Origin of the sequence: Asanoa hainanensis, assembly GCF_900188485.1 — a bacterium.
Lineage (GTDB): Bacteria > Actinomycetota > Actinomycetes > Mycobacteriales > Micromonosporaceae > Asanoa > Asanoa hainanensis.
In genome coordinates this window covers 1-454,827 of record NZ_FZPH01000002.1, presented here as the reverse complement: position 1 = coordinate 454,827, position 454,827 = coordinate 1, and the positions used below count along the sequence as shown (strand labels likewise).

Annotated in this window: 434 protein-coding genes, 6 tRNA genes, 1 other RNA gene and 8 pseudogenes (1 of these 449 only partly in view); 161 read left to right on the top strand and 288 right to left on the bottom strand. The window is 70.9% G+C overall.

Annotated elements, in window-relative coordinates; genetic code table 11:
• Both CHC05_RS05995 and speB read right to left on the bottom strand, forming a co-directional pair.
• Window positions 1-190: the 5' portion of an MBL fold metallo-hydrolase gene (locus tag CHC05_RS05995; RefSeq protein ID WP_089245510.1), read on the bottom strand. It extends 839 nt beyond the left edge of the window; only the first 190 of its 1,029 coding nucleotides appear in the window; the start codon lies at window positions 188-190; the stop codon falls past the left edge of the window.
• A 51-nt stretch (window positions 191-241) separates the two neighbouring features.
• Window positions 242-1,252, bottom strand: coding sequence for an agmatinase (gene speB, locus CHC05_RS05990; protein ID WP_089246142.1), 1,011 nt, complete (start codon window positions 1,250-1,252; stop codon window positions 242-244).
• 177 nt (window positions 1,253-1,429) lie between these two features.
• On the opposite strand from speB, the gene CHC05_RS05985 reads away from it, so the two are divergent.
• Window positions 1,430-1,855, top strand: a complete 426-nt coding sequence (locus CHC05_RS05985; RefSeq protein WP_144022489.1) for a hypothetical protein — start codon at window positions 1,430-1,432, stop codon at window positions 1,853-1,855.
• A gap of 110 nt (window positions 1,856-1,965) precedes the next feature.
• A complete protein-coding gene (locus tag CHC05_RS05980) occupies window positions 1,966-2,853 on the top strand; it encodes a hypothetical protein (RefSeq protein ID WP_089245506.1) in 888 nt (295 codons plus the stop codon).
• A gap of 8 nt (window positions 2,854-2,861) precedes the next feature.
• On the opposite strand, the gene CHC05_RS05975 is transcribed toward CHC05_RS05980, so the two are convergent.
• Window positions 2,862-3,665 (bottom strand): S-methyl-5'-thioadenosine phosphorylase, encoded by an 804-nt coding sequence (locus CHC05_RS05975; protein ID WP_089246140.1) that lies wholly within the window; start codon window positions 3,663-3,665, stop codon window positions 2,862-2,864.
• 177 nt (window positions 3,666-3,842) lie between these two features.
• Here CHC05_RS05975 and CHC05_RS05970 point away from each other — a divergent pair, with 177 nt between their 5' ends.
• Both CHC05_RS05970 and CHC05_RS05965 read left to right on the top strand, forming a co-directional pair.
• Window positions 3,843-4,433, top strand: coding sequence for a YqgE/AlgH family protein (locus CHC05_RS05970; protein WP_239083740.1), 591 nt, complete (start codon window positions 3,843-3,845; stop codon window positions 4,431-4,433).
• 76 nt (window positions 4,434-4,509) lie between these two features.
• Window positions 4,510-4,582: transfer RNA gene (locus tag CHC05_RS05965), tRNA-Ala, on the top strand.
• 211 nt (window positions 4,583-4,793) lie between these two features.
• On the opposite strand, the gene CHC05_RS05960 is transcribed toward CHC05_RS05965, so the two are convergent.
• The 5 genes from CHC05_RS05960 to CHC05_RS05940 form a co-directional block, all read right to left on the bottom strand.
• Window positions 4,794-5,207, bottom strand: coding sequence for a hypothetical protein (locus CHC05_RS05960; protein WP_089245502.1), 414 nt, complete (start codon window positions 5,205-5,207; stop codon window positions 4,794-4,796).
• Between the two features lie 114 nt (window positions 5,208-5,321).
• Complete coding sequence (locus CHC05_RS05955) at window positions 5,322-5,732, bottom strand: type II toxin-antitoxin system VapC family toxin (RefSeq protein ID WP_089245500.1); 411 nt, start codon at window positions 5,730-5,732, stop codon at window positions 5,322-5,324.
• Window positions 5,729-6,007 carry a type II toxin-antitoxin system Phd/YefM family antitoxin gene (locus CHC05_RS05950; RefSeq protein ID WP_089245498.1) on the bottom strand — a complete coding sequence of 93 codons (279 nt, stop codon included), beginning with the start codon at window positions 6,005-6,007 and terminating at the stop codon, window positions 5,729-5,731. The genes CHC05_RS05955 and CHC05_RS05950 overlap by 4 nt, the downstream gene beginning before the upstream one ends.
• 73 nt (window positions 6,008-6,080) lie before the next feature.
• Window positions 6,081-6,932, bottom strand: a complete 852-nt coding sequence (locus CHC05_RS40535; RefSeq protein ID WP_144022488.1) for a hypothetical protein — start codon at window positions 6,930-6,932, stop codon at window positions 6,081-6,083.
• 141 nt (window positions 6,933-7,073) lie between these two features.
• Window positions 7,074-7,574, bottom strand: coding sequence for a hypothetical protein (locus CHC05_RS05940; protein WP_144022487.1), 501 nt, complete (start codon window positions 7,572-7,574; stop codon window positions 7,074-7,076).
• Window positions 7,575-7,627: 53 nt separating this feature from the next.
• On the opposite strand from CHC05_RS05940, the gene CHC05_RS05935 reads away from it, so the two are divergent.
• Complete coding sequence (locus CHC05_RS05935; protein ID WP_089246138.1) at window positions 7,628-8,053, top strand: nucleoside deaminase; 426 nt, start codon at window positions 7,628-7,630, stop codon at window positions 8,051-8,053.
• Here the strand turns inward: CHC05_RS05935 and CHC05_RS05930 are convergent.
• Together CHC05_RS05930 and CHC05_RS05925 are read right to left on the bottom strand one after the other, a co-directional pair.
• Window positions 8,046-8,672: a class I SAM-dependent methyltransferase gene (locus CHC05_RS05930; RefSeq protein ID WP_089245492.1), complete on the bottom strand. Its 627-nt coding sequence runs from the start codon at window positions 8,670-8,672 to the stop codon at window positions 8,046-8,048. The genes CHC05_RS05935 and CHC05_RS05930 overlap by 8 nt on opposite strands.
• Entirely contained in the window at window positions 8,669-8,968 is a 300-nt protein-coding gene (locus tag CHC05_RS05925) for a DUF1330 domain-containing protein (protein WP_089245490.1), read from the bottom strand. Before CHC05_RS05925 ends, CHC05_RS05930 begins: the two co-directional genes overlap by 4 nt.
• 121 nt (window positions 8,969-9,089) lie before the next feature.
• Here CHC05_RS05925 and CHC05_RS05920 point away from each other — a divergent pair, with 121 nt between their 5' ends.
• The 13 genes and pseudogenes from CHC05_RS05920 to CHC05_RS05860 all read left to right on the top strand — a co-directional run bounded on the left by CHC05_RS05920 (window position 9,090) and on the right by CHC05_RS05860 (window position 26,439).
• Window positions 9,090-10,358, top strand: coding sequence for an MFS transporter (locus tag CHC05_RS05920; RefSeq protein WP_089246136.1), 1,269 nt, complete (start codon window positions 9,090-9,092; stop codon window positions 10,356-10,358).
• 96 nt (window positions 10,359-10,454) lie between these two features.
• On the top strand, window positions 10,455-12,458 hold the full coding sequence (locus tag CHC05_RS05915; protein WP_218824451.1) for a molybdopterin oxidoreductase family protein: 2,004 nt from the start codon (window positions 10,455-10,457) through the stop codon (window positions 12,456-12,458).
• The gene (locus CHC05_RS05910; RefSeq protein ID WP_089245486.1) at window positions 12,455-13,867 is read left to right on the top strand and encodes an FAD-dependent oxidoreductase; all 1,413 of its coding nucleotides are present in this window, start codon (window positions 12,455-12,457) and stop codon (window positions 13,865-13,867) included. Before CHC05_RS05915 ends, CHC05_RS05910 begins: the two co-directional genes overlap by 4 nt.
• Window positions 13,864-16,307, top strand: a pseudogene (gene nirB, locus CHC05_RS05905) (nitrite reductase large subunit NirB). Before CHC05_RS05910 ends, nirB begins: the two are co-directional and overlap by 4 nt.
• Window positions 16,304-16,624, top strand: a complete 321-nt coding sequence (nirD, locus tag CHC05_RS05900; protein WP_089245484.1) for a nitrite reductase small subunit NirD — start codon at window positions 16,304-16,306, stop codon at window positions 16,622-16,624. The pseudogene nirB and the gene nirD overlap by 4 nt, the downstream one beginning before the upstream one ends.
• Entirely contained in the window at window positions 16,621-17,709 is a 1,089-nt protein-coding gene (locus CHC05_RS05895; RefSeq protein WP_089245482.1) for a uroporphyrinogen-III synthase, read from the top strand. Before nirD ends, CHC05_RS05895 begins: the two co-directional genes overlap by 4 nt.
• A complete protein-coding gene (locus CHC05_RS05890) occupies window positions 17,706-18,347 on the top strand; it encodes a sirohydrochlorin chelatase (protein WP_089245480.1) in 642 nt (213 codons plus the stop codon). Before CHC05_RS05895 ends, CHC05_RS05890 begins: the two co-directional genes overlap by 4 nt.
• Window positions 18,348-18,482: 135 nt before the next feature.
• A complete protein-coding gene (locus tag CHC05_RS05885; protein WP_245870695.1) occupies window positions 18,483-19,526 on the top strand; it encodes a LacI family DNA-binding transcriptional regulator in 1,044 nt (347 codons plus the stop codon).
• An 80-nt stretch (window positions 19,527-19,606) separates the two neighbouring features.
• The gene (locus tag CHC05_RS05880; protein ID WP_089245476.1) at window positions 19,607-20,917 is read left to right on the top strand and encodes an ABC transporter substrate-binding protein; all 1,311 of its coding nucleotides are present in this window, start codon (window positions 19,607-19,609) and stop codon (window positions 20,915-20,917) included.
• 60 nt (window positions 20,918-20,977) lie between these two features.
• Window positions 20,978-21,943, top strand: a complete 966-nt coding sequence (locus CHC05_RS05875; protein ID WP_089245474.1) for a carbohydrate ABC transporter permease — start codon at window positions 20,978-20,980, stop codon at window positions 21,941-21,943.
• Window position 21,944: 1 nt separating this feature from the next.
• The gene (locus CHC05_RS05870; RefSeq protein ID WP_089245472.1) at window positions 21,945-22,829 is read left to right on the top strand and encodes a carbohydrate ABC transporter permease; all 885 of its coding nucleotides are present in this window, start codon (window positions 21,945-21,947) and stop codon (window positions 22,827-22,829) included.
• Complete coding sequence (yicI, locus tag CHC05_RS05865) at window positions 22,826-25,042, top strand: alpha-xylosidase (RefSeq protein WP_089245470.1); 2,217 nt, start codon at window positions 22,826-22,828, stop codon at window positions 25,040-25,042. Before CHC05_RS05870 ends, yicI begins: the two co-directional genes overlap by 4 nt.
• A complete protein-coding gene (locus CHC05_RS05860; RefSeq protein WP_089245468.1) occupies window positions 25,039-26,439 on the top strand; it encodes a GH1 family beta-glucosidase in 1,401 nt (466 codons plus the stop codon). The genes yicI and CHC05_RS05860 overlap by 4 nt, the downstream gene beginning before the upstream one ends.
• On the opposite strand, the gene CHC05_RS05855 is transcribed toward CHC05_RS05860, so the two are convergent.
• Window positions 26,428-27,237, bottom strand: a complete 810-nt coding sequence (locus CHC05_RS05855) for a helix-turn-helix domain-containing protein (RefSeq protein WP_089245466.1) — start codon at window positions 27,235-27,237, stop codon at window positions 26,428-26,430. The genes CHC05_RS05860 and CHC05_RS05855 overlap by 12 nt on opposite strands.
• A 117-nt stretch (window positions 27,238-27,354) precedes the next feature.
• Between CHC05_RS05855 and CHC05_RS05850 the strand changes: the two genes are divergently transcribed.
• Window positions 27,355-28,374 (top strand): alcohol dehydrogenase catalytic domain-containing protein, encoded by a 1,020-nt coding sequence (locus tag CHC05_RS05850; RefSeq protein WP_245870671.1) that lies wholly within the window; start codon window positions 27,355-27,357, stop codon window positions 28,372-28,374.
• A 64-nt stretch (window positions 28,375-28,438) separates the two neighbouring features.
• Window positions 28,439-29,467, top strand: a complete 1,029-nt coding sequence (locus tag CHC05_RS05845; RefSeq protein ID WP_089245461.1) for a lactonase family protein — start codon at window positions 28,439-28,441, stop codon at window positions 29,465-29,467.
• Window positions 29,468-29,508: 41 nt separating this feature from the next.
• On the opposite strand, the gene CHC05_RS05840 is transcribed toward CHC05_RS05845, so the two are convergent.
• Complete coding sequence (locus CHC05_RS05840) at window positions 29,509-31,017, bottom strand: M1 family metallopeptidase (protein ID WP_089245459.1); 1,509 nt, start codon at window positions 31,015-31,017, stop codon at window positions 29,509-29,511.
• Between the two features lie 104 nt (window positions 31,018-31,121).
• Window positions 31,122-32,345, bottom strand: a complete 1,224-nt coding sequence (locus tag CHC05_RS05835; RefSeq protein ID WP_089245457.1) for an MFS transporter — start codon at window positions 32,343-32,345, stop codon at window positions 31,122-31,124.
• Between the two features lie 92 nt (window positions 32,346-32,437).
• Here CHC05_RS05835 and CHC05_RS05830 point away from each other — a divergent pair, with 92 nt between their 5' ends.
• The gene (locus CHC05_RS05830) at window positions 32,438-33,361 is read left to right on the top strand and encodes a LysR family transcriptional regulator (protein ID WP_089245455.1); all 924 of its coding nucleotides are present in this window, start codon (window positions 32,438-32,440) and stop codon (window positions 33,359-33,361) included.
• 77 nt (window positions 33,362-33,438) lie between these two features.
• The gene (locus CHC05_RS42310) at window positions 33,439-35,025 is read left to right on the top strand and encodes a glucuronyl esterase domain-containing protein (RefSeq protein ID WP_245870670.1); all 1,587 of its coding nucleotides are present in this window, start codon (window positions 33,439-33,441) and stop codon (window positions 35,023-35,025) included.
• Between the two features lie 48 nt (window positions 35,026-35,073).
• Here CHC05_RS42310 and CHC05_RS05820 read toward each other — a convergent pair whose 3' ends face one another.
• The 7 genes and pseudogenes from CHC05_RS05820 to CHC05_RS05790 form a co-directional block, all read right to left on the bottom strand.
• Window positions 35,074-35,490: a hypothetical protein gene (locus CHC05_RS05820; RefSeq protein ID WP_144022486.1), complete on the bottom strand. Its 417-nt coding sequence runs from the start codon at window positions 35,488-35,490 to the stop codon at window positions 35,074-35,076.
• Window positions 35,472-35,963, bottom strand: a complete 492-nt coding sequence (locus tag CHC05_RS05815; protein WP_089245451.1) for an EndoU domain-containing protein — start codon at window positions 35,961-35,963, stop codon at window positions 35,472-35,474. Before CHC05_RS05815 ends, CHC05_RS05820 begins: the two co-directional genes overlap by 19 nt.
• Window positions 35,964-35,971: 8 nt before the next feature.
• Window positions 35,972-36,466, bottom strand: a complete 495-nt coding sequence (locus tag CHC05_RS05810; protein WP_089245449.1) for a WXG100-like domain-containing protein — start codon at window positions 36,464-36,466, stop codon at window positions 35,972-35,974.
• The gene (locus tag CHC05_RS05805; protein ID WP_089245447.1) at window positions 36,466-36,789 is read right to left on the bottom strand and encodes a hypothetical protein; all 324 of its coding nucleotides are present in this window, start codon (window positions 36,787-36,789) and stop codon (window positions 36,466-36,468) included. The genes CHC05_RS05810 and CHC05_RS05805 overlap by 1 nt, the downstream gene beginning before the upstream one ends.
• Window positions 36,782-37,585 carry a hypothetical protein gene (locus CHC05_RS05800; protein ID WP_089245445.1) on the bottom strand — a complete coding sequence of 268 codons (804 nt, stop codon included), beginning with the start codon at window positions 37,583-37,585 and terminating at the stop codon, window positions 36,782-36,784. Before CHC05_RS05800 ends, CHC05_RS05805 begins: the two co-directional genes overlap by 8 nt.
• Before the next feature lie 28 nt (window positions 37,586-37,613).
• Window positions 37,614-38,423 (bottom strand): prenyltransferase/squalene oxidase repeat-containing protein, encoded by an 810-nt coding sequence (locus tag CHC05_RS05795; RefSeq protein WP_089245443.1) that lies wholly within the window; start codon window positions 38,421-38,423, stop codon window positions 37,614-37,616.
• Between the two features lie 93 nt (window positions 38,424-38,516).
• Window positions 38,517-39,644, bottom strand: a pseudogene (locus CHC05_RS05790) (YibE/F family protein); the annotation flags it as partial.
• Between the two features lie 91 nt (window positions 39,645-39,735).
• Here CHC05_RS05790 and CHC05_RS05785 point away from each other — a divergent pair.
• A complete protein-coding gene (locus CHC05_RS05785) occupies window positions 39,736-40,224 on the top strand; it encodes a hypothetical protein (RefSeq protein ID WP_089245439.1) in 489 nt (162 codons plus the stop codon).
• 97 nt (window positions 40,225-40,321) lie between these two features.
• Window positions 40,322-41,371, top strand: a complete 1,050-nt coding sequence (locus CHC05_RS05780) for a lytic polysaccharide monooxygenase (protein WP_089245438.1) — start codon at window positions 40,322-40,324, stop codon at window positions 41,369-41,371.
• A 153-nt stretch (window positions 41,372-41,524) separates the two neighbouring features.
• On the opposite strand, the gene CHC05_RS05775 is transcribed toward CHC05_RS05780, so the two are convergent.
• From CHC05_RS05775 to CHC05_RS05725, 10 genes are all read right to left on the bottom strand, one after another.
• Window positions 41,525-42,076, bottom strand: a complete 552-nt coding sequence (locus tag CHC05_RS05775; protein ID WP_089245436.1) for a Uma2 family endonuclease — start codon at window positions 42,074-42,076, stop codon at window positions 41,525-41,527.
• Window positions 42,077-42,460: 384 nt separating this feature from the next.
• Window positions 42,461-42,838: a transfer-messenger RNA gene (ssrA, locus tag CHC05_RS05765) on the bottom strand.
• Window positions 42,839-42,930: 92 nt separating this feature from the next.
• Complete coding sequence (gene smpB, locus CHC05_RS05760) at window positions 42,931-43,407, bottom strand: SsrA-binding protein SmpB (protein ID WP_089245432.1); 477 nt, start codon at window positions 43,405-43,407, stop codon at window positions 42,931-42,933.
• Between the two features lie 118 nt (window positions 43,408-43,525).
• Window positions 43,526-44,800, bottom strand: coding sequence for a peptidoglycan DD-metalloendopeptidase family protein (locus CHC05_RS05755; protein WP_245870669.1), 1,275 nt, complete (start codon window positions 44,798-44,800; stop codon window positions 43,526-43,528).
• Between the two features lie 118 nt (window positions 44,801-44,918).
• The gene (gene ftsX / locus CHC05_RS05750) at window positions 44,919-45,794 is read right to left on the bottom strand and encodes a permease-like cell division protein FtsX (protein ID WP_089245430.1); all 876 of its coding nucleotides are present in this window, start codon (window positions 45,792-45,794) and stop codon (window positions 44,919-44,921) included.
• A gap of 77 nt (window positions 45,795-45,871) precedes the next feature.
• On the bottom strand, window positions 45,872-46,552 hold the full coding sequence (gene ftsE / locus CHC05_RS05745) for a cell division ATP-binding protein FtsE (protein ID WP_089245428.1): 681 nt from the start codon (window positions 46,550-46,552) through the stop codon (window positions 45,872-45,874).
• Window positions 46,553-46,686: 134 nt separating this feature from the next.
• On the bottom strand, window positions 46,687-47,808 hold the full coding sequence (gene prfB, locus CHC05_RS05740; RefSeq protein WP_089245426.1) for a peptide chain release factor 2: 1,122 nt from the start codon (window positions 47,806-47,808) through the stop codon (window positions 46,687-46,689).
• A gap of 78 nt (window positions 47,809-47,886) precedes the next feature.
• The gene (locus tag CHC05_RS05735; protein WP_089245424.1) at window positions 47,887-48,402 is read right to left on the bottom strand and encodes a PadR family transcriptional regulator; all 516 of its coding nucleotides are present in this window, start codon (window positions 48,400-48,402) and stop codon (window positions 47,887-47,889) included.
• Window positions 48,403-48,546: 144 nt separating this feature from the next.
• Window positions 48,547-49,848, bottom strand: a complete 1,302-nt coding sequence (locus CHC05_RS05730) for a serine/threonine-protein kinase (protein WP_089245422.1) — start codon at window positions 49,846-49,848, stop codon at window positions 48,547-48,549.
• A gap of 81 nt (window positions 49,849-49,929) precedes the next feature.
• Complete coding sequence (locus CHC05_RS05725) at window positions 49,930-50,730, bottom strand: tryptophan 2,3-dioxygenase (RefSeq protein WP_089245420.1); 801 nt, start codon at window positions 50,728-50,730, stop codon at window positions 49,930-49,932.
• A 63-nt stretch (window positions 50,731-50,793) separates the two neighbouring features.
• Here CHC05_RS05725 and CHC05_RS05720 point away from each other — a divergent pair, with 63 nt between their 5' ends.
• Window positions 50,794-53,193, top strand: a complete 2,400-nt coding sequence (locus tag CHC05_RS05720; RefSeq protein ID WP_089245418.1) for a helicase-associated domain-containing protein — start codon at window positions 50,794-50,796, stop codon at window positions 53,191-53,193.
• Here CHC05_RS05720 and pruA read toward each other — a convergent pair.
• The gene (gene pruA / locus CHC05_RS05715) at window positions 53,190-54,818 is read right to left on the bottom strand and encodes an L-glutamate gamma-semialdehyde dehydrogenase (RefSeq protein WP_089245416.1); all 1,629 of its coding nucleotides are present in this window, start codon (window positions 54,816-54,818) and stop codon (window positions 53,190-53,192) included. The two genes, CHC05_RS05720 and pruA, sit on opposite strands and share 4 nt — an antisense overlap.
• 242 nt (window positions 54,819-55,060) lie before the next feature.
• Between pruA and CHC05_RS05710 the strand changes: the two genes are divergently transcribed.
• Window positions 55,061-56,203, top strand: coding sequence for a hypothetical protein (locus tag CHC05_RS05710; protein WP_089245414.1), 1,143 nt, complete (start codon window positions 55,061-55,063; stop codon window positions 56,201-56,203).
• Here the strand turns inward: CHC05_RS05710 and CHC05_RS05705 are convergent.
• Window positions 56,186-56,638, bottom strand: a complete 453-nt coding sequence (locus CHC05_RS05705) for a DUF6912 family protein (protein WP_425426713.1) — start codon at window positions 56,636-56,638, stop codon at window positions 56,186-56,188. The genes CHC05_RS05710 and CHC05_RS05705 overlap by 18 nt on opposite strands.
• A gap of 52 nt (window positions 56,639-56,690) precedes the next feature.
• Entirely contained in the window at window positions 56,691-57,110 is a 420-nt protein-coding gene (locus tag CHC05_RS05700) for a rhodanese-like domain-containing protein (protein WP_089245410.1), read from the bottom strand.
• A 94-nt stretch (window positions 57,111-57,204) separates the two neighbouring features.
• Here CHC05_RS05700 and CHC05_RS05695 point away from each other — a divergent pair, with 94 nt between their 5' ends.
• The 3 genes from CHC05_RS05695 (at window position 57,205) to CHC05_RS05685 (ending at window position 58,966) form a co-directional block, all read left to right on the top strand.
• The gene (locus CHC05_RS05695; protein WP_179266063.1) at window positions 57,205-57,696 is read left to right on the top strand and encodes an Lrp/AsnC family transcriptional regulator; all 492 of its coding nucleotides are present in this window, start codon (window positions 57,205-57,207) and stop codon (window positions 57,694-57,696) included.
• A gap of 62 nt (window positions 57,697-57,758) precedes the next feature.
• Window positions 57,759-57,986, top strand: coding sequence for a helix-turn-helix transcriptional regulator (locus CHC05_RS05690; RefSeq protein ID WP_089246130.1), 228 nt, complete (start codon window positions 57,759-57,761; stop codon window positions 57,984-57,986).
• Between the two features lie 170 nt (window positions 57,987-58,156).
• Window positions 58,157-58,966 (top strand): Rv3235 family protein, encoded by an 810-nt coding sequence (locus CHC05_RS05685; RefSeq protein WP_144022484.1) that lies wholly within the window; start codon window positions 58,157-58,159, stop codon window positions 58,964-58,966.
• A 460-nt stretch (window positions 58,967-59,426) separates the two neighbouring features.
• On the opposite strand, the gene secA is transcribed toward CHC05_RS05685, so the two are convergent.
• Window positions 59,427-62,330 carry a preprotein translocase subunit SecA gene (gene secA, locus CHC05_RS05680; RefSeq protein ID WP_089245404.1) on the bottom strand — a complete coding sequence of 968 codons (2,904 nt, stop codon included), beginning with the start codon at window positions 62,328-62,330 and terminating at the stop codon, window positions 59,427-59,429.
• 162 nt (window positions 62,331-62,492) lie between these two features.
• On the opposite strand from secA, the gene CHC05_RS05675 reads away from it, so the two are divergent.
• The 4 genes from CHC05_RS05675 to CHC05_RS05660 all read left to right on the top strand — a co-directional run bounded on the left by CHC05_RS05675 (window position 62,493) and on the right by CHC05_RS05660 (window position 66,642).
• Window positions 62,493-63,653: a GNAT family N-acetyltransferase gene (locus CHC05_RS05675; protein WP_089245402.1), complete on the top strand. Its 1,161-nt coding sequence runs from the start codon at window positions 62,493-62,495 to the stop codon at window positions 63,651-63,653.
• Window positions 63,650-64,762, top strand: a complete 1,113-nt coding sequence (locus CHC05_RS05670) for a GNAT family N-acetyltransferase (RefSeq protein ID WP_089245400.1) — start codon at window positions 63,650-63,652, stop codon at window positions 64,760-64,762. Before CHC05_RS05675 ends, CHC05_RS05670 begins: the two co-directional genes overlap by 4 nt.
• A 70-nt stretch (window positions 64,763-64,832) precedes the next feature.
• Window positions 64,833-65,228: a hypothetical protein gene (locus tag CHC05_RS05665; protein WP_089245398.1), complete on the top strand. Its 396-nt coding sequence runs from the start codon at window positions 64,833-64,835 to the stop codon at window positions 65,226-65,228.
• 1 nt (window position 65,229) lies between these two features.
• Window positions 65,230-66,642 (top strand): glutathionylspermidine synthase family protein, encoded by a 1,413-nt coding sequence (locus tag CHC05_RS05660; protein ID WP_089245396.1) that lies wholly within the window; start codon window positions 65,230-65,232, stop codon window positions 66,640-66,642.
• Here the strand turns inward: CHC05_RS05660 and CHC05_RS43375 are convergent.
• From CHC05_RS43375 to mtrA, 6 genes and pseudogenes are all read right to left on the bottom strand, one after another.
• A pseudogene (locus CHC05_RS43375) lies at window positions 66,631-66,828 on the bottom strand (sigma 54 modulation/S30EA ribosomal C-terminal domain-containing protein); the annotation flags it as partial. The gene CHC05_RS05660 and the pseudogene CHC05_RS43375 overlap by 12 nt on opposite strands.
• Window positions 66,829-66,921: 93 nt before the next feature.
• Window positions 66,922-67,272: pseudogene (hpf, locus tag CHC05_RS43370) on the bottom strand (ribosome hibernation-promoting factor, HPF/YfiA family); the annotation flags it as partial.
• Between the two features lie 251 nt (window positions 67,273-67,523).
• The gene (locus CHC05_RS05650) at window positions 67,524-68,222 is read right to left on the bottom strand and encodes a phosphoribosyltransferase (RefSeq protein WP_089245392.1); all 699 of its coding nucleotides are present in this window, start codon (window positions 68,220-68,222) and stop codon (window positions 67,524-67,526) included.
• A gap of 1 nt (window position 68,223) precedes the next feature.
• Complete coding sequence (locus CHC05_RS05645; RefSeq protein WP_089245390.1) at window positions 68,224-70,002, bottom strand: LpqB family beta-propeller domain-containing protein; 1,779 nt, start codon at window positions 70,000-70,002, stop codon at window positions 68,224-68,226.
• Entirely contained in the window at window positions 69,999-71,693 is a 1,695-nt protein-coding gene (gene mtrB / locus CHC05_RS05640) for an MtrAB system histidine kinase MtrB (protein WP_179266062.1), read from the bottom strand. The genes CHC05_RS05645 and mtrB overlap by 4 nt, the downstream gene beginning before the upstream one ends.
• Window positions 71,694-71,706: 13 nt before the next feature.
• Window positions 71,707-72,396 carry an MtrAB system response regulator MtrA gene (gene mtrA / locus CHC05_RS05635; RefSeq protein ID WP_089245388.1) on the bottom strand — a complete coding sequence of 230 codons (690 nt, stop codon included), beginning with the start codon at window positions 72,394-72,396 and terminating at the stop codon, window positions 71,707-71,709.
• Between the two features lie 170 nt (window positions 72,397-72,566).
• On the opposite strand from mtrA, the gene CHC05_RS05630 reads away from it, so the two are divergent.
• From CHC05_RS05630 to CHC05_RS05610, 5 genes are read left to right on the top strand one after another with little or no spacing between them, the layout of a single operon-like run.
• Window positions 72,567-73,430, top strand: coding sequence for a hypothetical protein (locus CHC05_RS05630; protein WP_089245386.1), 864 nt, complete (start codon window positions 72,567-72,569; stop codon window positions 73,428-73,430).
• Window positions 73,427-74,023 (top strand): DUF4129 domain-containing protein, encoded by a 597-nt coding sequence (locus tag CHC05_RS05625; protein WP_089245384.1) that lies wholly within the window; start codon window positions 73,427-73,429, stop codon window positions 74,021-74,023. Before CHC05_RS05630 ends, CHC05_RS05625 begins: the two co-directional genes overlap by 4 nt.
• Complete coding sequence (locus tag CHC05_RS05620; RefSeq protein WP_089245382.1) at window positions 74,020-75,387, top strand: DUF4350 domain-containing protein; 1,368 nt, start codon at window positions 74,020-74,022, stop codon at window positions 75,385-75,387. The genes CHC05_RS05625 and CHC05_RS05620 overlap by 4 nt, the downstream gene beginning before the upstream one ends.
• Window positions 75,384-76,361: an AAA family ATPase gene (locus CHC05_RS05615; protein WP_089245380.1), complete on the top strand. Its 978-nt coding sequence runs from the start codon at window positions 75,384-75,386 to the stop codon at window positions 76,359-76,361. The genes CHC05_RS05620 and CHC05_RS05615 overlap by 4 nt, the downstream gene beginning before the upstream one ends.
• 2 nt (window positions 76,362-76,363) lie before the next feature.
• Entirely contained in the window at window positions 76,364-77,668 is a 1,305-nt protein-coding gene (locus CHC05_RS05610) for a DUF58 domain-containing protein (protein ID WP_089245378.1), read from the top strand.
• Here the strand turns inward: CHC05_RS05610 and CHC05_RS05605 are convergent.
• Window positions 77,665-78,606, bottom strand: a complete 942-nt coding sequence (locus CHC05_RS05605; protein WP_179266061.1) for an RDD family protein — start codon at window positions 78,604-78,606, stop codon at window positions 77,665-77,667. The two genes, CHC05_RS05610 and CHC05_RS05605, sit on opposite strands and share 4 nt — an antisense overlap.
• 24 nt (window positions 78,607-78,630) lie before the next feature.
• Between CHC05_RS05605 and CHC05_RS05600 the strand changes: the two genes are divergently transcribed.
• Window positions 78,631-79,728 (top strand): stage II sporulation protein M, encoded by a 1,098-nt coding sequence (locus CHC05_RS05600; RefSeq protein ID WP_089246126.1) that lies wholly within the window; start codon window positions 78,631-78,633, stop codon window positions 79,726-79,728.
• Here the strand turns inward: CHC05_RS05600 and efeB are convergent.
• From efeB to efeU, 3 genes are read right to left on the bottom strand one after another with little or no spacing between them, the layout of a single operon-like run.
• Window positions 79,721-80,989, bottom strand: a complete 1,269-nt coding sequence (efeB, locus tag CHC05_RS05595) for an iron uptake transporter deferrochelatase/peroxidase subunit (RefSeq protein ID WP_089245374.1) — start codon at window positions 80,987-80,989, stop codon at window positions 79,721-79,723. The two genes, CHC05_RS05600 and efeB, sit on opposite strands and share 8 nt — an antisense overlap.
• A 5-nt stretch (window positions 80,990-80,994) precedes the next feature.
• Window positions 80,995-82,131: an iron uptake system protein EfeO gene (efeO, locus tag CHC05_RS05590; RefSeq protein ID WP_089245372.1), complete on the bottom strand. Its 1,137-nt coding sequence runs from the start codon at window positions 82,129-82,131 to the stop codon at window positions 80,995-80,997.
• A 14-nt stretch (window positions 82,132-82,145) separates the two neighbouring features.
• Window positions 82,146-83,045 (bottom strand): iron uptake transporter permease EfeU, encoded by a 900-nt coding sequence (gene efeU, locus CHC05_RS05585; RefSeq protein WP_089245370.1) that lies wholly within the window; start codon window positions 83,043-83,045, stop codon window positions 82,146-82,148.
• 115 nt (window positions 83,046-83,160) lie between these two features.
• On the opposite strand from efeU, the gene CHC05_RS41300 reads away from it, so the two are divergent.
• On the top strand, window positions 83,161-83,319 hold the full coding sequence (locus tag CHC05_RS41300) for a hypothetical protein (RefSeq protein ID WP_179266060.1): 159 nt from the start codon (window positions 83,161-83,163) through the stop codon (window positions 83,317-83,319).
• Here the strand turns inward: CHC05_RS41300 and CHC05_RS05580 are convergent.
• The 13 genes from CHC05_RS05580 to CHC05_RS05520 form a co-directional block, all read right to left on the bottom strand.
• Complete coding sequence (locus tag CHC05_RS05580) at window positions 83,316-84,371, bottom strand: AAA family ATPase (RefSeq protein ID WP_089245368.1); 1,056 nt, start codon at window positions 84,369-84,371, stop codon at window positions 83,316-83,318. The two genes, CHC05_RS41300 and CHC05_RS05580, sit on opposite strands and share 4 nt — an antisense overlap.
• Window positions 84,368-84,979, bottom strand: a complete 612-nt coding sequence (pnuC, locus tag CHC05_RS05575; RefSeq protein WP_089245366.1) for a nicotinamide riboside transporter PnuC — start codon at window positions 84,977-84,979, stop codon at window positions 84,368-84,370. The genes CHC05_RS05580 and pnuC overlap by 4 nt, the downstream gene beginning before the upstream one ends.
• A gap of 199 nt (window positions 84,980-85,178) precedes the next feature.
• Window positions 85,179-86,675 carry an adenosylhomocysteinase gene (gene ahcY / locus CHC05_RS05570; protein ID WP_089245364.1) on the bottom strand — a complete coding sequence of 499 codons (1,497 nt, stop codon included), beginning with the start codon at window positions 86,673-86,675 and terminating at the stop codon, window positions 85,179-85,181.
• Between the two features lie 411 nt (window positions 86,676-87,086).
• A complete protein-coding gene (gene manA / locus CHC05_RS05565; protein WP_089245362.1) occupies window positions 87,087-88,226 on the bottom strand; it encodes a mannose-6-phosphate isomerase, class I in 1,140 nt (379 codons plus the stop codon).
• 311 nt (window positions 88,227-88,537) lie between these two features.
• Window positions 88,538-89,509, bottom strand: coding sequence for a cation diffusion facilitator family transporter (locus tag CHC05_RS05560; protein ID WP_089245360.1), 972 nt, complete (start codon window positions 89,507-89,509; stop codon window positions 88,538-88,540).
• Between the two features lie 10 nt (window positions 89,510-89,519).
• A complete protein-coding gene (locus tag CHC05_RS05555) occupies window positions 89,520-90,731 on the bottom strand; it encodes an SIS domain-containing protein (protein ID WP_089245358.1) in 1,212 nt (403 codons plus the stop codon).
• Entirely contained in the window at window positions 90,731-90,916 is a 186-nt protein-coding gene (locus CHC05_RS05550; protein WP_089245356.1) for a Trm112 family protein, read from the bottom strand. Before CHC05_RS05550 ends, CHC05_RS05555 begins: the two co-directional genes overlap by 1 nt.
• A gap of 47 nt (window positions 90,917-90,963) precedes the next feature.
• Entirely contained in the window at window positions 90,964-92,343 is a 1,380-nt protein-coding gene (locus CHC05_RS05545) for a phosphomannomutase/phosphoglucomutase (RefSeq protein WP_089245354.1), read from the bottom strand.
• 118 nt (window positions 92,344-92,461) lie between these two features.
• Window positions 92,462-93,403 (bottom strand): hypothetical protein, encoded by a 942-nt coding sequence (locus tag CHC05_RS05540; RefSeq protein ID WP_144022482.1) that lies wholly within the window; start codon window positions 93,401-93,403, stop codon window positions 92,462-92,464.
• A 141-nt stretch (window positions 93,404-93,544) separates the two neighbouring features.
• Entirely contained in the window at window positions 93,545-93,847 is a 303-nt protein-coding gene (locus CHC05_RS05535; RefSeq protein WP_144022481.1) for a hypothetical protein, read from the bottom strand.
• Window positions 93,810-97,070, bottom strand: coding sequence for a WXG100-like domain-containing protein (locus CHC05_RS05530; RefSeq protein ID WP_089245348.1), 3,261 nt, complete (start codon window positions 97,068-97,070; stop codon window positions 93,810-93,812). Before CHC05_RS05530 ends, CHC05_RS05535 begins: the two co-directional genes overlap by 38 nt.
• The gene (locus tag CHC05_RS05525; RefSeq protein WP_089245345.1) at window positions 97,067-97,342 is read right to left on the bottom strand and encodes a hypothetical protein; all 276 of its coding nucleotides are present in this window, start codon (window positions 97,340-97,342) and stop codon (window positions 97,067-97,069) included. The genes CHC05_RS05530 and CHC05_RS05525 overlap by 4 nt, the downstream gene beginning before the upstream one ends.
• On the bottom strand, window positions 97,335-97,727 hold the full coding sequence (locus tag CHC05_RS05520) for a YbaB/EbfC family nucleoid-associated protein (protein ID WP_089245343.1): 393 nt from the start codon (window positions 97,725-97,727) through the stop codon (window positions 97,335-97,337). The genes CHC05_RS05525 and CHC05_RS05520 overlap by 8 nt, the downstream gene beginning before the upstream one ends.
• Before the next feature lie 274 nt (window positions 97,728-98,001).
• On the opposite strand from CHC05_RS05520, the gene CHC05_RS05515 reads away from it, so the two are divergent.
• The 3 genes from CHC05_RS05515 to CHC05_RS05505 are packed head-to-tail and all read left to right on the top strand — an operon-like array spanning window position 98,002 to window position 101,230.
• Window positions 98,002-99,000, top strand: coding sequence for a polyprenyl synthetase family protein (locus CHC05_RS05515; protein WP_089245341.1), 999 nt, complete (start codon window positions 98,002-98,004; stop codon window positions 98,998-99,000).
• Window positions 98,997-100,460 carry a DUF6923 family protein gene (locus CHC05_RS05510; protein ID WP_089245339.1) on the top strand — a complete coding sequence of 488 codons (1,464 nt, stop codon included), beginning with the start codon at window positions 98,997-98,999 and terminating at the stop codon, window positions 100,458-100,460. Before CHC05_RS05515 ends, CHC05_RS05510 begins: the two co-directional genes overlap by 4 nt.
• Window positions 100,457-101,230: a bestrophin-like domain gene (locus CHC05_RS05505; RefSeq protein ID WP_089245337.1), complete on the top strand. Its 774-nt coding sequence runs from the start codon at window positions 100,457-100,459 to the stop codon at window positions 101,228-101,230. The genes CHC05_RS05510 and CHC05_RS05505 overlap by 4 nt, the downstream gene beginning before the upstream one ends.
• Here CHC05_RS05505 and gabT read toward each other — a convergent pair.
• Together gabT and CHC05_RS05495 are read right to left on the bottom strand one after the other, a co-directional pair.
• Window positions 101,207-102,490 carry a 4-aminobutyrate--2-oxoglutarate transaminase gene (gene gabT / locus CHC05_RS05500; RefSeq protein WP_425426708.1) on the bottom strand — a complete coding sequence of 428 codons (1,284 nt, stop codon included), beginning with the start codon at window positions 102,488-102,490 and terminating at the stop codon, window positions 101,207-101,209. The two genes, CHC05_RS05505 and gabT, sit on opposite strands and share 24 nt — an antisense overlap.
• Window positions 102,490-103,926 (bottom strand): gamma-aminobutyraldehyde dehydrogenase, encoded by a 1,437-nt coding sequence (locus CHC05_RS05495; RefSeq protein ID WP_089245333.1) that lies wholly within the window; start codon window positions 103,924-103,926, stop codon window positions 102,490-102,492. Before CHC05_RS05495 ends, gabT begins: the two co-directional genes overlap by 1 nt.
• A gap of 131 nt (window positions 103,927-104,057) precedes the next feature.
• Between CHC05_RS05495 and CHC05_RS05490 the strand changes: the two genes are divergently transcribed.
• Window positions 104,058-105,497, top strand: coding sequence for an aldehyde dehydrogenase family protein (locus tag CHC05_RS05490; protein WP_089245331.1), 1,440 nt, complete (start codon window positions 104,058-104,060; stop codon window positions 105,495-105,497).
• Window positions 105,498-105,622: 125 nt separating this feature from the next.
• Here CHC05_RS05490 and CHC05_RS05485 read toward each other — a convergent pair whose 3' ends face one another.
• The 7 genes from CHC05_RS05485 to CHC05_RS05455 form a co-directional block, all read right to left on the bottom strand.
• The gene (locus CHC05_RS05485) at window positions 105,623-106,201 is read right to left on the bottom strand and encodes a hypothetical protein (RefSeq protein WP_089245329.1); all 579 of its coding nucleotides are present in this window, start codon (window positions 106,199-106,201) and stop codon (window positions 105,623-105,625) included.
• 87 nt (window positions 106,202-106,288) lie between these two features.
• The gene (locus CHC05_RS05480; RefSeq protein WP_089245327.1) at window positions 106,289-107,482 is read right to left on the bottom strand and encodes a saccharopine dehydrogenase family protein; all 1,194 of its coding nucleotides are present in this window, start codon (window positions 107,480-107,482) and stop codon (window positions 106,289-106,291) included.
• Window positions 107,482-108,879, bottom strand: a complete 1,398-nt coding sequence (locus tag CHC05_RS05475; protein ID WP_089245324.1) for an NAD(P)/FAD-dependent oxidoreductase — start codon at window positions 108,877-108,879, stop codon at window positions 107,482-107,484. Before CHC05_RS05475 ends, CHC05_RS05480 begins: the two co-directional genes overlap by 1 nt.
• Window positions 108,876-109,667, bottom strand: a complete 792-nt coding sequence (locus CHC05_RS05470; protein WP_089245322.1) for an ABC transporter permease — start codon at window positions 109,665-109,667, stop codon at window positions 108,876-108,878. Before CHC05_RS05470 ends, CHC05_RS05475 begins: the two co-directional genes overlap by 4 nt.
• Window positions 109,668-110,582 (bottom strand): ABC transporter permease, encoded by a 915-nt coding sequence (locus CHC05_RS05465; protein ID WP_089245320.1) that lies wholly within the window; start codon window positions 110,580-110,582, stop codon window positions 109,668-109,670.
• Window positions 110,579-111,736 (bottom strand): ABC transporter ATP-binding protein, encoded by a 1,158-nt coding sequence (locus tag CHC05_RS05460; RefSeq protein WP_089245318.1) that lies wholly within the window; start codon window positions 111,734-111,736, stop codon window positions 110,579-110,581. Before CHC05_RS05460 ends, CHC05_RS05465 begins: the two co-directional genes overlap by 4 nt.
• Before the next feature lies 1 nt (window position 111,737).
• Window positions 111,738-112,955 carry a polyamine ABC transporter substrate-binding protein gene (locus CHC05_RS05455; protein WP_089245316.1) on the bottom strand — a complete coding sequence of 406 codons (1,218 nt, stop codon included), beginning with the start codon at window positions 112,953-112,955 and terminating at the stop codon, window positions 111,738-111,740.
• Between the two features lie 171 nt (window positions 112,956-113,126).
• On the opposite strand from CHC05_RS05455, the gene CHC05_RS05450 reads away from it, so the two are divergent.
• The 3 genes from CHC05_RS05450 (at window position 113,127) to CHC05_RS05440 (ending at window position 116,447) form a co-directional block, all read left to right on the top strand.
• Window positions 113,127-113,627 (top strand): AsnC family transcriptional regulator, encoded by a 501-nt coding sequence (locus CHC05_RS05450; RefSeq protein ID WP_089245314.1) that lies wholly within the window; start codon window positions 113,127-113,129, stop codon window positions 113,625-113,627.
• 127 nt (window positions 113,628-113,754) lie between these two features.
• Complete coding sequence (locus CHC05_RS05445; RefSeq protein WP_089245312.1) at window positions 113,755-115,101, top strand: aspartate aminotransferase family protein; 1,347 nt, start codon at window positions 113,755-113,757, stop codon at window positions 115,099-115,101.
• Complete coding sequence (locus CHC05_RS05440; protein ID WP_425426707.1) at window positions 115,086-116,447, top strand: NAD(P)/FAD-dependent oxidoreductase; 1,362 nt, start codon at window positions 115,086-115,088, stop codon at window positions 116,445-116,447. Before CHC05_RS05445 ends, CHC05_RS05440 begins: the two co-directional genes overlap by 16 nt.
• Before the next feature lie 510 nt (window positions 116,448-116,957).
• On the opposite strand, the gene CHC05_RS05435 is transcribed toward CHC05_RS05440, so the two are convergent.
• Window positions 116,958-117,320, bottom strand: coding sequence for a DUF3499 domain-containing protein (locus tag CHC05_RS05435; RefSeq protein WP_089245310.1), 363 nt, complete (start codon window positions 117,318-117,320; stop codon window positions 116,958-116,960).
• A 101-nt stretch (window positions 117,321-117,421) separates the two neighbouring features.
• Between CHC05_RS05435 and CHC05_RS05430 the strand changes: the two genes are divergently transcribed.
• Window positions 117,422-117,865 (top strand): metallopeptidase family protein, encoded by a 444-nt coding sequence (locus CHC05_RS05430; protein WP_089245308.1) that lies wholly within the window; start codon window positions 117,422-117,424, stop codon window positions 117,863-117,865.
• 875 nt (window positions 117,866-118,740) lie between these two features.
• Here CHC05_RS05430 and CHC05_RS05425 read toward each other — a convergent pair.
• The 4 genes from CHC05_RS05425 to cofD form a co-directional block, all read right to left on the bottom strand.
• Window positions 118,741-119,004, bottom strand: coding sequence for a WhiB family transcriptional regulator (locus tag CHC05_RS05425; protein WP_089245306.1), 264 nt, complete (start codon window positions 119,002-119,004; stop codon window positions 118,741-118,743).
• A gap of 1,094 nt (window positions 119,005-120,098) precedes the next feature.
• Window positions 120,099-122,630 (bottom strand): bifunctional FO biosynthesis protein CofGH, encoded by a 2,532-nt coding sequence (locus CHC05_RS05420; RefSeq protein ID WP_089246122.1) that lies wholly within the window; start codon window positions 122,628-122,630, stop codon window positions 120,099-120,101.
• Between the two features lie 148 nt (window positions 122,631-122,778).
• Window positions 122,779-123,846 (bottom strand): coenzyme F420-0:L-glutamate ligase, encoded by a 1,068-nt coding sequence (locus CHC05_RS05415; RefSeq protein ID WP_089246120.1) that lies wholly within the window; start codon window positions 123,844-123,846, stop codon window positions 122,779-122,781.
• 38 nt (window positions 123,847-123,884) lie between these two features.
• The gene (gene cofD, locus CHC05_RS05410; protein WP_089245304.1) at window positions 123,885-124,820 is read right to left on the bottom strand and encodes a 2-phospho-L-lactate transferase; all 936 of its coding nucleotides are present in this window, start codon (window positions 124,818-124,820) and stop codon (window positions 123,885-123,887) included.
• A gap of 90 nt (window positions 124,821-124,910) precedes the next feature.
• Between cofD and CHC05_RS05405 the strand changes: the two genes are divergently transcribed.
• A complete protein-coding gene (locus CHC05_RS05405) occupies window positions 124,911-125,945 on the top strand; it encodes a hypothetical protein (RefSeq protein WP_089245302.1) in 1,035 nt (344 codons plus the stop codon).
• A gap of 539 nt (window positions 125,946-126,484) precedes the next feature.
• A complete protein-coding gene (locus CHC05_RS05400) occupies window positions 126,485-127,531 on the top strand; it encodes an ArsR/SmtB family transcription factor (RefSeq protein ID WP_245870668.1) in 1,047 nt (348 codons plus the stop codon).
• Between the two features lie 3 nt (window positions 127,532-127,534).
• On the opposite strand, the gene CHC05_RS05395 is transcribed toward CHC05_RS05400, so the two are convergent.
• From CHC05_RS05395 to CHC05_RS05385, 3 genes are all read right to left on the bottom strand, one after another.
• Window positions 127,535-128,572: a hypothetical protein gene (locus CHC05_RS05395; protein ID WP_089245298.1), complete on the bottom strand. Its 1,038-nt coding sequence runs from the start codon at window positions 128,570-128,572 to the stop codon at window positions 127,535-127,537.
• 23 nt (window positions 128,573-128,595) lie between these two features.
• Window positions 128,596-129,699, bottom strand: coding sequence for a mannose-1-phosphate guanylyltransferase (locus tag CHC05_RS05390; protein WP_218824449.1), 1,104 nt, complete (start codon window positions 129,697-129,699; stop codon window positions 128,596-128,598).
• Between the two features lie 112 nt (window positions 129,700-129,811).
• A complete protein-coding gene (locus CHC05_RS05385) occupies window positions 129,812-130,954 on the bottom strand; it encodes a glycosyltransferase family 4 protein (protein ID WP_089245294.1) in 1,143 nt (380 codons plus the stop codon).
• Window positions 130,955-131,091: 137 nt separating this feature from the next.
• On the opposite strand from CHC05_RS05385, the gene CHC05_RS05380 reads away from it, so the two are divergent.
• The gene (locus CHC05_RS05380) at window positions 131,092-131,769 is read left to right on the top strand and encodes a TIGR03089 family protein (protein WP_089245292.1); all 678 of its coding nucleotides are present in this window, start codon (window positions 131,092-131,094) and stop codon (window positions 131,767-131,769) included.
• On the opposite strand, the gene CHC05_RS05375 is transcribed toward CHC05_RS05380, so the two are convergent.
• The gene (locus CHC05_RS05375) at window positions 131,762-133,735 is read right to left on the bottom strand and encodes an acetoacetate--CoA ligase (RefSeq protein WP_089245290.1); all 1,974 of its coding nucleotides are present in this window, start codon (window positions 133,733-133,735) and stop codon (window positions 131,762-131,764) included. The two genes, CHC05_RS05380 and CHC05_RS05375, sit on opposite strands and share 8 nt — an antisense overlap.
• Before the next feature lie 88 nt (window positions 133,736-133,823).
• Between CHC05_RS05375 and CHC05_RS05370 the strand changes: the two genes are divergently transcribed.
• Together CHC05_RS05370 and CHC05_RS42985 are read left to right on the top strand one after the other, a co-directional pair.
• Window positions 133,824-134,471 carry a hypothetical protein gene (locus tag CHC05_RS05370; protein ID WP_089246118.1) on the top strand — a complete coding sequence of 216 codons (648 nt, stop codon included), beginning with the start codon at window positions 133,824-133,826 and terminating at the stop codon, window positions 134,469-134,471.
• Window positions 134,472-134,557: 86 nt separating this feature from the next.
• The gene (locus CHC05_RS42985) at window positions 134,558-136,084 is read left to right on the top strand and encodes a prolipoprotein diacylglyceryl transferase (RefSeq protein WP_089245288.1); all 1,527 of its coding nucleotides are present in this window, start codon (window positions 134,558-134,560) and stop codon (window positions 136,082-136,084) included.
• Between the two features lie 5 nt (window positions 136,085-136,089).
• Here the strand turns inward: CHC05_RS42985 and CHC05_RS05360 are convergent, their stop codons facing one another.
• Entirely contained in the window at window positions 136,090-137,250 is a 1,161-nt protein-coding gene (locus CHC05_RS05360) for an acyl-CoA dehydrogenase family protein (protein WP_089245286.1), read from the bottom strand.
• 276 nt (window positions 137,251-137,526) lie between these two features.
• On the opposite strand from CHC05_RS05360, the gene CHC05_RS05355 reads away from it, so the two are divergent.
• Together CHC05_RS05355 and CHC05_RS05350 are read left to right on the top strand one after the other, a co-directional pair.
• A complete protein-coding gene (locus CHC05_RS05355) occupies window positions 137,527-138,954 on the top strand; it encodes a UDP-glucose dehydrogenase family protein (RefSeq protein WP_089245284.1) in 1,428 nt (475 codons plus the stop codon).
• Window positions 138,955-139,134: 180 nt separating this feature from the next.
• Entirely contained in the window at window positions 139,135-144,393 is a 5,259-nt protein-coding gene (locus tag CHC05_RS05350; protein ID WP_089245282.1) for an SCO7613 C-terminal domain-containing membrane protein, read from the top strand.
• On the opposite strand, the gene CHC05_RS05345 is transcribed toward CHC05_RS05350, so the two are convergent.
• Genes CHC05_RS05345 through CHC05_RS05330 form a run of 4 tightly spaced genes read right to left on the bottom strand, consistent with a single transcriptional unit; the run spans window position 144,390 to window position 148,487 of the window.
• Window positions 144,390-144,824 carry a GNAT family N-acetyltransferase gene (locus CHC05_RS05345; protein ID WP_179266059.1) on the bottom strand — a complete coding sequence of 145 codons (435 nt, stop codon included), beginning with the start codon at window positions 144,822-144,824 and terminating at the stop codon, window positions 144,390-144,392. The genes CHC05_RS05350 and CHC05_RS05345 overlap by 4 nt on opposite strands.
• Window positions 144,821-145,318 carry a 5-(carboxyamino)imidazole ribonucleotide mutase gene (gene purE, locus CHC05_RS05340; RefSeq protein WP_179266058.1) on the bottom strand — a complete coding sequence of 166 codons (498 nt, stop codon included), beginning with the start codon at window positions 145,316-145,318 and terminating at the stop codon, window positions 144,821-144,823. Before purE ends, CHC05_RS05345 begins: the two co-directional genes overlap by 4 nt.
• Window positions 145,315-146,466 carry a 5-(carboxyamino)imidazole ribonucleotide synthase gene (locus tag CHC05_RS05335; RefSeq protein WP_089245280.1) on the bottom strand — a complete coding sequence of 384 codons (1,152 nt, stop codon included), beginning with the start codon at window positions 146,464-146,466 and terminating at the stop codon, window positions 145,315-145,317. Before CHC05_RS05335 ends, purE begins: the two co-directional genes overlap by 4 nt.
• Window positions 146,467-146,489: 23 nt before the next feature.
• On the bottom strand, window positions 146,490-148,487 hold the full coding sequence (locus tag CHC05_RS05330) for a thioredoxin domain-containing protein (protein WP_089245278.1): 1,998 nt from the start codon (window positions 148,485-148,487) through the stop codon (window positions 146,490-146,492).
• Window positions 148,488-148,735: 248 nt separating this feature from the next.
• Between CHC05_RS05330 and CHC05_RS40525 the strand changes: the two genes are divergently transcribed.
• Together CHC05_RS40525 and CHC05_RS05325 are read left to right on the top strand one after the other, a co-directional pair.
• Complete coding sequence (locus tag CHC05_RS40525; protein ID WP_144022480.1) at window positions 148,736-149,170, top strand: restriction system modified-DNA reader domain-containing protein; 435 nt, start codon at window positions 148,736-148,738, stop codon at window positions 149,168-149,170.
• A 198-nt stretch (window positions 149,171-149,368) separates the two neighbouring features.
• The gene (locus CHC05_RS05325; RefSeq protein ID WP_179266057.1) at window positions 149,369-150,049 is read left to right on the top strand and encodes a hypothetical protein; all 681 of its coding nucleotides are present in this window, start codon (window positions 149,369-149,371) and stop codon (window positions 150,047-150,049) included.
• A 42-nt stretch (window positions 150,050-150,091) separates the two neighbouring features.
• Here the strand turns inward: CHC05_RS05325 and coaD are convergent, their stop codons facing one another.
• From coaD to mca, 5 genes are all read right to left on the bottom strand, one after another.
• The gene (coaD, locus tag CHC05_RS05320) at window positions 150,092-150,499 is read right to left on the bottom strand and encodes a pantetheine-phosphate adenylyltransferase (protein ID WP_089245276.1); all 408 of its coding nucleotides are present in this window, start codon (window positions 150,497-150,499) and stop codon (window positions 150,092-150,094) included.
• Between the two features lie 28 nt (window positions 150,500-150,527).
• The gene (locus CHC05_RS05315; protein WP_089245274.1) at window positions 150,528-150,797 is read right to left on the bottom strand and encodes a hypothetical protein; all 270 of its coding nucleotides are present in this window, start codon (window positions 150,795-150,797) and stop codon (window positions 150,528-150,530) included.
• A gap of 361 nt (window positions 150,798-151,158) precedes the next feature.
• A complete protein-coding gene (locus tag CHC05_RS05310; RefSeq protein WP_089245272.1) occupies window positions 151,159-153,684 on the bottom strand; it encodes a putative bifunctional diguanylate cyclase/phosphodiesterase in 2,526 nt (841 codons plus the stop codon).
• 259 nt (window positions 153,685-153,943) lie between these two features.
• Window positions 153,944-154,192 (bottom strand): hypothetical protein, encoded by a 249-nt coding sequence (locus tag CHC05_RS05305; RefSeq protein ID WP_089245270.1) that lies wholly within the window; start codon window positions 154,190-154,192, stop codon window positions 153,944-153,946.
• 61 nt (window positions 154,193-154,253) lie between these two features.
• Entirely contained in the window at window positions 154,254-155,135 is an 882-nt protein-coding gene (gene mca, locus CHC05_RS05300) for a mycothiol conjugate amidase Mca (protein ID WP_089245268.1), read from the bottom strand.
• A 123-nt stretch (window positions 155,136-155,258) separates the two neighbouring features.
• On the opposite strand from mca, the gene CHC05_RS05295 reads away from it, so the two are divergent.
• Window positions 155,259-155,705, top strand: a complete 447-nt coding sequence (locus CHC05_RS05295) for a DUF4307 domain-containing protein (RefSeq protein ID WP_245870667.1) — start codon at window positions 155,259-155,261, stop codon at window positions 155,703-155,705.
• Between the two features lie 87 nt (window positions 155,706-155,792).
• Window positions 155,793-156,293, top strand: coding sequence for a transcription elongation factor GreA (gene greA, locus CHC05_RS05290; protein ID WP_089245264.1), 501 nt, complete (start codon window positions 155,793-155,795; stop codon window positions 156,291-156,293).
• Here the strand turns inward: greA and CHC05_RS05285 are convergent.
• From CHC05_RS05285 to CHC05_RS05260, 6 genes are all read right to left on the bottom strand, one after another.
• A complete protein-coding gene (locus CHC05_RS05285) occupies window positions 156,268-156,825 on the bottom strand; it encodes a GNAT family N-acetyltransferase (RefSeq protein WP_218824448.1) in 558 nt (185 codons plus the stop codon). The two genes, greA and CHC05_RS05285, sit on opposite strands and share 26 nt — an antisense overlap.
• Window positions 156,822-158,033 (bottom strand): threonine ammonia-lyase, encoded by a 1,212-nt coding sequence (gene ilvA / locus CHC05_RS05280; RefSeq protein ID WP_089245262.1) that lies wholly within the window; start codon window positions 158,031-158,033, stop codon window positions 156,822-156,824. The genes CHC05_RS05285 and ilvA overlap by 4 nt, the downstream gene beginning before the upstream one ends.
• Window positions 158,030-159,379 carry a DUF4328 domain-containing protein gene (locus CHC05_RS05275; RefSeq protein ID WP_089245260.1) on the bottom strand — a complete coding sequence of 450 codons (1,350 nt, stop codon included), beginning with the start codon at window positions 159,377-159,379 and terminating at the stop codon, window positions 158,030-158,032. Before CHC05_RS05275 ends, ilvA begins: the two co-directional genes overlap by 4 nt.
• 92 nt (window positions 159,380-159,471) lie before the next feature.
• Window positions 159,472-160,209, bottom strand: a complete 738-nt coding sequence (locus CHC05_RS05270; protein WP_089245258.1) for a DUF4328 domain-containing protein — start codon at window positions 160,207-160,209, stop codon at window positions 159,472-159,474.
• A gap of 94 nt (window positions 160,210-160,303) precedes the next feature.
• On the bottom strand, window positions 160,304-161,704 hold the full coding sequence (locus CHC05_RS05265) for an amidase (RefSeq protein WP_089245256.1): 1,401 nt from the start codon (window positions 161,702-161,704) through the stop codon (window positions 160,304-160,306).
• Between the two features lie 74 nt (window positions 161,705-161,778).
• A complete protein-coding gene (locus tag CHC05_RS05260) occupies window positions 161,779-162,921 on the bottom strand; it encodes a cystathionine gamma-synthase (protein ID WP_089245254.1) in 1,143 nt (380 codons plus the stop codon).
• A 23-nt stretch (window positions 162,922-162,944) separates the two neighbouring features.
• Here CHC05_RS05260 and CHC05_RS05255 point away from each other — a divergent pair, with 23 nt between their 5' ends.
• Together CHC05_RS05255 and CHC05_RS05250 are read left to right on the top strand one after the other, a co-directional pair.
• Window positions 162,945-163,355 (top strand): HIT family protein, encoded by a 411-nt coding sequence (locus CHC05_RS05255; protein WP_089245252.1) that lies wholly within the window; start codon window positions 162,945-162,947, stop codon window positions 163,353-163,355.
• Window positions 163,356-163,365: 10 nt separating this feature from the next.
• Window positions 163,366-164,220 (top strand): NAD-dependent epimerase/dehydratase family protein, encoded by an 855-nt coding sequence (locus CHC05_RS05250; protein WP_089245250.1) that lies wholly within the window; start codon window positions 163,366-163,368, stop codon window positions 164,218-164,220.
• Window positions 164,221-164,223: 3 nt separating this feature from the next.
• Here CHC05_RS05250 and CHC05_RS05245 read toward each other — a convergent pair whose 3' ends face one another.
• From CHC05_RS05245 to CHC05_RS05215, 7 genes are all read right to left on the bottom strand, one after another.
• Window positions 164,224-164,631 carry a type II toxin-antitoxin system VapC family toxin gene (locus CHC05_RS05245; protein WP_089246110.1) on the bottom strand — a complete coding sequence of 136 codons (408 nt, stop codon included), beginning with the start codon at window positions 164,629-164,631 and terminating at the stop codon, window positions 164,224-164,226.
• A gap of 2 nt (window positions 164,632-164,633) precedes the next feature.
• Window positions 164,634-164,837: a hypothetical protein gene (locus tag CHC05_RS05240; protein ID WP_089245248.1), complete on the bottom strand. Its 204-nt coding sequence runs from the start codon at window positions 164,835-164,837 to the stop codon at window positions 164,634-164,636.
• 94 nt (window positions 164,838-164,931) lie between these two features.
• On the bottom strand, window positions 164,932-165,261 hold the full coding sequence (locus CHC05_RS05235) for a nucleoside triphosphate pyrophosphohydrolase family protein (protein WP_089245246.1): 330 nt from the start codon (window positions 165,259-165,261) through the stop codon (window positions 164,932-164,934).
• Window positions 165,262-165,316: 55 nt separating this feature from the next.
• Window positions 165,317-165,628: a type II toxin-antitoxin system PemK/MazF family toxin gene (locus CHC05_RS05230; protein ID WP_089245244.1), complete on the bottom strand. Its 312-nt coding sequence runs from the start codon at window positions 165,626-165,628 to the stop codon at window positions 165,317-165,319.
• Window positions 165,618-165,848, bottom strand: coding sequence for a hypothetical protein (locus tag CHC05_RS05225; protein WP_089245242.1), 231 nt, complete (start codon window positions 165,846-165,848; stop codon window positions 165,618-165,620). The genes CHC05_RS05230 and CHC05_RS05225 overlap by 11 nt, the downstream gene beginning before the upstream one ends.
• A gap of 156 nt (window positions 165,849-166,004) precedes the next feature.
• Window positions 166,005-167,246 (bottom strand): glycoside hydrolase family 16 protein, encoded by a 1,242-nt coding sequence (locus CHC05_RS05220; RefSeq protein WP_218824447.1) that lies wholly within the window; start codon window positions 167,244-167,246, stop codon window positions 166,005-166,007.
• A 98-nt stretch (window positions 167,247-167,344) separates the two neighbouring features.
• Complete coding sequence (locus tag CHC05_RS05215) at window positions 167,345-169,024, bottom strand: substrate-binding domain-containing protein (RefSeq protein WP_179266055.1); 1,680 nt, start codon at window positions 169,022-169,024, stop codon at window positions 167,345-167,347.
• Window positions 169,025-169,479: 455 nt separating this feature from the next.
• Here CHC05_RS05215 and CHC05_RS05210 point away from each other — a divergent pair, with 455 nt between their 5' ends.
• From CHC05_RS05210 to CHC05_RS05195, 3 genes are all read left to right on the top strand, one after another.
• A complete protein-coding gene (locus tag CHC05_RS05210; RefSeq protein WP_089245238.1) occupies window positions 169,480-170,007 on the top strand; it encodes a GNAT family N-acetyltransferase in 528 nt (175 codons plus the stop codon).
• 640 nt (window positions 170,008-170,647) lie between these two features.
• A complete protein-coding gene (locus CHC05_RS05200) occupies window positions 170,648-172,438 on the top strand; it encodes an aminotransferase class V-fold PLP-dependent enzyme (protein ID WP_089245234.1) in 1,791 nt (596 codons plus the stop codon).
• A 44-nt stretch (window positions 172,439-172,482) separates the two neighbouring features.
• Window positions 172,483-173,433 (top strand): S1C family serine protease, encoded by a 951-nt coding sequence (locus tag CHC05_RS05195; RefSeq protein WP_089245232.1) that lies wholly within the window; start codon window positions 172,483-172,485, stop codon window positions 173,431-173,433.
• A gap of 63 nt (window positions 173,434-173,496) precedes the next feature.
• Here CHC05_RS05195 and CHC05_RS05190 read toward each other — a convergent pair whose 3' ends face one another.
• From CHC05_RS05190 to CHC05_RS05180, 3 genes are all read right to left on the bottom strand, one after another.
• Window positions 173,497-175,215: a choice-of-anchor A family protein gene (locus CHC05_RS05190; protein ID WP_089245230.1), complete on the bottom strand. Its 1,719-nt coding sequence runs from the start codon at window positions 175,213-175,215 to the stop codon at window positions 173,497-173,499.
• Between the two features lie 103 nt (window positions 175,216-175,318).
• A complete protein-coding gene (locus CHC05_RS05185; RefSeq protein ID WP_089245228.1) occupies window positions 175,319-176,689 on the bottom strand; it encodes a cystathionine beta-synthase in 1,371 nt (456 codons plus the stop codon).
• A gap of 63 nt (window positions 176,690-176,752) precedes the next feature.
• The gene (locus CHC05_RS05180; protein WP_089245226.1) at window positions 176,753-177,109 is read right to left on the bottom strand and encodes a YkvA family protein; all 357 of its coding nucleotides are present in this window, start codon (window positions 177,107-177,109) and stop codon (window positions 176,753-176,755) included.
• Window positions 177,110-177,266: 157 nt separating this feature from the next.
• On the opposite strand from CHC05_RS05180, the gene CHC05_RS05175 reads away from it, so the two are divergent.
• The 3 genes from CHC05_RS05175 to CHC05_RS05165 all read left to right on the top strand — a co-directional run bounded on the left by CHC05_RS05175 (window position 177,267) and on the right by CHC05_RS05165 (window position 180,485).
• Window positions 177,267-178,370 (top strand): SGNH/GDSL hydrolase family protein, encoded by a 1,104-nt coding sequence (locus CHC05_RS05175; RefSeq protein ID WP_089245224.1) that lies wholly within the window; start codon window positions 177,267-177,269, stop codon window positions 178,368-178,370.
• Window positions 178,367-179,161, top strand: coding sequence for an SGNH/GDSL hydrolase family protein (locus tag CHC05_RS05170; protein WP_089245222.1), 795 nt, complete (start codon window positions 178,367-178,369; stop codon window positions 179,159-179,161). The genes CHC05_RS05175 and CHC05_RS05170 overlap by 4 nt, the downstream gene beginning before the upstream one ends.
• 61 nt (window positions 179,162-179,222) lie before the next feature.
• On the top strand, window positions 179,223-180,485 hold the full coding sequence (locus CHC05_RS05165; protein ID WP_089245220.1) for an acetyl-CoA C-acetyltransferase: 1,263 nt from the start codon (window positions 179,223-179,225) through the stop codon (window positions 180,483-180,485).
• Between the two features lie 504 nt (window positions 180,486-180,989).
• Here CHC05_RS05165 and CHC05_RS05160 read toward each other — a convergent pair.
• Both CHC05_RS05160 and CHC05_RS05155 read right to left on the bottom strand, forming a co-directional pair.
• The gene (locus tag CHC05_RS05160; RefSeq protein ID WP_089245218.1) at window positions 180,990-181,889 is read right to left on the bottom strand and encodes an ABC transporter substrate-binding protein; all 900 of its coding nucleotides are present in this window, start codon (window positions 181,887-181,889) and stop codon (window positions 180,990-180,992) included.
• Complete coding sequence (locus CHC05_RS05155) at window positions 181,874-183,715, bottom strand: hypothetical protein (protein ID WP_089245216.1); 1,842 nt, start codon at window positions 183,713-183,715, stop codon at window positions 181,874-181,876. The genes CHC05_RS05160 and CHC05_RS05155 overlap by 16 nt, the downstream gene beginning before the upstream one ends.
• Before the next feature lie 101 nt (window positions 183,716-183,816).
• Here CHC05_RS05155 and CHC05_RS05150 point away from each other — a divergent pair.
• A tRNA-Leu gene (locus tag CHC05_RS05150) sits at window positions 183,817-183,897 on the top strand.
• A gap of 9 nt (window positions 183,898-183,906) precedes the next feature.
• Here CHC05_RS05150 and CHC05_RS05145 read toward each other — a convergent pair.
• Window positions 183,907-184,674 (bottom strand): GNAT family N-acetyltransferase, encoded by a 768-nt coding sequence (locus CHC05_RS05145; RefSeq protein ID WP_089245214.1) that lies wholly within the window; start codon window positions 184,672-184,674, stop codon window positions 183,907-183,909.
• Between the two features lie 103 nt (window positions 184,675-184,777).
• The gene (locus CHC05_RS05140) at window positions 184,778-185,710 is read right to left on the bottom strand and encodes an RNA polymerase sigma factor (RefSeq protein WP_089245212.1); all 933 of its coding nucleotides are present in this window, start codon (window positions 185,708-185,710) and stop codon (window positions 184,778-184,780) included.
• 99 nt (window positions 185,711-185,809) lie between these two features.
• Between CHC05_RS05140 and CHC05_RS05135 the strand changes: the two genes are divergently transcribed.
• The 3 genes from CHC05_RS05135 (at window position 185,810) to CHC05_RS05125 (ending at window position 187,789) form a co-directional block, all read left to right on the top strand.
• Entirely contained in the window at window positions 185,810-186,610 is an 801-nt protein-coding gene (locus CHC05_RS05135; protein ID WP_089245210.1) for a Bax inhibitor-1/YccA family protein, read from the top strand.
• Between the two features lie 87 nt (window positions 186,611-186,697).
• On the top strand, window positions 186,698-187,459 hold the full coding sequence (locus CHC05_RS05130; protein ID WP_089245208.1) for a Bax inhibitor-1/YccA family protein: 762 nt from the start codon (window positions 186,698-186,700) through the stop codon (window positions 187,457-187,459).
• Between the two features lie 9 nt (window positions 187,460-187,468).
• Window positions 187,469-187,789, top strand: coding sequence for a hypothetical protein (locus CHC05_RS05125; protein WP_179266054.1), 321 nt, complete (start codon window positions 187,469-187,471; stop codon window positions 187,787-187,789).
• On the opposite strand, the gene CHC05_RS05120 is transcribed toward CHC05_RS05125, so the two are convergent.
• Complete coding sequence (locus CHC05_RS05120; protein ID WP_089245206.1) at window positions 187,786-188,619, bottom strand: alpha/beta fold hydrolase; 834 nt, start codon at window positions 188,617-188,619, stop codon at window positions 187,786-187,788. The two genes, CHC05_RS05125 and CHC05_RS05120, sit on opposite strands and share 4 nt — an antisense overlap.
• A 105-nt stretch (window positions 188,620-188,724) precedes the next feature.
• Between CHC05_RS05120 and CHC05_RS05115 the strand changes: the two genes are divergently transcribed.
• From CHC05_RS05115 to CHC05_RS05070, 10 genes are all read left to right on the top strand, one after another.
• On the top strand, window positions 188,725-189,057 hold the full coding sequence (locus CHC05_RS05115; RefSeq protein WP_089245204.1) for a PadR family transcriptional regulator: 333 nt from the start codon (window positions 188,725-188,727) through the stop codon (window positions 189,055-189,057).
• Between the two features lie 70 nt (window positions 189,058-189,127).
• Window positions 189,128-190,108, top strand: a complete 981-nt coding sequence (locus CHC05_RS05110) for a DUF1700 domain-containing protein (protein WP_089245202.1) — start codon at window positions 189,128-189,130, stop codon at window positions 190,106-190,108.
• Between the two features lie 178 nt (window positions 190,109-190,286).
• Window positions 190,287-190,979 (top strand): dienelactone hydrolase family protein, encoded by a 693-nt coding sequence (locus CHC05_RS05105; RefSeq protein WP_089245200.1) that lies wholly within the window; start codon window positions 190,287-190,289, stop codon window positions 190,977-190,979.
• Between the two features lie 9 nt (window positions 190,980-190,988).
• Window positions 190,989-191,732: a uracil-DNA glycosylase gene (locus tag CHC05_RS05100; RefSeq protein WP_089245198.1), complete on the top strand. Its 744-nt coding sequence runs from the start codon at window positions 190,989-190,991 to the stop codon at window positions 191,730-191,732.
• 2 nt (window positions 191,733-191,734) lie between these two features.
• Window positions 191,735-192,442 (top strand): DUF4129 domain-containing protein, encoded by a 708-nt coding sequence (locus CHC05_RS05095; RefSeq protein WP_089245196.1) that lies wholly within the window; start codon window positions 191,735-191,737, stop codon window positions 192,440-192,442.
• Window positions 192,439-193,068, top strand: a complete 630-nt coding sequence (locus tag CHC05_RS05090; RefSeq protein ID WP_089245194.1) for a hypothetical protein — start codon at window positions 192,439-192,441, stop codon at window positions 193,066-193,068. The genes CHC05_RS05095 and CHC05_RS05090 overlap by 4 nt, the downstream gene beginning before the upstream one ends.
• Window positions 193,065-194,117, top strand: a complete 1,053-nt coding sequence (locus CHC05_RS05085; protein ID WP_245870666.1) for an AAA family ATPase — start codon at window positions 193,065-193,067, stop codon at window positions 194,115-194,117. Before CHC05_RS05090 ends, CHC05_RS05085 begins: the two co-directional genes overlap by 4 nt.
• Window positions 194,114-195,469: a DUF58 domain-containing protein gene (locus tag CHC05_RS05080; RefSeq protein ID WP_089245192.1), complete on the top strand. Its 1,356-nt coding sequence runs from the start codon at window positions 194,114-194,116 to the stop codon at window positions 195,467-195,469. The genes CHC05_RS05085 and CHC05_RS05080 overlap by 4 nt, the downstream gene beginning before the upstream one ends.
• Window positions 195,466-196,032 carry a hypothetical protein gene (locus CHC05_RS05075; protein WP_089245190.1) on the top strand — a complete coding sequence of 189 codons (567 nt, stop codon included), beginning with the start codon at window positions 195,466-195,468 and terminating at the stop codon, window positions 196,030-196,032. The genes CHC05_RS05080 and CHC05_RS05075 overlap by 4 nt, the downstream gene beginning before the upstream one ends.
• Entirely contained in the window at window positions 196,033-197,484 is a 1,452-nt protein-coding gene (locus tag CHC05_RS05070; protein ID WP_342745610.1) for an NAD(P)/FAD-dependent oxidoreductase, read from the top strand. It abuts the gene before it with no gap.
• A 38-nt stretch (window positions 197,485-197,522) separates the two neighbouring features.
• Here CHC05_RS05070 and CHC05_RS05065 read toward each other — a convergent pair whose 3' ends face one another.
• The 5 genes from CHC05_RS05065 to eno all read right to left on the bottom strand — a co-directional run bounded on the left by CHC05_RS05065 (window position 197,523) and on the right by eno (window position 201,440).
• Window positions 197,523-198,440, bottom strand: a complete 918-nt coding sequence (locus CHC05_RS05065) for a Ppx/GppA phosphatase family protein (protein WP_179266053.1) — start codon at window positions 198,438-198,440, stop codon at window positions 197,523-197,525.
• Between the two features lie 10 nt (window positions 198,441-198,450).
• Entirely contained in the window at window positions 198,451-198,954 is a 504-nt protein-coding gene (locus CHC05_RS05060) for an amino-acid N-acetyltransferase (protein ID WP_089245184.1), read from the bottom strand.
• Window positions 198,954-199,472 (bottom strand): DUF501 domain-containing protein, encoded by a 519-nt coding sequence (locus CHC05_RS05055; RefSeq protein ID WP_089245182.1) that lies wholly within the window; start codon window positions 199,470-199,472, stop codon window positions 198,954-198,956. Before CHC05_RS05055 ends, CHC05_RS05060 begins: the two co-directional genes overlap by 1 nt.
• Window positions 199,469-200,068, bottom strand: coding sequence for an FtsB family cell division protein (locus CHC05_RS05050; RefSeq protein ID WP_425426712.1), 600 nt, complete (start codon window positions 200,066-200,068; stop codon window positions 199,469-199,471). The genes CHC05_RS05055 and CHC05_RS05050 overlap by 4 nt, the downstream gene beginning before the upstream one ends.
• A gap of 85 nt (window positions 200,069-200,153) precedes the next feature.
• Complete coding sequence (eno, locus tag CHC05_RS05045) at window positions 200,154-201,440, bottom strand: phosphopyruvate hydratase (protein WP_089245178.1); 1,287 nt, start codon at window positions 201,438-201,440, stop codon at window positions 200,154-200,156.
• Between the two features lie 127 nt (window positions 201,441-201,567).
• Between eno and nudC the strand changes: the two genes are divergently transcribed.
• Window positions 201,568-202,380, top strand: coding sequence for an NAD(+) diphosphatase (gene nudC, locus CHC05_RS05040; protein ID WP_089245176.1), 813 nt, complete (start codon window positions 201,568-201,570; stop codon window positions 202,378-202,380).
• On the opposite strand, the gene CHC05_RS05035 is transcribed toward nudC, so the two are convergent.
• The 3 genes from CHC05_RS05035 to pdxR are packed head-to-tail and all read right to left on the bottom strand — an operon-like array spanning window position 202,352 to window position 205,770.
• Window positions 202,352-202,759, bottom strand: a complete 408-nt coding sequence (locus tag CHC05_RS05035; RefSeq protein WP_089245174.1) for an ASCH domain-containing protein — start codon at window positions 202,757-202,759, stop codon at window positions 202,352-202,354. The genes nudC and CHC05_RS05035 overlap by 29 nt on opposite strands.
• Window positions 202,756-204,378, bottom strand: a complete 1,623-nt coding sequence (locus CHC05_RS05030; protein ID WP_089245172.1) for a DUF885 domain-containing protein — start codon at window positions 204,376-204,378, stop codon at window positions 202,756-202,758. Before CHC05_RS05030 ends, CHC05_RS05035 begins: the two co-directional genes overlap by 4 nt.
• An 18-nt stretch (window positions 204,379-204,396) precedes the next feature.
• The gene (pdxR, locus tag CHC05_RS05025) at window positions 204,397-205,770 is read right to left on the bottom strand and encodes a MocR-like pyridoxine biosynthesis transcription factor PdxR (RefSeq protein WP_089245170.1); all 1,374 of its coding nucleotides are present in this window, start codon (window positions 205,768-205,770) and stop codon (window positions 204,397-204,399) included.
• Window positions 205,771-205,837: 67 nt separating this feature from the next.
• On the opposite strand from pdxR, the gene CHC05_RS05020 reads away from it, so the two are divergent.
• On the top strand, window positions 205,838-206,770 hold the full coding sequence (locus tag CHC05_RS05020) for a DMT family transporter (RefSeq protein ID WP_089245168.1): 933 nt from the start codon (window positions 205,838-205,840) through the stop codon (window positions 206,768-206,770).
• Here CHC05_RS05020 and CHC05_RS05015 read toward each other — a convergent pair.
• The 3 genes from CHC05_RS05015 to mfd are packed head-to-tail and all read right to left on the bottom strand — an operon-like array spanning window position 206,734 to window position 212,034.
• Complete coding sequence (locus tag CHC05_RS05015; RefSeq protein ID WP_089245166.1) at window positions 206,734-207,675, bottom strand: nucleoside triphosphate pyrophosphohydrolase; 942 nt, start codon at window positions 207,673-207,675, stop codon at window positions 206,734-206,736. The two genes, CHC05_RS05020 and CHC05_RS05015, sit on opposite strands and share 37 nt — an antisense overlap.
• Window positions 207,676-207,682: 7 nt before the next feature.
• A complete protein-coding gene (locus CHC05_RS05010) occupies window positions 207,683-208,417 on the bottom strand; it encodes a hypothetical protein (protein ID WP_089245164.1) in 735 nt (244 codons plus the stop codon).
• A gap of 38 nt (window positions 208,418-208,455) precedes the next feature.
• The gene (mfd, locus tag CHC05_RS05005; RefSeq protein ID WP_089245162.1) at window positions 208,456-212,034 is read right to left on the bottom strand and encodes a transcription-repair coupling factor; all 3,579 of its coding nucleotides are present in this window, start codon (window positions 212,032-212,034) and stop codon (window positions 208,456-208,458) included.
• 241 nt (window positions 212,035-212,275) lie between these two features.
• Here mfd and CHC05_RS05000 point away from each other — a divergent pair, with 241 nt between their 5' ends.
• A complete protein-coding gene (locus CHC05_RS05000) occupies window positions 212,276-213,541 on the top strand; it encodes a RelA/SpoT domain-containing protein (protein WP_089245160.1) in 1,266 nt (421 codons plus the stop codon).
• Here the strand turns inward: CHC05_RS05000 and CHC05_RS04995 are convergent.
• On the bottom strand, window positions 213,527-214,552 hold the full coding sequence (locus CHC05_RS04995; RefSeq protein ID WP_089245158.1) for a S66 family peptidase: 1,026 nt from the start codon (window positions 214,550-214,552) through the stop codon (window positions 213,527-213,529). The two genes, CHC05_RS05000 and CHC05_RS04995, sit on opposite strands and share 15 nt — an antisense overlap.
• Before the next feature lie 155 nt (window positions 214,553-214,707).
• On the opposite strand from CHC05_RS04995, the gene ppc reads away from it, so the two are divergent.
• Window positions 214,708-217,488, top strand: coding sequence for a phosphoenolpyruvate carboxylase (gene ppc, locus CHC05_RS04990; RefSeq protein ID WP_089246104.1), 2,781 nt, complete (start codon window positions 214,708-214,710; stop codon window positions 217,486-217,488).
• Between the two features lie 37 nt (window positions 217,489-217,525).
• Window positions 217,526-218,281, top strand: coding sequence for a hypothetical protein (locus tag CHC05_RS04985; protein WP_144022479.1), 756 nt, complete (start codon window positions 217,526-217,528; stop codon window positions 218,279-218,281).
• A 44-nt stretch (window positions 218,282-218,325) separates the two neighbouring features.
• On the opposite strand, the gene CHC05_RS04980 is transcribed toward CHC05_RS04985, so the two are convergent.
• The 4 genes from CHC05_RS04980 to CHC05_RS04965 are packed head-to-tail and all read right to left on the bottom strand — an operon-like array spanning window position 218,326 to window position 221,717.
• Window positions 218,326-219,036, bottom strand: coding sequence for an ABC transporter permease (locus tag CHC05_RS04980; protein WP_089245154.1), 711 nt, complete (start codon window positions 219,034-219,036; stop codon window positions 218,326-218,328).
• Window positions 219,036-219,944 (bottom strand): ABC transporter ATP-binding protein, encoded by a 909-nt coding sequence (locus CHC05_RS04975; protein ID WP_089245152.1) that lies wholly within the window; start codon window positions 219,942-219,944, stop codon window positions 219,036-219,038. Before CHC05_RS04975 ends, CHC05_RS04980 begins: the two co-directional genes overlap by 1 nt.
• Complete coding sequence (locus tag CHC05_RS04970) at window positions 219,941-220,810, bottom strand: ABC transporter permease (protein ID WP_089245150.1); 870 nt, start codon at window positions 220,808-220,810, stop codon at window positions 219,941-219,943. The genes CHC05_RS04975 and CHC05_RS04970 overlap by 4 nt, the downstream gene beginning before the upstream one ends.
• Window positions 220,803-221,717 carry an ABC transporter ATP-binding protein gene (locus CHC05_RS04965; protein WP_089245148.1) on the bottom strand — a complete coding sequence of 305 codons (915 nt, stop codon included), beginning with the start codon at window positions 221,715-221,717 and terminating at the stop codon, window positions 220,803-220,805. Before CHC05_RS04965 ends, CHC05_RS04970 begins: the two co-directional genes overlap by 8 nt.
• Before the next feature lie 184 nt (window positions 221,718-221,901).
• Here CHC05_RS04965 and cysC point away from each other — a divergent pair, with 184 nt between their 5' ends.
• Window positions 221,902-223,404, top strand: a complete 1,503-nt coding sequence (gene cysC / locus CHC05_RS04960) for an adenylyl-sulfate kinase (RefSeq protein ID WP_089245146.1) — start codon at window positions 221,902-221,904, stop codon at window positions 223,402-223,404.
• On the opposite strand, the gene CHC05_RS04955 is transcribed toward cysC, so the two are convergent.
• The 3 genes from CHC05_RS04955 to CHC05_RS04945 all read right to left on the bottom strand — a co-directional run bounded on the left by CHC05_RS04955 (window position 223,401) and on the right by CHC05_RS04945 (window position 225,430).
• Window positions 223,401-224,171, bottom strand: a complete 771-nt coding sequence (locus CHC05_RS04955; protein WP_089245144.1) for an aminoglycoside adenylyltransferase domain-containing protein — start codon at window positions 224,169-224,171, stop codon at window positions 223,401-223,403. The genes cysC and CHC05_RS04955 overlap by 4 nt on opposite strands.
• Before the next feature lie 66 nt (window positions 224,172-224,237).
• A complete protein-coding gene (locus CHC05_RS04950; RefSeq protein WP_089245141.1) occupies window positions 224,238-224,855 on the bottom strand; it encodes an alpha/beta fold hydrolase in 618 nt (205 codons plus the stop codon).
• On the bottom strand, window positions 224,852-225,430 hold the full coding sequence (locus CHC05_RS04945) for a TetR/AcrR family transcriptional regulator (protein WP_089245139.1): 579 nt from the start codon (window positions 225,428-225,430) through the stop codon (window positions 224,852-224,854). Before CHC05_RS04945 ends, CHC05_RS04950 begins: the two co-directional genes overlap by 4 nt.
• Before the next feature lie 183 nt (window positions 225,431-225,613).
• Between CHC05_RS04945 and CHC05_RS04940 the strand changes: the two genes are divergently transcribed.
• The 3 genes from CHC05_RS04940 (at window position 225,614) to CHC05_RS04930 (ending at window position 227,791) form a co-directional block, all read left to right on the top strand.
• Window positions 225,614-226,303, top strand: a complete 690-nt coding sequence (locus CHC05_RS04940) for a hypothetical protein (RefSeq protein ID WP_144022478.1) — start codon at window positions 225,614-225,616, stop codon at window positions 226,301-226,303.
• Between the two features lie 695 nt (window positions 226,304-226,998).
• Window positions 226,999-227,325: an ArsR/SmtB family transcription factor gene (locus tag CHC05_RS04935; RefSeq protein ID WP_089246102.1), complete on the top strand. Its 327-nt coding sequence runs from the start codon at window positions 226,999-227,001 to the stop codon at window positions 227,323-227,325.
• 1 nt (window position 227,326) lies between these two features.
• Entirely contained in the window at window positions 227,327-227,791 is a 465-nt protein-coding gene (locus CHC05_RS04930; RefSeq protein WP_089245135.1) for an SRPBCC family protein, read from the top strand.
• Between the two features lie 42 nt (window positions 227,792-227,833).
• Here CHC05_RS04930 and CHC05_RS40520 read toward each other — a convergent pair whose 3' ends face one another.
• The gene (locus CHC05_RS40520) at window positions 227,834-229,810 is read right to left on the bottom strand and encodes a glycoside hydrolase family 26 protein (protein WP_144022477.1); all 1,977 of its coding nucleotides are present in this window, start codon (window positions 229,808-229,810) and stop codon (window positions 227,834-227,836) included.
• A gap of 186 nt (window positions 229,811-229,996) precedes the next feature.
• Between CHC05_RS40520 and CHC05_RS04920 the strand changes: the two genes are divergently transcribed.
• From CHC05_RS04920 to CHC05_RS04895, 6 genes are read left to right on the top strand one after another with little or no spacing between them, the layout of a single operon-like run.
• The gene (locus CHC05_RS04920; RefSeq protein ID WP_089245133.1) at window positions 229,997-231,910 is read left to right on the top strand and encodes a Wzz/FepE/Etk N-terminal domain-containing protein; all 1,914 of its coding nucleotides are present in this window, start codon (window positions 229,997-229,999) and stop codon (window positions 231,908-231,910) included.
• Window positions 231,888-233,279, top strand: a complete 1,392-nt coding sequence (locus CHC05_RS04915) for an O-antigen ligase family protein (RefSeq protein WP_245870665.1) — start codon at window positions 231,888-231,890, stop codon at window positions 233,277-233,279. The genes CHC05_RS04920 and CHC05_RS04915 overlap by 23 nt, the downstream gene beginning before the upstream one ends.
• The gene (locus tag CHC05_RS04910; RefSeq protein WP_089245131.1) at window positions 233,276-234,535 is read left to right on the top strand and encodes a hypothetical protein; all 1,260 of its coding nucleotides are present in this window, start codon (window positions 233,276-233,278) and stop codon (window positions 234,533-234,535) included. The genes CHC05_RS04915 and CHC05_RS04910 overlap by 4 nt, the downstream gene beginning before the upstream one ends.
• Window positions 234,532-235,404, top strand: a complete 873-nt coding sequence (locus CHC05_RS04905) for a sulfotransferase (RefSeq protein ID WP_089245129.1) — start codon at window positions 234,532-234,534, stop codon at window positions 235,402-235,404. Before CHC05_RS04910 ends, CHC05_RS04905 begins: the two co-directional genes overlap by 4 nt.
• Window positions 235,401-237,008: a lipopolysaccharide biosynthesis protein gene (locus tag CHC05_RS04900; RefSeq protein WP_144022476.1), complete on the top strand. Its 1,608-nt coding sequence runs from the start codon at window positions 235,401-235,403 to the stop codon at window positions 237,006-237,008. The genes CHC05_RS04905 and CHC05_RS04900 overlap by 4 nt, the downstream gene beginning before the upstream one ends.
• A 42-nt stretch (window positions 237,009-237,050) precedes the next feature.
• Entirely contained in the window at window positions 237,051-238,049 is a 999-nt protein-coding gene (locus tag CHC05_RS04895; protein ID WP_179266052.1) for a glycoside hydrolase family 26 protein, read from the top strand.
• Here CHC05_RS04895 and CHC05_RS04890 read toward each other — a convergent pair.
• Window positions 238,046-238,759, bottom strand: a complete 714-nt coding sequence (locus tag CHC05_RS04890) for a WecB/TagA/CpsF family glycosyltransferase (protein WP_089245127.1) — start codon at window positions 238,757-238,759, stop codon at window positions 238,046-238,048. The genes CHC05_RS04895 and CHC05_RS04890 overlap by 4 nt on opposite strands.
• Before the next feature lie 104 nt (window positions 238,760-238,863).
• On the opposite strand from CHC05_RS04890, the gene CHC05_RS04885 reads away from it, so the two are divergent.
• Genes CHC05_RS04885 through CHC05_RS04870 form a run of 4 tightly spaced genes read left to right on the top strand, consistent with a single transcriptional unit; the run spans window position 238,864 to window position 242,780 of the window.
• Window positions 238,864-239,811: a sulfotransferase family protein gene (locus CHC05_RS04885; protein ID WP_089245125.1), complete on the top strand. Its 948-nt coding sequence runs from the start codon at window positions 238,864-238,866 to the stop codon at window positions 239,809-239,811.
• Window positions 239,808-240,725 carry a glycosyltransferase family 2 protein gene (locus CHC05_RS04880; protein WP_089245123.1) on the top strand — a complete coding sequence of 306 codons (918 nt, stop codon included), beginning with the start codon at window positions 239,808-239,810 and terminating at the stop codon, window positions 240,723-240,725. Before CHC05_RS04885 ends, CHC05_RS04880 begins: the two co-directional genes overlap by 4 nt.
• 31 nt (window positions 240,726-240,756) lie before the next feature.
• A complete protein-coding gene (locus tag CHC05_RS04875) occupies window positions 240,757-241,557 on the top strand; it encodes an alpha/beta fold hydrolase (protein ID WP_218824446.1) in 801 nt (266 codons plus the stop codon).
• Window positions 241,554-242,780 (top strand): hypothetical protein, encoded by a 1,227-nt coding sequence (locus tag CHC05_RS04870; protein WP_089245119.1) that lies wholly within the window; start codon window positions 241,554-241,556, stop codon window positions 242,778-242,780. The genes CHC05_RS04875 and CHC05_RS04870 overlap by 4 nt, the downstream gene beginning before the upstream one ends.
• Before the next feature lie 287 nt (window positions 242,781-243,067).
• On the opposite strand, the gene CHC05_RS04865 is transcribed toward CHC05_RS04870, so the two are convergent.
• Window positions 243,068-243,667, bottom strand: coding sequence for an RraA family protein (locus tag CHC05_RS04865; RefSeq protein WP_245870664.1), 600 nt, complete (start codon window positions 243,665-243,667; stop codon window positions 243,068-243,070).
• Between the two features lie 13 nt (window positions 243,668-243,680).
• Window positions 243,681-244,925 carry an MFS transporter gene (locus CHC05_RS04860; RefSeq protein ID WP_089245115.1) on the bottom strand — a complete coding sequence of 415 codons (1,245 nt, stop codon included), beginning with the start codon at window positions 244,923-244,925 and terminating at the stop codon, window positions 243,681-243,683.
• Window positions 244,926-245,089: 164 nt separating this feature from the next.
• Between CHC05_RS04860 and CHC05_RS04855 the strand changes: the two genes are divergently transcribed.
• The 5 genes from CHC05_RS04855 to CHC05_RS04835 are packed head-to-tail and all read left to right on the top strand — an operon-like array spanning window position 245,090 to window position 247,833.
• Complete coding sequence (locus CHC05_RS04855; protein WP_089245113.1) at window positions 245,090-245,551, top strand: hypothetical protein; 462 nt, start codon at window positions 245,090-245,092, stop codon at window positions 245,549-245,551.
• A 12-nt stretch (window positions 245,552-245,563) separates the two neighbouring features.
• Entirely contained in the window at window positions 245,564-245,794 is a 231-nt protein-coding gene (locus CHC05_RS04850) for a CPBP family glutamic-type intramembrane protease (protein ID WP_342745617.1), read from the top strand.
• A 56-nt stretch (window positions 245,795-245,850) separates the two neighbouring features.
• On the top strand, window positions 245,851-246,207 hold the full coding sequence (locus CHC05_RS04845; protein ID WP_089245109.1) for a hypothetical protein: 357 nt from the start codon (window positions 245,851-245,853) through the stop codon (window positions 246,205-246,207).
• The gene (locus CHC05_RS04840) at window positions 246,207-246,776 is read left to right on the top strand and encodes a TetR/AcrR family transcriptional regulator (RefSeq protein WP_089245107.1); all 570 of its coding nucleotides are present in this window, start codon (window positions 246,207-246,209) and stop codon (window positions 246,774-246,776) included. The genes CHC05_RS04845 and CHC05_RS04840 overlap by 1 nt, the downstream gene beginning before the upstream one ends.
• A gap of 34 nt (window positions 246,777-246,810) precedes the next feature.
• On the top strand, window positions 246,811-247,833 hold the full coding sequence (locus CHC05_RS04835) for an aldo/keto reductase (RefSeq protein ID WP_089246094.1): 1,023 nt from the start codon (window positions 246,811-246,813) through the stop codon (window positions 247,831-247,833).
• 3 nt (window positions 247,834-247,836) lie between these two features.
• Here the strand turns inward: CHC05_RS04835 and CHC05_RS04830 are convergent, their stop codons facing one another.
• The 6 genes from CHC05_RS04830 to CHC05_RS04805 form a co-directional block, all read right to left on the bottom strand.
• Window positions 247,837-249,297 (bottom strand): metallophosphoesterase, encoded by a 1,461-nt coding sequence (locus CHC05_RS04830; RefSeq protein ID WP_089245105.1) that lies wholly within the window; start codon window positions 249,295-249,297, stop codon window positions 247,837-247,839.
• A gap of 46 nt (window positions 249,298-249,343) precedes the next feature.
• Window positions 249,344-250,354, bottom strand: a complete 1,011-nt coding sequence (locus CHC05_RS04825; protein WP_089245103.1) for an ABC transporter ATP-binding protein — start codon at window positions 250,352-250,354, stop codon at window positions 249,344-249,346.
• Complete coding sequence (locus CHC05_RS04820; RefSeq protein WP_089245101.1) at window positions 250,338-251,516, bottom strand: ABC transporter ATP-binding protein; 1,179 nt, start codon at window positions 251,514-251,516, stop codon at window positions 250,338-250,340. Before CHC05_RS04820 ends, CHC05_RS04825 begins: the two co-directional genes overlap by 17 nt.
• Window positions 251,516-252,457, bottom strand: coding sequence for an ABC transporter permease (locus tag CHC05_RS04815; protein ID WP_089245099.1), 942 nt, complete (start codon window positions 252,455-252,457; stop codon window positions 251,516-251,518). Before CHC05_RS04815 ends, CHC05_RS04820 begins: the two co-directional genes overlap by 1 nt.
• On the bottom strand, window positions 252,450-253,376 hold the full coding sequence (locus CHC05_RS04810; RefSeq protein ID WP_089245097.1) for an ABC transporter permease: 927 nt from the start codon (window positions 253,374-253,376) through the stop codon (window positions 252,450-252,452). The genes CHC05_RS04815 and CHC05_RS04810 overlap by 8 nt, the downstream gene beginning before the upstream one ends.
• 112 nt (window positions 253,377-253,488) lie before the next feature.
• A complete protein-coding gene (locus CHC05_RS04805; protein WP_089245095.1) occupies window positions 253,489-255,126 on the bottom strand; it encodes a peptide ABC transporter substrate-binding protein in 1,638 nt (545 codons plus the stop codon).
• A gap of 509 nt (window positions 255,127-255,635) precedes the next feature.
• Between CHC05_RS04805 and CHC05_RS04800 the strand changes: the two genes are divergently transcribed.
• Together CHC05_RS04800 and mdh are read left to right on the top strand one after the other, a co-directional pair.
• On the top strand, window positions 255,636-256,799 hold the full coding sequence (locus tag CHC05_RS04800; protein ID WP_089245093.1) for a M23 family metallopeptidase: 1,164 nt from the start codon (window positions 255,636-255,638) through the stop codon (window positions 256,797-256,799).
• Window positions 256,800-256,868: 69 nt separating this feature from the next.
• Window positions 256,869-257,819: a malate dehydrogenase gene (mdh, locus tag CHC05_RS04795; protein ID WP_089245091.1), complete on the top strand. Its 951-nt coding sequence runs from the start codon at window positions 256,869-256,871 to the stop codon at window positions 257,817-257,819.
• On the opposite strand, the gene CHC05_RS04790 is transcribed toward mdh, so the two are convergent.
• A complete protein-coding gene (locus CHC05_RS04790) occupies window positions 257,816-258,466 on the bottom strand; it encodes an MBL fold metallo-hydrolase (protein WP_245870663.1) in 651 nt (216 codons plus the stop codon). The genes mdh and CHC05_RS04790 overlap by 4 nt on opposite strands.
• A 241-nt stretch (window positions 258,467-258,707) precedes the next feature.
• Here CHC05_RS04790 and CHC05_RS04785 point away from each other — a divergent pair, with 241 nt between their 5' ends.
• Window positions 258,708-259,922 (top strand): NADP-dependent isocitrate dehydrogenase, encoded by a 1,215-nt coding sequence (locus CHC05_RS04785; protein WP_089245088.1) that lies wholly within the window; start codon window positions 258,708-258,710, stop codon window positions 259,920-259,922.
• 56 nt (window positions 259,923-259,978) lie between these two features.
• On the opposite strand, the gene CHC05_RS04780 is transcribed toward CHC05_RS04785, so the two are convergent.
• A complete protein-coding gene (locus CHC05_RS04780; protein ID WP_089245086.1) occupies window positions 259,979-260,176 on the bottom strand; it encodes a hypothetical protein in 198 nt (65 codons plus the stop codon).
• Window positions 260,177-260,261: 85 nt separating this feature from the next.
• On the opposite strand from CHC05_RS04780, the gene CHC05_RS04775 reads away from it, so the two are divergent.
• The 4 genes from CHC05_RS04775 to CHC05_RS04760 are packed head-to-tail and all read left to right on the top strand — an operon-like array spanning window position 260,262 to window position 262,534.
• Window positions 260,262-261,074 (top strand): methyltransferase domain-containing protein, encoded by an 813-nt coding sequence (locus tag CHC05_RS04775; RefSeq protein WP_089245084.1) that lies wholly within the window; start codon window positions 260,262-260,264, stop codon window positions 261,072-261,074.
• Complete coding sequence (locus CHC05_RS04770; RefSeq protein WP_245870662.1) at window positions 261,071-261,676, top strand: pentapeptide repeat-containing protein; 606 nt, start codon at window positions 261,071-261,073, stop codon at window positions 261,674-261,676. Before CHC05_RS04775 ends, CHC05_RS04770 begins: the two co-directional genes overlap by 4 nt.
• Complete coding sequence (locus tag CHC05_RS04765) at window positions 261,676-262,314, top strand: formylglycine-generating enzyme family protein (RefSeq protein WP_089245082.1); 639 nt, start codon at window positions 261,676-261,678, stop codon at window positions 262,312-262,314. Before CHC05_RS04770 ends, CHC05_RS04765 begins: the two co-directional genes overlap by 1 nt.
• Window positions 262,295-262,534, top strand: coding sequence for a hypothetical protein (locus CHC05_RS04760; RefSeq protein WP_089245080.1), 240 nt, complete (start codon window positions 262,295-262,297; stop codon window positions 262,532-262,534). Before CHC05_RS04765 ends, CHC05_RS04760 begins: the two co-directional genes overlap by 20 nt.
• Here CHC05_RS04760 and CHC05_RS04755 read toward each other — a convergent pair.
• Complete coding sequence (locus CHC05_RS04755) at window positions 262,531-263,067, bottom strand: HD domain-containing protein (protein ID WP_089246090.1); 537 nt, start codon at window positions 263,065-263,067, stop codon at window positions 262,531-262,533. The two genes, CHC05_RS04760 and CHC05_RS04755, sit on opposite strands and share 4 nt — an antisense overlap.
• A gap of 66 nt (window positions 263,068-263,133) precedes the next feature.
• Here CHC05_RS04755 and CHC05_RS04750 point away from each other — a divergent pair, with 66 nt between their 5' ends.
• Entirely contained in the window at window positions 263,134-263,562 is a 429-nt protein-coding gene (locus tag CHC05_RS04750; RefSeq protein ID WP_179266051.1) for a hypothetical protein, read from the top strand.
• 167 nt (window positions 263,563-263,729) lie between these two features.
• On the opposite strand, the gene purH is transcribed toward CHC05_RS04750, so the two are convergent.
• Both purH and purN read right to left on the bottom strand, forming a co-directional pair.
• A complete protein-coding gene (gene purH / locus CHC05_RS04745; protein ID WP_089245076.1) occupies window positions 263,730-265,286 on the bottom strand; it encodes a bifunctional phosphoribosylaminoimidazolecarboxamide formyltransferase/IMP cyclohydrolase in 1,557 nt (518 codons plus the stop codon).
• Window positions 265,283-265,894 (bottom strand): phosphoribosylglycinamide formyltransferase, encoded by a 612-nt coding sequence (purN, locus tag CHC05_RS04740; protein WP_089245074.1) that lies wholly within the window; start codon window positions 265,892-265,894, stop codon window positions 265,283-265,285. Before purN ends, purH begins: the two co-directional genes overlap by 4 nt.
• A 106-nt stretch (window positions 265,895-266,000) precedes the next feature.
• Here purN and CHC05_RS04735 point away from each other — a divergent pair, with 106 nt between their 5' ends.
• Window positions 266,001-266,309 (top strand): hypothetical protein, encoded by a 309-nt coding sequence (locus CHC05_RS04735; RefSeq protein WP_089245072.1) that lies wholly within the window; start codon window positions 266,001-266,003, stop codon window positions 266,307-266,309.
• A 26-nt stretch (window positions 266,310-266,335) separates the two neighbouring features.
• Here CHC05_RS04735 and CHC05_RS04730 read toward each other — a convergent pair whose 3' ends face one another.
• The gene (locus CHC05_RS04730; RefSeq protein ID WP_089245070.1) at window positions 266,336-267,802 is read right to left on the bottom strand and encodes a cell division protein PerM; all 1,467 of its coding nucleotides are present in this window, start codon (window positions 267,800-267,802) and stop codon (window positions 266,336-266,338) included.
• Window positions 267,803-268,386: 584 nt separating this feature from the next.
• Between CHC05_RS04730 and CHC05_RS43235 the strand changes: the two genes are divergently transcribed.
• Entirely contained in the window at window positions 268,387-268,635 is a 249-nt protein-coding gene (locus tag CHC05_RS43235; protein WP_089245068.1) for a hypothetical protein, read from the top strand.
• Between the two features lie 52 nt (window positions 268,636-268,687).
• Here CHC05_RS43235 and sucD read toward each other — a convergent pair whose 3' ends face one another.
• The 3 genes from sucD to icmB form a co-directional block, all read right to left on the bottom strand.
• The gene (gene sucD, locus CHC05_RS04720; RefSeq protein WP_089246088.1) at window positions 268,688-269,575 is read right to left on the bottom strand and encodes a succinate--CoA ligase subunit alpha; all 888 of its coding nucleotides are present in this window, start codon (window positions 269,573-269,575) and stop codon (window positions 268,688-268,690) included.
• Window position 269,576: 1 nt separating this feature from the next.
• On the bottom strand, window positions 269,577-270,755 hold the full coding sequence (sucC, locus tag CHC05_RS04715; protein WP_089245066.1) for an ADP-forming succinate--CoA ligase subunit beta: 1,179 nt from the start codon (window positions 270,753-270,755) through the stop codon (window positions 269,577-269,579).
• Between the two features lie 328 nt (window positions 270,756-271,083).
• The gene (icmB, locus tag CHC05_RS04710) at window positions 271,084-271,488 is read right to left on the bottom strand and encodes a coenzyme B12-dependent isobutyryl CoA mutase small subunit (protein WP_089246086.1); all 405 of its coding nucleotides are present in this window, start codon (window positions 271,486-271,488) and stop codon (window positions 271,084-271,086) included.
• 345 nt (window positions 271,489-271,833) lie between these two features.
• On the opposite strand from icmB, the gene CHC05_RS04705 reads away from it, so the two are divergent.
• Both CHC05_RS04705 and CHC05_RS04700 read left to right on the top strand, forming a co-directional pair.
• Window positions 271,834-272,538: a M23 family metallopeptidase gene (locus CHC05_RS04705; protein ID WP_089245064.1), complete on the top strand. Its 705-nt coding sequence runs from the start codon at window positions 271,834-271,836 to the stop codon at window positions 272,536-272,538.
• Between the two features lie 291 nt (window positions 272,539-272,829).
• Entirely contained in the window at window positions 272,830-273,690 is an 861-nt protein-coding gene (locus CHC05_RS04700) for a M23 family metallopeptidase (protein WP_245870661.1), read from the top strand.
• Here CHC05_RS04700 and CHC05_RS04695 read toward each other — a convergent pair.
• The 3 genes from CHC05_RS04695 to pcrA form a co-directional block, all read right to left on the bottom strand.
• Window positions 273,687-274,400 carry a hypothetical protein gene (locus CHC05_RS04695; RefSeq protein WP_089245062.1) on the bottom strand — a complete coding sequence of 238 codons (714 nt, stop codon included), beginning with the start codon at window positions 274,398-274,400 and terminating at the stop codon, window positions 273,687-273,689. The genes CHC05_RS04700 and CHC05_RS04695 overlap by 4 nt on opposite strands.
• Window positions 274,397-274,735, bottom strand: coding sequence for a PadR family transcriptional regulator (locus tag CHC05_RS04690; protein WP_089245060.1), 339 nt, complete (start codon window positions 274,733-274,735; stop codon window positions 274,397-274,399). The genes CHC05_RS04695 and CHC05_RS04690 overlap by 4 nt, the downstream gene beginning before the upstream one ends.
• A 62-nt stretch (window positions 274,736-274,797) precedes the next feature.
• On the bottom strand, window positions 274,798-277,206 hold the full coding sequence (gene pcrA, locus CHC05_RS04685) for a DNA helicase PcrA (protein WP_089245058.1): 2,409 nt from the start codon (window positions 277,204-277,206) through the stop codon (window positions 274,798-274,800).
• Between the two features lie 195 nt (window positions 277,207-277,401).
• Here pcrA and CHC05_RS04680 point away from each other — a divergent pair, with 195 nt between their 5' ends.
• Window positions 277,402-279,234 (top strand): bifunctional metallophosphatase/5'-nucleotidase, encoded by a 1,833-nt coding sequence (locus CHC05_RS04680; RefSeq protein WP_089245056.1) that lies wholly within the window; start codon window positions 277,402-277,404, stop codon window positions 279,232-279,234.
• A gap of 292 nt (window positions 279,235-279,526) precedes the next feature.
• Window positions 279,527-279,820 carry a chorismate mutase gene (locus CHC05_RS04675; RefSeq protein WP_089246082.1) on the top strand — a complete coding sequence of 98 codons (294 nt, stop codon included), beginning with the start codon at window positions 279,527-279,529 and terminating at the stop codon, window positions 279,818-279,820.
• Here the strand turns inward: CHC05_RS04675 and CHC05_RS04670 are convergent.
• From CHC05_RS04670 to CHC05_RS04635, 8 genes are all read right to left on the bottom strand, one after another.
• A complete protein-coding gene (locus CHC05_RS04670; RefSeq protein ID WP_089245054.1) occupies window positions 279,817-280,572 on the bottom strand; it encodes a GNAT family N-acetyltransferase in 756 nt (251 codons plus the stop codon). The genes CHC05_RS04675 and CHC05_RS04670 overlap by 4 nt on opposite strands.
• A gap of 112 nt (window positions 280,573-280,684) precedes the next feature.
• Window positions 280,685-281,722 (bottom strand): ABC transporter ATP-binding protein, encoded by a 1,038-nt coding sequence (locus tag CHC05_RS04665; RefSeq protein ID WP_089245052.1) that lies wholly within the window; start codon window positions 281,720-281,722, stop codon window positions 280,685-280,687.
• On the bottom strand, window positions 281,719-282,801 hold the full coding sequence (locus CHC05_RS04660) for an ABC transporter ATP-binding protein (protein WP_089245050.1): 1,083 nt from the start codon (window positions 282,799-282,801) through the stop codon (window positions 281,719-281,721). The genes CHC05_RS04665 and CHC05_RS04660 overlap by 4 nt, the downstream gene beginning before the upstream one ends.
• 19 nt (window positions 282,802-282,820) lie before the next feature.
• Window positions 282,821-283,813 (bottom strand): ABC transporter permease, encoded by a 993-nt coding sequence (locus CHC05_RS04655; protein ID WP_089245048.1) that lies wholly within the window; start codon window positions 283,811-283,813, stop codon window positions 282,821-282,823.
• A 107-nt stretch (window positions 283,814-283,920) separates the two neighbouring features.
• Window positions 283,921-285,669, bottom strand: a complete 1,749-nt coding sequence (locus CHC05_RS04650) for an ABC transporter substrate-binding protein (RefSeq protein ID WP_089245046.1) — start codon at window positions 285,667-285,669, stop codon at window positions 283,921-283,923.
• A 95-nt stretch (window positions 285,670-285,764) separates the two neighbouring features.
• Window positions 285,765-286,742 carry an ABC transporter permease gene (locus tag CHC05_RS04645; RefSeq protein WP_245870660.1) on the bottom strand — a complete coding sequence of 326 codons (978 nt, stop codon included), beginning with the start codon at window positions 286,740-286,742 and terminating at the stop codon, window positions 285,765-285,767.
• An 821-nt stretch (window positions 286,743-287,563) separates the two neighbouring features.
• Window positions 287,564-288,235 (bottom strand): response regulator, encoded by a 672-nt coding sequence (locus CHC05_RS04640; protein ID WP_089245042.1) that lies wholly within the window; start codon window positions 288,233-288,235, stop codon window positions 287,564-287,566.
• A gap of 7 nt (window positions 288,236-288,242) precedes the next feature.
• On the bottom strand, window positions 288,243-289,508 hold the full coding sequence (locus CHC05_RS04635; RefSeq protein WP_281257651.1) for an ATP-binding protein: 1,266 nt from the start codon (window positions 289,506-289,508) through the stop codon (window positions 288,243-288,245).
• A gap of 154 nt (window positions 289,509-289,662) precedes the next feature.
• Here CHC05_RS04635 and CHC05_RS04630 point away from each other — a divergent pair, with 154 nt between their 5' ends.
• From CHC05_RS04630 to CHC05_RS04620, 3 genes are all read left to right on the top strand, one after another.
• The gene (locus CHC05_RS04630) at window positions 289,663-291,201 is read left to right on the top strand and encodes a PspC domain-containing protein (RefSeq protein WP_089245038.1); all 1,539 of its coding nucleotides are present in this window, start codon (window positions 289,663-289,665) and stop codon (window positions 291,199-291,201) included.
• Window positions 291,198-291,512 (top strand): hypothetical protein, encoded by a 315-nt coding sequence (locus CHC05_RS04625; RefSeq protein ID WP_089245036.1) that lies wholly within the window; start codon window positions 291,198-291,200, stop codon window positions 291,510-291,512. The genes CHC05_RS04630 and CHC05_RS04625 overlap by 4 nt, the downstream gene beginning before the upstream one ends.
• Before the next feature lie 102 nt (window positions 291,513-291,614).
• On the top strand, window positions 291,615-292,877 hold the full coding sequence (locus tag CHC05_RS04620; protein WP_089245034.1) for a phosphatidylserine decarboxylase: 1,263 nt from the start codon (window positions 291,615-291,617) through the stop codon (window positions 292,875-292,877).
• A 22-nt stretch (window positions 292,878-292,899) separates the two neighbouring features.
• Here the strand turns inward: CHC05_RS04620 and CHC05_RS04615 are convergent, their stop codons facing one another.
• From CHC05_RS04615 to CHC05_RS04595, 5 genes are read right to left on the bottom strand one after another with little or no spacing between them, the layout of a single operon-like run.
• Window positions 292,900-293,496 carry an energy-coupling factor transporter transmembrane component T family protein gene (locus tag CHC05_RS04615; RefSeq protein WP_089245032.1) on the bottom strand — a complete coding sequence of 199 codons (597 nt, stop codon included), beginning with the start codon at window positions 293,494-293,496 and terminating at the stop codon, window positions 292,900-292,902.
• Window positions 293,493-294,182, bottom strand: coding sequence for an energy-coupling factor ABC transporter ATP-binding protein (locus tag CHC05_RS04610; RefSeq protein ID WP_089245030.1), 690 nt, complete (start codon window positions 294,180-294,182; stop codon window positions 293,493-293,495). The genes CHC05_RS04615 and CHC05_RS04610 overlap by 4 nt, the downstream gene beginning before the upstream one ends.
• Window positions 294,179-295,288, bottom strand: coding sequence for a thiolase family protein (locus CHC05_RS04605; protein ID WP_089245028.1), 1,110 nt, complete (start codon window positions 295,286-295,288; stop codon window positions 294,179-294,181). The genes CHC05_RS04610 and CHC05_RS04605 overlap by 4 nt, the downstream gene beginning before the upstream one ends.
• Window positions 295,281-296,501: a class I adenylate-forming enzyme family protein gene (locus CHC05_RS04600; RefSeq protein WP_218824445.1), complete on the bottom strand. Its 1,221-nt coding sequence runs from the start codon at window positions 296,499-296,501 to the stop codon at window positions 295,281-295,283. The genes CHC05_RS04605 and CHC05_RS04600 overlap by 8 nt, the downstream gene beginning before the upstream one ends.
• Window positions 296,498-297,052 (bottom strand): biotin transporter BioY, encoded by a 555-nt coding sequence (locus CHC05_RS04595; protein WP_218824444.1) that lies wholly within the window; start codon window positions 297,050-297,052, stop codon window positions 296,498-296,500. Before CHC05_RS04595 ends, CHC05_RS04600 begins: the two co-directional genes overlap by 4 nt.
• A gap of 102 nt (window positions 297,053-297,154) precedes the next feature.
• Between CHC05_RS04595 and CHC05_RS04590 the strand changes: the two genes are divergently transcribed.
• Window positions 297,155-297,775: a TetR family transcriptional regulator gene (locus CHC05_RS04590; protein WP_218824443.1), complete on the top strand. Its 621-nt coding sequence runs from the start codon at window positions 297,155-297,157 to the stop codon at window positions 297,773-297,775.
• A gap of 43 nt (window positions 297,776-297,818) precedes the next feature.
• Here CHC05_RS04590 and CHC05_RS04585 read toward each other — a convergent pair whose 3' ends face one another.
• The 3 genes from CHC05_RS04585 to CHC05_RS04575 all read right to left on the bottom strand — a co-directional run bounded on the left by CHC05_RS04585 (window position 297,819) and on the right by CHC05_RS04575 (window position 300,938).
• Entirely contained in the window at window positions 297,819-298,697 is an 879-nt protein-coding gene (locus CHC05_RS04585; protein WP_089246078.1) for a CDP-alcohol phosphatidyltransferase family protein, read from the bottom strand.
• A 339-nt stretch (window positions 298,698-299,036) separates the two neighbouring features.
• Window positions 299,037-299,945 (bottom strand): NUDIX hydrolase, encoded by a 909-nt coding sequence (locus CHC05_RS04580; RefSeq protein WP_089245022.1) that lies wholly within the window; start codon window positions 299,943-299,945, stop codon window positions 299,037-299,039.
• A gap of 45 nt (window positions 299,946-299,990) precedes the next feature.
• On the bottom strand, window positions 299,991-300,938 hold the full coding sequence (locus CHC05_RS04575; RefSeq protein WP_089245020.1) for an NUDIX domain-containing protein: 948 nt from the start codon (window positions 300,936-300,938) through the stop codon (window positions 299,991-299,993).
• Between the two features lie 146 nt (window positions 300,939-301,084).
• Here CHC05_RS04575 and CHC05_RS42295 point away from each other — a divergent pair.
• Window positions 301,085-301,286 (top strand): annotated as a pseudogene (locus CHC05_RS42295) (PspC domain-containing protein); the annotation flags it as partial.
• A gap of 271 nt (window positions 301,287-301,557) precedes the next feature.
• Here CHC05_RS42295 and guaA read toward each other — a convergent pair.
• Both guaA and CHC05_RS04560 read right to left on the bottom strand, forming a co-directional pair.
• On the bottom strand, window positions 301,558-303,111 hold the full coding sequence (gene guaA / locus CHC05_RS04565) for a glutamine-hydrolyzing GMP synthase (RefSeq protein WP_089245016.1): 1,554 nt from the start codon (window positions 303,109-303,111) through the stop codon (window positions 301,558-301,560).
• Window positions 303,112-303,182: 71 nt separating this feature from the next.
• Window positions 303,183-304,832: an FAD-dependent oxidoreductase gene (locus tag CHC05_RS04560; protein WP_089245014.1), complete on the bottom strand. Its 1,650-nt coding sequence runs from the start codon at window positions 304,830-304,832 to the stop codon at window positions 303,183-303,185.
• Window positions 304,833-304,893: 61 nt separating this feature from the next.
• Between CHC05_RS04560 and CHC05_RS04555 the strand changes: the two genes are divergently transcribed.
• Entirely contained in the window at window positions 304,894-306,027 is a 1,134-nt protein-coding gene (locus CHC05_RS04555; RefSeq protein ID WP_245870659.1) for an LCP family protein, read from the top strand.
• Here the strand turns inward: CHC05_RS04555 and CHC05_RS04550 are convergent.
• Genes CHC05_RS04550 through guaB form a run of 4 tightly spaced genes read right to left on the bottom strand, consistent with a single transcriptional unit; the run spans window position 306,024 to window position 310,776 of the window.
• Entirely contained in the window at window positions 306,024-307,427 is a 1,404-nt protein-coding gene (locus CHC05_RS04550) for a M1 family metallopeptidase (RefSeq protein ID WP_089246075.1), read from the bottom strand. The two genes, CHC05_RS04555 and CHC05_RS04550, sit on opposite strands and share 4 nt — an antisense overlap.
• 26 nt (window positions 307,428-307,453) lie before the next feature.
• Window positions 307,454-308,092 carry a TMEM175 family protein gene (locus CHC05_RS04545; protein WP_089245012.1) on the bottom strand — a complete coding sequence of 213 codons (639 nt, stop codon included), beginning with the start codon at window positions 308,090-308,092 and terminating at the stop codon, window positions 307,454-307,456.
• A 17-nt stretch (window positions 308,093-308,109) separates the two neighbouring features.
• Window positions 308,110-309,228, bottom strand: a complete 1,119-nt coding sequence (locus CHC05_RS04540; RefSeq protein ID WP_089245010.1) for a GuaB3 family IMP dehydrogenase-related protein — start codon at window positions 309,226-309,228, stop codon at window positions 308,110-308,112.
• A 9-nt stretch (window positions 309,229-309,237) separates the two neighbouring features.
• Entirely contained in the window at window positions 309,238-310,776 is a 1,539-nt protein-coding gene (gene guaB / locus CHC05_RS04535; protein WP_089245008.1) for an IMP dehydrogenase, read from the bottom strand.
• Window positions 310,777-310,891: 115 nt separating this feature from the next.
• Between guaB and CHC05_RS04530 the strand changes: the two genes are divergently transcribed.
• A complete protein-coding gene (locus CHC05_RS04530; RefSeq protein WP_089245006.1) occupies window positions 310,892-311,317 on the top strand; it encodes a DUF5319 domain-containing protein in 426 nt (141 codons plus the stop codon).
• A 54-nt stretch (window positions 311,318-311,371) separates the two neighbouring features.
• On the opposite strand, the gene CHC05_RS04525 is transcribed toward CHC05_RS04530, so the two are convergent.
• The gene (locus CHC05_RS04525) at window positions 311,372-312,196 is read right to left on the bottom strand and encodes a helix-turn-helix transcriptional regulator (RefSeq protein ID WP_089245004.1); all 825 of its coding nucleotides are present in this window, start codon (window positions 312,194-312,196) and stop codon (window positions 311,372-311,374) included.
• Between the two features lie 193 nt (window positions 312,197-312,389).
• Between CHC05_RS04525 and CHC05_RS04520 the strand changes: the two genes are divergently transcribed.
• Complete coding sequence (locus CHC05_RS04520; RefSeq protein WP_089245002.1) at window positions 312,390-312,800, top strand: WhiB family transcriptional regulator; 411 nt, start codon at window positions 312,390-312,392, stop codon at window positions 312,798-312,800.
• Window positions 312,801-312,848: 48 nt separating this feature from the next.
• On the opposite strand, the gene CHC05_RS04515 is transcribed toward CHC05_RS04520, so the two are convergent.
• From CHC05_RS04515 to groES, 3 genes are all read right to left on the bottom strand, one after another.
• Complete coding sequence (locus CHC05_RS04515) at window positions 312,849-314,402, bottom strand: molybdopterin-dependent oxidoreductase (RefSeq protein WP_089245000.1); 1,554 nt, start codon at window positions 314,400-314,402, stop codon at window positions 312,849-312,851.
• 80 nt (window positions 314,403-314,482) lie between these two features.
• A complete protein-coding gene (gene groL / locus CHC05_RS04510; RefSeq protein ID WP_089244998.1) occupies window positions 314,483-316,120 on the bottom strand; it encodes a chaperonin GroEL in 1,638 nt (545 codons plus the stop codon).
• Window positions 316,121-316,198: 78 nt separating this feature from the next.
• Complete coding sequence (gene groES, locus CHC05_RS04505) at window positions 316,199-316,513, bottom strand: co-chaperone GroES (protein WP_089244996.1); 315 nt, start codon at window positions 316,511-316,513, stop codon at window positions 316,199-316,201.
• A gap of 209 nt (window positions 316,514-316,722) precedes the next feature.
• Between groES and CHC05_RS04500 the strand changes: the two genes are divergently transcribed.
• On the top strand, window positions 316,723-317,964 hold the full coding sequence (locus tag CHC05_RS04500; RefSeq protein WP_089244994.1) for a class I SAM-dependent methyltransferase: 1,242 nt from the start codon (window positions 316,723-316,725) through the stop codon (window positions 317,962-317,964).
• The gene (gene ybaK, locus CHC05_RS04495; RefSeq protein WP_425426706.1) at window positions 317,918-318,370 is read left to right on the top strand and encodes a Cys-tRNA(Pro) deacylase; all 453 of its coding nucleotides are present in this window, start codon (window positions 317,918-317,920) and stop codon (window positions 318,368-318,370) included. Before CHC05_RS04500 ends, ybaK begins: the two co-directional genes overlap by 47 nt.
• A 207-nt stretch (window positions 318,371-318,577) precedes the next feature.
• On the opposite strand, the gene CHC05_RS04490 is transcribed toward ybaK, so the two are convergent.
• The 3 genes from CHC05_RS04490 to CHC05_RS04480 form a co-directional block, all read right to left on the bottom strand.
• Window positions 318,578-319,849 (bottom strand): sugar ABC transporter permease, encoded by a 1,272-nt coding sequence (locus tag CHC05_RS04490; protein WP_089244990.1) that lies wholly within the window; start codon window positions 319,847-319,849, stop codon window positions 318,578-318,580.
• Complete coding sequence (locus CHC05_RS04485) at window positions 319,846-320,667, bottom strand: ATP-binding cassette domain-containing protein (RefSeq protein ID WP_089246073.1); 822 nt, start codon at window positions 320,665-320,667, stop codon at window positions 319,846-319,848. Before CHC05_RS04485 ends, CHC05_RS04490 begins: the two co-directional genes overlap by 4 nt.
• Before the next feature lie 94 nt (window positions 320,668-320,761).
• Window positions 320,762-321,871 (bottom strand): sugar ABC transporter substrate-binding protein, encoded by a 1,110-nt coding sequence (locus CHC05_RS04480; RefSeq protein ID WP_089244988.1) that lies wholly within the window; start codon window positions 321,869-321,871, stop codon window positions 320,762-320,764.
• Window positions 321,872-322,108: 237 nt separating this feature from the next.
• Here CHC05_RS04480 and CHC05_RS04475 point away from each other — a divergent pair, with 237 nt between their 5' ends.
• Window positions 322,109-322,387 (top strand): DUF1707 SHOCT-like domain-containing protein, encoded by a 279-nt coding sequence (locus tag CHC05_RS04475; RefSeq protein ID WP_089244986.1) that lies wholly within the window; start codon window positions 322,109-322,111, stop codon window positions 322,385-322,387.
• A gap of 10 nt (window positions 322,388-322,397) precedes the next feature.
• Here CHC05_RS04475 and CHC05_RS04470 read toward each other — a convergent pair whose 3' ends face one another.
• Genes CHC05_RS04470 through CHC05_RS04415 form a run of 12 tightly spaced genes read right to left on the bottom strand, consistent with a single transcriptional unit; the run spans window position 322,398 to window position 333,561 of the window.
• Entirely contained in the window at window positions 322,398-324,194 is a 1,797-nt protein-coding gene (locus CHC05_RS04470) for an ABC transporter ATP-binding protein (RefSeq protein WP_089244984.1), read from the bottom strand.
• Window positions 324,191-325,888 (bottom strand): ABC transporter transmembrane domain-containing protein, encoded by a 1,698-nt coding sequence (locus CHC05_RS04465; RefSeq protein WP_089244982.1) that lies wholly within the window; start codon window positions 325,886-325,888, stop codon window positions 324,191-324,193. The genes CHC05_RS04470 and CHC05_RS04465 overlap by 4 nt, the downstream gene beginning before the upstream one ends.
• A gap of 43 nt (window positions 325,889-325,931) precedes the next feature.
• The gene (locus CHC05_RS04460) at window positions 325,932-326,186 is read right to left on the bottom strand and encodes a hypothetical protein (RefSeq protein WP_089246071.1); all 255 of its coding nucleotides are present in this window, start codon (window positions 326,184-326,186) and stop codon (window positions 325,932-325,934) included.
• An 11-nt stretch (window positions 326,187-326,197) separates the two neighbouring features.
• A complete protein-coding gene (gene tsaD, locus CHC05_RS04455) occupies window positions 326,198-327,241 on the bottom strand; it encodes a tRNA (adenosine(37)-N6)-threonylcarbamoyltransferase complex transferase subunit TsaD (protein ID WP_089244979.1) in 1,044 nt (347 codons plus the stop codon).
• A complete protein-coding gene (rimI, locus tag CHC05_RS04450) occupies window positions 327,234-327,674 on the bottom strand; it encodes a ribosomal protein S18-alanine N-acetyltransferase (protein ID WP_245870657.1) in 441 nt (146 codons plus the stop codon). The genes tsaD and rimI overlap by 8 nt, the downstream gene beginning before the upstream one ends.
• The gene (tsaB, locus tag CHC05_RS04445; RefSeq protein ID WP_089244977.1) at window positions 327,671-328,327 is read right to left on the bottom strand and encodes a tRNA (adenosine(37)-N6)-threonylcarbamoyltransferase complex dimerization subunit type 1 TsaB; all 657 of its coding nucleotides are present in this window, start codon (window positions 328,325-328,327) and stop codon (window positions 327,671-327,673) included. Before tsaB ends, rimI begins: the two co-directional genes overlap by 4 nt.
• A 38-nt stretch (window positions 328,328-328,365) precedes the next feature.
• Window positions 328,366-329,049, bottom strand: coding sequence for a uracil-DNA glycosylase (ung, locus tag CHC05_RS04440; RefSeq protein ID WP_089244975.1), 684 nt, complete (start codon window positions 329,047-329,049; stop codon window positions 328,366-328,368).
• On the bottom strand, window positions 329,046-329,531 hold the full coding sequence (gene tsaE, locus CHC05_RS04435) for a tRNA (adenosine(37)-N6)-threonylcarbamoyltransferase complex ATPase subunit type 1 TsaE (protein ID WP_089244973.1): 486 nt from the start codon (window positions 329,529-329,531) through the stop codon (window positions 329,046-329,048). Before tsaE ends, ung begins: the two co-directional genes overlap by 4 nt.
• Window positions 329,528-330,592, bottom strand: a complete 1,065-nt coding sequence (locus CHC05_RS04430) for an alpha/beta fold hydrolase (RefSeq protein WP_089244971.1) — start codon at window positions 330,590-330,592, stop codon at window positions 329,528-329,530. The genes tsaE and CHC05_RS04430 overlap by 4 nt, the downstream gene beginning before the upstream one ends.
• Window positions 330,589-331,710, bottom strand: coding sequence for an alanine racemase (gene alr / locus CHC05_RS04425; RefSeq protein WP_089244969.1), 1,122 nt, complete (start codon window positions 331,708-331,710; stop codon window positions 330,589-330,591). Before alr ends, CHC05_RS04430 begins: the two co-directional genes overlap by 4 nt.
• 10 nt (window positions 331,711-331,720) lie before the next feature.
• Window positions 331,721-333,196: an NAD(P)H-hydrate dehydratase gene (locus CHC05_RS04420; RefSeq protein ID WP_089244967.1), complete on the bottom strand. Its 1,476-nt coding sequence runs from the start codon at window positions 333,194-333,196 to the stop codon at window positions 331,721-331,723.
• A complete protein-coding gene (locus tag CHC05_RS04415) occupies window positions 333,193-333,561 on the bottom strand; it encodes a holo-ACP synthase (protein ID WP_089244965.1) in 369 nt (122 codons plus the stop codon). Before CHC05_RS04415 ends, CHC05_RS04420 begins: the two co-directional genes overlap by 4 nt.
• A gap of 148 nt (window positions 333,562-333,709) precedes the next feature.
• Here CHC05_RS04415 and CHC05_RS04410 point away from each other — a divergent pair, with 148 nt between their 5' ends.
• Window positions 333,710-333,991, top strand: coding sequence for a hypothetical protein (locus CHC05_RS04410; RefSeq protein ID WP_089244963.1), 282 nt, complete (start codon window positions 333,710-333,712; stop codon window positions 333,989-333,991).
• Window positions 333,992-334,001: 10 nt separating this feature from the next.
• A complete protein-coding gene (locus CHC05_RS04405) occupies window positions 334,002-335,612 on the top strand; it encodes an alpha/beta hydrolase (RefSeq protein ID WP_245870656.1) in 1,611 nt (536 codons plus the stop codon).
• A gap of 1,295 nt (window positions 335,613-336,907) precedes the next feature.
• Here CHC05_RS04405 and glmS read toward each other — a convergent pair.
• A complete protein-coding gene (glmS, locus tag CHC05_RS04400; protein ID WP_089244959.1) occupies window positions 336,908-338,806 on the bottom strand; it encodes a glutamine--fructose-6-phosphate transaminase (isomerizing) in 1,899 nt (632 codons plus the stop codon).
• Window positions 338,807-339,704: 898 nt separating this feature from the next.
• On the opposite strand from glmS, the gene CHC05_RS04390 reads away from it, so the two are divergent.
• Window positions 339,705-340,889: an MmpS family transport accessory protein gene (locus CHC05_RS04390; RefSeq protein ID WP_144022474.1), complete on the top strand. Its 1,185-nt coding sequence runs from the start codon at window positions 339,705-339,707 to the stop codon at window positions 340,887-340,889.
• A 5-nt stretch (window positions 340,890-340,894) separates the two neighbouring features.
• On the opposite strand, the gene CHC05_RS04385 is transcribed toward CHC05_RS04390, so the two are convergent.
• Window positions 340,895-341,659, bottom strand: coding sequence for an ABC transporter permease (locus CHC05_RS04385; RefSeq protein ID WP_089244953.1), 765 nt, complete (start codon window positions 341,657-341,659; stop codon window positions 340,895-340,897).
• Window positions 341,656-342,573 carry an ATP-binding cassette domain-containing protein gene (locus tag CHC05_RS04380; protein WP_089244951.1) on the bottom strand — a complete coding sequence of 306 codons (918 nt, stop codon included), beginning with the start codon at window positions 342,571-342,573 and terminating at the stop codon, window positions 341,656-341,658. The genes CHC05_RS04385 and CHC05_RS04380 overlap by 4 nt, the downstream gene beginning before the upstream one ends.
• A 67-nt stretch (window positions 342,574-342,640) precedes the next feature.
• Between CHC05_RS04380 and CHC05_RS04375 the strand changes: the two genes are divergently transcribed.
• Entirely contained in the window at window positions 342,641-343,396 is a 756-nt protein-coding gene (locus tag CHC05_RS04375; protein ID WP_089244949.1) for a TetR/AcrR family transcriptional regulator, read from the top strand.
• Window positions 343,393-344,562, top strand: a complete 1,170-nt coding sequence (locus tag CHC05_RS04370) for a pyridoxal phosphate-dependent aminotransferase (protein ID WP_281257644.1) — start codon at window positions 343,393-343,395, stop codon at window positions 344,560-344,562. The genes CHC05_RS04375 and CHC05_RS04370 overlap by 4 nt, the downstream gene beginning before the upstream one ends.
• On the opposite strand, the gene CHC05_RS04365 is transcribed toward CHC05_RS04370, so the two are convergent.
• The 5 genes from CHC05_RS04365 to CHC05_RS04345 form a co-directional block, all read right to left on the bottom strand.
• On the bottom strand, window positions 344,559-344,918 hold the full coding sequence (locus CHC05_RS04365; RefSeq protein WP_089244947.1) for a DoxX family protein: 360 nt from the start codon (window positions 344,916-344,918) through the stop codon (window positions 344,559-344,561). The two genes, CHC05_RS04370 and CHC05_RS04365, sit on opposite strands and share 4 nt — an antisense overlap.
• A gap of 64 nt (window positions 344,919-344,982) precedes the next feature.
• A complete protein-coding gene (glmM, locus tag CHC05_RS04360) occupies window positions 344,983-346,332 on the bottom strand; it encodes a phosphoglucosamine mutase (RefSeq protein WP_089244945.1) in 1,350 nt (449 codons plus the stop codon).
• A 92-nt stretch (window positions 346,333-346,424) separates the two neighbouring features.
• The gene (gene rpsI, locus CHC05_RS04355) at window positions 346,425-346,898 is read right to left on the bottom strand and encodes a 30S ribosomal protein S9 (protein ID WP_089246065.1); all 474 of its coding nucleotides are present in this window, start codon (window positions 346,896-346,898) and stop codon (window positions 346,425-346,427) included.
• Window positions 346,899-346,921: 23 nt separating this feature from the next.
• A complete protein-coding gene (gene rplM / locus CHC05_RS04350) occupies window positions 346,922-347,365 on the bottom strand; it encodes a 50S ribosomal protein L13 (protein ID WP_089244943.1) in 444 nt (147 codons plus the stop codon).
• A gap of 129 nt (window positions 347,366-347,494) precedes the next feature.
• On the bottom strand, window positions 347,495-348,571 hold the full coding sequence (locus CHC05_RS04345) for a uroporphyrinogen-III synthase (protein WP_089244941.1): 1,077 nt from the start codon (window positions 348,569-348,571) through the stop codon (window positions 347,495-347,497).
• 119 nt (window positions 348,572-348,690) lie between these two features.
• Between CHC05_RS04345 and CHC05_RS04340 the strand changes: the two genes are divergently transcribed.
• The 3 genes from CHC05_RS04340 (at window position 348,691) to CHC05_RS04330 (ending at window position 352,640) form a co-directional block, all read left to right on the top strand.
• Window positions 348,691-348,951 (top strand): DUF6364 family protein, encoded by a 261-nt coding sequence (locus tag CHC05_RS04340; RefSeq protein WP_089244939.1) that lies wholly within the window; start codon window positions 348,691-348,693, stop codon window positions 348,949-348,951.
• Window positions 348,941-349,234 carry a hypothetical protein gene (locus tag CHC05_RS04335; RefSeq protein ID WP_089244937.1) on the top strand — a complete coding sequence of 98 codons (294 nt, stop codon included), beginning with the start codon at window positions 348,941-348,943 and terminating at the stop codon, window positions 349,232-349,234. The genes CHC05_RS04340 and CHC05_RS04335 overlap by 11 nt, the downstream gene beginning before the upstream one ends.
• Before the next feature lie 70 nt (window positions 349,235-349,304).
• On the top strand, window positions 349,305-352,640 hold the full coding sequence (locus tag CHC05_RS04330; RefSeq protein WP_144022473.1) for a hypothetical protein: 3,336 nt from the start codon (window positions 349,305-349,307) through the stop codon (window positions 352,638-352,640).
• Window positions 352,641-352,736: 96 nt separating this feature from the next.
• Here the strand turns inward: CHC05_RS04330 and thiD are convergent, their stop codons facing one another.
• Complete coding sequence (thiD, locus tag CHC05_RS04325) at window positions 352,737-353,543, bottom strand: bifunctional hydroxymethylpyrimidine kinase/phosphomethylpyrimidine kinase (RefSeq protein ID WP_089244933.1); 807 nt, start codon at window positions 353,541-353,543, stop codon at window positions 352,737-352,739.
• A gap of 89 nt (window positions 353,544-353,632) precedes the next feature.
• Entirely contained in the window at window positions 353,633-354,577 is a 945-nt protein-coding gene (locus CHC05_RS04320; protein ID WP_089244931.1) for an aldo/keto reductase, read from the bottom strand.
• 190 nt (window positions 354,578-354,767) lie between these two features.
• On the opposite strand from CHC05_RS04320, the gene CHC05_RS04315 reads away from it, so the two are divergent.
• The gene (locus tag CHC05_RS04315; RefSeq protein ID WP_179266049.1) at window positions 354,768-355,721 is read left to right on the top strand and encodes a glycosyltransferase family 2 protein; all 954 of its coding nucleotides are present in this window, start codon (window positions 354,768-354,770) and stop codon (window positions 355,719-355,721) included.
• Between the two features lie 13 nt (window positions 355,722-355,734).
• Window positions 355,735-357,243 carry a hypothetical protein gene (locus tag CHC05_RS04310; RefSeq protein WP_089244927.1) on the top strand — a complete coding sequence of 503 codons (1,509 nt, stop codon included), beginning with the start codon at window positions 355,735-355,737 and terminating at the stop codon, window positions 357,241-357,243.
• Window positions 357,244-357,545: 302 nt separating this feature from the next.
• Here CHC05_RS04310 and CHC05_RS04305 read toward each other — a convergent pair whose 3' ends face one another.
• From CHC05_RS04305 to CHC05_RS04285, 5 genes are read right to left on the bottom strand one after another with little or no spacing between them, the layout of a single operon-like run.
• Complete coding sequence (locus CHC05_RS04305) at window positions 357,546-358,286, bottom strand: class I SAM-dependent methyltransferase (protein WP_089244925.1); 741 nt, start codon at window positions 358,284-358,286, stop codon at window positions 357,546-357,548.
• Window positions 358,283-359,428: a glycosyltransferase family 4 protein gene (locus CHC05_RS04300; protein ID WP_089244923.1), complete on the bottom strand. Its 1,146-nt coding sequence runs from the start codon at window positions 359,426-359,428 to the stop codon at window positions 358,283-358,285. The genes CHC05_RS04305 and CHC05_RS04300 overlap by 4 nt, the downstream gene beginning before the upstream one ends.
• Before the next feature lie 49 nt (window positions 359,429-359,477).
• A complete protein-coding gene (locus CHC05_RS04295; RefSeq protein WP_179266048.1) occupies window positions 359,478-360,503 on the bottom strand; it encodes a lysylphosphatidylglycerol synthase transmembrane domain-containing protein in 1,026 nt (341 codons plus the stop codon).
• A 19-nt stretch (window positions 360,504-360,522) separates the two neighbouring features.
• On the bottom strand, window positions 360,523-362,202 hold the full coding sequence (locus tag CHC05_RS04290; RefSeq protein ID WP_089244919.1) for an ABC-F family ATP-binding cassette domain-containing protein: 1,680 nt from the start codon (window positions 362,200-362,202) through the stop codon (window positions 360,523-360,525).
• A gap of 27 nt (window positions 362,203-362,229) precedes the next feature.
• Entirely contained in the window at window positions 362,230-362,850 is a 621-nt protein-coding gene (locus CHC05_RS04285) for a class I SAM-dependent methyltransferase (protein ID WP_089244917.1), read from the bottom strand.
• Between the two features lie 109 nt (window positions 362,851-362,959).
• Between CHC05_RS04285 and CHC05_RS04280 the strand changes: the two genes are divergently transcribed.
• Complete coding sequence (locus tag CHC05_RS04280) at window positions 362,960-363,694, top strand: hypothetical protein (RefSeq protein ID WP_144022472.1); 735 nt, start codon at window positions 362,960-362,962, stop codon at window positions 363,692-363,694.
• Here CHC05_RS04280 and truA read toward each other — a convergent pair.
• The 9 genes from truA to CHC05_RS04235 form a co-directional block, all read right to left on the bottom strand.
• Window positions 363,691-364,509 carry a tRNA pseudouridine(38-40) synthase TruA gene (gene truA / locus CHC05_RS04275; protein ID WP_089244913.1) on the bottom strand — a complete coding sequence of 273 codons (819 nt, stop codon included), beginning with the start codon at window positions 364,507-364,509 and terminating at the stop codon, window positions 363,691-363,693. The genes CHC05_RS04280 and truA overlap by 4 nt on opposite strands.
• A gap of 68 nt (window positions 364,510-364,577) precedes the next feature.
• Window positions 364,578-365,096, bottom strand: coding sequence for a 50S ribosomal protein L17 (gene rplQ, locus CHC05_RS04270; protein ID WP_089244911.1), 519 nt, complete (start codon window positions 365,094-365,096; stop codon window positions 364,578-364,580).
• A 32-nt stretch (window positions 365,097-365,128) separates the two neighbouring features.
• Window positions 365,129-366,151: a DNA-directed RNA polymerase subunit alpha gene (locus CHC05_RS04265; protein ID WP_089244909.1), complete on the bottom strand. Its 1,023-nt coding sequence runs from the start codon at window positions 366,149-366,151 to the stop codon at window positions 365,129-365,131.
• Between the two features lie 103 nt (window positions 366,152-366,254).
• On the bottom strand, window positions 366,255-366,881 hold the full coding sequence (gene rpsD / locus CHC05_RS04260; RefSeq protein ID WP_089244907.1) for a 30S ribosomal protein S4: 627 nt from the start codon (window positions 366,879-366,881) through the stop codon (window positions 366,255-366,257).
• A 14-nt stretch (window positions 366,882-366,895) separates the two neighbouring features.
• The gene (gene rpsK / locus CHC05_RS04255) at window positions 366,896-367,303 is read right to left on the bottom strand and encodes a 30S ribosomal protein S11 (protein WP_030329919.1); all 408 of its coding nucleotides are present in this window, start codon (window positions 367,301-367,303) and stop codon (window positions 366,896-366,898) included.
• Window positions 367,304-367,322: 19 nt separating this feature from the next.
• Complete coding sequence (rpsM, locus tag CHC05_RS04250) at window positions 367,323-367,703, bottom strand: 30S ribosomal protein S13 (protein WP_089244905.1); 381 nt, start codon at window positions 367,701-367,703, stop codon at window positions 367,323-367,325.
• Window positions 367,704-367,858: 155 nt separating this feature from the next.
• Window positions 367,859-367,972, bottom strand: coding sequence for a 50S ribosomal protein L36 (rpmJ, locus tag CHC05_RS04245; RefSeq protein ID WP_023358216.1), 114 nt, complete (start codon window positions 367,970-367,972; stop codon window positions 367,859-367,861).
• 93 nt (window positions 367,973-368,065) lie between these two features.
• Window positions 368,066-368,287, bottom strand: a complete 222-nt coding sequence (gene infA / locus CHC05_RS04240) for a translation initiation factor IF-1 (protein WP_007073013.1) — start codon at window positions 368,285-368,287, stop codon at window positions 368,066-368,068.
• Between the two features lie 202 nt (window positions 368,288-368,489).
• Window positions 368,490-369,023 (bottom strand): DUF1707 SHOCT-like domain-containing protein, encoded by a 534-nt coding sequence (locus CHC05_RS04235; RefSeq protein ID WP_089246063.1) that lies wholly within the window; start codon window positions 369,021-369,023, stop codon window positions 368,490-368,492.
• 57 nt (window positions 369,024-369,080) lie between these two features.
• On the opposite strand from CHC05_RS04235, the gene CHC05_RS04230 reads away from it, so the two are divergent.
• Window positions 369,081-369,857, top strand: a complete 777-nt coding sequence (locus CHC05_RS04230; protein ID WP_089244903.1) for a class I SAM-dependent methyltransferase — start codon at window positions 369,081-369,083, stop codon at window positions 369,855-369,857.
• Here the strand turns inward: CHC05_RS04230 and map are convergent.
• The 30 genes and pseudogenes from map to CHC05_RS41295 form a co-directional block, all read right to left on the bottom strand.
• Window positions 369,854-370,711, bottom strand: coding sequence for a type I methionyl aminopeptidase (gene map, locus CHC05_RS04225; protein ID WP_089244901.1), 858 nt, complete (start codon window positions 370,709-370,711; stop codon window positions 369,854-369,856). The two genes, CHC05_RS04230 and map, sit on opposite strands and share 4 nt — an antisense overlap.
• A 9-nt stretch (window positions 370,712-370,720) precedes the next feature.
• Window positions 370,721-371,374 (bottom strand): adenylate kinase, encoded by a 654-nt coding sequence (locus CHC05_RS04220; RefSeq protein ID WP_089244899.1) that lies wholly within the window; start codon window positions 371,372-371,374, stop codon window positions 370,721-370,723.
• A complete protein-coding gene (gene secY, locus CHC05_RS04215) occupies window positions 371,374-372,702 on the bottom strand; it encodes a preprotein translocase subunit SecY (protein WP_089244897.1) in 1,329 nt (442 codons plus the stop codon). Before secY ends, CHC05_RS04220 begins: the two co-directional genes overlap by 1 nt.
• Window positions 372,703-372,932: 230 nt before the next feature.
• Window positions 372,933-373,376, bottom strand: coding sequence for a 50S ribosomal protein L15 (gene rplO / locus CHC05_RS04210; RefSeq protein ID WP_089244895.1), 444 nt, complete (start codon window positions 373,374-373,376; stop codon window positions 372,933-372,935).
• Entirely contained in the window at window positions 373,376-373,558 is a 183-nt protein-coding gene (gene rpmD, locus CHC05_RS04205) for a 50S ribosomal protein L30 (protein WP_089244893.1), read from the bottom strand. The genes rplO and rpmD overlap by 1 nt, the downstream gene beginning before the upstream one ends.
• Window positions 373,558-374,172 carry a 30S ribosomal protein S5 gene (gene rpsE / locus CHC05_RS04200; RefSeq protein WP_089244891.1) on the bottom strand — a complete coding sequence of 205 codons (615 nt, stop codon included), beginning with the start codon at window positions 374,170-374,172 and terminating at the stop codon, window positions 373,558-373,560. The genes rpmD and rpsE overlap by 1 nt, the downstream gene beginning before the upstream one ends.
• Before the next feature lie 30 nt (window positions 374,173-374,202).
• Window positions 374,203-374,592: a 50S ribosomal protein L18 gene (gene rplR, locus CHC05_RS04195; RefSeq protein ID WP_089244889.1), complete on the bottom strand. Its 390-nt coding sequence runs from the start codon at window positions 374,590-374,592 to the stop codon at window positions 374,203-374,205.
• A complete protein-coding gene (gene rplF, locus CHC05_RS04190) occupies window positions 374,589-375,128 on the bottom strand; it encodes a 50S ribosomal protein L6 (protein ID WP_089244887.1) in 540 nt (179 codons plus the stop codon). Before rplF ends, rplR begins: the two co-directional genes overlap by 4 nt.
• A 17-nt stretch (window positions 375,129-375,145) precedes the next feature.
• Window positions 375,146-375,553, bottom strand: a complete 408-nt coding sequence (gene rpsH / locus CHC05_RS04185) for a 30S ribosomal protein S8 (protein ID WP_089244885.1) — start codon at window positions 375,551-375,553, stop codon at window positions 375,146-375,148.
• 73 nt (window positions 375,554-375,626) lie between these two features.
• Window positions 375,627-375,812: a type Z 30S ribosomal protein S14 gene (locus CHC05_RS04180; RefSeq protein WP_033342853.1), complete on the bottom strand. Its 186-nt coding sequence runs from the start codon at window positions 375,810-375,812 to the stop codon at window positions 375,627-375,629.
• Window positions 375,813-375,816: 4 nt separating this feature from the next.
• On the bottom strand, window positions 375,817-376,383 hold the full coding sequence (gene rplE / locus CHC05_RS04175) for a 50S ribosomal protein L5 (RefSeq protein ID WP_089244883.1): 567 nt from the start codon (window positions 376,381-376,383) through the stop codon (window positions 375,817-375,819).
• A complete protein-coding gene (gene rplX, locus CHC05_RS04170; RefSeq protein ID WP_089244881.1) occupies window positions 376,383-376,697 on the bottom strand; it encodes a 50S ribosomal protein L24 in 315 nt (104 codons plus the stop codon). The genes rplE and rplX overlap by 1 nt, the downstream gene beginning before the upstream one ends.
• A gap of 79 nt (window positions 376,698-376,776) precedes the next feature.
• Window positions 376,777-377,145 (bottom strand): 50S ribosomal protein L14, encoded by a 369-nt coding sequence (rplN, locus tag CHC05_RS04165; RefSeq protein ID WP_089244879.1) that lies wholly within the window; start codon window positions 377,143-377,145, stop codon window positions 376,777-376,779.
• 64 nt (window positions 377,146-377,209) lie between these two features.
• Window positions 377,210-377,485 carry a 30S ribosomal protein S17 gene (gene rpsQ / locus CHC05_RS04160; protein WP_089244877.1) on the bottom strand — a complete coding sequence of 92 codons (276 nt, stop codon included), beginning with the start codon at window positions 377,483-377,485 and terminating at the stop codon, window positions 377,210-377,212.
• Window positions 377,485-377,718, bottom strand: a complete 234-nt coding sequence (rpmC, locus tag CHC05_RS04155) for a 50S ribosomal protein L29 (RefSeq protein WP_089244875.1) — start codon at window positions 377,716-377,718, stop codon at window positions 377,485-377,487. The genes rpsQ and rpmC overlap by 1 nt, the downstream gene beginning before the upstream one ends.
• Window positions 377,718-378,143 (bottom strand): 50S ribosomal protein L16, encoded by a 426-nt coding sequence (gene rplP, locus CHC05_RS04150; protein ID WP_089244873.1) that lies wholly within the window; start codon window positions 378,141-378,143, stop codon window positions 377,718-377,720. Before rplP ends, rpmC begins: the two co-directional genes overlap by 1 nt.
• Window positions 378,144-378,148: 5 nt before the next feature.
• A complete protein-coding gene (gene rpsC, locus CHC05_RS04145; protein WP_089244871.1) occupies window positions 378,149-379,066 on the bottom strand; it encodes a 30S ribosomal protein S3 in 918 nt (305 codons plus the stop codon).
• Window positions 379,067-379,200: 134 nt separating this feature from the next.
• Window positions 379,201-379,656: pseudogene (gene rplV / locus CHC05_RS04140) on the bottom strand (50S ribosomal protein L22); the annotation flags it as partial.
• A 35-nt stretch (window positions 379,657-379,691) separates the two neighbouring features.
• Window positions 379,692-379,973 carry a 30S ribosomal protein S19 gene (gene rpsS / locus CHC05_RS04135; RefSeq protein ID WP_046567212.1) on the bottom strand — a complete coding sequence of 94 codons (282 nt, stop codon included), beginning with the start codon at window positions 379,971-379,973 and terminating at the stop codon, window positions 379,692-379,694.
• 6 nt (window positions 379,974-379,979) lie between these two features.
• Entirely contained in the window at window positions 379,980-380,819 is an 840-nt protein-coding gene (rplB, locus tag CHC05_RS04130; protein WP_089244867.1) for a 50S ribosomal protein L2, read from the bottom strand.
• Window positions 380,820-380,831: 12 nt separating this feature from the next.
• A complete protein-coding gene (gene rplW / locus CHC05_RS04125) occupies window positions 380,832-381,134 on the bottom strand; it encodes a 50S ribosomal protein L23 (protein WP_089244865.1) in 303 nt (100 codons plus the stop codon).
• Entirely contained in the window at window positions 381,134-381,781 is a 648-nt protein-coding gene (gene rplD, locus CHC05_RS04120) for a 50S ribosomal protein L4 (RefSeq protein ID WP_089244863.1), read from the bottom strand. The genes rplW and rplD overlap by 1 nt, the downstream gene beginning before the upstream one ends.
• Entirely contained in the window at window positions 381,778-382,437 is a 660-nt protein-coding gene (gene rplC, locus CHC05_RS04115; protein ID WP_089244861.1) for a 50S ribosomal protein L3, read from the bottom strand. Before rplC ends, rplD begins: the two co-directional genes overlap by 4 nt.
• Window positions 382,438-382,449: 12 nt before the next feature.
• Complete coding sequence (gene rpsJ / locus CHC05_RS04110; protein ID WP_007073037.1) at window positions 382,450-382,758, bottom strand: 30S ribosomal protein S10; 309 nt, start codon at window positions 382,756-382,758, stop codon at window positions 382,450-382,452.
• A gap of 260 nt (window positions 382,759-383,018) precedes the next feature.
• Entirely contained in the window at window positions 383,019-384,212 is a 1,194-nt protein-coding gene (tuf, locus tag CHC05_RS04105; RefSeq protein ID WP_089244859.1) for an elongation factor Tu, read from the bottom strand.
• A 113-nt stretch (window positions 384,213-384,325) separates the two neighbouring features.
• A complete protein-coding gene (fusA, locus tag CHC05_RS04100) occupies window positions 384,326-386,422 on the bottom strand; it encodes an elongation factor G (RefSeq protein WP_089244857.1) in 2,097 nt (698 codons plus the stop codon).
• Between the two features lie 36 nt (window positions 386,423-386,458).
• Entirely contained in the window at window positions 386,459-386,932 is a 474-nt protein-coding gene (gene rpsG / locus CHC05_RS04095; protein ID WP_089244855.1) for a 30S ribosomal protein S7, read from the bottom strand.
• A gap of 1 nt (window position 386,933) precedes the next feature.
• Window positions 386,934-387,308, bottom strand: coding sequence for a 30S ribosomal protein S12 (gene rpsL / locus CHC05_RS04090; protein WP_014440718.1), 375 nt, complete (start codon window positions 387,306-387,308; stop codon window positions 386,934-386,936).
• A gap of 393 nt (window positions 387,309-387,701) precedes the next feature.
• Window positions 387,702-388,127 (bottom strand): hypothetical protein, encoded by a 426-nt coding sequence (locus CHC05_RS04085; protein WP_245870653.1) that lies wholly within the window; start codon window positions 388,125-388,127, stop codon window positions 387,702-387,704.
• A gap of 124 nt (window positions 388,128-388,251) precedes the next feature.
• On the bottom strand, window positions 388,252-388,596 hold the full coding sequence (locus CHC05_RS41295; protein ID WP_179266047.1) for a hypothetical protein: 345 nt from the start codon (window positions 388,594-388,596) through the stop codon (window positions 388,252-388,254).
• 44 nt (window positions 388,597-388,640) lie between these two features.
• Between CHC05_RS41295 and CHC05_RS04075 the strand changes: the two genes are divergently transcribed.
• Window positions 388,641-389,186 carry an aminoglycoside 3'-phosphotransferase gene (locus CHC05_RS04075; RefSeq protein WP_179266046.1) on the top strand — a complete coding sequence of 182 codons (546 nt, stop codon included), beginning with the start codon at window positions 388,641-388,643 and terminating at the stop codon, window positions 389,184-389,186.
• Between the two features lie 350 nt (window positions 389,187-389,536).
• On the opposite strand, the gene CHC05_RS04070 is transcribed toward CHC05_RS04075, so the two are convergent.
• From CHC05_RS04070 to CHC05_RS03985, 18 genes are all read right to left on the bottom strand, one after another.
• Window positions 389,537-393,427 (bottom strand): DNA-directed RNA polymerase subunit beta', encoded by a 3,891-nt coding sequence (locus CHC05_RS04070; protein WP_089244849.1) that lies wholly within the window; start codon window positions 393,425-393,427, stop codon window positions 389,537-389,539.
• A gap of 78 nt (window positions 393,428-393,505) precedes the next feature.
• The gene (gene rpoB / locus CHC05_RS04065) at window positions 393,506-396,937 is read right to left on the bottom strand and encodes a DNA-directed RNA polymerase subunit beta (protein WP_089244847.1); all 3,432 of its coding nucleotides are present in this window, start codon (window positions 396,935-396,937) and stop codon (window positions 393,506-393,508) included.
• A 445-nt stretch (window positions 396,938-397,382) separates the two neighbouring features.
• Window positions 397,383-397,769: a 50S ribosomal protein L7/L12 gene (gene rplL / locus CHC05_RS04060; RefSeq protein ID WP_089244845.1), complete on the bottom strand. Its 387-nt coding sequence runs from the start codon at window positions 397,767-397,769 to the stop codon at window positions 397,383-397,385.
• A 42-nt stretch (window positions 397,770-397,811) separates the two neighbouring features.
• Entirely contained in the window at window positions 397,812-398,366 is a 555-nt protein-coding gene (rplJ, locus tag CHC05_RS04055; RefSeq protein WP_089244843.1) for a 50S ribosomal protein L10, read from the bottom strand.
• Window positions 398,367-398,599: 233 nt separating this feature from the next.
• Entirely contained in the window at window positions 398,600-398,812 is a 213-nt protein-coding gene (locus CHC05_RS42290; RefSeq protein WP_245870652.1) for a hypothetical protein, read from the bottom strand.
• A 447-nt stretch (window positions 398,813-399,259) separates the two neighbouring features.
• Window positions 399,260-399,997, bottom strand: a complete 738-nt coding sequence (locus CHC05_RS04045) for an ATP-binding cassette domain-containing protein (protein ID WP_089244841.1) — start codon at window positions 399,995-399,997, stop codon at window positions 399,260-399,262.
• A gap of 626 nt (window positions 399,998-400,623) precedes the next feature.
• Window positions 400,624-401,340 carry a 50S ribosomal protein L1 gene (rplA, locus tag CHC05_RS04040; protein ID WP_089244839.1) on the bottom strand — a complete coding sequence of 239 codons (717 nt, stop codon included), beginning with the start codon at window positions 401,338-401,340 and terminating at the stop codon, window positions 400,624-400,626.
• A 61-nt stretch (window positions 401,341-401,401) separates the two neighbouring features.
• The gene (gene rplK / locus CHC05_RS04035) at window positions 401,402-401,833 is read right to left on the bottom strand and encodes a 50S ribosomal protein L11 (RefSeq protein ID WP_089244837.1); all 432 of its coding nucleotides are present in this window, start codon (window positions 401,831-401,833) and stop codon (window positions 401,402-401,404) included.
• 123 nt (window positions 401,834-401,956) lie between these two features.
• Window positions 401,957-402,694 (bottom strand): transcription termination/antitermination protein NusG, encoded by a 738-nt coding sequence (gene nusG / locus CHC05_RS04030; protein WP_089246059.1) that lies wholly within the window; start codon window positions 402,692-402,694, stop codon window positions 401,957-401,959.
• Between the two features lie 66 nt (window positions 402,695-402,760).
• A complete protein-coding gene (gene secE / locus CHC05_RS04025) occupies window positions 402,761-403,141 on the bottom strand; it encodes a preprotein translocase subunit SecE (RefSeq protein ID WP_089244835.1) in 381 nt (126 codons plus the stop codon).
• A gap of 129 nt (window positions 403,142-403,270) precedes the next feature.
• Window positions 403,271-403,343 (bottom strand) — tRNA-Trp (locus tag CHC05_RS04020).
• Between the two features lie 81 nt (window positions 403,344-403,424).
• Complete coding sequence (locus CHC05_RS04015; protein ID WP_089244832.1) at window positions 403,425-403,826, bottom strand: MaoC family dehydratase; 402 nt, start codon at window positions 403,824-403,826, stop codon at window positions 403,425-403,427.
• 3 nt (window positions 403,827-403,829) lie between these two features.
• Window positions 403,830-404,276: a MaoC family dehydratase N-terminal domain-containing protein gene (locus tag CHC05_RS04010; RefSeq protein WP_089244830.1), complete on the bottom strand. Its 447-nt coding sequence runs from the start codon at window positions 404,274-404,276 to the stop codon at window positions 403,830-403,832.
• Window positions 404,277-404,415: 139 nt separating this feature from the next.
• Window positions 404,416-404,583 (bottom strand): 50S ribosomal protein L33, encoded by a 168-nt coding sequence (gene rpmG / locus CHC05_RS04005; protein WP_030436491.1) that lies wholly within the window; start codon window positions 404,581-404,583, stop codon window positions 404,416-404,418.
• 106 nt (window positions 404,584-404,689) lie between these two features.
• Window positions 404,690-404,762 (bottom strand) — tRNA-Met (locus CHC05_RS04000).
• Between the two features lie 13 nt (window positions 404,763-404,775).
• Window positions 404,776-404,848: transfer RNA gene (locus tag CHC05_RS03995), tRNA-Thr, on the bottom strand.
• A 94-nt stretch (window positions 404,849-404,942) separates the two neighbouring features.
• Window positions 404,943-407,423 (bottom strand): putative bifunctional diguanylate cyclase/phosphodiesterase, encoded by a 2,481-nt coding sequence (locus tag CHC05_RS03990; RefSeq protein WP_089246057.1) that lies wholly within the window; start codon window positions 407,421-407,423, stop codon window positions 404,943-404,945.
• Between the two features lie 107 nt (window positions 407,424-407,530).
• Window positions 407,531-407,728: a hypothetical protein gene (locus CHC05_RS03985; protein ID WP_089244828.1), complete on the bottom strand. Its 198-nt coding sequence runs from the start codon at window positions 407,726-407,728 to the stop codon at window positions 407,531-407,533.
• A gap of 212 nt (window positions 407,729-407,940) precedes the next feature.
• Between CHC05_RS03985 and CHC05_RS03980 the strand changes: the two genes are divergently transcribed.
• Window positions 407,941-408,402 carry a HEAT repeat domain-containing protein gene (locus CHC05_RS03980; protein ID WP_144022471.1) on the top strand — a complete coding sequence of 154 codons (462 nt, stop codon included), beginning with the start codon at window positions 407,941-407,943 and terminating at the stop codon, window positions 408,400-408,402.
• 114 nt (window positions 408,403-408,516) lie between these two features.
• Here CHC05_RS03980 and CHC05_RS03975 read toward each other — a convergent pair whose 3' ends face one another.
• Both CHC05_RS03975 and CHC05_RS03970 read right to left on the bottom strand, forming a co-directional pair.
• Window positions 408,517-408,942 (bottom strand): VOC family protein, encoded by a 426-nt coding sequence (locus CHC05_RS03975; protein ID WP_089244823.1) that lies wholly within the window; start codon window positions 408,940-408,942, stop codon window positions 408,517-408,519.
• 106 nt (window positions 408,943-409,048) lie between these two features.
• Window positions 409,049-409,129 (bottom strand) — tRNA-Tyr (locus CHC05_RS03970).
• 147 nt (window positions 409,130-409,276) lie between these two features.
• Here CHC05_RS03970 and CHC05_RS03965 point away from each other — a divergent pair.
• Window positions 409,277-409,774, top strand: coding sequence for a YajQ family cyclic di-GMP-binding protein (locus tag CHC05_RS03965; protein ID WP_089246055.1), 498 nt, complete (start codon window positions 409,277-409,279; stop codon window positions 409,772-409,774).
• Between the two features lie 168 nt (window positions 409,775-409,942).
• Here CHC05_RS03965 and CHC05_RS03960 read toward each other — a convergent pair whose 3' ends face one another.
• The 15 genes from CHC05_RS03960 to CHC05_RS03890 form a co-directional block, all read right to left on the bottom strand.
• Window positions 409,943-411,202, bottom strand: a complete 1,260-nt coding sequence (locus CHC05_RS03960; RefSeq protein WP_089246053.1) for an MFS transporter — start codon at window positions 411,200-411,202, stop codon at window positions 409,943-409,945.
• Window positions 411,203-411,289: 87 nt separating this feature from the next.
• Window positions 411,290-412,171 (bottom strand): zinc metalloprotease HtpX, encoded by an 882-nt coding sequence (gene htpX / locus CHC05_RS03955; protein WP_089244821.1) that lies wholly within the window; start codon window positions 412,169-412,171, stop codon window positions 411,290-411,292.
• 1,329 nt (window positions 412,172-413,500) lie between these two features.
• Entirely contained in the window at window positions 413,501-414,982 is a 1,482-nt protein-coding gene (locus CHC05_RS03950; protein WP_089244819.1) for an NADH-quinone oxidoreductase subunit N, read from the bottom strand.
• Window positions 414,979-416,493 (bottom strand): complex I subunit 4 family protein, encoded by a 1,515-nt coding sequence (locus CHC05_RS03945; protein WP_089244817.1) that lies wholly within the window; start codon window positions 416,491-416,493, stop codon window positions 414,979-414,981. Before CHC05_RS03945 ends, CHC05_RS03950 begins: the two co-directional genes overlap by 4 nt.
• On the bottom strand, window positions 416,490-418,349 hold the full coding sequence (locus CHC05_RS03940; protein ID WP_089244814.1) for an NADH-quinone oxidoreductase subunit 5 family protein: 1,860 nt from the start codon (window positions 418,347-418,349) through the stop codon (window positions 416,490-416,492). The genes CHC05_RS03945 and CHC05_RS03940 overlap by 4 nt, the downstream gene beginning before the upstream one ends.
• On the bottom strand, window positions 418,339-418,692 hold the full coding sequence (nuoK, locus tag CHC05_RS03935) for an NADH-quinone oxidoreductase subunit NuoK (RefSeq protein WP_089244812.1): 354 nt from the start codon (window positions 418,690-418,692) through the stop codon (window positions 418,339-418,341). The genes CHC05_RS03940 and nuoK overlap by 11 nt, the downstream gene beginning before the upstream one ends.
• Window positions 418,689-419,192, bottom strand: a complete 504-nt coding sequence (locus tag CHC05_RS03930; RefSeq protein ID WP_089244810.1) for an NADH-quinone oxidoreductase subunit J family protein — start codon at window positions 419,190-419,192, stop codon at window positions 418,689-418,691. The genes nuoK and CHC05_RS03930 overlap by 4 nt, the downstream gene beginning before the upstream one ends.
• Window positions 419,189-419,743, bottom strand: a complete 555-nt coding sequence (locus CHC05_RS03925) for a NuoI/complex I 23 kDa subunit family protein (RefSeq protein ID WP_089244808.1) — start codon at window positions 419,741-419,743, stop codon at window positions 419,189-419,191. Before CHC05_RS03925 ends, CHC05_RS03930 begins: the two co-directional genes overlap by 4 nt.
• Before the next feature lie 111 nt (window positions 419,744-419,854).
• Window positions 419,855-420,619 carry a hypothetical protein gene (locus CHC05_RS03920; RefSeq protein WP_245870651.1) on the bottom strand — a complete coding sequence of 255 codons (765 nt, stop codon included), beginning with the start codon at window positions 420,617-420,619 and terminating at the stop codon, window positions 419,855-419,857.
• A gap of 95 nt (window positions 420,620-420,714) precedes the next feature.
• On the bottom strand, window positions 420,715-421,437 hold the full coding sequence (locus CHC05_RS03915; RefSeq protein WP_089244806.1) for a response regulator transcription factor: 723 nt from the start codon (window positions 421,435-421,437) through the stop codon (window positions 420,715-420,717).
• Window positions 421,407-422,534 carry a hypothetical protein gene (locus tag CHC05_RS03910; RefSeq protein WP_089244804.1) on the bottom strand — a complete coding sequence of 376 codons (1,128 nt, stop codon included), beginning with the start codon at window positions 422,532-422,534 and terminating at the stop codon, window positions 421,407-421,409. Before CHC05_RS03910 ends, CHC05_RS03915 begins: the two co-directional genes overlap by 31 nt.
• A complete protein-coding gene (locus CHC05_RS03905) occupies window positions 422,524-423,774 on the bottom strand; it encodes a sensor histidine kinase (RefSeq protein ID WP_245870650.1) in 1,251 nt (416 codons plus the stop codon). Before CHC05_RS03905 ends, CHC05_RS03910 begins: the two co-directional genes overlap by 11 nt.
• Before the next feature lie 70 nt (window positions 423,775-423,844).
• Window positions 423,845-424,252, bottom strand: coding sequence for an ester cyclase (locus tag CHC05_RS03900; RefSeq protein WP_089244800.1), 408 nt, complete (start codon window positions 424,250-424,252; stop codon window positions 423,845-423,847).
• On the bottom strand, window positions 424,249-425,208 hold the full coding sequence (locus tag CHC05_RS03895) for a complex I subunit 1/NuoH family protein (protein WP_089246049.1): 960 nt from the start codon (window positions 425,206-425,208) through the stop codon (window positions 424,249-424,251). The genes CHC05_RS03900 and CHC05_RS03895 overlap by 4 nt, the downstream gene beginning before the upstream one ends.
• On the bottom strand, window positions 425,208-425,777 hold the full coding sequence (locus CHC05_RS03890; RefSeq protein WP_089244798.1) for an NADH-quinone oxidoreductase subunit C: 570 nt from the start codon (window positions 425,775-425,777) through the stop codon (window positions 425,208-425,210). Before CHC05_RS03890 ends, CHC05_RS03895 begins: the two co-directional genes overlap by 1 nt.
• A gap of 22 nt (window positions 425,778-425,799) precedes the next feature.
• Between CHC05_RS03890 and CHC05_RS03885 the strand changes: the two genes are divergently transcribed.
• From CHC05_RS03885 to CHC05_RS03870, 4 genes are all read left to right on the top strand, one after another.
• Window positions 425,800-426,762: an isopenicillin N synthase family dioxygenase gene (locus CHC05_RS03885; protein ID WP_089244796.1), complete on the top strand. Its 963-nt coding sequence runs from the start codon at window positions 425,800-425,802 to the stop codon at window positions 426,760-426,762.
• 230 nt (window positions 426,763-426,992) lie between these two features.
• Window positions 426,993-427,547 (top strand): SigE family RNA polymerase sigma factor, encoded by a 555-nt coding sequence (locus CHC05_RS03880; RefSeq protein WP_089244794.1) that lies wholly within the window; start codon window positions 426,993-426,995, stop codon window positions 427,545-427,547.
• Window positions 427,540-428,286, top strand: a complete 747-nt coding sequence (locus tag CHC05_RS03875; RefSeq protein ID WP_089244792.1) for a hypothetical protein — start codon at window positions 427,540-427,542, stop codon at window positions 428,284-428,286. The genes CHC05_RS03880 and CHC05_RS03875 overlap by 8 nt, the downstream gene beginning before the upstream one ends.
• Window positions 428,287-428,330: 44 nt before the next feature.
• A complete protein-coding gene (locus CHC05_RS03870; protein WP_089244790.1) occupies window positions 428,331-429,383 on the top strand; it encodes a glucose 1-dehydrogenase in 1,053 nt (350 codons plus the stop codon).
• A gap of 21 nt (window positions 429,384-429,404) precedes the next feature.
• On the opposite strand, the gene CHC05_RS03865 is transcribed toward CHC05_RS03870, so the two are convergent.
• Entirely contained in the window at window positions 429,405-430,685 is a 1,281-nt protein-coding gene (locus tag CHC05_RS03865; RefSeq protein WP_281257650.1) for a glutamate-5-semialdehyde dehydrogenase, read from the bottom strand.
• The gene (gene proB / locus CHC05_RS03860; RefSeq protein ID WP_089246045.1) at window positions 430,676-431,785 is read right to left on the bottom strand and encodes a glutamate 5-kinase; all 1,110 of its coding nucleotides are present in this window, start codon (window positions 431,783-431,785) and stop codon (window positions 430,676-430,678) included. The genes CHC05_RS03865 and proB overlap by 10 nt, the downstream gene beginning before the upstream one ends.
• 61 nt (window positions 431,786-431,846) lie before the next feature.
• Here proB and CHC05_RS03855 point away from each other — a divergent pair, with 61 nt between their 5' ends.
• Window positions 431,847-432,152 (top strand): MGMT family protein, encoded by a 306-nt coding sequence (locus CHC05_RS03855; RefSeq protein WP_089246047.1) that lies wholly within the window; start codon window positions 431,847-431,849, stop codon window positions 432,150-432,152.
• Window positions 432,153-432,158: 6 nt separating this feature from the next.
• Here the strand turns inward: CHC05_RS03855 and CHC05_RS03850 are convergent, their stop codons facing one another.
• Window positions 432,159-433,556: a gamma-glutamyltransferase gene (locus tag CHC05_RS03850; RefSeq protein WP_179266045.1), complete on the bottom strand. Its 1,398-nt coding sequence runs from the start codon at window positions 433,554-433,556 to the stop codon at window positions 432,159-432,161.
• Window positions 433,557-433,645: 89 nt separating this feature from the next.
• Between CHC05_RS03850 and CHC05_RS03845 the strand changes: the two genes are divergently transcribed.
• From CHC05_RS03845 to CHC05_RS03825, 5 genes and pseudogenes are all read left to right on the top strand, one after another.
• On the top strand, window positions 433,646-435,031 hold the full coding sequence (locus CHC05_RS03845; protein WP_089244784.1) for an MFS transporter: 1,386 nt from the start codon (window positions 433,646-433,648) through the stop codon (window positions 435,029-435,031).
• Between the two features lie 10 nt (window positions 435,032-435,041).
• Complete coding sequence (locus tag CHC05_RS03840; RefSeq protein WP_089244782.1) at window positions 435,042-436,499, top strand: pyridoxal phosphate-dependent decarboxylase family protein; 1,458 nt, start codon at window positions 435,042-435,044, stop codon at window positions 436,497-436,499.
• Window positions 436,500-436,509: 10 nt separating this feature from the next.
• Window positions 436,510-437,040 (top strand): annotated as a pseudogene (locus tag CHC05_RS03835) (NADH-quinone oxidoreductase subunit B); the annotation flags it as partial.
• A gap of 257 nt (window positions 437,041-437,297) precedes the next feature.
• Window positions 437,298-438,086 (top strand): SDR family NAD(P)-dependent oxidoreductase, encoded by a 789-nt coding sequence (locus CHC05_RS03830; protein WP_089244781.1) that lies wholly within the window; start codon window positions 437,298-437,300, stop codon window positions 438,084-438,086.
• 38 nt (window positions 438,087-438,124) lie between these two features.
• Window positions 438,125-439,426 carry a DUF2252 domain-containing protein gene (locus CHC05_RS03825; RefSeq protein WP_089244779.1) on the top strand — a complete coding sequence of 434 codons (1,302 nt, stop codon included), beginning with the start codon at window positions 438,125-438,127 and terminating at the stop codon, window positions 439,424-439,426.
• Here CHC05_RS03825 and CHC05_RS03820 read toward each other — a convergent pair.
• The 6 genes and pseudogenes from CHC05_RS03820 to CHC05_RS43365 all read right to left on the bottom strand — a co-directional run.
• Window positions 439,419-440,312, bottom strand: coding sequence for a prenyltransferase/squalene oxidase repeat-containing protein (locus CHC05_RS03820; protein WP_342745616.1), 894 nt, complete (start codon window positions 440,310-440,312; stop codon window positions 439,419-439,421). The two genes, CHC05_RS03825 and CHC05_RS03820, sit on opposite strands and share 8 nt — an antisense overlap.
• A 60-nt stretch (window positions 440,313-440,372) precedes the next feature.
• A complete protein-coding gene (gene moeZ / locus CHC05_RS03815) occupies window positions 440,373-441,620 on the bottom strand; it encodes an adenylyltransferase/sulfurtransferase MoeZ (protein ID WP_425426705.1) in 1,248 nt (415 codons plus the stop codon).
• Window positions 441,621-441,662: 42 nt separating this feature from the next.
• Entirely contained in the window at window positions 441,663-442,484 is an 822-nt protein-coding gene (locus tag CHC05_RS03810) for a DUF3152 domain-containing protein (RefSeq protein ID WP_245870649.1), read from the bottom strand.
• A gap of 39 nt (window positions 442,485-442,523) precedes the next feature.
• The gene (locus CHC05_RS03805) at window positions 442,524-443,285 is read right to left on the bottom strand and encodes a DUF3152 domain-containing protein (RefSeq protein WP_245870648.1); all 762 of its coding nucleotides are present in this window, start codon (window positions 443,283-443,285) and stop codon (window positions 442,524-442,526) included.
• A gap of 137 nt (window positions 443,286-443,422) precedes the next feature.
• Window positions 443,423-444,388 (bottom strand): alpha/beta fold hydrolase, encoded by a 966-nt coding sequence (locus CHC05_RS03800; RefSeq protein ID WP_089244772.1) that lies wholly within the window; start codon window positions 444,386-444,388, stop codon window positions 443,423-443,425.
• 31 nt (window positions 444,389-444,419) lie between these two features.
• Window positions 444,420-444,899 (bottom strand): annotated as a pseudogene (locus tag CHC05_RS43365) (hypothetical protein); the annotation flags it as partial.
• Between the two features lie 3,128 nt (window positions 444,900-448,027).
• Here CHC05_RS43365 and CHC05_RS03785 point away from each other — a divergent pair.
• Window positions 448,028-448,696, top strand: a complete 669-nt coding sequence (locus tag CHC05_RS03785; protein WP_089244770.1) for a TetR/AcrR family transcriptional regulator — start codon at window positions 448,028-448,030, stop codon at window positions 448,694-448,696.
• A 92-nt stretch (window positions 448,697-448,788) separates the two neighbouring features.
• Entirely contained in the window at window positions 448,789-449,013 is a 225-nt protein-coding gene (locus tag CHC05_RS03780) for a DUF3107 domain-containing protein (RefSeq protein ID WP_089244768.1), read from the top strand.
• On the opposite strand, the gene CHC05_RS03775 is transcribed toward CHC05_RS03780, so the two are convergent.
• Window positions 449,014-449,685 carry a ferritin-like fold-containing protein gene (locus CHC05_RS03775; protein WP_245870647.1) on the bottom strand — a complete coding sequence of 224 codons (672 nt, stop codon included), beginning with the start codon at window positions 449,683-449,685 and terminating at the stop codon, window positions 449,014-449,016.
• Between the two features lie 253 nt (window positions 449,686-449,938).
• Here CHC05_RS03775 and CHC05_RS03770 point away from each other — a divergent pair, with 253 nt between their 5' ends.
• Complete coding sequence (locus CHC05_RS03770; RefSeq protein ID WP_089244766.1) at window positions 449,939-451,600, top strand: DEAD/DEAH box helicase; 1,662 nt, start codon at window positions 449,939-449,941, stop codon at window positions 451,598-451,600.
• A 12-nt stretch (window positions 451,601-451,612) separates the two neighbouring features.
• Here the strand turns inward: CHC05_RS03770 and CHC05_RS03765 are convergent, their stop codons facing one another.
• On the bottom strand, window positions 451,613-452,257 hold the full coding sequence (locus CHC05_RS03765) for a biliverdin-producing heme oxygenase (RefSeq protein WP_089244764.1): 645 nt from the start codon (window positions 452,255-452,257) through the stop codon (window positions 451,613-451,615).
• Between the two features lie 91 nt (window positions 452,258-452,348).
• Between CHC05_RS03765 and CHC05_RS03760 the strand changes: the two genes are divergently transcribed.
• The 3 genes from CHC05_RS03760 to CHC05_RS03750 all read left to right on the top strand — a co-directional run.
• Window positions 452,349-453,338, top strand: a complete 990-nt coding sequence (locus CHC05_RS03760; protein ID WP_245870646.1) for an MBL fold metallo-hydrolase — start codon at window positions 452,349-452,351, stop codon at window positions 453,336-453,338.
• A gap of 2 nt (window positions 453,339-453,340) precedes the next feature.
• On the top strand, window positions 453,341-454,477 hold the full coding sequence (locus CHC05_RS03755) for a class I SAM-dependent methyltransferase (RefSeq protein WP_089244762.1): 1,137 nt from the start codon (window positions 453,341-453,343) through the stop codon (window positions 454,475-454,477).
• A gap of 67 nt (window positions 454,478-454,544) precedes the next feature.
• A partial coding sequence (locus tag CHC05_RS03750; protein WP_144022469.1) for a transposase occupies window positions 454,545-454,827 on the top strand: 283 nt, incomplete at its 3' end.

The following is a 454,827-nucleotide window of genomic DNA, read 5'->3' as shown; positions in this document are numbered from 1 at the left end:
CGGTCGGCCAGCCCGCGTCGACCAGGGCCACGCCGTCGGGCCGGGCCAGCGCGTACACCAGGACGTAGCGCAACGGGCTGCCGGTCATCGGCACCGGGATCGACCAGAGGCCGGGCCGGACGAGCTCCACCGGCGGCAACGTCTTCTGCTGCCAGGCGGCGCGTTGCGCGGTGCCGGTGACCTCGACCATGCGTCGATCAGACCGCGACCGGCCGGCGAGGACAATCGGCGGTGACCAATTTCATCGCTGGCGCCGACCGTCGAGCAGCGGCCGGGTCGGGTCCCAGGTGCCTCCGCCGCGGCGGAACGCGATCGCCGACAGCGCCTCCAGGACGACCCGGTTGGCCAGGAACGCGGTCACCTCCGCGTGGTCGTACGGCGGCGACACCTCGACCACGTCGACGCCGACGACCGGCAGTTCGAAGCAGACCCGGCGGACCGCGTCGAGCAGCTCGCGCGAGGTGAGGCCGCCCGGTTCGGGTGTGCCGGTGCCGGGCGCCATGCCCGGGTCGACCACGTCGACGTCGACGGAGAGGAACACGCCGTCGCAGTCGTCGACCGCGATCTCGAACGCCTCGGACAGGCAGGTGTCCAGGCCGCGGGCCACGATCTCGGTCATCTCGTACGCGCGCATGCCCTGCTCGGCCATCCAGTCGAGCGTCTCCGGACCGGGCCAGTAGCCGCGGAGGCCGATCTGCAGGAAGCGGTCGCCGCGGGCCGCACCCGACTCGATCAGCCGGCGCATCGGCTGGCCATGGCCGAGCAGCGAACCGAACTCGCTGTAACCCGTGTCGGCGTGGGCGTCGAAGTGCACGACCGAGACGCGGCCGAAGCCCTTGGCGCGCGCGACACCGGTGACGTCGGGCAGCGCGATCGTGTGGTCGCCGCCGAGCACGACCGGAATCGCCCCGGCGCCCGCGATCGTCGCCACCGCCGCCTCGATCACCCGGACGCTGCGCTCGATGTCGCCGGAGAAGCACTCGACGTCACCGGCGTCGTACACCGTGAGGTCCTTGAGCCCGTCCGTGCGCAGGGCGAGCGCCGGCCGCGACCCGTCGTGCGGCAGATAGCAGGCCTGCCGCATGGCCGACGGACCGAAGCGCGTGCCGGGCCGGTGCGAGGTGCCGCCGTCGAACGGCGCGCCGAGGATGACCACGTCCGCGTCCGCCCAGCCATCCGGAACATCCAGGTCACACGGGGGTACGCCGAGGAAGGTGATGTCGGGTCCGTACATGGCGCCGTACCGGGTCATGGTCAGCCACGCTAGCGGGTCCGGCGGTGCGGGTGGGACCACAAGATCGCAGGGGTACGAACGGGTTCCGCCGATCCCCTTTACAGCGCGGTGTGACCGCCGTCACTATCGGTGCAGAGGTCGCTTCAGACCAGGAGGTGTGCGGTGGGCGGCACACAACCGAGCTCGACTGACGCGGTGTCGTTGCAGATCGCACGGCGGCACCGGGCGGCGTTGCTGCACGAGATCCATCTGTTCGAGCATGCGATCGCGTCGCCGAGTGCCGAGCCGGGTTGGCGGGAGCGGTTCGGGATCCGGTTGCGGACGCTGCGGGGTGCGTTCGCCGAACACATCGTGGTGACCGAGGGCGAGGACGGGCTCTACGCCGAACTGCTGGAGCACGCTCCGCGGCTGCACCGCCGGGTCCAGGTGCTCACCCGCGAGCACGCCGCGATCGCGGTGTCGATGTCGGCGTTGCAGCGCCGGACCGACGTGCCCGGGTCGAGGGTGGACGAGTTGCGTCGCGGCGGCGGCGAGGTGCTGCGGGCGCTGTCCCGGCACCGGCAGCGGGGTGCCGACCTGGTCTACGACGCGTACGAGACCGACATCGGGGGAGAAACCTGACCCGATCGGGTGATCTCGCGGAACCGGGCGGGCGCTGCTGCCGTCACACCCACATGGGTCTCGTACGCGCGGGTCGTCATCTTGCCGCCGTTGCCGGTGCTGTGCTTGTCGTGGCGCTGTCGGCGTGCGCCTCGCCGGGTGGTGTCGGCGACGGCGGCGGGCCAGCGGTCTCCGACCGTGACGAGGCGATCGAGCGGTGGGCCGAGGACGTGGCCGACGCCTGGTCGCCGACGGACACCGCGTGGAAGCAGGGCTACGTGCCGTTGCAGGAGCCGGTTTCCGTGGACGGCTCGCTGATCGGCGCGGAGAAGCAGGCCCTCGCGGCCGGCTGGTGGACGACGACCGTCACGCTGCCCACCGACCCGCCCGCGCCGGGGACGGTGGTGTTCCGCGACGGCTCGTTGAAGGCGCCGTTGCTCAGCGCCGCGGCGGCGTACCAGAAGATGGATTTGGGTGATCCGCCTCCGTGCGGTGTCACGCCTTCCCCGGTCGTGGTTCCCTCCGGCCCGGACGGCTCGGTGTCGGCGCCCGTCGGTGGTGACTGCGTCGGACTGACCGTGTCCGGGGTGTCGTTGCGCACCATGGAGCTGCGCACCAGCCGTGGCGTCGCGACCGTGCCGGCGTGGCGGTTCGACATCGGCGACGGGCGCGGAGTCCTGCGCGCCGCGGTCGCGGACCCCGCTCCGCTGCCTTCGCCCGCGGCGACGCCGACCGACCGCGCGGTGCCGTCGGGGATGGTCGCGGCCCAGAGCGTCACCGGCGCCGACGGTCTGAACCTGCACTATTCGCTCGGGGTCGGCGCGTGCGACCACGACATCACCCCGATCGTCGCCGAGCGGTCGCACGTGGTCGTCGTCACCGGTGGCGTCACCCGCGACGACGGGACCTGCACGGACCAGCTGATCATCTCGCCGGTGACCGTTTCCCTCCGCGAGCCGTTGGGCGACCGGCCTGTGCTAGACGGTTTGAACGGGACGCTGTTGCCGGTGGGCTCCTAGGTGTTGGCTTAGGGCAGCTCGATCGGGAGTTTCAGGCCGTCGAGGGCGTGGCCGCACGGGCAGTCGCGGTCGAGGGGGATCGTCTTGAGCGCGTCCATGAGTACGCCGCGGAGCTTCTCGGTGTTCTCGCCGAAGACGCGGAAGACCTCCTCCTGGGTGACACCGTGGTCACCCTCGACGCCGGCGTCCAGGTCGGTGACCAGAGCGATGGTCGTGTAGCAGAGGGCGAGCTCGCGGGCCAGCACGGCCTCCGGGTAGCCGGTCATGTTGACGACGGCGCCGCCGATCGAGGTGAACCAACGGGATTCGGCGCGGGTCGAGAACCGCGGGCCTTCGATGACGACCATGGCGCCGCCGTCTGTGGGGGTGATCTGGTTGGTTTTTGTCGCGTTGTGCAGGGTCGCGCGGCCGACCGGGCAGTAGGGGTCGGCGAAGTTCACGTGCACTGCGCCCTCGTCGTAGTAGGTCTGCACCCGGCTCGTCGTGCGGTCGACCAGTTGGTCGGGGATCACGAAGCTGCCCGGGCCGAGCTCCGGGCGCAGGCCGCCGACCGCGCACGGCGCGAGGATCTGCCGCACACCGAGCGCGCGCAAAGCCCACAGGTTCGCGCGGTACGGGATCTTGTGCGGCGGAAAACGGTGGTCACGACCGTGCCTGGGCAGGAACGCCACGGTCCGGTCCCCGACAGTGGCCACGGTGATCGGGTCGGACGGAGGCCCGTACGGGGTGTCCATCTCGTGTTCCGTGGCGTCGTCGAGAAGGGCGTAGAGACCCGAACCGCCGATTACCGCAAGCTCCGCACGTGCTGTCACTTTCATCCCTCTCGCCGAGGCTGTCAGCCTTAACCATGGCCGTAGGTCAGGCTAGGGTGCGATGCATGGCAACGACTCCCCGGATGTGTTGCGCGTGGATGGTCGCCCCTGATGTCCTGTCCACGTGCGGCGGCGACGGGTCGCGGCCGCCCTCCGGTGGGTTCGGAGGGTAGGCGCGTGCAAGGCGAAGGCCAGGCGATCGGGGGCCGATCGATGGAGTCGATGACCGGACGACTCCTGGTCGCCACGCCGGCGCTCAAAGACCCGAACTTCGACCGTACGGTCGTCCTCCTGGTCGCCCACGAGCCCGGCGGGGCGCTGGGTGTCGTGCTCAACCGGGCGACGGAGGTGCCGGTCTCCGAGGTCCTCGGCGCCTGGGGCACCCTGGCCCGCGACCCGGCGGTGCTCTTCGAAGGCGGCCCGGTCCAACCCGAGTCGGCGATCTGCCTGGCCCGCATGCGCGCGCAGCGCCCGCGGATGCGCGGCTTCCACCCGGTGTCGGGCTCCATCGGCACGCTGGACCTCTCCATCGACCCGGACGCGATGCGGGAGAAGCTGACCTGCATACGGGTTTTCGCGGGGTACTCAGGCTGGTCACCGGGCCAGCTGGAGGAAGAGATCCAGAGCGGCTCGTGGTTCGTGTTCGACGCCCTCCCGGGTGACGCCTTCGTCGACCGCCCGGACGACCTGTGGCCGATGGTCCTACGCCGCCAGGGCGGCATCCTGTCGGCGGTGGCCCACTTCCCGGCGGACGTGGCCCTCAACTGACCCACCCCCTGCGAGATGACCCACGGGTGGGGCATGTGTAATATTGCGCGAGTGCCCGGGACACCGGGTGCGAATTGGGGCCGTGGCGCAGCTGGTAGCGCACCACACTGGCAGTGTGGGGGTCAGGGGTTCGAGTCCCCTCGGCTCCACAAATGGCCGGTGGATCGTGTTCGCGAGATCGCGAAAACGATCCACCGGCCATTTGTGTCGCATCTTCCTATTCCGGGGGCGACCCCCGGACCCCACGGTGTGGTGGGTGCGCTCCGCGGGGCGCGTGAGGTCCCCGTGCGGGCCTGGGTCCATGCACGGCGACTACATCGACGTGGCCTCAGATCAGCGGAAGAGCGCGGTCCTGGTCGTTCAGCGGTCGGTGAGCGAGGCTGTCAACCCGTCCTCAGTTCGCAGGACCTCGCAGGTGAACCTCAGCGACGACGGGAACTTCTCGGGCCCTGCCAGGGCGAGGGTGTAATTGACGGTTGCGTCGATCGAGTATCCGACGGCGGTCTTCCGTGTCTGCTCGAGTTCAATACCGTCAACCGTGAACGACGCCGCGTCGCTCATCATCTCGCCACGGCTCTCGGCGTCCCGCTCCAGCGCGGACCGACATTCCCGCTGGGCGTTGCCCTCGGTAAGAGCGCCTCGGTTCGCTTGCCACACGAGTGCAGCGGCCACGACGCCACCGATGACAACGACAGCGGTGACGAGCCCGATCCACCGCAAGCTGCGCGAACGGGTCGCAACGACGGCAGGCGAGTCAGTGGACTGGTCGGCCAAGGCAAACTCCAGGAGCGGGAATCGAACAGAATCGCACGGCCGGAGCCTGCCACAAACGGTCCGCGGTGTGGTGGTCACCCACCGGACGCGATGTGGCGGGCTTCCGGCTGTGATCTAGCTTTGGCCTGGGCTCGCTGTAGGGAGTCCCGCTGCTTTGGCGGAGTCGAGCAGGCGCCGGTCGTACGTGACGAACGCCAGGAGTGCCGATCCTGACTCGTTCGTGAGGACTTGTGCCGTGGCCAAATGGATCGCGTCGAGGCTGCGCAGCATCGGATCCGTGAATGCTGCCGCTGTTGCCCGGATCGTGCTGTCGATCTCCAGCCGGAACAGCCGGCCGACCGCGGCGGGGACGCCGACCAGCGCCTGCGGGGCCGACCGTCGCAATGCCCTTGGAACTTCGACTTCGACAAGAGCGGACGAGACAAGAGGCGCATCGGCGTGCGCGTTCAGCCAGGCGACAAGGTCCGCGCTGTTTGATTCCTGGCGAACGAGTTTGACGACGGCGGCCGAGTCGAGATAGATCACCAGCGTTCCTCGTCGCGCATATCAGCGAGCGCAGCGGCCACATCCACCTCTTCGTCACCGAGCTTCGGGGGCAGCGGGACCGGGCCGCTGCCGGTCGGAGACACGGCTCGGCCGCCGGCGACAAGCTTGTTGAGGGTGGATCGATCGTCGCCGACGGGAACCAGGCGGGCGATCGGACGCCCGCGATCGGTGATCTCGACGGTTTCACCGCCGCTAACCCGAGCCAGAACCTGACTCGTGTTCTGGTTCAGCTCGCGGACACCGATGCGCTCCATAAGGCAAGTGTAGAACATAAAGTTCTACATCACCACGGCTTCCCTGGCCGGGCCGAGCCGGCGGCGGTTCGCCTCAGCGGGGAACGATTTCGCAGATGAGAGCGCGACCACTGGCCAACTGGCCAACTACATCGAGTTCGTCGGGCGTCTCGTGAGAGAGGAGCCTGATATCGGCCGCACGGAGCGCGCCGACGATGCGGTTGGCCAACGAACCGCGATCTCGTTGCTCGGCATGTCCGTCCGCACGAAGGGACAGCCGGAGCTTGTTGTCGCTGCCAACGATCAATCTGGTGAGTGACGATCCGTCGCTTGTCGAGAGTCCGCCCGCGATCAGGGCACTCTTGACGTCGGCGCCAGTTTGACGGCATTCGCGCGGTCGACCTCGCGGGCAGCCAGATACACGGCTTCCACGAGTTGCGCGACGGCTAGGGGAACGGCGCTCACCGAGAGGGTTTGGGGGCCAAGAGAAATGGTGCCGGCAGCCGGGGTCGTATTCGAAACCCCAATACTCGCTCGCGACTTCGCGCGCGGGAGCACCTGCGTCGACACGCCGCTTCTGCGGGCCACGGCCGTCGCCGAGCGCCCACTTGTCGAAGTGCACCAGGGCGTTGCGCACGTCGGCCAAACCCGGCAAGGCCTGCTTGAACGCGTCCTGGGCCTGCGTGACATCACGTAGAGCCTGATCAAGACCGAGCTTACGCAGGTGGCCATCGATGAGGGCAACAGCGTAAAGGAGCTGCCGGAGAGCAATGACGAGCTGACGGGCGTCGATTTGACGCGAGCTGAACCAGGAGATCCTGTCATCGTCGGGATCGTCCATGCGCAACAACGCAAGCTCTGCGGTGCGCTGCCACCACTGGATCTCCGAGAGCGCGATCGCCTCGGGGTGGTCTGCGGGCGACCAGTCGACAACGGGATTCGTCACGGAGGGATTATCTTCATACTGACCTTCGACCTGCCACCCAGTTCGCCGGCTCGGTGGCGAGGCGCAGGCTCCCGCCGAGGTGCCAATCGGCTGTGGCCGTTGGGTGACCGGCACAGCCGATTGGCCGGATCAGTGGGGCGGTCAGGTTGCCGAGCAGGCCGTGTTGAATTCCGCTACCGCCGCGTCCAGGGCCTTTCGGCTGGGCTTGGCCCTGGCCGACTTGTTGGTTTCCTCGCCCAGGGTCATCATTTCCTGCTGCACCTTGTCAGCGGCGGCGCTGACCGTCGCGTTGGCGCCGATCGAGTGGGCGATTACCGCGGCCGAGCCCGCGATCCACTGTGCACTCACCGCGATGTGGCCCGCCGGCGGGCCGATTTTCTCCGCTTTCGCGATCTTGTCCGCGTTGTCTTTGACGTCCTTCTTGATGTCGGCGCAGGCTTGCGCGGTGATCGCGTCGATCGCGGGAGCGGTGGTCGGGACGGTCGTCGGTGCCGCGCTCGTGGCCGCTGGGGCCGGCGAGCTCGCGGTTTCCTCCGACTTGGTCTCCGTGCCGCAACCCGACAGCGCGACCAGCGCCGTGATCGTCACACCGGTCAGGAAAAGCTTCATTGATCCCCCGTGATCCTCATAGTCGCGGCGCACGGTACCAGCCGCAGTCAACGGGCTTCGATCAATTAATGGGTACGCTGAAGCGCGTGGATCAACGAGACGAGCAGTTTCTGCGCCGCGCTATCGCGTTGGCTGCGGCGGCTCCCGCGACCGGTGGGCGGCCGTTCGGTTCGCTGTTGGTAGGGCCCGACGGTGCTGTGCTGGCCGAGGCGCACAACACGGTGCCCGGTGACGGTGACATCACCGCTCACCCCGAGCTCAAGCTCGCCCGCTGGGCCGCCCGCGAGCTCGAGCCGTCGACCGCCGCCGCGACCACCATGTACACGAGCTGCGAGCCCTGCGACATGTGCGCGTACGCGATCGACCGCGCCGGGCTCGGCCGGGTCGTGTTCGCCCTGTCGGGCGAGCAGTTCCAGGAGCTTTCGCGCACCACCAACCCGAAACGGGTCGAGCGCGACGGTCCCGCGTTGTTCGACGAGGCCCGCGCCCCGATCGACGCGTTCTTCAGCTGAGCGCGCGGGCGTGGATGCGCTCGACCGAGCCTGCCTTCAGGCGGTCGACCTCCACGATCTCGAATCCTGCGGCCTCGACCAGGGCCAACTGCCGCCGGGTGAAGTGTTCGCCCGCCAGTGGGACCGTGATCCGCTCCAGCAGCCACTGCCCCGCGTGAATGGGGGGCCAGGTGCTGGCGATGTGGTCGACCAGGAGCAGGGACCCGCCCGAAACCAGCACCCGGCGCATCTCTCCGATGGCCGCGCGCGGGTCCGGGATCGAGCACAGCGCGAACGCGCACACGACCGTGTCGAACGACGCGTCCGCGAAGGGCAGGTGTTCCGCGTCGCCCTCGCGCAGGTCCGCGGGGACACCCAGGTCGGCGGCGCGGCGGCGGGCGATCGCGAGCATCTCCGGGCTCAGCTCGATGCCCGTGACGGTCGTGTCAGGCCCGTAGTGGGACAGGTTCAGGCCCGTGCCGATCGCTACCTCGAGGATCCGGCCGCGCGCGCGTTCGCCCAGCCACTCCCGTCCGCCGGCGAACCAGATCTTCTCCAGGAACGCGACCTGCCTGTCGTACGTGGACGCGTTCCTGTCCCACACCCGCCGCTGCTTGGCCGTCGCCGAGCCGCCGCTCATGCCGATTCGTCCGCGGCGTTTACGATGCGGATGTCGCGCTCGGCGCCGTCTCCGAGTTCCGCGAGCGCCGCCTGATATGCCGGGCTGTGATACGCCGCGACGGCCTCGTCGGCGCTGTCGAACCGGATGACCGTGGTGCGCAGGGCGGACCGCCCCTCCAGCACGTGCACCGGGTTGCCGCGGGCCAGGAAGACCCCGCCCGCCGCCCGCATCGCCGGGCCGGCCAGGTCGATGTAACGCGCCAGCTTGGCTTCGTCGTGGATGGCGATGAACGTATTGATCCAGTAGGCCGTCATTTCTCAATCATGCGCGGGCCGCGACCTATCCACGGAAGAACGAGCGTGGTGATGCCGATTTCACCGACACCGCACACCGGCGGTCACAGCCACGCAACGGTCGGGCCAGACAGTGACCGCCATGACGACCGCTCTCACCCAGGTCCGGCCCGTCGAGCAACGTGGCTGGATCACCGACTGGCGTCCCGACGACGACGACTTCTGGGCGTCGACGGGCCGTCGGGTCGCGAAACGCAACCTCGTCTGGTCGATCGTCGTCGAGCATCTGGGCTTCTCGGTCTGGCTGCTCTGGAGCGCGGTCGCGGTCAGCCTGCCGGCGGCCGGGTTCGCGTTCTCCGTCGACCAGCTCTTCTGGCTCGTCGCTCTGCCCAACCTGGTCGGGGCGGCGATGCGCATCCCGTACACGGCGGCGGTGGCGCGGTTCGGCGGGCGGAACTGGACGACCGTCTCCAGCGCGCTGCTGCTCGTCCCGATCGGGCTGATGCTGGCCTGCGTGGCCAACCCGGGCACGCCCTACTGGGCGTTCGCCGTCGCGGCAGCCACCGCGGGGCTCGGCGGCGGCAACTTCGCGTCGTCGATGGCGAACATCTCCTACTTCTACCCGGAGCGCCACAAGGGCCTCGCGCTCGGTGTCAACGCGGCCGGCGGCAACCTCGGCGTGGCCGTCGTGCAGTTCGCGGTGCCGCTGGTGGTCGTGGCCGGCATCGCGTACGCCCCACTGCTCTGGCTGGTCCCGGTGTTGCTCGCCACCGCGTTCGCCTGGCTCCGGATGGACAACCTGGCGGTGTCCCGGACTCCCCTCAGACAACAGGCCGCAGCGCTCCGGCAGAAACACACCTGGGTCATGTCCTTCCTCTACATCGGCACGTTCGGGAGCTTCATCGGCTACTCCGCGGCGCTGCCGCTGCTGATCAAGGCCGAGTTCCCGGCCGTGGCCGGCGTGCACTTCGCCGCGCTCGGCCCGCTGGTCGGCTCCGCCGCGCGGCCCGTCGGTGGCTGGCTCGCGGACCGGCTCGGCGGCGCCCGGGTCACCGTCGCCGCCTTCGCCGTGATGGCCGCCGGTGTGGTCGCGGTGCTGGTCGGCCTGAAGACGAACGACTTCGCCCCGTTTCTCGCCGCGTTCCTGCTTCTCTTCGTGGCCAGCGGGGTCGGCAACGGCTCGACGTACCGGATGATCCCGGCGATCTTCGAAAAGAGGGCCGCGGCGGCGGTCATCGGGATCGCGGCCGCCGTCGGCGCGTTCGGCGGGTTCCTGATCCCGCGCGGGTTCGGTATGTCGATCAGCCGGACCGGCTCGATCGACGCCGCCCTGCTCGTCTTCCTGGCCGGCTACGCCGTCTGCCTGGTGGTCACCTGGTGGTGCTACCTGCGCCGGCCGACCGCCGTCTGATCTCACCGCCGCACGAAGGTCGATGTGATGCGCGATTTTCAACCCGGTAACAGCCGGGAGCCGACCCCGAAACGGCAGCTCGCGACCGTGATAGGCATGTCCGACACCCACTGCCCCTACTGCGCGCTCCAGTGCGCGATGAGGTTGCGGGCCGGCCCGGACGGGGTCGACGTCGAGGCGCGCGACTTCCCGACCAACCAGGGTGGCCTGTGCCAGAAGGGCTGGACGTCGGCCGACCTGCTGCGCCACCCCGAAAGGCTCACCACGCCACTGGTACACGACGGCGAAACGCTGCGGCCGGCGACCTGGCCGGAGGCGCTCGACCGCGTCGTGGCCGGCATCACCGCGATCCAGGAGCGGCACGGACGCGACGCCGTAGCGGTTTTCGGCGGGGGCGGGCTCACCAACGAGAAGGCGTACGCGCTGGGCCGGTTCGCCCGGGTCGCGCTGCGCACCAGCACGATCGACTACAACGGGCGGTTCTGCATGTCGTCGGCCGCCGCGGCCGGCAACCGGGCCTTCGGCGTCGACCGCGGGCTGCCGTTCCCGGTCGAGGACATCGCCGCCGCCGACGCGGTGCTGCTGGTCGGCGCGAACCCCGCCGAGACGATGCCGCCGTTCGTGCGCCACCTGGGCGGCGACGGGCTGGTCGTCGTCGACCCGCGGCGCACGGCCACCGCCCGGCTGGCCGCGCTGCACCTGCAACCGACTCCCGGCACCGACCTCGCGCTCGGCAACGGGCTCCTGCACATCGCGATCACCGAGGGGCACCTCGACCGGGCGTACGTGGACGCGCGCACCACCGGCTTCGACGCGGTCCGCGCCGCGGTGGCCCAGTGGTGGCCGGCCCGGGTCGAGCGGTTGACCGGTGTGCCGGTCGCCGACCTGTACGCGACCGTCGAACGCCTCGCGAACGCCCAGAAGGCGATGGTGCTCACCGCCCGCGGCGCGGAACAGCACGCCAAGGGCACGGACACGGTCACCGCGTTCGTCAACCTCGCGCTCGCCCTGGGCCTGCCCGGGCGGCGCGGCTCCGGCTACGGCTGCCTGACCGGGCAGGGCAACGGGCAGGGCGGACGCGAGCACGGGCAGAAGGCCGACCAGCTCCCGGGCTACCGGCGCATCGACGACCCGGCGGCCCGGGCGCACGTGGCGCGGGTGTGGGGCGTCGCGGCCGACGACATTCCCGGGGCCGGCCCGTCGGCGTACGAGCTGCTCAGCTCGGATGCCGTCCGCGCCCTGCTCGTGTTCGGGTCGAACCCGGTGGTCTCCGCGCCGCGGGCCGCCGGCGTGCGGCGCTGGCTGGGCGCGCTCGACCTGCTGGTGGTGGCGGACTTCGTGCTCTCCGAGACGGCCGCGCTGGCCGACGTCGTGCTGCCGACCGCGCAGTGGGCCGAGGAGGACGGCACGATGACCAACCTCGAGGGCAGGGTGATCCGCCGCCGACGAGCGACGCCGCCGCCAGCGGGCGTGCGGACCGACCTCGCCGTGCTGGCCGAGCTGTCCGGCCGGTTGGGCGCGCCGACCTCGAGCGACCCGCGAACGGTCTTCGCCGAGCTGGGCCGGGCCAGCTCCGGTGGCGTGGCCGACTACGCCGGGATCACGTACGAGCGGATCGACGCCGAAGGGGGCGTCTTCTGGCCCTGCCCCGACGAGTCGCACCCTGGCACCCCGCGGCTGTTCCTCGACCGGTTCGCCACACCTGACGGCCGCGCCCGGTTCACGCCGGTCGAGCACCGGCCGGCGGCCGAGGAGCCCGACGCGGACTTCCCGCTCTACCTGACGACCGGGCGGGTGCTGACTCAATACCAGTCCGGCGCGCAGACCCGCCGGATCGCGGCGCTGCCGGGCGACCCGTACGTGGAGCTCCACCCCGACCTCGCGAGCCGAATCGGGGTCGACGACGGCGCCCCGGTCACGGTCGCCACCCGGCGCGGCAGCGCGACGGCGCCGGCCCGGGTCAGCACGACGATCCGCGCCGACACCGTGTTCGTGCCGTTCCACTACGGCGGCGCGAACCTGCTCACCAACCCCGCACTCGACCCGATCTCCCGGATGCCGGAGTTCAAGGTCTGCGCGGCGCGGGTGGCACCCGCATGAGGGTCCTGGTGGTGGGCTACGGGATGGCGGGCTCGCGGGCGGTCGCCGAGCTGCGGTCGCGCGATGCCGACGTCAAGGTCACCGCACTGGGCGCCGAGCCGCACCGGCCGTACAACCGGATCCTGCTCTCGTCCCTGCTCGCCGGGAAGGTCGGCGAGGACGACCTGGCGATCTCGGCCGCACCGTCCGGGGCCGACGTGCGGCTCGGCGAGCGGGTGGTCGCCGTCGACCCGGGGCGCCGGGTCGTCCGCACGACGCGGGAAGAGCACGAGTACGACGCGTTGGTGCTGGCCACCGGCGGGTTGCCGGTGTTTCCGTCCTTGCAGGGCCTCGATTCGCCCGATGTGTACGCCTTCCGCACCCTCGACGACTGCCGACGGATCGTCGCGCGGGCCGACGGCGCGCGGCGAGCCGTCGTGCTCGGCGGCGGGCTGCTCGGTCTGGAGGCGGCCCGTGGCCTGGCCGGACGCGGCCTGGCGGTCGACGTCGTCCACGTCGGCACCCACCTCATGGATCGGCAACTCGACGGCGACGCCGGCCGTGTCCTGGCCCGCACGTTGGCCGGCCTCGGGGTCCGGACGCACGTCGGCGCGAGCGCCCGCGAGTGGACCGGCAACGCCCTGCACCTCGACGGCGCGGTGATCCCGGCCGATCTGCTTGTGCTCGCCTGCGGAGTTCGGCCCGACACCCGGCTCGCCGCCGCGGCTGGGCTCACCGTCGGCCGCGGCATCGTCGTCGACGACGCGATGCGGACCAGCGACCCGCACGTGTACGCGATCGGCGACTGCGCGGAGCATCGCGGCAGCGTGTACGGGCTCGTGGCGCCGGCCTGGGACCAGGCGGCCACGGTCGCCGACCGGATCACCGGCGGGCGCGCGGCGTACCGGGGATCGCGAGTGGTGACCCGGCTCAAGGCGAGCGACGTCGACCTCGCGGCCATGGGCTCGCTGGAGACCGGCGCCGACGCCGAGGTGGTCAGCTTCGCGGATCCGGCCCGCGGCACGTACGCCCGGCTGGTCCTCCACGAGAACCGGATCACCGGCGCCGTGCTGCTGGGCGACAACCCGGCGGTCGGCACCGTCGTGCAGCTCTTCGACCGCGACGCCGAGGCGCCGGCCGACCGGCGGACGTTGCTGCTCGGCCGCGCGCACGGCGCCGACCCGCCGGTCGCGGCCGACTCCCCCGCGCTGATGCCGGACGCGGCCGTCGTCTGCCGGTGCAACACGGTGCGGAAGGCGGCCATCACGGCGGTGTGGCGGGCCGGCGGGCGGACCGTCGCGGACGTCGCCGCGGCGACCCGCGCCACGACCGGCTGCGGCGGCTGCCGAGAAGCGGTGTGTGGACTCGTCGATTGGCTGTCCATGGTGGACCCGGACACGAGGGACCCTGACACGGAGGTCGCGGCATGAGACTGGTCGTCGTCGGCAACGGAATGGTCGGGCAGCGGCTCGTCGAGGCGCTCGCCGCCCGCGACACGGACGGCCGCTGGTCGGTGACCGTGCTGGCCGAGGAGCACCGGCGGGCGTACGACCGGGTGCGGCTGTCGGCCTATTTCGAGGGCGTGACGGCCGAGGAGCTCACCCTCGCTCCCGCCGGCGTGCCGTCCGGCACGGAGATCCGGCTCGGTGAGCCCGCACTGGAGGTGGACCGGGCGGCGCGGGTCGTGCGGACTTCGGCTGGGTCCTACCCGTACGACGCGCTGTGTTGGCGACCGGATCTCGCCCGTTCGTGCCGCCGGTTCCGGGTCACGACGCCCGTGGCTGCTTCGTCTACCGCACGCTGGACGACCTGGAAGCCCTGCGGGAGTACGCGAACGGCCGGTCGACCGGCATCGTCGTCGGTGGGGGCCTGCTCGGGCTCGAAGCGGCCAACGCCCTGCGGCTGCTGGGTTTGCGGACGTCCGTGGTGGAGTTCGCACCGCACCTGATGCCCATGCAGCTCGACCCGGCCGGTGGGGCGATGCTGCGCCGCCGGATCGAGGAGCTCGACATCGCGGTGCACACCGGCACCGGAGTGACCGCGATCGGGGCCGACGGGGAGCGGCTGCGGGTCGACACCGCCGGAGAGCTGGCCCTCGACACGGACCTGGTGGTCTTCGCGGCCGGCGTTCGCCCGCGCGACGACCTGGCCCGGGCCGCCGACCTCGCGGTCGGCGAACGCGGCGGCGTCCTGGTCGACGACGCGCTGCGGACCAGCGATCCGACCGTCTTCGCGATCGGCGAGTGCGCGGCCGTCGAGGGGCGTTGCTACGGATTGGTCGCCCCCGGCTACGCCATGGCCGACGTCGTCGTCGACCGGCTGCTGGGTGGCGAAGCGACCTTCGGGGGTGCCGACACGTCGACCAAGCTCAAGCTGCTCGGGGTCGACGTGGCCAGCTTCGGCCGGACCACTGGCGCGCTCGATGTCGTCTACGCCGACCCGGCCAACGGCCTCTACGCCAAGCTGGCGTTGACCGACGACGCGCGGACGCTGCTCGGCGGGATCCTGGTCGGGGACGCGAGCGCCTACGGTGCGCTGCGGGCCGCCGTAGGCGGGCCGGTTCCCGGCAGGCTGGCCGACTTCCTCTCGACCGGCGCACCGGACGTGGCGTTGCCGGGCGACGCGCAGGTCTGCAGCTGCAACAACGTCACCAAGGACCAGGTGTTGGCGGCGATCGGCGACGGGTGCGGCGACGTGCCGGCGGTCAAGGCGTGCACCCGGGCCGGCACCACGTGCGGGTCGTGCGTGCCGCTGCTCAAGTCGCTGCTCGCCGAGGCCGGCGTCGCGCAGTCGAAGGCGTTGTGCGAGCACTTCGCGTACTCCCGGCAGGAGCTCTTCGACCTGGTCCGGGTGCGCGGGATCCGCACGTTCTCGGCGCTGGTTTCCGCGCACGGCACCGGGCGCGGCTGTGACATCTGCAAGCCCACGGTGGCCTCGATTCTCGCCTCGCTCGGCAACGGGCACGTGCTCGACGGCGAGCAGGCCGCGCTGCAGGACACCAACGACCATTTCCTGGCCAACATCCAGCGCGACGGCACGTACTCTGTGGTGCCGCGGATACCCGGCGGCGAGATCACCCCCGAGCGGCTGATCGTGATCGGCGAGGTCGCCCGGGACTTCGGGCTCTACACGAAGATCACGGGTGGGCAACGGATCGACCTGCTCGGGGCGCGGGTCGAGCAGCTGCCGGAGATCTGGCGGCGGCTGGTCGCGGCCGGGTTCGAGTCGGGGCACGCGTACGGGAAGGCGTTGCGCACGGTGAAGTCGTGCGTCGGTTCGACGTGGTGCCGCTACGGGGTGCAGGACTCGGTCGGGCTGGCCGTGGCTTTGGAGCTGCGCTATCGGGGACTGCGGGCGCCACACAAAATCAAGTCGGCGGTGTCCGGCTGTGCGCGCGAGTGCGCGGAGGCCAGGAGCAAGGACTTCGGGATCATCGCGACGGAGCAGGGCTGGAATCTCTACGTCGGCGGCAACGGCGGTTTCCGGCCCCGGCACGCCGACCTATTCCTGTCTGATGTGGACACCGACACGCTGGTCCGGACCGTCGACCGCTTCCTCATGTACTACATCCGCACCGCCGACCGCCTCCAGCGCACGGCGGCCTGGATCGAGGGACTCGACGGCGGCCTGGACCACCTGCGCGCGGTCATCGTCGACGACCGGCTGGGCCTGTGCGCCGACCTCGACGCGGCGATGGCCCGGCACGTCGCATCTCATACGGACGAGTGGCGGGACGTGCTGGAGGATCCGGTGAAACTGCGGCGCTTCGTCTCGTTCATCAACGCGCCGTCGACGCCGGACCCGTCGATCTCGTTCGGCAGTGAGCGCGGGCAGCCCGTGCCTCTCGTGTCGTTGGGCCCCCGGGCATGACCTGGACACCGGTCTGCCGGTTCACCGACCTGCTCGCGGAGCGCGGCGTCGCCGCTCTGATCGGGGACGCGCAGGTGGCGGTTTTCCGACTGCACGACGACCGCGTGCGGGCGATCGGCAACCGCGACCCCGTCAGCGGCGCGCACGTGCTGTCCCGGGGTGTCGTCGGCAGCCGCGGCGACCGGCCGGTGGTGGCTTCGCCGATGCACAAGCAGGCGTACGACCTGGACACCGGCGAGTGTCTGGACGCGGACGCCCGCGTGCCGGTGTTCCCGGTCCGGGTCCGCGGCGGCGTGGTCGAGGTGGGCACGGCGTGACGCCGCTGCGGGGTTTCACGGTCGCGATCACCGCGGAACGGCGGCGGGACGAGCTCGGCGCGCTGCTGGAACGCCGCGGCGCCCGGGTGGTTTCGGCCCCCGCCATCACGATCATCCCGTTGCTGGACGACGCGGCGCTGCGGGCCGCGACGGTCGCGTGCGTCGAGCACGCCCCGGACGTCGTGGTCGCCACGACGGGCATCGGCTTCCGCGGCTGGCTGGAGGCGGCCGAGGGCTGGGGTGTCGGCGAGGAGCTGCGGGGCGGCCTGGGCGCGGCCCGGTTGATCGCGCGGGGAGCCAAGCCCTGCGGCGCGATCCGGGCGGCGGGCCTGACCGAGCAATGGTCGGCGCCGACGGAGTCGTGCGCGGAGATCCTCGACAAGCTGCTCGCCGAGGGCGTGGCCGGCCGGCGGATCGCGGTGCAGCTGCACGGCGGACCGCAGGACGAGTTCACGACGGCGCTCCGCACGGCCGGGGCGGAGGTCGTCGAGGTGCCGGTCTACCGCTGGACGGCCCGGGAGGACCAGGAGCCACTGCGCCGGCTGGTCGACCAGATCATCGGCGGGGTGGTCGACGCCGTCACCTTCACCAGCGCACCGGCGGTCACCGCGCTGCTGGACGCGGCCGGCGACGGGCGGGCACCGGCCGTGCTCGACGCCTTCCGGGACGGGGTGCTGGCGGCCTGCGTCGGCCCGGTCACAGCGGCCCCACTGCGCGAGCGCGATGTGCCGACGCTGGTGCCCGACCGGTCGCGACTGGGTGCCCTCGTCCGGGCGGTCACCGAGGCCCTACCCTCCCGGGCCCGACGACTGGAGGTGGCCGGACGGACCGTCGAGCTGCGCGGCCATGCCGCGATCGTCGACGGGGAGTTCCTTCCGCTGGCACCCGCCTCGATGGCGGTGCTGCGGGCCCTCGCTGCCCAGCCCGGCACGGTCGTCTCGCGGGCCCGCTTGGCGTCGGCCCTACCGAGCGGCACCCAGGGCGCCATCGACATGGCCGTGGCCCGCCTACGGTCCTCCCTCGGCTCCGCCGACCTGATCGAGACCGTGATCAAGCGCGGCTACCGCCTCCGGACGTCGGCATGACCCTGGTGCTCGTCGCTCATGGCACGCGGGTGCTGGCCGGGCAGGCGCAGGTCCGGGACCTCGCCCGGCGGGTGGCCCGCCGCCACGCCGGGGCCGTCCGGCTGGCCTACGTCGATGTCCAGGCGCCGCATGTCCGCGAGGTGGCGGCCGGGGCGGCGGTGGTCGTTCCCCTGCTGTTGACCGCTGGCCACCATGTCCGCGTCGACATCGCCCAGGCGTTCGCCGGCGGCGCGAGCCTCGCGCCGCCGCTCGGCACCGCCGGGCGGCTGCTCGGTGTGTTGGCCGACCGGCTCGCCGCCGCCGGGCCGGCGGACGCGGTCGTCCTGGCCGCCGCCGGGTCGAGCGACCCCCGCTCCCGCGCCGAGGTCGAAGCGACGGCCGCGGCCCTGCCGGTCCCGGCGTCCGTCGGCTACGCCGCGTCCGCGTCGCCCACGGTGCCCGAGGCGGTCCAGAGCCTGCGGGCCAACGGCGCCGAGCGGATCGTGATCTTGGCCTTTCTCCTGGCCGATGGCCGCTTCCACCGGGCCCTCCACCAAGCCGGCGCCGACGCGGTCACCCCGCCGCTAATCACCCACCCCGAGGTCGTCGACCTCGTCCTAGCCGCCGCCCGCACCCCCGCGGTGGCGTCTCCAGTTTGACCCGCTTTCGACATCAGCTATTGACGCCGCCGTAACACGTGACTTACGGTCTCGTCGAACCGGTTAGTCGAAACGCTTCGACAATCGGACGGGAGCGGTCCCACTGCAGGCCAAAGGAGGTGCGCGGTGGCTACGATGCATGACGTCGCCCGCCTTGCGCGCGTCTCCGTCAGCACGGTTTCCTACGTGCTCACCGGCACCCGGCCGATCTCCGACGCCACCCGGGCCCGCGTGCTCGAGGCCATGGCCACGCTCGACTACCAGCCCAACGCCATGGCGCGCGGGCTGGCCACCCGGCGCAGCCGGATAGTCGGCCTCCTGATGCCCATGAGCGAGCGCGGTTTCGGTGCCACCGAGACCGCTTTCGTGACCGGGGCGGCGGCCGCCGCCAGCGACGCGGGCTACCACCTGGTGCTCTCCCCCATCGGCGCCGGCGACCTCGACGACCTGCGCCGGCTCGCCAGCCAGCGGATGGTCGACGGCGTCGCGCTGATGGAGGTGCAGGTCGACGACGGGCGGGTCACCGCGCTCCAGGAACTCGGCGTGCCGCTGGTGCTGATCGGCCGGACCAGCGACACCACCGACATGTCGTACGTCGACATCGACTTCGACCAGACGGTCCGCGAAGCCGTCGACCACCTGGTCGGCCTCGGCCACCAGAAGATCGTCTACGTGAACCACTCGGCCGCCACCATCGCGGCCGGCTACGGCCCGGCGCTGCGCACCCGGGACTCGTTCGTCGCCGCGATGGCCGGCTACGGCCTGGAGCCCGTGATGATCCCGGCCGACGACAGCGCAGCCGGCGGGCGGGCCGCACTCGCCGAGGCGCTCGGCAAAGCCCCCGACCTCACCGCCGTTCTGGCCATGAACGAGAACGCCATCTTCGGCATCCTCGCGGAGCTCTCCGTGCGGGGCCGCCGGGTGCCGCACGACGTCTCGGTGGTCTCGATGGTGACGTCGCCGGCGGTGGCCGAGCTCGCCCATCCCGCCCTGACCGCGATGACCTCGCCGGGCGCGGCGTTGGGCCGGCTCGCGGTCGAGGCGTTGCTGCGCCAGCTCGACGGCACGGGCGCCCAGCACCAACAACTGTTGCCGTGCGCATTGGAGGTCCGGGGCTCGACGTGCCCGGTCGCACGGCCGAAGAACGAACTGACCGGCACGGGGCTGCCGGGCGGTTGACAAGCGACGGCCCGCCGCCGCGCTGCCACGCAACGGCGGGCCAGTAAGTACCGGGCTCGATACTCAACAGGAGGATAGCAATGGGGCGATTCCGCAAGCTGGGCGTCGCGGTCGCGTTGGCCGCGATAGCCGGCACGACGCTGGCCGCGTGCGGCAGCGACGACGGCGGTGCCGCGGAAGGCAGTGACGCCAAGGTTCTCAAGCTCTGGCACTACGAGAGCGAGAACAGCGCGATGGGCATCGCGTGGGACAAGGCGATCGAGATCTTCAAGACCGAGCACCCCGGCGTGCAGGTGACGTTCGAGCGCAAGGCGTTCGAGCAGATCCAGCAGAACGCCGGCATGATCATCAACTCGGACGAAGGTCCGGACATCATGGAGTACAACAAGGGCAACGCCACGGCGGGCCTGCTGTCCTCCCAGGGCCTGCTGACCGACCTGACCGAAGAGGCCACCAAGCGTGGCTGGGACAAGGAACTGAGCCCCAGCCTGCAGACCACCGCCCGTTACAGCGACAAGGGCGTGATGGGCGAAGGCAACTGGTACGGCGTGCCGAACTACGGCGAGTACGTCATGGTCTATTACAACAAGGACCTGTTCGACAAGAACGGCATCGCCGTACCCACCACGTACGACGAGTTCACCCAGGCGATGGACAAGTTCGTCGCCAAGGGCATCACCCCGCTGGCCGAGGCCGGTGCGGAGTACCCGGCCGGGCAGCTGTTCTACCAGCTCGCGCTGAGCAAGGCCGACCGCTCGTTCGTCGACAACTACCAGCTCTACAAGAACCCGGTCGACTTCAAGGCCGACCCGCTGAAGTACGGCGCGGAGACCTTCGCGGACTACGTGGCCAAGGGCTACGTCTCCAAGGAGTCGGCGAGCCTCAAGGCCGAGGACATGGGCACCGCGTTCATCTCCGGCAAGGCGCCGATGATCGTCTCGGGTAGCTGGTGGTACGGCCGCTTCAAGGACGAGATGAAGGCGAACTGGGACTCGTTCCTGTTCCCCGGCAACAAGTTCAGCGCCGGCTCGTCCGGCAACCTCTGGGTCGTTCCGACCAGCAGCAAGGCCAAGAGCCTCGCGTACGACTTCATCGACATCACCATGCGTCCGGAGATCCAGGCGCTGATCGGCAACAACGGTGGTGTCCCGGTGAAGGCCGACGCCTCGCAGATCACCGACCCGAAGAACAAGAAGCTGATCGAGAACTTCAACACCGTCAGCTCGCAGGACGGTCTGGCCTTCTACCCGGACTGGCCGGTTCCCGGCTACTACGACGTCCTGGTCTCGGGCTTCCAGAGCCTGATCAACGGGTCCAAGACCCCCGACCAGGTGCTCGACGCGATCGCCAAGCCGTACGACGACGGCGTCAAGGAGATCACCGGTAAGTAAGTCGGCTTACGGGCGCGCCGGCCACGGCCGGTGCGCCCGTCCCGCCGGGAAGGATCTCCCATGGCACTCACCGAGACCTCGGCCGCCCAGCAGCGGCCGGCCACCCCCGCCGCACCGAAGCCGCCCAAGCGCAAGCGCGGCGGCGCCGGTTACTGGCTCTACCTGCTGCCCGGCGCGCTGCTGTTCCTGGTCGTCATCGGCGGGCCGCTGATCGCCACGGTCTACCTGTCGCTGACCAAGTGGTCCGGCATCGGCGACCCGACGTTCATCGGCTTCGACAACTACACGCGACTCTTCCAGGACGAGGTGTTCTGGCAGTCGTTCAAGAACACCGTCGCCATGATCATCGCGATGGTGGTCGTACCGACGCTGGCCGGTCTGGTCCTCGCGTCCGTGCTCTTCGACGTGATCGGGCGCAAGTTCAAACCCCGCACCGCCTCGGCCCTGCGCGCCGCGTTCTACCTGCCGCAGGTGCTCCCGGTCGTGGTGGCCGGCATCGTCTGGGGCTGGATCCTGCGGCCCGACGGCGCGTTCAACGGGCTGCTCGACGTGATCGGTCTCGGTGCCCTGCGGCACGACTGGCTGGGTGACCCGAACACGGCGCTGCCCAGCGTCATGGGCGTGATGATCTGGGTGCAGATCGGCTACCCGGTGGTCGTCTTCATGGCGGCGCTGCAGCGGATCGACCCGGAGCTCCACGAGGCCGCCGAGGTCGACGGGGCCAACTGGTGGCACCGGTTCAAGGCGATCACCCTGCCGCAGATCCGGCCCGAGACCTTCGTGGTCGCGCTGACCTGCACGATCGCCGCGCTGAAGGTGTTCGGCCCGGTGTTCGCGCTGACCCGCGGCGGCCCGGAGAACGCGACCAACGTGCCGTCGTACTTCGCGTACTACACGTTCTTCAAGAAGCTCCAGGTCGGCTACGGCTCGGCGATCTCCACCGTGCTGACGCTGATCATCATCATCGTGGCCGCGGTGTTCATCTACCTGCAGTACCGCAACGAGCGCCAGGACCGGGAGGTCTGACATGGCCGTCACAACCATCACGGCCGGCCGGCCCAAGAGCCCGCGGAAGTCCAGCGACCGGCACCGCCGCGGCGTCAGCCGCTGGATCATCCTGGCCCTGGTCACCATCGCCGCCCTCGCGATGCTGGTGCCCTTCGTGTTCATGCTGCTCAACGCGTTCAAGTCACCCGGTGACTACTCCACGGGCGGCCCGCTGAGCTGGCCGTCGGAGTTCTACACCAAGGGCCTGAGCAACTACTGGCACCAGGTCAACTTCCCGCTGAAGCTCTGGAACTCGCTGCTCATCGCCGGCTCCGTCGCGGTGCTCGGCGTGGTCGTCTCGCTGCTCAACGCGTACGCCCTGGGCATCGGTCGGGTCAAGGGCCGGCTCTGGATCGTCGGCCTGTTCCTGCTGGCCAACATGCTGCCGCAGGAAGCGCTGATCTACCCGCTGTACTACGCGGCGAAGCAGGTCGGCCTCTACAACACCCAGCTCTCGGTGATCATCATCTTCACGGTCATCCAGAGCGCGTTCGGCACCTACCTGCTGGCCTCCGTGCTCAGCACCTTCCCCAAGTCGGTGCTGGAGGCGGCGTCGCTGGACGGTGCGGGCAAGTGGACGGTGCTGTGGCGGGTGGTGTTCCCCAACCTGCGGCCCACCCTCGCGGTGCTGCTCATCTTCTTCTTCATCTGGACCTGGAACGAGTTCCTGATCCCCCTGGTCATGCTCATCGACAACAGCACACAGACCATCCCGGTCGCGCTGGCCTCGTTGCAGGGTGACCGGCTGATGGACGCACCGACCACGAACGCGGGCGCGCTGATCAGCCTCATTCCGGCTGTCCTCTTCTTCATCATCTTCCAGCGCACGCTTTCGCGCGGCATCACGGCAGGAGCCGAGAAGTGAAGTTCACCGACGGGTACTGGCAACTGCGACCGGGGGTCAGCGTTCTGCGCCCCGGCGTGGTCGAGTCGGTCGAGCTCGAAGAGCGCGGGTTCACCGCGTACGCACCCACCGGCCGCGTGGTCACGCGCGGCGACACCCTCAACCGCCCGGTCGTCACCGCCCGGTTCTTCTCCCCCGCCGACGGCGTCATCGGTGTCACCATCGCCCACCACCTCGGCGGGGTGCCGCGCACTCCGGTGTTCGAGGTGGCCAGCGGCGAGGACCACCCGGTGACGGTGGACGTCTCGGGGCTGTCCGCCACGATCACCGCCGGCGAGCTGACCGCCCGCGTCGCGCTCGTCGACGGATGGCGGGTCGACTTCCTGCACGGCGACCGGGTGCTCACCTCGTCGACCGGGCGCAGCGTCGGCTTGGTCACCGACGCCGAGGGCACGGCGTACGTGCACGACCGGCTGGCGATCGGTGTCGGCGAGTCGCTCTACGGGCTCGGTGAGCGGTTCGGCGCGTTCGTCAAGAACGGCCAGACCGTCGACATCTGGAACGCCGACGGCGGCACCGCGAGCGAGCAGGCGTACAAGAACGTCCCGTTCTATCTCAGCAACCGCGGCTACGGCGTCTTCGTCGACCACCCCGAGCACGTCTCGTTCGAGCTCGGCTCGGAGGTCGTGTCGGAGGCCCAGTTCAGCGTCGAGGGCCAGACCCTGACCTACTACCTGATCGACGGGCCGACCCCGAAGGACGTGCTGCGTCGCTACACCGCGCTGACCGGCCGCCCGGCGCGGGTACCCGCGTGGTCCTACGGGCTCTGGCTCTCGACCTCGTTCACCACGAACTACGACGAGAAGACCGTCACCGAGTTCATCGACGGGATGGCCGAGCGCGACCTGCCGCTGTCGGTGTTCCACTTCGACTGCTTCTGGATGCGGCAGTTCCACTGGGTCGACTTCGTGTGGGACCCGGCGACGTTCCCCGATCCCGAGGGCATGTTGCGCCGGCTGCACGAGCGCGGCCTCAAGGTGTGCGTCTGGATCAACCCGTACATCGCGCAACGCTCGTACCTGTTCGAGGAGGGCCGCGCTCTTGGCTACCTCGTCAAGCGGGCGGACGGCTCGGTCTGGCAGTGGGACAAGTGGCAGGCCGGCATGGCGCTGGTCGACTTCACCAACCCGGACGCGGTCGCCTGGTTCCAGAGCAAGCTCAAGGTGCTGCTCGACATGGGCGTCGACTCGTTCAAGACGGACTTCGGCGAGCGCATCCCGACCGACGTCGTCTGGCACGACGGCTCGGACCCGCAGCGGATGCACAACTACTACGCGCAGGCGTACAACAAGGCGGTCTTCGGATTGCTGGAACGGGAGCGGGGCGTCGGAGAGGCGGTCGTCTTCGCCCGGTCCGCCACCGCCGGCGGGCAGCAGTTCCCGGTGCACTGGGGCGGCGACTGCGAGTCGACGTTCGCCGCGATGGCCGAGTCGCTGCGCGGCGGGCTGTCGCTGGCCGCCTCCGGCTTCGGCTACTGGAGCCACGACATCGGCGGCTTCGAGGGCACGCCGGACCCGGCGGTGTTCAAGCGCTGGGTCGCCTTCGGCCTGCTCTCGTCGCACTCCCGGTTGCACGGCTCCGGCTCGTACCGGGTCCCGTGGGCGTTCGACGGCGAGGCGGTCGACGTGCTCCGGCACTTCACCAAGCTCAAGCTGTCGCTGATGCCGTACCTGGCCGCGGTCGCCGACGAGGCGCACCGCGAGGGCCTGCCGATGATGCGCCCGATGGTGCTGGAGTTCCCGGACGACCCGACCGCGGCGTACCTGGACCGGCAGTACATGCTCGGCCCGGACGTGCTGGTCGCGCCCGTGATGAGCGCCGACGGCGAGGTCACGTTCTACGTGCCGGCCGGCACGTGGACCCACCTGGTGACCGGGGCCCAGCTCACCGGTCCCGCGTGGGTGACGGAGAAGCACGAGTTCGACAGCGTGCCGGTGCTGGCCCGGCCGGGCGCCGTGATCCCGTTCGGCTCCCGCGACGACAAACCGGACTACGAATGGGCCGACGGCGTACGCCTGCGCGCGTTCGCACCGGCCGAAGGACAGCGGACCCGGGTGCGGGTGCCCTCGCCGGGCGACGGTGGCGGTGCCGAGTTCGAGGTGCGATACGACAATGGTGAGGTTGCCGCGGAACTGGTCGCGGGATCGTCGTCGGGTTACGAGGTGGGGCTGTGACGGAGTACGTCTTTCCGAAGGATTTCGTGTGGGGCTCGGCTACGGCCGCGTACCAGATCGAGGGTGGTGCGACCGAGGACGGCCGCGGCCCGTCGATCTGGGACACCTACAGCCACACGCCGGGGCGCACGCTCAACGGCGACACGGGTGACGTGGCAGCGGACCACTACCACCGGTGGCCGGAGGACCTCGGGCACATCAAGGACCTCGGCCTCGGCGCGTACCGGTTCTCGATCTCCTGGCCGCGGGTGCAGCCGGGCGGCTCCGGCGCGTTCAACCAGGCCGGGATCGACTTCTACTCGCGGCTGGTCGACGGGCTGCTGGAGCGCGGCGTTCGTCCGGTCGCGACGATGTACCACTGGGACCTGCCGCAGGAGCTCGAGGACGCCGACGGCTGGGCGTCGCGGGAGACCGCGCTGCGCTTCCGCGACTACGCCGCCGGCATCGTCGGGGCGCTCGGCGACCGCGTGCACACGTGGACGACGTTCAACGAGCCGTGGTGCTCGGCGTACCTGGGTTACGCGTCCGGCGTACACGCGCCCGGCCGCACTTCTCCCGCCGCCGCCCTGGCTGCCGTCCACCACCTGAACCTGGCGCACGGCCTGGCCGGCCGGGTGGTCCGGGAGCTCGCGCCGTCGGCCGACCTGTCGGTGACGCTGAACCTGCACGTGATCCGCCCGGCGACGGACTCGGCCGCGGACCACGACGCGGTGCGGCGGATCGACGCGCTGGCCAACCGGGCGTTCCTCGGCCCGATGCTGGACGGCGCGTACCCGGCCGACCTGCTGGCCGACACCGCTTCGGTCACCGACTGGTCGTTCGTCCACGACGGCGACGAGAAGCAGATCGCGGTGCCGCTGGACGTGCTGGGCGTCAACTACTACTCCAGCACGCTGGTCCGCGCCTGGGACGGTGTCTCGGAGCGGTCGTCCGCCGACGGCCACGGCGCGTCGACGGCCTCGCCGTGGGTCGCCGCGGACAACGTCGAGTTCCTGCCGCAGCCGGGCCCGTACACGGCGATGGGTTGGAACATCGACCCGGAGGCGTTCACCGAGCTGCTGCTGAGCCTGCGCGACCGCTACCCGAACCAGCCGCTGATGATCACCGAGAACGGCGCCGCCTTCGACGACGTCGTGTCGCCCGACGGGACGATCCAGGACGACCGGCGGATCGACTACCTGCGCCGGCACATCGCGGCGGTGGGTTCGGCCAGGGAGCAGGGTGCCGACGTCCGCGGCTACTTCCTGTGGTCGCTGCTCGACAACTTCGAGTGGGGCTACGGGTACGACCGCCGGTTCGGCATCATCCGGGTGGACTACGACACCCAGGTGCGCACGTGGAAGCAGAGCGCCCACTGGTACCAGGCGCTCGCCGCCAGCGGCCGCCTAGCGCAGTAGCCGTTCCAGGGCCGCCTCCGAGGCGGATCCTGGCTCTGTGCTGTAGACGTACAACGTCTGGTCGTCGGTGCCCGAGACGGGGAACGCCTCGTAGGCGACCGTCAGGTCACCGACGACCGGATGGCAGTAGCGCTTGTGGCCGCGCTTGTGTTGCACCACGTCGTGCTGCGACCACCAGCGGGCGAACTCCGGTGACGCGGCCGTGAGCTCCTCGACCAACGCGCCCAGTCGCCGGTCGTCGGGGAAGCGGCCGGCCTGGCGGCGCAGGGACGCCACGTTGTCGCGCGCGACCACGTCCCAGTCCGCGTAGCGTTCGCGGGCCAGCGGGTCGAGGAACACCCACCGGGCGTGGTTGCGCTCGTGCGGCGGGCGCGCGTCGAAGTCCACCAGGAGCCGGCGGGCGGCCTCGTTCGTGCCCAGGATGGCCAGGCAGCGGCCCAGGACGAACGCTGGAGTCCGCATCGCGTCGAGCACCCACCGCAGCTCCCGCCGCAGCTCGTAGCGGCCCTCGTCGCTGATGATCTGCCCGTGCACGAGCGTCACCAGGTGCGCGTGCTCGTCCTCGCTCAACCGCAGTGCCTGCCCGACGCGCAGCAGGATGTCGTTGGACGGCGCTACGCGGCCCTGCTCGAACCGCGTGTAGTAGTCGACGCTGACGGCCACGATCTGGGCGACCTCTTCGCGGCGCAGCCCTTCGACGCGCCGCGGCCCGGTGCCATCCGGAATGCCGACCTGTGCCGGCGTCAACCGTGCCCGCCGCGCCCGCAGAAACTCCCGCAAAGCCTCATTACCGGGCATTTCGTCATTATACGTCGATGCCGGGTGGGTCTGCTGGACCGATGGTTGAGGCGACCCTGCCGCCTGCCCGGTTTGCGTGGTTGCGTGAAGAGATCACCGCACGGGAGGAGTTCGGTCATGCAAGAGATGAAGGCCGCGGTCGTGCCGGCCGTGAACGCGCCATGGGAGCTACGCGACGTACCGCTGCCCTCGCCCGGGCCGCACCAGGTCCTGGTCCGGATCCACGCCTGCGGGCTGTGTTACACGGACGCCTTGATGGCACAGGGAGTCCTGTCCTACCGCCCGTTCCCGATGGTGCTGGGCCACGAGGGCGTCGGCGAGGTGGTGGCGGTCGGCGACGGCGTGACCGCGCGCAAGGTCGGCGACCGGGTCGGCCTCCCGATCACGCAGAAGCCGTGCGGGCGGTGCGAGTTCTGCCGCGAGCGGCACCCGTACAGCTTCGTCACCGCCAACAACTGTGCGAACCCGATCCTCACCGGCGTCAACGTCGACGGGGGCCAGGCGGAGTACGTCGCGGCCGACGAGGAGGGCACGATCCTGCTGCCGGACGGCATCCCGTACGAGTACGCGGCGCCCACGGTGTGCGCCGGCTACACGGTGTGGGCGGCGCTGCGCCGGGCCGCTCCGAAGCCGGATGCCCGCGTCGCGATCCTGGGCATCGGCGGCGTCGGACACCTGGGCGTCCAGTTCGCCAAGGCGGCGGGATACCACGTCACCGCCGTCACCCACTCGCCCGACAAGCACGACCTGGCACGGGAGCTCGGCGCCGACCAGGTGGTGTCCAATGGGGACGAGCTGAAGGCGGCCGGCGGCGCCGACGTCATGCTGCACACGTCGCCGCACCACGAGACGGCGGTCGACGCCCTCAAGGGCATCCGGCCGTGGGGAAAGCTCGTGCTCATGGGCATCTCGGCGAACGACACGTTCCCGCTGCCGGCGCTGGCCATGACCAGCCACAGCTTCCAGGTGATCGGCTCGGCCCACAACTCGCCGGAGTACCTGGCCGAGGCGCTCAACATCGTGGCCCGCGGCGACGTCAAGCCCATGATCGACGTGTTCCCGAAGGAGAAGGTCGACGAGGCGTACAACCGCCTCCTGCACGGACAGCTCCGCTTCCGCGGCGTCATCACGTACTGACCGGGTTGAGCCGCCGGCGGGCGGGTATGCCGATCCTTTAGGCGATTGTCGGGGGAGATCGGACATGCGCACAGATAGGGCGCCTACGGCTGTCTACGTCCAGAGCAACGAGCGTGACGGCAACCAAGTGGTCGTCTTCCGGACCAGCCCGAACGGCGCGTTGTCCGATCCCGGCCCGATCGCCGTCGGTGGCGGCGGCGACGGCGTCCCGCACCTCGCGTCACAGGGTTGCACGACGTTGACCGGCGACGGGCGGGCGCTGCTCGTCACCAACGCGGGCAGCGACGACGTCTCGCTCGTCGCGGTCGACGGTGCCGCGCCCCGGGCGATGGGTACGACCTCGTGCGGTTCCGCGCCGAAGAGCGCCACCGAGCACGACGGGCTGGTCTACGTGCTCAACACCGGCGATCCGTCGGTGTGCGGGATGCGGTTGACCGCCGGCGGCCTCGAGCCGATCTCCGGGTCGACGCGGGCGCTGGCGGCGGGCTCCGACCCGGCCCAGGTCGGCTTCAGCCCGGACGGCTCGGCGCTGGTGGTCACCGAGCGGTCGGCGAACGCGATCGTCAGCTACCCGGTGGGCTCCGACGGCCTGCTCGGCGAGCCGCTGAAGCGGTCGTCGTCCGGGCAGACCCCGTACGGCTTCGCGTTCACCGACGACGGCACGCTGCTGGTCGTCGAGGCGTTCGGCGCCGCCAAGGGCAAGGCGGCGACCTCGTCGTACGCCACCGAGGGCGGCGACGTGACACCGGTGTCGGCGTCGATCGGCAACGGGCGCAGCGAGATCTGCTGGGCGGTGGTGTCCGACGACAACCGCTACCTCTACACGACCAACTTCGCCGACAGCGGCATCTCGCGGTACGCCATCGGCGACGACGGCAGCCTCACCCTCGACGACCCCGCCGCCGGTGTGGGCATCGAAGGCCACACCGGGCTCCGCGACGAAGACCTCACCTCCGACGGCCGGTTCCTCTACGCGCTGGACGCCGACTCCCGCCAGGTCTTCGGCTGGTCGGTGGGCGCCGGCGGGGCCCTGTCGGCGATCGGGTCGTGGGGCCAGCTTCCGGCGACAGCCGCCGGTCTCGCCGCCACCTGACGGGTCAGGGCGTCCCCGGCTGCCCGGGGACGCCCTGACGATCAGCTTCCGTGGAGGTGCCGACCGGCGCGGACCCGGTCGACGTAAGCGTTAGCGCCGACGCTGGTCTTCAGCGTCGCCGCGCCACCCGGGTGCGGAGGCTTGCCCGGCTGGTTCAGCCACGCGTCGAACAGCCCGTCGAGCTGCTTCCCGGAGATCCGCTCCGACAGCGCGATGAACTCCGCCGTGCTGCCGGTCGCGAACCGGTTCTTGTCCAGCCACGCCCGGACGATCCGCCAGAAGGCCTTCTCGCCCACGGTGACCCGCAACGCGTGGACGGTCATGCCGCCGCGCGTGTAGACCGAGTCGTCGAACAGCTGGTCGGTGCCGGGGTCGCCGGGCGGCGGGTCCCAGTAGGGCGCCGTCAGCGGTGCCGCGTAGAAGTCGTCGAAGATCTCCTGCGGCGTCGCCGTGCCGAGCTTTTCGAGCCAGAGCCACTCGGCGTACGTCGCGAAGCCCTCGTTGAGCCAGATGTCCTGCCACCGGTCGACGGCCACCAGGTCGCCGAACCACTGGTGGGCCAGCTCGTGCGCGACGACCGCGGTCTCGGACGGGTCGACGCCCGGCGCGAACCAGCCCGCCGCGTAGATCGAGCGGGTCTGGTTCTCCAGTGCGAACGCGAGCGGCGGGTGGTCGTCGACGATCGCTCCGTTGGACTCGAACGGGTACGGCCCGAACCGCGTCTCCAGGAAGTCCGTGATCTCGTCGGTGCGACCCACGGCGTCGTCGGCGAAGCCCGGCGGCAGGTCCGAGTCGATCGCGATGATCGTCGGCTTGCCGTCGTGCCAGGTCGTGTCCACGTCGAACTCACCGATCGTGGCCGTCACCAGATAGCTGATCATCGGGGTCTTCGTCACCCACCGCGACGTGGTCCAGCCGCCGCGGGTGGTGTTGCCGCGCGGCAACCCGTTGCAGATCACCTCGAGGCCCGCGGGCACGGTGATCGCGAACGAGTAGGTGGCCCGGTCGCGCGGATGGTCGTTGACCGGGAACCAGGCCGCGGCGACCTCCGGCTGACCGGCGATCACGGCACCGTCGTCGGTGTGCATGAACCCGGCCTCGAACGGCGTGCCGGGCAGCGTGAACGTCTCCGGTACGCCGTGGTAGCGCACCTCGGTGGTGAAGACCCGGCCGTCGCGGATGCCGCTGCGGGGCCGGATCGTGAGCTCCTGACCGGCCCGCGTGAAGGTGGCGCCGCGGCCGTCGACCTTCACCGACTCGACGGTGAGACCGACCAGGTCGAGGTTGAACGAGGACAGGTTCTGCGTGGCCCGGGCCCGGATCGTCGCCCGGCCGGTGAGCTGGTCGCTCGCCGGGTCGTAGCGGACGTCGAGGTCGTAGTGCGCGACGTCGTATCCGCCGTTGCCGTACGTCGGGTAGTAGGCGTCACCGACGCCGGGCGCCCCGGGCCGGAACCTGGGCCCGGCCGACGCGGGTGACGGTGCGGCCAACGCCGCGACGAGCAGGCCGGCGGCCACGACGGCGACGGCCCTGATCTGCTTCCTGTGCATGGACGACCTCCGAAAGTTGGGGTCGGTGCTTTCCTGGAAACTCGCTGAGTGGCCGCGACGGTTGCCACGGGGGCCCGGTCGAGGGACGCGACGAGGGACAACCCTCAGACGGGCTCGAGCTGTCGTTCCGGCTCGCGGGTGCGGCGGGGCAGGAGCAGCGGGCTCGCGAGGATCACCACGCCCGCCACCGCGATGGCCGTGCGGGGGCTGGTGGCGGCGGCGAGGACGCCGCCCAGTGCGCTCAGGGCCGCGATGGCCAGGCCGCTGCCGACCGACCAGGCGGAGAGCGTACGCGCGACGCGGTCGTCCGGGGTGTGCTCCAGCCGGTAAGTCGCGAGCACCGGGTTGAACAGGCTCATGCTGATGATGATCGCGATCTCCACGGCGATCACGGTCAGCAGACCGATCAACCCGGGCTGGACGAACGCGAGCCCGATCAGCCAGATCGCGCGCAGCGTGCCGACCGTACGCAGGATCCGGTGTTGGCCGTGGCGCGCGACGACCCGCCGGGCCAGGCGGGAGCCGACGAGCCCGCCGAGGCACGGCACCGCGAAGGCGAGGCCGTACTGCCACGGTGCGAAGCCCAGGTCCTGGAGCAGCAGGACCGCGAGCAGCGGCTCGGTGGCCATGATCAGGCCGGCGACGAGCAACTGGTTGAGATAGAGCGCCCGCAGCCCGGGGTGGCGCAGGATGTGTCGCCACCCGTCGAGCAGCTCTCCCGCCCGCGCCCGGCGCCGCGTGGTCCGTTCCTCGCCGCCGCCACGCAACGCCGCGATCCCCAGCGCGGAGAGCAGGTAGCTGAGCCCGTCGGCGACCACGGTGGTGACCGGCCCGAACAGGCCGATCGCCGCCCCGCCCAGCGGCGGTCCGACCGCGATCGCGCTCCACGTCGTCGACTCGAACCGCGCGTTCGCCACCAGCAGGTCGGCGGGTGGTACAAGGGCCTTGAGGTAGGCGCCGCTCGCCGCGCCGAAGGCGATCTTGGCCGCAGCGACCACGACCGAGACGCCGAGCAACTGGGCGAACGTCAAAAAGCCCAGCGCGTACGCCACCGGGATCGTCATCATCGCCGCGAAGCGGGTCAGGTCCATCGCGATCATGACGGGCCGCTTGCGGCGGAACTCCACCCATGGCCCGAGCGGCACCGCGATCAGCGCGCCCACCGCCGGGCCGACCGCGGCCAGCGCCGACACCTGGGCCGGACCGGCGTCCAGCACCACGAGGGCGATCAGCGGAAAGGCGCCGAAGCCCAGAGCGGAGCCATAGGCACTGACCGCGTACGCCGCCCACAGCAACCGGAACCGCCGGCCCAGAGATCGTCTCGCCATGGCGTCGGATCCAAGCAAGGCCGAGTGGCGCGCATCAAACAACGCCGCCCACGGCGAGCCACAACCGTTGGTTGTGCCTCTAGTGTCGCGGCGTGGACCTCGATGCCGTGCGGACCTTTGTCGCCGCCGCCGATGCCGGCCAGTTCCAGGAGGCCGCCGGCGCGCTGGCGATCACCCAGCAGGCAGTCTCCAAGCGGGTCGCCGCGCTGGAGCACGACCTTTCCGTGCGGCTGTTCGCCCGCTCGGCGCGCGGGGTCCAGCTCACCGTCGACGGTCAGGCCTTCCTGCCGCACGCTCGCGAGCTGCTCCGGGTCGCGGACCGGGCCGACGCGTCCGTGCGGCCCGGCCGGCGGGCGCTGCGGGTCGACGTGCACAGTCGCCGGATCGGGCCGGCCGTGCTGTTGCAGGACTTCCATCGCGCGCATCCCGACATCTCGCTCGACGTGGTGACCCTCGACGTCGACGCCGTCGGCGCGATCGCCGCCGTGGAGGCCGGCGCGGTCGACGCCACGTTCCACGCGGTCGCCGTGCGGCGCCTGCCGGACGCGATCAGGGCCGCCCGGGTGCTCGACGAGCCGCACGAGCTGCTGGTCGGGCCGCGCCACCCACTGGCCTCCGCTGACGTGGTCACGCCCGCCCAGCTTGCCGAGCACCGGATCTGGATGCCCGGCATGGCGCCCGGCAGCGAGTGGGCTGACTACTACCTCGAGCTCGCCGCCGCTTTCGGGCTCACCATCGACCTGGCCGGGCCGGTCTTCGGCAACGAGGCCCTGCTGGCCGAGATCGCCGGCTCCGCCTCGCTGTCGACGTTGGTCGGCGAGCACTCGCGCTATCTGTGGCCGGACAGCTGGGACCTGCGGCGCATTCCGGTGCGCGACCCGGCACCGGTCTACCCGATGTCGCTGATCTGGCGCGCCGACAACCCGCAGCCGGCCCTGCGCACCCTCCGCCGGGCGCTGCGCGCGAGCACTCCCGATTACCCGGTGTGGCTTCCGAAACTTTCCGGAACATATTGACGTTCACCACCGCGCCGACCGAGTGTTGAGCCTGTCCGGGCATCCGTGTTCGTCGATTCACCCGGAAGGAGAGCCTCGTGCTCACCCGCTCTCACCTGCGCGCGGTCGTCGTCGCGTTCCTGGCCGTGGTGCTGGCGGTCGCCGGCGTCGCGGTGGCGCGCACGACCAGCCTCGCCGCCGCGGCCGCCGTCGAGGACGACGGCACCGACTGCCCCGTGCCCGGCTCAGGATCGCCCATCGCCAGCTCCCGGCTTCCGGATCCGTTCCGGAAGGTCGCCGGCACCCGGATCACGTCGAAGTCCGACTGGCGCTGCCGCCGCGCCGAGATCAAAGAGCTTGCCGAGCGGCACGTGTACGGCGACAAGCCAGGCAAGCCGGCCAGCGTCACCGGCACGGTCTCCAGCAGCGGCATCACCGTCAACGTCGCGCACAACGGCCGCAGTGCGAGCTTCTCGGCCAGCGTGCAACTGCCCAGCGGCACCGGGCCGTTCCCGGCCGTGATCGTGCTCGGTGGGTTCGGTGCCGACACGGCCACCATCCGGGCGACGGGTGCGGCGGTCATCTCGTACGACCCGCTCGCCGTGGGTCGGGAAGGCACTCCGCGGACCAACAAGCAGGGCGCGTTCTACAGCATCTACGGCGCGACCAGCAGCACGGGCCTGCTCGCCGCCTGGGCGTGGGGAGCCAGCCGGATCATCGACGTGGTCGAGCAGTCCGGCGGCAGCATCCTGCGGGCGGACGCGATGGGCGTCACCGGATGCTCGCGGTACGGGAAGGGCGCGTTCGCGGTCGGCGCGTTCGACCAGCGGATCGCGCTCACGATGCCGATCGAGTCGGGCAGTGCGGGTGTGCCGATCCTGCGCGGTATTCCCGGTGAGTCCGGTGCGCAGCCGCTCAGCAGCGCGTACGGGGAGCAGCCCTGGCTCGGCGACGCGTTCAGCGCGTACACCGGCAACCCGAGCTCGCTGCCGATCGACACGCACGAGGTGGTGGCGATGGTCGCGCCGCGCGGCCTGTTCGTCATGGAGAACCCGCATATCGACTGGCTGGCGGCCCGCTCCGGCAGCGTGGCGGCGCTCGCGGGGGCCGAGGTCTACAAGGCGCTCGGCGCGGGCGAGAACATCACGTACTGGTCCGACGTCTCGGACGGCACGCACTGCGCCTCCCGCTCCGAATGGCGGACGCCGCTGCAACAACACATCCAGAAGTTCCTGCTGAAGACCGGAAACGCCGCTGGTACGTTCCGGATCTCGAGCCGGAAGGCGGGCAACCTCGCGGAGTGGCGGGACTGGCAGACGCCGACCCTGACGGACGGCCCGACCACACCGCCGCCAACCTCCCAGCCCCCCACGACGCCGCCGCCCACCACGCCGCCGCCCGCCGGCGGGGGCTGCACCGCGTCCGCGTCGGTCAACCAGTGGACGGGTGGGTTCGTCGCCACGATCCGGGTCACGGCGGGCGGGCAACCGGTCAGCGGCTGGACGGTCACGGTGCCGCTGCCGGCCGGTGCGGCGGTCACCAACGTCTGGAACGCGAACCGCAGCGGCACGACCTTCACCAACGTCGCCTACAACGGGTCCGTCGCGGCTGGACAGTCGACCGAGTTCGGCTTCCAGGGCACCGGCAACGGCCCTGGCTCAGGACTGACCTGCGCGGCAGGTTAGCCGAGGTACGGGCGGCGTGGGCCGGGATGCCGCGCCGCCCGTACCCCGTTAGATCTCCGCCCGGCTGGGGTGGTCGCGGCCTTCGTCGCGCTCCCAGGTGGCGAGCTCGCTCCGGCGCTCGTCGGGGCCGGGCAGCAGGAAGCGCAGGTATTCGAGCAGCACGGCGCGGGCCTCGGCCAGCGTGTGCGTGCCGGTCCAGTCGTCGGAGTGGAGGTCCTGGAGGTGCACGCCGGCCCTGTCGATCTCGACCTGCCACGAGTTGCCCTGCCAGCTCTCGCCGGCGCTGCGACCGGCCGCGACGTCGTCGATCCAGGCCAGCAGCCGCAGGGCCCAGGTCGCCACGTTCTGCACGTCGCTGGTCATCAGCGAGCCGATCGCGCTCCACGAGTCGTCGCGGGGGCGCGCGGCGGGTCCGCCGTACTCGTCGCGGTAGAAGGTGACCCCGCTCATGACACGATCGGCCATCCTGAGTTCCATGTCCTTCCGTTGCGGTGGTACGAACCCTCGATGAGCAGGCCGTCGGCCTGGCCGCGCCAGCGTCGACCGCCGGTGCCGGGGATCGTACTGCCGCTGTCGAAGGCGTCGTTGATCGCGCGGTCGACCCGCTGCGGGGTCCAATTGTCCGGGAAGAACGAGCTGCCGGCGGGCTTGGGGTACCACGCGCCGGTCGGCCCGCCGCGCATCTCGACGTCGGCCGCGTAGGTGCCGTCGACGCTGCGCCGGGTGACCCGGACGACCCGGCGGTCCGGCGGGTCCTGGCCCATGAACCGGTGGTGCCAGCCACTGCCGACCGGTCCCCGCGGTGGGGAGCCCCGCACCTCGCCGTGGAAGACGTGGTGGTGCCGCCGACTGGACTGCACCTTCTTGCGCATCCACTTGAGCGCCGGCTCGAACAGGCCCGCGTTCCCGCCGCTTCCCCCGGCCCTAGTCCTGGCCATGGTCGCGACTATCCATTGAGGACCGCCTGAAGCGCGAGGTCGATGATCTGGTCGATGATCAGGCCGGTGATCTCCTTGAAGATGGGTATCTCCAGCAGAGACGCGCCGAACGTGACCGCAGCCGTGGCGATCGCTTGTGCGATCTGGATCGCCAGCATGACGAGCTGGACGATGACGTTGATTTTCAGGGCGAGCACGATGCCGGCGCAGGCCATCAGCGCCGCGCCGACGATCGTCGAGGCCACGCCCGCGTCGTCGAGGTTCGCGCTGAACGACTCCGGGTCGGACCAGGCCGCCTGGAACGCCCGCACCGCCTGGCCTTCGTTGTTGGTCCAGACCTGCTGGGCGTACGCGTGTGCGGCCTGAAGATCGGCCGGAAGCCCGCCGCCGAACGTCACCCAGCTCTGCGCCATCTCGAAGAGCTTCTGCTCGTCGGCCTCGGGCCAGGTGTAGCCGAGCATCGCGAGCAGCCCGGTGAGCTCGCCGGGAAGTTGGAGCCCCATCAGCCGAGCCGGCCGTCGAAATACTGGCTGCCGGCCACGTTCTCCTGCTCGACGGCGTCGTAGGAGTCGGCCATGCCGACCAGCCCGGCGCCGTCCTCGGCCAGGCCGCCGAGGTTCTCGGTGATGCAGTCCATCGCCACCTCCAGCACCGTCTCGTACGCCATGCCGATCAGCGAGCCGAGGTCGTCGTTGCCCCAGGGTTGCCCGAACGAGGCCAGCTCGGCCTGGAACGCCGACAGCCGCTGCGAGATCCCGTCGGCCGAGGCTTGCACGCCGCCGCCCGAGTAGCGCAGCGCCGCCGCATCGATGCCCAGGTCAGCCATCGTCGCTCCGTTCCCGGGTGGTCGGTGCGGGCCCGCCGACGCTGCCGAGCAGCGCGCGCAACGCACCGGTGTAGGCCTGCATGTGCGCGAGGCTCGCGTCCTGGACGTCGCGGATCCGCTCGGGTGACACCGGGTTCGCCGCGTCTGCGGTCTCCGCCTGATCGCCGAGCTTGTCGAGGCCGTCGTTGACGGCCGTCACGATCTCCTCGGCGAGCGCGTAGGCGCCGAGCCGCAGCGCGCGACCGACGATGCCGATCTCGACCACGCGCGGCCCGGCCCGGACGGTCGCGAACACCGCGCCGTCGGCACCCTCGCCGGTCTGCTCGGCCGGCCCGTCGTTGCTCGTTGCCGCCGCTTTGCGCAGCAGGTCGCCGGCCTCGTCGAGCACGGACGACAGCCCCTGGGTGCCCGGGTCGCCGCTCATCCCGGTGCGCTCGCGCAGCCGGAACATCACGTCGCCGAGCGACTCGGAGATGGTGCGCATCATCGCCGACCCGGACTCCATGGCGTCGCGCAACGCGTCGTCGAGCACGGCCGCGTCGACCGCCGAGGTCTCGCCGGTGTCCTGGGCGAGAGCGGCGTTGGTCGCCTCGATGACGTACGCGCCGAGCTCGTCGGGGGTCAGGCGCAGGAGCGCGGGCTCGAGCTCGATCTGGTGGAGCCGGCCGGCGGTCGCGAACACCCGCACCTGGCCGGCGAAGGCGGTGCCGTGCCCTTCGCTCGTCGCTGGGGACGCGCTCCGGGCGCGCGCGGCCCGCAGCCGAGCAGCGAAGTCTTCCGGCGCCTCCGTCGACATCGGCCGAACTCTATCAGCCGCGTTCCAATCAGGAGTCCCACCAGTTCAGCACGCGGAGCGCGCGCATGGTGGTCCAGCGGCTGGGGCCGGGAGGCTCGAGGGTGAACCATTGCGGTCCCGGGTACGGCTGGTGGCGCGGCCAGCGACCGTCGCGGCGCCTGGCGGACCGGACGACGTCGATCGCGTCCGCGAGGCGCTCGTCGCCCGGCGCGCTGGTGCCGGCGAAGTGCTCGAGGCCGCGCAGCACGTCGAAGTGCCACTCCGGGAACGCGGGAAACCTGGTGCTGGCCTTGATCGCGACCGCTCCCGTGCGATGCGACCGGTAGAGACGGTGGTCGAGGAAAAAATCCCGCCCGCGCTGGGCCGCGGGTGCGTCGAGCGCCTCCAAGGCCATGATCGTGGTGTGGAAGGAGCTGTGCTTGGCGCGGTCGCCGCGGGCCGAGCAGTTCCAGCCGCCGTCGTCCTGCTGCTGGTCGAGCAGGAAGTCGACTGCCTCCGCCACTTCGTCCGTTTGATGGCCGAACGCCTGCGAGACCCGCACGAACATCGCCACGATGCAGATCTCCGTGACGCGCTTGCGAGCCTGCCACTCCCACAGCCGCGCGCACCCACGCAGCGCGGCGGGGTGGCCGGCGGGCAGGCCGAGCCAGAGCAGATGCAGCAGCGTGTACGTCGTGGAGGTCCACTTCGGCGTATAGACCCCGCCGCCCCAGTTGCCGTCGGCGGACTGCTCGGCCAGCAGGCGCGCACCCCAGCCGTCGACGGCGACCCGGTCACGTTCCCGGGCCACCTCCGCCTCGGTGGCGCCGGCCAGGTCGCGCAGGACACGCCAGCGCACCGCCGGATCACCGTCGAGGAGCCAACCGATCAGCTCGTCGTCGATGCCCGAAGGCTAGCGCAGTTCCGCGGGTTCGGCGGGGTGGTGCGGGGCGGTGACCAGGGCGGCCAGGCCCGTGGTCACCGGGACCGCGGCGATCAGGCCGATCGTGCCGACGACGCTGCGGACGATCTCGTCCACGATGAACTCGCTGGTGAGCACGGTGGAAGCCGGCTGCCCGCCGATGATGACCAGGAGGAGCAACGGCAGTGACGCGCCGGCGTACGCCAAGACGATGGTGTTGACCGTCGAGGCGATGTGGGCCCGGCCGATGCGGGTGGCGGAGCGGTAGAGGGCGCGGGCGCCGAGGGTGCGGTTCGCGGCGGCGAGCTCGCCGACCGTCGCGGCCTGGGTGACCGTGACGTCGTCGAGCACGCCGAGGGTGCCGATCACGATGCCGGCCAGCAGCAGGCCGCGCGGGTCGATCTCGCCGAGGAAGACGGCGAGCAGGCCGGTGTCCTCGCTGCCGAAGCCGGTCAGGTGCAGCGCTTCGGTGGCCGCGAACGCCAGCCCGCCGGTCAGCGTCAGGCTGACGAGCGTGCCGAGCACGGCCACCGAGGTCTGCACGCTGAAGCCGTGCGTCAGGTACAGGACGATGAACATGATCGCCGCGGCGCCGACGATGGCGATCAGCAGCGGCGGCTTCCCGACCGCGATCGCCGGCAGGATGAAGGTCAGCAGGATCGCGAAGCTGACGCCGAGCCCGATCAGGGCGGCCAGCCCCTGCCAGCGTCCGAAGGCGACGACCACGAGCGCGAAGAGCCCGATCAACACCGCCAGGGGTACGCCACGCTGGTGATCGAGCACGGCGTACTGCGGCGGTCCGCCGGGTGCGACGTTCTCCCCCACGATGATCTTGTCGCCGACGGACACCTCCGGGGAGCCCGGTCCTTCGGGGATCGTCGCGGTCACCGTCTGGCCGGACTGCGGCCCGCTGGTCAGCCGCACCGTCACGGTGCCGCACTGCCGCGACGCCCGCTGCTGGCACGGCTGCGGCCGCACGGCGATGACGGTCGCGTCGAGCCGCGGCGGCTGGTCGGTGGCGATGGTCTGCGGCCCGGTGTACGGCCAGAGCACCGCGAGCCCGATCGCGGTGAGCAGCGCGAGCGGCACCAGGATCGCCGCCATGATCCGCCGGGTACGCCGAGGCGCCGGGCCAACCGGTCCGTGCGCGTGCGCCATGCCATCGAGGCTATATGTCTGGTTTATCCGAGTGTCGCGAATGCCATGCGCCGGGTTGACCCGCGGCGGGCCGGCATGTGGCCATAAAGGCATGAGCGCCGACGTCGTCAGCCTGGCCGGCGTCGCCGCCGTCGGGTTCGCGTCGGCCTTCCAACCGTTCACCCCGGTCGAGGCCTACCTGATCGGCCTCACGGCAACCACCGAGACCGCGCCGCTCGCGGCCGGCGTCGTAGCCGCGATCGGCCAGACCGCCGGCAAGGTGGTCATCTTCCTGGCCACCCGCGGCCTGCTCCAGGGCAAACTGCTGCGCCGCGTCGTCGAGAAGCCGGCGAAGCCGAGCCGCCCGTCCGCCTTCCGCGACCGGATGACCAAGCTGATCACCCTGCTCGACCGACCGAGATACTCCGCGGCCCTGCTGTTCGCGAGCGCCACGGCCGGCATCCCACCCCTGATCGCGGCGACCGTCTACGTAGCCCGAACCCCCATGTCCCTACCGGTCTTCGCGACCCTGTGCCTGACCGGCCGCATCGGCCGCTTCGTAGCGGTGGCCTACGCACCGGGCCTGGTGGGATTCCATTGACTTAGATGGATGCATCGTGGCACCCTGAGCGCGCTGCGGGAGCGACGTAGCGAACGGAAGCGAGGGGCGGCTTCCGTCGACGACTCGTGGAGCTCTCATGCGCATCGCCCGACTGCTGGTGGCCCCGCTCATCGCGCTGGCCGCCATCATCATCGTCGTCCTACCAACATCACCGGCATCAGCCCACGGCAGCGTAATCAACCCGGCGTCCCGCAACTACGGCTGCTGGGAACGCTGGGGCTCCCGCTTCCAGGACCCCACCATGGCCACCCAGGACCCCATGTGCTGGCAGGCGTGGCAGGCAAACCCGAACGCCATGTGGAACTGGAACGGCCTGTACCGCGAGAACCTGGCCGGCAACCACCAAGCCAACATCCCGGACGGCCAACTCTGCAGCGGAGGCCACGCCGAGGGAGGCCGCTACAACTCAATGGACACAGTAGGCAACTGGCAAGCAAAGTCGGTAAGCACCAGCTTCTCGCTGCGGCTGCAGGACCAAGCCAGCCACGGAGCCGACTACATCCGCGTGTACGTGACTCGGTCGGGATACGACCCAACGACCCAACCGCTCCGCTGGAGCGACCTGACGCTGGTAAGCCAGATCGGCTACACCCCAGCGTCCCAGTGGCAACCAGCCAGCCAGGGCGTCCAGATCGACATCCCAGTGTCGGTCCCAGGCCGCAGCGGCCGAGCGATGTTCTACACGATCTGGCAGGCAAGCCACATGGACCAGTCCTACTACTTCTGCAGCGACGTCAATTTCGGCGGAAGCAACCCCACCAACCCACCAACCAGCAATCCAACGACGCCGCCAACCACCACCCCACCGACGACTACTCCGCCGAGCGGCTCAGCCAGCTGCACGGCCGCTTACACCCAGGTAGGCGCGTGGACAGGCGGCTTCCAAGCCGACGTCCGAGTAACCGCGGGCTCCAGAGCAATCACGAGCTGGACAGTCACCCTGACCTACGCCAACGGCGCGCAGGTATCCCAAGTCTGGAACGGCACAGCCACCACCAGCGGCAGCACAGCAACAGTAAGAAACGCCGGCTACAACGGCGCCGTAGCAGCCGGAGCCAGCACAACTTTCGGGTTACTCGGCTCAGGCGCGGCGGCCACGCCAACAGTCACGTGCGCAGCGACGTGACCTGAACCTCAGGGGTGTCCTGGGGCTCGGCCCCGGGTATCGGAATGACGAGTGGGCGGGGTCTGTCGCTTCAAAGCAGACAGACCCTGCCCACCAATCAGTGGCCACCGGCAGCCACCGGGCCGATGCCTGTGAGGTTCTGGGCCGGATGGCTCAGAGGTGGTCGCTGGGGCTGGTCTGCAGCAGCCAAGCCAGCGGCATCTTTGCGCGTTCGGCGTAGGTGGCTTCTGCTGACAGTTGGTACAGAGTCACTGTTTGGGCGCCGTCACGGTCTACGACCCAGTACTGAGGAATGCCTGCTGCGGCGTACTCCCGACGCTTGGTGACCTCGTCCATCGCCTCCGAACCTGGCGAGACGATCTCGACGACGAGGAGGAGTTCGGCGACCGACAGCCAGACCGCGCGCGGCGGAGCCTTACTCCACACGCTGATGTCGGGGATCCGACCTCCATCTCGTCCGGCTCCCGGAACGCGGATGCCGGCGACCTGGAGTATCTGCTCGGCCGGCCAGCCCGCCATGAGCAACCAGGCGAAGACCCGGCTGGCGATTTGCGCGTGTTCCGAGTCTGCCGGCGGCATGACGGACAGCACTCCCTCGGGGCTCGTCTCGTACCGGTGGCCGTTCGGATCCGAGGCATTCATCGCCGCAAGATCGTCGAGCGTCACCATGGCGGGCATGTGCATGCCAACGGTCTCCGCGCTCATGGGTTCATCGTACGAGACGAAAGATGGCCGATCGTATTCGTCGGAACGCCGGCTCTCAGGGGCTCGAACCCGCGATCCCGGACAACTGGTCCCTCAACCAACAACCCCGATGCCGGCAGGCGAGCAAGACCCAACGGAGACGTTGGGTCTACCCAGCGCCACACGGACCGCGAACCGCGAACCGCGAACCGCGGACCACGGACCACGGACCACGGACCACGGACCACGGACCACGGACCACGGACCACGGACCACGGACCACGGACCGCGGACCGCGGACCGCGCCCACCGAACCGCGGGGTCTCCGGGGGCTCGGCCCCCGGTATCGGAATGACAAGTGGGCGGAGTCTGTCGCTGTAAAGCAGACAGACCCCGCCCACCCACTTGTGGAGGTGCCGGGAATCGAACCCGGGTCCTTCGGCGCCTTGTCAGGGCTTCTCCGAGCGCAGCTCGCTATGTCCTTACTCGGCCCCACCAATCACACGAGCGAGTTGGTGAGACGGGCCCAGTCGCTGATTGATCTCGCCGCACGGCCCCCGCGACCGGGGCCGATTGGCCAGCCTTCTAGCTGATGCCGGCAATCTGGGCCGAAGGCACTCCCAGGCCGACAAGTTCGCTAACCCGCCGTCAGGCGGCGAGGGCGAACTGAGCGCGATTCTGCTTGGCGCTTATAAGTTTCCAACGACCGATTTTCGAGACGACGTTGGCTTCCTCGGCTCGCTTCCCCTGTCGCAACGGACGAAGTCGAAACCAGTCACCCCCTCGTGCTGCGACCCACTGCCGCAACCACTACAGATTAACGTGTCGCGCTAGTCGTTTCTTCCCGAGGTCTGAACCGCCCAGAAGGGTACGAATCACTCCATGCCCTTGCCGCGGCGGCCGGCGGCCTTCTGGATCTCGCGGTCGGCGTCGCGCTTGGCGAGGTCCTGCCGCTTGTCGTAGGCCTTCTTGCCCCGCGCCAGACCGATCTCGACCTTGGCCCAGCCGTCGTTGAAGTAAACCGACAGCGGAATCAGCGTCAGCCCGCTCTCCTTGAGCTTGCCCTGCAACCGGTCGATCTCCAGCCGGTTGAGCAGCAACTTGCGGGTGCGCCGGGGCTCGTGGTTGGTCCACGTGCCCTGGGTGTATTCCGGGATGTGCATCCCGTGCAGGTAGAACTCGCCGGCCCGTTCCTGGGCGAACGCGTCCACCAGTGACGCCCGGCCGGCACGCAACGACTTGACCTCGGTGCCGGTCAGCGCCATCCCCGCCTCGTAGGTGTCGAGGATGGCGTAGTCGTGCCAGGCCTTGCGGTTGGACGTGACGACCTTGCGGCCTTTTTCCCGCGGCACGACCTTGACCTCTTTCGCTCGGACAACTGTGCAATGCTACCCGCCACCCGCGCCGACGACACCTGGGTTCCGACGCGGCAAGGCCCGCGTCCCGGGGACGCGGGCCGAGCGAAAGCCGTCAGCAGAGGCAGGGTGGCAGGAAGCCCAGCGGCTGCACCGGGTCGCCGTTCATCCGGACCTCGAAGTGCAGGTGGGCACCGGTCGACGCGCCGGTCGTGCCGACCCGGCCGATCAGCTCGCCGCGCTTCACCTGCTGTCCCTCGTGGACCAGGATCTTGGACTGGTGCCCGTAGCAGGTCGACATCGACTTGCCCTTGTACTTGCCGTGGCTGATGCACGTGTAGTTGCCGTAGCCGCCGTTCCACAAGGCCATGATCACTCTGCCGGCCGCCGCCGCGCGGATCGGTGTGCCGCCTGCGGCGGCCAGGTCGACACCGGCGTGCAACTGCCAGACGTGGTAGTACGGGTCGAACCGGCTGCCGAAGTCGCTCGACTTGTAGCCGTGCACGGGCAGGAACAACCGCCCCGCCGACAGCCTCGCCTCGGCCGCCGCCCGCTGCTTCGCCTCCCAGGCCCGCAGCGCCGCCGCGATCCGGGCCTCCTCCGCCTTGGCCTCCTTGTACTTCGCGAGGCTCGCCGCCCGCTCCTCCTGGGCGATGGCCAGCGCCTCTTCCTTCTGACTGACGAGCAGAGCGACCTCGCGTACAGCGTCCTCGGCCTGGTCCTCGGCGACCGACGCGTCGTCGAGGGCCGCGTCCGCGTGCAGCATCGCCTCGTCGGCCACGGCCCGGGCCACCGTGGCCGCGTTCTCCTCGCGGCGCGCGACGGCGAGCGCGTCGAGGTAGCCGCGAATCGTGCGCCGCTGCTCGGTGACCACCCGGTCGACATAGGTGAAGCGGTAGAGCGTGTCGGACGCGTTCTGCGCCCGCAGCAGGACGTTGAGATTGGCGAGCGGGCCACCCCTGTACGCCGCCGCGGCGAGCTGGCCGATCTGCTCCTGCCCGGCCCGGCGTGACTGGTCGGCGGTCGCGAACCGCTCCTGCGCGGCGGACACGGCCGCGTTGGCGTCGTCCGCCTTGCGCTGCGCCGTCTCCACCTGGACGCGGGCGGCGACGACCTGACCCTGGCTCTCGACCACCAACTGCTGCGCGGCCGGGAGCTTGCCGCTGGCCAGGACGAGCTGGCGGGCCGCCTGCTGAGCACGCTCGGTGGCGCCCTCCAGGATCGAGGACGCCTTGGCGACCTCGGCGTCGATCCGTTTCTTGTCGTCTCTCGGGTCGCCCCGGGCGGCACCCGCCGGCGCGATCGTGGCCAGCACGATCATGGCCAGCAGCGCCGCTAGTTTCGGACTTCTCCTGCGATAGGAGTACATCTCGGCACCCTTCACCCGCACGTGAGCTTGACGCTACCTACGGGACAGAGGGCACAAAGGCGAAACGAAGTAACATGAGGGACATACACCACGCCCGCCCCACCGCTTCAGCGATGGGACGGGCGTCGGATCAGCTAACTTAGACCCGCAGGTAGAACCGCAGCGTGACCCAGGCGGTGATCGAGCTGACCAGGGTGCCGGCCAGCGCCATCAGCGGCAGCATGACCAGGACCTTGCTCCAGGACAGCGGCGTCAGCAGGTCGGTGAGCTCGGACAGCGACCCGTCCAGCAGCAGCACCTTGCCGAGCGCCAGCGCTCCGAAGCCGATGATCGCACCCAATATGCCGGCGACCACCGCCTCCAGCACGAACGGTGCCTGGATGAACCAGTTGGACGCACCGACCAGCTTCATCACCGCGACTTCTCGGCGTTTGCTGTAGGCCGCTACCTGGATCGTGTTGCCGACCAGCAACAGGGCCGCGATCGCCATCACGCTGGCCGCCACCAGCGCCATGGTCTGCACCGAGCCGAGGATGTTGAAGATCTTTTCCAGCAGGTTCCGTTGGTCGATGATCTGGTCGACACCGTCCTTGCCGACGTACGCCTCGCGAACCTGCTGATATTGCTCGGGGTTCTTGAGGCCGACGCGGAACGACTCCGGCAACTGGCCGGGCTTCACGGCGTCGACGACGGCGGGCACGTCGGAGAACATCGTCTGGAACTTCTTGAACGCCTCGTCCTTGGACTCGTAGATGACCTCACGAACCAGGGGGTCGGACTTGAGCGAGCCCTCGAGACTGCTGCGCTGGTCGTCCGTGATCTCGGGCTTCAGGAAGATGGCGACTTCGATCTTGTCGTAGTAGTACGCCTTCATGTCCTTGACCTGCGCGTAGATCAGGCCACTGGCGCCCAGCATCGTCAACGAAACTGCCATCGTGATGATCATGGCGACGGTCATCGTCACGTTGCGCCACAGTCCGACCATCACCTCGGACATGACGTACTTCAACCGCATCGGGGGGATTCCTTCCGGAGCTCCGCTGGACTAACGACTTTGCCGGGTGACTGCCTGCGCGACGGGGGTTTCGCGCATCAGCCGTAGACGCCCCGGGCCTGGTCGCGCACGATGCGACCACTCTCGATCTCGATGACGCGCCGGCGCATCTGGTTGACGATGTTGGAGTCGTGGGTGACCATCACGACCGTCGTGCCCGTGCGGTTGATCCGGTCGAGCAACCGCATGATCTCGATCGACGTGTCGGGGTCGAGGTTTCCCGTCGGCTCGTCGGCCAGCAGGATCAGCGGCCGGTTGACGAACGCGCGCGCCACGGCGACACGCTGCTGCTCACCACCGGACAGCTCGTGGGGGTAGCGGTGTTCCTTGCCGCCCAGGCCGACCAGCTCCAGCACCTCGGGGACCACCCGGCGGGCAACCGCCTTGGTCTTCCCGATGACCTCCAGGGCGAAGGCCACGTTCTCGTACGCGGTGCGGTTGGGCAGCAACCGGAAGTCCTGGAACACGCAGCCGATCTGCCGGCGGAACGCCGGGATCTTCCACGACCGCATCGCCGTGACGTCACGGCCGTTGACGTGCACCCGCCCGCGGTTGGGCGTGACCTCGTGCAGCAGCAGCTTGATGATCGTCGACTTGCCGGAACCCGATGGGCCGATGAAGAAGACGAACTCGCCCTTCTCGATCCCGACGGAGACCTCGTCAAGCGAGGGCCGCGAAGCCTTCGGGTAGGTCTTGGTCACGTGCTCGAGCTGAATCACGGGTCGTGAGTCTACGCGGTGTAACGAAAACTCCAAGCCTCCAGGCATCCATCGTGCCCGGATTGCCGGAAAGGCCGAAATTTATTCCACACATTAGACGGACGCGCACACGCACAGTCACCGTAGATAACGGGTTACGCGGGGTCTGACTCCAACTCGCGCTGCTTCCGCCAACGGATCCCGGCCTCGATGAACTCGTCGATCTCCCCATCGAAGACCGAAGACGGGTTGCCCGTCTCCTCCTCAGTTCGAAGGTCTTTCACCATCTGATACGGGTGGAGGACGTAGGAGCGCATCTGGTCGCCCCACGAGCCGGCGGCGTCGGTCTTGAGACCGTCGAGCTTGGCCTGCTCCTCCTGGCGCTGGCGCTCCAGCAGCCGGGCCTGGAGCACGCGCAGCGCCGACGCCTTGTTCTGCAGCTGCGACTTCTCGTTCTGGCAGGTGACCACGATGCCGGTCGGGATGTGCGTGATCCGGACCGCGGAGTCGGTGGTGTTGACGCTCTGGCCGCCCGGGCCCGACGACCGGTAGACGTCGACCCGCATGTCGTTCTCGGGGATGTCGATGTGGTCGGTCGTCTCGGTCACCGGCAGCACCTCGACGCCGGCGAAGCTGGTCTGCCGGCGTCCCTGGTTGTCGAACGGGCTGATCCGGACCAGCCGGTGGGTGCCGGACTCGACGCTGAGCGTGCCGTAGGCATAGGGCGCCTTCACCGCGAAGGTCGCCGACTTCAGACCGGCCTCTTCCGCGTACGAGGTGTCGTAGACCTCGGTCGGGTAGTTGTGCCGCTCGGCCCAGCGGAGGTACATCCGGAGGAGCATCTCGGCGAAGTCGGCGGCGTCCACCCCACCCGCACCGGCCCGGATCGCGACCAGCGCCTCCCGCGAGTCGTACTCGCCGGAGAGCAGGGTCCGTACCTCCATCTCCTCGACGGCCTTGTGCAGAGCGGTCAGCTCCGAGCCGACCTCCGCGAGGGCACCGGGGTCGTCCTCGCCCTCGGCCAGCTCCAGGAGCACCTGGGCGTCGTCGAGCCGCCCGCGCAACGCCGCAAGGCGGTCGATCTCGCTGTTGACGTGCGAAAGCTTCGAGGTGACCGCCTGCGCCTTGGCCTGGTCGTCCCACAGGTCGGGTGCCGACGCCTGCTCCTCCAGGTCAGCCTTGTCCCGGCGCAGCCTGTCGAGGTCGAGCACGGCCTCGATGTTGCGCAGGGTGGCATCGAGAGTCTTGAGCTGATCGGAATAGTCGGCAGCAGTCACAACATAAAAGAGTAGCGCTGTTGTACATGGTCCCTCGCTCAGCGGTGTCGCCGCCGAGCGAGGGATCAGGTTCAGGTGCTACTTGGCTGGTGCTGCCTTCAGCCAGCTGAGAGCTGCTTTGTGGTAGTTGATCGCGAAGTCGAGGGCTGCGGCGCCGTAGGCGTCGCCTTCCTTCTTCGCTTCGCGGGCCTGTTCGCGGGCCGAGGCCAGCTGCTCGCTGTGGTACGCGTTCGCGTTGGCGTAGAGCTCCTTGAGCTGGCCGCCGGAGTGCTGCTGGCCGAACGCGACGCGAAGGGCCGTCGGGTTGCGCACGGCGTCGCGGCCGGGCGTCTCGCTGAGCCAGCGGGAGAACGCCCGCTTGCCCGACGCGGTGATCGCGTAGGGCTGGCTGGAACGGGGACCCGGCTTGCCGAGACGCACGTAGCCCTGCTCGGCCAGCGCCGGCAGCTCGCGGTAGACCTGGCTGCGGGTCATCGACCAGTAAGGGCCGAGCCGACGCTCGGCGGACGCCATCAGCTGCCCGCCGGTCATCGGTCCTTCGTGGAGCAGACCGAGCAGTGCGGCCGCCGTGGGGTTGATGTCAGTATCCGCCATAACTCAAAGGTCGCACGCAGGCGGCCCCTCGTCCAGGATTTCGACTGATCAAAAACTAGGCGTCTCCACAATGCACTGTCTGTGACAGACAGTCTGCTAAGGACAATGGAGCCAGGCGGGCGGTATCGGCTGCAAAAGCCTTGATCATGTCGTCGGAGGCATGGAAGGCATGAGATCCCCGATACCGGGCACAGGCCCCAGGTCGGGTGGCACGAGCAGTTCACCGACCACCGCCGAGGGGCTCGCGGTGCTGGTGGGAGCGCTGGGACCGGTGGGAACCGAGGTTTGCTCGACCCCAGGTGGCGAGCCCGCCTCGGGTTGCCAGGAAGGTCTCAGGCCCGGTCCCGCTTCCCTTGCACCACTCAGGATCGCCAGCGTGGCGACCACCACCAGGGTGACCACCGCCACCCCCGCACCAAACAACGCGACACGCCGATGTCGACCCGAACGGGGCGGTTGTCCCGGATCCACAGGGGCCGGTCCTGCCTCCGGGAGTCCCGCGAGCGGGATGGCAACCAGACCGCCGGCGTACGCGGACGCGGGCGAGACCGGCGCCGCCCGCAGCGGCACCCAGGCCACCGGCGCGCGGGCCACCGTGGCGCCGCCGGGTCGGGGCCACCAGGTGACCTGTTCTCCGCGCAGGGGTGCGAGCGTGGGCGCGCCGTCGAGGGCCGGTTCCAGCCCGCGCAGCCGGGCGGCGAGCAACCGCGCGGCCGGCCGCTGGTCCGGCCGGGCGGCCAGGCAGTCCTCGATCACCGGCCAGACCACCGCAGGCAGCCCGGGCGGCGGTACGGGAGTGCAGGTCGTGTGCCGGGCGATCACCTGGGTCGGCTGGCCACCACGGTAGGGGCTGCGACCGGTGAGCAGTTCGTAGAGGACGATCCCGAGCGCGTACACGTCGGCTCCCGGCCCGGCCGGTGCGCCGCCGACCACCTCGGGCGCGACGTACTCCGGCGTGGCGTGGAGGACCGCCGGCGGGCGCGCCCCCATCCGCCGCGCCACGCCGAAGTCCGTCAGGCGGACCCGCCCCCCGTCGGCGGGCACGAGCAGGTTGGCCGGCTTGACGTCCCCGTGCACGATCCCCCGGCCGTGCAGGTACGCCAGCGCGTCGGCCACCTGCGCCGCGATGTGCGCCGCGACGGCCGGCGGCACCGGGCCGTCCCGCCGTACCCGGCGACGCAGGTCTTCGCCCTCGACCAGGTCGAGCACGAGCGCCGGGGCACCGTCGAGCGTGGTCGTGCCGCGCAGCCCGACGACGCCCGGATGGTCGAGCCCCGCGAGGATCTTCGCCTCGGCCGCGAAACCGGCGACCAGCTCGGGCTCCGCGGCCGCCTCCGGCCGGAGCACCTTGATCGCCACCGGCTCGCCGGTCTCCCCGTCGAGAGCGCGCCACACGGTGCCGACCGCTCCCCGGGCGAGCTCGTCGCCGCGCTCGTACCGCTCCATCTCCGACCTCCCCGCGCCCCAAGTTAGGTGCGGGAAAACCGCCGGCGGCCGGCCCGAATCCGGGATGGCACGAACCCGGGGTCAGAGGCGGGAACGCAGCTCCCAGAGCTCCGGGTAGAAACGCATTTCGATGCGGGAGCGCAGGTACGCGCCGCCGGCCGAGCCGCCTGTGCCCGGCTTGGTGCCGATCTGCCGCTCGGCCATCAGGACGTGCCGGGCCCGCCAGAGCGAGAACGCCTGGTCGTGCGCGACCAGGGCCTCGGCCAGGTCCCAGAGCTGCCCGAAGCGCTCCCGGTCGTTGGCGATCGCGGCGTACGCCGTGAACCGCGCGTCGGCGGTCGACACGTCGAAGCCGGCCTTGGCCAGCACGGCCAGGAAGCCGTCCCAGATGCTCGGCTCGTCGAGCCGGGCCTGCAGCCGCGCCCGGTCCTCGTCGGCCAGCCCCTTGAACCGCTTGAGGTAGCCGGGGTCCTTGGCGCCGGACAGGAACTCGATCTCGCGGAACTGCGCGGACTGGAAGCCCGACGCGGGCGAGAGCTTGTTGCGGAAGGCGAGGAAGTCCTGGGGCGTCATCGTGTCGATCACGTCGACCTGGTTCACCAGGACCCGCTCCACCACCAGGCACCGCTCCAGCCGCACCCGGGGCAGGTAGCTCTCCCCGGCCAGCATCCGGTCGCGGGCGTCGGTCAGCTCCGAGAGCAGCAGCTTGAACCAGAGCTCGTACACCTGGTGGATCGTGATGAACAACAGCTCGTCGTGGGCGGGCGGCGACGACTCCGGGACCTGCTGGTCGAGCAGATCGGGCAGGCGGAGGTAGGCGCCATAGGTAAGGCGGCCACCCTGCTCACCGAAATGGGCGTCATGAAGGATCTCTTCGGTCACCCTCCGCACGTTAAACCCCTGGTTGTTTGACCTGCGCGAGTGGGTGCAGCAGGCTGACTTGCCGTGGCGTCCGCGTTGCTGAGCTGGCTGGCCCTCCGCTCGCCCGACGAGCTCGCGAAGATCTTGGAACGGCGGCCCGACGCGCTGCCGGCCGCCGATCTCGACACGCTCGCCGAACGCCTGGAACGGGAGAGCTCGGCGGCGGCCGCGCTGTCCACAGTGCCGCTCCCCCAGGCCCAGGTGGTCGAGGCGCTGGCCGGGCTGGGTGGCCCGAGCGTCGAGCCGGACCGCCTCGCCGACCTGTTGGGCCGCCCGGACCTCACGGAGGCGCTGGCGGGGCTGGCCGAGCTCGCCCTGGTGTGGCCCGACGAGGACGGCGCGCTGCGGATGGCCGCACCGCTGTGGTCGTTCTTCGAGTTCCCGCTCGGGCTCGGCCCGCCGGCCGGCACGCTGCTGGAGACGGTCGACGGGGACCGGCTGGCCGGCATCGCGGGGACCTGGCGCGTGCGCCCCGACCGGCCGCGCCAGTTGGTCGGCGCGGTCGCGGCGGTGCTCGCCGACGGGCAGCGGGTGCGCGCGGCCGTCGAGGCCGCCCCGGCGGACACCCGCGCGCTGCTCGACCGGCTGGCGCACGACGGCCCGATGGCCGACCAGCCCGACCCGGCGCTCGCCTGGGCCCTCGACCGAGGGCTGGTCTTTCCTGACGGCTGGCGGCGGGCGACGATGCCGCGCGAGGTCGCCGTCGCGCTGCGGGGCACCGACTGGCGCGCGCCGTTCGACCCTCGCCTGCCGGCGCTCGCGGTCAACCTCGCTCCGGCCGCCGCGGTCGAGCGGGAGGCGGTGGCCGCCGGCACGCTCGCGCTGCAGCGGGCCGGTGCGCTGCTCGACCTGGCCGGGCACAGCCCGCTCGCCGTCCTGCGGACCGGCGGCGTCGGCCCACGCGAGCTGCGCCGCGCGGCCAAGCTGATCGGCTCCGACGAGACCGAGGTCCGGCTCTGGCTGGAGCTCGGGTACGCGGCCGGGTTGCTCGGCCTGGTCGACGAGACGGTCGCACCGACGGCCGCGTACGACGAGTGGCGTGCGGCCAGCCCCGCCGAGCGCCTGGCGACCCTGCTGACGACCTGGCTGACCCTGCCGACGGTGGCCACCGCCGACGGCCGACCCGGTGGCGGGCCGCAACTGGCTGCCCTGCTGCCCGACCTGGCCTGGGCGCCGGTGCTGGACGGCCGGCCCGGCCTGCTGCGGCTGCTAGGCACGCTACCGCCGGGCCGGGGAGCGGCGGCCTCCGGCGAGGTCGTCGCCGCGCTGCGCTGGCGGCTTCCGGTCGTGCTGCCCGCGCCGGCCGACCTGTTGGTCGAGGGCACGTTGCGGGAGGCCCGGCTGCTCGGCGTGGTGGCGCACGGAGCGCTCAGCCCGTTCGGCCGCGCGCTGGCCGAAGCGCCCGAGACGTTGGTCGCGGTCGGCGCCGGGCTGCTGCCGGACGCGGTCGCGGAAGCGATCTTCGAGGCCGACCTGACCGCGCTCGTGCCCGGGCTGCCGGCGGCCCCGCTGGCCACCCTGCTCGACACGGCGGCCGAGCGCACGGCGGCCGACGGCAACGCCTCGACGTGGCGGTTCACGGCCGGCTCGGTGCGGGCGGCGCTGGACGCCGGGTTCACGGCGGAGACGCTGCTGGCGGCGCTGCGGATCGTGGCCGCCGACGGCACGCTGCCGCAGGTGCTGGCGTACCTGGTCGAGGACGTCGGGCGGCAGCACGGCCTGGTCCGGGTCCGGGCGGTCGGCTGCGTCCTGCGCATCGAGTCCCCGGCGCTGGCCACGGAGCTGTTGGGCGCGCGGTCGCTGCGCTCCCTCGGCCTGGCCGCGCTGGCACCGACGATCCTGAGCAGCCCGCGCTCGGCGGACGAGACGCTCGACGCGCTGCGCGCCGCGGGCTACTCGCCGGCCGGCGAGGACGCGACCGGTGCGGCCGTGGTCCGCAGAGCGCCCCGGGTCCGCGCCACGCCCCGGCGGCGGCCCGGCCAGGTCCCCGCGGCCCGGCCGGCGCCGGTCGTGGACCTGGTCGAGCTGGCCGGGCGCCTGCTCGACCGGGGTGTCAGCGAGCCGGCCCGGCCCCGGCTCGTGGCCGCCGGCGGCACCTCCACGCCCACCGAGCGCCCGCTGCTGTGGCTGGTGCCGGACAGCCCCGAGCCCGAGCCCGACCCCGGTGAGCCGGCCGAGGTGGTGGCCGCCGAGGTCCGGCGGCACACCCCACAGCTCGACGCCCGCCAACGCGACCTGCTGGTCTACGCGATCGTGGTCGGCGGGCCGGTCAGCATCGACTACCGCACGGCCGGCGGCGACTTCTCCAGCCGCGTCGTCGAGCCACTGGAGCTCGACGGCAACCGGATGGTCGCCTGGTGCCGGCTGCGCGAGGACGAACGCGTCTTCGGCCTGAACCGCATCGAAGGCGTACGACCCGCTTAGCTCATGTGCGGGTAGCGGTGGTCCGTCGGCGGCACGAAGGTCTCCTTGATCGTCCGCGGGCTGGTCCAGCGGATCAGGTTGTGCCAGGAGCCGGCCTTGTCGTTGGTGCCACTGGCCCGTGCGCCGCCGAACGGCTGCTGCCCGACGACGGCACCGGTCGGCTTGTCGTTGATGTAGAAGTTGCCGGCCGCGTACCGCATGACCTCGGAGACCTGGTCGACGACCCGGCGGTCGTTCGCGAAGATCGACCCGGTCAGGGCGTACGGCGCGATGCCCTCGGCCTGCCGCACCACGTCGTCGAACTTCGCGTCGTCGAAGACGTGCACGCCGAGGATCGGGCCGAAGTACTCGGTCGTGAACACCTCGTTGGTCGGGTCCGAGCACTCGACCACGGTCGGGCGGACGAACCAGCCCTCGCTGTCGTCGGCGGTGCCACCGGCGAGCACGGTGCTGGAGGCCGAGTTCTTGATCCGGTCGAGCGCACCGGCGTGCTTGGCGAACGCCCGGGCGTCGATCACCGCGCCACCGAAGTTGTGGAAGTCGGCGACGTCGCCGTAGGTCAGGCTGTCGGCCGTCGCGGCCAGCCGGTCACGCAGGCCGCCCTCCCAGATCGAGCGCGGGATGTACGCGCGGGAGGCGGCGGAGCACTTCTGGCCCTGGAACTCGAAGGCACCGCGGATCAGCGCGGTGTGCATCGCGTCCACGTCGGCGCTGGTGTGCGCGACCACGAAGTCCTTGCCGCCGGTCTCGCCGACCAGCCGCGGGTAGCCCCGGTAGCGGTCCAGGTTGGTGCCGACCTCGTGCCACAGGTGGCGGAAGGTCGGGGTCGAGCCGGTGAAGTGGATGCCGGCCAGGTCGGGGTCCCGCAGCGCCACCTCGGAGACGGCCAGGCCGTCGCCGGTCACCATGTTGATCACGCCGGGCGGCAGGCCGGCCGCCTCGAACAGGCGCATCGTGAAGTGCGCGGCGAACTGCTGCGTCGGCGACGGCTTCCAGACCACCGTGTTGCCCATCAGGGCCGGGGCGCTGGGCAGGTTGCCGGCGATCGCGGTGAAGTTGAACGGGGTGATCGCGTAGACGAAGCCCTCCAGCGGGCGGTGGTCGAAGCGGTTCCACACGCCGTTGGACGAGCGCGGCTGGTCGGCCAGCAGGTCGTGGCCGAAGGTGACGTTGAAGCGAAGGAAGTCGATCAGCTCACAGGCCGCGTCGATCTCCGCCTGGTAGGCGGTCTTCGACTGGCCGAGCATGGTCGCCGCGTTGAGGGTGTCCCGCCACGGACCAGCCAAAAGGTCGGCCGCACGGAGGAAGACGGCGGCCCGGTCCTCGTACGACAGGCTCCGCCACATGGGTGCCGCCGCCTTCGCGGCCGTCACCGCCGCCTGCGCATCGGCGTTGGAAGCGTTATGGGTGACTCCCAGCACATGCCGGTGCCGGTGTGGCTGGACCACGTCGATGGCGTCCCCGCCACCCATGCGCCGCACGCCGTCGATGGTCATGGTCAGCTCGAGCCGCTCGCCGGCGAGCTCGGCGAGGCGGCGCTGCAGGCTGTCGCGCTCGGCGCTGCCGGGCGCGTAGTCGCGCACCGGCTCGTTGCGCGGCTCGGGGGTGGTGAACACGGCGTCCATCTACGGCTCCTGACCGGTCTTGACGGCTTTGGCGGCATCCGGCCCGCCGGCGCCGGGCGATCAACCGGGCGCGCGCCCGCGACGACCGGCGGATGCCGCTGCCACGGTGGTGGGACCTCAAGCCATATTCGCACGTCCGGCCGCATGGCCACCGCTGTGCGCCCGCGCCCGGGCCCGGTCAGGGGGCCCGCGTACCCTGGTGCGACGAGCGGACCGGGGTCGAGCAGACCGAAGGGGAGACGATGAGCGAGCGCACCGGGGCTGTGGGCACCGAACCCGACTCGCCCCCTGCCGGCGACACGGCTGCGGCGGTGGTCGCGCAGCGCGTACCCGAGGCTGATTCTCCGGTCACGGCTGCTCCGGTCACGGCCGACGAGCCGGTCGCGGTGGAGGAGACCCTCGCCGAGGGTTCGGTCGCCGAAGAGCCTGTCGCGGACGAGACCGCAGCGGACGAGGCCGTTGCCGACGCGGACGTGACAGACGAATCGGACGACGAGGTCGATGACGCGCCGGTACGGATCTCGACCCGGCCGACCACCCGTACCACCGGATTGATTCCTGGCCCCGGCGCCGGCCTGTTGGCGCTGCTCGCGCTGGCCTGGTTCGGCACGACGCTGTGGGTGCTCCAGCGGGAGATCTCGACCTCGGTGACCGACGCGGTGGCGATCGCCTCGGCGGCCATCTCGCTGCCCACGGTGGTCTCGGCCAGCCTGGTCGCGGGCGCTGCCTCGGCCCTGGTCGCGGTCAACCTGATCGCCCGCGCGGGCTGGACCCCCGCGGCGTCGACCCGCTGGGCCGGCGCCCTGGTGACCAGCGTCGCGGTCGGGCTGCTCGGCGCGCTCGGCGTGATCATCGGGTACGACGGCCCGGGCAGCCGGGTCCTCGCGGCCACGGTCGCGGCGGCGTCGGTGGTCGGCGGCGCGATCGCCGGCCTGCGCCCCACCTCCCTGATCGCCGCGGTGCTGTCCGGCTCGCTGGCGGTGTTCGCGGTGCAGTTCGTGCTCAACTACCTCGGCGCCGGACCGATCTCCGGGTCGAGCACGCTGGCCGCGCTGGTGGCGGGCCTGGTCGCGGGGCTGGTGCCCTACGTCTACCTGCGCCGGGTCACCAAGCGGGAGACCACCGAGGGCGGCGCGCTGAGCTGGCCGTTCTACATGGTGACCGGCGCCGGCGTGGGCATCGCGCTGCTGGTCACCGAGGTGGTCACCCGGGTCGGTGGCGCGCAGGTGCTCGACGCCGTGGCGTCGCTGAGCGACTTCGACCGCGCGTTCCGTGCGCATGTCGACGCGGACCGACTCACGTACACGCTGATCGTGTTCTTCGTCGGTGCGTTGACCACCACGATCGCGTTCGGTCGCACGCTGCCGTCAAAGAAGCGTGTCTAGCTCGGAGACGTCGTACCACTCCAGCTCGTGGTCCTCGGCACTGTCGACGGCGAACTGCGCGTCGGGGTCGCCGGCCAGCGCCTCCTCCACCTGACCGGCCGCGGTCTGGACGTCTTCCTCGGCGTCCTGGCTGTCGACGTGCACGGCGGCAACGGCCTGCAGCGGCACGGGGCCGGTCAGCTTGACCATGCTGGAGCCGAGCTCGCCGTCGACCCGCTGCACGGCCGCGCGGCCCAGGTCGGCGGAGACCACCACGCGCCGGCGCGGCGCCGTCGGATCTTGGCGGAGGAGGCGCAGGGCGCTCTGGGCGGCGCGGGTGAAGGCGACGTACTCGAGCTCCTCCTCGTCGCCCTCCGCGTACCACTCCCTCAGGTCGGCGGTCACCGCGTGCGCGGCGGCGACGGTCAGGCCCTCGTGGCGGAGGGCGGCGAGCATCGGCAGCGTCGCCGGCAGGTAGACCCGGATCAGAGCGTCAGGCACCGGACGTTCATACACTGCCGGCGGGTACGGCCGCCAGCGGCGCGGTCAACGGGTCTGCCTGGCGGGTGACTAGGCCGTCCTTCGTGCGTACCGGGAAGCCCTCGCGGATCCAGTACTCGATGCCGCCGATCATCTCTTTCACGTCGTAGCCGCGGCTGGCCAGCTCGTGTGCCGCCTTGGTGGCGCCGTCGCAGCCGGGGCCCCAGCAATAGACGACGACCGGGGTGGCCTTGTCGAGCAGCTTGGCCGCGCGCATCGGGATCATCCTGCGCGGCAGGTGGATCGCCTGGGGGATGTGGGCCTGCCGGAAGGCCGCGAGGTCGCGGGTGTCGACGAGCGTGAAATCGGGGTTTTCCAGAGCGGCGTGTACGTCGGAGACGTCGGTCTGGAAGGCCAGCTTGGCGGCGAAGAACTCCTGTGCGTTCATGCCTGTTGACGCTATTCGTGGTTTGGCCTTTGTTGAATGGGCTCCCCCCGGCACTTTTGTTGATCGGCCGTTGGTCACGCGGTATTTTGCTCCCGTGTCCGTTGATTCCCCGGTGCTTGACTCGACCGACTGGCGATTGCTCGCTGAGCTGCAGTCGTCAGGGCGGTCGTCGTTCGCGGAGTTGGCCCGGGCGGTGGCGATGTCACCGAGCGCGGTCGCGGAGCGGGTGCGGCGGTTGGAGGAGGCCGGGGTGGTCGCGGGCTACCGCGCGGTGGTGCCGCCCGCGGTGGTCGGCCTGGAGATCATGGCCTTCGTCCGGCTCCGCTACCCGACGGGCAATTACAAGCCGTTCTACGCCCTGCTCGACACGACGCCCGAGATCATCGAGGCGCACCACGTGACGGGCGAGGACTGTTTCGTGCTGAAGGTGGTCGCCCGCTCGATGCGCCATCTCGAGTCCGTGTCGGGCCGAATCGCCGGGCTGGGCGCGGTGACGACCAGCGTGGTCTATTCGAGCCCACTGCCGGGCCGGGACGTGTCCGCCGCCGCGGCGCTGCCACCGACTGGCCCCGGGGCCGAGGCATAGGTGCTGTCCGCAGGCAGTCGATGGCAAACTGAGGCAACCGCGCTGGCTGAGGAGTGATCCGGGTGGAGCCGAGGTTCCTGCGTTTGTCCGAGGTGGCCAAGGAGCTGGCCACCTCGGACTCGCAGATCTACCACATGGTCCGCAGCGGGGAGCTCCCAGCAATCAAGATCGGCGGCCGCGGCCAGTGGCGCGTCGAACGGGCCAAGCTCGAGGAATACATTTCCGACAAGTACGCGGAGACCGCGGACTGGGTGGCCACGAACCCGCTGGTCGACAACGAGCCCGAGTAGCTCCCCACAACTTCCCGGCAAACGGGGTGTCTGCTTTCGGCAGGCACCCCGTTTTCCATGCCTGCCATTGACGAAGGCCGAACTCTGGCCCGAAGATGATGCGGTCGAAGGCAAACGAAAGCAAACGCAAGATCTTTGTCTGGTGATCAGCCCACCGGGGAGGCTGCTCCATGTCGACCGCCACCGTTCCCACCACCGACCCGACCCGCGAGCCACCGCTCGTGACACCGACCGGCACCGGCTGGCCGAACGCGCCATCCGTCTCGGGCCTATCGACTCGGGCCACCGCGCCTCACCGAGTTGCCGCCGGCCGCGGACGCGGACGCACGCCAAGCCGCCCGGCTCCCGAGCCAGCATCGGCGCCGGTGCGCTTCGCGCATGACGCGGGCGCGTCGCTGATCCGTCGGTCTCCGCGGCACAAGCGCACTGTGACGAAGGGCTATTACCCACCCATCACTCTTCGGCCGGCGCCGTCGTTCGATCCGCCGTATGTCGACGAGCCTGGCGCGGACGAGTGGTACCGGGAGGCGGCCGGGCAGCTCGCCTTCGACTTCTCTGCCTTGACCCGTCGGCCCGAGCAGGTGGTCGATCCACCGACCACAGCGGCCCAAGAACCACGCCTCACGGCCTCGCCCGAAGCGCGTCATGCCGCGGGCCGCTTCGCGCGGGCGTGTTTGGAGATCCTCAACGGCTACCGTCCGGTGGCGCACGTCCGGTCGCTGTCGCGACCGACGAACGCCCACGCGTTGGTCGAACAGCTCCTGGACGCGCTGGGCCGCATGCCGATCACTCCGACCATCCCACGGCGTCAGCAACAGCCGGATCTGGTGCGGCTACGCCGCCTGAGAATCAGCGAGCCGGCGCCGGGCATCATCGAAGCCGCCGCCGCGTTGGGCACCGACGCCCGCACGTGGGCGATGGCCTTCCGCCTGGAACACACCAGCAAGCGCTGGCTGGGCACCGTGCTCCAGGTCCTATGACTCCCGGAGCGCCCACCTGGCCAGGGCACGCCGGTGAGCGCTCCGGGCTCCACCGCTCGGACAAGGGCAGCGGTAGACGCGGACAGGGCGACTTCTCGCCTACCGCGGACCGCGCGGCAGGACGACGATCCGCGGGAGCTCGCCCTCCTGCGGACCGCGCGGCAGGACGACGATCCGCGGGAGCTCGCCCTCCTGCGGACCGCGCGGCACCGGGTCGTCTCAGCCCGCCAAGGCGCCGCGAGGGCCCGCGGGGCGTAAGCGCGCGGGTCGCCGCGAGGTCGACAGCGACGCGCCAAACATCCGGTCGCACCCGGGTGTCGGGCGTAGCCGCGGCTGGCACGCAGACGCCGCAGGGACCGCGGCGGGTGGGCGCGGGGACCGGCACCGCCACGAAAGGAGGGACGGCACGAGAAAGCCCGCCTCCCCGGCAAGGGGGGCGGGCTTCTCGAAGCACTTCAGGTCACGGGGTGGGTGCTCCGTGGCAGCGCTTGTATTTCTTGCCCGAGCCGCACGGGCACGGCGCGTTGCGGGACGGGCCGTTGCTCGGCTGGGCAGCGGTGCGGCCCGGTGACGGGCGGCGGCCCGGCGACGGGCGCGGGCGGTCGCCGCCGGCCGCGGGGGCCGGGTTGCCGACGCCCAGGGCCGGCGCGTGCTGCATCGGAGGCTGCGGCTGGGTGTGCTGGACCGCTACCCCACCGCCGCCGGCGGCGCCGTCGATCGTGGGGGCGGAGTACTGCAAGCCGCCCTGGGGGCGGGACGCGCGGCCCAGGCCCTTGGCCTTGATCTCGATCGTGGCGTCGTCGGGCATCGGGAGGGCGCCGCCGGCGGTGGGCTCGGCAGCGGGGGCCGGGGTCTCCTCGACCTGGACGTCCAGGTTGTAGAGGAAGCCGACGGTCTCCTCCTTGATGCCGTCCATCATTGTGGCGAACATCTCGAAGCCCTCGCGCTGGTATTCGACCACCGGGTCGCGTTGCGCGTAGGCCCGCAGGCTGATGCCCTCCTGCAGGTAGTCCATCTCGTAGAGGTGCTCGCGCCACTTGCGGTCGATGACCTGCAGCAGCACCATCCGTTCGAGCTGGCGGGTCGCCTCGGTGCCCAGCTCTTCCTCGCGCCGGTCGTACGCGTTGTGCGCGTCGTCCTTCATGCGGGAGACCAGGAACTCGGAGTCGATGCTGTTGCGCTCGCCTCCGGCCTCTTCCTCGATGTCGTCGACGGTCACGCCGACCGGGTAGAGCTGCTTCAGCGACGACCACAGCTGGTCGAGGTCCCAGTCCTCCGCATAGCCGTCGGCGGTGGCGCCTTCGACATAGGCACCGACCACGTCGTCGATCATGTGGCGGACCTGCTCGTGCAGGTCCTCGCCGTCGAGCACCCGCTTGCGCTCGGCGTAGATGACCTGGCGCTGCTTGTTGAGCACCTCGTCGTACTTGAGGACGTTCTTGCGGATCTCGGCGTTCTGGCCCTCGATCTGAGCCTGCGCGCTGCGGATCTGCCGGGTAACCATCTTCGACTCGATCGGCACGTCCTCGGGGATGTTGAACCGCTCCATGACGGCCTCGACAGCACCGGCGCGGAAGCGGCGCATCAGCTCGTCCTGCAGCGACAGGTAGAACCGGGACTCGCCCGGGTCGCCCTGCCGGCCGGAACGACCGCGCAGCTGGTTGTCGATGCGGCGCGACTCGTGCCGCTCGGTGCCCAGCACGTAGAGGCCGCCGGCCTCGACGACCTCGGCCGCCTCGGCGTCGCAGGCCTGCTTCCAGCGGGGCAGGATCTCCTCGAATGCCTTGGCGTAGTCGTCCTCGTGCTCGACCGGGTCGAGGCCGCGCTGGCGCAGCTCGGCCGCCGCGAGGTTGTCGGGGCTGCCGCCGAGCAGGATGTCGGTGCCTCGGCCGGCCATGTTCGTCGCGACCGTGACCGCGCCGCGCCGGCCGGCCTGCGCGATGATCTCGGCCTCCTGCGCGTGGTATTTCGCGTTGAGGACCGAGTGCGGGATGCCGCGGCGGCGCAGGAGCTGCGAGAGGATCTCGGAGTTTTCCACCGAGACCGTGCCGACCAGGATCGGCTGGCCCAGCGCGTGCCGCTCCGCGATGTCTTCGACGACCGCGTTGAACTTGGCCTTCTCGGTCTTGTAGATGACGTCGGGGCGGTCGAAGCGGACCATCGGCCGGTGCGTCGGGATGCTGACCACGCCGACGTTGTAGACCTTGTTGAACTCGCCGGCCTCGGTCTGCGCCGTGCCGGTCATGCCCGACAGCTTCTCGTACAGCCGGAAGTAGTTCTGCAGCGTGATCGTGGCAAGAGTCTGGTTCTCCTGCTTGATCTCGACGCCTTCCTTGGCCTCGATCGCCTGGTGCATGCCCTCGTTGTAGCGACGGCCGTGCAGGATGCGGCCGGTGAACTCGTCGACGATCAGGACCTCACCGTCGTTGACGATGTAGTCCTTGTCGCGCTTGTAGAGCTCTTTCGCCTTGATCGCGTTGTTGAGGTAGCCGACCAGGGGCGTGTTGACCGACTCGTAGAGGTTGTCGATGCCCAGCCGGTCTTCGACCTTGGCCACGCCGCGCTCGGTGATGGCGATCGTGCGCTTCGCGTAGTCGACCTCGTAGTCGCCCTCGCCGTCCTTGCCGACCTGGAGCCGGGCGACGACCGAGGAGAACTCCGAGTACCACCGGGCGGAGTGCTCGGCCGGGCCGGAGATGATCAGCGGCGTGCGCGCCTCGTCGATCAGGATCGAGTCGACCTCGTCGACGATCGCGAAGTTGTGGCCCCGCTGCACCAACTCGTCCTTCGACCACGCCATGTTGTCGCGCAGGTAGTCGAAGCCGAACTCGTTGTTGGTGCCGTAGGTGATATCGCACTCATATGCCGCGCGGTGCTCGGTCGCCGGCCGGTTGGGCAGGACGACGCCCACGGTCAGTCCGAGGAAGTTGTGCACCTGCCCGACCCACTCGGCGTCACGTTGCGCCAGGTAGTCGTTGACGGTGATGACGTGCACACCCTTGCCGGAGAGGCCGTTGAGGTAGGCCGGGAAGACGCCGGTCAGGGTCTTGCCCTCACCGGTCTTCATCTCCGAGATGTTGCCGAAGTGCAACGCCGCGCCGCCCATGAGCTGCACGTCGTAGGCCCGCTGGCCCAGCACCCGGTGCGCCGCCTCGCGGGCGGTCGCGAAAGCCTCCGGCAGCAGGTCGTCGAGGGTCTCCCCCTCGGCGAGCCGCTCCCGGTATTGGAAGGTCAGGTCGCGGAGCTCTTCATCGGTGAGGTTGACGTAGTCGTCCTCGATCGAGTTGACCGCAGCCGCGATGGCCTTGAGCCGGCGCAGCATGCGTCCTTCGCCCGCACGAAGGAACTTTTCCAGAATCGACACGGATCAACGCTCCCCTAGACGGTCTGCCGAACTATCGTAGGCGCTCCTCCGGGCTGACTGTCAGGGGCGGTTCCCGACGAGCAGCTTATAACGGACATAACGAAGCTAACGCCAGGCGAAATCCCGTTATGCCCGGGGTGATGCGTCCGGCAGGATGACCGCGTGGAGCCTCCGAAGATCATTACAGCCGGCCTGGTCATCCGGGCGTGGCAGCCGCAGGACGCCGCCGCCGTGGAGCGGGCCTGCCAAGATCCGGACATCCAGCGCTGGACCTCCGTTCCGGTGCCCTACCACCGCGAGCACGCCGACTTCTTCGTGGCGCAGCTCTCTCCCACGAAATGGCGGGACGGCACCGGAGCCCCGCTCGGCGTCTTCGACGAGCGGACCGGAGACCTGCTCGGCTCGACCGGGTTGATCTCCATCACGGGCCAACAAGCCGAGATCGGCTACTGGACCGCGCCCTGGGCCCGCGGAAAGGGGTCGGCCACCGCCGCCACCCGCGCGGTGGCCCGGTGGGCGATCGAGGAGCTGGGCGTACGCCGGCTCGTCTGGCGCGCCGAGGTCGGCAACCACCCGTCGCGGCTGGTCGCCCTGCGCTCCGGCTTCACCATGGAGGGCATCGCCCGGCACGACATCGAGGACCGCGACAGCACCCGGCGCGACGCCTGGGTCGGCTCGTTGCTGCCGGGCGACCCGACCGACCCGGAGATCGCCGATGCCGAGGTCCGCCGCGCAAAGGCGTTCAGCCGGCCGCAGCCCGACCTCTTCGCCACCACCCGCGCCGGCGAGATCAAGCTGCGCGCCCTCGAGGAACGCGACATCGACGCGATCACCGAGAGCTCCAGCGACCCGGAGACGGTCCGGTGGACCACGGTCCCCCACCCCTACCGCCGCGAGCACGCCGAGAGCTTCGTCCGCGACATCGCCCCGACCAACTGGCGGCGCGGCAGCGGTGCCGTCTTCGCGATCGGAGACCCGGAGACCGACGCGTACGCCGGAATCATGGACCTGCGCCTGCACCCCACCCGCTCGGCGCTCGCCGACGTCGGTTTCGTGGTGCCGCCACACGCGCGCGGTCGCGGCTTCGCGCCGGCCGCGCTGTCGGCGGTCTGCGCCTGGGGCTTCACCGCGCTCGGCGTCGACCGGATCGGCTGGTGGGCCAACGTCGGCAACGAGGCGTCCCGGCGGGTGGCCGAGAAGGCCGGCTTCACGTTCGAGGGCACGAACCGCGGCTACCTCGACCACCGTGGTGAGCTGATCGACGCCTGGGCGGCCGCGCTGCTAGCGTCCGATGAGCCGTTCAACGGGAGGACCCCGGCATGAAACCGGAACCCATCGAGACCCGGACGGTACGGCTGCGCCCGCTGCGCGTCGACGACGCCGAGGACGTCGTGGCCGCCTGCGCCGACCCGCAGATCCAGCGCTTCCTGCCGTCCCTGCCTCGGCCGTACACCCGTGACCATGCCCTGACCTGGATCAACGACCAGTCGCAGTGGGAGGCCGGCGGCGCGAGCTTCGCGATCGCCGACCCGGCCACCGACCGGCTGATCGGCACGATCGGCCTGCACCACGTCGACAGCGACCGGGCGCAGGGCGAGATCGGCTACTGGGTGGCGCCGTGGGCGCGTGGCAAGGGCGTCACCACGGCCGCGACCCTCGCGGTCGCCGAGCGCGCCTTCGCCGAGGGCTTCGACCGGCTCGAGATCCTGGTCGACCTGGCCAACCCGAAGAGCCTCCGGGTCGCGCTGGCGGCCGGCTTCCACCCCGAGGGCAACCGCCGGGGCGCGGCCCGCAACGCCGACGGAACCCGGCGTGACGTGACGGTGCTGGCCCGGCTGGTCGGCGACCCCGCCAAACCCGTCGAGCGAGCCCTGCCCGACCTGCCCGGCGGCAAGCTCACCGACGGCGACCTGACCCTGCGGCCGCTGCGGCCTGGCGACGAGGACTTCTACCACCAGCTGTTCAGCGTCCCTGACATCGTCGCGTCGCACGTCCCGCCGGTGCCGCCGGACCTCGAGGAGATCCGGCTGCGCTGCGCCCGGGCGGAGAGCCGCTGGCTGCTCGGCGAACGCGTCGACCTGGTGATGGTCGACACGGCCACCGGTGCGCCGGCCGGCGACATCGGCCTGTACTACCAGGAGCCGGTGACCGGGCAGGCGATGATCGGCTACTGCGTGCTGCCGGAGTTCCGCGGCCGTGGCTTCTCCCGCCGGGCCAGCGTGCTGCTGTGCCGGTGGGCGTTCGCCAACACCGCGATCGCCCGGATGATCGCCGGCACCAACCCGACCAACGGCGGCTCGCAGCGCGTCCTGGAGGCGGCCGGCTTCCTGCGCGAGGGCTACCAGCGCAACCGCTTGCCGGGCATGGCCGGCGGCCGCATCGACGACATCCTCTGGGCACTGCTACCCGGTGATCTCCGGGAGACCAGCTGAACGGTCATCGCCGTCGTTGCGGTGGTCGATTAGTGTGAGCCCACTTGCAGCGGGGACCTGGGAGATGATGATGACTGTTCGGCGGCGCAACACCGCGCGCGTCGTTCTGGGTGCCGCGTTCCTCGGCCTCGCCGCCGGTGGCACCGCGGCCTGCGATTCGGCCGACGACGACCACACGTTCTACTGCGTCGACCAGAACGACACGATCGTCGACGAGGACGACTGTGACGACGACGGCGACGGCCGTGGCGGGTTCTTCTTCTGGGCGCATTCGCCGCGCTACGCCAAGGGTCTCAAGCCCGGCGCGAAGCTGCCCGGCGGCGGCTCGAAGTTCGCCTACAACGACACCACGCAGCGCACCGCGTGGGGCCTGCCGGCGACCGGCCGGGTCAGCAACGGCACGGTGAAGTCCAACGTGGTCGGCAGCGGCGGCGACAGCAGCGGCAGCAAGTCGTCCGGCGGCTGAGGTGCGACGGGTCGCGCATGGTGTGCAGCGGCAGGGCTGGGAGCAGACGAACGCGTCGCTCGGGCTGACCTACAACGCCACTCCCCTGGCCGACGGGCGCGTCCTCTCGTACTGGCGCGAGGGTCCGTTCTACGACTTCGACCTCGACGAGATCCTGGCGCTGGAACAGGCGGCCACCACCCTGCACCGGATGTGCGTCGCCGCCGGTGACCACATCGTCGCCGGCTGCCCGCGGCGGGACCGCACGGTGCGCCGCGAGGCCTACCTCTCCGCGGAGTGCTGGCCGGACACCTGCCGGCTAGCGAAGATCGGCGTTCCGGAGTACGCGCACGAGCAGGTGATCCGCACCTGGTTCGACGGTGACAAGGACGCCTGGACGCACGCGGACAAGGACCTGTTCGGCTCCCACGCGCGACGACCGGAGACCCCGGACTACTCGCCGAGCGTCTACGGGCGGTTCGACCTGTGGTACGCGGGCAAGGGCAGCACGCCGAAGCTGCTCGAGTTCAACGCGCAGACGCCGACCGCGCTGCTGGAGAGCGCGGTGATCCAGTGGTCGTGGCTGGAGCAGACCGGCCAGACCCACCACCACGAGCGGCAGTGGAACGCGGTGCACGAGGGGCTCGTCGAGGCGTGGCGGCGCAACATGGCCGAGCTGCGCGCGGCGCGCCCGTGGCTGCCCGAGCGGCCCAAAATCTACTTCGCGTACGAGACGAGCGAGACCTCCGGCGAAGACCGGATGAACGTGGCCTACCTGATGGAGACGGCGACCCAGGCCGGCTTCCCCACCGAGCTCATCGCGATGAGCCAGATCGGCGTCGACCAGGTCGACGGCAGCGTCCGGTTCCAGCAGGGGCAGTTCGAGGTCGGCCCGCAGATCGACGTGATCTTCATCCTCTACCCGTGGGAATGGCTCTGGCACGAGGAGGGCGGCCGGCCGATCTTCCGCAACATGGCCGACCCGACCAAGCGCGGCACCGTCTGGATCGAGCCGCCGTGGACCGCCGCGCTGTGGTCCAACAAGGGCCTGCTGCCGGTGCTCTGGGAGCTGTTCGGCGACAAGCCGGAGGGCGAGCTGCTGCTCCCGGCCTACTTCGAAAAGCCAGAGACGATGACGTCGTACGCGAAGAAGCCGATCTGGTCCCGCGAGGGTGCCAACGTCGAGCTCGTCCGCGACAACGTGCCGCTGGCCGCCAACACCGGTGAGTACGGCCGCGAGGGCTTCGTCTACCAGGAGTTGCGCGAGCTGCCGTCGTTCCCCGGCGCGGAAGGCGACTGCCACCCGGTGCTCGGTGTCTGGATGGTCGACGGCGAGCCGGCGGGCCTGGGCATCCGGGAAGGAGTGGGCGTCGACGGGCTGATCACCCGCAACGACGCCCACTTCGTCCCGCACACTATCGGCTCACACCTGTAGCGAGATGATCCCGTAGTCGTAGCCCTTGCGGCGGTACACGACGCTCGGCTGGCCGCTTTCCTTGTCGTTGAAGAGATAGAAGTCGTGCCCGACGAGCTCCATCTGGAAGAGCGCGTCGTCGACGGTCATCGGCTCGCCCGGGTGCTCCTTCACCCGTGCGACGTGCCACGGCTGGTCGTCCTGTTCCCCCTGGGTGAGCACCGAGTAGCGGTCGGCCGGGTCTTCGAGGACCGCGGTGCTCGACTGCCGGGCGTTCGGCACGAGTGGTGCCGTGGCCGACGGCAGCGAAGCCGTGTGCTCGGCCACCGAGACGGGCGTGCGACCGCGGTGTACGCGACGGCGGTCGGCGGCCCGGCGCAACCGGCTGTCGAGCCGGGTGATGGCCAGGTCGAGGGCGGCGTAGAAGTCGGACGCGCAAGCCTCGGCGCGGACCACCGGCCCACGGGACGCGCAGGTGATCTCCACGCGTTGGCAGTGGTCGGACTGGCGCGGATTGCGCTCGTGGAATAGTTCGACGTCGACCCGGATCAGCTTCTGGTCGTAGCGTTCGACCTTCGCCAACTTGTCGGCTACATGGATCCGGAAATGCTCGGGCACCTCAACGTTTCGGCCCTTGACGACGATGTCCACGCGTTACCTCCCACAACGATCTGTGCTGATGCGGTGGTGATGAAATGGCCGGCAACGCCGCGCGTCATGACCCTGGGCGTCGACCGACCGACGGTGCGCCTCCTTTCGGATGCGGGTCCCCCTCGGGGCTTGGACCACAGTCCTACCCCGGTGAACTTCACGCTAACGCCGCTCGGCGTCCCAGTCACCCCCTGTCAACCCGGGGGTTCGGAGAAGTTTCGCCCAGTGGGCGCGATCGGGTGAAAACGGATCTACTGAGGGTGACGTTTGCGTGTCGCTGCGATAAGAGCGGCGGCATCGACGGGAATCTCGGCCCGGGTCAGCAACGTCGTCAACGCGGCGAGCGTGGCGCCGGTCGTGACGATGTCGTCGACGACGACCACCACGCGCCCGGCCGCGGCGGTTCGGGTGCGCTTGGTCGGCCGGAGCCGGAAGGCTGCCGCTGCGGCAATTGCCCGCTGCGCACTGTCGAGGTGGGTGGCGTCCGGTTTCGGCAACGCGCGCACCGGTCGCGCCACGATCGTCGGCCAACCGGCCCGGCGCAACGTCTTCGCGGCGCGGTCGGCGAGCCGGCGGAGGTGGTCGCCGTGCCGCTCCCGGACCGCGGCGGCCGTCGACGGCACCGGCACCAGCAGGACCGGGCGGCGGGTGCCACCGGCCGCGGTGGCGACGGACTCGGCGAGCAGCGCACCCAGCGGGGCCGCCAGCGACACCCGGCCGCGCTCCTTGTAGGCGAGCAGCGTCTCCCGCAGTGGGCCCGCGTACTCCCCGGTCGCGACACAGGGCGGCAGGCCGGGCGGCGCGGGGTCCGGGCGCACCACCCGCGGGCGCAGCGCGGCCAGGGCGACGGCGCAGTCGGCGCACGTTCCCTGGCGCAGCGGCACGTGCGCGGCGCGGCAGCCCGCGCACTCGGCCGGCAGCACCAGGTCGGCGAGCGCGGCGAGGACCACGTCAGTAGACGAAGAAGGGTGCGATCGGCTGAGGGTCGCCACCGGGGCCCGGCGACGGGCTCGCCGGCGCGCCGACCACCATCGAACGTTCGATCTGCGTCGACGAGCCGGCGGCCAGCCAGGCGAGGTTCTGGGCCTGGTAGAGCATCGTGGTGGAGCGGTCGAGCACCCGGATCTCCGGGTACGCGGCGATCATGCTGATCGCACCCTCCGCGTCGTAGATCCGCGGGGTGCGGCGCGCGCCGTCGACGCTGACGTCGACGATCGACATGCGGTCGGCGCCGTCCTTGCCGCCCACGGACACGGCGGTCTCGCCACTCCAGGCGACGGCTGTCACGGATTCGAGCTGCGGGTCGAGCAGCCGCGCGTCACCGAAGACCAGCTCGCCGTCCTGCATGACCGAGACCGGCACGACGTAGAGCTTTCCGTTGGCGATGACCGCGATCCGCTGGCCGTCGAGTGCGGCCGCCACCGCGGTGACATCCTTGAGGCCCTTGATGGGGGCCGGGTCCGCCTTGTGGTCAGGGCCGAAACGGTAAAGCCCCTTCTCGGTGGGCACCAGCCCGGTCCGGGACCGTGGCAGCCACACGGGCGCGGCCGTCGGCTTGACTCCGGGCACGAGGGTCAGCGCCTCGACGGGGCTGCCGCCGACGCCCGAACCCAGCCGCAGCTCGGGGCCGACCGTAACGACCGCGGCGTCCATCCCGCCGGAGGTCCGGTTGAAGGCGGCCCATTGCACGTCCTTGTTGACCGCGTCGGTCAGCGGTACGGGTGCCGGCGTGCCGGCCGGCAAGCCGAGCGCCCCGATCTTGTGGTCGAGCACGGCGTACGCGTGCGCCTCGGGAGCGATCGGGTACGGCGTGCGGTCGATCAGCTCCCGGACGCTGTCGTACTTCCCCTTGAGCTGGCCGTTGATCTTGAGCTGCAACGATTGGGTGCCGAGCTCGCTCACCGTCCAGGCCACCTGCCGCGCGAGGTAGTCGCCGCCGGAGTCGTTGCTGACGGCCGTCGGCGACCAGTTCATCGTGAGCTGACCGTTGACGATGGGCGCGTTGATCAGCAGCTTGCTGTCCTTCGGCAGCCCCACGGCCACGCCGGCGAGCCAGGGCGACGGACCGCCCTCGATCATCGCCAGCAGCTCGGTCGGCACCCGGGACAGCGGCACCTCGCTGGGCAGCCAGCGCAGGTCGGGCACCAACGCCGTGCGGTCGGTGTTCCAGAAGTAGACCGTCTGCTCGGTGTAGTAGCTCTTGAGCGCCTCGACGTCGAGCAGCACCTCGCTCGGCGCCTTGACGACCCGCCAGCCACCGCCGCTGCCGGACTCGGCCCTGATCTGCAGGTCGTACCCGGTGGCGGTCGAGGTCGGCGCGAGGATCACACCCGCCGAGTTGAGGATGCCGATCTGGTCGACGGCGACGTGGACGTGGACGTTGTCGTCCGCGACCGTGATCTCGCCGACCCGGACGACCGTGACCTCGTCCTTGAGCGAGAAGTTGCGGGTGGCGTCGCCGGCCACGTAGTCCTGGAGGCGCTGGCTGGTGGGGCCGCCCGGGTCGAACTCGCCCGCCGCGGCGGCCAGGAAGTTGCGGACGAACTCCTTGGGGGTGCTCGCCTCCGTCCGTTTCGCCGGCTGCGGGATGGTGGGCTGCTGGTCGGAGCCGGCCCGCGGGCCGGCCTGGTCGACCTGGACGTCGGTGTGGTCGGGTATCCCGCAGCCGGCCACCAGCCCGGCGGCGAGGCCGGCCGCGACGACCAACGCGCCGATCCTGCGGCGACTCACGGTGCCACCTCCGCCGGGGCCTGGGTGATCGCACGGGGTTGCGGCGGCGGCGTCACCGCGGGCACGTCGGCGTCTTCGGGCACCAGCCGCACCGGCGAGGCGGTGAGCCGGTCGCCGGCCCGCACCGGGAGGGTCAACCGGAACTGGGCGCCCTGGCCCGGGGCACCCCAGGCCTCCAGCCAACCGCCGTGCAGGCGCGCGTCTTCGAGGCTGATCGACAAGCCGAGGCCCGTGCCGCCGGTCTGCCGCGCCCGGGACGGGTCGGCCCGCCAGAACCGGTTGAAGACCAGCTTCTCCTCGCCGGGCTTGAGCCCGAGGCCGTGGTCGCGGACCGCGACCGCCGCCGCGACGCCGTCGGACACCAGGCGCACCACGACCGGCCGACCCTCGGCGTGCTCGACCGCGTTGCCGACCAGGTTGCGCAGGATCCGCTCGACCCGGCGCGGGTCGGCCTCGACGATCACCGGGCTGGCCGGCACCTCGACCCGGAGCTCGACCCCGCACCGTTCGGCCAGCGCGCGCAGGGGCTCGACGCCGCGGTGCACGAGCGGCACCAGGTCGGTGGGCTCGGCGTCGAGCATGGCGAAGCCGGCGTCGTAGCGGCTGATCTCCAGCAGGTCGGTGAGCAGGCTCTCGAACCGGTCGAGCTCGGTCTGCAGGATCTCGGCGGTGCGCGACACGTCGGCCGGGAACCGCTCGCGCTCGGCGAAGATCAGGTCGGCCGCCATCCGGACGGTGGTCAGCGGCGTGCGCAGCTCGTGCGAGACGTCGGAGGTGAACCGGCGCTGCAGGCGGGACATGTCTTCGAGCCGGACGATCTGGCGCTGCAGGTTGGCGGCCATCTGGTTGAACGAGGCGGCGAGCAGGGCCAGGTCGTCTTCGCCGGAGACGACCATCCGTTGGTCGAGCAGGCCGGCGGAGAGCCGCTGCGCCGTGCGGGCGGCCACCCGGACGGGCCGGACGACCAGCCGCGTAACGAGCGCCGAGAGCAGGCCGAGCAGCAGCACCAGAGTGGCGCCGGTGGCCAGCACCGTCGCGTTGATCTGGGTCGCCGCCGAGTCCTGGGTGGTGAGCGGCTCGATGTAGTAGAGCTCGACCTGCCCGAACTTGGTGCTGACGGGCGTGCCCTTGACCAGGTATTTCACCTGCCCGGCGCCGAGGTTGCCGGACCGGATGGCGGTCGCCCGGCCACCGTCGCGGACCACCCGGGTGATGTCGCCGCCGAGCACGCCGGAGATGTCGCCCGGGCGGGACTGCACGGCGGTGATCTCGTTGACGTTGTCGGCCCGGACGACCACCAGACCCGAGCTCGGGTCCTGCGAGTCACCGCCGGCGAGGTTCGACACGATGTCCTGGAGGGTGCCCCGCACGTTGGGCTCGAAGGGCTTGCCGAAGACGATGAGCTGCTCGCTGGCGAAGGCCTGGCCGCTGTCGAGCTGGGCGTCGACGCTCTGCTTGGCCCGGTCGAGCAGGATCGTCGAGCTGCGGTAGGCCACGACGTAGGCGAACACGGCGACCAGCAGGCTGGAGACCACCAGGGTCAGGGTGACCACCCGGACCTGGAGCGAGCGGCGCCAGGTGTGCTCGATCGTGACCAGGAAGAGCGTCACCTGCCGGACGACGAGACCCCAAAGAGCCCGGGCACGGGCCCGGGCCGTTCGGGAGATCTCGAGGAGTGACGCTCTGCTCACAGCGGAACCAACGTTATCCGGTGCCAGCCTTGTAGCCGACACCACGGACGGTGAGGATGATCTCCGGCCGCTCGGGGTCGGGCTCGATCTTGGCGCGTAGTCGCTGCACGTGCACGTTGACCAGGCGGGTGTCGGCCGCGTGCCGGTAGCCCCAGACCTGCTCCAGCAGCACCTCGCGGGTGAACACCTGCCGCGGCTTGCGGGCCAGCGCGACCAGCAGGTCGAACTCGAGCGGGGTCAGCTTGACCTCTTCGTTGTCCCTGGTCACCGTGTGTGCCGGCACGTCGATGGTGATCTGGTTGCCGGGCGGGCCGATGGTCAACATCTCGGGCGCCGCGTCTTCGCCCCGGCGCAGCCGGGCGCGCATCCGCGCCACGAGCTCCTTGGGCTTGAACGGCTTGACCACGTAGTCGTCGGCGCCGGACTCGAGCCCGAGGACCACGTCGACGGTGTCGCTCTTGGCGGTCAGCATGACGATCGGGACGCCCGACTCGGACCGGATCGACCGGGCCACGTCGATGCCGCTCATGCCCGGAAGCATCAGATCGAGCAGCACGATGTCGGGCCGGTTGTCACGGAACGCGGACAGGGCACGCTCGCCGTCGGCCACGAACGAGGGCAGGAACCCCTCACTGCGCAGCACGATGCCGAGCATCTCCGCCAACGCGGGATCGTCGTCCACCACCAGAACCCGGGCTCTCATGGCACCAATATTCCATCTGCGTTCATCGCGGTGTGACCGGCCGGCCGGGGGAATATCCGCGCTGACCCGGTGACCTGTCCCCACAATTCGGTCGTTGAGCGCTGATCCGGGCCACCGGGTACGCAATATCCCGCACTCCGGTCCTCGGGCGTGATGTGCGCCATGCCACGATGACCGCTATCCCACGCAGCCTCCCGGAGCCCACCCTGGAAACGTCCGCCATCCCCCGGCGCCCGCTCACGATGGGCGAGCTGCTCGATGCCGCCCTCCTGGTGCTGCGCGGGCATGCGGCCGCGCTGCTGCCGCTGGCGGCGGTCCTGGCGGTGGGTGAGCAGTGGCTGCTGGGTCCCCTGCGCGCCTGGGTCGGCCTCGACATGCTCGATCCGTTCCGGTCCGTCGACCGCAACTTCGGCCCGCTCTGGACGACGCTCTGCGTCGGCGCCGGCTGCGAGGCAGTGATCATCGCGCTGGTCGCCGCACCGGCGGCCCGCGCGGCCGGCGCCCTGCTGCTGGGCCGACCGCTGGACAACCGGGCGGTGCTCGACCCGCGCGGCCTGCGCCCGTTCGCCACCCTCTTCCTAGCGCTGTTCGCCGGCGTGACCGTCGCGACCCTGTCGTTCGCCGGGCCGGCGTGGGCGGTCGGCTTCGGGTTCTGCATGCTGGCCGTGCCGGTGCTGGTGACCGACCGGGTCAACCCGCTCCGGGCGATCGGGCGGGGCATCGTGCTGGCCGGCCGCTCCGGCGCCCGCGGCGTGTGGGTGCTGCTGCTCGCGTACCTCAGCTGGTGGTTCATCCGGATGCTGGTCGGCATGGCCGGCGGCAGCTTCCTCGCCAGGCTCGTGCCCCTGTCGCCCGAGGCGCTCGGGGTGCTGCTCACCGCCATGCGGGTGGCCGTCAACACGCTGGCCTACGCCGCCCTCGCCTGCGTGGCCGCCACCCTGCACCTGGAGACCCGGTTCCGCACCGAGGGGCTCGACATCGCGCTCAGCCGTGGCCACGGCCCCGCCGAGGCGCCGCTGGCGGTGCGCCGATGACCGGCTTCGCCCGCTGGTGGACCGAGACGGCGGCCGCGCTCAGCGACGTCCTCGGGCTCGGCTGGATCCTGCTGATCCTGCTGGCCCTCGCGGCGGCGGTCGCCCTGCTCTGGACCCACTGGTCGCGCCTGCGCGTGCCCCGGCTGCGGCTGCGGTTCCGCCGCCGCCGACGCCGGCCCGCCGCCGAGCCCGAGAAAAACGTCGACCCGGTGCTGGACGAGGCCGAGCCGGACGCCCTGCCCGACCTGCCGGCGGCGACGTTCCTGTCCCGAGCCGACCGGTTCGCCGCGCAGGGCCAGTGGGCCGAGGCGGTCCGCGAACGGCTCCGGGCGGTGGTCCGGCTGCTGGTCGACCGCCGGGTGATCGACCACCATCCAGGGTGGACGGTCACCGAGCTCGCCTCCGCCGCCGGCCGGAACGCGCCGGCCACCGACGAGCCGCTCACCGCGGCCGGCACGATCTTCTCCGACATCTGGTACGGCGAGAAGCCGGCCACGGAAGACGACGACACCTCCATGAAGCGGCTCGCGTCGGAGGTGGACCGGGCGGTGGCCGGTGGCCGGGTGCCCGCGAGCCGGCGAGGTGGGTCATGACGACCGGTGGGAGGCGGGCGGCGCTGCGCCGCGGGTGGCGGCGCGGGCGGCGCACCCTCATCCCGTTCGGCGTGGTCCTCGTGCTGTTCGTCGCCACGTTGGTCACCCATGCCGTCGACACGCCCGACAGCGGCGACGCCGACTTCCTCTCCCCGGTCAGCGACGCGGCCATCGGCTCGGCCCGGCTGGCCGACGTGCTGCGCGGCCAGGGCGTGACCGTCGTGCGGCACACCGATCCACGCACCGCGCTCACCGACTCCGGCGGCGCGACCCTGTTCGTGCCGGCCGCCGAATACCTCGATCCACAGAGCGTGGGTGCGCTGCGGTCCCTTCCGGCGAGCACCCGGATCGTGCTCGTCGACCCGCCCGCCCGGGCCCTGCGGGGCGCCGGCGTGCCGCTGCTGCGCGGCGACCGCCGCTGGGCGACCGCGCCCGTGTCCTCGGGCGGCTGTGGGATCCCCGGCATCACGGAGGCCGGCGCCTCGGCCGCCCGGCGGCAGTCGTACGTCGTCGAGGAGACCTTCACCGGCGGCTACGACGCGTGCTACGACCGGAGCGTGCTGCGGTTCGGCTATCCGCAGGAGGTCGTGGTGGTCGGCGCGGCCGACCCCTTCCTGAACGGACGCCTCGACGAGCACGCCAACCGCGCCTTCGCCGCCGGCCTGCTGGCGACCCGGCCCAAGCTCGTCTGGCTCGACCTGCACGAGCGGTTCCAGCCGCCGGAGCAGCCGCTGCCGACCTACACGCCCGAAGAGTCCGAGCCGGAGACCTACGAACGGCCGACAACCAATCCGCAGGAGCAATACACCCAGCCTCCCGGCGGCCGCGACGGTCCGCCCGGCGAGGCACGCGGCGGCGACGACGGTGACAGCGCCTCGATCACCGACGCGTTCCCACCGTGGGTCTGGGCGATGCTGGCCACCCTGGGCGCCGCCCTGCTCCTGCTGCTCCTCTGGGCGGGTCGGCGGCTCGGTCCCGCGGTCACCGAACCGTTGCCGGTCGAGGTCCGCTCCGGCGAGACCGTGCTCGGCCGCGGCCGGCTCTACCAGCGGGCCAGGGCCCGCGGCCCGGCCGCCGAGGTGCTCCGCCAGGCCGCGCTCAGGCGGATCGAGCCGGCCCTCGGCCTCGACGACGAGCACGGGCCGGCCGACGTGGTCGCCGCCGTCGCCCAGCGCACCGGCCGCGACCCGGCGCAGGTCGACGGGCTGCTCTACGGCCCCGCGCCGGAGCACGACCACGAGTTGCTCGACCTGGCGCGGGGTTTGCACACCGTGGCCGACGAGGTCGGCGGCGTCGTACCCGCGGGGCCGTCCCGCGACACCCCGCCCGGCAGCGCCGGGCCCGACCAAGGAGAACCACGGTGACCCTCGCCGCCGGACCGACCGCCGACACCGATCCACGGGTGGCCCTGCACCGGCTGCGCGCCGAGGTCGCCAAGGCGGTGGTCGGGCAGGACGCGATCGTCACGGGCTTGTTGATCGGTCTGCTCTGTCGCGGCCACGTGCTGCTGGAGGGCGTACCCGGGGTGGCCAAGACCCTGTTGGTGCGCTCGTTCGCGGCCGCGCTCGACCTCGACATGAAGCGGCTCCAGTTCACCCCCGACCTGATGCCCGGCGACGTGACCGGCTCGCTGGTCTACGACCCGCACGGCGCCGCGTTCACCTTCCGGCAGGGTCCGGTGTTCACCAACCTGCTGCTGGCCGACGAGATCAACCGGACGCCGCCGAAGACCCAGTCGGCGCTGCTGGAGGTCATGGAGGAGCGCCAGGTGTCGGTCGAGGGCGTGTCCCGGCCGCTGCCCGAGCCGTTCCTGGTGATCGCCACCCAGAACCCGGTGGAATACGAGGGCACCTACCCGCTGCCCGAGGCTCAGCTCGACCGCTTCCTGTTCAAGCTCGCCGTCCCGCTGCCCACCCGCGACGAGGAGCTGGGCGTGCTGCGCGCGCACAACCAGGGCTTCAACCCGCGCGACCTGTCCGCCGCCGGGATCCGGCCCGTGGCCACCGCGGCCGACCTGGCCGCCGGGCGCGAGGCGGTCGGCCGGGTCGGCGTCGTCGACATGGTGCTCGGCTACGTCGTCGACCTGTGCCGGGCCACCCGGGTCTCCCCCTCACTGGAGCTGGGCGCGTCGCCGCGCGGTGCCACCGCGCTGCTCGCCGCGGCCAAGGCGTGGGCGTGGATCTCCGGGCGCGAATACGTGACGCCCGACGACGTCAAGGCCGTCACCCGGTCGACGCTGCGGCACCGGGTGCGGCTGCGCCCCGAGGCCGAGCTCGAGGGCGTGACCGTCGACCAGATCCTCGACGCGGTGCTCGGCACCGTGCCGACCCCGCGCTGACCATGGTCACCTGGCGGACCGCCCTGCTGCTCGGCCTGGCCGCGCTCACCATGCCACTGTGGTCGGCGCCCTGGTGGGCCGCGGCGATCGCCGGCTGCGCCGTCCTGGCACTGTCCGCTGTGGACTTCGCGTTCGCGGCGGCGCTGCGGGACCTGTCGCTGGCCCGCGAGGGTGACTCGGCGGTCCGGCTCGGGCAGTCCGCCACCGTGCGGCTGCGGGTACGCAACAGCGGCACGCGTACGCTGCGCGCCGACATCCGCGACGCCTGGGTGCCGTCGGCCGGCGCGGTGACGCCGCGCGGACGCGTCGAGGTCCCGCCGAACACCAGCGTGACGCTGGCCGCCGAGCTGACCCCGACCCGCCGCGGCGACCGGCCCGCGCTCGGGGTCACGGTGCGCTCGCACGGCCCGCTGGGCCTCGCGTTCCGGCAACGCGCCGAACACCCGGCGACCCCGCCCTGGCGCGTACGGGTGTTGCCGCGCTTCCAGTCCCGCGTGCTGCTGCCGGAGAAGACCGCGCGGCTGCGGGTGCTCGACGGCAGCATCGTCACCCGCGGCCGGGGCCAGGGCACCGAGTTCGACGCGCTGCGGGAATACGTGATCGGCGACGACGTCCGGTCGATCGACTGGCGGGCCAGCGCCCGGCGGTCCGACGTGATGGTCCGCACCTGGCGGCCGGAGCGCGACCGCCGGGTGGTGTGCGTGCTCGACACCGGCCGCACCTCGGCCGTCCGGATCGGCGACGAGCCCCGGCTGGACGCGGCGATGGACGCGGCCCTGCTGCTGGCCACCCTCGCGGCCCGGGCCGGCGACCAGGTCGACCTGCTGGCCGTCGACACCGCGGTGCGCGCGTCGGTCTCCGGCGCCGGTCGCCAGGTGCTGCTGGCCAAGCTGGTCAACGCGCTCGCGCCGTTGCAACCGGCGCTGGTCGAGACCGACTTCGAGCTCGTCGTCGGCGAGGTGCTGCGGCGGGAACGCAAGCGCGCGCTGATCGTGCTGTTCACCGCGCTGGAGCCGGGCGCGCTGGGCGAGGGCCTGCTGCCGGTGCTGCCGAGACTGGTCGCCCGGCACAAGGTCGTCGTCGCGGCCACGCACGACCCGGTGCTGCGCGACCTGACCATCCGCGAGCCGGCGACCGCCGCCGACGTCTACGCGGCCGCGGCCGGCCACCGGGCACTGTCCGAACGCGACCGCGTCGCGGCGGCCCTGCGGCGCGGCGGTGTCGAGGTGGTCGACGCCCCGGCGACGGAGTTCGCGGGCGCGGTCGCCGACGCCTACCTCACCTTGAAGGCGCTGGCCCGGCTCTAGAACGGTCGCGGCTGGTGGGCCGTGACCGGCCAGGCGAGTGGGGGCGTGTCGTCGGAGTACGGCAAGGCGGGCCGAACCATCACCGGCGGCGGCGTCATTGCTTTGGGCACCAGGTCCGGCCAGATCGCCGCGCTTACCGCGCGGGCGCGGGCGAGCCGCAGCCGGGCCCGCCGGTGCCGCTCGGCGATCACGGCGGCCAGGTAGGCCCAGCCCGGCACGTCCGGCGGGGGCGGCGGCGTGGTCACCGCCGCGATCTCGGCGGCCAGGGTGCGGCCGAGCTCGGTGCGGGCGGGCTCGCGCAGCTCGCGTCCGCGGGCCAGGAAGTGCCGCACGGCCAACGCCAGCTCGTCGGAGACACCGGTGAGGTCGAGGGTCAGCGCCCACTCGGCCAGCCGCGGCGGCATGCCGGGCACCCAGCCCCAGCCCGCCGGCGTGCGCTCGTGGATCACCATGGTGCCGGCGACCAGGTCGCCGAGGCGTTTGCCGCGCGGGTTGCCGAGCATCGTCGCCAGCGCCGCGACCCAGGTGACCGGCGGCAGCAGCACCCCGGGCCACTCGGTGGCGATGCCGACCAGGCTGCGCGTCAGCGCGTGCCGGAGCCGCACCGGACCGCCGTCGTCGCGGACCACCCGCAGGCCCAGCGCGGCCTTGCCGGCCGTCCGGCCACGAAAGACCGTCTCGCAGGTGACGGGGTAGCCGACCAGCACCAGCACGGTGCCGACCACCGTGATGCCCGAGATGGTGGCGCTGTCGAACTGCGTCGGAATCGACGACAGGACCATCCAGACGACCAGGTACAGCACCAGGCCCAGGGCACCGATGACCAGTAGGTCGATGAGCAGGGCGGTGACGCGGGAACCGGCCCGGGCGGCGCGCACCTCGAGCTCCACGGCCTCGCCGGTGACGACCCGGTCGGACGAGAGAGGTTGCGCGGTCACCCGCACAGTGAACACTATGAGCGCGTGGATCTCGACGCCTACGTGGCTGAGCACGACGCGCAATGGCACCGGCTGGAGCATCTCTCCGGGAAACGCCGGCTGTCCGCCGTCGAGGTCGACGAGCTCGTGACGCTCTACCAGCGCACGGCGACGCATTTGTCGGTCGTGCGCAGCCGTACCCCCGACCCGGCTCTGATCGCCCGCCTGTCCCGACTCGTGCTGGCCGGCCGGGCGGCGATCTCGCCCGGGCGCCGGACGCGCCTCGCCGACGTCGGCCGGTTCTTCACGGTCGGGTTCCCGCTCGCCGCGTACCGCGCCTGGCCGTGGTGGTGTGCGGTCGCCACGCTGTTCACCGCGCTGACCTTCTTCCTGATCTTCTACACCGCCGGTCATCCCGAGGTCGCCAGCGCGCTGATCGGTGACGAGGCCGCCCGGCGGCTGGCCGACACGGAGTTCGCGGCGTACTACTCCGAGTACTCGCCGCAGACGTTCGCGTTCTCCCTGTGGACGCACAACGCCTGGCTCTCGGTGCAGTGCCTGGCCGCGGGCGTGCTGATCCTGCCGGTCCTCTGGCTGTTGTGGAACAACGCGCTCAACATCGGGCTCAGCGGCGGCGTGATGGTCCAGTACGGCGAGGCGGAGCAGTTCTTCAGCCTGATCACGCCGCACGGCCTGCTGGAGCTGACGGGCGTCTACGTGGCGGCCGGCGTGGGCCTGCGGATCGCCGGCGCCTGGATCCGCCCGCCCAAGCACCTGACCCGCACCCGTTCGGTGGCCGCCGCCGGCCGCGAGGGCCTGCTGGTCGCGGTCGGCCTCGTCTTCCTGTTCGCGGTGTCCGGCGTGATCGAAGCGTTCGTCACGCCGTCGTCGATGCCGCCGGCGCTGAAAATCGTCATCGGCGCGCTCGCCTGGCTGGGCTTCATCGGCTACGTGATGCTCTTCGGGTCGGCGGCGGCACACGCCGCCAAGACGGAACGCATCGCGACACAAGACATCGAAAGATCAAAATTGCTAATCGACTCGGGTCCGTCGGCGGCACGACCGTCGCTCCCGCCAGAGTACGGGCCGGTCCCTGGCGGGCCCGTCCCTGCGGCGTCCGCGGTCGCAAGTTCGACTAGCTGAAGAGCTCGCGGCCCCAGTAGTCGCCACCGTCTTTCACCCCGGGCGGGCAGGCGAACAGGGCGCTCGACACATGGCGGATGTACTCGTTCATCACGTCGTGCCGGGCGAGGTTGAGCTGGATCGGCACGAACTGCTTGTGCGCGTCCCGCTGGAACGAGATGAAGAACAGGCCCGCATTGAGGCGACCCAGGCCGTCGGAGCCGTCGACGAAGTTGTAGCCCCGACGGAGAATCCGGGCGCCGCTGTTCTGGCTGTGGTGGGCCAGCTTCACGTGCGCGACGTCGGCGATCGCCGGCTCGCCTTCCGGGCCCTTGATGGTGAAGTCGAGCTCGTCGAACTCGTTCTGGTGGCCCAGCGGCGCGCCGCTGCCCTTGGCCCGGCCGACGATCTCCTCCTGCTCGCCGAGCGACGTGCGGTCCCAGGTCTCGATGGTCATCCGGATCTTCCGGGCCACGAGGTAGGAACCGCCGTCCATCCAGGACGCTCCGTCGGCCGCGCGGGCCCACAGGTGCTCGTCGAGCAGCGCGGTGTCCTCGGCCTTGAGGTTGGCCGTGCCGTCCTTGAAGCCGAACAGGTTGCGCGGGGTGACCTGGTCACGCGAGGTCGACGAGGTGCGGCCGAAGCCGAGCTGCGACCAGCGCACGCTCACCACGCCCATGCCGATGCGGGCAAGGTTGCGGATCGCGTGCACCGCCACCTGCGGGTCGTTGGCGCACGCCTGCACGCACAGGTCGCCGCCGGAGATCTCGGGCTGGAGCGCGTCGGCGGGGAACTTCGGCAGCTCCTCCAGCGCCGCCGGCCGCTTGGCGGCGATGCCGAAGCGGTCCACGCCGGACGCGTCGCGGAACAGCGTCGGGCCGAAGCCGATGGTCAGCGTCAGGCCGGCCGGCGGCAGGTCGAGCGCCTCGCCGGTGTCGTCCGGCGGCGCCTCCGGTATCCCGTTGACCGCACCGATCGTGCCGGCGTCCTGGCCTTGGGTCATCCGGGCGGCCGCGGCCGTCCAGTCCTGGAGCATCGACACCAGCCGGTCACGGTCCTTGGTGACCACGTCGAAGGCGACGAAGTGCAGCCGGTCCTGGGCCGGCGTGACGATGCCGGCCTGGTGGTCGCCGTGGAACGGGACGGCACCACTGGCCGCCGACACCGGAACCGTGGGCTCCGAGTCAGCGGCCAGCACGGCCGTCGCGCCGGCGGCAGCACCCGCGATGCCGGCCACGCCGACACCCGCGATCGTCATCGCCTTACGACGCGTGATTCCCATCTGTCTTAACCCGCCACCACCGCGGCGACCTTGCTGATCGGCTCGGCCAACGCGTTGATCGCGTCGGAGAGGGCCTTCAGGTCGTCCTGCGAGAGCTCGTTGTGGAACTTCCAGCCATCGCCGTTGCGGTGCTTCGACAGCGCGCTGTCGACGTTGGCGAACTCGGTGTCGAGCTGCTTGACCAGGTCGGCGTTGCGCTGCTCCAGCGCCGGGCGAAGCGCGGAGATGGCCGCCTTCGAGCCTTCGACGTTGGCGTTGAAGTCCCACAGGTCGGTGTGCGAGTAGCGGTCCTCCTCGCCCGTGATCTTGCCCGTGGCCACCTCGTCGAGGAGCTCCTTGGCGCCGTTGGCGAGCTGGAGCGGCGAGAGCTTCTCGGCGTTGGCCTTGGCGACGATCTCCTTGACGTTGACCATCAGCTCGTCGGCCATCGGACCGGACTTCGAGATGTCGCCGGTCTTCCACAGGTCTCGCTCGATCGCGTGGAAGCCGGTGAACTTCATGCCCTCCTCGACGACCTCTTCCCGGCCGTCGATCTTCGGGTCGAGGTCACCGAAGATCTCGGCGACGGGCTCGATCCGCTCCCAGTAGGTGCGGGCGACCGGGAACAGCGTCTTGGCCTTGGCGACGTCACCGGCCTTGACCGCGTCGACGAACTCCTGGGTCTTGGTCAGCAGGGCGTCGGTCTGGCTCTTCACGTAGCGCGAGTAGCTGTCGGTCGCGTCCTTGAGGGCGGCGTCCTCGGTGAGCGGGGCGGCGGAGCCGTTGACCTTCAGCGGGCCACGGATGCCCTTGCCGATCATGCCCGGCTTGCAGGCCGTCTCGTACGTGCCGGCGGGCAGCTCGACGTGCAGGTCCCGGCTCAGGCCCGGCACGATGTTCTCGACCTCGCCCATCACCCGGTCGCCGGCGGCGTACACGTAGAACTCGGTGACCTTGGCGCCCTTGTTCGTGATCTTGAACTGCACCGTGCCCGCGTCGACGTCGGTGACGCCGACCTCGCAGCCGGTGTCGCTGGCGTTGACGGCGATCGGGCCACCCTTGTCCGCGGCGGCGTCGGCGCCCTTGTCGTCACTGCCGGAGCAGGCGGCCAGGCCACCCGCCAACAGGGCGACCGCGACGGTCGCCAGGTATCTGCTGCGCATTCGGGGACTCCTGATCAGGCCTGCGGCGTGGTCGCCGAGGTGGGGGTTTCGGTCTTTGTCTCTGCGTCTGTGTCTGTCTTTGTCTTTGCCGCGGCGGCCGGCTTGGCTACGCGTTTCGCCGGCTTGAGGAAGATCGCGAGAACCGGGATGCCGTACGCGACCCAGGCGATCGTCTCCAGCACGGTGGGCGCCGGGGTGATGTTGAACATTCCGGCGAGCAGGCTGCCGTACCAGGAGCCCGGGTCGAGGGTGCCGCTGATGTCGAACGCCAGCGTGTTGAGCCCGGGCAGGACGCCGGACTCCTGGAAGTCGTGCACCGCGTACTTGAGGATGCCGGCGGCCACCAGGATCAGCAGCGCGCCGGTCCAGGTGAAGAACTTGCCGAGGTTGATCCGCACGGCCGTGCCGTACAGCAGGATGCCGATGACGATCGCCGTCGCGACGCCGCCGATCAACGCGTAGAGCGGGCCGCCGTCGGTCTCCACGCCCTGCACCGCGGAGTAGAAGATCAGGGCGGTCTCCAGCCCCTCGCGCACGACGGCGAGGAACGCCATCACCGCGACCGCGATGGACCCGACGGCGAGCGCGTCGGTCATCTTCGTGCGCAGCTCACCGGCGATCGACCGGGCGGCCTTGCGCATCCAGAAGATCATCCAGGTGACGAAGACGACCGCGGCGAGCGAGGTGATCGCCTCGAACAGCTCGCGGTCCTTGTAGTCGGCGAGGAGTGTGGTGGTCGTGTAGGTGAGCATCCAGCCGAACAGGACCGAGAGCGCGACCGCGAGCGCGACACCCACCCAGACCTGGATGAGCCGGTCCTTCCGCTGAGACTTGACCAGGAAGGCGACCAGAATGCTGACCACGAGGGTGGCTTCCAGTCCTTCGCGCAGGCCGATCAGGTAGGTCGCGAACATGTCAGCGGACTCCGGTCACGCTCGGTGATAGGCACGCCTAAGTAAGGGCAGCCATACCTTCTCTCCGCCTTGATGAGAAAGTCAAGCCGGCTGTTGAACAGGTAACGTCCCGCCCGTGAAGGCCTTCATCCCGTGGCTGACCGTGCTGGCGTTGGTCATCGCCCTCAACGCCCTGCGGCTGCGACCGTTGGCGACGGCGCTCGCGGTGGGGTGGCTGGTCTATTGCGTGTGGACCTGGGTGCGACCGAAACGCCCGGAACGCCGCCCCGATTAGAGGGGTTCGGCCAGGTTCCAGCCCTTGCCGAGGAGGCTTTCGCATGCGTCGTACGCCTTCGCCAGTCGCTCTTCCAACGACCCGGTCAGCTCGACGACGGGGACCGGGGCGCCGGCCAGCTCTTGCCGGAACCGGCCGGTCATCCACTCTCGAACGTGCTCACCGTCACGCATTCCGTCCTGCTCGAACGGCACCCGTTCGTGGTCGGTCAACAAGTAGAGGTCGGGCCAGCGCGCGGCGGCTCGCACCTTTTCCGATGATTTGCCGAGATAGCGCTCTTCCCAGATCGCGGTGGCCCGGGCGTCGGTGTCGCAGATCAGCAGTGGGCCGCCGGCCTTGGCCATCTCGTCTGCGGCGGCTTCCTGGCGGTTCGCGACCTCGACGAAGTCGGCCTCGTCCCAGGTGACGTCGTAGATGGTCGCGGCCGGGCCGAGTGCGGCGAGCTTGCGTGCGGTGAGCTCTCTGCCGTACTCGGGGACCCATTGGGTGTCGAACTGTTCAGCCAATGCCTTGGCGACCGTAGTGGTGCCGGTCGACTCGGCGCCGACCACGACGACACGGCGGACGAACCAGGCGCGCACCTGCGGTCGCAGCGCGTCCCAGTGTGCGGCTGGATCGGCGCGGACGGCGGTGCCAGAGACGGGATGTGTCTCGCGGCCGGGATCGAACGGCACATGGGCAGCGCCGAACCGTCGTGCCAGCTCCGGACCGTAGGCCTCGGAGGTGAAGACGGCGTCGACCCGGGCGTCGCCGACGGCTTCGCGAAACACCGCACAGTGGGCGTCCCAGACAGCCGGGTCGTCGTAGTCGATCGGATGGTCGTCATACCGGCCGACGAACCGGACGTGCGGCGTGGCCTCGTGCGCCTCCTGGAGCCACCGAACCCGCAGGTCGAGCGGAATCGACTCACGCCGCGAGGGCGCGACCACCACGGTCACGGCGACACACCGCGCGGCCGCGTAGTCGATCAGCGCATGGTGACCGGCATGCGGCGGATAGAACTTGCCGACGATCAGGCCGTGCCGGTGGCTCGGGGCGGGTTGGCGGGTCATGCCGTCACCAGGGTTGGGCGGCGGGCCGCTCGCCACTGTTGGAGGCCGAAGACGCAGAGGGTTAGGAAGATCAGGTATAGGGCGGCGGTCAGGTAGAGGCCCTTGTAGGCGTACAGCGGGATGTAGATGAGGTCCGCGGTGATCCACAGCCACCAGCTCTCCCAACGCTTGCGGGTCTGGCCGTAGGTGGCTAGCAGCGACAGTGCGGTGGTGACGGCGTCCGGGAACGGCACGGTCGAGTCGGTCGCGCGGTCGAGGAAGAGCCACAGGGCCGCGGTCAGGGCTACGCCGGCCACCGCGAGCGCCAGCCAACCGGCGCGGCTGGTGCTGCTGACCTCCAACCGGGTGCGGTGCTGGCCGCCGTAGAGCCAGGACCACCAGCCGTAGAGACCGAGCACAACGTAGAGGACCTGGAGGGCGGCGTCGGCATAGAGGCCCGAGGTCCAGAAGACCAGCATCAAGAGGGCGACGTTGAGGATGCCAACCGGCCAGTTGCTGATGCGTTGGCGCGCGACCAGCCAGACGTTGAACGCGCCGGTCAGGAAGCCCAGCACTTCGGCCCACGACGTCGGTGTGCCGCCAAGGGTGAACGCGGCATCCGTGAGCATGTGCGATTCCTAGATAGACGATGGCCCTCCGCCGGTTCCCCGGCGAAGGGCCATCGTCCTTGATTTTGATCAATTGCGGTAGGGCCAAGACCCGCGGACCTGGCAGGGCGAGGGCCCGCTCTTGGCCCTCGCCCGGTCCCCGGCGGGAGCAACGGTCGCGCCCCCGACGAACCCGGGACCAGATCCCGCTCTTGAAGATTTAGTACCGGTAGTGGTCGGGCTTGTAGGGGCCCTCGACGGCGATGCCGAGGTAGCCCGCCTGCTCCTTGGTGAGCTCGGTGAGGTGGACGCCGAGGGCGTCGAGGTGGAGGCGCGCGACCTTCTCGTCGAGGTGCTTCGGCAGGGTGTAGACGCCGATCGGGTACTCCTCGAGCTTCGTGAACAGCTCGATCTGCGCGATCGTCTGGTTGCTGAAGCTGTTGGACATCACGAAGCTCGGGTGGCCGGTCGCGTTGCCCAGGTTAAGCAGGCGGCCTTCCGACAGCACGATGACCGAGTGGCCGTCGGCGAAGCGCCACTCGTCGACCTGCGGCTTGATGTTGATCCGCTCGGTGTCGGCGCGCTTGGCCAGGCCGGCCATGTCGATCTCGTTGTCGAAGTGCCCGATGTTGCCGACGATCGCCTGGTGCTTCATCCGCGCCATGTGCTCGTTGGTGATCACGTTGAAGCAGCCGGTCGCGGTCACGAAGATGTCGGCGGTCTCGACGACGTCCTCGAGGGTCGCGACCTGGTAGCCGTCCATCGCCGCCTGGAGCGCGCAGATCGGGTCGATCTCGGTGACGATGACCCGGGCGCCCTGGCCGCGGAGGCTCTCGGCGCAGCCCTTGCCGACGTCGCCGTAGCCGGCCACGACCGCGACCTTGCCGCCGATCAGCACGTCGGTGGCGCGGTTGATGCCGTCGATCAGCGAGTGGCGGCAGCCGTACTTGTTGTCGAACTTCGACTTGGTGACCGAGTCGTTGACGTTGATCGCCGGGAAGAGCAGGCTGCCGGTCTGCTGCATCTCGTAGAGGCGGTGCACGCCGGTGGTGGTCTCCTCGGTGACGCCCTTGATGCCGGCGGCGATCCGGGTCCAGCGGCGGTTGTCCTCCTGGATCGACCGGTTCAGGACGCCGAGGATGACGGCGTACTCCTCCGAGTCGGCGGTGTCTTGACTTGGCACGGCGCCCAGGCCCTCGAACTCGGCGCCCTTGTGTACGAGCAGCGTCGCGTCACCGCCGTCGTCGAGGATCATGTTCGGGCCGCCGTCGGCGTCCGGCCAGAGGAGCACCTGCTCGGTGCACCACCAGTACTCCTCGAGGGTCTCGCCCTTCCACGCGTAGACCGGGACACCGGCCGGGGCCTCCGGGGTGCCGTCGGGGCCGACGACGATCGCGGCGGCGGCGTGGTCCTGGGTCGAGAAGATGTTGCAGGAGGCCCAGCGGACCTGCGCGCCGAGCGCGGTCAGGGTCTCGATGAGCACCGCGGTCTGGATGGTCATGTGCAGCGACCCGGTGATGCGGGCGCCCTTCAGCGGCTGGGTCGCGGCGAACTCGCGCCGGAGCGACATCAGGCCGGGCATCTCGTGCTCGGCGAGCTGGATCTCCTTGCGGCCGAAGGCGGCCAGGGACAGGTCGGCCACCTTGAAATCGCCTTCGGCGAGGGTGCGCGGACGGTCCCCGGTCGACGCGCCGTGCGCCGGAAGGGTGCTGGTCATGAAGGCTCCTAGTCGGTCGCGTCGATGCCTGTTATCGCGACCATCGAGCTTACGCGGGGGGTACGTGTGAAGCAGCGTTACCCCGGCTGGCCCTCTTGCTACGCGGGCTGTTTCGGCCAAGCCGGCGGCCCCCGTCCGCACATAGCGCACGGGGCGGTGGGTGGTCTGCGGACTAAACCGCTCGACCCCACACCGCCCCGTGCATCCCCCCGGTTTGGTTCCCCCGCGCGTGACTCGGACCTTCGTCGCGATAACGCTGCGTGGTTATAGAGTCACACCACGCGATCGCCTCTGTCAAGAGAATCCGGATATTTCCTGATCTGTGCTGCCGCCTGGCTGCCGCTCGCTGCTCGCGGGCGGTCGTCTTGGTCGTGGTGGCCGCGCGGGGCGTTCTTCAGGTCGTGTCCGGGTTCAGTCGCCCAGCGAGGCGACATAGACCTCACCGGCCCCGGCGATCATGAGCGGGCCGGCGCCGGCGGGGCCTACGGCGGCTTTGCCGGGAGTGAGGGAGACCACGCCCGTAGCATCCCCGATGGTGATCTCCCCGGCGGTGCACAGGGCCAGAATCGGGCCGTTCAGGGTGAGCTGAGTCGGCGTGGTGACCCGGTGGAGCGCGAAGTCGTCGACCGGTACGGGCCAGGTGTGTAGTCCCGGCGCCATTTCGACTGGTTTGACCACTGGGTCGTCGAGTACCTCGAAGCGGAGTACCTGGAGAAGCTCGCCCACGTCGACCCGCTTGGGGGTCAGGCCGCCGCGGAGGACGTTGTCGCTGGCGGCCATGATCTCGACCCCGGAGCCGCTGAGGTACGAGTGCAGGTTGCCGGCGGGCATCCAGACCGCGTCGCCGGGGGTCAGGCGGACGTGGTTGAGCAGGAGGGCGACGAGGACGCCGGGGTCGCTCGGGTAGTGCTCTGCGAGGCGCCGCACCAACGCGAGATCATCCGCGAATGGGTCGGCGTCTTGGTCGGAGGCTGTGCCCGTGGTGATCAGTTTGATCAGGTCGGTGCGGTTGCCCGGCCAGGTCAGGAGGAGTTCCACGGCGTCGGCGAGTTCGCCTCGGCGCAGGTGGTCGACGATCGGGGCGAGGGCCTTGCCGCCGAGCGCCTCCAGGGCGTCCGCGGAACGGCGCGGGTCGCGAAAGCCGCACAGGGCGTCGAACGGCTCGATCGCGACGAGAAGTTCCGGCTTGTGATTGGCGTCGACGTAGTTCGGGTCGCCGGCGGTGAACCGTTCGGCGGCGCGTTCCAGGTCGGGGTGGGCCTGCAGCGACAGCGGGGCCTCAGCGGCCAGAAGCTTGAGCAGGAACGGCAGGCGCGGGCCGAAGCGCGCCACCGTGTCGGCGCCGAGCCAGCCGGTCGGTGCCGCCCCGATCGCGTCGGCCAGGCTCACCGGGCCGTCCTCACCGTCCAATGTCGATGGTGCGGCCGGGTGCGCGCCGACCCAGAGCTCGGCCTCCGGGCCCGCGCTGGGCGTGGCGCGCCCCTGTAGTCGGGCGAGCACCGTGCGCGAACCCCACGCGTAATCACGGATGGGGCTGTCGAGTAGTTCCACAGTGACCGGTCCCTGGGGTAGGCGCTGTCGCGCGAATCGTGTACCTGCTCGGCGTCCGGACCGCCTCGCGGAGCCGTCCCGGACGCTACGCGGGGCATCCGGCCGATCATCGCTTGCGGCGGGTGCCTGGTCGACCCCGAGCGGGTGCCACGGTGACCCGTACGACAACCGTGCGGGTCATTCGCGGCTTCCGCGCCCGACAGACCGCGCCACCCGGGCCGTGACGCCCGGATGTCCGTCATGTCGGCTCACGGTTGCCGTTGCTCGGCCAAACGGTGTCTCGTGGCTCAGAGTGGCGCCACCGTGAGGTCCTATTGGCTGATGATGCCTTCGGCGGTTTCGGCGGCGGCGCCGTTGCCGGCCGCGGCGGCCCGGGTGCTGTAGATGTCGGGTTCCAGGTAGATCACCCGGGCGATCGGAACCGCCTCGCGCACTCGTGCCTCGGCCGCGTTGATCGCTCGTGCGACCTCGTCCGCGTGGGCGTCGGGCGTCACCGCGATCTTCGCGGCTACCAGCAGCTCTTCGGGACCCAGGTGCATGGTCTTCATGTGGATGATCCGGTCGATGCCGTCGCCGACCAGCGATTGCTCGATCGCCCGGATGTTCTCCGGGCTGGCACCCTCGCCCAGCAGCAGGCTCTTGGTCTCGATCGCGAGGATGATCGCGATCACCACCAGCAGCACGCCGATCATGGCGGTGCCGAGCGCATCCCATTTGCCGTTGCCGGTGGCCAGGGTCATCGAGACGCCGAAGAGCGCGAAGACCAGACCGAGCAGCGCGCCCGCGTCTTCGAGGAGCACGACCGGTAGCTCCGGCGCCTTCGCCCGGCGGACGAACGCCACCCAGCTCGCCCTGCCGCGCAGCGGGTTGGACTCGTGGATCGCGGTGCGCAACGAGAACGACTCGAGCCCCATCGCCACGACCAGCACGGCGATGGGAACCCACTGCCACTCGGTGATGCCGTGCGGGTCCTCGTACTTGTGCCAGGCCTCGTAGAGCGCGAACAGGCCACCGGCGCTGAACAGGATGATCGAGACGATGAACGCGTAGACGTAGCGCTCACGTCCGTACCCGAAAGGGTGTTGCGGTGTCGCTTTCCGGGTGGCCCGCCGCCCACCGAGCAGCAGCAGGAGTTGGTTGCCCGAGTCGGCGCACGAGTGGATCGCTTCCGCGAGCATCGACGACGAGCCGGTGAGTATGAACGCCAGGAACTTCGTGACCGCGATGCCCAGGTTGGCGGCGAGCGCCGCGATGATCGCACGCGTGCCGCCGCCGGCACTCATGTCACGCCACTCATGGGTTGGAGAGCTCCTTCATCTCGGAGACCGCCGGCACCGCCATCGGGTCGAGACCATGCGCGAGAGCGAGATAGACCGAAGCGAAGTCCGGAACGGCGACCAGGGACGCCAACCGCTCCAGCGAAGACCCGCCCTCGGCCGTGAGGACGTCGCAACGCACTCCACGGCGCTCGGCCAGGGTCTGGATCGCGTCGGCTCGGCGTTCCTCGACGGCGTGGGGCTCGTCGGTGTCGTCGTCGGCGTTGAGGCCGCCGTCGCGCAGCAGCACGACCCGTAGCCGGCTCGCCTGCGGGCCGTCTTCGTTGTCGAACGGGTCGGCGAAGATGTCGCGGTCGGTCTCGACCAGACCGCCGAACACGCCGTCGAGCAGGCCGACCCGGCCACGACCGGCCTCACCCAGCGCTCCGGCGACCACCGGATAACGGGCGTTGGCGGACAGCGTGTCGGCGAACCGACGCGCGGCCACGGTCGCCAGCGGCGACGAACCCCAGACGATCGGCACCGAGCCGGCCAGGCCGAGCGCCAGCGACTTCGCCGGGTTGACGAACGACTCGGCGCTGGGCCGGCAACGCTCGGCGTCGGCGTCGAGCCGGGTCGCGGTCTCCGCGAAGTCAGCCTCGTTGACCTTGACCAGACCCAGGGTGCGGGCGGCGAGCAGCACCGGGACCGTCAGCGCCCAGAGGCTCGCGCGGGCCGGGGCACGGCGGGGCACCGGGATGTACGGGGCACGCGCCCGCTCGACCACCGACTGGAGCTCGGAGTCGGGCGCGCCGATGCCGACCAGCCGGGCGCCGCGACGGGCGGCGGCGTCGGCCGCGGCGAGCGCCTCTGGGCTGTGGCCGGACGCGCTGATCGCGATCACCACGTCGGCGGCACCGACCCAGCCGGGCACACCGGCGCTGCGGTGGATGATGACGGGCGCCCGGGATCGCGGACCCGCGGCCATCGCGAGGATCTCACCGGTGCGGGCGGCGGTGCCGGCGCCGGCGATCACGACCGCGCGGGGCAGACCGTCGTCTTCGAGCGCGGAGAGGTTGGCCTCGGCGGCCAGGGCCGCGGACTCGCGCACCTGCGCGCCGGCCGAGGCCGTCATCCGCAGCATGCCGCCGGGGTCGTTCTCGGCCATCGCGTCCTGGTTGTCGAGCAGGGCCTCGTCGGCCACCCGCTGACCGCGCAGGCCGGCGGCACCGCCCACCGGGGTGTCCATCAGCTCGCCTCCGGCGCGGCCGGACGGGCCTCGTCGAGCAGGAGGATCGGGATGTCGTCGCGGACCTCGAACACCCGGTGACACTCGGTGCACGTCAGCGTCTGCGCCGCCGCGTCATAGGTCAACGGCGCGTGGTGCGTGTCAGGGCACGCGAGAATGTCCAACAACTGCTGATCCAGGGCCATCGTGCGGCTCCTTCCAGATGCGGGCGGCGGGCCGTCCGGCGACGATCTTAGCGGCGGATGAGACCCAGGGCCTCGTCGCGCAGTTCAGCCATGCGCGTAGCGGTCGGCGCCTCGACATTGAGCCTGAGCAGCGGCTCGGTGTTGGAGGCACGCAGGTTGATCCATGCGCCGTCCGGGAAGGTCAGCGTCAGACCGTCGAGCTCGTCGACCACGGCGTCCGGGTACGCCGCGCGTACCTCCTGCTGCTTGGCCTTCTGGTCCTGCACCGTGGAGTTGATCTCGCCGGACGCCACGTAGCGCTCGAACTCGGCGCCGAGTCGGGACAGTGGCTCGGGCTGGCCGCCGAGCGCGGCGAGCACGTGCATCGCGGCGAGCATGCCGGTGTCGGCGAACCAGAACTCGCGGAAGTAGTAGTGCGCGGAGTGCTCACCACCGAACACGGCGTTGGTGCGCGCCATGTCGGCCTTGATGAACGAATGCCCGACCCGGCTGCGTACGGGCGTGCCGCCGTTCTCCCTGATGATCTCGGGCACCGCGCTCGAGGTGATCAGGTTGTGGATGATCGTCTCGCCGGGGTGCTTGGCCAGCTCACGGGCGGCGACCAGGGCGGTGACCGCGCTCGGGCTGAGTGGCTCGCCGCGCTCGTCGATCACGAAGCACCGGTCGGCGTCGCCGTCGAACGCGAGCCCGAGGTCGGCCCCGTGCTGCACGACGGCGTGCTGGAGATCGACCAGGTTCTTCGGCTCGAGCGGGTTGGCCTCGTGGTTGGGGAACGAGCCGTCGAGCTCGAAGTAGAGGGGGACGATCGTCAACGGCAGCGGCTCGAGCGCCTGGTCGCCGAGGACCGCCGGGACCGTGTAGCCGCCCATCCCGTTGCCGGCGTCGACGACCACCTTGAGCGGGCGGATGCCCCGCAGGTCGACCAGCTCGCGCAGGTAGCGGGCGTAGTCGGCGAGCAGCTCCCGGCGTTCCGCCTGGGCGCCCGGCGCGGCCGCCTGCGCGTCGCTGTCGAGGATGCGCTGGGCGTTGTCGCGGATCTCCGCGAGGCCCGAATCCTGGCTGAGCGGCTTGGCCCCGGCCAGGCACAGCTTGATGCCGTTGTATTGGGCGGGGTTGTGGCTGGCCGTGAACATCGCGCCCGGCAGGTCGAGCGTGCCGGCCGCGAAGTAGAGCATGTCTGTCGAGCCGAGACCGGCCTCGACCACACCGAGGCCCTCGCTGAGCACGCCACGGGCGAAGGCCGCGGACATCCCCGGAGAGGTCGCACGCATGTCGTGGGCGATGACGACGCGTTTCGAGCCCGGGTGACGGGCCACGAGGAACTGCGCGAAGCCCGCTCCTAGTGCCTCGGCGACCCGCTCGTCCCATTGATCCGGGACGACACCACGGATGTCGTAGGCCTTGACGATCTGGGACAGCTCGGACAACGCACTCGCTCCTTGGACGATGCCAGCGTATCGCCGCCGAGCGTAACGGAGGGGTTCGGCGGGCTGCTGAAGGCACTCGTGGGCTGTGGATAACCCGGGGGCTGTGGATAACCCGAACTCAGTCCTCGATACGCGGGAAAATCACCGTCTGCTGGTCCCGGCCGGGGCCGACAGCCGGACGGACAGGAGGAAGGAAGATGGTCTGTGATTCGGGCGCCGCTGTCCTTGCCCCACGGCCGCGCTGGTCGAGGGCGGTCCGGCTGCGGCCGGCCCGGTCGGCACGCATCTGGCGCACCAGGAACACGATCAGGGCGGCGCCGACGCCGACCAGCACGAGCCCGCCGAACATCACCAGCCCGCTCATCCCGAGAAAGCCGGAGCTGTCCGAGTCGTGCGGCGGCACGGGGGCGACCGCGAGCGGGCTCTTGGCCGGGTCGTCGAACGGGTCCGCCGTCAGCGGCTCCTCGGTCTTCGTCCGGGTCGTGGGCGTCGCGGACTTCGGTGACTTGGTCGGCTTCTTCGTCGGCGTCACCTTGGCCCCGTTGACCCGGGCCGCGGCCGACTCACTGCCGACGAGCTGCCCGCGCCCGTTGAACACCTGGCCGACCAGCGTCACGCTGCCGCCTGGGGTTCCGTCGGCGAAGCTGACCCGATACCGGCCAGTCGCGGTCTGCCGCTCACAGACCGTCGACCGGTCCGGCGCGGTGCGCTCGGTGACCACCACGCCCTGCCCCGCGTCCGAGACGACAACGGGCTGCCACTGCCCACCCCTGAGGGTGTCGACGCGCACCTGGCCACCGTTCATGCCGCTGGCGAGCCGGATACCGAGCGCCGTACGCACGGTGATGCAGCCACGATCCCGCCGAGTGACGCTGACCGAGGCGGAGCCGGGGTTGCCGCCCGCGTTGAAGGTGCGCGCGGCCCGCAGATCAATCCGCTCGTCCGCGGCGCTGGCAGTGCCGGCGGAAACCACGAGCCCGACGCCGATCGCGCCGACCAGCCCGACACCGATCGCCAGCAGCGCCACCACCCGACGGCCACCGCGCCGACCCACCATCATCACCATCTCCCGTGTCCCGCGCTCACGTCCGGCGGACACGCTACCCCGTGGCGCTTGACACCGGCGTCACAGAAGGCCGCCAGATAGACCGTACGTAGCGGCCCCGCAACAACCCGCACTGTCATGTTCCCGACGCCACCCTCAGTCACCACCCGGAGGCCGCCCCCGCCACCGAAACACCCAAGCGATCGTCTCTTCATCGGGCAACTCCTCACCGCCCGTAATCCCGGGAGTGATGCGCTCCGCGACGGCACGATCGACGCTCTCCCAACGGTCGTCGTTGCGGTCGTCGTCGAGGAAACGCACGACCAAGTCCGGGTTGTAGCTCCAGGCCTTGAGCTTGTGGTCCCACAGCAGGGCGTGTCCGGCGCCCACATCCATGACGAAGAGTCCCGCTGCCTGGTCCCTATCCCTCTTGTTGTAGACCGCGTAGTAGCAGTACATCGTCGTCGCCTCCCACCCCAAGATGATCATCGACCGGGAAGTCGGTCGCGTCCAGTCCGAACTCGCGCACAATCTCAGCGAAGGTCAGGCCATTTGCATCAAGCCAGGCACGGTAGTCGCTCCAGACATCCGGCTTTCGCCTTGTCCATTTGGCGAAACTCGTATTTCTCGGCTGAGCGAGCTCACTCAGGCCCGGCGGGATGCGTTCGGCCAGTCGCAATTGCCGGTTGATCGCAAGCGTTCGCAGGAAAGCATGAACACGACGAGCGCTGGAGCCGACGTCGCCCGACGGGCCGTTGTTGCGAACAACCTGATACAGCCCGTGCGTCAACTTGCCCGCTCGCTGCGAGTAGGTCGTCGGCAGCTGAAGTTCAAATTGTTGGCCGCCTGGCGCGCGAAGCGTGAGGTTCAGCCCGTAGTGACGGTTGCCCACCGCCCAGAAGTTCTTGAGTGAGCCAGCGTCCATGGAATATCCCAGGTCGGCGAGGCCACCGAGGACGCAACGCACGGCCCGCACGCAGGTCGAGTCGTGAGGTACGACCATCGAGAATCGCAGGACGTCGTTCACGTCTTCGGCGAACTGGTCCGGGGAATCGTTCGTGGCACGCGCCTCGTCGTCGTACTTGCGGGCAAGGGAAGCGAAACTCTTGACCCGATAATCCGTGCCGTCGAGTCTCAACGGTGGCTCGGCGCCGACCATCGTCGAGACTCGCTCAGCCACGGACACGAGATCCGCCTGAATCTCGTCGGCAGACGCTTCGGCCGCGCTGCGGAGGCCGTCAAGCACGCGGCGTTCCTCAGTGTCGAGATCAACACCGAACTCGGCTTCACTCCAACCGAGGACAACGGGGGTCCGTTCGGTTCCGAACAGGTGGACCGGTAGCAAGCTGCGTTGATGGGCGGCATGAAACAAGGCCGACTGGGCAAATGTCACCGCGACGGTGCCGCGCGGGTGGCGGACGGGTCCTTCGTCTCCGCCCACACACCAGGTGCCGTCCGGAAGTTCACGGATGTCATCGTTCAGCACACGGACGGCTATGTGGTCCGGTGGCCATGCGTCTGGCCAATCCGCGAGGCGTTCGGACGGCGAGTGGATCACGACGGGTATGCGGTCGAGGCGGGCTTCGCGGGCGGCGCGGAGTAGTTGGTTGTCGAGGGTGACGAAGCTGCCGTCGCCCCAGCGGACTGCGTGCATGGGAGCGCCCTGCCAGCCGTTTGGCTGGGCTTGGGTCGCTGGATCGTCGTTGGTCGGGCTGACGCTGCGTTGCGTGAAGCGGATCTGGTCCGGGCGCAGCAGTGCCACCTTCGGGAGCGAACGCTCGTAGCGTGATCGCTCCGCCGCACTCAAGGTGTCAGGGTCGACGCCGACGTCCGCGAACGTCGCGGATCCAACGCCGATCGCCCTCAGCTGCCGGTTGGTCGGGTCGCTGAGCATCACAGCGGGGCGTGGCGCCACATCGCCCGGGGGCGGCTCGGCGATCGCGCCGCCGACGATGACGGGAGGCGGCAGGGACTGTTGCGGAGAAACGGCGGCGACTCCCGTGTCCCCGAGGCTCGTCCTGCCGGGCGGGCCGGTGGGCTGGCTTCCGCCGGGCACGTCGGCCGAAGCCGCATCAACCGCTGCGGGCGCGTCGGCATCAAGCTGCACAGGGCGGAGCGGGCCGCTCGCCGCCGATACGACTGACCCATCGCCCGTCGCGGCCGAAGCGTCGACCGACACGGCGGTCTTCAACCCAGCTGACGCCGCATCAGCGAGAGCTCCGCCCGCGGAATCTCCTCCGAGCGCCGGATTTCCAACAGGGCCACGCTCGGCCCTGCCTGGCAACGCATCGCCAACCGACAAGCTGGTCGCGAGTCCCGGAGTTGGGCCGTCTGGGCTCACCGGATGGGTTGGTTGGTGTGCCGGCCCGACGTCGACCGCGCCGGATCTCGCCGGTCGCGCCACGTCAGCGGGGTCCGCAGGACTGCCGCCGGTTACTGGATCCGCCTCGACTCCGAGCGGTTCGTCGGGCGCTGCCGACCTGTCGTCGACCATCCTGGTTCCGGACGGTGCAGCTCGCGCCACGTCAGCAGAGTCGGGAAGGCCGCCGCCCTTTGCCACGGCGGCCGCCGACCCCTGTTCGACCGCGCCACCCGCAGCACCGGACATTGCGGCTCGCGCCGCATCCTCTGGCTGCTGAAGGCCGCCGCCCGCCGACACAGCGACCCCAGCTCCGAGCGGCTCGTCCACCGCCGCCGACCGTTGCTCGACAGCGCCACCGGTAGCTCCGGAGGTCGCGGCTCCCGCCGGATCCGGAAGGGCGCCGCCCGCCGCCACGGCGACCTCGACGCCGAGCGGCTTGTCCAGCGCCGCCAATCCTTGATCGACCGCGCCACCCGTGGCTCCGGAGGTTGCGGCTCGTGCCGCAGAAGTCGCGTCCGGAAGGCCGCCTCCCGTTGACAGGCTTGCCGCCGTTTCGGCCAGGGCTTCTGCGGCCGCGGACTGTCCTGTCTTCGCTACCGCTCCCGCCGCTGGGGTCAGGTGCGCGGCCGAACCGGCCATCCCACCCGCGAAACCCCCCACCGCCGACATCCCCACGGCCCGCAGGTCGAACGACTCACGATGTCCCGCAACCCGCTGGTACGACTGGATGCCCGCCGACGTCCCGGCCTCCTCCGCCGATTCCGTCGCGCCTGCCAGAAGGACGCGGGCGAAGGGGTGGGACAGCTTGACCACGAGCCGGCCGAAGATTCGGTGGATTGCTGCACGCGTGGCTGCCGCCGCGGCTGCTGCGGCCGGGCTTGCCGCCCCCGCCGTCAGGGCCATTGCCACCGCCAAGGCCAGCAACTCGATCAGGAGGAGGACTACCTCGATCCAGACCTCGATCTTCGCGGCCTCGATCTCCGCACCGCACGACTCCACTGCCGTGCCCAGGCTGGCGAAGGCGCCGCGTAGCTGGCCCAGGACCGGCGAAAGTTCTTGCCATTCCAGGGCGAACGAAGCCGCCGTCGGGCCCCCGTAGCCCGACGACACCAGCGTCGCCGCCGCAACGGCGTCCGACGACACCAGCGCCAGGTCCGCGGACGCCGAGAACCAGGCGTCCGCCAGCTCGAACACCGCGCGTTCGTCGCCCTCCGGCCACTGGACGCCGATCACCCATTCGAGGCACTCGTGCGCCCAACCCGGCACCGACCAGGGCAGCGCGTCCAGTGGGTGCGGGATCGGGCTCGGCAGCACCGTCACGAAGGGAAGCGGCGAGCCGCCGCCTCGTCCGCGTCCATCGTGGACGACGACGCCGCCAGCACCGCGTCGCCGAGCCGCGTCAGGGCCGACGACACCGAGGACCACGCGGCCAGGGCGGCCGCCGCGGCGGGAAGGTAGGCGCCCGCGAACGTCGCGCCCGGCTCGTCCGAGCCCCACGGTTGGCCGCCGGGGATATCAGCGACCCTGCGCACCGCAGCCAGGTCGCGGGCGCCGGCCACGACGAGGGCAGGGTCGAGGTAGACCTCAGCCATGACGGCGCAGCAGGGCGTCGAACTGGCCGCTTCGCACGTAGTCGGCCACCCCCGACCCCGGCGGCAGATAGCCCGCCACCAGGTCCTGGACGGCGCCCGCCGACGACGACGTGGCGTCGCGGATCGTCGCCGTGACCACCGCGGCCAACTGCTCCGGTCGATGGGCGCGGTAGGCGGACTGGTCCAACACCAGCCGCACCAGGTGGCCGCGGGCGTCGACGGTCGCGATCACCAGGCCGTCGGCCGACTGTGCTGTCGACGAGAACGCGGACAGGCGTTCTCGCAGCTCAGCCATGCCCGCTCGGAGGCGTTCGTATTGGCCGAGGACCTCGTCGGCGCGCCCGCGGAGGGCTTCGTTGACCGCGCGGTCCGCGCGCTGTGCCATTGCCGATTCTCCCAACCCCGCAGGCAGAGATCACCGTAAGTCACGCAGACGATACCCGGAGACATAGATCGATGTGACCCCGTCAACACGAAGTTTCCGAGCGCCGGGCCATGTCCCGCGGCCACCGCCGCGCGTTGAGGTAGGAGCCGGCATACCTGACGGGTGAAACCCCAGGTCAAGCCCGCGTACGGGGTCTTGGCGTGCCTTGGGCGCAGTGATCTTATGTGCCAACCGGCCGCCGGAGCCGAACCTGTACAGATTGGACGGTGCAGACGTGACTGTCACCCTGGGGAACCGGTCCGCGATCCCGGCACCGCGCCGTGGGTCCGGGGTCTTCGAGCGCGCGCGGACGGTCACCGAGCCGGCGATGCGCGCCGCGGTCGACAGCCTGCCGCCCACCACGAGGCGCGCCGTCGGCTACCACTTCGGGTGGTGGGACAGCACGGGCAAGGACCGCCTGCGTACGCCCGGCACAGCGATCCGCCCCGCCCTGGTGCTCGTGGCCGCCGAAGCCGTCGGCGGCACCCCGGTCGGCATGGCGGCCGTGGCGGCCGTGCCCGCCGCGATCCCCGCCGCCGTCGCCGTCGAGCTCGTGCACCACTTCGCCCAGCTCCGCGAGAAGAACAGCACCGTGTCGAAGACCTTCGGCACCAGCACGGCGGTCCTGGCCGGCGACGCCCTGCTCGCCCTCGCCTTCGACGTCCTCGCCGCACAAAGCGGCAGCCACCCCGGCGGCTCGACCGCCGCCCACGCGCTCAGCACGACAGTCGCCCTGCTGATCGAGGGACAGGCGAGCAAGGGCCTCGACGAGGGTTTCCGGACCGCCCGCCGCCGGACCGGTGCCCTGCTCGAGTGCAGCGCCGGCCTGGGTGGGCTGTTCGGCGGCGGCACACCGGCCCAGATCGCCGCCCTGCGTGGTTTCGGCGCCGAGCTCGGCCTCGCCATCCAGCTCGTCGACGACCAGCGCGGCATCTGGGGCGCCGGGCATCCCGACCTGCGACACCGCAGGCGCACCCTGCCGGTGGTCGCGGCGCTCGCGTCCAAGTCGGCGACAGCCGAGCGCCTCGCGGAGGCGTACCAGAAAAGTCTGTCCGATGTAGAAGCCCGAGAGCTGGCCGCGGCGCTTGACGCCGACGGCTGGCGCGACTGGTGTGTCGCCGAGTCGGCGCGGCACCTGCGCGCGGCGCTCGACCAGCTCGAGCCCGGCATCACCGCGGAGCGGCGCCAGGATCTGCGCGCGATCGCCCGGCTGGTCGGTGACCGGGACCGGTGAACCACCGCGTCGCCGCCGCGGTCTGCGCCGCGGCCTTCCTCAGCGCCCCGGCACCGGTCTCGGCCGCGCCGCAACGACAACCAGCCTGCTACAACGCCACCTACCTGGCGCGCGACCACAGCCTGGTCAAAACAGGCAAGAACGAGACCCCGGTCGCCCGCTTCGACGCACCCCTGGACGCCCTCGCGTACGTGCCGGCCACCGAGAGATTCTGGGCCATCAGCGGCGACCAGGTGATCAGCTTCGACGGGACCGGTCGGGTCACGAAGCGGGCGCCGATCCCGGCCGCGCTTCAGCAACGGAACACCACCAGCGCCGCGGCCGGCACCAAGGACCGCTGGATCGTCCGCACCGACCGCGAGGTCGTCACGTACCGGATGCCGGCCCTCAAGGAGCTCGAACGCCACGAGATCGACGGCCCGGGCGCGGACATCCTGCTGGCCCCCCTGATCGCCGACTGGGACCTCCACGGCGGCAAGCTCTACACGATCGCGGACGGCCGGCTCCTCACGATCGATCCCCACACCGGCACCGCGAAGCCGATCGCCACGCCGACCGGACTCCCCACGACGGGCACGTTCGGCGCGATCACCATCGATCCGCGAGGGACCCTGCACGCGCTGCACGACCAGACCGGCAGCGGGTACGACGTCAAGCTCAGCAATCCGACAACGGCCACGGCCACAGCCACCACCAGACCGGCAGCGAGCTCCGACGCCGCCGAGTGCCCCGAGGCCTGGGACTACGGCGACGCCGACGCCCCGTACCCGACCAGCCGGGTGCGGAACGGCCCTCGACACAAGATCACCGACGGTCTGGCCCTCGGCCGCACCGTCACCCCGGAGAGCGACGCCGTCAAACAGGACCAGGACGACGCCCTGGCCAGGCCCGCGACGGTCGAACCCGACGGCAAGCTGAGCGTCGACATCACGGTCACGAACCAGACCGGGCACAAGGCCCTGCTCGCCGCCTGGCACGACCTCGACGGGAACGGCCGCTTCGACGACCGTGACCTCGCGACCGCGACCGTGAACAGCGGCAAACGCACCGTCACGCTGACCTGGAACACCAGGCCAGGAACGTCCACCTTGCGGATCCGGCTCTACGGCGGCCCGCACGGCTACAACGCTCCCGCCCCGAAACCCACCGGACCGGCGGACAGCGGCGAGGTTGAGGACCACCCGATCACCACGAGAAGCGCGCCGCCCGCGAAAGACGAAGACAAAGACCAGCAACTCGACCTGAAGAACCTGGCAGGACCCGCCCCAGCCGCAGTGCCCGACCAAGGCGCGCCGCCCGTGCCGGTCCCACTCCCCGAGCAGAAGCACCACCCGGTCGCCGCCAACGCCAGACCCCACGAGAAGGACCGTCTCCCACTGACCTGGACGGTCTTCGTCGCGTTGCTGGTGCCGGCGGCCTCCGTCGCCGCGCGCGCCGCCGCCAAGAGAGGAAGTCGATGAACTTGCTGCTCGCCGGGATCGCCGTGGTGCTCGCCGCGGCCCTCGCGTCCGTCATCGGGTTCACCATGGTGTCCCGCTGGGTGCCGCGGCGCTGGCGGGTCGCGGACGGGGACGCCGCCGGCACGGTCTATTCGACGATCGGCATGGTGTACGCGATCCTGATCGCGATCGCCGCCATCGCGGTGTGGGAGCCGCGCGCCGACGCCGCCAGCAACACGGAGGCGGAGGCGAGCAGCCTGGTCGAGGCGTACTGGTCGGCGAACCGCCTCGCCCCGGCCGACCGCGACGACGTGCGTGGCCTGATCGTCGGCTACCTCCAGGTCGCCGGCGGCTCGGAGTGGGACCACCTGCGCACCGCGCACAGCGGCACGATGGGCGCGGAGAACCTGTCGACGGAGCTCCGCGAGCGGGTGGACGCGGTGCGTCCGGTGACCGAGTCCGAGCAAGCCGCGCACCAGCTCCTGGCCGGACAGGTCAGCACGGCCGCCACCGCGCGGCGCGCCCGGATCGGCGACGCCGACGCCCGGATGCCCGCCCCCCTCTGGCCGATCCTGATCGGCGGCGCTCTGGTCAGCGTCGGGTTCCTCTACCTGTTCGGCCTGCGCCGCACAGTCCCCAATGGACTCATGTTCGCCACGCTCGGCGGCATGGTCGCCCTCATGCTGTTCGTGCTCTATCAGGTGGAGCTGCCGTACAGCCGAGGGTTCGCGGTCGATCCGAGTGCCTTGCGGGCGGCGTTGGAGACGCTACGCGGCACCGACGGTCTCTAGCGCCGACGCCAGCACGTCGAGCCCGCGTTCCAGCGTGCTGTCGTCGATCACCAGGGGCGGCAGGAAGCGCAGGACATTGCCGTACGTGCCGCAGGTCAGCGTCAACAGCCCCCGGCGGTGACACTCCGCGGACACCGCCCCGGTCGTCACCGGATCGGGGGTCAGGGTGCCCGGCTGGGTGATCTCGATGGCCTGCATGGCGCCTCGGCCGCGCACGTCGGCGATCCTCGGGTCCGCGGCGGCCAGGTCGCGGAGCCGGCCGCCCAACGTCAGGTCGATCCGCCGGGCCGCCGTGACCAGGTCGAGGTCGCGCATCGTCTCGATCGAGGCGAGCGCCGCGGCGCAGGCCAGCGGGTTGCCGCCGTACGTGCCGCCCAGCCCGCCCGGATGCACCGCGTCCATGATGTCGGCCCGGCCGGTCACGGCGCCCAGCGGCAGCCCGCCGGCGATTCCCTTGGCCAGGGTCATCAGGTCGGGCACCACACCCTCGTGCGACGACGCGAACCAGTCACCCGTACGACAGAAACCGGTCTGGATCTCGTCGGCGATGAACACCGCACCCGCCTCGCGGGCCCACGCGGCCAGCGCCGGCAGGAACCCCGGAGCCGGCACCACGAAGCCGCCCTCGCCCTGGATCGGCTCGACCAGCACCGCGGCGACGTTGGTGGCGCCGATCTGCGACGCGACGAGCTCCAGCGCGCGGGCGGCGGCATCGGCACCGGACAGCCCGCCGTCGCGCAGCGGGTAGGACATCGGCACGCGGTAGACCTCGCCGGCGAACGGGCCGAAGCGGTGCTTGTACGGCATGTTCTTCGCGGTCAACGCCATCGTCAGGTTGGTGCGGCCGTGGTACGCGTGGTCGAACACCACCACGGCGGTGCGCCCGGTCGCGTGCCGGGCGATCTTCACCGCGTTCTCCACCGCCTCGGCGCCGGAGTTGACCAGAATCGAGCGCTTCTCGACGTCGCCGGGCGTCAGCGCGTTGAGGGTCTCGCAGACGGAGACGTAGAGCTCGTACGGCGCGACCATGAAGCAGGTGTGGGTGAACCGCTCGACCTGCTCGCGCACGGCCGCCACGACGCGCGGCGCCGAGTTGCCCACCGAGGTCACGGCGATCCCGGAGGCGAAGTCGATCCAGTCCTTGCCGTCGACGTCGGTCATCGTGCCGCCGCCCGCCCGGTCCACATAGGAGTTGATGACCGAGCTGACGCCGCGCGCGACGGCCGCGGTGCGCCGCTTGTGCAGGTCCGACGAGGCCATCAGCCCTCCAGGTTGTGCATCACGTGCTTGACCCGGGTGTAGTCCTCCAGGCTGTAGACCGACAGGTCCTTGCCGTGGCCGGAGTGCTTGAAGCCGCCGTGCGGCATCTCGGAGACGAACGGGATGTGCGTGTTGACCCAGACGCAGCCGAAGTCGAGCCGTCGGGTCATCCGCATCGCCCGGCCGTGGTCGCGGGTCCAGACCGAGGCGGACAGGCCGTACTCGACGCCGTTGGCCCAGCGGACGGCCTCGTCCTCGTCGGTGAACCGCTGCACGGTGATCACCGGCCCGAAGACCTCGTCCTGGATGATCTCGTCCTGCTGACGCACGCCCGAGACGACCGTGGGCGAGTAGAAGTAGCCGCGGTCGCCGACCCGTGAGCCGCCCACCTGCAAAGCGGCGTGGTCGGGCAACCGGTCCACGAAACCGGTGACCCGGCCGAGCTGGTTGGCGTTGTTGAGCGGGCCGTAGAGCACGTCCTCCTCGTCGGGGCCGCCGGTCTTCGTGTTGCGGGCCTGCTCGACCAGGGCGGCGAGGAAGTCGTCGTGGATGCCGGGGCCGGCCAGCACCCGGGTCGCGGCGGTGCAGTCCTGGCCGGCGTTGAAGTAGCCGCCCACCGCGATCGCCTCGGCCGCGGCGGCCACGTCGGCGTCGTCGAACAGCACGACCGGCGCCTTCCCGCCGAGCTCCAGGTGGGTGCGCTTGAGGTCCGGGGCGGCGGCCGCGGCCACCTCCTTGCCCGCGCGGGTCGAGCCGGTGATCGAGACGAGCTGCGGCACGGGGTGGGAGACCACGGCACGGCCGGTGTCGCGGTCCCCGGTGACCACGTTGAACACGCCGGCCGGGAAGAACTCGGACGCGATCTCGGCGAGCAGCAGCGTGCTGACCGGCGTGGTGTCACTGGGCTTGAGCACCACGCAGTTGCCGGCCGCCAGCGCCGGGGCGATCTTCCAGATGGCCATCATCAGCGGGTAGTTCCACGGCGTCACCTGGCCGACGACGCCGAGCGGCTCGCGGCGCACGTACGACGTGTGCCCTGCCAGGTATTCGCCCGCCGACCGGCCCTCCAGCATGCGCGCGGCGCCGGCGAAGAAGCGCAGCTCGTCGACCGCGGGCGGCAGTTCCTCGTCGGTGGTGAGCTGACGGGGCTTGCCGGTGTTGCGCACCTCGGCGTCGACGAGCTCGGCGGCTCTGGCCTCGACCGCGTCCGCGAACTTGAGCAGCGCGAGCTGCCGCTGCGCCGGGGTCACCTCACGCCAGCTCTCGAACGCCGTCGCGGCCGCCGTCATCGCCCGGTCGACGTCCGCGGGCCCGGAGATCGGAGCCTGCGCGAAGACCTCGCCGGTGCACGGGTCGACCAGATCGCTGAAGTTGCCGTCGACCGGGTCGACGTACTCACCGTTGACGAAGTTGCGCAGCTGCTGCTTGTCGCTCATGGTGGGCGTCTCCAGGCTGGGGGGCATGTCGTTTTCGCAACTCTCACGCCATCTTCGCGACCGAATCCGTTGCTGACAAGGTCTATCGCCACCGTTTCCGCGAACCTGGCTGCTGAGTTAGGCTGCGGGCTGTGGACCAGCGCGCGTTCTACGTAGCAGGCCGGCCCGAGCACGGCACCGATCCGGTGACGGTCCGGCACCCCTTCGACGGTCATGCGGTCGGCACCACCACGTACGCGACGGCATCGCAGGTCGAACGCGCCGTCAGCGCGGCTGCGGCTGTCGCCCCGGAAGCGGCCGCGTTGCCCGCGCACGCCCGCGCCGCCGCCCTCGACCACGTCTCCGCCCGGCTCAAGGAACGCGCCGAGGAGGTCGCCCAGCTCATCACGGCCGAGAACGGCAAGCCGCTGAAGTGGGCGCGCGCCGAGGCGGCCCGGGCCGTGTCGACGTTCCGCTGGGCGGCCGAGGAAGCCCGCCGGTTCGCCGGCGACCTGCAACGCCTCGACACCGATCCGGCCGCGACCGGCCGCCTGGCCGTGGTCCGCCGCTTCCCGCGCGGCCCGGTCCTCGGCATCTCGCCGTTCAACTTCCCGCTGAACCTGGTCGCGCACAAGGTCGCGCCGGCGATCGCGGCGGGCGCGCCGATCATCGTCAAGCCGGCGCCGGCCACCCCGCTGAGCGCGCTGCTGCTGGGCGAGATCCTCGCCGAGACGGCGCTGCCGGAGGGGATGTTCTCGGTGCTGCCGCTGCCGAACGAGCAGGCGGCGTCGCTGGTCTCGGATCCCCGGTTGCCCGTCGTGAGCTTCACGGGCTCGGGCCCGGTGGGTGCCTCGATCCGCCGGGCCGTGCCCGACAAACACGTGACTTTGGAGTTGGGCGGCAACGCGGCGGTGCTGCTCTGCGAGGACTGGACGGCGGACGCCGACCTCGACTGGGCGGCGTCACGGATCGCGACGTTCTCCAACTACCAGGCCGGGCAGAGCTGCATCGCGGTGCAGCGGGTGTTCGTACACGAGTGGATCTATGACGGTTTCCTGCCGCGGCTGGTGGCGGCGGTCGCCGCGTTGAAGACGGGCGACCCCAACGACGACGCGACCGATGTCGGCCCGCTGATCTCCGAGGCGGCGGCGCAGCGGGTCGAGTCCTGGGTCGACGAGGCCGCAACCGCAGGCGCGACAATCGAGGTAGGCGGTCTGCGAGCGGGCGCCACCTATCCGCCGACGGTGCTGTCACGACCCCCGAAAGACGCGAAAGTCAGTCGCGAGGAGGTCTTCGGGCCGGTGCTGGTGGTCACGCCGGTCGCCTCGGACGCGGAGGGCTTCGAGGCGATCAACGACTCCGCGTACGGCCTGCAGGCGGGCGTCTTCACCAGGAACATCCAGACTGCCTTCACGGCCCACCGCACCCTCGAGGTCGGCGGCGTGATCGTAGGCGACGTGCCATCGTACCGCGCCGACCAGATGCCCTATGGCGGAGTGAAGGGCTCAGGCGTCGGCCGCGAGGGGCTACGCAGCGCCATGGACGACTACACCGAACCGCGCGTCATGGTGTTGACGGGGCTGGATCTTTAGAGCCTTTGTTACGCGCGTCCGCGGTGGGCGCGACCGTTTGCTCCCGCGCGCAACGGGCGGGGCCGAAAAACATGGCCCCGCCCTGCCGGGTCCGCAGTGGGTTAAACCGATGCTGCCCGCCGCCTCTACGAGGACTCGGCGTTTGGGCCGCGGCGGCGTAGCTCGTCTACCGCGCCCATCGCGTCGCGCAGCTCCCCCAGCCATTGATCGGCGTGCTGGCCGACCAACCGCACGCACCAGGCCAAGGCCTCGGAGCGGCTGCGGGCCACGCCGGCGTCCACCAGGGTGTCGAGGACCTGGCGGTCCGACTGGCGTAGGCGGGTCATCACCGGTGCGGAGAACGTGGTGAACAGCGCCTCGGTCGAGCCGCACGCCGCTCCCCAGCTGACCTTCCGGCGCCAGCGGTGTTCGATCTGCTGTGCGATCTTGATTCGTTGCTCTCGGGTGTCTTCGCGGTGTTGGGCGATGCGGCCCTGTTCCGCCGACGCGCGGTCCGCGTCCGACGCGTCGTCGCCCAGCTGCGGCGACGGCAGCCGGCCAATGATCATGACCTCGTCACGGTCGATGGTGACTGCCGGCGGTTCGGTGAACCAGCCGTCCGGCACCGCGCCCGCGATCCAGGCCGCCAGTCCTTCCGACGGTGGTGGCTCGGCTCGCCCGCCACGGCCGCCGCCTGCTTCCCATGGGCCTCGGAAACCCCTCATGGCGCACCTCCTGATTACTTGATTACAGCATTACACCGCTGCAGGAGGGCGCACAGAGCTGAGCGTTCCGCTATGCGCGAAAAGGGGTCAGCGCATGGCCCACGGCGACCCGTAGGCCGTCAGGAGGTCCAGGAACGGGCGCGGCGGGAACGCCTCGGGCCCCAGGACGCCGACGCCGGACCAGCCCCCGCCAGACAGGAGCTCCAACGCCACCACCGGGTTCACCGCGGTCTGCCAGACCACCGCCTGGTGTCCGTACTCGCGCATCGACCACTCGTTGTCGACCACGTGGTAGAGGTAGACCTCGCGCGGCGAGCCCGAGACGCCCGTGCCCTTCACCCAGGTGCCGGCGCAGGTCTTGCCGCGCATCAAAGGGCCCAGACCGGCCGGGTCCGGCAGGCAGGCCGCCACCACGTCGCGCGGCGCCACCGAGACGTCGCCGACCTTGACCGGGACCGCGGAGTCGAGGCCCAGCCGGTGCAACGTGCGCAGCACGGCGATGAAGTCGGCACCCAGGCCGTACTTGAACGTCACCCGACCCGCGTCGACCCACCGCGGGATCAGCAGCACCTCTTCGTGCTCGACGTTGACGCACTCGACCGGCCCGATGCCCTCCGGGAAGTCGAACACCTCTGGCTCCGAGAACGGCTCCGTCGTGAACCAACCACGCCCGCGCTCGTACACCACCGGTGGGTTCAGGCACTCCTCGATCGTCGTCCAGATCGAGAAGGACGGCGCGAACGCGTGCCCGTCGACCACCAGGTTCGAACCGTCGCGTACGCCGATCTCGTCGATCGACGTGAACAGCTCGTCGGCGGCGTAGCGGGCGAAGATGTCCGAGAGCCCTGGCTCCACACCGATCCCGACCAGCGCGAGCCGCCCCGACTCCTCCCACAGCGACGCCGTCGCGAACTGGGACTCCCCGAGCACGACACCCGTCGAGGAATAGGGAGAGACCGGGTGCGGCTGCGACAGCGACATCGCCATGTCGAGATAGTCGGCACCGGCGGCGAACGCACCGTCGAAGATGGACATCACGAACCGCGGGTCCACCGCGTTGAACACATGGGTCGCCCCGGCGGCCAGGTCCCGCACCTCGGTGGACGAGGACGCGTCGACCTGGGCGGCCGAGAACCGCGGATCATCAACGGATGAAACCACGGCCGACGCCCGCGCCAGCGAATAGTCCGCCACCACCCACGACGAGAAGAACGAGCGCCGCGCGGCGATGGCGGCCGCGGCGGCGCCGACGCCGCCCGCGCCGATCTGTAGGACACGCATCAGGAATCGAACCCCAAACCGAGTCTGTCGAGGGTACGCAGCCACAGGTTGCGCCGGCCCTCGTGCGCGTCGGCCTGGGCCATCGACCAGCGGGTCGCGTTGATGACCAGTGAGCGCAAGGGTTCCGGTGGGAACGGCATCGGACGGCTGCGTACGAAGTCCAATGTGGTCACGGGTGTCGGAGAGCCGGACAGCAGATCGAGTGCGACCCGCGCGCCGAACCGGGTGGCGCCGACGCCCAGGCCCGTGAAGCCGGTCGCGTAGGCCAGCCGCCCGCCAAACGCGGTGCCGAAGAAGGCGCAGAACCGCGTGCAGGTGTCGACCACCCCACCCCACTGATGGGTGAAGGTGACGCCTTCCAGCTGCGGGAAAGTCGAGAAGAAATGCCGGGCCAGCGTAGCGAACGTCGGCGCCGAGCGCGCCAGCGACGGCGCCATCCGGTTGCCGTAGTGGTAGACGGCGTCGTACCCGCCGAACAGGATCCGGTTGTCGGCGGTCAGCCGGTAGTAGTGGAACTGGTTGCCGGAGTCGGCCAACCCCTGCCGCTGCCGCCAGCCGACCGATGCCAACTCAGCAGGTGTCAGTGGCCGGGTGACCAACGCATAGTCGTAGACCGGCACGACGAAGGCCCGCAGCCGGCGCAGCAACGGCGGGAACGCGTTGGCGGCCAACACGACACCACCCGCCCGCACCGAGCCTCCGCCAAAGCAGCGCGCCACCACCCCGGCCCCGGAAGACGCCAGCCCGGTCACCCGGGTGTGCTCGAAGATCCGGACCCCCAGGGACAGGCAGGCAGCACGCAACCCCCAGGCCAACCGGGCCGGATCGAGCATCACCGTGCGATCCCGATGCCAGACGCCGCCGAGATAGGTCGGCGAGGCGACCTCGGCTCGCACCTCGTCCCGCCCGAGCACCACCACGTCGTGCCCGTGCCGCCGGGCCAGCGCGGCATCGGCGGCGAGGTCCGCGAGCTGGTGGGGTGCCGTCGCGAGCGAGATCTCTCCGGTGCGCTCGACGTCGCACCGGATGTCGAACAGCGAGATCGTGGCCAGCATCGCGTCGAGGTTGGCCGCACCCAGCGTTTCCAGCGTGGAGATCTCGTCCGGGAACCGGGCCGCGCCGTTGGCCAGGCCGTGGGTCAGCGACGTCGCACAGAACCCACCGTTGCGCCCGGACGCCGCCCACCCGCAGGTGCCGGCCTCGACCAGCACGACGTCGCGACCGGGATCGTCCTGCTTGGCCTGCAACGCCGCCCAAAGTCCGGCGTAGCCCCCGCCGACGACCAGCAGGTCGGCCTCCAAGGAGCCGGAGAGCGGCGGCAGCGGGTCGGGGCGCTCGGGACGGTCGAGCCAGAAGACCCGGGGCTGCGCGTCCGCGAGCGCCCGACCGACGTTCATGCCACTCGCGCCCCCCGCCGCCGTCGCACGTTCGTCGCCAGCACCAGCAGCAGCGCGATCGCGAACATGGCCGTGCCGATCACGTTGACCTGCGGCGGGATGCCTCGCTGGTTGGCACCCCAAACGTACATCGGGAAGGTCACCGTGTTGCCCGAGTTGAAGTTCGTGATGATGAAGTCGTCGAACGACAGCGAGAACGCGAGCAGGGCCGCGGCGACGATGCCGGGCAGCACCAGCGGCAGGGTGATCCGCCGGAAGGTCTGGAACGGCGTCGCGTACAGGTCCATCGCGGCCTCTTCCAGCCGCGCGTCCATGCCGGCCAGCCGGGCCTTGACCGTGACCACCACGAACGAGACGCAGAACATGATGTGCGCGATCAGGATGGTCACGAAGCCGAGCTGGAGGCCGCCCGCGGTGAACAGGGCCAGCAGCGACGTGCCCATCACGAGCTCGGGGGTCGCCATCGGCAGGAAGATCAGCAGGTTCGTCAGGCTCCGGCCGCGGAACTTGTGCCGGGCCAGCGCGAACGCCATCAGCGTGCCGAGGATCGTCGCGAACACCGTGGCCAGGAGCCCGATCCAGGCCGAGCGGCCGACGGCGTCGCAGAGGTCGGCCGGGCCGCACAGGTTGGTCCAGTTGTCGGTGGTGAACGCGTTGAAGTCGTACGACAGCCGGTTTGACGGGCGGTTGAACGACAGGCCGGCGACGACCGCGATCGGCAGGAACAGGTAGAGCAGCACCATGAGGCCGACCGTCATCACCCAGTGGTCGGCGAACCAACGCCTCATCTAGACCACCTCGTCCGTGCCGGAGCGGCGTACGTACGCGAAGACGATCGCCAGGATGATCGCCATCAGGAGGAACGACAGCGCCGCGCCCTGGGGTGGCTCCTGCCGCGACAGGAACGCCGAGTTGACCACGTTGCCGACCATGTTGGTGTTGGTGTTGCCGAGCAGCGCGGCGTTGATGTAGTCGCCCACCGCCGGGATGAAGAACAGCAGCGTGCCGGCGACCAGGCCGGGCATCGACAACGGCAGGGTGACCTTGAAGAACGTGCGGGTCGGGCTGGCGTACAGGTCGCCGGCCGCCTCGATCAGCCGGTAGTCGAGCCGCTCCAGGCTGGCGTAGAGGGGCAACACCAGGAACGGCAGGAAGTTGTACGTCAGGCCGAGGATCACCGCCGCCGGTGTCGCGAGCAGCCGGCCGTCGTCGCCGAGCAGGCCGATGTCGCGCAGGAAGCCGACCAGCCAGCCGTTGTCCGAAAGGATCGTCTTCCAGGCCAGGGTGCGCACCAGGAAGCTGGTGAACATCGGTGCGACCACGCAGACCAGCAGCAGGTTCTTCCACCGGCCGGCCTTCTGGGCGATCGCGTACGCCAGCGGGTAGCCGATCACGATGCCGATCACCGTCGCGATGGCGGCGTAGCTGAACGAACGCAGGATCTGCGGCCAGGCGTACGCGATCGCGTCCGGGTAGTTGCTGAACTCCCACGTCATCGCGTAGCCCGCGGTGACGGAGCCGGACGGGTCGTAGAGGCTGGTCGCGCCGAGCTGGATCGTCGGCACGACGAAGAACAGGAACAGCCAGGCCGCGCCGGGGAGCAGCAGCAGGTACGGCAGCCAGCGCCGACGATCGCGGCGTTCTGCTTTGTCGCTGCCGGGCGCGCCGACCGGACGCGCGCCGACGCCGGTCAGCAGACTCATGACCCGACCCCGACGACCGTGTCCGGCGAGTCCAGCAGCGGGGTGGTCTGGTCGCCCTCGCCCGGTGCGCGCTCCAGCAGGAAGGCGTGCTGCGGGTTCCAGTGCGCCGTCACCTCGGAGCCGACCGCGAGCTGCGCCGCGTCACCGCCGTTGGGTGCGAAGACCGCGAGCTCGGTGCCCCAGCCGGTACGCACGAGATACTGCGTGCTGACGCCCACGTAGGACGAGTCGGTGACCACGCCGGCCACCGACTGGTGACCGGCCGGCACGGCCGCCCCTGCCGCGACCAGGGCCAGCTTCTCCGGGCGTACGCCGAGGAAGACCGGACCCCGCTGCGTGCGCGAACGCGCGGCCGGCACGGCGAATCGCTGCTCGTAGGCCCCGACGAGGACGTCGCTGCCCTGCTGCCCGGCGGCCTCGCCGGCCAGCAGGTTGGACTGGCCGAGGAAGTTGGCCACGAACGCGGTCGCCGGGTACTCGTAGATCTCCGCGGGCCGGCCGAGCTGCTCGATCTTGCCCGCGTTCATCACGGCGACCGTGTCGGCCATCGTCATGGCCTCCTCCTGGTCGTGCGTGACGTGCACGAAGGTGATGCCGACCTCGGTCTGGATGCGCTTGAGCTCGATCTGCATCTGCCGGCGCAGCTTGAGGTCGAGGGCGCCCAGCGGCTCGTCGAGCAACAGCACCTGCGGGTGGTTGATCAACGCGCGGGCCAGCGCGACCCGCTGCTGCTGGCCGCCGGAGAGCTCGGCCGGCCGGCGCTTGCCGAACCCGCCGAGCTGGACCAGGTCGAGCATCTGGTCGACCTGCCCCTTCACCTCCCGCTGTTTGCGGCGGCGCAGCCCGAACGCCACGTTCTCGAAGACGTCCAGGTGCGGGAACAGCGCGTAGCTCTGGAACACGGTGTTGACCGGCCGCTGGTACGGGCGCAGCCGGGTGATGTCGCGGTCGCCGAGCCGGATCTCGCCGGTGGTCGGCTCCTCCAGCCCGGCCACCATCCGCAGCGTGGTGGTCTTGCCGCAGCCGGACGCGCCGAGCAGCGCGAAGAACGCGCCCTGCGGGACGGTCAGGGTCAGGTCGTCGACGGCGGTGAACTCGCCGAACCGCTTGGTGACGTTGGTGATCCGCAGGTCGCCGGTCTCCGGGGTCGTCATCTCAGGCTCCGATGACCCGCTGGAACGCGGCCTCGTACTCGCGCTCCTCGGCCTCGGTCAGCGCCTTGAAGACCTTGGTCTTCGCGAGCAGCGCGTCGTCCGGGAAGATCAGCGGATTGGCCGCCAGCTCCGGGTCGGTCTTCGCCATCTCCTCCTTGGCGCCGACGACCGGGCAGATGTAGTTGACGTACGCGGCGAGCTCGGCGGCCACCGCCGGGTCGTAGTAGTAGTCCAGGAACGCCTCGGCGTTGGCCTTGTGCGCGGCCTTGTTTGGCACGGAGGAGTTGTCGGAGTAGAGCATCGCGCCGCTCTCCGGCGCCACGAACTTCACCTTCGGGTCCTCGATGCCGAGCTGGATGATGTCGCCGGACCAGCCGATGCACGCCGCGATGTCGCCCTTGGCGAGATCGGGCGCGTAGTCGTTGCCGGTGAACCGGCGGATCTGCCCGGAGTCGACCGCCTTCTGCAGCTTGTTGATCGCGTCGTCGAACTGCGCCTTGGTGAAGTCCGACGGGTTGTGCCCGTTGGACTGCAGGATCAGCCCCATCGTGTCGCGCATCTCGGTCAGCGCCGTCACCTTGCCCTTGAGATCGGCCCGGGTCAGCAGCTCGTCGACGGTCTTGATCTCCTTGGTGACGTTGCCGTTGTACGCGAGCCCCGCCAGGCCCGACTGCCACGGCACCGCGTACTCGGTGTTCTTGTCGAAGGGCCGGCCCTTGAGCGAGGGCAACAGGTTCTTCTGGAAGTTCGGCATCTTCGCGGTGTCGAGCTTCTGCAACCAGCCGAGCCGGATCATCCGCGCCGTCATCCAGTCGGTGAGGACGATGACGTCCCGATCGGTCGGCTGGCATTCGGCCAGCTGGTTCTGCACCTTGCCGAAGAACTCGTTGTTGTCGTTGATGTCTTCCGTATAGCTGACCGCGATGCCGGTCTTCTGCTCGAACGCGACGAGGGTCGGGCGCTTCGACTCGTCTTTGTCATCGACATCGATATATTGGGGCCAGTTGGAGACGGTGAGCGTCTTCTCCGAGCCGGAGCTGTCTTCGCTGACGCAGCTCGCCTCCGTCTGCTGCGCACCCTTGGTGCCGCAGGCGACGAGCGCGCCGCCGGAGACCGCCAGAGCTCCGGAGGCGAGGGCACCCCGCATGAGGGTGCGACGGGACAGGGAGAGCAGGGCCGCAGCCTCGGGGGACAGCGGCGGACGCGAGCGATTGCGCATCGGGGGCTCCCGGGTTCGGTCTAGTTGGGGGGATCTAGACGACGACCGATCCTGACATGCGATAACCCCTGTCACAAGGGATTCCGTTGCCGCTCTCGTAGTTGACGACGAAATACGGAAGACTTGCGGCTGTAATGCGCGTCCTTTACTGAGGAGGATCTCGAGATGGGAATGTCGGGCAACGGGGCGGGTCCCCGCCGGGCTGTGGTCCGCGACGGGGCCAGCCACGCGCTGCTCGACGACGTCGCCAAACAGATCATCGAACAGCTTCAGGAAGACGGACGGCGGCCGTACGCGACGATCGGCAAGGCGGTCGGGCTCTCCGAGGCGGCGGTCCGGCAGCGGGTGCAGCGCCTGCTCGACGCCGGGGTGATGCAGATCGTCGCGGTGACCGACCCGTTGCAGCTCGGCTTTCCCCGGCAGGCGATGATCGGGCTGCGGGTGTCCGGCGACCTGGAGCAGGTGGCCGACCGGTTGGCCGAGTTCGACGAGGTCGACTACGTGGTGATCACCGCGGGCTCGTTCGACCTGCTGTGCGAGGTGGTCTGCCGCGACGACGACCACCTGCTGGAGATCCTCAAGCGGCTCCGGACGGTCGAGGGCGTGCTTTCGACGGAGGCGTTCGTCTATCTCAAGCTGCGGAAGCAGACCTATTCCTGGGGTACGGCCTAGCTTCGGATTTCGTGGCTACAGCCCCTTCGACCGACGAAAAGCCTTGCCTCATTGAGTGATCTCGTGCGATAACCGTTGTAGGTGCTGCGAGTTCACCAGCTCGCACGACGACGCGATGGGGATAGCGATGGCCAACGCCACCGACCACCTGTGGATGCATTTCACCCGGATGTCCAGCTATCGCGACGGGGAGGTGCCGACGATCGTCCGCGGCGACGGCGCCTATGTCTGGGACGACCAGGGCCGCCGCTATCTTGACGGTCTGTCCGGTTTGTTCGTGGTCAACGCCGGCCACGGCCGCACGGAGCTCGCCGACGCCGCCGCCAAGCAGTCGGCTGAGCTCGCGTACTTCCCGCTCTGGTCCTACGCCCACCCGACGGCGGTCGAGCTCGCGTCGCGGATCTCCGCGTTGACGCCCGGGGATCTCAACCGGGTGTTCTTCACGACCGGTGGGTCCGAGGCGGTCGAGTCGGCGTGGAAGCTGGCGCGGGCTTATTTCAAGCGGGTCGGCAAGCCGAACAAGCACAAGGTGGTGAGCCGGCACATCGCCTACCACGGCACGTCGATGGGCGCGCTGTCGATCACCGGGTTGCCGGGGATCAAGTCGGACTTCGAGCCGCTGGTGCCGGGCGGGATCAAGGTGCCGAACACGAACTTCTACCGGGCACCGGAGCATGGCTCCTCCGAAGTTGAGTTCGGGCGTTGGGCGGCCGACGAGATCGCGCGGGCGATCGAGCGTGAGGGGCCGGACACCGTTGCCGCGGTTTTCCTGGAGCCTGTGCAGAACTCGGGTGGCTGCTTCCCGCCTCCGCCTGGTTACTTCTCGCGTGTCCGAGAGATTTGCGACGCGTATGACATTTTGCTGGTTTCGGATGAAGTGATTTGTGCTTGGGGTCGGCTTGGTCATTACTTCGGCGCCGAGCGCTATGGCTACCAGCCGGACATCATCACCACTGCCAAGGGGCTGACCTCCGGGTACGCGCCGCTGGGCGCGATGATCGCGTCGGACCGGCTGATCGAGCCGTTCCTGGGCGCCACGGAGATGTTCGCGCACGGCATCACGTTCGGCGGGCATCCGGTGTCGTGCGCGGTGGCGCTGGCCAACCTGGACGTGTTCGCGCGGGAGGACCTTCCCGGTCACGTGCGTTCAAACGAAGGTGCTTTCCGGTCCACTTTGGAGAAGCTGCTGGACCTGCCGATCGTCGGTGACGTCCGGGGTGACGGCTACTTCTACGGGATCGAGCTGGTCAAAGACAAGGCCACCCGGGCGACGTTCGACGACGCGGAGTCCGAGCGGCTGCTACGCGGCTTCCTGTCGTCGGCGCTGTTCCAGGCGGGCCTGTACTGCCGGGCCGACGACCGCGGTGACCCGGTCGTGCAGTTGGCGCCGCCGCTGATCTGCGAGCAGCAGCAGTTCGACGAGATGGAGCAGATCCTGCGCACGGTCCTGACGGAGGCGTGGCAGCGCCTGTGATCTCGTTCTGGATGGGCCCGCCGCCGGCGTTGCGGCCACCCCTGCCGGGGTCCGTGTCGTGTGACGTGGCGATCGTCGGGGCGGGCTTCACCGGGTTGTGGACGGCGTACTACCTGAGCTCGCTGGACCCGTCCCTGCGGGTCGTCGTGCTGGAGAGCGCGTACGCCGGCTTCGGCGCGTCGGGCCGCAACGGTGGTTGGTGCTCGGCGCTGCTGCCGTCGTCGCTACCGTCGCTGGCCCAGCGCCACGGCCGTGCTGCCGCTATCTCGTTCCAGCGTTCAATGAACGAGACGGTCGACGAGGTCGGCCGGGTGTGTCTTGCCGAGGGCATCTCGTGCGACTTCCACAAGGGTGGGACGGTCTCGGTGGCCCGGTCGCCGGCGCAGCTGTCCCGTGCCGCGTCGACTGTTTCGTCGTACGCGTCGTTCGGGTTCGACGAGGTTGCCCTGCTGTCTTCGGCCGCGGCGTCCGCCCGGCTCGGAGCGACGTCGGTGCTGGGCGGGGTGTTCACGCCGCACTGCGCGGCCATCCAGCCGGCTTCCCTGGTGCGGGGGTTGGCGTCGGTGGTCGCCGCCCGCGGGGTCGCTCTTTACGAGGGCACGCCGGTGACCTCGCTGCGGCCGGGTGCGGCGGTCACACCGTTCGGGACGGTGCGAGCACCGGTGGTGGTGCGGGCGACGGAGGGCTACACGGCCGAGCTGCCCGGCCATCGGCGCGCGGTGGCGCCTATCTACTCGCTGATGGTGGCGACGGCGCCGCTGCCCGCGTCGGCCTGGGAGGAGATCGGGCTGGCGGACCGGGAGACCTTCACGGACTTCCGCCATTTGATCATTTACGGCCAGCGTACGGCCGACGGGCGGCTGGCCTTCGGCGGTCGGGGCGCGCCGTACCACTTCGGCTCGTCGATCTCGCCGTCGTTCGACCAGTCGCCGGGGGTGTTCGCGGCATTGCGCCAGACCCTGGGGTCGCTGTTTCCGGTCCTGGGGCCCTTGCCGGAGATCAGCCACGCCTGGGGCGGGCCACTCGGGGTCACTCGCGACTGGACGGCTTCGGTGGGCCTGGACCGGGCGACAGGCCTGGCCTGGGCGGGCGGCTACGTCGGGGACGGCGTGGGCACGAGCAACCTGGCGGGGCGGACCCTCGCGGACCTGATCCTCGAGATGCCGTCCGAGTTGGTTTCGCTGCCTTGGGTAGGGCACCGGTCGCGGCCGTGGGAGCCGGAGCCGCTGCGGTGGCTGGGCATCAACGCGGCGCTGCGAGCGACAGCGTCGGCCGACGCGACCGAAGCCCGCACCGGGCGAGCCTCCCGCCGAGCAGACCTGATCCACCGCCTTGTCGGCGGCTGAGAACGATCGCGGATAGCGGCGGTTTCGCAAAGATCCGCACCCGCTTCGCCGACCTCGACTTGCCCCGCGCGGCCCGCCGGGTCCGCTGCCGTTCGATCTCCAGCCAGTCGGTCCGCTCAACCGGCCGGTCCGCCCGCCGGACCGCAGCCGGTCGAGCTGCTGCCTACGAGCTGCGGGGCATCGCCGCCTAGCGCGGTCGGCACCACGCGGCTCCATGATCGGGTGCACCAAAACATGTACTCGAACGCGAGCAACCATGATCATGTGCGGCTGGTCGGGAACCCTTGCGGCGTGTCGTGCGGATCGGCTGCACCCGATCATGGCTTGACCGGCTTACCCACTCGATGAGCCACACACGATCTGACCGCGATTGCCAGTCCGAAGGCCGTCGCCTTGAGCGTTTGCCAGCCGCACCCGACGGCGCGGTCCGTCGGTGTCGACAAGCCGGGCATTACGCCCATTGCCGGGCGTTCGTCCGCCGGCGATTCGCGCGCGCTCGGTCGGCTGGCGTTACTGGCTGGGCGGGATGACACGGAGGTGACCGCGGCGGCCTTGTTGGTGGCCGGCGTGCGGGAGGTCGTCGTAGTCGTCGTAGCGGCCCGGGCGGGCGGCCTCGCGTACCGCGTCGGCCAGGGCGACCAGGTCGTCGGTGGTGGGGGGCGGGGGCTGGAACTCGCCCTCGTGGCGCACCACCTCCCAGCCGCGGGGGGCGGTCAGGGAGCGGGCGTGGGTCTCGCAGAGGTCGTAGGTATGCGGCTCCGCGAAGGCGGCCAACGGCCCGACGACGGCGGTCGACTCGTGATAAACGTAGGTCAGCGTGGCGACAGCCGGCCTGGGACAGCCGTTCCTGGAGCAACGCCGTGGAGACCTCACGGCGGCACGTTATCTCCCCCACCCGGGCGTTGCCCCGCCTTGCGCCGCGACACGCCGATCGCGGGGCTAGGCTGAGGCTGCTTTTCTCCAGGAGGTGCACGATGACCAGCCCCGCCAACCGCCGGCCGCCGTCCGGCCGGCGCCGTGACCGGCACGGTCGCGGGCTGCGCGGGCGCTTGGTCCCCGCGACGGTACCGCTGGCGCGTACCAAGGCAGAGATCTTCGATGATCTTGTCCTGGACACGGTCGAGACCCTGGAGCACCGGTTCGCGAAGGAGCTCGCCGGGGTCGAGTTCGCGGTGGAGGACGTGCCGCCGGAGCTCAACGTGTACGACACGGACGTGCTCGAAGACGGCGAAGTGCCGCTGGCCCGCCTGCTGCCCGGCCGCCCAGGCCGAGCCGACATGGCGCCGCGCATCGTCCTCTACCGGCGGCCGCTGGAATTCCGGGCGATGGACCACGACGACCTGGCCGACCTGGTCCACGACGTGATCATCGAGCAGGTAGCCAACCTCCTGGGCCTGGACCCAGACGAACTGAGCTAACCCACCCACCGCCCGTGCCGCGCTGATCTTGGCCGGGCTGGCCCGCCCGGAGCTAGACGTGATCGAGCCGGCCTTCGCGGGGCATGAACGGTGAATCGCCCACCGGCCTAGCCGGATCCTCACGTGGGCGTCGAGGTAACGACCGGTTCGACGAACACGCCCCGGCCGCGCCGATCGCACCTGGCCATGCCGGCCCTCGGCCAACGTCGACCATCGACCCACGCCAGCCCTCGACCCACACCGGCCCTCGACCGACGTCGCCCAACGGCCCACGCCGAGCCTCGACCCCGTTCCTCGACCCGCGTCAGCCCTCAACCAACGTCGACCAACGGCCCCGAGCCTCGACCCGCGTCAGCCCTCAACCAACGTCGACCAACGGCCCCGAGCCTCGACCCACGTCAGCCCTCAACCAACGTCGACCAACGTCGACCAACGACCCACGCCAGCCCTCGACCCCGGGCCTCGACCCACGTCGATACCGCGGCGACTTCGCCGCCACCAGTACCCAACGGACCGCGTTCCGCGAGATCCCGGACCGCTGAGCGATCAGCTTGATCGGCACCCGCTCCGTCCGGTGGAGCCGGGGAATCTCCCCCAGTCCGCCACGGACGCCTCCTGATCTTCAAAAGTGGGTCAACGTTCGACCATGGCTAGCGGGCAGTTGTCACCGTCGCCGACACCGCCCGCCTTGGCGCCGGCCACTGGACGGGTCCAGCCGCCGCCGCCCGACCGTCGCCGGACGCTGGCCGAGCCCGGATGCGGTCGAGGGCCCGCATCGCTCGCGATGATGGCCCTCGTTCCCCGATATGTTCTTGTGCCGCTCTCGGCGCGGGTTCCCCCTCCGCGCCTGGTGCCGGCCGGCGTTCGTTGCCCGATCAGGCGACGACGCGCCGCTTCAGCTTGCGTCGCTCGCGTTCCGACAGGCCGCCCCAGATGCCGAACCGCTCGTCGTGGCCGAGCGCGTACTCGAGGCATTCGGCCTTGACGTCGCAGCGCGAGCAGATCCGCTTGGCCTCGCGGGTCGAACCGCCCTTTTCCGGGAAGAACGCTTCCGGGTCGGTCTGGGAGCACAGTGCCCGCTCCTGCCACTCCGGCGCGTTGCCCAGCAGGTCGGCGACCTCGACACGGCCACCATCCATAACGTTGCCTCCTTTCGCACGCCGGCCTGCGACCGGCGTAACCCCCTCGCGGAAGGCCCTACTTTTTCGCCCGTACGGTCCGATTTGTCATGTCCCGTTCGAACGACCCCAGTGAAATTACACGCGTGTAATGCGTGCGTCGTCAAGCGGAACCTGATAAATAGGCCCACGAACCGGCGTGCCGTGGGCGACTCGCGGATGGCGCCGTGGTCCTTCGGCTCCCTACCGATCCAGACCCCAGGCGGGTAACGCTCGATCGGCCACTTTCCCACCAGCTCAGACGCCACAACCGCACATAAGGAATCAAACCACGACATCCCTAGCTTGATCCACCCGGCCTCCGCTAGTCCCCCGGTCGAGGGCACGAATCGGGCGGGTGATTACCCATCCCAGATGATCATGCAAACCTGGCGATTCGCTGTACGTAACGTCAGCTTTCGGACCCACCGAACCGCATGGCGTCGGTGCGCTGGCAGGCCGCTCAGGACGGCACCGGTTGGGGCGGGCCGCCTCGTCTACCGATCCGCCGGAACCGCCCACGGCCGGTCGTCGCCGGGCCGAAGTCGCGTGTCGCTGAGCCCGCGCGGCGCCGGCGAGAGTGACTGACGGGGGTGGGCGCTGGTGGGTCGGCCTTTGCGCCACCGGCCGCAGGTTTCCTCGACCGACGACCGCTCAGCATTTCTGTGGGCCAGCCCGTCGATGGCCCAAGCCAACGTGCGTTGGGCGCGTGCCCGCCTTGTTCCGGGATGCGGTTGCGGCGTATCGCGGCGCTCCACGGGCGGTGGTCTCGCCCCACCGCCAGAACGAAGGACCCAACCCAACGCCACACCGGGAACCACCAAGTGGGCGATTCGTCGGGCTGCTGGCCGAGTCCTGCACCGATCCCGCTTTAGTGCGGGCCGTGGGCCGTGGTGCGTTCAGGGGCCGGCCGGCCGGCTCAGACGGCGATTCCCTCGATCGAGCTCAGCCCACCGCCACACGGGCGCTGGTCTCACCCCACCGCCACAACCGTGGACCCGGCTCAGCGGCGCCCGCCGGACGCCACCGGGCCGGCGGTCGTCGGGTGACCGGCCGAGCACACCGGCGGTGGCGCTCTAGCGCAGACCGTAGGCCGTCGTGCGTTCGCGGGCCGGGCGGCCGGCTGCCGTGGCGATGGCTTTTAGTTGTTCGACCGTGCGCGACGAGCCGTTGGCCGAACCCGCCATGCGCGAGATGGTTTCCTCCATCAGCGTGCCGCCCAGGTCGTTGCAGCCGCCGTTGAGCATCGCGACCGTGCCCGCGTCGCCCAGCTTTACCCAGGAGCACTGGATGTTGGATATGCGGCCGTGGAGGAGTAGGCGGGCCATCGCGTGGACTACCCGGTTCTCGCGCCACGTCGGGCCTGGGCGGGCGATGCCCGCCAGGTAGATCGGGGCGTTGGTGTGGACGAACGGCAGGGCCACGAACTCGGTGAAGCCGCCCGTGCGGTCCTGGACGCCGGCCAACACCCGGAAATGGCCCAGCCACTGTCGGGGGTGGTCGACATGCCCGTACATCATCGTGGAACTCGATCGGATGCCCAGCTCGTGTGCCGTCGACACCACGTCGACCCAGGTGGCGGCCGGGAGTTTGCCCTTGGTCAGCACCCAGCGGACGTCGTCGTCGAGGATCTCGGCCGCCGTGCCCGGGATCGTGTCGAGGCCCGCGTCGCGCAGGGTCTGGAGCCAGTCGCGGACCGACATGCCGCCCTTCGCGGCGCCGGTGACGATCTCCATGGGTGAGAAGGCGTGGACGTGCATGCCCGGCACCCGCTGTTTGATCGCCCGGACCATCTCGGCGTAGGCCGTCACCGGTAGCTTCGGGTCGATGCCGCCCTGCATGCAGACCTCGGTGGCGCCCGCCGCCCAAGCCTCCTCGGCGCGCTCGGCGACCTGGTCGACCGACAGCCGGTAGGCGTCGGCGTCGCGTTCGCGCTGGGCGAAGGCGCAGAAGCGGCAGCCGACGTAGCAGACGTTGGAGAAGTTGATGTTGCGGTTGACCACGTAGGTCACGTCGTCGCCCACGGTGTCGCGGCGGACGTCGTCGGCGAGTCGGCACAGCTCGTCGAGCGCGGTGCCGTCGGCGTTGAACAGTGCCATGGCCGCGGCCTCGTGTCGCTCCTCCAACAACGCCGCCGGGTCGGTGGCCGCGAGGCGCAGGCCTTCGAGGACGTCGGAGGCCTGCCGCGAGACCGCCGCACCGCGGCCCAGGTCGACCGCTTCGGGTGCGATGCGGTCGGCCACCTCGGACCAGTCGCCGTAGACGGAGTCGAAGTCGCCGCGCCGGTCGCCGGTGCGGCCGGTGGTGTCGATCGTCGCGTGCAGGTCGGTGCGGCCCCCGGGCACGAACGCCTCGTCGGGCTCCTGCCACGCCCGGCCGACCGGCAGCGTGCCCTCGGCCGCCAGGCCGCTGACCGGCTCGGCCAACGCCGCCACGTGGCCGGCCAGCCGCGGGTCGAGCCAGGGGTCGCCGCGCCGAACGTACTCGGGATAAATGGTCAGTCGTTCGCGCAGCGTGAAACCGGACGCGGCCGATCGGGCGGCGAGCTCGTCGATCATCGGCCAGGGGCGTTCCGGGTTGACGTGGTCGGGGGTGACCGGCGAGACGCCGCCCCAGTCGTCGATGCCGGCCCGCAGGAGCAGGTCGTATTCGCCCTCGATCAGGTTGGGCGGTGCCTGGATGCGGGCGCCGGGGCCGAGGATGATCCGCCCGACCGCGATCGTCGCGGCGAGGTCGAGCAGCTCGGCGTCGGGCATGCCGCGCATCGCGGTGTCCGGCTTGGCCCGGAAGTTTTGGATGATGACTTCCTGGATGTGGCCGTATTCGCGCGCCGAGCGGCGGATCGCGAACAACGAGTCGGCGCGCTCGACCAGGTTTTCGCCGATGCCGATCAGGATGCCGGTCGTGAACGGGACGCCGACCCGGCCCGCGTCGTCGAGCACGCGCAGCCGGACCGCGGGCTCCTTGTCAGGTGAGCCGAAATGCGGGCCGCTCTTGTCGGACCACAGCCGGGTCGCGGTCGTTTCGAGCATCATGCCCATGCTCGGCGCGACCGGTTTGAGGCGCTGCAGCTCGGCCCAGCTCATGACGCCCGGGTTGAGGTGCGGCAGCAGGCCCGTCTCTTCGAGCACGGCGATCGCGCTGGCCCGCACGTAGTCGAGGGTCGAGTCGTAGCCCCGCGCGTCGAGCCACTCGCGCGCCGCCGGCCAACGCTCCTCGGGCCGGTCGCCGAGGGTGAACAGCGCCTCCTTGCAACCCTGCGCGGCGCCTTGGCGGGCGATCGCGACGACCTCGTCGCGGTCGAGGAACGCGGCCGGCAGCCGGTGCGGCACGGTGGCGAAGGTGCAGTAATGGCAACGGTCCCGGCACAGGCGGGTCAAGGGAATGAAGACCTTGCGCGAGTACGTCACGACGCCCGGCCGCCCGGCGTCGCGCAGGCCCGCGTCGCGAATGGCGCCGGCGATGCTCAGCAGCTCGTCGAGTGCCTCGCCACGCGCGGCCATCAGGTCTGCCGCTTCGCCCGGATCGAGCGCCTTGCCGTCTGCGGCGCGCGCCAGTGCCCGCCGGATGCTCGCCGCGGTCGGCGGCGTGGGCGAGGTCGGGATCAGATCAGCCACCGTTGAAGCGTAGGCGGTGCCACCGACAGAATCCCGTGGCGGCGGTCACCGCGAAAAATCTTGGCCGATCGCGAACCATCCGGCCGGCTCGTTCCGATGAAGAGGGTATGAGCGAACCCAACTCGGAGCGAGCGCCGCCTCAGCTGACAGTTACCACCACGTGTGTGCCGCGACCGTCCTCGGCAGTCTCCATCGTGGAGCCGAGCCCATCGGCGGCCAGGGCCGCACGCAGGCGCTGCACGTCCGCGCCCAACGACACGAGCGCGACGCCACCGGAGTCGGCCGGTCGGCACACGACGCGGCAACGGCCGGAGTCGTCGCCGGGCAGCAGGTCGGCCGCGAACGTCGCCGTGGATTCCGCGCTGATCGTCGCCAGGGCGCGGGTCAGCGCCTTCTCGAAGTCGAGCTCGTCGAGCACGGGGAAGGGAGGTCGGCCATGGTCGGGCAGGCGGGCAGCGGCCCGAAGTCCTTCGGCGCGGGCCTCGGCGGTGCCGAGCGAGAACAGGTCCTGATCCGCACCGCGCACCAGGACGGCGGCACCGTCGCCGTCGGCCTCCGGCAGTGGCGTGTCCAGATAGCCGCGTACGACCGCGACCGGCACCTGGGCGCATTTGCCCTTCACCAGCTCGCCGGCCGCGGCCAGCTCGTCGACGACGGCCATCTGGGTGATAGAGAGCTCGTTGCCGTAGGGGTCGACCTCGCCACGGTGGTCGCGGATGGCCGAGATCCCGGCGGCGCCGAGCGCGACGTCGGTGAGCCCGTTGCGCCATGGCCGGCCCATCGTGTCGGAGATCACTACGGCGACGTCGAGGCCGTGCCGCTCGCGCAGCGTGGTGCGCAGGGCGCGGGCCGAGGCGTCGGGATCCTTGGGCAGCAGCACGAGGTGGGCGCGGTCGACGTTCGACGCGTCGATACCGGCCGAGGCCATCACGAAGCCGTGGTGGGTCTGCACGATCCGGGTCTGCCCGCGGCGCGCCACCGGTCGAGCGGTCTCGGCGCGCAGCACCTCGTCGCGGGCGACGGCGCGTTCGTCACCGTCGACCGGCACGTCGACCAGGCTGCCTTCCGCCTTCGACACGATCTTGCTCGTCACCACCAGCACGTCGCCGGCGCGCAGCCACGGCGCTGCGGTGGTGATCGCAGCCGCGAGGTCGTCGCCGGGGCGCACGTCGCCGATGCCCTCGACCGGCAACACTTCGAGCCGCATGCCCACTCCCCCGCCCGCCGCTACCGCGTCAGCCGCAGTCATACCAGGTCGATGGCCGCGCGGACCATCTCCGCCGTGGTCTGCTCGTCGGTCATCCACAGCGGCACGGCGCGCACGGTGACCCCGGCCACCTCGGTGCCCGCGTCGGTGCTGTCCACCAGCCAGCCGTCGAGGATGCCGCCGTCGCGGCGCGCACCGTACATTCCGCCGACCCCGGCTGCCGTGCACGGCACGCCCAGCACGGCCAGGCACTTGTCGGCCATGCCCCGCACGGGGCTGTCACCGATGATCGGCGAGAAGCCGACGACGGGAGCGGTCAACGCGGCGCGCAGGCCCGGCACGGCCAGGATCGGGCCGATGCTGACCACGGGATTGCTGGGAGCCACCAGCACCAGGTCGGCGGTGGCCAGCGCCTCGAGCACGCCGGCGGCCGGCTTCGCCGTGTCGGCGCCGACGAAGACGAAGCGCTTGGTCGGCACCTCGCCGCGGTGGCGTACCCACCATTCCTGGAAGTGGATCGCCTTCTCGCCGTCGAGGTCGACCACGACGTGGGTCTCGAAGCGGTCGTCGGTGGCCGGCAGCATCCGCACGCCCGGCTGCCAGCGCTGGCACAGCGCCTCGGTGACGGCAGAGAGGGGATAGCCGGCGTTCAGCATCTGACTGCGCACCAGGTGGGTGGCGATGTCCTTGTCGCCCAGACCGAACCAGGTGGGCTCGGCGGCGTACGCGGCTAGCTCGTCCTTGACCGCCCAGGTCTCGCCGACCCGCCCCCAACCGCGTTCTGGGTCCGCGGCGCCACCCAGGGTATACATGACGCTGTCGAGGTCCGGACAAATCCGCAGGCCGTGCATGGTGACGTCATCGCCGACGTTGACGATCGCGGTCACCTCGGCACCGGTGTCCCGGGCATATGCCCGAACGCCGGTCAAGAACCGCGCGCCGCCAATACCACCAGCCAAAACGACGATGTGCATTCCGCAATCCTTACCTACACTGCCGGTTTCCCGGCGCCCGGGCGACTACGCTCACGAAAGCCATCTTCCGTCATCGCCCCAGGGGGAGCCGTGACCACCCAACCCGAGGCCGGGTCGACTGAACAGACCTCGGCCAATCAGATCACCAAACCCTGGCGCGAGTTGATCGCCCTCGTGCTGGTCGGCGCCAACGCCGTCCTGCTGTTCGTGGGGCTCATCGATCTGCTCGTGCCCTATTCGGCGAATGTCGGGTTCTCCAGCCGGGCCGGCGGCAGCTTCTTCGACTTCGCGGGCATCGAGGCGATCGTGCTGCCTCTGCTCGCCGTGCTCTTGGCCACACATCTCAAGCCGGCCGTGCCGCGCGCCAAGCTGGTCACGCAGGTGGCCCTGGCCGAATACGCGGTGTCCGCCGTGTTCGGCGTGATCGCGCTGCTGGCCTGGCTGTTCGGCTCGCTGGTCGACGGCGAGGTCCGGGCGGCGTTCACCGGGCTGCTGGTCCGCATCGCGTACGCGGGCATCTTCGCGGCCGCCGGGTTCCTGATCTACAAGGTCTGGCGGACCCTCTACTACGTGCCGCGACCCAAGCCCCAGCCCGGCATGTACGGCGCCCCGGCTGGTTACCCGCAGGGCGCTCCCGGGCAGCCGGGCTACGGGCAGGGCCACCCCGGTCAGCCCGGGTACGGCGCCCCCGCCGGGTACGGCCAGCCTGGCTACCCGCCGCCGCCGTCCTACCCGGGCGCGGCTCCCGGCCTGGGCGGTCCCACCGCTCCGGGCGGCCAGCCCGCGGCTGGTCCGGGCGCGCCGGGTCAGCCGGGCGCTTACCCGCCGGCCGGCCCGTCCGCGTCGGCCGAGCCGGCGACCTGGCCGCCGGTGCCCGGTTCCGGCGCACCGCAGGCGACCCAGACGATCACCGCTCCGCCCGTCTCGGCCCCGCCGGTCCCGCCGGCACCGGCCAGCCCGGCGGCGCCCGCCGGCCAGGCGGACGAGCCGACCACGGCTATCCCGACGCCGGAGGCCGAGCGCACCCAGGTGATCAACCCGGCCAGCCAGCAGCCGAGCGCCGGCTCAGCGCCGCCACCGGCCGCCGCGGCCGACGACGAAGCGACCCGGCCCGACATCCGCTGACACCGAAATCGGGGGCAGCAGGCCCGGCACCAAGCCGGACCCGCTGCCCCCGATTCATGTCCGCACCCAGCTGAGCCTCAGGCGACCGCCGAAGATCGGCGATCCGCAGTCGGGGCGCAGACCCAGCCGGGCAAGGTCCAAGGCGAGGCGCTACGCGGCCCGGACGCCGCGACGCTGCAGGCCGACCGCGCCCTCGGCCGGCTGGGAGGCCCGCGACCCGATGCGGGACCCAACGGGTCGCGGGCAGCTTGTGTTGCCGCGAAGGCGTGACCTGGCGAGGGCATCGGCCAGACGGCCGAGACATAGGCCGACGGCACCACCCGCCGGGCCCCCACGTCGCGGCGGGTGGTGCCGTTGTGGCGCGGACCCGGGAGGAAGGTCTACGCGCGGGCTCGCCCGGCCGCCACCTCCACGACGTGCGTCGCGGGCCCTCGTTGGTGGTCGGCCGGACGGCAATGCCGCCCCGCTCATGTGGGCGCTAACACGAGCATGGCCAAAGCGCACGCCGAGTGCGAGGACTTTCAGCCAGAGCTGAAACATTGAGGTCAGCCGGTACGCTCAACCACACGGACGCCCCGCTACCCCTTCCCGGAGCCCACGAGATCGTGCTGCGGATTCATTTCACCCGTGACGACGTCGCGCGCGCGCGTGTTGCGCCGGGTGCGGATCCGGTTTGGGAACTGATTCTCAGCCTGCATCTCTTTCAGGCTCGGCGGGCCGACCGCGATCCCCTGCTGGCCGGCTGGCGGCGCGACGTCGCCGCCGGGCTCCGGCACAGCGACGACGGCGCCAGCGTCCGGCTGTTGTTCGCCCTCAACCCACCGCAGGGCTACTTCCCCGACTTCCTCACCCCGTTCGAGAGCCGGGCCGGGCTGTTGCCGGCGCTCGACGCCATCCGGTCGACGCCTACCGCCAACCTGCGCCGCGACCTCAACCTGCTGGCCAAACGCAACCGGCTGCCGGCGACCGCGGCCGCGCTCGCCCGTGGTGACGTCACGACGTTGCATCGGTTGACCGACTCGATGGAGGCCTACCGCGCGCTGGCGATCGCTCCCCACTGGAGCCGGATCGAGAGCGCCGTCGAGGCCGACCGCAGCCAGCGGGCTCGGGCCATGCTCGCCGACGGGGCCGACGGGTTGTTGGGCAGCCTGCGGCCGGGGATGCGGTGGGACGGGGAGGTGCTGGAGGTCGGCCATTACCCGGCCGACCGGGACCTCTATCTCGACGGCCGCGGGTTGCTGTTGGTGCCGGCGTACTTCTGTGCGCGTACCCCCGTCACGCTCGTCGACCCGGACCTGCCGCCCGTGCTCGTCTATCCCGTCGAGCGGCTCGGCGGGCTCGACCAGCCGGCCGACCAGGGACGGCCGGCCCTGGCCGCGTTGCTCGGCCGCACCCGCGCCCGGGTGCTCGAGGTGGTCGACGGCGGCTGCTCGACCGGTGAGATCGCCCGCCGGCTCGACGTCTCGCCCGCGGCCGCCAGCCAGCACGCCGCCGTGCTGCGCAACGCCGGGCTTCTGGTCAGCCGCCGCGACGGCAACACGATGCTGCACACCCTGACGCCACTCGGGAAGGCAATGCTGGACTAAGGCTCAGTCGTGCCAGAGGGCGATGCGGTGGTCTTCGTCCGTCACGTAGATGCGCTCGCCGTCGAGCAGGGCGATTCCCTCGACGTTGCGGAACGGCGCCAGGTCGTCGACCACCTCGCCCGGCACACGCGAGCTGGAGCCCAGGGCGAACCGCACGTGCGTACACGTGATGTCGCCGCCCGTTGGGTGGTCGTCCAACAGCACCGAGCCCTTGCCGAGCGCGTCGATCGAACCCACGACCGCCTCGAACCCGTCGCCCGACGCGGTCAGGGCCCGGAAGCCCGTCAGGGTGCCGGGCGGGGTGACGCCGGTCAGCGCGTACGCCCGGACCACCGCCGGCCAGGTGCGCGGGTCGGCGTCGAACATGCCCTCGACGTCGGAGATCTCCACGATGATCGGCTCGCCGTCCTGCGTCACCGGGAAGCGCAGGCCGAGCAGCAGCGTGCCGGCCGGGGTGAACGCCGCGGCCTCCACGTTGACCGGCAGATCGCCGGTGATCACCCGCGAGGTCCAGCTCTTCGCCTTCGCCGCGCCGCGGATCTGGGTTTCCCGGATGAACTGCCGTTGCACCCGCTCGCCGGGCGGCAGCGGGCTGATGTCGGCGGCCAGCAGCGCGTCGTTGATCGCCCGGTGCAGCCGGAGCTGGTTGCGCACCACGTGCAGCTTCACCACCCCGCGGGCGGCGTCGGCCTCGCGGAACCGCGCGAAGAACGCCCGCTTCGGCCGCAGCGGGCCGCCCTTGGAGCCGAAGTGCGAGCCGACGACGTAGACCCAGCCGTCGCGGTGCGCCAGCGCCTCGCCGTCTTCGGTGCGGCCCGCTTCCGCACCGGCGTCGAAGCCCTGGTGGTGCGCCGCCCATCGGCCCTCGTGGTCCTGCACGAGCAGGGCCACGCAGGCCTCGACCGGACCCTCGTCGAGCACCGTCCACAGGCCACGACGAGCACCGTGGGCTTCCAACAGAGCCGGCGAGAGTACGGGCAGCAGGTCGCTGGCCTCGTTGCCGGCAACGGACAACTCCACATGGCGCAATGGCGCGGTCATGTGATCAGCCTAAAGACAAAGCGCTAGCAAAATCCGTCGTCGCCCCGAGCCTTCAGCTCGTCGACCAGCTGTTTGACCTCTTGAGAGCGCTCGCGGGAGCAGACCAGCACCACGTCGGGAGTGTCGACGATCACCAGGTCGCCGACGCCGAGCGCGGCCACGAGCCGGCCCGAGTGCGGCACGACGACCAGGCGGTCGGTGTCGCGCAGCAGCACGCCGGGCTTCTCACCCGGGTGGTCGGCGCCGCCGCCGAGCACCACGTTGCCGCGCGAGTCGCCGGGCAGCACGTCGCCCAGGGTCTGGAAGTCGCCGACGTCGGTCCAGCCGAAGTCGCCGGGCACCGTGCCGACCTTGCCGGCCGCGGCGGCACCCTCCATCACCGCGTAGTCGACCGAGATCTTGGTCAGGGTCGGCCAGATCGTGGTGAGGATCTCGTCGCGGTCGGGCTGGTCCCAGGCGGCCGCGACCCGGCACAGGCCGTCGTGCAGGCTCGGCTGCTGGCGGGCGAGCTCCGCGAGGAACGCGTCGACCCGCCAGACGAACATGCCGGCGTTCCACAGGTGGTCGCCGGACTCGACATATTGCTTGGCCAGCTCGTACGCCGGCTTCTCCGTGAACGCCTCGACCATCCGCACCGGACCCGGGCCGACCTCGGCGCCGCAGCGCAGGTAGCCGTAGCCCGTCTCCGGGCGGGTCGGCTTGATCGCGATGGTCATCAGCAGCCCGCGCTCGGCACCGGCCACCGCCTCGCGGACCACCTTGACGAACTCGGCCGGGTTGGTGATCAGGTGATCGGCGGCGAAGGCGCCCATGATCGCCGTCGGGTCGTGCCGGGCGATCAACGCCGCCGCGAGGCCGATCGCCGCGCACGAGTCGCGCGCGGACGGCTCGACCAGGATGTTCTCCTCGGGCAGCGCGGTGAGCTGCCGGGCCACGGACGCCGCGTGGGCCGCGCCGGTCACCACCATGGTCTGCTCCGGACCGGCCAGCGGCGCGACCCGCTCGACCGTCGCCTGCAGCAGCGACATCGGGCTGCCGGACAGCGGGTGGAGGAACTTGGGCTGGTGGAGTCGGGACAACGGCCACAGTCGAGTGCCGCTGCCACCGGCCAGGATCACGGCGTGCATCGGGACATCATGCCGGACCGCCGCAAATCCACCGGTCATGCCGGGTCCCCACTGCGTGGTGACCCGCCCTGCCCGCGCGGGCTCTGCTGATGATGCCCTCGCCAAGGCTCGGTCATGCCCGGGCTCGCTGCCAGGCCGCGATGTGCACCTCGGCGCTGGACTCCCAGGTGAACTCCTTGGCCCGGTCGAAGCCCGCCTTGCCCAGCGCCATCCGGCGGGGCTCGTCGTCGAGCAGCGCGGCCAGGTCGATGGCGATCTGGTCAGGATCTTCGCTCGTGTACGCCACCGCGTCACCGCCGACCTCGGGCAGCGACAGCCGGGGCGTGGTCAGCACCGGCACCGCGCACGCCATGGCCTCGAGGATGGGCAGGCCGAAGCCCTCACCGAAGCTCGGGTACGCCGCGACCAGCGCGCCGCCCAGGAACCCGGGCAGGTCGGCGTAGCGCAGGTAACCGGGGCGCAGCAGGCGCAGGTGGCCGGGCACCTCGGCGACCGCGCGGTCGATGTCGTCGTCGTGCCCCTGGCCGCCGGCGACGACCAGCGCGGGCGGGTTGGGTCGGTCGTGCACCGCCTTGACCCAGCCGCGGATCAGGCTCGGCACGTTCTTGCGCGGCTCCTTGGCGCCCAGGAACGCGACGTAGTCGGTGCCGGCCAGCCCGAGCCGGGCGGCGACGCGGGCCTTCTCCTCGGCGGTCGGCGGGTGGAACGCGGTGGGGTCGACGCCGTGGTAAGCCACGTCGACGCGGGTCGGGTCGGCGTCGAGCAGCCGGATCAGCTCGTCGCGGGTCGCCTTGCTCGGCACGATCACGCGGTGTGCGCGGCGCAGCGAGGTCTTGATCGCGCTGCGGAAGAACGTGCGCCGGGACTTGTCGTAGTGCTCCGGCTCGGTGAAGAACGTGGCGTCGTGGACGGTGACCGTCACGGGGCAACCGGCCCGCAGCGGGCAGGTGTAGAACGGCGAGTGCAGCACGTCGGCACCGACCTGCTGCGCCAGCAGCGGCAGGCCGGTCTGCTCCCAGGCGAGCCGGGCGGGCCGGTGCGCGACCGCGGCGGGCGCGGCGACCACCTCGGCGGCGGGCAGCATCCGGCTGTAACGCTCCGCGTCGGTGCGCAGGCCCACCACCGCGAGCTCCACCTCAGAGCCGATGACCTTGCCGAGCGCGCCTAGAAGCCCGTCGACGTAGCGGCCCACACCGCCGCGGTCAGCGGGAACGCTGGTGGCGTCGACGAGTACGCGGGGCGGACCGGAAGTCACGGTGCGGGCTCCTCAAGGGTGCGGTGTGTGCCAGGCCACTATGGTCCCAAGCCTACGCTGAGCCAGCGACGGGTCGGAGCCGGTGACACCGTGACGACACGGCGAACGATCGATGCCTAACCGGTAAGGTGCGACCGATGGTCGAAGAGAGTGCGGGCGACATCGCGCGGATGTTCGCGGCGGCAATCCGGCGAGATCCGACAAGACCGCTTTTGACCTGGTACGACGACGCGACAGGCGAACGCACCGAGCTGTCCGGCGCCACGCTCGACAACTGGGTCGAGAAGACCGCCAACCTGCTGGTCGACGGCGCCGGGCTGGGCGACGGCGACCGGGCGGGCGTCCTGTTGCCACCGCACTGGCAGACCGCGGCCGTCCTGCTCGGCTGCTGGGCGGCCGGCGTGGAGGTCACCACCGCGCCCGGACCCGTCGACGTCCTGTTCGCCACCGAGGCCCGGGTGGCCGAGGCCGGCGACTGGCCGGCGGGCGATCGTTACGCGCTGTCACTGCACCCGCTCGCCCTGCCGATGCGCGAGGTGCCCACGGGCTGGCAGGACTACACCGTGGCGGTCCGGGCCTACGGTGACGTGTTCGGCGCGTACCCCCGTGGCTCTTCCGATTGGAAAACCGCAGACCCGTTCGGCCTGCAGCCCGGCGACCGGGTGTTGATCGACGCCGCGCGGCACCCCGAACCGGCCGACTGGCTGCTGGCGCCGCTGGCCGCCGGGGCCAGCATCGTGCTCTGCGGCAACCTCGACCGGGCGAAGCTCGCCGGCCGGATCGCCAGCGAGCAGGTCACCCGCGACCTCAGCTGACCCCTTCGCGGGCCAGCTTCTCGAACGCGGCCAGCGACTCCGGGTTGGCCAGCGCGCCCTTGGCGGCGGCGCTCTCGGCCGGCGTGCCGGTGAGGATCTTCTTGACCGGCACCTCGAGCTTCTTGCCGGACAGCGTGCGGGGCACGCCCGGGATCCGGTAGACGGCGTCCGGGACGTGCCGCGGCGACAGGGCGGTCCGCAGCTCCTTGGCGATCTTGGCCGTCAGGTCGCCGTCGAGGTCGCGCTCGTCGGTGGTGACCACGAACAGCAGCAGGTCACCGGCACCGCCCTCGCTGTCCTCCAAGTGGATGACCAGCGAGTCCGCGATCTCCGGCAGCCCCTCGACCACTGAGTAGAACTCCGACGTGCCGAGGCGCACGCCGCCGCGGTTGAGGGTCGCGTCCGAGCGGCCGGTGATCACGCAGCCGCCGTGCTCGTTGATGGTGATCCAGTCGCCGTGCCGCCAGACGCCTGGATAGACGTCGAAGTACGCCTCCCGGTAGCGGCTGCCGTCCGGGTCGTGCCAGAAGCCGACCGGCATGCTCGGCATCGGCTCGGTGATCACCAGCTCACCGAGCTGGTCGCGCACGGGTTCACCGTCCGGCCCGAACGCCTCGACGGCCGCGCCCAGGGCCCGGCAGGCGATCTCGCCGGACCGCACCGGGAGCAGCGGCACGCCGCCGACGAAGCCGGTGCACACGTCGGTGCCGCCGGACAGCGACTGGAGCTGGAGGGTGTCGCTGACGTCCGCGTACACCCAGGCGAAGCCCTCGGGCGGCAGCGGAGCGCCGGTCGAGCCGAGCCCGCGCAACGCGCTCAGGTCGTGGTCGGCGCGCGGCACCAGGCCGGACTTGCGACAGGCCAGCAGGAACGGCGCGGACGTGCCGAAATAGGTCAGCCGGGTCTCTTCCGCCAGCGTCCACAGCGTGTCGAGGCTCGGCGCGCCAGGGTTGCCGTCGAACAGCACGATCGTCGCGCCGACTGCCGGGCCCGAGACGAGGAAGTTCCACATCATCCAGCCGGTGGTGGTGAACCAGAAGAACCGGTCCGCCGGGCCGAGGTCGTGGTGCAGCGCGAGCATCTTGAGGTGCTCGAGCAGGATGCCGCCGTGCCCGTGGACGATCGGCTTCGGCAGCCCCGTGGTGCCCGACGAGTAGAGCACGTAGAGCGGGTGGTCGAACGGCACCGGAGCGAAGGTCAGCGGCTCGTCCGTGGCCGAAGTGAGCTCGTCCCAACCGGAAGAGCCGGAAGAGCCGGAACCCGCCGCCGGGTTCAGGTAGTTGATCATCACGAGGTGCTCGACCGACGGCAGTGCCGCCCGGATCGCCTCGACCTCGGCCGCGCGGTCGACCGGCTTGTCGCCGTAGCGGTAACCGTCGACCGCGACCAGCACCTTCGGCTCGATCTGCTGCCAACGGTCGCAGACGCTGCGGGTGCCGAACTCGGGCGCGCAGGACGAAAAGATCGCGCCCAGGCTGGCCGAGGCCAGCATCAGCACGTACGTCTCCGGGATGTTCGGCGCGTACGCCGCGACCCGGTCACCCGGGCCGACACCCAGCCGGCGCAGGCCCGCGGCGCACCTCCGTACCGCGTCGCGTAGCTCGTCCTTGGTCAGGGTCTGCGGCGCGCGGGTCTGGCCGTGCGCGATCACGGCGGGGTCGTCGCCGGCCCGGCCGGGCATCCGCAGCACGTTCTCGGCGTAGTTGAGCGTCGCGCCCGGGAACCAGCGCGTGCCGGGCATGTGCCGATCAGCGATCGTGGCGGTCGGTGGTGTGTGGCTGACCACCTCGAAGTAGTCCCAGATCGAGCGCCAGAAATCCGGGATGTTCTGGACAGACCACAGCCGCAGCGCCTCGTAGTCGGCGAAGGCCAGACCCCGCTCGCGTTCGAGCCAGTGCAGGTAGTGGCCGATCCGGCTGGTCTGGCGTACGTCGGACGGCGGCGTCCACAACACCTCGTTGCTCATCCGGCCATCCTCCCCTATGCGAGGCCGACGACATGTGGGTGCCGCGCACACATTCACGGTCCGGAACCCGCTCCGGTACGGTGCTCGCGTGCGTCATCTGTGGAGCCTGCTCGCCGGCATCGTCGCCGCGCCGCTGGTCTGGATTCTGCTCGCGCTCGGCCAGGACGGATCGACTTCGACGATCACCACCTGGGCCGACACCTCCGCGTTCAACACGGCCCGGCTGATCGAGCCCGCGGTCTACCTCGCCGCCGCCGGAATCGCGCTCGGCCTGCTCGCCACGCTGCGCTGGTCGCCGCTCGGCCCACTGCTCGCCGGCCTGTTGCTGATGGCGCCGTACGTGGGCATGTTCATCGCGCCGCTGCGGGTGCGGTCGGCGGTGCCGGGCGGCTGGCGCCTGTTCGGCGACCCACTGCCGCTGCGGCTGCCGCTCGACAACGGCACCCTGTTCTTCCTCGGCCTGCTGCTGGCGATGGCGGCGTTCAGCCTGCAGCGCTGGCGTCGCTGGCCGGTCGCCGCCGCGCCGGCCCGGTCCGGTGTGGACGACACCGACCCCGACCTGTTCGGCGGCGGGCTCAGCACCGACCCAGACACCCGCCCGCCGACGCTGGCCTATCCGCCGGCCGGCGTGCCGGCGCCCCGCTCGGAGCAGCCGTTCGGTGGCACGCCCACCGCCGGCGGGTCACCGTGGTCGTCGCCGCCGGCGCCGTACCGCCCGGACGGTAAGGCCGAATAGGCGACAGAACTCGTCGCTCCCGCGGGGTACGGTGCGCTTCACCTGGGTCGATCCACCGGATCGACCGCAGCCCCGCGGGAGGCCCGATGCGCCATCTCGGATCGCTGCTCTTGTCGCTGGTGCTGGCACCGGCCATCTGGGTGCTGGCCGGCTACGGGATGAACGAGGTCTCGATCGGGGTCGGGCAGTTCGACCTGCGCATGGTCGGCGGCTACGCGGCCCTCGCCGCGGCCGGGGTGCTGCTCACCCTGCTCGTGCTGACCCGGCTCTCGCCGGTCGGGCCCGCGACGGCCGGGCTGGCGTTCATCGTGGTCAGCGTGTGGGCGGCCCAGGACCCAGGGCCGTTCCAGGACCTGTTCACGGCCTCCGTGTTCGGCCGCCCGGCCGGCCTGCTCAACCCGGTCGTGGCGATCGGCCCGGTGGTCGGCACGCTGCTGCTGCTGACCGTGACCAGCCCGCGGCGTTGGCAACGGCATCCGGCGACGGCGGTGCCGCCGCAGCCGCTCTATCGGGGTGCCACCGTCGGCGCCGGCTATCCAGCCCCGCCGCCGTTCCCGCCGCCTCCCGGATCGCCCGCCGCGCCCTATTCCACGGGGGTGCTCTACGGCCAGGGGTACGGCGGTCCGGGCGCAGTCCCCGCACCGACCTCGGCCGCTCCGGCCAGTGGGCCACCCGGTGCGACCCCACCGCCTCTCGGGCAGAGCGTCCCGGTCAGTGGGCCGCCCAGTTTGCCGCCACCGCCCGTCGGCCAGAGCCCTCCGCTCAGCAGGCCGCCCGGTGCACCGCCCTTCGGGCAGAGCGCTCCGGTCAGTGGGCCGCCCGCGACGCCGCCCCCGCCTTCCGGGCAGATCGCTCCGCCCCCACCCCGCCCGGCGTCCGGGCCTCCGCCTGCGGCGGGGCCGGCACCTGCCGGCGGCGGCGCCTGGTCGACACCGCCGACCAGCCAGCCCCTCCCGCCCGCTGAACGCACGCCACCACCGCCGCGCCTACCCCGGCCGGCCGGGGAACGCACGCCGCCGCCCCCGCCGCCGCGGTTCACCCCGCACGTGCCGCGCCAGCCGGGCGCCGGCGACGCGGCCGACGCCACGGACGCCACGACGCGGTTGAGCCCGGCCACCGACGAGACGACCCGGCTGACGCCGCACCCGACGACGGACGAGACCACGCGCGTCGCGGCGCCGTCCGGCGATGTCGATCCGGACGGCGACGAAAAGACCACGGTGCTGCGGCCGGCGACGACGAGCGACCGGTCCGACGCGGACAGCGACGAGCAGACGACCCTGCTGCGACCGGCGACGGCTGCCGAGGAACCGACCGACCGGCCCGACCCCGAGAGCGCCGAGAAGACCACCGTCCTACGACCGGCGACCGCCGCCGACGAACAGCCCGGGAGCGACGAGCAGACGACCCTGCCGAGCCGCCACCAGGCCCCAGCCGACGAGGGGGACGACGAGGAGACGACCGTGCTCAGCGACGGCGACGAGCCGAGCGCCCCGGACGGTCGCACGCGGCCGCTGCACGGCACGCCGCCGCCACCGGCCGCCTACCCGCCGCCGGGTCACGCCACGCCGACCACGCCGCCGACCGACCCGGACGCGACGCGCCGCTTCTGAGCAGGTCAGCCGTTGAGGAGCTGGCGGGCCATCACGACGCGCTGCACCTGGTTGGTGCCCTCGTAGATCTGCGTGATCTTGGCGTCACGCATCATCCGTTCGAGGGGATAGTCGCGGGTGTAGCCGTACCCGCCGAGCAGTTGGACCGCGTCGGTGGTGATCTCCATGGCGGCGTCGGAGGCGAAGCACTTGGCAGCGGCGCCGAAGTAGGTCAGGTCGGCGTCGCCGCGCTCGGACCGCCCGGCCGCCGAGTAGGTGAGCTCGCGGGCGGCCGTGAGCTTCATGCCCATGTCGGCGAGCATGAACTGGACGCCCTGGAAGTCGGCGATCGGCTTGCCGAACTGGTGGCGCTCCTTGACGTAGCCGAGCGCGTAGTCGAGCGCGCCCGAGGCGATGCCGACCGCCTGGGCGGCGATGGTGACCCGGGTGTGGTCGAGCGTGCGCATCGCGGTGGCGAACCCAGTGCCGACATCCCCAATTCGGCGCGAATCCGGAATATGCACATTGTCGAAGTAAACTTCGCGAGTCGGTGAGCCCTTGATGCCCAGCTTCTTCTCCGGCGCGCCGAACGACACACCGGCATCCGACTTGGACACCACGAACGCCGAGATGCCGCGCGACCGGGCGCCCGGCTCGGTGACCGCGAAGACCGTGTAGAACTCCGACACACCGGCGTTGGTGATCCACCGCTTGACGCCATTGAGCACCCAGCCGTCGCCGGAGCGTTCCGCGCGGGTCGTCATCGACACGGCGTCACTGCCCGCGTCGGGCTCGGAGAGGCAGTACGAGAACATCGCGTCGCCGCGCGCGACCGGGGGCAGGAACTCGGCCTTGACCGCGTCGGAGCCGGCCAGCAGCAGCGGCATCGTGCCCAGCTTGTTGACCGCGGGAATGAGCGACGACGCCGCGCAGGCGCGGGCCACCTCTTCGATCACGATCGCGGTGGCCAGGGCGTCGGCGCCGGCACCGCCGTATTCCACCGGGATGTGCGGCGCGTGGAAGTCGGCGGCACGCAGGGCCTCGTACGACGCCTTGGGAAACTCACCGGTCTCGTCCGCGTCAGCGGCGTTGGGCGCGACCCGGGCGTCACACAGCTCGCGTACGGCGGCCCTGATCGTGCTGTGCTCTTCTGGCAGTAGGTAAACGTCGAACGAACCCTGCGTCATGATTGCGGCCCTCCCCTGGCCGGCGGACAGAGCCACCGGTAGCGTGCGTCGGGCATGTGTCTATCCGGCCCAGTGCTGAGGATACCGACCGGTAACGTTGGCTCGGATGCACAGTGGGTAGGCTCACGCACTATCCTCGCTTGCGCACGTAGGCGAGCCCGCTCCGGCGGTGACAGAAGAACAGATGTCCCAACTGACGCGCCGTGCGGGCGCGGCCAGCCCCGACAACGACGTAGCGCACAGTGGCGCTGCCGAGCGTGAGCGGAGAACCAAGGCGTGACGATCCCGTACCCGAACACCCAGCCCATGCCGGCGATCGCGGCGGTGACACCGCCTTCCGGTGCCGCCCGCCCGCGGCTGACCTTCCTCGGCACCGGTTACCTGGGTGCGACGTACGCCATCTGCTACGCCGAACTGGGCTACGAGGTGCTCGGGTTCGACGTCGACGAGGCGAAGATCGCCGGCCTGGCCGCCGGTGTGGTCCCGTTCCACGAGCCCGGCCTCGACGAACTGCTGCGGCGCAACATCGCCGCCGGCCGGCTGCGCTTCTCGACCGACTACCAGGAAGCCGCCGAGTTCGGCGACGTGCACTTCATCTGCGTCGGCACCCCGCAGCGCGGCGACGGCATGGGCGCCGACCTGACCTACGTCGAGACCGCGGTCGTCAACCTCGCCCAGCACCTCGACCGCAAGGCGCTGATCGTCGGCAAGTCCACCGTGCCGGTCGGCACCGCCGAGTGGATCGAGCAGCTGGTCGGCAAGCACGTCGCTCCGGAGCTCGGTGTCGAGGTCGCCTGGAGCCCCGAGTTCCTCCAGGAGGGCTTCGCCGTCGAAGACGTGCTGCGCCCCAACCGGATCGTGGTCGGCGTCAAGAGCGACTGGGCCAACGGCCTGCTCTACTCGGCCCACAAGGGCGTCTTCGACCTGGCCGCCACCGAGGACCGCGAGGTCCCGCTGGTCATCACCGACTTCGCCACCGCCGAGCTGGTCAAGGTCGCGGCCAACGCGTTCCTGGCCACCAAGATCTCGTTCATCAACGCGATGGCCGAGGTCTGCGAGGTCGCGGGCGGCGACGTCACCCAGCTCTCCCGGGCCATCGGCTACGACCCCCGCATCGGCAACCGCTTCCTCCAGGCCGGCGTCGGCTTCGGCGGCGGCTGCCTGCCCAAGGACATCCGCGCGTTCCAGGCCCGGGCCCAGGAGCTCGGCGCCGGCGAGGCGCTGCGCTTCCTGCACGAGGTCGACCTGATCAACCTGCGCCGCCGCACCCGGGTGCTCAACCTGGCCGCCGAGCTGCTTGGCCGCCGCTCCGGCCCGGCCGGTCCGGACCTGTCCGGCGCCCGGATCGCGGTGCTCGGTGCGACCTTCAAGCCCAACTCCGACGACATCCGCGACGCGCCGTCGCTGGCCGTCGCCGGGCTGCTCCTCAAGGCCGGCGCCGACGTGCACGTCTATGACCCCGAGGGCATGGACAACGCCAAGAAGGCCTCGCCCGACCTGACGTACGAGCCGACGCTCAACGACGCGGTCCGCGACGCCGACCTCGTCTGCGTGCTGACCGAGTGGGCCGACTTCCGCAACGCCGACCCGGTCGCCCTCGGTGAGCTGGTCGGCGGCAAGAAGGTCATCGACGGCCGCAACTGCCTGGACCCGGCACTGTGGACCCAGGCCGGCTGGGTCTACCGGGGCATGGGCCGCCCGTAACGGTCGTTTTGCTCGAAGGGCGCTTCTGGGGTTCCGTACCCCGGGGGCGCCCTTTCACATTGGAGGGACGTCACCGATTTCGGGTGTCGCGTCCGGACACGCCCAAAGGGACTGTTCAATCGACGTCCAGTATGGGCATGCTTCGGTATAGGCGTCACCGTCCTGCCGCGAAGAGGTGCGATGGAAAGGTATCCGTGTCCCTCCTGCGGCCGGGAGATCGATCCCGCTCCCCGCTGCCCGTACTGCAACGCCGAGCAGGGCCGCTGGGCCGACGAGGTGCAGCGCATCGAGCGCGAAATCGCCGAGATCCGCCGCCAGGACATCCAGCTCGCCCGTGACCAGCGGCTGCTCGCGCAGCGGATGCAGGCCGCCCGGTTCCAGCGCGACATCCTCTCCGCGGCCAACCAGGAACGGCTCAAGGAGCAGATCAAGAAACCCCGCCGGGTGCTGCGCCGCCGGGCCAGCAAGCGCTCGCCGGCCGCCGACCCGACTGCCGCCCGCATCCCGCGGCAGCAGCCGACAGGTGCGGGAGAGCCCCCGGAGCCGCCTCCGCCGCCCCGGGTGATGGACCTCGACGACGAGGGGGTACGCGCGGAGGCGTCGCCCCGGGAGATCCAGAACGTCTACCTCGGCCTGGGCGCCCTCCTGCTCGGTGTCGCGGCGGTGGTCTTCGCGGGCGTGACCCCGTTCGCGATCCCCCGCCTGGCGATCCTGACCGGCGCGGCCGCGCTGATGTTGGGCGTCGCCCCGTTCGTCCGGGCCCGCCAGCTCAGCTCGACGGCCGAGACCGTGTCCGCGGTCGGCCTGACCCTCGTGCCGCTGATCGGCTACGCCCTCTACCTGGTCCCCGCCGTCCGCACCGGGCCCGTGCCGGGCGAGGTGTTCGGCGGCATCGTGTTCGCCGCGACGGCCGCGATCGCCGCGGTCTACGCGAGCGCGACCGGCCTCAGCGTGCCCCGCTACGCCACGGTGCTCGCGCTGCAACCGGTCATCCCGCTGCTCGCACACCGCTCGATCGACGGGCCGACCGGCTGGGCGTTCTCGCTGGCCGCCGTGGCCGCCCTGGACGTCTGGCTGGGCCGGCAGTACGCCGCCTTCGGCTCCCTGGTGCCGCCCGCCTGGTCGGCCCGACTGGCACCGCCCCGACCGACCACCGACGAGCCCGCCGACCGGGCGGAACCGACCGGCGACCGGAGCCCGGCCTCCGACGGCCCGACGGTGTCCCGGATCGTGTCGAGCCCCGTCCCGGGCCAGCGCACCGACGCCGACGACCCAGAGATCCGCCGTCCCGAGGGTGCCGCCGAGGAAGCCGAGGTGCTGGTCGACGCCGGCCCCACCGACGCGCCCGTGTCCGGCCCGCCGCCGCAGACCGAGGTCGCCGCCCGGTGGCTGCGCGAGATGTCCTGGGTGCTGTTCGGCATCGCCATCGGCGCCGCCCTGATCTACGCCGTGGCCGGGCTGGTCGAGGCAGACACCCTGCCGGCGGCCACGGTGGCCGGCATCGCGCTGGTGCTGTCCGCCGGCGTCGGGCTGGTCGGCTCACTCCAGCTCCGCCGCCGCCCGCTGCCCGACGTGGCCGGCGCGATCATGACGCTGGCCATCATCGGCGCGGCGGGCCGGGTCGCCTCGGTCGCGTTGCCTGGGCACGCGCTGGTCGTCGTCGCGGCGATCATCGCGCTGATCGGCTTCGCCCTTCGGGTGCTGCCGGACGAGTCGCGCCGGGGCCCGCAGCTCGCCTCGACGGCGGCCATGCTGGTGCTCGGTGTGGTGATCGCCGGCAACACGCTGCGCGCCGCCATCGCGCCGATCGACGCCGCGCTGCCGATGTGGCGGGCCGACCTGACCGCGTACGACGCGAAGCTCGACGCGGCCATCGGCTCCGCGCAGTGGCAGCTCGCGGTCGCCGCCGCCCTGCTCACCATCGCCGCCGTGCTGGCCGCGCCGCAGGAGATCCGGCGCGAGCTCGCGGTCGCCGGTGCGGCCCTGACCGCGCTCGCCGCGCCCGCCTCGTTCGACCTCGGCTGGGCGGCCGCACCATGGCCGCCGGCGATCGCCGCGATCGCCATCGGCGTGGCCGGCCTCTGGGCCCGCACGAACCGCGCCGGTGTCGCGCACGCCGTCGGCGCGGCCCTGGTCGGGTTGGCCGCCGCCGGTGCCTCCACCGCCCGCCCCGCGCTGACGGCGGCGGTGCTGTTCGCGATCGCGGCCAGCGGGGCACTGATCGCCGCGGCCGCCCGCTCCACGACGATCCGCGACAACGCCGCCGGCTCCGAGCCGGTCGGCGAGTGGGCGGCCGGCGGTGCGGCGTTCGCGTTCCCGGGCGCGGTGGCGAGCTTCGTCGCCGCGACCGTGCCGGCCACGAACGCCACGGTGCCGATCCTGGCCACCGGCTTCCTCGCGGTCTGCGCGACGCTCAGCTTCGCCGCGCTCAACCAGGTGGCCGAGCGGCATCTGAGCATCCCGCTCACGGTCGGCACCGGCCTCGGCGCGATGACCGTCGCCGCCGCCGCGTTCGCCGCACCGCAGTCGATGGTCGCCGACAAGCTGGTCGGCACGCTGATGCTGGTCGCCGCCGTGCTGCTGTTCCTGGCGCCGTCGATCGACCACGGCCGGCGGGCCGACCGCATGCTCGACGGCGCCGACTTCGCCTCGGCGGCCGCGACCACCGCGCTGATCGGCGCGCTGGCCCGGATCGCGGCCATCCTCGCGCCCGGCGGCGAGATCGCGACCGTGGCCGCGATGATCCTGGTCGTCGCGATCGCCGTGCGCGCACTTCCGGAAGGCTGGCGGCGCGGCCCGGCCCTGGGCATCGCGGTCGGCGGCGGCGTGATCGCGGCCGTGGCCGGCTACCAGTGCCTGGCCGGCGGCCTGCGGATCCTGGCGACGCCCGGCGCGCTCTGGGCGGCCGACCTCTCCCGCTGGCCCGGCAGCACCGACGCGGCCGGCGCCTGGCAGGCCCCGGTGGCCCTGGTGCTGCTGGCCGGCGCCGCCGCGATCGTGCTGCCCCGCCCCTGGTCGTACGACGTCGCCGGGGTCTTCGTCGGCCTGGCCACGATCGGTGCGCCCGCCGCCCTCGGCCTGCCCTGGTACTCGCCGATCCTGGTCGGCGGCGCCGTCGCCACCGTCTACGGTGTGGCCGCCGTGATGGCCGCCGACCCCCGGGCCGGCATCGCCCGGATCTGGGTCGCCGCCGCCGTCGCCCTGCACGCCGTCGGCGCCAGCGTGGTGCGCCCGTGGACCACCGCGGCGGCGCTCGGCATCATCGTGCTGATCGGCGCCGTCGTCGCCGCCCTGGCCGCCAACGCGGTGGCCGGCCCGTCCGACGACGCCGGCCCACGGTGGACGCTCTTCACCCGCCAAGGCGGCGGCACCGGGGCCACCACCGAGTCAGCCGGCTACCCCGGTGCGGAGTCGGCGGCCCCGATCGGTGCCGACGCGCCGGGGGCCGGCGAGCGGGTCACCGTGCCCAACAGCCGGTCCGGCACCGAGCGAGTCACTGTGCCCGCCGGCGAAGACCTCGGCCCATCGGCCGGCGGTGGCGGCACGGCGACGATGACCCGGCCGCGCGCGACCGCCACCGGCGAGCGGGTGGCCGCCCCGGCCGATGTCGCCGCACCGCCGCACCTGAGCACCGTCGGCGGGCTCGCCGTCGGCGGGGCCCTGCTGGCGCTGCCGGGCGCGCTCGCCGGCTTCGCCGCGTCGGTCGGCAGCTCGGCCGTCGTGGTGCTGACGGCCGCCCTGGCCGGCTCCAGCCTGGGTATGGCGCTGCTGGCGCTGACCCGGGCCCGGATGGCGCCGTTCCTCGCGTACGCGTCCGTCGGCCTGGCCGGCGGTGCCACGATCACCGCCGGCACCGCCCTGGGCACGGGCGTCTCGCCCGGCGTCTATGCGGCGGCCGCCGCCATGCTCGGCATCCTCGCCGAGCTGCTGCGGGCGACCGTCTCGCCGGGCGGCGAGGCGGAGCGGGTGCGCCGGTGGAGCGCGTTCGGCTCGGGCCCCTGGCGCCGCCAGCTCGGCGCGTCCGGCCGGCGCTGGTCGCTGGAGCCGGCGATGGGCGCGCTGCTGCTGGCCGTACCCGGCATTCTCTTCGCCCTCTATGCTCTCGGCCCCGCCCTGATCGCCGCCCTGATCGATCCGCTCCAGGTGGTCAACGGAGTGTGGGAGGGGCCGCCGCCGGCGCTCCTCGACCCGCCTGCGGCCGCGGTGGACCCGTCCAACGTGCTCTCCGCGCTGCTGCTGACCGTGGCGGCCGGGCTGGCCGCGCTGGCGTTCTCCGGCGGCCGACCGGCCCGGGCGATTCCGGTGGTGCTGCCCGGCATCGCGGTGACCATCCTGATCACGCCGGTGTCGCTCGGCCTCGGCTGGCCGCAGACCACGCAGGCGGCGCTGGCCGTCTTCGCGGTCACCATGCTCGGGTTGGCGCTGACCCCGCCGCCGCCGGAGTCCGAGCTGGCGCAGTCGTTGCGCTCCGCCCGGATCGCCGGCTTCGTCATCGGCCTCGCGGCCGGCAACGCGGGCCTCTCCGGCAGCCTGGCCACCCGCGGCATGACGCTGTTCACGCTGGGCAGCGCGGTCCTGGTCGGCGCGGCGGCCGCGCTCTACGGCAAGACCGAGCGGGCCCGCATCCTCGGCTGGCTGTTCGCCGCGATCATGGCGCAGGCCTTCGTGCTGACGCTGGGCCTGGTCGGCGGCCTGCCGCGCACCACGTCGGCGTTCGGCGTGCTCGGGGTCGGCGCCGCGCTGCTGATCGGCGCGGCGCTGGTGCCCCGGCTGCGCCAACCGCAGGCGCGCCGCGAGGCGACGACGGTCGAGTGGAGCGGCTACGCGGCCGGTCTGATCGCGTTCGCGCTGGCCTTCGACTCGCTGCCGCACCTGGCCGGCCTGCTCGCCGCCTGGGGCGCGGTGCTCGGAGCCGCGGCCGGTCGCCCCGGTCGCCGGGCCTCCCGCCGGCGGGTCATGTTCTACTCGGCGCTCGGCTGTGAGGTCGTGGCCTGGTGGCTGCTGATGGACCTCGGCGACGTGCGGCTGCTGGAGGCGTACACGCTGCCGTTCGCCGCGGTCGCGCTGGTCGCTGGCCTGATCGAGCTCCGCCAGCGCCCGTCGCTGGGCAGCTGGGTGGCGTACGGCCCGGCTCTGCTGGCGGCCTTCCTGCCGACCACGGTGCTGGTGCTCACCCGCGACACCACCGACACCCGCGAGCTGCTCCTGCTGGTCGGCGCGGCGGCGACGCTCATCTTCGGCGCGATGGTCAAGCAGCAGGCGCCGGTCATCGTGGGCGCGGTGGTCACCGGCATCTCGGCGATCCACTTCACCGTGACGCGGGTCGGCCCGTACTACGTCGTCCTGCCGATCGGCGTCATCCTGCTGGTCCTGGGCGCCAACAACGAGAACCGCCGCCGCGCCCAGGAACGCATCCGCAGCCTGCGCGGGATGCGCTAACGCGTGTAGTGCCGCAAGTGGACCGGCCCACCAGCGGGGTCGGTCCAGTTGGCCCGCGTCGTGTGGGTGTGCTGCCAGCCGGTGGCCGCGTAGAACGCGACGGCGTCCGCCCGCCCGGTGACCTCGAGCGTCAGCTCGATGCCGCGCTCGACCGCCCAGGCCGTCGCGTGGTCGACCAGCGCCGTGCCGACCGATTGGCGCCGGGCCGCCGGCGTGACGAACAGCCGGCTCAGCTCGCCGGCCTGGATCGCGACGTGCCCCGTGATCGTGCCGTCCGGCGACTCGGCGACCCAGGCGGCCACGAGACCGGGTGGGTCCAACCAACGAACCGGATCCGCGGGCCAGTTCAGCGGGTACGCGTCGGCCTCGTGCACCGCCCGCAGGGCGGCGACACAACCTGGCAGGTCGACTGCCCGTCGCTCCCGGATCATTCCGACCGTAGCGACGCCTTGAGGGCGGCTTCCTTCTCGGCGACCAGCACTTCGAGGCCGGCCTGGAAATCGACCATGCGCTGGCGCAGCGCCGGGTCGGCGGCGGCCAGGATCCGGACGGCCAGCAGGCCCGCGTTGCGCGCGCCGCCGATCGAGACCGTGGCCACCGGCACGCCGGCCGGCATCTGCACGATCGAGAGCAGCGAGTCCATGCCGTCGAGGTACTTCAGCGGGACCGGCACGCCGATCACCGGCAGCGGGGTGGCCGACGCGACCATGCCTGGCAGGTGTGCGGCACCGCCCGCCCCGGCGATGATCACCTGAAGGCCACGATCGGCGGCTGTCCGGGCGTACGCGATCATCTTGTCGGGCGTGCGGTGCGCGGACACGACGCCGACCTCGTAGCCGACGCCGAACTCGTCGAGGGCCTCCGCCGCGGCGCGCATCGTCGCCCAGTCGGAGTCGCTGCCCATGATCAAGCCGACGGCCGTCACTCGTGGGTCCCTTCGCGTAGCCACCAGGCCGCGCGGGCGGCGCGGGCGCGCAACGACGCGAGGTCGTCGCCGAGCACCGTCACATGGCCGATCTTGCGGCCGGGACGGGTCTGCTTGCCGTAGAGATGCACGCGGGCGCCGGGGTCCTCGGCGAACAGGTGGTGCATCCGCTCGTCGATCGACATGCCACCGGGCGGGCCGCCGAGCACGTTGGCCGACACCACGACCGGCGCGGCCAGTGCCGTGTCGCCGAGCGGGTAGTCGAGTACCGCGCGCAGGTGCTGCTCGAACTGCGACGTCCGCGCGCCCTCGATGGTCCAGTGCCCCGAGTTGTGGGGCCGCATCGCGAGCTCGTTGACGACCAGCCCGGCCGCGGTCTCGAACAGCTCCACCGCGAGCAGGCCGACCACACCGAGCGCGGTCGCCAGGTCGATCGCCAGCTTCTGCGCCTCGACGGCGACGTCCTCCGGCAGTTGCGGCGCCGGCGCCAGCACCTCGACGTTGATCCCGTCGCGCTGCACCGTCTCCACCACCGGGTAGGCCGCGACCTGCCCGAACGGCGACCGGGCCACCTGCACCGCCAACTCGCGACGCAGCGGCACCAGCTCCTCGGCGATCAGCTCGGTGCCGCTGGCCAGCACCTCGGCGGCCGCCTCGGGCGAGTCGACGACCCACACGCCACGCCCGTCGTAGCCGCCCCGGGACGCCTTCAACACCAGCGGCCAGCCGGCGCTGTCACCGAACGCGGCGAGATCTTCCGGCGAGGTGATCGGCTGCCAGCGCGGCACCGGCGCGCCCAGCTCCGAGAGCCGCTCCCGCATCCGGCGCTTGTCCTGCGCGTACACGAGCGCGTCGGCCGACGGGAAGATCTTGACGCCGTCGGCCTCCAGCGCGCGGATGTGCGCCTCCGGCACGTGCTCGTGGTCGAACGTGACCACGTCACAGCTCTTGGCGAAGGTGCGCAGGGCGGCCAAATCGGTGTGTTCGCCGATCTGCACGTCGGCGGCGACCAGCGCGGCACCGTCGTCGGTATGGGCGGCGAGCACCCGCAGCGACTGGCCGAGGGCGATGGCGGCCTGGTGGGTCATCCGGGCCAGCTGGCCACCACCCACCATGCCGACGACAGGCAGTCCGGTACGCGAATCCATGGCGCGCGAAGCCTATCCCGGCGTTACCGGCGGGCGAGCTGCGCGGTGAGGTCCGCCACCGCCGTCGTGGGGCGGTCACAGACGAAACCGCGGCAGACGTACGCCGTGGGTGCGCCGTCGAGCAACGGACGATCAGCCAGCAGGGGTACGCCGGGCGCGTCCGGAGCACCGACCAGCACCACCGCACCCGGCGGCGCCAACTCGTAAGCGGTGGCGACCAGCGGATCACCGGTCGGGTCGCCCGTCGTGGCGATCACGATCTCGTACGGGCCGGACAACAGCGCCTCACCCGTGGCGGCGGCGTAACCACTGAACCGCGGATACTGCGAAACGATGGGCGCCACCGCCCCGAGCGCCGCCTCGGCCGCCTCCCGATAACGCGTCTCACCGCTCAAGGCCGTGTAGCTGGTCAACGCCGCCGCCAACGCCGACAACCCGGACGGCGTGGCGTTGTCGGTCGGATCCGCCGGACGGGTGACGAGCCGCTCGGCATCGTCGGCGGTGTCGTAGTAGCCGCCGTTGCCGGTCGGGAAGTGCGCGAGGGCGGCATCGAGCAGGCCACCGGCCAGCTCCAGCCACCGGCCGTCGAGGGTCGCCTGGTGCACGGCGCAGAAGGCCTCGGCGACAGCGCCGTAGTCGTCGAGCACTCCGTGCGGACTGCCGACCACGCCGTCGCGGGAGACCCGACGCAGCCGGCCGTCCACGATGTGCCGCTCGGCCAGCAGCGACGCCGCCTTGATCGCCGCGTCCAACGACTCCGCGCCGCCGGTGGCGAAGTAGTGCTCGACCAGCCCGACGATCGCCATCCCGTTCCAGGACGCGACCACCTTGTCGTCGCGGGCCGGCTGCGGCCGTCGGTCACGGGCGGCCAGCAACCGCCGCCTGGTCTCCGCCCAACGGTCCGCCACGGGCGGGTTCGCGTCGTCGATGTCGCGGGCCAACCGCAGGACGCTGGCGCCGTTCTCGAACGTGCCGGCGGCGGTCACCCCGAAGATCCCAGCGGCGTACGCGCCGTCGTCGACCCCGAGCGCGTCGACCAGCTGGCCGGGCGTCCACGCGTACGTCAGCCCCTCCACCCCGTCGGTGTCGGCGTCCAGCGACGACGCGAAGCCGCCTTCGGGCGTACCCAGGTCACGCATGATGAACTGCGCCGTCTCGTCGGCCACCCGGCGCGCCAACGGATCCCCGGTCAACCGCCACAGGTGCGTGTAGACCCGCAACAGCAGCCCGTTGTCGTACAACATCTTCTCGAAATGCGGCACGATCCACCGCGCGTCGACCGAGTAGCGAGCGAACCCACCGGCGAGCTGGTCATAGATCCCGCCGCGCGCCATCGCCTCGCAGGTATGCCGCACAACCTCCAACGACCGCGCGTCACCGGTCCGCTGGTAGTGCCGCAACAGAAAAAGCAGGTTCATCTGCGGCGGAAACTTGGGCGCACCCCCGAACCCGCCGTTCTCACTGTCGTATTCGGAGGCCAACTTGGCGGCGGCCCCGTCCAGCACGTCGGCCGTCAACGGTGCGCTGATCCCGCCGAGCGCCTGCGCCCCACCGATGGCCTCAACCACGGCGGCGCCCTGCCTCATGACCTCGTCGCGCTGGTCCTGCCAGGCTTTGGTCACGGACTCGAGCAGGCGGGAGAAGTTGGCCTTCGGAAAGTAGGTGCCACAGAAGAACGGAGTCCCGTCAGGCGCCGCGAACACCGTCATCGGCCACCCACCCTGCCCGGTCATGGCCTGGGTAGCGGTCATGTAAACAGCGTCGACGTCGGGCCGCTCCTCCCGGTCGACCTTGATGCTGACAAAGCTGTCATTCATCAACTTGGCCACACCAGCATCTTCGAAGCTCTCGTGCGCCATGACATGACACCAGTGACAAGCGGCATACCCCACGGAAATCAAGACTGGAACGTCTCGTCGCTTGGCCTCTTCGAACGCCGCCGACCCCCACGGCCACCAGTCGACCGGGTTGTCAGCGTGCTGCAGCAGATAGGGAGATGTGGCGTCACCTAGCCGGTTCACCGTTCCACCCTGTCACACGCGCTCGCTGGCCCCGGCCCGGTCGCCGCCCGTGTCACCGGGTGTCGCTACGTCGTTGATCGCACCCTCGGGCGGCGAACACAGTCCACCATCGGCCAACTTCCGCTTCACGCTGGCGTGGCTTCCTCCTCGATCCCCATGGACGGACGCGCGGCGGTGAGCATTCCCGAATCTCTCAATCGTCATGTACTCTCGTAGAGATGTGACGATCGGGAGGCTTAGGAGCGGCAATGGCCAGACGCACCATCGAGGTCGATGACGAGGTGTTCGCCTTCCTGCAGCAGCACTGCGAGCCGCTGGTTGACACGCCAAACGATGTGCTGCGCCGACTGCTTCTCAGCGGAGGCTCGGAGGAACCGCAGGAGAAAGCCGCACCAACCGGAAGGCGTTTGCTGCGTCGGCCAGGAGCCCTGTTTCCGTTGATCAACGCTGGCGTCCTCGCCCCAGGGGACGTTCTACGGCACGAGCAGCCGAGACGACGCATGGTTCACCAGGCAACCGTCACATCGCGAGGCTGGCTCAAGCTTGCGGACGGAAGACAGTTCTCAACTCCGTCACGAGCGCTCGCCGAGCAGACTGGCACAACGATCAACGGCTGGATCTACGTCCACGTACCGAGCGGCAAGCCGCTTCAAGTACTCCGACGCCAAGTCGAGCACAGCTGAACCTTGCACTCCCAATCGTCAGTGCTCTACGATTTGAAGCGTTAGAGCCCCAGGGTCTCTCACAGGGACGGCCGTGGCGCCCGACTGATCGGGACTTAGCGCATACAAAACCCCGGCGGCATGCCCTCGCGGGCAGAGGCGGACCGGGGTCTTCACATGCAACGATAGCGCACTTCGACGTGGATCGGGAGAAAGGCCATGCAGGCGGCGGAGCTGATGGTGCTCGAACAGCGCCTCTCTCCTGAGCGCCTCGGTCCGTACAAGGTGGCATGCGGCGGCGATCTGCGGGCAGCACTCGCGCTGTATCGGTGGAACGTAGAGGTCACAACGGCGCTCTCGGCCACGTTGGGCCACGTCGAGGTGCTGTTGCGAAACGCCCTACACCGCGAACTTGAAGGCTGGTCTGCCCAAACCTTCGGCGAGCCACGCTGGTACCTAAATCCTCGATCGTCGACGCTACCCGACGGGTTCCTGTTCGCCGAGGCCCTCGATGACATCGCCAAGGCGAGGACTCGTGCCGTGCGTGACGGGCGGCCCGAAACGCCTGGACGCGTCGTCGCAGAACTCAACCTTGGTTTTTGGCGGTTCCTTCTCGCTCGTCGGTACGACCGCGGGCTGTGGCATCCCTGCCTTCACAAAGCTTTTCCTCGTCAGCGGCGGGCAGCCGTCTTCGATGCGGTCGGCTCGCTGCATGAGGCCCGAAACCGGATGGCACACCACGAACCGATGTTCAATCGGCCACTCGCCAACCTGTACCAAACTTCGTTGAGGGTCACCGAGTGGATTTGTCCCACGAGTCGACGCTGGGTCGAGCAAGGCAGCCGCGTCACCACCGTTCTCACGGCCCGGCCCGACCCACCGTTGGCGAATAGCCCATGATGACCGACGTGGCGTCACGCAGGGGTAGCCGTGCGGTCCTGCCTACCGTCTCAGACTCCGTACTGCGGTGGATGACATCGTCGACAGCTCTGGACGGGTGGGAATGAATAATGTTGATACACCGAGGGATTCGTTCATCGCGGCTAGTTCGCGTTCGCGTTGGTAGTCCATCGAGTCTCTGAGCCCGCGGACGATCACCGCGCATCCGTTGTGTCGGCAGTAGTCCACAGTCAGCCCGTGCCAGGCTGCGACTGAGACGTTCTGCCAGTCCGGTGAGAGCAAGCTCCTGATGGCCGTCGCCCGCTCCGCGGTTGTCTTGGACGGCCATTTGTGGTCGTTGACGGCGACCAGGACGGTGACGTGATCGAACATGCGGCGCGACCGGTCGACGACATCGATGTGACCCGGCGTGAAGGGGTCGAACGTCCCGGGATAGACCGCCCGCGTCATCGAGCCAGCCTAGCCAGCTCAACGGGCATTACAACCGGCCCTGCTGGGCGGCGCGGGCAGCCAAACCGCAGACGTAGCGGTCCTTGACCTCCGACGCCCACTCCAGAGCCAACGCGTCGGCCGCAGCACGAGACCGGACGCGCACCCAACGATGCGGGTGGTTGCCGGTGGTCGAGTAGGCGACCACGAGCCAACGCCCGCTCACCACCCGCCAAGGCCACACGACGACGGTCGCCAGCAGCGCCGCCATCCAGTTGAGCAGCCAGAAAACGATCGGCACGAGACCCGTGACGAACACGGGTCGCCAAGCGAGCCGCCGCCGCCCAACCCGCCAGACATCCCACTCGCCAGACACACCCCTGGCAACCACACGCACAAAGACCATTGTGGGGACCACCGACAACCCGGCGGCAGCCCCAAAACATCAGCCGCCGCTGATCGCGCACAGCGGAGATCAGCCAATGGACTGTGTCCCACGACCAGGAACCGGAGTCGACCAACGCTGAGCTGGGTCAGGGCGGGGGAGGATATTGCGAATGCCGACTATAGAGGTCGCGCTCTCTGCGGCCTGTCGGCACTCGCAAAATTCTCCCCCGCCCTAGACCGCGACCAACGACGAACCGACACCCGATCAACGCGAGCGGCGACCGATCGTGGAATCAAGCGGACCCATCGGCGCGAAGCGGAAAGACCTTGGCGCGAGCCGAATCAGTGAGCTGACTAAGAACGGCCACGATCTTGTCAGCGGGCATCGGCTTGAAGAAGTGGTAGCCCTGCGCCGCCGCGCAGCCAAGGTTCTCCAGGGCCGCGCGCTGGGCCGCAGTCTCGACGCCCTCGGCCACGACGCGCAACCCCAACTCCTGGCCGAGGTTGATCGTGAAGCGGACGATCGCGGCGGCCTGGGGAGACTCGGCCATGCGCATCACGAACGAGCGGTCCACTTTGACCTCGTCGACCGGCACCCGTTCGAGGAAGGCCAAAGACGAGTACCCGGTGCCGAAGTCGTCCAGGGCGATCCGGATGCCCATCGAGCGCAACCCCGCCAGGACCTCGTCGATGACCTCCTGGTCGCTCATCACCACGGTTTCGGTGATCTCGAAGACCAGGCGGTCGGGCCCCACGTTGTGCTGGCGGAGGAGCTCGGCGACGGCGGCCGGCAGGTGCTGGTCGAGCAGGTTGTGTGCCGAGAGGTTGACCGCGATCGGGACGTCCATGTCGTGTGCGGCCACGTCGGCGGCGACGCGCAGGGCACGGTCGATCACGTACAGCGTGAAGGCTCCGAGCAGGTCGCTGTCCTCGGCGGCGCGGACGAAGTCGCCGGGCTTGAGGATGCCTCGGCGGGGGTGGCGCCAGCGGATCAGGGCCTCGACTCCGGTCGGCGCGCCCGTGGTCAGGTCGACCGCCGGCTGCAGCGCGAGCACGAGCTGGTCCTCGGCCTCGAGCGCCTCGCGGAGCTCCGACAGCAGCGTGAGCTGGTCGGTGCTGCTCTCGTCGCGGCTGGGGTCGTAGCAGGCGGTGTTGCCGCCCCCACCCTCCTTGGCCTGGCGGAGCGCGATGTCGGCCCGGCGGAGCAGCTCTCCCATGTTGGCCCCGCCCGCCGCGACGACCACGACGCCCGCCGACGCCTCGACCGCGAGGGAGATGCCCTGGACCTCGGTGGTCGCCGCGACAGCGTCGACCATCTCGTCGGCCCGGTCCAGCGCGCGGGAGGTGGTCATCCGCTCGGGCCCGGCGATCAGCAGCGCGAACTGGTCGCCGCCGAGGCGGCCGAGCAGCTCGCCCGGGCCGGTCAGCGTGTTCATCCGGGTCGCGGTGGCGGCGAGCAGCTCGTCGCCGGCGGCGTGGCCCAGGGTGTCGTTGACGGCGCGGAAGCGGTTGATGTCGACGACCAGCAGCGCGATGGGGTGGTCGCGGCCGAGCTTGCGCAGGGCCGCGTCGCCCTGTGCCACCACGGCGGCCCGGTTGAGCAGGCCGGTCGGTGCGTCGTGCACGGCGTCGTACGACGAGCGTTCCTGGAGCAGCGACCACGCGCGGTGGGTGACGGCGTCGTGCAGGGCGACCGCCAGGGTGTCGCCGAAGGACCGCAGGGCGAACTCGTCGCGGGCGGACGGCAGGGTGGGCCTCGGCAGCGCGACCCGGATCTGCCCGACAAGCTGGCCGCGGACGGTGAGCTCGCGGACGAGCGTGGAGTCGTCGCCCTCGGTGGCCGGGCGTTCGTCGACGTCCGTCGCACCGCTGCCGCCGTCGGCGTCGCCGTAGTAGCGCCGCCAGCCGCCGTCCATCCGGACGACGTCGAGGTCGACCCGCTCGGCGACCAGCAGGCGCAGCGCGCCGGCGACCCCGGCCGTGGCGACCTCGTCTTCGTCGAGCTTCTTCAGGGCGCTGGTCGCGCCGGCGAACTCTTCCCAGGCGCGGCGCTCGTCGGCGGCTCGCAGCCGCTGCCCGTAGGTCTGCTGGAGCAGCCAGAGCGCGGGCGGGAGCAGGAACAGCCAGGCCGGATCGGAGTGGACCATGGCGACCACGGCGAGGCCGACGACGACGTTGCCGATGAACATCAGCAGCTTGTCGTTGAGGGCGCGCACGAGGGTCGCGAAGACGGGGACGCCGTGCACGAGACGCAGGAAGAGCACCGCGAGCAGCGCGCCGACCAGCAGATAGGTCAGGGCGCCGAGGATCAGGGCCGCGGCGAGGTGCGGGGTGAGCGGTGCGCCGATCGGGTCGGCGAGCAGGCAGGCAACCGTGACGGCGCCGGCGACGGCGACGGTCTGGCTGGCCGCGATGAACACGACCTCGAGCGGCGTGCGGAGCTTCGCGAAGACCGACATGAGCAGCCAGGCGGCGAACGTGCCGGCGAAGGTGGCGGCCGGCAGCCAGCCCGATGGTGCGGCGTAGAGGCCGATGATGAGCCCGGCCTCGCCCCAGGTGACGGATAGTCGCCCGGAGCCGATGCGTAGTCGGAGGCTGGCGAGCTGAGCCAGCGCCATCAGGCCGCAGGCGATGCCGAAGCGGGCGGCCGGCGGCAGCGGGTCGCCTTCGCGCAGGAACGCCGGCCAGAGCAGCCCGCCGATCGTCGCGACGACGGCGAGGACCACGAGCAGACCGGTGAAGGCGTACGCCCGGGCGGGCACTTCTGCCGCGCCGGTGCTCCGGGCGACGCGGTCGATGCCCGCGCGCAGCGCGCTCATCGCCAACTCCCGCCCACGGGACGGTCGACGCGAGCGGGGCGATGATCGGCAAACGACAGATCATGCCGGGAGCGGCCGGCGATCGTCATCGGCGCCCCCTTCCGCGCACGCCACGGAAACCCACACGGGTCCCCACGGCGGAAGGCTAAGCCAATCCGAGTGGGCGCAACAGGGGTCAGACGTCTGGTTTGGCCGTCAATGGGTGCCGTCGTGCCTGGTCAGCACCGGATTGCCCAGTCTGGAACGAATCCAGGAGTAGTCAGGAACGGTCAATCGGGTCAGATGGTTTCGCTGCGACAGATTTCGTGGTGGTCGGATCCACGACACTGTCATCCGGTCCGGGGAACCGCTCGGGCAGCCGCTTGAGGCGGCTGTTCATGTTGCGGATCAGCAGAACCGTCGCGGTGCCCAACAGGATGATCAGCAGCAGCCCCATCGGGCCGGCCAGCCCGCCCTCCCGGGTGTCACCGAAGTTGTTGACCGCGAGCACGTCGACGACAGTCCGCATCGGCGGCACACTCCTTCTCGCCCGGGGGTCGGCAGCGGCCCTTCACGCTACGCCCGTGCGCTCAGGCGGCGCGCACCGCCTCCCGTACACCCGCGAACAGGTCTGACTCGGGCACCGGGCTGTCGACCAGCGACTTGACCAGCTCGAAGTCTTCGGTCGGCCAGACCTTGCGCTGCAGGTCGAGCGGCACCCGGAACCACGCTCCGTCAGGGTCGACCTGGGTGGCGTGTGCCCGCAGCGCGTCGTCGCGGGTCTCGAAGTATTCGCCGCACTCGACGCGGGTGGTGACCCGGTCGCCCTTGTCTTCGCGCTTGTCCCACTCTTTGAGCCAGTCGGTGTAGGGCGACTCGAGGCCCGCGGCCAGCATCGCCTCGTGGGTCGCGACCAGCCGGGCCCGGCTCCAGCCGATGTTGTAGTAGAGCTTGAGCGGCTGCCACGGCTCACCCAGGTCGGGGTAGCGCTCGGGGTCGCCGGCCGCGTCGAACGCCGCCACGCTGACCTTGTGACACATGATGTGGTCGGGGTGCGGGTAGCCACCGTTCTCGTCGTAGGTGGTCACCACGTGCGGCCGGAACTCGCGCATCAGCCGCACCAGCGGAGCCGTGGCCACCTCGAGCGGCTCGAGCGCGAAGCACCCCTCCGACAGTGGCGGCAGCGGGTCGCCCTCGGGTAGGCCCGAGTCGACGAAGCCCAGCCAGGCCTGCTTGACGCCGAGGATCGCCCGCGCGGCGTCCATCTCGGCGCGGCGGATCTCGGCGATGTTCTCCCAGACGTCGGGCCGGTCGAGCTTGGGGTTGAGCACGCTGCCGCGCTCACCGCCCGTGCAGGTCGCGACCAGCACGTCGACCCCTTCAGCCACATAGCGCGCGGCCGACGCGGCACCCTTGCTGGACTCGTCGTCCGGATGGGCGTGCACGGCCATCAGACGCAACTGCTCTGCCACGAACTGCTCCCCCTCGAACCTGCCTCGGGCCTGCTCATCCTCGGCTGCGAGGATGGAACCCTGCCATTCTGGCCGATGCCACCGACAAGATTTCGCCGGGACCTAGCCACAGGGGTGCCCCCGTTGACCGAGACTCCGACTCCAGCCACAGCAACCACGCCACCCGCGCCCGTGTTCCCGCCCGGCCGCTACGGCCGCCGGCGCGAGCCGCGGCGCCGCCGGCCGCTGGTCGTCGCCGGTCTGGCCCTGGTCGTCGTGGTGGTCGGCGTGCTCGTGTCGATCCGGCTATACAAAAACTACGGCGACCCGGCGTACGACGCCCAGGTAGTGACGTACACCGACATCAGCGACGCCGGGCTCACGCTGACGTTCCGGGTCACGATCCCAGAAGGTGGGCAGGCGACCTGCGTCCTGCGGGCGCGCGCGAAAGACGGCTCGGAGGTCGGCCGGCAGGAGGTTCGGGTCCAGGAGAGCTCCGGCGACGGTGCGACCACAACGGTCACCGAACGCCTGGTCACGACCGCTGAGCCATTCATCGGAGAAGTGCTGCGCTGCGTACCCGCGCAATAAACGGGTGTTTCGGGCGCGACACCCGTTGGTCGATCGCTGGTAAGTTGGAAGTTCGTACTTGTCACCCGCCACCCAAGGAGATCGTCTGTGTCCACGACCGACCGCGGGACTCCCGTCACCTGGTTGTCCCAGGACGCGCATGACCGGCTCCAGGCGGAACTCGACGAGCTGATCAAGGCCCGCCCGGTGATCGCCGCCGAGATCAACGCCCGCCGCGAGGAAGGCGACCTGCGCGAGAACGGTGGCTACCACGCCGCGCGTGAAGAGCAGGGCAAGCAGGAGCACCGGATCAGCTACCTCAAGGAGTTGCTGCGCACCGCGCAGGTCGGCGATGCTCCCACCGCCGACGCCGTCGCGCCGGGCACCGTGGTGACGATCCACTTCGACGACGACGCCAGCGACACCGAGACGTTCCTGCTCGGCTCGCGCGAGATCTCGGCGACCACCGACCTGACCGTCTACAGCCCGGAGTCGGCGCTCGGCAAGGCGATCCTCGGCGCGCACAACGGCGACACCGTGACCTACACGGCCCCGAGCGGCGCCGACATCAAGGTCACCGTCGTCAAGTTCGCGCCTTTCGAGGGCTGAGCGGGGCGCGACACAGCACGCCGACGCCCGCACCGCCGTCGAAGGTCAGGTCCGGAAACCAGAAGTCCCGGGTCACCTCGACGAACCCCAGCACCGTGTGCAGGTCCAGGGACGCGCGGTTGCGGGCGTTCGCGAAATACCAGACCGCGTCGGCGCGCTCCGCGATCGCGGTCATCCGCGCGGTGGTGAGCGCCCGGCCGATGCCACGTCGGCGATAGGCCGGGTCCACCACGATCCCGAGCAGATACCAGCCGGCCGGTGCGGCGTTGCGCGGTGCGTCCTTTGGAGGGGCGTACTCCGCCGACCGGGCATATCCGACGATCCGCCCGGCATCCTCGGCGACGTGCAGCATCCGTTCCTGGTCGGTCGCGCTGGCGGTCAGGCTGCGGGTCCACTGGACCGGGTCGAGCCCGGCCACGACGGCTGCCAGCTCCACACAGCCGGGCACGTCGGCGATAGTGCCGCGGCGCACCGGCACCGGCTCGCCGCCTTTGGTGCGGCGACCCGGCTCGTACGCCGCGAAGGCACTCACGCGAACGAGACTACGTACCCACTGCCGCGCAACGCACCGACCACCTGGTCGGAATGTTCCGATCCGCGGGTCTCCACGGAGAGCGCGACCTCGACCTCGCCGAGCCGCAGGTGTGGGTTCTGCCGCTGGTGGACGACGTCGACCACGTTGGCGTGCTGGTCGGCGATCTGGCCCAGCAGGTTGGCGAGCTGCCCCGGCCGGTCCGTGCAGCGCACCGTGATCCGCAGGAACCGGTCGGCCGCGGCCAGGCCGTGCTCGATCACCCGCATCAGCAGCAGCGGGTCGATGTTGCCGCCCGAGACGACCGCGACGGTCGGCGGCTCGGCCTCCACGACGCCGGCGAGCAGGGCCGCGACGCCGACCGCGCCGGCCGGCTCGACGACCATCTTGCCGCGCTCGAGCAGCATCAGCAGCGCCCGGGAGATGTCCTCCTCGGTCACCGTGACGATCTCGTCGACCAGCTTCTCGACGTGCGCGAAGGTGATCTCGCCCGGGCAGCCGACCGCGATGCCGTCGGCGATCGTCGAGAAGCTCGGCAGCCGGGTCGGCGTGCCCGCGACCAGCGAGGGCGGGAACGCGGCGGCGTTGGCCGCCTGCACCCCGATCACGCGTACGTGCGGATTGATCGCCTTCGCCGCCACGGCCAGCCCGGACACCAGGCCGCCGCCGCCGACCCCGGTCACGATCGTGCGTACCTGCGGGCACTGTTCGAGGATCTCCAGGGCGACGGTGCCCTGCCCGGCGATCACGTCGGGGTGGTCGAAGGGGTGGATGAACACCGCGCCGGTACGGTCGGCGAACTCCTTGGCCGCGACCAGCGACTCGTCGACCGTGGCGCCGACCAGCTCGATCGCCGCGCCGTAGCCCTTGGTCGCCGCGACCTTGGGCAGCGGTGCGCCCTCGGGCATGAAGACGGTGGCACTGGTGCCGAGCATCTCGGCGGCGAGCGCGACGCCCTGAGCGTGGTTGCCGGCGCTGGCCGCCACCACGCCGCGGGCGCGCTCGGCGTCGGTGAGGCGGGCGATCCGGACGTACGCTCCGCGAACCTTGTACGAGCCGGCGCGTTGCAGGTTCTCGCACTTGAGCCAGCCCGGGCCGCCGAGGCGGGCGCTCAGCGGGCGGGAGGGTTCCAGCGGCGTGGTACGCACGACGCCGGCCAGCAGCTCGCGCGCCGCCTCGACGTCGGCCAGCCCGACAAGGTCCGTCATGCCCCGATGGTCGCACTTCCATCGGCGCCCGGCGCGGCGGCCCGTGGTGTTACACCGGTCACTGCACCGGCGGACGGTTGGTCCACGGCGGCCTCGATCGGTTGAGCCGACCCTCCGCCGACGGTGGCCGAGCTAGCCGGATCTCCGCCGACGCCGACCTGATCCGGGCCGACGCCCAAGCCTCCCGAGTCCGCGCCCGTGCCCACCGGCTCCGCCGCCTGGCCCGCCTCAGACGAGGCCGTGGCGTCCGATCGCTCCGCGCCTCCCGGCTCCGCCGCCTGGCCCGGCTCAGCCGAGGCCGTGGGGTCCGATCGCTCCGCGCCCACCGGCTCCGCCGCCTGGCCCGCCCCGGACGGGGCTGAAGGGTCCCGCCGCACCGCGCCAACCGGCTCCGCAACCTGGACCCCTGCCGACGCGGCCGCAGGATCCCGCTGGTCCGCGCCCACCGGCTCGGCCGCCTGGCCCGCAGGGGACGCGGCCGCAGGATCCGACCGCTCCGCGCCCACCGGCTCCGCCGCCTGGCCCGCCTCAGACGAGGCCGTAGGGTCCCACCGCTCTGAGCCGACCGACTCCGCCACCTGTCCCACCCCGGACGCGGCCGGAGAGTTCGATGGCTCGTCGCCTTCCCGCAACGCCGGAGCGGCGGCGGCCAGGGCGCGGTTCTGCTCCTCGTACCAGCCGCGGTGGATCCGCTCCTCCTGCGCCGCGGAGACGCGTGAGACGGTGAAGGCGAACGCCGCCGCGGCGATGACCCCCGCGGCGGCGGCCACGGTGTTCGCGCGGGCCAGTTCGCCGTAGTAGTCGGACAGCATCTCCAGGTCGAGGATGTCCGAGGTGTAGAGCGCGTTCTCGGCCCACAGGTTTCCGACGCGGTCGGCGGCCCACGTGACCAGCAATGCGATCCACCAGATGACCGCCACCCGGGTGACCCAGCGGTTCTGGGTGCTTTCCCGGGCTGCGTTCGCCATGATCCGGCCGGGCACGATGAGGTTGGCGATCGGCAGGAACCAGCCGCCGATGGTCCAGCCGGCGCCGAGCGACGGTTTCGCGTCCGGGAAGGCGTCGAGGTTCTTTCGTGCCCGCCAGAGCCAGACGATCGTCAGCACCAGCGCCGCGAGCTGGAAGATGCTGTAGGGGATGGCGGCCACCCCGGCGACACGCTCCAGGGTCGAGGCGGTGTCGAGGTTGGCGGCGGACCCGCCCCGGTCGATGCTGATCTTGATCACCCAGCACAACACCGTGACGATCACGATCGAAAGCGCGCTCAGGCCGACCACGACGATCGCGGCCACACCGACGCCGCGGTTCCGATACGTCTTATGACCTTCGAAGACAGCCTGGCTCATCGCACATCTCCCCGTTTCGATCTTGATCGGTGGAGATTCTCGCGCCGGACGCCGAACCGGAGATCAACCGGTTGGCCGGACATCGACGCCGATCAGGCGGCGCCGGCCACGTCCTCACCGGCGGCCGAGGCGGCCAGAGCGCGGTTCTGGTCCTCGTACCAGCCACGGTGGATCCGTTCCTCCTGGGCCGTGGAGATCCGGGTGACCGCGAAGGCGAACCCGGCGGCGGCGAGGAGGCCCGCGGCGGCGCCCACCGTGGTGGTGGTCGCCCACGAGGAGTAGTAATCCGACAGGACCCTCAGGTCAAGGACGTCGATGGAGTAGCGCCGACTGTCCGCCGACGCGGCCCCGGCGCGGTACGCGAACATCGCCACCAGCAGGCCGACCCACCAGACGACGACGGCGGCGGCCACCGACCGCTCGCGGGTGCTCTGACGGGCCACGTTGAAAGCGATCCGGCCGGGCACGACGAAGTTGGCGAACGGAACGAACCAACCGGCGACGACCCAGGCCTGCGACATGTTCGGTGCCGCGCCCGGGAAGGCGTCGAGGTTCTTCCGCGCCCGCCAGAGCCAGATCATGGCCAACCCCAGCGAAAGGAACTGGGTGGCCGTGAAGACCAAGGTGCCGACCACCGCGAGGCGTTGGAATGCCCGCGCGGTCTCCAACTCGTCGGCGGACACCACGCGGTCGAGGCTGACCTTGATCGCCCAGAACAGCGCCGCGACGGACGCCAGGCTCACCGCGGCCAGGCCGACCGCCACGATCGCGGCCACGCCGACGGCGCGGAGTCGATAGGTCCGGCGACCCTCGTGGACAGCCTGGCTCATGAACCCATCCCCCGGTTTCGATCTTGAACGGAGGAGATTGTCCGTGCCGCGCCAACGCGCGGAGATCAACCGGTTGGGCAGAGATCGACGCCGATCAGGCGGTGCCCGCCGGGTCCTCGACCCTTGGCCACGAGCGGGCGTGCCGGGGCCACGGCGCGGCCACCTCGAACTGACCCGCGATCGACAGCAACAGCGACTCGCTGCCCGGCGGACCGACCAGCTGCACACCCAGCGGCAGCCCGTCGGGGCGCATGCCGACCGGCACGACCAACGCCGGCAGCCCGGCGATGTTCCACGGCGCGGCGAAGGGCGCGTACCGCAGGCTGGTCGTCATGTTCGCCCGCCACGACCGGGCGGACCACAGGTCGGCCGGTGGCGGCGCGGCGGCCAGGGCCGGGGTGACCAGCACGTCGACGTTGTTGTCGGTGAAGAAGTCGATCGAGCGCTCGCGCCAGGCATCGCGGTCGCTCTGGCGCACGTAGCCACGGCGGGTGACCCAGTCGCCCAGCTTCGCGTGCCGGCGGCTGCGTGGCTGCAGCGCGCTCCGGTCGAGGGAGTCGAAATCGGCGTCGCTGGCCGCGGCGGCGAACCAGTGCGCCATGCCCTTCAGGCCGAGCGAGACCGGGTAGACCGGGTCGACCGCGGCCACGTCGTGCCCGGCGTTGACGAGCAGCTTCGAGGCGGTCGCGACCGCCTCGCGGTTGGGTGCGTCCAGCCGGATGCCGCTCACCGGCGAGCGGGTCGACAGCGCGACCCGCAGTCGCGCCGGCTCGACCAGCTTCTCCGGGTTGCGGCCGGCCAGCACCGCGAACACCAGGGCCGCGTCGGCCACGCTGGTGGCGAGCACGCCGTGCTCGGTGAGGCCGAACCAGCCGTCGACGCCGAGCTCGCGGGGCACCACGTCGCGCCCCGGCTTGAGGCCGACCAGCCCGCAGCACGCCGCCGGGATGCGGATGGAGCCGAGCCCGTCGGTGCCGTGCGCGACCGGCACCATGCCGCTGGCGACCGCGGCCGCCGCGCCGCCCGAGGAGCCGCCCGGCGTGCGGTCGGTGCGCCACGGGTTGCGGGTCACCGCGGTCTCGTCGTCGGTCATGCCGAACAGCGCGAGCTCCGGCATCCGGGTGATGCCGACCGCGACCGCGCCGGCACCACGCAGGCGACGGACCACTTCGTGGTCCTCGGCCGCGACGGGGGTACGCGCGGCGGCGGAGCCGTTCCAGATCGGCACGCCGGCGATCGCCGTGTTCTCCTTGATCGCCACGGGGACGCCGGCCAGCGGCAGGCTGGACAGGTCCTCGAGGACGTCGACCTCCTCCGCCTCGACGATCGCCGCGCCGGCCCGGACGGTCCGGAACGCGGACACGACCGGGTCGGCGGCGGTGATGTGGTCGAGGTGGTCGGCGACGACCCGGGTCGCGGTCGTGTCACCACGGCGCACCGCGCGGGCGATCTGACGCGCGGTCGCACCGACCCAGCTGGGCACAGTCTCAGGCACGGGCCACCCTCCCCATCGGGCCGCACTGTCCCGGGCCGCCAGCGCGACCCGGTAGACCGCAGTGTCTCAATAGGTCAGCCGAGCGCGCGCTCCAGGTCGGCCAGAAGGTCGTCACCAGTCTCGATGCCCACCGACAGCCGCACCAGGTCGGCCGGCACCTCCAGCGGCGAACCGGCCGCGCTGGCGTGCGTCATCCGGCCCGGGTGCTCGATCAGCGACTCCACCCCGCCGAGCGACTCGGCCAGGATGAACAGCTCGGTGCTCTCGCAGATGCGCACAGCGGCTTCCTCACCGCCCGCCGCGCGGAACGAGACCATGCCGCCGAACCGCTTCATCTGCTTGGCGGCCGTCTCGTGCCCCGGGTGGGTCGGCAGGCCCGGGTAGAGCACTTCGGACACCGCCTTGTGGTGGCGCAGGTAGTCGACCACGCGCTCGGCGTTGTCGCAGTGGCGGTCCATCCGTACGCCCAGGGTCCGAATGCCCCGCATGGTCAGCCAGGCGTCGAACGGCCCGTTGACCGAACCCATGGCGTTCTGGTGGTACGCGAGGCGCTCGCCGAGCTCGTCGTCGCTCACGATCAGCGCGCCGCCGACGACGTCGGAGTGGCCGCCCAGGTATTTCGTCGTCGAGTGCACGACCACGTCGGCGCCGAGGCCGAGCGGCTGCTGCAGGTAGGGCGAGGCGAACGTGTTGTCGACGACCAGCAGCGCGCCGGCGTCGTGGGCCAGGGCGGCGGTCGCGGCGATGTCGTTGACACCGAGCAGCGGGTTCGACGGCGTCTCGACCCAGATGACCTTGGTCTGGCCCGGCCGGATCGCGTTCCGCATCGTGTCGAGGTGGTGGATGCTGGCCGCGGTCCAGGTCAGCCCCCAGCGCTCGGCCACCTTCGCGAAGAGCCGGAACGTGCCGCCGTACGCGTCGTCGGGGATCACCACGTGGTCGCCCGGCTGGCAGACGGTGCGCAGCAGGGTGTCCTCGGCGGCGAGGCCGCTCGCGAAGGCCAGGCCGCGCCGACCGCCCTCGAGCGCGCGCAGGGCTTCCTGCAGGGCGTCGCGGGTGGGGTTGCCGGACCGGCTGTACTCGTAGCCCTCCCGGGGGCGGCCAACCCCGTCCTGGGCGTACGTGCTGGTCTGGTAGATCGGCGGCACGACCGACCCGGTGCGCGCCTCCGGATCCTGGCCGGCGTGGATGGCGAGCGTCTCGAAACCGTAGGTCATTGGATGGAGGCTAGTCTTCGTCGGTGGCGGAGTGCGTGTTCTGCGGCATCGTGGCGGGCGAGGTGCCCGCATTCGTGGTCGGATCGACGGCAGAATGCGTGGCTTTCCTGGATACCCGGCCGGTGTTCAAAGGCCACACTTTGGTCGTACCGCGTGCGCATTTGGTGGTTTTGTCTGATCTGCCGGCTTCTGGGTTGTCCGGATATTTCGGATTCGTGCAGGCAGTTGATCGCGCCGTGCAGTCTGCGCTCTCGGCCGGCGGGTCGTTCGTCGCGTTGAACAACCGGGTCTCGCAGTCGGTGCCGCACCTGCACACGCACGTCGTACCCCGGACCAAGGGTGATGGTTTGCGGGGTTTCTTCTGGCCGCGGACCAAGTACGCGTCGGACGACGAGGCCCGGGACTACGCGAAGCGGATCGGCTCGGCGCTGTAGCTTCCGTGGAATGACAACACGAGTCGTCGTCACGGGCGGCAGCGGCAAACTCGGCCGGGCCGTGGTGCGGGATCTTCTTTCGCACGGGTACGAGGTGCACAACATCGACCGGGTGCCGTCACCTGACCCGGTGGCTCCCTTCACGCGGATCGACCTGGGAGATTACGGACAGGTCGTCGAGGCGCTGTCGGGGATCGAGGACCGCTACCCGTCGGTCGACGCGGTGGTGCACCTGGGCGCGATCCCGGCGCCGGGCCTGACCGCCAACGCGGCAACGTTCACCCACAACATCACGGCGACCCACAACGTCTTCGCCGCGGCGCGCGCGGCCGGCATCACGAACGTGGTGTGGGCGAGCAGCGAGACGTTGCTGGGCCTGCCGTTCGGCCAGGTGCCGCCGCCGTACCTGCCGGTGGACGAGGAGTACCCGGCGCGACCGCAGTCGTCGTACGCGCTGGCCAAGCACCTCGAAGAACAGATGGCGGCGCAGTTCTGCCGATGGAACCCAGCGCTGAAGATGATCGGCCTACGCTTCTCGAACGTGATGGAACCAGCGGACTACGCGGCGTTCCCGTCCTATGCGGACGATCCGCGGTTGCGAAGCTGGAACGCCTGGTCGTACATCGACGCCCGAGACGGGGCTCAAGCGGTGCGCCTGTCCCTGGAACTGGACGCGACAGGCATGGACATCTTCATCATCGCGAACGCGGACTCGGTGATGCCGCAGAAGTCGGCAGACCTCGCAGCCGAGGTCTTCCCGGACATCCCCATCACCCGCGACGTAGGCGAACACGGCACGTTCCTGTCGATCGAAAAAGCCCGCCGAGTCCTGGGCTACAACCCCCAACACACCTGGCGCTCCTGACCGCTATGCGCTGGGGTTCACGAGCACCAACCCATGGTGTTCGACGAAGTCGGCGTAGTCCTTGACGTTGTAGGTCGCGAGGGGCAGACCCTCGGTCAGGCAGGAAGCCGCGATCCAGGCGTCGTTGGTCGGATGCATCCGGCCACGGCGCCGACCCGCGGCTGACAAGCGGCCCCACGCCTGCGCGGTCTCCCAACCGGCGTCGAGCATGAGGCAGTGGGACATCCACCCGTCGAGCGCCGCGAGGTTACGGTGGCTCCAGTCGCGTAGCGAAGCCCATTGCGTCATCTCGCCGACGCTGACAAAGGTCAGGCACCACACGGTGCCAGCGAGCCGCGCCGACATGGCTCGGTCGACCTTGTTGCGAAAGATGCGGGACGCGACGTCGGTGTCGAGGATGACGTATCTCACGGTCACGCCAGATTGGCGTGGCGTTCCGCATCGACGTGGGACAGGAAGGCGGATAGCTCGGTGTCGCTTTCGAAGATGCCGAAATCAGCCATGTCCGCGACGTCGCGGACGGGGACGATGCCACGACGCCGCGCTTGCTCGTCAAGTGACTCGCGGCCGCGCGAGAACTGCCGCGAACCGTCGAAGCGCTGAGCTCCGGTAGACATGAGTCACACCTCCATAGCTCATTGTGACACCCCTGGCGCGGATCCGTGGACCCGTAAAAGCTCGGTCGCGTACCCGCCCGGGCGGGGTCAGGCTTCAGCGGTTGTCGCCGCTGCCGCCGAGGACGCCTCGGGTTTGGCGGCTGGCTAGCTTGGCCAGGTTGTTCTTCGCTATGTCGTCCAGGGAGAGATCCAGATAGTCGGCGAGCACCGCCAGGTACCAGAGCACGTCGCCGAGTTCCTTGCCGATGTCGGCGCGGTCGATGCGTGACTCGTCGCTGTCCTGGTCGCGGACCCACTTCTTGAACTTCTCGGCGACCTCGCCCGACTCGCCCACCAGTCCGAGGACCAGGTGGAGCAGCTCGTTCTTTCTGTCGCGCCGCGCGGCAGTGCGCAGGGCACCGCGCTGGTAGTCGTCCAACTCCATGGCGGACAAGTATGCGGTCTGGCGAACGACGCGCCTTCAAACGGGCTGTGGCAGGTCAGACATGCATGACGGTGCGGATCGCCGCATCGACAGCGGCCATTTCGTGTTGACTGAGGTGGCCGACCAGTTGGCCGAGGCGTTCGGGGTCGATCGCCGCGATCTGCTCGACGAGCACCAACGTGGTCTTCCCGCCGATCTCCACCTCCGGCCGGAACGAAGCGGGTCGCGCGCTTGTGGACGTCGGTGCCACCAGCCATGTCGACAGGGGTAGCAGATCAGACTGGACGACGACCGCGAAGCGGTTTCCCCGCTGCTCATGACCACGTGCATCGCGCGGAGCTTTGAGCTGGAACACGTCACCACGCACGGAGGGACTCCATGTCCGCGAGGACCGAGCGCGCCTCGGCTCGATCGTCGGCGTCCGCGGCGATCGCCTCCGCTTCCGCGCGGAGCTCTTCCTCGTGTCGAGTGCGCCAGGCCAGGAGGATCGCGTCGCGGATTACCTGCGAGCGGTCGCGTTCTCCGGCGGTCAGGTCCGCTAGCGCCCGATCGACCTCGTCATCCGCTCGAAACGTAATCACCGTCATATGACATATTGTATTACGAGCGGGAGCAGTGCGCGAGCCTTCGTGTCTGACGGTTCCGCCGGGGATCAGGCTGTTGGGTGTGACTGGTGGGCAGACGAAGGGGCCCACCCAGGACGGAAATGGGCCCCTTCAGCCGAAGTGGTCGGGCGGGCAGCGTCAGCTGCGCGACCACTTCTGGTTGGCACCACCGCCGCAGTCCCAGATCTGCAGCCTGGTGCCGTTCGCTGAGCTCGCACCCGTGGCGTCCATGCACTTGTTGGACTGCGGGTTGACGATGTCGTTGGCGCCGGTGAAGGTCCAGCGTTGGGCTCCGCTGCCGTTGCAGTCCCACAACTGCAGCTTCGCGCCGTTGGCTGTCGAGCCCGACGGCACGTCCAGGCACTTGCCCAGGGCTCGCACCGAACCGTCTGCCGCCCACGTCCACTGCTGCGCGCCCGTGCCGTTGCAGTCCCACAACTGCACCGCGGTGCCGTTCGCGGTCGCCGCACCCGCCACGTCGACGCACTTGCCGCCGATGCCGGTGATGCGGCCGCCGCCGGTCGGTGGCGGGTTGGTGCCACCGGGCAGCGCGTACGCGCGCACGTAGTCGACCGTCATCGACTGCGGGAACTGGGTCGAGCCGTCCGGGTAGCCGGGCCAGTAGCCGCCGACCGCGACGTTCATGATCATGAAGAAGTTGTGGTCGAAGACCCAGCGGTCACCGCCCAGGTCGGCGGGTGTGCGGCGCTGGTACTCGTTGCCGTCCACGTACCAGATGATCAGGTTGGGTGACCAGTCCACGGCGAACGTGTGGAACGCGTCGGCGAACGCGCCACCGATCGTGTAGCCCGCGCCGATGCCCTCGGCACCCGAATAGCCCGGGCCGTGGATCGTGCCGTGCACCATGTTCGGCTCGCGGCCGATGTTCTCCATGATGTCGATCTCGCCGCTGGTCGGCCAGTTGACCGGGTTGCCCAACATCCAGAACGCCGGCCAGATGCCCTGTCCGCGCGGGATCTTCATGCGGGCCTCGAAACGGCCGTACGTGCGGTTGAAGGTGGCCGCGGTGAGCAGCCGGGCCGACGTGTACTGGCAGGTGCCGTAGTGGCACTGGAAGTTCGACGGGTTCTCCCGGCGCGCGGTGATCACCAGGTTGCCTGCGCCGTCCATGGCGGCGTTGCGCGTGCTGTTCGTGTAGTACTGCTGCTCGTTGTTGCCCCAGCCGCTGCCGCCGATGTCGAAGCGCCACTTCGACTGGTCGACCGCGCTGCCGGCGGGGCCGTTGAACTCGTCGGACCAGACGAGCGCGCCTGGCGGTGGTGCGGCACTGGCGGGGGCGGCGGCCAGCGGCACGACCAGCGTGGTCGCGACGAAGACGGCGCTCGCCGCGGCTGCGATCAGTGTGCGGGGACGGAGCACGACGATCACCTCACCAACAGGAATCCAATGACGAACGTAACTGTATGGAAACCTGTCAGATAGATGAACGTGATGTCAAGAGAGCGCTCTCAAAAGCTTCAGCCGTGCAGCCCTCCGGCCGCGACGTGGATGAACACGGCCGACACCTCCTTGGCCGTCGCCAGCGTGTCGACGTAGCCCTGCGCGGGCTCAAGCGCCTTCTCCAGCGCGGCCGACGACTCCTTGGTCGCCGCGGCGTCGCCGAACACGACCACGCTCAGGCTCACCGGACGCTCGTCGTCGGCCGCCGCGCGCAGGTCCGCCGTCAGCGCCGACAGGGTGAGCTTCGAGTCGGCGTCCTGGTTGCGGCCGTCGGTGAAGATCAGCACCCGGTTGGGTACGTCCTTGCGGGCGTCATCCTGCGCGCTCTTGTACGCGGCCAGGATCGTCTCGTACAACCCGGTGCCGTTGGAATGGGTCTTCAAGCCGCGGCAGGCCTCGACGGTCGCCTTCCGGTGCGACTCGGTCAGCGACGACGCCGGCAGCAGCTCGCGGTAGTCGTGTGGCGGGTCGAGCTGCGTGCCGAACTCCCAGAGGCCCAGCCGGCTGTCGTCGGGCAGCAGGTTCTCGAGCTCCTGGCAACCCTGCGCGACGAGCTGGATGAGCGACTGGCCGGACCCGGGCGCGGGGTCGTTCATCGAACCGGAGACGTCGACGACCACGAGCAGGTCGGTCTGGCGGTCCTCCGCGTACCAGGTGGCCAGCACGTGGTCGACGTGGTGCGCGCCGAGGAACGGCATCTGCCTGCTCGCCAGCGACGGGAGCTGGCCGGCACCAGGTGGCGGCTCGTCCGGTTCGGCGGACTGCGGCGTGCGCAGGCCGGCCCCGCTGATCGCGGCGACCCCGTCGGACGACTCCAGGGCGTCGAGCAACCGGCCGAGCGCGGCGGCGCGGTCCTCGTCAGCCAGGGCCGTCTTGGTCGGGAACCAGGTGTAGCGCAGCGCCACGCGCCAGTCCTTGCCGGCGAGCACGGCGCGGTCGCGGTTGAGCTTGCCGAGCTGCGGCACGAGGGCGTACTCGGCGACCAGGCCGACCTCGCCCGGCTGCTGGGGCAGCGCGACGCCGCCGCCGCGTACGGTGCGGGTCTTGAGGTAGGCCCGGGACAGCACCTGGGCGGACGCGTCCATGCCCTGCCCCTCCCAGACCGTCTCGGCCATCGAGCCCGCGCCCACCATGCCGTCGCCGGACGTGCCCGGCTCACGGACGGCCAGCTTCACGTCGGGGTCGGTGTCGAGGAGGTTGGCCAGCGCCAGCCAGGAGTCGCCCGCGGAGCGCAGCTTCGCGGCGGTCGCCGCGTCGGTGACCATGTAGATCGGGCTGTCGGCGACCACCGTGCCGGCCCCGCCGGCGCCCACCGTGTTCTCCGGACCGAGCCGGGCCAGATCGAGGTCCGGTGCGGTGCCGACCCACGAGGTGTCGTCGGGGATCCAGAGGTCGGCGCCGGTCTGCCGGACCGTGTCGGGCGCGGCGCGGCCGTCGGCGACCACGATGTCCATCCGGACGCACTTGTCGGCCTTGCCGAGCTCGGGAGCCAGAGCGGCGAGCACCGGCGCGAACGACGAGGCGGTGACCACCTTCAGCTTCCGGTCGCAGGCCGGGTCGCCGGACGACAGCGCCGACCAGCCGTCGCTGCGGACCAGGACGATCCCCGCGACCACCAGGGCCGGCAGCCCCAGCAGCAGGAAGGTGAGCACCGTCCAGCGGGCCACCCCTCGGCGGGCCGCGTGCTTACCGATCACGTCGCCTGATCCCCCCTCGACCGTCCCCCAACGGTCCGTTCCCCGGTTGCTGGCCAAAATTGATCTCTGCGCTCGCGCCAAAAGTGGCATATGACCCAGAAAAAACCGTTGCTCGGCACCTCGTCGCGTGGATAGCGTGGCGATACACGGGAAAGGAGGTGGTCCAGCTTTGTATAGCACTGGGACTCGTGAGGTGGCTGCCCGCTAGCCGCTGTCCTTGACAGTTTTCGTTCGTCGAGACCGTGTGGCAGCGGTGCGGCGAAACTCAAGCAGCCACCCGACCCCCGGGGCGCCGGCCCAGTCCAGCCGGCCCGTGCGAGCACGGTTGTCCCCGGGGGTCGAACCCTTTCTGGGGCACTGCTGGGGGCGTTGCCTAGGATTGAAGGCGATCCGTACGGACGACCTGGTTCGATCCGATCAGGCAATCGGCTGACAGCCGTTTTGGAGTCATCTCAGTGACGCTCTCGCTACGACCCGCACAGGCCGCTGACATCGACGCCATTGGCGCACTCCATTACGACTCCCGCATTGCCGCCTATCGCGATTTCGTGCCCATTGCCGGCCTCAGCGCGCTCTCCCCGGAATCACTCACCGCGTGGTGGCGAGAAAGATTCGCATACGAGTCGGATACGCACCGACTAACCGTGGCGTTCGACGACGACCAGCTCGTCGGGTTCAGCTACGTCGGGCCCGAGGAATACCACGAAGCCGAGGTCGGCCAGCTGTACGCGATCCATCTCGACCCCACGGCGCAGGGACGCGGGATCGGCCGGGCGCTGATGGTCGACGCGCTGGAGGCGATGAGCCGCAAGGGCTGGGAGCGGGTCGTGCTCTGGGTGCTCGAGGGCAACACGCACGCCCGGCGCTTCTACGAGCGCGGCGGCTGGCGGCCCGACGGCCGCGAACGCGAGGAACTGATGGGCGCGGCTCCCACCCGCCAACTCCGCTACGAACGCCGGAGTTGGCTGGGCGAGAGTGCGTGACCGAGATATGCGGGGGAACCGATTGGTCACGCACCCTCGCCCGCCGTACCCAACCGCCGCCCGGTGATGCCTGGCCGGAGGCATCGTGACCGACGGAGGCTAGTCGGTCCGGACCACGGGTGGGTGTTCGCGGGATTGCCACGGTGCTGGCGGAGCACGCGGCGGTCACCGCTGGGGTTGAGGTCTTCAGTTAGCTGACAGCCCGCTCGCACGGACGCTGTTGAGGTCGTGCCGGGCTGTCCAGCCTTCACGCCAGGAGCGACGGGATGCCGCCAAGGCGTGCTCGGCGACGCGCCGGGAGTGGCAGGGCCAGGCCCCACCGCATCCGTCGCAGCCACCGTCGCGGCCGGGTCGTGCGTGCCGCCCGAGAATGTCCCGGGCGTCTTGCCAGAGGAGCCGGTCGACAACATCGTCCGGCGCGGTTTCGCGGGCCGGAGTGGTCCGCACGGTATGGTCGACGCTGACCATCGGTCCCCCTCGTTCGCGGCGGCCCGCCGGCCGCCGTACGCATATGGAACCGTCTCGCGGTCGCCCGCAATCGGACAGTCTGTGCGACTTCCCGGAATAATCCGGTTTGTAAGGGCTAGCGGGTGCCCGACATTGCGTCCCCAAACCCGTAGCGCGCTCACATAATGAGCCCATGAGCAGGGCAGAGTCTCCTGAGGCGCCTGGACCTTCGGTCGGCGCAAAACCCGACGAGGGGGAGCCGCCGCTGCTGCGCCTGATCCGCGAGGGCGTCATCGGCGATGACCAGGTGATGTGGGGGCCCTACGGCGCCCGCCGGGTGACCTATGCCGACTACACCGCCTCGGGCCGGTCACTGGACTTCATCGAAGACTTCATTCGCGCCGAGGTGCTCCCCCGCTACGCGAACACGCACACCGAGTCGTCCGGCACGGGCCGGCAGACGACCAGACTGCGCGAGGACGCTCGGAACGTGATCCGGGACGCGGTGGGCGGCGACGACGACACCGTGGTGATCTTCGCGGGCTCGGGCGCGACCGGTGCGATCGACAAGCTGGTCCGCATCCTCGGCATCAGGCTGCCGGCCGAGCTCGACGACCGCTACGGCTTCCGCGACAGGATCCCGCCCGAGCAACGCCCCGTCGTGTTCATCGGCCCGTACGAGCACCACTCCAACGAGCTGCCCTGGCGGGAGTCGATCGCCGACGTGGTGGTCGTGCCCGAGGACGCGGACGGCCACGTCGACTGCGCGGCGCTGACGAACGCGCTCGAAAGCCACGCCGACCGGCCGCTCAAGATCGGGTCGTTCTCGGCCGCGTCCAACGTGACCGGGATCCTGACCGACGCCGCCGCGATCTCCGCCCTGCTGCACGAGCACGGCGCCCTGGCTTGCTGGGACTACGCCGCCGCCGGGCCGTACGTGGACATCGACATGGCGGGCAAGGACGCCGTCTTCCTGTCGCCGCACAAGTTCGTCGGCGGTCCCGGCACGCCGGGCGTGCTCGTGGTGCGGCGGCACCTCCTGCACAACCGGGTGCCGACGGTGCCGGGCGGGGGAACGGTCGACTACGTCAACGCGGTCGAGCACCACTACCTGAGCGACCCGGCCCACCGGGAGGAGGGCGGCACGCCGGCGATCGTCGAGTCGATCCGGGCGGGCCTGGTGTTCGGGCTCAAACAGGCCGTCGGCACCGAGGTGATCCACGACCAGGAGGAACGGTTCCGCCGCACGGCGATGGACGCCTGGGCGGCGAATCCGGCGATCGAGGTGCTCGGCAACCCGCGCGCCGACCGGTTGTCGATCCTGTCTTTCGTCGTACGCCGGCCGGGTGGCCGTTTCCTCCACCACAACTTCGTCGTGGCGCTGCTCAACGACCTGTTCGGCATCCAGTCCCGTGGCGGCTGCTCGTGCGCCGGGCCGTACGGACATCGACTGCTCGGCATCGACCTGGAGCACTCGCACCGGTTCGAGCGCGAGGTGATGGCCGGCTGCGAGGGGATCAAGCCGGGTTGGGTGCGGGTCAGCTTCAACTACTTCCTGACCGACGCGGTCTGCCGCTACATCGTCGAGGCCGTCGACCTGGTCGCCCGCGACGGCTGGAAGCTGCTGCCGGACTACCGCTTCGACCCGTACTCCGGGCTCTGGCGCCACCGACTCGGCCTGGCCGAGCCGGCGCTGCGGCTGACCGGGCTCGCCTTCGGCGCGGCCGGGGTGCGCTGGGGCGACGCGGTGCCCGCCGAACGGGCCACCGAGGAGGCGCTGCCGGGCTATCTGGCCGAGGCCAGAAAGATCTTGGGCCGGTACGACGGCAGCGACTGCACCGAGGGCGACGGCGGCGCCGCGGTCTCGCCCGGTTTCGAGGCGCTGCGCTGGTTCGACCTGCCCGCGGTCTGCCTGGAGCCGATCGAGCCAGGGCCAGGGCCAGGGCCAGCGCCGACGCCTGCGGCGGCGCCCCTTTCGCTCTGAGCGAATATCGCAATCCCGGCGGGCCAGCCCGTGTTGAGGATGGCGTGGATACCGAACCGGAGCGCGACGAGACCGCCGCCCTCGACGCCTATTCAAAGGTCGTCACGACGGTCGCCGCACAGATCCTGCCCAGCGTGGCCGCGGTGGCGGTGCGCACCAGCCGGGGCGCCGGGGCGGGTTCGGCCGTGACCTTCACCGACGACGGCTTCCTGCTCACCAGTGCGCACGTGGTCGAGGGCGCGGCCGGCGGCACCGCGACCTTCGGCGACGGTGCCGAGGCCGCCTTCGACGTCGTCGGCCGCGACCCGCTCTCCGACCTCGCGGTGCTCCGCGTACGCAACCCCGGCGCCCGCCCCGCCCCGCTGGGCGACGCCGACCGACTCAAGATCGGCCAGCTCGTCGTCGCGGTCGGCAACCCGATGGGCCTGGCCGGCTCGGTCACCGCCGGCGTGGTCTCCGGGCTCGGGCGGTCGCTGCCGGCCCGCGAGGGGCGCGCCATCCGGTTGATCGACGACGTGATCCAGACCGATGCCGCGCTCAACCCGGGCAACTCCGGCGGCGCGCTGGTCGACTCGTCCGGCCACGTGATCGGCATCAACACCGCGGTCGCGGGCTACGGGCTCGGCCTCGCGGTGCCGATCAACCGCAACACCCGGCAGATCATCGGGGACCTGATCCGGGACGGCCGGGTGCGCCGGGCCTGGCTCGGCGTCGCGGGCGTGCCGGTGCCGCTGCCGCCGCAGGTCACCGAGCGCACCAGCCAGCGCAGCGGCTTGCGGGTGGTCGAGGTCGTGCCGGGCAGCCCGGCCGGGGTCGCCGGGATCTACCTGGGCGACATCCTGCTGACCGCGGGCGGCCAGCAGATCCAGAACGTCCAGGCCCTGCAACGGCTGATGCTCGGCCCGGCGATCGGCAACCGCCTGCCGGTGACCCTGCTGCGCCGCGGCGCGTACGTGGACGTGGTCACGGTTCCGGCGGAGCTCAGCACCCGCTAGGCCCGGACGTGGTCGAGCCGGCTCCCCTGCCGAAGGGAGCCGGCTCGGCCGGGTGGTGCGGGGTCAGAGAGCGTGCCGCCGCTTGCGGCGGCGGCCCAGCAGTAGCAGCACGGCGCTGACCACCAGGATCGACAGGCCGGCGATCACGAGGCGGACCGTCGACGGGCGGGTCAGCTCCTCGCCGCCCTCCGCACCGCCCTGGCCGGGCAGCGGGCCGTAGTTGGCCACCACCGCCGGCTCGGTGCTGCCCGACGGCGCGGGCGTGGCCCCGGACGGGGTGGCCGTCGGGCTCGTCGCGTCGTCGGTCGGGAAGTACGGCAGGTTGTCGTCGCCCGGTTCCACCGCCACACCGTCGTCCGCCGGGTCGCCGTTCGCCGCGGGTTCCTCGGCGGGAGCGGGCTCGCCCGGCAACACCGGAGCCTCCCCGGGCAGCACCGGGGCCGCGCTCGGAGCCCCGGCCGCCGAGGTCCCCGCGGGCTCCGTCGGCGCCGCCGCGGCCGACGACGGCTCCTCCTGCGGCAGGAACCGCGGGTCGGTCGGCCAGGCCCAGGGCAGCTTGCTGTCCATCGGCGCCGGATCGTCCGGGACCGCCGCGCCCGTCGGCGCCGCGGCACCGGTCGCGCCCTTCGACGGCGCCGCCGCATCGGTCGGGACGGCCGGGTCGGTCGGGATCTCGCCCACGATCGGCGGTTCCACGAACGACACGGTGGCGCCGGGCGTCGGCGACCAGGTCCGAACCGGAACGCCGGCTCGCGTCGATGCCGCCGCGACCGGCTCGGTGGTCGCCGGCGGTGCGGTCACGGGTGTGTCGGCAGCCGCCGCACCGCACTGGACCGTCGTGTTGAACGGCAGGTCGTGCGTCTCACCGCCGCCGGCCGCGGGCGTGCCGTGCGTGTAGCTGCGTACCACGAGGTTCCCTTCGTTGTTGGCGGAGTTGACGTCGGTGAACGCGGCGTTCGGCGCGTAGATGGTGCCCTCGGCGGTGTCCGCGCCGACCTGGGTGATCGTGGTGGCGTCCGGGAAGTTCATCAGGATGTACGGCGCCTGCTCGTCGCTGATGCCGGCGAAGTTGGCGGTGCGCCACTCGTAGTCGGCGCCCGTGCCCACGTTGACCAGCAGCGGCGTCTCGGCGCTGGGCTGCGTGTTGAAGGTCAGGTCGGACAGGTTGTTGAACTCGTCGCCGGTCAGGTTCAGCACGTTGGTCTGGTTCGGGGTCAGCGACACGTACGCCCGGGTGCCCGGCGTGCTGATCGGCCGGTCCAGCGCACCACCGCCGGAGTTGCGCAGCTTCACCGTCTCGGCGCAGGTGTCGAGCTGCTGCGACCGTTCGCGGAAGGTGGCGAACACCCCGGCGAAATCGAGCGCCTCCTGGGCGTCGAGGCTCGTCTTGCGGGCACCCGGGACCGGACCCGCCGGGTCGTTGGCGCGCAGCACGACCCCGACACCGTCGCCGAAGACCTTGGCGTCGACGACCTTCGGCGCGCCGATCAACGCCCGGCCACCGACCACGAGCGGGCTGGCGCCGACGCCGACCCGCACGTCGCGCTCCGTCGCGATCCGGTAGGCCGAGCCGAACGTGAGGTCACCGCCGATCGCGACCGGGCCTTCGCTCTCGATGCCGGTCAGCGACGCCTCGCGTTCGACGAGCACGAGGAAGCCGAGCCCGCCCTCGACCGGGTTGACCGGCCCGGCCGCGGTCGCCGGCGTCAACATCCACAGCGAAGCGCCGGCCGCGACGGCTCCCACCGCCGTCGCGGCCAACCATCTGGCTTTCCTGGCCATGCGTAAACCGCCCCCCGAAGCGAATAAACCTCCAAGAGGCAGTATTCACCGCGAATGGGACAGAGTTCGCGTTTTGCCTTAAATACGTGAAACTGGAGCAAAGTTAACGGGAACCCAGGTGGGCCAGCAGGTCCTGCCGGGTGATCACGCCCTTGGGCTTGCCGTCGATCAGCACGAGCGCGGCGTCGGACTTCTCCATCAGCGCCACGGCCTCGCTGACCGGCTGGCCGCCACCGATCATCGGCAGGGGCGAGTGCATGTGCTTCTCGACCATGTCGTGCAGGTGCGCCTGGCCGGTGAACAGCGCGTCCAGCAGCTCCTTCTCGACGATGGAGCCGGCCACCTCGCCGGTCACCACCGGGGGCTCCGCCTTGAGCACGGGCACCTGCGACACGCCGTACTCCCGCATGCGGTCGATCGCCTCGCGGACCGGGTCGGTCGGGTGCACGTGCACGAGCTCCGGCATCTCGCCGCTCTTGCCGGCCAGCACGTCCCGCACGGTCGGCTCGGCGCCGCCCGTGGCCAGGAAGCCGTACCGGGCCATCCACTCGTCGTTGAAGATCTTCGACAGGTAGCCCCGGCCGCCGTCGGGCAGCAGCACCACGATCACGTCGTCCGGGCCGGCGCGGTGCGCCACCTCGAGCGCGGCCGCGACCGCCATGCCGCACGAGCCGCCGACCAGCAGGCCCTCCTCGCGGGCGAGCCGGCGCGTGATGTCGAACGAGGTCTTGTCGGAGACCTCGACGATCTCGTCGCAGATGTCGCGGTCGTAGGTCTCGGGCCAGAAGTCCTCGCCGACGCCCTCGACCAGGTACGGCCGGCCGGTGCCGCCGGAGTAGACCGAGCCCTCCGGGTCGGCGCCGATCACCTTGACGGCCCCGCCGGAGACCTCCTTGAGGTAGCGACCGACGCCGGAGATCGTGCCGCCAGTGCCGACGCCCGCGACGAAGTGGGTCACCCGGCCGCCGGTCTGCTCCCAGACCTCGGGACCCGTCGTCTCGTAGTGCGAGCGCGGGTTCTCCTTGTTGGCGTACTGGTTCGGCTTCCAGGCGCCCGGGATCTCGGCGGCGAGCCGGTCGGAGACGTTGTAGTACGACCGCGGGTCCTCGGGCGCGACGGCGGTCGGGCAGACCACCACCTCGGCGCCGTACGCGCGCAGCACGTCACGCTTGTCCTCGCTGACCTTGTCGGGGCAGACGAAGACGCAGCGGTAGCCCTTGAGCTGGGCGACCAGGGCCAGCCCGACGCCGGTGTTGCCGCTGGTCGGCTCCACGATCGTGCCGCCGGACTGGAGCAGGCCGGCCTTCTCGGCGGCCTCGACCATCCGCAGCGCGATGCGGTCCTTGACCGAGCCACCGGGGTTGAAATATTCGACCTTGGCCAGCACCGTCGCGTCGATGCCGGCGGCGACGGTGCGCAGCCGGACGAGCGGCGTGTTACCGATGAGGTCGACGACGTTGTCGTAGTAGCGCACGGCGTTGTGCCCTTCTGGTCCGCCCCGCCGGTCGGCGGGTCGATCCCAGCCTACGTGCGCTGGTCAGGACAACACGGTGCCGGGTATGACGCTGTTGCGGCGGGCTTCCCAGGCCAGGAACCGGTCGGTCTCGGCGAGCACGCTGCCGGCCAGCCAGGTCACCATGACCACGTCGTCGACCAGCCCGAACAGCGCGAGGAACGCTTCCGGGACGAAGTCGAGCGGGGAGACCACGTAGATCGTCGCGGCGGTCATCAGAGCCAGTCGCAGGCCCCCGTCGTACTCGCCGCGCGAAGTTGCCTTGATCATCCTGGGCAGCGCCGCCAGGCGGGCGCCCAGACCCGGACCGCCGCGGGCACCGGCGGTCAGCGCCTTGCCCAGTGCGACGAACGCCGCGGTGCGCTTCAACGTCTTCGCCATCGGCTATCGACCTCCTCCGCACCATGATGCCCAGAACGCGCCACCCCGAACCGCCGCGAGGTTTGTTCCGCGAAACACCCCCGGGAGCGTGGAGCACCTTTTTGGGCGTCGCGGAGTTAGCCTCGTAGCCGGAAGCGAAGCATGGGGGGCACAGCCAATGGGGGCAGCCGAGGCAGCGGCCTGGCGCACCGCCGCCCGGACGGTCGCGCGATTCACGGCCGTCGGTGCGGGAGTGACGGCGTTCGGAGCGGTGGCGGGTGCCGCGCTCATCGTCGGGCAGGCCGAGCAGGCCCGCCGGCGCATCCCGCAGGCGCAGGAGCCACCGCCGCGCGGTGACGGCGTCTACGGCACCCGGTTCCCGGGCGAGCCGATCGAGATGGTGGTGGTCGGCGACTCGTCGGCCGCGGGCTACGGCGTCCACAAGCCGCGCGAGACCCCCGGCGCCCTGCTCGCCACCGGCGTCTCCCGCCGGCTCCAGCGGCCGGTCCGGCTGCACCGCCACGCCGTCGTCGGCGCGCTGTCGGCAGGCCTGCCGCACCAGGTCGAGGCCGCGCTGGAGCGCACACCGCACCCCGACGTCGCCGTGATCATCATCGGCGGCAACGACGTCACCCACCGCACGAGCACCCACATCGCGGTGCGCCACCTGGTCAACGCCGTCCGCAAGTTCCGCAGCGTGGGCGCGCGGGTGATCGTCGGCACCTGCCCCGACCTCGGCACCATCCAGCCGATCCAGCCGCCGCTGCGCTGGCTGGCGGGCCGGTGGAGCCGCCAGCTCGCCGCCGCGCAGACGGTGGCCAGCGTCGAGGCCGGCGCCTGGACGGTCTCGCTCGGCGACCTGCTCGGCCCCCGGTTCGCGGCCGAGCCGGCACGGATGTTCGGCCTCGACCGGTTCCACCCGTCCGCCGACGGCTACGCGCTGGCCGCCGCGGCGATGCTGCCCAGCGTGCTGGCCGCGCTCGGCGCGCCCGAGGAGCGGGTCGCGCTCACGGCCGGCGAGGGCGTGCGCTCGCTGCCGCAGGCCGCGCAGGAGGCCGCCCGCCAGCCTGGCACCGAAGTCAGCGGCACGCAGGTCGCGGGCCGCGACCGGGGCCCCGCGGGCCGCTGGGCGCAGCTGCGCCGTCGCCCGGCCGCGTGGTTCGGCCCCGGCCCGGGTGGTGCCCGTCGCCTGTTCGGGAACCTACGCGGGACCGCGCCGACGTTACCCTTGGAGCCGGCCCGCGATGACGCGGAGCCGTCCACGGTGGAGGAGTTGGCATGACGTCACGCGGTCTGGTCGGCCGGTTGGGCCGCACGGCCGCCATGACGCTGCTGGCCAGCGGCCTCGCCGGCGCCGCACTGCTGGCCGGCGAGTTCGTCACCGCCCGCAACCGGCGCTACGCGCAACCGCAGCTCGGGCTGGCCCTGCGCACCGCGGTGGGCCGCGAAGGCGCCCCGGAGGTGCGGCTGGTGCTGCTCGGCGACTCCACATCGCTCGGTGTGGGCGTCGACGACGTCGGCGACACGGTCGGCGGCCAGCTCGCCCGGCTGCTCGCCGACGACGCCGGGCTCCGCGTGCACCTCTCGTCCGTCGGCGTCTCCGGCTCGCGGTCGACCGACCTCGCCACCCAGGTGGCCCGGGCGCTGCTCGGCGAGCCCCCCGACCTGGCCGTGATCCTGATCGGTGCCAACGACGCGACCACCCTGCGCCGGCCCGGCGAGTCCGCCGCCTACCTGGCCGCCGCGGTGCGCCGGCTGCGCGACGCCGGTGTCGAGGTCGTCGTCGGCACGTGCCCCGACCTGGGCGCGGCCCGCGCGATCGACCAGCCGCTGCGCGAGATCGCGGGCTGGTGGGGCCGGCAGACCGCGGCGGCACAGGGCCACGCGGTAAGGGCCGCCGGCGGCGCCGTGGTCGACCTCGCGGCGGAGACGGGCGCGGTGTTCCGGGCCGACGCCGGCACGCTCTGCTTCGACGGCTTCCACCCGTCGGCCGACGGCTACCGGGTGTGGGCGCACGCCCTGCTCCCGGCCGTGTCCGCGCTGGCTGGGCTGGGTCGGTCAGCCGCGCCCTGACGCCGGCGGATTGAGAGGAATCACATCCGCCAGGCCCTGGCGCCTCGGGTTAACGTGTGACATGGCCATCCAGTCGGACCGCGACGCCGTCATTGTCGCCACCGCCCGCTCACCCATCGGTCGGGCCGTCAAGGGATCGCTGCGGGAGCTGCGGGCCGACGACCTGACGGCCACCATCGTGCGGGCCGCGCTCGACAAGGTGCCGGAGCTCGACCCGACCACGATCGACGACCTCTACCTCGGCTGCGGCCTGCCCGGCGGCGAGCAGGGCTTCAACATGGCCCGCGTGGTCGCGACGCTGCTCGACCTCGACGGGCTGCCGGGTGCCACGATCACCCGCTACTGCTCGTCGTCGCTCCAGACCACCCGGATGGCGTTCCACGCGATCCGCGCGGGCGAGGGCGACGTCTTCATCTCCGCCGGCGTCGAGTGCGTGTCGCGGTTCGCCCGAGGCTCGTCGGACTCACTGCCGCCCGAGGCGCAGGAGCTCGTCGGCGGCCCCTGGGAGAACCAGCGGTTCGCCCCGGCCAGGGTGCGCTCCAAGGCACGAGCGGCCGGTGGCGGCGAGGTCTGGCACGACCCCCGCACGGACGGCGACCTGCCCGACGTCTACCTCGCGATGGGCCAGACCGCTGAGAACCTCGCCCAGGTCAAGGGCGTGAGCCGCGAGGAGATGGACGAGTTCGGCGTACGCAGCCAGAACCTCGCCGAGAAGGCGATCGCCGACGGCTTCTGGGCCCGCGAGATCACCCCCGTGACGACCCCGAGCGGCGCTGTGGTGTCGCAGGACGACGGCCCCCGCGCCGGGGTGACGCTGGAGGGTGTGGCCGGCCTCAAGCCGGTCTTCCGCCCCGACGGCCGCATCACCGCCGGCAACTGCTGCCCCCTCAACGACGGCGCCGCGGCGGTCATCGTGATGAGCGCCGCCCGCGCCCGCGACCTGGGCATCACCCCGCTGGCCCGCATCGTCTCGACGGGCGTCACGGCCCTGTCCCCCGAGATCATGGGCCTGGGCCCGGTCGGAGCGTCCCTGCAGGCCCTGAGCCGAGCCGGCATGACCATCGACGACGTGGACCTGGTCGAGATCAACGAGGCGTTCGCGGCCCAGGTCATCCCGTCGTACCAGGACCTGGGCATCCCGATCGACAAGCTCAACGTGATGGGCGGAGCGATCGCGGTAGGCCACCCCTTCGGCATGACCGGCGCCCGCATCACCGGCACCCTGATCAACTCCCTCGACTGGAACGACAAAACCATCGGCCTAGAAACTATGTGCGTCGGCGGCGGACAAGGGATGGCCATGGTCCTGGAGAGGCTTAGCTAACCCAACTTCAAAATCAAGATCTGATTTGCCACGGTTCGTCGGCGGCACGACCGTTGCTCCCGCTCAGACCGGGCCGGGCCCTAGGGGGCCCGGCCCTGCCAGGTCCGCGGTCCACAACCGAGGCTTCGCATCGGTCGCTTTGCTCTGCACCCAGATCCGCACATTCCGATTGGGGTGTTGCGTATATGGGTGCAGAGCAAAGCCTGGCGAAAGCACCCTGCTGGCAGGCGGTCGGGGGTGCCCGCGCGAGCGATGCGGCCCGCCGGCGTCTGGATGGCGCCGAAGCGCGCGCGGAGGGTTGTCCACGCCTGGGTTCTGGCGCCCCGCCGAGAGCCGGGCGATGCGGCCCGGCGGTGACAGCGAACCGCATCAGGAGGCGGGCAGGAGGCACCCACGCCCACGGCTGGCGCCCGCCCGACGGCCGGATGCGGCGGTGTTTTGCCGATCGCGTCGGGGCGGGGGCGGGTTTGCCCGCGCCCGGGATCTGGCGGCCGGGTTGGGTGGCTAGGCGACCTGGGTGATCTGGCCCGGTGGGCGTGGCGGGACCGCGTCGGGGTGCAGGATCGCAGCCAACGACTCCACGCCGTCGACCAGGCGGGGGCCTGGGCGGACGATCAAGGCGTCTGCGTCGATGGCCCAGACCGGGGTCGACGGGAAGTGCGGCAGGACCGTGCGGGCCTGGGCTGTCGCGCCGACCACGTCGTAGCCGCAGGGGGCCACGATGACCACGTCCGGGGAGGCCTCTTGGAAGGCGGCCCAGCTGGTCGCCACTGAGCGGGCGCCTGGGTGAGCTACCACCGGCGTGCCGCCGGCTGCGGTGACCAGGTCCGGGATCCAGTGGCCGGCGCCAAAGGGTGGGTCGGTCCACTCGACCACAGCTACCCGTGGGCGGGGGCGGTCGGCCACTGCGGCCGCCACCGTCGACAGTCGGCTGCGCAGTGTGGTGACCAGCGTGGCGGCCGCTGCTGCGGCGAAGGCGCGGTCGCCGACCGCGGTGATCGACTCCAGCACGTCGGTGAGCGTGTGGGGGTCCAGGGTGAGCACGTCCGACTGGCAACCCAGGTGATCGAGCGCGTCAGCGACTCGGCCGGCGGGCAGGGCGCAGACTCGGCACAGGTCCTGGGTGAGGATCAGGTCCGGGCGCAGGTCGGCCAGGGCGTCGGCGTGCAGCGTGTAGAGGTCCGTGCCGGTTGCTGCCGCCGATCGCACGTACGCGTCGATCTCGGATGGGGTCAAGTCCTTGGTGTCTCGGCCGCCGACCACGACCGTGGGGGTGAAGCCGGGTGGGACCGTGCACTCGAAGGTCACGCCGACCAGGTCGTCGCCCAGGCCCAGGGCGTAGGCGATCTCCGTCGCGGACGGGAGCAGGCTGACGAGGCGCAGGGTGGTCAGCCGACCTTCCATGTCGTCACGTCCGCGATGCGCTTGCCCGGGCCGATCAGCTGCTCCAGCGTGGTGCGCAGCGTGGCCTCGTTGACCGTGCCGTCGGCCAGGACCACGCACTGTGCTTTCCAGAAGGCGAAGTCGGACTTGGCCTGGGCCCGCTGGAAGTCGCCGATGCCCGGCACGACGCCCTCGGTGGCGGCCTGCTGGATCAGTTGCGAGGTGGGCTGCTTGAACGTGCCCATCGACGCCGTGCCGTTGGCGCCGTACGGCGCGATGAAGAAGCCCTCGGGGATCGCGAAGCCGGCGTCGGCCGCCGCGGCCCAGCGCATCGGCCAGGGCTCCTTGGGGTTCGCCAACGGCACCGGCACCATCACGCCGCCCGGTGAGACGCACTCGCGCCAGTGGCCGCCGCTGATGAACTCGGGCACAGGGGCGCGGTCGACGGTCGGCAGTGGCCGCGGGAAGACCGGCAGCAGGGCGAGCGCCACGAGTGCCGGCACGACGACCTTGGCCGGCTGCTGCCAGGTCAGCTTGAGCGCGGTGTCGACGGCGACCACGAGCACCGTCGCGATCAGCGGGATCAGTGCCAGTGCGAACCGCATCGGCAGGGCGCCGTCGACGATCGGGAGGCCGAGCAGCAGCCGGTACGGGCCGCTGATGTCGGTGCGGGTGGCGTTGACGACGACCTCGGGGCCGAGCGAGAGCGCCGCCATCACGACCGCGGCGATCGTGCACGCCAGCACCAGCGGGCGGCGGATCAGCCAGGCCGCGCAGCCGATCGCCACCAGGATCAGCGGCCAGCCGAAGAACGTGTTGTATTCGGCCGCGCCGGTGCTCAGCCGCGCGTTCTCGTCTTTCCCGGCCCACGACAGCGGCGAGAACGTCTTGAAGCTGGCCAGGTCGGCCGAGAAGAAGTGCGGGCTGAACACGCCGTTGGGCACGCTCTGCGGCCCCTTGAACTGGAACCACAACGGGTACGCCAGCGCGACCACCGACAGCACGACCGCGACCGCGACGCCGCCCACCGCACCCCGGAGCGCGCGGCGACTGAACGCGGGACGGGCGCCGACGTAGACCAGCGTCATGATCACGAGGGTGAGCGCGGTGAGGAACAGGACCTCTTCGCCGATGAACACCTGGATCGTGACCGTGACCGCGAGGATCACACCGAAGACCACGATGCGACGCCAGTTGCGCCCGCCTTCGCGGCCGGCGTTGGTCGGGTCCGCCGGGTCGGCGGCGCGGACGATGCTGACCACCGCCCAGACCAGCACCGGCACCAGCCACAGCGCGGTCATGTGCAGGTGGCTGTTGTTCTGCGAGATCATGCCGGGCGCGAAGCCGCAGAACCCGCCACCGAGGCCGGCGGCGAGCCGGTGCGCGCCGAGCACCCGCCGGAAGAGCAGGTAGAACGCGACCGCGGTGAGCCCGAGGGTCAGGGTGGCCAGCAGCGCGAACGTCACCGGCGCGCCGAACAGCAGCGTGACCGGCGAGAACAGCGCACCGAGCGCGATGACCGTGGTGTTGGCCATCAGGTTGACCCCGTCGGGCGCGTTCAGCCGGTCGGTGACCAGCGAGAAGTCGCCGTGCAGGACCCGCGAGTCGACCGCCAGGAACCACTCGTAGAGCGTCTGGTCCTCGGGGTTGAGGCCGAGCACTTTGCCGGTCGGCGACGGCCACAGGCCGTGCATGATCCAGGCCGCCAGCAACAGGAAGCCGAGGCAGATGGCCAGGTCCGCGAGGTGCGGCCGGAGCCGGGCGGCCGACCAGCGCGCGGATCGCCCCGGCGCCGGTGGCGGGTCGGCGGGGTCGGCCTGCTGCGCCGCGCGGGCAGTGCTGGTCACGCGCTAGACCCTAGTATGCGAAGTGGCGTGGCAGGTGCCGCCTCCACCGTAGCCGCGGCCAACCGGTTACCGTGACAGGCGGTTACCGTGACGGTGACGCTGCCCGGGTGGTGGAACGGCAGACACGGCTGCCTTAAAAGCGGCTGCCGAAAGGCGTGCGGGTTCGAGTCCCGCTCCGGGCACGGCACAGGTCAGGCGATCCACCGCCAGTTCTGCCGTGGATACCGCACCGTCAGGCCGGCGCGCACCAGGTTGTCCAGCGACGGGTTGCGCTCACCCGGCGACGGCTGGCCGGTCTCCGCCACCAACCACCGGCAACCGGCCGCCCGGGCGGCCTCGGCCCGGGCGGTGATCAGCGCCGACTGCGCGCCCTGGTTGCGATGGTCGGGCAGCACCGTTCCGGCGCTGAGCGCACCGACCGAGCCGTGCACGAAGAGGTTCCCCACCCCGACCAGTTCCGGCCCGTCCCAGACGCCGTACGGCCGGAACGCCGGGTTCCGCACCGCCCCCGAGATCATCTGGTCCAGGCCATCGGCCGGCATGCCGAACCCCCGCAGCAGCACCAGGGCCCACTTGTCGAAGTCCCCGGCCTCGACGGGAGCGACCCGCAGCCGCGTGCCACCGGCCGGCCGGACCGCGTCGATGGGCGCCGCGAGCTTCACCCAGGACGACACCGGCTCCAGCCCGTACGCCGTCCGGATCTCCTCCCAGTCGGCCGGAAGCACGGCGGGCGCGATCTGGATGACCGCGCTCGGCGTCCCTTCCGACCGGTAGAACCCGACGATCTGGTCGACCAGGTCCCTCGTCACGGGTTCGGTGAACCCGAACCCGAGGGCCTTGCTCCAGTAGTTGGTCGGGTCGTGGCGCGCGGACAGCACCACCCCGCCTCCGATCCGGGCGGCCGCGAGCCCGAGGCGAGCCCGCACGTCCGGCGCGGACACGCTCTCGTAGGCGAACATCGCTTCCGCCTCGGCCCCTCGACCGAGGCGACAAATTCTGTGCTCACACCGCCAAGATGCGGCAATCACCCAGGAAGTTCGACGCCGACACGGGTGTCCGTCGTCACGCGACCCGGGTCGGGCGCGGCAGGTGGAACAGCCGGGCCCGCTGCACCAGGCCGCCCGCGCGGTGCTGCACCCACACCGCGCCCGGCGGGCAGTGCGTCGGGTCCTCCGGCGGGCTGACCAGGTCGAACTCCCAGATGTCGAGGTCGCGGCTGGCCACCACGTTGGTCAATTTATGCCCGACGCCGTCGGCCAGGTCGTTGTCCATGCCGCGCAGCAGGAACGCGTGGCCGGTGGCCTGGATGCCCGGCGGCCAGAACGACTCGACCGTCGGGGACCAGTCCTCGGCCAGCACCGAGGCGAAGTGCCCCCGGTCCATCGCGACGAAGGCCTCCTCGGCGCTGCGGCGGCGAGCGGCGGCGCGGGCGGTCACGTCGTCGTGCGCCTCGTCGGCGGTGGCCAGGAGCGCCTCGGCCAGCTTCCGGCGGGCCTCGCTGAGCCGGCTGCGGACGGTGCCGACCGGCACGGCACAGGCGTCGGCGATGTCCTGGTACGACGTGACACCGGTGAAGTGCCGCAGCATGACGACCAGCCGCAGCGACGGGGACAGCCCGTCGAGGGCGTGCCACACCCAGTCCCGGGCGGCGTGCTGCTCGAGCAGCTCGGCCGGGTCGGGCTCGCTCGACGGCAGGGTCGCGGCCACCCGCTCGTCCAGGGCCGTGGAGACCGGTCCACGCAGCCGCATCTTGCAGGCGTTGCGGACGATCATCCGCAGCCAGGGGCCGACCGCCGAGGGGTCGCGCAGGTCACCGATCCGGCGCAGCGCGACCAGGGCCGCCTCCTGGACGGCGTCCTCGGCGTCGGGGCCGGCGCCGAGAATCCCGTAGGCGACGGCGAGCTGGCCGGCTCGGTGCCGGGTGAGCAACGAACCGAGTGAGCTGACGTCACCGGACTGCGCGGCGAGCACCAGGTCGGTGTCGGTGGCTGGCATTCGCACCAAGGTACGCGTCACCGGAACGTGATTCTCCACTTGTTCGCGCATTACCAGTACCCTTTGGGCACCAAATTCTTCCCTGATGGAGGCGTGACTGTGAAGACGTCCAACCCGGTGCTGGCGGGGCTGGGCCAGGCGGCCGAGCGCGAACGCGCAGCGGGCCAGCCCGGCTACGTCCAGCCGTACCCGGCGGGCGCGGGAGCCTATCCGGCCGCACCGCCCGCGGTACGACCGATGTCGATCGATGACGTCGTCATCAAGACCGTCGCACTCCTCGCACTCGTGGGCATCTCGGCCACGGTCGCCTGGAACGCGATCCCTGACTCGATGGTCTTTCCGGCCCTGATCGGCTCCCTGATCGTCGGTCTGGTCCTGGGCCTGGTCATCTCGTTCATGCGGATGGCCAACCCGGCACTGATCGTCACGTACGCCGTGGTCGAGGGCGTGTTCGTGGGCCTGATCAGCGAGTTCTACGAGAACATCGCCGGCTACCGGGGCATCGTGCTCCAGGCCGTGATCGCCACCTTCGGCGTCTTCTTCGTGATGGCCGGGCTCTACAAGGCCAAGGTCATCCGGGCCACGCCGCGGTTCCAGAAGTTCATGCTGGCCGCCCTGGCCGGCGTCTTCGCGGTGATCATGATCAACCTGCTGCTGTCGCTGTTCGGCTTCAACACCGGCCTGCGCGACAACGGCGCGCTGGGCATCGGCTTCAGCCTGGTCTGCATCGTGATCGCCTCGCTGAGCTTCGTGCTCAGCTTCCACGAGGTCGAAGAGGGCGTCCGGATGGGCCTGCCCGAGCGCTACTCGTGGGTCGCCGCGTTCGGCATCCTGGTCAGCCTGATCTGGCTCTACCTCGAGGTGCTGCGCCTGCTGAGCTTCCTGCAAGGCGACGACTGACCTTTTTGCCAACCTGAGCGCCCCCGCCGTCGCGAGACGCGGGGGCGCTCCCATTTGGGTGGCTATGGTCGAAGCCGGGGGTACGCCATGCAGAGTTCGAACCCGGTCCTGACCCACCTCGACGACACGGCCCGCACCGAGCGCCAGGTGCTCGGCCGGGCGCCGGCCACGGGCGCGATGACCGTCGACGACGTGGTCGTCCGCACGGTCGCGCTGATCCTGCTGACCACGGCCGTCGCCGCGGTCGCCTGGTTCACCATCGAGACGGGCCCGGCGCTGCGCTTCGCGATCATCGGCGGCTCGATCGCCAGCCTCGCGCTCGTGCTGGTGATCAGCTTCAAACGGATCACCAACCCCGCGATCATCAGCGTGTACGCGATCCTCCAGGGCCTGCTGCTCGGCGTGGCCAGCCGGGGCTTCGAGGAGCTCTACCCCGGGATCGTGATCCAGGCGGTGGTCGGCACGCTCGGCGTCTTCCTGGGCATGGGCCTGCTCTACCGGGCCCGGATCATCCGCGCCACGCCCCGGTTCACCCGCTTCGTGATCGGCGCGCTGATCGGCGTGGTGGTGCTCGCCTTCGCCAACCTGATCGTGTTCTGGGTCAGCGGCCGCCAGGGCCTGGAGGTGTACGACCGGACAGGCCAGGTCGGCTGGGTCCCGTACGTGTTCGCGGTCGTCTGCATCGGCGTCGGCGCGCTCACCTTCATCCTCGACTTCAACGCCGTCGAACAGGGCGTCCGCTACGGCCTCCCGCGCCGCTACGCCTGGTACTGCGCGTTCGGCATGCTGGTCGGCCTGATCTACCTCTACTGGCAGATCCTCCGCCTGCTGAGCTACATCCGGCGCTAACTTAGTGCCGTGACGGATCAGGACCTTGGGCGGATCGTCGACCTGTTGACCCGGCAGGTCTCGCACTGGCAGGGGCCGCGCTGGGCGGCGCCGGCCGCGACCGGGGACGGCACCCGGGGTGACGCGGTCTACCACCTGGTCCAGCGCCTGGCCGACCTCGCCGCCGACGTGGAGGGCCGGGTCCGCCAGGAGGTGCCCCGGCTCGACAACGACGCCTCGCTGCCCGACCAGCTCCGAGTGGTGGCCGCCGACCTCGTCGCCGCCGACCCCGCCCCCGAGATCCTGGTCGTGGCCGCGACCGACGTGGCCGCGGTGAGAGCGGTCCTCTAAGGCTTCCGATAGCCGCCCGTCCACCACGAGGTGACCAGGTCCGCGTACGTCGTCGGGGCCTCTTCCCAGGCGAAGTGTGCCGCGTCGATGATGTCCAGCTTGCTGTGCGGCAGCCGGTCGTGCAGGAACTGCGCGTTCGCCGTCGGCACCGCGCGGTCGTCCCGGCCCGCGATGATCTCGACGGGGGTGTCCAGCGTGCCCAGCTTGTCCCGCAGCACCGGCAGGTCCTCCGGGTAGGCCCGCGCATAGCTCATGGACTCGACGAACCTGTCACCCTCGTACGACGAGAGGTAGTCCTCCTTGATCTTGCCCGGCAGGTCGTAGTCCTGGATGGTGCCCAGCGCCGCGTTGACGATCACCCGGCCGTCGACCGCGCGGAACTCGTCGACGCTCGGGCTCAGCACCCAGTCCCGCAGCGGCCCTTCCAGGGTGATCGGCACGCTGCTGGCCCCGCTGCCCACGACCAGGCTGCGCAATCGGCCCGGGTGGTTGGCCGCCGCGAACAGCGCGGTGCCGGTGCCGACGTCGGGGCCGACCATGTGTGGCTGCTCGAGCTCGAACTCGTCGGCGACGCGCACCACGAAGTCGCCCATCGCGTGCGGTGACATCATCTCGTCGCGGCGTTGGGACCGGCCGAACCCGGGCAGGTCGATCGCGACCAGGTGGGTGTCCTCGGCGAGCTGCGACCACATCTGGTCGAACGCGTAGACGCTCTCCGGCCAGGGACTGAGTAGCAGGGCGTCGGCGTTGCGCGGCGCACTCTCGGCGTACCGGACGGCGAGCCCGTCGATGCGGCGGAACTGCGGCTTGAGCTGCTGGGTCTTCGCCATGAAACATCGCCTCCTTTCGCCGCGCTTACCCAGAAATGTGGCTTTAACCCATTGGGGCTACTGCGTTCTTGACACTACCTCGCAATGCGAAGTAGCTTCTCCACCGTGGACACCACCCAGCTACTCAAAGGGGTGCTCGACCTCGCTGTGCTGGCCGTGCTCAAGGACGAGGACGGTTACGGCTACGACATCCTGCGCCGCCTCCGGACGGCCGGGCTCGACGAGGTCGGCGACGCCTCCGTCTATGGCACCTTGCGCCGGCTCTTCCAGGCCGGGCTCCTGACCACCTACGTCGTGCCGAGCGAGGAAGGGCCGCACCGCAAGTACTACGGCCTCAACGCCGCCGGCCGCGACCAGTTCAACCGCGCCGGCAAGACCTGGCGCACGTTCGCCGCCACGATGGACGGCCTGCTCGACGAACGGGGGGTGGCGGCATGAGCGAGCGCAGCGAGCGCAGTCAACTCAGCTGTCCGCAGTCATGCTCCACCGACCGAAGGGAGGTGGCGGCATGAATGCCGTTACGGAGCAGGACGCATATCTCGAAGCGGTCCGGCGCGCGTTGAGCGACCTCGACCCGGCGGTCCGCGACGAGCTGCTGGAAGACCTGCCGGAGCACTTCGCGGAGGTCGCGGCCGAGGGGGACGCGACGCTGGTCGAACGGCTCGGGCCGCCCGAGGCGTACGCGGCCGAGCTTCGGACCGCCGCCGGTCTCGGCGTCGCGGCCACGCCAGCAGCTCGGGGCCTCGACGACCGGATCTCCGCCGTGGTGCGCCGGGCGCGCGGGGTGGTCGGCGTCGCCGACCGCAAGACCGGTCCGCTGCTCGGCTACGGGAAGGCCAGCGAGTTCCTGCGCATGCTGAGACCGGGCTGGTGGGTGCTGCGCGGCTACCTGGTGGCAATGGCGATCACCTGGCTGACGTCGAACGGCAACGAGGCCGGGCTGCTGCCCCGGCTCGGTGGCAGCACGCTGGCGGCCGCGCTCCTGCTCGCGGTCTGCCTGGTGGCCTCCATCTGGCTCGGCCGGCGCGAGCCCACGCTGTCGTCCACGCCCCGCACCGGCCTCGCCATCGGTGGCGTGTTCCTCGTGCTCTTCGGCCTGGTCGTGTTCGACAAGGCCGACCGCTACGGGGGTGGGTGGGACACGCCCCAGAGCGTGTCGGGCAACCCTTACGACTACGTCCAGGATGTCTACGTCTACGACGAGAACGGAAACCCGCTCACCAACGTGACGCTGTACGACCAGGGCGGCAACCCGATCCAGCTCGGCGACCCGTACCGGTGCCAGGAGGCGTTCTACCAGGCTCAGGCCGGCGCTCCGATGTACCCGTACTGCCCGAACCAGCGGCCCTACGTCGTGGCGCCGCGGGCCGGTCAGGTCTCCGAACCACAAGCGGAGCCGACGGAGGGGCCGCCGGCAGCGGGCCCGAGCGCCACGCCGGCCCCGACCGCTACGCCGACTGAGGTGCCCACCCCGACGCCGACCAACTGAACATCATATCGATCCGCATCGAGGGCGACGCGGCGTGCACCGAGCGCGAAAAGCGAGGTGTATGCCACGTCGCCGTCGTCTTTCGTTCGCCCGTACGGCATGGCAAAGTTTTGGAACCGCTACCCGCGGACCGCATTTACGGCAGCCGACGATGTCTGACCCGACAGGAGGACGGCCCATGGGTACGAAGGTCAGTTACCCGAGCCTCGAGGGCACCACCGACGGCTACCTAGCCGTGCCGGCCGGTGCCACCGACGGCGCGCCCGGCGTGATCGTGTTGCACGAGTGGTGGGGGCTCACCCCGCACATCACCGCGATCGCCGACCGCTTCGCCGAGGCCGGCTTCGTCGCCCTCGCGCCCGACCTCTACCAGGGCCGGTCGACGACCGACCGGGAGACCGCACGCCAACTGGCCACGGGCCTGTCGCGCGACCGGGTCGCCCACGACCTGACCGGCGCGGCCGAGTTCCTCGCCGCCCGGCCCGAGGTCAGCGGCGACATCGGCGCGGTCGGCTTCAGCACCGGCGGCAGCCTCGCCCTCTGGGCACCGACCCTGTCCGAACGGGTGACGGCGGGCGTCGGCTTCTACCCGTCGCTGCCCTGGGAGTGGGTCGCGCCCGAGTGGTCCGGCTACGCCGGCAAGCACGCGGTCATCCACTGCAGCGAGGAAGACGGCACCTCGGCCGCGGTCACGTCGACAGCCGACGCCATCACCGCTGGCGGCGGCACGGTGAAGCTCTACGACTACCCGGGCAGCCGGCACGGGTTCTTCAACGACGACCGCCCGGAGAGCTACGACCGGGTCGACGCGGTGACGGCCTGGGCCCGCACCATCGAGACCGTGCGGAGACTGGCGCCCACCGTGGTGTAAGAACAAGCGGTGGTGGTGCACTCCCCCGCCGAGGTCGCCGCGCGCGCGGCCGGCTCGGCCGACCTGGTCGCGTTGGACGCCGGCGTGGTCGACTGCTTCGCCTGCCCACGCCTGGTCGCGTGGCGGGAAGAGGTGGCCGCGACCCGCCGGGCGGCGTTCCGCGACCAGGTCTACTGGGGACGGCCGGTGCCCGGTTTCGGCGTCCCCGACGCGCGGATCGCGATCCTCGGTCTGGCGCCCGCCGCACACGGCGGCAACCGCACCGGCCGGATCTTCACGGGCGACCGCTCCGGTGACGTGCTGTTCGCCGCGCTGCACAGGGCGGGCCTGGCCAACCAGCCGACCAGCGTCTCCGCCGACGACGGGCTCGCGCTGCACGACCTACGGATCTTCGCCTCGGTGCGGTGCGCCCCGCCGGACAACAAGCCGACGCCGGTCGAGCGCGACACCTGCGCGCCCTGGCTCTGGCGCGAGCTCGAGCTGATAAAACCGACTGTGCGCGTCGTGGTCGCGCTGGGTGCGTTCGCCTGGGCGGCGTGGTGGCCGGCGATGAGCAGGGTGTACGGCGGCGCGCCGCCCAGTCCGCGCCCGGCGTTCGGTCATGGGGCACACTGGACGAGCCCGGACGGTGGATATCCTCACCTGCTCGGGTGTTATCACGTCAGCCAGCAGAACACCTTCACCGGCCGGCTGACGCCCGCGATGCTCGACGACATCTTCGCTCGGGCCAAGGAGTTGGCCAGGGGGGCATAAGCATGGATCTCGCATCCCTGCGCCGCTGGTGGCCGCTCGCGCTGGTGGTCGGCCTGCTCGGCCTCGCCGCGCTGGCCGCCGGCCACTCGTCGCTGCAGATCGGCCAGGTCGAGGCCAAGCCGGCCGCCGAGCAGGCGCAGGGCGGGCAGGAAGACTTCAGCCAACCGGTCCAGCCGTCGTTCCCGCCCGAGGAAGAGGTCGCCGCGGCCGAGCCCCGCGAGCTGCCCGGCTGGCTCGCGCCCGCCGCCGGCGTACTCTGTGCCGCCGTCGTGCTCGTGGTGGTCGTGCTGGTGATCTGGATCCTCGTCCGCGACGGCCTGCGCCGGCTGCGCAAACGTCCCGTCAAGTACGCCGACCCGGCCGCGCCGGCGCCCGATGCCGCGCAGGTGGTCGCGGCCGTCGAGGCCGGCCTGACGGATCTGTCCGACACCGACGGTGACCCGCGCCGGGCGGTGATCGCCTGCTGGCTGCGGCTGGAGCAGGCCGCCGCCGCCGCGGGCACGCCCAAGCAGGTCGGCGACAGCCCCACCGACCTGGTCGCCCGGCTGTTGCACGCGCACCAGATCAGCGCCGACGTGCTGGCCGCGCTGGCCAACGTCTACCGCGAGGCCCGTTACGCGACCCACACGGTCGACGACCGCATGCGCACCCAGGCCCGCACGGCCCTGCAGCGCATCCGCACCGAGCTCACCGCGGGGATAGCGGCATGACCACCTCCGCGGACTACGACGACGACCTCGATGAGCGGGTCGAGGACGAGACGCTGATCGACGACCTCTTCACGTTCGAGGAGGACGACGAGCCCGCCCGCCGGGGAGGCCGCTCCGGCACCGGACTGCGCTGGTGGATCAAGGCGACGTTCGCCGGTGCCGCGCTCGCCGCGGTCGCGATCTTCGGGCTGCGGGTGGCCGGCTACACGGTGCCGATCGTGGCCCTCGTCGGTGTCATCGTCGCGCTGGTCGTGCTGCGCCGGGTGACCAGCGCGCTCGTACCGTCCCAGATGACCCGCCAACGCCGCCGGTCGACGGCGGCGACCGAGGACGGCTCGTACAACTTCACCGACCGCGACGCGCTCCGCACGGTCGTCGGCCGCTGGGAGCGCCTGCTGCAGCGGGCCGGCGGCGACGCCGGATCCGCCCGCGCCGTGCAGCGCACGCTCGCCGAGATCGTCGACGAGCGGCTGCGCCAGCGGCACGGCCTGACCCGCGCCGGCGACCCGGAGCGGGCGCGGGCGTTGCTCGGCGAACCGCTGTGGACCTATCTCGCCACACCGCCCACCCGCAACCTGGCGCCGCGCGACGCGACGGCGTACGTCCAGTCATTGGAGAGGTTATGAAAGACCTGGTCCCGGTGCCCGTCTACGAAGTCGGCCGGATGGCGCGGGCGGTGCTCGACTCGGTCGGCAGCGTGGTGGTCGGCAAGCGTGACGCGCTGGAGCTCGTGCTGGCCGGCATCCTCGCCGGTGGCCACGTGCTGCTCGAAGACCTCCCCGGCCTGGGCAAGACGCTGACCGCCAGGTCGTTCGCGCAGGCGCTCGGGCTCGACTTCCGCCGGCTCCAGTTCACCCCCGACCTGCTGCCGGCCGACGTGACGGGCTCGTTCCTCTACGACCAGCGGCGCGCCGACTTCAGCTTCCGGGCCGGCCCGGTGTTCACCAACCTGCTGCTCGCCGACGAGATCAACCGGACGCCGCCGAAGACCCAGTCGGCACTGCTGGAGGCCATGCAGGAGAAGCAGGTCTCGGTCGAAGGCGTCACCTATCGGCTCGACCCGCCGTTCCACGTGCTCGCGACCGCCAACCCGATCGAGTACGAGGGCACCTACCCGCTGCCCGAGGCCCAGCTCGACCGGTTCCTGCTGCGGGTCTCGTTCGGCTACCCGAACCGCGACGAGGAGTGGGAGGTCCTCCAGCGCCGGATGTCGCGCCGCCAGGAGGAGGCCGAGCTCCAGCCCGTCGTCGACGCCGGCACGTTGCGCGGCATGCAGGCCGCCATCGAGGACGTCGCCGTCGAGGACTCGATCGGCCGCTACATCGTCAACCTGACCGCGGCGACCCGCGAGCACCCGTCGGTGCTGGTCGGTGCCTCCCCGCGTGGCTCGCTGGCGCTGCTGCTGCTGGCCCGGGCCAAGGCGGTGCTCGCCGGCCGCGACTACGTGGTGCCGGAGGACGTCAAGGAGGTGGCGGCGCCCGCGCTGGCCCACCGGATCACGCTGCGGCCCGAGATGTGGCTGCGCCGGGTCGACCCGTCGTTCGTCGTCGCCGAGGTGCTCGACCAGACGCCGGCCCCGGCCAGCGGCGCGCTGCCCAGCTACAACGCGATGACCGACACCAACCCCGGGGTCCGCCTCGCCGAAGTGCCGACGCCGTCCCGCCACGGGCAATGACTCTCCTCGAGACAAGACCGGAGGCTGCGGCGCCGGTCGAGGACGAGCAGGCCGAGCCGCAGTGGGTGCCGACCCGCGCGCTCGGGCGGGCGGTGCTGCTCACCGGCCTGCTGCTGATCGCCGGCGTGCTGCTCGGCCGGGTCGACCTCGTGGTGCTGGCGGCTCCGTTCGCGATCGGCACCGCCTTCGCGCTGCGCCGCCGCCCTGGTGCGATGCCCAAGATCCGGCTGGGCACCGACGACAACCACCACGTCGAGGGCGCGCGGCTGACCGCCGGCGTCCAGGTGGTCAACCGCGACACCGTGGGCTACGACCTGGTCGTCGTGCGTACCCTCGTGTCGCCCTGGCTCGCGGTCGAGAAGGCCGACCGGCCCCACGTCGTCACGGTCGCCCGCGGCGGGGCCAAGGAGATCGAGCTCGACGGCGAGGCGCTGCGCTGGGGCCGGCACCCGCTCGGCCCGGCGTCCGCCCGGATCACCGCCTGCGACGGCCTGATCGCCGGCCGACCGGTGGTCAGCGGCGCCCGCAACGTGCGGGTCTACCCGTCGACGGAGCCGTTCGACGCGGACGAGGCGATGCCCCGCGCCGCCGGCCTGGTCGGTGGCCACCGATCCCGGCGGCCGGGCGAGGGCGGCGAGCTCGCCGGCGTACGGATCTTCGGGCCGGGTGACCGGCTCCGCCGGGTCGACTGGCGGGTGTCCCTGCGCACCGAGCGCCTGCACGTCGCCGCGACCCTGTCCGACCGCGACGCCGAGGTCGTGCTGCTGCTCGACGTGCTCAACGAGGCCGGCCGCTCCGGCGGGGCGAAGGGCACCGCCTCGGTGATCGACATGACGGTCCGCTCGGCGGCGGCCATCGCGGAGCACTACCTGCACCGCGGCGACCGGGTCTCGCTGCTGGAGTACGGCCCGGTCGCGCGCCGGCTGCGCCCGGCCACCGGCCGCCGGCAGTACCTCACGGTGCTGGAGTGGCTGCTGGACGTGAAGGTCTATCCGGCCGAGTTCCAGCCGTACGACACGGTCTTCGGCTCGCAGGTGCTGTCGCACAACGCCCTGGTCGTGGTGCTCACCCCGCTGATCGACAACCGGTCGGCGGAGATGCTGGCCCGGCTGGCCCGCTCCGGCCGTTACGTGGTCGCGGTGGACACGCTGCCCGAGCAGGCCGCTCCGCCCGCCCGCGGGCCGTGGACGGAGATCGCCCACCGGGTCTGGCGGCTCGAACGGGACAACATGATCGACCAGCTCCGCGAGCACGGCGTGCCCGTGGTCGCCTGGGCCGGCGCCGGCAGCCTCGACATGGTGCTGCGTGACGTCGCCCGGCTGGCCTCGGCACCGAAGGCGGTGGGTCGATGATCGGCGCGCTGATGCAGAAGTTCCGCCGGCTCCAGACCACGATCACCCGCGCCACGATGGTCCCGCTGCTGATCCGGGTCGGCCTGTTCGCCGCGTTCCTGGCCGCGATGGCCTTCGCCTTCCCTCCCGCGCTGTTCTTCGGGCGCACCGTCGCCGCCCTGGTCGTGGTGGCCGCGCTGCCGGCGCTCGCCCCGCGCGGAGCGACCACCACGCTGCTCATCGTGGCGATCGTGGTCGGTTGGGTGATCGTGACGGCCGAGGCGGTCGAGGGCATCCAGCTCTGGCGGCTCCTGGGCCTGTCGACCTCGCTCTACCTGGCGCACACCCTGGCCGCGCTGGCCGCGGTGCTGCCCAGCGACGCCCTGGTGGCGACCGAGGTGCTGGCCCGCTGGGTGGCCCGAGCGGCAGCCGTGGTGCTGGCCGCGGCGGTCTGCGGCGTCCTCCTGGTCTCGATCGCCGGCATCGGCGGCGACACGTCGCTGACCCTGGCCGCCCTGGGCGGTCTGGTGGTCGCCGTCACGATCGCCGCACTCCTGGGCTGGCTGGTCAAACGCCGAGCATGAATGTCATGCAGCTCACAGGCTTGTCCTCCATCACAAACGGGCCTTCTGACGCGACGATCCGGGGCCGTTAAGGGGATCGTTGATGGCGTGAGACCTCAACGGATTCTCGTGGTCGGTGCCGGGCACGTCGGGCTTTACGCAGCCCTTCGCATGTCGAAGAAGCTGCGGGCCCGCGAGGCCGAGGTGACCGTTGTCGATCCCAACCCGCACATGACGTACCAGCCCTTCCTGCCGGAGGCATCCGCGGGCAACATCTCCCCTCGGCACGCCGTCGTGCCGCTGCGGCGGGAGTTGCGCAACTGTCACATCGTCGCCGGGACCGTCACCGACGTCTCCCACGACCGCAAGGTCGCCACGGTGCAGCCGATCATCGGCCCGCCGCGCGAGATCGAGTACGACCACATCATCGTGGCGCCGGGCTCCGTCTCCCGTACCCTGCCGATTCCCGGCCTGCGCGAGCACGGCATCGGGTTCAAGACCATCGGTGAGGCCATCTACTTGCGCAACCACGTGCTCGACCAGCTCGACGTGGCGGCCGCGACCACCGACCCGGCGGTACGCGAGCGGGCGCTGACCTTCGTCTTCGTCGGCGGCGGCTACGCCGGCATCGAGGCCGTGGCCGAGATGGAGGACATGGCCCACGACGCGGTCAAGCGCTACTACCCTGAGCTGTCCGTCGACGACATGCACTGGGTGCTCGTCGAGGCGACCAACAGGGTGCTGCCCGAGGTCGACCGCGACATGGGCGCGTACACGGTGCAGGTGCTCCTCAAGCGCAAGCTCGACATCCGCCTCGGCACCCGCCTGGAGTCGTGCGTCGACGGCATCGTCAAGCTCTCCGACGGCGACAGCATGCCGGCCGACACGATCGTCTGGACGGCGGGCGTCAAGCCGTCGCCGATGCTGGACTTCGTCGACCTGCCGAAGGACCAGCGCGGCCGGCTCACGGCCAACGCCAGCCTCCAGATCGTCGACGGCGACGAGGTCGTCGAGGGCGCCTGGACCGCCGGCGACTGCGCCGCGGTGCCCGACCTCACCGGCCCGCCCGGAGCGTTCTGCTCCCCGAGCGCGCAGCACGCCGTGCGCCAGGCGAAGCAGCTCGCCGACAACATCCGCTCGGTGATCCGGGGCCGCAAGCCGAAGGAATACAAGCACAAGCACGCCGGCAGCGTCGCCAGTCTCGGCCTGCACAAGGGCGTGGCCCAGGTCTACGGCATCAAGCTCACCGGCATCATCGCCTGGCTGATGCACCGGGCGTACCACCTGAGCCGGATCCCGTCGACGAACCGCAAGGTGCGGGTCCTGATCGACTGGACGCTGGCGCTGTTCCTGCGCCGCGAGACGACCTCGCTGGGTCAGCTGCACGACCCGAAGGAAGAGTTCACCGACGTGACGCCGCACATCCCGGCGCCGCCGGCCGAACGGGAACCGGCGATAGCCGGCCGCAGATAGCGAAAGGGGCGTCCTCCGCGAGGGGGGCGCCCCTTTTGCTACACCAGGCTGTACGCGATGCCGTCGAGGATGTCGTGTTCCGAGGCGACCACCGACGACATGCCGGCGCGCTCCATGATGATCCGCAGGACCAGGGCGCCCGCGCCGATCACGTCCGCCCGGCCCGGGTGCATGATCGGGTTCTCCAGGCGTTCCGCCGGGGTCTTCGACAGCAGGTCCGCGGTCACCTTGGCCACGTCGTCGTACGAGATGCGGGCGTGGTGGATCCGGCCCGGGTCGTAGCCCGGCAGGTCCAGCGCGATGCCGACCACCGTGGTGACCGAACCGGCCACCCCGACCAGCGTCGCCGCCTCCCGACCCGGCACGGCCGCCAGCGCGCGGTCGACGGCCTCCGCGATGTCGGCCTCCGCCGCGGCCACTTCGGCCGCCGTCGGTGGGGTGCTGTGTAGGTGCCGCTCGGTCATCCGGACACAGCCGATGTCGACCGAGATCGCCGCGTCCGGGCCGGCGGCCGACGAGCCGGTGACGAACTCCGTGGAGCCACCCCCGATGTCGACGATCAGGAACGGCGCCGGGGCGACCAGGCCGCGCACGGCGCCGGTGTACGACAGGTGCGCCTCCGCGTCCCCGGTGACCACCTCGGGCGCCACGCCCAGGGTGGTCAGCACCATGTCGGTGAAGTCGGTGGCATTGGCCGCGTCGCGGGACGCCGAGGTCGCGCACATCCGCACCCGGGAGGCGCCGAGGGCCCGGATCTGCGCCGTGTAGTCCGCCAGGGCCACCCGGGTCCGCTCGATCGCCTCCGGGGCCAGCCGGCCGGTCTGGTCGACGCCCTGGCCGAGCCGGACGATCTCCATCCGGCGGGTCACGTCGATCAGGGACCCGTCGGGGCCGACGTCCGCGACGAGCAGGCGGATGGAGTTGGTTCCACAGTCGATGGCAGCTACCCGGGTCACAAGGTCGACACTACGAGAGGTGCAACAGCATCCGGGTGTTGCCCAGGGTGTTGGGTTTGACGCGTTCGAGGTCCAGGAACTCCGCGACACCTTCGTCGTACGAGCGCAGGAGCTGCTCGTACACGGCCTGCGGCACCGGTGCCCCGTCGATCTCCCGGAACCCGAACCGGCCGAAGAAGTCGGTCTCGAACGTGAGCACGAACACGCGCCGGACGCCGACGTCGCGCGCCGCCGCGATCAGCGCGGTCACCAGCTCGTAGCCGATCTTGCGGCCCTGGTGGGCCTGGTCGACCGCGACCGTGCGGATCTCGGCCAGGTCTTCCCACATCACGTGCAGCGCCCCGCAGCCGACGACGATCTCGCCGTCGACCGCGACCCAGAACTCCAGCACGTCCTCGTAGAGCGTCACCGTCGCCTTGCTGAGCAGCCGGCCGTTGGGGCTGAACGCGTCGATCAGCCCGCGGATCGCCCGCACGTCGCTGGTGCGCGCCCGCCGGATGACGACGTCGGCCATCAGTCGGCCACCTCGACGCAGGGGCCGCCCTCCCACCAGGGGCCGATCTGCTCGAGCGCCTCGTCGCCGAACGGGTTGACGCCCGGGCCGACGGCGAGGGCGTGCCCGACGAGCACGTGCAGGCACTTGACCCGACCGGGCATGCCGCCGGCCGAGATCCCGTCGATCTCCTCGACGTGCGCGACGGCCTCCCGCCGCGCCAGATAGTCCTCGTGCGCGGCCCGGTAGCGGGCGGCCAGCTCCGGGTCCTCCCGGAGCCGGGCGGCCATCTCCTTCATCAGCCCCGCCGACTCCAGCCGGCTGCACGCGGCCGTCAGGCGCGGACAGGTCAGGTAGAAGAGCGTCGGGAAGGGCGTGCCGTCGGCGAGGCGCGGCGTCGTCTCGACGACAGTGGGCAGGCTGCACGGGCAGCGGTGCGCGACCGCGCGGATCGCCCGCGGCGGCCGGCCGAGCTGGGCGGCGACGGCGGCGCGGTCGCGTTCGGTGGCCTCTTCGCGCACCGGTGGCGGGGGGATCATCCTGCACTCTCCGCGTTCGCTGCTTCGACGCTGGACCACAGCGTCCCGTACCAGGGATCGGGCTCGGGCGGCGTCGCTCCCGGCGGCGGCAGGCCCGCGTCGCGTGCGGCGCCGTCCGGGTCGGAGAGCAGGATCAGCAGCTCTTCGCCGGGGAGGACCATGAAGAACCGGCTCCTCGCCTGGGTCTTGATGTAGTTCGGGTCTTTCCAGAGCGCGGCCTCGTCCTGCAGCCGCTTGATGGTCTCGCGTTGGGCGGCCTGCGCCGACTCCATCTCCGCGATGTCGGACTGCTGGTTGAGATAGACCCGGATCGGATACGTGTACGCGAGGGCCAGCGCGATCAACACCGCCACCAACACGGTGGCCCGGCCGGTGAGCCGGCGCGGCTGCGGTGCCGCGGTGCGGCGGGCAGTGCCGGCGGCGGCGCCCGGTGCGCCCCGGCGGGCGGCGGCGGGACGGTTGGGCGACCGCGGTGTGCCGGCCGAGCGCGCGGCCACGACGGTTTCCCGGCTGGACCGGGCGGTGCTGGCCCGCCCGGTGGCGGAACCGCGGCCGGCGCCGGTCGGGCGACGGGAGGGTCCCTGCCCGCTGGGCATGCGGCGCTGCGTCACTTCCCGACACCCCCTCCCCCGAGGTCCCGGCGTGCCGGGGCCTCCGCGGAGGCCCCGGACACACGCGGGGTCAGCTAGCCGAACGGTACCTCGGGAACGCCCCGGCACCCGCGTAGCGCGCCGCGTCCGCGAGTTCCTCTTCGATCCGGAGCAGCTGGTTGTATTTGGCGACCCGGTCGGAGCGGGCGGGCGCGCCGGTCTTGATCTGGCCGGAGCCGACCGCGACCGCCAGGTCGGCGATGGTGGTGTCCTCGGTCTCGCCCGAGCGGTGGCTCATCATGGTCGAGAAGCCGGCCCGGTGCGCCAGGTCGACCGCGTCGAAGGTCTCGGTCAGCGAGCCGATCTGGTTGACCTTGACGAGCACCGCGTTGGCGGAGCGCTCGGCGATGCCGCGGGCGATCCGCTGCGGGTTGGTGACGAACAGGTCGTCGCCGACGATCTGCACCCGGTCGCCGACGCGGGCGGTGAACCCGGTCCAGCCGGCCCAGTCGTCCTCGGCCAGCGGGTCCTCGATCGACACGATCGGGTAGTCCGCGACGAGCTTCTCGTAGTAGGCGCTCATCTCGTCGGAGCTGCGCTTCTCGCCCTCGAACGTGTAGACGCCGTCGGCGAAGAACTCGGTCGCGGCCACGTCGAGCGCGAGCACGATGTCGGTGCCCAGCCGGTAGCCGGCCTTCTCGACCGCCTCGGCGATCAGGTCCAGCGCGGCGGCGTTGGTCGGCAGGTTCGGCGCGAAGCCGCCCTCGTCGCCCAGGCCGGTGGACAGGCCCTTGGCCTTGAGCACGGTCTTGAGCGCGTGGTAGACCTCGGCGCCCGAGCGGACCGCCTCGCGGAAGGTCGGCGCGCCGATCGGCGCGATCATGAACTCCTGCACGTCGACGTTCGAGTCGGCGTGCGCGCCGCCGTTGAGGATGTTCATCATCGGCACCGGCAGCAGGTGCGCGTTCGGGCCGCCCAGGTAGCGGAACAGGCTGAGCTCCGAGGCGCCGGCGGCGGCCTTGGCGACAGCCAGCGAGACGCCCAGGATGGCGTTCGCGCCGAGCTGCGACTTGTCGGGCGTGCCGTCGATGTCGAGCATCTTCTGGTCGATCAGCCGCTGCTCGCTGGCCTCGAAGCCGACGAGCTGGTCGACGATCCGGTCCTCGATGTTGGCGACGGCCTTCTCGACGCCCTTGCCGTTGTATCGGCCCTTGTCACCGTCGCGCAGCTCGATCGCCTCGAACGCTCCGGTCGACGCACCCGACGGCACCGCGGCCCGCGCGATCGTGCCGTCGTCGAGCCCGACCTCGACCTCGACGGTGGGGTTGCCGCGCGAGTCCAGGATCTCCCGGGCGACGATTCCCTCAATGGTGGCCACTGTTCCGACTCCTACCGTGTGTTGATGGTCGTGGTCTTCGCGGCCGCGACGCTGCGTCCCTGGGGGCCGTCGCCAGCGCGACGCTGCCTCCCCACGTAGGAGCGTATCGGGCGCTACTCTCGGCTCCGTGAGCCGGTTCGTGCCCGACGCCGTCGCGACGGCGCCGCCCAGTCCAGCTGACCACTGCGTGCTCGTCGCCGGTCGCCGGCTGTTGACCCCGTTCCCGCGCCGCGCCGACCTCGACGAACTCCCCGCCGACGTGACCTGGGTGCCGCTCGGAGCCCTCGACGGCGTCCGGGTCTGGGCGGCCGACCTGCCTGACCGGATCACCTCCCTGGGTCGCTGGCGGCCCTGGCCGGCGGTGGCGGCGACGCTCGACGAGCCGCTGGCCGCGCTGGCCGGCCGGGCGTTACAGATCGTCACCTGGCGGCACAGCCACCGGTTCTGCGGCGCGTGCGCGACGGAGCTGACCGACGTGCCCGGCGAGCATGCCCGGCGCTGCCCCGGTTGCGACCTGTACGTCCCGATGCAGCTGTCGCCCGCCGTGTTGACCGCCATCCGCCGTGGTGACGAAATCCTGCTGGTCAAGCACACGTACGGGCCGACCGAGCTGTGGGCGCTGGTCGCCGGGTTCGTCGAGGCCGGCGAGTCGCTGGAGGAGGCGGTGCACCGCGAGGTCGGCGAGGAGGTCGGGCTGACCGTCTCGGACCTGCGCTACTTCGGCAGCCAGCCCTGGGCGATGTCGGGGCCCGGCGTGGTGCTCACCGGCTTCCTGGCCACCGCCGCGCCCGGCGCCGAGCCGGTCGTCGACGGCAAGGAGCTGGCCGAGGCCCGCTGGTGGCCGTTGAACGCTCTGCCGGAAGCGCTGCCGCCGGCCTACTCGATCTCGCGCTGGCTGATCGACGCCGCCGCTAAGGAACCAGGCGGAACCGCTGGGTGACCACCGCGGTGTCGTCGTCCACCGTGAAGCCGGGGTCGCCCAGCTCCGCGCGCACCTCGGGGCTGTGCCAGAAGTCCTCGTGGTCGGCGCGCCATTCAGCCACGGAGGTGAACCCCTCGCCCTCGTCGATCGCGTGCCGCAGGTCGACGTCTCCGAGCCGGACCACCCGCACCTCGGTCAGCTCGATGGCGGCGACCCGGTTGCCGGCGGAGTCGAGCACCGCGGACACCTTGCCGACGACGGGCAGCGGCTCGTCGAGATAGCCGGCGGCCAGCGAAGAAGTCGTGGTCTTCGAGCCGTCGAGAATCGCGCCGACCAGCTTGTCGCGCAGCGGACCGGGGAACGCGAACTCAGAGGTGGGCAACTCTTCGAGGTTCATGACCGGGGCTCAAGACCGAGCAGCAGGGGCAGGTGGCGCGGCGGCGGGGAGCCGTGCGCGATCATCGCGTCGTGCCAGGCGCGGGTCGAGGTGCCCGCCGGGCGGCGCAGCGCGGTGTCCAGGATCTCCTGGTAGCCGACGAAGTACGTGGACAGCTGCGTCGAGGTGAGCAGCGCGCGGCGCCACTTGCCGGCTGCCTCGCCCTCCTCCTGGAAGCCCGGGCCGGTCATCAGCGCCATCGCCTCGTCCTCGGTCATGCCGTCGCAGTGCACGGCCTGGTCGAGGATCGCGTTGATGGTCATCCGGAGCTGCATCTTGAGCTGCTGGAGGCGGATCGGCAGGCCGCCGAAGCGCAGACCGGTCATCAGCTCCTCGGCGTAGACCGCCCAGCCTTCCGCGAACGGGCCGGACACGCCCAGCTTGCGCACCCGGGTGGTGCCGTGGAACCGGCGCGAGTGGGCGAGCTGGAGGTAGTGCCCCGGCATCGCCTCGTGCACGGTCAGGTTGCGGATCATGTGGTTGTTGTATTCGCGGTAGAACGACTCGACGCGTTCCGGCGACCAGCCGGCCGGGGTCGGCGAGATGCAGTAGAACGTCGGCAGCTCGGCGGTCTCCAGCTGGCCCGGCGAGTCGCAGTACGCGACCGCGACGCCGCGGGCGAACTCCGGCATCTCCTGGATCACGCACGGGTCGTCGACGAGCGTGACCAGGTCGTGTTCGCGTACGAAGTCGGTGGTCTCGACCATCGTCGCCTTGGCCAGGTCGACGATCGTGTCGTTGTCGGGATGCTCCGCCCCGAGCCGGCCGAGCGCCTCGCGCACGGTCTCGTCGGTCGCCGGGCCACCGGTCATCTCGGCGGCCGCGCGGCGCAGGTCCTCGCCGACCCGCTCCAGGTTCTCCCGCGCCCGCTCGAGCACCTGGCCGGCGGTGAGCTCGGTGTCCAGGGTGTGCCAGAGCCGGGCCTCCCAGAGCCGGCGGCCCAGCCGGGGATCGCGTTCGGCACCCGGCAGCCGGCCCCGCAGCCACTCGGTGAACTCGCCGAGCGCGGCGACCGCGGCGGCGGCCGCCGGCTCCACGGTGGACCGCATCGCCGGCGCCTCGGCCAGCATGGGCGGCACCTCGTCGCGGACCAGCGCGGCCGTGCCGGCGAACTGCCCGATCGCGGTCTCGACGTGGATCCGCGGCATCTCGGTGAGCACGGCCCGCGCGGTGGCGAGGACATCGGGCACCGCCTCGAGCCGCTGGGTGAGGCTTTCCAGGCGCACGTCGACGGGCGCGAACGGCCGCGCGATCAGCTCGTGGATGAGGTCGCCCGGGTTGTGCGCCAACGGGTTCCACTCGTGCTCGCGGACCTCGGACAGCTCGAACATGCCGCGCTCGACCCGGGCGGTCAGGATCGCGTGGTCGACCTGCTCCTGGGTGTCGAGCGCGTCGGTGTCGACCTCGGCCAGCGCGCCACTCGCGTCACGCAGCATCGCGAACCGGGCCTGGACGGCATCGGCCGACAGGTTGGGCAGCTCGCCGTCGAGACGATGGTCGCCGGCCGACGCGGCGAGGTGCGGGTCACTGTCGAGGAGAGCGTCGACGATCCGCTCGGCGAGAGGCACGAACTCGGGCATGGGGTCCAACCTAGAGGATCAAAGCAGTTGGCTCAGCCGGTAAACGCTCGCGGCGATCCGGTCCGGCGGCTGGCTCGCGTAGCCGATGACCAGACCCGGCGGGCCGCCGGGCGCGAGCCGGGTCGCGTTCAGCGGCACCGGACCGAGGCCCGCGGCGTGTGCCTTGGCGGCCAGCGCGGCGTCGTCGGTGCCCGGCGGCAGCTCGACCACCAGGTGCAGGCCGGCCGCGACGCCGTGCACCCGGCACTGCGGCAGGTATTTCGCTAGCGCGGCGACGAGGGCATCCCGGCGCCGGCGGTAGGCGCGTCGGGCGTGCCGCAGGTGGCGGTCGTAGCCGCCGGTCGCGAGCAGGTCCGCGAAAGCGAGCTGCTCCAGCGCCGGTCCGCCGTGGTCGGCCGCGTCCTTGGCGGCGCGCACGGCCTGGCGGCGGTCCCGGGGCGGGCACAGCCAGCCGAGCCGCAGTGCCGGCGCGAGCGCCTTGCTGGCCGAACCGAGGTGCGCGACGACGTCCGGGGCGAGCCCTTGCAGGCAGCCGACCGGGTCGCGGTCGTAACGGAACTCGGCGTCGTAGTCGTCCTCGACGATCAGGCCGCCCGTCTCCCGGGCCCAGGCGATCAGCTCCGCCCGGCGGTGCGGGGCCAGCACGACGCCGGTCGGGTACTGGTGCGCCGGCGTGACCATGACGGCCTGCACATCGCTGGCCCGCAACGCCGCCACGTCGAGGCCGTCCCCGTCGACCGGGATCGGCACCAGCCGCAGCCCGTGCGCGGTCATGTGGTCCCGGATGCTCGGACTGCCGGGGTCCTCGACGCCGAACCGGACGGCGCCCGCGAGGCGCAGGTGGTGTGCGACCAGCGCGAAGGCCTGCGCGGCGCCGGTGGTGAGGACGACGTCGTCGGCGGTCACCCGAGCGGCGCGCACCCTTCCCAGGTAGTCGGCCAGCGTCTGCTTCACCTGCGGGGCACCGGTGGCGTCGGCGTAGCCAAGATCGGCCGCAGTGGCCGTGGCCAGCACTCGCTCATAGGAGCGGCGCCAGGCGGCCCTCGGGAAAGCGGCCAAATCGGGCGTGCCAGGGCGGAGGTCTATCGGCAGGCTCTGCTCTGCACCCATATACGCAACACCCCTCGGCGCGGGTGTTGCGTATATGGGTGCAGAGCAAGCGACAGTCGTGCCTGAACCTTTATGCGAGCTCAGGCGGCCTTCCGCGACCAGCTGCTCGTACGCCGTGACGACCACCCCACGGGACACCCGCAGATCGGCGGCAAGCTGGCGGGTGGACGGCAAACGGGCGCCAGGTGCCAGCCGGCCGTCGGCGATCGCCTCCCGCAGCGCGGCCGTGAGCTGCTCGCCGAGGGCCGGCCGCGAGTGGTCGAGCTGGACCAACGCTTCCATGTGGTCTCCTCAAATGCCCGTCGAGTGGACCTGTTGACCGGACCAGTGTGCTCCTAGCGTCGAGGTCGTGACCATCTCCAAAGGCACCGCTGTGGCGTTCTGCGTGCTCGGCATGACTCTCGTCGGCAGTTCGGTGGCCGTCAGTGAGCTCCTGCTCGACTACCCGATGCTGACCGCGCAGGCCGTCCGCTACACCGCCGCCGCGGCCGTGCTCTTCCTGATCGCCCACCGGTTCCCGCGGCTCGGTGGCGCGCGGCCCGGCGTCCGCCCGACCGGCCGTGAGCTCGGCATCCTGCTCGTCGTCGCGGCGACCGGCATGGCCGGCTTCAACGCGTGCATCATGCTGGCCCTGCACCACGACACCGAGCCGGCCGTGGTCGGCACCGTCATCGGCGCCGCGCCGCTCGGGTTGGCGTTGCTCGGGCCGCTGGTCGGCGGGCGGCGCGGCCGGCCCAGCGCGCGGCTCGTCACGGCCGCCGTGGTCGTGGTCGCCGGCACCGCGCTCGTCGAGGGCACCGGCCAGGCGACGCCGGTCGGGCTGCTCGGCGCCGGCGGCGCGCTGGTCGGCGAGATCCTGTTCTCGCTGCTCGCCGCCGTGGTCCTGCCCCGGCTCGGCGCGGTACGGGTGGCCGCGTACAGCTGCGCCCTGGCCGTGCCGTTGCTCTTCGCCGGTGCCCTGGTGGCCGGCGAGACCAAAGACTGGCGGCTCCCCACCCCGACCGAGGCCGGCGCGCTGGTCTACCTGGCGCTGTTGATGACGGTCGCGGCGTTCGTCGTCTGGTTCATCGGCCTGGAGCGCCTCGGCGTCGAGCAGGCCGGCATCCTGGTCGGCCTGATGCCGGTCGCCACCCTGGCGACCGCCGCCGTGATGGCGACCGCATTGCCCGGGGTGGGGCCGGCGCTGGGCGTGTTGACTGTCGCGGCGGGATTGGCGTTCGGCCTCACCCGTTCGAGCCCGCGGGATCAGGAGCGCTCGGCGGCCCTGACGGTCTCGGCGTAACGGAGCGCGGCGGCACGAAGCTCGGCCTCCGGGTCCTCTCCCGCAGCCCGGGCCGCGGCGACCAGCCGGAGCAGGCGGGCGCCGAGGTCGTCGCCCTCGGGGAGCGGGACGCTGATGCCAGCCCGCTCCGCGCGCTGCAGGAACTTGGCGGCCAGCGCCAGCGCGGGCTGGGCCAGCGCGACCCCGTCCAGCACCGAGTCGCGCGACTTCTCGGCCTTCTTGATCTGCTCCCAGTTGTCGATGATCTCGTCGACCGAGCCGACCTCGGTGCCCGCGAAGACGTGCGGGTTGCGCCGGATCATCTTGTCCACCAGGCCGGCCGCGACGTCGTCGACCGTCCAGCGGCGCCCCTCGGGGAGCTCCTCGGCCAGCCGGGCGTGCAGCACCACCTGGAGCAGCACGTCACCGAGCTCCTCGCGCAGGCCGGTGAGGTCCTCGGCCTCGATCGCGTCGTAGGCCTCGTACGCCTCTTCGAGCAGGAACTGGGCCAGCGACCGGTGGGTCTGCGCCCGCTTCCACGGGTCGCCGCCGGGCGAGTAGAGGCGGTCCATCACCGCGACCGCGTCGAGCAACCGGGCGCCGGCCGGATCCCAGGAACCGTAGGTCACCTCGAGCTCGGCCAGACCCGGTTGCCGGGCCAGGCGTACGCCCAGCTCACGGGCCAGATCTGGATCTCCGGTCGGCCCGGCCAGCCAGACCACGTCGCTGTCTCGGGCGCGCGAAAGCAGCGTGTCGACCGTCGCCGGAACGATGGTCACGTCGCCGCCGGCCTCGCGCACCGCCGACGTCAACGGGCTCTCGGCGGCGGCCAGCACGGGCAGCGCGCGGACGGCGTCCCAGGCGGCCGCGGTCAACAGGCCGGCGGGCAGGCGCGGCGAGGTGACCAGCAGGAGGATGCGGGGCACTGCAGGCTTACGCGCGGTCGCTGACCGTGTCGCTGCCGACGAGGTACGGCAGGTCGTAGAAGACGGCACCGCCCTGCGAGGAGACCACCATCGGGGCGGACAGCGGCAGGTAGCGCGGGTTGACCGTGGTCTTGCTGGCCGATGCCGCCTTCTCCAGCATGCCGGTGAGCTGGTACGCGGCCGAGACGAACTCGCCGCCGCCGAAGGCCTGCTTGATCTGCGCCAGGTCGAAGCCCGCCTCGATCGCCTGGACCTTGACCAGCGCCTGGTAGATGCCCTGGAGCTGCTCGTCGGTCACGGGCGGCACGCTGGTGCCCATCTTGGCGAAGATGCCCTGCGACAGGTTGACCCACTCGGTGTAGTCCACCGCGTACTGGCTCGTCGCCGGGACGCCGAGCTCGCCGGCCACCTGGTCGGCGGTGACGGCGTTGACCGGCTGCACGCCCTGCTCGGACGCGACCTGCCGGCCCAGGCCCAGGGTGACCTCCAGGTCGACGACCTGCTGGCGGCTGACCGCCGGGCCGGGCACCTTGGTCGGCTCGGCGGCCGGCTGCTCTTCCGCTGCCGGCGTGGCCGAGGCGCCCGCCTCCGCACCGTTGAAGATCTGCGTCACCTGGTCCTCGGTGACCTTCCGGTCGCCGATGTAGGCGGCGACGGACGGCTCGGAACGGCAGGCCGTGAGGCCACCCAGACCGAGGGCGGCGACGACCACGATCGACGCGATGCGGCGAGCACGAAGCATGGTCGACACTCTCTCACGCTTACGTGATCGCCTGGTTGTCACCCCAGGACGTCCTTGACCAGTTGCTCGCACCATTGCAGCAGCGCCTGGTCGCGCAGCGGCTCGCCGCCGATCCGGCGGGTGGTCGGGCGCGGGACGCTGACCTGGTCGGTCGCCGACTTGTAGACCGCGTCCGGGTGGTAGCGCTTGAGCCGCAGCTGGCGCGAGTCCGGCAACGGCATCGGCGAGAACCGCAGGTGGCGGCCCTGCACCGAGACGTCGGTGATCCCCCGTGCGCGCATCACCAGGCGGAACCGGGCGATCGCCACCAGGTTTTGCACCGGCTCCGGCGGCTCGCCGTAGCGGTCGGTCAGCTCGGCGACGATCTCGTCGAGCTTCTCGGTGGTGCGGGCCTCGGCCAGCTTCCGGTACATCTCCAGGCGCAGCCGCTCGACCGCGATGTAGTCGTGCGGCAGGTTCGCGTCGACCGGCAGATCGATCTTGAAATCGAACTCCTCCTCGGGCTTCTCGCCCTTGAACGCCGACACGGCCTCGCCGACCATCCGCACGTAGAGGTCGAACCCGACGCCCTCGATGTGCCCGGACTGCTCGCCACCGAGCAGGTTGCCGGCGCCGCGGATCTCGAGGTCCTTCATCGCCACGTACATGCCGGCGCCGAGCTCCGTGTGCTGGGCGATGGTGGCCAGCCGCTCGTGCGCGTGCTCGGTCAACGGCTTGTCCGGCGGGTAGAGGAAGTACGCGTACGCCCGCTCCCGGCCCCGACCGACCCGGCCGCGGATCTGGTGGAGCTGGGCCAGGCCGAGCAGGTCGGCCCGCTCCACGATCAGCGTGTTGGCGTTCGGGATGTCGATGCCGGACTCGACGATCGTGGTGCAGACCAGGACGTCGTACTCCTTCTCCCAGAAGCCGACCATGACCTTTTCCAGGGCGTCCTCGCCCATCTGGCCGTGCGCGACCGCGATGCGCGCCTCGGGCACCAGCTCCCGCAGCCGGCGCGCCGCCCGGTCGATCGACTCGACGCGGTTGTGCAGGTAGAAGACCTGCCCGTCGCGGAGCAGCTCACGGTGGATGGTCGCGGCGACCTGGCGGTCGTCCTGCGCGCCGACGAAGGTCAACACCGGGTGCCGCTCTTCGGGCGGGGTGGCGATCGTCGACATCTCCCGGATGCCGGTGATGGCCATTTCGAGGGTACGAGGGATCGGCGTCGCCGACATCGTCAGCACGTCGACCGAGGTGCGCAGCGACTTGAGCCGCTCCTTGTGCTCGACGCCGAACCGCTGCTCCTCGTCGACCACGATCATGCCGAGGTTCTTGAACCGGGTCGCCGACTGGAGCAGCCGGTGCGTGCCGATCACGATGTCGGCCGTGCCGGAGGCGGCCATGTCGAGCGTCTGCTCGGCCTCCTTCGGCGTCTGGAACCGCGACAGCTGCCGGATCTCGACCGGGAACTGGTTCATCCGCTCGGAGAACGTGTTGTAGTGCTGCTGCGCCAGCAGGGTGGTCGGCACGAGCACGGCGACCTGCTTGCCGTCCTGCACGGCCTTGAACGCCGCGCGTACCGCGATCTCGGTCTTGCCGTAGCCCACGTCGCCACAGATCAGCCGGTCCATCGGGATCGCCTGCTCCATGTCGTGCTTGACCTCGTCGATCGCCGACAGCTGGTCGGGCGTCTCGGTCCACGGGAAGGCGTCTTCCAGCTCCCGCTGCCAGGGCGTGTCGGGGCCGAACGAGTGCCCCTTGGACGCCTTGCGGGCCGCGTACAACTGGATCAGTTGGGCCGCGATCTCCCGGACGGCCTTGCGCGCCCGGGTCTTGGCCTTCTGCCAGTCGGTGCCGCCCATCTTGTGCAGAGCCGGGGTCTCCCCGCCGACATAACGGGAGAGCTGGTCGAGCTGGTCGGTCGGCACGTAGAGCCGGTCGCCGGGCTGGTTCTTCTTGCTGGGCGCGTACTCGATGACCAGGTATTCGCGGCTCGCGCCGTTGACCACCCGCTGCACGAGCTCGACGTACTTGCCGATGCCGTGCTGCTCGTGCACGACGAAGTCGCCGTTGCGCAACTCCAGCGGGTCGATCGTGTTGCGCCGCCGGCTGGGCATCTTGCGCATGTCGCGGGTCGTCGCGCCACGCCCGCCGGTGACGTCGTTGCCGGTCAGCACGACGAGCTTGGACGCCTCGTCGACGAACCCGTGGTTGAGCCCGCCGCAGGTGACCAGCACGTCCCCTGGGCTTGGTGGCTCGTCGATGCCCTCGGTGAGGATCGCGCCGAGACCCGCGTCGCGCATGACCTCGACGGCGCGCTGGGCCGGCCCGTGCCCTTCGAAGACCAGTGCGACCGCCCAGCCGGCGGCCCGCCACTCCTCGACGTCCTTGACCACCCGGGCGGTCTCACCGTGGTAGAGCGTGGTCGGCTGGGCGGACAGCGCGATCGCGTCACCGGTGTCGGGCGTGACGGTGACGGCCTCGACCGGGTCCTCCCACGGCTGGGGCTCGGCCTCGACGACGCTCTCCACGAGCCCGAACGGCGACACGGACCACCACGGCTGGCGCAGCTCGGCAGCGGCGTGCCGGACCTCGGCCAGCGTCTTGAAGGCGGCGGCACCGAGGTCGATCGGCGCCTGCCCACCGACGGCGGCCGCGGCCCAGGAGGCCTGCAGGAACTCGTCACTGGTGCGCACGAGGTCGTGGGCCCGGGTGCGGATCCGCTCGGGGTCGCACAGCAGCACGTGGGTGTCGGTTGGCATGCAGTGGACGAGCAGCTCGAGCTCGTCCGGGCCGACCAGTGCGGGGGCCAGCGACTCCATGCCCTCGACCGGAATGCCCTCGGCCAGCTTGTCGAGGATCTCGAGCAGCTCGGGGTGCTGCTCGCTGAGTTGTCGGGCCTTCCGCTTGACGTCGTCGGTCAGCAACAGCTCGCGACAGGGCGGCGCGAACATCGTCTCGACCTTGTCGATGGTCCGCTGGTCGGCGACGGCGAAGGTGCGGATCTCCTCGACCTGGTCACCCCAGAACTCGACGCGCGAGGGGTGCTCGTCGGTGGGCGGAAAGACGTCGAGGATCCCACCGCGTACGGCGAACTCGCCGCGCTTGGTGACGAGGTCGACCCGGGCGTACGCCATGTCGTTGAGCCGATGCGCGACCTCGTCGAGGTCGGCGTCGTTGCCCGCGCTGAGGGTGACCGGCTCGAGGTCACCGAGCCGCTTGAGCTGGGGTTGCAGCATGCTCCGCACGGGGGCGACGACGACCTTGACCGGGTTGCCCTCGGGGTGGGCCAGCCGCCGCAGAACAGCAAGCCGCCGCCCGACGGTGTCGGACCGGGGCGAAAGCCGCTCGTGGGGCAACGTCTCCCAAGCCGGGTAGCTGACGACCTGATCTTCGGGCAGCAGACTGCCCAGCGCGGCGACGAGATCGTCGGCCTCGCGGGAAGTCGCGGTGACGGCGAGCACGGGCCGATCGGCGCCGTCGGTAGTCGCGGCGACGGCCGCGACGACGAACGGGCGGAGGGCAGCGGGCGCGGTGAGATCGAGCCCGTCAGCGTCGGGAAACCCGGCCCGGGCAAGGTCGCGCGCACGGGCCAACCCCGCGTCACCCAGGGCCGCGGCCAGCAGACCATGAAGCATGGATGATCCTTTCGGGCACGCAGAACGTCCCCCCGACCGACCAGGACGGGGGGTGCGACGTGCAGGCTCAAGGGTACGCCGCGGGTACGACAGACCGCCTGCGCGTTTATCCGGAGCCGGGCTGTGACCTGGCCGGGCTGTTGCCCGGTCGGCGGATACAGCCCCGGCTGGAGATTGTTAATGTCGACGATCCGGCCCTTCGCCTTCGATGTCGGCCGTTGCGCGAACGCGGGGACGGTCGATGGATCCAATCGAGGAGTTCGTAAGTCGCTACGTGCGCGAGTACGACTTCTACGCCGAGGCCGCTCGAATGGCCTCCGAGTGGCTCAAGGCTGAATTGGATGCCGCCGGAGTGCGTGCGATCGTGACGCACCGGGCAAAAGACGCTCACAGGCTCGAAGCGAAGTGTCGCAAACGAGCGCACAAAACGCCCTATGGATCGATTTCCGATATTTATGACGACATCGTTGATCTGGCTGGTGTACGCATCGCGCTCTACTTCCCCGGCGAGCGCGGGCAGGTAGAAAAGTCCGTCGAAAATCTGTTCGACCGCCTCGAACCGCCGAAACAGTTTCCGGAGGCGGGAAATCAGCGCGCAGGAAAGCGTTTCACAGGATATTCAGCTGTGCATTACAGAGTCCGCTTGAAAGAGGAGCTTCTACCGGACTCGGCCAAGCGCTACGCCGCCGCCCGAGTCGAGATACAGGTCGCATCCGTTCTGATGCACGCCTGGGCGGAGGTCGAGCACGACTTGGCCTACAAGCCGTTGGAGGTCGGTCTTTCCGACGAGGAAGAGGCCATCCTCGACGAGATCAACGGCCTGGTACTGACCGGCGAAATAGCGCTCGAACGCCTCGAAAGGGCAGGCAAGGAGCGGAGTTCGGCTTCCGGACGACGGTTCATGAACCACTATGATCTTGCCGCGTACCTCCTGGGCCAGGCTTCGACAACACTCAACGGCCCGGTGAGCGATTCTGGGCTCGGACGCGTTGATCAGCTTTTCGAGATGCTCGCAACCTTAGAAATCGACACACCCGAAAAGCTCTCTCCGTACATTCAGGCCCTGCACGGAAATGTGGAACTCCGACCGCTGGCCGAGCAGGTCGTCGATGAGCTACTCACCGAAGATGGCTCTCGTTACGATGTGTACAGGGCTATTCAGAAAAACTCCCGGGCCTGGGATCCGCCCGAGGAAAGCCGCGGCACCATGGAACTAGGCCGATTCGTTGCCACGTGGGTCATTCTTGAGGACACCGTCCGTCGGCTCGCGCCCGCGGAGGTTCGAAAGTCGCCCATGCTGCCACCGAGGAGGCTCGTCGCGCTCGGAATGCTGGACGGCGAGTTGGCAAACGAACTGGACGAGTTGCGGGATTTCAGGAGCCGGCTGGTTCACCGGCACGAGCGGCTGGCTCCCGTCGTTATCGCAAAAGCAACCGAATCGTTGAAAGAGATCATCGCCAAGATTCGTCCGCCCCGAGAGCGAAGCGACTCTTCAGTATCTGATTGAGATCCGCCGCGTGGTCGCGTCGACGCGGGCTTCTCCGCCGTACGGGAGGATTTGTTGCGGGTCCGTGTGGCCGATGTCCAGGTCGAGGACGACCACCGCGTTCGGGGCGTATTCGCTCGTCGCTCGCAGGATCGCGGCCCGCTGGTCTTCGGCGTACGCGCGCTTCGCGTTCGGGGTCTGTTGGTTGAGCCTGTCCCAGCACTTGGCCCGGCCGACCAGGATCGCCGGGACGTCGGCCAGCCAGCCGCGTTCGCCCAGGTTGCGCAGCATGTAGTAGACCTCGGTCGCCGGCGGCATGTCTTCCGAGGTCTCCGTGAAGAAGACAGCTCCTGGCGGGGGTGCGGCAACCACGTCGGCGGCGAGCAGCCAGGTCAGGACCTCGATGTTGCCGCCCCAGAGGCGCCCGCTCACCGAGGCCGTCGCGCCGTGCCAGCGCCAGCCGGACGAGGGGAACATGGGCTGCGCGACGGTCGCGTAGTCGGGGGTGCGCCAGTCGACCGGCTCGTCGCTGTAGTCCGGTGACGCGGTCAGGTCGAACCAGCCCGAGCGGAACATCGCCTCGGCCAGCGACTCGCGGGTCGACGGGTGCATCGAGCCCGCCCGACCGAACTCGCCCAGGACCGAGCCGCCGTGGTAGCCGATGATGCCGAGGCCGCTGAGGTAGTTGAGCAACGTGGTGTTGTCGGAGTAGCCGAAGAACGGCTTGGGGTTGGCCCGCAGGACCGCCGGGTCCAGGTGACGCAGGATCCGGAGCTGGTCGTCGCCGCCGATGGTCGCCAGCACCGCGTCGATCGTCGGGTCGGCGAACGCCGCCATGACGTCGCGGGCCCGGTCCGCCGGCGAAGCCCCGAGCACCCGCGTCGTGGAAAATTCCACCGGCTCCAGCTTGAACTCCTCGCGCAGGCGGCGGAGCCCGAGCTCGAAGACCTCCGGGAAGATCGCTGGCAAGCCGGCCGACGGGGAGATCACCGCGATGCGCGACCCGGGCCGGGGCTTGGGTGCGTACTCCATGAAGGCAGGCTAGTCAGCGGCGCAAACGGGATTAACCACCCAGTAGGCAACGGCCACACCGCCCGCCGGTCCAGCTGGCGCAGGTAGCATCATCATGCACGGGACAGCGCTGTCCGCCCTGCACCGCCGTAAGGAGCGCACCCGTGTCCGACCCCATTGCGCCGACCACTCCTGACGACCCTGATGCCGCGCTGCGGGCCGACATCCGCCGGCTCGGCACGCTGCTCGGCCACACGCTGGCCCGCCAGGAGGGGCGCCCGCTGCTCGATCTGGTCGAGGAGATCCGCGCCCAGGTCCGCGGCGACGCCGAGGCCGCCGCAGCCCGGCTCTCGTCGATGGACGTCACCACCGGCACCAAGCTCGCCCGGGCCTTCTCCACCTACTTCCACCTGGCCAACATCACCGAGCAGGTGCACCGCGCCCGGGAGCTGCGTCGCCGCCGGGCCACCGCCGGCGGCTGGCTCGACCAGGCCGCCAAGCTGATCGCCGAGCGCGGCGTGCCCGCCGACGAGATCGCGGCGGCCGGCCGCAGGCTGGCGGTCCGGCCCGTCTTCACCGCGCACCCGACCGAGGCGGCCCGGCGGTCGATCCTGTCGAAGCTGCGCGGCATCGCCGACGAGCTCGACGCCGAGGCCGCCGAGAGCGTGCTCTACGGCGCCCCGCCGCACGCCGACGACCGGCGCCTCGCGGAGCTGCTCGACCTGCTCTGGCAGACCGACGAGCTGCGCCTCGACCGGCCCGACCCGACCGACGAGGCCCGCAACGCGATCTACTACCTGCGCGACCTCTACGCCGATGCCGCGCCGCAGGTGCTCGACGACCTCGCCGACACGCTGCGCCGGCTGGGCATCGAGACCTCGCCGACCGCGCGCCCGCTGACCTTCGGCACCTGGATCGGCGGCGACCGCGACGGCAACCCGTTCGTCACGCCGAAGGTGACCCGCGACGTTCTCCTCATTCAGTACGAGCACGGCATCCAGGCCACCGAGCAGGCCCTCGACGACCTGATCAACGAGGTCTCGGTGTCCCGGCGGCTGCGCGGGGTGTCCCTCGACCTGTCCGCGAGCCTGGCCCGTGACCTCGACAACCTGCCCGAGGTCGCCGAGCGGTTCCGCCGGGTCAACGCCGAGGAGCCGTACCGGCTCAAGGCCCGTTGCGTGAAGGCCAAGCTGGCCAACACCCGGCTCCGGCTGGCGCGCGGCACGGCCCACGTGCCCGGCCGTGACTATCGCGGCACCGTCGACCTGATCGCCGACCTGGAGCTGATGCGCGCCTCACTGGCCCGCAACGCCGGCCAGCTCACCGCCGTCGGCAAGCTGGCGAGCGCGATCCGCACGGTGTCCTCGTTCGGCCTGCACCTGGCCACCATGGACATCCGCGAGCACGCCGAGGCCCACCACGCGGTATTGGCCCAGCTCTACGGCCACGTCGGCGAGGTCACCGACTACCGCAACCTGCCCCGCGACGAGCGCACCAAGCTGCTGGCCACCGAGCTGTCCGGGCGGCGCCCGCTGGCCGGCGTGGGCACCGCGCTCACCGACACCGCGCGCAAGACGTTCGACGTGTTCACCGCGATCCGCGAGGCGCAGGACCGGTTCGGTCCCGAGGTCATCGAGTCGTACATCATCTCGATGACCCTCGGCGTCGACGACGTGCTGGCGGCGGCCGTGCTGGCCCGCGAGGCCGGGCTCGTCGACGTGCACAACAACCGCGCCGACGTCGGTTTCGTGCCGCTGCTGGAGACGCCCGCCGAGCTCACCGCCGGCGGCGAGATCCTCGACGAGCTGCTGTCGCTGCCGGCCTACCGGGCGCTGGTGCGGGCCCGCGGTGACGTGCAGGAGGTCATGCTCGGCTACTCCGACTCCAACAAGGAAGCCGGCATCACCACTTCGCAGTGGTCGATCCACCGGGCCCAGCGCGCGCTCCGCGACGTCGCGGCCCGGCATGGCGTACGCCTGACGCTCTTCCACGGTCGCGGCGGCACCGTCGGTCGGGGCGGTGGTCCGACGCACGAGGCGATCCTGGCCCAGCCTTACGGCACGCTCGACGGATCGATCAAGGTCACGGAGCAGGGCGAGGTCATTTCCGACAAATATACTTTGCCGGCTTTGGCTCGGGAGAATCTCGAGCTGACCGTGGCGGCGGTGCTCCAGGCGACGTTGCTGCACACCGAGCCGCGCCAGCCGCTGGAGATGCTGTCCAAGTGGGATGACTCGATGGATGTCGTGTCGGCGGCGGCTTTCTCGGCGTACCGCGGCCTGGTCGAAGATCCTGACCTGCCCGACTATTTCTGGGCCTCGACGCCGACCGAGCTGCTCGGCGCGCTCAACATCGGCTCCCGGCCGGCCAAGCGCCCCAACGCCAACGCGGGCCTCGGCGGGCTGCGGGCGATCCCGTGGGTGTTCGGCTGGACCCAGTCACGGCAGATCGTGCCGGGTTGGTTCGGCGTCGGATCGGGCCTGCAGGCCGCCCGGGCCGCCGGTCTCGCGCCGGTGCTCGAGGAGATGCACAACGAGTGGCACTTCTTCCGGACGTTCCTGTCCAACGTGGAGATGATGCTGACCAAGACCGACCTGTCCATCTCGCGGCGCTACGTCGACACGCTGGTCCCGGAGCCGCTGCGGCGGATCTTCGAGGTCATCGAGGAGGAGTACGAGCTCACGAAGCGCGAGGTCCTGGCGATCACCGGTTCGCCGGCGCTGCTCGAGAACAACGCGGTGCTCCAGCGCACGCTGGCGGTCCGCGACACCTACCTGGAGCCGCTGCACCACCTGCAGGTCGCGCTGCTGCGGCAGTACCGCGACTCGGGTGCCGCCGGTCGCGCGGTGGCCACGGCTCCGGGCGGCCGGCGCGGTCCGGGCGACGGCCAGGCGCTGGAGCGGGCGTTGCTGACGACGGTCAACGGCATCGCGGCTGGGATGCGCAACACAGGCTGATAGAAACCTGTCGCACCCTCCTGTCACCATCATCGTCATGACGGCGGTTGATGCGTTGCGGGGAGCGGGGGCGTGGCCTCGGGTACGCCCGTGGTTGCGCTCCGTGATCCTCGGGTTGTGGGTGGTCTGGGCCGCCGCCGCGTGGTGGACGGCGCCCAGGCAGTCCACGTTTTCACAGGCGATCGCCGACGCCGAGGCCGGCCGGACCGTGGCGCACCAGAGCGTCGAGTCGTTCGGTGACGCCAACCGGGCGGCGCTCTGGTTCACGTCGATCAGGCTCACGTCCGGTGGTCAAGAGGAGGGCGTGCTCAGCGACATCCTCGTCTGGCGCACCGGTTTCGGGCGGGTGCACTACGCCCAGGTGCAGCGGTTGGAGGTCGAGAACGGCGGCGTGATCGGGCGCCCGTCAGCCGAGGTCGAGCGGCTGGCAGCGGCGCTCGGGCCTGAGGAGGGCACACCGACCGTCCCGTTCGCGCCGGTGCTGGCCACGGTGATCGCCCTCGTGAGCCTGGCGATCCTGGTCCAGGGGCCGGCACCGGGGCTAGGCACCCGGTGGTTCTGGTTCTTCCTCGGCGGACTGCCGTTCGGGCTCGGGGTGCTGCTCTGGCTCCGCGCCGAACGCCCCTGGACCGAGCCCGAGCCACCGGCGCCCGACAAGAAGACCGGCCAGCCCAAGCGTTACACCGGGCTGACCGGTCTCGGTCTCATGATCCTCACCGGGATCGTGATCTCGATCCTGGTGGCGCTCCTGCGCTCGCTACCCGAGTGGCTGGTGCCGAGCGCCCTACCCTAGGGCTCTCCTGGAGCCCTGCCTCGACCCCAGACACGAAACACGCCTTAGCTGGTCTCGCCGGTCACCGAGAACGAGCTCAGCTTGCGGATGGCCAGCGCCAGGAAGCCGACCGTCACCACGATGCTCATCACGACCGCCACCGGGAACGACACGTTGCCGCTCAGGAGGTCCGATGCCGAGGCCTTGTCGGCGATGGTCAGGGCATACTGCTGCACCGACAGCACGCGGGTGCCGCTGACCAGGTTCGACAGCAGCCCCTCCCAGATGATCACGTAGACCAGGCCCAGCAGCACCGGGCGCCGCGAGATCAGGCTCAGCGCCACGAAGATCGTCGAATAGAGCACGGCGCCGACCGTGGAGCCGACGATCAGGCCGACGCCCAGCCGCGGGCCGGACGCCAGTACGCCCACGATGTAGAACGGGACCGCCGCGCTGGCCGCCGTGACCCCGATCGCCACCAGCAGCTTCGGCACGACGATCTTCCAGCGCGCCAGCGGCTTCGAGAGGATGTGCGTGATCGTGCCATCGTCGATCTCGGCGCCGAGCACGCCGGTGCCGACGATCAGGGAGACGATCGGCAGCAGCGTGATGAAGCCCATCGCGACGAGCACCGGCTGGGCCCACTGCTGCGGGCTGACCCCTTCGAACCGCGGGATGAGCGCGACCCCGATCATCAGGATCGGCAGGGGCAGGAGCAGCAGGAACCGGCGCCGGCCGAGCAGGCCGCGCGTGGTGATCCAGGCGACCGTGGACATCAGGCCTCCACCAGGTAAGAGAAGACGCTTTCGAGGGACTCGTCGGAGGGCAGCAGCCGGCGGACCCGGATGCCTTCCTTGAGCGCGATCCGGGGCAGCGCCCGGGTGAAACTGCCGTAGTCGCCGGCCCGCACCGTCAGCCCGTCCCGCCCGAGGTCGACGCCGTTGACCGACGGCTGGTGCATGAGGGCCACGGCCAGCCGGCGGTCGTCGGTCGACTGCACCGCGAACACGTGCGGCCGGTTGGTCATCAGCCGGCGGATCGTGCGGAAGTCGCCGGACGCCGCGAGCCGGCCGGAGACCATCACCTGCACGGTGCCGGAAAGCTGCTCGACCTCTTCGAGGATGTGCGAGCTGAACAGAATCGTCCGGCCGGCCTGGCCGAGCCGGTGCAGCAGATCCATCATGTGCATCCGCTGCCGCGGGTCCATGCCGTTGAACGGCTCGTCCAGCAGCAGCACGTCGGGCTCGTGCACCAGCGCGGCCGCGACCCGGGCGCGCTGCCGCATGCCCTTGGAGTAGGTGCCGATGCGGCGGTCCTGGAACTCGGCCATCTCGACCAGGCTGAGCGCCCGGGTGGCCGCCGCCGCCGGATCGGGCAGCCCGTGCAGCTTGGCGCTGACCAGCACGAACTCGTGCGCGGTCAGATAAGAGTGCACCGACTCGCGCTCGCTGACGAGGCCCAGCTTGCGGTAGACCGCCGGGTTGCGCCAGGTCGGCTCGCCGTCGACGGTCAGCGTGCCGCGCGAGGGCGGCAGGAACCCGGCCATCATGTGCAGCAGCGTCGTCTTGCCGGCGCCGTTGGGGCCGAGCAGGCCCGTGACGCCGGAGCCGAGCGTCATGGTCACGTCGTTGACGGCGACGACGTTGCCGTACCAGCGGGACACGCCCGTGACGTCGAGGGTCATGACTGCGACACCTTCCGGTAGCGGGCGATCAGGAGCGTCACGCACAGCGCGATCAGGCCGAGCGTGACCGCGGCGTACAGCGGTCCGAACGGACCGATGCCAAGCTCTTCGCTGGAGCTCGTCGGCTCGAAGAGCCAATCGCCGACGCCGCCGACCAGGCTCGCCGGGTTGAACAGCTGCGCGAGCTGGTGCGCCGTCTCGGACGGCAGGATGTAGAACACGCCCACGATCGGCGCGGTGATCAGGAACGTGCCGACGACCGCCGCCGCCGCCACCGCGCGCCGCTTCAGCAGGGACGCGACCAGGACCGCGATGCTGCCGTAGACGATCGCGTAGAGCGCCGTGTAGATCACGCCCAGGCCGGCGTCGCCCAGCTCGTTCATCACGTTGGTGAAACCCTTGACCGAGAACGCGGCCCCGATGAAGACCAGCACCTGGCCGCCGCCCCACACCATGACGATCGCGGAGACCAGGGCCGCCAGCTTGGCCAGCGCGTAGTCGGCCGGGCGCAGCGGGCGCGAGAAATAGAGCGGAAGCACGCCGCTGTGCAGGTCGCGGGAGACCAGCTCCGGTGCGGCGATCGCCACGAACAGCACCATCAGGGTGCCCAGGACCTGCGGCAGCATCGAGTACGAGATGACGACCTCGCCGGTCTGCGCCCGGATCGCCATGATGACGATGCCGACGATCGCGACCACGCTGACGACCAGCCACGGGAAGATCTTCGCCTTGAAGTTGCGACCCAACCCGAACACGGAACGCAGGCTCTGCGTGTAGAGCGCCAGGAACACGTCGCCGCGACCGAGCCGCTCGCCCTCGTACCGCTGGTATCCGATGTCATGGATGACACCCGCGGGGCTAGACATGCGCGGCCTCCCGGTCGGCGAAGAGCTCGGCCACCCGGTGGCGGCGCTGGTCGAGGCGGTGCAGCGGCAGGTCGAGATCGGCCACCGCGGTCAGGATCCGGTCATAGGTCAGATCGTCTTCCAGGGGTACGAGCAGCGCGTGGCCGTCGCGGGAGACCGGCAACCGCATCTCCAGCAGCCGGTGCTCGAGCTCCTGGTCGCCCTCGCTCACCTCGACGACCAGCACGTCGGTCGAGGTGGTCATCGCGGAGACGTTGTCGGAGCGCAGCAGCTTGCCGCCGTCGATCGCGATCAGGTGGTCGCAGATCCGCTCGACCTCGCCGAGCAGGTGCGAGCAGACCACGACGGAGATGCCGAACTCGGTGCCGATCCGCTGCACGAGCGCCAGCATGGCGTCGCGGCCGGCCGGGTCGAGGCCGTTGGTCGGCTCGTCGAGCAGCAGCAGGTCGGGGTCGTGGACGAGCGCCTGGGCCAGCTTCACCCGCTGCTTCATGCCGGTCGAGTAGCCGCCGACCTGGCGGTAGCGCTCCTCGTAGAGGCCGACGTGGCGCAGCGCCTCGGAGGCGCGCTCACGCGCCGTGGTCTTCGGCAGCCCGCTGATCCGGCCGAGGTGCGTGACCAGTTCGGCGGCGCTGAGGTCCGGCGGCAGGCAGTCGTTCTCGGGCATGTAGCCGACCTTCGCCCGGACCCCCATCGGGTCGACGGTCGGGTCCAGCCCGAGCACCTGCACCTTGCCGGACGTCGGTGGCAGCAGCCCGAGCAGGATCTTGATCAAGGTCGACTTGCCGGCGCCGTTGGCGCCGACCAGCCCGATGATCCCCGGCTCGACGCTGACCGTCAGGTCGGACAGCGCGGTGACCCGGCCGCCGTACGTCTTGGTGAGCGACTCGGTCGCGATGAGTGTCACGGGGCTCAGCGTATGACCCAGCGTCACCTTCGTGGATCCGGCGCACCCCTCAGGTCCCGCCTGACTTCTCCCTGAGAACGGTCCTAAGGGATAGGTGGGTCCGACTCGACCCCTCGGGTGGTGGGCTGAGACACTTGGGCGCGGATTGACCGAGGGGGTTGGTTTGAGCGAGCGCGGGTGGCTGATGCCCGACGAGATGCTGCGCGACGCGCCGGCATACAACCCTCGGCCGGGCGAACTCGCCGACCTGGAGCTGCTGCTCACCGGTGCTTACGCGCCGCTGACCGGTTTCCTCGGCCGAGCCGACCTGACCGCGCTCCAGCGGCGCGGGCGGCTCGCCGACGGGACTCCCTGGCCGCTGCCGGTGACCCTGGAGGTCCCCGAGTCGCTGGCCCTCGGCCTCGTCCTGGAGGACCCGGCCCAACGCTCGATCGTGCTCACCGACCAGGAGGGCGCCCCGATCGCGGCGATCGAGGTCGACGACGCCTGGCCGACCCGCGAGGGCCGCTTCGGCGTCGGCGGCATGGTCCGGCAGATCGGCGACGGCCGGCACGGCCCCTTCCAGCGGCTGCGCCGCACGCCCGCCGAGGTCCGCGAGTTGCTCCCGCCCGGCCGGGTGCTCGGGGTGGTCGCCGACCGCCCACTGCACCGGCCGCAACTGGCCCAGATCGCACACGCCGCGCGTACGCTGGCCGCCCATGTCTTGATCTTGATCCCGGTCGGCGACGCCGGCCCCGGCGGCCTGTCGCCGGAGGTCCTGGTCCGCACGGTGTTCGCCGCGCGCGACCGGATGCCGCCCGCGACCCTGGTCGCGGTGCCGCTGGTCCGCCGCGGCGACGAGATCCGCGACGCGCTGCTGCGGGCCCGGGTCGCCGCCGCTTACGGCGTCACCCACCTGCTCTCGACCGGCGAGATGCTCTCCGGCGGCGGCCCGCGGGTCCTGGTGCCACGCGAACTGGCCTACGACAACCGCGACGGCCAGTGGCGCTGGCGCGACGACATCCCGCCGCGCAACCGCCGGTTGGCGCTGTCGAACGACGAGATCGACGACCTGCTCGACCGGGGCTTCCCGCTGCCCGAGTGGCACACGCCGCCGGCGGTGGCCAAGGAGCTCGCGCGGGCCCGCCCGCCCCGCCGCCAACGCGGCCTGGTGGTGTTCCTGACGGGGTTGTCGGGTTCCGGCAAGTCGACGGTCGCGCGGGGCATCGCGGACCACCTGCGCGAGACGGGCGACCGCACGGTGACGCTGCTCGACGGCGACGTCGTGCGCCGGGAACTGTCGGCGGGCCTGGGCTTCAGCAAGGAAGACCGCGACCTCAACATCCGCCGCATCGGCTGGGTGGCGGCCGAGGTGGCAAGGCATCGGGGAATGGCGATCTGCTGCCCGATCGCCCCGTATGCGGAGGCCCGGCGCACGGCCCGCGAGATGGCGACGCTGGCGGGGGCAGGCTTCGTGCTGGTCCACGTGGCGACGCCGCTGGAGGTCTGCGAGATACGGGACCGCAAGGGCCTGTACGCGAAGGCCCGGGCCGGCTTGATCAAGGGCATGACGGGAATCGACGACCCGTACGAGACTCCCCGCGACGCGGAGCTGACGATCGACACGAGCACCCTCAGCGTCGACGAGGCAGTGGGCACGGTCCTGGACTACCTGACCGAGACGGGTTGGGTCGAACCCAAGCACTAGCCTGCCCGCAACGCTCGGATCTGGGTCAGCACTGCGTCGACGTGCGGCCCGACCTGCGCTGCCAGCTCCTCGCTCCAGGTCTCGTCCGCATACGCGGTGGTCAGATACAGGTCCCGGGCGTGCTTGAGGACCGGTCGATGCTTGGGAGCCAGGCGGGCGAGCACGTAGTCGGCGGCGGTCTCCTTGGGCACCACGGCGCCGGTGCTCAGCGTCGTCCAGATGCGGGCGAAGGTCAGCAGCACGTTGCGGGTGTCATGACGCAGGTCCGCGACCAACCCGGGGATACCGTCGACGCTCGCGCGCTCTAGGAGATCCGTGGGCGCCGGGTCGAGCAGGGCTGCGGGTGGGGGTCCGACCAGCGGACGGTCCCCGGCCAGGGCGACCGCGATCTCCAGCACCAGCCCCGGCATCGGTGCCGGGGCGGGGACCAGGCCGGCCCGATACTCAGCACGCAGCCACTCGCCGTAGAGGAAGTCGCCGACCGGCGGGTACCGCCATGGGCGCACCGCGGCCTGGACCACGACGGTGAGCTCCACCGGCCGGGCGCCGACCGCCGCACCGGAGATCGGCAGCAGGCCGGCGACCAATGCCGCGCGCTGGTCCGCATCCAGAGATCGCCGGGTGACGGCGAGGACGTCGACATCGCTGGCCGGTCGTAGCCCACCCATGACCGACGAACCATGCAGGTACGCACCCAGCAGGTCGCCCTGGACGACCTCAGTGACCAACTGGACGACCCGCTCGATCTGGTCCACGTCCGTGATCATCGATCGCCGGGTCACCGTGCCGCAATCGATTAGTTGGCAGTGCCTCAGCCGACCAGGCGCGCGGAGTCAGGCCCTGGCGAACTCGGCGACCACGTCGATGAAGGTCTCCGCCACGGCCGGGAACTCCGGGCGCGGTGGTTCGGGGCAGCCGGGCCGCTCGACGGCGCCGGGCAGGATGCCGAGCAGGGCGTCGACCGTCCGTCGTTGGTGCGTCGCGTTCTCCGGGACCGAGGGGAGCACGCCGACGAATGCGCTTACGGTCGCCAGCTCCTCGTCGGTCTGGCCGCGCAGCGTCTGGCCTGCCAGTAGCGCGTCGATGACCCGCGGTGCGGCGCCGCAGTCGGTGAGGCCCTGGCGGGTGCGCGCGTCCACGTCCGGGTCGCCGGCAGTCGCCGGCCAGGCCAGCAGCAGCCGCGCCACCCGGTCCGGCCGCATCAGGGCCAGGCGCACGGCGGTCGAGCAGCCGTTGGACCCCGCGACCAGCGTGACCATGCGGTCGGGCAGCACCGTTGCGAGTTGGTCGGCCTCGGCCGCCCAGCTCGGTGCCCGGGGCGGGCGATCGGGCGCCAGCACCTCGATGCCGCGCCGTTCCAGGCCGGTCACGATGCCGGGTCGGCGCCAGAAGCGGTCCGCGTCCATGTCGTCGTCCCACAGCCCGCCGTGGATCAGGACGACCGTGCTCATCGGATCGGGGTCAGGCCGGCGAAAGCGAGGCGGAGGAGCTCGTCGACCTGGGCCGGCGACGGGGGGCGGGTGCGCAGCAGCGCGCGGTAGTAGATCGGGCCGTAGAGCAGCTCCACCACGTCGTCGAGGTCCGCGTCGGCGCGTAGTTGGCCCTGGTCCTGTGCCACTTTCAGGCGGTCGCGGGCCGCGTTCACCCGGGGCTTGACCAGGCCGTCCAGGAACGACTTGGCGAGCTCCGGGTCGTCCTGGGCGGCGCCGATCAGGCTCAGGTACGGCGCGAAGAGCGGGCTCGACAGGATCGACGCCACGCCGGCCATCTGGGTGCGGAGGTCGGCCAGGAGGTCGCCCGTGTCCGGGAAGTCGGTCGCCGTGCCGGCCAGCTCGTTGATGCCCTCCTCGACCACCGCCGTCTTCGACGGCCACCAGCGGTAGATCGTCTGCTTGCCCACGCCCGCCCGCTTCGCGATCTCCTCGACCGTCGTGCGGGCCAGGCCCTGCTCCCGGCAGAGGGCCATGGCCGCCTCGATGATCGCTTGGCGCGACCGCTCGCTGCGGCGGTCCAGGTTCGGGCTCATGCGCCGAAGTTTAGCAAGGAGACGAGACGGTCCGTCTTGACGGATGGGTGAACCGGAGCCTAGCGTCGAAAGTGTGCGAGACGATACGTCTCGTCGCGGCTCGCCGTCGTGCGCGCCGACGCCATCCGCGGCGCCGGCTCGCCACCACTGCGGGCCGACGCCGTCCGAACGAAAGGACTCGCCATGAGCGAGGCAGCGACCCGCCGCACCGCCGGCACCTTCGGCATCCTGGCCAGCCTGTTCATCGTCGTGCAGGTGCCGCTCTACTTCCTCTACGAGACGCCGCCCGACTGGGACATCCTGACCCGCAGCCTGGTCGGGATCACCGGATGCACGCTCTACCTCGTCTTCTTCTCCGGCCTGCGTCAGCTCATCCGCACGGTCGACCCCCGCTCGGAATGGCTGGCGAGCCTCGTCCAGGTCGCGGGCGCGCTCTGGGTGGTCATGGTCTTCGTGACCCAGTCCATGGAGGCCGGCGCGGCGATCTCCGTCGACCGCGACATCGACACCACCACCGAGGGCCCGTTCGCCGCGGCCCAGTACCTGATGCAGGGCGGGATCTCCCGCCTGCTGATGGCGCTGCTGCTCATCGCACTGGGCATCGCGGTGGGCCGGCTGCGCTTCCTGCCGACCTGGGTGGGCCGCTCCGCGTACGTCCTGGCGGCGATCAACCTGGCCTTCGTACCCGCGCTGTACTTCGGTGACAACGCCGCCGACTTCTACAGCGCCCAGGGCTGGGGAACCACGGCGAGCATGGGCGCCCTGTGGAGCCTGTGGACGCTCGCGGTCGGCATCTCCACACTCCGCAGCGCCCGCCGAGCGGAGGCGGCGGAGCAACACCCGAACGGCCCGAAGGTCCCGTCCTACGCCTGACCGACAAACCACCGATGTGCCCGGGCCCGAGGGGACCGGGCACATCGGCGCGAGAAGCAGGATCAGGCCCAGTACGCGGGTCGCTCCAGCGCCGTTCCAGCCACACAGGCGACCTTGTTCGGCAGTTGTACCTGCCGGATCTTGGCATCTCCGATCGTGAGGGCGCCGTCCACGGGTCGGCGAAGAACGTTCGATCGGCGTCGGCGTCACGCAACATGCCCACGGCCAGGTTGACGTCGCTCCCCTTCTCTTCATACGACTGCCGCTGCGCCCCACAGCGGTGACAGTTGGTCGTGCGGACCCGGAACCAGACCAACCGGTGGTCGACGACCAAAGAGGCGCCCTGCGTCAGCGTCTGCCCGGCGACCATCTCAACCGCCGCCTTAGTGACTCAGGGTCGGCAACGGCACCGCCGCCCGAAGCGCTCCCGGAGGCTGGGTGGAGATTGAACCCATCCACGTGCGCGATTGCGTAGTGCCCCGACTGCTAGTGTGGACCTACCCCGCCAGGGTTTACGCCCTGGCCCGACGGCCCCCGCGAGGGGGCCGTTTCTATTTGGCTCGAGCGGCCGACAGCAAAGCTTATCGATCTGGCCAGGACCACCCAACTTCTTGCCCGAGTCGCTTGACAGCGCCAGCGGTCCGGGGCATATTCAACCTATGGGTTGATTAACTAAGTGGTTGAGGAAGGCGGGCCTGGTGGATCGGTTGAGCGAAGTGTTCAGCGCACTCGCTGATCCCACGCGGCGGGCGATTTTGGCTCGGCTCGCGGAGGGTGAGGCGACGGTCAACCAGATCGCGGAGCCGTTTCCGATCAGCTTGCAGGCCGTCTCCAAGCACCTGAAGGTGCTCGAGCGGGCCGGGCTGATCACTCGTGGCATACAGGCGCAGTGGCGGCCGTGTCGGCTCGACGCCGCGCCGTTGCGGGGTGTCGCCGAATGGGTGACGGAATACCAGCGCTTCTGGGAGGAGCGCTATGACGAACTGGGCACGTATCTGACGAAGATCCAGAAGGAGAACTGAGATGTCGCAGAACCTGACCGTGACCACACCGTCCGATCTGGAAGTCAAGATGGTGCGTGTGTTCGACGCGCCGCTCGGGCTGGTGTTCGACGCGCATTCCTCGTGCGAGCACGTCAAGCACTGGTGGGGGCGCGGCAATCCGCTCGACTGCGAGATGGACTTCCGGGTCGGCGGCGCCTGGCGCTTCGTCGAGCACGCCCCCGACGGCGACTGGGCGTTCCGCGGCGAGTACCGCGAGATCGAAGCGCCGAACCGGATCGTGCAGACCTTCGAGTTCGAGGGCATGCCCGGCCAGATCTGCGTCGAGACGCTGGAGCTCACCGAGGACGCCGGCAAGACCACCGTCACCAGCGTCACGCGGTTCAACACCAAGGAAGAGCGCGACGGCATGATCGAGTCCGGGATGTCCGAGGGCGCGGGTCAGTCGTACGACGCCCTGGCCGCGTACCTCGCGAAGCTGTCCTAGGGACAACGGCGGGTGCCCCCGACCGAGGGGCACCCGCACCCGTCACTTCAGGTCCACCTGGAAGTTCTGGTCGAGACCGAGCCGGCGGTACGCGGCCAGGCCGTCAGCGGTACGGGTCACCCGCGAGTCCTTGCCACTCTGGTCGGCCGGCGTGTCGAAGTAGACCATCGCCTTCAGGCGCGGGAACAGCGAGAGCTGCTTGGCCACCGAGTCGAACACCTCGGCCTGGTGGTCGCGGTCCTGCGACGAGTACCAGACGCCCCACTCGGCCAGCATGAACGGCTTGTTGGGATGCCGTTGGGCCGCGTAGTTGTAGAAGCCCGGCCAGTTCGGCGCGCTGCTGGACGTGCGGTTCATCAGCTCGCTGAAGTCCCCGTACCCGTACTCACCGGGCACGCTGTGCGCGTAGACGTCCCAGGCCAGCCAGTCGACCACGTCGTCACCGGGATACAGGTCCTCCCACCACGACTGCGTCAGCCAAGGGATGTACGCCATGTGCACCATCACCGACACCAGGTTGGTCACGCCCTGCGCCCGGATGCGGTTGACGACGTACCGGAACATGTTCCGGTAGTCGGTCGCCGTGTAGCCGGAGCCGCTGCTCGCCCGCACGTCGTTCTCCGGCTCGTGGTGCACGGTGAAGAAGAACGGCTCGTTGAAGTTGTCGCGGATGTGCTCGGCCAGCCGGTCCAGGTAGTCGTCGGTGTCCTCGTCGCCGCGGGCGATCTCGGCCCAGCTCGCACCGGTCGGCTTCCAGTTGAGGAAGAGCAGCCGGGGCTTGGCAGGGTCGCGGGCGATCCGCATTTCCATCGAGGTCGGGAAGATCTCGGTGCCCCGGTGGTACGCGTGGTAGATCGCCTGCGTCCGGCCGGTGTCCTCCTCGAAGTCGGCGAGCGCCTCGTCGCGCGGCTGGTCGGTGTGCGCACCAGGTGCCACACCCCAGAGCACCCCACACGTGGGTACGAGCTTCGCCCCCAACGTGCAGCGCGGATCACCCGGCGTGGTGGTCGGGGTCGGGGTGGGCGTGGTCGGCCCAGCGGTCGGCGACACGGTCGGGCTGGTGGTCGGAGCCGGCGTGGTCGGAGTCGGGTTGGTGGTCGGAGTCGGTCCAGTCGTCGGGGTCGGGTTGGTGGTCGGAGTTGGAGCGGGCGTGGTCGGATCGGTCGTCGGTGTCGGAGCGGGAGTCGTCGGAGTGGGAGTCGTCGGAGTCGGCGCCGGCGTCGTCGGGTCGTCCGTCGGGTCAGGATCCGGCAGGCCGGGGAGGTCGGGCAGGTCCGGCAGCGGAGGCAGGCTCGGCCGCGGGAACGAGGGCACGCCGGGCACGTCGTCGAGGTCGGGCACGCCGGGCACGTCGTCCGGGTCCGGAATGCCGGGCGCGCCGCCACCACCGGGAATCCCCGGCACCCCGCCGCCACCGCCCAGCCACGGCAGCACCGCGTCCTGCCAGGACACCCGCAGCGTCGGCTCGATCCGCCCCTGCGCCGGGCGCACGCCGTCGGCGTCGAAGAAATCGGCCAGCCCGCCGCCGGGCGCGGTCACGGCGAACGCGTACGTCCCCCGGCCCTTGATCGCCTTGGAGACGTCGAACTTCACGGACCGGTCGGAGCGCCCGGGCCGGGCCGCGGCGATCACGGAACCCAGCCGGGGTGCGCTGCGCCGGTCCAGCCGGTCCTCCAGCCACGAGGTCCCCGGCACCTGGCTGAGCTCGATCAGCGGCGGCAGCGCGCCCGCCCGCCGGGTCAGCGTGATCTCGGCGCCGGCCGGCTTGCGCGCCGCCCGCTGGCTGGTCACGTCGAACTTGAGGTACGTGACCGCGGCACCGCCACCGATGCCACCGGCGACCAACTGGAGGCGGCCGCTGTTGGGCCCGTCGGCGACGGTGGTGGTGTAGCCGTCGGCGCTGGCCGGCAGTTGGAGGTCGGGATTGGACCCGAGGGCGCCACCGACGACGCCCAGCAGGATGGCGAAGCCGGTGAGGCCGGCCGCGATCGCGGTCCGGACGCCGAGTGGTCTGACCATCAGGTTCCCTCCATCGTGACGCCTGTGCACCGGCGTGGCTGATGGTGCTCACGTCCGACTTTATCCAAAATCAGCTACTTGGGAGCATTAGCGGTTTTTATGGGTGACTGACTAGTACGCCCTATGTACTATTTCGTCCCCCCACGGGCGAGTTACGCGATACCCGGCCCGCCCGTTGAACCTCCCGTGGAAACCACCGGCCCCACCGCGCCCGACCTGTCCGACTACCTCGGCCTGCTCCGCCGGCAGTGGTGGCTGGTGGTGCTCGGCTGCGTTCTCGGCGTCGGCGCCGGCTTCGGCGCCACCCAGGTCATGCCGAAGACCTACGAGTCGGTCACCTCGGTGCTCGTCCAGCCCGCCGGCCAGGACACGAACGTCGCCGGCGGCCGGACCAAGGGCGACATCAACCTCGACACCGAGGCGCAACTGGTCGGCTCGACCCAGATCGCGGTCGGCGCGGCCGACCTGCTGCGCTCCGGCGACGCGCCGGACGTGCTGGCCAAGGGCGTCTCGGTCACCGTCCCGCCGAACACCGCGGTCCTGGAGATCACCTACAAGGCGCCGGACCCGGCCCGGGCCCAAACCGGGTCGCACGCCTTCGCCGAGGCGTACCTGCGCAACCGCGAGGCCAGCGCCCAGGCCGGCATCGACGCGCAGATCTCCGCGCTGAACAGCAAGGTCAAGCAGCTCAACACCAGCCTCACTCAGATCAACTCCAAGCTGGCCGACCTGCCGCGGGACAGCGCGTCGCGGCCGAGCCTGGAGAGCCAGCGGAGCACCAACCAGAGCCAGCTCAACTCGATCAGCGGCAAGCTCAACGACCTGACCACCGAGACGGTCAGCGCTGGCAAGATCATTAGTGACGCGCAGCTGCCGACGTCGCCGAGCAAGCCCAACGGCAAGCTCAACCTGGCCACCGGCGCGATGCTCGGCCTGCTGCTCGGGCTGTCCGTCGCCGTGGTCCGGGAGCGCCTCGACCGCCGGGTGCGCGCGGCCGCCGACGTGGAGCGGGTGGCCCGGGTGCCCGTGCTCGCCGAGCTCACGCTGGCCAGTGGGCCACAGCTCGACGAGGTCTTCCAGCCGTACGCCACCGGCGGCCGCACCTTCAACCGCCTGCGCAACGAGGTGCTGGCCAGCCTGCGTCCCGAGGACCGGGTCGTGGTCGTCGCGGGCGCCAGCCGGGGCGTGGCGTCCACCCTGGTCGCCGCGAACCTGGCCGCCGCGATGGCCCGCAGCGGCAGCGAGGTGCTGCTGCTCGGCGCCCACCTGCCGGACAGCCTGGTGGACGCCGCGCCGCTGGCCCGGCTGTTCGGGGTCGGAGCGACGCCGGGCCTCGGCGACGTGCTGACCGGCAAGGTCCCGCTCCGGGCGGCGGTGCAGCGGGCACCCCGCGTGCCGTCGCTGCGGGTGATCACCACTGGCGGCACCGGCAGCGCCGGCGGGCTGCTCCAGTCGCAGGCGCTGCGGCAGGCGCTCGGCCAGCTCCGCCGCCGCGACTGGTACGTGGTGATCGACGCGCCCTCCACCGCCAGCAGCGCCGACGCGCAGAGCCTGGCCCGCCTGGCCGACGCGGCGATCCTGACCGTCGAGCTGCGGCGCACCCGCCGGCCGGAGGTCGTCGACGCGGTCGCCCAGCTCACCCGGGTCGGCACTCCGCTGCTCGGCACCGTGGTCATTCCCCGGCTGGTGGCCGCGGCCGAGACCCAGTCCGGCCTCGGTGACGACGACGCCGACTTCAGCCACGACGAGGACACCCCGGACTTCGACGACCTGCGCGACCTCGACCCCTCGGGCGACGTCCTGCGGGACCAGCGCGACCAAAGGGACCAGCGAGACCAGCGCGGCGAGCGTGGCGACAAGGGCCGCGACGTGCCGCGTACCCGGCCCGCCGGTGCCGAGGACGACTCCGGCGACCTGAGCATCGCGGGTGTCACCCTCCCCGGCGGCCAGCCCAGGCTGCGCAACCGGCCCACGCCTCCCCGGCGCCCGGGCCGCGCCAAGCCCGAGGACCCCGACACCGCGGTGCTGCGCCGGCTCGACGGCGAGACCCTCCGCGACATGGACCGCGCCGCCAACAATGGTCAGCACACCGCTTCGTGACCGCGGCCGCCCCGCTACGGCGCGGCGGCCGCTGGCACCGGACGTCTGGCTTCCCGCCTGGCCGCTCACCGGAATCCTGCTGCTCTATCCACTGTGGTGGGCGCTCGGCCTCGGCGTCCTGATCTTCCCGCTGGCCGCCGTGCCGATGGCCTGGTACCTGGTCAAGGTCCATACCGCCGGGCGGGCCGTACGCCTGCCTCCCGGTTTCGCGTTCTGGGTCGTGTTCCTGGCCGTGCTGGTGATCGGCGTGGCCGTGCTCGGCGCCGACCCGACCGGCACGGTGCCCGAGCGCGGGATCGAACGCATCCCCGGCGTGCTGTTCCGGCTCGGCGAGTACGCGGCGCTGACCGTGCTGCTGCTCTACGCCGGCAACCTGACCGAGCGCGAGCTGCCGATCGCCAAGCTGGTCCGGCAGCTCGCCTGGCTGTTCGTCGTCACGGTGGCCGGCGGCCTGCTCGGCGTCTTCGCGGGCACGTTCGAGTTCACCTCGCCGATCGAGCTGCTGCTGCCGGAGCACATCCGCGACAAGGGCTTCATCCGGAGCCTGGTCCACCCGTACGCGGCCCAGATCCACGACATCCTCGGCGACGACCGGCCGCGCCCGGCGGCGCCGTGGGGCTACACGAACACCTGGGGCAACAACTTCTGCCTGCTGATGGTCTGGTTCTGCGCGGCCGTGTTCGGCTCGGTCAGCCGTCGCCGGACCAAGGTGCTCGCCGTCGCCTGCATCGCGGTCTCCGTCATCCCCGTGGTGATCTCGCTGAACCGGGGGCTGTGGATCGGCCTCGGCGTCGCGGCCATCTACGCGGCCGTCCGCCTCGCCCTCGCCGGGCGGATCTGGGTGATCGGCGTGCTGGTCGCCGCAATCGCCGCGGTCGGCGCCGCCCTGGCGGTCACCCCGCTGGGCGACGTCGTCAACGCCCGGCTCGACAACGGCAAGTCCAACGGCGTCCGCTCGTACCTGGTCGAGCGGGCGGTGACCGGCGCGGTCGAGTCGCCGCTGATCGGCTTCGGGTCGACCCGGACCACGATCGGTGGGCGCAACTCGATCACCGTGGGCGAGAGCCACGACTGCGAGCGGTGCGGCAACTTCACCATCGGTGGCAACGGCCAGTTCTGGCAGCTCATCTTCGCCCACGGCGCGATCGGCACGCTGGGCTACCTGGGCTTCTTCGGCTACGGACTCTGGCGGTTCCGGCGGGACCGCAGCCCGGTCGGCATCGCCGGCGGCTGCGCGCTGGTCGGCTCGTTCGTCGCGATGTTCTGGTACAACACGCTGGTCACCCCGCTGGCGTTCATGTTCCTCGCGTACGCGCTGCTCTGGCGCAACGCGCATCAGCCCCGGGAGAAGAGCGGAGTGACCCCTTGAGCCCTGTCGCCACGGCGCCGGCCCACCTGCGCGCGCGGGACGCCCAGCTACGTGCGGCCTACCTGCGCGAAGTGCTGGACCTGCTGTATCCGGCGCCCTGCTTCACCGACGGGGCTCCGGGCGACGACACCGACGGCCGGGTCGCCGGCACCGCGGTGGCCGACTACCTGGTGGTGCCGGACGCGCGGCGGCCCCGGCTGCTGGTGCCGGCCCGGTCCAGGCGGATCGCCGCCGCCGCGGTCCGCCGCTACGCCGAGCCGCAGAGCCGCATCGCCAAGCTCAAGCGGGACGCGGTGGTCACCGCGCTGCGCAGCGGGGCGAGCGGGCTGCTGTTGCGCGACCGGATCCGGGTGTACGGGCCGGATGCCGAGACCATCGACGGCTACCTGCGGCGCGTGCTCGGCGCCGACGTCGCGCTGAGCATCCACATCGGACCGGCGCGGGCCAACCGCAAACCCGTGCTCCAGCTCATCGCCCGGGACGGTCGTACCGTCGGCTTCGGCAAGATGGGCACCGGACCGCTGACCCGCCGGCTGGTGCGGGCCGAGACCTCGGCACTGCAGGCGCTCTCGCATGCCGTGGTCGACGACGTCACGATCCCGAGCGTGCTGCACAGCGGCGAGTGGCGGGGCCACCAGGTGCTGATCCAGAGCGCGCTGCCGGTCTGGCAACCGCGGGCGCCGCTGAGCGCCGAACGGCTGGCCGCCGCCCAGCGGGCGGTCGCGCTGTGCTGCGGCACCTCGAAGGGCTGGCTGTCGACGAGCCCGTACTGGTCGGAGCTGCGCGAGCGGCTGGCCGGGGTGGCCGACCGGCCGGACGGTGCCGCGCTGGCCGCGGCCGCCCGCGACCTGGCCGCCCGGGCCGGCGACACCGACCTGCGCTTCGGCTCCTGGCACGGCGACTGGGCGCCGTGGAACATGGCCGCGCTGGCCGGATCGCTGCTGGTCTGGGACTGGGAACGGTTCACCCTGGGCGTGCCGATGGGTTTCGACGCGCTGCACTACGAGCTCCAGCGCCGGATCCAGACCGACCCCGACGCGGCCGCCGCCGTCGAGCGCACCGTCACCCGGGCGCCACGGCTGCTCGCGCCGTTCGAGGTGCCCCGGGCGGCGGCCGAGCTCACCGCCCTGCTCTACCTGATCGACCTGGCCGCCCGATATCTCGCCGACCGGCAGGCCGAGGCCGGTGCCCGGCTCGGCGTGCTCGGCACCTGGCTGCTGCCCGTACTCGTCCGCCGTGTGGAGGCGTTCCGGTGAAGTCCTCGCATGTCCCGACCCCGGTGAAGCGGGTCGTCCACTTCGGATCCCGGTCGTACGGGCGGATCACCGCTCCGGCCCGGATGCTGCCGTCGTTCCTGATCTGCGGCGGCCAGCGCTGCGGCACGACCTCGCTGTACCGCGCGCTGGCCGCCCACCCGGTGGTGCTCAAGGCCGTGCTGCACAAGGGCGTGCACTACTTCGACACCTCTTATCAGCACGGGCTGTCGTGGTATCGCGGCCACTTTCCGTTGCAGCGCACGGCCGACAAGGTGGCGGAGCGGTTCGGGGTGCCGGCGCAGACCTTCGAGTCGAGCCCGTACTACATGTACCACCCCCACGCGGTCGCCCGGATCGCCCGCGACCTGCCAGGCGTCAAGCTGGTCACGCTGGTCCGCGACCCGGTCGAGCGTGCCTACTCGCAGCACGCGCACGAGCTCGCCCGTGGGTTCGAGGCGGAGCCGTCGTTCGCCCGGGCGCTCGCGCTCGAGCCGGGCCGGCTGCACGGCCAGGAGGAGCGGCTCGCCGACGACCCGACGTACTACAGCTTCGCCCACCAGCACCACGCCTACCGGGCCCGCGGCGAGTACGCCACGTACCTGTCGGCGATCGCCGGGCGGATCGGCCGCGACCGCGTGCTGGTGGTGGAGAGCGAGCGGTTCTTCGCCACGCCGGAAGACGTCTACGACGAGGTGCTGGCGTTCCTGGGGCTGCCGAACATGGGCTACCCGGCCTTCGAGCGGCACAACGCCCGGCCCCGCGAGTCCGGTATGGACGAACGGACCCGCCGGGACCTGACCGGACATTTCGCGGCGTACGACGACCGCCTGACCGAATGGCTCGGCCACCCGCCGGTCTGGCGCCGATGACCGCGCCCCCGGCGCTCCCCGCGTTCGCCGAATCGCCCGCCGACCCGCCTGAAACCGCAGCGGCGGCGACGAAGAAGGCGATCGGCGGTGTCGCCCGGGGCGGGGTGGCGGGGATCCTCGGTGCGGGCGTGGCCGGGTTGGCCGGACTCGCGGTCACCTGGCTGGTCGCGCACCGGCTCGGTCCGGAGCACGCGGGCGCGTTCTTCGCCGCCACGGCCGCGTTCGTGCTCACCTCGACACTGGCCAAGCTCGGCACCCAGACCGGGCTGGTGTACTGGCCGGCCCGGCTGCGCGCCCGTGGACACGGTTTCCTGCTGGGCGCCTGCCTGCGCAGCGCGTTCGCCCCCGTGGTCTGCGCGGCGCTGGCGGTCGGCGTGCTGCTGTTCGTGGCCGCGCCCGACCTGGCCCGGCTGACCGCCGGGGACGCCGCACCGGCGGTACACGCCGAGCTGGTCACCCAGCTCCGCCTGCTGGCCGTGTTCGTGCCGTTGGCCGTGCTGTCCGACACGCTGCTCGCGGCCACCCGCGGCTACCGGCTGATCCGGCCGACCGTGCTGCTCGACAAGCTGGTCCGGCCCGGGCTCCAGACGGTCGGCGTCGCGGCGGTGGCGGTCAGCGGGGCAGCGAGCCCGAGCCTGTTCGCGCTCGCCTGGGCGCTGCCGTACGTCCCGACCGCGCTGCTCGCCGGCTACGCGCTGCATCGCGCGCACACCAAGACGATGGCCGACATCGTGCCGACCCGGGTGAAGCGCTCGCACCGGGCCAGCATGCGGCGGGCGTTCTGGCGGTTCACCGGGCCGCGCTCGATCGCCTCCGTCGCGCAGCTCGCCCTGCAACGGGTCGACGTGCTGCTCGTCGCGGCGTTGGCCGGGCTCGGTGCCGCCGGCCTGTACGCGGTCGCCGGGCGGTTCGTCGTGCTGGGCCAGTTCGCCAACCAGGGCATCTCGCAGGCCGTGCAGCCCCGGCTGGCCGAAGCGCTCGCCCTCAAGGACCGCACGGCCGCGAACACCCTCTACCAGACCGCGACCGGCTGGCTCGTGCTGCTCACCTGGCCGCTCTACCTGCTGGTGATGACGTACGCACCCGCGTACCTGGGCATCTTCGGCTCCGCCTACCGCGACGCGGCCACGATCGTCGTGGTGCTGGCGGCCGCGATGCTCGTGGCGACCGGCTGCGGAATGGTCGACATCGTGCTGTCCATGGCCGGGCGGACCGCCTGGAACCTGGGCAACGTGCTGGTCGCGCTCGGCCTGACGATCGCGCTCGACCTCGCCCTGATACCCAAGCTCGGCGCGCTCGGCGCCGCGATCGGGCTGGCCGCCGCGGTGGTGGCCAACAACGTGCTGCCGCTCGCCCAGGTCGGGTTCGGGCTGGGCCTGCACCCGTTCGGCGCCGGCTGGCTGTCCGCGGCCGGTGTCACGGTGCTCAGCTTCGGCGTCGCGCCCCGGATCGTGGGGTTCGCCCTCGGCACCGGAGCCGTCGCCACGGTGACCGCCCTGGGTGTAGCGGTCACCACGTATCTGGCGGGCGTCCGCCTCCTGCGCGGGCCGCTCGCGTTGGACGCCTTGAAGGCGCTGCGCCCTGGTCGCCGCAAGAAGCGGTGACCCACGCCGGGTTTACGGTCCGTCCGACGAAAGAGGAGAAACGTGGTCGCGCGTATCCCCGCCGCCGTTGTGTCCGTCATCGTCCTCGCCGCCGCACTGGCCGGCTGCACGGCGACCGACCCGTCGCCGGCGCCCTCGGCCGATTTCGGCCGGCAGCCGGCCGGGGTGGCCACGAAGACCGGACCGTTCGAGAGCGGACCGGTCAAGCCACCCACGGACAAGGTCTGGGTCGGCGCGTGGGTCAAGCCGGCGGTGTGGGGGCAGGCCGGGCGCCGGTCGGCGGTCCTCGGCGTCGAGAAGAAGCTCGGGCGTCAGTTCGACGTCATCAACACCTACCGGACCTTCGACGAGAAGTTCTGGACCGAGACCGACAAGGAGTACGTGAAGCGCGGCAGCATCGTGATGGTCAGTTGGGCGTCCGGCGACACCCGGTCCATGATGGATGGTCAGCACGACGAGATGATCCGGGAGCAGGCGAAGCGGGTCGCGAAGGCGAAGCGGCCGGTGATGATGCGGTTCCGCTGGGAGATGGACCGGCCCAACCTGCGGGCGACGATGTGGTCGCCGGAGGACTACATCGCGGCGTGGAAGTACGTGCGGCGGATCTTCCAGGAGGAGGGCGCGACCAACGCGTCGTGGGTGTGGTGCCCGACCGCCGAGGGCTTCGACCGGGGTGACGCGCCGCTGTTCTACCCGGGCGACGACCAGGTCGACTGGACCTGTGTCGACGTCTACGCGAGCAGTTCGTACCGGCCGCTCGACGAGTTGATGGGCAACTTCCTGAAGTGGGCGGGCGAACGGCCGAAGCCGATCATCGTCGGCGAGTTCGGGGTGGCCCGGGAGTGGGGGCCGGAGCGACGCGCGGAATGGATGCGGGACGCGACGCGGGTGTTCCAGGCGAACCCCCAGATCCGTGCTGTCGCCTACTTCGACTCGGATCCGGACGACAACCCGTCGACCCTGCACTTCAAGATCTCGGACGACGAGCAGGCGTTCGCGGCCTTCCGCGAACTGGTGGGTGCGTTGGCCGGTGCTCGCTAGCGTCTCGTGGCGGTGGCCAGCAGGCGCAACGCATATGGGGCGTCGTGGCGTAGGTAGCGGCGGGCCAGTCTCCTGGGTTCGGTCTTGAGCCGGTGCGCCCACTCCAGGCCGGCCCGCTGCATCCACACCGGCGCGCGGTGCTGCAGGCCGGCAACGAAGTTGACCGCCATGCCGCAGCCGAGGAACCAGGTGTCGGGGAGCTCGGCACGCAGCCGGCCGATCAGCCGCTCCTGCCTCGGGAAGCCGATGCCGACGAAGACGAGGTCCGGGTTCGCTTTCACCACGGTCGCGGCCGCCGCGTCTGTCGCGGCCGGGTCGGCGTCGAACCCGAACGGCGGCGACAGGTGGCCGGCCACTCGCAGGCCCGGACAGCGTTCGGCCAGGCGGTCGGCGGCCCGCTCGGCGATCTCCGGGGTGTCCCCGCCGAGGACGAACACCGAGCGGGCGTCGGCGGCCAGCCCGGCGGACAGCGTCCAGATCAGGCTGGACCCGGTGACCCGCTCCGGCAGCGGGTTGTTGGCCAGCCGGCTGGCCCAGACCAGCGGCATCCCGTCGGCGACGACCAGCGTGGCGTCGTCCAGGAAGGACCGCACCTCCGGGTCGAGCCTGGCCTGCCGGACGATGTCGACGTTGGGCGTGAGGATGCGCCCGCCGTGCCCGCGCGCCAGCGCCTGCCGCACCACGGTGACCACCCGGCGTTCGGTGATCATGTGGAGCCGCGAACCGTCCAGGTGAACTCGGGCAAATCCGTAATGAAGCGACACTTCGGCTCTCCCGCTCGTTATGTGTTTGAAACGAGCGAAGGTGGGTAAAAGTGGCACGGCTACTCTTCGTCGGCGGGCTGGGTCGCAGCGGCACCACGCTGGTCGAACGGCTGCTCGGTGAGCTGCCCGGGGTCTGCGCGCTCGGGGAGGTCGTGCACCTCTGGAAACGCGACATCCGCGGCGACGAACGCTGCGGGTGCGGCGAGCACTTCTCCACGTGCGAGTTCTGGACCCGGGTCGGCGAGCTCGCGTTCGGCGGTTGGGCCAACGTCGACGTCTACCGCGTGCTCGCGCTCCAGGCGGCGGTGGAACGGACCCGGCACATCCCGCGGCTCGCCGGGACCCGGTTGCCCGAGGAGTACCGGGTGCGGGTGCGGGAATACGCCGGCTACTACACCGCCGTCTACCGCGCGGCGGCCGAGGTGACCGGGGCGTCCGTGCTCGTCGACTCGTCCAAGCACAGCGCGCTGGCGCACTGCCTGCGCTGGTCCGCCGAGCTCGACCTGCGGGTGGCGCACGTCGTACGCGACCCGCGCGGCGTCGCGCACAGCTGGACCAAAGTGGTGGCCCGGCCCGAGGCCGACGGCGAGAGCGAGATGACGCGCTACTCCCCCGGCCGCTCCGCCATGCTCTGGAACGCGCACAACGCCGCGTTCGGCCTGCTGGCCCGCCTCGGCGTGCCGCTGCTGCGGGTCCGCTACGAGCAGTTCGTCGCCGACCCGCGCGCGGGCCTGGAGGCGCTGGCCGCGTTCGCGGGCCTCACCCTCGGCGAGTCCGATCTGGACTTCCTGACCGAGTCCCACGCCGACCTGACCGTCGGGCACAGCGCCGCCGGCAACCCCATGCGGTTCTCGGTCGGCCGGATACCGCTGCGCCGCGACGACGGGTGGGTGCGTGGGCTGCCGAGCACCGACCGGCGGCTGGTCGGCGCGGTGTGCGCCCCGCTGCTGCGCGCGTACGGCTACCCGGTCATGGTCTCGCGCGGGGGCACCCGGTGACGCCGTGGCCGTCGGTCGGTGTGGTCATCCCGACCCGGAACCGGCCGGAGCTGCTGCGGCGGGCGTTGGCGGCGGTGCGCCGGCAGGACTACCCGGGGCAGTTGCGGGTCGTCGTCGCGTTCGACCAGACCGAGCCGGACCTGTTGCTGGCCACCACGGACGGCGTACCCGTGATGGTCATCTCGAACTGGCGCGCACCTGGCCTGGCCGGCACCCGCAACAGCGGGATCCTCGCCCTGGACACCGATCTGGTCGCGTTCTGCGACGACGACGACGAGTGGGCGCCGGACAAGCTGCGGGTCCAGGTGCCCGCGCTGAACGCCTCCTCGGCCGAGTTCGCGACGTGCGCCATCGCGGTGTCGTACCAGGGGAAGGTCACTCCCCGGCTGGCCGGCATGGCGTCGGTCGGCGTGGCGGAGCTCGCCCGGTCCCGGATGGCGATGCTGCACTCGTCGACGTTCCTGATGGCGCGGACCGCGCTGGTCGAGTCCGACCGGATCGGGCTGGTCGCGGAGGACGCGCCGGGCTCGCAGAACGAGGACTGGGACCTGCTGCTGCGGGCCGCCCGCCGGCATCCGATCGTGCACGTCGACGAGCCGCTGGTGCAGGTGCTCTGGGGGCGCAGTTCGCATTACGCGTACGAGTACCAGACGAAGATCTCGTCGCTGCGCTGGATGATGGAGCGGCATCCGGAGATCCGTGGGTGCGCACCGGGGGCGGCCCGGGTCTACGGCCAGCTCGCCTGCTGGAACGCGGCCTCCGGCAACCGCGCCGAAGCGTGGAAATGGACCCGGCAGGCTGTCCGGGCCAACTGGCGCGAGCCGCGCACGGCGATCGCCATGGCCGCGCTGACCGGCGCCGTCAAGGTCGAGAACGTGCTCTCGACCCTGCACCGGTACGGCCGCGGGATCTGAAACTGTCGCTGGGCGGGGCTACATTCACGCCGTGAAGGTGACTGTCGCCGACGGCGTCGGGCTCAACGTGCTCCACACGGCGGGCCCGTCGGCGCCCGCGTTCGTGCTCGTCCACGGCTTGGCGTCCAACGCCCGGCTGTGGTCGTCGGTGGCCGCGGAGCTGGCCGCCGCGGGCTATCCGTCCTATGCGGTCGACCTGCGCGGGCACGGCGAGTCCGACCTGCCCGCTACGGGGTTCTCTACCGCGGCCGCGGCGGCCGACCTGGCCTCGGTGATCTCCTCCCTGGGTCTGCGGCAGCCCGTGGTGGCCGGGCAGTCGTGGGGCGGCAACGTGGTGGTCCGGCTCGCGGCCACGCACCCTGGGTTGGTCGGCGCGCTGGCCCTGGTCGACGGTGGGTGGATCGACCTGCCCTCGGTGTTCGGTTCGTGGTCGGCGTGCGCGGCCGCGTTGCGGCCGCCTTCGCTCGACGGGCTCCTCGCCTCCGATTTCCGCGCCCGGCTGCGGTCCGGGCATCCGGACTGGTCCGCGGAGGCCGTCGAGGCGACGCTGGCCAACCTGCGGGTCGGCCCCGACGGTCGGCTGTCGCGGCGGTTGCCGATCCCGCGCCACATGGAGATCCTGCGCAGCATGTACGACGAGCCCCCGGCGCGGTTCTATCCCGCGCTGACCATGCCCGTCCTGCTGATGCCGGCCGGCCGGGGTGTTCCGTCGCCGTCGGTCGCCTTGATCCCTTCTTCGCGTGTTAGCCCTTATCCCGGTGGCGACCACGACCTGCACGCTCAGCAGCCCGCGTCGGTGGCAGCCGACCTGCTTTCCCTGGTGCGGTCATGAGCCGGCTGCTGGTGGTGATGGGCTCCGGCGAGACGGCGCCGACGATGGTCAAGCCACACCGCGCGGTGTTCGAACGGGTGACCGGGCCGGGCGTGCTGCTCGACACGCCCTACGGTTTCCAGTCCAACGCCGACGACATCTCGGCGCGCGCGATCCGCTACTTCGACCAGAGCGTCGGGCGCGCGGTCTCGTTGGTCTCCTGGCGCCGGCCGCCCGACGCTCTGGCCACTGAGCGGGCGTTGGCCGCCCTGCGTTCGGCCGGGTGGGTGTTCGCCGGCCCGGGCAGCCCGACCTACACGCTGCGCCAGTGGCGGGAGACGGCGATCCCCGCGCTGCTGGTCGACAAGCTGACCCGCTCGGGCGTGGTGCTCTTCGCGAGCGCGGCGGCCCTGACGTTGGGCACGCACACAGTCCCGGTCTACGAGATCTACAAGGCCGGCATCGACCCGCACTGGGCAACGGGCCTCAACCTGATCGAGGCGGTGCTGGGCTTCCCGGCGGTGGTCATCCCGCACTACGACAACGCCGAGGGCGGCAACCACGACACCCGCTACTGCTACCTGGGCGCGGACCGCCTGGCGTTCCTGGAGGCCGAGCTACCAGCAGGCCACCTGATCATCGGCGTCGACGAGCACACGGCGGTCGTCTTCGACCTGGACGCCCAGACGGCGACGGTGTCGGGCAACGGCGTCCTGACGCTGCGCCGGGCTGGCGCGAGCGCGGTCTTCCCGGCGGGCTCGGTGCTGTCGTTCGCGGACCTTTCGGCGGGCCCGTCGGCCGCCCCGGTCGCGGTCGCCGCGCCCGCTGTGGCCCCTGAGCCGGCCGACCAGCCGTCGCTGCGCGGCACGGCCGACGCCCTCGACGCCCGTTTCACCGCGGCCCTGGCGGCCCTCGACGTCGACACCTGCGTGGCGGTGATGCTGGAGCTAGAGCAGGCCATCGTCGACTGGGCAGGCGACACGGAGACGAGCGACGGCGCCGACCACCCCCGGTCAGTGCTACGCGGCATGGTGGTCCGCTTTGGCGAACTGGCCCGACGAGGCGCGACCGACCCAGCGCGGACGGTAGCCCCGTTCGTCGAGGCCCTGATCGAGCTACGCACCCGAGCCCGAGCCAACCGCGACTACCCCACCTCCGACGCGGTCCGCGACCGCCTAACCGCGGCAGGAGTAGAACTACGCGACACCCCCGAAGGCCCGACCTGGCACCTGACAACCGAATAGCAACTGTCCCGCACGGACGTTCGGGGAAGCCCGCAGCCGGGCCTTCCGCAGACCGCGGCTGGCTCCGCCGTTCGGAGTCCTTGCTTGGAGGCGGGCACCGTCTCACCCGCCTGGCTGCGCGTCGGCCGCACCGATCGGTTCGCCGCGGCGCCCCCGCGTAGGCGCGGCCGCCGTCTGATCCGCTTGGCCCAGATCGGCCCCGCGCCAATCGGGAGCACATCGCCGCGCGGCCGCCGTCCCATCCGCGTGGCCCACCTCGGCCCCGCACAGACCGGACCGCGGGGCGGCTACTGCTCGGTGAAGCCGTTCTCGCGCAGGATTTTGTCGATGCGGGCGCGGTGGTCCGCTTCCCACTCGTCGAGGGTTTGCTCCGCCTCCGCGGCCAGTTTCGCGCGGGCCTTCTCCAAGATGGCGGTGCGGTGGGCGTGTGGGATCGCCACGGCGCCTTCCTCGTCGGCCACGACGATGTCGCCCGGGTGGACCAGCACGCCGCCGCAGCTGGCGGGCTCGCCCAACGGGGTTACCGCTGCCTTCGTGCCTGGCTTCGGGATGATTCCCCGGGCGAAGACCGGGAAGCCCAGCTCGCGCACTTCGGCCAGGTCGCGGATCACGCCGTCCATGACGAAGCCCGCGATTCCCCTCCGGTGCGCGACGGCGCAGACGTTCCCGCCGGCCAGCGCGTAGTCGACGTCGCCGCTCTCGACCACCACCACCGAGCCTGCCGGCGCGCGGTGGATCGCCGCGTGCAGCATCAGGTTGTCGCCCGGTGGGCAGCGCACCGGGTACGCCGGGCCCGCGATCCGTGGCACCGGCGTCCACAGTGGGTGGATGCCGAAGTCCATCACCTGGCCGCGGTCCAGCAGGTCCGCGTAGGTCGTCGTGGGCACGTATGCGAAGTCGTTAAGGAAGGGCACCGTTTACCGCTTTCCGTTGTATGAGGGTCGGCACCCGCTGGCGCAGGCCCCAGCGCACGATCGGCGGATAGGCCAGGCCGGCCACGGCGAACAAAACGGCCAGCGCGATCCAGCCCGGGCCGCCCCAGCCTATTACCAAGCCCGTCAGCAGCGGTGGCGCCAGCATGTTGCCGATCTGGCGGCCCGTTTGCAGCGCGCCCTGGTACTGGCCCTGCGCCCAGTCCGGCGCCAGGTCGAAGGCCACCGCGAAGGTCGCGCTCGACAGCCATAGCTCGCCCAGGACGTGCACCGCCGCGGCCGTCAGGATCAGCGCGCCCGCCAGTCGGGCCGAGCGGCCGGCGGTCAGCCCGAAGAGGACGCACGAGGCGGCCACCACGAGCGCGCCGCGGCGGCTGACCGGCACCGCGTCGGACGCGGTGGATACGCCACGGGACGCCCAGACCTGGAGCGTGACGCAGCCGATCGTGTTGACGAGCAGGACGGCCGAGACCAGCGCCGCCGGCGCGTGCGTGCGGGTGACCAGCCACAGCGGCAGGGCCAGCGCCAGCAGCCCGTTGTACAGCGACGCGACCACGCCGTCCACCAACGCGAAGGCCACGAACGGGCGGTCCCGCAACGCGGCCAGCCGCGGGCCTCCGGCCGGCCGCAACACCCGGGTGACCTGACCGGCGCGCGACGCTACCACCGCCGCGAGCAGATAGCTGGCCGTGTTGCCGATCAGCACCGCCAGGTAGCCCGCGCGGCTGTCCAGCAACAGCGGCACCGCTGCCGCGGCCGTGCCCAGGGCGATGCCCGCGTTGTTGGTCGAGCGGATGAACGCGCGGGTGCGGACCCGCTCCGCGGGCGGCACCGCACCCGCGATCATCGCGCCGGTCGCCGCCTTCACCGTCGCGTCGCCGACCGCGATCACGCAGGCGAGCAGCGCGTACGACCACAGGTGGTGCACCCGGGTCAGCCCCGCGAAACACCCGGCCAGCGCCAAGAGCGCCGCGACCTGCACGTGCCGAGGCCCCCACCGGTCGACCAACGCGCCCATCGGCGTGCTCAACCCGATCCCGGCGAACGCGGCGAAACTCAGCCCAAGCGCGACCTGACCCGGCGTCAGCCCGACCGAGCGGGTGAGGAACAAGGCCCCGGTCGCCAGATAGGCGCCGTTGCCGACCGTGTTCACCAGCGTGGCGAACATCAGCACCCGGGGCGTACCCGGCGCCGGCAGCAGCTTCCCGATCATGACCTGATTTAACAATACGTACGTACGGTTTGCAAGCGAGTAGGGCCAGCCCCCGCCAACGTAAGGCGGCTGCCCGGATCGACCGGAACCACCCCGGTGACCACGATGGACAGTGCCCGCACCCCGTGACCAGGAGCTGACCAGGAGCTGACCAGGAGCCGACCATGACCGCCACCACCACCGAGCAGAGAACCCAGTACACCCGCACCGGCACGCTGGCCGTCTGGGCCGCGGCCGCACTCCCGATGGCCGCGCTGGCCTGGGTCGTCGCGCCCGCGCTGGCCGGCCCGGACCCGAACCCGCGCCAGTTCGCCGAGGCCCTGATCGGCGCGCTCACCGCCGGCCTGGTCTGGCAGTTCGTCCTGGTCTGGATCCTGCTGGCCCGCGAGACCCGCCCGATCAAGCTCCGCGACGCCCTCTGGCTGACGGAACCGACCACCGAAACCCGACGCGGCGGCCGGCTCTGGCTCTGGGCGATCCCGTTCGCCCTCGGCTTCGCGGCACTCGAGTTCCTCCCGATCAACCTGCCACCGATCGCCGACCACGACTTCGGCGCCTTCCTCGGCGGCACCGACGGCCAGGCCGCACTGCGCGACAACGGCCACTCTTCGCCGCCATCGTCGTGATGCTGAGGCCTCCTGCTACCGCGGATGCGCACGGCGTTCGGCCGGGCCGACTGGATCGCCAACGCGGTGCTGTTCGGCGCGTACCACCTCCACCAACCCTGGTCGATCCCCACGGCGACCCTGTCCGGCCTGCTGTTCGCCTACCCGACGAAGCGGTTCCGCAGCGCCTGGCTCGGCATCCTGATCCACTCCTCCCAATCGATCTTCTTCACCGCGCTCCTCATCAGGCTCGTCCTGAAATAGAGACCGCGCTCACGAGGAAGGGCAACCGGACTCACGAGTCCGCTACAGTCGGGGCCATGGAGTTCGCCCGCATCAGCGACGCCGTCCGGGAGCTGGCCTTCGAGCCCACGCTCCCGCCGGACGAAGCGCTCGACAAGTACTACGCGCCCGACTACACCCACCGCGCCGACGGCAACGTGCTCGACCGGGCGGCCTTCGCCGAGATGGTGGCCGGCATGCGCGCGCGCATCGCCCGCGGCACGGTCACCGTGCTCGACGAGCTCCGGGACGGCTCCACGTACGCCGAACGGCACGTGTACGACGTCACCATGACCGACGGCACGGAGCTGCACCGGGAGATCTACTTCTTCGCCGAGTACGCGCCCGACGGCCGCTTCCGGTCGGTCCACGAGACCGGCATCGACGTGCCCTGATGGTCGGCACACCGAGTCGCGCGGACGCCCGGCGCAACCACGAGCGGGTCCTGGCCGCGGCGCGTGAGCTGTTCGCCCGGCACGGCCTGAGCGTCACCGTGCCCCAGGTCGCCGAGCTGGCCGGGGTCGGCCGGGCCACCGTCTACCGCAGCTACCCCGCCAAGGACGACCTGGTCCTGGCGATCGCACAGGAGCGGTTCCAGCGGCTCGACGACCGCACCATCGCCGCGCTGACGGACCCCGACCCGTACGCGGCGTTGTGCGCGTTCGTGCCCGACCTGTTCACCACGCTCGCCCAGGACCGCGGCCTGGCCGAGGCGTTCTTCGCCGGCCAGATCGCGCCGGCGGCAGACCTGCTGCACCAGCTCACCCGGCTGGTCGAGTACGCGAAGCCGTCCGGCCGGATCCGCCCGGACCTGACCGAGCTCGACCTCCGCGTCATCCTTTGTGGACCGATCCGCCAACTGATCGTCCTGGACCAGTGGGACGAGCGGGTCTGGCGCCGCTACGCGGGCATGGTGCTGGACGCCCTGCGGCCCACTCGAGCAGGTGAGGCGACCTCGGGTTAGATTGGGCCGGCCAAAGATCAGCACGGAGGTCGGCATGCGCTACCGCAAACTCGGGTCCACGGGGACCGTCGTGTCGACGCTGTGCCTCGGCACGATGACGTTCGGCAACGAGACCGACGAGGCCGGCTCCCACGCCCAGCTCGACCGTTTCGTCGAGGCCGGCGGCACGTTCCTGGACACCGCGAACGTCTACTCGCGGGGCACCTCCGAGCAGATCATCGGCCGCTGGCTGCGCGACCGGCCCGACGTACGCGACCGGCTGGTGATCGCCACCAAGGGCCGCTTCCCGATGGGCGACGGCGGCAACGACGCCGGCCTGTCCCGGGTGCACCTGTCGCGGGCGCTGGACGCGAGCCTGGCCCGGCTCGGCGTCGAGACGATCGACCTCTACCAGGCGCACGCCTGGGACCCGCAGACCCCGATCGAAGAGACGCTGCGCTTCTTCGACGACGCCGTACGCGCGGGCAAGATCCGTTATGTCGGTGTCAGCAACTTCGTCGGCTGGCAGTTGCAGAAGGCGACGCTGCTGGCCCGGTTCGGCGGCCTGGCGCCGATCGTGACGGTGCAGCCGCAATACAACCTGCTGGCCCGCGACATCGAGCACGAGGTCGTCCCGGTCTGCCTCAACGAGGGCATCGGCATCCTGCCCTGGTCGCCGCTCGGCGGCGGCTGGCTGACCGGCAAGTACCGCCGTGACGAGCTGCCGACCGGCGCGACCCGGCTGGGAGAGAACCCGAACCGGGGCGTCGAGGCCTACGCCGGCCGCAACGCCGCCGAGCAGACCTGGGACGTCGTCGACGCCGTGCGCGAGGTCGCCGATGCACGCGGAGCCTCGATGGCGGCGGTCGCACTGGCCTGGCTGGCCGACGCGCCCGCGGTCACCTCGGTGATCCTCGGCGCCCGCACGACCGAGCAGCTCGACGACAACCTGACCGCCGGCGACCTGGTGCTCGACGCCACCGAGCGCGCCCGCCTCGACGAGGCCAGCGCCCCGCGCGTGGCGGACTACCCCTACGGCCCGGCCGGCGTCGGCCAGCAGGCCCGCAAGCTGCCCTAAGGCCTAAGAGCACCCGACGAACTGCGCCGGTCCCAGGTCGCAGTCCGTCCCCGCCACCACCGCGCCCGTCTGGTCGAAGAAGCGCACGTTCCAGCCGGGCGACAGGTCGCGCAGGACCGCGTAGCCGAACTCCCGCCGGGTGATCAGCTGGCCCAGCGGCTCACCGTCGACGTCCTTGCCCACCATGTCGCCGTCGACCCAGTCCTGCGGGTCCAGCGTCGTGCCGGACGCGCCGACAGTGAGCTGCGGCGGCCGGCGGGCCGAGGTCGCCGTGCCGAAGGCGAGCGCCTGATAAAGGTGGACATGCCCAGACAGCACCGTGGTCACGCGGGGATCGAGCTGGTGTGCCGCCGACGCCCGCACCGCGTCGTCGAGCAGCTCGTCGATCCACTCCGGGTTGTTGTTCGCCGTGCGCCCGTGCACGGCCCACAGCGGCGTGTGGCTGAGCAGAAGGTTGTCGCCGCCCCGCACCAGGTTGTTGTTGATCTCGTTGAACTGCGCCGTGTACCGCGCCAGCCGAGGCCCGTGGTCACACGTCGACCCCTCGTCGGACGCGCACGACGTGTCCATCACGATCAACCCGAGCGTCCCGGCGTCGATCCGCTCCGGCGGCGTGAAGTCCTCGGGGCTGGACCCGGCACACGCGGTCGTGCTCGGCGTGGTCGCGAGATAGCGGAACCACACCTCGCCACTGCGCCCACAGTTCTCGTGGTTGCCGCGCACGAACACGAACGGCGCCTGGCCGAGCAGGTTCTCCGCCGGCAGGAAGAAGTCGGTGACCAGGCAGCCCCAGGTGTGCGCGTTGTTGCCGAGCCCGGCGGCACCGCACAGCGGCGTCGGCTGCCGGCTCGGCCTGGTGCGGTAGAGGTAGTCGCCGACGTGCACGGCCAGGTCCGGCGGCACCGGCCGGACGGCGGCGCTGTCCGTCACCGTGATCAGCGGCCAGCCCGGCGGCGTGCAGTCCTGCATCGGTCCGGCGGCCGGAATGCGGCACCCGGTGTCGCCGATGACGGCGATGTTCCCGGGCCGCCGCTTGGCCGCGCCGGGTTGCGTCCAGTCGGGCAACGGCACGACACCGAACGGATCGGGATGCACGGGTACGCCGACGCCGCTGGTGTCGATCCGCGCGGCGGTGACGGCCCGGTCGACCCGGAGGGCGCAAAGCGTCGCGGTCGTCGGATAGCGACCCACCCGGGACTCGAGCGCCATCTGCCGCGTCGACGACTGCCCGCCGACCGTGAGCACCAGCGACGGGCAGGAATCCTCCGGGGTGGCGTACCGGACCTGGGTGCCGCCCGGCGTCAACTGCGTCCAGGCCCAGCCCATCCGCGGCGGATCCTGCGGACCGTAGCCACCGTCCTGCCCGGCATCCGGCCGCGCGGCGGGCGCCGGCCCGGAAACGAGCGCCGCCACCAACACCACGCTGACCGCGACCGCGAACCGCGCTATCGACCGACGTTCCACCCGGGGATCATTCCAGGAGGAACCCACCAATTAGGGCAATGACACCCTAGGCGATGACCTGGTGCAGCTCCGCGTAGTGGCAGGCCGACGGGTGCGGGTCGACGGCCCGCTGCGACAGCGGTGGTTCCTCGCTCGCACACCGCGGCTGGGCCTTCCAGCAGCGCGTCCGGAAGCGGCAGCCGCTCGGTGGGTCCGCCGGTGACGGCACGTCGCCGGTCAGCCGGATGATCTGGCGGCGGGCGCGGGCCGTCGGGTCCGGCACCGGGACCGCCGACAGGAGCGCCTGGGTGTACGGGTGTGTCGGGCGCAGGTATACCTGGTCGGACGTGCCGGTCTCGACGATCCGGCCGAGGTACATCACGGCGATCCGGTCGCTGATGTGGCGGACCACCGACAGGTCGTGCGCGATGAAGATGTACGCCAGCCCGAGCTCGTCCTGGAGCCGCTCCAGCAGGTTGACCACCTGCGCCTGCACCGACACGTCCAGGGCCGACACCGGCTCGTCGCAGATGATCACCTCGGGTCGCAGGGCGAGCGCGCGGGCGATGCCGATGCGCTGGCGCTGGCCGCCCGAGAACTGGTGCGGGTAGCGGTTCGCGTGTTCCGGTGAGAGGCCGACCTGGTCGAGGAGCTCCCGCACCGCCTGGTCGCGGTTGCCCTTCGGGGCCGCCTCCGGGTGGATGTCGAACGGCTCACCGACGATGTCGGCGACGGTCATCCGGGGGTTCAGCGACGTGTACGGGTCCTGCATGACCATCTGCATCGACCGGCGCAGCCGACGCAGGTCGCCAGAGCGCATCCGGAACAGGTCGTGGCCCTTGAGGTAGGCGCGGCCGGCGGTCGGCGTCTCCAGCCGCATCAGCAGCTTGGCGAGCGTCGACTTGCCGCAGCCGGACTCGCCGACCAGCCCGAGCGTCTCACCGGGGCGCAGCTCGAAGCTGACACCGTCGACGGCCTTGACCGCGCCGACCTTCTTCGGCAGCACCACGCCGCGGCTGATCGGGAAGTGCTTGACGGCGTTCTCGACCCGCAGGATGGGCTCACGCAAGACGGGCATCGAGTGCCTCCGGCGGGAAGTGGCAGGCGCTGGCCCGGTCGAGCCGGCCGATCCGCGTCAGCGCCGGAGAGGTCATCCGGCACATCTGCTGCGCCCACGGGCACCGCGGGTGGAAGGCGCAACCGTCGGGGATCGCCGTCGGGTTCGGCGGGGTGCCGCTGATCGAGTGGAGGCCGTGGCCACGGTGATCCAGGCGAGGGACGGAGGCCAGCAGACCGCGGGTGTACGGGTGTGCGGGCGACGCGTACAACGTGTGCACGTCGGCCTGCTCGACGACCCGGCCCGCGTACATCACGGTGATCCGGTCCGCGACGTCGGCGACGACGCCCAGGTCGTGCGTGATCAGGATGAGCGCCATCTCGAGCTCGGCCCGCAGGGTCGCCAGCAGGTCCATGATCTGGGCCTGCACGGTCACGTCCAGGGCGGTGGTCGGCTCGTCGGCGATCAGGACCTTCGGCCGCATGGCCAGCGCCATCGCGATCATGACGCGTTGCCGCATGCCGCCGGAGAACTCGTGCGGGTAGTCGTCGACGCGGTCCGCCGAGGCCGGGATCTGCACCATGTCCATCAGCTCGATCGCCCGGCGCCGCGCGTCGGCCTTGCCGATCCCGCGGCGCGACCGGAGCGCCTCGGAGATCTGCCAGCCGACCGGGAAGACCGGGTTGAGCGCGGACAGCGCGTCCTGGAAGACCATCGCGATCTCCTGGCCGCGCACCTGACGGCGGCGGTCGGGCGAGACCGTCAGCAGGTCCTCGCCGCCGAAGAGCACCTGGCCGCCGCGTACCACCGCCGGTGGGGTGTCCAGGATGCCCATCACGGCCTGCGCGGTGACCGACTTGCCGGAGCCGGACTCGCCGAGGATGGCCAGCGTCTCACCGGGGTCGACGTGGAACGACACCCCGTTGACCACCCGCGCGACGCCGTCCCGGGTGTCGAACTCGACCCGCAGGTCGCGCACGTCGAGCAGGTGCTCACCGGAGCGCGGCTGGGTGACCCGGGCGCGGCTCGGCGGCGTCGACCAGGCCGCGGTCGGCGTGTCCCAGCCACCCCGGTTCGGGTCGTCCCAGCCGGCGACGACCGGGGCGGGAGCCGGCTGTTCCGGCCATTGCTGTGCAGCCGGCTGGCCTGGCCATTGCTGCTGGTACGGGTTCGGTTGGGTCATCAGCGCAGCTTCGGGTCGAAGGCGTCCCGGATGGCGTCGCCGAGCATGATGAACGCGAGCACCGTCAGGGTGAGGAATACCGAGGGCGCGACGAGGGGCGTGGCCGACTCTCGGACGTGCTTGCCAGCGGTGGCGATGTCGATCCCCCACGAGATCGCCGGTGATCGCAGGCCGATGTTGAGGAACGACAGGGTCGCCTCGGTGGCGATGAACGTGCCGAGCGCGATGGTCAGCACCACGATGAACGGCGCGAGCGCGTTCGGCAGGATGTGCCGCCACATGATCCGCAGCGGGCCGGCGCCGAGCATCCGGGCCGCGGCGACGTAGTCCTGGCTGCGGGCGGCGATCACCGAACCGCGCATCACCCGGGCCGCAGTGGTCCAACCGAGGATGCCCAGCACGATGACGACGGTCGCGATGCCGGAGCCCTGCCGGTCGGCGGAGAGCCGCTTGCTCAGCACGATGGCGGCCAGCAGCAGCGGGATGCCGAGCACGACGTCGACCACCCGGGACAGGATGGCGTCGAGCCAACCGCCGAAGTAGCCGGCCAGCATGCCGAAGACCAGGCCGATCACCCCGGTCATGAGTACGGCGAAGACGCCGACCAGCACGGATGCGCGGGCGCCGTGCACGGTGCGGGAGAAGACGTCACAGCCCTGGAAGTCGTAGCCGAGGATCGCACCGCCGGACGGCCCGGCGAACTGCCGGCGGGTGTTGCAGGCGGTCGGGTCGGCGGAGCTGAACAGCCCGGGCCAGACCGCCATCAGCACGATCAGCACGACCAGGGCCGACGCCACCCAGAAGATCCAGTTGCGGCGCAGGTCGTACCAGGCGTCGGCGTACAGGCTGCGGGTCTTCGCGGTCGCGGCAGGCCCGGCGGCCGGGTCGCCGGACGGGCGGACGCCGAGCTCGGTGGTCGCCGCCATCTCCAGGTCACTCATACCGGATCCTCGGGTCGAGTACGGCGTAGAGCAGGTCGACGAGCAGGTTCGTGACCAGGAAGACGACGACCAGCACGCTGACGAAGCCGACCACCAGCGGGCCGTCCTCGGTCTGGATGCCCAGGAGCAGCTTGGAGCCGACACCCGGAATGTTGAACACGCCCTCGGTGATGATCGCGCCGGCCATCAGGGTGCCGAGGTCGACGCCGATCAGGGTGATCACCGGGATCATCGAGTTGCGCAGCACGTGCACGGCGACCACCCGGCGCGCGGAGAGCCCCTTCGCGCGGGCGGTGCGCACGTAGTCGGCACGGACGTTCTCGGCCACCGAGGCGCGGGTCAGCCGCAGGATCGTCGCGGTCGAGGCCGCGCCGAGCACGAGCGCGGGCAGGATCAGCCCGTAGAGGCTGGGTCTGGCGCCGGCCGTGGTCGGGAACCAGCCCAGCTTGACGCCGAAGACGAGCTGGGCGATCGGGGCAAGCACGATGATCGGCAGCCCGACCACGACCAGGGTGAGCGCGAGCGTGGTGTTGTCGAAGACGCTCCCGCGCCGCAGGCCCGCGACCAGGCCAGCGGCGATGCCGAACAGCGTGGCGAAGAACAGCGCGAGCAGCGCGAGCTTGATCGTGTTGGGCCAGGCGTCGGACATCACGTCACCGATCGGCCGGCCGGTGAGCGTCTTGCCGAAGTCACCGGTCAGCAGGCCCCGCATGTAGTAGCCGTACTGCACCAGGAACGGGTCGTTCAGGTGGTACTGCTCGGTCAGCACCTGCCGGACGTTGTCACTGACGGGCCGGTCACCGGCGAGCGCCTGGATCGGGTCGTTCTGGTTCGCGAACATCAGCGCGTACACCACGAAGGTCGCCCCGACGAAGGTGACGACCATCTGGAGGAGACGCCTGATGATGTAGCGAGCCATGCGGTGCCAGTCTCTGTGCGCCGGGTGCGGGGGTGATGAACTTACCTCGCGTCCCCTGACGGCCGACGACCGCCGGTCCCGAAGAGAACCGGCGGCCGCGCGGTGCGTCAGGTCAGCCCAGCACCTCGATCTGCGAGAGGTCGATCCGGCTGAACAGGTCGACGACCACGTTCTGCACTCGGGTCGAGAACCCGTAGTTGTTCTGCGCGAAGCGCAGCGGGATCACCGGGAGCTGCTGGGCGAGGATGTTCTCGGCGTCCTGGTACTTCGCGATCGACTCTTCCGGGGTCTTCGCCGCGGCGCCCTCGCTGACCAGCCGGTCGAAGTCGGCGTTGGAGAAGCCGTAGTAGTTCGACGAGCCCTTGGTCGTGTAGAGCGGGCCGAGGTAGCTCTCCATGGACGGGTAGTCCATGGTCCAGCCGAGCCGGAAGATGCCGACGTCCTGCTTCTCCTCGACCTTGGTCAGCAGGTCCGCGATCTTCGGTTCCGGCGTGGCCACGCACTCGACACCGAGGTTGGCGTTGAGCTGGTTGCAGGTCGCGTCGATCCAGTCCTTGTGCGGACCGTCCGAGTTGTAGGCCAGGTTGAGCTTCTTGGGGCCGTCGTTCTGCTCGTAGAGCGCCTTGGCCTTGCCCGGGTCGAACTCGCAGGCCTCGCCGCAGGTGTTCTCGCGGTAGCCCGCGACCACCGGGGAGACGAACGAGCGGGCGGACTGCTGCGAGCCCTTGAAGACCGACCGGACGATCTCGTCGCGGTCGATCGCCATCGAGATCGCCTTGCGCACCTCTGGCTTCGAGAACTCCGTCTCGAAGGTCGGGAACGCGAGGAACTGGAACTGCGACGCCGAGCTGCGCTGGAACCGGTCACCGAGGTCGTCCGGCGCGGTCACGATGCTCTCGGTCGGGATCTGCGGGATCACGTCGAGGTTGTCGGAGAGCACGTCCGCGTACGCGGCGCTGGGCTGCAGGTAGATCCGGAACTCGACGCCGCCGACCTTGGGCTTCGTGCCCGGGTAGCCGTCGTACTTGGCCACCTCGACCTTGGCGTCGTGCTCCCACTTGCCGTTCATCTGGAACGCGCCGTTGCCGATCGGCGCGGCCTCGAAGTCTTCGTTGATCACACCGGGAGCGGTGAAGGCGGCGTCCGGCAGCGGGTAGAACGCGCTGTAGCCGATCACCGTCTCGAACTCCGTGAACGGCTCGGACAGCGTGACCTGGAAGGTCAGGTCGTCGATCTTCTTGAGGCCGCTCATCGTCTTGGCCTTCGGCGGCGCGGGCTTCTCCGGGCCGTCGGCGCCGTCCGGGTCCGGACCGAGCTGGGTCTCCCCGAAGCCCTGGATCCGGCTGAAGAAGTAGCCGTTGTTCTGCGCGTTCGGTCCGTACGCGGCGTAGTTCCAGGCGTTGATGTAGTTGTCGGCCCGGACCTTCTCCCCGTTGTGGAAGGTGTAGCCGTCCTTGAGCTTGATGGTCCAGACCCGGTGGTCGGCGGACGACTCGATCGACTGGGCGGTGTCGGGCACCGGCTTGAAGCTCTGGTCGTAGCTGACCAGCCCCGCGTAGAGCGCGGACAGCACCTGGATGCCGCTCGCGTCATTGGTGTTGGAAGGCAGGAGGTGCTGCGGTTCGGCGATCTGGATGCTGACCACACCCGTCGGATCGACCTTCGCCGAATCGCCACTGTTGCATCCGACCAGGCCGGCGGTGACGGCCAGGGGAACGAGGGTTCCGGCGATCAGCCTGCGAACCTGCATGGAGCCTCCTTGGTGGCACTTGCTCGCGCGCGCGGGTCGACGCGCCACCGGTCGGGTGACGCAGTGCAACGTCGGCAAAGGTAAGTCAACGGACTCCCTCAGCCAAACCGGCGGATCACGACGAGGTCACGACGCCGGTCCGCCACGTGTTGCGGGTCAAGCTCTTCGTCTGTTGTGGAACGGCCACACAGCGCAAGGTCCACGAGTGGGCCGGGGGAAATTATGCCTCAGGTCTCAGGGCAAAACGGCCCGTCCCTAAGACCGACATGTCGGACACGGAGCGCGGATCGCGGCGAGCGTGCGACTACCCATTGTGACCGATGCGCCATCGGGTGCGCCCCACCTGCGGACGGGCCGGCCATCCGGCGAGGCGGGCCGCCGCGTCGGGTCGCGCCGGGGTCGGATCGCCGCCTCGGCCAATGTGGCCGATCGGCCCGAAAACCGTTGAGCCCGGATCGTCGGCGGCGTGGCGGCGTGACCGAGATGCCCTAATTTCCGATCATCGTATTATGCGACTCCGTATCGCAATAGCCGCATCTGCCGTCCTAACCGCACTGATCGGATTCGCCGGGGTCGCCACCAGCGCGCACGCCGGCCCGAAAGCCGACCTCACCGCCGCAGTGCGGCAACTGTTGATCTCCCGCAGCAAGACGTCGATCGTCGCCGCACCCGAGCCGCAGGTGAACATCGCCTCGCGCACCACCAACACCTGGGGCTTCGGCACCGCGGTGCTGGTCGCCAAGAAGGCCGCCGGAGCGTACCCGGAGGGTTGGCTCTTCATCGCCCACCGCGACAAGAAGGGCTGGACCGCCGCGCTCGAAGGCGAGCCCGCGTTCGCCAGCCTCGCCGGCAAGTCCCCGATCCTGAGCTCCGCGGAGCGCCAGGTGCTCGGAGTCGACCGCCGGGCCGAGAAGTCGGTCGACAAGCGCACCGGCCTCCGCCTCCCGTACGCCAACGGGCAGGCCTGGTTGCTGACCGGCGGTCCGCACCGCATGAGCAACACCGTCCGCAGCTCGATCGACCTGTCCGGCGGCGACGGCCGGGTGCTCGCGGCCCGCGCCGGGCTCGCGTACACGATGTGCTCGTCGGGCAAGGGTTGGCTCCGGGTCATCCACGACCGCGGCTGGGCGACGGACTACTACCACCTCTCCGGCAACATCAAGGCGAGCGGCAAGAAGGTCGCCGACGGCGAGTTCCTCGGCGACATCGGCAACGACGTCTCCTGCGGCGGCTCCTCGACCGGCGCGCACGTGCACTTCTCGCTGCGCTTCAACAACAAGTACGTGGCGATCGACGGCACCGCGATCGGCAAGTGGGTGATCGAGGAGAACAAGGCCCTCTACGACGGGTACGCGCTGCACGGCTCGACCCGCGCCGAGGTCGGCAACGAGCTCTTCAACTACGGCCGGCTCGGCTTCCGCCAGGGCATCGTCGACACCAACGGTGGCGGCGCCACCATCCACCGCTCGGGGCCAGGAACGGGCTACGCCCAGGTCGGCGAGACGCCCGACGGCGAGACGATCGACATCGTCTGCTCCAAGCGGGGGACGCTGCACGTCGGGCGGAACGGGTTCACCACGAACCTGTGGAGCAAGCTGCGGGACGGCAGCTACATCAGCGACGCGTTCCTGTGGACCGGCCGGAGTGACCCGGTGAACGGCTGGTGCCCCTAGGGCCGGCCGCCCTGACCGGCGCTGATACGGTCGCGGGAAATCTGCCGGTAACAGGGAGTTGAGGCGACCATGGGCAAGAAGGTCACCGTCGTCGGTGCCGGTTTCTACGGCTCGACGACGGCGCAGCGGCTGGCCGAGTACGACGTCTTCGAGACCGTCGTGCTGACCGACATCATCGACGGCAAGCCCGAGGGTCTCGCCCTCGACATGAACCAGTCCCGGCCGATCGAGGGCTTCGAGACGGAGGTCGTCGGTGTCACGACGGGCACCGACGGCTCCGGCTACGAGAAGATCGCCGGCTCCGACATCGTCGTGATCACCGCCGGCCTCCCGCGCAAGCCGGGCATGAGCCGGATGGACCTGCTGGAGACCAACGCCAAGATCGTCCGGGGCGTCTCGGAGCAGGTGGCCCGGCACGCGCCGGACGCCGTCGTGATCGTCGTGTCGAACCCGCTCGACGAGATGACCGCGCTGGCCCAGATCGCCACCGGCTTCCCGAAGAACCAGGTGCTCGGCCAGGCGGGCATGCTCGACACCGCCCGGTTCAGCAACTTCGTCGCCGAGACGCTGGCCGTGCCGGTCGGCACGGTGAAGACGCTGACCCTGGGCTCGCACGGTGACACCATGGTGCCGGTGCCGTCGCAGTGCACGGTCAACGGCAAGCCGCTCTCCGAGCTCCTGCCCGCCGAGAAGATCGACGAGCTGGTGGTCCGCACCCGCAACGGTGGCGCCGAGGTGGTCGCGCTGCTCAAGACGGGCTCGGCCTACTACGCCCCGTCGGCCGCCGCGGCCCGGATGGCGCGCGCGGTAGCCGAGGACAGCGGCACGGTGCTGCCGGTCTGCGCCTGGGTCGACGGTGAGTACGGCATCTCCGGCGTCTACCTGGGCGTCGAGGCCGAGATCGGCGCCGGCGGCGTGAAGCGCGTCGTCGAGACCGACCTCACCGAGTCGGAGCGGGCCGCCCTGAGCGAGGCCGCCGAGGCCGTCCGCGCCAAGCAGGGCGACGTCGCGAACCTCTAGATCTTGATAAAGGGGTCACCCAGGTGGGAAACCGCCAGGGTGGCCCCTTTTTCGCGCGCTTGGCGCAGCAGCGCGACGCGGCTCGTGCGGGCCAGCTCGGGATCCATCTCGTGGGTGTACGCCGTCTCCGGCGCGACCACCTGCACGGCGTGCACGAACAGGTCGCCGGTCACCACCACCGTGTCGCCGCCGTCTTCGAGCAGCACGCACTGGTGGCCCGGGGTGTGGCCCGGTGTGTGGACCACCCGCAGGCCCGGGGCCAGCCGGTGCTCGCCGTCGACCGCGTCGAGCTGACCGGCGGCCAGCAGCGGGTCCATCGCGTACGGGCCGGCCGGCGCCGCGTGCTCCTTGATGGCATCGAGCTCGGTGCGCTGCATGACGTAGCGCGCGTTGGGGAAGAACGGCTTGCCGGCCGACATCGCCCAGCCGATGTGGTCGGTGTGCAGGTGGGTCAGGACGACCGTGTCGACCTCGGCGGGGTCGATGCCGGCCTCGGTGAGCGAGGCGGGCAGCCGGCCGGGCACCGGCGCCCAGGCCGCGGCGGGCGAGTCGGCCGGGCCGATGCCCGCGTCGACGATCACGGTGCGGCCGCCGAGGCGGATCGCGAAGCAGCGGAAGCGCAGCAGCCAGTCGCCGCCCGCGGTCACGGAGGCGGGGTCGGTCTCGTCGGCTTTGCGCCAATCATCCGCAGTTGCGGTGGGAAACGCCTTTGTGCGGGGTTCGAAAAAGGGACCTTCACCGTCAGGCAGGACGATGATCGTGGCTTCGCCGACCTGGTGCTGGAGGGGCATCGCCCGATGCTCCCACGATGAGGGGCCGCAGGAGGCCCCCCGATCGGCTGCAGTACGCTCGTACTGCTAACGAGAAGTCCGAGAGGAGCGCCGGCGAATGGCCAAGATCAAGGTAGCGAATCCGGTCGTCGAGCTCGACGGCGACGAGATGACCCGGATCATCTGGAAGCAGATCCGCGAGCAGCTGGTCCAGCCGTACCTCGATGTCGACCTCGAGTACTACGACCTGTCGATCCAGCACCGCGACGCGACCGACGACCAGGTCACCGTCGACGCGGCCAACGCCATCAAGCGGCACGGCGTCGGCGTCAAGTGCGCGACCATCACCCCCGACGAGGCCCGCGTCGAAGAGTTCGGCCTCAAGAAGATGTGGCGCTCGCCGAACGGCACGATCCGCAACATCCTCGGCGGCGTCGTGTTCCGTGAGCCGATCGTCATGTCCAACGTCCCCCGCCTGGTGCCCGGCTGGACCAAGCCGATCGTCATCGGCCGTCACGCCCACGGCGACCAGTACAAGGCGACCGACTTCGTGGTCCCCGGCCCGGGTCGCGTCACCATCACCTACACCCCGGCCGACGGCTCCGAGCCGATGGAGTTCGAGATCGCCGACTTCCCCGGCGGCGGCGTCGCGATGGGCATGTACAACTACGACGACTCGATCCGCGACTTCGCGCGGGCGTCGTTCCGGTACGGCCTCGAGCGCCACTACCCGGTTTACCTGTCGACCAAGAACACGATCCTCAAGGCGTACGACGGTCGCTTCAAGGACCTGTTCCAGGAGGTCTTCGACGCCGAGTTCAAGGACCAGTTCGCGGCGGCCGGCATCACCTACGAGCACCGCCTGATCGACGACATGGTCGCGGCGGCGCTCAAGTGGGAGGGCGGCTTCGTCTGGGCCGCCAAGAACTACGACGGCGACGTGCAGTCGGACACCGTGGCGCAGGGCTTCGGCTCGCTGGGCCTGATGACCTCGGTGCTGATGACGCCGGACGGCAAGACCGTCGAGGCCGAGGCCGCGCACGGCACCGTCACCCGGCACTACCGCCAGTGGCAGAAGGGCGAGAAGACGTCGACGAACCCGATCGCGTCGATCTTCGCCTGGACCCGCGGCCTGGCCCACCGGGGCAAGGTCGACAACACCCCGGCGGTCACGGACTTCGCCAACAAGCTCGAGCAGGTCTGCATCGAGACCGTCGAGGGCGGTCAGATGACCAAGGACCTGGCGCTGCTGATCTCCCGCGACGCCCCGTGGCTGACCACCGACGAGTTCATGAACGCGCTCGACGAGAACCTGGCCCGCAAGGTCGGCTAGTTCTTCCTCGGAGCCCGCTCACGCTTCGGCGTGGGCGGGCTCTCGCGTGTACGGGTTCAGCCGCCCCCAACCCCGCAACTGCTGACGCAGCCAGCGCGGGCCGGCCACCTCGCCGGGTCCAGGGTGGCCTCGCCGGCGTACCAGCGGACCAGGGTCGCGGTGTCGGTGGTGACGAGCCCGTCCACCTCGATCCAGCGCTCGGCGAGCACCTCGGCCGCCAGCGCGATCGGGCAGTACTGGCCGTAGCTGCGCATACGCCCACCATCCTCGGCGCCGCGCCCGCGCGGAAGTCCAGAATTCGCACTTCCTGGATGGCCGCTGGCGCGGTGTCCTTGACGCATGTCCTACGCGCTGTCCGCCGAGGCGGCGGAGTTCTACGAGTCGACGTTCGTGCCGGCGCTGTTCGGCTCCTGGGCACGCCGGGCGGTCGCGGCCGCCGGGTTGACGCCCGGTCGTTCGGTGCTGGACGTGGCCTGCGGAACGGGCGCGGTGGCCCGGGCGGCGTCCGCGGTGGTGGGGCCGACCGGCACGGTGGTGGGGGTCGACCTGAATCCGGCCATGTTGGCGGTGGCGCGTCGGCTGCGGCTGGACCTCCGCTTTCTCGAAGGCGACGCCTGCGCTCTGCCGTTCGCCGCGGGCGCCTTCGACGTCGCCGTCTCGCAGGCCGGGCTGATGTTCTTCGACGACCAGGTGGCGGCGTTGCGGGAGCTGGGCCGGGTGGCCGGCCGGGTCGTGGTCCAGGTGCCCGGGCGGCTCTCCGAGAGCGCCGGCTATCGCGCCCTGGTCGAGGTGGTCGCCCGGCACGCCGGCCCGGCGACCGCTGACCTGCTGTCGGTGTACTTCAGCGCGGGATCGCCGGCGCTGCTGTCGGAGCTGCTGACCCGGGCCGGCCTGCTGGTGGACAGTTTCGAGACCTGGACCAGTGCGACCCGGCTCGACTCGCTGGACACCTTCCTCGCCGTCGAGCTCCTGCCGTTCGGTGCGCTCGAACCCGACGTACACGATCGGATCGTTCTTGACTGTCGCACTGCGCTGGCGCCCTTCGTCTCCCCGACCGGCGCGGTCGCGGCACCCATCGAGGTCCAGTTGGTCACCGCCCGGGCCCTGCCGGGCGCGCGGGCCGGCGGCCCGGTTGGCATGCTGTCAGGGTGATCGCAGCGGGAGGTTCCTATGTTTCCGAGCGGTTCTCGGTCGAGGACTGGGCCCTGGACGAGCTCGACCGGGTCACCTTCGAGCGCTGCGCGTTCGACGAGGTCGACTTGACCGAGGCCGTGCTGACCGGCTGCCGGTTCGACGAGTGCGACCTGTCGCGGGTCAAGCTGTCCAGCGCGGTGCTGACCCGGTGCGCCCTGCTGCGCTGCACGATTCGCAAGTCCGTCTTCTTCAACGCCCAGCTCGACGACTGCAAGCTGACCGGCACCACCTTCGACGACTGTGACCTGCGCCCGCTGACCGTCACCGGCGGCGACTGGTCGTTCGTCGTGGCCCGGGGCGCGAAGCTCGGCGGGGTCAGCCTGGCCGGGGTCAAGCTGCGCGACGCCGACCTGAGCGACGCCGACCTGACCCGCTGCGACCTGCGCGGCGCCGACCTGGCCGGTGCGCAGCTGCGGCAGGCCGCGCTGAAGGGCGCCGACCTGCGCGGAGCGGACCTGTCCAACGTGGCGCTGAACGAGCTCGACCTGACCGGCGTACGCCTGGATCTCGCGCAGGCGGCCCTGGTGGCGATGAGCTACGGCGCGATCGTCGAACCGTGATGGTCCCGGTGCCGGCCGGGGAGGTGACGCTGTCCGACCGGCGCACCCAACGCCGCTGGTCGGTCGCCGTCGACGCCTTCGAGCTGGGCGCGTTCCCGGTGACGCAGGCTTTGTATCTGGCGGTCACCGGCGCCCGCCCGAGCGCGTCGACCGGCGACCGGCTGCCGGTCGAGACGGTCTCGTGGTGGGACGCGGTCGCCTATTGCAATGCCCGTTCGCTGGCCGAGGACCTGACGCCCGCGTACGCGATCGCCGGTGAAGAGGTCTCCTGGGACCGGTCGACCGACGGCTACCGGCTGCCGACGGAGGCCGAGTGGGAGCACGCGTGCCGCGCCGGCACGACCGGCCCGCGCTACGGCCCGCTGGACGAGATCGCCTGGTACCGCGGCAACTCCGGCGACCGGATCCACGAGGTCGGCACCCGCGAGCCCAACGCCTGGGGCCTTTACGACCTGCTCGGCAACGCCTGGGACTGGTGCTGGGACGTCTACGACGCGGAGGTCTACGGCACGTACCGCGTCCTACGCGGAGGCGGCTGGTTCGACGAGCAGTGGAGCTGCCGCGCCTCGGTCCGCCGCCGCAGCCACCCCACCTTCCGCGTCGACGACGTAGGTTTCCGTGTCGCCCGCTCCGGCTGACCCCGCGGCCGAGTTCCGCGCGGAACTGATCCGCTGGGCGGCACGGGACCAGGGCAACGACACTCGCGACGAGCTCCTGCGCCTCCGCGACCTGGTCGAGCAGGCCCGCACCGCCGGCGTCGACCTCGCCCCGATCGTGGCCGAGGTGGCGGAGCTGTCGAGCACCGAGGACCGCTACGGCATGGGCTCGACCCGCGACCTCCTGCTCCGGCTGCTCTAGGCGGGATGACGCGCCTGGTAGGCCAGCCGCTCGTCGGCGCCCGCCGCGATGGCGTCGAGGATGTCGTCGAGCCCGCTGAACGCCTCCCACCGCGCGATGCCGCAGTCGACGGCGATCCGCGCCGTGACCAGGTCTTCGAGGTCCTCGACCCGCTTCGCCTTCCAGATCTTGTCGGCGAGGCTGACCAGGTGGTCGTCGATGGTCGTGTGCGGCGCCGTCCAACTGCCGTGCGTGCCGGCGAAACGGGCGAGCCCCGGTGCGATGCCACGGGCGACGAGCAGCGCCTCACCGGCGGGCTCGTGCCGGGATCCCGGACCCGTCAACTCGTCGCGGTGGACGACCTTGCCGATGTCGTGGGTGGCCGCGCCGTAGCGGACGGCCGCGCGATCGAAACCCAGCGCCGGGTAGCGGTCCGCCAGGACCTCGGTCAGTACACAAGCGACATCGTGTACGGCCCGCAGGTGCGCGACCAGTCGCGGCGGCGCGTCGAGCGCCGTCAACAGTTCGTGGACGTCGTCCGGCAGCGGCTGCATCGGCACAACAGTAGCGACGGGAACCCCGGAGCCGTGCCGTGGCTCTGCCTAGGCATGGTCATGGGTGTGCGGCGTCTCGGTGTGGTGCTGGCCGGTCTGATGATGGTGCTGGCGGCGGGCTGTTCGGGGGACCGGGAAGCCGCACCCCCGCCGGCCCCCTGTGGCTCGCCGGTAAACAGCGAGATGCAGGGGACCGGTTCGCTGTGGGCGCTGTTCTTCCCCAAGCCGGGCCAGCCCGCACCCGTGCTGGCCGGCACCGAGACGAAGATCGTGTGGAAGATCGGTGGTGAGGGCGACTTCACCGTCTCCGCCGCGGGCCCCGACGGCGCCCAGGGGAAGTTGGCCTGGGGGCCGACAGGGCACGGCGGCAGCACGTGGGAACGCCCCGGCAGTGAGTACGGCACCGGGTTTGTCTTTCCCACCGCCGGCTGCTGGACGATCACCGCCGAGCGGGCCAGCGGCGAGCGCGGTGAGCTTCGGTTGACCGTCGCCTAGGCCCCAGGCCCTGTTTCGCATCTGAGGCCGGGCTGCGGCGGGCCCAGGCGCCGCCTGGCCGCACGGCACCTTCACCCGGATACAACACCGGTATCCGGGCAAAGCCGCCGCACACCCAGACGACCCCTGGACTCCGCCTCGCCTCGACCCCAGATGCGAAACAGGGCCTAGTGGAAGAAGTGCCGGGCCCCGGTGAAGTACATGGTTACCCCGGCCGCCTCGGCTGCCGCGATCACCTCTTCGTCGCGCATCGAGCCGCCCGGCTGGACCACCGCCCGCACCCCCGCCTCCGCGAGGATCTCGAAGCCGTCCGCGAACGGGAAGAAGGCGTCCGATGCGGCGACCGCGCCGGCAGCGCGCTCGGCGCCCGCCCGGGAGACCGCCAGCTTCGCGGAGTCCACACGGTTGACCTGGCCCATGCCGACGCCGACCGAGGCGCCGTCGCGGGCCAGCAGGATCGCGTTGGACTTCACCGAGCGGACCGCGCGCCAGGCGAAGGCCAGGTCGGCCAGCACGTCGTCGGACACCGGGGTGCCGACCGCCAGGCGCCAGGCCGCCGGGTCGTCGCCGGGTGCGTCGATCGCGTCGCGCATCTGCACCAGGACGCCGCCGGTGATCGGCTTCCACTCGGCCGGCAGCGGCGCGAACGCCGGCGCCTTCAGCAGGCGGATGCTCTTCTTGCGGCTCAGGATGTCCAGCGCGCCGTCGGCGAAGGACGGCGCCACCAGCACCTCGGTGAAGACCTCGGCGACCTGCTCGGCCATCTCGACGGTGACCTCGCGGTTGACCGCGATCACGCCGCCGAACGCCGACACCGGGTCGCAGGCGTGCGCCTTGCGGTGGGCCTCGGCCACGTCGTCGCCGACCGCGATGCCGCACGGGTTCGCGTGCTTGATGATCGCGACGGCCGGCGCGTCGAAGTCGTGTGCCGAGCGCCAGGCCGCGTCCGCGTCCACGTAGTTGTTGTAGGACATCTCCTTGCCGTGCAGCTGCTCGGCCTGCGCCAGCCCGGCCGGCGACGACGGGTTCGTGTAGAGCGCCGCCTGCTGGTGCGGGTTCTCGCCGTACCGCAGCGGCGTCTCGACCCGCAGCGTGAGCCCCGCGAAGGTCGGCCACTCCGCGGGCGCCACCGTGGTCGCGAAGAAGTCGGCCACCGCGACGTCGTAGTCCGCGATGTCGGCGAACGCCTTGGCCGCCAGCGCGCGGCGCTCCGCGAGCGTGAACCCACCACCGGAAACAGCGTTGAGCACCATCGGGTACGCCGCCGGCGAGGTCACGACCGCGACGGACGCGTGGTTCTTCGCGGCGGCGCGGACCATCGCCGGGCCGCCGATGTCGATCTGCTCGATGGACTCGTCCACCGAGGCACCGGAGGCGACGGTCTCCTGGAACGGGTACAGGTTGGACACCAGCAGCTCGAACGGCGCGATGCCGAGGTCGGTGAGCTGTTCGAGGTGCGCCGGCAGGCGGGTGTCGGCCAGGAGGCCGGCGTGCACCCGCGGGTGCAGCGTCTTGACCCGGCCGTCGAGCACCTCCGGGAAGCCGGTCAGGTCCTCCACCTTGGTGACGGGCACGCCCGCGGCGGCGATGGCCGCGGCGGTCGACCCGGTCGACACGATCTCCACACCGCCGGCGTGCAGGGCGGTGGCCAGCTCGGTCAGCCCGGTCTTGTCGTACACGCTGACCAGGGCGCGTCGCAGCGGCCGCCGTGCGTCGTCGTTCATGGGATGGTGACCTTCCTTCCGGTGATGGTCCAGCCCTCGCGGACCAGGCGGCCGACGTTGTCGACGAGTTGCTTGCGCTCGGCGACCTTGATCCGCTCGGTGAGCGTCTCCTCGGTGTCGTCGGGCAGGACCGGCACCGCGGTCTGGGCCACGATCGGTCCGGTGTCGACACCCGCGTCGACGAAGAACAGCGTCGCGCCGGCGAGCTTGACCCCGTAGTCCAACGCGTCGCGCGGCCCGTGGATGCCGGGAAACGCCGGCAGCAGCGCGTTGTGCGTGTTGAGGTAGCGGTCGCCGAAGGCGGTCAGGAAGTGCGCGCCGACCAGCTTGAGGAAGCCGGCGGAGACAACGAGATCGGGCTGGTGTTCGGCGACGCGCTGCGTCAGCGCGGCGTCCCAGGCCTCCCGGGACGCGTGGTCTTTCACCCGCTCGACGAACGTCGGCAGACCGGCGGCGACCGCCCGGTCGAGGCCGGCGATGCCGTCGCGGTCGGCACCGACCGCCACCACGGTCGCGCCATAGCCGGGATCGGCGCAGGCATCGAGCAGGGCGGCCAGGTTGCTGCCGGAACCGGAGATCAGAACCACGATGCGAGCGGACGTCGGCACGTAGGTAGACGATACCGGCCCCGCAGGTCAGCCCTTGCGACCGGCCTTGACGCAGTGATGATCTTCCAGGAATATTTGCAGGTCAACCACCCCGGAAGGACACTTCGTGACCAACCCGTACCCGCCGCAGGGCTATGGCCCGCCGGCCCAACCGCAGAACAACACGATGGGCCTCGTGTCGCTGATCCTCGGCATCGCGTCGATCCCGCTCGTGTGCTGCGCGCCGCTCGGCCTCGCGGCCGGCATCGCCGCCGCCGTGCTCGGCCACCTGGGCAAGCAGAAGGTGGCGCAGGGGCTGGCCAACAACCTCGGCCAGGCCAAGGCCGGCTTCATCTGTGGTCTCGTCGGCGCCGGCCTGGCCGTGCTGTCGATCATTCTCGGCCTGCTGAACGTCTTCAACTCGCCCGGCATCTGACAGACCGACCCTCGCCGGCCTGCTTGTTACGGGCCGGCGAGGGCTCGCGTCGCCGCCGCGCCGACCGTGGCGCCGATCGTCACCACGACCGCGCCGGCCACGGCGACCTGCCAGGGCACCGGGCCCATCTCGGCCAGCCGCGGCCCGCCGACCGGCCCGCGGGAGACCAGCGCGGCCGCCCCGAGCAGCAGGCCGGCGATCGGCCCGCCCAATGCGGCGGCACCGACCAGGGAACCCCACGAGCCTCGCCGGCCGCCGACGTATCCAGCGGCCACGTCGCCCGCGCGCAGCCGGAGCACCCGGCGGGCCAGCAGCCAGCCGGCGACCATTCCCGCCAGCACCGGCACGGCCAGCAACAGCGCGCCCATCCCGCCGACCGGTCCTTTAGGGATGCCCGCGGCCAGCGGCAGCGGCAGCAACGTGCCGACGTCGACCTCGGTGGTCCGCACGACCGTGTCCACCCCGACGGCGAACCCCGGACCCAGCAGGTACGCGGCGGCCCAGATCGCGGCGTTCGGCGCGTACGCGAGGCAGATCAGCGTGATGCCCACCTGCCCGGCGACGCCGGTGCGATAGGCGCCGAGCACGTCCGCCGCGTCGCCGCCGCTGAGCGCGACCGAGAGGCCGGCCATCGCGGCGCCCGTGCCGAGCACCAGGACCGCGCCGACCACGCCGGTGCGGATGCCGTCGCGCAGCACCGGGTTCATCCGCACCGCCATGACCCGCAGCGCCCCGGTCACCCGCAGCGCGCCGACCAGCGCGGCGAAGAAGCCGAAGACGACGAAGTGCAGGAAGGCCCGCAGGGCGGAAACTTCGAGCCCGGGCCGGTCGACCAGCAGGGCGGCGGCCGTGCCGACCACCCCGTAGCCGAGCGCGACGGTGCCCGCCACCGCGGCGGCCTGCAGCGGTGAGCCGCGGTGCGCGATGCCGTACGCCCGACTGGTGTGCACGCCGGCGCGGCTGACCCGCCAGGCGGCGAACACGGCGACGGCCAGGGGCGGCAGGCCGAGCGGGCCTAGCGAGGTGCCCAGCGGCACGCCGTGCGCGAGCAGCCAGCCGGCGAGCCCGGCGCGGGTCGCCCCACCGAGCGCGTTGACCCCTTCGCTGAGCTGAGCGAGCGTCAGCACGACGGCGACCGGCAGGAACGAGAACGTGGCGGCGAACAGGGCCGCGACCGGGCCGGCGACCAGCAGCGGCGCGCGGCCGGGTGGCGGTGCCGTGCGCTGGCGGGGCAGCCGGACGGTCGGGCGGTTGCCCACGTCGAGCCGCTCCGTCGGGCGGTTGCGGAGCTCGGCGTCGTCGGGCTCCGGCTCGGGATCCGGCTCGTCGGTCGGCTCCGCCACCTGCTGGCGGGTCAGCGGTGGGTCGTCGTGGCGCGGCAGGTCCAGGCCGATCGCCTCCGCGTCCGTGCCCATGCCGGGGATGGGGCCCGTCGCCGGGTCCCGTCGGTCGTCGGCGGCCGGGGTTTGGCCGTCGGGCGTCGGACTGCGCATCGCCGCCTACTTTTTCACGCCTGCCCCACTGGTTAGGCGCGACACCACGGGCCTCGATCATCGCGTCAACCGGCGAAAGCGGACAAGCTTCGTAAAGTAGGGGATAACATACGGCGAACACCCGAACGACCGGGAGGCGACGCATGACCGCCGAGTATCCGCCCCGCGGGCAGGAGCCGGACGAGCCGCACCGATCCGCCGGCCCGCCAAGTCCAGGCGGCGCCGGCTCGTCGGGCCCTGCCGATCCGGCCTGGGGACCGCCCGGCACACCGACCGGCCCGTCCTATCCGCCGGGTGGACCGGTGACGCCCGGGGCCAACCCGGATCCGCCGGGCGCGTACCCACCGCCCTCCGGGGCGCCGTCGGGCTACCCGGGCTATCCGGGCCAGGACGCGGGCTATCCGTCCTATCCCCCGCCGCCGGGGCAGGAGCCGCCGCCGGGCGGTTACCCGCCGCCGGGCCAGGGTCCGCCGGTCGGCTACCCGCCGCCCGGGCAGGAACCCGGTTACCCACCGCCCCCGTACGGAGGCGGCGGCGGTCCGGGTGGGCCGGGCGGCCCGGGTGGACCCGGCGGGCGCTTCCCGATGGGCCGCGGCTCGGGCTGGGGCGCGCAGGACCACTCCAAGTTCTGGGGCATCCTCGGCATCGTCATCGGCCTGATCTGCTGCGGCGTCCTCGGCATCATCTTCGGCGTCCTGTCGCTGCGCGACGCGCGCCGGTTCGGCCAGTCACAGCTCCTCGGCTGGCTCGCGATCGCGCTCAGCGTGATCAACATCGTGGCCAGCCTGGTGCTCAACTTCACCCGGCAGTACCCGGGCGTCTACTACCACTAGGCAAACAGAACGGGGGACGGCGCGAACGCCGTCCCCCGTACCGCCTGCAGCCTTATCGGCCCTGGATGGTCTCCCGCATCAGGCGGGCGGTCTCGCTCGGCGTCTTGCCGACCTTGACCCCGGCCGCCTCCAGCGCCACCTTCTTCGCGTCGGCCGTGCCGGCCGAACCCGAGATGATCGCGCCCGCGTGGCCCATCGTCTTGCCGGGCGGAGCGGTGAAGCCGGCGATGTACGCGACGACCGGCTTGGTCACGTGCTCCTTGATGAACGCCGCCGCGCGCTCCTCGGCGTCGCCGCCGATCTCACCGATCATGACGATCGCGTCGGTCTCGGGGTCGTCCTGGAACGCGGCCAGCGCGTCGATGTGGGTCGTCCCGATCACCGGGTCGCCGCCGATGCCCACGCTGGTCGAGAAGCCGATGTCGCGCAGCTCGTACATGAGCTGGTAGGTCAGCGTGCCGCTCTTGCTGACCAGGCCGATCCGGCCGGCGGGGGTGATGTCGGCGGGGATGATGCCCGCGTTGGACGCGCCCGGCGAGGCGATGCCCGGGCAGTTCGGGCCGATGATCCGGGTCCGCTGACCCTTCTCGACGTTGTAGGCCCAGAACGCGGCGGTGTCGTGCACCGGCACGCCCTCGGTGATCACGACGGCCAGCGGGATCTCGGCGTCGATCGCCTCGACCACGGCGGCCTTGGTGAACTGCGGCGGCACGAAGATGACGGAGACGTCGGCCCCGGTCTCCTTGATCGCGTCGGCGACCGACGCGAACACCGGCAGCGCGGTGCCGTCGAAGTCGACGGTGGTGCCGGCCTTGCGCGGGTTGACACCGCCGACCACGTTGGTGCCGGCGGCCAGCATCCGACGGGTGTGCTTGGACCCCTCGGAGCCGGTCATCCCCTGGACGATGACCTTCGAGTCCTTGGTCAGCCAGATTGCCATGTCAGACCCCCGCAGCCGCGAGCTCGGCGGCACGTTCGGCCGCACCGTCCATCGTGTCCACCCGCTCGACGAGCGGGTTCGCCGCGCCGTCCAGGATCGCCCGGCCGGCCTCGGCGTTGTTGCCGTCCAAGCGGACGACCAGCGGCTTGGTGACCGCCTCGCCGCGCTGCTCGAGCAGCGCCAGCGCCTGGATGATGCCGTTGGCGACCTCGTCGCAGGCGGTGATGCCACCGAAGACGTTGACGAACACGCTCTTGACGCTGGGGTCGGAGAGCACGATCTCGAGGCCGTTGGCCATCACGGCCGCGCTCGCGCCGCCGCCGATGTCGAGGAAGTTGGCCGGCTTGACGTTGCCGTGCCGCTCACCCGCGTACGCGACCACGTCGAGCGTCGACATGACCAGACCCGCGCCGTTGCCGATGATGCCGACCTGGCCGTCGAGCTTGACGTAGTTGAGGTCCTTGGCCTTGGCGGCCTGCTCCAGCGGGTCGACCGTGCTCTGGTCGACGAGCGCCTCGTGGTCGGGGTGCCGGAAGCCGGCGTTCTCGTCCAGCGTGATCTTGGCGTCGAGGCAGAGCACCCGGCCACTGGCCACCTTCGCCAGCGGGTTGACCTCGACCAGCGTGGCGTCCTCGGCGACGAACGCCTTCCACAGCTTGATCGCGATCTCGATGATCTCGTCGGCCACCTCGGCGGGGAACTGCGCCTTGGCGACGATCTCCTTGGCGGTCGCGACGTCGACACCCTTGTTGGCGTCGATGGCGACCTTGGCCACCCGCTCGGGGGTCTCGGCGGCGACCTGCTCGATGTCCATGCCGCCGGCCACGCTCGCGATGCACAGGAACGTGCGGTTCGCGCGGTCGAGCAGGTAGGAGAAGTAGTACTCCTCCACGATGTCGGCCGTCTCGGCCAGCATCACCTTGTGGACCGTGTGGCCCTTGATGTCCATCCCGAGGATGTCGGTCGCCCGGGCCACCGTCTCCTCCGGCCCGTCGGCCAGCTTGACGCCGCCGGCCTTACCGCGGCCGCCGACCTTGACCTGGGCCTTCACGACCACACGGCCGCCGAGGCGCTCGGCGATCGCGCGGGCCTCCTCCGGGGTCTCGGCGACACCGCCGGCGAGCACGGGGAGCCCGTGTCGCTCGAAGAGATCGCGCCCCTGGTACTCGTACAGGTCCACGTTTACGCGTCCCGTCCTCGTCTCCGCGGCGCACCCTTGCGCCGCGCCCATTCTGGTGTTTGAGGGGAGCCTATCCACGGGGCCGGCGTCGGCAACCCGGCCGGGTCACCGGTGTGCGGCACTCCACAGGATCGGGCGTCCCGGAAATTTCTGAGATGGCGCGTAACCGCCGGATAAGGGCGTCGTTGACTTCAGTGTCGGCACGCAAGCGACAAAGCCGACGAAAGACGGCCGATGCCCTGTCGGTCGAGGGGTGGCGGCGGGGCATCGTGCATAGAGAGGCCGGGCGTGTGAGGGGTGCGTCCGGCCTCTCCCCTTATTCGTCGCTTTAGCCGACCGGCTGAGCGACGTTTTCGCGTACCCAGTCGACGATGCCTTGGGTTGTCGCTCCCGGCGTGAAGATCTTCGCCACGCCAATTCGCTGCAATTCGGGAATGTCGCCTTCGGGAATGATGCCGCCGCCGAAAACCACGATGTCGCCGGCGCCGCGCGATTCCAGCAGTTCGAGAACGCGCTTGAACAGCGTCATGTGCGCTCCCGACAGGACGGACAGCCCGACCGCGTCGGCGTCTTCCTGGATGGCGGTCTCGACGATCTGCTCGGGGGTCTGGTGCAGCCCGGTGTAGACAACCTCCATGCCCGCGTCGCGCAACGCGCGCGCGACCACCTTGGCGCCCCGGTCGTGCCCGTCCAGGCCGGGCTTCGCGACCACAACCCGTATCCGTGCGCTCATGAGGTCCTCCACTGGGGCTACGTTGCCTGAACGAACGGTAACCCGATCACGCCCTTAAGGGCGACACCGGGTGCGGCGTGCCACATGACAATAAGTAATCCTCGATGTTACGGAGAGCTATTAACGAGGCTCCCCACAAAAGGTTACGAAATCAGGCATTCCACTGCGGACGGTCGGACTTAATGTCCGCGAAACACTCGTCCAGCTTGAGACTCGCTTAAGGGAGGGCTACCGTGTCCACGGCTGCCAAACCGATCCCCCCGGAATGGCACTGCGGATCACCGGCGTTCACCCCCCGTGACAAACGCCGCTTCCGCCCAACTGTTCCGACAACGGAGGGTGTGCGTGCGCCAGCGCTTGTCGTCTGAGAAGGACCGCTATCGCGGTCGTCGGCGCGTACCTACCCCGCCCCGCAGCCGCTACGCGATCGTCGTCACCGGAGCATTCGTCGGTGCCGGTGTGGTCGCCCTCGGCGCGAGCGCGATGCCGGACGCGAAGGCCGTCGACCCGCAGATCCTCGCAGACCTGCACGGCGCCACCGTCAACAACGCCCTCCAAGATCGTGCCGACCAGGCCGGCAAGGCCTCGCGGTCCGAGCGCACCGACAAGATGGAGACGTCGCTCAACGACTCTCCCGACGTCTGGCAGCTCCCGCTCTCCGGTTACACGTTCACCAACCCCTACGGCATGCAGGGCGACCAGCTGCGGGCGGGCATCGACCTGGTCGCGCCCGAGGGCACCCCGTTCGCCGCGGTGCACGGCGGGGTCGTCAAGGAAGCCGGCTGGATCGGCGGATACGGGATGGCCGTGATCATCGACCACGGCGACGGCACCGACGTCATCTACGCCTACGCGCGCCAGGTCCTCGTGAAGAAGGGCCAAGAGGTCAAAGCCGGCGACATGATCGGCCTGGTCGGCTCGACCGGGCACGCGTACGGGTCGCAGCTCCACCTGGAGACGCACGTCGACGGCCAGTCCACGGACCCGATCCCGTTCTTCCGCGAGCGCGGAGTGGACATCCAGCTACAAGTCGCGTCAATCTACGGCTGAGTAGCGAGCCCTACACGCACCGTACTGTCCTCCGAACCGCCCGTCGCCAACGCGATGGGCGGTTTTTCGTTGCCCGCTGTTCGGCAAAGTTTCCTACGCCACAGCCGCCCATGTGACGGCGGCCACTCCGGTGGCCGGAACGCGTACGGGGTGTAGCGGTCCAGATCGGGACATAGCCTCCCTCACTCAGCGTGGTCATAACCACGGCATACGCATGGCTGTCGCCGCGTTGAACACGGCTCGTACAACCATTTGCCGGTCCGTGCCGCACAACCACGGAGGTTCACCCTCGTGCAATCGAACTACCCGTACGACCAGCAGCCTGAGCAGGAGTTTCACGCTCAAAACGGGCCAGAGGAGCCGACGCCGCAGGCGCCGCTCGGTGTCCGCGACCGCGTGCGCTCGTCGCTCGTCGGGCGTGGTCGCGTCGCCGCGCTGGCCGCTGTCGGCCTGCTCGGTCTCGGCATCGCGGGTGGCGCCGTCGCTACTCTGGGTAACGATGACTCGACATCACCGACCACCATCGCGGTGGCCGACCAGCAGGCGCGCATCGACGCCGCCAGCCGCGCCGACCGCGCGCTGCGCTCCCCCGTCGCAGTGCCCACCGTGAGCCCCACCACCGAGGTCGCCACCCCCAAGGCGACCGAGGCGAAGGAGCCCACGGCCAAGAAGTCCACCGCCGCGAAGAAGGCCGCTCCCAAGAAGGCCGCCGCGAAGCCCAAGGCCGCCGGCCCGGTCATCTCCAAGGCCGGCTGGACCTCCCCCATGCCGGGCTCCGAGGTCACCTCGTGCTTCGGCATGCGCTGGGGTGTCCCGCACCAGGGCATCGACTTCGCGATGCCGGAGAACACGCCTGAGCGGGCCGCCGCGGCGGGCACCGTGATCGCCGCGGGCTGGGCGTACACCGGCTACGGCATCTCGGTGGTCATCGACCACGGCGACGGCTACTTCACCCACTACGCGCACCAGAACCGCACCGCGGTCGAGGTGGGCCAGCAGGTGAAGGCCGGCCAGATCATCGGCTACGAAGGCTCGACCGGCGACTCCACCGGCCCCCACCTGCACTTCGAGGTGCACCAGGGCGCCATGTGGAACCAGATCGACCCCGCGCCGTTCCTGAAGGCGAAGGGCGTGCCGATCGTCGGCTGCTAAGGCTTACCCGCCCCCGGTAACGATGGGTCCGGCTCCTTCGGGAGCCGGGCCCATCGTCGGCTTCGGCTCAGCGCGATGCCCACGAACGGGACGACCAGGAGACAAAGCACCACGACGGTCGAGGGGTACGAGACGCCCGCGTTGTGCAGCATCGCCAGCCCGACCACCGGAAGCGCCAGCACGGCCACGCGGGCGCGAATCGGGCTGGGCAGCATGAGGACGGTGGCCGCGAGCAGGACGGTGGTGACCGCCACCACGGCGACGCCCAGCGTGCCGGCCTCGTACTGCCATTGCCCTCCGACGGGCAGCCAGGGCACCGTGCCGGAGAACGGCGCGCGCGGAAGCCAGCCGGTCCCGGCACCGATCACGCCGGCGCCCAGCGCGGGCCACAACGCAGGTCCGCGGAACACCGGGCCGTCGGTGGCCGCCCACACGGCCAGGCAGCCGACGGTCAGCAGCGCCGCCACGACGGCGATCGGCAGGTGCGCGACGCCGAACACCAGGAAGCTGAACGTGGCTGAGATGATCAGGCCGAGGTGGGCGGTGAGGGCCGCCCGGGCCAGGTCGACGACCTCGCCGGCCCGGGGACGGGTCTGCCCCTCCCGTGCTCCGGCCAGCAGGGCGGCCAGCATCTCGGCCTCGTACGCCTGCCGGTGCCGGCTCGGGAACAGGGCGAGCAGTCTGCGGTAGCGCCGCTCCAGGCCGGTCATGCCGGCTCAACTCCCAGCACCCTCAGCCGGCTGGTCGCCGCGGCGGCGTGCCGGGTCAACCGGGCGGTCTCGGCCGCCAGCCGCCGCGCGCCGTCGTTGGTGAGGCGGTAGTAGCGGCGCAGCCGGGAGTCGACGACCTCCTCGCGGTCGACCTCGATGAGGCCGTCGGAGTGCAGCCGGTCGATCGCGGTGTAGAGCGTGCCGACGCCGATCACGACGCGGCCTTCCGAGATCTGCTTGACGTCTTCGATCACGGCGTAGCCATGCCGCGGCTCGGCCGCCAACGAGGTGAGGATGAGGTAGCTCGGCTCGCGCAGAGGTGCGTCGTCCTTCATGGTTCTCGACCATACTTCGACTACTGATATATGTCGAGCATCGAAGGTGAGCGACCGAAGAACTAGAGCTTCTCCACCGGTGCGTGCCGCAGCACCAGCCACATCGTCTGGTCGCCGAAGTCGATCTGAGCCCGCGCGCTGGGGCCCTGGCCCTCGACGGCGAGCACGCGCCCGAGCCCGTACCGCTGATGGTTGACTCGATCCCCCACCGCCACCTTCGGCGCGGCCTGGCGCAGCTCGGACGCCGTCGACAGCTTGCTGCCGTCGATGCCGAGTCGTTGCGCGAGCGCCGCGGCCTTGGGCGTGCCCCCGGAGAAGCCGCCGCCGCGCGCCGCGCCACCGCTCGCCGAGCCGGCCCCGCGGTTGCCGACGCCGCCCCCGGTGCCGGACCACGACGTGTAGGAGCCCTCGGTGCGCTCCCACCGGACCAGCTCTTCCGGCAGCTCGGCTATGAAGCGCGACGTCGGATTGTAGGACGGCGCACCCCACGCCGATCGGGTCACGGCCCGCGACAGGTAGAGCCGCTGCCGGGCCCGCGTGATGCCGACATAAGCCAGCCGGCGCTCTTCTTCGAGCTCGCTGTTGTCGCCGAGCGCGCGCATGTGCGGGAAGACGCCGTCTTCAAGGCCCGTCAGGAAGACGATCGGGAACTCCAGGCCCTTGGCCGTGTGCAGCGTCATCAGCGTGACCACGCCCTGGTGCTCCGGGTCGTCGGACGGGACCTGGTCGGCGTCGGCGACCAGCGCGACCTGCTCCAGGAAGCCTGCCAGGGTGGCCTGCTCGTCGTTGCCCTCGACCCGCTCGGTGAACTCGCGGGCGACGGAGACCAGCTCCTGGAGGTTCTCGACCCGGCCCGCGTCCTGCGGGTCGGTGCTCTCCTCCAGCTCGGCCAGGTAGCCCGAGCGGGTCAGGGTCGCCTCCAGCACCTCTTCGGGCGGTGCCGTCTCGGACAGCTCGCGTAGCTCGTCGAGCAGCGTCACGAAGTCGGCGATGCCGTTGACCGCGCGGCTGGAGATGCCGGGGGCGTCGGCCGCCCGGCGCATCGCGGCGCCGAAGGAAATCCGGTCGCGTGACGAGAGCGCTTCGACGGCGCCCTCGGCGCGGTCGCCGATGCCTCGGCGCGGCGTGTTCATGATGCGGCGGATGCTGACGGTGTCGTCGTCGTTGACGATCGCGCGCAGGTAGGCCAGCGCGTCGCGGACCTCGCGCCGCTCGTAGAAGCGGACGCCGCCGACCACCTTGTAGGGCAGGCCGACCCGGATGAACACCTCTTCGAAGACGCGGGACTGGGCGTTGGTGCGGTAGAAGACCGCGACGTCGCCGGGGCGGGCGTCGGCGTCGTCGGTGAGGCGGTCGATCTCGCGCGCCACCCAGTCGGCCTCGGCGTGCTCGGTGTCGGCGACGTAGCCCACGATGCTCTCGCCGGCGCCCTGGTCGCTCCACAGGCGCTTGGGCTTACGCGACGGGTTGCGGCTGATCACCGCGTTGGCCGCGTTGAGGATGGTCTGGGTCGACCGATAATTCTGCTCGAGCAGGATCGTGCGGGCGTTGGTGTAGTCGCGCTCGAACTCGAGGATGTTGCGGATGGTCGCGCCGCGGAAGGCGTAGATGGACTGGTCGGCGTCGCCGACGACGCACAGCTCGGCGGGCTCCAGGCCCTCGGTGCCGGAGACCAGCTCCTTGATGAGCTGGTATTGCGCGTGGTTGGTGTCCTGGTATTCGTCGACGAGGACGTGCCGGAAGCGGCGCCGGTAGGTCTCGGCCACGTGCGGGTGCGACTGGAACAGGTGCACCGTCGTCATGATCAGGTCGTCGAAGTCGAGGGCGTGTGCCTCTTTGAGCCGGCGCTGGTAGAGGGTGTAGGCCTCGGCGACGGCACGCTCCATCGGGCCCTTGGCCCGGTCGGCGAAGGTCTCCGGGTCGACCAGCTCGTTCTTGAGGTTGGAGACCTGGGCGGCCAGCCCGCGGGCCGGGTGCCGCTTCGGGTCGAGGTCGAGCTCGCGGGCGACGAGCTGCATGAGCCGGCGGGAGTCGTCGGCGTCGTAGATCGAGAACGTCGACTTGAGGCCGGCGTGCTCGTGCTCGGCGCGCAGGATGCGCACGCAGGCGGAGTGGAAGGTCGACACCCACATCAGCCTGGCGCGGTTGCCGACCAGCGCGGCCACCCGCTCCTTCATCTCGCCGGCGGCCTTGTTGGTGAACGTGATCGCGATGACCTGGCCGGGGTGCACGTCGCGCGCCGCCAGCAGGTAGGCGATGCGGTGGGTCAGCACCCGCGTCTTGCCGGAGCCGGCGCCGGCCACGATCAGCAGCGGTGAGCCCGCATGGGTCACCGCGTCGCGCTGTGGGCCGTTGAGCCCGGCCACCAGGGCCTCTGGATCAAGGGCAGGCCGCTTGGGCCGGCTGTCGGCGTCGTCGGCGAGCACAGCGGGCCGGCGGTCAGGACTCGGGATTTCGAAGAGAGCACGCATCGCACCGCGAAGTCTATTCCGACCGCCCGACAACTTCCGGAGGCGGCGCTGCGTCCGAACGGCCCGCTCGCACCCCTATCCGACACCCTCATGTCATCAATGCGGCCCTGGTGTCTTGTCCCCCGAAAGAGAACGATGACCTTTGTCGCGTCTCCCCGTCCGGGTGACGCCCCAATCGATCACACAGGATGTGACATGCCGATCACGAGTCGACCTAGCCGGTGGCTGCGCTACCTCGCGGCACCGGCCATCGCCCTCGGGGTGATCGTCGCCCTGCCCGGGACCGGCCCGTCGCCCGCGTCCGCCGCACCCGTGCTGACGCCGGTCTCGGTCACCTTCGGGCAATCGCACGGCGCCAAGTTGGCCCAGGGCAACCTGCTCGGGTTCAACGACTTCCACGGCTCCATCGACCCACCGGTCGGGTCCGGCGCGGTCGTCGCCGGCGTTCCCGCCGGCGGTTCCGAATACCTGACCACCGCGGTCAAGCGGCTGCGCGCCGAGGCCAAGGCCGAGGGCCGCCTCAGCACCACCGTCGGCGCCGGTGACATGGTCGGCGCCTCGCCGCTGGTCAGCGCCGCGTTCCACGACGAGCCGACGATCGAGATGCTCAACGTGATGGGCATGGAGATCACCTCGGTCGGCAACCACGAGTTCGACGAGGGCACCGACGAGCTCAAGCGCCTGCAGTACGGCGGCTGCCACCCGGTCGACGGTTGCCAGGACGGCGACCCGTTCCGCGGCGCCGACTTCACGTACCTCGCCGCCAACGTGGTGACCAAGCGCCTGGGCCTGCCGCTGCTGCTGCCGTTCAACATCCGGATCGTCGACGGCGTGCCGGTCGGCTTCGTGGGCATGACCCTCGAGGGCACCCCGGGCATCGTCAACCCCGCCGGCATCCAGGACGTCAACTTCAAGGACGAGATCGAGACCGCCAACAAGTACGCCACGCTGCTGCGCCTGCTGGGCGTCAAGTCGATGGTGCTGCTGCTGCACGAGGGCGGGGCACAGTCCGGGACCCCGCAGCCGGTCGACGGCTGCAACAACTTCGCCGGGCCGGTCGTCGACATCGTGAAGGGCCTGCGCCCGGAGTACGGCATCGTCGTCTCCGGTCACACCCACCGGTTCTACTCGTGCTCGCTGCCGAACTCCGCCGGCAACAACGTCGTGGTCACAAGCGCCGGCACCAATGGCCAGCTGGTCACCGACATCGACTACTCGCTCGACAAGAAGACGGGCAAGTTCGCCTCGATCACCGCGCGCAACGTGATCGCCGAGAACGGCGTCCGCAACGCGGACGGCACCTTCCAGACCAACCCCGACGGCACGTTCGTACGCAACCCGGCGCTGGTCGACGCGGCGGCGAAGCGGCTGGCCGACAAGTACCGCACGGCGGTCGCCCCGATCGCCAACCGGGTGGTTGGCGCGATCACCGCGGACATCGTCCGCGACAACCAGGCCAACCAGGAGAGCCCGCTCGGTGACGTGATCGCCGACGCGCAGCTCGCCTGGACGCAGGCCGACGGCGCCCAGGTCGCCTTCATGAACCCGGGCGGCATCCGGGCCTCGCTCTCGTACGCCAACTCCCCCGGCGGCGAGGCACCCGGCCAGGTGACCTACGGCGAGGCGTTCACCGTGCAGCCGTTCAACAACCTGGTGGTCACCCAGACGGTGACCGGCGCGCAGCTCAAGGACGTGCTGGAGCAGCAGTTCGTCGGCTTCGGCGGGCAGACGGTCCAGCGCGTGCTGCAGATCTCGGCGGGCTTCACGTACACCTACAACACCACGCTGCCGGCGGGTTCCCGGGTCAGCGCCATGGCGCTGAACGGCACCCCGATCGACCCGGCCGCCAGCTACCGGCTCACCACCAACGACTTCCTGGCCAACGGTGGTGACGGCTTCACCAACCTGACCGCGGGCACCAACCGCACCACGGCGCCCGGTTTCGACGTCGACGCGCTGGTCGGCTACCTCGGTGCGAACGCACCGGTGGCGCCGGGACCGGCCAACCGCATCACCCGCCTCGGCTGATCCGGCGGTGGGCGCCCGCCCTGTCCCGCTGGTCGGGATGGGTCGGGCGCCACACCCCGGTGGCTCTTGCGCCGGTTTGGGAGCCGCGGGCATACTTGCCAACGTGATCCAGCGTCCGCGATTTTACTTTTACTACGGCACCGGGAGTCCGGCAGCTGTAGGTCGCGCCTGAGCACAAGACCTGCGAAAGCCCCGGGCTCCTGGAGCCCGGGGCTTTTTTTGCCCTCGGGGTCCGCAGCGCAGCCCACCACCCAGCCAGAAGAGAACCGAGATGGCCCCCGAGGAGCACGACATGAGCACCAACGCCGTCGCCCAGCCGACCACCGGCACGGAAGACGAAGCAGCAGCCGCCCGCATCCGCGCGATGCGCGAGCGGATCGACGCGATCGACACCGCGCTGATCGAGCTGTGGCAGGAGCGCGCGAACCTGTCCCAGCAGGTCGGCGCGACCCGGGTCGCCTCGGGCGGCACCCGCCTCGTGCTGTCCCGCGAGCGGGAGATCCTGGAGAAGTTCCGCTCGGAACTGGGCGCCGACGGCACCCAGCTCGCCCTGCTCATCCTGCGCGCGGGCCGCGGGGCCCTCTAGGCGGTGAACACCGTCCAGGTCTCGGCGGTGCGGAAGCCCATGGCGAGGTAGAGCGGCTCACCCATCACGGAGGCGTTCAGGTACGCCGTCCGCGCGCCCTCGCGGTAGGCGTCGGTGAGCACGGCCGCCGTGGCAACCCGCCCGTAGCCCCGGCGCCGGTGCTCCGGCGGCACGGAGATGTTGAAGACGCCGATCGTGTCGTCGACCCGCACTCCGAATGACGTGGCGACGACCGCACCGGCCACCTCGACGACGTACGGCGCCATCGCCGGGTGGTCGAGCAGCGCGGGCGCGCTGAACCCCTCGAACACGAACTCGGGCCCCTCGAAGCCCGCGGCCAGCGCCCGCCGGTAGAGATCGCTGTCGGCCCCGGAGATCCGGCGCACGGTGGGCTCGACGGCGGTCGCGTCGGCGTCGGTCAGCTCCTTGACCATCAATGGCAGCGGGCTGCGCTGAACGAGCTTGTGCTCCGCCGCAACGGCCGCGACCCGGTCAGCCGCGTCCGCGTCGCGCACCTGCAGGCCCCACGGCAGCTCGGCCAGCCGGGGAGAGGTGGCGAACGCCGTGACCTCGTCCACGTCGACCACCGGCGCGATCTGGATCAGACCGTTCAAGGTCGCCACCGGCAGCCCGGTGACTATCTCCGCCGTGCCCCGCGGGCCGAGCCGCTCGAACGCGCCAGGGATCGCCTCCGTGCACAGCACGATCGCCCGCCGCCACGCCTCGACCACCGCATCGATCTGTTCCCCCATGCGCCCGACCGTACGAAACCGGTCGGCTGAGGGATAGCTGTCGTGGCTCAGGTCACGAACAGGGGCAGGTCGCCGGCTGAGCGGTGACCTGCCCCTGTTCGAGCGACGAGGGTTACTTGATCGCGCCCTCTTCCGGGAAGTGGCACGCGGCGGTGGTGCCGTTGGGCTTGATCGTGAGCGGCGGTTCCTGGGTCGCGCAGATCTCCTGCGCCTTCCAGCAACGGGTGCGGAAGCGGCAGCCGGACGGCGGGTTGAGCGGCGTCGGCACGTCACCTTCCAGGCGGATGCGGCCCGAGGCGCCCATCTTGGTCACGTCCGGCACCGCCGAGAGCAGCGCGCGGGTGTACGGGTGGGCCGGCCGCTCGTAGATCGAGTTGCGGTCGCCGATCTCGACGAGCTTGCCGAGGTACATGACGCCGATGCGCTGGCAGAAGTGCCGCACCACGGCCAGGTCGTGCGCGATGAACACGAACGCCAGGTCGAGGTCGCGCTGAAGGCCGCGCAGCAGGTTGATGACCTGCGCCTGGATCGACACGTCGAGCGCCGACACCGGCTCGTCCGCGACGATGATCTTCGGCTTGAGGGCCAGCGCGCGGGCGACGCCGATGCGCTGGCGCTGACCGCCGGAGAACTCGTGCGGGTAGCGGTTGTAGTGCTCCGGGTTGAGGCCGACCAGCTCGAGCAGCTCCTGGACGCGCTTCTTCACGCCGCCGGGCGGGTTGATCCCGTTGACCTGCAGCGGCATCGCCACGATCCGGCCGACCGTGTGCCGCGGGTTCAGCGACGCGTACGGGTCCTGGAAGATGATCTGCATGTCCTGGCGGAGCTGACGCAGCCCGGCGCCCTTGGCGTGGCTGATGTCCTTGCCCTCGAAGGTGATCTTCCCCGAGGTCGGCTCGAGCAGGCGCACCAGCATGCGGCCGGTGGTGGTCTTGCCACAGCCGGACTCGCCGACGAGGCCCAGCGTCTCGCCCGGCTGGACGGAGAAGCTGACGCCGTCGACGGCACGCACCAGGCCGGTCTTGCCGAACATGCCGGACCGCACCGGGAAGTGCTTGGTCAGTTCGTCGACCACCAGCAGCGGCTCGCCGGACGGGCGGGACGGCTTGACCGGCTCCGTGCCGGGCTCCTGGACCAGGGTCTCGGTCATTGCGCGACTCCAGCGGACGGTGCGATGTCCTCGGCGTAGAACTTGGTGCGGTCCGCCTCGGACAGATGACAGGCGACCAGGTGGCCCCGTTCGAGGACCTGGTGAAGCTCGGGCACCTCGGTGAACGACCGGTCGCCGTTGCGGCCGGCGTAGCGGCAACGCGGGTGGAAGGCACAGCCGGTCGGCAGGTTGATCAGCGACGGCGGGTTGCCCTTGATCGGCACCAGGTCGGCGTCGGAGTCACCGTGCAGCGAGGGCACGCTGGCCAGCAGGCCCCACGTGTACGGGTGCTGCGGGCGGCGCATGACCTGCTCGACGGTGCCGAACTCGACGGCCCGGCCGCCGTACATCACGAGCACCTCGTCGGCGACCTGGGCGACGACGCCGAGGTCGTGCGTGATCATGATGATCGCGGAGTTGAACTCGCGCTGCAGGTCTTCGAGCAGGTCGAGGATCTGCGCCTGCACGGTCACGTCGAGCGCGGTGGTCGGCTCGTCGGCGATCAGCAGGTCAGGGTCGTTGACCAGGGCCATCGCGATCATCGCGCGCTGGCGCATACCACCCGAGAACTCGTGGGGGTACGAGTCGGCGCGGCGCGCGGGCTGCGGGATGCCGACCCGGCCCAGCATGTCGACCGCGCGCTTCTTGGCCTCGGCCTTCGACGCGTTGGGGTGGTGGACCTTGTAGGCCTCGGCGATCTGCGCGCCCACCTTGTAATAGGGGTGCAGCGCGGACAGCGGGTCCTGGAAGATCATCGCCATGTCGCGGCCACGCAGGCGACGGGTCTGCTCCTCGGTCATGCCGACCACGTTGCGGCCGCCGACCAGGATCTCGCCCGAGATGCGGGCGCGCTTCGTGTTGTGCAGACCCATGATGGTCAGCGAGGTGACGCTCTTGCCGGATCCGGACTCGCCGACGATGCCCAGGGTCTTGCCGCGCTCGACCGAGAAGGACACCCCGTCGACGGCCTTGACCACGCCGTCTTCGGTCGGGAACTGCACACGCAGGTCGTTGACCCGCAGGTACGGGTCCTTGTCGGTGGTCGTCGGGCTGTTTGGCGCCGAGGCTGGTGCGGTCACTGTTGTTCTCCCTCGCGCTTCAGCTCAGCCGGACCCGTGGGTCGATCACGGCGTACAGCAGGTCGACGATCAGGTTGGCCACGACGATGAAGACCGCCGCCAGGAGGACCGTTGCCACCACGATCGGCAGGTTCAGGAAGTTGACGGCCTCGACGGTCTCCTTGCCGAGACCGCGCAGGCCGAAGATGGTCTCGGTGATGAACGTGCCACCGAGCGACGCACCGATGTCGAGGCCGGCGATCGTCACGATCGGCGTGATCGCGGCGCGCAGCGCGTGCTTGGTGTAGACGCGGCCCAGCGGCAGGCCCTTGGCCCGGGCGGTACGCACGTAGTCCTCGGAGAGCGTCTCCAGCATCTGGGCGCGGGACAGCCGGGCGTAGATCGCCGAGTTGAGGAAGCCCAGCGTGACCCAGGGCAGGATCAGGCCCTGCGCCCATTTCAGTGGGTTCTCGGTGAACGGCGTATAGGAGGGGAAGTCCAGCCAGCCGGTGGCGTACACCAGGCCGTAGAGCAGGATCAACCCGAAGAAGAAGACCTGCATCGACGCACCGGTCAGCGAGATGCCGATCGCGATCTTGTCGAAGAGAGTGCCTCTTCGCAGCGCGGAGATCATGCCCAGCGAGACGCCGATCAGCAGCCAGAGGATGGCGGCGCCCACGACGATGCTGATGGTGACGGGCACGGTCCGCTTGAGGATCGCGGTCACGGGCTCGTCGTTGCGGAACGAGTAGCCGAGGCAGGGCGCGTCGCACTGCCGCTCGAAAGCGGTCCCCGGGGCGTAGGTGCGGCCCACGAAGACGCCCTTCATGAACGAGGTGTACTGCTCGACGATCGGCTCGCGGAGACCGAGGCGGGTCTCCACGGCGGCGATGCTGGCCGGGTCGCAGTTCTTACCGCACATGACCTTCGCCGGCGAAGAGGGTACGGCGAAGAACAGCCCGAAGACGATGATGCTGATCGCGATGATCGTCGCGACGCCGACGAGCACTCGGCGGGTAATGAACCGGACCATGGGACGCACCTATCCGATGACGATTGCCGGGTCGGGTGCGGGTGGCTGTCCTGTGGGAAGCCACCCGCACCCGATCACAGCGGTTCAGGGAACGCTAGTGGAACTGGTTACGGCTTGACGTAGATCTTGTTCAGCTGGATGGCGCCGAAGGCGTCACTCAGGAACACGTTGCCAACCTTCGAGCCGAAGAGCTCGTGGGTGGCGTCGTAGTAAGCCGGGATCTCGGGAAGGAACTCGGTCATGATCTTCTTGTCGAGCGCCATCCACGCCGCGTCCTGCTCGGCCGCGGACAGGGTCTTGATGCGGTCGATCTCGGCGTCGATGCTCGGCTCGGCGAAGTAGGCCAGGTTCTGGTTGCCCTCGTCGACGATCTCGCGGCTGTCGTACAGCGGCGGGATGATGGTCGAACCGGTCGGCCAGTCCGAACCCCAACCGTGCAGGTAGAGGTCGAACGGCGTGTTCTTGCGGCCGACCTCGTCGTAGTAGCTGGTCGCCTCGATGGCCTTCAGGGTGACCTGGAAGCCCGCCTTGACCAGGCTGGCACGGATCGCCTCGGCCTGCGCGGTACGCAGCGGCGTGTTGCTGTGCGCCAGCACCAGCGGCGGCGGCGTGGTGCCGCCCAGGATCTCCTTGACCTTGTTGACGTCACCGGTCGCCGGAGCGTTGTAGGCGTCGTACGCCTCGAAGCCCGCGGTGGTCGGGGACATCAGCGTGCTGGCCGGAGTACCGGCCGAGGTGCCACCGATCGCCTTGAGCGCGGCGTCACGGTCGAGACCGTAGTAGAGCGCCTCACGGATCTTCTTGTCCTTGATCCGCTGGTTGTTGATGCCCAAGTACCAGACGTACTGCGTCGGGCCCTTGGCAACGCGCTCGGCCACACCGGCACCGGTGGTACGCGGCAGAACGGCCGGCGGGGTGTCACCCCAGGTGATCGAGGCCTGGTCAGCCGCGGCGTCGGCGACGAGCCGCTCCGCGATCTGCTGCTGCTCGAGACCGAACGAGAACTTGTAGACGTCCGGGTACGCGGTGCGGATCGGGTCCGTGTTGGCGTCCCAGTTCGGGTTCCGCTCGAGCTCGAGCAGGTTGTCACGGGTGTAGGACTTGACCTTGTACGGACCCGAGGAGAACGGCTTCAGGTCGTACTGGCCCTTGGTGTCCTTGGCCTGCGGCACCGGCGCGGACGTCGGCAGCGCGGCCGCGTACGGCATGTCGCAGTGCGGAGCCGCGAACGTGAACTTGATGGTCTTGTCGTCCGGCGTCTCGATGCCGGCCGGCATCTGGCCACCCTCGTAGGGGCCCTTGTAGGAGGCGTTGTAGGCGCCGCCCGGGTAGAGCCACTGCTGGATGTAGTGCGGGCCCTCGTTGAGCTCCGGCGCGAAGCTGCGCGCGATGCCCCAGGCGACGTCCTTGGTGGAGATCGCCGAGCCGTCCTCGTACTTCAGGCCGTCGCGGAGCTTGAACTCCCAGACCTTGCAGTCCTTGTTGACGTCGGTGCCCGGGTTGGTGGCCAGGTCGCCGACGAGCAGCATCTTGCCGCTGCCGTCCTCGACGTAACCGTTGAGCGACCGGTAGATCAGGTTGGCCGTCAGCTGCTGCACGTTGACGTAGTTACGGGCGGGGTCGAGGTGCTCGAAGTCCGAGTTCTGCATGACCGTGAGGGTGCCGCCCTTGGTGGCGCCCTCGACGGCCTTCGCCGGACCGGTGTTGTCAGCGGCCTCGTAGGAGATGGACCCGCTCTGGGTCTTCGCCTCCTGCGAACCGCCGTTGTCTCCATCGTTGGTGGTTTCACTACAACCCGCGGCTGCGAGCGCCACGGCAAGAGCGCCGACGACCAGCGCTCCTCCCTTAAATCGCACGATCTTCTCCCTTCCCGCCCGGCTGGGGGCTCCCTCAGCTCCCGAGATTTCCGAACGAAACGTGCGTGTTGCAAAGTCTTGGGTGCTCCGCGGGGTCAGCGCGTGGACTTCGGGTCCAGGGCGTCCCGCAGCGAGTCACCGAGCAGGTTGAACGCGAGCACCAGGATGAAGATCGTCATACCGGGCCACAGCGTGTACCACGGGTCGCTGGCCACGAAGGCGATCGAGTTGAAGATCATTCGACCGAGGTCGGGCGTCGGCTCGATGACGCCGATGTTGACGAACGCCAGGGCGGCTTCGGTGGTGATGAAGGCCGGCACGTTGAGCGACAGCGTGACCAGGATGGGCGCCCAGATGTTGGGCAGCAGCTGCCGGAACAGGATGTGCTGGGTGCCCGCTCCGGCGGCCCGAGCGGCTTCGACGAACTCGCGTTCGCGCAGCGCGATCACCTGGCCGCGGACGAGGCGGGCGGTGTAGGTCCAGCTGAACATGCCGAACGTCGCGATGATCAGACCGACCCGGAAGCTGGCGGGGATCGCGTCGCGAGCGCCGAAGAAGCGGTCCTCGACGATCGGGATGACCGCCAGCGCGAAGATCAGGAACGGGAACGCCAGCGTCAGGTCGATGACCCAGTTGATCGCGCTGTCGAGCCAGCCGCGCGCGTAACCCGCGAGGACTCCGATCAGGACGCCGATCGTCGAGGCGACGATCGCGGAGGCGAAGGCGATCAGCAGTGAGGTGCGCATGCCGTAGACCAACTGCATCAGGATGTCGCGCCCGTTGCCGGGCTCCAAGCCGAGCCAGTGGGTGCTGTTCATGCCGCCGGCGTAGCCGAGCGGCATGGCGTAGTCGTTGAGCTTGTCGGTGAAGGGCTGGGTCGCCGACATCCCGCGCAGCTTGCCGATCACCGGGGCGAGAAGTGCGATCACACCGAGAATGACGAGCGTGATCGCGCTGATGGCGGCCGTGCGGTCGCGCTTGAGGCGCAGCCAGGCGAGCTGACCGGGCGAACGACCGACGAACTCCTTCTTCTGCGCCTCAATGGGGGCGTCGACCGGGGAATTGACCTCCAACGCGACGGTCCCACCAAGGCCATCGGTTGCGCCGGCGGCAGGGACGTCAGACGCCGAGTCGGTCTTCCTCATGGACGGGGGCCTCCTAGATCGGACGAAGGGTCGCTTCGCCTGTTCGGCAAAAGCTAGCCGTCATGAAGCGAGTTCGGAATAGTCGAATGCATCGTTCAGATAACAGTGATGTCAGCGAACGGGCAGTCAGGTGTAACAGCGAGCCGACCGTGCACATCAGACGGAAGGCAGCGCAAATCGGACCAAATCGACCGCGCTCTACGCGATCGTTTGGAGGCGATTTGCACCGATCCACCAGTGTGTCCAATAGCCACCCGCCAGCGTTCCGACACGCTCCGTGCAGCTGACGAGACGCGCCAGCGGAGATTTTAGGTTGCACGGATGGGCGAAGATTGCGATGGAGCCTTGCGGCCACGCGGCGAGTTCGTGTCGACCGGCGACCACGTCCCGCCGCTCCTTGCCCAACCCACGTCCACCGCCAAGGCGAAGCGACCGGACAACCGACACGGCGAACGCAGGCGCTAGATCAACACATCTCGCCGCCGTACACAAGGGTTTGACCGGACCATCTAACACGCCGGCAACAATTCGCCACGAACGGTCCCGACAACAATCCCCTCCGTCAACGCCCAGACTCCCGAACGCGCGGGGGTTCGGCGGTAGTGAATCGCTCTCCGCCACCACGGATTACCTAGATCTTGAAGCGCGACCCGGCGCGGGCCTGGCAGCGGAGCGAAGCGGAGCGGTCTCTCGCTGGAGGAACGGTCCGGACCGGTGCGGACCCGAGCAAATGCGATTAATCCGAATATTTACACCAGGCGGCGGTCGGCGGCCCAGCGGGAGAGCTCGTAGCGGTTCGACATCTGGAGCTTGCGGAGGACGTTGGACACGTGCGTCTCCACCGTCTTGATGGAGATGAACAGCTCCTTCGCGATCTCCTTGTACGCGTAGCCGCGGGCCAGCAGCCGCAGCACCTCGCGCTCGCGGTTCGTGAGCTGGTCCAGCTCCGGGTCGGCGACCGCCGTGTCCGAGCGGCTCGCGAACGCGTCCAGCACGAAGCCGGCCAAGCGCGGGCTGAAGACCGCGTCGCCGTCGGCCACCCGGCGGATCGCGGCGGCCAGCTCGTCCGAGGAGATCGTCTTGGTGACGTAGCCGCGCGCGCCCGCCCGGATCAGGCCGATCACGTCTTCGGCGGCGTCCGAGACGCTCAGCGCCAGGAAACGGACGTGCGGGTGGGTGCGGCGGACCACCTCGAGCACCGCGCGGCCGCCGCCGTCGGGCATGTGGACGTCCAGCAGGACCACGTCGGGCTCCAGCGCCCCGATGCGGCTGACCGCCTCGGCCACGGTGCTCGCCTCGCCGATCACGTCGACCCGGCCGGCGAGCTCCGCGCGTACGCCGGCCCGGAACATGGCGTGGTCGTCGACGACGAACACCCGCAACGCCTGTGGCGCCTCGGTCGGCGTGGGGTTCTCGGTCATGTCCGGCTCACCTGTCCTTGCTGGCGTTTGCTGAGGTCGTCGTCATCCGGGCGATCGGCAGGAACAAGCGCACCTCGGTGCCGGTGCCCGGCTCGCTGCGGATCTCGGACCGGCCGCCGTGGCGGGCCATCCGGCCGATGATCGAGCCGCGCACCCCGTGCCTGGTCTCTTCCACTGTAGAGGGGTCGAATCCCGCACCGCGATCGCGAACGAAGACGCTCAGCTGGTCGGGCTCGGCCTCCGCGTAGAGGGACACCGTCTGGACCTTGGCGTGCCGGGCGGCGTTGACCATGGCCTCGCGGGCGGCGGCGACCAGCGCGCTGACCCGCTCGTCGGTATCCCGGTCGCCGACCACGACGGTCTCGACGGTGATCGCGAAGGTGTCCTCGACCTCGGCGGCCGCCTGCTCCAGGGCCGCCGCGAACCGCTCGGTCGGTGACGCCGTCGGCTTGTAGAGCCAGTTGCGCAGCGAGCGCTCCTGGCCGCGGGCCAGCCGCTGGACCACCTTGACGTCGCCGGCGTTGCGCTGGATCAGGGCGAGCGTGTGCAGCACCTGGTCGTGCACCATGGCGGCGACCTCGGCGCGCTCCGTCTCGCGGATCCGGCCCTCGCGCTCGGCGCGGAGCTGGTTGAACGTGCGCCACAGGGCCGGCCCGGCGACCACGGCGACGCCGAACAGGCCGACCAGCGCGAAGATCACGCCGTTGATCACGGCGCCGATGTCGCCGTTGGGGGCGTAGACGGCGACGACGCCGATGAAGCCCGTCGCGACGAGCACGCCGCCGCCGATGAAGCGGAGCAGGAACGCCCGGCGGTCGCTCTCGTCGACCACCGCCGCGAGCCACGGCATCGAGGGCAGGGTCTCGCTCCACTGCCGGCGCCGTTCGGGGTCGGACTGGTGCCAGATGACGCCCGCGCCGACCGCGACCAGGGCGATCAGCCAGCCACCGGTGGCCGCCGCGCCGACGGAGTTGAGCAGGAGGGCCTGGCTGATCAGGACGCCGATGCCGATGAGCAGGAACGGCAGCACCTGGGTCAGGTCGCGCCGGGTCGTGTCACCGGAGGTGCGGGACCGTTGCGGCAACACCGCCCAGAACGCGGCATAGAGGAGAAGCCCGAGCCCGCTGAACCCCAGCAGCAACAGGAACGCCACGCGTACCCGGGTGGGTGGCACGCCCAGGTGCTCGGCCAGGCCGGCCGCGACACCGGCGACCATGCGGCGATCGCGGGCGCGGTAGAGGCGTGGTGCGGTCGGTGCGGCGGGTGCGGTGATGGCGGGCCTCCTTTCGGGTGATTCCGATGGTCACACGTAACAGCGGCCCGCGACCACGGGGAGGCCCCTTAACCTGGGCCGCCGTATTTCTCAGGGTGCGCTCAGGGTCCATGCCTGAGGCCGCTCGGGCACCGGCGCCCGCAATATCGACGGTATGACCGAGACCCCCGAGACACCGGCCGGCCCGCGCCCGGCGGACGAGGCCGCCGCGCCGCCGCCCGGACCACCGCCGCCGCCCCCGCCCGGGGCCGGCCCGCACGGCACCCCCGGGGCTGGCACCGCGCCGGGCCCGGCCAGCTTCGCCGCGCGGTACGGGCTGACCCGCCCGTACAACGGTCGGTATCTCGCCGGGGTCTGCGCGGCGATCGGCCGGGCCACCAACACCGACCCGATCCTGTGGCGCGTGCTGTTCGCCGTGCTCACCCTCTTCTTCGCCGTCGGCGTGCTGATCTACGTGACCGCGTGGCTGCTGATCCCGGGCGAGGGCGACACCGCGTCGCCGATCGAGTCGGTGCTCGGCAAGGGCCGGTCGAGCATGTCGCCCGTGACCGCGATCGTCCTCGGCGTCGCTTGCACGGTGTTGTTCGGCTTCCTGGTCACCGACCCGTTCCGCGCGGTCGTGCTGGGCGCCGCGATTCTGATTGGAGGCGCGTTGCTGCTCAACCGCAACCAGCGCGGGCCACAGCCCGTGCCGTCCGGCCCGACGGACGAGCGGTTCACCTGGTCCAACATCTCACCCTGGTCGGGATCGGCACCCTGGGGCGGCGCCACACCGTGGCGGTCGACCCCGGAACAGCCGACCCAGCCCTTCGCGGCGGCACCGGCGCCGCCCGCCCCGGCGGGTCCGCCGCCGGTCGCGGTCGACGAGCCGACGCGGGCGTACGACGAGCCGACCCAGACGTACGAGGCACCGCCGCAGTACCCCCAGCCGACCGCGCAGTTCCCGCCGGCCGCGGGGCCGTTCCCGCCCCGGCAGCAGCAGGGCTACCAGCCACCGTTCGCGCCCTACGGCCCGTACGGTGGGCCGCCGCCCCCGCCCCCGCCCGCACCGCCGAAGCCGGCCAAGCCACCGAAGCCACCGAAGGAGCGCTCGGCGCTGGGTTTCGCGACCTTCTCCATGATCTTCGTGGCCATGGGCATCGTGGCGATGCTGGACCTCCTCAACGTGGTCCGGGTCCGCCCGACCACCTACTTCGCGGCAGCCCTGCTGACCATCGCGCTGGGCCTGCTGGTCGGCGCCTGGCTGGGCCGGGCCCGCTGGCTGATCGCCCTCGGCCTGGCGGCCGCCGCCGCGCTGGGGATCTCGTCCATCGCGGAATACCAGATCGACCACGACAACCTCGGGCGGCGGGACGCGGTCTGGGAACCGCAGACGATGAACGAGCTCCGGACCAGCTACCGGCTGCCGTTCGGTGACGCCCGGCTGGACCTGAGCGCCCTGGACTTCACCAACCAGGACAGGCAGGTCGACGTCAGCCTCAACGCGGGCGATCTCGAGGTGCGGGTGCCCGACTACGTCGACGTGATCGCCGACGTCAGCGTCGACGCCGGCGACGCGCAGGTCTTCAACCGCTCGGCGAGCGGGTTCGGCCAGTCGATCACCGTCGAGGACGACGGGGAAGACGGTGTCGGCGGCGGCACGCTGCGGCTGACCATCCACAACAATGCCGGACGGGTGGAGGTGACCCGATGAAGGCGCACAAGACCGACGCGATCTCGCTGGTTTTCGCGGTGATCTTCCTGGCGATCGTCGGCTGGTGGGTGTTCGCCCAGGTCGTCGACGTCAACGTGCCGGCCGCCGGCTGGTGGGTCGCGTTCGGGCTGATCCTGCTGGGCCTGCTCGGCCTGGTCGGCGCCGTCCGGTCCGCCCGCAACGCCAACGCGGCGCAGCGCTCGGCGGCCCCGGTCAGCCCGGGCACCGATCCGGTCACGGAGGTCGATCTGGAGCCGGCGCTCACGACCGACCCCGTCTCGGCTCCGCCGCGCGGTCAAAACCACGACTGAGCCCCGCGCCACCTATGCTGGCCGGTGGAGGTTTTCACCTCCGCCGGCCAGTGCTTTGTCCCGCCGGCATCACCGATTCGAACGCTGAGGAGCCAGCCCGACATGACCGCCTCCCCCGCGCACCCCGCCGACAGCGGCCGCGACAGCTTCGGCGAGCGCGCCGCGCGCACGCTCACCGCCGAGCTCGCCCGCCACGCCGGCCCGAAGACCGCCCTGGTGGTCGGTGCCGCGCCGGGGTCGGCGGTGCTCCAGGCCGCGATCGACGCGCTGCTCCCGGGCGACGCGCTGGTCGTCACGCCGGGCGCGGGCACCACCAGCGCCGCGCTGCGGTCCCACGTGCACCAGCAGGGCCAGTGGGTCGGTGACCGCGTGCGGGTGGCCGAGTCGGTCGGCGAGGCCGACCCGGCCCAGGTCGTGATCGTCGGCGAGGCGCTGACCGGCTCGGCGGAAGACGCCCGGGCGACCATCGACGGGCTGGCCAAATACCTGGCCGACGGCGGCGTGCTGACCGTCGCGGCGCCGGCGCTGCCCGGCCTGACCGGCGGAGCGGCGGCCGAGCTCGACCGGCAGGCGGCGCTCTTCGGCGTCGGCTCCGACCTGGTGCTGGCCAACCGGCCGCCGGTGCGGGTGCACCGCCTGCGGTTCTCGCCCGCCGACGCGGCGTTGGCCGAGCGGCTCGCGCCGGCCTACCGGCCATCGAGCGTCAAGCTGACCCGCTCGATGCACATCGACTCCAACGGCGTGGCCGCCGCCGGCATCGCCCTCGGCGTGGCCGCGCTGACCCGCCGGGCCCGCCCGTCGTCCAAGCTGTGGCTGGTGCCGGCCCTGGCCGCACTGCCGGTCGCGGCGTTCTTCCGCGACCCCGAGCGCGACGTGCCGGAGGACCCGACCGCCGTGGTCGCCGCCTCCGACGGCAAGGTCCTCTCGGTCGAGCGGGTCACCGACGAGCGGTTCGGCGACGGCGAGTTCCTCCGGGTCGCGGTGTTCCTGTCGGTACTCGACGTGCACGTCAACCGCAGCCCGGTGGCCGGCAAGGTGGTCGACTACTTCGTCACGGACGGCGGCTACGCGGCCGCGATGAAGCCGGCGGCGGAGCACAACGTGGCCGCGTACACGGTGCTCGACACCCCGCGCGGCACCGTGGTGGTGGCCCAGCGGACCGGCCTGATCGCCCGCCGGATCGTGCAGCGCGCGCCCGTGGGTGCGCTGCTGGCCCGCGGTGAGCGGTTCGGCCTGATCCGGTTCGGCTCGCGCACCGACGTCTACCTGCCGGCCGGCACGGCGGACGCGCTCGTGGCACCCGGCGACCGGGTCGTCGGCGGGGCGTCGGTGATCGCCCGCTGGCGGTCAGGGTCAACTCGGTGATCGCCCGCTGGCGCGCCCAGCCCTAGTCGATCCCGCGGGCCGTCAACGCGTCGGCCAGGTCGTCCGAGTGCTTCAGCGCCATGATCAATAGGGGTACGACGAAGGCCAGGGGCGCCGCGGGTACGCCACGGGCGCGCTGTGCCTCCCGGATCTGAGTGGCGAAACCGGCGATGACCGGGATCGTGGTGATGGTCATGGAGAGCATCAGCGCGACCCGGCTCGGGTTGACACCCAGCCGCCGCAGCGGCGTCAGCGCCCGTTCGATCGCGTCCACCACCTGCTCGGTGCGGGTGGTCAGGGTGACCAGGTTCGCCAGCAGGATCACCACGACCACCCGCACGACGTTGGCCGCCATGGTCAGCGCGGGCAGGAAGAAGACCTGGCTCACCACCATGACCAGGACCAACCAGCGCAGCTTGTACGCCTGCCGGGCGATCTCGACCGCGCCGAGTCCCGCCAGCAGGTAGCAGGCGGCGACCGCCAGCGCGGCGCCGGTCAGCGTCCAGGGGTCCGCCGGGGCGAGCGAGACACCGAGCGCGAGCGCCATCACGACGAGCAGCTTCGGCCCGGCCGGCAGGCGGTGCAGCAGGCTGTCACCGGGGCGATAGAGGGAGATCACGACTCGTCCTGGTCGTGCTCGTACCGGGCGATGACCGGTGCCGGGTCGCCCTGGTCGACCACCTGGCCGTCCTCGAACCGGACCGCGATGTCGCAGCGCGCCGCCAGCCGCAGGTCGTGGGTGGCCAGCACCAGCTGCTGGGGCATCTCGTCGAGCAGGAAGCGGGCGATCCGCCGGCTGTTGGCCGCGTCCAGGTAGGCGGTCGGCTCGTCGGCCACCACCAGGCTCGGCTCGCCGATCAGCACCGCGCACAGGGCGAGCAGCTGCTTCTGCCCGCCGGAGAGGCTGTGTGCCGGCGAGTCGGCGTACTCGGACAGGCCGACCCGGTGCAGCGCGGCTGCGACGCGCTCGCGGACCTCGGCCCGGGACAGGCCGCGCCCGCGCAGCGAGAAGGCCGCGTCCTCGGCGACCGTCGGCATGATGATCTGGGTGTCGGGGTTGCTGAACACGAAGCCGACCCGGCGGCGCAGCTGCCCCGACTGGCGGACGGGGTCGATGCCGTGCACCCGCACCTCGCCGGTGGTCGGGGTGACCAGGCCGTTGAGCGTGCGGGCGAAGGTGGACTTGCCCGACCCGTTGGAGCCGATCACCGCGATCCGGCGCTGGTGCAGGCGCAGCGTCACGTCCCGCAGCGCGGTCCGGCCCGGGAACTCGACCGTGACGGCGGACAGCTCGAGCTCGGTCACCGGACGACCTCGAACAGCGCCGCCACGCCAAGTCCGCCGCCGATCGCCGCCGTGGCCAGGCCGAGCGTGCCGGCCGGTGCGCCGGATCGGACGAGGCGGCTGAACAGGCGGACCACGCTGACCGCACCGCTGGCACCGTACGGGTGGCCGAGCGCCAGCGCGCCGCCGTCGGCGCAGACCCGCTCGTCCTCGTCACCCAGACCGAGCCGGGTGAGCACGGCCAGCACCTGCCCGGCGAAGGCCTCCACGATCTCGATGGCCGCGACGTCGGCGAGCGTGACACCGGCGGTCGCCAGGACGCGCTCGACCGCCGGGACCGGGCCGAGGCCGGGCAGCGCGGGATCGCAGCCCACGGTGGCCGTCGCGACGACAGCCAGGCCGGCGCCGGCGGGTGCGAGCGCGACCGCCGCGGCCCCGTCGCTGTCCCGGCAGGAGTTGCCGGCGGTGAGGGTGCCGCCGATGTCCGGGAACAGCGGTGGGAACCGGTCGAGCATCGTCGGCACGCGTTCGCGTGGACCGGCGTCGGTGGTCACGCCGGCCAGCGGTACAAGCTCCGCGTCGAAGCCGCCCCGGCTCCGGGTCAGCACCGCGCGGCGGTGGCTCCGGGCGGCGTACGCGTCCTGGCGGTCACGGTCGATGCCGTCGAGCACCGCGAGGTCCTGCGCGGCCCGGACCATGTCGGGGTCCGGGTGCCCCGGCGGCGCGAACGGTGCCCGGTCGTAGGCGACGCCGGCCGCGATCCGGACCGGCGCCGTGGAGCAGCTCTCCACGCCGCCGGCGATGCGCAGCCGGCCGTCGCCGGCCCGGATCGCCTCGGCGGCGGTGATGATCGCCGCGAGGCCGCTGCCGCACTGCCGGTCGACGGTCATCCCCGGCACGGACACGTCGAGTCCGGCCGCCAGTGCGGCGACCCGCGCGACGTTGCCACCGGGACCCACGCAGTTGCCCAGCACGACATCGCCCACCTCGGCTACCACCTCGTCCACACAGGCCCGGACCACCGGCGCGGCCAGCTCGGCGGCGGTCAGCCGGGCCAGCGCACCGCCCTTGGGTGCGATCGGTGTGCGCCGCGCGGCCACCACGACCGGCGTGTTCGGGTCAACCAATGCGGGTCATCCGTCCTTCGATCGCCGCGTGCCGGATCTGCTCGCGGGCCGGTTTCCCGGTGGCCGTCCGGGGCAGCTTGTCGGTCCAGAACCAGCGCCGCGGCCGGTGGGTGCCGGTCAACAGCGTGCCGGCCTGGCTGCGCAGCTCGGCCGCCGTGGGCGGCCGTCGGCCGGGCTCGGTCTCGATCAGCGCGGCGACCAGCTCGCCGGCCCGCTCGTGAGGCAGGGCGAAGACCACCGCGTCGGCGATCCCGTCGATGCCGAGCAGCGCCGCCTCGACGTCTTCGGGGACCACGGTCGCGGCGGCGGTCAGGATGGCGCCGTCACTGCGCCCACGCAGCCTCAGGCTGCCGTCGAGGTCGGCCAGGTCGCCCACCGTGCCCCAGCCGTCGTCGTCGCGGCGGAACGGACCGTCGACCCCGCCGAGGTAGCCGGTGGCGAAGTAACGCGACCGGACCCACAGCACCCCGTCGTCGACCCGGAGCTCGACGCCCTCGAACGGGCGCAGCCCCTGGCCGTCGGGGTCGGCCGCGACGAACGACAGCTCGGCGGCGCCGTAGTAGCTGACCACCCGGATCCCGGCCGCCTCCGCCCGGGCGCGCAGGTCCGGGTCGAGCCGCGCGCCGCCGGTCAACGCGACCCGGAGCCGGTGCGGGGCACCTGTCTCGAGGACGTCGCGCAGCGCGTACGGGGTGCCGTGCAGCACGGTCGCGTGGGCCAGGTCGGCGGCCGAGACGGTGTGCGCGCGGGGCAGCCGGACGGTGGCACCGAGCGCGCGGGCGTGCGCGACGGAGAACATGGTCACCGAGGAGACCAGCGGCGACGGCAGGTAGACGACGTCGTCGGCGGTGAGCCCGACCAGCCGTTCGACGGCCGGGAACGAGGCCGCCCAGGACGCGGCGGTACGCACGATCATGCGCGGCGCCCCGGTGCTGCCCGACGTGAACGTGCCCCAGCCCGGGCCCGGCACGGTTGGTGCCGACTCGACCCGGCGGCGCAGGCCGGCCCAGTAGGTGGCGTCCCAGCGGTCGTCGCCGACCAGCGGCACACCGCCCGCGTCGTGCACGGCGAGCGCGCTGACCAGGGCGTTGACCCGGTCGGGGTCGCGGATCGGGACCGCCCGGCCGGGCCGGTGGTGCTTCGCCGCGGCGGCGATCCGGGCGCTGAGCTCGGTGGCCGACAGGGCGGTGTCACCGCAGAGCAGAGCGGTCACGAAGCGGCGCGCCGGAGCCGGGTCGGGTTGCCGAACGCGCGGGGGTAGGCCCGCCAGAGGGCCATCGTGATGACCGTGGCGGCGACCACCTTGAGCAGGTCGCCGGGCAGGAAGGCGGCGCTGGTGGTGATGGTCTCCCACAACCCGAGCCCCGTGACCGCCGACTGCACCGGGATGCCGATCGCGTAGACGACCAGCGCGCCACCGACGAAGCAGCCGACCGCTGTCCGCCACCACACCGGCGGGCGGCCGCCGACGCGGACGATCGCGCCGACCACGAAGGCACCGAAGATCCAGCCGATCAGGTAGCCGGCGGACGGGCCCGCGAACACGCCCGCGCCGCCCCGGCCGCCGGACAGCAGCGGCAGGCCGGCCAGGACCAGCACCAGGAAGATGACCACGGCGGCCGCACCGCGCCACGCGCCCAGCACCGCGCCGGCGAGCATGACGCCGAGGGTCTGCGCGGTGATCGGCACGGAGCCGCCGATGGGTATCGCGCCCGGGATACCCAGCACCGCCAGGATGGCGGCGAAGGCCACGATCCTCGTCATGTCGCGCGTCTCGAACCTGCGAGATCCGTCCATCGACTCCCCCTCTTGAACGCCGTTCACCTGAACACCGTTCTCCTGAACGGCGTTCACTATAGTGGTGAGATGCCGAGATCGGATAGCGCCGGGTATGTCCGCAACAGCCGCGACGACGTCGTGAGCGCGGCCCTCGGGATTCTTGACCAGCAGGGCCTGCCCGACCTGACCATGCGGCACCTGGCGACCACGCTCGGCGTCGCGCCCAGCGCGCTCTACTGGCACTTCCCCAACAAGCAGTCGCTGCTGGCCGCGGTCTCCGACCGGATCATCGCGGGGGCCCGCGCCGTCGGGGCCACCGGGGACGACTGGCGGGCCGCGGTGCGGGCCGAGGCCGCCGCGCTGCACGACGCGCTCCTGGCCTTCAAGGACGGCGCCGAGGTGGTGTCGAGCACGCTGGCGCTCGGTCTGGGCGCGGAGGACCTGCAGCGGCGGCTGACGGTGGCGCTAGGCGGCGGTGGGTTCGACGACCGGACGGTCGCCCTGGCCGCCGAGACGATGGTGCACTTCGTCGTCGGCCACGCCTTCCACCGCCAGCAGCGCATGCAGGCCGACAGCCTGGGCGCGGTGGCCGAGCGGCACTCCCTGGACCACGAGAACCCGGCCGACCAGGCACCCGAGCCATCCGCGTTCGACTTCGGCATCGCGCTGCTGGTCGACGGGCTGGAGGCGCACGCGCGTACCCGATGAGAAAGAAGGCCCCCGCCGGTGACCGGCGGGGGCTTTCGTGCGATCAGGCCGTGCGGCGCTGGCGGAGCCAGAGCAGCGGGCCGCTCGCGAGGTAGGCGATGACGATCGCGAAGAACGTCGCGCGGATGTCGAGCAGGCCGCCGACCACCGGGACCAGCAGCAGCCACGGGGGCAGCTTCACCAGCCGGGCGAGCTTGGCGTACGGGAAGCTGGAGACCATCGTGAAGGCCAGGATGGCCACGCCGGCCACGACCAGCGTGCCGGAAACCGGCAGGCCGATCAGGACCGCCAGCGCGAGCACCGCCGCGGCCATCGTGGTTGGCACCCCGCAGAAGAAGCGGCCGTCCTTGGGCGAGACGTTGAAGCGGGCGAGCCGGATCGCGGCGCAGCCGGCGACCAGCGCACAGGCGACCGCGGCCGCGGCGGTGGAGACCGTGCCGGCCAGCGACGCGTAGACCACGACGGGCGCGGCGAGGCCGAACGAGCACATGTCGGCCAGCGAGTCCATCTGGGCACCGAACGGGCTGGCCACGCCGAGGCGGCGGGCGAGCAGGCCGTCGAGACCGTCGAAGACGACGCAGGCGACGAGGCAGATCGCGGCGATGCGGACGTCGCCCTGCATCGCCAGGAAGATGGCCAGCAGGCCGAGCCCGAGGCTCGCCAGCGTGCAGCTGTTGACCAGGGCGAACTTCGCGCGCCGGGCCAGCGTGCGCTCACCCGGCAGCAGCGGGATCGACATGCCGACGGCGGGAGCGGGCTCGCTCGGACCGACGGCGGGGCTGACGGGTGCGATCGCCTGGATCTCGCGGACCGCCAGCGGGTCGATGGAGTGACTGTCCGGGTGCACCACCGCGACCCGGGAACGCCGCCCGACCCGCACGCGCAGGACCTGCCGGGCGAGGGTGCTGCCCCCGCGACGCAGGCCGTACCACCGGCGACCGCCGGGGCGCGGGCTGTCGAAAGCTAGGCGCGGACTATCAGTGCTGATACGCCGACGCCAAGGGGCTCTCGGCACGTGGTCCTCCAGGTCCAGGATCGGATCTCTCCGCCGCCAGATCGAACAACCGCCCGATCTTGCGGTTTACACCATCGCACAGATGGGGCTGGTTGGCGAGACTCGTACACGGTTCTATCGGATGAACCAGGCACGAACGCGACAGTTTTCATTTATGCGGCATAGCCGACGGTACGAGCTCTTGGCCCAACCATCGATTATAGGCCCTAGGCGGCCACATTGGTGATTTGTGGGCGTTCGGGCAGCTCAGGCGGCCCAAGCCTCGGTAGCGGTGGCGGCGACATCGGTGAGCGTCAGCCCGCGAAGCTCGTCGCGGGTGAACCAGGCCGCGTCGACCGTCGATCCGCCCACCTCGGCGACCCGGGGCTCGGTGGGCACCGGGACCGCCACGCGGTAGATCACCCGCACCGCGTGCCAGTCCATCGGATGCGGCTCCGGGCCGATCGCCCGCGGGTTGTGGCGGTCGGACACCCCGAGCAGCTCCACGACCTCACCCACCTGGCCGGACTCCTCCGCGAGCTCCCGCAGCAGGCCGGCCGCCGGCTGCTCGCCGAAGTCGGTGCCGCCGCCGGGCAGGTGCCACTTGCCGGCACCGGGAAACCCTTCGGAGATCTTCGTCAGGAGTACGCCGCGCGGCGAGGTGACCAGGCCGTAGGCGGCGAACCGCTGGCCCCGGTCGGTCCGGAGCGGCGGTGGCGGCCGACGGCGCCCGAGGGGGTGCGGTGCCACGAAGTCCAGGGGAACGACGGGCTGGCCGAGCAGCTCGGCGGTGAACGGCATCAGCCGCAGGTCGGCCAGGTCGCGCTGGTCGACCCACGCGACGTCGTCGCTGGTGCCGGCCGCCTCGCTCCGTAGGGTGCCGCGCAGCACCGTTACCTCGTACACGATCAGGTCGTAATGCCAGACGACGTCGATGTCGCGGAGCTCGCGCACGGACGCGAGCGCGGTCAGCGGGCGGCCGATCTCGATCTCCAGGCCGGTCTCCTCGCGGTACTCCCGGACCAGGGCGTGCGCGGGCGCCTCACCGTGTTCGAGGCCGCCGCCGGGGATCTGCCAGACCCCGGGGAAGTCGGACTTGTCGGACGAACGGGCGAGCAGCACCCGATCGCCGTCCCGGCACAGCCCGTACGCCCCGATTCGTCGCCGTCGCTCCATCGGGTTGATCTTACTGGCCGGTAGCCGGCGGCTGCCCGACCCGGCTTACTGGGGGAACGCGGCCCGAACGGCCTCGGCCGTGACCTCGGTGGTCGCCTCCGGAGGTAGGTCGCGGAGCTCGTCGGCCGGGAACCAGCGGGCGGCGTCGGTCGAGCCGCCGACGTCGGCAACGCGCGCGGCGACCGGGCTGTCGACGGCGACCCGGTAGAAGGCCCGGACGCCGTGCCAGTCGATCGGGTAGCCCTCGGGGCCGAGCGAGGCCGCGTCGCGGTGGCTGGCCACGCCGAGCAGCGAGACGAGGCGGCCGGACTGGCCGGTCTCCTCGACGAGCTCGCGGAGCAGGGCCGCACCGGGCTGCTCGCCGAAGTCGGTGCCGCCGCCCGGCAGGTGCCAGCAGCCCGCGCCGGGGTAGCCGGCCGCGACCCGGGTCAGCAGCACCCGGCCGTCGGGGTCGGTGGCGACCGCGTACGCGGCGAAGCGCTGAGCGCGGTGCAGGCCGTCGGGGCCGGGAGCGGCGTAGAACGACGGGAAGTCGGGTGTCTCGTCGGGGCGCAGGTCGATCGAGCCGGGCGGCAGGCCGAGCGCGTTGGCCGTGAACGGGCGCAGCGGCAGGCCCTTGGCCTCGTCGAGCGTGTGCCAGCGGGCGAGGTCCGTCGGCTGGCCGACCCGGTCGACCAGGGTGCCGCCCCGCACCGACGCCGCGTAGACGAGGCGGTCGGTGTGGATGGTGACGCCGCGGTGCGGCAGCGCGCGCATGTCGGCCAGGACGTCGTGCAGGCCGGTCACGGTGATCGACAGGCCGGTCTCGGCGGCGCTCTCGCGGACGACCGTGTGGTTGGGGTCCTCGCCATGGTCGACAGCGCCGCCGGGCAGGGACCAGGCACCCGGGGTGCCGGACCGCGTCGACGCCCGGACCAACAGCACACGACCGCTGCCGTCGGTGCAGACGGCGTAAGCGGCGATGCGGCGGACAGGCTCGAGCGCAGGGGTCACAGAGGGAGATTCTTCCCGAATCACTCGACACCTCCGGGGCTGGAGTCGGATTGCTGACACTTGATCACCCGCAGGGGTCAGGTTTCAGGGTACGGGTCCGGGCGGTACCCGAGGTAGAACCGTCCTGCCGGGTGGACCGTAGAAGCATGACGACGAGCGCGAACCCACCGTACAAACAACTACGCCGAACCACCGACGACAAGATCATCGCAGGCGTGTGCGGCGGCCTCGGCCGCTACTTCGGCGTCGACCCGGTCCTGATGCGAGTGATCTTCGCGGTCACCGTGGTCCTGACCGGCGGCCTGGCGCTGCTGGCCTACCCGGTGCTGTGGTTCCTCATGCCGGAGGACCGCGACGCGGCCGGCACGTGGGGGCCGGGCGGCGGGGCGCCCGCGGACTGGCAGGCCCAGACCCGTGGCGGTGGCTACTACCAGCCGCCGACGTACCAGGGTCCGACGAACCAGCAGCCCGGCCCGCAGGCGTCCTACGTGGAGCCCACCTACCCGGCGCCGGACGCCCAGCCGCCCACCACGGGCGACGACCCGAACACCACGCCCCGCGCGTAACGGCGGGGCCGGTTCGTCGGCGCGGACGTTGCCGGCCCGCACCCGCGGGCCGGCTACTCCCACTCGATGGTGCCCGGGGGCTTGCTGGTCACGTCGAGCACGACGCGGTTGACCTCGGGGACCTCGTTGGTGATGCGCGTCGAGATGCGGGCGATCACCTCGTAGGGCAGCCGTGACCAGTCGGCGGTCATCGCGTCCTCGCTGGACACCGGGCGCAGCACCACCGGGTGGCCGTAGGTGCGGCCGTCGCCCTGGACGCCGACGCTGCGCACGTCGGCCAGCAGGACCACCGGGAACTGCCAGACGTCGCGGTCGAAGCCCGCCGCGGTGAGCTCCTCGCGGGCGATCAGGTCGGCCGCGCGCAGGATGTCGAGCCGGTCGCGGCTGACCGCGCCGATGATGCGGATCGCCAGGCCCGGGCCCGGGAACGGGTGCCGCCAGACCATCGGGTCGGGCAGGCCGAGGGCCGTGCCGAGGGTGCGCACCTCGTCCTTGAACAGGGTGCGCAGCGGCTCGACGAGGCTGAACTTCAGGTCGTCGGGCAGACCGCCCACGTTGTGGTGCGACTTGATGTTGGCCGTGCCGGTGCCACCGCCGGACTCGACGACGTCCGGGTAGAGCGTGCCCTGGACCAGGAACTCGACGTCGCCTTCGGCGGCCACCTCGCGGGCCGCCTGCTCGAAGACCCGGATGAACTCGCGGCCAATGATCTTGCGCTTCTGCTCCGGGTCGGTCACCCCGTCGAGGGCGGAGAGGAACCGGTCCGCCGCGTCGACGACCTTGAGCTTGACGCCGGTGGCCTCGACGTAGTCCTGCTCGACCTGCTCGGCCTCGCCCGCCCGCAGCAGGCCGTGGTCGACGAACACGCAGGTGAGCTGGTCGCCGACGGCCTTGTGGACGAGGGCCGCCGCCACCGCGGAGTCGACGCCGCCGGAGAGGCCGCAGATGACCTCCTTGTCGCCGACCCGCTCGCGGATCGCGGCGACCTGGTCGTCGATGATGTTGTCGGGAGTCCAACTCGGCTCGATGCCGGCGATGTCGTAGAGGAACCGGGTCAGCACGTCCTGCCCGTGCGCGGTGTGCATGACCTCGGGGTGGAACTGGGTGCCGGCGCGCCGCCCGGCCAGGTCCTCGAACGCGGCCACCTGGGCGCCCGGCGTCGCGGCGGTGACGGTGAAGCCGGCCGGCGCGGCGGTCACGCTGTCGCCGTGGCTCATCCACACGGGCAGGGCGTCCGGCAGGTCACGCAACAGCACACCGGCCTCGGGCGCCACGGTGAGCTCGGTGCCACCGAACTCGCGGCGGCCGGTGTGCGCCACCGTGCCACCGAGGGCCTGGGCCATCGCCTGGAAGCCGTAGCAGATGCCGAACACCGGGACACCGGTGTCGAACAGGTCGCTGTCGACCTGCGGGGCGCCAACCTCGTAGACGCTGGACGGTCCCCCAGACAGGATGATCGCCACCGGGTCCTTGGCCAGCATGTCCTTGACCGGCATGGTGTGCGGCACGATCTCGGAGTAGACCTTCGCCTCCCGCACCCGGCGTGCGATGAGCTGTGCGTACTGCGCGCCGTAGTCGACGACGAGAACCGGGCGTGGCGTGGTCATGTGTCCGGAGTTTACCGACCGGGCCGGGCCGGCCGTCGCTCGCTCACCCCCTCCGGGGCGCATCTCACGCTTTACTTCAGCGCGCCCGGCGCCGAGGGCGGAACAGCGGGCCGGTCGGGCCAGACCCGGTCGATCGGGGCGTAAGGAGCGCCAACCTCCGGTCGCGGGTCGGCCGCGCCCTTGTTGGGCCAGAACGACAGCGCCCGCTCGGCCAGCGCGGTGATCGTCAGCGACGGGTTGACGCCGAGGTTGGCCGGCACCGCCGCGCCGTCGACCACGTGCAGCCCCGGGTGGCCGTACACCCGTTGGTAGGGGTCGACGACGCCGGACGCGGGCGACGCGCCGATCGCCGCGCCGCCGAGGATGTGCGCGGTGATCGGGATGTCGAACGCCTCGCTCAGCGATCCGCCCGCGACGCCGCCGATCTCCTCCGCCAGCAGCCGGGCCGCGGTGTTGCCCGCCGGCACCCAGGTCGGGTTCGGTGCGCCGTGGCCGGGTGTGGAGACCAGCCGCCCGCGCCGCCAGGCCAGCGTCAGCGAGTTGTCGACCGACTGCATGACCAATGCGATCACGGTGCGCCGGGACCAGTCCCGCACGGACAGCGCGCGCAGGTAGGTCAGCGGCTGCCGGGCCAGCGTCGCCAGCAGCCGCCGGACCCGGTGCGGCCCGCCGTCGACCAACGCCGACTGGAGCAGCCCCATCGAGTTGGAGCCGCGCCCGTAGCGGACCGGTTCGATGTGCGTACGCGCGTCGGGGTGGAACGAGCTCGTGATCGCCGCGCCTTCCGAGTAGTCGACCCGGCTGCGACCCGGCACCGTCGCGCCCAGGATCGACTCGGAGTTGGTGCGCACCAGCGCGCCGAGCCGGGCGGACAACCCGTTCAACGAGGACGCGAACAGCAGCCGGACCGTGCCGAGCGCGCCGGCCGCGAACACCACCTGGTCGGCCTCGACGACGGACCGCCGCCGGCCACCGGTGCGAACGGTGTCGACCGCGTACCCGGAGGCCAGGGGTCGCACGCCGACCACCGTGGTCAGCGGCCGCACCTCGGCGCCCAACCGCTCCGCGAGCCACAGATAGTTCTTCACCAGGCTGTTCTTGGCGCCGTGCCGGCAGCCGGTCATGCAGGCGCCGCAGTGCAGGCAACCGGTGCGCGGCGGCCCGGCCCCACCGAAGTAGGGATCGTCGACGGTCTCGCCCGGCCGGCCGAAGTGGATGCCGACCGGCGTCGGGTGGAACGTCGAGCCGGCACCCATCCGGTCGGCCACCGCGCGCATCGCGCGGTCCGCGGCCGTCGTCAGCGGGTACGTGGCGACGCCCAGCATCCGTTTGGCCTGGTCGTAGTGCGGTGCCAGCTCGGCTTGCCAGTCGGCGATGCCGCGCCACTGCGGGTCGGTGTAGAAGTCGGGCAGCGGCTCGTAGAGCGTGTTGGCGTAGACCAGCGACCCGCCGCCGACGCCGGCGCCGGAGAGCACCAGGACCTTGTCGCCACCGGCCCGCCGGCTGGCCGGACGCAGCACGTCGATCCGCTGGATGCCGAAGCAGCGCAGCCAGGGCGCCCACAGGAACCGCCGCAGCCGCCACGAGGTCGCCGGCAGTTCGTCGTCGGCGAACCGCCGCCCCGCCTCCAGCACGAGGACCGAGTAACCCTTCTCCACCAGGCGCAACGCGGCCACGCTGCCGCCGAAGCCGGAGCCGATGACGACCACGTCGTACCGCATGGCCTCATCATTACCGGCTGGTAGGTATTGCGCCATCGTGAAATCCCGTCATCATTTCGGCGTGACTGGGACGGGGAACGCGGCGCGTGGGTTCTGGCGGCGGCTGAGCGGGCGCAGGCCCGTCCTCCTGGTCGCGGCGGCGGTGGTCGCGGTGCTGCTGGTCGGTGGCGCGGTGTTCGCGGTGACCCGGGGTGACTCGCCACCGCCGGCCGCCGCGCCGACCAACCCGCCGAGCCAGAGCGCGGCACCCACTCCGACCCCGACCCCGACCGTCCAGCCCGGCGCCGACCTGCGCGGGCCGCTCGACCTGCTGCTGGTCGGAGTCGACACCCGGGTCTCGGTGAAGGGCTGGGAGCCGCACGCCGACGCGGTGCTGATCCTGCACGTCAACGCCGACCTCGAGAGCGGCTACCTGTTCTCGCTGCCGCGTGACCTGGTCGTCGACATCCCGGCGTTCCCGAAGTCTGGCTACCGGGGCGGCACGACGAAGCTGACCCACGCGATGAGCTACGGCAGCCGGCGCGGCAAGGGCGAGCCCTCGGCCGCCCAGGGCTTCCAGCTCCTCAGCCAGACGGTCAGCAAGTACACGGGGATCAAGAAGTTCCACGCCGGCGCGATCCTCAACTTCGGTGGCTTCGCCAAGCTGGTCGACGAGCTCGGCGGTGTCGACATGTACGTGGACCAGAAGGTGGTCTCGAAGCACCGCCAGCCGAACGGCAAGGCGCGGACGCTGCGCGGCGGCGACTATGTCGGACCGCAGGCGACGTACAACCCGGGCAACCGGCACTTCGTCGGCTGGCAGGCGATCGACTACGCGCGGCAGCGCTACACGGCCGGCGGCGACTACACCCGGCAGCGCCACCAGCAGCAGCTGATCAAGGCGATCCTGGCGAAGGCGCTGTCCACCGGTCTGCCGACGGACGCTTCCGCGATCGAGCGGCTGTTCAAGGCGCTGGGCAGCTCGGTCGACGTGATCGCCGGCGAGCGCACCCCGGTCGAGTACGGCTTCGCCCTCTCCAAGCTGCGCCCGGAGACGCTGACGCTGGTCTCCCTGCCGGGCGGCGGCGTGGGCAGCGGCAGCGGCTACCGCGGCGAGCAGCTCACCTCGGTCGGCAAAGGCTTCATCACGCAGCTCCGGGCGGGCAAGGCGGACGCGTACCTCAAGGCCAACCCGAAGCTGGTCGTGAAGCGTTAGGTGCCCGGCTTCGGGGGCGCCGTCTTCGAGGTCAGCCACGTCATCAGGAACTCGCGCAGCGGCTTGCCCGCGACGCGCTCGGCCAGCGCGATGAACTCGTCGGTGGTCGCGGTGGCGTTGCGCTTCTGGCTCGTCCACTCCTGGAGGATCCGGAAGAACGCATCGTCGCCGACCTCGAGCCGCAGCGCGTGCACGGTCAGCCCGCCGCGGACGTAGACCGAGTTGCCGAACAGCCCCGTGCGGCCGGGGTCGTACGTCGGGTCGGTCCAGGTGACACTGTCGTACGCCCGGTCGAACGAGGTCTGGACCGGTGTGCCGGTGTCGTGCTCGGCCCACAGCCACTCGGCGTAGGTCGCGAAGCCCTCGTTGAGCCAGATGTCCTTCCAGGCCTTGATCGACACGCTGTCGCCGAACCACTGGTGTGCGAGCTCGTGCGCCACCACCCACTCGTTGGTCGCGGTGCCGAAGAACGAGTCGCTGTAGACCGGGCGGGACTGGGTCTCCAGCGCGTACCGGATCCGGTTGTCGACGACCACGATGCCGCCGTACGAGTCGAAGGGGTACGGCCCGAACTGGGTGGCCAGGAAGTCGGCGACCTCGCCGGTGCGGGCCATCGCCTTGTCGGCGTTGGAGTCCTTGGGCAGCCCGGCGTCGACGGCCGTCACCAGCGGCTTGCCCTGGTGCGTGCCGGTGGTGACCCGGTAGTTGCCGATCACCACGGTCGACAGGTAGCTGGCCATCGGCTCGGTCTCGGTCCACCGCCAGGTGGTCCAGCCGTCCTGCTCGGTCTTCTCCCCCGGCACGCCGTTGCTCAGGGCGGAGACGCTCGACGGGACGGTCATCTCCAACGCCCAGGTCGCCTTGTCGGCGGGGTGGTCGTTGACCGGGTACCAGCTGCTGGCCGACTCGGGCTGGCCGAGCGCGATCGAGCCGGTCGAGGTAGCCAGCCAGCCGCCGGTGCCGAGCTCGGGGCTGGTGATCGGCTGCGGCACGCCCGCGTACGTCACGGCGGTCGTGAAGGTGCTGCCCTTGCGCAGGCCGGCCTTCGGCGTGACGACCAGCTCGTCGGTCTCGCGCTTCTGCTCGGCGGCGGCACCGTCCACGGTGACCGCCGAGACCTCGGGGCCGCGGAAGTCCAGGTTGAACCGGGACAGGTTCTGCGTCGCCGTCGCGGTGATCGTCGTGGTGCCTTCGAGGCGGTCGCTGGCCGGGTCGTAGCGCAGCGCCAGCGCGTAGTTGGTGACGTCGTAGCCACCGTTGCCGTACGTCGGGAAGTAGGGGTCGCCGATGCCGGCGGCGCCGGGGGCGAAACCCTCGTCGGCCGAACCGGAGTCGGTGCAGGCGGCCGCACCGCCGATGGTCAGGACCGTCAGGACGGCGAGCGCCGATCGCCTGATCATCATCACCAGAGCCTAATCTTCGGTAGTCACGGACGCGTATCGCGACGCTCGTACTTGCCGCTGAACCGCTGCACCACGGCCAGCAGGACCAGGGACACCAGCCCGACCTCGCGGTTGACCAGCGTGAGCAGGATGGCCAGGGCGAACACCGCGGTGGTGCCGACGGTCGGCAGGAGCTGGTCGCGCAGCGTGCGGCGGTCCTCGCCGTGCCGCAGCGCCGGGTGCACGGCGACGTACCAGGCCTGGAACAGCATCAGCAGGCCGATGCCGAGGAGCACGAGCAGGTAGAAGATCGCCGCACCGTCGTTCGTGGCCTCCTCGGTGAAGAGGCGGGCGGTCGGGTACGGCAGGAAGACGATCAGCAACAGCCAGAAGGTGTTGATCGTGAGCAGCTTCTCGTCGTAGTCCACGAGGTACTCCCACAGCCTGCGGTGGGCGCCCCAGAACTGCGCGATCACCAGGAACGAGACCAGGAAGCCGAGGATCTCCGGCGAGAAGCGGTCGAGCTGGTGTACGACCGGCTCGTCCGGGTTGTCCGTGGCGATGTCGACCAGCGGCAGCACGAGCAGGGTGAGCGCGATCGACATGACGGCGTCGCTGAACGAGATGGCGCGGTCGAGTCCCCGACCGCGCCGTTCCCGTATGTCGTCCGCCGATTCGGACATAAACCCCAGTATGGGGTCTAGCGGTCGATGACCAGGCCGACCTTCTGGAACTCCTTGAGGTCGCGGTAGCCGCACTTGGCCATCGCGCGCTTGAGGCCGCCGAACAGGTTGAGCTGGCCGTCCGGGTCGTCGGCGGGGCCGTAGAGGAGCTGCTCCAGGCTGCCCAGCGGCGGCCCGGCGACACCGAAGGCGCCGCGTGGAAGCTTCGGGTGGCTGGACACCGAGTGCCACCAGGCACCGTTGGCCGGCGCCTCGGCGGCCTGGGTGAGCGGCTCGCCGAGCATCACCGCGTCGGCACCGCAGCCGAGCGCCTTGGCGATGTCGCCGGAGCTCTGCACGTCGCCGTCGGCGATCAGGTGCACGTAGCGACCGCCGGTCTCGTCGAGGTAGTCGCGGCGGGCCGCGGCCGCGTCGGCGATCGCGGTGGCCATGGGCACCCGGATGCCGAGCACGGTGTCGGTGGTCGACCACTCGTCGGCGCCCACCCCGACGATCACGCCGGCGGCGCCGGTGCGCATCAGGTGCAGGGCCGTCTTGTAGTCGGTGCAACCGCCGACGATGACCGGCAGGTCGAGGTCGGCGATGAACTCCTTGAGGTTCAGCGGCTCGTCGGTGGTCGAGACGTGCTCGGCCGAGACCAGCGTGCCCTGGATGACCAGGATGTCGACGCCCGCGTCGAGGATCACCGGCGCCAGCGCGAGGGTGTGCTGCGGCGACACCCGCACCGCGACGGTGACACCGCCCTCACGGATCTCGCGGACCCGCTCCACGATCAGCTCGGGCCGGATCGGCTCGGCGTAGACCTCCTGCAGCCGGCGGGTCGCCGGGGAGTCCTCGTCGAGGGCGGCCAGCTCGTCGAGGATCTTGCGCGGGTCCTCGTAGCGGGTCCACAGTCCCTCGACGTTGAGCACGCCGAGACCACCGAGCTGGCCGAGAGCCACGGCGGAGGCCGGGCTCATCGTCGCGTCGCTCGGGTGCCCCACGCAGGGGATCTTGAAGGGGTACGCGTCGAGCTGCCACGCGGTCGACACGTCGTCGACGTCGCGGGTGCGACGGCTGGGCACGATCGCGATGTCGTCCAGGTGATAGCCGCGCTGCGCGGTCTTCCCCAATCCGATCTCGACCACGTCACGCACGGAGACTCCTTATCGGGAGTGGTAGTTGGGTGCCTCGACGGTCATCTGGATGTCGTGCGGGTGGCTCTCCTTGAGCCCGGCCGCGGTGATCCGGATGAGCTGGCCCCGGCGGTGCATCTCGGTGATGTCCTCCGCGCCCACGTAGCCCATGGCCGCCCGGAGGCCGCCGATGAGCTGGTGCGCCACCTGGGACAGCGGGCCGCGGTAGGGTACCTGACCCTCGACGCCTTCCGGCACCAGCTTGTCCTCGGACAGCACGTCGTCCTGGAAGTAGCGGTCCTTGGAGTAGGACCGGCCCTGGCCACGCGACTGCATCGCGCCCAGCGAGCCCATCCCCCGGTACGACTTGAACTGCTTGCCGTTGATGAAGATCAGCTCGCCGGGGCTCTCCTCGCACCCGGCCAGCAGGCTGCCCAGCATCACCGAGTGGGCGCCGGCCACGATCGCCTTGGCGATGTCGCCGGAGAACTGGATGCCACCGTCGGCGATCACCGGCACGCCGGCCGGGCGGGCCGCCCGGGTGGCCTCCATGATCGCGGTGATCTGCGGGACGCCGACGCCGGCGACGACCCGGGTGGTGCAGATGGCGCCCGGACCGATGCCGACCTTGACCGCGTCGGCGCCGGCGTCGATGTGCGCCTTGGCACCCGCGTACGTCGCGACGTTGCCGCCCACGACCTCGACCGAGGTCTCCCGCTTGAGCCGGGCGACCATCTCCAGCACGTTGCGGCTGTGGCCGTGCGAGCTGTCGACCATCAGCACGTCGACACCGGCGTCGATGAGCAGGCGCGCGCGCTTGTAGGCCTCGTCGCCGACGCCCACCGCGGCGGCGACCCGCAGCCGGCCGGCGTCGTCCTTGGTGGCGTTGGGGAACTGCTCGCTCTTGGTGAAGTCCTTGACGGTGATCAGCCCGCGCAGCCGGCCGGTCTCGTCGACCAGCGGGAGCTTCTCGATCTTGTGCTGGCGCAGCAGGTCGAGCGCCTCGTCCTTGGTCACGCCGACGCGCGCCGTGACGAGCGGCATCCGGGTCATGACCTCGTGCACGGGGGTGTTGCCGTTGGTGACGAAGCGCATGTCGCGGTTGGTGACTATCCCGACCAGCGCGCCGCCGTTGTCGACCACCGGGACACCGGAGATGCGGTAGCGCCCGCAGAGCGCGTCGACGTCGCGGATGGTGTCGTCGGGGCTGCAGGTCACCGGGTTGGTGATCATGCCGGCCTCGGAGCGCTTGACCAGGTCGACCTGGAGCGCCTGGTCCTCCATCGACAGGTTGCGGTGCAGCACGCCGATGCCACCGTTGCGGGCCATCGCGATGGCCATGCGGGCCTCGGTCACGGTGTCCATCGCACTGGACATCAGGGGAATGCCGAGACGCACGTTGCGGGTGAGCATGGTGCCGGTCTCGACCTGGCTCGGCACGACGTCGCTCTCACCCGGTTGCAGCAGGACGTCGTCGAAGGTCAGACCGAGCGGCACGGTCGCCGCGGAGCCCGCTCCCGGGTCTCCGAAGGTGCCGACCGGCAGGTCGTTGACGGGCGAGTTGTCCATGGTTTGTCCCCTCAGCGGCGCGATACGCCATGCTACCCGCGCGCGAGCGCGGCCCGGCCGGCGCGCCCCGCTCCGGGCAGGCGCGATGGGCCGGAAAACGACTACGGTGGGAAGGGTGAACGACGAGCCCATCGATCCGTTCAAGGACGACCCCGCCGCGGGCCTGTCCGACGACGCGGGCGACGACGACCCGACTCTCGACCCATTGACCGAGGTCGAGCGGCAGGACGTGCTCGAAGACCTGGCCGATCTCGAGGTTTACCAGGCGCTGCTTGGTCCGGTCGGGATTCGCGGGCTGGTCATCGAGTGTGAAGACTGCCACGAACCCCACTATTTCGACTGGGACCTGCTCCGCGGCAACCTGCGCCACCTGCTGAGCTCCGGCCGGCCCAGGGTGCACGAGCCTGCCTACGATCCCGATCCCGACCACTACGTCACCTGGGAATACGCCAAGGGTTACGCCGACGGCGTGCACGACACCCTGGCCGACGAAGCCGACGATCCCGAGCTACCCGGCGGACCGGGCAGCCCGGGATCGTAAGTCGCCTCACACCTGACCGGCCAAGGAGAGGGGTGCGGCCGGTCGGTGCGTGAGTCAGGCCACGAGGCCCGATCGGAAGCCGGCGGCAACGGCGTGCGCACGGTCGCGCGCGCCCAGCTTCCGGAACAGCCGCCTGGCGTGGGTCTTCACCGTGTCCTCCGACACGAACAACTCACGCCCGATCTCGGCATTGCTCTTCCCGTCGGCCATGCCGCGAAGCACCTGGAGCTCCCGCTCGGTGAGCGCGGCTCGCCGGGTGACCGGCTCCTCGCGCGCGCCGTAGCGGTTGACCGGGTCCGGCTGGCCGCCGAAATAACGACCCTCTTCGGCGTTGTCGCGGACGTCCATGCCAGGGCCAAGATCGCCACGTTGCACCGGGACGACGGCGGTCGACTCGGCGAGGCCGATCTGTGGATGTCCGGCACCCACGCCGGCCTGCATCCGCATCGGCCCGGCGTTGCGGGTGGCCGCGCCGGCGAGACCGCCGACTGCCGCGCCGGCCGGCACCCGGCCGGCGACGCAGAGCAGCAGCACGGCCTTGGCCACGACACTGACCAGATCCTGGTCACCGCCCTGGATCAAGGCTCGGGCTCCGGCGTTGACGGCGGCGGCCGCGATCCTCGGGTCCTCCGACCCGAAGAGCACGATCGTCGCCCCCGGCGCCCGGCCCAGCACGCGCTGGGTGAATCCGACGGTGTCCGGTCTGGTGACGGCGGTGTCCGCGAGCACCACATCAGCGGGGCGCTCGGCGAGACGGAGCAATACCTCGGGCTCGGATACCGCAGTTCTGACGGCGCCGGCTACTCCGAGCCGGGCCGCTGCCGCATTGACGTTCTGCGCGGCCTGCGATGTCCGAACGCAAACGAGGACAGTACGCACGGTGGTCCTCCTCTCCTCATAGAAGAGGACCACGCAGCGCTGAGATCATTACGGCGTTTCAGTGGAAAGAACAGGAAAGTTCCGGACAGTTCGCCACGCCGATGCGATAGGTGCGTGCAACGAATCGATCAGGCACGTGTGAGTTCACACCGCCTGGGGTAGTGACACCCCTAGTCCAGAAGGAGGGGTGCCGATGTCCAACGTTCGAAGGCTGCCCGGTCCCATCGACGAGCGTTGGGACTGGCAGCGGCTGGGTGCCTGCCGGGGCCGTGACAGTGCACAGTTCTTCCATCCCGACGGGGAGCGCGGGTCGTCCCGCAACCGTCGTGAGCTCAAGGCCAAGCAGGTGTGCGGCACCTGCCCGGTGCGCGCCGAGTGCGCCGCGCACGCCCTGTCGGTGCGTGAGCCCTACGGCGTCTGGGGCGGTTTCAGCGAGTCCGAACGGCTCCGCCTGCTGGCGATGGGCTGGGAGGACCTGGCCGACCGCCGGCAGACCCGGGTCGACGTCGAACGGCTCGAGGCCCGCCTCGGCCGCCCGCACAAGTCAGCGGTGCCGGCCGCGCTCCGGCCGTCCCCCGCGCCGGCCCAGCGCCGAGCAAGCTGACCTCTCCATTCTTCCGGTCCGGGACCCCGCGTGGTCCCGGACCGCTGTTCATCCGACGGTGACAGCGACGGTGTGGTAGCCGGTCGCCCCGTCCGGTAGCACGTCCGCCGGCTGCGAGGTCTGCGTCTCTCCGGTCTTGTCGGTGGCTCGTACGCGGAGCTCGTGGTCGCCGCTCGTGGCGTCCCAGTTCCACGACCACTGCACCCAGGTGTCGTCGGAGACCGCGCGGGCCAGCCGGGCCTCCTGCCAGGGTTGCTGGTCGACCTGCACCTCTACCTTTTCGATGCCACGGTGCTGCGCCCACGCGACGCCGGCGACGGTGACCGGGCCCGGCCGCAACCCGTTGCGGCCCCGTGGGGTATCGATCCGGGACTGGGTCTTGATCGGACCCTTGGCCGACCAGCCGCGCGGCACCCAGTAGGCGTCGTAGTCGGCGAAGCTGGTCAGCTCCAGCTCCACGACCCATTTGGTGGCGGAGACGTAGCCGTACAGGCCGGGCACGACGACGCGTACCGGGAAGCCGTGCTCGATCGGCAGCGGCGCGCCGTTCATGCCGACGGCGAGCATCGCGTCACGGCCGTCGCGCATGACCTCGGTCGGCGTGCCGCAGGTCCAGCCGTCGGCCGAGCGACCGACCACCTGGTCCGCGCCGTCGAGCGGCTGCGCTTCGTCCAGGAGCTGCTTCAGGGGTACGCCGAGCCAGCGCGCGTTGCCGATCAGGTCGCCACCGACCTCGTTGGACACGCAGGCCAGGGTGACGTAGCGCTCGATCATCGGCCGGGCCAGCAGCTCGGCGTAGGTCAGCCGGACCTCCTTGCGCACCCGGCCGTGGATCCGCAGCGTCCAGTCCGTCGGGTCGACCTGCGGCACGACGAGCGCGGTGTCGATGCGGTAGAACGCCTCGTTCGGGGTGACGTAGGAGGACAGGTCGGCCAGCCGCAGGTCCGCACCGGCCGGCACCTCGGGCGCGGGGGTGGCCGGAGCCGGCAACCGCACCTCGGCGCGCGCCGTCGAGACGCTGCGCCGGGTCGAGAGCCAGCGCCCGGCGAAGCCGAGTGCGACCGCACCGGCGATGAACAGCAGGCCGCCGCGCAGGAACCTGCGTCGGCCGGCGAGCGCCTCTTCTTCCTCCTGCACACTCGGCGCGACCAGTTCGGTCACCTCGGCCGGGGCCAGCGGGCCGACCACGAGCAACCAGAGGGTGGCTCCCGCGGCGGCCGCACCGAGCAGGGAAGGCAGCGCGGCTGCGACGCCCGCGTCCGGGCGGGTCAGCGCGGCGGCGACGCCGACCGCGGCGAACACGCCGATGCCCGCGAAGCCGGCCCACAGCCACCGGACGGAGAGCGCGCCGATCACGGCGGCGAACAGGCAGAGCAACACCGCGGTGCCGACCAGCAGGGCGGTCTTGTCGTGTACGCCGAACAGCGTGATCGCGAACTGCTTGAGGGACTCCGGAACGTGGTCGACGACCACGCCACCGACGGCGACCAGCGGGGCGCTGCGCGACCCGGTCACCACGGCGACCACCTCGGCCAGGCCGAGCGCGACGGCGGCGGCCGCTACCCCGGCCAGCGCACCGAACTTCCACGACTTGCGTGTCACGCCCGCAAGTGTGCTCCACGAAAAAGACCGCGCGGCCGGGGTTCCCCCCGACCGCGCGGACCGTAATCAATTCGTCAGACTCAGAAGCCCGGGCCGTGCTGGTGGCCGTGACCGTGGCCGTGACCGCCCTCGGCGGGCTCCGCCTTCTCCGGCTTCTCGACCACCAGGCTCTCGGTGGTGAGCAGCAGGCCGGCGATCGACGCGGCGTTGAGCACCGCGTTGCGGGTCACCTTGACCGGGTCGATGATGCCGGCCTTGGCCAGGTCGACGAACTCGCCGGTCGCGGCGTTGAGGCCGTTGCCCCACGCCTTGTCGCGGACCTTCTCGACGATGACGTAGCCGTCGTGGCCGGCGTTCTCGGCGATCCAGCGCAGCGGCTCGACGAGCGCCTTGCGGACGATCGAGACACCGGTCTTCTGGTCGCCGGTCAGGCCCAGGTCGCCGTCGAGCACGGAGAGGATCTGCACCAGGGCGGCGCCGCCGCCGGGGACGGTGCCCTCCTCGACCGCGGCCTTGGTCGCCGCGATGGCGTCCTCGATGCGGTGCTTGCGCTCCTTGAGCTCCACCTCGGTGGCGCCGCCGGCCTTGATCACCGCGATGCCGCCGGACAGCTTGGCCAGCCGCTCGGCCAGCTTCTCCTTGTCCCAGTCGGAGTCGGAGGCCTCGATCTCCTTGCGGATCTGGGAGACCCGCTCGGCGACCTCGGTGCTGCTGCCGCCGCCGTCGATGACGGTGGTGTTGTCCTTGTCGATGACGATGCGCCGGGCCGAGCCGAGCTGGTCGATGCCGACCTGGTCGAGCTTGTAGCCGAGCTCGGGGGCGATCACCTCGCCACCGGTCAGGATCGCCATGTCCTGCAGCATCGCCTTGCGGCGGTCACCGAAGCCCGGCGCCTTGACGGCGGCGATCTTCAGCGTCTTGCGCACCGCGTTGACCGCGAGCGTCGCGAGCGCCTGGCCCTCGACGTCTTCGGCCACGAGCAGCAGCGGCTTGCCGGTCTGGACGACCTTCTCCAGCAGCGGGAGCAGCTCCTCGACCGCGGAGATCTTCTGGGTGGTGATCAGGATGTACGGGTCGTCGAGGACCGCCTCCTGCGCCTCCGCGTCGGTCACGAAGTGCGGGGAGATGAAGCCCTTGTCGAACTGCAGACCCTCGGTCACCTCGAGCTCGGTGGCCAGCGTCGAGCCCTCCTCGACGGTGATGACACCGTCGCGGCCGACCTTCTCCATCGCCTCGGAGATCAGCTCGCCGATGGTGGCGTCCTGAGCCGAGATGGTGGCGACGTTGGCGATGGAGCCCTTGGTGTCGACGTCGGCGGCCTTGCCCAGCAGGGCCTCGGACACCGCGTTGGCGGCGGCGTCGATGCCACGCTTGAGGTCGCTCGGGCTCGCACCGGCGGCGACGTTGCGCAGGCCCTCACGGACCATGGCCTGGGCCAGCACGGTCGCGGTGGTGGTGCCGTCACCAGCCACGTCGTTGGTCTTGGTCGCCACCTCCTTGACGAGCTGCGCGCCCAGGTTCTCGTAGGGGTTGGTGAGCTCGATCTCCTTGGCGATGGTCACGCCATCGTTGGTGATCGTCGGAGCGCCGAACTTCTTGTCGAGGACGACGTTGCGCCCGCGCGGGCCGAGGGTGACCTTGACCGTGTCAGCGAGGGTGTTGACGCCGTGCTCGAGCAGGTGTCGCGCGTCGTCCGAGAAGCTCAGGATCTTCGCCATTTATGTCCCTTCGAACGCACGACGCCCCGGCCCGGGCAGAACCGGTCCGGGGCGCCACGCACTTCAGCTTGTGATCAGTTACTTCTCGATGACCGCGAGGACGTCGCGGGCGGAGAGCACCAGGTACTCCTCGCCGGCGTACTTGACCTCGGTGCCGCCGTACTTCGAGTAGATCACCGTGTCGCCGACCTTGACGTCAACCGGAACGCGGTTGCCGTTGTCGTCGACCCGGCCCGGGCCGACGGCCTTGACGGTGCCCTCTTGCGGCTTCTCCTTGGCGGTGTCGGGGATCACGATGCCCGACGCCGTGGTCGTCTCAGCCTCGTTGGCCTGGACGAGAATCCGGTCCTCGAGAGGCTTGATCGCAACCTTGGTCGCGGTAGTCACGGGCATACCCTCCTGGGGTATCAGGTTCGTAGCCGGCCGAGAATCCGACCGGCGCCAATTTGCCTCATGCCACCAGGGCGGGACCGTCGTCGCGGGTGCCGGACCTGCCTGGCGTTGTTGGCACCCTCAGACTGAGAGTGCTAATCGCAGGTTATTCCGCGACTAGCACTCCGTCAAGGAGAGTGCCAACGCGCCACACCCGGGAGAATCACTTCGTGGACCTGCACGACCTGCGTACCCCCGACGGCGAAGCCGCCCTGGCCGCGGCGACCGACCTGGCCGGAGGCGACCCGCTCGCCGCAGCCGCCGCGCTGCGCTCCGCGGGTGTGCCGCCCGACCTCGCGGCCGCCGCACTCACCCAGGCCACGCTACGCCGGCAGGCGGTGGCCAAGTTCGGTGCCTCGGCGAGCGGCATGTTCTTCACCCGGGCCGGGCTGGAACAGGCGACCCGGTCGGTGGTCGCGCGGCGGCGTTCGGCGCGGCTGGTCGCGGCCGGGGTCCGGTCGCTGGCCGACCTGGGGTGCGGGATCGGCGCCGACTCGCTGGCCGCCGCCCGGGCCGGCCTCCGGGTCGTCGGTGTCGAGCTGGACCCGGCCACGGCGGCGGTCGCGGCCGCCAACGGTGCTGGCCTGTTCTCGGTGGTCCAGGGTGATGCCACGACGTTCGACGTGAGCGGGTTCGACGCGGTGTTCTGCGACCCGGCCCGGCGGTCCTCCGGTGGGCGGCGGGTGTTCGACCCTTCCGCGTATTCACCGTCCTGGGATTTCGTCTCCGGGCTCGCCGCCCGTTTCCCCCGGGTGGCGGTCAAGGTGGCGCCGGGGTTCGACCATGCCCGGGTGCCGGCGGGGGCGGAGACGGAGCTCGTCAGCGTCGACCGGGATGTGGTCGAGGCCACGCTGTGGTGCGGGGCACTGGCCGAGGTGCCACGGCGGGCGACGGTGTTGCGGGCGGGGGTGGCGCACTCTCTGACCGGGTCGGGTCTTTCCGCGGCGCCGGTCGGGCCGGTCGGCGGCTATCTCTACGACCCCGACGGCGCGGTGGTCCGGGCCGGGCTGGTGGCCGAGTTCGCCTCGACGGTCGGGGGTCGCCTCGGTGACCCGACCATCGCTTATGTGTGGGCCGACGCACCCGTACCGACGTCGTTGGGTCGGTGTTTCGCGGTGACCGACGTGGTGCCGTTCTCGCTGAAGCGGCTCCGCACGTTGCTGCGGTCCCGCGACGTAGGAACGGTCGAGATCCTCAAGCGCGGATCGGCGCTGGATCCCGCCCAGTTCCGGCGGGACCTCCGGCTGGCGGGACAGGCATCGATCTCGCTGCTGCTGACCCGGGTCGCGGGTGCACCAGTGGCCGTGCTGGCCACACCGATAACCTTCGAAGGTGGCCAAGAAAGCGCAGGGAACCCCGGCGACGGTGGTGCTGACCCGCGAGAAGGTCCCGTTCACGACGCATCCGTATGAGGTCGACCCGAAGACGTCGGGATACGGCGAGGCGGTAGCGGCGGCGCTGGGCCTCGAGCCGGCGCGCGTCTTCAAGACCTTGATCGCGACGGTCGACGGCCAGTTGGGCGTCGGGGTGGTGCCGGTGGCCCGGACCCTCGACCTCAAGGCGTTGGCTTCGGCGCTGGGTGGGAAGCGGGCCGCCATGGCCGAGCCCGCGGCGGCGGAGCGGGCTACTGGTTATGTCACCGGTGGAATCTCGCCGCTCGGCCAGCGCTCGCGCCTGCCTGTGGTCCTGGACGACTCGGCCATGGCCTTCGAGACGATCTTCGTGTCGGCCGGGAAGCGAGGGTTGCAGCTCGAACTCTCCCCGGCTGATCTGGTCCATCTCACTGGGGCTGCGGTGGCGGCGATCGCCACAAGCTGATTGGGCGTGGGGCGTCCGGGTGGCTCGGCCAGGGCTTGGTTCTGTGGTCCTGTTTCCGGGGCTTTGCCCCGGTCCCGGCCCGAGCTGCGGGGACCCAGGGGGAGGGAGGGGCGGACGCTCGCGCAAGGCCGCGACGGTGACCAGCTCCCCAGAAACGGCGAAAGCCCCCGGCGGCCGGAGCCGTCGGGGGCTTTCTTGGCTGATCGGTTAGACCCGGCCAGTAGACCGCGCACGGCGGCGCGAGATCGCGTCGACGCTTGCTGCCACCAGGAGGACCAGGCCGGTCACCATGTAGACCACGCTCGACGGCTGGTTGAGCAGGCCCATGCCGTTGATGATGATCGCGATCACGAAGCCACCCAGGATGGCGTCGACGATTCGGCCCTTGCCGCCGAAGAGGCTCGTGCCGCCGATGACCGCCGCGCCCACCGCGTAGAGCAGGGTGGAGGCGCCGCCGGTGCTCGGGGAGATCGAGTTGTCGCGGCTGGCGAGCATGATGCCGCCGACCGCCGCCAACGTCGAGGCGATCATGAAGCACGCCAGCTTGACCAGGCCCACGTTGATGCCGGCGCGGCGGGCCGCTTCGGCGTTGCCGCCGACCGCGTACACGTGGCGGCCGAACGACGTCTTGGTGAGCAGGAAGGTCAAGCCGACCAGCAGGACCAGCAGCACCGCCACCACGATCGGGACGCCCTTGAGCGAGGTGATCGTGGGGTTGCGGCTGCGCTCGATGCTGAGCCAGTACGTCGCCAGGCCGAGCAGCACCACCAGCGCCGCGATCTTGGCCAGGGTCACCTGGATCGCTTCGTAGGTCAGGCCGCTGGCGCGGCGCTTCGCGCCCCGCCGCAGGACGATGGCGGCGTAACCGCCGACGATCAGCGCGAACAGCACCCAGCCCAACCAGACCGGCATGTCGTTGTTGTTGATCGCGAGCAGCGTGTCGTCGCGGATGGCGATCGTGCCACCCTCACCGATCAGCTGGAGCAGCACGCCCTGCAGACCGAGGAACGCCGCCAGGGTCACGACGAACGACGGGATGCCCAGCTTGGCCACCAGCAAACCGATGAGCAGACCGACCACGGCACCCGTGATCAGACAGGCGATCAGGGCGACCGGCCAGGACCAGCCCCAGCGCGTGACCACGACGCCCATCACGGCCGCCGCCGTGCCCGCCGTATAACCGGCGGACAGGTCGATCTCGCCCAGCAGCAGGACGAAGACCAGACCCATCGCGATGACGATGACGGCCGCCGCCTGGTGGATCAGGTTGGCGAAGTTGAACGCGTTGGTGAACGTGTTGGGCCGCAGGGCCGCGAACACGATGACCAGCGCGATGATGCCGAGGAGGGCGGGCAGGGAGCCGGCGTCGCCGCCGCGTACCCGGGCCCACCAGTTGCCGACCGCGGCACCCAGCGGGTTGCTCGGGCCGGTCTCCTCGATGTGCTCCTCGGTCGTCTCGACCTTCGTCGGGGCGGTCATTTCAACTCCCCGTTGCCGTTGGTGATGCCACCGATGGCATCGGATCGTCCGGTCGTGATGACCTCGACGACCTGGTTGCTCTTCACGTCCTTGGTCTTCATCTGCGCCGCCATGCGACCCAGGTAGAGAACCGAGATCCGGTCGGCCACCTGGAACACGTCGTTGAGGTTGTGGCTGATCAGCACCACGGCGAGACCGTTGTCGGCCAACTGGCGCACCAGCCGCAGCACCTGCTCGGTCTGCGCGACGCCGAGGGCGGCCGTCGGCTCGTCGAGCACCACGAGCTTGGAGTTCCAGATCACCGCGCGGGCGATCGCGACCGTCTGGCGCTGGCCACCGGAAAGGCTGGCGACCACCTGACGGATCGACTTGACCGTGCGAACCGACAGGCCGGCCAGGGTCTCCTGAGCCCGACGCTCCATGTTCGCCTCGTCGAGGATGCCGTTCTTCGTGACCTCGCGGCCGAGGAACAGGTTTTCGACGATGTCCAGGTTGTCGCAGAGCGCCAGGTCCTGGTAGACGACCTCGATGCCGAGCTCGTTGGCGTGCTTGGGGTTCGTCACCGCGACCTGCTTGCCGTCGAAGACGTACTCCCCGGAATCGAACGGCTGACTGCCGGCGATTCCCTTGATCAAGGTGCTTTTGCCCGCGCCGTTGTCGCCGACGAGCGCGGTCACCTGTCCCGCATATGCATCGAAGTCCACGTCCTGCAGGACGTGGACCGCTCCGAAGCTCTTGTTGATACCGCGCAACGACAGCAGTGGCGCGGCGTCCTCGGTCGCCGTCGCCGCCCCCGCAGCACCCTCCGGCACCGTCATGGTCACCTCACTAGTTGTTTCTAGGCCCGGCAGCAACCGTGACCTCAAGCGCCCAAAGGCCCGGCAGGTCTCCCTGCCGGGCCCTCGGCGTCACTTACTGAACGCCTGCCGAAGTGCAGAGCGCGGCGTACTGGCCGGTGCAGATGTCGCTGGCCTTCCAGAAGCCGTCAGCGATGACGTCCTTGACGGAGTCCTTGAAGATGGCCTGCGGGGTGGCGAGCGCGGAGGGGACGTCCTTGTTCAGGACGGTGTCCTTGACCGAGCCGTTGACCAGGTCGCTGCCCGGGGTCTGGCCGTTGATCAGCGCGATGGCGAGCTTGGAGGCCGTGTCGGCCTCCTTCTTGATCGCCTTGTAGACGGTCATGCACTGGTTGCCGGAGAGGATGGCCTGGAGGCCTTCCTTGCTGGCGTCCTGGCCGGTGACCGGCACCTTGCCGTTGAGACCGTTGGCGGTCAGGCGGGCGATGATGCCCTGGGCCATGGTGTCGTTGGCGGAGACGACGCCGTCAACCTTGCCGCCGGCCTGGGTGTAGAGCTGCTCGAACGCGGTGCCCGCGACGGTGGCGTCCCACTTACCGGTCTGGTCACCGACGATGGTGTAGTCGCCGGAGTCCACCTTCGGCTTCAGCGCCTCGACGTAGCCCTGCTTGAACAGCGCGGCGTTGTTGTCGGTCGGGTCACCGTTGATCTGAACGATGTTGGCCTTGGTCTTGCCAGCGTCGGTCAGGCACTTGGTGAGGCCTTCGCCCATCAGCTTGCCGACCTGGACGTTGTCGAAGGAGACGTAGTACGAGGCTTCGCCGCCGAGGGTCAGGCGGTCGTAGTCGATCGTCTTGATGCCGGCGCCCTGGGCCTTCTTCAGGCAGGCGCTGCCGGAGTCAGAGTCGAGGTTGACGATCAGGAGGACCGAGACGCCCTCGTTGATCATGCTGTCGCAGAGGGTGCCGAACTTGGCCTTGTCGCCGTCGGCGTTCTGAATGTTGGCCGTGATGCCGGCGCCGTCGAACGCTGCCTTGAGCAGCGGACGGTCGTTGGCCTCCCAGCGCGGGGACGTGGCGGCGTCGGGCAGGATCACGCCGACCTTCTTGGCGGCGGTGCCGCCGCTGCCGGCGTCACTCCCACCGTCGTCCGATCCACAACCCGCAAGTGCCAGCGCGCCGACCGCCATAGTGGCGACAGCGACCGACAAAAATCGGTTACGCATAACCTTGGACTCCTTCATGGCCGTTGAGCGGACCGCGCGGGGGCGAACGGCGTTGTCAACCTCCCGGACCCTGGCGATCCGAAACACAAAATACTCGCGCATTTGATGCGCTACCTCGCGCGGTCGACACGCTGCCGTAACGATCCGGTCACGGCACTGGAACCGGCTTCTAGGCGTTCGGGCGGGTCGAGAAAGCGCTCTCAGAGCGTACGCTTTCGCCCGCGGAGAGGGGATAGGTTGACTTTGGATACTCGTGCGTCGGACGACGATCGACAGCGCGTGGTCGAGCTGTTACAGCAGCACACGGCCGTCGGTCGGCTGAGTCTCGACGAGTTCACCGACCGTGTCGGAAACGCTTATGCCGCCAGCACTCTGCGTGATCTAGCGGTGGTGACCAGCGATCCTCCGCCGCTTCCTGAGAACGAACACACAGGTCGCCGTGACCTACTTGTGCTGTTCGGGATCGCGGCCGTGACCTTGCTGTTACTCGGCCTCTACATGGCCGTGACCCGTTGAGGGCGAACGATTACGCCACTGTCGAATAAGGACTTTGACGCCGTTTCTGGGCCGAATGCCCTTCCTCTCCATGCCACGAACGCCAGAGCGCGGCGTACGAGCCACCGGCCGCGACGAGCTCGGCGTGCGAACCGAGCTCCGTGATCCGCCCGTCCTCCACGACCGCGACCCGGTCGGCGTCGTGCGCCGAGAACAGCCGGTGCGCGATGGCGATGACGGTGCGCCCCTGCAGGACTGCGGCGAGTGACCGCTCCAGGTGCCGGGCCGCCCGCGGGTCGATCAGCGAGGTGGCCTCGTCGAGCACCAGGGTGTGCGGGTCCGCCAGCACCAGCCGGGCCAGGGCGAGCTGCTGGGCCTGGGCCGGCGGCACGGGATGGCCGCCGGTGCCGACCACGGTGTCCAAATCGGACGGCAATGCCGTGACCCAGTCGAGGGCGTCGACCGCCGCCAGCGCCGACCGCACCTCCTCGTCGGTCGCGCCCGGCCGAGCCATCACGAGGTTGTCGCGGACCGTACCGATGAAGACGTGGTGTTCCTGGGTCACCAGGGCGACGTGCGAGCGAAGCTCGTCGAGTGGCAGCGACGCCAACGGGACGCCGCCGACGGTGACCGAACCGCCCGTGGGCGCGTGGATGCCGGCCAGCAGGCGACCCAGCGTCGACTTCCCGGCACCGGACGGGCCGACCATCGCCAGCCGCTCCCCCGGCTCGACGGTCAGGTCGATGCCGTGCAGCACCTCGCGACCCTCCACATAGGCGTATCGCACGTCCTCGGCGACCAGGCGCTGACCACGACCGGCCGGTGTCTGGGTCGGGGTCGGGGTCGGTGCGGGCCGGCCCGCGACACCGAGCAGGCGGGCCAGCGAGGCGCCGCCGACCTGGAGCTCGTCGAGCCAGGAGAGCAACCGGTCGATCGGGTCGACGAGGGCCTGCACGTAGAGGGTCGCGGCGGTCACCTCGCCCAGGGTCACCCAGCCCTCGAGGTAGAACCAGCCGCCGAGGAGCAGTGTCGCCACGACCGGCACCACGTAGCCGACCTCGACGATCGGGAACCAGACGGTACGCAGCATCAGGGTGTACTTCTCCGCGGCGTACGACCGGGCGATGTCGCTGTCGGTGCGCACCCGGCGGCGGTCCTGCAGGCGCAGCGCCTCCGTGGTGCGGGATCCTTCGACGGTCTCGCTGATGCCGTCGGTGATGTCGGAGTAGGCGGCGTTCTCGCGGAGGTAGCCGGCCGGCGCACGGCGCAGGTACCACCGGGTGCCGAACCAGAGCATCGGCACCGCGACCAGGCAGGGCAGGGCCAGCAGCGGGCTGGTGAGCAGGATCGCGGCGACGACGAACACCGCGGTGAGGGTCGCGATCAGGATCTCCGGCACCGCGAAGCGGACGCTGTGCGACAGCGCCGAGACGTCGCGCGAGGTGCGGGTGAGCAGGTCGCCGGTGCCAGCCCGCTCCACCGTGGACAGTGGGATGGCCAGGATCCGGTCGACGAACTCCTCGCGCAGCTCGGCCAGCACCCGTTCGCCGAGCCGGGCCGAGCAGAAGGCGGCGAACCGGGTCAGCACCGCCTGCGTCACCACGAACGCCGCGATGGCCATGGCGACCTCGTCGACGGTGCGGGTGGTGGTGCCGGTGGACAGGCCTTCGACCAGGTTGCCGAGCAGGCGCGGGGCGACCAGGCCGGCGACCGCGGCCAGGCCGTGCAGGCCGAGCGCCAGCGCCAACTGCCCGGGATGGCGCCGCACCAGCGCACGCGCGTACCGCCGCACCTCCTGCGCGTCAGCGATGGGAAGCTGCCGGCTCATTGGTCTTCCTCCCGGGTGACGGCGGCGGCGTAGTCGGGGCGCCGGCGGAGTAGGTCGCGGTGGGTGCCCGCCGCTACCACCCGGCCGTCGGCGACGAAGTTGACCTCGTCGGCCTGGTCGAGCACCAGCGGGCTGGTCGTGCAGACGACCGTGGTGCGGCCGGCGCGCGCGGCGCCGAGCCGGGCCGCGATCCGGGCCTCGGTGTGCGCGTCGACGGCGCTGGTCGGCTCGACCAGGACCAGCGTCTCCGGGTCGGCGACGAGCGCGCGGGCCAGCCGGAGCCGCTGCTGCTGACCGCCGGAGAACTCGCGGCCGCGCTCGGCGACCAAGGCGTCGAGCCCGTCCGGCAGCGCGTCCACCACGTCGACCGCGCTGGCGGCGTCGAGGGCGTCGGCGACCGGCCGGTCGCCCTTGCCCGCCGGGTCGAGCTCGGCGCGCAGCGGGCCGGCGAACAGCCGGGCGTCGTTGTCGGCCAACAGGATCCGCCGTCGCAAGTCGGCCAGGTCGAGGTCGGCCAGGGGTACGCCGGACAGGGTCACGCGCCCGTCGGCGAACCGGCCGAGCCGGTCGGCGATCGCGGCCGCGTCACCGGGCTCTCGGGCGGCGATGGCCGTCAACCGTCCGGGTTGGACGGTCAGGCCGGACTCGGCGTCGACCAGTGGGCCGCGGGGTGCGGTCACCGGCGCGGCCGGCGACGTGAACTCCGGCACGAGGGTGAACATCCGCACCACCCGGCGGGCCGCCACGTGCCCCCGGGTCAGCCGGTCGATCGCCTCGGTGAGCTGGCGCAGCGGGCTGACCAGGAACGCCGCGTAGCCGTAGAGGGCCACGAGCTCGCCGGCGGTGATCTCGCCGCGCAGGGCGAACCGGGCGCCGAGCCAGGTGACCAGCACCAGGAACATGCCGGGCAGCAGGATCTCCGAGGCCGCGAGGAGCGACTCGATCCGGGCGACCCGTACCCCCGCTGACCGCAGATCCTGCGACTCGGCGCGGTAGCGGCCGGCGAAGGTCGCCTCGCCGCCGACGCCGCGCAGCACCCGCAGGCCGGCGACCAGGTCGCCGGCCCGGGTGGTCAGCTTGCCCTCCTGGTCGCGGTAGACCTGCTGGCGGCGCTGGAGCGGTTTGATCAGGGCGCCCGCGATGAGCATCATCACCGGCACGCCGACCACGACCACCAGGCCGAGCGGCACCGACGTGGTGAGCAGGATGACGGCGACGGTGACCACGGCGACCAGCGAGCCGGTGCCCCGGGCGGTGATGTCGAGCGCGCCGCCGATGTGGTTGATGTCCGAGGTGCCGATGCTGACCACCTCGCCCGTGGACAGCCGTTTGGGCAGGGTGGCGCCGATCCGGTTGGCCTGCTGCACCGTGAGCTGGACGGTGCGGTAGATGGCGGACAGGTAGTTGAACGCCGCCATCCGGTGGCGCAGGACGCCGCTCACGCCGGTGACCAGGCCGAGGCCGAACAGCACCGCGCCCCAGCGCAGCAGGCCGTCGCGGTCGCGCGCGGACAGGCCCGCGTCGATGGCCCGGCCGACGGTGGCGGGGATCAGCGCCTGGCTGACCAACCAGAGCGTCGCGAACCCCATCGCGGCCAGCAGGGACGGCCAGGTGCGAGCCGCCAGCCACAGGAGATAACGCGTGGCCGACCGGACGTCGGGGTCGCCGGGATCGCCGACGGGTAAGGGGCGCATAACGCCCCGAAGCTAAATGATCAACTTTGGGCGGCGCTACTGATTATCGGTCTACCTGCGTGAAGTCCCACTCGTGCGGTGGCCTGGCCACCAGCAGCGGAGGCGGCGCCGCGAGGCGCTCGGGGTCGCTGCGCCATCTGGAAATCACGACGCAGCGGTCGTCGGACGACGAGAACACCTCGCTGGTGATGTGCAGCGGGCTGACCTCGATGCGCGGCAGGGCGGTGTCGCAGACCCACTCGACGAGGTCGGGCAGCCGCCCCTTCTCGGCGCGGGCCTCCCACATGCGCACGATCACGTCGCCGGACATTACACACTCACGAGGGTCAACGGCATCGCGGAGTCGGCCGGCAGATCCAGCCGGCTCGGCCGGACCCCGGCGGCGACCAGGTGCGACCCGAGCGCGGCGACCATCGCGCCGTTGTCGGTGCACAGCTTGGGCCGCGGCACGCGCACCGTGATGCCCACCTTCGCCGCCCGCTCCTCGGCCATGGCGCGCAGCCGCGAGTTGGCCGCCACGCCTCCGCCGATCACGAGGGTGTCGACGCCGTGCTGCCGGCAGGCGGCGATCGCCTTGGCGGTGAGGACGTCACAGACCGCGTCCTGGAACGAGGCCGCCACGTCGTTGACCGGCACGGGCTCGCCGGACCGCTCGCGCGCCTCGACCCAGCGGGCCACGGCGGTCTTCAGGCCGGAGAAGGAGAAGTCGAAGCGGTGCGCCGCCTGGTCCTTGGCCGCGGTCAGGCCACGCGGGAAGGCGATCGTGGCCTGCCCGTCGCGGGCCGCGCGGTCGATCGGCGGACCGCCGGGGAACGGCATGCCGAGCAGCCGGGCCACCTTGTCGAAGGCTTCGCCGGCGGCGTCGTCGATGGTCGAGCCGAGCGGCACCACACCGCCGGCCAGGTCGTCGACCAGCAGCAGCGACGAGTGCCCGCCGGAGACCAGCAGGGCGATCGCCGGCTTGGGCAGGGGCCCGTGCTCCAGGGTGTCGACGGCGACGTGAGCGGCCAGGTGGTTGACGCCGTAGATCGGCTTCTCGGCGGCGACCGCGTAGCCCTTGGCCGCGGCGACACCGACGAGCAGCGCGCCCGCCAGGCCCGGGCCTGAGGTCACGGCGATCGCGTCGATGTCGGCCAACGTGACGCCGGCCTCGTCGAGCGCCCGCTGCATCGTCGGCACCATGGCCTCGAGGTGCGCGCGGCTGGCCACCTCGGGCACCACGCCGCCGAACCGCGCGTGCAGGTCCACACTGGACGCCAGCGCGTCGGCGAGCAACGTCGTGCCGCGGACGATGCCCACGCCCGTCTCGTCGCAAGAGGTCTCGATCCCGAGGACCAGAGGTTCGTCAGTCACGTCTCATCACCAGTGCGTCGGTGTTGCTGGGTTGGTAGTAGCCACGGCGTACGCCGATCGGCTCGAAACCGTAGGTGGCGTAGAGCTTCTGGGCCGGGGCGTTGTCGACCGCGACCTCGAGGAGCACGGCCGGGGCCTTGCGGCGGGCGGCCTCGGCGAGCAACGCCTCCAGGATCGTGCGACCGATGCCCTGGCGCTGCGCGTCGCGTACGACCGCGATGTTCTGGATCCAGGCCTCGTCGCCGTTGACCGCGAGACCGCCGTAGCCGAGTATCCGGCCCTCGTCCTCGGCGACCAGGTAGTAGTGGCCGCTGGAGAGCTCGTTCCAGAACATGCCGGCCGACCACTTCTCGGCGCCGAACAGGTCTTCCTCGATCGGCAGCAACTGGGCGATGTGCCACCAGCGCAGACGGGTCAGCGTTCCGGTCTTCACTGCAGCACCGGCTTGTGCCCTCCCGCCGCGACGGCGTCCGGGCGGCGGAGGTAGAGAGGGGTGAGCGGCTCGCTGGGCGCTCCGGCGCGGATCCGCTCGGCGGCCAGCCGCACGAACGCGTCGACCACCGGGTAGCGAGGCTCGTCGAGCACTTTGACGCCGAGCCGGTCGGCGTATTTCAGGGCTCCGTCGCCGACCGCGACCATGGCCTGGTGTGCCACCGCGTCCGGCACGTCGACGTGCGGACCCTCGATGCGGGCGCCGCTCTGGTCGTAGACGGCCCAGTAGACCTCGCGGCGGCGGGCGTCGGTGGCGGCCAGGGTCACCTGGCCGGGCACGCCGCCGATGGCGTCCAGCGAGCAGACGCCGTACGTCGGGATGCCCAGCACCTGGCCCATGCTCGCCGCCGTGACCAGGCCCACCCGCAGCCCGGTGAACGGGCCCGGGCCGGTGCCCGCGACGATCGCCGCGAGGTCGCGGACGGTGGCGTCGGACTTGCGCAGCACCTCGTCGATCTCGGGCGCCATCAGCTCGCCGTGCGCCCGCCCGTCGACCGTGCGCAGCTCGGCGAGCACGGTGTGGCCGGTCGGGGTGACGTCGGCCAGCGCCGCGGTGACCGCGGGCGTCGACGTGTCGAGAACGAGAACGAGCACGATATGCACCTTATCCGGCGCGCTGGGGTGGGTGCCGCTCAGGCCGCCGCCGAGCGGCTCCAGTCGATCGGCGTCAGGCCGGCGTCGGCGAGCGCCTTGTTGGCGGCGCTGAACGGGCGGCTGCCCAGGAAACTGCGGGGGTTGAGCGGGCTCGGGTGGCCGGCCTCCAGCACGACGTGGGCCGGGTTGGTGACCAGGGCCGCCTTCTTGCGGGCGTAGCTGCCCCAGAGCAGGTAGACCACCCGGTGGGGTTGGTCCTGGAGGGCGCGGATGGTGGCGTCGGTGAACGCCTCCCAACCCTTGTTGGCGTGCGATCCCGCGGCACCCTCGCGCACCGTGAGCACCGCGTTGAGCAGCAGCACCCCTTGCGTCGCCCAGCCTCGCAGGTCACCGCCCTCGGGAGCGGCGGCGCCGAGGTCGGCGGCCAGCTCCTTGTAGACGTTGCGGAGCGAAGGCGGCACGCGTACGCCGGCCTGCACGCTGAAGCTGAGCCCATGTGCCTGGCCCGCCTTGTGGTACGGATCCTGGCCGAGGATGACCACCCGGGTGTCGGCGGGCTCGCACAGCCGGTAGGCGGTGAACAGGTCCGGCAACGGCGGGAAGACCGGGGTGGCGGCGTATTCGGCGGCCACGAACGCGCCCAGGTCGGCGGTGGCGGCCGGGTCGAGGTGCGACTCCAGCGCGGTGCGCCACGCGGTCGGCAACAGGTCGGGCAGGTTCACCGGGCATCCTCCGTGAGCGTCGCGACGCGGGCGGCCCAGTCGCCGCCGGTCGGCTCCAGCTCGATCACCCTGGTGTCGTCGTCGCGCCGGTCGATGCGTACCTGGAGGTGGTCGTCGCGCAGTTGCTCGACGATGCCCTCGCCCCACTCGACCACGGTGACCGCGTCGTCCATCGACGCGTCGAGGTCGAGGCCGTCGATCTCGGCGAGCGGGTCGGCGGCGGCGCCGATCCGGTACGCGTCGGCGTGCACGAGTGGCACGGTGCCGCCACGGGCCGGGTCCGGCCGGTGCACCCGGGCGATCACGAAGGTCGGCGAGGTGACGTCGCCCAGCACCCGCAACCCGGCGCCGATGCCCTGCACCAGCGCGGTCTTGCCGGCACCCAGCGGGCCGGTGAGCACGACGAGGTCGCCGGGGCGCAGCACGGCCGCCAGCCGGGCGCCGAACGCCCGCGTGTCGTCCACTGTGGTCAGCTCGATCATGCCGAGATCTTCTCCAGGAAGGTGATGAGCGTCGAGTTGACCTCGTCGGCATGTTCGAGCATGACGACGTGGCCACTGTCGTTGACTTTCACGAACTCCGCGTCGGGCAGGTGCCGGAGGATCTCCTCGGAGTGCGCGACCGGTGTGATCATGTCTTTGTCGCCGACGATTATCACGGTGGGCGTGCGCTCGAGGGCGGCCAGTGCCGGATAGCGGGCGTGGGTGTAGAGGGTGCGCAGGTAGCGGGCGACCGTGTCGACCGAGGTGCGCGAGTTCATCTTCTCCACATAGGACACCAGCGACGGGCTCGGCCGGGACTCGCCGAAGCCGTAGCGGCGGGTGAGCAGCCAGGCCAGGTCGGTGGCGGCGACCCGGGCGCGGTCGATGGTCGGGCCGGTGAGCCGGGTCGCGCTGTTGACCAGCGGCAGCAGCGGGCCGCCGACGCGGCCGATCAGCGCGGGCAGGCCCAGTCGGGTCTCGTCGATCAGGCCGCCGGAGGTGGCGATCAGCACGCAGCCCTTGACCCGGTCCTCGAAGAACTCCGGGTAGAGCTCGGCGAACGCCATGATGGTCATGCCGCCCATCGAGTGCCCGACGAGGATCAGCGGCCCGTCCGGGACGGTCTCGGCCAGCACCGCGTGCAGCGTCTCGCCGAGCGCCGGCAGCTCGTATTCACCCGTCTCCAGCCGGCCGGAGCGGCCGTGGCCGGGCTGGTCGTAGAAGACCATGCGGTGCTCGCCGCGGGCGGTCAGCGCGCTGCGTTGGAAGTGGAACGTGCCCATGTCGAGGCAGAAGCCGTGGACGAAGACGAGGGTCGGCTTTTTGGGTCCGGCCGCCGTGGGCTCGACCACCTCGACGTGGATGTCGGTGCCGTCGGCGGTGGTGACGGCGAGCGACTCGTCATAGGGCAGCCGATCGAACGGCTCGTCGACGTACGGGTCGGAGACCCCGCGCTTCGAGCGGCGGACGACCGCACGCTCGACGGCGATCCCGGTGGCGATGCCGGCCGCGGCCAGACCGACCACCGCGCCGACGATTCCCGCCCGGCGTCGGGTGCTCATTCACCGTCCTTGTTGTCGTATACCCGTGGAACTCTGGTGCTGCCGAAGCGGGTGACGATCTCATAGTTGATCGTGTCGATCGCGGCGGCCCAGTCGTCGGCGGTCGGGCCGCCGTTGTCGCCGGGGCCGAACAGCGTCGCCACGTCGCCGGGCGCGACCGGCTGGTCGCCGACGTCGAGCACGACCTGGTCCATGCAGACCCGGCCGGCGATGGTGTGCCGGACCCCGTCGATCGCGACCGGCCCGACGTTGGACGCGTGCCGCGGCACGCCGTCGGCGTAGCCGAGGGGCACGACGGCCAGGGTGGTCTCGCGGTCGGTGGTGTAGGTGTGGCCGTAGGAGACGCCGGTGCCGGCCGGGACCCGCTTGGTGAGCATGATCCGGGCGCGGGCGGTCATCGCCGGGCGCAGGCCGAAGGTCTCACCCGGTATCGGCGACAACCCGTAGACCGCGATGCCGGGGCGCACCAGGTCGAAGTGGGCGTCGGGGCGGGTCAGCGTCGCGGCGGAGTTGGCGATGTGGCGCAGCTGTGGGCGGACGCCGAGCCGCTCGGCCACCGCCAGGGCGTCGCGGAAGGCGTCGAGCTGGCGGTCGATGGTCTCGTGGCCGGGCGCGTCCGCGTAGACGAAGTGGCTCCAGATGCCGACGATCTCGATGGCGCCGTCGGCCTGGGCCTTGGCCGCCGCCTCGACCAGGGCGGGCCAGTCGTCGGCGGTGGCGCCGCCCCGGGACAGGCCCGTGTCGATCTTGAGGTGCACCCGGGTGGGGCGCTGCGCCTGCTGGCCGGCAGTGATCATCTCGTCGAGTTGGCCCAGGCTGGCGGCGCTCAGGTCGATGTCGTTGGCGACGCCCTCGTGCAGGGGCAGGCCAGGGGCCAGCAGCCAGGCCAGGACGGGTGAGGTGATGCCCGAACGCCGCAGGCCCAACGCCTCGTCGAGGGTGCAGACGCCGAGCCAGGTCGCGCCGCCGGCCAGGGCGGCCCGGGCGGCGGGGACCATGCCGTGGCCGTAGCCGTCGCCCTTGACGACCGCCATCACCGCGGCCCTGGTGCCGGACCGCAGCCGGGCCACGTTGGCGCTGATGGCGTCGAGGTCGACGCGGACTTCGGCTTGCCACATGGTGCTCAGCCTACTTGGGGGTAACGACGTTTTCCTGGTCACCCGGGCGGAGGTCGTTGACTACCGGGCGTAGGGCGGCGGCCACGTCGCTGGCGCTGACGGGGCCTTGCCGGGCGGCCTCGCGGCCGGCGAGTCCGTGCAGGTAGGCGGCTGTGACGGCGGCCACCTCCGGGCGCAGGCCACCGGCCAGCAGCGAGCCGAGCAGGCCGGCCAGGACGTCGCCCGTGCCACCGGTGGCCAGGGCCGCACTGCCGGTCGGGTTCGCGTACGCCTGCCCGCTCGGGGTGGCCACGATCGTGCGGTCACCCTTGAGGAGGACCACCGCGTTGGTGTGCGCGGCCAGCCGTTGGGCCGCGGCGACCCGGTCGGGGCCTGGCTCCTCGCCGGCCAGCCGGGCGAACTCGCGGTCGTGCGGCGTCAGCACCAGCGGGGCGCTGCGGCCCCGCATCAGGTCGGCCATGGTGCCGTCGACCAGCAGGTTGAGCGCGTCGGCGTCGAGGACCACCGGCAGGCTGCTGGCCAGCACCGTGCGTACCGCGGTCGCGGCCGCCTCGTCGGTGCCCAGGCCGCTGCCGACCACCCACGCCTGCACCCGACCCGCCTCGGTGATCCGGTCCGTCGCGACGACGCTGGGGTGCGCCTGCACGACGTACTGGCGGGCACCGCCGGCGTAGCGGACCATGCCGGTCGGGCCGGCCAGCGCGCCCCACGTGGACAGGATCGCGGCGCCTGGGTACGTCTTCGAGCCGGTGGCGATGCCGACCACGCCGCGCGTGTACTTCTCGTCGGTCGGGCGGTGCTTCGGCAGCGCGTTGACGATGTCTTTCCGGTCCGGCACGAGGATCGCCGGGTCGGCCATGAGCCACGGGCGCAGGCCGATGTCGACCAGCTCCACCTCGCCGGCCAGCGGTGCGGCCGGGCCGACCACGTGGGCCGGCTTGAGGCAGCCGAAGGTGACGGTGACGTCGGCCTGGACCGCTTTGCCGGGTACGTCGCCGGTGTCGACATCGACGCCGCTGGGCACGTCGACGGCGACGATCGTGGGGCGCTGGCCGTGCCGGCCCCTTCTTCCTTGGGCCTTGTGCAGCGCGGCCGCGGCGCCACTGCGCAGGCCACCCTTGGCGCCGATGCCGACGATGCCGTCGATGATCAGGTCCACCGTGCGCGGCGGCTGCTCGGCGGTGCGGCCACCGCTGTCTTTCAGGGCTTTCAGGCCCGCTTCGTGTACGCGGGCCGGGTCGAGCAGGATCGCCGTGACGGCGGCGCCCCGGTTGGCCAGGATCGCGCCCGCGTAGAGGGCGTCGCCGCCGTTGTTGCCCGCACCGACGAGCAGGGTTACGTGGGCTCCGTACACGTTTCGCAGGATCAGGGCGCAGCGGCGGGCGAGGCCCGCGGCGGCGCGTTGCATCAGGGTGCCCTCCGGGAGGTGGGCCATCAGCGCGTCTTCGGCCGCCCGCACGTCGGCGACCCGCCAGGCTTTCCTCACTGCTCCGCCACCACCATCGCGGAGGCGATGCCACCGTCGTGGGAGAGCGAGAGGTGCCAGCGGTTGACGCCCCGTTCGGCCGCTGCGGCGGCCACCGTGCCGCTCACCGTGAGCCAGGGTCGGCCGTCCGGGTCCGTGACGATCTCGCAGTCGTGCCAGTGCAGGCCGGCGGGGGCGCCGAGCGCCTTGGCCACGGCCTCCTTGGCCGCGAACCGGGCCGCCAGGGACTCCGGTGGGCGCGGGTTGCCGGAGCGGGTGAGGCGCTCCGCCTCGGTGAAGAGTCGGTCGCCGAGCAGCGGTGTGCGGGCCAGTGCCCCCGTGAACCGTTCGACGAGGACCACATCGATCCCGACAGCGACGATCATCGGTCCACCCTATTAGCAATACGTGTACGTGGTGCACAAGCCTTGTGGACAGCGGTGGTTGCCCTGCTCGCTTCGTTGTCCACAGCCTGGCTTTTCCGGTCTCTCGCTGGCTTAGCGTTCCCTCGTTGCTGCTAGGTGGGAGGTTGACGTGGACGGTGACCTGCGGGTCGATCCGGGGCTGTTGCGTGACCGGGCGGCCGAGCTCGACCTGGTGGCTTTCGCTCTCGCGGTCGGCCGCGACGACCTGTGCGTCCCGGCACCGGAGTGGTCTTCTGGGATCGCGCTGGCTTCCTTGGCGGGCGACGTGTCGTCGGCGCTCGGTGCGGTGGCGGCGCGGGTGGCCGGCTCGGGTGGGCTGCTCCGGGATGCCGCGCGCTCCTATGAAGAGGCCGACCTGCGGGCGGCGATCCGGCTGCACCGGGTCGGGTGAGCGTTCCGTGGTGACCTATGCGCAGTTGTGGCGGGCCGACCCGGTGTCGTGGCGCTCGGCGGGTGCGGCCTGGGCCCGGTTGGCGGTCGACGTGGGGCGACGGGCGGCTGAGCTCGGCGCGGTGGCCGGGCGGGTCGCCGACGGGTGGCGGGGCGCGGCCGGCTCGGCGGCCGGCGGTCACGTGCGCGCGCTGCGCGCACCGCTCGACGCCGCGCGGTTGGCGTTCGTCGAGACCGACCAGGTGCTGTCCGGGTTCGCGTCCGCGCTGACCCGGGCTCGCGGGATGCTCGCCTCGGCCGTGGCCGCCGCGGCGCCGGCCCATGTCGAGATCGACCGCACCGGCTACGCGACGCCAGACGTCTCGGTCACGGGGATCGACCGGGTCGCCGCACTGCGGGCGGCCGACCGGGTCGGGACCGGGATCGTCGCGGCGCTGCGGGCGGCGACCGACGCCGACCGCGACACGGCCGCCCACCTCGACCGGCTCGCGTCGGCGGCCGCCGCGGGCTGGCCCACCACGCCGCCCCGGCGCCGCCCGCCGCTCGGTGCGCCGCCGTCGGCCGTCCGGGAGTGGTGGGCGGGGTTGACCTCTTCGGAGCGGCGCTGGCTCCTGGTGCACGAGCCCTTGTTGATCGGTCGCCTCGACGGCGTGCCGGTTGCCGCCCGCGACCGGGCCAACCGCGCCCTGCTCGCGGTCTGGCGGGCCGACCTGGTGCGAGAGCGGGCCGAGGCGGTCCGCACGGCGATGCCCCGCCACGCGGCCGTCTCCGCGAGCCTCCGGTTGGTCGGGCTGATGTCCGGCATCGACGCGGTCTCGGCGAGGTTGGCGGCGGAGACCGGCGAACGGGCCTACCTGATGAGCCTGGTGCCCGGGGGCGACGGTCGGCTGGTGCTCGCCCTGGGCGATCCGGACTCGGCCGACAACGTGCTGGCCTACGTGCCCGGGATGACGGCCGACCTGAGCGCTGTCCGCGACGACCTGTCCCGCACGGAGGCGATGTCCGCGCGGGCGGCCACGGTCGACCCGGCCCAACGCACGTCGACGGTGCTCTGGCTCGACTACGACGCGCCCTCCCACCTTGGCGAGGCCATGTTCGCGGCGAGGGCACACGACGCCGGGCCGACCCTACACCGCTTCGCGGAGGGCCTACGCGCCACCCACTGCGGCGCGCCGGCGCACCAGACGGTGCTGGGGCTGAGCTACGGCTCGCTGACGGTCGGCACGACCGCCGCTTCGAACGGCGGCCTGGCCGCCGACGACCTGATCTTCGTGGGCTCACCGGGCGTCGGCGTCGACCACGCTTCGGCGCTCGGCCTGCCAGCGACCCACGTCTGGTCGAGCACCGCGGCCAACGACCCGATCGCCTACCTGGCACCGGGTTGGCGGGAGCCGTTCAACCGCCTGGGCGCCGAACTGGCCGACCCGTTCGGGCCTGACCTACGCCCGCACCCCAACGAAGACCTGTGGTTCGGCCGCAACCCAAGCCACCCAGCCTTCGGCGCCCAGGTCTTCACGGGCGACCCAGGCGGCCACAGCGGCTACTGGCGCACGAACAACGACGCCCTGACCGACATAGCCCGCATAGCCCTGGGCCCAGAACACCAATCGCACGTGGAATGAGACCCCGACCGCGCCAAACCGCCCGAAAGAGCAGGTGGGACCAGCCCCATCCCGCCGGCGGGCGGCCCGGCCGCAGAGCCGGCCGGCGCCCCCCGGCCCAAGGCGGACCGCGCCCAGCCGCAGAGCCGGCCAGCCCCCCAAGGCGGACCGCACCCAGCGCCAAGCGGGCTGGTCAGAACGCGGCAAGGCCGCACGGCCCAGAACCCGGCAAGGCCGAGCGGGCCACAACCCGGCAAGGCCTTAGACGAGTAAGTCCGAAGTACCCGCCGAAGCACGGGTTCCTGCGGGCACCCACCCGTTCCGAGCCGGGCGGGTTCGGAGCGCCGTCACCGACCCGCCTCGACGCTCCCAGATGGCCATGCACCCATTTCCGGGTGGACCGGGTTCCGTGCCGCGAGGGCGTGTCGCAGGGTCTCGATGACTGCCTCATGTGGAGCTCTGGGGACGGCCACGGCCATCCGGAGCCGCGTCGCTCATGATCGTGTGCGCCTCATCGGTATCCCGACACCCCGACCGCATGATCGGGTGTGTCTGATCGGGTCGCCGCACGGCGTGTCGACCAGATCAGACACACCCGATCACTCACTCCATCGCTGATCTCCCAGATGTCGCACACCCGATTACGGCCAGCCGTGGCATCTGCCGGGCCGGCCCAACTGACACACGAGCGGTATGGCCTGTGCAGACCGCGATCAGCGTGCTCGGCGCGGACACCGATCGACTTCGGACCAACTCGCGCCAGTCAGAAGCCGGTCAGGCGCTCGGGCCGGCCATGGCCGGACCGTTCAGGACCTCGATACCGGTCGGTGCCTGCTCGGGCCCGGGCCGGTCGGTCAAGCCTTTCAAGGCCGGGGCCTCGGCTTGGACACCAGACCAGGCCGGACCGGTCAACGCCGGGCCAAACGGGGGCCGAGCGGACCAGGCCAAGCCGGGGCCGAGCGGACCGGGCCGGGGCCGAGCGAACCGAGCCAGGCCGGGCCGGGGCTTCATGGCCGGCTGGTTAGAGCTGGTCGTCGCCGATCCAGACGGATGTGGCCGGATCCGGGCGGGCTGTCGCCAGCCCTGACATTCAGGCTTTGCCACCTGCCCAGTCGCCCGGATCGGTGAAACGCCGCTGCTCCAGCGGCGGGCCGCAGATCTAGGGATTTGGTTGCTCCCGCAGCAGCAATCAAATCCCTGGATCTCGGGCACGCGAGCCACCGCGGACCTGGCAGCGCAGCGGAGCGGAGCGGTCTCCGGGAGCATCGGTCATGACCACCGCGAGCCCGGGAAATGATCGGCTCTCGTTGTCTGGCTTACTCGACCGTCACCGACTTTGCCAGGTTGCGCGGCTGGTCGACGTCGTGGCCGCGGGCCGAGGCGATTTCGCAGGCGAGCACCTGGAGCGGGACCGTCGTGACCAGCGGGGCCAGCAGGGTTGGGGTGCGGGGCACGTAGATCAGGTGGTCGGCGTAGGGCACGACCGCCTCGTCGCCGTCTTCGGCGATCACGATGGTGCGGGCGCCGCGGGCGCGGACTTCCTGGATGTTCGAGACGATTTTGTCGTGGAGCATGCCTCGGCCCGCCGGGGACGGTACGACGCAGACGACCGGGGTGCCGTGGTCGATCAGGGCGATCGGGCCGTGCTTGAGCTCGCCGGCCGCGAAGCCCTCCGCGTGGATGTAGGCGAGCTCCTTGAGCTTGAGGGCGCCCTCGAGGGCGACCGGATAGCCCACGTGGCGGCCGATGAACAGGATCGTGCCGGCGCTGGCGAGCTCGCGGGCCAGCTCGCGGACCGGGTCCATGCGGCCGAGCAGGGTACGCAGCTTGTCGGGCATCTCCTGGAGCTGCCCGACGACGGCGCCGACCTCGTCGGCGTACTTGATGCCGCGGACCTGGGCCAGGTGCAGGCCGATCAGGTAGCAGGCCACGACCATGGTCAGGAACGCCTTGGTCGAGGCGACCGCGATCTCCGGGCCGCCGTGGGTGTAGAGCACGGCGTCGGACTCGCGCGGGATGGTCGAGCCGTTGGTGTTGCAGATGGCGAGCACTCGGGCCTTCTGGTCCTTGGCGTGCCGCAGGGCCATCAGGGTGTCCATGGTCTCGCCGGACTGGGAGATCGCCACGACCAGGGTGGAGCGGTCGAGCACCGGGTCGCGGTAGCGGAACTCGCTGGCCAGCTCGACCTCGCAGGGGATGCGGGTCCAGTGCTCGATCGCGTACTTGGCGACGAGCCCGGCGTGGTAGGCGGTGCCGCAGGCGACGATGAAGATCTTGTCGACGTCGCGCAGGTCCTGGTCGGTGAGGCGCACCTCGTCGAGGCGGATCTCGCCCTGCTCGGTCAGCCGGCCGATCAGGGTCTCGGCGATCGCCTGGGGCTGCTCGGCGATCTCCTTGAGCATGAAGTAGTCGTAGCCGCCCTTTTCGGCCGCCGACGCGTCCCAGTCGATGTGGAAGTCGCGGCCGGCCGCGGGGACGCCGCCGAAGTCGGTGATCTCGATGGCCTCGGGGGTGATCAGCACGACCTGGTCCTGGCCGAGCTCGATCGCCTCCCGGGTGTGCTCGATGAACGCCGAGACGTCGCTGGCCAGGAAGTTCTCGCCGTCGCCGCGACCGACCACGAGCGGCGAGTTGCGCCGGGCCGCCGCGACGGCGCCGGGCGTCCCGGCGTCGGTCGCGAGCAGCGTGAACGCGCCCTCCAGCCGGCGGCAGACACGGCGCATCGCCTCGGCGAGCGCCTGCGGACGGCCGATGCCCGGGTTCTCCAGGTGCACGGCGGCGAGCGCGATCTCCATCAGGTGCGCCGCGACCTCGGTGTCCGTGTCGCTGGCGAACTCGATGCCGGTCGCCTCCAACTCGGCCCGCAGCGCCGCGAAATTCTCGATGATGCCGTTATGGATGACCGCGACCCGGCCGTTGCGCGACAGGTGTGGGTGCGCGTTGCGGTCCGTCGGGCCGCCGTGGGTCGCCCACCGGGTGTGGCCGATCGCGGTGGTGCCGCTGCCGATGTGGGTTTCGGTGGAGTCGGCCGGGCGCTCCGAGAGGGCCTTCTCGAGGTTGGCGAGCTTGCCCGCGCGCTTCTCGGTCAGCAGGCAGTCGGCGCCGACCACAGCGACGCCGGCCGAGTCGTAGCCGCGGTATTCGAGCCGCCGCAGCCCGTCGAGCACGATGCCGAGCGCCGGTCGGGCGCCCACGTAACCCACGATTCCACACATGAGCCAGACTCTAGCCGAAATTCGCTCATGCTGCGTGCGCGAAAGTGTGCCTATCAATCATCCGACATGAGCAATGCATCGTGTACGTTCCGTGCCCGCCGACTAGGGTTATTGGCCCGGTCGAGACGGCCCGTTGTGGACCGCAACCGGTACTGTCGGCCCGTATCGCCTCGGTCAGGCCGATCCGCCGTTTGACGGCTTTCCGCTTGTCCGTGGCCTCGGTTTCGGGGACGCTCGACGGCGTCCCGCGCCGTGGGTCGCCGCCCATGGCCGCCCCTCGCTTGGAGCGCAGATGAGCCGTCCCACCTCCCCCGAGCCCGACGAATCGGGAGACGGCGAGCACGCACCGGATAAGACCGCGGCCTATCCGCCTCCGCCTCCGTTCCCGTCGACCACCCCGGCACCGCCGTCGCCGTCCGCGGACGCCGAAGCGACCGAGCCGTTGAGCCCGGCCGAACCGCCGGCGTCGGCCAGCCCGCCCGCGCCCCCGGCTCCGCCGGCGCCGCGAGCCCCCGAGCCCGAGGCAACCGAAGCGCTGACCGTGGCCGGACCTGCGGCGTCGGCAAGCCCAGCGCCATCAGCCGGCACGGCTCCGCCGGCCAGCTCCGCGCCGCCGGTCAGCCCAACGCCACCGGTTAGCTCGGCCCCGCCGGCCAACTCCGCGCCGCCGCCTTCGGACAGCCCAGCTTGGCCAACGCCGCCGGTCAGCTCGGCGCCGCCGGTCAGCTCGGCGCCGCCGGTCAGCTCGGCGCCGCCGGTCAGCTCGGCGCCGCCGGCGCCTTCGGGTAGCCCGGCTTGGCCTACGCCGCCTGGTGGCTCCGCGCCGGCCGTCAGCTCCGCTCCGCCGGCTGGGTCCGTGCCGTCCGCGAACTACCCGCCTGCTGGTGGGGCGGCGCCCGTGTCGGGGTTCACCCTGCCGCCTGCGGTCTCGGCTGACGCGCCCCCGGCGCCGGCGCCCGCCGGCGATGCCGGAGCGACCGCGCCCCTGCCGCCCGCAGCGGCCGACGCACCCCGCCCGCCCGCGCCCGCCGCAGACGGAGGCCCGGCCGCGCCGCGCCCGCCGTCCTTCGGTGGCCAGCCGACCGCCCCGCTGCCGCCGCCTACCGCCCCGCTTCCCAGTGCCCACGCCACCCCGCCGCGCGGTGGGACGCCGACCTTCACCCCCGGATCCGCCCCGGTCTACCCGATGGCGCCCACCGGTAGTCCGGTCGGCTACCCCTCCAGCGCCCCGCCCGGCTACTCGAACGAGACCCCGCCGGGCGGCTCGTACCCGAAGACCTCACCACTGCCCCCTGGTGCCGGGCCAGATCCGTACCACCCTGGCGAGCCGAGTCCTTACGCCCGGCCGCCGGGTACGCCGGCGGACGCCCCGTTCGCTCCCCCGGACGCCGCCGCGGCGAGTGGTCCGCCTCCGGCCAACCCTTACGCCCCGCCGCCGGTGTCCGGTGCCGGGAGCCCCTACGGCTACCCGCAGCCGAACACACCCGGGTACGGGCCCAGTGCGCCGTACAACCCGTACAACGCGGCTCCGGTCTATGACCAGCCCGTCAAGAAGAAGCGGAGCAACGGCCCGATCATCGCGCTGGTCATCGTGCTCGCGCTGCTCTTCTGTGGCGGAGCGGCCACCGCGGGTGCCCTGCTGATCGCCAACGCCGGCAACGACGACGATCCCGTCGCCACCCAGCCGACCAACCCGGCCCTCCCCGACCCGGACCCGGCAGACCCGATCGACCCGGCGCCGACCGTCGAGCCCGACGATCCGCAGGGCCTGCCGACCGGACTGCCCGGTCTGCCCGGGGTCGCCGGCAAGACCGTCGTCTACGAGGTCACCGGCGAAGGACGCGCGGACATCACGTACGTCGACGACCTTGCCGGCGACACCCGGGAGTTGAAGAACCAGAAGCTGCCGTGGAAGCACCAGTTCACCAGCACCGAGGGATCGTTGCTGTTGACCGTGAGCGCTACCCGGGCCGACGGTGACAACGACGGCGTCGGTTGCCGCATCACCGTCGACGGCAAGGAGTCCGCCCGGAACGACGGCAGCATCATCGGCGCCTTCTGCATCGGGACGATCTTCGACTAGACGAGCTAGGCAGTGCGGCGGCGGAAGAGCACCGCCGCCCAGGTGAACGCCACCAGGGTGATGCCGCCGAACCACAGCAGGGCGATCCACCAGCTCGAGCCGATCGGCGTGCCCATCAGCAGGCCCCGCGTCGTCTCGACGATCGGCGTGATCGGTTGGTGCTCGGCGACGCCGCGCAGCCAGGTGGGCAGGGTGTCGACCGGCACGAACGCGCTCGACACGTACGGCAGGAAGGTGATCGCGAAGGTCGCGCCGCCCGCCGCGTCCACGGTGCGCACGAGCAGGCCCAGGCACGCGGCGAGCCACGAGATCGACAGCATGAACAGCGCCAGGAACCCGATGGCCGCCAGCCAGTCGGCCACGCCCGCCGCCGGTCGCCAGCCGATCAGCAGGCCGACGCCGATCACCAGCGCCATCGCGACCAGGTTGCGGACCACGCTGGCCACGACGTGTCCGGTGAGGACGGCCGAGCTCGCCACCGGCATGGACCGGATGCGGTCGATCAGGCCGCCGACCATGTCGTGGGTGACGCTGACCGCGGTGGTCGAGGCCCCGAACCCGGCACACAGGATGATGATCCCGGGTACGACGTAGTTGACGTACGCCGTGCCCGAGTTGATCGCACCGCCGAAGATGTAGACGAAGATCAGCATCAGCATGATCGGCAGCATGACCGCCATCAGCAGCGCCTCGACGTTGCGGGCGGAGATGCGCAGGCTGCGGCCGATCATCGCGAACGAGTTGTCGATCGCCCAGTACGCGCTGGTCATCGCGGGCCACCTCCGGTCAGGGCGAAGAACACGTCGTCGAGGGTGGGCCGGTGGATGGCGACCTTGTCGACGGGCGCGCCGATCTTGTCCATCCGGTCGAGCAACTCGCGCACCTCGGCCGCGGTGCCGCTGGTCGCGACGGTCACCGACGTGGCAGTCGAAGCGACGGGATCGAGATCCGCGACCGCCAACGCGACCGAGGAGGCGGACGCGAACGTCAGCGAGACCCGCTCCCCGCCGACCCGCACCTTCAGCGAGTCGGCGGTCCCTTCGGCCACCGCCACCCCGTGGTCGATCAGCATGATGCGGTCGGCCAACTGGTCGGCCTCCTCCAGGTACTGCGTGGTCAGGAAGATCGTCGAGCCACCGGAAGCGAGCTCGCGCACGAACGACCACATCTGCTGCCGGCTACGCGGGTCGAGGCCCGTGGTCGGCTCGTCCAGGAAGATCACCGGCGGCTCGGTGACCAGGCTCATCGCCAGGTCGAGGCGGCGCCGCATGCCACCCGAGTACGTCTTGACGAGCTTCCCCCCGGCCTCGGCGAGGTCGAACCGCTCCAAAAGCGACACGGCCCGCCGCCGCGCCGCCGACCGACCGAGCCGCCGCAGCCGGCCGACCATGACCAGGTTCTCCCGGCCGGTCTGCAGCTCGTCGACCGCCGCGTACTGCCCGGTCAGGCTGATCTTCTGGCGCACCTCGAACGCCGAGGTCACCACGTCGTGCCCGACCACCGAAGCCCGCCCGGCGTCGGGCCGGACCAGCGTCGCGAGGATCCGCACCAGCGTCGTCTTGCCGGCACCGTTCGGACCCAGCAAGCCGAACACGGTGCCCGCCGGCACGGCGAGGTCGATGCCGGTCAACACCTGTTGCGCACCGTACGACTTCGAAACTCCCTGGACCTGGATCGCGTCCACGCCCTCCCCCAACTGTTTATGGCCTACGCTAATTGGTTTAGGCTATACGCAGTTTTAGGATGAAGCAATGCCTGAACTCCCGCCCGGCGTCGACGTGCTGTGGGGACGCCGCGAGCCCGCCAAACGCGGCCCGCGCCCCAATCTCAGCATCGAGCAGATCGTCGACGCCGCCATCGAGATCGCGTCGGCCGAAGGGCTCGGGCCCCTCTCGATGAACCGCGTGGCCGAGAAGCTGGGCAAGTCGGCGATGTCGCTCTATCGCTACGTCCGCACCAAGGACGAGCTGCTCCAGGTGATGACCGACGTCTGCGCGGTCAAGAACGCCCCGCCGGAACCCGACGACGACGCGGGCTGGCGACCCAACCTGGAGCGCTGGGCGTACGAGCTCGTCGGGCTCTACCGGCGGTTCCCGTGGGTGCTGCACGTGCCGCTCGGCCCGACTCCGCCGGTCGGTCCCGGCCAGCTCACCTGGCTCGACCGGGGCCTGGGCTGCTTCCGCCGCACGAACGTACCCTCGGAGCTCCGGCTCGGCGTCGTGATGCTCTTGCTGATCTTCATCCGCGGCCAGGTCCGCATGGCGCAGGAGGTCAACCAGGGCGCGGCGGGTGCGGCCCTGGGCTATCCCGCGTACGGCGAGATGCTCCGCCTGGTGGTCGACAAGGACCAGCTCCCCGACCTCGCCCGCCTCGTCGACGAGGGCATGTTCGACGACCCCGAAGAGGGAATGAGCGAGCAGGAGTTGGACATGGAGGTCCGGTTCGGCCTCACCATGATTTTCGACGGCATCGAGCGTCTGGTCGCCGGCTACGAGGAGGAACAGTGACGGACCCGCTGGTCGCGCGGATGCGCCCGTTCGGCACCACGATCTTCGCGGAGATGTCCGCGCTCGCCGTGCGGACCGGCGCCGTCAACCTGGGCCAGGGCTTCCCGGACACCGACGGTCCCAAGGAGATGCTCGACGCCGCCGCCGAGGCGATCCACAACGGAGCCAACCAGTACCCGCCCGGCCCCGGCATTCCGGCTCTGCGAGCTGCGATCAGCGCGCACCAGCAAAGGTTCTGGGGTCTCGACTACGACCCCGACGGCGAGGTGCTGGTCACGGCCGGCGCCACCGAGGCGGTCGCGGCGACGATCCTGGCCCTGTGCGAGCCCGGCGACGAGGTGGTCTGCTTCGAGCCCTACTACGACTCGTACGCGGCGGCGATCGCGCTCGCGGGTGCGGTGCGCCGGCCGGTGACGCTGCGTCCCGGCGCCGACGGCCACTACACCGTGGACCCCGACGAGCTGCGTCGCGCGTTCGGTCCGCGTACCCGGATGGTGCTGTTGAACTCCCCGCACAACCCGACGGGCAAGGTCTTCACGCGCGACGAGCTGGCCCTCGTCGCGGAGTTGTGCCAGGCGCACGACGTCTACGCGGTGACCGACGAGGTCTACGAGCACCTGGTCTTCACGGACGCCGCGACGCCGCACGTGCCGCTGGCGACCCTGCCCGGCATGCGCGAGCGCACGCTGCGGATCTCGTCGGCCGGCAAGACGTTCTCCTGCACCGGATGGAAGATCGGCTGGGCCAGCGGTCCGCGCGACCTGGTGTCGGCGGTGCTGCGGGTCAAGCAGTTCCTGACGTTCGTCAACGGCTCGCCGTTCCAGCCGGCGGTCGCGATCGCGCTCGGCCTGCCCGACCACTACTTCAGCGAGTTCCGCGCCGGCCTGCAGGCACAGCGCGACCTGCTCGTCGCCGGCCTGCGGGACGCCGGCTTCGGCGTGCTGCTCCCGGAGGGCACCTACTTCGTCACGGCAGACATCACGCCGTTGGGCGGCACCGACGGGGTGGAGTTCTGTCGGTCGCTGCCGGAGCGCTCGGGCGTCGTGGCGGTGCCGACCCAGGTGTTCTACGACCACGAGGACGCCGGCCGCCGGCTGGTCCGGTTCGCCTTCTGCAAACGGCCGGCCGTCCTCAACGAAGCGGTCGCCCGCCTCAGGAAAAACTAGAACCGGCCCCACGCCACCACGGCGGCCAGCACGAGCAGCACCAGGTTGGCGATCACCATCGGCGTCTCGCGGCGGCGGCCGTGCACCACAATCGCGCCGATCATCAGCAGCACGATGCCGACCGCGGCCAGCGGCACGAGGATCTCGGCGACGCCGAACAGCGCCGGCAGGACCAGACCGAGGCCGGCGAGGAAGTCCAGCGCGCCGATCGCCTTGACGGCGTTGGGTGAGAAGCCCTCGGTCCAACCCAGACCGGTCTCGATCAGCTTCTCTTTCGGCTGGAGCATCTTCATCAGACCGGCACCGACAAAGGCGATGGCGAGCACGATCGCGATGATCCAGAGAACGACATTCATGGGGGGTGTCCGATCTCCTAAAAGTTGAATCGTCAACTAAAGGAGATCGGACGTCAAGAAGATCTCAGACCGGCGACGCGGTACGCACGACGGCGACGAGCCGCTCCGCGACGTCCTGCGCGACCTCGGCGGTGGCCGCCTCGACCATCACCCGCACCAGCGGCTCGGTGCCCGACGGGCGGAGCAGCACCCGGCCCGTGTCGCCGAGCTCGGCCTCGGCCGCCGCGGCCGCGGCCAGCACCGCCGGGTCCTGCGCGCCGACCGTACGGTCGCCGACCGGCACGTTGATCAGCACCTGCGGCAGCTTGGTGACCACCGACGCGAGCTCGGCCAGCGGCTTGCCGGATGTGGCCATCCGGGCCATCAGCTGCAGGCCGGCCAGCACGCCGTCACCGGTGGTCGCGTACGCCGGCATGATGATGTGGCCGCTCTGCTCGCCGCCCAGCGCGAGCCCGGAGGCGCGCAGCTCGTCGAGCACGTAGCGGTCGCCGACCTTGGTCTCGACCAGGTTGACGCCCTCGCGGCGCATGGCCAGCTTGAGGCCGAGGTTGCTCATCACGGTCGTGACCAGCGTGTCGTCGGTCAGCGTGCCCGCCTCGCGCATGGCCAGCGCCAGGATCGCCATGATCTGGTCGCCGTCGACCTCGTCACCGGCGGCGGTGACCGCGAGGCAGCGGTCGGCGTCGCCGTCGACCGCGATGCCCAGGTCGGCGCCGTGGGCCAGGACGGCCTCGCGCACGGCGTCGAGGTGGGTCGAGCCGCAGCCGTCGTTGATGTTGAGCCCGTCCGGCTCGGCGTGGATCGCGATCACCTCGGCGCCCGCCTCGCGGTAGACCACGGGGGCGATGTCGGCGGCGGCGCCGTTGGCGCAGTCGACGACGACCTTGAGCCCGGTCAGCGGCTGCGCGACCGAGCCGATCAGGTGCTGCACGTAGTGGTCGGCACCGTCGAGCAGGTCGTGCGCGCGGCCGACGCCGGCCCCGGTCGGCCGGGTCCAGCCGGCGGTGCCGGCCTCGATGGCCGCCTCGATCCGGTGCTCGATGTCGTCGGGCAGCTTGTGCCCGCCGGCCGCGAAGATCTTGATGCCGTTGTCGGGCATCGGGTTGTGCGAGGCCGAGAGCATCACGCCGAAGTCGGCCTTGGTCTCGGCGACCAGGTAGGCCACCGCCGGCGTGGGCAGCACGCCCACCCGCACGACGTTGGCGCCCGCGCTGGTCAGGCCCGCGACGGTGGCCGCCTCGAGCATCTCGCCGGACGCCCGCGGGTCGCGGCCCACGACGGCCAGCGGCGGGTGGGACCGGTCGACTTCGGCGAGGGTACGGGCGGCGGCGACCGCCACGGCGAGCGCGAGCTCCGGGGTGAGGTCGGCGTTCGCCTTACCGCGTACCCCGTCGGTGCCGAAGAGACGACCCATCTGATCCTCCGCTGTAATTCGGGTCCGGGAATGCCAACGGCCGGGACGCCGTCGCCGTGGCGATGGCGGATCCCGGCCGTGTGGTCAGTGAATCAACGCTTGGAGTACTGCGGAGCCTTACGGGCCTTCTTGAGACCGTACTTCTTGCTTTCCTTGACCCGCGCGTCACGGGTGAGGAAGCCGGCCTTCTTGAGCGCCGGACGGTCGTCGGGCTCGTTGGTGATCAGCGCACGGGCGATCGCGAGGCGCAGCGCGCCGGCCTGCCCGGTGATGCCACCGCCGCGAAGGTTGGCGATGACGTCGAACGCCTCGGCCTTCTCCGTGGTGACCAGCGGCTCGCGGATGAGCTGCTGGTGGACCTTGCTCGGGAAGTACTCCTCGAGCTCGCGGCCGTTGCAGGTGATCTTGCCGCTGCCCGGCACGATGCGCACGCGGACGATGGCTTCCTTGCGCCGGCCCACGGTCTGGATCGGGCGGTCGCCGCGCGGGGCGCGGGGCGCGGGAGCGGGGGCCGGAGCGGTGGCCTCGGCGACGGCGACCGGGGTGGCCTCGCTGACATCGGTCATGTTGGTGACTTCCTCGTCCGCGCTCACTGCGCGATCTGCTTGATCTCGAACGGCACCGGCTGCTGCGCGGCGTGCGGGTGCTCGGCGCCGGGGTAGACCTTCAGCTTCTTGATCAGCTGACGACCGAGCTTGTTGTGCGGGAGCATGCCCTTGACGGCGAGCTCGACCGCGTGTTCGGGGCGCTTCGCGAGCAGCTCCTCGTAAGCCACCTGCTTGAGACCACCCGGGTAGCCGGAGTGGCGGTAGGCGACCTTGTTCTGGCGCTTGTTGCCGGTCAGGGCGACCTTGCCAGCGTTGATGACCACGACGAAGTCGCCGGTGTCGACGTGGGGGGCGAAGGTCGGCTTGTGCTTGCCGCGCAGCAGCGTGGCCGCGTGGGTGGCCAACCGGCCCAGCACGACGTCAGACGCGTCGATGATGAGCCACTGACGCTCGATCTCACCCGGCTTCGGGCTGTACGTACGCACAGGTTTACCTTGTCTCGTCGTCGGTCTGGGGTCGCGCGCCAGAATGTTTGTCACGTCGCGCACAACAGCAGACAACAATACCTGCTGCGAGCAGGCAGGGTCAAAACGGGGTTGTGGCCGGGGCCACCGTCAGTCTACAGCCAGTCGGTAGCCGCGCTTAACCACCGTCTGCACCACTCTAGGGGTACCCAGACCGGCCCTCAGCCGGGCCACCGCCATCTCGACGGCATGCTCGTCGGCGCCCCTCGGCAGGGTCCGTTGGAGGGCACCCCGGGAGAACACCCGGCCGGGCTCCGCGGCCAGCGCCCGGAGCACCGCCATCGGGCCCGGGGCCAGCGGTTTCAGGGCGCCGTCGACCACCGCCGCGTGGCCCCGCAGGGTCAGGTCGTGGCCGGCCGCCCGCACGCTGATCGCCCGCGGGGGCAGCTCCTTGATGATCGTCCGGACCAGGCCGCCCAGCCGGGCCTTGGCCGGCGCGACCACGGGTATGCCGTGCCGGCGGAGCGGGGCCGCCGTGACCGGACCCACGCAGGCGGCCAGCACGTCGTGCCGGAGCGCGGCCAGCAGGTCCTCGCGAGCGGGGCCGGCCGCGCGCAGCAGTGCGTTGACGGCGGGGGCGGAGGTGAAGGCGACCGCGTCCACCAACCGGCCGGTGACCAGGTCCACCAGGCGGTGCAGCGGGGCGGGGTCCAGCGGCGGCGCCCAGCGGTAGACCGGAATCTCGATCACGGTCGCGCCGGCGGCCTCCAGTGCGGAGGTCCACTCGGGCTGGCGCTCGCCGGGAAGCTGCATGGCCACCACCTGACCGCGTACGCCCCGGTCGCGCAGGTGGTCGATCACCTCGGCGTAGCTTTCCTCCATCGGCGCGTGGTCCGTGCCCCCGCGTACCCGGGGATCCCTGGTGACCAGATAGGCCTGCGCGAGGACCCCGCGCAGCGGCTCCGCCAGGCCCCAGCCGGCAGCGGCCTCCAGCCAGCCGCGCATGCCGATCGAGGTGTTGGCGACCACGATGTCCGGCGGGCGGTCCAGGCAGGCTCTGGTGGCGGCGCGGAGCTCGGTGTCGTCGGCGAGGGGGACGATCCGCAGGGCGGGTGCGAGTACGACCCGGGCGCCGCTGCGCTCGAGCAGCGTGCCGAGGGTGTCGCGGCTCCGGTCGGCCGTGACGCCAACGGTGAAACCCGTCAGTTCGCCGGACCGTTGGGCCATGTCCGAGAGCGTGCCGCTGTCCCGTTTCGGCGCGGCGTCCCGTTTGTTTCAAAAGTGCTAAGAGCTGCGGTGCGTTCGCTGTGCGTACCCTTCGGATGAATCTTGGTATGGTCGTTGGTATGACCGCCAAGGTGACCCTCTCGTTCTCGGACGAGACCATCGAAGAGGCCCGCCGCTACGCCAAGCGCGAGGGGATGTCCCTGTCGGCGTGGATGGACCAGGCCGCCCGCGAGAAAGCGGTCCGTGAGCTGTTCACGGCGCATGCCGCTGCGGTCGGCCGGGCGGGCGCCGCGGAGCTGGAGGCCGCCGCGCTGGCCGACGAGCGCGAGGCGGCGATGGTCGACGAGGCCCTCTTCGGAGGCGACGGGCGTGCCGCGTAGGGGCGAGATCTGGCGCATCAACGGCGCCCGTGAACGCCTCGGCCTGGTGGTCAGCTCCGACCTCTACAACAGCACCGACGTACCCATCCTGATCGTGGTCGAAGTGGTCGAGTCCGATCTGTTGCGTGACTCACCGTTGGCCGTGCCGATGGGGTCCTATGTGGTCATGCCCGACCGGCTCTCGTCGCCCATGAAGAAGTGGTTCACCGAGGTGGTCGACGTCGCCGACAGCGGCACGATGTTCCGGGTCTCGCGCGCCCTGCGGATCCTGCAGAACCTCTGACCCTGCGTAGTTATCCACAGTCTCCGATCGGCGGGTGGCGGTCGGCTGGCGTGGGCCGTACCGTGCCCGCATGGCCTATCGGACCTGGGGCAGGGTGCTGCTCGCGGCGCTCGGCGTCGGCCTGCTCGCTGGTGCCGGTCAACTCGGCTTCGCTTATGGCTTGGGCGTGGTGCGGTTCGCCCGTGACTTCGAGCAGTCACCTGGGCAGTGGACGGCACACCTCGCCTGGGTGGCGTGGTTCGCGATGCTGGCCGCGGTCGCCGGCGCCCTGGCGGGTGCCTGGCTGGCCGCGCGCGACGACCTACGACCGACGCTCGGCTCACGGGTGGCGGTGGCCGTCGCCGGCGGTGTCGGCGCGATGGCGGTCGCTCCGCTCGCGATGTTGCCGTCCCGGGTGGCCACGATTCCGTCCGGCAACGCGGTCACGATCGCGGGCCTGTCCGCCGTCCTGGGCGCCCTGGTCGGGGTGTTCGCGGCCGTGGCGGTGCTGTCCCAGCGGGTTGTCGGGCTCAACCTCGGCGCGGTCACCGTCGTGGTCTGGCTGGTCGCGCTGCTGTCGGTGGCTCCGTCGCTGGGGCCTGACGACCCGTTGCCCGCCGTACGCCTGGGCGTGCTCGACGCGAGCTGGCTCGGTGGCAGCCTCGCGCAGCGGCTGGCCGTGATCGTGATGCCGGCGATCGCACTGGCGGCCGGGGCCGGCATCGGCCTGCTGGCCCGCTGGCGCGGGTTGCCGGTGATTCCGGTCGCGGTGTCCGGCGTGGTGGGGCCCGCTCTGCTCGCGCTGGCCTATCTGATCGCGGGCCCGGGCGACGACCCCGACCGCTACCAGGCGGCGCCCTACTGGGGTGCGCTGATCGCGGTGGCTGCGGGCGGTCTCGGCTCGGTCCTGGCCGCGGTGGCCCGGCAACTCACCGGCGCACGACCGGCGACGGACCCGCCGGGCCGGCACGGCGACCACACGGCGGAGGTCTTCCCCGGGTCGCCTGAGGTGACGGCGGACCGCGACGAGGAAACGCGCACGTTCGACGCCTGGGGCACCGGCAAGTCGGACGGTCGGTTCGGTGACGACAAGCCGACGAGCTCGTTCGACCGCGACGACCTCGACCCGCCAGGCGCGACGAGCGGCGGCGGGTTCGGGCGCGACCCGCTCGGCGGGCCAGGAAACCGGCGCGACATCCTGGATGACGGCCACAGCGGCAGCTTCGGCTCGGGCCGCGATGACTCGCTTGGCGGCTTCGGCTCGGGTCCGTCGGCAGGGCGCGACGACTCGCTTGGCGGCTTCGGCTCCGGTCCGTCCGCAGCCCGCGACGACCCGCTCGGGAGCTTTGGCTCCAGTCGGTCCGCTAGCCGCGACGACTCCCCTGGCGGCTTCGGCTCCGGTCCGTCCTCGGGCCGCGGCGACTCACTTGGGAGCTTCGGCTCCAGTGCGTCCGGTGGCCGCGACGACTCGCTTGGCAGCTTCGGCTCCGGTCCGTCCGCAGACCGCGACGACTCGCTCGGGAGCTTTGGGTCCAGTGCGTCCGCTAGCCGCGACGACTCCCTCGGCAGCTTCGGCTCGGGTGCTTCCGCGGGCCGGGACGACTCGCTCGGCGGGTCCGGCCGGGGTCGGGCGCGGGATCTTGGCGATGTGGAACGGTCGACGCCGCCGCAGGCCGGCGAAGGTTCGACGGGTGGTTCGTTGTTCAACCCGCCGAAGCCGGTCGCGCCGCCACGCCAGCCGGAGGTCGTCTCGCCGCCGCCGGGCCCCGAGCCGACGCCGATCAGGCCCTTCGACCGGCAGCCCGCGAGCGGTCCGGGCGACTGGCGCACCGACAAGACCTCGAGCTTCACACCCGCGTCAGTGCCCGTGGTGCCGGCCAACGGCCCGCAGCGGCGCGACGACGGTGAGGTGACCCAGCGGCCCAGCGCGATCCGGCCGCAGCCGGCGACGCCGAACCGGGTGCCCCGCCAGCCAGGCGTGGGAGACGGCGGCGGGCTGGCGCCGGTCGACCTACCCGACCAGTCGCCCCGGTCGAGTGGCTCAGGGCGGCGCGGCGGTCCGGTGCGGCTCGACGACCCGACCAGGGAGGCCGGCGCGGGGCGACACGGGCAACCCGACCAGCTCAGCGACCCGACCGGCGGCTCGGCAGGACCGGACTCGTCGGACTGGGGCGGGCGATCCGACTGGTCCGGCGGCTCGACGCGGCCGGCGGCGACCGCCGGGTCGGCGGAGACCAGCGGAGAGATGCCGGATTGGCGGCTCGCGCCGCCGGCCTGGACCCCACCGCCACCGATCACGCCGGGCTCGGGCAGCGAGGCGACGGCCGACGCCCGCACCGAGCCGCCGACGACGGAGGCCGCACCGGCCAAGCCGGCGCCGGAGCAGAAGCGCCGCGGTCTCTTCCGCCGCAAGAACAAGTCGGAGCCGGCGCCGACCGAGACCGACTGGGTGGAGGTGCCGGCGGCAGCGGACCCCGCACCGGCGGCCGCTGACAGCGTGCCCACTACGGCCGGCCAGACGCCGACCGGTCCGCGCGGCTTCGGCTTCGGCGGGCTGGTCAGCGGCCGCTTCGGCGGTGGCGACCAGGACGCGGAGACCACCGGCGGCTGGGCCGACCGTGACCAGGGCACCGCCGACTCGCGCGGCAGCTTCGACGCCGGCTCGGCCAACCCACGGCCGGGCGCATTCGACCGCGACGGCGGCACGCCGGGCTCGCGGCCAGGTGGCTCTGACCGCGACGGCGGCACGCCAGGCCCGCGGCCAGGCAGCCTTGACCGCGACGGCGGTGCGTACGACCGGGACAGCGGGTCGGGCCAGCCCCGCTTCGGCGGTGGGCCGACCGAGGCACGGCCGCACCTCGGCTCGGTGCCCGACGGCACGGACGACGGCGGCCGACGGTCCTGGGCCGACCGGGCCCGCGGCGCCGAAGACCAGCCGCCCGCCGAGTCACCCGCCGACGGCGGCACCCCCGCGAAGGACCGGGGCGGCCGGAAGTCCGGACGTTCGGACCGCCACCTGCGCAGCGTCGACCTGGGCAGCGGCCAGAAGCGAGCCGACGACGGTGACACGGGCAGTTGGGACATCGACGACCCGGCGCCAACCCGGACCGACGCGGCCAAACCTGACGACGCCAAACCCGACGCCGCCGAGCCAGCGCCGTCCCGCGGGCTGTTCCGGCGCAAGAAGAACGACAGCGCCGAGTCCGCCGAGGCGCCCGCCGAACCGGCTGGCGACCCGACGCCCGAGCCCGCCCGCGGCCGCCGCGGCAAGGGCGACAAGGGCAGCGACAAGCCGATCGGCCAGCGCGACGAGGAATACGTCGACTGGGTCACGGCGCTCGGCGCCCCCGAGCCGCTCAACGAACGCCGCCGCGACGACACACCACGCCGCAGCCTGCGGTCGACAACCCAGCGAAAGGACGACTGAGCCAGGACCGCCGCGCCAGGACGGCCCCGCCAAGACCTGGCGCGCCAAGACGGCCGCGCCGGGACCGGCTCGCCAAGGGCGGCGCCGCCACGGCGGCTAGGCCGAGAACGCGGCGAAGGTTGACCAGCCGAAGTGGTCCAGGGGGCCGGTGCCGTTGCCCAGCTGCCAGTCGCGTGCGCCCGACAGGGCGCGGGAGACGTATTCCTTGGCGGCTACCAACGCCTCCAGTACCTCTTCGCCCTGGGCCAGGCGGGCCGCTATCGCCGCTGAGAACGTGGCGCCGGTGCCTCGGGTGTTGCGGGTTTGGACCCTCGGGTAGCGCAGGAAGCGGGCGCCGGCATCGGTCCAGACCGCGTCGACCGCCTCGTCGCCCGCGACCATGTCGCCGCCCGTCACGACCACGAACTTCGGGCCCTTCGCGGCGATCTGCGCCGCCGCGCCGGCCATGTCGGCCGGGGTCGAGACGTCCCAACCCACCAGGGCCGACGCCTCCTCCCGGTTCGGAGTCACCACCGTGGCGTAGGGCAGCAGGCGCTCGAGAGCCGTGATCACGCCCCGGCGGCGGCCGGCGGCGGCCTCCAGAACCGGGTCGAGGACCAGGTTGGGCAGAGCCCCCGCGCGGGCCTTGGCGGTCACGGCCGCCGCCGCCTCGGCCGTCGCCAGCATTCCTACCTTGACCGCGGCGATCGGCATGTCGTCGAGCACCGCGGAGAGCTGCGCCGAGACGACGTTGCCCGGTAGCTCGAACACGTCCTGCACGCCGCGGGTGCTCTGGGCGGTCACCGAGGTCGCGACCGTCGCCCCGTAGAGCCGCAGCGCCGCGAAGACCTTCAGGTCGGCCTGCAGCCCGGATCCGCCACTGGAGTCCGAACCGCCGATCGCGAGTACCGCGAGTGGTGTCATGGGTTTCCTCCCGCCTCTCGTCCTACACCAGGTAGCACGAGAGGCGGGCCGAGCAACGGACTAAATCGCACTAACGATCGACAGGCGGCTCACCCGAGCGCGCGCAACGCGGACAGATCCGCCGCGGAGGGTTGCCACCGCACCGCGGCCGTGTTCTCGCGGATCTGGTCCGGCGTGGTGGCCCCAGCGATCACCGACGCGACCGCCGGCTGCGCGGCCAGCCCGCCCAGGGCCACATCGAGCAGGGAGAGCCCACGCGATGACGCGTACGAACGCAATGCCTCGATCCGAGACCACGGCGCGTGGTCGAGCCGCTGCCTGAACCGTTCCTGGGTCAGCCGGGTGCCGGCCGGCGCCGCCTGGCCCTCGCGGTACTTGCCGGTCAACAGGCCGCTCTCCAGCGGGAAGAACGGCAACAGCCCCAGCCCGAACCGCTCGCAGGCGGGCACCAGCTCGGCCTCGACCTCGCGGTTGAGCAGGCTGTAGTGGTTCTGCACGCTGACGAACGGCGCCCAGCCGCGGGTCCGGGACACCCAGGCGGCGTCGGCCACCTGCCAGGCCGCGAAGTTGGAACAACCGATATACCGCACCTTTCCGGCCGTGACCAGATCGTCGAGCGCCGACAGGGTCTCCTCGATCGGCGTCGCCGGGTCCGGCTCGTGCATCTGATAGAGGTCGATGTGGTCGGTCTCCAGGCGCCGCAGCGAGCTCTCGACCGCCCGCATCACATAGCGGCGGGCACCGCGCGCGCCGAAGTCAGGACCGTTGATCCCGGACATCGGCTTGCCGAACTTGGTCGCCACGACCACGTCGTCGCGGCGGCCCTTGAGCGCCGCGCCGAGGAAGCGCTCCGAGAGTTCGTGCCCGGCGCCGCCATATGTATCGGACGTGTCGAAGAAGTTAATTCCGAGATCAAGCGCGGTATCGACAACGGCGGCTGCGCCCTGTTGGTCGATATCGCGGCCGAAGGTGTTGCAACCGACGCCGGCAACCGAGACAACAAGTCCCGAGTTGCCGAGCCGGCGAAAGCTCATCGCACTCACACCGCACTCCAGAAAGACGGTTCTGTCACACCGCGCGCCCATTTACATACCGCGGGCGACGGTGTCGGCCGATGACCCGCACAGCAACGCGTGGCACTATCCTTTGCGCGGGCATTGCTAGAGTCTGACACCTTGCGGCGGCCATTCGATTCGGTCGCCCCCGATGGGAGCGTGGACCGGAATGACGGCACCTAACAGGTTCCTGCAGCGGTCTGCCGCCGCGGAACCAGCCGACGTCACTGCGCCGGAACGGCTGGACGTGACGGTCGTGCTGCCGTGCTACAACGAGCAGGACCACGTGCTGAAGGAGATCGAGCGGATCTCGGCCGCGATGGACCGCAGCGGCTACAGCTACGAGCTGCTCGCGATCGACGACTGCTCGACCGACAACACGCTCGCCGTTCTCCGCGAGGCCGAGACCCGCTTCGCGAACCTCCGCGTGATGCCGTTCCACCGCAACGGTGGCTCGGGCACGGCCCGCCGCATCGGCACCCGGGAGGCGCGCGGCGAGATCGTCGTGTGGACCGACGCCGACATGACCTACCCCAACGAGCGCATTCCCGAGCTCGTGCAGCTGCTCGAGAAGGACCAGAACATCGACCAGGTGGTCGGTGCGCGGACCAGCGAGCAGGGCACGCACAAGATGCTGCGGGTGCCGGCCAAGTGGGTCATCCGCAAGATCGCCGAGCGGCTCGCCGGCCAGAAGATCCCCGACCTGAACTCGGGCCTGCGGGCGTTCCGCCGCGAGGTGTCACTGCCCTACCTGCGCCTGCTGCCCCCCGGGTTCTCCTGCGTGACGACCATCACGATGGCGTTCCTGCACAACCAGCACGACGTGCGTTACGTGGCGATCGACTACGCGAAGCGCGCCGGCTCGTCGAAGTTCCACTTCGTGCGCGACGCCTACCGCTACATCCTTCAGGTCGTCCGCATGGTCATGTACTTCAACCCGCTCAAGGTGCTGATGCCGCCCGCGCTGTGGTTGATTGGCATCGGCCTCATCAAGATCGTGTACGACGTGATCGCCCACCCGGTACGCGTCGCCAACAACACGACGATGATCTTGATGGCTGGGCTGATAATCGGGGCCGTAGCCCTGTTGGCCGACCTCATCGTGCGGTCGCGCTCCGAATAGAGGCTGCCCCCCGATGACCGCAACCGACGTTGCCACCTCTGAGAAGACCACGGAAGAGCCGCCCCGGCCCAAAACTTCCAAGGAAGACCGCTGGGGCTGGCTCGGCGTCGGCGCGATCACGCTGGCGCTGGCCGCGACCTGGATCCCCCGGCTCAACCTGCCCTTCGGCGACAACCACATGGGCCGGATCATCAGCCGGTACGCGCTCCACCTGGCCAACCTGCACGAGAAGGGCATCGTCGGCTCGGATTTCAGCGCCGACTGGCAGCCCTACGCCGATTCGGCGTACGCGCACCACCCGCCCCTGCTGAACATCCTGACCGCGCTGTTCGGCTCGTTCCCGGGGGACCAGCCGATCGAGGTCTGGATCTCGCCGTACCTGCTGGCCCTGCTGATCGTCCCGGCCGGCGCGCTGCTGCTGCGGGGGCTCGGCCTGCGCTGGTCGGCCACGCTGCTCGCGGTCGGCCTGATGGGGTCGACGACGTTCTTTTGGGTCTACGCGCCGATCATGTTCGACCTCGGCCCGATCCTGCTGATCTCCGCGGTCGTCGTGATCGCCCGCCGCAAGGACTACCAGCCGTCCCGCGGGCTGCTGGCGGTCGGTGTGGTCGCCGGCCTGCTCTCCACCCTCGTCTCCTGGCCCGGCATCGGCTTCGCCGGCGCCATGGGCCTGTGGCTGCTGATCGGCCGCCGCCGGATCGACCGGGTCGTGCTCTGGATCGGAGGCGCGATGGTGGTCGGCCTGGCGATCAGCCTGACCTTCATCGTGGGCGTCAGCGGCATCGCGGACCTGACCAACCAGGCCGAGTTCCGCACCCAGGGCGGCACGTTCACCGCGCGCCAGTTCGTCGGCCGCCAGGTCAACTACCTCGACACGCTGCTGCCGATCTGGTACCTCGTGCTGCTCGTCGTCGGCACGGTCGCGGGCCTGCTCGACAAGCGCACCCGGCTCTTCATGGCCTTCGCCGTCGTGTTCCAGGGCTTCTGGACGATCATCCTCAACAACGGCGCCTTCATCCACGAGTACTGGAACTACCCGGTGCTGATCCTCGGCCTCGTCGGGATGGGTGCCCTGCTCGACCGGGCGATCAGCTGGCTCGGCACCCGGGTGCCGTCCCGGGCGATGCTGGTCGGCACCGCGGCGGCCGGGTTGGCCCTGGTCGCGGCGCTGGCCGTGATCGTGACCGGCCGCGTCAACCGCGTCTACGTCGACGAGCCCACGGACGTCGGCACGCTCGTCTCGAAGAACGACCCGGGCCCCGGCCAGGAGTTCGCCTGGATCGCCGGCGGCGGGCTGTCAACGCCGCGGTGGTACGCCTACTACTGGAACCTGGAACCCGAGAGCGTCACGCCCGAGGTCCTGGACGGCACCACGGCCAAACCCACCGACCTGGTGCTGATGGACCTCCGCCGCGTCCCGAAGTGGCTCCCGAAGAACATCGGCGACCGGGCCTCCGCCAAGGACGGCGACTACGCCCTGGTCAAGATGTCCGACCTCAAGTCCGCGGAGATCAACCCCTAGTCACGCGTACGCACGAAGCCGCCGCCTCCGCGACAAAGGTCGCTGGGGCGGCGGCTTCGTCTGTCGGCAGCCACGAACCAAGCGGCGAGCCCCCGGCGATCCGAAAAGGCCACCACGTCTGCCCCCGGCCACTGGCCATCTTCCGGCCAGGGGGCGATCCACCAGCGGCAACCGCGCACGTCACCCCCACAAGACAAGCCGCCAACCCAGGCGATCCGAGAACGGCTACCGCGCCCGCCACCCCCACAAGACAAGCCGCCGCCCCGATGGTCCGAGGGCGGCGGCTGCGCTGCTGATGTGCGTTACGCGGTGGGGCGCTGGGCTACCGCGACCAGGCCCGGGCCCTTGCCCGGGCGGAGGCGCTGGAGGCCGATCCACGGCGCGACCGCGGCCTTGATCAGGGTGCCGGCGGCGGCGCCGCTCGGCTGGAGGATGCGGCCCGAGCCCGAGGTGCGCTCTTCGGCGGTGTCGCCCTCGGCGGTCTTGCCACCGGCCAGTCGGTCGCGGACCGAGTCGAGCAGGTAGCCGAGCGGCCAGCCGTAGTGGATCATCTGGACGTCGACCCCGCCGGCGTCGGTGAGGCGGGCGGTCAGCGACGCCGCGTCGTAGCGGCGGTAGTGGCCGACGAGCTCGTCCCACGGGCCGAACCGGTCAGGCTCGGACGGCACCGACAGCACCAGGTGCCCGCCGGGCTTGACCAGCGGCATCCAGCCGGCCAGTGCGGCCGCGTCGTCGGCGATGTGCTCCAGGACCTCGAAGGCGCACACCACGTCGTACGTCGTGCCCTCGGGGACCTTGTTGTGGTCGCCGTGGATCACCGTGCCGCCCAGCGGGGTGATCCGCGCCTGGGCGGTCTCGAAGCTCTGGTCGTCGGGCTCGGCGGCCAGGTAGGTGCCCATCCCGGCGAGCCGGGTGCCCATCGCGCCCTGCCCGCAGCCCAGCTCCAGGATGGTCGTCGGGTTGAGGTCGGAGACCACCCGGCGCACGACGTTCCAGCGCAGCGCGGCCCGAGGGGCCAGGGGCGGGATCTGCGGCGTTGTCATCGGGTCTCCTGCATCGCGGGTGGCTGGGTGGAGGTGGAGGTGCTGCCGACCCGGGCCCGGATCGGCTCGACAACCGTGGCGGCGGCGAACTGGTCGTCCGCGCGCGCGGCCGCCCGGCCCTGGTAGTCAGCGAGCAGCGCGGGGTCGGAGGCGAGCGACCGCAGAACGGAAGCCAGCTCCGAGGCGGAACCCGGCGGCACGAACAGCGCGTCGTCGCCGAGCGTGCGGCGCTGCGGCGCGGTGTCGGAGGTGACGATCGCGCACCCCGCGGCCGCGCCCTGGAAGACCTTGGTCGGCACGACATTCTGCGCCTTGTCGGTCGTGCCGAAGATGCCGAGCGACACGTCGTGCGCAGCGACGACCCCGGGCAGCTCCGAGGCGGTGACCCAGTCGACCCACGTGACCCGCGGGTTGCCGGCCGCGGCGGCCCGGCAGGCCTCGTAGTCCTGCCCCTTGCCGACCATGGTCACCTCGATGCGCTCGTCGTCGGCCAGCTCCGCCAAAGCCGAGCCGAGATAGGAGGTGCCGTGCAACGGCGTGAACAAACCGACGAAAATCACCTTGAGCGCACGCGGGCCCGAGGGACGAGCCGCGGGCCGCGCCGCGAACCACTGCTGGCCGGCACCGACCGGGGCCACGACGCCACGCGGGGCGGCGGAAGCGGGCAGGGCGGCCAGGTGCTCGTCGGTGTCGACCACGACCACGTCGGCGGAGCTCAGCGCGCCCCGGTCGATCCAGCGCATCAGCTTCGACTTGAGCCCGCCACCACCGGAGTCGGTCAGGCTGCGGTCACGGGCCGTGCCGGCTGCCGAGATCAGGTGGTCGAGGACGATCGGGGTGCGGCGGAACAGCCGCCGGGCCAGCCGGACGTCGAAGTGCCCGAGATAGCCGACCAGCACGGCGTCGGCCGCCGGTGCGCGCCGGGCCCGCACCGCGAGCAGCGTCCAGCAGCGCCCGAGCAGCCAGGCCAGCTTCGGCAGCCGCCACGGCTGGCGCAGCATCGCCACCCGGCCCGCGGTGTCGAGCGCCAGCGGCACGTTGACCTCGACAACCTCGTCGCCGGCCGCCCGGAGGCCCTCGATCAGGACGCCGACACGGGGGTGGCGGTGGACGTCGTAGGTACCGAAAGCGAGCCAGCGCACCGCGGTAGCGTAACGGACCCGCACGACCAGGGCGGGCAGCGGTAGGGGGCTAGTCCCCCGCGACGGCGGTCGATGCGGCCGGTGCGGAGTCCGGCACCGTGTCGATGTCGGGCGCGGTCACGATCGGCCGCCGGCGCTTACGGTCGGTGAGCAGCGCCACAGCCGGCCAGGCGAGGTCAGCCACCGTCATCAGCAGCCGGGACACCAGCGCGGCCACCAGCGCCACCGGCTCGGTCACCGACCCGGCGAGCAGCACGACCAGCGCGGTCTCGCGCGGCCCGAGGCCGGCCGGCGCGATCGCCAGGAGGAAGCCGATCGACCAGGCGCCGGCGAACGCGGCGACCGACCGGATGATCAGATCGGAGCCGCCGGCGCCGAAGTCGAGCAGCAGCGCCCACAGGTGCGCGCCGTAGCAGAGCCACGTCGCGACGGCCCAGAACACCGCCAGCCCGATCCCCCGGGCCGACAGCGGCTTGGGCATCTGCTCGCGGCGGGCCAGCCGCATCGCCAACGCCAGCAGCCGGTTGAGCACCGGCGGCAGCAGCACCACGACCGCCACGGGCACGGTGAGCAGCGTCCACCAGTAGTTCCGCCAGGCCTCGCCGCCCAGCAGCGGCAGCACCACGGCGGTGAGCAGCAGCCCGGTGCCCAGCGTGATGAACATGGTGATCAGCACGGCGGCCGCCGAGGACCGGCCCGGCACGTTGTACGCCTTGCCGAGCCGCATCTGGGTCAGCACGGGCCAGACCTTGCCCGGCAGGTACTTGCCGAGCTGGCCGACGAAGAAGATCCGCATCGCGCCCGTCAGCGGCACGTGGCTGCCGAAGTCGGCGAGCAGCACCCGCCAGCCCAGGAACGAGCACCAGACCGCGGCCAGCGAGCCGACCAGAGACGCCGCGATCGCCGGCACCGACAGGTCGCCGAGCACGCCCTGGACCTCGGACCAGCGCTTGCTCACCGAGTACGCGACGTAGGCCAGGAAGGCCGCCGTAATGACGATCTCCGCGACCCGGCGCAGCACGGACTTGCGCTTCTTCACCGGAGCCGGAGCTGGCGGGGTCGCGGGGGCGGACACACGAGCACGATACCCACCCTCACTCATCACCCCAGACCGGCTCCGGGGTCTCGGTGACCTCGCCGTCGCCGGCGAACCGGATGAACCGGTCGAAGGAGCGGGTGAACCAGCGGTCGTGGGTGACGGCGATGACCGTGCCCGCGAAGGCCGCCAGGCCCTGCTCCAGCGCCTCCGCCGAGGCCAGGTCCAGGTTGTCGGTCGGCTCGTCGAGCAGCAGCAGTGTGCAGCCGGACAGCTCCAGCAGCACCACCAGGAAGCGCGCCTGCTGGCCGCCGGACAGCGTGCCGAACCGCTGGTCGCCCTGCCCGGCCAGCTCGTAGCGCCCCAGCACCTTCATCGCCTGGTGCCGGTCGAGCCCGCTGCGGTGCTCGTCACCCCGCCAGAGGATCTCGACCAACGTGCGAGACATCAGCTCGGGCCGGTCGTGGGTCTGCGAGAAGTGGCCGGGCCGGACGCGCGCCCCCAGCCGGGCCACCCCGCCGTGGGCGACGGCGGCCAGCTTCTCGCCACCGTCGACGGGCAGGTTGGCCAGATCCGGGTCGGTGCCGCCGCGGGCCAGCAGCCGCAGGAAGTGTGACTTGCCGGTGCCGTTGGCGCCGAGCACCGCCAGCCGGTCGCCGTACCAGAGCTCCAGGTCGAACGGGTAGGTCAGCCCGTCAAGCTCCAGGGCCGAACAGATCACGGCGCGCTTGCCGGTGCGCCCGCCGGTCAGCCGCATCCGGATGTCCTGGTCGCGCGGCGGAGTCGGCGGTGGGCCGGCCTCCTCGAACTTGCGCAGCCGGGTCTGTGCGGCCCGATAGCGCGAGGCCATGTCGGAGTTGTAGGCGGCCTTCTGCTTGTACATCAGCATCTGCTCGCGCAGCTTCTGATGCTCTTCCTCCCAGCGCCGGCCGTCTTCCTCGAGCTTCTCGTGCCGGGCCACCCGGGCCTCGTGCCACGACGCGAACCCGCCGGGATGCACCCAGGCGCTGCCGCCCTCGACCGCGACCACCCGGTCGGCGGTCTGCGCCAGCAGCTCGCGGTCGTGGGAGACGTAGAGGACCGATTTGGCCGACTCGCGCAGCCGGGCCTCCAACCACCGCTTCCCGGGTACGTCGAGGAAGTTGTCGGGCTCGTCGAGCAGCAGCACCTCGTCGCCGCCGCGGAGCAGCAGCTCGAGCGCGACCCGCTTCTGCTGGCCCCCGGAGAGCGTGCGCACCGGCCGTTGCCGGGTCTCCTCCCACGGCTTGCCGAGCACGATCGTCGACACCGTGTCGAACAGCACCTCGGCGTCGTAGCCACCGGCCTCGCCCCAGGCGGCCAGCGCGTCCGCGTACGCCACCTGTGCCTTGCCCGCGGTCGTGCTGAACTTGCCGCGCAGCTCGGCCGCGTGCATTGCGGTCTCGGCGGCGGTCAGCCGCTCGCCGGCCGCGCGCAAGGGCGGCGCCGCGAGCGAGAGCACGAGCTGCTGGAGCGTGGTCTCGTCGCCGACCATGCCGATGAACTGCCGCATGACGCCGAGGCCGCCGGAGCGGGCCACCACGCCGGTGCGCACGGGCAGGTCGCCGGCGACCATCCGCAGCAGCGTCGTCTTGCCGGCGCCGTTGGGGCCGACCAGGGCCACCTTGGCGCCCTCGCCCACCCGGAACGAGACGTCCGCGAACAGCTCACGGCCGTCGGGCAGCACGTGCCCGACGCCGGCGACATCGATGTAACCCACGCCGAAATGGTGCAGGACGAGTGGGCCCTACGTCGCGTCAATTCCGCCCGGGCCGGCGACCCGGAGCACCCGGAAGCCCTTCTGGCTCGCGTGCCGGGTCACCTGCCAGCCCTCGTCCTCCAGCCAGCGGTGCAGCGAGTCGCCGCCCAGGTGCCGGCCCGCGACCAGCCAGGCGACGCCGCCGGGGCGCAGGCGGGGCAGCCAGCGCCCGAGCAGCGCGTGCAGCTCGGTCTTGCCGACCCGGAACGGCGGGTTCGACCAGATCTGCGCGAACTCGACACTGTCGTCGACCTCTTCGGGCGCCGACACCCGCACGCCGAGCGGCCCGCCGTTGGCCGCCGCCAGAGCGCGGGCGCGGGCGTTCACGTCGATCGCGTAGACCGTCGCCGCCGGCGCGAGCGTGGCCAGCACGCAGGCGATCGGCCCGTAGCCGCAGCCGAGGTCGAGCAGCGCGCCAGTCACGGAGCGGTCGGGCAGGAGAGCCTTGCGCAGCAGCACGGCGGTGCCCGGGTCGAGGCGGTCCGCGGAGAACACCCCGCCCGCCGCGCGCAGGCGGAAGTCCTGGCCGCCGGCGGTGAACTCGACGGTGCGCTCCGCACCGGCCGTCGCGGCATCGGGCTCGGCGGTGAAGTAATGGTCCCCGGTCACGCCTCGCATTCTCGCCCACGAGGCGGTCACTCGAATGGGCGCCACCCGTTCGGCGGGAGCCGCACGAATTCCGGCCGTTCGACCGCCGATACCGCCTAGCGTGGCCCGCGTGCTTCTCGGGCGCGTACTCGCGGCCTGGCGGTCACCGGACTGGCGGCCACCGCGGCAATGGCGGCCCACCTGCGTACTCACCGCACTGGCGGTGCTCGCGCTGTGCGGCTTTGGCACCTACCTGGTGGCCGGCGACGATCCGCCGGTGGCCGAGGCGACCGGACAACCGGCCGCCGCCACCGTGCTGCGCGAGCTGACCTCGCGGGCCGACGACCCGCGCCCGCTGACCGCCGCCGAGGTGTTTCCCGGCGCGGTGGTGGTCGCGGGACCGGCCGGCGGCCGCTACGCGGTGCTGCGGGTGCAGGCGCTGGAACGCTGTGCCGTGGCGGCCGAGGGCGAGGTCGTCACCCTGCTGGCGGCGGCCGGCTGCAACCAGGTGGTCCGGGCGACGCTGCGCTCCCCCGACGGGGACTACGCGGTCACCGCCGGGCTGCTCAACCTGGCCGACGCCGACGGCGCCGAGACCGTGCGCGGCGGGATCAAAACCGTGCTGGACGACGAGAGCGGCCGGCTGAGCGGCCTGCCGGCCGGCCGGGGCACAGGCGGCCTGGCCCGGGACACGGCCCAGCTCGGCTGGCACGCCCGCGGGCACTTCCTCGCGTACGCGGTGATCGCGCGCACCGACGGCGACCGGATCTATCCGGACGACCCGAGCGCCCGCCAGGTCCTGTCCGACCTGATCGAGCAGCACCTGCGCACGAGGGTTCTGGACCGCCGGGCGGCCGGGCGCTAGCTGGCCGGCGTGCGAAGCCGGCGCGTGGCGGTGGCGCGGGCAGCCAGCGCGCCCGGCGAGTCGGGATAGCCGACAGCTACCAGGGTCAGGCCGTGCGGCGGGGCCACGGTGACGGCGCTGCTGCGCTCCCGCCGGGTGAGCTGGCTGGCCGGCCACTCGGGCGGGCGGCGGCCGTCGCCGGCGACCAGCATCGCGCCGACCAGGCTGCGCACCATCGCCTGGCAGAACGCGTCGGCCTGCACGGTCGCGACCAGCACGCCGTCGGCGACGACCCGGTGCCACTCCAGCCGGGTCACCTCGCGCACCGTGGTGGCGTTCTCCTTGCGCTTGCAGAAGGCGGCGAAGTCGTGCTCGCCGTGCAGACCCTCGGCGGCCGCGTTGAGGCGCTCCAGGTCGAGGCTGCGGGGCCAGGCGAGGGTGTCACGACGGCGCAGTGGGTCGGCGCCCCAGGGCGAGTCGGTGACCCGGTACTCGTAGCGGCGGAACGTCGCGGAGAAGCGCGCGTCGAACTCGGCCGGCGCCTCGGCCAGCGCGGTCACCCGCACGTCGCCCGGCAGCAGCCCGGCCAACCGGCGCAGCAGCGTCGGGCCGGTCGCCGCCCAGACCGGGTCGGGCAGGTCGACGTGCGCGACCTGGCCGGTCGCGTGCACCCCGGCGTCCGTGCGGCCGGCCACCGTCAGCCCCGTGGCCACGTCCGCGCCGAGCACCTGCTCCAGCACGGCCAGAATCGAGCCGGCCACGGTACGCCGGGACGGCTGCACCGCCCAGCCGGAGAAGTCGGTGCCGTCGTAGGCGATGTCCAGTCGCGCGCGCACGTCGTACCCCCTGATGAAGACGAAGAAGGCGCCCCGCGAAGGGCGCCTTCATCGTCATGCCGTGCTTGTTACTTGTCGTCGTCCTTGGTCTCGGCCTCGGCCTCGACAACAGGAGCGGACGTCGACGTGGCGGCCGGGGGCTCTTCCTCGCGGGTGAGCGCCTCGACCTTGTCACGCTGCGCGGCGGCCTTGCGGGCCGCCTTCTTCGCCGGGGCGGCGGGCGCCTCGGCGAGCTCCTCGACCAGCTCGATGATCGCCATCGGAGCGTTGTCGCCCTTGCGGGGGACGGTCTTGATGATCCGCGTGTAGCCGCCGCTGCGGTTGGCGTACCGCGGTGCGATGTCATCGAACAGGGCAAAGACCACGTCCTTGTCCCGGACGACGGTCAGCACCCGGCGCCGGGCGTGCAGGTCACCGCGCTTGGCCTTGGTGATCAGCTGCTCGGCGAGCGGACGCAGGCGCTTCGCCTTCGTCTCGGTCGTAGTGATCTTCCCGTGCCGGAACAGCGCGGTGGCCAGGTTGGCCAGCAGCAGCCGCTCGTGCGACGGGCTACCGCCGAGGCGGGGACCCTTGGTGGGCGTGGGCATCGTTGGTGCTCCTCAGGTGTCGCAGCGGGGTGTCAGAGCTGCTCGGTCTCGCGGTAGTCATCGGTGTCGTAGTCAACCTCGCCGAAGGAGTCCACGACGTGCGCGGGGTCGAAGTTGGGCGCCGAGTCCTTCAGGCCCAGACCCATGCCGGCGAGCTTCATCTTGACCTCGTCGATCGACTTCTGACCGAAATTCCTTATATCGAGGAGGTCGGCCTCCGTGCGCCCGATGAGCTCACCGACGGTGTTGATGCCCTCGCGCTTGAGGCAGTTGTACGAGCGGACGGTGAGGTCCAGCTCCTCGATCGGCAGCGCCAGGTCGGCAGCGAGCTGCGCGTCCTGCGGCGACGGGCCGATGTCGATGCCCTCGGCGGTCTCGTCGAGCTCACGGGCCAGGCCGAAGAGCTCGACCAGGGTGGAGCCGGCGGATGCCAGGGCGGTGCGCGGGCCGATCGACGGCTTGGTCTCGACGTCGATGATCAGCCGGTCGAAGTCGGTGCGCTGCTCGACACGGGTCGCCTCGACCTTGTAGGTGACCTTCAGCACCGGCGAGTAGATCGAGTCGACCGGAATCCGGCCGATCTCGGCACCCGCGCTCTTGTTCTGGTTCGCGGTCACGTAGCCACGACCCCGCTCGACGGTCAGCTCCATGTCGAGCCGGCCCTTGCTGTTGAGCGTGGCGAGCTTCAGGTCGGCGTTGTGCACCGAGACACCGGCCGGGGGCTGGATGTCACCCGCGGTCACGTCGCCGGGGCCCTGCTTGCGCAGGTACATGCTGACCGGCTCGTCGTGCTCGGAGCTGACGCACAGCTCCTTGACGTTCATGACCAGCTCGACGACGTCTTCCTTGACGCCCGGGATGGTGGTGAACTCGTGCAGGACGCCGTCGACCTTGATGCTGGTGACGGCCGCACCCGGGATGGAGCTGAGCAGGGTGCGCCGCAGCGAGTTGCCGAGCGTGTAGCCGAAGCCGGGCTCGAGCGGCTCGATGGTGAACTTGGAACGGGTCTCGCTGATCGACTCCTCGGAGAGGGTCGGCCGCTGAGTGATGAGCACTTCGTTTCTTCCTTCGTTCGGGACCGCCCACTATTTGACGGTCGCCTGATGGTTGCTCCGTGCCGCCGCCGCGAAAACGGCGGCGGCACGGAGCCACCGAGCGCTACTTGGAGTAGAGCTCGACGATCAGCTGCTCCTGGACCTGGGTGTCGATCACCTGGCGGGCCGGGAGCGAGTGCACCAGCACCTTGTGCTGGGTGGGGATGGCCTCGAGCCACGCCGGCACGGTCTTCGAACCGGCTTCGGCCTGGGCCACGATGAACGGGGTCAGGTCCTGCGACTTCTCCCGAACCTGCACGATGTCGTGCTCCTTGACGCGGTACGACGGGATGTCGACCTTCTTGCCGTTGACCACGAAGTGGCCGTGCTTGACCAGCTGGCGCGCGTGGTCGCGGGACTTGGCCAGGCCAGCCCGGTAGACCACGTTGTCGAGGCGCGACTCGAGGATCTGGAGCAGGACCTCACCGGTCTTGCCCTTCTTCGAGACGGCTTCCTCGTAGTAGCCGCGGAACTGCTTCTCCAGCACGCCGTACACGCGGCGGGCCTTCTGCTTCTCACGAAGCTGGAGCAGGTATTCCGTCTCCTTCGTGCGGCCGCGGCCGTGCTGCCCGGGCGGGAACGGCCGGGACTCGAACGGGCACTTGGGGCCGTCGCACTTGCTGCCCTTGAGGAACAGCTTCATCTTCTCCCGCCGGCAACGGCGGCAGTCAGCACCGGTATAACGAGCCATTTTCCTCTAACCTCTCAGACCCGACGACGCTTCGGCGGACGGCACCCGTTGTGCGGCTGCGGGGTGACGTCGGCGATCTGGCCGACCTCGAGGCCCACGGCCTGCAGCGAACGGATGGCGGTCTCCCGGCCGGAACCGGGACCCTTCACGAACACGTCGACCTTGCGCATGCCGTGCTCCATGGCCCGACGAGCGGCGGCCTCGGCGGCCAGCTGCGCGGCGAACGGAGTCGACTTGCGGGAGCCCTTGAAGCCAACCTGGCCCGCGGAGGCCCAGGAGATGACCGCACCAGTCGGGTCGGTGATCGACACGATGGTGTTGTTGAAGGTGCTCTTGATGTGCGCCTGCCCGTGGGCGACGTTCTTGCGTTCCTTGCGCCGGACCTTCTTGACAGCGGCCCCGGCACGAGCCTTCGGTGGCATAAGTCTTCTGCGCTCCTAGTTACTTCTTGCCGGGCTTCTTCTTGCCGGCGACGGTCCGCTTCGGACCCTTCCGGGTACGCGCGTTGGTGCGAGTCCGCTGGCCACGGACGGGGAGACCCCGACGGTGCCGGATGCCCTCGTAGCAGCCGATCTCGACCTTGCGGCGGATGTCAGCAGCGACCTCGCGGCGCAGGTCGCCTTCAACCTTGAAGTTGGCCTCGATGTAGTCGCGGAGCTGGACCAGCTCCTCGTCCGAGAGGTCCTTCGCACGCTTGTCCAGGGAAACGCCGGTAGCGCCAAGGGCTTCCTTGGCGCGGGTCCGACCGACCCCGTAGATGTAAGTGAGCGCGATCTCCATACGCTTTTCGCGCGGGAGGTCAACGCCGGCTAGACGTGCCATGTGCGGGCGTACTCCTCGTGTGTTCGCGGAGGTCTGTGCCCATCCCGCCCCGCGTGCCCGCGCGGGCCCTGGCCTCCGACCAGGGGTGTACCACGAGTCGCCTTAGCTCCCGCGGCTGGGACGAGCTTGTTCAATTAGGCGATATCGCCGGGGACTCAGCCCTGGCGCTGCTTGTGGCGCGGGTCGTCACAGATGACCATGACCCGGCCGTGCCGGCGGATGACGCGGCACTTGTTGCAGATTCGCTTGACGCTCGGCTTGACCTTCACGGTTTGCCTTTACTTCCCATCAACGCCCGGCGGCGCCGCAGTGGCATGCCGGACCGTCGTAACGGACGGGGACTTGTGTCCCGTCGCCAGGTGTTACTTGTAGCGGTAGACGATGCGCCCACGAGTCAGGTCATAGGGTGAGAGCTCCACCACGACCCGGTCCTCGGGCAGGATGCGGATGTAGTGCTGCCGCATCTTGCCGCTGATGTGAGCCAGTACCTTGTGGCCGTTGGCGAGCTCAACCCTGAACATGGCATTCGGCAATGGCTCGATGACCCGACCCTCGATCTCGATGGCCCCGTCTTTTTTCGGCATATCCTCCGCTGTCCTGACGTCGGTGTTCCGGAACGGTGCACAGAGTCTCCCGAGCGAGGGATCGCCCAGGCCAGCCGCGGGCCCTGTCGACCGCCGAAGCGCGATGGCGGGCATGACAGAGCGGACGCTGTGCGCCGACACTACATACTACGCGGGGGTACGCATCGGCGCCAAACCGGTGTCGACGGCTCGTCGGGCGAGGTCAGTCCTCGTCGCCCTCGGCTTCCTCCCGGGCCCGTTTGCGCTGCTTGCGTTGCTTGCGCTGCTGTTCGCGCGCCTGCCCGGCCGCCCACTTCTGCGGCTCGCCACTGGCCAGCCCGCCGATCGTGGAGACCAGCAGCACCGCGCCCCACGGCCCGGCCACCCACGCCGGCCAGAAGTAGAGCCACTCGGCGGTCATCAGGCAGATGACGGCCCATATCGCGACGACGATCGCGACCGTGGCGAAGTAGCCGTCCCAAGTATGCGCGAGCCAGCGCGCGGTGGCGTTCGGGAACCTGCCGTCCGCGCCCGGCACCAGCGCGTCGTTGCGCCTGGGCACGAGGAGCTGCGAGTCAGCGGTGGGAACGGAGGTGTCCGGGAGATCGTCGAGCAGTCCGTCGAGGTCGCCGAAGGTCTTCGCCGCGTAGGTCTTCTGCAGCCGTTCGTCGTATTCGGGAAGGTCCAGGCGCCCGAGTTCCAGGGCCGTCCGGAGTTGGTCGGCAACGTGCTGCCGATCCGAGTCACCCGCCCGCATCTGGCGCCGGTCCATACCTCTGAGGATGCCATCGGCGAACCACTAACGTGCGGTCTCATGAATGTCTCCGCGAATTACGTCAACGACGAGAATCTCCGAACCCGTCAGGGAATCTGGGCGTACGGCACCAAAGCGCCGCTAGTCGGACGGGTGCTGGACCTGGTCGACGTGGCCGCGGACGCCACCGTCGTGGACGTGGGCTGCGGAAACGGCCGCTACCTGGCGACCTTGCGCGATCGCGGGCACGGCGGGCCGCTGGTCGGGCTGGATCTGTCGCCGGGCATGGCGGCAACCGCCCGATCGGCCTCGGGAGCGGCGACGGCGGTCGCGGACGCCCAGACCATCCCGATCCGGACGCATTCTGTGCGGCTTACCCTGGCGCCCCACATGCTCTACCACGTCCCGGACATCCCGCTGGCCCTGGCGGAGCTGCGCCGGATCACCAGCCCCGAGGGGCACGTGGTCGTCGTTACCAACAGCACCCGGCACGCGTACGAGGTCGACGACCTGCTCGCGGACGTCACGGGCGACCTGCTCGGCGCACCGGTGCGCATGGCGTGGGACGGCCACCGGTTCCGCACCAACACGGCGGACGAGCTCCTGCCGGCCGCCTTCGCCGAGGTCGACAAGCGCGACCTGGGCCAGCTGGTGCTGGTGCGCGCGGCCGCGGCCGTCCGCGGCTACGTCGAGAGCCTGCCGCCGGAGACGATCGCGATGCCCACCGACCGGCGCGACGAGGTGCTGACCGAACTGGAGCGACGGGTCGCCGAGCACATCGACGAGCACGGCAGCTTCGCGGTGACCAGCGGGGCCACCGCGTATATCTGCGGTTAGCTGGCCGCCGGCGCGGAGGAGGTCGAGGCCCGGGCGGAGAGCAGGTCGCCGAGCCGGGCCCGGCCGCCGTCGACCGCGGTCAGGACCCAGACGCCGTCGTCGAGCAGGGCGATCGAGTGCTCCACGTGCGCGGCCACCGAGTGGTCGCGGGTGATCACGGTCCAGCCGTCGTCGAGCTCGACCGAGCGCGGCGAGCCCATCGTGATCATCGGCTCGATGGCCAGGCACAGGCCCGGCGATAGCTTGATCCCACGGCCCGGGCGGCCGTGGTTGAGGACGTGCGGGTCCTGGTGCATCTCGGTGCCGATGCCGTGGCCGCCGTAGCCGTCGACGATGCCGTAGTTGCCGCCGGCCCGCACCGCGGTCTCGACCGCGTGGCTGATGTCGGTCAGCCGCCCGCGGCCGGAGCGCACCCCGCGGGCCGCGGCCGCGATGCCGGCCCACATCGAGTCTTCGGCGACCGCGGCCATCTTCAGCAGCTTCGGGTCGACCTCGCCGACGGGCACGGTGATCGCCGCGTCGCCGTGCCAGCCCTCGAGGATGGCGCCGCAGTCCAGCGAGATCAGGTCTCCCTCGCGCAACACCTGACTCGGCGACGGGATCGCGTGCACGATCTGCTCGTTGACCGAGGAACAGATGGAGCCCGGGTAGCCGTGGTAGCCCTTGAACGACGGTGTGCCACCGGCGTCGCGGATCACCCGCTCGGCGATCGCGTCCAGGTCGGCGGTGGTCACGCCCGGCGCCACGGCGGCCCGCATCGCGGCCAGCGCGCTGGCCACGACCAAGCCGGCGCGGCGCATCAGGTCGATCTGCTCAGGGGTTTTCAGCTGAATGTCCAGCTGGTGTCGGCGCATCAATCGAGACTAGCCGCCGTAGGACCGCAGGGCGTCGATCGCCCGGACGGTCACGTCCTCGACAGGGCCCGTCGCGTCGATGCCGACCAGCTTGCCCTGTGCCCCGTAGTAGTCGACCAGGGGCGCGGTCTTCTCGGCGTACTCCACCAGCCGCTTGGCGATGGTCTCGGCCTTGTCGTCGTCGCGCTGGAACAGCTCCGAGCCGCAGCGGTCGCAGATGCCTTCCCGCGACGGCGCGTCGAACTCGACGTGCCAGATCTTGCCGCAGCCGCGGCAGGTGCGCCGGCCGGACAGCCGCCGGATCACCTCGTCGTCGTCGACTACGAGCTCCATCACCAGGTCGAGCGCGGTCCCCAGGTCGGCCAGCAGCTTGTCGAGCGCGGCCGCCTGGGGCGTCGTACGCGGAAACCCGTCGAGCAGGAAGCCCTCGCCGGCATCGGGCTCGGCAAGCCGCTCCCGGACCATGTTGATGGTCACCTCGTCGGGCACCAGCTTGCCGGCGTCCATGTAGCGCTTGGCCTCGACGCCGAGCGGGGTGCCCTGCGAGACGTTGGCGCGGAAGATGTCCCCGGTCGAGATCTTGGGCACGGCCAGGTGCGCGGCGATGAACTCGGCCTGCGTCCCCTTTCCCGCGCCCGGAGGACCTACGAGAACAATTCGCACTAGCGCAGGAACCCTTCGTAGTTCCGCTGCATGAGCTGGCTCTCGATCTGCTTCACCGTCTCCAGCCCGACGCCGACCATGATCAGCACAGCGGTGCCACCGAACGGGAAGTTCATGTACTGCTGCTTGTCGAGCCAGATGAAGAAGAAGCTCGGCAGGATCGAGATGACACCCAGGTAGAGCGCGCCGGGAAGGGTGATCCGGCTCAGGATGTAGTCGAGGTATTCAGCTGTCGGCTTGCCCGGCCGGATGCCCGGCACGAACCCACCGTACTTCTTCATGTTGTCGGCAACCTCGGTCGGGTTGAACGTGATCGACACGTAGAAGTAGGTGAAGAAGATGATCAGCAGGAAGTAGAGCGTGATGTAGATGTAGCTGGTGGGGTCGACCAGGTTGTTCTGGATCCACGACTGCCAGCCGTTGAGGTTGTTGCGGTCGTAGAACTGCAGCAGCAACGCGGGCAGGTAGAGCAGCGACGACCCGAAGATGACAGGGATGACGCCGGCCTGGTTGACCTTGAGCGGGATGTAGGTGGACGTGCCGCCGTACATCCGCCGGCCGATCATGCGCTTGGCGTACTGCACCGGGATCCGGCGCTGGGCCTGTTCGATGAAGACCACGAAGAAGATGATCAGCAGGACGAGCGCGATCACCAGGAAGAACTTCCACCAGCCCTGGCTGATCTTGATCTGCCAGCCCTCGCTGGGGAGGCGGGCCATGATCGAGGTGAAGATCAGGACCGACATGCCGTTGCCGACGCCGCGGTCGGTGATGAGCTCGCCCAGCCACATGACCACGCCGGTGCCGGCGGTCATCGTCACGACCAGCGCCACCAGGGTGACCCAGGTCGGCAGCGCGGTGTTCGGGACGATCGGGAACTGGTCGCACTGGTTGTTGAACAGCTGGCCCGAGCGGGCGAGCGCCACGAACGCGGACGCCTGGAGGATGCCCAGGCCCAGCGTCAGGTAGCGGGTGTACTGCGTGATCTTCGCCTGGCCGGCCTGACCCTCCTTGCGGAGCTGCTCCAGCCGTGGGATCACGACGGTCAACAGCTGCAAGATGATCGAGGCTGTGATGTACGGCATGATGCCGAGCGCGAAGACCGACAGCGACAGCAGCGCACCGCCGGAGAACAGGTTCAGCAGGTTGAAGACGCCACCCGCGTTGTTGTTCGCCATGAGGTCCATGCACTTCTGCACGTTCCCGTAGGACACGCCCGGGCTGGGCAGCGTGGCGCCCAGCCGGTAGACCGCGATGATCCCGACCGTGAACAATAACTTCTTGCGCAGGTCAGGCGTGCGGAACGCACTGATAAATGCGGAGAGCAACGTCTTCCTCCTGCGCGGGCGACCGCCGGGGTCGTGGCGGCACGGGATGGCTGTCGGTAATGGTCCGACACCCTGTCGGGAACGGACTCTAACTTATCTGGCTCGGGCGGTGACCGGCTGGCCGTGCCCATCCATCAAAAACGATATCCGGCCGCGTCGGTCCGGATCAACGCCGGAAGGGCGCGGCACCTGACGGTCGTTAAACCGTCGGCACCGCGCCCCTGTCCGATTTACAGCTCGGTGGTGGCGCCACCAGCGGCGGCGATCTTCTCCTTCGCCGACGCACTGAACGCGTGCGCGGAGATGCGGAGAGATACGCCACTCAGGTCGCCGCTGCCGAGAACCTTGACGGGCTGGCCCTTGCGAACCGCACCGGCGTCGACGAGCTCGGCCGGGCCGACCTCGCCGCCGTTCGGGAACAGCTCGGCCAGCTTGTCCAGGTTGACGACCTGGAAGACGACCTTGTTCTGGTTGCGGAAGCCCTTCATCTTCGGCAGCCGCATGTGGAGGGGCATCTGCCCACCCTCGAACGCCGCCGAGATGTTCTTGCGGGCCTTGGAGCCCTTGGTGCCGCGACCGGCGGTCTTGCCCTTGGAGCCTTCACCGCGACCCACCCGGGTCTTGTCGGTCTTGGCGCCGGGGGCCGGACGCAGGTGGTGAACCTTGATGGTCATTACTCGACCTCCTCGACCTTCACGAGGTGGTTGACCTTGAAGATCATGCCCCGAATCTCGGGACGGTCTTCCTTGACCACCACGTCGTTGATCCGCTTCAGGCCGAGCGACCGCAGGGACTCCCGCTGGTTGTGCTTCGACCCGATCTCGGACCGGACCTGAGTGACCTTGAGGCGTGCCATCAGACACTCACCCCAGCCCGGCTGGCCAGCATCGCGGCCGGAGCCACGTCCTCGACCGGCAGGCCACGACGGGTCGCGACCGCCTCAGGCGACTCGAGCGCCTTCAGCGCCGCCACCGTGGCGTGCACGATGTTGATCGGGTTGGACGACCCGAGGCTCTTGGAGAGCACGTCGTGGATGCCCGCGCACTCCAGCACGGCGCGGACGGGGCCACCGGCGATGACGCCCGTACCGGCCGAGGCCGGCTTGAGCAGCACCACGCCGGCGGCGTCTTCGCCCTGCACCGGGTGCGGGATCGACGCTGCGATCCGCGGCACCTTGAAGAAGTGCTTCTTGGCCTCCTCGACACCCTTGGCGATCGCCGCGGGCACCTCCTTGGCCTTGCCGTACCCCACGCCGACCGTGCCGTCGCCGTCGCCGACGATCACCAGGGCGGTGAAGCTGAAGCGCCGACCACCCTTGACGACCTTGGCGACACGGTTGATCGCGACGACCCGCTCGAGGTGCGGAGTCTTCTCGACGGGCGCGTTTCCGCGGCCGCCCTCACGGCGGTTGTCGCGGCGACCACCCTCGTTGCCACCGGACCCGCCGCCACGGCGCTGTTGACCTGGCATCAGCAGCCTTCCTTTCTCAGATGTGACGGGTTAGAACTCGAGCCCGGCTTCGCGCGCGGCGTCGGCCAACGCGGCGATGCGACCCGCATACTTGCTGCCGCCCCGGTCGAAGACGACCTTCGACACGCCGGCAGCCTTGGCCCGCTCGGCGAGGAGCGCGCCGACCTTGCCGGCCTGAGCGCTCTTGTCGCCGTCGGTGCCTCGGATCGAGGCATCCAGGGTCGACGCCGAAGCCAGGGTGTGACCCTTGGCGTCGTCGACGATCTGGGCGTTGATGTGCCGCAGCGACCGGGTGACGACCAGGCGCGGACGCTCGGCCGAACCCACCAGGTGCTTGCGGACGCGGAAGTGCCGACGCGCCCGGCCCACGGCCCGCTTCGCGGCGACGCCGCGACGGCGCTTGAGTAGCGTGGCGGTCACTTCTTACCTGCCTTTCCAGCCTTACGGCGGATGACCTCGCCCTGGTAACGCACGCCCTTGCCCTTGTACGGCTCCGGCGGACGGATCTTCCGGATGTTGGCGGCCACCTCACCGACCTGCTGCTTGTCGATGCCAGCGATGTGGAACAGCGTGGGCCGCTCCACGGTGAAGGTGATGCCATCCGGCGCCGGGACGACGACGGGGTGCGAGAACCCGAGAGCGAACTCCAGGTCCTTGCCCTTCGCGGTCACGCGGTAACCGGTGCCGGCGATCTCCAGCGACTTGCGGTAGCCGTCGGTCACGCCGACCACCATGTTCGCGACCAGCGTACGGGAGAGGCCGTGCAGTTCCTTGGCCTTGCGCTCGTCGTTCGGGCGCTTCACGACGAGCTCGTTCTCGGCGCGCTCGATGGTGATCGGCTCGGCCAGCGTGTGGCTGAGCTGACCCTTCGGGCCCTTCACCTGAACGGTCTGGCCGTTGATCGTGATGTCGACGCCGGCGGGAACCGGGATCGTCTTACGTCCAATTCGCGACATTTCTACAAACTCCCCGGTTACCAGACGAAGGCGAGGACTTCCCCGCCCACGCTCCGCTTGCGGGCCTGCCGGTCGGTCAGCAGTCCCTGGGACGTCGAAATGATCGCCACGCCCAGACCGCCGAGCACCCGCGGGAGCCCGTCCGACTTGGCGTAAACCCGGAGACCGGGCTTGGACACGCGCTTGATCCCGGCCAGGCTCCGCTCCCGGTTCTGGCCGTACTTGAGCTCGACGACCAGTCGCTTGCCGACGACGCCCTCGGTGGGCTCCTCGACAACCCAGGTGGCGATGTAGCCCTCGCTCTTGAGGACCTCGGCGATGTTCGCCTTGATCTTCGAGTAGGGCATCGTCACCCGGTCGTGATACGCCTGGTTGGCGTTGCGCAGACGGGTGAGCATGTCTGCGATCGGGTCGGTCATCGTCATGAGTTCTCGTCAACCTTTCTCGCCGTGGTTCCCCGCCAAGGGCCTGCGGCGAAGTGGCATTTCGGGTGGTGGCTTACCACGAGGCCTTGGACACACCGGGAAGCTCACCGCGGTGAGCCATCTCGCGGATGCAGACCCGGCAGAGACCGAACTTCCGGTAGACCGCCTTGGGACGCCCGCAGCGCTGGCAACGGGTGTACGCGCGGACCGCGAACTTCGGCTTCGCGGCAGCCTTGAGGATCAGCGCCTTCTTAGCCATGTACTCAGTTCTCCTTGAACGGGAAGCCCAGGAGCTTGAGCAGCGCCCGGCCCTCGTCGTCGGTCGTCGCGGTGGTTACCACCGTGATGTCCATGCCCCGCACGCGGTCGATCCGGTCCTGGTCGATCTCGTGGAACACCGACTGCTCGGTAAGCCCGAACGTGTAGTTGCCGTTGCCGTCGAGCTTGCGGGCGTCGAGGCCACGGAAGTCGCGGATACGCGGGAGGGCGATCGACAGCAGCCGGTCGAGGAACTCCCACATCCGGTCGCCGCGCAGGGTCACCTTCGCGCCGATCGGCATGCCCTCGCGCAGCTTGAACTGCGCGATCGACTTGGTCGCCCGGCGGACCAGCGGCTTCTGGCCGGTGATCGTGGTCAGGTCACGGACCGCGCCGTCGATCAGCTTCGCGTCGCGGGCCGCCTCACCGACGCCCATGTTGACAACGATCTTGACCAGGCCTGGGATCTGCATCGGGTTGGCGTACGTGAACTGCTCGCGCAGCTGTCCCACGACCTCGTCGCGGTAGCGCTGCTTCAAACGCGGCAGCGTCTTCTCGGCTGTCGTGGTCATCACAGGTCCTTACCGGTGCTGCGGGCGACGCGAACCTTGGTGCCGTTCTCGTCGACGCGGTAACCCACCCGGGTCGGCTTGCCGTCGGAGTCCAGGACCATCACGTTCGAGACGTGGATGGGTGCCTCCTGCGTGACGATGCCACCGGTCTTGGCGCCGCGCTGGGTGGTGCGGATACGTTCGTGCTTCTTGACCCGGTTGACGCCCTCGACAAGAACCTTGTCCTGGCGCGGCATGGCCTGGATGACCTTGCCCTTGGCGCCCTTGTCCTTGCCGGCGATGACGACGACCGTGTCGCCCTTCTTCACCTTCATGCCCGGGCCTCCCTCCGGTCGGCCCGCGCATGCGCGGATGCACTGAGCCTAATGATGAGCTCGCTGCGCTCGCTCATGGTCAGAGCACCTCCGGTGCCAAAGAAATGATCTTCATGAACCGCTTGTCCCGCAGCTCACGGCCGACCGGGCCGAAGATACGGGTGCCGCGGGGGTCACCGCCATCTTTGATGATCACGGCGGCGTTCTCGTCGAAGCGGATGTACGAGCCGTCGGGGCGCCGCTTCTCCTTCGCGGTGCGGACGACGACGGCCTTGACGACGTCGCCCTTCTTCACACCGGCGCCAGGGATGGCGTCCTTGACAGTGGCGACGATCACGTCGCCGATGCCCGCGTAGCGCCGACCCGAGCCACCGAGGACCCGGATGCACAGGATCTCCCGCGCACCCGTGTTGTCGGCGACACGCAGTCGCGACTCTTGCTGAATCACGTCTATCTCCTCTGTCTGCCAGTCCTCCGGCGTTGCCGGAGCTTGGAAGAACCGGTCGGCTTACTTACTTCGCGCGCTCGAGGATCTCCACGACCCGCCAGCGCTTGGTGGCGGACAGCGGACGGGTCTCCATGATCAGGACCCGGTCGCCGATGCCACACGAGTTCTGCTCGTCGTGGACCTTGAGCTTGCTCGTACGCCGCAGAACCTTGCCGTAGAGCGGGTGCTTGACCCGGTCCTCGACCTCGACCACGACGGTCTTTTCCATCTTGTCGCTCACCACGAGACCCTCACGGGTCTTCCGGCGGGCCCGCTCGGGAGCGGTGGTGTTCTCAGTCATCACGCAGTCACCTCAGTTGGCGCGGCCGAGAGCCCCAGCTCACGCTCACGCATGATCGTGTAGATCCGGGCGATCTCCTTACGGATGACCTGCAGCCGACGGTTGTTGTCGAGCTGGCCCGTCGCGGACTGCACGCGGAGGTTGAACAGCTCCGCCTTGGCCTCGCGCAGCAGCGAGATCAGCTCCTCTTCGGGAAGCTCTCGCAGCTCAGAGGCCTTGGTGCCCGCTGCCATCAGGATTCACCCACTTCGCGTGTCACGATGCGGCACTTCATCGGAAGCTTGTGAATCGCGCGACGCATCGCCTCTCGCGCGATCTGCTCGTTGGGGAACGACATCTCGAACAGCACGCGGCCGGGCTTGATGTTCGCCACCCACCACTCGGGCGAGCCCTTGCCGGAACCCATGCGGGTTTCGGCGGGCTTCTTGGTCAGGGCCTGGTCCGGGAAGACCGTGATCCAGACCTTGCCACCACGCTTGATGTGGCGGGTCATGGCGATACGAGCCGCCTCGATCTGCCGGTTCGTGAGGTACGCCGACTCGATCGCCTGGATTCCGAACTCGCCGAAGACCACCCGGTTGCCGCCCTTGGACGCGCCGTGGCGGTCCGGGTGGTGCGGCTTGCGGAAGCCCTTCGGGGGCTTACGCGGCATCAGCATCGAAATCAGCCCTCCTGCGCTGAGTTTTCCGACCCAGCAGACGGGGCTGCTGGCGAAGTCGCCGGCGCGGCCGGAGCCGCGGCGGCGGTGTCGTTCGTGGTGGGCTCGGCGGCCGGCGCCGCGGGGGCGCTGCCGGTGGCCTCGGCCTGGGCGGCCTGCTGAGCAGCCCGACCCGCCTCGGTGCCGCCGGCGGTCGTGCCGGACGAGCCGGAACGGCCACGGCGCGGACGCTCGGGACGGTCGCCACGCTCGCGGCGCGGACGCGGTGCGCCGGCCTCGGCCGGAGCCTCCCGACCCGGAACGGCGTCGCCCTTGTAGATCCAGACCTTCACGCCGATGCGGCCGAACGTGGTGCGGGCCTCGAAGAACCCGTACTCGATGTTGGCGCGCAGCGTGTGCAGCGGGACGCGACCCTCGCGGTAGAACTCGGTGCGGCTCATCTCGGCGCCGCCGAGGCGGCCGGAGACCTGCACCCGGATGCCCTTGACGATCGGGTTCTTCATCGCCGACTGCATGGCCTTGCGCATCGCCCGGCGGAAGCTGACCCGGCTCGACAGCTGCTCGGCCACGCCCTGCGCGACGAGCTGAGCGTCGGACTCGGGGTTCTTCACCTCGAGGATGTTGAGCTGCACCTGCTTGCCCGTGAGCTTCTCGAGCTCGCCGCGGATCCGGTCGGCCTCCGCACCCTTACGGCCGATGACGATGCCCGGCCGGGCGGTGTGGATGTCGACGCGAACCCGGTCGCGGGTGCGCTCGATGTCGACCTTGGAAATCCCGGCACGCTCCAGGCCCTTGGACATCATCCGGCGGATCTTGACGTCCTCGCCGATGTAGTCCTTGTAGAGCTTGTCCGCGAACCAGCGGGACTTCCAGTCGGTCGAGATGCCGAGCCGGAACCCGTGCGGGTGAACCTTCTGACCCATTACTCGGTCCCTTCCTCGGCGGTCGTCTCGTCGTCCGCCTTGGCCTTCGCCTCGGTCGCCTTGGTGGCCTTGGTCGCCTTGGTGGCCTTCTTCGCGGCCTTCTTGGCCGGAGCCGGCTCCTCGGCGGCGGTCGCCTCGGTGGTCTCCTCAGCAGCGGTCTCCGGCGCGGCCTTGGCCGGCGCGGCCTTCTTGCTCGCCGCAGCCTTCTTGCCGGGACGCTGTGCCGGAGCAACCGCCTCGACCGCCACGGTGATGTGGCAGGTGCGCTTGCGGATCCGGTAGGCACGACCCTGAGCGCGCGGCCGGAACCGCTTCATGGTCGGACCCTCGTCGACGAACGCCTCGCTGACGAGCAACGCGTCGGGGTCCAGCCGCTCGTTGTTCTCCGCGTTGGCGATCGCGCTGGCGAGCACCTTGTAGACCTGCTCGCTCGCCGACTGCGGCGCGAACTGGAGCACCGTGAGCGCCTCTTTCGCGGGCAGACCGCGGACGAGGTTGACCACTCGGCGCGCCTTGTTCGGCGAGATGCGCACGTGGCGCGCAACCGCCCGTGCGCCCGGAAGCGCCGGAGCGTCGCCCTTGACTGGCATCGCTGTAACCCCTCTGATCCTCTATCTGCACCGCGTCAGCGGCGGCGGCTCTTCCGGTCGTCCTTCTCGTGACCCTTGAACGTGCGGGTCAACGCGAACTCGCCGAGCTTGTGCCCGACCATGGCCTCGGTGACGAACACCGGGACGTGCTTGCGACCGTCGTGGACGGCGATCGTGTGCCCGAGCATCTCGGGGATGATCGTCGAACGGCGCGACCACGTCTTGATGACGTTCTTCGAGCCCTTGTCGTTCTGCGTCTCCACCTTCTTGATCAGGTGGTCGTCGACGAACGGGCCCTTCTTCAGGCTGCGTGGCATCTCGGGTTATCCCCGCTTCCGGTTGGCGTAACGACGGCGGACGATCAGCCGGTCGCTCGGCTGGCCCTTACGGCGGGTGCGACCCTCCGGCTTACCCTGCGGGTTGACCGGGTGGCGACCACCGGAGGTCTTACCCTCACCACCACCGTGCGGGTGGTCGACCGGGTTCATCGCGACACCACGGACGGTCGGGCGCTTGCCCTTCCACCGCATGCGGCCGGCCTTGCCCCAGTTGATGTTCGACTGATCGGCGTTGCCGATCTCGCCCACGGTCGCGCGGCAGCGCACGTCGACCCGGCGGATTTCGCCCGAGGGCATCCGCAGCGTCGCGTACTGGCCCTCGCGGCCCAGCAGCTGGATGCCGACGCCGGCCGAGCGGGCCAGCTTGGCACCGCCGCCCGGGCGGAGCTCCACGCCGTGCACCTGGGTGCCGACCGGGATGTTGCGCAGCGGCAGGTTGTTGCCGGGCTTGATGTCAGCGCCCGGGCCCGACTCGACCGCGTCGCCCTGCTTCAGGTCCTTCGGCGCGATGATGTAGCGCTTCTCGCCGTCGGCGTAGTGCAGCAGCGCGATGCGCGCGGTGCGGTTCGGGTCGTACTCGATGTGCGCGACCTTGGCCGGCACGCCGTCCTTGTCGACCCGCTTGAAGTCGATGATCCGGTACTGACGCTTGTGACCGCCGCCGTGGTGCCGCGTGGTGATCCGGCCGTGCGCGTTGCGCCCGCCCTTCTTCGGCAGCGGAGCCAGCAGCGACTTCTCGGGCGTCGATCGGGTGATCTCAGCGAAGTCGGCGACGCTGGAGCCACGCCGGCCCGGCGTCGTCGGCTTGTACTTACGGATAGCCATTGTCTATACCCCTCAGCTGACCGGGCCGCCGAAGGCCTCGATGCGGTCGCCCTCAGCCAGCTTCACCATCGCGCGCTTGGTGTCCTTGCGCTTGCCCCAGCCGGTGCGGGTGCGCTTGCGCTTGCCCTCACGGTTGAGCGTGTTGACGGTCAGGACGCGGACGTTGAAGATCTGCTGGATAGCGATCTTGATCTGCGTCTTGTTCGCATCCGGGTGCACGAGGAACGTGTACCAGTTGCGGTTCAGCTCGCTGTAGCTCTTCTCCGACACGATCGGCGCGACGATGATGTCGCGCGGATCCGCGATGGTCGCCATCAGTTCTCCTCCTGCGCGGCCTCGGCCGGCACACCCAGGAACTCGTCCAGGGCGTCCTTGGTGAAGACCACGTCGTCGGCCACCAGCACGTCGTACGTGTTGAGCTGGCCGGCCTCGATCAGGTGCACCCGCGGCTCGTTGCGCAGCGACACCCAGTTGTTCTCGTCGGACTCGGAGAGCACGACGAGCACCCGCTTGGCCATGGAAACCTTGGCCAGCGTGGCCAGAGCGGCCTTGGTGGACTTGGTCTCGCCGGTCACGAAGCTCTCGACCACGTGCACGTGCCCGCCGCGGGCCCGGTCGGAGAGGGCGCCACGCAGGGCGGCGGCCTTCATCTTCTTGGGGGTCCGCTGGCTGTAGTCACGCGGGACCGGGCCGTGGACCACGCCACCGCCGGTGAACTGCGGTGCGCGCAGCGAGCCCTGCCGGGCGCGGCCGGTGCCCTTCTGCTTGTAGGGCTTCTTGCCGCCACCACGGACTTCGCCGCGGGTCTTGGCCTTGTGCGTGCCCTGGCGCGCGGCGGCCAGCTGGGCCACCACCACCTGGTGCATCAGCGGGATGTTGGCCTGTGCGTCGAAGATGTCGCTGGGCAGCTCCACCGAGCCGCTCTTGCCACCGTCGACGGTGATCACGTCGACCGCGGTCATCGCGCACCACCCTTCGTCAACGCCTTGGCCGCGGAGCGGACCAGGATCAGCGCGCCCTTGGGGCCGGGGATGGCGCCCTTGACGAGCAGCAGGTTGTTTTCGGTGTCGACCGCCTGAACGGTCAGGTTCTGCACCGTGTAGCGGCGGCCACCCATGCGGCCGGCCATGCGGACGCCCTTGAAGACGCGACCCGGGGTCGCGCAGGCGCCGATTGAGCCGGGCGAGCGGTGCTTGCGCTCGACACCGTGGCTCGCGCGCAGGCCGTGGAAGCCGTGCCGCTTCATGACGCCGGCGAAGCCCTTGCCCTTGGTGCGGCCCGTCACGTCGATGGTCGCGCCGGGCGTGAACGCCTCGACGGTGACCTCCTGGCCGAGCTCGTAGTCGCTCGCGTCAGTCGTGCGCAGCTCGACGATGTGCCGCCGCGGTGCGACGCCGGCCTTCGCGTAGTGACCGGCCTTCGGCTTGTTGGCCTTGCGCGGGTCGATCGCGCCGTAGGCGAGCTGCACGGCCGAGTAGCCGTCCTTGTCACCGGAGCGGACCTGGGTCACGACACAGGGGCCGGCCTGGACCACGGTGACCGGGACGACACGGTTGTTGTCCCAGACCTGGGTCATGCCGAGCTTGGCGCCCAGGATGCCCTTCACTTGCCTGTCCATGAGTTCGCGTCCCTACAGCTTGATCTCGATGTCGACGCCGGCCGGCAGGTCGAGGCGCATAAGCGAGTCGACCGTCTTCGGCGTCGGGTCGATGATGTCGATCAGCCGCTTGTGCGTGCGCATCTCGAAGTGCTCGCGCGAGTCCTTGTACTTGTGCGGCGAGCGGATGACGCAGAAACGGTTGATCTCCGTGGGCAGCGGCACCGGGCCCGCGACCTGCGCCCCGGTGCGGGTCACCGTCTCGACGATCTTGCGCGCCGACGAGTCGACGACCTCGTGGTCGTAGGCCTTGAGCCGGATGCGGATCTTCTGTCCCGCCATGGTGGCTTCTGTTCCTTCTCTCGATGCCGCTCTTGTCGTGGGTTTGACCCCACTCCTCCGACCCCCGCGGTCGGGCGTGTCGCGCCCTGTGGCCAGGCTCCGCCGCAAAGCGGCGGTGTCTTTCGGGGCCGGCGCCTCTTCAGAAGAGGCGCTACGCGCGAAGGGTGACTGCAAGCCCAGGGGCAAGCAGCCACCCGTCGCGTACGCAACCTGACTAGTATGCCGTATGCGTTCCGGCAGACCTAATCGGGGTTACCTTTTTACTTGATGATCTTCGTGACGCGACCAGCGCCGACCGTGCGACCACCCTCACGGATCGCGAACTTGAGGTTCTCGTCCATGGCGATGGGCTGGATCAGCTTGACGGTCATCGAGGTGTTGTCGCCCGGCATGACCATCTCGGTGCCCTCAGGCAGCGTGACGACGCCGGTGACGTCCGTGGTCCGGAAGTAGAACTGCGGACGGTAGTTCTGGAAGAACGGGGTGTGCCGTCCACCCTCTTCCTTCGAGAGGATGTAGACGGTCGCCTCGAACTCCGTGTGCGGGGTCGAGGTGCCCGGCTTGACGACCACCATGCCGCGCTCGACGTCCTCGCGCTTGATGCCGCGCAGCAGCAGACCGACGTTCTCACCCGCACGGGCCTCGTCGAGCAGCTTGCGGAACATCTCGATGCCGGTGCAGACCGTCTTCATCGACTTCTCGCGGATGCCGACGATCTCCACCTCCTCGTTGGGCTTGAGAACGCCGCGCTCGGCGCGACCGGTCACCACGGTGCCACGACCGGTGATCGTGAAGACGTCCTCGATGGGCATGAGGAACGGCTTCTCGGTCTCACGCTCGGGCTGCGGGATCGCGGTGTCGACCGCGTTCATCAGCTCCATGAGCTTCTCGGTCCACTCGGGGTCACCCTCGAGGGCCTTGAGCGCGGAGACGCGCACGACCGGCAGGTCGTCGCCCGGGTACTCCTGAGCCGACAGCAGCTCACGGACCTCGAGCTCGACGAGCTCCAGGAGCTCCTCGTCGTCGACCATGTCGCTCTTGTTGAGCGCCACGACGATGTAGGGAACGCCGACCTGGCGAGCCAGCAGCACGTGCTCGCGGGTCTGCGGCATCGGGCCGTCGGTCGCCGCGACCACCAGGATCGCGCCGTCCATCTGCGCGGCACCGGTGATCATGTTCTTGATGTAGTCGGCGTGACCCGGGCAGTCGACGTGCGCGTAGTGCCGCGCCTCGGTCTGGTACTCGACGTGCGCGATCGAGATCGTGATACCGCGGGCCTTCTCCTCCGGCGCCTTGTCGATCTCGTCGAACGGCGTGTAGGGGTTCACGTCCGGGTACCGGTCGTGCAGGACCTTGGTGATGGCCGCGGTCAGCGTCGTCTTCCCGTGGTCGATGTGACCAATGGTGCCGATGTTGACGTGCGGCTTAGTCCGCTCGAACTTCGCCTTCGCCACTGGTGTCCTCCTCAAGGACTTCTTGTTCCGTACGCCCTCGGCACCCTATGGCACCGACGACACTGTCCACTTGGTGGGTGCTGGGACGGCGAAGCCCCAGCACCCTCACACAGCTATTCGCCAGTTGCCTTGGCGATGATCTCCTTCGCGACGTTCGCGGGAACCTCGGCGTAGGAGTCGAACTGCATGCTGTAGCTAGCCCGGCCCTGGGTCTTCGACCGCAGGTCACCGACGTAGCCGAACATCTCCGACAGCGGCACCAGGGCCCGGACGACGCGAGCGCCGGAGCGCTCCTCCATCGCCTGGATGATGCCGCGCCGGGAGTTCAGGTCGCCGATCACGTCGCCCATGTTCTCCTCGGGCGTCGTCACCTCGACCGCCATCATCGGCTCGAGCAGTGCCGGGTCGGCCTTGCGGGCCGCCTCCTTCAGCACCATCGAACCGGCGATCTTGAATGCCATTTCCGACGAGTCGACCTCGTGGTACTGACCGTCGAGCAGGGTCAGCTTGAGGCCCACCAGCGGGTAGCCGGCGAGGATGCCGTACTGCATGGCGTCCTGCGCGCCCGCGTCCACGGAAGGGATGAACTCCTTCGGGATGCGGCCACCGCTGACGGCGTTGGCGAACTCGTAGGTCGGTGCGTCGTTGTCGAGCGGCAACGGCTCGAGGCTGACGATGACCCGCGCGTACTGGCCAGAGCCACCCGTCTGCTTCTTGTGGGTGTACTCGACCTTCTCCACCTTGCGGCGGATCGTCTCGCGGTACGCCACCTGCGGCTTGCCGACGTTGGCCTCGACGTTGAACTCACGCCGCATCCGGTCGACCAGGATGTCGAGGTGAAGCTCGCCCATGCCGGAGATGACCGTCTGGCCGGTCTCCTCGTCGTTGCGGACCCGGAACGTCGGGTCCTCCTCGGCGAGGCGCTGGATCGCGGTGCCCAGCTTCTCCTGGTCGGACTTGGTCTTCGGCTCGATCGCCACCGAGATGACCGGCTCCGGGAACGTCATCGACTCCAGGATGACCGGGTTGGCCGGGTCGCAGAGGGTGTCGCCGGTGGTGGTCTGCTTGAGACCCTGCACGGCGATGATGTCACCCGCCTGCGCGGTCGCCCGCTCCTCACGCTTGTTGGCGTGCATCTGGTAGATCTTGCCGACGCGCTCCTTGCGGTCCTTGGTCGAGTTGATGACCGGAGAACCGGAGTCGAGCGTGCCCGAGTAGACCCGGACGTAGGTGAGCTTGCCGAGGTGCTTGTCCGTCTGGATCTTGAACGCGAGGCCCGCGAAGGGCTCCGAGTTCGACGGCTTGCGCAGCAGCGGGGTCTCACCGTCGGTGGCCGTGCCCTCGATCGCCGGGATGTCCAGCGGCGAAGGCAGGAAGTCGACGACCGCGTCGAGCATGGGCTGGACGCCCTTGTTCTTGAAGGCCGAACCGGTCAGCACCGGGTTGGCCTTGCCCGCGATCGTGGCGCGCCGGATGGCGGCCTTGATGTCCTCGACGGTGAGCTCCTCGCCCTCGAGGTACTTCTCGGTGATCACGTCGTCGACGTCGGCCAACGTCTCGATCAGCTTCTCGCGCCACTCGGCGGCCTGGTCGGCGAGGTCGGCCGGGATCTCCTCGACCGCGTAGTCCTCACCCTTCTGGGTCTCGCCGCGCCAGGTCAGCGCGCGCATCCCGATCAGGTCGACGACGCCGATGAAGTCGGCCTCGTTCCCGATCGGGATCTGCAGCACCAGCGGGGTCGCGTGCAGCCGGTCGATCATCATCTGCACGCAGCGGAAGAAGTCGGCACCGGTGCGGTCGAGCTTGTTGACGAAGCACATCCGCGGGACGTTGTACTTGTCGGCCTGCCGCCAGACGTTCTCGGTCTGGGGCTCCACGCCGGCGACACCGTCGTAGACGGCCACCGCGCCGTCGAGGACCCGCAACGACCGCTCGACCTCGACCGTGAAGTCGACGTGGCCGGGCGTGTCGATGATCTGGATCGTGTGATCCTTCCACTCGCACTTGGTGGCGGCGGAAGTGATCGTGATGCCTCGCTCCTGCTCCTGCTCCATCCAGTCCATGACGGCAGCGCCCTCGTGGACCTCACCGATCTTGTACGTGATGCCGGTGTAGAACAGGATCCGCTCGGTGGTCGTGGTCTTACCAGCGTCGATGTGCGCCATGATGCCAATGTTGCGAACCTTGGCGAGCGCGTCTGCGGCGGCCACTTCAATCCCTCTTCGTCGTCGTCGTTCGGGTGGCGGTTACCACCGGTAGTGAGCGAAGGCCTTGTTGGACTCCGCCATCTTGTGCGTGTCCTCGCGTCGCTTGACGGCGGCACCGAGGCCGTTGCTGGCGTCGAGCAGCTCGTTCATGAGGCGCTCGACCATGGTCTTCTCGCGGCGGGCCTTCGAGTACTGCACCAGCCAGCGCAGACCAAGGGTGGTCTGGCGGGGCGCGCGCACCTCGATCGGCACCTGGTAGGTGGCGCCACCGACCCGGCGGCTCTTCACCTCGATGGCCGGCTTCACGTTGTCCATCGCCCGCTTGAGGATGACGACGGGATCAGTGCCGCCGCTCTTCTCACGAGCACCCTCGAGGGCGCCGTAGACGATGCGCTCGGCGAGCTGACGCTTGCCACGCATGAGGATCTTGTTGACCAGCTGGGTCACCAGCGGAGAGTTGTACACAGGGTCCGCGACGAGCGGACGACGCGGAGCGGGTCCCTTACGCGGCATGTCAGCTCTTCTCCTTCTTGGCGCCGTAGCGGCTGCGGGCCTGCTTGCGGTTGCGGACACCCTGGGTGTCGAGCGAGCCACGCACGATCTTGTAACGCACGCCGGGAAGGTCCTTCACACGGCCGCCACGCACGAGCACGATCGAGTGCTCCTGCAGGTTGTGGCCGACACCGGGGATGTACGCGGTCACCTCGATCTGGCTGCTCAGCTTGACGCGGGCGACCTTGCGCAGCGCCGAGTTGGGCTTCTTCGGGGTGGTCGTGTAAACGCGCGTGCACACGCCGCGCCGCTGAGGGCTGCCCTTCAGCGCGGGGGTCTTGGTCTTGCTCGTCTTCGCCTGCCGGCCCTTGCGGACCAGCTGCTGAATGGTTGGCACCGGGTTTTCCGCTCCCTTCGGCCACTTCTTCGCGGCCGCGCCTGTCGCCTTAACCGCCCGGGTGGACGGTTCTCCAACACTCCAACCGGGCCAGGTGCTCCCGGTACCCGCGGTCGGGCGTGTCGGCCTCTCCACGGTCCCCGTGCGCGCTGACGCGAGCCCGGGTTTCTGCCATTGTTCGTGCTCACGCACTCGGCGGCGATGTCGCTGCCTGGCCTCGGTGCGCGCACGCACGGATTGCCCGGGCGAGCCCGGGCACGAAAGGAAAGAGTACCCATCGCGAGCGCGCAGGTCAAAACCCCTGTGACACCCGCGGTTGGCCTCTATCTCCCTCAATTGTAGCGGCTGCCCCGGAGGACTGCCGAGCCAGGGACTTGGCCGTAATGAACCGGTTTAGGCGGCTACCTGGAGCCCCACCGCGGCGAGGAACGCGAGCAGGGCGATGGCCAGGCCGACGATCCCGCAGACGAGGCCCGCCGACGCCAGCCCCTTGCCCTGGAACCGCATCGAGGAGGCCGGCGCCACCTGCCGGATCTGCCGCCGCGCCAGGATCCCCAGCGCCACACCGGCCACACCGGCGGACACGGCCAACACGGTGAACGCGCCGGCGGCCCAGGCACCCCAGCCCTCTTGCGCACCCACGAGCCCGAAGCAGAGCACGACGAACGACACGACGATCGAGGCGATGCCCGCGATCAGCCCGCCGACGGCCAGCCCCGAGGTCGCCGGCGGCACCTCCAGGTGCACGATCCCGAACGCGGTGCCCGGCACGGCCTCGACCCGCCGAGTCCGCTGCTGCGCGTCAACCGGCGGCGGCACCGAAACTGGCCGCGGCTGATTCACCGGATAGACGGGTCCCCCCTGCTGCGCCACGCCCACGAGCATGCCATGCCCCAGCACATCACCCGACGGGGTACAGATTTCCCCGAGGTTAACCGCCAGGTCAGTCGACCCCAGGCGCGAAGTCCTGCACCCCACCCGGCCCAGCCGACTTCAGAATGCCGACCACCGTCGCGACAACCACGGTCGCGATGCACAGCATGATCCCGATCCAGGCCAACCGCTCCCCGCGACGAACCCAAACACTGCCGGTCAAATACCCACCGGACGCGTACGCCTCCCGCCGAGCCTGCCGAGCAAGCAACAGTGCGACGGCCGCGGGCACCACCCCACCGACCAGCACCCCGGTCACCGCGGCCAACAACCCCAACCCGAACACGGCCCCGGCCTTGGAAGACCGAACCGGATCCGGATCAAGCGGATGCCGCAGCGCCTCAGTCGGTTGCACACCGCGACCCTACCCACCCATCCCAGCAGCGGCACGATGATCGCGTGACCCACTGGCACGGGACCAGAGCCCTGCCAGGCCGCCCAGCCTCGGACAGGTGGCCAACCACAAGCCGCCCCGCGATGTCAGCCGCGATCGGCGCCCTACTGCACGACCTCCACCAACTCCCAACAGCCACCTGCCCGTTCGACCGCCGATTGTCGACCGCAATCAGGGAAGCCGAGGCCGCGGCGCGCACGAAGGAGGTCGACCTGGACAGCCTCGACACCACCCGAGCAGGCTGGTCAATCGACCGCCTACTGGCGGAGCTCCACGCCACCCGCCCGCAGGACCCAGAAGACCTGGTCGTAGGCCACGGCGACCCCTGCCTCCCGAACATCCTCTGCACAGACGACGGCCGGCCAACGGGAGTGGTCGACGTATCCCGCCTAGGCGTAGCCGACCGCCACAACGACCTAGCCATAGCAACAAGAAACCTCACGGCGAACTGGTCAAAGACCGAAGCGACCACCCTCCTAACCGCCTACGGCCTCGAGAACCCAGACCCAGCCAAGCTCGCCTTCTACCGCCTACTGGACGAGTTCTTCTAACCGTTCACAAAGTCGATCACGGCCGTGAGCCCAGACGTGTACCCCGACGTCGTGTCCACGCGGAACTCCGGCACATCAAGCGCGATAGGCGGCCCACTGACAACAACCAAAGTCGGGAGACGCCCCACGAACCGCCCCCAATGGACTGTGACCCACGACCAGGAACCGAAGTAGACCAACGCCGAACTGAGTCAGGGCGGGGGAGGATATTGCGAATGCCGACTATAGAGGTCGCGCTCTCTGCGGCCTGTCGGCACTCGCAATATTCTCCCCCGCCCTAGACCGCAACCAAAAACGGCGAAGGCGCCCTTCCCCACGAAGGGGAAGAGCGCCTCCGACAAAGACGCCGACTAGCGATAAGACCCGAAGTCGAAGTCGTCGAGCGGAACAGCCTGACCAGCGGCCGGACCAAAGCCGTAGTCCGTCTCGGGGTACCCCGTCATCGAGTACACCTTGGCCTTCGCCTCCTCGGTCGGCTCGACCCGAACGTTGCGGTACTTGCTGATGCCCGTACCGGCCGGGATGAGCTTTCCGATGATCACGTTCTCCTTGAGGCCGATCAGCGAGTCGCTGCGGGCGTGGATCGCCGCGTCCGTCAGCACTCGGGTGGTCTCCTGGAAGGAGGCCGCCGACAGCCAAGAGTCCGTGGCCAGCGAGGCCTTGGTGATACCCATCAGCACCGGACGACCCGCGGCCGGCTCGCCACCCTCGGACACGAGCCGGCGGTTCTCCGACTCGAACAACGCCCGGTCAACGAGCACACCCGGCAGGAACTCGGTCGAGCCGGAATCGATCACGGTCACCCGCTTGAGCATCTGGCGGATGATGATCTCGATGTGCTTGTCGTGGATGAGCACACCCTGCGAGCGGTAGACCTCCTGGACCTCGTTGGTCAGGTGGACCTGGACCGCGCGCGGACCGAGGATGCGCAGGAGCTCGTGCGGGTCGATGGTGCCCTCAGTGAGCTTCTCGCCCACCTCGACGTGCGCACCATCGCCGGCCCGGAGCTTGACGCGGCGGGACACCTTGTCGTGGACGATCTCGTCGCTGCCGTCGTCCGGCACGATGATGATCTTCCGCGAGCGCTCGCCGTCCTCGATGCGGATGCGACCGGGAGACTCCGCGATCGGCGCCTTGCCCTTGGGGACACGGGCCTCGAAGATCTCCTGGACACGGGGCAGACCCTGGGTGATGTCCTCACCCGCGACGCCACCGGTGTGGAAGGTACGCATCGTCAGCTGCGTACCCGGCTCACCGATCGACTGGGCGGCGATGATGCCGACCGCCTCGCCGACGTCGACGGTCTTGCCGGTCGGCAGCGAACGGCCGTAGCAGGCCGCGCAGACGCCCAGCTTGGACTCGCAGGTCAGCACGCTGCGCACCCGCACGGTGTCGACACCGGCGGCCACGAGCTTGTCAACCATGATCGAGTTGAGGTCGGCGCCCCGCTCGACCACGAGCGAGCCGTCGGCACCCTTGATGTCGTCGGCCAGCGTCCGCGCGTGCACACCGGTCTCGGCGTGCTCGTGGACGATCAGCTTGCCGTCGGCGGTGGTGGTGCCGACCTGCATGGTGATCGCCCGGTCGGTGCCGCAGTCCTCCTCGCGGATGATCACGTCCTGCGAGACGTCGACCAGACGACGGGTCAGGTAACCCGAGTCGGCGGTACGCAGAGCGGTGTCAGCCAGACCCTTACGGGCACCGTGCGTGGAGATGAAGTACTCCAGCACGGACAGACCCTCCCGGTACGAGGCCTTGATCGGCCGCGGGATGATCTCGCCCTTCGGGTTGGCCACCAGACCACGGATCGCGGCGATCTGGCGGAGCTGGAGGAGGTTACCGCGGGCACCCGAGTTGATCATCTTCCACAACGGGTTTTCCTGCGGCAGTGCGGTCTCCATCTCCTTGGCGACCTCGTTGGTCGCCTTGGTCCAGATCTCGATGAGCTCGCCGCGACGCTCCTCGGCGGTCATCAAACCACGCTGGTACTGCTTGTCGATCTGCTCGGCCTCGCGCTCGTAACGCTCCAGGATCTCCCACTTGCGCGGGGGCTGGATGACGTCCTCCATGCCGATCGTCACGCCGGACCAGGTGGCCCAGTGGAAACCGGCCTCCTTGAGCCCGTCGAGGGTCGCGGCCAGCGCCACCTTCGGGAACCGCTCGGCGAGGTCGTTGACGATCGCCGAGAGCTGGCCCCGCCGGATCTCGTAGTTCACGAAGCGGTAGCCCGGGGGCAGCGTCTCGTTGAACAGGATCCGGCCCAGGGTGGTGTCGACGGTCAGCTGCTCGCCGGCCGCCCACTCCTCCGGGGCCTCCCACTTGGGCTGGCCCGCGCCGTTGTCGACCTCGATGACGTTCTGCAGCCGGACCTTGATCGGTGCCTGCAGGTGCAGCTCGCCGTTGTCGAAGGCCATCCGCGCCTCGGCGTCCGAGCTGAACGACCGGCCCGCGCCCTTCTCCTCCGGAGAGAAGTGGGTGAGGTGGTAGAGGCCGATCACCATGTCCTGGGTAGGCATGGTGACGGGCTTGCCGTCGGCCGGCTTGAGGATGTTGTTCGACGACAGCATCAGGATCCGCGCCTCGGCCTGGGCCTCGGCGGACAGCGGCACGTGGACCGCCATCTGGTCACCGTCGAAGTCGGCGTTGAAGGCGGTGCAGACCAGCGGGTGGATCTGGATCGCCTTGCCCTCGACCAGCTGCGGCTCGAACGCCTGGATGCCCAGTCGGTGCAGCGTCGGTGCGCGGTTGAGCAGCACCGGGTGCTCGCCGATGACCTCTTCCAGCACGTCCCACACCACCGGGCGCTGGCGCTCGACCATGCGCTTGGCGGACTTGATGTTCTGGGCGTGGTTGAGGTCGACGAGCCGCTTCATCACGAACGGCTTGAACAGCTCGAGCGCCATCTGCTTGGGCAGGCCGCACTGGTGGAGCTTGAGCTGCGGGCCGACGACGATGACCGAACGGCCGGAGTAGTCGACGCGCTTGCCGAGCAGGTTCTGCCGGAACCGGCCCTGCTTGCCCTTGAGCATGTCGGACAGCGACTTGAGCGGGCGGTTGCCCGGGCCGGTGACCGGCCGGCCGCGGCGGCCGTTGTCGAACAGCGCGTCGACGGCCTCCTGCAGCATCCGCTTCTCGTTGTTGACGATGATCTCGGGAGCACCCAGGTCGATCAGGCGCTTGAGGCGGTTGTTCCGGTTGATCACCCGGCGGTACAGGTCGTTCAGGTCGCTGGTCGCGAACCGGCCACCGTCGAGCTGGACCATCGGCCGCAGGTCCGGCGGGATCACCGGGACGCAGTCGAGGACCATGCCGAGCGGCGAGTTGCGGGTGTTGAGGAACGCCGCGACGACCTTGAGCCGCTTGAGCGCACGGATCTTCCGCTGGCCCTTGCCGCTGCGGATGATCTCGCGCAGCAGCTCGGCCTCGGCGTCGAGGTCCATGTTCTGCAGCAGGGCCTTGATCGCCTCAGCGCCCATGCCGCCGGTGAAGTACTCACCGAACCGGTCGCGCAGCTCGCGGTAGAGCAGCTCGTCGGTGACCAGCTGCTTGGAGTCGAGCTTGCGGAAGGTGTCGAGCACCTCGTCGAGGCGGTCGATCTCGCGCTGCGCCCGGTCGCGGATCTGGCGCATCTCGCGCTCTCCGCCCTCCTTGACCTTGCGGCGCACGTCGGCCTTGGCACCCTCGGCCTCGAGCTCGGCCAGGTCGGCCTCGAGCTTGGCGGCGCGACCCTCGACCGCGGAGTCCCGGCTGTTCTCGGACTGCCGCTTCTCGGCGAGGATCTCGTTCTCGATGGTGCTCAGGTCGCGGTGGCGGGCCTCGGTGTCCACGCTGGTGACAACGTAGGACGCGAAGTAGATGATCTTCTCGAGGTCCTTGGGCGCGAGGTCGAGCAGGTAGCCGAGGCGGCTCGGCACGCCCTTGAAGTACCAGATGTGCGTCACGGACGCGGCCAGCTCGATGTGGCCCATCCGCTCACGCCGGACCTTGGAGCGGGTCACCTCGACGCCGCAGCGCTCACAGATGATGCCCTTGAACCGGACGCGCTTGTACTTACCGCAGTAGCACTCCCAGTCGCGCTGAGGACCGAAGATCTTCTCGCAGAAGAGCCCGTCCTTTTCCGGCTTCAGGGTGCGGTAGTTGATCGTCTCGGGCTTCTTGACCTCGCCGTGCGACCACTGACGAATGTCGTCAGCCGTGGCAAGGCCAATGCGCAGCTCGTCGAAGAAGTTGACGTCGAGCAATTTATGTCCCTCGAGTCTGTCGTTGCTCTTACCTACCGGGCGGGGAGCCGGGGCCTCTCACGAGGCCCCGGCCCCAACTCACACTTCCTCGACGCTGCTCGGCTCACGCCGCGACAGGTCGATGCCGAGTTCCTCCGCAGCGCGGAACACCTCGTCGTCGGTCTCGCGCATCTCGAGGGCCACGCCGTCGCTGGAAAGCACCTCGACGTTGAGGCACAGCGACTGCAGCTCCTTGAGCAGCACCTTGAACGACTCCGGGATGCCCGGCTCTGGGATGTTCTCGCCCTTGACGATCGCCTCGTAGACCTTCACGCGGCCCAGGACGTCGTCTGACTTGATCGTGAGCAGCTCCTGCAACGCGTACGCCGCGCCGTAGGCCTGCATCGCCCAGCACTCCATCTCGCCGAACCGCTGGCCACCGAACTGCGCCTTACCACCCAGCGGCTGCTGCGTGATCATCGAGTAGGGGCCGGTCGACCGAGCGTGGATCTTGTCGTCGACCAGGTGGTTCAGCTTCAGGATGTAGATGTATCCGACCGCGATCGGGTCGGGCAGCGGCTCGCCGGAACGGCCGTCGAACAGCTGCGCCTTGCCCGAGCCACCGACCAGCTGCACACCGTCCCGGTTGGGCAGCGTGCTGCTGAGCAGCCCGGTGATCTCTTCTTCCTTGGCACCGTCGAAGACCGGCGTGGCCACGTTGGTGTCCGGCACGGACTCGCCGGCACCGATGGACTTCAGCGCGGTCTTCCACTTGGCGTCGTCGCCATCGATCTTCCAGCCGGTCTTGGCGACCCAACCGAGGTGGGTCTCCAGCACCTGGCCGATGTTCATCCGGCTCGGCACACCGAGCGGGTTGAGCACGATGTCGACCGGCGTCCCGTCCTCGAGGAACGGCATGTCCTCGACGGGCAGGATCTTCGAGATGACGCCCTTGTTGCCGTGGCGGCCGGCGAGCTTGTCGCCGTCCTGGATCTTGCGCTTCTGGGCAACGTAGACGCGGACCAACTCGTTGACGCCCGGGGGCAGCTCGTCGCCGTCCTCGCGCGAGAAGGTGCGAACGCCGATGACCGTGCCGGTCTCGCCGTGCGGAACCTTCAGCGAGGTGTCCCGGACCTCACGCGCCTTCTCACCGAAGATCGCGCGGAGCAGCCGCTCCTCCGGGGTCAGCTCGGTCTCGCCCTTGGGCGTGACCTTGCCGACCAGGATGTCACCGGTGACCACCTCGGCGCCGATCCGGATGATCCCGCGCTCGTCGAGGTCGGCGAGCATTTCCTCGCTGACGTTCGGGATGTCGCGGGTGATCTCCTCCGGGCCCAGCTTGGTGTCGCGGGCGTCCACCTCGTGCTCCTCGATGTGGATCGAGGTGAGGGTGTCCTGCTGCACCAGCTTCTGGGACAGGATGATCGCGTCTTCGTAGTTGTGACCCTCCCAGGGCATGAACGCCACGAGCAGGTTGCGCCCGAGCGCCATCTCGCCCTCGTCGGTGCACGGACCGTCGGCGATGACCTGACCGGCCTCGACGCGGTCGCCCTCGAAGACCACCGGCTTCTGGTTGACGCAGGAGCCGGAGTTCGACCGACGGAACTTGTGCAGCAGGTACGTGCGGCGGTGGCCGTCGTCCTGGTGCACGGTCACGTAGTCGGCGCACAGGTCCTCGACCACGCCACCGACCTCGGCCACGACCACGTCGCCGGCGTCGACCGCGGCACGGTATTCCATGCCGGTGCCGACGAACGGGGACTCGGCCTTGACCAGCGGCACGGCCTGACGCTGCATGTTGGCGCCCATCAGGGCCCGGTTCGCGTCGTCGTGCTCGAGGAAGGGGATCATCGCGGTCGCGACCGACACCATCTGGCGCGGCGAGACGTCCATGTAGTCGACGGCGGTGCCGGTCACGAAGTCGACCTCACCACCCTTTCGACGGACCAGGACGCGGTCCTCGGCGAAGGTGCCGTCGGCCTTGAGCACGGCGTTGGCCTGTGCCTTGACGTAACGGTCCTCTTCGTCTGCCGTCAGGTAGTCGATCTGGTCGGTGACCACACCGTTGTCGACCTTGCGGTACGGCGTCTCGATGAAGCCGAACGGGTTGACCCGCCCGAACGTCGAGAGCGCACCGATCAGGCCGATGTTCGGGCCTTCCGGCGTCTCGATCGGGCACATCCGGCCGTAGTGGGACGGGTGCACGTCGCGAACCTCGAAGCCCGCCCGCTCACGGGACAGACCACCCGGGCCGAGCGCGCTCAGCCGGCGCCGGTGGGTGAGACCCGCCAGCGGGTTGGTCTGGTCCATGAACTGCGAGAGCTGCGACGTACCGAAGAACTCCTTGATCGCAGCCACCACGGGGCGGATGTTGATCAGGGTCTGCGGCGTGATCGCCTCGACGTCCTGGGTGGTCATCCGCTCGCGGACGACGCGCTCCATGCGGGAGAGGCCGACCCGAACCTGGTTCTGGATCAGCTCGCCCACGGTGCGCAGGCGCCGGTTGCCGAAGTGGTCGATGTCGTCGGCCTCGTAGCCCTCCTCACCGGCGTGCAGCCGGCAGAGGTATTCCACGGTGGCGACGATGTCGTCCTCGGTCAGCGTGCCCTTGTTGATCGGGACGTCGAGCTCGAGCTTCTTGTTGAACTTGTATCGACCGACCTTGGCTACGTCGTACCGCTTCGGGTTGAAGAAGAGGTTGTCGAGCAAGGTCTGGGCGTTCTCGCGCGTCGGCGGCTCGCCCGGGCGGAGCTTGCGGTAGATGTCGAGCAGCGCCTCGTCGGCACCGGCGATGTGGTCCTTCTCGAGCGTCGTCATCATGAGCTCGGACCAGCCGAACCGCTCACGGATCTGCTCGTTGCTCCAACCGACAGCCTTCAGCAGGACCGTGACGGCCTGCCGACGCTTGCGGTCGATGCGGACGCCGACGGTGTCGCGCTTGTCGATGTCGAACTCCAGCCAGGCACCCCGGCTCGGGATGACCTTGACGCTGGAGAGGTCGCGGTCGGAAGTCTTGTCCGGCTGCTTGTCGAAATAGACGCCCGGGGACCGGACGAGCTGGCTGACCACGACGCGCTCGGTGCCGTTGATGATGAAGGTGCCCTTGGGCGTCATCATCGGGAAGTCACCCATGAACACGGTCTGGCTCTTGATCTCACCAGTCGTGTTGTTGGTGAACTCCGCGGTCACGAAGAGCGGCGCGCAGTAGGTCAGGTCCTTCTCCTTGCACTCTTCGATCGAGGCCTTGACCTCGTCGAAGCGGGGCGCGGAGAAGGAAAGGGACATGGTGCCAGAGAAGTCTTCAATCGGACTGATCTCTTCGAGAATCTCTGCGAGACCCGAGCGAGCGTGCGGATCATCAGCCGACCGGCCCTGCCACGCCTCGTTGCCAACCAGCCAGTCGAATGACTCGGTCTGGATGGCGAGGAGGTTGGGGACCTCGAGGTGTTCCGTGATCCGGCCGAAGGAAATTCGGCGGGGAGCGAAAGCGCTCGACGTACGACTGGTCTTCGCAGGGCGGGAAGCTGCCAAGATGCGTCCTTCCGAGGACCGGTGTTGCTAAACGGCCGTTGTTCGTGCAGTCCGACGGGCCCTACCCGCAAACGCCCAGATGGACATTACGGACAGGGTCAAAGACGGAAGACACGGCAAACTAGCAGTGTAGCCGAACGGCTAACCGCTGTCCAGCCCGCAGCGCAGGAGACCGCGGAGCGTGTCTTGGGGGCACCCGTGGGCGCCTCGCCGGCCGCTCAGAACGCGTCTTCTGCACCTCAATCAGGTCTGGTGTCCCATACCCAACCGGTGGCTGTCGCAAGCGCGGAAGGTCTTGCTTGATGCCAGCGTGCCTGTCAGCACACTCCGCGTCAAGGGTTATGACGCGGGTCGGACCAGGTCTTTGAACTTGATCCGATTCGAGCGTACGCCGACGGGCGGCGATCCGGTCATGGATCGCCGCCCGTCAGCGTTGGTTCCGTACTTACTTCAGGGTGACCTTGGCGCCTTCGGCCTCGAGCTTGGCCTTGGCCTTCTCCGCGGTCTCCTTGTTGGCCTTCTCGAGGACGGCCTTCGGCGCGGCCTCGACCAGGTCCTTGGCCTCCTTGAGGCCCAGGCCGGTCAGCTCGCGCACGACCTTGATGACCTGGATCTTCTTGCCGCCGTCGGCGTCGAGGATGACGTCGAACTCGTCCTGCTCCACGGCCTCCTCGGCGGGGGCGCCACCGGCCGGGCCGGCAGCCGCGACCGCGACGGGCGCGGCGGCCTTGACGTCGAAGGTCTCCTCGAACTGCTTCACGAACTCGGAGAGCTCGATCAGCGTCATCTCCTTGAACGCGCTGAGCAGCTCGTCGGTGCTGAGCTTCGCCATGTTTCCTTACCTCTTTTGGTAGATCGTGGGTCGGTGATGCGCTCAGGCCGCGTCGGCGGCCGGGGCGCCTTCCTGCTCGCGCTTGTCCTGCAGAGCGGCGACCGTACGGACGGTCTTCGACAGCGGCGCCTGGAACAGGGCCGCGGCCTTGGCCAGGTTGGCCTTCATGCCGCCGGCCAGCTTGGCCAGCAGCACCTCGCGGGACTCGAGGTCGGCGAGGCGGTTGACCTCAGCGGCCGTGATGGCCTTGCCCTCGAAAACGCCGCCCTTGATGACGAGAAGCGGGTTGGCCTTCGCGAACTCACGAAGGCTCTTCGCCGCTTCCACGACGTCGCCGGAGACGAAGGTGAGCGCGGTAGGACCGGTGAACAGCTGCTCGATGCCGTCGATGCCCGCCTCAGAGGCTGCCCGCTTGGCCAGCGTGTTCTTGGCGACCGAGTAGGTGACTTCCTTGCCCAGCGAGCGCCGCAGCTGGGTCAGCTGCGACACCGTCAGGCCCCGGTACTCGGTCAGCACGGTGGCGCCCGAGCTACGGAACTGCTCGGTTAGCTCGGCGACGGCGGTGGCCTTGTCGGCCCGAACCGGCTTGTCCGCCATGTCCCTCCTTCCAAATGCTCGAAGCTGGCGTGCTCGGCTCCGGCATGGAAAACGCCCCGGCGCAGGGCGCACGGGGCGGGAGGGCGGCTTGCGGCCGCGGGCTCTCGAACCGTTCAACCTGCGCGGGCCGCCCCGGATGCGGAGCCTTCGACCGCGCCTCACGGCGCGATGACCAGCGGTCTCTGGTGGAACTTCGTCACGAAGAGTACGCGACGCGCGGGGCCTGCGCCAAATCAGCTACGGGTACGCCTGAGCCGCGCGTAGACCAGCCCGACCACGGCGGCCCACAGCGCTGCCTGCCCGGTCAACGCCACGACGCTGGCGCTGTCGGGCCGCCCGGCCAGATGCCGGGCAACAGCCATCAACGGCGGAGCCAACCAAGGCGCCACAGAGCCGTCGAGCCCCAGCACCATCGCCAGCACCGACCCGGTTACCAGAACAGCCACCCCGTACAGGGTCGACCGGGTGATCGGCCGACTGGCCAAAGCCCCGAGCCCCACCGCACCGGCGAGGGAGGCGGCATGCGCCCACAGCCCGGGCCCGATCCCGCCAGGCCCAGTGATCCCACCCACCACCCACGGCAACACCATCGCCAACACAACCGTGGCAAGGCCGACGAGGCCGGCCCGCGGCGAGCCCCGCGACGATCTCCCGACGCAGCCCGACGGCACTGACCGCCAGCCGACGCTGGACGTCGGGCTCGGTATCCAGGACAAGCTTGGCCTGCCAAGCGATCACCGGAAACAGCGCGACAGCGGAGAACCCGTACGCCTCAGCAGCATCGGACTTCCCGCCGCCGTAGATGATGCCGACGACAACCAGCGTGCCGAGCAGCCCGGGCAGCGCACGCCCGCTACGGAGAAAGGCGGTCAGCCGCATGCGCACCAGCGCGGTCATGCCCTGACCCCCGCCGTCGTCCGGACGCCGACCACGTCGTGCCCGTCGGCCCGCAACGCGGCCACGGTCGCCTCGGCGTCGCCGGCGGGCACCGCGATCTCGATGATCGCCGTCTCACCGGCGCCGCCGGCCTCCCCCACGGTCACGGTCCCGTCAGCGACGGTCCAGGTCACGGCGCCAGGCAGCCGACCGGTCTCACCCCGATGATCACTGACAAGCACAGAGCCACCGGCCGCGACCACCTCGGCCACGATCTCGGGCACGAGCTCCCGGGCGGCGGCATCGAGCCCTTCCCAGGGCTCGTCGAGCACGAGCAGCCCCGGACCGGGAATCAACGCCTGCGCAAGCCCAACCTTCTGCGCGGTCCCTTTGGAAAGCTCACCCAACCTTGTGCCCCGATAGGGCGCCAACCCGAGCCGATCAATCCAGGCCTCGATGGCGTTGCGCTCGACGGTCCCGTGCACCCGCGCCATCGCGGTCAGATAGCCCACGACCGTGAAGGGTTGGTCGGCGGGAAACCGCTCAGGCACCCAGCCGACCGGACTCGGCCGCTCCCGGACCACGCCACCACTAGGACGCAATACCCCGGCGGCGAGCTGCAGCAGGGTCGACTTCCCGGCGCCGTTGCGCCCGAGCACGACCACCGTGCCGCCTTCCGGAAGCTCGACGTCGACCTCCCGCAGAACCCACGGTCCACGCCGGCCATAGCGGTAGGAAACGCCGTCCAGTCGCACGCGGGTGACTCTCCCATGCCGACCTGAGAAACGGAACCGCCCCTGTTGACTGGTCGCGTCTCCGGGGCTTTGCCCCGGACCCCGCCGCGATCTGCGGGGACCCAGGGGAAGGGGTGGGTCCCGTTGTCGGACTTCGCAAGAGCATCAGGATCTTCGGGTGGTGACAAGGTCGTTCGTCCGGTAGGGCGCTCCACCTTGTCACCACCCGAAGATCCTGACAAAAGAACTACGCCCGACAACGGGACCCACCCCAAGCTGCGGCTTCGTATGGGGCCACGACCTTAAGACGCCGCGCGCGTCCGCGAGTGGCGTCCACCATGGACCGCAACTCGCCCACGACCCGGTCCCGCGAGAAGAGACCCCAACGCTCCGCGACCAAAGGGACTGTGTCCCACGCACCGCAAGCGAAGTCGCTCGCGACGAACTGGGTCAGGGCGGGGGAGGATGTTGTGGGTGCCGACAATAGAGGTCGCGCTCTTTGCGGCCTGTCGGCACCCACAACATCCTCCCCCGACCAAGACCGCAACCCAACGCGAAGAACGAGCCCGTCGAGGCGAACAGCGCCCAAGAGCCACGCAAAATCGCCCGCCACCCCAGAAGGGCGACGGGCGATTAAGGCGAAGAACTCAGGCGTCAGTGCTCTCGCGCAGGTTCTTGACCACGTTCGGGTCGACCGGAACGCCCGGGCCCATGGTGGTCGTGAAGACGACCTTGCGGAGGTACTTGCCCTTGGAGGCCGACGGCTTCGCGCGGAGGACCTCGTCGAGGACCGCGGCGTAGTTGTCGACCAGCTGGTCCTCGGTGAACGAGGCCTTGCCGATGATCAGGTGCAGGTTCGAGTGCTTGTCGACGCGGAAGGTGATCTTCCCGCCCTTGATCTCGTTGACTGCCTTGGTCACGTCCATGGTGACCGTGCCCGTCTTCGGGTTCGGCATGAGGCCGCGCGGGCCCAGGATCCGCGCGATCCGGCCGATCTTGGCCATCTGGTCCGGCGTGGCGATCGCCGCGTCGAACTCGAGCCAGCCCTCTTGGATGCGGGCGACCAGCTCGTCGGTGCCGACGGCGTCGGCGCCGGCCGCGGTGGCTTCCTCGGCCTTGGCGCCGGCCGCGAACACGATGACGCGCGCGGTCTTGCCGGTGCCGTGCGGCAGGTTGACCGTGCCGCGGACCATCTGGTCGGCCTTACGCGGGTCGACCCCGAGACGCATGGCGACCTCGACGGTGGGGTCGAACTTGACGACGCTGGCGCCCTTGGCGAGCTTGACGGCCTCGGCCGGGGTGTAGAGCTTGTCCCGGTCGATCTGCTCGGCCGCCTTGCGGTAACTCTTGCTGCGCTGTGTCATTGCTGTCTATCTCCTGTGGTAGTTGGCGGACCGCGTCAACGGCGGTCCTCCCACGAACTGATTAGTCGCGGACCGTGATGCCCATCGACCGGGCGGTGCCGGCGATGATCTTCTCGGCCTGCTCGACGTCGTTGGCGTTGAGGTCGGACATCTTGCGCTCGGCGATCTCGCGCAGCTGGGCGCGGCTCACGGTGCCGACCTTGGCGGTGTGCGGTGTGCCGGAACCCTTGGGCACACCGGCGGCCTTGATCAGGAGGCGCGCGGCCGGCGGGGTCTTCAGCACGAAGGTGAAGGTCCGGTCTTCGTAGACGCTGATCTCGGCCGGGACGATGTCACCCCGCTGAGCCTCGGTCTCCTTGTTGTACTGCTTGCAGAACTCCATGATGTTGACACCGTGCTGGCCGAGCGCGGGGCCAACCGGCGGCGCGGGGGTCGCCTGACCCGCCGGCAGCTGCAGCGTGAAGGTCTTGACGAGCTTCTTCTTCGGAGGCATGTCACTTCCTGGGCTTGGGTGGACTCAGTTGGCCGGAGTGCCGGACCGGACCCGAACGGCGGTGCAGAGCGCACGGTCGAGCGCGGCCCCGGCGGGCCGACGTACAAGCGTAACTCAGCGGTTTTAGATCTTCGCGACCTGGTTGAAGTTGAGCTCGACCGGCGTCTCTCGACCGAAGATCGAAACGAGCACCTTGAGCTTCTGCTGGTCGGCGTTGATCTCGCTGATCGTCGCGGGCAGCGACGCGAACGCGCCGTCGGTGACCGTGACCGAGTCGCCGACCTCGAAGTCGAGCACCTTGACCTCGACCTTGGTCTTCTTGGTCTGCTCGGTCTCGACCGCCGGGGCCAGCCACTTGAGCACCTCGTCGAGCGACAGCGGCGCGGGCCGGTCGGCCCGGTCGGTGGCGCCGACGAAGCCGGTGACCCCAGGCGTGTTGCGCACGCAGGAGTACGACTCCGGGGTCAGCTCCAGCCGGACCAGGATGTAGCCCGGGAAGACCTTGTTCTGCACCTGGAGGCGCTTGCCGTTCTTGACCTCGACCTCTTCGCGGGTCGGCACCTCGACCTGGAAGATGTACTCCTCCATGTCGAGGCTCGTGATCCGGGTCTCGAGGTTGGTCTTGACCTTGTTCTCGTAGCCGGCGTAGGAGTGCACGACGTACCAGTCGCCGGGCGCGTAGCGCAGCTTCTGCCGAAGCTCGGCAACCGGGTCGTAGTCGTCGTCAGGCTCGGCCAGCGCGGTCTCGCCGGCCTCCGCCTCGGTGTCGCCGGTCGCGGCCTCGCTCGAACCGTCGGTGTCCGCCGTGGCCACTGACGACTGCTCGTCGATGGTCTCGCCGGTCTCGTCGTACTCAGGCACGCTCATTCACTTCCGTCTGTGTGTTGGCCGGCGCGGCCGGCCGTTCGGGGCCGCGGCGCCGCGCCATCAGTTGCCGAAGACCGCCAGGACGCCCTTGGCGAACCCGAAGTCGAGGACGGCCACGATCGCGAGCATCACCGCGACGAACACCACCACCACGGCCGTGTACGTCAGCAGTTCCTTGCGGGTCGGCCAGATGACCTTACGCAGCTCTGCGACGACCTCGCGGAAGAACCGGGCGATCCGCCCGAAGAATCCCACGCGACCGGTTTCGGTGCGCTTGCTGGTGCTTTCACCGGCCTTGGCGACGCGGGAACGCGTAGCGGTGCCGCCGCGCGATACCGGTTCGTCTTCGTCGGTGGCGTCGTCGTCGACAGCGTCGTCGAACGCCTCGTCCTCAAGGCGGTCGTCGGCGAACTCGTCGTCGCGCCGATTTTTCTCGGCCACTTCGCCCTCCGTCGCGGTCGTGGTGCTTCGGTAACGCCGACCTTAGCGGCTCAGTGAGACTGGCCGATCACCGACAGGGGCCCTGCTCGGCGATGCCAATCCCACGTCAAGCCGGTCAGGCCATAGGCGCAGGGGTGACAGGACTTGAACCTGCAGCCTGCGGTTTTGGAGACCGCTGCTCTGCCAATTGAGCTACACCCCTTTGCGAGGTGCAACCCTACGAGCGCAAGCAGCGTCGCAGGAGTCACGGACCCCACGGCGGACCAGTGTACGGGTACGGGACCTACTTTCCCAACCGGGAGGTTCGCACTGTCGCCCGCGCCTGGGAGAGCACCTTCTCGCCCCCGCAGACGGCCGTGATGGCCAGCACGGTGTGACCCTCGTCGGTGGTGCTCTTCACCTGCGCGGAGACCTCGATCTCGGTGCCGCTCTCGTCGTCGGGGACCGGCACCGGACGGCTGAACCGGACAGAGAAGTCGAGAACGGCGTCGGGTGCGCCGGCCCACTCGGTGACGGCGCGGCCGACCAGAGCCATGGTGAGCATGCCGTGGGCGATCACCCCGGGCAGGCCCACCTTGGTGGCGAACCGCTCGTTCCAGTGGATCGGGTTGAAGTCGCCCGAGGCGCCGGCGTAGCGGACCAGGTCGGCCCGGGTCACCGGGTATTTCTTGGTGGGTAGCTCCATGGGTCAGCCCTCCCCGCGGACGACGAGCTTGGACCACGCGATCGCGACGGACGCGCCGGTGGAGTCGGTGATGTCGGTGCGCGTGGTGATGAAGTCGTGGCCACCGCGCGAGATGATCTCTTCGATCGTCTGGCGGCCGACGAGCTCGTCACCCGCGACGATCGGCCGCGTGTATTGGAAGCGCTGGTCGCCGTGGACCACGCGGGAGTAGTCGATCGCGAGGTCCGGATCGTCGACGACCGCGTTGTTGGACGCGAACGAGACGACGGTCGGGAAGGTCGGCGGCGCGATCACGTCGGCGTAGCCGAGCGCCCGGGCGGCGTCCGGGTCGTGGTAGGCGGCGTCGGTGGCGCCGATCGCCTTCGCGAACTCACGGATCTTCTCGCGACCGACCAGGTAGGCGGGGGTCGGCGGGTAGCTGCGGCCGACAAACGACGGGTCCAGGGGCATCTGCCTAGCGTAGAGCGAGGTGTGCCCGGTGTGACGGAGGCGGGCGTTGCCTATCTGTTGCCACCGGGCGGTCAACCCGGGCAGCACGACGGCCGGCCCCGCCGATGGCGGTGCCGGCCGTGGAAGCTTTGGCTGCGGGTTAGCGCGTCTCGCGGTGGACCGTGTGACGGCCGTCGCGCGGGCAGAACTTCTTCAGCTCGATGCGGTCCGGGTCGTTGCGCCGGTTCTTCCGCGTGATGTAGTTCCGCTCCTTGCACTCCGTGCACGCCAAAGTGATCTTGGGACGGACGTCGGTCGCCTTGGCCACGGCGGGGTGCCTTCCTCGAAACGGTTGTTGAACCTACCGGCCGACCAGATTACCTGGTGGCACGGTCATCCAGCAAAACGGGCGCCAGCGGCGCCCGAATCAACAGTAGCGGTGGCCGGATTTGAACCGGCGACACAGCGATTATGAGCCGCTTGCTCTGCCAACTGAGCTACACCGCCGCGGGTGGAACAGAGCCCCCTTACGGAATCGAACCGTAGACCTTCTCCTTACCATGGAGACGCTCTGCCGACTGAGCTAAGGGGGCACGCGCGATCTAGCTCGCTGACGCGCAGGGGTAAGAGTACACGGCTGTTGTCAGGCCAGGAAATCGGGATACCAGTGCCGTCCGGGCGACTTTGTCAGGTGACCGCGCGCAGCCGCCGGACCTCGCCCGCGGCGGTCGACTCGGCCTCGGTCTGCGCCGAGAACCAGGCCTCCAGCCGCTCGTAGGGCAGCGGCCGGCTGAACAGGAAGCCCTGCCCGACCTCGCAACCGATGTCCTGCAGGAGCTCGAGGGTCAGCTCGCTCTCGACGCCCTCGGCGACCACGGTCAGGCCGAACTGCTGCGACAGCGTCACGACCGCGTTGACGATCGCCAGGTCGGCCGGGTCGGTCGCCATGCCCTGCACGAACGAGCGGTCCACCTTGACCTCGTGGACCGGCAGGCGGCGCAGATAAGACAGTGACGAGTAGCCGGTGCCGAAGTCGTCGACCGACAGCCGCACGCCGATGTCGCGCAACCGGCGCAAGGTGGGCATCGGACGGTCGGTGCCGTCCAGGACGCCCTCCTCCTTGATCTCGAAGGTCAGGCGGTGCGGCGCCACGCCGTACTCCCCGAGCAGTTCCTGCACCCGGGTGGGGAAATCAGCGTCGATCAGCGTACGCGCGGAGAGGTTGACCGAGATCGACAGCGGATGGTCGGTGGCCTGCCAGTCCCGGCACCGCTTGAGGCCCTCCTTGAGCACCGCCTCGGTCAACCGGGCGAGCTGGCCGGTGTGCTCGGCGACCGCGACGAAGTCCTCCGGCGGCACCGCACCGTGCGCCGGGTGCTCCCAGCGGGCCAGGCACTCGACGCCGAGCAGCCGCCGGTCGGTCAAGGTCACCTTGGGCTGGAAGTAGACCTCGATCTGGTCGTTGTCGAGGGCCCGGCGCAGGTCGCCGGCGAGCGCCAGGCGGCGCACGGAACGCGACTCGAGCCCGGCGTTGAACAGCTGGATGCTGCCGGGCACGGTCTTGGCCGCGGTGGCGGCCAGGTCGGCGCGCTGGAGCAGCAGGGCCGCGTCACTGCCGTGATCCGGGTGTACGACGATGCCGACCGCGGTCTCGACGTCGAGCGTGAGCGAGCCGAAGACCATCTCGTCGCGGATCTGCTGGCGCATCCGGGTGGCCAGCGCCTCGGCGTCCTCGGCGCTGTCGACCCGCAGCGTCACGACGAACTCGTCGCTGCCCAGCCGGCCGAGCAACGCGCCCGAGGGCGCACAGCCGCGCAGCCGTTGGGCCACCTCGGCGAGCACCTGGTCACCCGCGACGTGCCCCATCGACTCGTTGACCTGCCGCAGACCGTCGACGTCGAAGAGCAGGACCGCGACGTGCTCGCCGGGCGCGCCCACGCCGACGGACTCCTCGATCGCGGCGGTGACCCGCCGCCGGTTGGGCAGGCCCGTCAGAGCGTCGTGGTACGCGTCGTGCCGCAGCCGCTCGACCAGCCGCGAGTTCTCCACCGCGACGGCGGCGTGGGCGGCGATGGTCTCCAGCAGGCGGGCGTCGCCGGGCCCGAGCGTCGCGGCGTCACCGAGGCGGTTGGCCACCTCCAGCGTGCCGATCACGGCGGAGCCCGCCCGCAGCGCGACCACGATGGCGTCCTTGGAGCGGGTCGTGCCGAGCTCCGCGCGCAGCTCGTCACCGCCGAGCTTGTGGCCGACGGCGATCGTCTCGCCGGTCTCCCCGACCCGCCGGCGGATGGACTCGGGCACGCCGGTGAGGTCCACCAGCCCCGTGTCGTCGACCCGGGCGCTGAGCAGCACCTCGGGATAGCGGCCGAGGGCGGGCAACCAGAGCGTCGCGTACTCCACCTGGAGCAGTGCCCGCACCCGGTGCAGCAGGACGTCGGTCAGCGTGCCGTCGTGCGGGGTGTCGGCGATCGCGCGGGTTAAGTCGTAGATCTCGCTCAGCGTGCGGTGCTGGCGCACGAACTGCGAATAGGAGCGGTAGGCCGCGAAGAAGCAGCTGGCCAACGCCGCGAGCAGCAGTGCGGCCCAGGCGCCCTGCTGCACGATCAGCAGCGTGATCAGGCCCAGCGTGATGTTGATGCCCGACACGATCAGACCGGGGATCGCGATCTGGTTCAGCACGCGGCTGGAGATCCGGCCCTGCACCAGGGTGATGACGCCGGCGGTGGTGGCGAGGGTCAGCACCGTCATGCCCACCACCGCGACCGCGAGCACCGCGAGGGCATAGGGGCCGGCCTCGCGCGGTGCACCCGGGGCGTGCAGTGGACCGAAAGCGAACACGATGAGGCAGGCCAGTGCCGTGCCGGCGGCGTTGCTGGCCACGTTGAACCAGAGCTTGACCGGCGCCGACCGGTGGATCTGCCGGGAGATGATGACCGCCAGGACGCGCGCCAGCATGAGCGTGAGCGGCGGGATCGCGTACAACGCCAGCAGTAGCGGGATCTCGGTCAGGACGATCTTGAACGCCTGGCGCCGGACCTGGAAGACCAGCGGGTAGAGATCAGCGAGGGCGAACAGGCCGAGAAAGAGCAGGCCCAGCAGCCACGAACCGGCGAAGTCCTTGAGGTTGAGGCCGATGAACAGCGTGACCAGGATGGCGAAGAGGCCCATCGGACCGGTGATCAACCAGGCCAGGTCCTCTGAGCGACGAACGTTGCTTCGAGCAGCGGTCACCGGTTAGCGCCTTCACTGTGGGCGCGTTGACCGCGCCGGCCTGGTCAGCCCCAGTCGAACGAGAATGCCGACAGCGCCGATTCCGACGCCGCGCTCGAGATGGCGGACCCCATCGCGGGCACCTCGGCGTGGTCGACGTAGACCGCTGCGGAGGCGACACCGCCAGCGACCAGGGCGCCGAAGCCGAGGACGGCGAAGACGGCAGCCCGGCCGACCCAACGGCCGAACAAGCGTGCACGCATCTGGCTGCTCCCTGTCGCAGGTGGGACGTTACGAGTAAGGAGATGGTGCCACATCATGCATGGCGACGCACAGAGCATCGGGCCGGGCCCGAACCATCGGCAGATGAAAACCCAACCAATCGTATGAGGCGAACCTTAACCATCGCTTTGGTCGGTCGCATTTGTCCAGTCGGAAGTCCACCACTTCGGCTTACCGAGGTGACAATCCGAGGGTGAACGACCGACCCCGAACGGTGTACGCACCGCCACCGCGCACCCGGATCCTGGCCGAGTGCGAACGGCGCGGGCGCGGCGCGGTGGTGGACGGCTGCATCGCCCTGCTGGCCGGCGCCGACGACCGGGACGCATCGCTCATCGCCGTCCTGGGCGGTCCGGCCGCATCGTGGGCGCTCGATCCGGAGGAGGGCGGTCCGCATTCTTCCCGCTGGTACTGGGTTCGCGTCTGGGCGGCGCGCGGTCTGCTCTGGGCGTGGGACGACCGCGCGGCATCGACCGTGGTGCGCGCCCTGGCCGACCCGCAATGGCGGGTGCGGGAGATGGCCGCGAAGGTGGTCGCCCGCCACGTGGTCGGCGAGGCGTTGACGGCCGTCACCGTGTTGCGGACCGATCCGATCCCCCGGGTACGGGCGGCGGCGCACCGCGCGGTGGTCGCGCTGACCGCTGCCGGCGCCTGACCAGCGGCTTGGCGGACTTTGATCTAGAAGATGGAGACATGCTTTTTCTTGCGAATGGCGCGAACGGCCACCCCTAGATCATCCCCTCCGGGCGTTGGCTCGGCGTTGGTTCTCCTAGGAGCTGGGCGCCGGGCGAGGGGGCCAGTGGCGGTGGGCGTCGTCGTCCGGGCTCATCAGGCCGATCTGGTGACCGTCCGGGTCCGCGACGATCGCGTAGCGCGATCCCCAGAAGGCGTCGAAGGGCACCTGGCGGCTCTCGTACCCGGCATCGACGATCTTCCGCCAGAGCGCGTCGACGTCGTCCCGGCTCGCCACGCGCGTGCCGATCACGCCGCTGCCCGGCTGCTGTCCCGGAGAGCCGCTGTTCCACAGCCGGACCGACTCGGCCTCGTCGAGCTCGACCCGCAACCCGCTCGGGAAGTGGAACTCGACGTGCGGCCCGGTGGGCTCGCCGTCCCAGCCGAGCAGCCGGTAGAAAGCGAGGCTCGCGGCGAGATCGCGGACGACGAGATTGACCTGAGCCACCACCGGACCAGTCATCGATCCAGATTGCCATGGGCCCGCGCAAAAGGCCGACGGATAATTGGCAAAAATGAAACGACCCCCGACCGCGTATTACCGGTCTGGGGTCGTCGGGTAGTGCTTGTGGCGGGTAGAGGATTCGAACCTCTGTAGCTTTCGCGACGGATTTACAGTCCGCTCCCATTGGCCGCTCGGGCAACCCGCCAGGGCGTGCCGCCACACCGGATGCGGCAGCGGAAGCAAGGATAGCGGTAGCACCGGCCCGGAATGCAACCGGGTACGGTCGGCATGTCCCCGCCGCCGTGCCGGCCGTGGACACCGCCAGAACACCGCACCGAGTTGGAGCATGATCATGGCAGCGAACCCGTCCTTCGACGTCGTCAGCAAGGTCGACACGCAAGAGGTCGACAACGCCGTACGGCAGACCGAGAAGGAGCTTGCGACCCGTTTCGACTTCCGCGGCACCGGGGCGGAGATCAGCTGGGCCGGCGGCGAGGCCGCCGTCAACCTCACCGCCGAGACCGAGGAGCGGGTGAAGGCCGCGCTCGAGGTCTTCAAGGAGAAGCTGATCAAGCGGAACATCTCGCTGAAGTCGCTGGACGCCGGCGAGGCCCGTGCCTCGGGCAAGACCTACAAGATCGACGCCAAGATCGTGCAGGGCATCGACACCGAGAAGGCCAAGGCGATCAGCAAGAAGATCCGCGAAGAGGGCCCGAAGGGCGTCCAGGCCCAGATCCAGGGCGACCAGCTCCGCGTGACAGGCAAGAAGAAGGACGACCTGCAGGCGGTCATCACCCTCCTCAAGGGCGGCGACTTCGGCGTGGCGCTGCAGTTCACCAACTACCGCTGACCCAGCGGTCCGCTCTTCTCGGCCCGGCCGCGGCACCCGCGACCGGGCCGAACCGCGTCACCCGCGCTGGGCCCCGATCGGCCTCCCACGCAAGCGCGACCGCCTCCATGCGTACGACGTCGCGGTTCTCGGCCCGCACGGTCGGACCCCGCGAGCGCGACCGGCCCGTCAGACAGCTTCGGGCTCTAGTGCCGCGTTCAGGCGTGCCGCCGCGTGTTTTTCGGCTCGGGCGATCGGGCCTCCGGCCGGGGCCGCGACCAGCGCGCCCACCGCCACCGCTACCCCCGCGAACACGAACGCCCACGGTGGGCCGGCCTTGTCGACGAGCCAGCCCGCGCCGGCGCCGCCGACGGCCGACGCTCCGACCGACACGGTCACCACCCACGTGTAGGCCTCGTTCAACATCGACCCAGGGGCGATCCGGCCGACCATCGTGTTCTCCACGACCAGCCCGGGCGCGATCACTACGCCGCCGAAGACCAGGGCGATGCCCAGCCACAACGGCGATGGCATGACCGCGAAGACCACGAACGTGCCTGCCAGCATGGTCAACAGGACGGTGAACTGACGCGTCATGTTGGCCGCCGGCCGCCGGGTGCCAAACCAGAAGCCTCCGGTCGCGCTGCCCACCGCCCAGATCGACAGGAGCAACCCGGCCAGGGTGTCCGGGTTCGACACCCCCTCGGCGGCGGCGAAGGCCGGCACCGTCACCCCGGTCGCGCCGAAGGCCGTGCCCAGGCCGAAGACGCAGACCAGCAGGGCCGGGAAGCCCGGGACCTTCAGCGGGCCCAGGCCCTTCGCGTGGGTCGACGGCGGGTGCGGTCGCCAGCCGCGCATGACCTTGCCCAGGGCCACCACGACCGTGCCGACCAGGGTGACCACGCCGGCGCCGAGCAGCGCCGCGGTGGCGTCCGCGAAGAGCAGGAAAGCCGAGACCAGGAGCGGGCCGAGTACGAAGACGAGCTCGAACAACGCCGTCTCGGCGGCCAGGGCGAGGTTGCGCAGGGCGTACCGGCCGGTGGCGGGTGCCGTCACGTCGTTCCAGGCACCGCGCAGCGCCGCGCTCATCGGTGGGAAGGTCGCGCCGGCGACCGCGCTGGCCGCGTAGATCACGGCCAGGCCGTTGTCGTGGGCGACGACCAGGGCCAGCAGGGCCAGGGGGTGCGCCACGCCCGTCACGAGCAGCACGGGAGTCGGGCCGATCCGGTCAGCGACCCGCCCGGCGAGTGGGCTGAGCAGCGCTCCGGCCACCGCGTAGATGCCGCCCGCGATGCCCGCCGTCGTGAAGCGTCCGGTGACGTCCTCGACCACCAGCAGGAGGGCGAGCGGGGTCATGCCGATGCCGAGCCGGCCGATGATGCCGAAGACGAACAGCACCGGCGCGCCTGGGATCCGCCAGACCACCAGGTACTGCCGCAGCGCTGCCACCGAAATCACCCCTGTAACGACCGAAAGACCAGCCGAACCTAACGGTCGACTGGTCTTCCGGCCTAACTGTTTACGAGGTGACGCAGGTTACCGGAACTGGACCGGTCCAACCTGGCGGTTGGCCATCTCCTCCAGCCGGCGGACCCGGTCGGCCATCGGCGGGTGGGTGGAGAACAGCTTGGCCATGCCCGCACCGCGCAGCGGGTTGGCGATCATGAGGTGCGCGGTGGTCGTGTACTGGTTGTCGGCCGGCAGCGGGAGCTGCCGGGCGCCGGCGTCGATCTTGCGCAGCGCGCTGGCGAGCGCCAGCGGGTCGCGGCTGAGCGCGGCACCGGAGGCGTCGGCCTGGTACTCGCGGTTCCGGCTGATCGCGAGCTGGATGATCGACGCCGCGAACGGGCCGAGGATCAGCATCGCGAAGAAGACGGCCGGGTTCTGACCCTCGTCGTCGTCACCGCCACCCACGGGCAGGAACCACGCCAGGTAGGCCAGGAACGTGATCATGCCGCCGATCGCCGCCGCCACGCTGGAGATCAGGATGTCGCGGTTGTAGACGTGCGACAGTTCGTGACCGATCACCGCACGCAGTTCGCGGTAGTCGAGGATCTGGGTGATCCCGGTGGTCACGCAGACCGCGGCGTGCTGGGGGTTGCGCCCCGTGGCGAACGCGTTGGGCTGCATCGTAGGGCTGACGTAGAGCCGGGGCATCGGCTGCCGAGCGTCCGCCGCGAGCTCCCGCACCATCTGGTAGAGCGCGGGGAACTCGGCCTCGCTGACCGGCCGGGCCCGCATCGACCGCAACGCGATCTTGTCAGACCAGAAGTAGCTGGTGCCGTTGAGCAGCAGCGAGATGATCAGGGCGATAACCAGACCGGACGTACCGGCGACCGCGAAGCCGATGCCGAGAATGAGCGCTGTGAGCAGGCCTAGAAGCGCGGCCGTCTTGAGGCCGTTGAAATGCCTGTGCAACGCGTCCCTCCTTCAGAACGCGGGTGGGGTGATCCCGCTGAACTGTTCAACACCCCGCTATCCATCGACCATGCCCGGGCCGGCTGTGAGTTCGCTGAACGCGAAACCACGAAACAGAACAAACGGCGATCCAGGGAACAAAATCAGGATCGAGATCGGGATCGAGATCGGGATTTCCCGGGTTCGTCGGGGGCCGGACCGTTGCTCCCGCCGGGGACCGGGCCGGGCCCTGGGGGGCCCGTCCCTGCCAGGTCCGCGGCACACGAACCAAAAACCCAGCCGCGTCGCTCCGCCAGCAGGTTGCCCGCCCGGGGGGCGACTGTGGTGGGGCTTAGTGCTCCTGGTCGTGTCTCGGGGGCTTTGCCCCCGAACCGCACCCGAACTCCGGCCACCCACCCGGAAGAAGCCAGCCCCTCGCGGTTCCACGCGATCCGCCTGGGCGGAGTTCGCTCGTCGGGTCTACGGGGCTTCGCCCCAAACCCACCCGAACCCCAGCCACCCAAACCGAAGAAGCCAACCCCCTCACGGACCCACACAATCCGCCTACGCGAAGTTCGCTCGTCGCGTCTCCCGGGGCTTCGCCCCAAACCCACCCGAACCCCAGCCACCCAAACCGAAGAAGCCAGCCCGCCGCCGAACCCCACGCAACCTGGCCGGGCGGCGCCCGCTGGGCGCGTCCCCTGCGCCTTGTCCCGGAACCCACCCGAACTCCGGCCGGCCGCGAAGAGGAAGCCAGCCCGCTGCCGAATCCAGGCAAGCTGCCTGGGCAGAGTTCGCTGGTCGTGTTTCCGGGGCCTTGTCACGGACCCACCCGAACCCCGGGCACCCACCAGGAGAAAGCCAGCCCGCCGCCAAACCCCACGCAACCTGGCCGGGCGGCGCCCGCTGGGCGGGTCTCCGGGGCCTTGTCGCGGAACCCGCCCGAACTCCCGCCGGCCGCGAGAGGAAGGCTGCCCGCTGCCGAATTCGGGCGAGCTGGCTGGGCGGAGTTCGGTGGTCGGGTTTCCGGGGCTTTGCCCCGGTCCCCACCCGAGCTGCGGGGACCCAGGGGAAGGGGCGGGTCCCGTTCTCGGACTTCGCAAGGGCATCAGGATCTCCGGGCGGTGACAAGGTCGTACGTCCAGCAGGGCGCTCCACCTTGTCACCGCCCGGAGATCCTGATTGGTGGGCTACGCCCGACAACGGGACCCGCCCCTAGGCGGCGGCTTTATCGTCTGCTCGGGTCGCTTTGAAGACCGATACATCGGGCACCGTCTCGCCGCCGGGTCGTCCGGCAGATCAACGCCACCGGTCACCCAGCCCCGGAACGGCCACTACGGGCTTTGGTTCTTAGCCCGTTGCCCAGTTCAGGACCAACTGTGGCGCGAAGCCGACCGCTATGGCGAAGGCCGTCGCCGCTGCCAGTACTCCGGCTGCTGGCCACGGGATTGCGCGGGTTGGGCGGTTCAGTGGGTCTGGGGCGTAGAGCAGTGCCGCTACGCGGACGTAGTAGGCCAGGCCGATCACCGCGTTCAGGGCGACGATTACCGCTAGCCAACCCGACGAGCCCGTCAGTAGGGAGCGGACCACGGCTACCTTGGCGAACAGGCCCGCTAGGCCCGGTGGCAGGCCGGCCAGGCCGATCAGGGCCAGCGCCAGCGCCGCGCCGACCCAGCGGGTGCGGCGGGCGGCGCCGCGGTAGGAGTCCAGGCGGCCGCCGTCGGCGGTGGGCTCGCGGAGCGCTACTACCGCGGCGAAGGCGCCTAGCTCCAGCACCACGAAGAAGACCGTGTAGGACACCGCCGCCGTGATCGCGGTGTCGAAGGCCTCGCCCGTGCGCCCGGGAGACAACGCCAGCGCGCCCAGCGGCGCCAGGATGTAGCCCGCTTGGGCTACCGACGACCAGGCCAGCAGGCGGGTCATCCGGATTTGGCGCAGGGCCACCAGGTTGCCGACCGTCATCGTCAGGACCGCTAGCGCGGCCAGCACCGGGCCCGTTACCGCCGGCGGCAGCGCGACCGTGACCACCGCCAGCAGGGCCATCACGCCGCCCAGCTTCGATGCTGTCGACAGGTAGGCCGCCACCGGCAGCGGGGCGCCGTCGTATGTCGGCGGTGCCCACGCGTGGAACGGCACCGCGGCGACCTTGAAGGCCAGGCCCAGCACGAGCAGGGCGATGCCGGCCGAGGTGAGTGGGAGGTCCAGTGCGCGCACCGGGTCGCCGCCCGCCAGCGAGACGTCTCCGGTCAGGGCCGGCCCCAGCGAAGAGAGATGCAGGCGGCTCGTCACCGCGTAAAGCAGGGCAGCGCCCAGCAGCGACACCGCCGTCGCCACGACGCTGACCACGAAGAAGGTGACCGCAGCGGCCGCGCTCTCCATGGTTTGGCGGCGCATGCCGACCAGCACGTACAAGGGGAGGGTCAAGGTCTCCAGGGCGATGATCAGGGTGATCAGGTCGCCCGCCGAGGCCAGCACGACGCCGCCGGTCATGGAGCAGGCGAGCAGGAAGCAGTACTCCCCCGCCGGGGCCACACCCGCGCGCAGCAGCGGCGCCGAGAGCAGCAGCACGCCCGCCGTCAAGAAACCGAACAACGCCGCGAACAGCGCGGACCGGCTGTTGACGACGTAGGAACAGCCCTCCGGCAGGCAGAAGGTCGCGCGGGCCCCGGAAAAAACGATCGCGACCACCGCGGTCGCCACCGCCCCGCAGACCGCGACCACCAGGGTGACGGCCCGGCGGGCCACGAACAGGTCCGCCAGCAGCACCAGCACCGCCGTGGCGGCCGCCAGGTAGCCCGGCAGCAGCGCGACATGGTCGACGGACTGGGTCACGGGGTCACCGCCTCGACCAGCGATTGCACCGGCGCCGCCGACAGGCCGAGCACCACCGCGGGCACCAGGCCGACCAGCAGGGCCAGCACCACCAGCGGCGACCAGGCGACGAGTTCCGCACCGCTCAGGCGCACGGCCGGTGGAGCGGCGACCGCGGGCGAGGCCGCGCCGTGGGTGACCTTGCGCAGCATGCGCAGGAAGTACGCGGCGGTCAGCGCGCCACCGATCGCCGCCAGCACGCCCAGCGTGATCCAGCCGGCGCCGCCCCGCTCGAAGGCGGCCACGACCGCGAACGCCTCACCCCAGAAGCCGGCCAGGCCCGGCAGCCCGAGCGACGCGATGGCCGCGAACGCCAGCAGCCCCGACAGCCACGGCGAGCGCTCGCGCAGCCCGCCGAGCACCGCCAGGTCGCCGGTGTGGAACCGGTCCTTGACCGCGCCGGCCAGGAAGAACAGCAGGCCCGTGATGATGCCGTGCGCGACGTTGCCGATCAGCGCGGCCTGGATGCCGGTCGCGGTCAGCGTCGCGACGCCGAGCAGGACGAAGCCCATGTGGCCGACGCTCGAATAGGCGATCAGGCGCTTGAGCTCGGTCTGGGCGAGACAGACCAGGCAGCCGACCAGGATCGCCGCGACCGCGAGCGCGCCCAGCAGCGGCGCGGCCCAGCGCGCGCCCTCGGGTGCCACGCCGACGGCCACCCGGATCAGCCCGTACGTGCCCATCTTGAGGAGCACCCCGGCGAGCAGCACGCTGCCCACCGTCGGCGCCTGGGTGTGTGCGTCCGGCAGCCAGGTGTGCAGCGGCCAGAGCGGGCTCTTGACCGCGAACGCGATCGCCAGCAGCGCGAACGCGGCCAGTTGGGTGTTTCGCGTCAACACCGTGCTCGAGGTGAGCGTGACCAGGTCGGCCGTGCCGGCCGCCGCGACCACCGTGAAGACGCCGACCAGCAGCAGGACCGAGCCGAACAGCGTGTAGAGGGCGAACTTGCGGGCCGCGTGCCGGCGGCGCTCGCCACCCCAGCCGGCGATCACCGCGTACATCGGCAGCAGCACGACCTCGAAGAACACGAAGAACAGCACCAGGTCGAGGGCCAGGAAGGTGCCCAGCATGCCGACCTCGACGACCAGCAGCAGCGCGACCAGCGTCGAGCCACGGCCGCCGGCGGGCACGTGCCACCAGGTGTAGAGGCAGCACAGCAGGGTCAACAGCGTGGTCAACACGACCAGGGGGTACGAGACTCCGTCGACACCGAAATGCAGCCGCAGGTCGAGTGCCGGCACCCAGGACGCGTCGACCGAGGTCCACGGCACGATCGGGGGCGCGCCCGAGGCGGCCGGGGTGTAGGAGAACCAGCCGGTGGTGTGCGAGTAGGCGCCGAGGAGCAGGCTCGCGACGAACGCCAGTGCGGCGAACACGGTGCCGAAGAGCCGGCCGGCCCGGTCAGGGAACAAGGCGCCAAGAGCGCCCACCGCGGGCAGGGCGAGCACCGCGACCAGCAACGCCTCGCTCATGTCGCACTCCCGTAGAGCGCCGCCGCGAACGCGAACAGCAGCACGCCGGCCAGCAGGGCGGTCGCGGCCCGGGGCAGCCCGGCCCGGTGCCAGGCGGCGAGCACGTCACCCGCGTCGGCGGTGCCCTGACCGGTGCCCTCGACCGCTCCGTCGACCACCCGCTGGTCGGCGGTCGAGACCCGGCGGGCCAGCGCCCGCACCGGACGGACCACGAGCCGGTCCTGGACGTTGTCGAGCCAGAACGCGTTGTCGAACGTGGACCGCAGCGGGCCGAGGAACCGGGCCGGGTCGCGTGCCGCGTCCCGCCGCCACAGCACCCAGACCAGCACCAGCCCGACCGCCAACAACGCCAGCGGGGCGGCCGTCTCGGCGCCGAGGTGGGACAGCGAGACCTCGGGCAGGTCGACCACGAACGGGGTCAGCCGCGAGCCGAAGCCGTCGGCGAACGCCAGCAGCCCGAGCAGCGCGCTCGGCACGGCCAGCACCACCACGGGCACCGTCATCGGCCAAGACGGCTCGTGGGCCGACGAGGCCCCGGGCGACCGGGGTGCGCCGAAGAACGTGCGCAGCCAGAGGCGGCCGGCGTACCAGGCGGTGACCAGCACCCCGGCGAGGCCGACGCCGTAGACCACATCCGGCAACCAACCAGCCGAGGACGAGGAAGCGGCGTGCAGCACCGCGTCCTTGCTCCAGAAGCCGGCCAGCGGCGGCAGCCCGATCAGCGCGCCGAGCCCGATGGTCATGGACCAGAACGTGGCCGGCATCCGCCGGCGCAGCCCGCCCATCGCGGACATCGAGTTGCTGCCCACCTCGTGGATGATCGAGCCGGCCCCGAGGAACAGCAGCGCCTTGAACGCGGCGTGGGTGAGCAGGTGGAACAGCGCGACCGCGGGCGCACCGACGGCGAGCGCGGCCGCCATGTAGCCGATCTGCGAGACGGTCGACCAGGCCAGCACCCGTTTGATGTCGTCCTGGGCGGTCGCGGCGAGCGCGCCGATCAGCACCGTGACCACGGCCATGATGCCGAGCACGGTCAGCGACGGGTCGCCGAGCACGAACACCGGGTAGAGCCGGGTCACCACGTAGATGCCGGCGGCGACCATCGTCGCGGCGTGGATCAGGGCGGAGATCGGCGTCGGGCCGGCCATCGCGTCGGGCAACCAGGTGTGCAATGGGAACTGCGCGCTCTTGCCGGCGACCCCGGCGAGCAGCAGCAGCGCCGCGGCGGTCACGGTGGCGGCCGGCAGGCCGGGCAGCGCGGCCAGCACCTGCGTGATCCAGAAGCTGCCCGCGTTGACGCCCAGCAGCACGATGCCGAGCAGGAAGCCGATGTCACCCACCCGGGTGACCAGGAACGCCTTCACCGCCGCCGCGGGTGCCTCGGGCAGGCGCCGGTCATGGCCGATCAGGAGGTACGAGCAGATGCCCATGATCTCCCAGCCGACCAGCAGCAGAATCAGGTCGCCGGCCACCACGACCAGCAGCATCGCGGCGGTGAACAGGCTGATCTGGGCGGCGTACGGCGGATAGCGGTCGTCGTCGTGCAGGTAGGCGGTCGAGTAGACCTGGACCGCCAGCGCGACCACGCCGACCGCGACGGCCACCAGCGCCGCCGCCGAGTCGATTCGCACGCCCGCGGTGACCGACAGGTTGCCGATCTGGACCCACTCGACGACGGTCTCGAACGGCTCGTCGACGCGGACCGCGAGCAGGATCGCGACGACCAACGCCCCGGTGGCGCCCGCGATGCCGAGCAGAGCCGCCGCGTTCTTCGACCGCAGCGGCAGGACAAAACCCGAGAGAGCCGCCACCAGGGGTACGACGGGCAGCAGCGGCCCGAGGACGTCAACGCTCATGCGCGACCATCCGCGGCTCGTCGAGCTCGCTGGCCGGCGCGGCGTCCAGCCGCACGGTGTCGACCGCGACGCTGGACCGCAGCCGGTAGAGCTGGAGGACGATGGCCAGGCCGACGCCGACCTCGGCCGCGGCGAGCACGATGACGAACAGGGCGAAGACCTGCCCGCCGTGCGGCAACGTGGCGCGGACCGTGGTGTCGGCGGTGACCAGGATCAGGTTGACCGCGTTGAGCATGAGCTCGACGGCCATCAGCACCAGGACCGCGTTGCGCCGGCGGAGCACCCCGTAGACGCCGGCGCCGAAGAGCAGCGCGGCGACCACGTACGGGATGACCGGTCTCAAGATTTGCTCCCGATGTCCGGCCGGGACACGATGATGGCTCCGACCAGCGCCGCGAGCAGCAGCACGGAGAGCACCTCGAACGGCAGCACCCAGGAGCGGAACAGCTCGGTGCCGATGGCCTCCGCGTTGCCCGGCCCCGGCAGGTCGACCTTGGTGAAGCGGAACGCGTCGGCGAACAGCGCCGCGAGGCCGAGCCCGGCGCCGCCGCCGATCAGCGCCGCGGGCAGCCCGGGGCGGTTGAGGTCGGGCGAGCGGCCGATCGGCGCCCGGGTGAGCATCACCGCGAACAGCAGCAGCACCACGACGGCGCCGACGTAGATCAGCACCTGGACCCAGGCCACGAGCTCGGCGGTGAGCACGAGGTAGAGGCCGGCGATGGCGCCGAGACAGACGACCAGGTAGAGGCCCGCCCGGACCAGTTGGTCGGTGGTCACCACGAGGGCGCCGGCACCCACCGCCACCGCCCCGAGGGCCAGCAGCAGCACGTCGGCGCCCGTCACCTCGGTGCCCTCGGCGGCCGGGCCGGGCGGCCGGCGTCGGGCTCGCCGCCGGCGGCGCGCTTGGCCGCGGTGGACTCCTCCTTGGCCGGCTCGCCGTTGGGGTCGTGCGCGGGCGGCGGCGGCACGGTGGCCATCCACTCGCCCAGCTGGTCCTTGTCGTGCAGGAGGTTCTTGATGTCGTATTCCGCGTATTCGAATTCCGGCGACCAGTAGAGCGCGTCGAACGGGCACGCCTCGATGCAGATGCCGCAGTACATGCACAGCGAGAAGTCGATGTCGAAGCGGTCGAGCACGTTGCGCTGGCGGGCCCGGGCCGCGCCCGGCACCACGACCTCTTCCTTGTGCGAGTCGATGTAGATGCACCAGTCGGGGCACTCACGCGCGCACAACATGCACACCGTGCAGTTCTCGGCCAGCAGCGCGATCACTCCGCGCGACCGCGGCGGCAGGTCAGGGGCCACGTCCGGGTACTGATGGGTGTGCGAGCGACGCGTCATCGTCTTCAACGTGACGGCGAGGCCCTTCGCCAACCCTGCTCCGGGTACACCCATGACCCATATCCTGCCGTGAGTGGTTGTCTTGATTCAATCCGTGCGCCCAATGCGAACAGGACGCCCCTGTCGGGACGCCCTGTTTGCCGGGGAGGGACGGAAGCCGACAGCCTAGGCGGGGCCGCCGCCAGCCAGGCCCCACTGTTGCTGGACCGGGGCCGGGTGGTAGTAGTCGTCGCGGTTGACGAACTCGACCGGCAGGCCGCCCGGCAGGGCGACGCCACGCTGCGGGTCGGTGAGCTCGTCGAGCAGCAGGGCCGAGCCGGCCCGCAGTTGCAGCGCGTCGCGGTCGCGCGGCGAGAGCTCGACGATGTCGGGGTTGGTCAGGCGGAACTGGGCGATCGAGCGGCGCACCGTCAGCGCGAGCTCCCGGCCGTCGGCCGCGACACCACCGGCGAGCATCAGCGCCGGGCGGCGGTTGGACCGCATCGAGTCGCAGACGATCAGCACACCCTGCGGGCCGGGCGGCGGCAGCAGGTGCAGCTTCCACGGCCACTGCCAGAGGATCTGGCCGGTGGCGACCCGAGTGCCGCCGCCGAGTGCGGGGCGGCGCTTCGGCCGCGGTCTGGCGAAGGACGGCGCCGAGCGGTGCCGGGGCGCACCGACACGGGCCAGGTCCCAGTCGTCGCAGACGTACGCGAGCCGGCGATCGGTGATCGTCACGTCGGCGTACCGAGGCAGCGTCCAGCGGCGCTCGGCGTGGCCGTCGCCCGTCGGGCCGACCAGGTAGCCCGTGACGTTGACCTGCCCGCGCCACAGCATCTCTTCGCCCGGCTCGAGCACGACGGCGCGCTGGCGGTCGAGCATCGGGCCGGAGTCGTCGGCGGCCGGGTCGTCGAACCGGTATGGCTGGATGAAGAAGGGTGTGGCACTCATGGGGAGGGGCCTCCAGGGTGAGGAACCTGTCACCATGTTGGCCTTACCGCCACGCAGTGTCATGACAGTCAACCGGGGGTCGTTCGATCGGCGGGTTAGGGCAATGGCCGATCGGGTGAGGCGTATGACCGGTACGTCCCAATCTCCTCGGGGCGGATCAGCCCGTCCTCGATGGCCCGCGCTAGCAGTGCCGACTTGGTCGCCGCCGGCCGCCCGGCCCGCGCGTACTTGATCCGCGCACGGTCCACGTATTGCTTGACCGTGTGCTCGCTGATCTGCATCCGCTTGGCCACCGACGCCTTCGACATCGACTGGAACCAGAGCAGCAGCGCCTCGCGCTCCTTGTCGGACAGTGCCGGCCGGGAGCTGCGACGGTCACCGACCATCGCACCGGCCAGCGACGGTGGAACGTAAGGCCGGTCGGCCGCGGCGGCCAGCACCGTCTCGACACAGTGGTCGCGTCCCTCGTGCTTGGCCAGGAACGCCACCGCGCCGGCGTCGAGCACCGCCAGGATCGTCGACGGCTCGTGGTGCTCGGAGTAGACCACCACGCGCTGGCCGGCCGCGCTGAGCTCGCTCACCTTGTCGATCGCCATCCGGCCGTGCAGCCGCAGGTCGAGCAGGATCACGTCGGCCGGGCCGACGGTCAGCACGGCGTCGACGTTGTCGCCCGTCGCGACCACTTCGAGCCGCGGGTCGGCGGCCAGCCAGGAGCGGACACCCTCGAGCACCACGGGGTGGTCGTCGACGATCGCGACCGAGGTCCGCGCGCCCCCCGACCCGTACGTCATGCCGCTCGCCACCGTGTCTGCGTCCATACCAGTTCCTCGTCCCGCTCGTACCAGTAGTCCACTACGCCGTCCATCGGCCAGGAATGCGACTCCTTGGCCGGCCCCGCCGTCGCCGGGGTGGTCAGGCTGACCACGACCTCGTCGGGCTGCGCCACCACCGTCACCCGGGCCCAGTCCCGTGCCGTCGCCAGCGTCGCCGCGAGCGGCTCGGCCAGCCGGCGCCGGATCGCCACGTCGAGCACAGGGAGCTCACCGACCGCGATCAGGTCGACCGGTACGCCCTGGCGCTCCGCCACGTCGACGCAGGCGCGCAGCTCGTGCAGCAGGGGGTCGGGCACGTCGTCGGACTCGGCGATCAGCCGGCGGAGCTGGGCCGCGGCGAGCGCGCAGGCCCGCTGGACGTCGGGGTCGGCCGGGTCGGCGCGGCCGGTGGCGAGGTCGTGCAGCAGCGCGCCGCCGGCCTCGGAGACGATGCCGAGCCGGTGCTGGCGCTCCCGCTGCGCGTGTGCCGCACCGAGGCGCTCGGACTCCAGCGCGGCGCGCGCCGCCTCGTTGGCGGCCGCGGACCTGGCCGTGTCGCGCAGCACGCCCATCGCCGCGACCAGCGCGATCGGCAGCACGCCCGTGCCGTAGACGTACATGACGAACCGGCTGAGGTCGACGGCGCCGCTGCCGGTGTTGGCGGCGACCACGCCGATCAGGCCGAACGCGGCGTTGGCCGCGAGCACGGCGACGAGGGCGGCGACGCCACGGTCGTAGAGCAGCAGGATGGCGAACCACCCGATCGTGCCCCAGGCCCAGTTGTAGGCGTTGAAGAAGCCGCCGTCGGGGACGACCGCGATGACCAGCACGTCGACGATCAGCAGCACGGCCAGCAGCGGGACGACCGGCACGGCGAAGCCGTAGAACAGGCGGGCGGTGGCCAGCACGCCGACCAGGCTGAACAGCACCCAGCCGGCCAGCGCGGCCCACGGCACCCGGTAGTCGTCCCAGCCGCCGACGAGGCCCGGCACGTTGACCCCGATGTGCCAGCCGAACGCGATGAAGACGGCTGCCATCCGGCCGCCGCGGTCGACGTTGGACACGACGGCCGCGCCGGCGACCCGCAGGCGCTCAGCTGACATCGGCCCACTCCAGGTGGATGCGGGTGCCGTTGCCGGGTGCGGTGTCGATCCGCGCGGTGCCGCCGACCGAGGTCATCCGCGCCATGATCGACTCACGGATGCCGTAGCGGTAGGGCGGGATGGCGGCCATGTCGAAGCCCGGCCCGACATCGATCACCTCGACCACGACGGCGTCCCGGGTGTGGTGCAGGCGCAGCCAGGCGACCGAGTTCTCGGCGTGCCGGACCACGTTGGACAGGGCGGCGTCGGCGCTCTCGGCGATCGCGTCGGCCACGACCGAGGGCACGCGGCACGGCTCCAGGGCTGCGGTCAGCGGATAGCCCTCGTAGCGCTCGACGACCAGCCGCAGCCGCTCGTCGAGGGACACCTTGGCGGCCGGGTCGAGCACTGCCCGGCGGGCCGGGTCGAACAGGGTACGGAGGTCGGACGAGGCCCGGGCGCGGAGCATCGCCGACTGGCTCGCGACACCGCCGAGGCCGACCATGGTCAGCGTGGAGAGCACGGTGTCGTGCAGGTCGCGGTTCTGCTTGCGCTCGGCCTCGCGGGCGGCCCGGGCGATCACCGTCTCGCGGTGGGCGCTCTGGTAGGCGGTGAACACGCTGTCGGCCGCGCGGCCGCTGCGCCGGGTCAGGTAGACCAGCCCCGCGGCGAGGAAGCTCTGGAGCACCAGCACCGCGGAGTGGCTGACCGCCTCGCCGGTCTGGCCGGCCAGGATCGCGCCGACGCAGTAGGCGGCCGCGATGACGAGCCCGAGCAGCACGCCGTGCACGACCCGCAGCGCGAACTGCGCGGTGATGATCGAGGTGCTGGCCAGCACCGCGACCCAGCTCACGCCGCCGGGCATCACCTCGGGCGACACCAGCACCCGCATCGCCAGGCAGGCGGTGATGGTCAGCGCGCAGTCGACCAGCACGATCCGGGCGCGGATGCCGTTGTCGATCGTCTGCCGGTAGAACACGAAGGACCAGATCGTCAGCACGACCACGGCCAGCGCCAGCGGCACCGCCTGGACCGGTGGCTCCCGCACCGCGAGGGCGACCGTCGCGACCGCGATGCCGCAGCTGAACCGGATGGCGGCCGGGAACACCGCGTAGACCCGGGCCAGGGCGAGGCCGGCCGGGTTCGAGGTGGGCTCCGCGTCGGGCGCCGCGGGCACCGGTGCCATGGAGATCGGCTCGGGCGCCGACCACGGCCGGTCCGGCGGACCGGAAGGCGGCCGCCGGAGGCTGGGAGTGGGCACCGACGCACCCAGACGCGTGTCGATGTCGGCATTCAACCACGCATTGCGAGCGTACGGTCGCCTGGAGGGGTTAACCCGGAGGCAACATTTCGACACCTAGTTGCTGAAGCAGTTGGAACAGCTCGTTGATGCTCCAGACGTCGGAGATCAGCCCTTCGGTGTCGAACCGCAGGAACGTGGCACCCGAATAGCTGACCACCGTGCCCGTTGGTGGCACCGGCCCGAATTGACCCGTCTGGGTGCCGGCGGCCCGCCAGTGCACCGCCGCCCGCTCGCCGCTGACGATCAGGTCGACGATCTTGTAGCGGAGGTCCGGAAAGGACGCGCGCCGCTCCTGGTGCCAGGCGAGCACGCCGGCCGGGCCGCTCGTGCCAAGGCCGGGACAGTCGGGCGCGATCAGCTCGTACGCGGTGGCCTCGTTGTGGCCGTTCCAGACGTCGGTGATCAGCCGCCGGACGGTGGTCTCGCGGTTGCTCACAGCGCCACCCGCACGGCCGCGGTCAGCACGAGCTGGCCCAGCGACACCGGCACCAGGACCAGCCAGCACAGGCGCTGCAACTGGTCCTCGCGCAGCCGGGGGTAGGCGACCCGGAACCAGATCACCACGAACGCGACCGCGAAGATCTTGACCAGCGTCCACAGCCAGCCGAGCTGGTCGTCGAACGGGCCCTTCCACCCGCCGAGGAACAGCACGGTGGTCAGCGCCGCGATCACCACGATGCCGACGTATTCCGCGAGCAGGAAGAACGCGAACCGCAGGCCGGTGTATTCGGTCAGATAGCCGAACACGAGCTCGGAGTCGGCGATCGGCATGTCGAAGGGCGGACGGCGGATCTCGGCGAGCCCGGCCACGAAGAACACCACCAGCGCCGGGAGCTGCCAGAGCAGCCACCACGGCCGCCACGCCTCGACGATGCCGGTCAGGCTCAACGTGCCGGCCGCCATCGCGACGCTGGCCGCGGCCAGCACCATCGGCAGCTCGTAGCCGAGCAGCTGGGCAGCGCCGCGCAGGCCGCCGAGCAGGCTGTATTTGTTGGCCGAGGCCCACGCCGACATCAGCACCGCGACCACGCCGAAGCCGAGCACCGCGAGCACGAAGAACAGCCCGACGTCGAGGTTCTGGCCGACCAGGTCGCCGGGACCGAGCGGAATGACGAGCAGCACCAGCAGGTACGGAACCAGCGCCACCATGGGCGCCAGGCGGAACACCGCCCGGTCCGCGGCGGCCGGCGTCACGTCCTCCTTCTGCACGAACTTGATGCCGTCGGCGATGAGCTGGGCCCAACCGTGGTACGCGCCGGCGTACATCGGGCCGAGCCGGCCCTGCATGTGCGCCATCACCTTGTGCTCGGTCTGGCCGACGACCAGCGGGAGGACCAGGAACGCGGCGACGACGCCGACCACCCGGACGAGGATCTCCAGCCAGAGCGGCATCAGGCCGGCCCCCACTCGCCCGGAGCCGGGACACCCGGCGGGCGCATCGGCGCGCGCTTGGCGGTGCCGGCCTCGCTCTCCCCCGGCTCCTTGGCGCCCGGCCACGACTTGGCGACCCGGGCGGCGAGCACGAACTCCTTGCGGAGCGGGTGGCCCTCGAACTCGGGCGGCAGCAGCAGCGGCTTGAGGTCGGGGTGCCCGGCGAAGTCGATGCCGAACATCTCGTGGGTCTCGCGCTCGTGCCAGGCCGCGCCCGGGAAGATCGGCACGACCGTGTCGACCACCGGCTCGGCCCGCGGCACCCGGGTGCGCAGCAGGAGACCGTGGTGGTGGCCGGTCGACCAGAGGTGCGCGACCACCGCGAACCCGTCGTCGAGCTCGTCGACCGCGGACAGCCAGTCGAAGAAGTCGCAGGCCAGCGCGGTGTCGTCGCGGGCGACCCGGACCGCCTCGGCCCACCCGGCGGGCGGCACGTCGACGGTCGCGCGGGCGTGGGCGTTGCCGCCGGAGACGGAGGCCTCGCCGGCGACCAGCTCGATCAGCCGCGCTCCGATCTCCTCCGGGGTCATGCGGAGATCCTAGGCTCTGCACATGGCGGAGACGAGGCTCCCGGTGATCGATGTCGGCCCACTGCGGAGCGGCGGCGACCCGGACGGGGTGGCCCGGGAGATCGAGTCCGCCTGCCGGGACACCGGGTTCTTCTACGTGACCGGGCACGGGATCCCGGGCGACCTGCTGGCGCGGATGGACACGGCGGCCCGGGCGTTCTTCGCGCTGCCCGAGGCGGAGAAGCTGGCGATCGCGATGCGGCACGCCGGGCCGGCGTGGCGGGGCTACTTCCCGCTCGGCGGCGAGCTGACCGCCGGGCGGCCGGACCGCAAGGAGGGCATCTACTTCGGCGAGGAGCTGCCCGACGGCGACCCGCGCACCGGGCTCCCGCTGCACGGGCGCAACCTGTTCCCGGCCGGCGATCTGCGCGGTGCGGTGCTCGACTACATCGCCGCGCTGACCGGGTTGGCCCAGGACGTCATGCGCGGAGTCGCCCGGAGCCTGGACCTGCCGGCCGACTACTTCGCGGCCGGTTACACGCGGGTGCCGACGGTGCTGTTCCGGATCTTCCACTACCCGCCGCAGCCGCCGGACACCGACGACTGGGGCGTCGGCGAGCACACCGACTACGGCCTGCTGACGCTGCTGGCGCAGGACCCCAACGGCGGTCTGGCGGTACGCACGCCGGCTGGCTGGGTCGACGCGCCGCCGTTGCCCGGCACGTTCGTCTGCAACATCGGTGACATGCTCGAGCGGCTGACCGGCGGGTGGTACCGGTCGACCCTGCACCGGGTGCGCAACGTGAGCGGCAACGAGCGGCTGTCGTACCCGTTCTTCTTCGACCCGGACTTCCTGGCGGAGGTGCCACCGCTGCCGGGCCGGGCGCGCACGACGGCGACCGGCGAGCCACGCTGGGACGGCGCGGACCCGGTGGCGTTCACCGGCAGCTACGGCGACTACCTGACCGCCAAGGTGGCGAAGGTCTTTCCGGAGCTGTGGGGCTAGGGGCTAATCCGTTTCGGGGCGTTCGTCGAGGCGGTGGTTGCGGTCGGGTAACCGGCCGGCGCGGCGCATGGCGTCTGCCTGCGCCGGGTCGCCGTAGCAGCTGGGGCAGCTCTCGTCGTCGCACGGGTCCTGGACCAGTCGACGGGATTGCGAGCCGTTGATTTGCCGCGATCGCGTCATGGCTCTCAGTTTCACCCCAACAACGCCTCCGCGTCGGCCGAATTACGACAATGAGCACGGCTGCGCTGACGGGATACTGTGTGGGTGCCGTCGACCCCGGGAGAGTTGTGCCCGACAAGCTCGACTTCGCGGAGTTCTACGCCGCGTGGTTCCGCACCCTGACGCATCAGCTGTTCGCCCACACGGGCGATCTGGCCGAGGCGCAGGACGTGGTGCAGGAGGCATTCTGCCGGGCGTGGCCGCGCTGGTCCACATTGGATGACCCCGGCGCCTGGGTGCGGCGGGTCGCGTGGAACCTGGCGACCAGCCGCTGGCGGCGGGCCCGCCGGCTGCTGCACCTGACCCGCGGCGTCCGCGAGGAGCACACCCCGGGGCCGGGCCCGGACGCGGTCGCGCTCCGCGCGGCGCTGGCCACCCTGCCCGAACGGCAGCGCCAGGCCGTGGTGCTGTTCTACCTGGCCGACGTGTCGATCGCCGAGATCGCCGACCTGACCGGCGCGGCCGAGGGCACGGTCAAGTCCTGGCTGCACCGGGGCCGGGCGACGCTCGCGCTGCGGTTGACCGACGACGACGTCCACGCGAGCCCGGAGGTGCGCAGTGCGTGAGCCACCACCTGACCGGCTCGACCGCGCGTTCGGCGAGCTCACCGAGTCGGTCGACCCCTGGCTCCGCCCACCGGGCGTCGAGGCGGTGCGGGAGACCGTCCACCGCCGGCGGCAGCGCCGCGTCGGCGGCGTCGCGGCCGCCGTGCTCGCCGTCGCCGGGGTGATCACCCTGGTCCGGCTGCCGCTGATGGAACAGCCGGCGCACAACATGGCGGAGCCACCAGCGACCGTAGGCAGCGCGACACAACCGAGCGTGCTCCTCCCGCCGTTCGCGCCGCCGACGTCCGCGCCCACCTCGCCGGCGACGAGCCCGCCGGCCACCACGGTGCCCCCCGGTGACAGCGGGCCCGGTTCCAACACCCCGTCGACCGAGCCGGACGGGGTGGCCCTGCCGCCGCCGCCGGAGTGCGTCTCGAAGGTGACCGCCGCCGCCACCGGCAGCCAACTGGTGATCTCGGCCGGGCCGGTCTGCCCCACCGCGGAGATCGCGGTGTCCTGGGTGACCTACGAGACGCAACGCGACGGGACGCAGACGCTGTTCGCCACCGAAAAGCACACGCTGACCGCGCGTGAGCCCAAGGTGACGACCACGCTGCGGGAGTCGTCGATCTGCGTCGGCCCCTGGTACGCGCTGCGCGCGGACCCGCCCATCCCCGTGATCATCGCGGCCGGTGACGTCGCCCCGTTCCCCAGCGACTCGGTGCTGGCCAGCGAGGACGGCGAGATCTGCCTGCGCTGACCGGTTTCTGAGCGCGGAGCGGGCCTGGGCCGCAAGATGGTCCTATGCGGGCACTGACCGTCACACCCGGCACCAAGGACTCGCTGCGGCTCGAGGAGGACTTCGCCGAGCCCGCCGAGCACGAGGGCGGGCTGTTGGTGGAGGCGGTCGCGGTCGGGGTGTGCGGCACCGACCGGGAGATCATCGCCGGTGACTACGGCGAGGCCCCGCCCGGCGGTGACCGGCTGGTGATCGGCCACGAGTCGCTCGGCCGGGTGGTCGAGGACCCGACGGGCCGGCTGGAGTTCGGCGACCTGGTCGCGGGCATCGTCCGCCATCCCGACCCCGTGCCGTGCGCCAACTGCGCGGAGGGCCAGTGGGACATGTGTCGCAACGGCCAGTACACCGAGCACGGGATCAAGGCGCTGGACGGCTTCGCCCGGGACCGCTGGCGGATCGAGCCCGAGCACGCGGTCAAGCTGGACCGGTCGCTCGGCCTGCTGGGCGTGCTGCTCGAACCGACGAGCGTGGTCGCCAAGGCCTGGGAGCTGATCGACCGGTTCGTCGAGCGCGACCCCTGGCAGCCGGAGAACGTGCTGGTCACCGGGGCCGGGCCGATCGGGCTGCTGGCCGCGCTGCTGGGCAAGCAGCGCGACCTCGACGTGCACGTGGTCGACCTGGCCACCGACGGACCCAAGCCGCAGCTCACCCACGACCTGGGCGCGACGTACCACAGCAAGCCGGTGCACGAGCTCGGGTTCGCTCCCGACCTGGTGCTGGAGTGCACGGGCGCCCCGCCGGTGGTGTTCGGCGTGATGGATGCCGTCGGCCCGTGCGGAGTGGTCTGCCTGACCGGCGTGTCGACCGGTGGCCACCAGATCCCGGTCGACGCGGGCGCGCTCAACCGGGCCCTGGTGCTGGAGAACAACGTGGTCTTCGGCTCGGTCAACGCCAACGCCCGGCACTGGAAGGCGGGTGCGGACGCGCTGGCCGCCGCCGACCGCAAGTGGCTCAACCGGCTGATCACCCGGCGGGTGCCGGTCGAGCACTACCGCGAGGCGTACGCGGATCCGCAGGCCGGCGACATCAAGGTCGTGGTCGAATTCGGCGAACGCTGAATTCGCCATCGAACACGGCGTTCAAACACGTAATTGTCCTTCGCCGGTGACGACGTATTTGGTGGAGGTCAGCTCGGGCAGGCCCATCGGGCCGCGGGCGTGCAGCTTCTGCGTCGAGATGCCGATCTCGGCACCGAACCCGAACTCGCCGCCGTCGGTGAACCGGGTCGACGCGTTGACCATCACCGCGGCCGCGTCGACCGCGGCGACGAACTCACGTGACGCCGCCAGCGACTCGGTCACGATGGCCTCGGTGTGCTGCGTGCCGTAGCGCCGGATGTGGTCGACCGCGGCCGCCAGCGACGGGACCACGGCGGCCGAGATGTCGGCCGAGAGGTATTCGGTCGCGAAGTCCTCGTCGGTCGCCGGGACCACGTCTTTCGAGTGCGCGGCCACCTCGGGCGAGCCGTGCACGGTCACCCCGGCGTCGGCGAACGCGGCCAGCACGCGGGGCAGGAACGCGTCGGCGACGTCGGCGTGCACCAGCAGCGACTCGGCGGTGTTGCAGGTCGAGAGGCGCTGGGTCTTGGAGTTGAGGACGATCGCGAGCGCCTTGTCGAGGTCGGCCGCCGCGTCGACGTAGACGTGACAGTTGCCGACGCCGGTCTCGATCACCGGAACCGTCGACTCCTCGACCACCGCCCGGATCAGCGAAGCCCCGCCGCGCGGGATCAGCACGTCGACCAGGCCGCGGGCGCGCATCAGCTCCTTGACGGAGTCGCGGGTGGACGAGTCGAGCAGCTGCACCGCGTCGGCGGGCAGCCCGGCCACGTCGAGGGCCTCGCGCAGGATCTCGACCAGCTTGGCGTTGGAGTTGGCGGCCGACGACGAGCCGCGCAGCAGCGCCGCGTTGCCCGACTTGAGGCAGATGCCGGCGGCGTCGACGGTGACGTTGGGCCGGCCCTCGTAGATCATGCCGACCACGCCGAACGGCACCCGGACCTGGCGCAGCTCGAGGCCGTTGGGCAGCGTCGAGCCGCGGACCACCTCGCCGACCGGGTCGGGCAGCGCGGCCATCTCGCGCAGCGCGGCGGCGATGGCGGTGACCCGGGCCGGCGTCAGTGCCAGCCGGTCGAGGATCGCGTCGGAGAGCCCGGCCGCCCGGCCCGCGGCCAGGTCGGCGGCGTTGGCCTCGATGACCTCGGGCGCGCGGGCGACCAGCGCGTCGGCCATGCCGAGCAGAGCGCGGTCCTTCACCGCCCGCGGCGTCGCCGCGAGGGTGACCGCCGCCACCCGGGCTCGCTCGGCCTGCTCCCGCACACTCATCGCTTCCTCCTTGTCAACGGATGCCCTTACAGCAATACCAGGTCGTCGCGGTGGACGACCTCACGCTCGTAGCCGGGGCCGAGCTCGGCGGCCAGGTCGCCGGTCGAGCGGCCGAGCAGCGCCGGCAGCTCGACGGCGTCGTAGTTGACCAGCCCCCGGGCGACGGGCGCGCCCGAGGTGTCGACCAGGTCGACCGGGTCGCCGGCGGTGAACACCCCGTCGACCGCGGTGATGCCGGCCGGCAGCAGCGACTTGCGCCGGGCCACCACCGCCTGCACAGCGCCCGGGTCCAGGTGGAGCCGGCCACGCGGCGAGGTCGCGTGGGCCAGCCAGAACAGCCGGGCCGTGGGCCGGTGGGCCATCCGGTGGAACAGGGTGCCGACCGGCTCGCCGGCCAGCGCGTCGGCCGCGTTCGGCGCGGAGGTCAGCACCACCGGGATGCCGAAGCCGGTGGCGATCCGGGCGGCCTCCACCTTGGTGACCATGCCGCCGGTGCCGACGCCGGACCGCCCGGCGCCGCCGATCGCCACGCCGGTCAGGTCGGTCTCGGCGCGCACCTCGTCGATGCGGCGGGAGTCGGGCTTGCGCGGGTCGCCGGTGTAGAGCGCGTCCACGTCGGAGAGCAGCACCAGCAGGTCGGCGTCGACCAGGGCGGCCACCAGCGCGGCGAGCCGGTCGTTGTCGCCGAACCGGATCTCGTCGGTGGCCACGGTGTCGTTCTCGTTGACGATCGGCACGGCACCAAAATCAAGAAGCTTGCGCAGCGTGCGGTACGCGTTGCGGTAGTGCGCCCGGCGGGTCACGTCGTCGGCGGTCAGCAGCACCTGGCCCACGGTCAGGCCGTGGCGGGCGAACGCGGCCGCGTACCGCCCGATCAACAGGCCCTGGCCGACGGACGCGGCGGCCTGCTGGGTGGCCAGGTCGCGCGGGCGGCGGGGAATGGCCAGCGGGGCCAGGCCGGCGGCGATCGCGCCGGACGAGACCAGCACCACCTCGCGCCCGGCCCGGGCGGCGGCCGCCAGCACGTCGGCGAGGGCGTCGACCCGGCCGGCGTCGAGCCCGCCGTCGGCCGTGGTCAACGACGACGACCCGATCTTGACGACGATCCGGCGTGCCGTCGTTACTGCTTCGCGCACGGGGTCCATTCTGCGCGGTCGGTCACTCAAGATCACTTTTAGATCCCATAGTGTGGCCGGTGTGGAGCCGGAGGAGTACGTGGAGGAAGTGCTCGCCGTGGTCGAGCGCATCCCACCGGGGCGGGCGATGTCCTACGGTGCGATCGCCGACTACCTGTCGGAACGCTCGGGCCGGTCCTCCTCCCGCCTGATCGGCGCGATCATGGCCAAGCACGGCGGCGGCGTCCCGTGGCACCGCGTCGTGGCCGCCAACGGCCGCGTCGTGCCTGGGCACGAAAAGGAAGCGCTGGCCCGCCTGGTCGGCGAAGCGACCCCGCTGAAGAACGGCCGGGTCGACCTCTCCCGCGCGGCCTGGTGGCCGGAGTGACCGGGGCTACAGGAGTTGGCCTGTGCCGCCTCGGCGGGGGTCGCCGCCGGCGCCAGCCGTGCCGACCGCGCTGACGCCGCCGAAGAAGTGGTTCAGCTCGTCCCACTGCACGATCGTGTAGCCCGCGCGGGCCAGCTCCGCCAGCTCGTCCTCCGGGTAGCCGAGCTCCGCGTGCACCGCGTCGTCGACCACGTGGAAGCGCGGGCGCGCCACCGCGGTCTCCGTGTCGAGACCGTCGACCAGCACGCCGAGCAGCGTGTCGACCAGCGCGGTGCGGATCCGCGACGCGCCGGCCGAGCCCGCGGCCAGCACGAGGTCGCCGTCGTCGCCGATCACCACGAGCGGGCACATCATCGACTGCATCCGCTGGCCCGGCGCCATGTCCTCGGTGATCAGCTCGCCTTCGCCGAGCATCGAGTTGAGGTTGATCCCCAGGCCGGGCAGCCAGACGCCGGCGCCGATGCCGAGGGTCGTCGTGATCACGCAGGCGTTGCCCTCCGCGTCGACGACCGAGACGTTGGTGGTGTCGCCCAGCCGGGGCCGGCCGTACTCCCGCAGCGCGTCGGCCACCGCCACCGCCCGCTTCGGCCGCGACAGGGCCTGGATCGGGTCGGGCAGGGCGCGGATCGTGCGGATGGTGCCGTTGAGGTCGGTGCGCGCGTAGACGTGCTGGCCGGCCAGCCGGGCGTGCTCCACGGGCAGTTCGAGCACCTCGTACGCGGCCAGGTCGGCGGGACCGATCGCACCACCGGCGGCCCGGACCGCCTCGACCAGCAGGTCGCCGTAGCGGCCGGTGTAGAAGATGTCCGGACCCTCGTCGGCCAGCCCGTCGAGCGCCTTGTCCAGGCCCGGGTGGTGCAGCGTCTCACCGCCGCGCAGCAGCCGGCCGCCGGGCGCGTAGATCTCGCCGCCGTCACTCGGGGTCAGCGCCGGCGCGACGCTGACCAGCGTGCGGGCCTGCGCCTCGGGCAGCGCCACCCCGGCGCGGGCCAGCAGCACCGCCGGCTCGACGACCTCGTGCCAGGGCAGCCGGCCCCAGCGGCGGTGCACCTCGCCGCAGCCGGCCGGCACGCCGGGGATGCCGACGCTCGGGCCACCGATCGAGTACGGCATCGGCACCCCGCCGAAGGTGACCTCGATCGGCAGCATCGGCTGCGGCGTCACGTCGCCGTCCAGGCCCGGGATCGAGCAGAAGAAGTCGAGGCAGGTGACCGCCCGGTTGGCAGCGTCGTAGAACGTGGCGAAGCCGCCACCGCCTATCCCGGTCAGCACGCTCTCCGACGCGGAGCAAGCCAGCACCGCGGCCACCGCCGCGTCGGCGGCCGAGCCGCCCGAGGCCAGCACCCGCAGGCCGACCTCGGTGGTCGCCGGATGCCCCGCTGCCACACCGGCTTTCACCGGCATCACCCCTTTTACGTCCGATAATCCCGCTCGGCCAGCAGGGTAGAGGTAAATCTCCCGCTATCGCGTGCGGATCGCTAACATCCCGCCTCATGGACGCGCGGCCGAGCCAATCGGTGATCACCCGATCGGGTACCCAGCTACCCCGCCGGGTGCACGCGGGATATGCCCTGGGTTCGCTGGTCACGGGTGCGTTCGGCACGGTGCCGGGGCTGTTGCTGGCGCCGTACCTGACCGACACCCTGGGCGTGGCGGCCTGGCTGGCAGGTGTGCTGGTGTGGGCGCCGAAGGCCTGGGACGTGCTGGTCAACCCGGTCGCCGGTCGGATCTCCGACCGCACCCGCAGCCGGTGGGGCGCGCGTCGCCCGTACCTCCTGGTGGGTGGTCTGACCCTGGCCGTGCTGTTCGCGGCGATCTTCGCGGCGCCGTTCGGCTCGGGCCGGGGCGCCTACGTCGCCCTCGCGTTCCTGCTGGCCGCGACCGCGTACGCGTTCTTCCAGGTGCCCTACGTGGCGATGCCGGCCGAGCTCACCGACTCCTACAGCGAGCGGACCCGGCTGCTGACCTGGCGGGTGGCCGTGCTGGCGATCGCCATCCTGGTCTCCGGCGCGATCGCACCGCTGGTGGTCAACGCGGGCGGCGACGGGATTCCCGGGCACCGCTGGATGGGCGTGTTCGTGGCGGGCCTGATCGTGGTCGGCACGATCGCGGTCTTCGTCGGCACCTCGCGCGCGCCGACCGGCACCGTCCGGGAGAGCGAGCCGACGCTGCGGGCCCAACTGGCCGTGGCGTCCCGCAACCGGCCGTTCCGGCTGCTGCTGATCTGCTTCGTGATCCAGGCGGTCGGCATCGCGATGATCCTGGCCGGCGTGCAGTACTTCGCCGACCACGTGCTGTTCTCCCCCGACACCGGGCCGACGGTGCTGTTCGCCTGCTTCGTCGGGCCGGCGCTGCTGGTCATGCCACTGTGGAGCCGGGTGGGCGCCCGGGTCGGCAAGGCCCGCGCGTTCGTGCTGGCGTCGCTCCTGTTCGCCGCCGGTGCGGTGCTGCTGGTGCTCGCGCCGGTGCTGCCCGCCGTGCTGATCTATCTGATCGTCGGAGTGCTGGGCGTCGCGTACGCCGGTCAACAGGTCTTCGGCCTGGCCATGCTGCCGGACTGCATCGCCTACGACACCGCGCGCACCGGCAAGCGGCAGGCCGGGGTGTTCACGGGCCTGTGGACCGCCGGCGAGACGTTCGGCCTGGCCCTCGGGCCCGGCATCTACCTGCTGGTGTTGCAGGCCTTCGGCTACGTCTCGTCGTCGTCGGGCGAGGCCGCCGCGCAGGACGACACCGCGCGACTGGGCGTGCTGCTCGGCTTCACCGTGCTGCCCGGGCTGATCGTGGGGTTGGCGGTGCTGTTGATGCGCGGGTACGACCTGACCGAGGCCAAGCTGACGACGGCGGTGGGTGAGGCGGAAGCGGCGGCGATCAACTAGCGTCTCGGCCATGGTGGAGGCTTTGCCGCGACACGGGTTGCCGGCCGAGGAGATTCTCGACGAGCTGCGCGCGCTGCGGCGGGCCGACCAGCCCACGCACGGCGGCCGGTTGTTCGCGTACGTCTACGACCCCGCGGTGCCCGGGCTCGACGAGCTGACGAACGCGGCCCACGCGATCTCCGCTTCGGTCAACGGGCTCGACCCGACCGCGTTCCCGTCCCTGCTGGCGATGGAGAACGCGCTCGTGGGCGCGGCGGCGCGACAGCTCGGGGGCGGACCGGGCACCACCGCGCCGGACGTCGTGGGCAGCGTGACCAGCGGCGGCACCGAGTCGCTGATCCTGGCCGTCAAGGCGGCCCGGGACGCCCGGCCCGACGTCGCCGCGCCGCGGATCGTGGTGCCGGTGACCGCGCACGCCGCCTTCGCGAAGGCCACGCACTACCTCGGCATGGCGTTGGACGCGGTGCCGGTCTCCCCTTCGACGTTGCGGCCGTCCGTCGCGGACATCGCGGCGGCGATCACGCCCGACACCGTGCTGGTGGCCTGCTCGGCCCCGTCGTACGCCCATGGTGTGGTCGACCCGGTGGCGGAAACCGCCGCGGTGGCGGCGGAGGCCGGTGTGCGGTGCCACGTCGACGCCTGCTTCGGCGGGTGGACGTTGCCCTACCTGCGCCGGCTCGGCGCCGACCTGCCGGAGTTCGACTTCGCGGTGCCGGGTGTCACCTCGATCTCCGTGGACCTGCACAAGTACGCGTACGCGCCAAAGGGCACCTCGGTCCTGCTGCACCGCGACGCGTCACTGCGCGCGCCGCAGTACTTCGCGTTCGGCGACTGGCCGGGCTACACGATGATCAATCCGGGCATCTCGTCGACGCGCTCGGGCGGACCGATCGCGGCCGCGTACGCCACACTGCGCAGCATCGGTGACGACGGCTACCTGAAGTTCGCCGAGATCACCCGGCACGCGGTGCGCAGGCTGGCCGCGGCGGTCGAGGCGGTCGACGGGCTGCGGCTGATGGCGCCCCCGACCACGACCGTCGTCTGCTTCACCGGCCCGAACCTGTTCGTGCTGGCCGACGAGCTCACCGCGCGGGGCTTCCACACCCAGCCACAGATGCACTACGGCGACATTCCGGCCAGCATCCACCTGACGGTGACCGCGTCGGTGGCGCCGCACGTCGAGGAGTTCGCCGCCGCGCTCGCTTCGGCCGCGGCCGCCGCCGAGGCGCACGGCCCCGTCGACCTGCCGGCCGAGGTGCTGGCCCTGGTGACCGCGCTCGACCCGGCGGCGTTGACCGCCGAGGTGGTGGCGGGGCTGGCGGCCGCGCTGGGCCTGGGCGGCGACGGCTCGCCACTGCCCAGTCGCGTGGCCGCGGTGAACACCCTGCTCGACGCGGCGCCCGTACCCGTGCGGGAGCGCCTGCTCGTGGAGTTCCTGGGCCTGCTCCAACGGCCGGCCTTCGACTAGCCTGGGGATCGTGGAACTGCCTGCCGTGCTCGGGGAGCCGATCCGGTTCGTGCTCAACTGGGGTCGGCGTTACTCGCTCTGGGTCTTCAACTTCGGCCTGGCCTGCTGCGCGATCGAGTTCATCGCCAGCAGCATGGGCCGGCACGACTTCATGCGGCTCGGCGTGATCCCGTTCGCGCACGGCCCGCGGCAGGCCGACCTGATGGTCGTCTCGGGCACGGTGACCGACAAGATGGCGCCGGCGATCAAGCGGCTGTACGACCAGATGCCCGAGCCCAAATACGTCATCTCGTTCGGCGCCTGCTCGAACTGCGGCGGCCCGTACTGGGACTCCTACTCGGTGACCAAGGGCGTCGACCAGATCATCCCGGTCGACGTGTACGTGCCCGGCTGCCCGCCCCGCCCCGAAGCGCTGATGCACGGCATCCTGCGCCTGCAGGACAAGATCGCGGGTGAGCCGGCCGGGCCCGGCGGCGTGCCCCGCCCCGACCCGCTGGCCGCCCGCAGCGCGCTGACCGCACCCCTGGTGCCAGCGCCCGACGGCACCAATCGCCCGGTGGCCCTGCCCGACACAGTCAACCGCGCTCCCGCGGGCAGCGACAGGTCCGCGACGCACCCCGACGGCGTCAACTGGGCACACACCCCACCCGCCCCGTTGGCCGCGCCGCTCGGGCCTGACGGCACGCTGCCGGTGCGCGAGGCCACCGGCAACCGGGCCGGTGCCTCGGCGCCGTTCGGCGACGACGCGGTGCCGCTGGACGAGGGCAGCGTCGACTACCACCACCCGACCGGCGACTGATGTCGCGCATCCTGATCACCGGCGCCTCGGACGGCCTCGGCCGGGCGCTCGCGCTGACGCTGGCCGAGCGAGGCCACGAGCTGGTGCTGCACGGCCGCGATCCCGAGCGGCTGGCCGAGGTGGCACGGACGACCGGCGCGGTGGCGTTCCGGGCCGACCTGGCGGTCCAAGCCGAGGTCCGCGATCTGGCGCGCGCGGTCACCGACCGCTATGACTCGCTGGACGTGCTGGTCAACAACGCCGGCGTCGGCTTCGGGGCGCCCGGCGCACCGCGCGAGCTGACCAGTGACGGCATCGAGCTGCGGCTGGCGGTCAACTATCTGGCGCCCCACCTCCTCTCCCGTCTGCTGCTGCCGTTGCTGCGCAAACCCGCCACGGCGCGGGTCGTCAACGTCGCGTCGATCGGCCAGGCGGACATCGACCTGGACGACCTGATGATGACGCAGGGGTACGACGGAACCCGCGCGTACCGCCGGGCGAAGCTCGCCATGATCTGCGACACGTTCGACCTCGCGGAGCAACTGGCCGGCACCGGCGTCACCGTCAACTGCCTGCATCCGGCGACGTTGATGCCGACCACCCTGGTGCGGATCGCCGAGTACGCCCCGGTATCCACTCTGGAGCAGGGACTTCGCGCCACGCTGCGGCTCGTCGACGACCCCGCGCTGGACGGCGTCACCGGCCGGTACTTCGACGGCGAGCGCGAGGAGCGGGTCCGCGCGCAGGCCTACGACCCGGCCTTCCGGGCCGCGCTGGCCGCCCGGGCCGCCGCGTTGACGGAATCTTGACATGACCACGGTGGCGCGCGAGGTCTAGCGTTCGGCGCATGACCAACGAACGGCGTGCCACCGCCCTGGTGGACGTGCTCACCACCGAGTTCGGCCAGCTGATGGCCCTCGACCCCGCCGCCTTCCGGCGCAAGTTCCGCAAGATGGCGGCCTCGCCGTTCGCGTTCTACCGGGGCAGTGCCGCGGTGTTCTACGCCGACCTCGTCGGTGAGTTCGCCGACGACCGGTTCCTCGACGAGCACACGAGCCGGGTGTGGATCCACGGCGACCTGCACGCGGAGAACTTCGGCACCTACATGAACGGGTCCGGCGAGCTGGTCTTCAACGTCAACGACTTCGACGAGGCGTACGTCGGGCCGTTCTCCTGGGACCTCAAGCGGTTCGCGGCGAGCGTGGCGCTGATCGGCTACGCGAAGGCCCTCTCCGACGAGGTGATCGCGGACCTGGTCGCCCGGTTCGCCGGCGCCTACCTGACCGAGCTGCGCGCGATCGTGGCCGGCGGCGACGACGCGATCGGCTCGATCACCCTGGCCAACGCCGACGGCGTGCTGCGCACCGTGCTCCAACAGGCCCGGCTGAGCACCCGGGTGGCGATGCTCGACACGCAGACGACGATCGACAACTTCGAGCGCCGGTTCGCCCTCGGCGACGGCGTCTTCGAGATCGACGACGCCCGGCGCGAAGCCGTGATCGCGGCGTTCGACGGCTACCTCGACACGCTGCCGGCGCACCGCCCCGTCGCCACCCGGATCAAGGACGTCGTGCTGCGCAAGGGCGTCGGGATCGGCTCGGCCGGCCTGCCCTCGTACAACCTGTTGTTGGAAGGGCACACCCAGGCGCTCGAGAACGACGTCGTGATCTACATGAAGCAGGCCCAGGTGCCCGCGGTGGCCCGGCACATCACCGACGGCCGCGTCCGGGGCTACTTCCACCACCAGGGCCACCGCACCGCCGAGTCCCAGCGGGCACTCCAGGCGCACGCCGACCCGTGGCTGGGCTACACCGAGCTCGACGGCGTCGGCCAGCTCGTCGCCGAGGTCTCGCCGTACGCCGCCGACCTGGACTGGTCCGACGTCAACGAGCCCGACGAGCTCTCGGGCGTGGTCGGCGACCTCGGCCGCGCGGTGGCCCGCATGCACTCGGTCGCCGACGACGAGTCGAGCCACGACCTGGTCGACTTCTCCACCGAAGAGGCGATCGTGGCGGCGGTCGACAAGGACGAGCACGGCTTCGTCGCGCATCTGGTCGACTTCGCCCAGCGCTACGGCATCCGCGCCCGCGAGGACCACCAGATCTTCGTCGACCTCTTCCGCAACGGGCGGGTGCCCGGGCTCACCTGAACGCGCGGATCGCCGCCAGCGTGGTGTGCACGTCGAACGCCTCGCCGTCGTCGCTGGCCCAGCCGCCGTCGCTGCGTTGGGTCTGGGCCAGCCGGCGCGCGGCGGCGGACAGCAGCGTGTCGTCGACCGACAGGCCGACCCGACGCAGAGCCGAGGCCATCGCCGTCACATCCGACGGGGTCATGTCGCGGACCCGCTCGGTGAGGACCACCTGGATCCGCGCCGACTCGTAGTACATCTCCTGGCGGTAGAGCACCGCGGCGCCGAGCCAACCCGCGGCCAGGAACGAGGGCCAGGTGCCGTCGGACTGGAGCGCGGCCGCGAACACCTGGGCCGCGCCCTGCACCACGCCGGCGTAGACGCCACCGACCCGGTGGTCGAACGGACCCGCGGCCCGGGCGTCGTGGCCCGCGACGGTGAGCCAGAAGCCGGCGTTGGCGGTCAGGTAGAGGGTCGCCTCCGGGTCGCCGGGTGTCGCCCACGGCGGCGCCCAGCCGGACAGCGACGGGTCTTCCTCCCAGGTGCCGTCGGGCCGCTGGCGGGTGGCCAGCCAGTCCAGCGCACGGCGGGCCGCCGGGCGGCCGAGCGCACCGAGGTCGTCGAGCTCGGCGAGCCGGAAGCAGGTCGCGTCGACCGAGGCCGTGTCGCCGCCCCAGATCGCCGGCCAGCCGCCGTCGTGGGCTTGGCCCACCTCGGCGTCCTCGAGGATCGCGGGCTGCGGCGGCGCGCCCACCCGCAACCACGACAGGCGGGCGCGGTCGACCGCGTCGCCATGGGCGACCACGAATCCGATCGCCGCGTCCAGATCCACCACGGCCGAAACGGTACCGCCGGAAAGGCGAGTCCGCCTCAAGCGGTTGGCCAAGGTCAACGGCCCGTCGGGCAGGTTTAGCACCGAGAAAAGCCAGTCCTGCCGAACCGGCAGGACTGGCTTTTGTCGGTTTGCTCAGTAAGCGGGAAGGCTCGGGTCGATCTGCTTGATCCACGAGAGCACGCCGCCCTGGAGGTGCACGGCGTCCTTGAAGCCGGCCGCCTTCACCGCCGCCAGCGCCTCCGCGGAGCGGACGCCCGACTTGCAGTGCAGCACGATCTGCCGGTCCTGGGGCAGGTTGGCGAGGGCCTCACCGTTGAGGATGTCGCCCTTGGGGATCAGGGTCGAGCCCGGGATCCGGACGATCTCGTACTCCGCCGGCTCACGGACGTCGACCAGGAAGAAGTCCTTGCCGGCGTCCTGCCACTCCTTGAGCTCCCGCGCGGTGATCGTCGCGTCGAGCGTCGCCTCCTGCGCCTCGACGGAGACCGCGCCGCAGAAGTCGTCGTAGTCCTCCATCAGGTCGGTCAGCGTCGCGTTGGGGCCGCACAGCACGCAGTCCGGGTCCTTACGAACCTTGATCTTGCGGTACGACATCTCCAGCGCGTCGTAGACCGTCAGGCCACCGACCAGCGGCTCGCCGATCCCGGTCAGCAGCTTGATCGCCTCGGTCACCTGGATGGAGCCGATCGACGCGCAGAGCACGCCGAGCACGCCACCCTCGGCGCAGGACGGGACCATGCCGGGCGGCGGCGGCTCCGGGTAGAGGCAGCGGTAGCAGGGGCCGTGCTCGGCCCAAAACACCGACGCCTGGCCGTCGAAGCGGTAGATCGAGCCCCACACGTAGGGCTTGCCGAGCAGCACCGCGGCGTCGTTGACCATGTAGCGGGTGGCGAAGTTGTCGGTGCCGTCGACGATCAGGTCGTACTGGGAGAAGATCTCCTTGACGTTGTCGCGGTCGAGCGCCGTGTTGTGGATGACCACGTTCACCAGCGGGTTGATCTCGCGGACCGTGGCGGCGGCCGACTCGGCCTTGGGCTTGCCGATGTCGGACTGCCCGTGGATGATCTGCCGCTGCAGGTTGCTCTCGTCGACGGTGTCGAACTCGACGATGCCGAGCGTGCCGACCCCGGCCGCGGCGAGATACATCAGTGCCGGCGAGCCGAGGCCGCCGGCGCCGACACAGAGCACCCGGGCGTTCTTGAGCCGCTTCTGCCCCGTCACCCCGACGTCCGGGATGATCAGGTGGCGCGAGTAGCGGCGGATCTCGTCGACGGTGAGCTCGGCGGCGGGCTCGACGAGCGGGGGCAATGACACGGTGGGTCTCCCCGGGTATCTGGTCGGATCGATGGGGTGGTGCCGAGCAATTGTTGCTCGGGACACGCCTGGGTGCCATGACACGCGCCACGTCCTCTTGACGGCGGGTCAGGGAATAGGCGGGCCCGCGTAGCGCCGGCCGCCGACGTAGGGCCAGCCGTTGGGCAGGCAGCCCTGCATCCCGTACGTCTGCTGCTGCATCACCGGCGCCGCCGCGCCGGGTTTCGGGCACGCCTCGTGCTGGTGGCCAAGCTGGTGGCCGACCTCGTGGTTGACCGCGTACGCCTGGTACTCACCGAGCGGCGCCTCGAACCACGGCACGGCGCTGACCCAGCGGTCGGCGTTGATGACCACCTGGTCGCCGAGCTGGCACGAGGTGAACCGCTCGGTGTCCAGGCCGCCCTCCGCGCACATCCGCTCCGAGGTGCCCGCGCTGGCCAGATAGATCGTGAAGTCGGCGGGCTGGTCGGCACCGACCCGGCGGAGCCGCAGCTTGCCGTCGGCGATCCAGCTGCGCTTGTCGCCGAGGATGGTGTCGACGGAGGCGACGAACGGCGCCAGGTCCAGGTTGATGCTCTTCTCCACCGCGACGTGGAACCGGCGCAGGTCGGTGCCGCGGCCGAGGGTGCGGCCGGTGCTCCGCTCGGTGCTGAACACCCCGGGTCCGTCGGGCGCCGGCCCGGCATTGTTCGACGCGGTCGGCGCCGCGAAGGGCCCGATCTTCCCGGGTACGGGCGAAGCGGCCTGGGTCTGGCTCGGCTGGGGTGCCGCGTCGGGCGAGCGGCGAGCGTGGTTGACCGCCATCAGCAGGGCGGCGGAGGCGATCAGCGCGAGGCCGAGCGCCAGCAGGCCGCGATAGCGGTCAGGTCGCGGTGGGGGTTCGGGCGTGCGCGGTGCGGGAAGTCGGTGGCCGGATAACGGCGTCGCCATGAACCAACACGATGCCAGGTCATTTCGGACATTGCGCGCTTATTGGTTAGCTGGCGGGCCGGTGTTGAGCTTTCCGTTGACGTACGGAAAGGGATTCGGCTTGCAGCCGTTGAGTCCCAGGGTCTGCGTCATCATCACCGGAGCCGGCTTGCCCTGGCCCGGGCACGACACGTGGTGGTTGCCGAGCTCGTGCCCGGTCTCGTGGTTGGCCACGTAGGTGCGGTAGACCGACAGCGGGATCTTCGCCCCGATGAACTCGGGAACGGACGTGTTCCACCGGTCGAGGTTGATGATCACTTTTCCGACGGTCCGGCACGAGGTGTACGGTTCGCCGTCCACGTTGGTGTTCGTGCCGCCGCGGGCACACATGTCGTGCGAGGTGCCGGCGGTGGCCAGGTAGACGGTGAAGCTGTAGTCCTCGCCCTCGGCGACCCGCTGCAGCCGGAGCTTGCCGCTCGCGATCCAGCTCCGCTTGTCACTCAGGGCGGCGTCGACCTGGTCGCCGAACGCCTCGATGTCTTCCTTGGAGCCGTTCTCCACCGCGATCCGGTAGCGGCGCAACGTGCCGGACGTGCCGGCGACCTTCCCGGTGGTCTGGCCGTAGCTGAAGGTGTTCTCGCCGCGCCGCGGCGGTGTGCCCTTCAACCGGTAGACCGGAGGCGGTGCCTTGGTCGGGGTGACGGACGCCGATGCGGAGGGCGACCCGGTGCCGGCGGGGCTCGACGGCAGCGACTGGGCGGCCGAGTCCGTCTGGCCGGCGCGCAGGGGCAGACCGAAGATCATCAAGCCGATGCCGACCACGAGCGACAGCCCGGCGACAATGAGTACACGGGCGGGACCGCGACTGCGGCGCGACCGTCGATTGCGGGACCGGCCACGAGGTCGGGGGTGCCTCGCGTTGATCATGCTGGGCCTTAGCCTGCCACATGACGACCCGATCAGGTGACCCCGGCCTGCTCCCGCTCGTATTCGTCGAGCAGCGCGACCACGCCGCGGGCGACGATCCGGGGCACTTCCATCTGCGCGACGTGACCGACGCCGTCGAGGATCAGCAGTCGGCTGTCGGGGATGACCTTGGCCACCTGCGGCGCCACCCGGATGTCGACCAGCCGATCCTGGCGGCCGCCGACGACCAGCGTCGGCGCGGTGATCTGCGACGCGATCTTCCACATCGAGTTGGCGCCGGGCAGGTACGCCCGCAGGAAGCTGCTGACCAGGCCGCGCAGGGAACGCACGTACGCGTCGGCGTAGTGCGCGGCCTCGTAGCGAATCTTGATCTCCTCGACCGCCTCCTGGCGGCGCTGGTCGCTGACCCGGCTGACGTCGTTGAAGCACGCCTCGATGACCTGCGCGGCCAGCTCCTCCGGTGCGTAGCGGCCCATCATCCAGGCGGCCAGCCGGTCGGCCCGCGGCAGCGCGAGCAGCGGGACCACCGGGCCCTGCAGCGAGCGCCGCGGGTCGAGGAAGGGCATCGCCGGAGAGATCAGGGTCAGCGTGCGGACCAGGTCGGGGCGCAGGCCGGCGACCCGGACGACCACCGCGCCGCCCAGCGAGTTGCCGAACAGGTGCACCGGACCGCGCTCGGCGACCTCGATGAGCCGGATCATGCGATCGGCGAACGCCTTGATCGTGTATTGCTTCGCCGGGCCGCTGCGGCCGAAGCCGGGCAGGTCGATCGCCTGGCCGTCGAGCCGGTCCGAGAGCAGGCCCGCGAGGTCTGTCCAGTTCTGCGAGGATCCGCCCAGGCCGTGCACGTAAAGCGCTGGTTGCGCCGCCGTGGTGGTGCCCGGGGTGTCTCGCACGAACGTCTGCTCGCCGTCGATCAGCGCCATCCGACCGGGCCACGGCGGCGGCATCCGGTCGGGCCCGAAGGCCTCGTCGGCGCCGAGCAGAGCGCGCTTCATGAATTTATTGTGCCCGGATCGGGCCCCGGTTTCAGTCGGAGAGCAGCGCTTCCAGACGACGATTTACGGCGGCGAGTGTCGCACGTACGACAGCTTGCCGTGGATCGCCTGAAACCAGCGCAGAGCCGGCAAGCTGCTCGACCCACCCACCACACACGAGGAACACGACCACCACGGCGACCTCGCAGTTGCCGAACGGGACGACCGCCGCGTGCTCGACGAAACACCGGCCGCGGTCGTCCGCCCGGGAGGCGGTGCGCAGCAGCTCGTCGATGGCCGTCGCGGCGGAGACCGCGCAGAGCCGCAGCACGTAGCCGTCGACGGCCGGGCCGGTGGCTAGCCCGTTGGCGATCTGTTTGCCCGCGGCCAGGCGGGTCTCCACAGTGGCGTCCAACCCGAACGTGCTGACCTGCACGTGGTCGATCACCACGCGCGGGCCGGGCTCGGCACCCGGGTTCAGCGGCCGGGACGGCGCCGACTCGGTGGTGGTGATCTGGCCGCCCGAGTACGCCGTCGCGGCGGCCATCACCGGATGACCCCCGACGCTGCCGATGATGCCGGCGGCGCTGCCCAACTCCGGGAACGAGCCCGACGCCGGCTGGTCGGAGCCGGTGCGGGGGTCGGTCTCCCGGGTGCCGCCGTAGAGGTGGCCCCGTTCGGCGCTGTCGGTCGCCGCCTCGGTGCGCTTTGGTGGAGCCGGCTCGGTGCGCTTTGGTGCCGTCGCCTCGGTGCGCTGCGGCAGGCCGGTTGCCGGGCGGTGGGCCGCCGGCTCGGTGCGCCGCGGCGGCCCGGATGCCGGTGCCGCGGACACGGGCGCGGTCGACGCGGCGGCGGCCGCCGCCGCTCGCTCGGCCAGGTCGCGGGTGTCCACTCCGGACTGCGCGCCGACGTGGGCCCGACCGCGGGGCGTGCTCTGTTCCGGCTCGGTCGGCGGCTCGAAGCCGGGCGGTGCGGGCGCCGGCGACGCCGCGGGCTGGTCGGCCGCGCGGGGTGCGGGCCGCGTGGCCTCGGCCGGCCGCGGCTTGGTCGCCTCGGCTGGCCGCGGCTTGGTCGTCTCGGTCGGGCGCGGGGCCGGCCGGATCACGTCGGCGGGACGCGGCGCCGGCCGGATCGCCTCGGGCGGGCGCGGTGCCTGGCGCGCGGCCTCGGTCGGGCGGGGCGCCGGCCGCATGGCTTCCGGCAGCGGCGGTGGCGGCATATATCCGCCCGTGCTGCTGAAGCCGGTCGGAGGGGTGTCGCCGCCGAGCGGCGCCTCCGGCGGCGGTGCCATGCCGGGCAGGTTCTGCGGCGCGGCGGCGAGTCCCATCCGCTCCTGGAGCAGCCGGGCCACGTGCCGGCTCACGTCGGCCGCGTCGGCGCCGTCGGCCAGGTCGAGGCGGAGGCTGTGGGCGCCGGCCGGCGTCTGGCGCAGCGAGGCGCCCTTCACGCCGGAGACGCCGCGCACGGCGTCGAGGATCGCGTCGACGTCGAAGCCGTCCGGACGCTCCCGCTCCTCGGGCAGGTCGGGCCGCCGCAGATGGGTGGCGATCCGGGCCAGTTGCGGCGGATCCGCCGGCGCGTCCGAGGGCGGCTCCGGCACGGTCGGCACGTCGGGTTCGGCCGGCACGCGCTGCGGCAGGCCGGACAGCTCGTCGATCATGTCGTCGACCACGGACCGCGGCGGAGTCGCCGGGCGGTCGATGGGCCGCTGGCGCAACGGGTTGGGCGGCTCGTCGCCGGGCGCGCCGTTGGTGCTGGCTGGCGCGCCGTTGGTGGGCTCGCCGTGAGCCCGCTCCACGGCGAAGCCGCTGGCCGCTCGGGTGCCTTGGTCGCCCGGGAACCCCCGGGCGAAGCCACCCTCGTCGTCAGCCGGGTCGGCACCGCCGAAGCCACGCCGGACGCCGTCGCCGGCAGGGAAGCCACTCTGGTGCTCGCCGGCGGGTGGCCCGCTGGTCGGCTCGCCGTGGAGGCCCCGCTGGGCCGGGCCGCTCAGCCGCTCGGGCGGCACCGCTTCGTCGCCGATGGGGTCGCCGTTGCGGCTCGCGAGCCGCAGCGGCGGACGGGCCGGGCCGTCGTCGCGCGGGCCCGTGTCGGCGGCCGGGGACACCGGTGCCGGCGGCACGGCGGCGGCGCGGCGGCCGGACAGGTCGGTCGGGCGGTCGGCTCCCGCCGGTGCGCCACGGTCGCCGCCAGGGAACGCACCGGTCGACGGCGTGGCCTGCGGCACGGCGGGCGGCCCGTCACCGCCCGGGAACGCGCGGGTCAGCCGGCTGGGTGAGACCGGCGGTTCGGCCTGCTCGCCGGCCGGGAAGCTGCGGCTCAGCCCGGCCGAGCGCCGGTCGACGACGGGGAAACTGCCCGACGCGGTGCGTTCGACGCGGGCCGGCCCGGTCTCGTCGCCGGCCGGCTCGGCGGTCGGGCGTCGCTCGGGGTTGGGTGCCACCGTCGGGTGGCTGCCGGTGACGAACCGCGCCTCGTCACCGGACGGCGCCTCACCGCCGCGGATGTAGCCGGGCAGCGTGTTGCGCTGCGGCGGCGGCGCGGGCGGAGTGAAGCCACGTCGGCTGGGCAGGGCGGTCTCGTCGGGCATCGACGCGGCCGGCTGGTCGGGACGCGGGGCGGGCACCTGGAGGCGACCGGCGGGCGACGTCGGCGCGGGTGGCGCCGGTGACCAGGGCCATTCCGGCGCCCAGTCAGGGCCGGCGGCCGGTGCCGGGCCGGCGGCGCTGGGCCGGAACCCGGCCGGATAGGGGTCGGCCTCCGTCGGCGTGCCGGGCGGGGCGTTGTCCGTCGACGCACCGGCCGCGACCGCACCGATGGGCGGGAAGCCCCCGGTGGCCTGGTTGGTGTCGCCGGGAGGACGGATCGGCCGAACCTGCGGCGCACCGCCGTCGGCGGGCTGGCCGTCGCCGGCAGGACGGGGCGGCTCGTCCTGACGCGGCCGGAACCGCACGGGTGGCGGCGCGGACTCGTCGAACCGCGGCGGCGCGGGCGGGAACGGCACGGCGAACGGCCCCACGGCGCCGGGCGCCGGTGGTGCGGGTGGCGCGATTTCGGGCGTGGCTCCGTCGGCCGGGGCCGGAGCCCAGCCGGGCGCCCACGGTGACGGCGGCTCGGGCAGGGCTTCGTCGGCGCCCGGCGGCGGCGCCCAGCCGCGCCAGTCGGGATCGCCGCCGGCGGCCTGCGGCGGAGCAGCGGCGGGCCACTGCGGCTGCTCGTCGCCGTGCGCCTGGGTGGGTATCGAGGACTGCGCCGCGTCTTCCAGGTCACCCTCGTAGGGATAGGGCGGTGCGCTGGCGGAATGTGCCTCGGAAGAGCCGTTGACCTGCTGCCGGGGCTGCCTGGAGGCGGGCACGATCGGCGTCAGCAGGTTGGCGTAACGAGACCTGTGCCACGCGGACCGCGTGCCGGAGTCACGGTCGCGGTCGGCCCAGGCGTCGGGGTCGCGAGAGGCCGGCGGGTTGCCCCCGCCGCCGCCCGGTGCGTCGCCGGGTTGACCTGAATCATCCACCGTGCACTCCTCGGTCGCCCTCGCTGAGGCTACCGTGTGGGCACGGTCGCGATAAGTTGCAATCGCGGTCCATTTCACCGACCGATGCGACAGGCACCGATCGGATGTGTCATCCGCGGTCGATGGATCTGGGATTTCGGAGGTAAACCATGGTGGCGGCTTCGGGCGATGCCCAGCCGGACGGACGGCCGACCCGGCTGCCCCGGTCGGCGCGCCGAAAGCAGCTGCTCGCGGCGGCCCAGGAGGTCTTCGTCGCGCAGGGCTACCACGCGGCGGCGATGGACGACATCGCCGAGCGGGCCGGTGTCTCCAAGCCCGTGCTCTACCAGCACTTTCCCGGCAAGCTGGAGCTCTACCTGGCGCTGCTCGACAAGCACTGCGACGCGATCGTGGCGCATGTGCAGGCAGCGATGGAGGCGACGAGCGACAACAAGGAACGCGTACGCGGTGCGGTCGAGGCCTATTTCGACTTCGTCGACCACGAGAGTGAGGCGTTCCGGCTGGTCTTCGAGTCCGACCTGCGCAACGAGCCGGCCGTCCGGGAGCGGGTCGAGCGGGTCGAGCGGGGCTGCATCGCGGCCATCACCGACACGATCATCTCGGACACCGGCGTGAGCAAGTCCCGCGCCGAGCTGCTCGCCTCGGGCCTGGTCGGCGCCGCGGAGACGGCCGCGCAGTTCTGGCTGGCCGGCGGCCGCCAGGTGCCCAAGGCCGAGGCCGAGTCGCTGCTCGCGGCCCTCTCCTGGCGGGGCATCGCGAGCTTCCCGCTGCAGGGCGAACCCCAGGAAGGTGCCTGGGCGGAAGGCGAACCGGTCTGACACGCAAGCCGCCGTCGTCGTTCACCCCACGGATCGGATAGCCTTCGCAGCGGTGCCGGTATCGACCGCGCACCACGACGAGGAGGGCTTCCGTGGAGGTCAAGATCGGCGTGCAGTACGCGCCGCGCGAGCTGGTCATCGAGAGCTCGCAGTCGCCCGCCGAGGTGGAGAAGAGCGTCACCGAGGCGATCGCGAGCGAGGGCACGCTGTCCCTGGTCGACGAGAAGGGCCGCCGGGTCATCATCCCGGTGAGCAAGCTGGCCTACGTCGAGATCGCCGAGGCGACCCGCGGCACGGTCGGCTTCACCGCCCGCTAGCTAGTTGTTGAGGCCCAGTGCCGTCATTCGGGCGGTGTGGGCGTTGGTGATGCGGCGGAACAGGGCCTGGACCGCGGCCTGGTCGCCGCCGCTCGTGACGATCAAGGTGGTCAGGGCCGCTCGCTGGCCCGCCACCTTTGTCGCCTGGGAGTAGACCTCGCCGACCAGGCGCCGGGCCCACATCGAGAGGCGGGCGCGGGTCGCCGGGTCGGCCTCGATGGCCGTGCGGATCTCGTTGACCGCGAACTCGTCGTAGCGCTGGTCGTGGATGACGTCGAGGACCAGCTGCCGGTCGGGCTCCTCGATCAGCTTGGCCATCTCGTGGAAGAAGTCGTCGGCCACGCCGTCGCCCACGTGGGCCTTGGTCAGCGCCTCCAGCCAGTCCTTGGGCTCCGTCGAGTCGTGGTACGCCTGCAACACGCCCACGTAGGGGGTCATCGCCACTTCCGGGTCGGCGCCGATCTCGGTGAGCCGGGCGGCCAGGCGGCCGTAGTTGGCGATCTCCACAGCGGCCATCTCGCTCAGCGCGGCACGGCGGCGCAGGTCGGGGGCGAGCCGGGCATCGGCCGCCATCCGCTCGAAGGCGGACAACTCGCCGTAGGCCACCATGCCGAGCAGGTCGACCAGCGCCTCGGTCGTCAGCGCATCCTTGTCAGCCAGCTCAGGAGTCACGCCCGCAGGTTACTCCCGCCACCTGATCGGCGAGAGCTGCGCCACACGACGAGGCCCAGCTGGCGCATCCGCCTCACGTTCGGCACCGTCACGAGGTCAATCCGGTAACATGGTCACGTTAGCCGTGGGCGGGTTGATCCCCACGGCACGCGTGTGCGGCCCGCGACTCACCTCGCGTGTGGCCCGCGCGATATCCGATATCGCGCCCTACGACACGACGGGGCGCACCACGAGAGGGCACCCCGAACACCACATGAGTGAACTAATCGAACCCACGGGCGACGCGCTCGTACCCGACGCGCCGGTCCGAAAAGACTCCCCCACCTTCGCCGAGCTTGGCGCCCGCCCCGAGACCGTCGAGGCCCTCGCCGCCGCCGGCATCACCAACTCGTTCGCCATCCAGGAATACGCGATCCCGATCGGGATGCGTGGTACCGACCTGATCGGCCAGGCCCCCACCGGCACCGGCAAGACGCTCGGCTTCGGCGTGCCCCTGCTCGAGCGGGTCTTCGCACCCGGCGAGGGCTCCGACGGCGTCCCGCAGGCACTGGTCGTCGTACCCACCCGTGAGCTCGGCCTCCAGGTGGCCAAGGACCTCGCCGCCGCCGGGCGTACGCGTGGTGTCCGGGTCCTGCCGATCTACGGCGGTGTCGCCTACGAGCCGCAGATCGAGGCGCTCAAGAGCGGTGTCGAGATCCTGGTCGGCACGCCCGGCCGCCTGCTCGACCTGGCCAAGCAGAAGCAGGTCCGGCTCGACCGGGTGCACGCGCTGGTGCTCGACGAGGCCGACCGGATGCTCGACCTGGGCTTCCTCGACGACGTCGAGAAGATCCTGGCGATGCTGCCCGAGGACCGGCAGACGATGCTGTTCTCGGCCACCATGCCGGACCCGATCGTCGCGCTGTCCCGCCGCTTCCTGCGCCACCCGGTCACGATCCACGCCGGGCACACGGCCGAGACCGGTCCGTCGCCGCAGACCCAGCAGCTGGTCTACCGCACCCACTCGCTCAACAAGGTCGAGGTCGTCGCGCGCATCCTCCAGGCGGAGGGCCGCGGCCTGACCATGATCTTCACCCGCACCAAGCGGGCCGCCGACCGGCTCGCCGAGGACCTCGACTTCCGCGGCTTCGCGGTCGCCGCGGTGCACGGCGACCTGGGCCAGGGAGCGCGCGAGCGGGCGCTGCGGGCGTTCCGGGCGGGCAAGATCGACATCTTGGTGGCCACCGACGTAGCGGCCCGCGGGCTCGACGTCTCGGGCGTCACCCACGTGATCAACTACGACTGCCCGGAAGACCAGGACACCTACACCCACCGCATCGGCCGCACGGGCCGCGCCGGCGCGACCGGCGTCGCGGTCACGTTCGTCGACTGGGACGACATGCCGCGCTGGCGGATCATCGACAAGACCCTAGGCCTGGACATGCCGGAGCCCCGCGAGACCTACCACACGTCGGCGTGGCTCTACGAGGAGCTGGCGATCCCGACCGACGTCACCGGCACGCTGCCGACCGCCGAGCGCAAGCGGGCTGGTCTGGCCGCGGAGAAGGAAGAGGACCTGGGCGGCGGCCGCCGTCGGGGTCCGGCTTCGCGCGCCGAACGCCCGGCCCGCACCCGGTCCCGCCGCCGCGGGGGTACGCGCGACGGTGCCGAACCGGCGACCTCGGACGCGGACCAGCCCGGCGCGGCCGACGACACCGAGTCGTCGACGCCGAGCACCCGCCGCCCGCGCCGACGCCGCCGGGCGGGCGAGGTCGTGGCCGGCGAGGCCGCCGCGACCGAGCCGACCGGCGCCGAGTCGACCGTCGTAGCGGTGGCCGACTCCGACGGCGAAGCACCGGCCAAGCCGCGCACCCGCCGCCGTCGCCGCTCCCGCGGCGCGGGCGGCACCACCGCGGCACCTACCGAAGCGTCCTAAGAGGAAAAACCGCTAAACAACCGCCAGGTCTTCGAAGACCTGGCGGTTGTGCGTGAAGGCGCGTTTCGCCTCGTCGATGAAGCGCGCCTGTTCGTCGGCCGACCACGGTGCGGCGTCGAGCAGCTCGCGATAGCGCCGCTTGACCGCACCGGCGGCCACGCCCGGGAACTCGTAGAAGCACGTGCCGGCCGCGCCCACGCCGTACGCCTGCCGCAGGGCGCGTTTGACCATCTGCCCGCCCGACAGGTCACCCAGGTAGCGCGTGTAGTGGTGCGCCACGAACGCCGGCGGGTCCACGAACGCGACCGAGCGCAGCCGGGCCAGGTAGGCGCGGGTGGCCGGCAGCGGGGTGATCTCCGAGCGCCAGGCCGGCCCGCGCAGGTGGTGCAGGTCGGCGCCGAGCGCCGGCACCCGGTCGAGCCCGAAGGCCACGAAGTCGCCGGCCACCGGATCGGCGCGCATCGCCGACGCGGCCCGCTCGAGCGTCTCGTAGATGAAGTAGTGCTGGGTGACCAGCCGCGCGTACGCCGCGACGTCCAACCGCCCCGCCATCAGGTCGCCCACGAACGGCGTGGTCTCCGCCGCCTCGTGGTCAGCGCGGGTCAGGGAGCGGACCCGCGCCGCGAGGCCCAGTTCCGTGTCGGCTGCGTTGACCATGTTTGACCTCCCGCACCCGGCCGTGGGTAGTGCCGTGAGCTTAGGCGACCCTTACTTGACGGTCCAGTGGTGTCGCGCGGACGGTGGGTAAGTGTTCGATCCCAGCCGCGTACGCCGCCGCATCGAGGACGCACGCCGAAACCATGACGGTCGACAGTGGCCGCCGACCTTCGCGGACCGGCTGACCGCACCGCTGCCCGGCGTCGGCGACATCGCAAGGATGATGCGCGAGAGGCGCCCGAGCGCCGCCGACCGGGACCGCGCCGGCAAAGCCATCCCGCAGGAACCGCAGGCCACCTTGCCACCGGCCGAACCGGGAACCACGGCCGTCACCTGGGTCGGGCATGCCAGCTTCGTGCTGCAAACGGGCGGCCTCACGGTGCTGACCGACCCCGTCTGGGCACAGCGGATCCCGCCGTTCATCGCCCGCTACACCTCGCCGGGCGTGGCCTGGGCGGGGCTGCCCCCGGTCGACGCGGTGCTGATCTCCCACAACCACTACGACCACCTGGACGCGCCGACCATCGAACGGCTGCCCCGGTCGACGCCGATGCTCGTACCCGCGAACCTGGCCTGGTGGTTTCGTCGCCGCGGGTTCGCGGACGTCACCGAGCGGGACTGGTGGGAGTCCCGGCGGATCGGCCCGGTGGAGTTCACCTTCGTGCCGGCGCACCACTGGAGCCGCCGGAGCCTGGCCGACACCAACAAGAGCCTCTGGGGCGGCTGGGTGCTGACCACCGACCGGGGGCCGAAGATCTACTTCGCCGGTGACACCGGCTACGGCGCGCGGTTCGCCGAGATCGCCGGCCGCTTCCCCGACCTCGACCTGGCCCTGCTGCCGATCGGCGCGTACGAGCCGCGCTGGTTCATGCGCAACCAGCACCTGAACCCGGAGGACGCGGTCCAGGCCGCCGAAGACCTGGGTGTCCGGAAGGTCGCGGGAATGCACTGGGGCACCTTCCCGCTCAGCAGCGAGCCCCTGCTGGAGCCGCCCGAGCGACTGCGCGCCGCGTGGACGGCCGCCGGCCGTGACCTCGCCGACCTCTGGGAGCTGTCGATCGGCGGAACGCGGACAATGTAGGTATGCCCGAAGACCTGACCGCCGTCCTCGCCGAGGTACGCGACCTGCTGCTCGACCCCGGCCTGACCCGAGCGGTCGCGGCCGGCCGGCGGCGCGGCGCGACCCCGTCGGTGGTCCGGGCCGAGCTGCGACCGGTCGCGCTCAAGGCCGGCCGGCGCCTCCAGATCGTCACCAGCGACGGCACCCGCCCGCACACCACCAACGTGGCACCCGGCCCGGACGCGGAGGCCGCGGTCGACGCCCTGCTCACGGAGCCGTTCGGCAACTGGCACGTCGAGAGCGCGGGCGCGACCGTGCAGGTCCGGGTGACCAAGAAGGGCGACGCCCAGGTGCACCGGCAGGCCACCGACGAGCCAACCGGCAAACCCGAGGCCCATGACCGGGTACGCGAGCACCTGCTCGACCCGGGCGACCCGCTGTGGGAGGTGATCGGCGGCACGGCGGCCAAGCGGCGCCAGGTCGACGCGTTCCTGCGGGCGCTGGCCGCGACGTTGCCCGCCGACGGGCTGCCGGCCCCGCTGCGGGTGGTCGACCTGGGTTGCGGCAACGCCTACCTGACGTTCGCCGCGTTCCGCTGGCTGACCTCGGTGCGCGGGCTCGACGTCGAGATGGTCGGCGTCGACGTGCGCGCGGACCAGCGGGAGCGGAACACCGCGTTGGCCGAGCGGCTGGGCTACGGCGAGCGGCTGCGGTTCGTCGCGGGCAGCATCCTGGACGCCGAGGTCGCGCCCGCCCCCGACCTGGTGCTCGCGCTGCACGCCTGCGACACCGCGACCGACGAGGCCCTGCACCGCGCCGTCGGCTGGGGCGCCGAGTGGATCCTCGCCGCGCCCTGCTGCCACCACGACATCGCCGCGCAGTTGCGCAAGCAGACCGCGCCCGGCCCGTACCACCTGATCACCGGGCAGGGGATCCTGCGGGAGCGCTTCGCGGACGTGCTGACCGACTCGCTGCGGGCGGAGCTGCTCCGCTCGCGGGGCTACCGGGTCGACGTGACCGAGTTCATAGACTCCGCGCACACACCGCGAAACCTGCTGCTGCGGGCACGCCGAACCGGCCAGCCGGGCCCCCGCACCGAGTACGACGAGCTCGTCACGACCTGGCAGGTGCGGCCCCGGCTGGCCGAGCTGCTGGGCTAGTAGGGCTTTGTCACCCTTCGAGTGGCTGATGGTGACGGGTTCGGGTTGATGTTGGTGTCGTCGAGGAATGGACACTGCGCAGGTACGACGGCTCGGCGATGATCTGGCGGAGTATGTCGGGGATGTGTTCGCGTCGCTGAGATACGCGGGTTGGCAGGACCGGGCCGGGCATTATCTGCGTGGCCTGATGCTCGATGGTCGGCGTAAGTCGATCCAGCCGATGGCGGCCCGGTTGCGCGGGCCACACGAGCAGGCGTTGAACCATTTCGTCACGAACAGCCCGTGGGACGTGACGCCGGTGCGCCGCAGGATCGCCGAACGCATGAACGAGGCGTTGGATGATGCGGCCT

Excerpts from the sequence above, each read along its gene's own strand:
- speB (WP_089246142.1), bottom strand. The coding sequence starts at position 1,252 with ATGACCCGGTACGGCGCCATGTACGGACCCGACATCACCTTCCTCGGC.
- CHC05_RS05950 (WP_089245498.1), bottom strand. The coding sequence starts at position 6,007 with ATGGAGCGCATCGGTGTCCGCGAGCTGAACCAGAACACGAGTCAGGTT.
- CHC05_RS05930 (WP_089245492.1), bottom strand. The coding sequence starts at position 8,672 with ATGAGCGGCGGCTCGGCGACGGCCAAGCAGCGGCGGGTGTGGGACAGG.
- CHC05_RS05925 (WP_089245490.1), bottom strand. The coding sequence starts at position 8,968 with ATGACGGCCTACTGGATCAATACGTTCATCGCCATCCACGACGAAGCC.
- CHC05_RS05920 (WP_089246136.1), top strand. The coding sequence starts at position 9,090 with ATGACGACCGCTCTCACCCAGGTCCGGCCCGTCGAGCAACGTGGCTGG.
- CHC05_RS05915 (WP_218824451.1), top strand. The coding sequence starts at position 10,455 with ATGTCCGACACCCACTGCCCCTACTGCGCGCTCCAGTGCGCGATGAGG.
- CHC05_RS05910 (WP_089245486.1), top strand. The coding sequence starts at position 12,455 with ATGAGGGTCCTGGTGGTGGGCTACGGGATGGCGGGCTCGCGGGCGGTC.
- nirD (WP_089245484.1), top strand. The coding sequence starts at position 16,304 with ATGACCTGGACACCGGTCTGCCGGTTCACCGACCTGCTCGCGGAGCGC.
- CHC05_RS05890 (WP_089245480.1), top strand. The coding sequence starts at position 17,706 with ATGACCCTGGTGCTCGTCGCTCATGGCACGCGGGTGCTGGCCGGGCAG.
- CHC05_RS05885 (WP_245870695.1), top strand. The coding sequence starts at position 18,483 with ATGCATGACGTCGCCCGCCTTGCGCGCGTCTCCGTCAGCACGGTTTCC.
- CHC05_RS05880 (WP_089245476.1), top strand. The coding sequence starts at position 19,607 with ATGGGGCGATTCCGCAAGCTGGGCGTCGCGGTCGCGTTGGCCGCGATA.
- CHC05_RS05875 (WP_089245474.1), top strand. The coding sequence starts at position 20,978 with ATGGCACTCACCGAGACCTCGGCCGCCCAGCAGCGGCCGGCCACCCCC.
- CHC05_RS05870 (WP_089245472.1), top strand. The coding sequence starts at position 21,945 with ATGGCCGTCACAACCATCACGGCCGGCCGGCCCAAGAGCCCGCGGAAG.
- CHC05_RS05855 (WP_089245466.1), bottom strand. The coding sequence starts at position 27,237 with ATGCCCGGTAATGAGGCTTTGCGGGAGTTTCTGCGGGCGCGGCGGGCA.
- CHC05_RS05850 (WP_245870671.1), top strand. The coding sequence starts at position 27,355 with ATGCAAGAGATGAAGGCCGCGGTCGTGCCGGCCGTGAACGCGCCATGG.
- CHC05_RS05845 (WP_089245461.1), top strand. The coding sequence starts at position 28,439 with ATGCGCACAGATAGGGCGCCTACGGCTGTCTACGTCCAGAGCAACGAG.
- CHC05_RS05840 (WP_089245459.1), bottom strand. The coding sequence starts at position 31,017 with ATGCACAGGAAGCAGATCAGGGCCGTCGCCGTCGTGGCCGCCGGCCTG.
- CHC05_RS05835 (WP_089245457.1), bottom strand. The coding sequence starts at position 32,345 with ATGGCGAGACGATCTCTGGGCCGGCGGTTCCGGTTGCTGTGGGCGGCG.
- CHC05_RS05820 (WP_144022486.1), bottom strand. The coding sequence starts at position 35,490 with ATGGCCGATCGTGTCATGAGCGGGGTCACCTTCTACCGCGACGAGTAC.
- CHC05_RS05815 (WP_089245451.1), bottom strand. The coding sequence starts at position 35,963 with ATGGCCAGGACTAGGGCCGGGGGAAGCGGCGGGAACGCGGGCCTGTTC.
- CHC05_RS05810 (WP_089245449.1), bottom strand. The coding sequence starts at position 36,466 with ATGGGGCTCCAACTTCCCGGCGAGCTCACCGGGCTGCTCGCGATGCTC.
- CHC05_RS05805 (WP_089245447.1), bottom strand. The coding sequence starts at position 36,789 with ATGGCTGACCTGGGCATCGATGCGGCGGCGCTGCGCTACTCGGGCGGC.
- CHC05_RS05800 (WP_089245445.1), bottom strand. The coding sequence starts at position 37,585 with ATGTCGACGGAGGCGCCGGAAGACTTCGCTGCTCGGCTGCGGGCCGCG.
- CHC05_RS05785 (WP_089245439.1), top strand. The coding sequence starts at position 39,736 with ATGAGCGCCGACGTCGTCAGCCTGGCCGGCGTCGCCGCCGTCGGGTTC.
- CHC05_RS05780 (WP_089245438.1), top strand. The coding sequence starts at position 40,322 with ATGCGCATCGCCCGACTGCTGGTGGCCCCGCTCATCGCGCTGGCCGCC.
- CHC05_RS05775 (WP_089245436.1), bottom strand. The coding sequence starts at position 42,076 with ATGAGCGCGGAGACCGTTGGCATGCACATGCCCGCCATGGTGACGCTC.
- ftsX (WP_089245430.1), bottom strand. The coding sequence starts at position 45,794 with ATGCGGTTGAAGTACGTCATGTCCGAGGTGATGGTCGGACTGTGGCGC.
- CHC05_RS05735 (WP_089245424.1), bottom strand. The coding sequence starts at position 48,402 with ATGGCGGATACTGACATCAACCCCACGGCGGCCGCACTGCTCGGTCTG.
- CHC05_RS05730 (WP_089245422.1), bottom strand. The coding sequence starts at position 49,848 with ATGGAGCGGTACGAGCGCGGCGACGAGCTCGCCCGGGGAGCGGTCGGC.
- pruA (WP_089245416.1), bottom strand. The coding sequence starts at position 54,818 with ATGGACGCCGTGTTCACCACCCCCGAGCCGCGCAACGAGCCGGTGCGC.
- CHC05_RS05710 (WP_089245414.1), top strand. The coding sequence starts at position 55,061 with ATGAGCGAGCGCACCGGGGCTGTGGGCACCGAACCCGACTCGCCCCCT.
- CHC05_RS05705 (WP_425426713.1), bottom strand. The coding sequence starts at position 56,638 with ATGCTCGCCGCCCTCCGCCACGAGGGCCTGACCGTCGCCGCCGCGCAC.
- CHC05_RS05700 (WP_089245410.1), bottom strand. The coding sequence starts at position 57,110 with ATGAACGCACAGGAGTTCTTCGCCGCCAAGCTGGCCTTCCAGACCGAC.
- CHC05_RS05685 (WP_144022484.1), top strand. The coding sequence starts at position 58,157 with ATGTCGACCGCCACCGTTCCCACCACCGACCCGACCCGCGAGCCACCG.
- CHC05_RS05670 (WP_089245400.1), top strand. The coding sequence starts at position 63,650 with ATGAAACCGGAACCCATCGAGACCCGGACGGTACGGCTGCGCCCGCTG.
- CHC05_RS05665 (WP_089245398.1), top strand. The coding sequence starts at position 64,833 with ATGACTGTTCGGCGGCGCAACACCGCGCGCGTCGTTCTGGGTGCCGCG.
- mtrA (WP_089245388.1), bottom strand. The coding sequence starts at position 72,396 with ATGAGAGCCCGGGTTCTGGTGGTGGACGACGATCCCGCGTTGGCGGAG.
- CHC05_RS05630 (WP_089245386.1), top strand. The coding sequence starts at position 72,567 with ATGACCGCTATCCCACGCAGCCTCCCGGAGCCCACCCTGGAAACGTCC.
- CHC05_RS05625 (WP_089245384.1), top strand. The coding sequence starts at position 73,427 with ATGACCGGCTTCGCCCGCTGGTGGACCGAGACGGCGGCCGCGCTCAGC.
- CHC05_RS05620 (WP_089245382.1), top strand. The coding sequence starts at position 74,020 with ATGACGACCGGTGGGAGGCGGGCGGCGCTGCGCCGCGGGTGGCGGCGC.
- CHC05_RS05610 (WP_089245378.1), top strand. The coding sequence starts at position 76,364 with ATGGTCACCTGGCGGACCGCCCTGCTGCTCGGCCTGGCCGCGCTCACC.
- efeB (WP_089245374.1), bottom strand. The coding sequence starts at position 80,989 with ATGGGAATCACGCGTCGTAAGGCGATGACGATCGCGGGTGTCGGCGTG.
- efeO (WP_089245372.1), bottom strand. The coding sequence starts at position 82,131 with ATGCGCAGCAGATACCTGGCGACCGTCGCGGTCGCCCTGTTGGCGGGT.
- efeU (WP_089245370.1), bottom strand. The coding sequence starts at position 83,045 with ATGTTCGCGACCTACCTGATCGGCCTGCGCGAAGGACTGGAAGCCACC.
- CHC05_RS05580 (WP_089245368.1), bottom strand. The coding sequence starts at position 84,371 with ATGACCCGCCAACCCGCCCCGAGCCACCGGCACGGCCTGATCGTCGGC.
- pnuC (WP_089245366.1), bottom strand. The coding sequence starts at position 84,979 with ATGCTCACGGATGCCGCGTTCACCCTTGGCGGCACACCGACGTCGTGG.
- ahcY (WP_089245364.1), bottom strand. The coding sequence starts at position 86,675 with ATGACCAGCACCCTTCCGGCGCACGGCGCGTCGACCGGGGACCGTCCG.
- CHC05_RS05560 (WP_089245360.1), bottom strand. The coding sequence starts at position 89,509 with ATGAGTGCCGGCGGCGGCACGCGTGCGATCATCGCGGCGCTCGCCGCC.
- CHC05_RS05555 (WP_089245358.1), bottom strand. The coding sequence starts at position 90,731 with ATGGACACCCCGGTGGGCGGTGCCGCCGGCCTGCGCGGTCAGCGGGTG.
- CHC05_RS05550 (WP_089245356.1), bottom strand. The coding sequence starts at position 90,916 with ATGGCCCTGGATCAGCAGTTGTTGGACATTCTCGCGTGCCCTGACACG.
- CHC05_RS05540 (WP_144022482.1), bottom strand. The coding sequence starts at position 93,403 with ATGATGGTGGGTCGGCGCGGTGGCCGTCGGGTGGTGGCGCTGCTGGCG.
- CHC05_RS05535 (WP_144022481.1), bottom strand. The coding sequence starts at position 93,847 with ATGTACTGCTACTACGCGGTCTACAACAAGAGGGATAGGGACCAGGCA.
- CHC05_RS05525 (WP_089245345.1), bottom strand. The coding sequence starts at position 97,342 with ATGGCTGAGGTCTACCTCGACCCTGCCCTCGTCGTGGCCGGCGCCCGC.
- CHC05_RS05520 (WP_089245343.1), bottom strand. The coding sequence starts at position 97,727 with ATGGCACAGCGCGCGGACCGCGCGGTCAACGAAGCCCTCCGCGGGCGC.
- CHC05_RS05505 (WP_089245337.1), top strand. The coding sequence starts at position 100,457 with ATGAACTTGCTGCTCGCCGGGATCGCCGTGGTGCTCGCCGCGGCCCTC.
- gabT (WP_425426708.1), bottom strand. The coding sequence starts at position 102,490 with ATGGCCTCGTCGGACCTGCACAAGCGGCGCACCGCGGCCGTCGCGCGC.
- CHC05_RS05495 (WP_089245333.1), bottom strand. The coding sequence starts at position 103,926 with ATGAGCGACAAGCAGCAGCTGCGCAACTTCGTCAACGGTGAGTACGTC.
- CHC05_RS05485 (WP_089245329.1), bottom strand. The coding sequence starts at position 106,201 with ATGAGGGGTTTCCGAGGCCCATGGGAAGCAGGCGGCGGCCGTGGCGGG.
- CHC05_RS05480 (WP_089245327.1), bottom strand. The coding sequence starts at position 107,482 with ATGCGTGTCCTACAGATCGGCGCGGGCGGCGTCGGCGCCGCCGCGGCC.
- CHC05_RS05475 (WP_089245324.1), bottom strand. The coding sequence starts at position 108,879 with ATGAACGTCGGTCGGGCGCTCGCGGACGCGCAGCCCCGGGTCTTCTGG.
- CHC05_RS05470 (WP_089245322.1), bottom strand. The coding sequence starts at position 109,667 with ATGAGGCGTTGGTTCGCCGACCACTGGGTGATGACGGTCGGCCTCATG.
- CHC05_RS05465 (WP_089245320.1), bottom strand. The coding sequence starts at position 110,582 with ATGAGTCTGCTGACCGGCGTCGGCGCGCGTCCGGTCGGCGCGCCCGGC.
- CHC05_RS05460 (WP_089245318.1), bottom strand. The coding sequence starts at position 111,736 with ATGACGACCCCGGAGACCGGCGACCTGCGGATCACCAACGTCACCAAG.
- CHC05_RS05455 (WP_089245316.1), bottom strand. The coding sequence starts at position 112,955 with ATGCGCAATCGCTCGCGTCCGCCGCTGTCCCCCGAGGCTGCGGCCCTG.
- CHC05_RS05450 (WP_089245314.1), top strand. The coding sequence starts at position 113,127 with ATGTCGGGCAACGGGGCGGGTCCCCGCCGGGCTGTGGTCCGCGACGGG.
- CHC05_RS05445 (WP_089245312.1), top strand. The coding sequence starts at position 113,755 with ATGGCCAACGCCACCGACCACCTGTGGATGCATTTCACCCGGATGTCC.
- CHC05_RS05430 (WP_089245308.1), top strand. The coding sequence starts at position 117,422 with ATGACCAGCCCCGCCAACCGCCGGCCGCCGTCCGGCCGGCGCCGTGAC.
- CHC05_RS05425 (WP_089245306.1), bottom strand. The coding sequence starts at position 119,004 with ATGGATGGTGGCCGTGTCGAGGTCGCCGACCTGCTGGGCAACGCGCCG.
- CHC05_RS05415 (WP_089246120.1), bottom strand. The coding sequence starts at position 123,846 with ATGCGGCTCGAAGTGTTGCCGGTCGAGGGCATCGGCGACGTGCGCCCC.
- cofD (WP_089245304.1), bottom strand. The coding sequence starts at position 124,820 with ATGCACATCGTCGTTTTGGCTGGTGGTATTGGCGGCGCGCGGTTCTTG.
- CHC05_RS05395 (WP_089245298.1), bottom strand. The coding sequence starts at position 128,572 with ATGACCGCGCCATTGCGCCATGTGGAGTTGTCCGTTGCCGGCAACGAG.
- CHC05_RS05390 (WP_218824449.1), bottom strand. The coding sequence starts at position 129,699 with ATGCACGCCGTGATCCTGGCCGGTGGCAGCGGCACTCGACTGTGGCCG.
- CHC05_RS05380 (WP_089245292.1), top strand. The coding sequence starts at position 131,092 with ATGGTCGAAGAGAGTGCGGGCGACATCGCGCGGATGTTCGCGGCGGCA.
- CHC05_RS05375 (WP_089245290.1), bottom strand. The coding sequence starts at position 133,735 with ATGAGCAACGAGGTGTTGTGGACGCCGCCGTCCGACGTACGCCAGACC.
- CHC05_RS42985 (WP_089245288.1), top strand. The coding sequence starts at position 134,558 with ATGCGCCATCTCGGATCGCTGCTCTTGTCGCTGGTGCTGGCACCGGCC.
- CHC05_RS05360 (WP_089245286.1), bottom strand. The coding sequence starts at position 137,250 with ATGACGCAGGGTTCGTTCGACGTTTACCTACTGCCAGAAGAGCACAGC.
- CHC05_RS05350 (WP_089245282.1), top strand. The coding sequence starts at position 139,135 with ATGGAAAGGTATCCGTGTCCCTCCTGCGGCCGGGAGATCGATCCCGCT.
- CHC05_RS05345 (WP_179266059.1), bottom strand. The coding sequence starts at position 144,824 with ATGATCCGGGAGCGACGGGCAGTCGACCTGCCAGGTTGTGTCGCCGCC.
- CHC05_RS05335 (WP_089245280.1), bottom strand. The coding sequence starts at position 146,466 with ATGGATTCGCGTACCGGACTGCCTGTCGTCGGCATGGTGGGTGGTGGC.
- CHC05_RS40525 (WP_144022480.1), top strand. The coding sequence starts at position 148,736 with ATGGCCAGACGCACCATCGAGGTCGATGACGAGGTGTTCGCCTTCCTG.
- CHC05_RS05325 (WP_179266057.1), top strand. The coding sequence starts at position 149,369 with ATGCAGGCGGCGGAGCTGATGGTGCTCGAACAGCGCCTCTCTCCTGAG.
- coaD (WP_089245276.1), bottom strand. The coding sequence starts at position 150,499 with ATGACGCGGGCGGTCTATCCCGGGACGTTCGACCCCTTCACGCCGGGT.
- CHC05_RS05310 (WP_089245272.1), bottom strand. The coding sequence starts at position 153,684 with ATGAGCGCGCTGCGCGCGGGCATCGACCGCGTCGCCCGGAGCACCGGC.
- CHC05_RS05305 (WP_089245270.1), bottom strand. The coding sequence starts at position 154,192 with ATGCGGACTGTCGTCGACGTGCTCGCGGTCAACAACTTCGGTGACACC.
- ilvA (WP_089245262.1), bottom strand. The coding sequence starts at position 158,033 with ATGACGGACCTTGTCGGGCTGGCCGACGTCGAGGCGGCGCGCGAGCTG.
- CHC05_RS05275 (WP_089245260.1), bottom strand. The coding sequence starts at position 159,379 with ATGAGCCAGGCTGTCTTCGAAGGTCATAAGACGTATCGGAACCGCGGC.
- CHC05_RS05270 (WP_089245258.1), bottom strand. The coding sequence starts at position 160,209 with ATGAGCCAGGCTGTCCACGAGGGTCGCCGGACCTATCGACTCCGCGCC.
- CHC05_RS05260 (WP_089245254.1), bottom strand. The coding sequence starts at position 162,921 with ATGACCTACGGTTTCGAGACGCTCGCCATCCACGCCGGCCAGGATCCG.
- CHC05_RS05250 (WP_089245250.1), top strand. The coding sequence starts at position 163,366 with ATGACAACACGAGTCGTCGTCACGGGCGGCAGCGGCAAACTCGGCCGG.
- CHC05_RS05240 (WP_089245248.1), bottom strand. The coding sequence starts at position 164,837 with ATGTCTACCGGAGCTCAGCGCTTCGACGGTTCGCGGCAGTTCTCGCGC.
- CHC05_RS05235 (WP_089245246.1), bottom strand. The coding sequence starts at position 165,261 with ATGGAGTTGGACGACTACCAGCGCGGTGCCCTGCGCACTGCCGCGCGG.
- CHC05_RS05225 (WP_089245242.1), bottom strand. The coding sequence starts at position 165,848 with ATGACGGTGATTACGTTTCGAGCGGATGACGAGGTCGATCGGGCGCTA.
- CHC05_RS05200 (WP_089245234.1), top strand. The coding sequence starts at position 170,648 with ATGAGCAGGGCAGAGTCTCCTGAGGCGCCTGGACCTTCGGTCGGCGCA.
- CHC05_RS05190 (WP_089245230.1), bottom strand. The coding sequence starts at position 175,215 with ATGGCCAGGAAAGCCAGATGGTTGGCCGCGACGGCGGTGGGAGCCGTC.
- CHC05_RS05180 (WP_089245226.1), bottom strand. The coding sequence starts at position 177,109 with ATGGCGAAGACGTTGAAGCGCACCGCGGCGTTCGTCGCACTGGGCAAG.
- CHC05_RS05175 (WP_089245224.1), top strand. The coding sequence starts at position 177,267 with ATGGGGGCAGCCGAGGCAGCGGCCTGGCGCACCGCCGCCCGGACGGTC.
- CHC05_RS05170 (WP_089245222.1), top strand. The coding sequence starts at position 178,367 with ATGACGTCACGCGGTCTGGTCGGCCGGTTGGGCCGCACGGCCGCCATG.
- CHC05_RS05165 (WP_089245220.1), top strand. The coding sequence starts at position 179,223 with ATGGCCATCCAGTCGGACCGCGACGCCGTCATTGTCGCCACCGCCCGC.
- CHC05_RS05160 (WP_089245218.1), bottom strand. The coding sequence starts at position 181,889 with ATGGAAGGTCGGCTGACCACCCTGCGCCTCGTCAGCCTGCTCCCGTCC.
- CHC05_RS05145 (WP_089245214.1), bottom strand. The coding sequence starts at position 184,674 with ATGTTCGCCTACGAGAGCGTGTCCGCGCCGGACGTGCGGGCTCGCCTC.
- CHC05_RS05140 (WP_089245212.1), bottom strand. The coding sequence starts at position 185,710 with ATGCCAGCCACCGACACCGACCTGGTGCTCGCCGCGCAGTCCGGTGAC.
- CHC05_RS05130 (WP_089245208.1), top strand. The coding sequence starts at position 186,698 with ATGCAGAGTTCGAACCCGGTCCTGACCCACCTCGACGACACGGCCCGC.
- CHC05_RS05120 (WP_089245206.1), bottom strand. The coding sequence starts at position 188,619 with ATGGCGAAGACCCAGCAGCTCAAGCCGCAGTTCCGCCGCATCGACGGG.
- CHC05_RS05110 (WP_089245202.1), top strand. The coding sequence starts at position 189,128 with ATGAATGCCGTTACGGAGCAGGACGCATATCTCGAAGCGGTCCGGCGC.
- CHC05_RS05105 (WP_089245200.1), top strand. The coding sequence starts at position 190,287 with ATGGGTACGAAGGTCAGTTACCCGAGCCTCGAGGGCACCACCGACGGC.
- CHC05_RS05095 (WP_089245196.1), top strand. The coding sequence starts at position 191,735 with ATGGATCTCGCATCCCTGCGCCGCTGGTGGCCGCTCGCGCTGGTGGTC.
- CHC05_RS05090 (WP_089245194.1), top strand. The coding sequence starts at position 192,439 with ATGACCACCTCCGCGGACTACGACGACGACCTCGATGAGCGGGTCGAG.
- CHC05_RS05085 (WP_245870666.1), top strand. The coding sequence starts at position 193,065 with ATGAAAGACCTGGTCCCGGTGCCCGTCTACGAAGTCGGCCGGATGGCG.
- CHC05_RS05080 (WP_089245192.1), top strand. The coding sequence starts at position 194,114 with ATGACTCTCCTCGAGACAAGACCGGAGGCTGCGGCGCCGGTCGAGGAC.
- CHC05_RS05075 (WP_089245190.1), top strand. The coding sequence starts at position 195,466 with ATGATCGGCGCGCTGATGCAGAAGTTCCGCCGGCTCCAGACCACGATC.
- CHC05_RS05070 (WP_342745610.1), top strand. The coding sequence starts at position 196,033 with ATGTCATGCAGCTCACAGGCTTGTCCTCCATCACAAACGGGCCTTCTG.
- CHC05_RS05060 (WP_089245184.1), bottom strand. The coding sequence starts at position 198,954 with ATGGCCGACGTCGTCATCCGGCGGGCGCGCACCAGCGACGTGCGGGCG.
- CHC05_RS05055 (WP_089245182.1), bottom strand. The coding sequence starts at position 199,472 with ATGATCCCCCCGCCACCGGTGCGCGAAGAGGCCACCGAACGCGACCGC.
- CHC05_RS05050 (WP_425426712.1), bottom strand. The coding sequence starts at position 200,068 with ATGCCCAGCGGGCAGGGACCCTCCCGTCGCCCGACCGGCGCCGGCCGC.
- CHC05_RS05035 (WP_089245174.1), bottom strand. The coding sequence starts at position 202,759 with ATGAACCTCGAAGAGTTGCCCACCTCTGAGTTCGCGTTCCCCGGTCCG.
- CHC05_RS05030 (WP_089245172.1), bottom strand. The coding sequence starts at position 204,378 with ATGCCCGAGTTCGTGCCTCTCGCCGAGCGGATCGTCGACGCTCTCCTC.
- pdxR (WP_089245170.1), bottom strand. The coding sequence starts at position 205,770 with ATGGAAGCGTTGGTCCAGCTCGACCACTCGCGGCCGGCCCTCGGCGAG.
- CHC05_RS05010 (WP_089245164.1), bottom strand. The coding sequence starts at position 208,417 with ATGCTTCGTGCTCGCCGCATCGCGTCGATCGTGGTCGTCGCCGCCCTC.
- mfd (WP_089245162.1), bottom strand. The coding sequence starts at position 212,034 with ATGCTTCATGGTCTGCTGGCCGCGGCCCTGGGTGACGCGGGGTTGGCC.
- CHC05_RS05000 (WP_089245160.1), top strand. The coding sequence starts at position 212,276 with ATGGATCCAATCGAGGAGTTCGTAAGTCGCTACGTGCGCGAGTACGAC.
- CHC05_RS04995 (WP_089245158.1), bottom strand. The coding sequence starts at position 214,552 with ATGGAGTACGCACCCAAGCCCCGGCCCGGGTCGCGCATCGCGGTGATC.
- CHC05_RS04985 (WP_144022479.1), top strand. The coding sequence starts at position 217,526 with ATGACGGCGGTTGATGCGTTGCGGGGAGCGGGGGCGTGGCCTCGGGTA.
- CHC05_RS04980 (WP_089245154.1), bottom strand. The coding sequence starts at position 219,036 with ATGTCCACGGTCGCCTGGATCACCACGCGCGGCCTGCTCGGCCGGCGC.
- CHC05_RS04975 (WP_089245152.1), bottom strand. The coding sequence starts at position 219,944 with ATGACCCTCGACGTCACGGGCGTGTCCCGCTGGTACGGCAACGTCGTC.
- CHC05_RS04970 (WP_089245150.1), bottom strand. The coding sequence starts at position 220,810 with ATGTCTAGCCCCGCGGGTGTCATCCATGACATCGGATACCAGCGGTAC.
- cysC (WP_089245146.1), top strand. The coding sequence starts at position 221,902 with ATGCCCGACGAGATGCTGCGCGACGCGCCGGCATACAACCCTCGGCCG.
- CHC05_RS04955 (WP_089245144.1), bottom strand. The coding sequence starts at position 224,171 with ATGATCACGGACGTGGACCAGATCGAGCGGGTCGTCCAGTTGGTCACT.
- CHC05_RS04950 (WP_089245141.1), bottom strand. The coding sequence starts at position 224,855 with ATGAGCACGGTCGTCCTGATCCACGGCGGGCTGTGGGACGACGACATG.
- CHC05_RS04945 (WP_089245139.1), bottom strand. The coding sequence starts at position 225,430 with ATGAGCCCGAACCTGGACCGCCGCAGCGAGCGGTCGCGCCAAGCGATC.
- CHC05_RS04940 (WP_144022478.1), top strand. The coding sequence starts at position 225,614 with ATGAGCGAGGCAGCGACCCGCCGCACCGCCGGCACCTTCGGCATCCTG.
- CHC05_RS04930 (WP_089245135.1), top strand. The coding sequence starts at position 227,327 with ATGTCGCAGAACCTGACCGTGACCACACCGTCCGATCTGGAAGTCAAG.
- CHC05_RS40520 (WP_144022477.1), bottom strand. The coding sequence starts at position 229,810 with ATGGTCAGACCACTCGGCGTCCGGACCGCGATCGCGGCCGGCCTCACC.
- CHC05_RS04915 (WP_245870665.1), top strand. The coding sequence starts at position 231,888 with ATGGTCAGCACACCGCTTCGTGACCGCGGCCGCCCCGCTACGGCGCGG.
- CHC05_RS04900 (WP_144022476.1), top strand. The coding sequence starts at position 235,401 with ATGACCGCGCCCCCGGCGCTCCCCGCGTTCGCCGAATCGCCCGCCGAC.
- CHC05_RS04890 (WP_089245127.1), bottom strand. The coding sequence starts at position 238,759 with ATGATCACCGAACGCCGGGTGGTCACCGTGGTGCGGCAGGCGCTGGCG.
- CHC05_RS04870 (WP_089245119.1), top strand. The coding sequence starts at position 241,554 with ATGAGCCGGCTGCTGGTGGTGATGGGCTCCGGCGAGACGGCGCCGACG.
- CHC05_RS04860 (WP_089245115.1), bottom strand. The coding sequence starts at position 244,925 with ATGATCGGGAAGCTGCTGCCGGCGCCGGGTACGCCCCGGGTGCTGATG.
- CHC05_RS04855 (WP_089245113.1), top strand. The coding sequence starts at position 245,090 with ATGACCGCCACCACCACCGAGCAGAGAACCCAGTACACCCGCACCGGC.
- CHC05_RS04845 (WP_089245109.1), top strand. The coding sequence starts at position 245,851 with ATGGAGTTCGCCCGCATCAGCGACGCCGTCCGGGAGCTGGCCTTCGAG.
- CHC05_RS04840 (WP_089245107.1), top strand. The coding sequence starts at position 246,207 with ATGGTCGGCACACCGAGTCGCGCGGACGCCCGGCGCAACCACGAGCGG.
- CHC05_RS04835 (WP_089246094.1), top strand. The coding sequence starts at position 246,811 with ATGCGCTACCGCAAACTCGGGTCCACGGGGACCGTCGTGTCGACGCTG.
- CHC05_RS04825 (WP_089245103.1), bottom strand. The coding sequence starts at position 250,354 with ATGCCCGTCTTGCGTGAGCCCATCCTGCGGGTCGAGAACGCCGTCAAG.
- CHC05_RS04820 (WP_089245101.1), bottom strand. The coding sequence starts at position 251,516 with ATGACCCAACCGAACCCGTACCAGCAGCAATGGCCAGGCCAGCCGGCT.
- CHC05_RS04815 (WP_089245099.1), bottom strand. The coding sequence starts at position 252,457 with ATGAGTGACCTGGAGATGGCGGCGACCACCGAGCTCGGCGTCCGCCCG.
- CHC05_RS04810 (WP_089245097.1), bottom strand. The coding sequence starts at position 253,376 with ATGGCTCGCTACATCATCAGGCGTCTCCTCCAGATGGTCGTCACCTTC.
- CHC05_RS04805 (WP_089245095.1), bottom strand. The coding sequence starts at position 255,126 with ATGCAGGTTCGCAGGCTGATCGCCGGAACCCTCGTTCCCCTGGCCGTC.
- CHC05_RS04800 (WP_089245093.1), top strand. The coding sequence starts at position 255,636 with ATGCGACTCCGTATCGCAATAGCCGCATCTGCCGTCCTAACCGCACTG.
- mdh (WP_089245091.1), top strand. The coding sequence starts at position 256,869 with ATGGGCAAGAAGGTCACCGTCGTCGGTGCCGGTTTCTACGGCTCGACG.
- CHC05_RS04785 (WP_089245088.1), top strand. The coding sequence starts at position 258,708 with ATGGCCAAGATCAAGGTAGCGAATCCGGTCGTCGAGCTCGACGGCGAC.
- CHC05_RS04780 (WP_089245086.1), bottom strand. The coding sequence starts at position 260,176 with ATGCGCAGCTACGGCCAGTACTGCCCGATCGCGCTGGCGGCCGAGGTG.
- CHC05_RS04775 (WP_089245084.1), top strand. The coding sequence starts at position 260,262 with ATGTCCTACGCGCTGTCCGCCGAGGCGGCGGAGTTCTACGAGTCGACG.
- CHC05_RS04765 (WP_089245082.1), top strand. The coding sequence starts at position 261,676 with ATGGTCCCGGTGCCGGCCGGGGAGGTGACGCTGTCCGACCGGCGCACC.
- CHC05_RS04755 (WP_089246090.1), bottom strand. The coding sequence starts at position 263,067 with ATGCAGCCGCTGCCGGACGACGTCCACGAACTGTTGACGGCGCTCGAC.
- purH (WP_089245076.1), bottom strand. The coding sequence starts at position 265,286 with ATGAACGACGACGCACGGCGGCCGCTGCGACGCGCCCTGGTCAGCGTG.
- CHC05_RS04730 (WP_089245070.1), bottom strand. The coding sequence starts at position 267,802 with ATGCGCAGTCCGACGCCCGACGGCCAAACCCCGGCCGCCGACGACCGA.
- CHC05_RS43235 (WP_089245068.1), top strand. The coding sequence starts at position 268,387 with ATGGGCCGCGGCTCGGGCTGGGGCGCGCAGGACCACTCCAAGTTCTGG.
- sucD (WP_089246088.1), bottom strand. The coding sequence starts at position 269,575 with ATGGCAATCTGGCTGACCAAGGACTCGAAGGTCATCGTCCAGGGGATG.
- icmB (WP_089246086.1), bottom strand. The coding sequence starts at position 271,488 with ATGAGCGCACGGATACGGGTTGTGGTCGCGAAGCCCGGCCTGGACGGG.
- CHC05_RS04695 (WP_089245062.1), bottom strand. The coding sequence starts at position 274,400 with ATGACCGGCCTGGAGCGGCGCTACCGCAGACTGCTCGCCCTGTTCCCG.
- CHC05_RS04690 (WP_089245060.1), bottom strand. The coding sequence starts at position 274,735 with ATGAAGGACGACGCACCTCTGCGCGAGCCGAGCTACCTCATCCTCACC.
- pcrA (WP_089245058.1), bottom strand. The coding sequence starts at position 277,206 with ATGCGTGCTCTCTTCGAAATCCCGAGTCCTGACCGCCGGCCCGCTGTG.
- CHC05_RS04680 (WP_089245056.1), top strand. The coding sequence starts at position 277,402 with ATGCCGATCACGAGTCGACCTAGCCGGTGGCTGCGCTACCTCGCGGCA.
- CHC05_RS04675 (WP_089246082.1), top strand. The coding sequence starts at position 279,527 with ATGAGCACCAACGCCGTCGCCCAGCCGACCACCGGCACGGAAGACGAA.
- CHC05_RS04670 (WP_089245054.1), bottom strand. The coding sequence starts at position 280,572 with ATGGGGGAACAGATCGATGCGGTGGTCGAGGCGTGGCGGCGGGCGATC.
- CHC05_RS04665 (WP_089245052.1), bottom strand. The coding sequence starts at position 281,722 with ATGACCGAGACCCTGGTCCAGGAGCCCGGCACGGAGCCGGTCAAGCCG.
- CHC05_RS04655 (WP_089245048.1), bottom strand. The coding sequence starts at position 283,813 with ATGGTCCGGTTCATTACCCGCCGAGTGCTCGTCGGCGTCGCGACGATC.
- CHC05_RS04640 (WP_089245042.1), bottom strand. The coding sequence starts at position 288,235 with ATGACCGAGAACCCCACGCCGACCGAGGCGCCACAGGCGTTGCGGGTG.
- CHC05_RS04630 (WP_089245038.1), top strand. The coding sequence starts at position 289,663 with ATGACCGAGACCCCCGAGACACCGGCCGGCCCGCGCCCGGCGGACGAG.
- CHC05_RS04625 (WP_089245036.1), top strand. The coding sequence starts at position 291,198 with ATGAAGGCGCACAAGACCGACGCGATCTCGCTGGTTTTCGCGGTGATC.
- CHC05_RS04620 (WP_089245034.1), top strand. The coding sequence starts at position 291,615 with ATGACCGCCTCCCCCGCGCACCCCGCCGACAGCGGCCGCGACAGCTTC.
- CHC05_RS04595 (WP_218824444.1), bottom strand. The coding sequence starts at position 297,052 with ATGACGAGGATCGTGGCCTTCGCCGCCATCCTGGCGGTGCTGGGTATC.
- CHC05_RS04590 (WP_218824443.1), top strand. The coding sequence starts at position 297,155 with ATGCCGAGATCGGATAGCGCCGGGTATGTCCGCAACAGCCGCGACGAC.
- CHC05_RS04580 (WP_089245022.1), bottom strand. The coding sequence starts at position 299,945 with ATGGAGCGACGGCGACGAATCGGGGCGTACGGGCTGTGCCGGGACGGC.
- guaA (WP_089245016.1), bottom strand. The coding sequence starts at position 303,111 with ATGACCACGCCACGCCCGGTTCTCGTCGTCGACTACGGCGCGCAGTAC.
- CHC05_RS04560 (WP_089245014.1), bottom strand. The coding sequence starts at position 304,832 with ATGCGGTACGACGTGGTCGTCATCGGCTCCGGCTTCGGCGGCAGCGTG.
- CHC05_RS04550 (WP_089246075.1), bottom strand. The coding sequence starts at position 307,427 with ATGATCAGGCGATCGGCGCTCGCCGTCCTGACGGTCCTGACCATCGGC.
- CHC05_RS04545 (WP_089245012.1), bottom strand. The coding sequence starts at position 308,092 with ATGTCCGAATCGGCGGACGACATACGGGAACGGCGCGGTCGGGGACTC.
- guaB (WP_089245008.1), bottom strand. The coding sequence starts at position 310,776 with ATGGACAACTCGCCCGTCAACGACCTGCCGGTCGGCACCTTCGGAGAC.
- CHC05_RS04520 (WP_089245002.1), top strand. The coding sequence starts at position 312,390 with ATGTCCAACGTTCGAAGGCTGCCCGGTCCCATCGACGAGCGTTGGGAC.
- groL (WP_089244998.1), bottom strand. The coding sequence starts at position 316,120 with ATGGCGAAGATCCTGAGCTTCTCGGACGACGCGCGACACCTGCTCGAG.
- groES (WP_089244996.1), bottom strand. The coding sequence starts at position 316,513 with ATGCCCGTGACTACCGCGACCAAGGTTGCGATCAAGCCTCTCGAGGAC.
- CHC05_RS04490 (WP_089244990.1), bottom strand. The coding sequence starts at position 319,849 with ATGACCGCCCCGACGAAGGTCGAGACGACCGAGGAGCACATCGAGGAG.
- CHC05_RS04485 (WP_089246073.1), bottom strand. The coding sequence starts at position 320,667 with ATGACGGTGCCGGAGGGTGCTGCGGGGGCGGCGACGGCGACCGAGGAC.
- CHC05_RS04480 (WP_089244988.1), bottom strand. The coding sequence starts at position 321,871 with ATGCGTAACCGATTTTTGTCGGTCGCTGTCGCCACTATGGCGGTCGGC.
- CHC05_RS04470 (WP_089244984.1), bottom strand. The coding sequence starts at position 324,194 with ATGAGCCGGCAGCTTCCCATCGCTGACGCGCAGGAGGTGCGGCGGTAC.
- CHC05_RS04465 (WP_089244982.1), bottom strand. The coding sequence starts at position 325,888 with ATGCGCCCCTTACCCGTCGGCGATCCCGGCGACCCCGACGTCCGGTCG.
- tsaE (WP_089244973.1), bottom strand. The coding sequence starts at position 329,531 with ATGATCGAGCTGACCACAGTGGACGACACGCGGGCGTTCGGCGCCCGG.
- CHC05_RS04430 (WP_089244971.1), bottom strand. The coding sequence starts at position 330,592 with ATGAGCACCCGACGCCGGGCGGGAATCGTCGGCGCGGTGGTCGGTCTG.
- alr (WP_089244969.1), bottom strand. The coding sequence starts at position 331,710 with ATGTGGCAAGCCGAAGTCCGCGTCGACCTCGACGCCATCAGCGCCAAC.
- CHC05_RS04415 (WP_089244965.1), bottom strand. The coding sequence starts at position 333,561 with ATGATCGTCGCTGTCGGGATCGATGTGGTCCTCGTCGAACGGTTCACG.
- glmS (WP_089244959.1), bottom strand. The coding sequence starts at position 338,806 with ATGTGTGGAATCGTGGGTTACGTGGGCGCCCGACCGGCGCTCGGCATC.
- CHC05_RS04385 (WP_089244953.1), bottom strand. The coding sequence starts at position 341,659 with ATGACCAGCGCGTACTGGGCGATCGACAACTCGTTCGCGATGATCGGC.
- CHC05_RS04375 (WP_089244949.1), top strand. The coding sequence starts at position 342,641 with ATGCCTGAACTCCCGCCCGGCGTCGACGTGCTGTGGGGACGCCGCGAG.
- CHC05_RS04365 (WP_089244947.1), bottom strand. The coding sequence starts at position 344,918 with ATGAATGTCGTTCTCTGGATCATCGCGATCGTGCTCGCCATCGCCTTT.
- glmM (WP_089244945.1), bottom strand. The coding sequence starts at position 346,332 with ATGGGTCGTCTCTTCGGCACCGACGGGGTACGCGGTAAGGCGAACGCC.
- rpsI (WP_089246065.1), bottom strand. The coding sequence starts at position 346,898 with ATGACCGATGTCAGCGAGGCCACCCCGGTCGCCGTCGCCGAGGCCACC.
- CHC05_RS04345 (WP_089244941.1), bottom strand. The coding sequence starts at position 348,571 with ATGGCCCAACGGTCCGGCGAACTGACGGGTTTCACCGTTGGCGTCACG.
- CHC05_RS04340 (WP_089244939.1), top strand. The coding sequence starts at position 348,691 with ATGACCGCCAAGGTGACCCTCTCGTTCTCGGACGAGACCATCGAAGAG.
- CHC05_RS04330 (WP_144022473.1), top strand. The coding sequence starts at position 349,305 with ATGGCCTATCGGACCTGGGGCAGGGTGCTGCTCGCGGCGCTCGGCGTC.
- thiD (WP_089244933.1), bottom strand. The coding sequence starts at position 353,543 with ATGACACCACTCGCGGTACTCGCGATCGGCGGTTCGGACTCCAGTGGC.
- CHC05_RS04320 (WP_089244931.1), bottom strand. The coding sequence starts at position 354,577 with ATGAGCTTTCGCCGGCTCGGCAACTCGGGACTTGTTGTCTCGGTTGCC.
- CHC05_RS04315 (WP_179266049.1), top strand. The coding sequence starts at position 354,768 with ATGACGGCACCTAACAGGTTCCTGCAGCGGTCTGCCGCCGCGGAACCA.
- CHC05_RS04310 (WP_089244927.1), top strand. The coding sequence starts at position 355,735 with ATGACCGCAACCGACGTTGCCACCTCTGAGAAGACCACGGAAGAGCCG.
- CHC05_RS04305 (WP_089244925.1), bottom strand. The coding sequence starts at position 358,286 with ATGACAACGCCGCAGATCCCGCCCCTGGCCCCTCGGGCCGCGCTGCGC.
- rplQ (WP_089244911.1), bottom strand. The coding sequence starts at position 365,096 with ATGCCCACGCCCACCAAGGGTCCCCGCCTCGGCGGTAGCCCGTCGCAC.
- rpsD (WP_089244907.1), bottom strand. The coding sequence starts at position 366,881 with ATGGCTCGTTATACCGGTGCTGACTGCCGCCGTTGCCGGCGGGAGAAG.
- rpsK (WP_030329919.1), bottom strand. The coding sequence starts at position 367,303 with ATGCCACCGAAGGCTCGTGCCGGGGCCGCTGTCAAGAAGGTCCGGCGC.
- rpsM (WP_089244905.1), bottom strand. The coding sequence starts at position 367,703 with ATGGCACGTCTAGCCGGCGTTGACCTCCCGCGCGAAAAGCGTATGGAG.
- infA (WP_007073013.1), bottom strand. The coding sequence starts at position 368,287 with ATGCCGAAAAAAGACGGGGCCATCGAGATCGAGGGTCGGGTCATCGAG.
- CHC05_RS04235 (WP_089246063.1), bottom strand. The coding sequence starts at position 369,023 with ATGCGGGCGGGTGACTCGGATCGGCAGCACGTTGCCGACCAACTCCGG.
- CHC05_RS04230 (WP_089244903.1), top strand. The coding sequence starts at position 369,081 with ATGAATGTCTCCGCGAATTACGTCAACGACGAGAATCTCCGAACCCGT.
- map (WP_089244901.1), bottom strand. The coding sequence starts at position 370,711 with ATGCGCCGACACCAGCTGGACATTCAGCTGAAAACCCCTGAGCAGATC.
- rplO (WP_089244895.1), bottom strand. The coding sequence starts at position 373,376 with ATGACCATCAAGGTTCACCACCTGCGTCCGGCCCCCGGCGCCAAGACC.
- rpmD (WP_089244893.1), bottom strand. The coding sequence starts at position 373,558 with ATGGCACGCCTCAAGGTCACTCAGGTCCGGTCCGAGATCGGGTCGAAG.
- rpsE (WP_089244891.1), bottom strand. The coding sequence starts at position 374,172 with ATGCCAGGTCAACAGCGCCGTGGCGGCGGGTCCGGTGGCAACGAGGGT.
- rplF (WP_089244887.1), bottom strand. The coding sequence starts at position 375,128 with ATGTCGCGAATTGGACGTAAGACGATCCCGGTTCCCGCCGGCGTCGAC.
- rpsH (WP_089244885.1), bottom strand. The coding sequence starts at position 375,553 with ATGACGATGACCGACCCGATCGCAGACATGCTCACCCGTCTGCGCAAC.
- CHC05_RS04180 (WP_033342853.1), bottom strand. The coding sequence starts at position 375,812 with ATGGCTAAGAAGGCGCTGATCCTCAAGGCTGCCGCGAAGCCGAAGTTC.
- rplE (WP_089244883.1), bottom strand. The coding sequence starts at position 376,383 with ATGACCACGACAGCCGAGAAGACGCTGCCGCGTTTGAAGCAGCGCTAC.
- rplX (WP_089244881.1), bottom strand. The coding sequence starts at position 376,697 with ATGAAGGTGAAGAAGGGCGACACGGTCGTCGTCATCGCCGGCAAGGAC.
- rpsQ (WP_089244877.1), bottom strand. The coding sequence starts at position 377,485 with ATGACTGAGAACACCACCGCTCCCGAGCGGGCCCGCCGGAAGACCCGT.
- rpmC (WP_089244875.1), bottom strand. The coding sequence starts at position 377,718 with ATGGCAGCGGGCACCAAGGCCTCTGAGCTGCGAGAGCTTCCCGAAGAG.
- rplP (WP_089244873.1), bottom strand. The coding sequence starts at position 378,143 with ATGCTGATGCCGCGTAAGCCCCCGAAGGGCTTCCGCAAGCCGCACCAC.
- rpsC (WP_089244871.1), bottom strand. The coding sequence starts at position 379,066 with ATGGGTCAGAAGGTTCACCCGCACGGGTTCCGGCTCGGCATCTCGACC.
- rpsS (WP_046567212.1), bottom strand. The coding sequence starts at position 379,973 with ATGCCACGCAGCCTGAAGAAGGGCCCGTTCGTCGACGACCACCTGATC.
- rplB (WP_089244867.1), bottom strand. The coding sequence starts at position 380,819 with ATGGCTATCCGTAAGTACAAGCCGACGACGCCGGGCCGGCGTGGCTCC.
- rplW (WP_089244865.1), bottom strand. The coding sequence starts at position 381,134 with ATGGCGACCATCGCGGATCCGCGCGACATCATCGTCGCGCCGATCGTG.
- rplD (WP_089244863.1), bottom strand. The coding sequence starts at position 381,781 with ATGACCGCGGTCGACGTGATCACCGTCGACGGTGGCAAGAGCGGCTCG.
- rplC (WP_089244861.1), bottom strand. The coding sequence starts at position 382,437 with ATGGACAGGCAAGTGAAGGGCATCCTGGGCGCCAAGCTCGGCATGACC.
- rpsJ (WP_007073037.1), bottom strand. The coding sequence starts at position 382,758 with ATGGCGGGACAGAAGATCCGCATCCGGCTCAAGGCCTACGACCACGAG.
- rpsG (WP_089244855.1), bottom strand. The coding sequence starts at position 386,932 with ATGCCGCGTAAGGGACCCGCTCCGCGTCGTCCGCTCGTCGCGGACCCT.
- rplL (WP_089244845.1), bottom strand. The coding sequence starts at position 397,769 with ATGGCGAAGCTCAGCACCGACGAGCTGCTCAGCGCGTTCAAGGAGATG.
- rplJ (WP_089244843.1), bottom strand. The coding sequence starts at position 398,366 with ATGGCGGACAAGCCGGTTCGGGCCGACAAGGCCACCGCCGTCGCCGAG.
- rplA (WP_089244839.1), bottom strand. The coding sequence starts at position 401,340 with ATGACACAGCGCAGCAAGAGTTACCGCAAGGCGGCCGAGCAGATCGAC.
- rplK (WP_089244837.1), bottom strand. The coding sequence starts at position 401,833 with ATGCCTCCGAAGAAGAAGCTCGTCAAGACCTTCACGCTGCAGCTGCCG.
- CHC05_RS04015 (WP_089244832.1), bottom strand. The coding sequence starts at position 403,826 with ATGGAGCTACCCACCAAGAAATACCCGGTGACCCGGGCCGACCTGGTC.
- CHC05_RS04010 (WP_089244830.1), bottom strand. The coding sequence starts at position 404,276 with ATGCCCCTGGACCCGTCGTTTGTCGGCCGCAGCTACCCGCCGACCCCC.
- CHC05_RS03990 (WP_089246057.1), bottom strand. The coding sequence starts at position 407,423 with ATGGGCCTCTTCGCCATCCTGGTCACGCTGTTCATCGGCCTCAACCTC.
- CHC05_RS03985 (WP_089244828.1), bottom strand. The coding sequence starts at position 407,728 with ATGCGTGCACGCTTGTTCGGCCGTTGGGTCGGCCGGGCTGCCGTCTTC.
- CHC05_RS03975 (WP_089244823.1), bottom strand. The coding sequence starts at position 408,942 with ATGACTGGTCCGGTGGTGGCTCAGGTCAATCTCGTCGTCCGCGATCTC.
- CHC05_RS03965 (WP_089246055.1), top strand. The coding sequence starts at position 409,277 with ATGGCAGCGAACCCGTCCTTCGACGTCGTCAGCAAGGTCGACACGCAA.
- CHC05_RS03945 (WP_089244817.1), bottom strand. The coding sequence starts at position 416,493 with ATGAGCGAGGCGTTGCTGGTCGCGGTGCTCGCCCTGCCCGCGGTGGGC.
- CHC05_RS03940 (WP_089244814.1), bottom strand. The coding sequence starts at position 418,349 with ATGAGCGTTGACGTCCTCGGGCCGCTGCTGCCCGTCGTACCCCTGGTG.
- CHC05_RS03925 (WP_089244808.1), bottom strand. The coding sequence starts at position 419,743 with ATGGGTGTACCCGGAGCAGGGTTGGCGAAGGGCCTCGCCGTCACGTTG.
- CHC05_RS03920 (WP_245870651.1), bottom strand. The coding sequence starts at position 420,619 with ATGAGTGCCACACCCTTCTTCATCCAGCCATACCGGTTCGACGACCCG.
- CHC05_RS03915 (WP_089244806.1), bottom strand. The coding sequence starts at position 421,437 with ATGGACGCAGACACGGTGGCGAGCGGCATGACGTACGGGTCGGGGGGC.
- CHC05_RS03910 (WP_089244804.1), bottom strand. The coding sequence starts at position 422,534 with ATGTCAGCTGAGCGCCTGCGGGTCGCCGGCGCGGCCGTCGTGTCCAAC.
- CHC05_RS03895 (WP_089246049.1), bottom strand. The coding sequence starts at position 425,208 with ATGCCGCTCTGGCTGGAGATCCTCGTCCGGGTGGTCGGCGTCGTCGCC.
- CHC05_RS03890 (WP_089244798.1), bottom strand. The coding sequence starts at position 425,777 with ATGACCCCGGAGGAGATCGGAGCGCGGCTGATCGAGCTGGTCGCCGGC.
- CHC05_RS03885 (WP_089244796.1), top strand. The coding sequence starts at position 425,800 with ATGGCGGAGACGAGGCTCCCGGTGATCGATGTCGGCCCACTGCGGAGC.
- CHC05_RS03880 (WP_089244794.1), top strand. The coding sequence starts at position 426,993 with ATGAGCACGGCTGCGCTGACGGGATACTGTGTGGGTGCCGTCGACCCC.
- CHC05_RS03870 (WP_089244790.1), top strand. The coding sequence starts at position 428,331 with ATGCGGGCACTGACCGTCACACCCGGCACCAAGGACTCGCTGCGGCTC.
- CHC05_RS03850 (WP_179266045.1), bottom strand. The coding sequence starts at position 433,556 with ATGCCGGTGAAAGCCGGTGTGGCAGCGGGGCATCCGGCGACCACCGAG.
- CHC05_RS03845 (WP_089244784.1), top strand. The coding sequence starts at position 433,646 with ATGGACGCGCGGCCGAGCCAATCGGTGATCACCCGATCGGGTACCCAG.
- CHC05_RS03840 (WP_089244782.1), top strand. The coding sequence starts at position 435,042 with ATGGTGGAGGCTTTGCCGCGACACGGGTTGCCGGCCGAGGAGATTCTC.
- CHC05_RS03830 (WP_089244781.1), top strand. The coding sequence starts at position 437,298 with ATGTCGCGCATCCTGATCACCGGCGCCTCGGACGGCCTCGGCCGGGCG.
- CHC05_RS03825 (WP_089244779.1), top strand. The coding sequence starts at position 438,125 with ATGACCAACGAACGGCGTGCCACCGCCCTGGTGGACGTGCTCACCACC.
- CHC05_RS03810 (WP_245870649.1), bottom strand. The coding sequence starts at position 442,484 with ATGGCGACGCCGTTATCCGGCCACCGACTTCCCGCACCGCGCACGCCC.
- CHC05_RS03800 (WP_089244772.1), bottom strand. The coding sequence starts at position 444,388 with ATGAAGCGCGCTCTGCTCGGCGCCGACGAGGCCTTCGGGCCCGACCGG.
- CHC05_RS03785 (WP_089244770.1), top strand. The coding sequence starts at position 448,028 with ATGGTGGCGGCTTCGGGCGATGCCCAGCCGGACGGACGGCCGACCCGG.
- CHC05_RS03770 (WP_089244766.1), top strand. The coding sequence starts at position 449,939 with ATGAGTGAACTAATCGAACCCACGGGCGACGCGCTCGTACCCGACGCG.
- CHC05_RS03765 (WP_089244764.1), bottom strand. The coding sequence starts at position 452,257 with ATGGTCAACGCAGCCGACACGGAACTGGGCCTCGCGGCGCGGGTCCGC.
- CHC05_RS03755 (WP_089244762.1), top strand. The coding sequence starts at position 453,341 with ATGCCCGAAGACCTGACCGCCGTCCTCGCCGAGGTACGCGACCTGCTG.